The 461,373-nt window shown below is 45.8% G+C and carries 350 protein-coding genes, 3 tRNA genes and 1 riboswitch (2 of these 354 running past the window's edge); of the genes, 175 read left to right on the forward strand and 178 right to left on the reverse strand.

Going from position 1 to position 461,373, the window contains the following annotated elements:
- Window positions 1-277, reverse strand: the 5' portion of a protein-coding gene (locus J7623_RS13110) for a VOC family protein (protein WP_291920754.1). Its footprint begins 191 nt before the window's first position; the window shows 277 of its 468 coding nt (coding positions 1-277); it begins with the start codon at window positions 275-277; the stop codon falls past the left edge of the window.
- A gap of 135 nt (window positions 278-412) precedes the next feature.
- Here J7623_RS13110 and J7623_RS13115 point away from each other — a divergent pair, with 135 nt between their 5' ends.
- The 12 genes from J7623_RS13115 to J7623_RS13170 all read left to right on the forward strand — a co-directional run bounded on the left by J7623_RS13115 (window position 413) and on the right by J7623_RS13170 (window position 12,290).
- Window positions 413-1,624, forward strand: a complete 1,212-nt coding sequence (locus J7623_RS13115; RefSeq protein ID WP_291920755.1) for a S41 family peptidase — start codon at window positions 413-415, stop codon at window positions 1,622-1,624.
- Between the two features lie 74 nt (window positions 1,625-1,698).
- Entirely contained in the window at window positions 1,699-2,097 is a 399-nt protein-coding gene (locus tag J7623_RS13120) for a hypothetical protein (protein ID WP_291920756.1), read from the forward strand.
- A 189-nt stretch (window positions 2,098-2,286) separates the two neighbouring features.
- A complete protein-coding gene (locus J7623_RS13125) occupies window positions 2,287-3,582 on the forward strand; it encodes an efflux RND transporter permease subunit (RefSeq protein ID WP_291920757.1) in 1,296 nt (431 codons plus the stop codon).
- Complete coding sequence (locus J7623_RS13130; RefSeq protein WP_291920758.1) at window positions 3,579-5,513, forward strand: efflux RND transporter permease subunit; 1,935 nt, start codon at window positions 3,579-3,581, stop codon at window positions 5,511-5,513. The genes J7623_RS13125 and J7623_RS13130 overlap by 4 nt, the downstream gene beginning before the upstream one ends.
- The gene (locus J7623_RS13135) at window positions 5,497-6,750 is read left to right on the forward strand and encodes a TolC family protein (RefSeq protein ID WP_291920759.1); all 1,254 of its coding nucleotides are present in this window, start codon (window positions 5,497-5,499) and stop codon (window positions 6,748-6,750) included. The genes J7623_RS13130 and J7623_RS13135 overlap by 17 nt, the downstream gene beginning before the upstream one ends.
- Window positions 6,728-7,918, forward strand: a complete 1,191-nt coding sequence (locus J7623_RS13140) for an efflux RND transporter periplasmic adaptor subunit (RefSeq protein ID WP_291920760.1) — start codon at window positions 6,728-6,730, stop codon at window positions 7,916-7,918. Before J7623_RS13135 ends, J7623_RS13140 begins: the two co-directional genes overlap by 23 nt.
- 4 nt (window positions 7,919-7,922) lie before the next feature.
- Window positions 7,923-9,131 (forward strand): efflux RND transporter periplasmic adaptor subunit, encoded by a 1,209-nt coding sequence (locus tag J7623_RS13145; RefSeq protein ID WP_291920761.1) that lies wholly within the window; start codon window positions 7,923-7,925, stop codon window positions 9,129-9,131.
- 32 nt (window positions 9,132-9,163) lie between these two features.
- Window positions 9,164-9,712 carry a DUF3347 domain-containing protein gene (locus J7623_RS13150; protein ID WP_291920762.1) on the forward strand — a complete coding sequence of 183 codons (549 nt, stop codon included), beginning with the start codon at window positions 9,164-9,166 and terminating at the stop codon, window positions 9,710-9,712.
- A gap of 31 nt (window positions 9,713-9,743) precedes the next feature.
- Window positions 9,744-10,370 (forward strand): DUF3347 domain-containing protein, encoded by a 627-nt coding sequence (locus J7623_RS13155; RefSeq protein ID WP_291920763.1) that lies wholly within the window; start codon window positions 9,744-9,746, stop codon window positions 10,368-10,370.
- 69 nt (window positions 10,371-10,439) lie between these two features.
- Window positions 10,440-10,907: a heme-binding domain-containing protein gene (locus J7623_RS13160; protein ID WP_291920764.1), complete on the forward strand. Its 468-nt coding sequence runs from the start codon at window positions 10,440-10,442 to the stop codon at window positions 10,905-10,907.
- A gap of 36 nt (window positions 10,908-10,943) precedes the next feature.
- Window positions 10,944-11,375 (forward strand): c-type cytochrome, encoded by a 432-nt coding sequence (locus tag J7623_RS13165; protein WP_291920765.1) that lies wholly within the window; start codon window positions 10,944-10,946, stop codon window positions 11,373-11,375.
- 63 nt (window positions 11,376-11,438) lie between these two features.
- The gene (locus tag J7623_RS13170; protein WP_291920766.1) at window positions 11,439-12,290 is read left to right on the forward strand and encodes a helix-turn-helix domain-containing protein; all 852 of its coding nucleotides are present in this window, start codon (window positions 11,439-11,441) and stop codon (window positions 12,288-12,290) included.
- On the opposite strand, the gene J7623_RS13175 is transcribed toward J7623_RS13170, so the two are convergent.
- On the reverse strand, window positions 12,245-12,694 hold the full coding sequence (locus J7623_RS13175) for a putative quinol monooxygenase (protein ID WP_291920767.1): 450 nt from the start codon (window positions 12,692-12,694) through the stop codon (window positions 12,245-12,247). The two genes, J7623_RS13170 and J7623_RS13175, sit on opposite strands and share 46 nt — an antisense overlap.
- Window positions 12,695-12,907: 213 nt before the next feature.
- Here J7623_RS13175 and J7623_RS13180 point away from each other — a divergent pair, with 213 nt between their 5' ends.
- The 6 genes from J7623_RS13180 (at window position 12,908) to J7623_RS13205 (ending at window position 21,962) form a co-directional block, all read left to right on the forward strand.
- Window positions 12,908-14,992, forward strand: a complete 2,085-nt coding sequence (locus tag J7623_RS13180) for a family 20 glycosylhydrolase (protein ID WP_291920768.1) — start codon at window positions 12,908-12,910, stop codon at window positions 14,990-14,992.
- Between the two features lie 342 nt (window positions 14,993-15,334).
- Window positions 15,335-16,312 (forward strand): aspartate--ammonia ligase, encoded by a 978-nt coding sequence (asnA, locus tag J7623_RS13185; protein ID WP_291920769.1) that lies wholly within the window; start codon window positions 15,335-15,337, stop codon window positions 16,310-16,312.
- A gap of 228 nt (window positions 16,313-16,540) precedes the next feature.
- Window positions 16,541-17,161: a sigma-70 family RNA polymerase sigma factor gene (locus J7623_RS13190; protein WP_291920770.1), complete on the forward strand. Its 621-nt coding sequence runs from the start codon at window positions 16,541-16,543 to the stop codon at window positions 17,159-17,161.
- Window positions 17,162-17,547: 386 nt separating this feature from the next.
- Window positions 17,548-20,157 carry a c-type cytochrome gene (locus J7623_RS13195; protein ID WP_291920771.1) on the forward strand — a complete coding sequence of 870 codons (2,610 nt, stop codon included), beginning with the start codon at window positions 17,548-17,550 and terminating at the stop codon, window positions 20,155-20,157.
- Between the two features lie 82 nt (window positions 20,158-20,239).
- Window positions 20,240-21,469 carry a glycoside hydrolase family 27 protein gene (locus J7623_RS13200; protein WP_291920772.1) on the forward strand — a complete coding sequence of 410 codons (1,230 nt, stop codon included), beginning with the start codon at window positions 20,240-20,242 and terminating at the stop codon, window positions 21,467-21,469.
- A 187-nt stretch (window positions 21,470-21,656) separates the two neighbouring features.
- Window positions 21,657-21,962 (forward strand): hypothetical protein, encoded by a 306-nt coding sequence (locus tag J7623_RS13205; protein ID WP_291920773.1) that lies wholly within the window; start codon window positions 21,657-21,659, stop codon window positions 21,960-21,962.
- 66 nt (window positions 21,963-22,028) lie between these two features.
- On the opposite strand, the gene J7623_RS13210 is transcribed toward J7623_RS13205, so the two are convergent.
- The 6 genes from J7623_RS13210 to J7623_RS13235 form a co-directional block, all read right to left on the reverse strand.
- Window positions 22,029-22,673 carry a dihydrofolate reductase family protein gene (locus J7623_RS13210; RefSeq protein WP_291920774.1) on the reverse strand — a complete coding sequence of 215 codons (645 nt, stop codon included), beginning with the start codon at window positions 22,671-22,673 and terminating at the stop codon, window positions 22,029-22,031.
- Between the two features lie 103 nt (window positions 22,674-22,776).
- Window positions 22,777-23,451, reverse strand: a complete 675-nt coding sequence (locus J7623_RS13215) for a hypothetical protein (protein WP_291920775.1) — start codon at window positions 23,449-23,451, stop codon at window positions 22,777-22,779.
- Window positions 23,452-23,571: 120 nt separating this feature from the next.
- Window positions 23,572-24,441: a LytTR family DNA-binding domain-containing protein gene (locus J7623_RS13220; RefSeq protein ID WP_291920776.1), complete on the reverse strand. Its 870-nt coding sequence runs from the start codon at window positions 24,439-24,441 to the stop codon at window positions 23,572-23,574.
- A 115-nt stretch (window positions 24,442-24,556) separates the two neighbouring features.
- Entirely contained in the window at window positions 24,557-25,441 is an 885-nt protein-coding gene (locus J7623_RS13225) for an NmrA/HSCARG family protein (RefSeq protein ID WP_291920777.1), read from the reverse strand.
- Between the two features lie 58 nt (window positions 25,442-25,499).
- Complete coding sequence (locus tag J7623_RS13230; RefSeq protein WP_291920778.1) at window positions 25,500-26,294, reverse strand: helix-turn-helix domain-containing protein; 795 nt, start codon at window positions 26,292-26,294, stop codon at window positions 25,500-25,502.
- 113 nt (window positions 26,295-26,407) lie between these two features.
- A complete protein-coding gene (locus J7623_RS13235) occupies window positions 26,408-27,040 on the reverse strand; it encodes a hydrolase (RefSeq protein WP_291920779.1) in 633 nt (210 codons plus the stop codon).
- A gap of 189 nt (window positions 27,041-27,229) precedes the next feature.
- Here J7623_RS13235 and J7623_RS13240 point away from each other — a divergent pair, with 189 nt between their 5' ends.
- The 6 genes from J7623_RS13240 (at window position 27,230) to J7623_RS13265 (ending at window position 35,448) form a co-directional block, all read left to right on the forward strand.
- A complete protein-coding gene (locus J7623_RS13240) occupies window positions 27,230-28,078 on the forward strand; it encodes a chromate resistance protein ChrB domain-containing protein (RefSeq protein ID WP_291920780.1) in 849 nt (282 codons plus the stop codon).
- A gap of 70 nt (window positions 28,079-28,148) precedes the next feature.
- Window positions 28,149-28,616, forward strand: coding sequence for a chromate resistance protein ChrB domain-containing protein (locus J7623_RS13245; RefSeq protein WP_291920781.1), 468 nt, complete (start codon window positions 28,149-28,151; stop codon window positions 28,614-28,616).
- A complete protein-coding gene (locus tag J7623_RS13250; RefSeq protein ID WP_291920782.1) occupies window positions 28,606-29,784 on the forward strand; it encodes a chromate transporter in 1,179 nt (392 codons plus the stop codon). The genes J7623_RS13245 and J7623_RS13250 overlap by 11 nt, the downstream gene beginning before the upstream one ends.
- A gap of 27 nt (window positions 29,785-29,811) precedes the next feature.
- Window positions 29,812-31,191 carry a TolC family protein gene (locus tag J7623_RS13255; protein ID WP_291920783.1) on the forward strand — a complete coding sequence of 460 codons (1,380 nt, stop codon included), beginning with the start codon at window positions 29,812-29,814 and terminating at the stop codon, window positions 31,189-31,191.
- Window positions 31,192-31,208: 17 nt separating this feature from the next.
- Complete coding sequence (locus J7623_RS13260) at window positions 31,209-34,355, forward strand: efflux RND transporter permease subunit (RefSeq protein WP_291920784.1); 3,147 nt, start codon at window positions 31,209-31,211, stop codon at window positions 34,353-34,355.
- Entirely contained in the window at window positions 34,339-35,448 is a 1,110-nt protein-coding gene (locus J7623_RS13265; protein ID WP_291920785.1) for an efflux RND transporter periplasmic adaptor subunit, read from the forward strand. The genes J7623_RS13260 and J7623_RS13265 overlap by 17 nt, the downstream gene beginning before the upstream one ends.
- A gap of 63 nt (window positions 35,449-35,511) precedes the next feature.
- Here the strand turns inward: J7623_RS13265 and J7623_RS13270 are convergent, their stop codons facing one another.
- The 3 genes from J7623_RS13270 to J7623_RS13280 form a co-directional block, all read right to left on the reverse strand.
- A complete protein-coding gene (locus J7623_RS13270; protein WP_291920786.1) occupies window positions 35,512-36,645 on the reverse strand; it encodes an efflux RND transporter periplasmic adaptor subunit in 1,134 nt (377 codons plus the stop codon).
- 13 nt (window positions 36,646-36,658) lie between these two features.
- The gene (locus J7623_RS13275; protein ID WP_291920787.1) at window positions 36,659-40,996 is read right to left on the reverse strand and encodes a CusA/CzcA family heavy metal efflux RND transporter; all 4,338 of its coding nucleotides are present in this window, start codon (window positions 40,994-40,996) and stop codon (window positions 36,659-36,661) included.
- Window positions 40,997-41,128: 132 nt separating this feature from the next.
- The gene (locus tag J7623_RS13280) at window positions 41,129-41,533 is read right to left on the reverse strand and encodes a hypothetical protein (protein ID WP_291920788.1); all 405 of its coding nucleotides are present in this window, start codon (window positions 41,531-41,533) and stop codon (window positions 41,129-41,131) included.
- A 111-nt stretch (window positions 41,534-41,644) separates the two neighbouring features.
- On the opposite strand from J7623_RS13280, the gene J7623_RS13285 reads away from it, so the two are divergent.
- Genes J7623_RS13285 through J7623_RS13300 form a run of 4 tightly spaced genes read left to right on the forward strand, consistent with a single transcriptional unit; the run spans window position 41,645 to window position 44,434 of the window.
- The gene (locus J7623_RS13285; RefSeq protein ID WP_291920789.1) at window positions 41,645-41,974 is read left to right on the forward strand and encodes a metalloregulator ArsR/SmtB family transcription factor; all 330 of its coding nucleotides are present in this window, start codon (window positions 41,645-41,647) and stop codon (window positions 41,972-41,974) included.
- A 55-nt stretch (window positions 41,975-42,029) separates the two neighbouring features.
- On the forward strand, window positions 42,030-42,869 hold the full coding sequence (locus J7623_RS13290; protein WP_291920790.1) for an arsenite methyltransferase: 840 nt from the start codon (window positions 42,030-42,032) through the stop codon (window positions 42,867-42,869).
- Between the two features lie 52 nt (window positions 42,870-42,921).
- Window positions 42,922-43,998: an ACR3 family arsenite efflux transporter gene (gene arsB, locus J7623_RS13295; protein WP_291920791.1), complete on the forward strand. Its 1,077-nt coding sequence runs from the start codon at window positions 42,922-42,924 to the stop codon at window positions 43,996-43,998.
- Window positions 43,999-44,017: 19 nt separating this feature from the next.
- On the forward strand, window positions 44,018-44,434 hold the full coding sequence (locus J7623_RS13300; RefSeq protein ID WP_291920792.1) for an arsenate reductase ArsC: 417 nt from the start codon (window positions 44,018-44,020) through the stop codon (window positions 44,432-44,434).
- Window positions 44,435-44,494: 60 nt separating this feature from the next.
- On the opposite strand, the gene J7623_RS13305 is transcribed toward J7623_RS13300, so the two are convergent.
- From J7623_RS13305 to J7623_RS13315, 3 genes are all read right to left on the reverse strand, one after another.
- Entirely contained in the window at window positions 44,495-44,863 is a 369-nt protein-coding gene (locus J7623_RS13305) for a hypothetical protein (RefSeq protein ID WP_291920793.1), read from the reverse strand.
- A 225-nt stretch (window positions 44,864-45,088) separates the two neighbouring features.
- Window positions 45,089-45,161, reverse strand: a tRNA-Ser gene (locus J7623_RS13310).
- Window positions 45,160-46,497 (reverse strand): hypothetical protein, encoded by a 1,338-nt coding sequence (locus J7623_RS13315; protein WP_291920794.1) that lies wholly within the window; start codon window positions 46,495-46,497, stop codon window positions 45,160-45,162. The genes J7623_RS13310 and J7623_RS13315 overlap by 2 nt, the downstream gene beginning before the upstream one ends.
- A 330-nt stretch (window positions 46,498-46,827) precedes the next feature.
- Between J7623_RS13315 and J7623_RS13320 the strand changes: the two genes are divergently transcribed.
- Entirely contained in the window at window positions 46,828-47,520 is a 693-nt protein-coding gene (locus J7623_RS13320; RefSeq protein ID WP_291920795.1) for a hypothetical protein, read from the forward strand.
- Window positions 47,521-47,617: 97 nt separating this feature from the next.
- On the opposite strand, the gene J7623_RS13325 is transcribed toward J7623_RS13320, so the two are convergent.
- Both J7623_RS13325 and J7623_RS13330 read right to left on the reverse strand, forming a co-directional pair.
- On the reverse strand, window positions 47,618-48,214 hold the full coding sequence (locus J7623_RS13325; protein WP_291920796.1) for a sugar O-acetyltransferase: 597 nt from the start codon (window positions 48,212-48,214) through the stop codon (window positions 47,618-47,620).
- Window positions 48,215-48,271: 57 nt separating this feature from the next.
- Entirely contained in the window at window positions 48,272-48,856 is a 585-nt protein-coding gene (locus J7623_RS13330) for a cyclic nucleotide-binding domain-containing protein (protein ID WP_291920797.1), read from the reverse strand.
- A gap of 173 nt (window positions 48,857-49,029) precedes the next feature.
- Here J7623_RS13330 and J7623_RS13335 point away from each other — a divergent pair, with 173 nt between their 5' ends.
- The gene (locus J7623_RS13335; RefSeq protein WP_291920798.1) at window positions 49,030-49,539 is read left to right on the forward strand and encodes a hypothetical protein; all 510 of its coding nucleotides are present in this window, start codon (window positions 49,030-49,032) and stop codon (window positions 49,537-49,539) included.
- A gap of 128 nt (window positions 49,540-49,667) precedes the next feature.
- On the opposite strand, the gene J7623_RS13340 is transcribed toward J7623_RS13335, so the two are convergent.
- Both J7623_RS13340 and J7623_RS13345 read right to left on the reverse strand, forming a co-directional pair.
- Window positions 49,668-50,135 (reverse strand): nuclear transport factor 2 family protein, encoded by a 468-nt coding sequence (locus tag J7623_RS13340; RefSeq protein WP_291920799.1) that lies wholly within the window; start codon window positions 50,133-50,135, stop codon window positions 49,668-49,670.
- A 67-nt stretch (window positions 50,136-50,202) separates the two neighbouring features.
- Window positions 50,203-50,799, reverse strand: a complete 597-nt coding sequence (locus J7623_RS13345) for a Crp/Fnr family transcriptional regulator (protein ID WP_291920800.1) — start codon at window positions 50,797-50,799, stop codon at window positions 50,203-50,205.
- A gap of 215 nt (window positions 50,800-51,014) precedes the next feature.
- On the opposite strand from J7623_RS13345, the gene J7623_RS13350 reads away from it, so the two are divergent.
- The gene (locus J7623_RS13350) at window positions 51,015-51,977 is read left to right on the forward strand and encodes an ornithine cyclodeaminase family protein (RefSeq protein WP_291920801.1); all 963 of its coding nucleotides are present in this window, start codon (window positions 51,015-51,017) and stop codon (window positions 51,975-51,977) included.
- Window positions 51,978-52,021: 44 nt separating this feature from the next.
- Window positions 52,022-53,059, forward strand: a complete 1,038-nt coding sequence (locus J7623_RS13355) for a proline racemase family protein (RefSeq protein ID WP_291920802.1) — start codon at window positions 52,022-52,024, stop codon at window positions 53,057-53,059.
- Window positions 53,060-53,225: 166 nt separating this feature from the next.
- Here the strand turns inward: J7623_RS13355 and J7623_RS13360 are convergent, their stop codons facing one another.
- The 12 genes from J7623_RS13360 to J7623_RS13415 all read right to left on the reverse strand — a co-directional run bounded on the left by J7623_RS13360 (window position 53,226) and on the right by J7623_RS13415 (window position 66,712).
- Complete coding sequence (locus J7623_RS13360; RefSeq protein ID WP_291920803.1) at window positions 53,226-53,837, reverse strand: class I SAM-dependent methyltransferase; 612 nt, start codon at window positions 53,835-53,837, stop codon at window positions 53,226-53,228.
- Between the two features lie 41 nt (window positions 53,838-53,878).
- Window positions 53,879-55,087: an IPT/TIG domain-containing protein gene (locus tag J7623_RS13365; protein WP_291920804.1), complete on the reverse strand. Its 1,209-nt coding sequence runs from the start codon at window positions 55,085-55,087 to the stop codon at window positions 53,879-53,881.
- A gap of 105 nt (window positions 55,088-55,192) precedes the next feature.
- Window positions 55,193-55,654, reverse strand: a complete 462-nt coding sequence (locus tag J7623_RS13370; RefSeq protein WP_291920805.1) for a DUF1016 N-terminal domain-containing protein — start codon at window positions 55,652-55,654, stop codon at window positions 55,193-55,195.
- Window positions 55,655-55,954: 300 nt separating this feature from the next.
- A tRNA-Leu gene (locus J7623_RS13375) sits at window positions 55,955-56,038 on the reverse strand.
- Window positions 56,039-56,120: 82 nt separating this feature from the next.
- Window positions 56,121-56,531, reverse strand: coding sequence for a carbohydrate-binding protein (locus J7623_RS13380; RefSeq protein ID WP_291920806.1), 411 nt, complete (start codon window positions 56,529-56,531; stop codon window positions 56,121-56,123).
- Window positions 56,532-56,843: 312 nt separating this feature from the next.
- Window positions 56,844-57,989 (reverse strand): glycoside hydrolase family 76 protein, encoded by a 1,146-nt coding sequence (locus J7623_RS13385; protein WP_291920807.1) that lies wholly within the window; start codon window positions 57,987-57,989, stop codon window positions 56,844-56,846.
- A gap of 6 nt (window positions 57,990-57,995) precedes the next feature.
- Window positions 57,996-59,117, reverse strand: coding sequence for a SusE domain-containing protein (locus J7623_RS13390; protein ID WP_291920808.1), 1,122 nt, complete (start codon window positions 59,115-59,117; stop codon window positions 57,996-57,998).
- Window positions 59,118-59,142: 25 nt separating this feature from the next.
- The gene (locus J7623_RS13395; protein ID WP_291920809.1) at window positions 59,143-60,750 is read right to left on the reverse strand and encodes a RagB/SusD family nutrient uptake outer membrane protein; all 1,608 of its coding nucleotides are present in this window, start codon (window positions 60,748-60,750) and stop codon (window positions 59,143-59,145) included.
- 19 nt (window positions 60,751-60,769) lie between these two features.
- Entirely contained in the window at window positions 60,770-64,252 is a 3,483-nt protein-coding gene (locus J7623_RS13400; protein WP_291920810.1) for a TonB-dependent receptor, read from the reverse strand.
- A gap of 47 nt (window positions 64,253-64,299) precedes the next feature.
- The gene (locus J7623_RS13405) at window positions 64,300-65,313 is read right to left on the reverse strand and encodes a FecR domain-containing protein (protein WP_291920811.1); all 1,014 of its coding nucleotides are present in this window, start codon (window positions 65,311-65,313) and stop codon (window positions 64,300-64,302) included.
- A gap of 201 nt (window positions 65,314-65,514) precedes the next feature.
- Complete coding sequence (locus tag J7623_RS13410; protein WP_291920812.1) at window positions 65,515-66,129, reverse strand: RNA polymerase sigma-70 factor; 615 nt, start codon at window positions 66,127-66,129, stop codon at window positions 65,515-65,517.
- A gap of 283 nt (window positions 66,130-66,412) precedes the next feature.
- Window positions 66,413-66,712 (reverse strand): hypothetical protein, encoded by a 300-nt coding sequence (locus tag J7623_RS13415; protein ID WP_291920813.1) that lies wholly within the window; start codon window positions 66,710-66,712, stop codon window positions 66,413-66,415.
- A gap of 87 nt (window positions 66,713-66,799) precedes the next feature.
- Between J7623_RS13415 and J7623_RS13420 the strand changes: the two genes are divergently transcribed.
- Together J7623_RS13420 and J7623_RS13425 are read left to right on the forward strand one after the other, a co-directional pair.
- Complete coding sequence (locus tag J7623_RS13420; RefSeq protein WP_291920814.1) at window positions 66,800-67,948, forward strand: redoxin domain-containing protein; 1,149 nt, start codon at window positions 66,800-66,802, stop codon at window positions 67,946-67,948.
- Between the two features lie 58 nt (window positions 67,949-68,006).
- Window positions 68,007-68,774: a LexA family transcriptional regulator gene (locus J7623_RS13425; protein WP_291920815.1), complete on the forward strand. Its 768-nt coding sequence runs from the start codon at window positions 68,007-68,009 to the stop codon at window positions 68,772-68,774.
- A gap of 81 nt (window positions 68,775-68,855) precedes the next feature.
- Here the strand turns inward: J7623_RS13425 and J7623_RS13430 are convergent, their stop codons facing one another.
- Window positions 68,856-69,362 (reverse strand): hypothetical protein, encoded by a 507-nt coding sequence (locus J7623_RS13430; RefSeq protein ID WP_291920816.1) that lies wholly within the window; start codon window positions 69,360-69,362, stop codon window positions 68,856-68,858.
- Window positions 69,363-69,714: 352 nt separating this feature from the next.
- Here J7623_RS13430 and J7623_RS13435 point away from each other — a divergent pair, with 352 nt between their 5' ends.
- From J7623_RS13435 to J7623_RS13450, 4 genes are read left to right on the forward strand one after another with little or no spacing between them, the layout of a single operon-like run.
- A complete protein-coding gene (locus J7623_RS13435; protein WP_291920817.1) occupies window positions 69,715-72,975 on the forward strand; it encodes a SusC/RagA family TonB-linked outer membrane protein in 3,261 nt (1,086 codons plus the stop codon).
- Window positions 72,976-72,993: 18 nt separating this feature from the next.
- Window positions 72,994-74,472 carry a RagB/SusD family nutrient uptake outer membrane protein gene (locus J7623_RS13440; protein WP_291920818.1) on the forward strand — a complete coding sequence of 493 codons (1,479 nt, stop codon included), beginning with the start codon at window positions 72,994-72,996 and terminating at the stop codon, window positions 74,470-74,472.
- 18 nt (window positions 74,473-74,490) lie between these two features.
- A complete protein-coding gene (locus J7623_RS13445; protein ID WP_291920819.1) occupies window positions 74,491-75,180 on the forward strand; it encodes a hypothetical protein in 690 nt (229 codons plus the stop codon).
- Between the two features lie 23 nt (window positions 75,181-75,203).
- Window positions 75,204-76,169, forward strand: a complete 966-nt coding sequence (locus tag J7623_RS13450) for a DUF5007 domain-containing protein (protein ID WP_291920820.1) — start codon at window positions 75,204-75,206, stop codon at window positions 76,167-76,169.
- Window positions 76,170-76,262: 93 nt separating this feature from the next.
- Here the strand turns inward: J7623_RS13450 and J7623_RS13455 are convergent, their stop codons facing one another.
- From J7623_RS13455 to J7623_RS13485, 7 genes are all read right to left on the reverse strand, one after another.
- Window positions 76,263-76,763: a 2'-5' RNA ligase family protein gene (locus J7623_RS13455; protein WP_291920821.1), complete on the reverse strand. Its 501-nt coding sequence runs from the start codon at window positions 76,761-76,763 to the stop codon at window positions 76,263-76,265.
- 103 nt (window positions 76,764-76,866) lie between these two features.
- Window positions 76,867-78,297: a hypothetical protein gene (locus J7623_RS13460; protein WP_291920822.1), complete on the reverse strand. Its 1,431-nt coding sequence runs from the start codon at window positions 78,295-78,297 to the stop codon at window positions 76,867-76,869.
- A gap of 2 nt (window positions 78,298-78,299) precedes the next feature.
- Complete coding sequence (locus tag J7623_RS13465; RefSeq protein WP_291920823.1) at window positions 78,300-79,982, reverse strand: RagB/SusD family nutrient uptake outer membrane protein; 1,683 nt, start codon at window positions 79,980-79,982, stop codon at window positions 78,300-78,302.
- Between the two features lie 39 nt (window positions 79,983-80,021).
- Window positions 80,022-83,366 (reverse strand): SusC/RagA family TonB-linked outer membrane protein, encoded by a 3,345-nt coding sequence (locus J7623_RS13470; protein ID WP_291920824.1) that lies wholly within the window; start codon window positions 83,364-83,366, stop codon window positions 80,022-80,024.
- Between the two features lie 240 nt (window positions 83,367-83,606).
- Window positions 83,607-84,788: a FecR family protein gene (locus J7623_RS13475; RefSeq protein ID WP_291920825.1), complete on the reverse strand. Its 1,182-nt coding sequence runs from the start codon at window positions 84,786-84,788 to the stop codon at window positions 83,607-83,609.
- Window positions 84,789-84,873: 85 nt separating this feature from the next.
- Window positions 84,874-85,464 carry an RNA polymerase sigma factor gene (locus J7623_RS13480; RefSeq protein WP_291920826.1) on the reverse strand — a complete coding sequence of 197 codons (591 nt, stop codon included), beginning with the start codon at window positions 85,462-85,464 and terminating at the stop codon, window positions 84,874-84,876.
- 258 nt (window positions 85,465-85,722) lie between these two features.
- Window positions 85,723-86,010, reverse strand: a complete 288-nt coding sequence (locus J7623_RS13485) for a hypothetical protein (RefSeq protein ID WP_291920827.1) — start codon at window positions 86,008-86,010, stop codon at window positions 85,723-85,725.
- Between the two features lie 311 nt (window positions 86,011-86,321).
- Here J7623_RS13485 and J7623_RS13490 point away from each other — a divergent pair, with 311 nt between their 5' ends.
- Window positions 86,322-87,218: a glycoside hydrolase family 25 protein gene (locus tag J7623_RS13490; protein ID WP_291920828.1), complete on the forward strand. Its 897-nt coding sequence runs from the start codon at window positions 86,322-86,324 to the stop codon at window positions 87,216-87,218.
- Between the two features lie 116 nt (window positions 87,219-87,334).
- Here the strand turns inward: J7623_RS13490 and J7623_RS13495 are convergent, their stop codons facing one another.
- From J7623_RS13495 to J7623_RS13515, 5 genes are all read right to left on the reverse strand, one after another.
- Entirely contained in the window at window positions 87,335-87,967 is a 633-nt protein-coding gene (locus tag J7623_RS13495) for a class I SAM-dependent methyltransferase (protein ID WP_291920829.1), read from the reverse strand.
- 80 nt (window positions 87,968-88,047) lie between these two features.
- On the reverse strand, window positions 88,048-88,680 hold the full coding sequence (locus J7623_RS13500) for an RDD family protein (protein ID WP_291920830.1): 633 nt from the start codon (window positions 88,678-88,680) through the stop codon (window positions 88,048-88,050).
- A 119-nt stretch (window positions 88,681-88,799) separates the two neighbouring features.
- A complete protein-coding gene (locus J7623_RS13505; RefSeq protein ID WP_291920831.1) occupies window positions 88,800-89,825 on the reverse strand; it encodes a zinc ribbon domain-containing protein in 1,026 nt (341 codons plus the stop codon).
- A 3-nt stretch (window positions 89,826-89,828) separates the two neighbouring features.
- Window positions 89,829-90,659, reverse strand: a complete 831-nt coding sequence (locus J7623_RS13510) for an RDD family protein (RefSeq protein WP_291920832.1) — start codon at window positions 90,657-90,659, stop codon at window positions 89,829-89,831.
- A gap of 201 nt (window positions 90,660-90,860) precedes the next feature.
- Window positions 90,861-91,895: an endo alpha-1,4 polygalactosaminidase gene (locus J7623_RS13515; RefSeq protein WP_291920833.1), complete on the reverse strand. Its 1,035-nt coding sequence runs from the start codon at window positions 91,893-91,895 to the stop codon at window positions 90,861-90,863.
- A gap of 333 nt (window positions 91,896-92,228) precedes the next feature.
- Here J7623_RS13515 and J7623_RS13520 point away from each other — a divergent pair, with 333 nt between their 5' ends.
- From J7623_RS13520 to J7623_RS13530, 3 genes are read left to right on the forward strand one after another with little or no spacing between them, the layout of a single operon-like run.
- A complete protein-coding gene (locus J7623_RS13520; RefSeq protein WP_291920834.1) occupies window positions 92,229-94,028 on the forward strand; it encodes a long-chain fatty acid--CoA ligase in 1,800 nt (599 codons plus the stop codon).
- A 51-nt stretch (window positions 94,029-94,079) separates the two neighbouring features.
- Window positions 94,080-94,592 (forward strand): hypothetical protein, encoded by a 513-nt coding sequence (locus J7623_RS13525; protein ID WP_291920835.1) that lies wholly within the window; start codon window positions 94,080-94,082, stop codon window positions 94,590-94,592.
- Between the two features lie 6 nt (window positions 94,593-94,598).
- On the forward strand, window positions 94,599-95,519 hold the full coding sequence (locus J7623_RS13530) for an alpha/beta hydrolase (protein WP_291920836.1): 921 nt from the start codon (window positions 94,599-94,601) through the stop codon (window positions 95,517-95,519).
- 2 nt (window positions 95,520-95,521) lie between these two features.
- On the opposite strand, the gene mqo is transcribed toward J7623_RS13530, so the two are convergent.
- A complete protein-coding gene (mqo, locus tag J7623_RS13535; protein ID WP_291920837.1) occupies window positions 95,522-97,033 on the reverse strand; it encodes a malate dehydrogenase (quinone) in 1,512 nt (503 codons plus the stop codon).
- 185 nt (window positions 97,034-97,218) lie between these two features.
- Between mqo and J7623_RS13540 the strand changes: the two genes are divergently transcribed.
- From J7623_RS13540 to J7623_RS13565, 6 genes are all read left to right on the forward strand, one after another.
- Window positions 97,219-98,706 carry an FAD-binding oxidoreductase gene (locus J7623_RS13540; protein ID WP_291920838.1) on the forward strand — a complete coding sequence of 496 codons (1,488 nt, stop codon included), beginning with the start codon at window positions 97,219-97,221 and terminating at the stop codon, window positions 98,704-98,706.
- 176 nt (window positions 98,707-98,882) lie between these two features.
- A complete protein-coding gene (locus tag J7623_RS13545; RefSeq protein WP_291920839.1) occupies window positions 98,883-99,482 on the forward strand; it encodes a sigma-70 family RNA polymerase sigma factor in 600 nt (199 codons plus the stop codon).
- Window positions 99,483-99,604: 122 nt separating this feature from the next.
- Window positions 99,605-100,795 carry a FecR family protein gene (locus tag J7623_RS13550; RefSeq protein ID WP_291920840.1) on the forward strand — a complete coding sequence of 397 codons (1,191 nt, stop codon included), beginning with the start codon at window positions 99,605-99,607 and terminating at the stop codon, window positions 100,793-100,795.
- A 246-nt stretch (window positions 100,796-101,041) separates the two neighbouring features.
- Entirely contained in the window at window positions 101,042-104,368 is a 3,327-nt protein-coding gene (locus J7623_RS13555) for a TonB-dependent receptor (protein WP_291920841.1), read from the forward strand.
- Between the two features lie 18 nt (window positions 104,369-104,386).
- On the forward strand, window positions 104,387-105,964 hold the full coding sequence (locus J7623_RS13560) for a RagB/SusD family nutrient uptake outer membrane protein (RefSeq protein ID WP_291920842.1): 1,578 nt from the start codon (window positions 104,387-104,389) through the stop codon (window positions 105,962-105,964).
- Window positions 105,965-106,040: 76 nt separating this feature from the next.
- On the forward strand, window positions 106,041-108,953 hold the full coding sequence (locus J7623_RS13565) for a glycoside hydrolase family 2 TIM barrel-domain containing protein (protein ID WP_291920843.1): 2,913 nt from the start codon (window positions 106,041-106,043) through the stop codon (window positions 108,951-108,953).
- A gap of 61 nt (window positions 108,954-109,014) precedes the next feature.
- Here J7623_RS13565 and J7623_RS13570 read toward each other — a convergent pair whose 3' ends face one another.
- The 5 genes from J7623_RS13570 to J7623_RS13590 form a co-directional block, all read right to left on the reverse strand.
- Complete coding sequence (locus J7623_RS13570; protein ID WP_291920844.1) at window positions 109,015-110,715, reverse strand: GMC family oxidoreductase; 1,701 nt, start codon at window positions 110,713-110,715, stop codon at window positions 109,015-109,017.
- Between the two features lie 39 nt (window positions 110,716-110,754).
- Window positions 110,755-111,846, reverse strand: coding sequence for a Gfo/Idh/MocA family oxidoreductase (locus tag J7623_RS13575; RefSeq protein WP_291920845.1), 1,092 nt, complete (start codon window positions 111,844-111,846; stop codon window positions 110,755-110,757).
- A gap of 116 nt (window positions 111,847-111,962) precedes the next feature.
- Entirely contained in the window at window positions 111,963-112,775 is an 813-nt protein-coding gene (locus J7623_RS13580; protein WP_291920846.1) for a glycoside hydrolase family 16 protein, read from the reverse strand.
- Between the two features lie 43 nt (window positions 112,776-112,818).
- On the reverse strand, window positions 112,819-114,357 hold the full coding sequence (locus J7623_RS13585) for a RagB/SusD family nutrient uptake outer membrane protein (protein WP_291920847.1): 1,539 nt from the start codon (window positions 114,355-114,357) through the stop codon (window positions 112,819-112,821).
- A gap of 71 nt (window positions 114,358-114,428) precedes the next feature.
- Window positions 114,429-117,494: a TonB-dependent receptor gene (locus tag J7623_RS13590; protein WP_291920848.1), complete on the reverse strand. Its 3,066-nt coding sequence runs from the start codon at window positions 117,492-117,494 to the stop codon at window positions 114,429-114,431.
- A 492-nt stretch (window positions 117,495-117,986) separates the two neighbouring features.
- Here J7623_RS13590 and J7623_RS13595 point away from each other — a divergent pair, with 492 nt between their 5' ends.
- From J7623_RS13595 to J7623_RS13605, 3 genes are all read left to right on the forward strand, one after another.
- Window positions 117,987-118,577 (forward strand): hypothetical protein, encoded by a 591-nt coding sequence (locus J7623_RS13595; protein ID WP_291920849.1) that lies wholly within the window; start codon window positions 117,987-117,989, stop codon window positions 118,575-118,577.
- A 12-nt stretch (window positions 118,578-118,589) separates the two neighbouring features.
- A complete protein-coding gene (locus J7623_RS13600; protein ID WP_291920850.1) occupies window positions 118,590-119,345 on the forward strand; it encodes a leucine-rich repeat domain-containing protein in 756 nt (251 codons plus the stop codon).
- A gap of 97 nt (window positions 119,346-119,442) precedes the next feature.
- Complete coding sequence (locus J7623_RS13605; protein WP_291920851.1) at window positions 119,443-119,610, forward strand: hypothetical protein; 168 nt, start codon at window positions 119,443-119,445, stop codon at window positions 119,608-119,610.
- 52 nt (window positions 119,611-119,662) lie between these two features.
- Here J7623_RS13605 and J7623_RS13610 read toward each other — a convergent pair whose 3' ends face one another.
- Complete coding sequence (locus J7623_RS13610) at window positions 119,663-120,112, reverse strand: GNAT family N-acetyltransferase (RefSeq protein WP_291920852.1); 450 nt, start codon at window positions 120,110-120,112, stop codon at window positions 119,663-119,665.
- Window positions 120,113-120,526: 414 nt separating this feature from the next.
- On the opposite strand from J7623_RS13610, the gene J7623_RS13615 reads away from it, so the two are divergent.
- A complete protein-coding gene (locus tag J7623_RS13615; protein WP_291920853.1) occupies window positions 120,527-121,477 on the forward strand; it encodes a 1-phosphofructokinase family hexose kinase in 951 nt (316 codons plus the stop codon).
- Window positions 121,478-121,584: 107 nt separating this feature from the next.
- Window positions 121,585-122,601: a zinc-dependent alcohol dehydrogenase family protein gene (locus J7623_RS13620; protein ID WP_291920854.1), complete on the forward strand. Its 1,017-nt coding sequence runs from the start codon at window positions 121,585-121,587 to the stop codon at window positions 122,599-122,601.
- Between the two features lie 13 nt (window positions 122,602-122,614).
- Here the strand turns inward: J7623_RS13620 and J7623_RS13625 are convergent, their stop codons facing one another.
- From J7623_RS13625 to J7623_RS13640, 4 genes are all read right to left on the reverse strand, one after another.
- Window positions 122,615-123,745: a site-2 protease family protein gene (locus J7623_RS13625; RefSeq protein ID WP_291920855.1), complete on the reverse strand. Its 1,131-nt coding sequence runs from the start codon at window positions 123,743-123,745 to the stop codon at window positions 122,615-122,617.
- A 73-nt stretch (window positions 123,746-123,818) separates the two neighbouring features.
- Window positions 123,819-124,625 (reverse strand): universal stress protein, encoded by an 807-nt coding sequence (locus J7623_RS13630; RefSeq protein ID WP_291920856.1) that lies wholly within the window; start codon window positions 124,623-124,625, stop codon window positions 123,819-123,821.
- Window positions 124,626-124,648: 23 nt separating this feature from the next.
- Window positions 124,649-125,488 (reverse strand): universal stress protein, encoded by an 840-nt coding sequence (locus J7623_RS13635; RefSeq protein WP_291920857.1) that lies wholly within the window; start codon window positions 125,486-125,488, stop codon window positions 124,649-124,651.
- Between the two features lie 10 nt (window positions 125,489-125,498).
- Window positions 125,499-125,987, reverse strand: a complete 489-nt coding sequence (locus tag J7623_RS13640) for a hypothetical protein (protein ID WP_291920858.1) — start codon at window positions 125,985-125,987, stop codon at window positions 125,499-125,501.
- 307 nt (window positions 125,988-126,294) lie between these two features.
- On the opposite strand from J7623_RS13640, the gene J7623_RS13645 reads away from it, so the two are divergent.
- Together J7623_RS13645 and ppsA are read left to right on the forward strand one after the other, a co-directional pair.
- Entirely contained in the window at window positions 126,295-126,699 is a 405-nt protein-coding gene (locus J7623_RS13645) for a hypothetical protein (protein WP_291920859.1), read from the forward strand.
- Window positions 126,700-126,718: 19 nt separating this feature from the next.
- A complete protein-coding gene (gene ppsA / locus J7623_RS13650; RefSeq protein ID WP_291920860.1) occupies window positions 126,719-129,133 on the forward strand; it encodes a phosphoenolpyruvate synthase in 2,415 nt (804 codons plus the stop codon).
- Between the two features lie 35 nt (window positions 129,134-129,168).
- Here the strand turns inward: ppsA and J7623_RS13655 are convergent, their stop codons facing one another.
- From J7623_RS13655 to J7623_RS13665, 3 genes are read right to left on the reverse strand one after another with little or no spacing between them, the layout of a single operon-like run.
- On the reverse strand, window positions 129,169-129,627 hold the full coding sequence (locus tag J7623_RS13655) for a pyridoxamine 5'-phosphate oxidase family protein (protein WP_291920861.1): 459 nt from the start codon (window positions 129,625-129,627) through the stop codon (window positions 129,169-129,171).
- Between the two features lie 39 nt (window positions 129,628-129,666).
- Entirely contained in the window at window positions 129,667-129,840 is a 174-nt protein-coding gene (locus J7623_RS13660) for a hypothetical protein (RefSeq protein ID WP_291920862.1), read from the reverse strand.
- Between the two features lie 25 nt (window positions 129,841-129,865).
- Window positions 129,866-130,690, reverse strand: a complete 825-nt coding sequence (locus J7623_RS13665) for a universal stress protein (RefSeq protein ID WP_291920863.1) — start codon at window positions 130,688-130,690, stop codon at window positions 129,866-129,868.
- Between the two features lie 188 nt (window positions 130,691-130,878).
- Between J7623_RS13665 and J7623_RS13670 the strand changes: the two genes are divergently transcribed.
- Entirely contained in the window at window positions 130,879-131,331 is a 453-nt protein-coding gene (locus J7623_RS13670) for an Hsp20/alpha crystallin family protein (protein ID WP_291920864.1), read from the forward strand.
- 61 nt (window positions 131,332-131,392) lie between these two features.
- Here the strand turns inward: J7623_RS13670 and J7623_RS13675 are convergent, their stop codons facing one another.
- Window positions 131,393-132,118, reverse strand: coding sequence for a polysaccharide deacetylase family protein (locus J7623_RS13675; RefSeq protein WP_291920865.1), 726 nt, complete (start codon window positions 132,116-132,118; stop codon window positions 131,393-131,395).
- Between the two features lie 25 nt (window positions 132,119-132,143).
- Window positions 132,144-133,226: a hypothetical protein gene (locus tag J7623_RS13680; protein WP_291920866.1), complete on the reverse strand. Its 1,083-nt coding sequence runs from the start codon at window positions 133,224-133,226 to the stop codon at window positions 132,144-132,146.
- Window positions 133,227-133,461: 235 nt separating this feature from the next.
- Here J7623_RS13680 and J7623_RS13685 point away from each other — a divergent pair, with 235 nt between their 5' ends.
- Together J7623_RS13685 and J7623_RS13690 are read left to right on the forward strand one after the other, a co-directional pair.
- A complete protein-coding gene (locus tag J7623_RS13685; protein ID WP_291920867.1) occupies window positions 133,462-134,328 on the forward strand; it encodes an ATP cone domain-containing protein in 867 nt (288 codons plus the stop codon).
- Window positions 134,329-134,358: 30 nt separating this feature from the next.
- A complete protein-coding gene (locus J7623_RS13690) occupies window positions 134,359-135,873 on the forward strand; it encodes a DNA polymerase III (protein WP_291920868.1) in 1,515 nt (504 codons plus the stop codon).
- 117 nt (window positions 135,874-135,990) lie between these two features.
- On the opposite strand, the gene J7623_RS13695 is transcribed toward J7623_RS13690, so the two are convergent.
- From J7623_RS13695 to J7623_RS13720, 6 genes are all read right to left on the reverse strand, one after another.
- Window positions 135,991-137,094 (reverse strand): trypsin-like peptidase domain-containing protein, encoded by a 1,104-nt coding sequence (locus tag J7623_RS13695; RefSeq protein WP_291920869.1) that lies wholly within the window; start codon window positions 137,092-137,094, stop codon window positions 135,991-135,993.
- A 118-nt stretch (window positions 137,095-137,212) separates the two neighbouring features.
- On the reverse strand, window positions 137,213-138,028 hold the full coding sequence (locus J7623_RS13700) for a universal stress protein (RefSeq protein ID WP_291920870.1): 816 nt from the start codon (window positions 138,026-138,028) through the stop codon (window positions 137,213-137,215).
- Between the two features lie 422 nt (window positions 138,029-138,450).
- Entirely contained in the window at window positions 138,451-139,191 is a 741-nt protein-coding gene (locus tag J7623_RS13705) for a YggS family pyridoxal phosphate-dependent enzyme (RefSeq protein WP_291920871.1), read from the reverse strand.
- Window positions 139,188-139,910 carry an ATP-binding protein gene (locus J7623_RS13710; RefSeq protein ID WP_291920872.1) on the reverse strand — a complete coding sequence of 241 codons (723 nt, stop codon included), beginning with the start codon at window positions 139,908-139,910 and terminating at the stop codon, window positions 139,188-139,190. Before J7623_RS13710 ends, J7623_RS13705 begins: the two co-directional genes overlap by 4 nt.
- A 188-nt stretch (window positions 139,911-140,098) precedes the next feature.
- Entirely contained in the window at window positions 140,099-142,048 is a 1,950-nt protein-coding gene (locus tag J7623_RS13715) for a sigma 54-interacting response regulator (RefSeq protein ID WP_291920873.1), read from the reverse strand.
- On the reverse strand, window positions 142,045-144,204 hold the full coding sequence (locus J7623_RS13720) for a sensor histidine kinase (RefSeq protein ID WP_291920874.1): 2,160 nt from the start codon (window positions 144,202-144,204) through the stop codon (window positions 142,045-142,047). The genes J7623_RS13715 and J7623_RS13720 overlap by 4 nt, the downstream gene beginning before the upstream one ends.
- Window positions 144,205-144,593: 389 nt before the next feature.
- Here J7623_RS13720 and J7623_RS13725 point away from each other — a divergent pair, with 389 nt between their 5' ends.
- The 8 genes from J7623_RS13725 (at window position 144,594) to J7623_RS13760 (ending at window position 153,037) form a co-directional block, all read left to right on the forward strand.
- A complete protein-coding gene (locus J7623_RS13725; protein WP_291920875.1) occupies window positions 144,594-145,379 on the forward strand; it encodes an alpha/beta fold hydrolase in 786 nt (261 codons plus the stop codon).
- Window positions 145,380-145,445: 66 nt separating this feature from the next.
- Entirely contained in the window at window positions 145,446-146,426 is a 981-nt protein-coding gene (locus J7623_RS13730; protein ID WP_291920876.1) for an alpha/beta hydrolase, read from the forward strand.
- A gap of 28 nt (window positions 146,427-146,454) precedes the next feature.
- A complete protein-coding gene (locus tag J7623_RS13735; protein ID WP_291920877.1) occupies window positions 146,455-147,465 on the forward strand; it encodes an MBL fold metallo-hydrolase in 1,011 nt (336 codons plus the stop codon).
- A 34-nt stretch (window positions 147,466-147,499) separates the two neighbouring features.
- Window positions 147,500-149,266 (forward strand): amidohydrolase, encoded by a 1,767-nt coding sequence (locus tag J7623_RS13740; protein WP_291920878.1) that lies wholly within the window; start codon window positions 147,500-147,502, stop codon window positions 149,264-149,266.
- A gap of 51 nt (window positions 149,267-149,317) precedes the next feature.
- Entirely contained in the window at window positions 149,318-150,694 is a 1,377-nt protein-coding gene (locus tag J7623_RS13745) for an alginate export family protein (RefSeq protein WP_291920879.1), read from the forward strand.
- Window positions 150,695-150,726: 32 nt separating this feature from the next.
- Complete coding sequence (locus tag J7623_RS13750; RefSeq protein ID WP_291920880.1) at window positions 150,727-151,191, forward strand: hypothetical protein; 465 nt, start codon at window positions 150,727-150,729, stop codon at window positions 151,189-151,191.
- A gap of 191 nt (window positions 151,192-151,382) precedes the next feature.
- Window positions 151,383-151,973: an AraC family transcriptional regulator gene (locus J7623_RS13755; protein ID WP_291920881.1), complete on the forward strand. Its 591-nt coding sequence runs from the start codon at window positions 151,383-151,385 to the stop codon at window positions 151,971-151,973.
- A gap of 14 nt (window positions 151,974-151,987) precedes the next feature.
- Window positions 151,988-153,037 carry a ferredoxin--NADP reductase gene (locus J7623_RS13760; protein WP_291920882.1) on the forward strand — a complete coding sequence of 350 codons (1,050 nt, stop codon included), beginning with the start codon at window positions 151,988-151,990 and terminating at the stop codon, window positions 153,035-153,037.
- Between the two features lie 103 nt (window positions 153,038-153,140).
- On the opposite strand, the gene J7623_RS13765 is transcribed toward J7623_RS13760, so the two are convergent.
- Complete coding sequence (locus J7623_RS13765; RefSeq protein ID WP_291920883.1) at window positions 153,141-154,436, reverse strand: hypothetical protein; 1,296 nt, start codon at window positions 154,434-154,436, stop codon at window positions 153,141-153,143.
- A gap of 208 nt (window positions 154,437-154,644) precedes the next feature.
- Between J7623_RS13765 and J7623_RS13770 the strand changes: the two genes are divergently transcribed.
- Window positions 154,645-154,857, forward strand: a complete 213-nt coding sequence (locus J7623_RS13770) for a heavy-metal-associated domain-containing protein (protein WP_291920884.1) — start codon at window positions 154,645-154,647, stop codon at window positions 154,855-154,857.
- Between the two features lie 236 nt (window positions 154,858-155,093).
- Here J7623_RS13770 and J7623_RS13775 read toward each other — a convergent pair whose 3' ends face one another.
- The 3 genes from J7623_RS13775 to J7623_RS13785 all read right to left on the reverse strand — a co-directional run bounded on the left by J7623_RS13775 (window position 155,094) and on the right by J7623_RS13785 (window position 161,377).
- On the reverse strand, window positions 155,094-156,002 hold the full coding sequence (locus J7623_RS13775; protein WP_291920886.1) for a DUF4249 domain-containing protein: 909 nt from the start codon (window positions 156,000-156,002) through the stop codon (window positions 155,094-155,096).
- A 3-nt stretch (window positions 156,003-156,005) separates the two neighbouring features.
- Window positions 156,006-158,381 carry a TonB-dependent receptor gene (locus J7623_RS13780; protein WP_291920888.1) on the reverse strand — a complete coding sequence of 792 codons (2,376 nt, stop codon included), beginning with the start codon at window positions 158,379-158,381 and terminating at the stop codon, window positions 156,006-156,008.
- A gap of 524 nt (window positions 158,382-158,905) precedes the next feature.
- Window positions 158,906-161,377 carry a DUF5686 and carboxypeptidase-like regulatory domain-containing protein gene (locus tag J7623_RS13785; RefSeq protein WP_291920890.1) on the reverse strand — a complete coding sequence of 824 codons (2,472 nt, stop codon included), beginning with the start codon at window positions 161,375-161,377 and terminating at the stop codon, window positions 158,906-158,908.
- Window positions 161,378-161,623: 246 nt separating this feature from the next.
- Here J7623_RS13785 and J7623_RS13790 point away from each other — a divergent pair, with 246 nt between their 5' ends.
- From J7623_RS13790 to J7623_RS13840, 11 genes are all read left to right on the forward strand, one after another.
- On the forward strand, window positions 161,624-163,528 hold the full coding sequence (locus tag J7623_RS13790) for a histidine kinase (RefSeq protein WP_291920892.1): 1,905 nt from the start codon (window positions 161,624-161,626) through the stop codon (window positions 163,526-163,528).
- 9 nt (window positions 163,529-163,537) lie between these two features.
- Window positions 163,538-164,275, forward strand: coding sequence for a LytTR family DNA-binding domain-containing protein (locus J7623_RS13795; RefSeq protein WP_291920894.1), 738 nt, complete (start codon window positions 163,538-163,540; stop codon window positions 164,273-164,275).
- Between the two features lie 216 nt (window positions 164,276-164,491).
- Window positions 164,492-164,671 carry a hypothetical protein gene (locus J7623_RS13800; RefSeq protein WP_291920895.1) on the forward strand — a complete coding sequence of 60 codons (180 nt, stop codon included), beginning with the start codon at window positions 164,492-164,494 and terminating at the stop codon, window positions 164,669-164,671.
- Between the two features lie 41 nt (window positions 164,672-164,712).
- Window positions 164,713-164,895 carry a hypothetical protein gene (locus J7623_RS13805; RefSeq protein WP_291920897.1) on the forward strand — a complete coding sequence of 61 codons (183 nt, stop codon included), beginning with the start codon at window positions 164,713-164,715 and terminating at the stop codon, window positions 164,893-164,895.
- Window positions 164,896-165,077: 182 nt separating this feature from the next.
- Entirely contained in the window at window positions 165,078-166,052 is a 975-nt protein-coding gene (gene gwsG, locus J7623_RS13810) for a grasp-with-spasm system ATP-grasp peptide maturase (protein ID WP_291920898.1), read from the forward strand.
- Window positions 166,030-166,209, forward strand: coding sequence for a hypothetical protein (locus tag J7623_RS13815; protein WP_291920900.1), 180 nt, complete (start codon window positions 166,030-166,032; stop codon window positions 166,207-166,209). Before gwsG ends, J7623_RS13815 begins: the two co-directional genes overlap by 23 nt.
- A gap of 2 nt (window positions 166,210-166,211) precedes the next feature.
- A complete protein-coding gene (gene gwsS, locus J7623_RS13820) occupies window positions 166,212-167,282 on the forward strand; it encodes a grasp-with-spasm system SPASM domain peptide maturase (protein WP_291920901.1) in 1,071 nt (356 codons plus the stop codon).
- Window position 167,283: 1 nt separating this feature from the next.
- Window positions 167,284-169,479 carry a peptidase domain-containing ABC transporter gene (locus J7623_RS13825; RefSeq protein WP_291920903.1) on the forward strand — a complete coding sequence of 732 codons (2,196 nt, stop codon included), beginning with the start codon at window positions 167,284-167,286 and terminating at the stop codon, window positions 169,477-169,479.
- On the forward strand, window positions 169,469-170,773 hold the full coding sequence (locus J7623_RS13830; protein WP_291920905.1) for an HlyD family efflux transporter periplasmic adaptor subunit: 1,305 nt from the start codon (window positions 169,469-169,471) through the stop codon (window positions 170,771-170,773). The genes J7623_RS13825 and J7623_RS13830 overlap by 11 nt, the downstream gene beginning before the upstream one ends.
- Window positions 170,774-170,901: 128 nt before the next feature.
- Window positions 170,902-171,171, forward strand: coding sequence for a hypothetical protein (locus J7623_RS13835; protein ID WP_291920906.1), 270 nt, complete (start codon window positions 170,902-170,904; stop codon window positions 171,169-171,171).
- Window position 171,172: 1 nt separating this feature from the next.
- The gene (locus tag J7623_RS13840) at window positions 171,173-171,376 is read left to right on the forward strand and encodes a hypothetical protein (protein WP_291920908.1); all 204 of its coding nucleotides are present in this window, start codon (window positions 171,173-171,175) and stop codon (window positions 171,374-171,376) included.
- 182 nt (window positions 171,377-171,558) lie between these two features.
- Here J7623_RS13840 and J7623_RS13845 read toward each other — a convergent pair whose 3' ends face one another.
- The 5 genes from J7623_RS13845 to J7623_RS13865 form a co-directional block, all read right to left on the reverse strand.
- Window positions 171,559-172,035, reverse strand: coding sequence for a hypothetical protein (locus J7623_RS13845; protein ID WP_291920910.1), 477 nt, complete (start codon window positions 172,033-172,035; stop codon window positions 171,559-171,561).
- 164 nt (window positions 172,036-172,199) lie between these two features.
- Window positions 172,200-172,853 carry a hypothetical protein gene (locus J7623_RS13850; protein ID WP_291920912.1) on the reverse strand — a complete coding sequence of 218 codons (654 nt, stop codon included), beginning with the start codon at window positions 172,851-172,853 and terminating at the stop codon, window positions 172,200-172,202.
- A 296-nt stretch (window positions 172,854-173,149) separates the two neighbouring features.
- Entirely contained in the window at window positions 173,150-174,178 is a 1,029-nt protein-coding gene (locus J7623_RS13855; RefSeq protein ID WP_291920914.1) for an alpha/beta fold hydrolase, read from the reverse strand.
- A gap of 108 nt (window positions 174,179-174,286) precedes the next feature.
- Window positions 174,287-175,336 (reverse strand): endo-1,4-beta-xylanase, encoded by a 1,050-nt coding sequence (locus J7623_RS13860; RefSeq protein ID WP_291920915.1) that lies wholly within the window; start codon window positions 175,334-175,336, stop codon window positions 174,287-174,289.
- A 98-nt stretch (window positions 175,337-175,434) separates the two neighbouring features.
- Window positions 175,435-178,341: a family 43 glycosylhydrolase gene (locus J7623_RS13865; RefSeq protein ID WP_291920917.1), complete on the reverse strand. Its 2,907-nt coding sequence runs from the start codon at window positions 178,339-178,341 to the stop codon at window positions 175,435-175,437.
- Between the two features lie 282 nt (window positions 178,342-178,623).
- Here J7623_RS13865 and J7623_RS13870 point away from each other — a divergent pair, with 282 nt between their 5' ends.
- Window positions 178,624-182,748: a two-component regulator propeller domain-containing protein gene (locus J7623_RS13870; protein ID WP_291920919.1), complete on the forward strand. Its 4,125-nt coding sequence runs from the start codon at window positions 178,624-178,626 to the stop codon at window positions 182,746-182,748.
- Window positions 182,749-182,788: 40 nt separating this feature from the next.
- Here the strand turns inward: J7623_RS13870 and J7623_RS13875 are convergent, their stop codons facing one another.
- The 8 genes from J7623_RS13875 to J7623_RS13910 form a co-directional block, all read right to left on the reverse strand.
- Window positions 182,789-184,936, reverse strand: coding sequence for an endo-1,4-beta-xylanase (locus tag J7623_RS13875; RefSeq protein ID WP_291920921.1), 2,148 nt, complete (start codon window positions 184,934-184,936; stop codon window positions 182,789-182,791).
- A 17-nt stretch (window positions 184,937-184,953) separates the two neighbouring features.
- Window positions 184,954-185,904: a DUF5627 domain-containing protein gene (locus J7623_RS13880; RefSeq protein WP_291920922.1), complete on the reverse strand. Its 951-nt coding sequence runs from the start codon at window positions 185,902-185,904 to the stop codon at window positions 184,954-184,956.
- 31 nt (window positions 185,905-185,935) lie between these two features.
- Window positions 185,936-187,705, reverse strand: coding sequence for a RagB/SusD family nutrient uptake outer membrane protein (locus J7623_RS13885; protein WP_291920924.1), 1,770 nt, complete (start codon window positions 187,703-187,705; stop codon window positions 185,936-185,938).
- A gap of 33 nt (window positions 187,706-187,738) precedes the next feature.
- The gene (locus J7623_RS13890; RefSeq protein ID WP_291920926.1) at window positions 187,739-190,549 is read right to left on the reverse strand and encodes a SusC/RagA family TonB-linked outer membrane protein; all 2,811 of its coding nucleotides are present in this window, start codon (window positions 190,547-190,549) and stop codon (window positions 187,739-187,741) included.
- Between the two features lie 54 nt (window positions 190,550-190,603).
- Window positions 190,604-192,481, reverse strand: coding sequence for a RagB/SusD family nutrient uptake outer membrane protein (locus J7623_RS13895; protein WP_291920928.1), 1,878 nt, complete (start codon window positions 192,479-192,481; stop codon window positions 190,604-190,606).
- A gap of 11 nt (window positions 192,482-192,492) precedes the next feature.
- Window positions 192,493-195,585, reverse strand: coding sequence for a SusC/RagA family TonB-linked outer membrane protein (locus tag J7623_RS13900; protein ID WP_291920930.1), 3,093 nt, complete (start codon window positions 195,583-195,585; stop codon window positions 192,493-192,495).
- Between the two features lie 427 nt (window positions 195,586-196,012).
- Window positions 196,013-197,929 (reverse strand): alpha/beta hydrolase-fold protein, encoded by a 1,917-nt coding sequence (locus J7623_RS13905; RefSeq protein WP_291920932.1) that lies wholly within the window; start codon window positions 197,927-197,929, stop codon window positions 196,013-196,015.
- A gap of 75 nt (window positions 197,930-198,004) precedes the next feature.
- Window positions 198,005-199,984, reverse strand: a complete 1,980-nt coding sequence (locus tag J7623_RS13910) for a family 43 glycosylhydrolase (protein WP_291920934.1) — start codon at window positions 199,982-199,984, stop codon at window positions 198,005-198,007.
- Between the two features lie 344 nt (window positions 199,985-200,328).
- Between J7623_RS13910 and J7623_RS13915 the strand changes: the two genes are divergently transcribed.
- The 4 genes from J7623_RS13915 to J7623_RS13930 all read left to right on the forward strand — a co-directional run bounded on the left by J7623_RS13915 (window position 200,329) and on the right by J7623_RS13930 (window position 207,277).
- Window positions 200,329-200,889 carry an RNA polymerase sigma-70 factor gene (locus J7623_RS13915; RefSeq protein ID WP_291920936.1) on the forward strand — a complete coding sequence of 187 codons (561 nt, stop codon included), beginning with the start codon at window positions 200,329-200,331 and terminating at the stop codon, window positions 200,887-200,889.
- A gap of 98 nt (window positions 200,890-200,987) precedes the next feature.
- Window positions 200,988-201,971, forward strand: coding sequence for a FecR family protein (locus J7623_RS13920; protein ID WP_291920938.1), 984 nt, complete (start codon window positions 200,988-200,990; stop codon window positions 201,969-201,971).
- Between the two features lie 95 nt (window positions 201,972-202,066).
- The gene (locus J7623_RS13925) at window positions 202,067-205,468 is read left to right on the forward strand and encodes a TonB-dependent receptor (protein WP_291920940.1); all 3,402 of its coding nucleotides are present in this window, start codon (window positions 202,067-202,069) and stop codon (window positions 205,466-205,468) included.
- A 24-nt stretch (window positions 205,469-205,492) separates the two neighbouring features.
- Window positions 205,493-207,277 carry a RagB/SusD family nutrient uptake outer membrane protein gene (locus J7623_RS13930; protein WP_291920942.1) on the forward strand — a complete coding sequence of 595 codons (1,785 nt, stop codon included), beginning with the start codon at window positions 205,493-205,495 and terminating at the stop codon, window positions 207,275-207,277.
- Between the two features lie 97 nt (window positions 207,278-207,374).
- On the opposite strand, the gene J7623_RS13935 is transcribed toward J7623_RS13930, so the two are convergent.
- On the reverse strand, window positions 207,375-209,702 hold the full coding sequence (locus tag J7623_RS13935; protein ID WP_291920944.1) for a glycoside hydrolase family 127 protein: 2,328 nt from the start codon (window positions 209,700-209,702) through the stop codon (window positions 207,375-207,377).
- A 149-nt stretch (window positions 209,703-209,851) separates the two neighbouring features.
- On the opposite strand from J7623_RS13935, the gene J7623_RS13940 reads away from it, so the two are divergent.
- From J7623_RS13940 to J7623_RS13980, 9 genes are all read left to right on the forward strand, one after another.
- The gene (locus J7623_RS13940; RefSeq protein WP_291920946.1) at window positions 209,852-210,433 is read left to right on the forward strand and encodes an RNA polymerase sigma-70 factor; all 582 of its coding nucleotides are present in this window, start codon (window positions 209,852-209,854) and stop codon (window positions 210,431-210,433) included.
- 133 nt (window positions 210,434-210,566) lie between these two features.
- On the forward strand, window positions 210,567-211,100 hold the full coding sequence (locus J7623_RS13945; RefSeq protein ID WP_291920948.1) for an RNA polymerase sigma-70 factor: 534 nt from the start codon (window positions 210,567-210,569) through the stop codon (window positions 211,098-211,100).
- An 87-nt stretch (window positions 211,101-211,187) separates the two neighbouring features.
- On the forward strand, window positions 211,188-212,348 hold the full coding sequence (locus tag J7623_RS13950; RefSeq protein WP_291920951.1) for a FecR domain-containing protein: 1,161 nt from the start codon (window positions 211,188-211,190) through the stop codon (window positions 212,346-212,348).
- 214 nt (window positions 212,349-212,562) lie between these two features.
- On the forward strand, window positions 212,563-215,928 hold the full coding sequence (locus tag J7623_RS13955) for a TonB-dependent receptor (protein WP_291920953.1): 3,366 nt from the start codon (window positions 212,563-212,565) through the stop codon (window positions 215,926-215,928).
- An 11-nt stretch (window positions 215,929-215,939) separates the two neighbouring features.
- Complete coding sequence (locus tag J7623_RS13960; protein WP_291920956.1) at window positions 215,940-217,496, forward strand: RagB/SusD family nutrient uptake outer membrane protein; 1,557 nt, start codon at window positions 215,940-215,942, stop codon at window positions 217,494-217,496.
- Window positions 217,497-217,511: 15 nt separating this feature from the next.
- Window positions 217,512-218,633, forward strand: a complete 1,122-nt coding sequence (locus J7623_RS13965) for a hypothetical protein (protein WP_291920958.1) — start codon at window positions 217,512-217,514, stop codon at window positions 218,631-218,633.
- Between the two features lie 4 nt (window positions 218,634-218,637).
- The gene (locus J7623_RS13970; RefSeq protein ID WP_291920960.1) at window positions 218,638-219,684 is read left to right on the forward strand and encodes a DUF6528 family protein; all 1,047 of its coding nucleotides are present in this window, start codon (window positions 218,638-218,640) and stop codon (window positions 219,682-219,684) included.
- 26 nt (window positions 219,685-219,710) lie between these two features.
- Window positions 219,711-221,597 (forward strand): family 20 glycosylhydrolase, encoded by a 1,887-nt coding sequence (locus J7623_RS13975; RefSeq protein WP_291920962.1) that lies wholly within the window; start codon window positions 219,711-219,713, stop codon window positions 221,595-221,597.
- A 5-nt stretch (window positions 221,598-221,602) separates the two neighbouring features.
- A complete protein-coding gene (locus tag J7623_RS13980; protein WP_291920964.1) occupies window positions 221,603-224,728 on the forward strand; it encodes a glycosyl hydrolase in 3,126 nt (1,041 codons plus the stop codon).
- Between the two features lie 61 nt (window positions 224,729-224,789).
- Here the strand turns inward: J7623_RS13980 and J7623_RS13985 are convergent, their stop codons facing one another.
- Both J7623_RS13985 and J7623_RS13990 read right to left on the reverse strand, forming a co-directional pair.
- Entirely contained in the window at window positions 224,790-225,773 is a 984-nt protein-coding gene (locus J7623_RS13985) for an SUMF1/EgtB/PvdO family nonheme iron enzyme (protein WP_291920967.1), read from the reverse strand.
- A 72-nt stretch (window positions 225,774-225,845) separates the two neighbouring features.
- Entirely contained in the window at window positions 225,846-226,706 is an 861-nt protein-coding gene (locus J7623_RS13990) for an AadS family aminoglycoside 6-adenylyltransferase (RefSeq protein ID WP_291920969.1), read from the reverse strand.
- 306 nt (window positions 226,707-227,012) lie between these two features.
- On the opposite strand from J7623_RS13990, the gene J7623_RS13995 reads away from it, so the two are divergent.
- The gene (locus J7623_RS13995; RefSeq protein WP_291920971.1) at window positions 227,013-227,600 is read left to right on the forward strand and encodes a class I SAM-dependent methyltransferase; all 588 of its coding nucleotides are present in this window, start codon (window positions 227,013-227,015) and stop codon (window positions 227,598-227,600) included.
- Window positions 227,597-228,103 carry a hypothetical protein gene (locus J7623_RS14000; protein ID WP_291920973.1) on the forward strand — a complete coding sequence of 169 codons (507 nt, stop codon included), beginning with the start codon at window positions 227,597-227,599 and terminating at the stop codon, window positions 228,101-228,103. Before J7623_RS13995 ends, J7623_RS14000 begins: the two co-directional genes overlap by 4 nt.
- A 41-nt stretch (window positions 228,104-228,144) precedes the next feature.
- Here J7623_RS14000 and J7623_RS14005 read toward each other — a convergent pair whose 3' ends face one another.
- From J7623_RS14005 to J7623_RS14070, 14 genes are all read right to left on the reverse strand, one after another.
- Window positions 228,145-229,356, reverse strand: a complete 1,212-nt coding sequence (locus J7623_RS14005) for an alginate lyase family protein (protein WP_291920975.1) — start codon at window positions 229,354-229,356, stop codon at window positions 228,145-228,147.
- A gap of 244 nt (window positions 229,357-229,600) precedes the next feature.
- Window positions 229,601-231,193: a glycoside hydrolase gene (locus J7623_RS14010; RefSeq protein WP_291920977.1), complete on the reverse strand. Its 1,593-nt coding sequence runs from the start codon at window positions 231,191-231,193 to the stop codon at window positions 229,601-229,603.
- An 8-nt stretch (window positions 231,194-231,201) separates the two neighbouring features.
- On the reverse strand, window positions 231,202-232,083 hold the full coding sequence (locus tag J7623_RS14015) for an alpha/beta hydrolase-fold protein (RefSeq protein ID WP_291920979.1): 882 nt from the start codon (window positions 232,081-232,083) through the stop codon (window positions 231,202-231,204).
- A gap of 21 nt (window positions 232,084-232,104) precedes the next feature.
- Window positions 232,105-234,192, reverse strand: coding sequence for a beta-galactosidase (locus tag J7623_RS14020; RefSeq protein WP_291920982.1), 2,088 nt, complete (start codon window positions 234,190-234,192; stop codon window positions 232,105-232,107).
- Between the two features lie 24 nt (window positions 234,193-234,216).
- Window positions 234,217-236,400: a glycoside hydrolase family 3 C-terminal domain-containing protein gene (locus J7623_RS14025; RefSeq protein ID WP_291920984.1), complete on the reverse strand. Its 2,184-nt coding sequence runs from the start codon at window positions 236,398-236,400 to the stop codon at window positions 234,217-234,219.
- 34 nt (window positions 236,401-236,434) lie between these two features.
- Window positions 236,435-238,366 (reverse strand): glycoside hydrolase family 97 protein, encoded by a 1,932-nt coding sequence (locus J7623_RS14030; protein WP_291920986.1) that lies wholly within the window; start codon window positions 238,364-238,366, stop codon window positions 236,435-236,437.
- 24 nt (window positions 238,367-238,390) lie between these two features.
- On the reverse strand, window positions 238,391-239,851 hold the full coding sequence (locus J7623_RS14035; protein ID WP_291920988.1) for a cellulase family glycosylhydrolase: 1,461 nt from the start codon (window positions 239,849-239,851) through the stop codon (window positions 238,391-238,393).
- Window positions 239,852-239,875: 24 nt separating this feature from the next.
- Complete coding sequence (locus J7623_RS14040; RefSeq protein ID WP_291920990.1) at window positions 239,876-241,093, reverse strand: glycan-binding surface protein; 1,218 nt, start codon at window positions 241,091-241,093, stop codon at window positions 239,876-239,878.
- A gap of 21 nt (window positions 241,094-241,114) precedes the next feature.
- Window positions 241,115-242,686 carry a RagB/SusD family nutrient uptake outer membrane protein gene (locus J7623_RS14045; RefSeq protein ID WP_291920992.1) on the reverse strand — a complete coding sequence of 524 codons (1,572 nt, stop codon included), beginning with the start codon at window positions 242,684-242,686 and terminating at the stop codon, window positions 241,115-241,117.
- 27 nt (window positions 242,687-242,713) lie between these two features.
- Complete coding sequence (locus J7623_RS14050) at window positions 242,714-245,875, reverse strand: TonB-dependent receptor (RefSeq protein WP_291920995.1); 3,162 nt, start codon at window positions 245,873-245,875, stop codon at window positions 242,714-242,716.
- A 602-nt stretch (window positions 245,876-246,477) separates the two neighbouring features.
- Window positions 246,478-248,070, reverse strand: a complete 1,593-nt coding sequence (locus tag J7623_RS14055) for a RagB/SusD family nutrient uptake outer membrane protein (RefSeq protein WP_291920997.1) — start codon at window positions 248,068-248,070, stop codon at window positions 246,478-246,480.
- Between the two features lie 17 nt (window positions 248,071-248,087).
- Complete coding sequence (locus tag J7623_RS14060) at window positions 248,088-251,207, reverse strand: TonB-dependent receptor (protein ID WP_291920999.1); 3,120 nt, start codon at window positions 251,205-251,207, stop codon at window positions 248,088-248,090.
- 19 nt (window positions 251,208-251,226) lie between these two features.
- On the reverse strand, window positions 251,227-254,079 hold the full coding sequence (locus J7623_RS14065) for a TIM-barrel domain-containing protein (RefSeq protein ID WP_291921001.1): 2,853 nt from the start codon (window positions 254,077-254,079) through the stop codon (window positions 251,227-251,229).
- Between the two features lie 127 nt (window positions 254,080-254,206).
- Window positions 254,207-258,367: a two-component regulator propeller domain-containing protein gene (locus J7623_RS14070; RefSeq protein ID WP_291921003.1), complete on the reverse strand. Its 4,161-nt coding sequence runs from the start codon at window positions 258,365-258,367 to the stop codon at window positions 254,207-254,209.
- Window positions 258,368-258,756: 389 nt separating this feature from the next.
- On the opposite strand from J7623_RS14070, the gene J7623_RS14075 reads away from it, so the two are divergent.
- Entirely contained in the window at window positions 258,757-260,604 is a 1,848-nt protein-coding gene (locus tag J7623_RS14075) for a cellulase family glycosylhydrolase (protein WP_291921005.1), read from the forward strand.
- 102 nt (window positions 260,605-260,706) lie between these two features.
- Here the strand turns inward: J7623_RS14075 and J7623_RS14080 are convergent, their stop codons facing one another.
- The 5 genes from J7623_RS14080 to J7623_RS14100 all read right to left on the reverse strand — a co-directional run bounded on the left by J7623_RS14080 (window position 260,707) and on the right by J7623_RS14100 (window position 266,108).
- Window positions 260,707-261,723, reverse strand: a complete 1,017-nt coding sequence (locus tag J7623_RS14080) for a zinc-binding alcohol dehydrogenase family protein (protein WP_291921007.1) — start codon at window positions 261,721-261,723, stop codon at window positions 260,707-260,709.
- Between the two features lie 8 nt (window positions 261,724-261,731).
- Window positions 261,732-262,067 (reverse strand): L-rhamnose mutarotase, encoded by a 336-nt coding sequence (locus J7623_RS14085; protein WP_291921009.1) that lies wholly within the window; start codon window positions 262,065-262,067, stop codon window positions 261,732-261,734.
- A 15-nt stretch (window positions 262,068-262,082) separates the two neighbouring features.
- Entirely contained in the window at window positions 262,083-263,099 is a 1,017-nt protein-coding gene (locus J7623_RS14090) for an aldo/keto reductase (RefSeq protein ID WP_291921011.1), read from the reverse strand.
- Between the two features lie 18 nt (window positions 263,100-263,117).
- Window positions 263,118-264,386: an L-fucose:H+ symporter permease gene (gene fucP / locus J7623_RS14095; protein ID WP_291921013.1), complete on the reverse strand. Its 1,269-nt coding sequence runs from the start codon at window positions 264,384-264,386 to the stop codon at window positions 263,118-263,120.
- Between the two features lie 75 nt (window positions 264,387-264,461).
- The gene (locus tag J7623_RS14100; protein WP_291921015.1) at window positions 264,462-266,108 is read right to left on the reverse strand and encodes an alpha-L-fucosidase; all 1,647 of its coding nucleotides are present in this window, start codon (window positions 266,106-266,108) and stop codon (window positions 264,462-264,464) included.
- Between the two features lie 235 nt (window positions 266,109-266,343).
- Between J7623_RS14100 and J7623_RS14105 the strand changes: the two genes are divergently transcribed.
- Window positions 266,344-267,225: an AraC family transcriptional regulator gene (locus J7623_RS14105; RefSeq protein ID WP_291921017.1), complete on the forward strand. Its 882-nt coding sequence runs from the start codon at window positions 266,344-266,346 to the stop codon at window positions 267,223-267,225.
- A 19-nt stretch (window positions 267,226-267,244) separates the two neighbouring features.
- Here the strand turns inward: J7623_RS14105 and J7623_RS14110 are convergent, their stop codons facing one another.
- Both J7623_RS14110 and J7623_RS14115 read right to left on the reverse strand, forming a co-directional pair.
- Window positions 267,245-268,435: a DJ-1/PfpI family protein gene (locus J7623_RS14110; protein WP_291921019.1), complete on the reverse strand. Its 1,191-nt coding sequence runs from the start codon at window positions 268,433-268,435 to the stop codon at window positions 267,245-267,247.
- Window positions 268,419-269,351, reverse strand: a complete 933-nt coding sequence (locus J7623_RS14115) for a DJ-1/PfpI family protein (protein ID WP_291921021.1) — start codon at window positions 269,349-269,351, stop codon at window positions 268,419-268,421. Before J7623_RS14115 ends, J7623_RS14110 begins: the two co-directional genes overlap by 17 nt.
- Window positions 269,352-269,726: 375 nt before the next feature.
- Here J7623_RS14115 and J7623_RS14120 point away from each other — a divergent pair, with 375 nt between their 5' ends.
- Entirely contained in the window at window positions 269,727-272,987 is a 3,261-nt protein-coding gene (locus J7623_RS14120; protein ID WP_291921023.1) for a T9SS type A sorting domain-containing protein, read from the forward strand.
- A gap of 261 nt (window positions 272,988-273,248) precedes the next feature.
- The gene (locus J7623_RS14125; protein WP_291921025.1) at window positions 273,249-274,664 is read left to right on the forward strand and encodes a sialate O-acetylesterase; all 1,416 of its coding nucleotides are present in this window, start codon (window positions 273,249-273,251) and stop codon (window positions 274,662-274,664) included.
- 58 nt (window positions 274,665-274,722) lie between these two features.
- Here the strand turns inward: J7623_RS14125 and J7623_RS14130 are convergent, their stop codons facing one another.
- The 7 genes from J7623_RS14130 to J7623_RS14160 all read right to left on the reverse strand — a co-directional run bounded on the left by J7623_RS14130 (window position 274,723) and on the right by J7623_RS14160 (window position 280,795).
- Window positions 274,723-275,136 carry a VOC family protein gene (locus J7623_RS14130; RefSeq protein WP_291921027.1) on the reverse strand — a complete coding sequence of 138 codons (414 nt, stop codon included), beginning with the start codon at window positions 275,134-275,136 and terminating at the stop codon, window positions 274,723-274,725.
- Between the two features lie 90 nt (window positions 275,137-275,226).
- Window positions 275,227-275,805 (reverse strand): Crp/Fnr family transcriptional regulator, encoded by a 579-nt coding sequence (locus J7623_RS14135; RefSeq protein WP_291921029.1) that lies wholly within the window; start codon window positions 275,803-275,805, stop codon window positions 275,227-275,229.
- Window positions 275,806-275,986: 181 nt separating this feature from the next.
- Complete coding sequence (locus tag J7623_RS14140) at window positions 275,987-277,318, reverse strand: HAMP domain-containing sensor histidine kinase (RefSeq protein WP_291921031.1); 1,332 nt, start codon at window positions 277,316-277,318, stop codon at window positions 275,987-275,989.
- Between the two features lie 8 nt (window positions 277,319-277,326).
- Window positions 277,327-277,998 carry a response regulator transcription factor gene (locus tag J7623_RS14145; RefSeq protein ID WP_291921033.1) on the reverse strand — a complete coding sequence of 224 codons (672 nt, stop codon included), beginning with the start codon at window positions 277,996-277,998 and terminating at the stop codon, window positions 277,327-277,329.
- A complete protein-coding gene (locus tag J7623_RS14150; protein ID WP_291921034.1) occupies window positions 277,998-278,918 on the reverse strand; it encodes a hypothetical protein in 921 nt (306 codons plus the stop codon). The genes J7623_RS14145 and J7623_RS14150 overlap by 1 nt, the downstream gene beginning before the upstream one ends.
- A 405-nt stretch (window positions 278,919-279,323) precedes the next feature.
- Entirely contained in the window at window positions 279,324-279,881 is a 558-nt protein-coding gene (locus J7623_RS14155) for a hypothetical protein (protein ID WP_291921036.1), read from the reverse strand.
- A gap of 239 nt (window positions 279,882-280,120) precedes the next feature.
- Window positions 280,121-280,795 (reverse strand): TetR/AcrR family transcriptional regulator, encoded by a 675-nt coding sequence (locus J7623_RS14160; protein WP_291921038.1) that lies wholly within the window; start codon window positions 280,793-280,795, stop codon window positions 280,121-280,123.
- A 131-nt stretch (window positions 280,796-280,926) separates the two neighbouring features.
- On the opposite strand from J7623_RS14160, the gene J7623_RS14165 reads away from it, so the two are divergent.
- The 3 genes from J7623_RS14165 (at window position 280,927) to J7623_RS14175 (ending at window position 283,282) form a co-directional block, all read left to right on the forward strand.
- Window positions 280,927-282,045, forward strand: a complete 1,119-nt coding sequence (locus J7623_RS14165; RefSeq protein WP_291921041.1) for a 5-(carboxyamino)imidazole ribonucleotide synthase — start codon at window positions 280,927-280,929, stop codon at window positions 282,043-282,045.
- 5 nt (window positions 282,046-282,050) lie between these two features.
- Window positions 282,051-282,545: a 5-(carboxyamino)imidazole ribonucleotide mutase gene (gene purE / locus J7623_RS14170; protein WP_291921043.1), complete on the forward strand. Its 495-nt coding sequence runs from the start codon at window positions 282,051-282,053 to the stop codon at window positions 282,543-282,545.
- A 107-nt stretch (window positions 282,546-282,652) separates the two neighbouring features.
- Entirely contained in the window at window positions 282,653-283,282 is a 630-nt protein-coding gene (locus J7623_RS14175; RefSeq protein ID WP_291921045.1) for a carbonic anhydrase family protein, read from the forward strand.
- Between the two features lie 87 nt (window positions 283,283-283,369).
- Here J7623_RS14175 and J7623_RS14180 read toward each other — a convergent pair whose 3' ends face one another.
- The 4 genes from J7623_RS14180 to J7623_RS14195 all read right to left on the reverse strand — a co-directional run bounded on the left by J7623_RS14180 (window position 283,370) and on the right by J7623_RS14195 (window position 293,065).
- A complete protein-coding gene (locus tag J7623_RS14180; protein ID WP_291921047.1) occupies window positions 283,370-285,319 on the reverse strand; it encodes an alginate lyase family protein in 1,950 nt (649 codons plus the stop codon).
- Between the two features lie 34 nt (window positions 285,320-285,353).
- A complete protein-coding gene (locus J7623_RS14185) occupies window positions 285,354-287,195 on the reverse strand; it encodes a glycoside hydrolase family 97 protein (RefSeq protein ID WP_291921049.1) in 1,842 nt (613 codons plus the stop codon).
- Window positions 287,196-287,246: 51 nt separating this feature from the next.
- Window positions 287,247-288,704 carry a glycosyl hydrolase family 28 protein gene (locus J7623_RS14190; RefSeq protein ID WP_291921051.1) on the reverse strand — a complete coding sequence of 486 codons (1,458 nt, stop codon included), beginning with the start codon at window positions 288,702-288,704 and terminating at the stop codon, window positions 287,247-287,249.
- Window positions 288,705-288,919: 215 nt separating this feature from the next.
- Window positions 288,920-293,065 (reverse strand): hybrid sensor histidine kinase/response regulator transcription factor, encoded by a 4,146-nt coding sequence (locus J7623_RS14195; protein WP_291921052.1) that lies wholly within the window; start codon window positions 293,063-293,065, stop codon window positions 288,920-288,922.
- A 333-nt stretch (window positions 293,066-293,398) separates the two neighbouring features.
- Here J7623_RS14195 and J7623_RS14200 point away from each other — a divergent pair, with 333 nt between their 5' ends.
- From J7623_RS14200 to J7623_RS14265, 14 genes are all read left to right on the forward strand, one after another.
- Window positions 293,399-295,849, forward strand: a complete 2,451-nt coding sequence (locus J7623_RS14200; RefSeq protein WP_291921054.1) for a glycoside hydrolase family 95 protein — start codon at window positions 293,399-293,401, stop codon at window positions 295,847-295,849.
- 63 nt (window positions 295,850-295,912) lie between these two features.
- Complete coding sequence (locus J7623_RS14205) at window positions 295,913-300,127, forward strand: two-component regulator propeller domain-containing protein (protein ID WP_291921056.1); 4,215 nt, start codon at window positions 295,913-295,915, stop codon at window positions 300,125-300,127.
- 283 nt (window positions 300,128-300,410) lie between these two features.
- The gene (locus J7623_RS14210) at window positions 300,411-301,478 is read left to right on the forward strand and encodes a LacI family DNA-binding transcriptional regulator (RefSeq protein WP_291921058.1); all 1,068 of its coding nucleotides are present in this window, start codon (window positions 300,411-300,413) and stop codon (window positions 301,476-301,478) included.
- Window positions 301,479-301,577: 99 nt separating this feature from the next.
- Complete coding sequence (locus J7623_RS14215) at window positions 301,578-304,457, forward strand: SusC/RagA family TonB-linked outer membrane protein (protein WP_291921060.1); 2,880 nt, start codon at window positions 301,578-301,580, stop codon at window positions 304,455-304,457.
- Between the two features lie 18 nt (window positions 304,458-304,475).
- The gene (locus tag J7623_RS14220) at window positions 304,476-306,254 is read left to right on the forward strand and encodes a RagB/SusD family nutrient uptake outer membrane protein (protein WP_291921062.1); all 1,779 of its coding nucleotides are present in this window, start codon (window positions 304,476-304,478) and stop codon (window positions 306,252-306,254) included.
- Between the two features lie 27 nt (window positions 306,255-306,281).
- Window positions 306,282-309,362: a TonB-dependent receptor gene (locus J7623_RS14225; RefSeq protein ID WP_291921064.1), complete on the forward strand. Its 3,081-nt coding sequence runs from the start codon at window positions 306,282-306,284 to the stop codon at window positions 309,360-309,362.
- Window positions 309,363-309,378: 16 nt separating this feature from the next.
- Window positions 309,379-311,145, forward strand: a complete 1,767-nt coding sequence (locus J7623_RS14230; RefSeq protein WP_291921066.1) for a RagB/SusD family nutrient uptake outer membrane protein — start codon at window positions 309,379-309,381, stop codon at window positions 311,143-311,145.
- Window positions 311,146-311,179: 34 nt separating this feature from the next.
- Window positions 311,180-311,668, forward strand: coding sequence for a CHRD domain-containing protein (locus tag J7623_RS14235; protein ID WP_291921068.1), 489 nt, complete (start codon window positions 311,180-311,182; stop codon window positions 311,666-311,668).
- Window positions 311,669-311,693: 25 nt separating this feature from the next.
- A complete protein-coding gene (locus tag J7623_RS14240; RefSeq protein ID WP_291921070.1) occupies window positions 311,694-313,139 on the forward strand; it encodes a glycosyl hydrolase family 28 protein in 1,446 nt (481 codons plus the stop codon).
- Between the two features lie 59 nt (window positions 313,140-313,198).
- On the forward strand, window positions 313,199-315,223 hold the full coding sequence (locus J7623_RS14245) for an alginate lyase family protein (protein WP_291921072.1): 2,025 nt from the start codon (window positions 313,199-313,201) through the stop codon (window positions 315,221-315,223).
- 139 nt (window positions 315,224-315,362) lie between these two features.
- Window positions 315,363-320,786: an RICIN domain-containing protein gene (locus J7623_RS14250; RefSeq protein ID WP_291921074.1), complete on the forward strand. Its 5,424-nt coding sequence runs from the start codon at window positions 315,363-315,365 to the stop codon at window positions 320,784-320,786.
- A 139-nt stretch (window positions 320,787-320,925) separates the two neighbouring features.
- Window positions 320,926-322,587, forward strand: coding sequence for an alpha-L-fucosidase (locus J7623_RS14255; RefSeq protein WP_291921076.1), 1,662 nt, complete (start codon window positions 320,926-320,928; stop codon window positions 322,585-322,587).
- Between the two features lie 39 nt (window positions 322,588-322,626).
- Window positions 322,627-324,036 carry a family 43 glycosylhydrolase gene (locus J7623_RS14260; RefSeq protein WP_291921078.1) on the forward strand — a complete coding sequence of 470 codons (1,410 nt, stop codon included), beginning with the start codon at window positions 322,627-322,629 and terminating at the stop codon, window positions 324,034-324,036.
- 92 nt (window positions 324,037-324,128) lie between these two features.
- Entirely contained in the window at window positions 324,129-325,667 is a 1,539-nt protein-coding gene (locus J7623_RS14265; RefSeq protein WP_291921081.1) for a glycoside hydrolase 43 family protein, read from the forward strand.
- Window positions 325,668-325,739: 72 nt separating this feature from the next.
- On the opposite strand, the gene J7623_RS14270 is transcribed toward J7623_RS14265, so the two are convergent.
- From J7623_RS14270 to J7623_RS14315, 10 genes are all read right to left on the reverse strand, one after another.
- Entirely contained in the window at window positions 325,740-328,484 is a 2,745-nt protein-coding gene (locus J7623_RS14270) for a glycoside hydrolase family 2 TIM barrel-domain containing protein (protein WP_291921083.1), read from the reverse strand.
- A gap of 160 nt (window positions 328,485-328,644) precedes the next feature.
- A complete protein-coding gene (locus J7623_RS14275) occupies window positions 328,645-329,841 on the reverse strand; it encodes a DUF1028 domain-containing protein (protein WP_291921085.1) in 1,197 nt (398 codons plus the stop codon).
- Window positions 329,842-330,195: 354 nt separating this feature from the next.
- Window positions 330,196-331,527: a DNA mismatch repair protein gene (locus J7623_RS14280; protein WP_291921087.1), complete on the reverse strand. Its 1,332-nt coding sequence runs from the start codon at window positions 331,525-331,527 to the stop codon at window positions 330,196-330,198.
- Window positions 331,524-332,870: a DNA mismatch repair protein gene (locus J7623_RS14285; protein ID WP_291921088.1), complete on the reverse strand. Its 1,347-nt coding sequence runs from the start codon at window positions 332,868-332,870 to the stop codon at window positions 331,524-331,526. The genes J7623_RS14280 and J7623_RS14285 overlap by 4 nt, the downstream gene beginning before the upstream one ends.
- 25 nt (window positions 332,871-332,895) lie before the next feature.
- Window positions 332,896-335,196, reverse strand: coding sequence for a DUF4350 domain-containing protein (locus J7623_RS14290; protein WP_291921090.1), 2,301 nt, complete (start codon window positions 335,194-335,196; stop codon window positions 332,896-332,898).
- Between the two features lie 7 nt (window positions 335,197-335,203).
- Window positions 335,204-336,133, reverse strand: a complete 930-nt coding sequence (locus J7623_RS14295) for an ABC transporter ATP-binding protein (RefSeq protein ID WP_291921092.1) — start codon at window positions 336,131-336,133, stop codon at window positions 335,204-335,206.
- A gap of 34 nt (window positions 336,134-336,167) precedes the next feature.
- Window positions 336,168-337,556, reverse strand: a complete 1,389-nt coding sequence (locus J7623_RS14300; RefSeq protein WP_291921094.1) for a RagB/SusD family nutrient uptake outer membrane protein — start codon at window positions 337,554-337,556, stop codon at window positions 336,168-336,170.
- Between the two features lie 18 nt (window positions 337,557-337,574).
- Window positions 337,575-341,111: a SusC/RagA family TonB-linked outer membrane protein gene (locus J7623_RS14305; RefSeq protein WP_291921096.1), complete on the reverse strand. Its 3,537-nt coding sequence runs from the start codon at window positions 341,109-341,111 to the stop codon at window positions 337,575-337,577.
- Between the two features lie 210 nt (window positions 341,112-341,321).
- Window positions 341,322-342,542, reverse strand: a complete 1,221-nt coding sequence (locus J7623_RS14310; protein ID WP_291921098.1) for a FecR family protein — start codon at window positions 342,540-342,542, stop codon at window positions 341,322-341,324.
- A 64-nt stretch (window positions 342,543-342,606) separates the two neighbouring features.
- Window positions 342,607-343,212 carry an RNA polymerase sigma factor gene (locus J7623_RS14315; protein WP_291921100.1) on the reverse strand — a complete coding sequence of 202 codons (606 nt, stop codon included), beginning with the start codon at window positions 343,210-343,212 and terminating at the stop codon, window positions 342,607-342,609.
- Between the two features lie 435 nt (window positions 343,213-343,647).
- Between J7623_RS14315 and J7623_RS14320 the strand changes: the two genes are divergently transcribed.
- The 24 genes from J7623_RS14320 (at window position 343,648) to J7623_RS14435 (ending at window position 373,219) form a co-directional block, all read left to right on the forward strand.
- Window positions 343,648-344,163 (forward strand): RNA polymerase sigma-70 factor, encoded by a 516-nt coding sequence (locus J7623_RS14320; protein ID WP_291921103.1) that lies wholly within the window; start codon window positions 343,648-343,650, stop codon window positions 344,161-344,163.
- 68 nt (window positions 344,164-344,231) lie between these two features.
- Window positions 344,232-345,218, forward strand: coding sequence for a FecR family protein (locus J7623_RS14325; RefSeq protein WP_291921105.1), 987 nt, complete (start codon window positions 344,232-344,234; stop codon window positions 345,216-345,218).
- Between the two features lie 251 nt (window positions 345,219-345,469).
- The gene (locus tag J7623_RS14330; RefSeq protein WP_291921107.1) at window positions 345,470-347,812 is read left to right on the forward strand and encodes a hypothetical protein; all 2,343 of its coding nucleotides are present in this window, start codon (window positions 345,470-345,472) and stop codon (window positions 347,810-347,812) included.
- A 272-nt stretch (window positions 347,813-348,084) separates the two neighbouring features.
- Window positions 348,085-348,816 carry a DUF4397 domain-containing protein gene (locus J7623_RS14335; RefSeq protein ID WP_291921109.1) on the forward strand — a complete coding sequence of 244 codons (732 nt, stop codon included), beginning with the start codon at window positions 348,085-348,087 and terminating at the stop codon, window positions 348,814-348,816.
- A 36-nt stretch (window positions 348,817-348,852) separates the two neighbouring features.
- Window positions 348,853-349,959 carry an efflux RND transporter periplasmic adaptor subunit gene (locus J7623_RS14340; RefSeq protein ID WP_291921111.1) on the forward strand — a complete coding sequence of 369 codons (1,107 nt, stop codon included), beginning with the start codon at window positions 348,853-348,855 and terminating at the stop codon, window positions 349,957-349,959.
- A 26-nt stretch (window positions 349,960-349,985) separates the two neighbouring features.
- On the forward strand, window positions 349,986-353,096 hold the full coding sequence (locus J7623_RS14345; RefSeq protein ID WP_291921113.1) for a CusA/CzcA family heavy metal efflux RND transporter: 3,111 nt from the start codon (window positions 349,986-349,988) through the stop codon (window positions 353,094-353,096).
- A complete protein-coding gene (locus tag J7623_RS14350) occupies window positions 353,080-354,342 on the forward strand; it encodes a TolC family protein (protein ID WP_291921116.1) in 1,263 nt (420 codons plus the stop codon). Before J7623_RS14345 ends, J7623_RS14350 begins: the two co-directional genes overlap by 17 nt.
- Window positions 354,343-354,351: 9 nt before the next feature.
- Window positions 354,352-355,011, forward strand: coding sequence for an outer membrane beta-barrel protein (locus J7623_RS14355; protein WP_291921119.1), 660 nt, complete (start codon window positions 354,352-354,354; stop codon window positions 355,009-355,011).
- Between the two features lie 193 nt (window positions 355,012-355,204).
- Window positions 355,205-357,367, forward strand: coding sequence for a TonB-dependent receptor (locus tag J7623_RS14360; protein WP_291921122.1), 2,163 nt, complete (start codon window positions 355,205-355,207; stop codon window positions 357,365-357,367).
- A 200-nt stretch (window positions 357,368-357,567) separates the two neighbouring features.
- Complete coding sequence (locus J7623_RS14365) at window positions 357,568-358,377, forward strand: helix-turn-helix domain-containing protein (RefSeq protein WP_291921125.1); 810 nt, start codon at window positions 357,568-357,570, stop codon at window positions 358,375-358,377.
- 216 nt (window positions 358,378-358,593) lie between these two features.
- Window positions 358,594-359,463 carry an SDR family oxidoreductase gene (locus J7623_RS14370; protein WP_291921128.1) on the forward strand — a complete coding sequence of 290 codons (870 nt, stop codon included), beginning with the start codon at window positions 358,594-358,596 and terminating at the stop codon, window positions 359,461-359,463.
- A gap of 159 nt (window positions 359,464-359,622) precedes the next feature.
- Window positions 359,623-360,618, forward strand: coding sequence for an SDR family NAD(P)-dependent oxidoreductase (locus J7623_RS14375; protein ID WP_291921130.1), 996 nt, complete (start codon window positions 359,623-359,625; stop codon window positions 360,616-360,618).
- 20 nt (window positions 360,619-360,638) lie between these two features.
- On the forward strand, window positions 360,639-361,367 hold the full coding sequence (locus J7623_RS14380; protein ID WP_291921132.1) for a glucose 1-dehydrogenase: 729 nt from the start codon (window positions 360,639-360,641) through the stop codon (window positions 361,365-361,367).
- 162 nt (window positions 361,368-361,529) lie between these two features.
- Entirely contained in the window at window positions 361,530-362,336 is an 807-nt protein-coding gene (locus J7623_RS14385; protein ID WP_291921135.1) for an AraC family transcriptional regulator, read from the forward strand.
- A gap of 240 nt (window positions 362,337-362,576) precedes the next feature.
- Window positions 362,577-363,209 (forward strand): hydrolase, encoded by a 633-nt coding sequence (locus tag J7623_RS14390; protein ID WP_291921138.1) that lies wholly within the window; start codon window positions 362,577-362,579, stop codon window positions 363,207-363,209.
- Window positions 363,210-363,234: 25 nt separating this feature from the next.
- Window positions 363,235-364,623 carry an alginate export family protein gene (locus tag J7623_RS14395; RefSeq protein ID WP_291921142.1) on the forward strand — a complete coding sequence of 463 codons (1,389 nt, stop codon included), beginning with the start codon at window positions 363,235-363,237 and terminating at the stop codon, window positions 364,621-364,623.
- A 19-nt stretch (window positions 364,624-364,642) separates the two neighbouring features.
- Window positions 364,643-365,386 carry a M17 family peptidase N-terminal domain-containing protein gene (locus J7623_RS14400; protein ID WP_291921145.1) on the forward strand — a complete coding sequence of 248 codons (744 nt, stop codon included), beginning with the start codon at window positions 364,643-364,645 and terminating at the stop codon, window positions 365,384-365,386.
- Between the two features lie 10 nt (window positions 365,387-365,396).
- A complete protein-coding gene (locus J7623_RS14405; RefSeq protein WP_291921148.1) occupies window positions 365,397-367,292 on the forward strand; it encodes an amidohydrolase in 1,896 nt (631 codons plus the stop codon).
- Window positions 367,293-367,302: 10 nt separating this feature from the next.
- Window positions 367,303-367,737, forward strand: a complete 435-nt coding sequence (locus J7623_RS14410) for a DoxX family protein (RefSeq protein WP_291921151.1) — start codon at window positions 367,303-367,305, stop codon at window positions 367,735-367,737.
- 27 nt (window positions 367,738-367,764) lie between these two features.
- Window positions 367,765-368,238, forward strand: coding sequence for a DNA starvation/stationary phase protection protein (locus J7623_RS14415; RefSeq protein WP_291921153.1), 474 nt, complete (start codon window positions 367,765-367,767; stop codon window positions 368,236-368,238).
- A gap of 24 nt (window positions 368,239-368,262) precedes the next feature.
- Window positions 368,263-368,961 (forward strand): YoaK family protein, encoded by a 699-nt coding sequence (locus J7623_RS14420; protein WP_291921155.1) that lies wholly within the window; start codon window positions 368,263-368,265, stop codon window positions 368,959-368,961.
- Between the two features lie 4 nt (window positions 368,962-368,965).
- The gene (locus tag J7623_RS14425; RefSeq protein ID WP_291921159.1) at window positions 368,966-371,194 is read left to right on the forward strand and encodes a histidine kinase dimerization/phosphoacceptor domain -containing protein; all 2,229 of its coding nucleotides are present in this window, start codon (window positions 368,966-368,968) and stop codon (window positions 371,192-371,194) included.
- Between the two features lie 11 nt (window positions 371,195-371,205).
- Window positions 371,206-372,573, forward strand: a complete 1,368-nt coding sequence (locus J7623_RS14430) for a sigma-54 dependent transcriptional regulator (protein ID WP_291921163.1) — start codon at window positions 371,206-371,208, stop codon at window positions 372,571-372,573.
- A gap of 16 nt (window positions 372,574-372,589) precedes the next feature.
- On the forward strand, window positions 372,590-373,219 hold the full coding sequence (locus tag J7623_RS14435; RefSeq protein ID WP_291921166.1) for a TMEM175 family protein: 630 nt from the start codon (window positions 372,590-372,592) through the stop codon (window positions 373,217-373,219).
- Between the two features lie 5 nt (window positions 373,220-373,224).
- Here the strand turns inward: J7623_RS14435 and J7623_RS14440 are convergent, their stop codons facing one another.
- On the reverse strand, window positions 373,225-374,835 hold the full coding sequence (locus J7623_RS14440) for a sigma 54-interacting transcriptional regulator (RefSeq protein WP_291921170.1): 1,611 nt from the start codon (window positions 374,833-374,835) through the stop codon (window positions 373,225-373,227).
- Between the two features lie 207 nt (window positions 374,836-375,042).
- Here J7623_RS14440 and J7623_RS14445 point away from each other — a divergent pair, with 207 nt between their 5' ends.
- Window positions 375,043-375,621 carry a Crp/Fnr family transcriptional regulator gene (locus J7623_RS14445; RefSeq protein WP_291921173.1) on the forward strand — a complete coding sequence of 193 codons (579 nt, stop codon included), beginning with the start codon at window positions 375,043-375,045 and terminating at the stop codon, window positions 375,619-375,621.
- A 150-nt stretch (window positions 375,622-375,771) separates the two neighbouring features.
- Here the strand turns inward: J7623_RS14445 and J7623_RS14450 are convergent, their stop codons facing one another.
- The gene (locus tag J7623_RS14450) at window positions 375,772-376,593 is read right to left on the reverse strand and encodes an alpha/beta hydrolase (RefSeq protein ID WP_291921174.1); all 822 of its coding nucleotides are present in this window, start codon (window positions 376,591-376,593) and stop codon (window positions 375,772-375,774) included.
- 281 nt (window positions 376,594-376,874) lie between these two features.
- Here J7623_RS14450 and J7623_RS14455 point away from each other — a divergent pair, with 281 nt between their 5' ends.
- Window positions 376,875-377,615, forward strand: coding sequence for an SDR family oxidoreductase (locus tag J7623_RS14455; RefSeq protein WP_291921177.1), 741 nt, complete (start codon window positions 376,875-376,877; stop codon window positions 377,613-377,615).
- A 10-nt stretch (window positions 377,616-377,625) separates the two neighbouring features.
- Window positions 377,626-378,537, forward strand: a complete 912-nt coding sequence (locus J7623_RS14460; protein WP_291921181.1) for an AraC family transcriptional regulator — start codon at window positions 377,626-377,628, stop codon at window positions 378,535-378,537.
- A 23-nt stretch (window positions 378,538-378,560) separates the two neighbouring features.
- Here the strand turns inward: J7623_RS14460 and J7623_RS14465 are convergent, their stop codons facing one another.
- The 4 genes from J7623_RS14465 to J7623_RS14480 are packed head-to-tail and all read right to left on the reverse strand — an operon-like array spanning window position 378,561 to window position 381,557.
- A complete protein-coding gene (locus tag J7623_RS14465; protein WP_291921183.1) occupies window positions 378,561-379,313 on the reverse strand; it encodes an SDR family oxidoreductase in 753 nt (250 codons plus the stop codon).
- Window positions 379,314-379,346: 33 nt separating this feature from the next.
- Complete coding sequence (locus tag J7623_RS14470) at window positions 379,347-379,865, reverse strand: flavodoxin domain-containing protein (protein ID WP_291921186.1); 519 nt, start codon at window positions 379,863-379,865, stop codon at window positions 379,347-379,349.
- Window positions 379,866-379,875: 10 nt separating this feature from the next.
- Window positions 379,876-380,712 carry a universal stress protein gene (locus J7623_RS14475; protein WP_291921189.1) on the reverse strand — a complete coding sequence of 279 codons (837 nt, stop codon included), beginning with the start codon at window positions 380,710-380,712 and terminating at the stop codon, window positions 379,876-379,878.
- 11 nt (window positions 380,713-380,723) lie between these two features.
- The gene (locus J7623_RS14480; protein WP_291921192.1) at window positions 380,724-381,557 is read right to left on the reverse strand and encodes a universal stress protein; all 834 of its coding nucleotides are present in this window, start codon (window positions 381,555-381,557) and stop codon (window positions 380,724-380,726) included.
- A gap of 266 nt (window positions 381,558-381,823) precedes the next feature.
- Between J7623_RS14480 and J7623_RS14485 the strand changes: the two genes are divergently transcribed.
- The 3 genes from J7623_RS14485 to J7623_RS14495 are packed head-to-tail and all read left to right on the forward strand — an operon-like array spanning window position 381,824 to window position 385,269.
- The gene (locus tag J7623_RS14485; protein WP_291921195.1) at window positions 381,824-382,582 is read left to right on the forward strand and encodes a TIGR00730 family Rossman fold protein; all 759 of its coding nucleotides are present in this window, start codon (window positions 381,824-381,826) and stop codon (window positions 382,580-382,582) included.
- Window positions 382,583-382,619: 37 nt separating this feature from the next.
- Window positions 382,620-384,209, forward strand: a complete 1,590-nt coding sequence (locus J7623_RS14490) for a PAS domain-containing sensor histidine kinase (RefSeq protein WP_291921198.1) — start codon at window positions 382,620-382,622, stop codon at window positions 384,207-384,209.
- A 1-nt stretch (window position 384,210) separates the two neighbouring features.
- On the forward strand, window positions 384,211-385,269 hold the full coding sequence (locus J7623_RS14495; protein ID WP_291921201.1) for a response regulator: 1,059 nt from the start codon (window positions 384,211-384,213) through the stop codon (window positions 385,267-385,269).
- A gap of 3 nt (window positions 385,270-385,272) precedes the next feature.
- Here J7623_RS14495 and J7623_RS14500 read toward each other — a convergent pair whose 3' ends face one another.
- The 8 genes from J7623_RS14500 to J7623_RS14535 form a co-directional block, all read right to left on the reverse strand.
- Window positions 385,273-385,647 carry a hypothetical protein gene (locus J7623_RS14500; RefSeq protein WP_291921205.1) on the reverse strand — a complete coding sequence of 125 codons (375 nt, stop codon included), beginning with the start codon at window positions 385,645-385,647 and terminating at the stop codon, window positions 385,273-385,275.
- Window positions 385,648-385,740: 93 nt separating this feature from the next.
- Window positions 385,741-386,589, reverse strand: a complete 849-nt coding sequence (locus J7623_RS14505) for a universal stress protein (RefSeq protein ID WP_291921208.1) — start codon at window positions 386,587-386,589, stop codon at window positions 385,741-385,743.
- A gap of 211 nt (window positions 386,590-386,800) precedes the next feature.
- Complete coding sequence (locus tag J7623_RS14510; RefSeq protein WP_291921211.1) at window positions 386,801-387,214, reverse strand: hypothetical protein; 414 nt, start codon at window positions 387,212-387,214, stop codon at window positions 386,801-386,803.
- Window positions 387,215-387,243: 29 nt separating this feature from the next.
- A complete protein-coding gene (locus tag J7623_RS14515) occupies window positions 387,244-388,053 on the reverse strand; it encodes a ferritin-like domain-containing protein (protein ID WP_291921214.1) in 810 nt (269 codons plus the stop codon).
- A gap of 31 nt (window positions 388,054-388,084) precedes the next feature.
- On the reverse strand, window positions 388,085-388,798 hold the full coding sequence (locus J7623_RS14520) for a ferritin-like domain-containing protein (protein ID WP_291921217.1): 714 nt from the start codon (window positions 388,796-388,798) through the stop codon (window positions 388,085-388,087).
- A 217-nt stretch (window positions 388,799-389,015) separates the two neighbouring features.
- Entirely contained in the window at window positions 389,016-389,804 is a 789-nt protein-coding gene (locus J7623_RS14525) for an anti-sigma factor (RefSeq protein ID WP_291921219.1), read from the reverse strand.
- 1 nt (window position 389,805) lies between these two features.
- Entirely contained in the window at window positions 389,806-390,351 is a 546-nt protein-coding gene (locus J7623_RS14530; protein ID WP_291921222.1) for a sigma-70 family RNA polymerase sigma factor, read from the reverse strand.
- Between the two features lie 102 nt (window positions 390,352-390,453).
- Window positions 390,454-391,266, reverse strand: a complete 813-nt coding sequence (locus tag J7623_RS14535; RefSeq protein ID WP_291921224.1) for an MBL fold metallo-hydrolase — start codon at window positions 391,264-391,266, stop codon at window positions 390,454-390,456.
- Window positions 391,267-391,354: 88 nt separating this feature from the next.
- On the opposite strand from J7623_RS14535, the gene J7623_RS14540 reads away from it, so the two are divergent.
- Complete coding sequence (locus J7623_RS14540; protein ID WP_291921226.1) at window positions 391,355-391,699, forward strand: helix-turn-helix domain-containing protein; 345 nt, start codon at window positions 391,355-391,357, stop codon at window positions 391,697-391,699.
- Between the two features lie 47 nt (window positions 391,700-391,746).
- Here the strand turns inward: J7623_RS14540 and J7623_RS14545 are convergent, their stop codons facing one another.
- The 8 genes from J7623_RS14545 to J7623_RS14580 form a co-directional block, all read right to left on the reverse strand.
- Window positions 391,747-392,829, reverse strand: coding sequence for a nitronate monooxygenase (locus tag J7623_RS14545; protein ID WP_291921229.1), 1,083 nt, complete (start codon window positions 392,827-392,829; stop codon window positions 391,747-391,749).
- Between the two features lie 13 nt (window positions 392,830-392,842).
- On the reverse strand, window positions 392,843-393,559 hold the full coding sequence (locus J7623_RS14550) for a nuclear transport factor 2 family protein (RefSeq protein WP_291921232.1): 717 nt from the start codon (window positions 393,557-393,559) through the stop codon (window positions 392,843-392,845).
- 105 nt (window positions 393,560-393,664) lie between these two features.
- Window positions 393,665-393,883, reverse strand: coding sequence for a 4-oxalocrotonate tautomerase family protein (locus tag J7623_RS14555; protein ID WP_291921234.1), 219 nt, complete (start codon window positions 393,881-393,883; stop codon window positions 393,665-393,667).
- Window positions 393,884-393,887: 4 nt separating this feature from the next.
- Window positions 393,888-394,430, reverse strand: coding sequence for a YceI family protein (locus tag J7623_RS14560; protein ID WP_291921237.1), 543 nt, complete (start codon window positions 394,428-394,430; stop codon window positions 393,888-393,890).
- Window positions 394,431-394,500: 70 nt separating this feature from the next.
- Window positions 394,501-395,094 carry a Crp/Fnr family transcriptional regulator gene (locus tag J7623_RS14565; protein ID WP_291921240.1) on the reverse strand — a complete coding sequence of 198 codons (594 nt, stop codon included), beginning with the start codon at window positions 395,092-395,094 and terminating at the stop codon, window positions 394,501-394,503.
- Window positions 395,095-395,443: 349 nt separating this feature from the next.
- Window positions 395,444-396,295, reverse strand: coding sequence for an oxidoreductase (locus J7623_RS14570; RefSeq protein ID WP_291921242.1), 852 nt, complete (start codon window positions 396,293-396,295; stop codon window positions 395,444-395,446).
- A 112-nt stretch (window positions 396,296-396,407) separates the two neighbouring features.
- Window positions 396,408-396,995: a TetR/AcrR family transcriptional regulator gene (locus J7623_RS14575; protein WP_291921245.1), complete on the reverse strand. Its 588-nt coding sequence runs from the start codon at window positions 396,993-396,995 to the stop codon at window positions 396,408-396,410.
- A 174-nt stretch (window positions 396,996-397,169) separates the two neighbouring features.
- Window positions 397,170-398,648, reverse strand: coding sequence for a S41 family peptidase (locus J7623_RS14580; protein WP_291921248.1), 1,479 nt, complete (start codon window positions 398,646-398,648; stop codon window positions 397,170-397,172).
- A gap of 124 nt (window positions 398,649-398,772) precedes the next feature.
- Here J7623_RS14580 and J7623_RS14585 point away from each other — a divergent pair, with 124 nt between their 5' ends.
- Complete coding sequence (locus tag J7623_RS14585; RefSeq protein ID WP_291921251.1) at window positions 398,773-399,057, forward strand: nuclear transport factor 2 family protein; 285 nt, start codon at window positions 398,773-398,775, stop codon at window positions 399,055-399,057.
- 59 nt (window positions 399,058-399,116) lie between these two features.
- Here J7623_RS14585 and J7623_RS14590 read toward each other — a convergent pair whose 3' ends face one another.
- On the reverse strand, window positions 399,117-399,629 hold the full coding sequence (locus J7623_RS14590) for a GNAT family N-acetyltransferase (protein WP_291921255.1): 513 nt from the start codon (window positions 399,627-399,629) through the stop codon (window positions 399,117-399,119).
- 238 nt (window positions 399,630-399,867) lie between these two features.
- Window positions 399,868-399,951 (reverse strand) — tRNA-Leu (locus tag J7623_RS14595).
- A gap of 255 nt (window positions 399,952-400,206) precedes the next feature.
- Between J7623_RS14595 and J7623_RS14600 the strand changes: the two genes are divergently transcribed.
- Window positions 400,207-401,418 (forward strand): NAD(P)-dependent oxidoreductase, encoded by a 1,212-nt coding sequence (locus J7623_RS14600; protein ID WP_291921258.1) that lies wholly within the window; start codon window positions 400,207-400,209, stop codon window positions 401,416-401,418.
- Here the strand turns inward: J7623_RS14600 and J7623_RS14605 are convergent.
- The 4 genes from J7623_RS14605 to J7623_RS14620 all read right to left on the reverse strand — a co-directional run bounded on the left by J7623_RS14605 (window position 401,413) and on the right by J7623_RS14620 (window position 406,754).
- Window positions 401,413-402,129 carry a methyltransferase gene (locus J7623_RS14605; RefSeq protein ID WP_291921260.1) on the reverse strand — a complete coding sequence of 239 codons (717 nt, stop codon included), beginning with the start codon at window positions 402,127-402,129 and terminating at the stop codon, window positions 401,413-401,415. The two genes, J7623_RS14600 and J7623_RS14605, sit on opposite strands and share 6 nt — an antisense overlap.
- A 2-nt stretch (window positions 402,130-402,131) precedes the next feature.
- Entirely contained in the window at window positions 402,132-404,267 is a 2,136-nt protein-coding gene (locus tag J7623_RS14610) for an alpha-L-fucosidase (RefSeq protein ID WP_291921262.1), read from the reverse strand.
- A 152-nt stretch (window positions 404,268-404,419) separates the two neighbouring features.
- Entirely contained in the window at window positions 404,420-405,424 is a 1,005-nt protein-coding gene (tsaD, locus tag J7623_RS14615) for a tRNA (adenosine(37)-N6)-threonylcarbamoyltransferase complex transferase subunit TsaD (RefSeq protein WP_291921264.1), read from the reverse strand.
- Window positions 405,425-405,500: 76 nt separating this feature from the next.
- Window positions 405,501-406,754 (reverse strand): ABC transporter permease, encoded by a 1,254-nt coding sequence (locus tag J7623_RS14620; protein ID WP_291921267.1) that lies wholly within the window; start codon window positions 406,752-406,754, stop codon window positions 405,501-405,503.
- Window positions 406,755-406,856: 102 nt separating this feature from the next.
- Here J7623_RS14620 and J7623_RS14625 point away from each other — a divergent pair, with 102 nt between their 5' ends.
- Window positions 406,857-408,440: a peptide chain release factor 3 gene (locus tag J7623_RS14625; protein ID WP_291921269.1), complete on the forward strand. Its 1,584-nt coding sequence runs from the start codon at window positions 406,857-406,859 to the stop codon at window positions 408,438-408,440.
- A gap of 421 nt (window positions 408,441-408,861) precedes the next feature.
- Here the strand turns inward: J7623_RS14625 and J7623_RS14630 are convergent, their stop codons facing one another.
- From J7623_RS14630 to J7623_RS14640, 3 genes are all read right to left on the reverse strand, one after another.
- Window positions 408,862-409,359: a DUF6265 family protein gene (locus J7623_RS14630; RefSeq protein ID WP_291921272.1), complete on the reverse strand. Its 498-nt coding sequence runs from the start codon at window positions 409,357-409,359 to the stop codon at window positions 408,862-408,864.
- The gene (locus J7623_RS14635; protein WP_291921275.1) at window positions 409,331-411,253 is read right to left on the reverse strand and encodes a menaquinone biosynthesis decarboxylase; all 1,923 of its coding nucleotides are present in this window, start codon (window positions 411,251-411,253) and stop codon (window positions 409,331-409,333) included. Before J7623_RS14635 ends, J7623_RS14630 begins: the two co-directional genes overlap by 29 nt.
- Window positions 411,254-411,359: 106 nt before the next feature.
- Window positions 411,360-411,692 carry a hypothetical protein gene (locus tag J7623_RS14640; RefSeq protein ID WP_291921278.1) on the reverse strand — a complete coding sequence of 111 codons (333 nt, stop codon included), beginning with the start codon at window positions 411,690-411,692 and terminating at the stop codon, window positions 411,360-411,362.
- A 173-nt stretch (window positions 411,693-411,865) separates the two neighbouring features.
- On the opposite strand from J7623_RS14640, the gene J7623_RS14645 reads away from it, so the two are divergent.
- Window positions 411,866-412,144 carry a hypothetical protein gene (locus tag J7623_RS14645; RefSeq protein WP_291921280.1) on the forward strand — a complete coding sequence of 93 codons (279 nt, stop codon included), beginning with the start codon at window positions 411,866-411,868 and terminating at the stop codon, window positions 412,142-412,144.
- A 146-nt stretch (window positions 412,145-412,290) separates the two neighbouring features.
- Here the strand turns inward: J7623_RS14645 and J7623_RS14650 are convergent, their stop codons facing one another.
- From J7623_RS14650 to J7623_RS14660, 3 genes are all read right to left on the reverse strand, one after another.
- Complete coding sequence (locus tag J7623_RS14650) at window positions 412,291-413,157, reverse strand: DUF6089 family protein (protein ID WP_291921282.1); 867 nt, start codon at window positions 413,155-413,157, stop codon at window positions 412,291-412,293.
- Between the two features lie 169 nt (window positions 413,158-413,326).
- A complete protein-coding gene (locus J7623_RS14655) occupies window positions 413,327-413,674 on the reverse strand; it encodes a DsrE family protein (RefSeq protein WP_291921284.1) in 348 nt (115 codons plus the stop codon).
- A gap of 66 nt (window positions 413,675-413,740) precedes the next feature.
- Window positions 413,741-413,974, reverse strand: coding sequence for a hypothetical protein (locus tag J7623_RS14660; RefSeq protein WP_291921287.1), 234 nt, complete (start codon window positions 413,972-413,974; stop codon window positions 413,741-413,743).
- A 453-nt stretch (window positions 413,975-414,427) separates the two neighbouring features.
- Between J7623_RS14660 and J7623_RS14665 the strand changes: the two genes are divergently transcribed.
- Window positions 414,428-415,348 (forward strand): AraC family transcriptional regulator, encoded by a 921-nt coding sequence (locus J7623_RS14665; RefSeq protein WP_291921290.1) that lies wholly within the window; start codon window positions 414,428-414,430, stop codon window positions 415,346-415,348.
- Window positions 415,349-415,475: 127 nt separating this feature from the next.
- On the opposite strand, the gene J7623_RS14670 is transcribed toward J7623_RS14665, so the two are convergent.
- Window positions 415,476-416,561, reverse strand: a complete 1,086-nt coding sequence (locus tag J7623_RS14670; RefSeq protein ID WP_291921293.1) for a family 20 glycosylhydrolase — start codon at window positions 416,559-416,561, stop codon at window positions 415,476-415,478.
- A 141-nt stretch (window positions 416,562-416,702) separates the two neighbouring features.
- Here J7623_RS14670 and J7623_RS14675 point away from each other — a divergent pair, with 141 nt between their 5' ends.
- On the forward strand, window positions 416,703-417,800 hold the full coding sequence (locus J7623_RS14675; RefSeq protein WP_291921296.1) for an AI-2E family transporter: 1,098 nt from the start codon (window positions 416,703-416,705) through the stop codon (window positions 417,798-417,800).
- A 138-nt stretch (window positions 417,801-417,938) separates the two neighbouring features.
- On the opposite strand, the gene J7623_RS14680 is transcribed toward J7623_RS14675, so the two are convergent.
- The 5 genes from J7623_RS14680 to J7623_RS14700 form a co-directional block, all read right to left on the reverse strand.
- Window positions 417,939-421,094, reverse strand: a complete 3,156-nt coding sequence (locus tag J7623_RS14680) for a CusA/CzcA family heavy metal efflux RND transporter (protein WP_291921298.1) — start codon at window positions 421,092-421,094, stop codon at window positions 417,939-417,941.
- A gap of 41 nt (window positions 421,095-421,135) precedes the next feature.
- Window positions 421,136-422,245, reverse strand: a complete 1,110-nt coding sequence (locus J7623_RS14685) for an efflux RND transporter periplasmic adaptor subunit (RefSeq protein ID WP_291921301.1) — start codon at window positions 422,243-422,245, stop codon at window positions 421,136-421,138.
- 19 nt (window positions 422,246-422,264) lie between these two features.
- Window positions 422,265-423,569: a TolC family protein gene (locus J7623_RS14690; protein WP_291921304.1), complete on the reverse strand. Its 1,305-nt coding sequence runs from the start codon at window positions 423,567-423,569 to the stop codon at window positions 422,265-422,267.
- Between the two features lie 70 nt (window positions 423,570-423,639).
- Window positions 423,640-425,010, reverse strand: coding sequence for a HAMP domain-containing sensor histidine kinase (locus tag J7623_RS14695; protein ID WP_291921306.1), 1,371 nt, complete (start codon window positions 425,008-425,010; stop codon window positions 423,640-423,642).
- 81 nt (window positions 425,011-425,091) lie between these two features.
- A complete protein-coding gene (locus J7623_RS14700) occupies window positions 425,092-425,772 on the reverse strand; it encodes a response regulator transcription factor (RefSeq protein ID WP_291921309.1) in 681 nt (226 codons plus the stop codon).
- 137 nt (window positions 425,773-425,909) lie between these two features.
- On the opposite strand from J7623_RS14700, the gene J7623_RS14705 reads away from it, so the two are divergent.
- On the forward strand, window positions 425,910-426,464 hold the full coding sequence (locus J7623_RS14705; RefSeq protein WP_291921312.1) for a GNAT family protein: 555 nt from the start codon (window positions 425,910-425,912) through the stop codon (window positions 426,462-426,464).
- A gap of 12 nt (window positions 426,465-426,476) precedes the next feature.
- Window positions 426,477-426,980, forward strand: coding sequence for a GNAT family N-acetyltransferase (locus J7623_RS14710; RefSeq protein WP_291921315.1), 504 nt, complete (start codon window positions 426,477-426,479; stop codon window positions 426,978-426,980).
- Here the strand turns inward: J7623_RS14710 and J7623_RS14715 are convergent.
- From J7623_RS14715 to J7623_RS14725, 3 genes are read right to left on the reverse strand one after another with little or no spacing between them, the layout of a single operon-like run.
- On the reverse strand, window positions 426,970-428,247 hold the full coding sequence (locus tag J7623_RS14715) for a sigma-70 family RNA polymerase sigma factor (protein ID WP_291921318.1): 1,278 nt from the start codon (window positions 428,245-428,247) through the stop codon (window positions 426,970-426,972). The two genes, J7623_RS14710 and J7623_RS14715, sit on opposite strands and share 11 nt — an antisense overlap.
- 3 nt (window positions 428,248-428,250) lie before the next feature.
- The gene (locus J7623_RS14720) at window positions 428,251-428,589 is read right to left on the reverse strand and encodes a YciI family protein (RefSeq protein WP_291921320.1); all 339 of its coding nucleotides are present in this window, start codon (window positions 428,587-428,589) and stop codon (window positions 428,251-428,253) included.
- 49 nt (window positions 428,590-428,638) lie between these two features.
- Window positions 428,639-429,430, reverse strand: coding sequence for an SDR family oxidoreductase (locus J7623_RS14725; protein WP_291921323.1), 792 nt, complete (start codon window positions 429,428-429,430; stop codon window positions 428,639-428,641).
- A 195-nt stretch (window positions 429,431-429,625) separates the two neighbouring features.
- Between J7623_RS14725 and J7623_RS14730 the strand changes: the two genes are divergently transcribed.
- Together J7623_RS14730 and J7623_RS14735 are read left to right on the forward strand one after the other, a co-directional pair.
- Entirely contained in the window at window positions 429,626-430,042 is a 417-nt protein-coding gene (locus J7623_RS14730; protein WP_291921326.1) for an EamA family transporter, read from the forward strand.
- A gap of 45 nt (window positions 430,043-430,087) precedes the next feature.
- A complete protein-coding gene (locus J7623_RS14735; protein WP_291921328.1) occupies window positions 430,088-431,164 on the forward strand; it encodes an acyl-CoA dehydrogenase in 1,077 nt (358 codons plus the stop codon).
- A gap of 70 nt (window positions 431,165-431,234) precedes the next feature.
- Here the strand turns inward: J7623_RS14735 and J7623_RS14740 are convergent, their stop codons facing one another.
- Window positions 431,235-431,876, reverse strand: a complete 642-nt coding sequence (locus tag J7623_RS14740; protein ID WP_291921331.1) for a metalloregulator ArsR/SmtB family transcription factor — start codon at window positions 431,874-431,876, stop codon at window positions 431,235-431,237.
- 138 nt (window positions 431,877-432,014) lie between these two features.
- Between J7623_RS14740 and J7623_RS14745 the strand changes: the two genes are divergently transcribed.
- From J7623_RS14745 to J7623_RS14815, 15 genes are all read left to right on the forward strand, one after another.
- Window positions 432,015-432,584: an NADPH-dependent FMN reductase gene (locus J7623_RS14745; RefSeq protein WP_291921334.1), complete on the forward strand. Its 570-nt coding sequence runs from the start codon at window positions 432,015-432,017 to the stop codon at window positions 432,582-432,584.
- A gap of 52 nt (window positions 432,585-432,636) precedes the next feature.
- A complete protein-coding gene (locus tag J7623_RS14750) occupies window positions 432,637-432,963 on the forward strand; it encodes an iron-sulfur cluster assembly accessory protein (protein ID WP_291921337.1) in 327 nt (108 codons plus the stop codon).
- Between the two features lie 13 nt (window positions 432,964-432,976).
- The gene (sufB, locus tag J7623_RS14755) at window positions 432,977-434,422 is read left to right on the forward strand and encodes a Fe-S cluster assembly protein SufB (RefSeq protein WP_291921339.1); all 1,446 of its coding nucleotides are present in this window, start codon (window positions 432,977-432,979) and stop codon (window positions 434,420-434,422) included.
- Between the two features lie 41 nt (window positions 434,423-434,463).
- Window positions 434,464-435,228: a Fe-S cluster assembly ATPase SufC gene (sufC, locus tag J7623_RS14760; protein WP_291921342.1), complete on the forward strand. Its 765-nt coding sequence runs from the start codon at window positions 434,464-434,466 to the stop codon at window positions 435,226-435,228.
- A gap of 118 nt (window positions 435,229-435,346) precedes the next feature.
- Entirely contained in the window at window positions 435,347-436,651 is a 1,305-nt protein-coding gene (sufD, locus tag J7623_RS14765; RefSeq protein ID WP_291921346.1) for a Fe-S cluster assembly protein SufD, read from the forward strand.
- 7 nt (window positions 436,652-436,658) lie between these two features.
- On the forward strand, window positions 436,659-437,906 hold the full coding sequence (locus J7623_RS14770; protein ID WP_291921349.1) for a cysteine desulfurase: 1,248 nt from the start codon (window positions 436,659-436,661) through the stop codon (window positions 437,904-437,906).
- A 10-nt stretch (window positions 437,907-437,916) separates the two neighbouring features.
- Complete coding sequence (locus tag J7623_RS14775) at window positions 437,917-438,345, forward strand: SufE family protein (protein WP_291921352.1); 429 nt, start codon at window positions 437,917-437,919, stop codon at window positions 438,343-438,345.
- Window positions 438,342-438,656, forward strand: coding sequence for an iron-sulfur cluster assembly protein (locus J7623_RS14780; protein WP_291921355.1), 315 nt, complete (start codon window positions 438,342-438,344; stop codon window positions 438,654-438,656). Before J7623_RS14775 ends, J7623_RS14780 begins: the two co-directional genes overlap by 4 nt.
- A 116-nt stretch (window positions 438,657-438,772) precedes the next feature.
- On the forward strand, window positions 438,773-440,086 hold the full coding sequence (locus J7623_RS14785) for an SWIM zinc finger family protein (RefSeq protein WP_291921358.1): 1,314 nt from the start codon (window positions 438,773-438,775) through the stop codon (window positions 440,084-440,086).
- Window positions 440,086-441,549 (forward strand): DUF5691 domain-containing protein, encoded by a 1,464-nt coding sequence (locus tag J7623_RS14790; RefSeq protein ID WP_291921361.1) that lies wholly within the window; start codon window positions 440,086-440,088, stop codon window positions 441,547-441,549. Before J7623_RS14785 ends, J7623_RS14790 begins: the two co-directional genes overlap by 1 nt.
- Before the next feature lie 82 nt (window positions 441,550-441,631).
- Complete coding sequence (locus J7623_RS14795; RefSeq protein WP_291921364.1) at window positions 441,632-442,711, forward strand: AAA family ATPase; 1,080 nt, start codon at window positions 441,632-441,634, stop codon at window positions 442,709-442,711.
- A gap of 509 nt (window positions 442,712-443,220) precedes the next feature.
- A complete protein-coding gene (locus J7623_RS14800; protein ID WP_291921368.1) occupies window positions 443,221-445,515 on the forward strand; it encodes a DUF5682 family protein in 2,295 nt (764 codons plus the stop codon).
- Window positions 445,505-446,644 carry a VWA domain-containing protein gene (locus tag J7623_RS14805; RefSeq protein WP_291921370.1) on the forward strand — a complete coding sequence of 380 codons (1,140 nt, stop codon included), beginning with the start codon at window positions 445,505-445,507 and terminating at the stop codon, window positions 446,642-446,644. The genes J7623_RS14800 and J7623_RS14805 overlap by 11 nt, the downstream gene beginning before the upstream one ends.
- Before the next feature lie 18 nt (window positions 446,645-446,662).
- Window positions 446,663-449,587, forward strand: a complete 2,925-nt coding sequence (locus tag J7623_RS14810) for a DUF4132 domain-containing protein (RefSeq protein WP_291921372.1) — start codon at window positions 446,663-446,665, stop codon at window positions 449,585-449,587.
- A 74-nt stretch (window positions 449,588-449,661) separates the two neighbouring features.
- Entirely contained in the window at window positions 449,662-451,254 is a 1,593-nt protein-coding gene (locus tag J7623_RS14815) for a beta-N-acetylhexosaminidase (protein WP_291921374.1), read from the forward strand.
- An 82-nt stretch (window positions 451,255-451,336) separates the two neighbouring features.
- Here the strand turns inward: J7623_RS14815 and J7623_RS14820 are convergent, their stop codons facing one another.
- Both J7623_RS14820 and J7623_RS14825 read right to left on the reverse strand, forming a co-directional pair.
- A complete protein-coding gene (locus J7623_RS14820) occupies window positions 451,337-451,966 on the reverse strand; it encodes a hypothetical protein (RefSeq protein WP_291921377.1) in 630 nt (209 codons plus the stop codon).
- Between the two features lie 40 nt (window positions 451,967-452,006).
- Window positions 452,007-452,186 carry a hypothetical protein gene (locus J7623_RS14825; RefSeq protein ID WP_291921380.1) on the reverse strand — a complete coding sequence of 60 codons (180 nt, stop codon included), beginning with the start codon at window positions 452,184-452,186 and terminating at the stop codon, window positions 452,007-452,009.
- 254 nt (window positions 452,187-452,440) lie between these two features.
- On the opposite strand from J7623_RS14825, the gene J7623_RS14830 reads away from it, so the two are divergent.
- A complete protein-coding gene (locus J7623_RS14830; protein WP_291921383.1) occupies window positions 452,441-452,677 on the forward strand; it encodes a hypothetical protein in 237 nt (78 codons plus the stop codon).
- Window positions 452,678-452,793: 116 nt separating this feature from the next.
- Here the strand turns inward: J7623_RS14830 and J7623_RS14835 are convergent, their stop codons facing one another.
- Together J7623_RS14835 and J7623_RS14840 are read right to left on the reverse strand one after the other, a co-directional pair.
- Complete coding sequence (locus J7623_RS14835; RefSeq protein WP_291921386.1) at window positions 452,794-453,657, reverse strand: pirin family protein; 864 nt, start codon at window positions 453,655-453,657, stop codon at window positions 452,794-452,796.
- Between the two features lie 12 nt (window positions 453,658-453,669).
- Window positions 453,670-454,962: a hemolysin family protein gene (locus J7623_RS14840; RefSeq protein ID WP_291921389.1), complete on the reverse strand. Its 1,293-nt coding sequence runs from the start codon at window positions 454,960-454,962 to the stop codon at window positions 453,670-453,672.
- 230 nt (window positions 454,963-455,192) lie between these two features.
- On the opposite strand from J7623_RS14840, the gene J7623_RS14845 reads away from it, so the two are divergent.
- Window positions 455,193-456,167, forward strand: a complete 975-nt coding sequence (locus tag J7623_RS14845) for a sulfite exporter TauE/SafE family protein (protein ID WP_291921393.1) — start codon at window positions 455,193-455,195, stop codon at window positions 456,165-456,167.
- A gap of 9 nt (window positions 456,168-456,176) precedes the next feature.
- Here the strand turns inward: J7623_RS14845 and J7623_RS14850 are convergent, their stop codons facing one another.
- Window positions 456,177-456,500, reverse strand: coding sequence for a NirD/YgiW/YdeI family stress tolerance protein (locus tag J7623_RS14850; RefSeq protein WP_291921396.1), 324 nt, complete (start codon window positions 456,498-456,500; stop codon window positions 456,177-456,179).
- Window positions 456,501-456,626: 126 nt separating this feature from the next.
- On the opposite strand from J7623_RS14850, the gene J7623_RS14855 reads away from it, so the two are divergent.
- Window positions 456,627-457,811, forward strand: coding sequence for a dicarboxylate/amino acid:cation symporter (locus J7623_RS14855; RefSeq protein ID WP_291921398.1), 1,185 nt, complete (start codon window positions 456,627-456,629; stop codon window positions 457,809-457,811).
- Here J7623_RS14855 and J7623_RS14860 read toward each other — a convergent pair.
- Window positions 457,768-458,940: a PLP-dependent aspartate aminotransferase family protein gene (locus tag J7623_RS14860; RefSeq protein ID WP_291921401.1), complete on the reverse strand. Its 1,173-nt coding sequence runs from the start codon at window positions 458,938-458,940 to the stop codon at window positions 457,768-457,770. The genes J7623_RS14855 and J7623_RS14860 overlap by 44 nt on opposite strands.
- 150 nt (window positions 458,941-459,090) lie before the next feature.
- A riboswitch (SAM riboswitch) is annotated at window positions 459,091-459,210 on the reverse strand.
- Window positions 459,211-459,335: 125 nt separating this feature from the next.
- Window positions 459,336-460,583, reverse strand: coding sequence for a YdcF family protein (locus J7623_RS14865; RefSeq protein ID WP_291921403.1), 1,248 nt, complete (start codon window positions 460,581-460,583; stop codon window positions 459,336-459,338).
- Between the two features lie 358 nt (window positions 460,584-460,941).
- Between J7623_RS14865 and J7623_RS14870 the strand changes: the two genes are divergently transcribed.
- Window positions 460,942-461,373, forward strand: partial view of an ATP-binding protein gene (locus J7623_RS14870; protein WP_291921407.1) — the start only. 1,617 nt of this gene lie beyond the right edge of the window; 432 of the gene's 2,049 nt are visible here — the first part of the coding sequence; the start codon lies at window positions 460,942-460,944; the stop codon falls past the right edge of the window.

Raw genomic sequence — 461,373 nt, forward strand, 5'->3', positions numbered from 1 at the left:
CCGGGAAAGCGCTCCATAACGTGTATCCATGTTTGGTACTATCCGCTTCCTGGCGCCATTCGAATTTTGTGCCGTATGGATCTGCGCCAAAGCCCAAATGCGTATGATACCATTGCTTCATTTTTTCAGGGTCTTTACATTTGAAGAAAATACCCCCAATACCGGTTACCCGTTTCATGTACTTTTGTTTAGTGGTGTGATTAAAAAAAGAATTGACGGCAAAGCCGGCAGTGAATGACAGGACCAATGCCAGCATTAATAAAGCGGTTCTTTTCATCCTTTATCAATTTAAAGATTTAATAGCAACTTTACAGGTACCATCTTCTTACAAGATAAAAACAAAACACATTACATTTTTAAATATAAAATTTGTGTGTACCTTATGCTCCAGCAAACTCCAGGAACAGTACACATGAAAAGAATTTTTTGTTTTATTGCTCTCCTCTTTTTCGTTATTACGAAAGATACCATAGCCCAGCACCTGACAACAGACGCACTACGCCAGGATCTGAAGTACTACAAAGATACCTTGCCAGCGAAACATGTTAAACTTTACAACAAAATCACCAAGGCGCAATTTGATGATAGAATAGCGACAATTGCTGCCAAACTGGATACGCTGACGGAAGAAGGATTTATGATTGAACTATTCAGGCTAAACGCCGCCATCGGAGATGAGCACACCAGGATAGAACCTAAATTCACGCTGTCTTTACCTATTAAATTCGAAATATTTAAAGAGGGCATCTTTGTTACCGGTATTCTTCCGGAAGACTCGTCTTATCTCTCCTGTAAACTAGTGGCCATTAATGGCTGGTCAGTGGATGCCGTAAATCGTAAATTCAAAGAAGTGATCAAAACCGACAACCAATCCTACTTCGAAATTTACCGGCAAAAGTTCTTTAACAATCCCGTTTTCCTGAAGGGCCTGGGTATTCTGCCATCAGATCAGCGCGCCACCTTTACCTTACAAAATGCCCGCCAGGAAACGTTTGATGTAACATTGCCGTCCGCGCCAAAAGGTAGCACAAAATTGGCGACGGTCAACCAATACCAGACCCTGTTGCCCTATAAAAAAGGAAATAAAAAATATTGGTATGACTATGATACGGCGACTAAAACGCTTTACTTCAACTATGCCACTTGTGCGGAAGATCCGCAGGAACCCTTTCCCGACTTCAATACCGGCCTGTTTGCTACCATTAACAACGTTCACCCGGATAAAATCATCGTTGACCTGCGCTTCAATGACGGCGGTAACTCCGGCGTATTGTCGCCTTTTCTCGATAGTATCGGGCAGAGTTATCTGAATAAAAAAGGGCACCTGTTTGTGCTGATCGGGAAACTCACTTTCTCCTCTGCAGTGATGAATGCCGTGTACCTGAAACGGAATACCCATGCAATTTTAATTGGGCAAATGACCAGTGGCAATATCAATTGTTATGGAGAAAACCGGGGCTTCCGGCTACCCAATACCCAAATGATCATTGGCTATTCCACCCGGTACTGGGAAGTGTGGAAAGGCAAGAAAGGAGCGCTGCAACCCGATTACCCGGTCTCCTATTCAGCCAAAAACTTTTTTAACAACCGGGATGAGGCCCTGGAATATGTATACGAACATTAGCAGGCAGGAATAATATAACATCTTACCAAAATTATGTAACACTTCATCCGGAAATTGGTGTTTTCTTTGTCTATATGAAAAAGCTCCTCGCACTCATCCTGGCTGTCTTATACGTGAGCACCTCTACCGGCGCCACTTTCCACATGCACTACTGCATGGGGAAGCTGATAGATGCAGGATGGAGAGATAGCGAGGTAAAAAAATGCAGCCAATGCACCAGGCCGGCGTTGAACAAATGCAGCAAAAAATGCTGCAAAGATGAACACAAAACGGTGAAGCTGGAGAAAGACCAGAAGCTGGCTGAAAACACCGTGCATGCCATGCAAGGGATAGCCGTCATTACGCCGGTATCCTTTATGGATGCGGCGCCCGCATATATCCTTTCCCTTACTACCCTGCACCCGGTTACCCATGCGCCGCCACGAAGCAGCAAAGTTCCTGTGCACGTAATGAATTGTACCTATCGTATCTGAGTACCCTCCCCCGGTGTATATATTCCCTGGCTATCATACCGTAGCACGCTTACACCGGTAATACCCCTACATTCTTTAGAAAATCACACCTCATGACACCGTGTCAATGCTGTACAAATGGCGCCACGGGCCCTGTCATGCCGCTACCAAAAGTTACTGCCTATTCCGGCACCTGAGAAAAGAACAGTTATGGTACATCGTATTATTGAATGGTCATTGCGCAACCGGTTTATTGTACTGGTAATGGCCGCCGCTTTATTTGCCTGGGGCGTATTTGCGGTGAAAAAGAATCCTATAGACGCCATCCCGGATTTATCCGAAAACCAGGTCATCGTATTCACCGAATGGATGGGTCGCGGCCCCCAGCTCATCGAAGACCAGATCACCTATCCGCTGGTGACCAATTTACAGGGATTGCCCAAAATCAAATATGTACGCGGCAGCTCTATGTTTGGGATGAGCTTCATTTACATCATCTTCAACGACAACGTGGATATTTACTGGGCCAGGGAAAGAGTACTGGAAAGACTCAGCACCATTTCCCGTACCCTGCCCACCGGCGTTACCCCGCAGTTGGGACCAGACGGCACCGGCGTAGGACACGTACTCTGGTATACCCTCGATGCCCCCGGCATGGACCTGGGTGAGCAACGCGCCCTGCAGGACTGGTACGTAAAATTTGCACTGCAAAATGTGGAAGGCGTCAGCGAAATCGCTTCCTTCGGCGGCTTCCAGAAACAATACCAGATCACCGTAGATCCCAACAAACTCCTCTACTACCGGCTCTCTGTAGCGGAAGTGATCAACGCCATCCGCGCCAACAACAATGAATCCGGCGGACGGAAATTTGAACTGAGCGATATCGGCTATATCATCAAAACTTCCGGATACCTGAAGTCGATCGCCGAAATAGAAAACATCCCCGTGAAAACGCAGAACAGTATTCCTATCCGCGTAGCCGACGTAGCCGCCGTACAAATGACCGGCGAAACCCGCCTCGGCATATTTGATCAGAACGGCGAAGGAGAACGTGTAGGCGGTATCGTAGTAATGAGATATGGAGAAAATGCCGCTGCGGTGATAGACAAAGTAAAAGCGAAGATGCTGGAAGTAGCCAAAGGCTTTCCCCAGGGCGTGAAATTCGATATCGTGTATGACCGGGGCGAGTTAATCCGCGAATCCGTAGACTCCATTAAACATACCCTGATCGAAGAAATGATCGTAGTATCCGTGGTAGTCATCATTTTCCTCTTCCACTGGCGCAGCGCGCTCAGCATCATTATACAGATTCCTATTACGCTGGCTGCCAGCTTTATCCTGCTGAATGCATTTGGTATCTCCTCCAATATTATGTCGCTCACCGGGATTGCACTGGCCATCGGGGTGATTGTAGACAATGGTATCATCATGAGTGAAAATGCCTACAAACACCTGTCGGAACGATATGCAATATGGGAGAAACAGCAAAAAAATAACGAGATATGAATTGGCTGAAAAATATTTTTAAGAAATCACCTGACTGGATCACGGAAGAAGAAAGGCTAAAAGTGATTGAGCAATCCAGCAAACAGGTATCCCGCGGCGTGTTCTTCGCTACCATCATTATCATTACTTCGTTTCTGCCGGTGTTTATGCTCACCGGGCAGGAAGGCAAGCTGTTTCACCCGCTCGCCTATACGAAAACCTTTATCATGATCATGGATGCTTTCCTGGTGATCACGCTGGCCCCTGTGCTGATCTCTTTCTTTATGAAAGGAAAATTCAGACCGGATCATGCCAACCCCGTAAACCGGGTACTGGAAAGGATATATGAACCTATCATTAAAGGTGTATTGAAATGGCGTAAAACAACAATTGCCATCAATATCATTGCACTCATCATTACTATTCCCCTGCTCAAAAGCCTGGGCAGTGAATTTATGCCACCACTGGATGAGCAAAGCATCCTGTTCATGCCGGTGACCTTACCGGATGTGTCTAATGCAGAAGCCAAGCGGATCTTACAGGTACAGGACAAAATCATTAAATCGGTACCCGAAGTGGATAAGGTGCTGGGGAAAGCCGGTCGCGCCAGCACGGCCACCGACAACTCTCCTATCAGCATGATTGAAACCATCATCATGCTGAAACCCAAAGCAAAATGGCGGGAAGGAAAAACCAAAAAAGATATCATCAACGAACTGGATGCGAAACTGCAGATTCCCGGTGTAGTGAATGGCTGGACACAGCCCATCATCAACCGTATCAACATGCTGGCTACGGGCATCCGTACAGACGTAGGCGTAAAAGTATACGGGCAAAACCTGGACACCATTGCATCAGTATCTGAACGGGTGAGAAAGGAACTGGAAGGGACACCAGGTATCGCAGACCTTTACGTAGAGCCGGTTACCGGTGGTAAATACCTGAGTATTGATGTACGGCGGCAGGATCTTGCCCGCTACGGGCTGAACGTAGATGATGTGAACCAAACCGTGGAAACGGCATTGGGGGGCGCTCCTATAGGCAACACCATTGAAGGAAGGCAACGCTTTTCTATCAGTGTACGCCTTGCACAGGATTATCGCAACAGCGTAGAGCATATCAGGCGTATTCCTATCATGTCTGCTGCTATGGGAGAAGTACCATTGTCGTCCGTAGCAGATGTACAATTTGAAGACGGCCCACCCATGATCACTTCCGACAATGCCATGCTGCGCGGCGCCGTGCTCTTCAATGTTCGGGGTAGAGACCTTGGTGGTACTGTGAGTGAAGCGATCAGCAAAATGAGCCAGGCTAAAGGCATTTTACCACAAGGTTACTACCTGGAATGGAGCGGTCAGTATGAAAACCTGATCCGTGGCCAGCAAACGCTGATGTGGATTGCACCGGTAGTACTCGTGATCATTTTCTTCTCGCTATACTTTGCGTTCCACTCCATCCGGGAAGCCTTCCTCAGCCTGATCACGGTGCCTTTTGCCCTCATCGGCGGCGCCTATATGATTTATTTCTGGGGCGTAAACCTTTCCGTAGCAGTGGCCGTAGGCTTCATCGCCTTGTTTGGCATTGCTGTGGAAACAGGTATCGTGATGGTGATTTACCTGAATGATGCCATGCAACAGTTAGTGAAAGAGAAAGGGAACAGTGTGGCAACACTGACCCGGGAAGACTTACGCAGAGCGGTTATATACGGTGCCGCCAAACGGTTACGGCCTAAACTGATGACAGTTTGCGTATCCCTCTTTGGCCTGGTGCCCGTATTATGGGCCACTGGTGTAGGTACAGATGTCATGAAGCCCATCGTATTACCGATGATTGGCGGTGTGTTGACGTCTTCCACACATATCCTGTTGGTAACACCGCTGATTTTTTTAATGACGAAAGAATATGAATTACGTAAGCACGGAAAACTGGAAATTCATGAGGTACACCATTAAATACTTATTCGTACTGCTATTGGCCCTGCCCTTTCAAGGCATGGCCCAGCAGGCACCGGTGCTGCCATTGGACAGCATCCTGCAGCGGGTAGACCGCAACAACATACTACTGCAATCTTACGCACTGAAAGCGGAAGGCTATAAATACAGCGCAGATGCCGCCACGGCCTGGATGGCTCCAATGGTGGGTGTGGGCACTTTCATGACGCCCTATCCCGGGCAAATGATCATGGAAGGTAGAGATAAAGGTAACCTGATGCTGCAACTGGAACAGGACATTCCGAATCCTGCCAAGCTCGCCGCCAAAAAGAAATACATCGCTTCACAGGGTAACATAGAAAAAGCCACCCGCGATGTTACGCTGAATGACCTGAAAGCACAGGCTAAGCGGCTCTATTTCAACTGGCTCGTCGCTAAACAGCGTATAGCGGTGCTAAGAGAAAATGAAAAGATCATGGTGACCATGAAGAAGATTGAAGAAGTGCGTTTCCCTTATAACCAGTCGCAGTTAAGTGGCGTATTCAAAGCCACTGCGAAGATCGAAGATAACCACAACATGATCCGCATGCAGGAAGGTACTATTGCCAAGGCCATGTCCTGGCTCAACAGCCTGATGAATGCGCCCGGCAACCAGGCATTCGATATCGATACCACTTACCAACCATCATTTGAAATGGCTGCTTCTTATGATACCGCGGCTTTGGCCACTGTCAGGAAAGATGTGATCAAAATGAATGAGGGTATCCACTCCATGCAATTGAATATAGAAAGTATGAAACGGGAGAAGAAGCCCGACTTCAGGTTTCGGTTCGATCACATGTATCCCCTGGACGCTTCCATGCCAAAGGCTTTCAGCGCCATGGGTATGATCAGCATTCCTATTGTGCCCTGGTCTTCCAAAATGTATAAATCGGAAATCAAAGCCATGCAATACAATATACAGGCTATGGAGAAAGAGAAATCCGCTATGCTGCAGGAAACGCAGGGTATGTTGTACGGCATGCAATACGAAATACAATCTATGGAAAAACGCATTAAGGCCATGGAAGAAAAAATTATCCCTGCCCTGCATCAAACGCTGGACGCCAACTTCCTGAACTACCAGGAAAATAAGCTGGCCCTTTCCAATGTGATAGATTCGTGGGAAGCACTAACCATGATGCAGTCCAACGTACTGGATGAAAAATTGAAACTCTACGAAATGATAGTGGATTATGAGAAACAATTATATCGTTAAAATATTGCTCCTGTTGGGGCTTGCGGCCTGTCATCCTAAAGCGGAGCACCCGGCTCATGCCGATGCACACCGTGAACCGGCGATGGACAGCAACGTGGCCAGTCTTACCCTGCCCGTCAATACCCGGGTGGTGGCCAGTATTCCGGCTATCCGTCCTGAAAGTGGCACCCGTATTTATGCGTCCACCGTAAACGGTATCGTTACCTACGACACCCGTAATCAAACCAGTGTAGCCAGCAGGGTAGCCGGCCGGATAGAACGGTTGCTGATTAAATATAATTATCAGCCGGTGAGAAAAGGACAACTGATTATGGAAGTATATTCCCCGGACCTGGCCGCGGCACAACGGGAACTACTATACGTAGCCCGCAGTGGAACAGAGATGCTGACCGCCGCCAAACAACGGCTACAACTATTGGGAATGCAGCCGGCGCAAATTGAACAGGTATTAAAGACCGGGAATATCCTATATCGCGTACCTGTGTATAGTAACAGTGACGGCTATATCCTGGAAAAATCCGCCGCCGGTCCGGCGCCTGCTGCCACGCCTGCTGCCGCTCCTGCAGGAGACGGCATGGGCGCCATGAGTGGTGGTAGTACAGCCGCGTCCACACCTACCCCCGCTGCAGTTGCCAGTACACCCATACTGCTGCGTGAAGGACAGTACGTGAGCGCAGGGCAATCACTTTTCACTATTTACCAGGCGCAAACACTGGTAGCAGAACTGGCTTTCCCCTCCCAACTGGCCGCCAGCATTAAAACAGGACAGAAGATACTGTTCTTCCCCAACAGCGATGAAAACGCGATGCAAGCCGGTACCATCGGTTTAATTGAACCCGTTTTTAAAGATGGCGTCAACTTCACCCGCGCCCGCGTTTACCTAAAAGATCATGGCTTACCCGTGGGGCAACTGCTCACAGCGAATGTACCAATTGTATATACCTTCGGCTGGTGGCTACCTAAAAAAGCCGTGTGGCGCCTGGGTAACAGGGCCGTCGTGTTCAGACAAACGAAAGACGCGTATGTACCGGTGCTGATTGAAACCGGCATAGTAACAACAGATATGATACAGGTAACCACCAACATCAGCGACTGGCTGGTGGCATCAAATGCGTATTACCTGGTAGATAGTGAGAGCTTTATTAAAACTAACTCCTCAATGCAATAGCGATATGGAAAGAAAACATTTCTTAAAAACCGCTGCGTTGGTGTCGCTGGCACCGGCGCTATTCCTCGCCGCCTGTAAAGAAGCGGGGAAAAAAGAAGCAGCCCATGCAAAGCAGCAAACCTATACCTGCCCTATGCATCCGCAGATAGTACAGGATAAACCCGGCACCTGCCCCATCTGTGGCATGGACCTGGTGCCATTTGATAAAAACAACAAAGACGCTTCGCTCACTTTGGGAGAAAACCAGGTAGCCCTGGCCAACATTACCACCATGGTGGTAGGCAGCGGCGCCTTGTCCAACTTCAAACAATTAAATGGCCGCCTCGCCACCGATCCGGAAAAAACAGCGGTGATCTCCAGCCGTGTTCCCGGGCGTGTAGAAGCATTATATGTAAAGGAAGTTGGCGTGAAAGTGAATAAAGGACAGCCTTTATATAAAATATATTCAGAACAGCTGGCGTCCCTGCAACAGGAGTATTTGCTGGCAGTAGCCCAGGTGAAACAGTTTCCGGAAGATGCGCGGTTCCGGCAAATAGAGCAGGCAGCACGTCAGAAGCTGACGTTGTATGATCAGCAGGAGGCACAGATCAATCAACTGGTGCAATCAGGGAAAGTAAACCCTTATGTAGTATACCCTGCCACTGTTAGCGGCGTAGTGTCGGAAATAAGTATAACGGAAGGCCAGTACGTAGCGGAAGGCGGTGCAGTGATGCGCCTGGAAGGTTACCAGCAACTGTGGGTGGAAGCGGACGTATATCCTGCAGAAGCGTCGGCCCTGCAGGTAGGACAATCCGTGAAAGTACTGGTGTCTGGCTGGGAAAATGAACCACAACAGATGACTATTCAATTTATCAATCCTGCATTGCAAACTGGTAGTCTGCTGATGCAGCTACGTGGTACTATTCCCAATCCCGGGAATCGCTGGCAGCCGGGCCAACAAGCCAATATTTTATTGCCGGTGAAAAGCAAAGGCGATGTGATGAGCCTACCTGTGGATGCGGTGATCCGCGATGGTAAAGGCGCGCATGTATGGATAGAAAAATCCCATGGAAAATTTGAGCCTCGAAGGATTAAAACCGGCATGGAAAATTTCGATGCAGTGGAAATTACCGAAGGCCTGCAGGAAGGCGACACCGTTGTGGTGACCGGCGCTTACCTGCTGTATTCTGAATACATCTTAAAAAAAGGCGCCGACCCGATGGCTGGCATGTAATTATTTTACCTGTTTCATAAAAATCTACCACCATGAAGAAATCAGTAACCACCGTTGTATTCCCCATCTGCGCGCTCCTGCTGCTGGCCGCCTGTGGAGAAGTAGCTGATAAAAAAAAGGCTACTGCTGAAACTGTAGCTACACCTACGGTGCCTGCTCCTGCCACAGTAGCCGGCGTGCAGTTGAAAGATGATCAGCTGAACGCGTTGTACCAACAGTACGCACAACTGACAGCCGCCCTGGTGAAAGGTGATGCAAAAGAAGCCCGGTTTGCCAGCAATGCAATAGAAGCAGGCGCCAGAGAAATGAAAAGCGCTACGCAACTCGGTGTCAGCGCCGCCAAAATCACTGCTACTGCAGATCTGGAAGCACAGCGAACAGCTTTTGCCACATTAAGCAATGACCTCCTGGCATTGATCAAACAATCCGGTTTACAAACCGGGCAATTGTATGTAGACTTCTGCCCGATGGCCCTGAACGACCAGGGCGCCGTATGGATCAGCTCTGACAAAACGATTCAAAATCCTTATTTCGGAGAGCATATGTTGACCTGCGGAGCAGTAAAAGAAACCATTCAATAATTCCATCTTTCAAATATCTAAACAACAAAAAATGAAAAAAATCCTGATGGCCACTATGGCTATTGCTGCTGTAACTTTTGCCGCCTGCAACAACAACCAGTCGTCCCATGAAGGCCACCAACACGACAGCACCGCCGTGACCGCCGCCGCTCCTGCAACAGCAGCCACCGATGAATCCCTGGCCACATTAACGCCACAGTTCACTACTATAGATCCCGCTGTAGCCGCTTCGTTGAAACAGGTGACAGATCATTACCTGCATATTAAAAACGCGCTCGCCGGCGATAACTCCGCCGAAGCCGCCAATGGCGGTAAAGCTATGGCCACCGCCATGGAGCAACTGAATAAAGCAGCATTAACACCGGAGCAGCAACAGTTGTATGGTCAAAATGAAGACGACCTAAAAGAACATGCCGAGCATATTGGTAAAAACGAAGGCAATGTGGAACATCAACGCGAGCATTTTGCCCAGATGAGTGAAGATGTACTTTCGCTGGTAAAAGCATTTGGCGGCGGACAACCGCTGTACCAGGACTACTGCCCTATGTACGATAATAACAAAGGCGCCGCGTGGTTAAGCGAAACCAAAGAAATCAAAAACCCTTACTTCGGCAGCAAAATGGCTACCTGCGGCACTGTAAAAGCGATCATAAAATAACGGTCATGCTTATATGTTTTCTGTAAACAGACGCTCGTCTGTTTACAGAAAACCCCTTAAAATGGTTATATGCGAAAACTCATTATTGTGCCGGTCTTGCTGCTGATTATTTTTGGGGTAGTGCAATTTATCCGGCCACCTAAAAATCAATCTGCCGATCATCTGGCAACTGCTATTACCGAACGTTATCCCGTTCCTGCTGACGTACAGGCATTGCTGCAAAACGCTTGCTACGATTGCCACAGCAACAATACCCGGTATCCCTGGTACACGAATATTCAGCCCATCGGCTGGTGGATGGCCCACCATATCAGCAAAGGGAAAAAGGAATTCAACTTTGATGAGTATGGTACTTATTCCGCCAAACGGCAACGAAATAAACTAAAGCGGATGAAGGAGCAGATCATAACCGGTAAAATGCCATTGCGTTCTTATACCCTGATGCATGCAGATGCACGTTTGAATGCGGATCAGCAACGACTATTAACGCAATGGATAGATAGTGTGCTTGCAATTTCAGGCCATGAGACAAGATGAATAAAATGGAGTATCTTACCAATATATCTGTTACTTATGCGTCCCTGCCTTTTTATCCTGCTCCCCTTCTTTGGATGGATGACCTGTAACTCCTGCCAAACCGCGCCTTCCACTCCGGCGATAACACCGGAAAGAAAGGATAGCATCCCTATCAAACTGATCACCGGTTTTAACGAGGGCAAAGTATTGTTTCAACAGTACTGCAGTAGCTGCCACCGCCCACCGGTAAAACAGGGCCATCACAACGAAACATTGGTGGGAATTTTTGACAGAATGCCCGCACCATCTACACAGTACTTTATCCGGTATATCCAGGACAGTAAGGCACTGGAACGTGCAGGCGACACATATGCCCTGGTTGTAGCGCGGGAATGGCATTACACCGGGGCACATCATTTTAAGGACAGCATAACGGCAGAAGCGATGAGAAGCCTGATCGTATACCTTAGGGTAACTGGTAGCAGGTAAGTTTACTGTAAGAATATTGTGACTTACCTTCGCAGCATATTAAATCATTCCGAATTTTAAACCATGGATGCCCTGTTTAAAAAAACATCTTACCTGCCTCCTCTCCCACTGCGCCCGTTTGTTGATCGTTTCTGGACCGGCGAAGGCGCTGCTGCTGACTATGCACAGCCCACCATGGCTGCAGGTACCGGAGCGGAAATGATATTCCAGCTCAAAGCACCTATGACACTTGTTACCAGGGAAAACACCGTATATACTCCACCGTTACAGGCTATTTATTGTATACGCCACCGGCATTACCATGCCCGCATCAATCACACTCATTATTTTATTGCAGTACGATTTAAAGCCGGCGCGCTGCGGCATTTTTGCCCAACACCCATAGCGGATAGTATTGAGCAGTTTCCGGATATCTATAAATTGTATGGAGATGAAGGTAAAAGATTGACAACACAACTGCATAGCTGCACGGGGCTATCGCAACAACTGGCGCTCATCAGCGACTTCCTGCTGTTGCTGCTACATAAATATCACCGCCCCCATACATTGGTAGATGAGGCGGTGAAGCAATTATATTATAACCGGGAAATACCTGACCTGGTGGCCTTCAGCGACCGCCTGGGGAAAAGCTACCGGCAGTTTGAACGGTTGTTTGTTAATAATATAGGAACGACGCCGAAGTCGTTTCAGCAAACAGCGCGACTCAACAATACGCTGAAATATCTTTTAACGCACCAGGTCAAAGACTACCTGCCGGTGGCGTTTGATTTTGGGTACTATGATCAATCACATTTCATCAGAGCCTGCAGGAGATTCTACGGCGCCAGGCCCGGAGTGATTCTATCCCCTGCAAGACTTGATCAACATTGTTACTTGTCGTCTTTTAGCGCATCCGGCTCCGATGATAAAAAGTAAACCTGCAGGTCTTTCGATTTCCATCCCTCCACTTTTTTCACAAACTCCGCCAGGTATGACTGCCGGAAGTGAAATTTCAGACCGGCTACATCGCGGTAATGTTCAATCAGTGTAAATACGCCTGTCTGTCCCGGTTCGGGGTAATAGGTGTAATCCAGGCAGCCGGGCTCTTTCCTGGTTTGTACCGCCAGCTTTTCCAACGCCTGCCGGAATTCATCTGCAAACGCGGGTTGGATAAACAGTTTGGCAATAACAAATTTCTCCATGGTAATACGCCTGGTTCCTTGTAATGTTGTAAGACTACTGTCTGCCGGTGTATGCTGGCTTTCACCAGGCCTGGCTACGGCAGGCAAGGCAGATAGCACACAGGCAAGCGGCCATAGCATTAGCTTTGCACAATTCATAAGTGATACGTTTTTTTATGGGATCAAAACTAGAAATTACCATCCCGCTAAAATTGTACGATTCTGCCATGGTCTTGATGAAAGGGTAAAAAAGCATAGGTAATTGCAAATTTCAAGCTGGCTAAATCACCGGAACTACCGGATCTTGAGTTATTTTAGCAAGGGAATGATGGCCTGCCCGGATTTCCCATTCCTCTTAAATACTGTGAACACATGAAAAAAAAATCATTCCCTACATGTATTTTTCCTTATCTATTCCGGTTGATGATGGTGGTGCTGCTACTAGTGCCGCATAAGACATTTGCCCAAAGCCCTGTCAACAGCAAGCCCTTCACCATTCCGGCAGTCAACACGTGGCAAGGAGATACCGGTAAGTATATACTGCCATCATCCGGGAGAATAGTGATAGCGCCGAAGGATCTGGCAGCATTACAACCTTATCTCACCATTTTTAAAGCGGATCTTACCGCCGCTTATCCCGGCCGGGTGATTAAACTTGCTGTCGACGAAAAACCAAGGCCACAGAAAGGCGATATGCTATTTACACTCGCTCCGGATAGTTCCGGAAACCCGGAAGCATACCGGCTGGTGATTGACAGCTGCATTCGCATCAACGGACCGGCAAAAGGCTGTTTCTGGGCCACGCGGACGCTGTTACAGTTATTGGCACAATCAACGTCAATTCCCTGTGGCAGTATTACTGATGCGCCGCAATGGCCCGTCAGGGGTTTTGTACTGGATGCTGGCAGGAAATTTTTCCCGATCGAATTTTTACGTGAATACGTCCGGTTCATGTCGTACTACAAAATGAGTGACTTCCACCTGCACCTGAATGACCAGGGCCCCAAACAATTCTTTCATAACAACTGGGATAGTACGTACAGCGCGTTTCGACTCGAGAGCAGCACTTATCCTGCACTCACTGCCAAAGACGGGCATTATACCAAAGCCGAATTCATTGCATTACAGGAAATGGCCGATAGCTTTGGTGTCAATATCATCCCTGAAATAGATGTACCTGCCCATTCTCTCGCTTTTACAAAATTGTTTCCCGAAATTGGCAGCCGTAAATATGGGATGGATCATTTGGATCTCTACAATCCTAAAACCTATGAAGTGATCGACAATGTGTTCAAAGAATACCTACAAGGGCCCCATCCCGTATTCAGGGGCAAAGAAGTGCATATAGGAACAGACGAATACAGCAAAAAAGAATCAGAGCAATTTCGCAGTTTCATGAATCACTACATCGACCTGGTACAGGGTTACGGCAAAAAGGTAAGGATGTGGGGCTCTCTCACCAATAATGCCGGTAATACACCGGTGCGTGTGGATGGCGTCACCATGAACCTATGGTATAATGGCTATGCAGATCCAAAAGCCATGCTACAACTGGGCTACAATGCCATCAGCACACCTGATGGCTGGCTTTACATTGTACCGGCAGCCGGTTATTACTACGACTACCTGGATCTCAAAAACCTCTACGATAAATGGACACCATCTATGATTGGCGACCAGGTATTTGATGAAAACAATCCCCAGGTAAAGGGTGGTTCCTTCGCCGTGTGGAATGACCATGTAGGCAACGGCATTACTGCCAAAGATGTACACGACAGGGTATTTCCTGCCATGCAGGTGCTGGCAGAAAAGATGTGGTCCGGTAAAAAACAGGACATGAACTATGATACCTTTGCCCGCCACGCCATCCTGCTTGATGAAGGCCCGGGGCTTAATATCAGGGGAAAGCAGAAAGAAGATTCCCTCCTTCCCCTATCCGGCCAATTAGTATTACATCAGGCCGTAACAGGACACTATAAAGGGCGCCATGCCATACACCTGAAGGGCGCGGGCAGCCATGCGGAAACCGGTTATGTAGGTATCGGTTACGACTATACGGTATCCTTCTATCTATGGCCGGAAAAAGGTAATAAAGCCGATGCCGTACTTTTCTCTTCTCCGGATGCCGTAGTGAAATTACGGCAACAACAAACCGACAGGCTTGGATTCTCCCGGGAAGGTTATCATTATTCTTTCCAATATACTGTGCCGGAAGAAAAATGGACACATATCATGATCACAGGAAATAATAAAGGGACTTCATTATATGTGAATGGCGTGTTGATAGAAAAGCTGGAAGGTGGTATGCAGCAATTTCCGGAAACAAAAAGTAAGAGAGCCATTGTGCAAACACTCTTTTTTCCGTTGCAACACATTGGTGATACTGTTAACAGCTTTAAAGGATATATCAGCGATCTTAAAGTTTATAACAAAATAATGCCTGCTAAAAAAGGGTAGTTCAATTACCTGGCAGGAGATGTAACAGGAGAGAAAGGCGGGATTAAATCCCGCCTTTCTCTTTATTCACAACTGGCTACAAGGCGTTACCAGTGTTCAAAAGTGCCACTGAGATATGGTTTTGAGACACTATTCCCCCGAATGTTTTTCAATAAGAGCCTCTTTTTTTAATTTTCACCAATTTTTTTTCTGATTTTTTGAACAAAAACCGAATATTTTTAGCTTTCATTAAAAATATTTTACCGTTTTGATTATTTTAATGACTTTTATATCACAAAAGCATCTTTTTAATAAAATTTATTAAATCATCCACATCAAAACAAAAAATCAGTAAAAAAATCTATGTCATCCGCTACACAAACAACCAGCTACACTACCCTGCTGGGGAAAGAAAAGGCCATCGCCTTTATTAAGGACTATTTCTCTATGCAGTTATGCAAGCAACTCTCCCTCACCAAAGTTGCCGCTCCCCTATTTGTTAAATCAGGTACCGGTTTGAATGATGATCTCAATGGCATTGAAAAACCTGTTTCATTTAAATTAAAGGGTGTAGATAACGGTATTGAAATTGTGCAATCACTCGCCAAATGGAAACGGAAACGTTTACATGAGCTGGAAATCCCTGCCGGACAAGGTATCGTAGCAGATATGCGCGCCATCAGGCCTGATGAAGTTACCTCGCCTATCCACAGTTTTTTAGTGGATCAGTGGGACTGGGAAAAACATATCACGGTTACCGATAGAAATATTCCTTACCTGAAAGAAACGGTAGAAGCCATATACGAGGCGTTGCGTGCTACCAACCACAGAATACAGGAAGAAGGATTGCCTGGCCTTCAACTGCCGGACACCCTGCATTTTGTACACAGTGAAGACCTGCTGCAACAATATCCCAACCTGTCGCCCAAAGAGCGGGAAAACGCCTGTGCAAAAGAATTTGGCGCCATCTTCATCATCGGTATCGGCGGCCCGCTGAGTAACAACCAGGTGCATGACGACCGCGCACCGGACTACGACGACTGGACCACCCCTAACGACAATGGCTATACGGGGCTCAACGGTGATCTTATCATCTGGAATCCCGCCCTCAATGCTGCACTGGAAATTTCCTCCATGGGGATCCGCGTAGATGCCGCAGCCCTGCGCAGACAGCTTGACGCCAAAAGCTGTGCACACCGCGCTGAAATGGAGTTTCACAGCCACGTATTAAATAATGCTTACCCTTTGTCGATGGGCGGCGGTATTGGCCAGTCCAGGCTTTGCATGCTGCTCTTACAACAGAAACATATTGCCGAAGTACAGGCCAGCATATGGCCGTAAGGCATACTGCTTTTATGAATGCGGAATAAAAGGCCCGCCGGGAGATATCCTGGTGGGTCTTTTTGTATCATGGCCAGCCTGATCAAACCTCAATGCGCCTATAAAAGGTGACAGTTTTTGCCGGAAAATTTTTAATGAAAAAAGTTTGTAACCTTTTTTCATTCTGTTCATCTAACAGATAAAGCATTTTTCAGCGAGGGCTATTATATGAAGGAAAAGTCAACCCCAATGACAACAACAGTTGCTGACACCGCAATCATTGAAAGAATATTAGCTGGTGAAAAGCAACTATTTGAGGTACTTATCCGTAGGTACACCCAGCGATTGTATAGAATAGGCATGTCGGTACTGGCCAATGAAGCTGAAACGGCCAACGCTATTCAAACTACCTATATCAACGCATATCAACATTTATCCGATTTCAACTACCGTTCCATGTTCAGTACCTGGCTGATTCATATTATGCTCAACCAAAGCGTGGAACAGAAAAGAAAGGCCCCGTATCGCCTTTCTGCCAAAAATGAACCCTATAACTTTATTGACATGAAAACGCCGGCAAATGAATTAGCTAACAAAGAACTCAGTAATATGCTGGAACGGGCAATCGGGGAATTGCCGGAGAAATACCGGCTGGTATTCATGCTCCGGGAAATTGAAGAGATGTCCGTCCGCGATACTGCAGCCGCATTAAGCATCGAAGAGGTGAATGTAAAAGCTCGTTTAAACCGCGCCAAAACCATGCTGCGGGAAAACCTTCAAAGTTATATGAAAGACCATCTATACAGCTTCCACTACTCGCGTTGCGACCGGGTGGTGAAGCATGTGATGACATACCTGGGCATTGCCTGATGCATGGAAGTAAAGCGTCTTTTTTATCTCCCTGTATCTAACTTATTTTTTACCAATATCCTCCTAAAAACCTACTATCCACCACCTATCAACATGCTGATTATTAAAAAGCTTGTAAGTAGCACTTACAAGCTTTTTCGCTTATACATAACGTTGCTAAGGAGAAACTTTCACCAGACACGTATTAAAAAAGATAAAACTGTTTGATTGTGATTCCGCAAATAGTAACGCGGTATTTTTCACCATTCAACCCATGGAAACCGACAAACACAGCGCAATTCTACCATTCCCAAAATAATTGCTGTATCAAAATTTATTTTTTCTATCTTGACCGATGCTTGAGATAAAGCATTGACTAATACTATTTTATTAACACAGCGAACAAAATGATGAAATTTTCACTCGGCCTGATCTATCCGCTTGCAGTATTTATTGGCGCGCAATCATTTCTAGGGGATCCCCCCACCTCAACCAGACGTCCGAATCCACCGGAATTAAACATCACCCGATTCGTTGGTCCTGATGTAACGCCCAGCCCCGCCTGCCTTGCAGTGGCGCCTACCGGCGAAGTATTCGTAGGTGTGGACATGATCGGTTCATTAGGGAAAGATATGGGAAAGGGCCGTATCCTGAAACTCATTGATAAAGACAATGACGGCAAAATGGATCAGCACGTGGAGTTTGCTGTGGTAGATAATCCACGCGGCATCATTGTGCAGGGCAACAAGGTATATGTATTACATACCACCTTTTCCAAAGAAACCGGTAAAGCTACCGGTATGGCCCTCGTTGTTTTTGAAGATAAAGATGGCGATGGCAAGGCCGATGGTCCTGCTCAACCACTCATTGAACATCTCAGCAATACCAAATATATCCAGGAACGTGGTACCGACCACGCCACCAATGGTATCAGAATGGGCATCGATGGCTGGATCTATATTGCCGTAGGTGATTTCGGATTCCATGATGCCACCGATCGCTCCGGCAAGAAACTGACCATGCTGGGCGGCGGTATTGTGCGGGTACGTCCTGACGGTACCGAAATGGAAGTATTCACACACGGTACCCGTAACGTATACGACGTAGCTATTGACCCTTACATGAATGTTTTCACCCGTGAAAACACCAATGATGGTGGTGGATGGAATGTGCGTTTTTCCCACCACATTCAATCCGGCGAATATGGCTACCCTGTATTGTTCCAGCATTTCACCGATGAAATCATCCCCGCCCTGGCGGATCTCGGTGGTGGCTCCGGCACCGGCGCCTTATACATGGCAGAACCAGGCTGGCCCGAGAAATACACCAACGTTCCCATGATGGCTGACTGGGGACGCAGCATGTTATACATTCATCGCGTAACACCGGATGGCCCTACGTTTACACAAAAAGATGAAGACTTTATTGAACTGCCACAGATCACTGATGTGGATGTAGATGGCTCCGGCAGACTTTACCTCTCTGCCTGGGATGGCGCCGGTTACTCCGGTAGCCCCGACAGAGGTTATGTAGTACGCGTGGTGCCTAACGACTGGACTTATAAAGCATTTCCTGATGTAGCCAAGGCTGCTGCAGCGGATCTGGCTAACATGCTGAAATCAAACAGTGCTGTAGCACGTTTGAGCGCTTCCCAGGAGTTAATTGCCCGTGGTGATAAATCAGTGGCATTAGCCATTGCTTCCGATGAGCAATTACCATTATATGCACGCGTTGCAGGTCTTTATACCTACGCACAGGCAGCCGGTAAAGAAGGTATCGCTACCTTAACAAACCTGGCAAAAGATCCTGCCGTAAGAGAACATGCATTGCGCGCTTTGGCAGATAGAAAAGCTTTCCTGAACGACGTTTCATCTGAGCCTTTCCTGGCTGGGTTGAAAGATCCTAACCCACGCGTACAGTCGGCTGCAATCGTAGGACTGGGACGTTTAAACCGTATCGAAACGGCGAATGCGTTACTGGAAACCAAAGTACCTGCCTCCTTTACAGCACCGGTAAAAGATATAGAAGGGCCTCATGCTACACCTAACGCAGCTATTATATTACCTCACCTGGCCGTTCGGGCATTGGTGAATATGCACGCGGTAGATGCTGCAGTAGCGGCTATCAACACGGAAAATTCCACCCTCGCTTTATGGGCATTGCGCTATATGCATGATACCAAAGCTGTAAATGGCCTGATCAGTGCTTATGCTACTGCTAAAAATGAGAAAGTAAAAAAACAGATCCTCGTTACACTGGCGCGTCTGTATAAAAAAGAAGATACGTATGATGCATCCTGGTGGTGGGGTACCAGACCGGATTCACATGGTCCGTACTATAAAGACGTTACCTGGGAAGGATCTCCGGCGATCGAAAAATTCCTGAAAGCAACATCTCTGAAAGCAGGTCCTACCGGCCTGGCATTCTACAGAGAGCTCGATGCCCGCAACAGGATGAATATTCCTGCTTTTGCGGCAGAGAAAAAACCAGCTGCCCCGGTGGCGAAAGAGCCTAAGGTGGACCTGGAAAAAATCAAAAGTAAAAAAGGCCAGGTAGGTAAATCATCTATCGAAGATGTACTGTTAGCGGTAAATAAATTAAAAGGAGATCCTGCGAAAGGAAAGATCCTGTTTACCCAACAGGGCTGCGTTGCCTGTCATGCTATCAATAAAGGCGATGTCATGAAAGGTCCGTTCATGGGGCAAATCGGCTCTATCATGAACCGCGAGCAGATCGCCGAATCCATCCTCAAACCTAACGCTTCTATCTCCCAGGGATTTGCTACTGTGATGATTACCGCGAAAGGCAACAAATCCTACATGGGATTTGTAACAGAAGAAACATCTGCTAAAGTAGTGATGAGAAATATTGCGGGCGAAGTGTCCACGATTAAAACTTCGGATATCCTTACCCGTAAGGAACTGAAAACATCTATGATGCCAACAGGCCTGGCGAATGCCTTGTCGTACGAAGAGTTTGCATCACTGGTGACCTTCCTGTCGCAGCAGAAGAAATAATATCATTCAGCATATCAGTTACGGATTGATGAGGAGATATATTCCTTTTCAATCCGTAATTTTTTTTACTAATTTGCTACACATGATAACTAAGCAAACGAAATGGACATTCATGGCCATCTGCCTGTTGTGTTTCGCACACCTGGCCATGGCGCAAAACGTACCGTCCAAACCTAAAACACCTATCATGGGTTGGGCCAGCTGGAACAACTTCCGTGTTCATATTAATGAACAACTGATCCGGGAACAAGCCGACGCGATGGTGCAAAATGGGCTGAAACAAGCCGGCTATACTTACATCAATATCGACGATGGTTTCTTTGGTGGCCGTGATGAAAAAGGAGCATTGCTGCATCACACGCAACGCTTCCCCGGCGGCATGAAACGACTTTCGGATTACATCCATAGCAAGGGTTTGAAAGCCGGGATCTATTCCGAAGCCGGTATAAATACGTGTGCATCTATGTGGGACCACGATACCATTGGATATGGTTCCGGACTATATGGACATGACGAACAGGATCTCACGCTGCTGCTGAAAACATGGGGATATGATTTCCTGAAAGTAGACTGGTGCGGTGGAAAAGACCTGGGGCTGGATGAACAATTACGCTACACACAAATTTCCAACTGGATCAATAGCATCAAGCCGGAAGTAGTATTCAATATTTGCCGCTGGCAGTTTCCCGGTAAATGGGCGCCGCTCGTAGCTGACTCCTGGCGGATTTCCGGCGATATCGATAATCATTTCGCGTCTATTCTACGGATTATTGCGCTCAACACAGACCTGTGGCCTTATTGTTCTCCCGGGCACTTCAACGATATGGATATGTTGCAGGTAGGGCGTGGTATGACTTATGAAGAAGACAAAAGTCATTTTTCCATGTGGTGTATCATGAACTCTCCCCTGCTGCTGGGCAATGATCTCCGGAAGATATCTCCGCAAACACTATCTATCATCACCAATAAAGAAGTGATTGCATTGAACCAGGACCCGCTTTGTTACCAGGCCAGGAAGTTTCGCGATACGCTGGGCGTACAGCTGTGGGCTAAGCCACTAATCAGTGTCACCAGCGGAGAGGTAGCCGTAGCACTGCTCAACACCACCGATGCACCGGCTGTAGCTGAACTGGATGTGGATACAGTAGGCCTCCATTCGGACAAAGGAGTTACCATCCGTGATTTGTGGAAACATGAGGATACAAAAATACTGAACGGAAAAAAATCCGTTTATCACCTTCCGCCACACGGGGTGATTGTACTGAAGCTGACGGGTAGCAGCAAGCCGTTTAACGTCTTCACAAAAAACTAAAAACAAACGGCTGGTAAACAAAGCCCGGTTTACCGGCCCTTGCTGCAATCTGGCGGCACTCTCCCCGTATTCTTACAGTACAAATACGACATACTTTTATCCTTGATAAGTAGTCCTGTCTTTTACCCGGGAAATAATCCCTGTTTATTTAAATTACGGTATTCGTTAACCAATAATTTCAACATTTATGAGAAAACTCCTGATCGGCGCATCCGCGCTCCTGCTAACCTTTGCCGTTAATCAAAGCATCGCCAACGGCCACAAAGACAAACGTGTAACCAAAAAAGCCAAAGTAGACTGTACTAATTGTAACGCGGAATACCAGAAATGTATCAACAACGTATGTACGAGAAGTATCCGTTGGTACACTTCCTCTGTTCTAATCAGCACCCGGCCTAACCGGTACAAATGCACCTATCACTATGAATGGATCGATGGTACTATCAGCCAGGATTATTACGAGTACGCCAGCTTCCCTTGTGCATTAATGTGATGTAACAGTGAGCAGTTAGCTATTTGCTAACTGCTTCTTACGCCATCATATGATTTTATTATCAACTTATGCCGGATGATAAGTACGTGCAATCACGCCTTTCGGAAACACCTTCACATCCACTAATTTCAGGTAAAGCGGCGCAATAAGCTCGCTGAATATTGGCATCCCTGCTCCAATGGCAACCGGGTGGGTGACTAAATGATATTCATCTATCAGGCCGGTGGCAATCAGGCTGCGCATAAATCCCGCACCTCCGTGTGCAAGAATAGGATTACCTGGTTCTGCTTTAAGTTCCCGGATGCCCTTGGCTAAATCACCGGTAAAAATCCGTGGCGAAGCCCAGGAAGCAGCAGCAGGTGATTGTTCTACCGCTGGCTGTACACCGGTAGCGGTATCATATTGCCGGGCACTTTTTAAGGCGTTGGTAGTGTCGGCTGCATCAAAACCAGCCATTCCTTTGCGGGTAAACACTGCCTTGGGAGCGGCATTCATGGGCTCTGCAACAGGCAGGTTGGAAGTTGGCCAGTAAGACGCCATATCATTAAAGCTTTTGCGGCCCATCGCGTGAACTCCCGCTGTCCGGATAAGTTCGCACACCCAGGCGGCTGATTCGGTGTCACCTGTTTTGAAGAGCCAATCCATTTCCCCGTTGGGACCGGCAACAAACCCGTCGCTGGTCATTGACATTTTCATCATTAATTTTCTCATGACGTAAAGATTTATCCAAATGTAGCTCACCCTTATTTAGCAAGCGAGGGGGCAAAGAGACAATTTAAGGGGCGATTTACGACAATCAAAAGAAATCAAGTGGCTATACTGCTTCCGTCACTTTCTTCGGCGCAAATTGTTTACGGTATTTCCGGATCGTGATATTGATCACCACCAATCCCACGATGGCAGGAGCTGTCCAGACAATCAGTCCGGGTAAAAAATGAACATTCACCACCAGGAAAGCCGTTACGGTAGCAATATACGCAGCGGACATCCCGGAAATATGTGTAAAGAACCAGTCTTGTTTTTCTTTGGGAGATACATAAAACTTGCGGACATCTCTTACTACGCTTTGCAGGCCGATGCCACCAAACAAAATGGCAACATAGCCCAACGTAGCATGCTGGCTGATAATAACCACGACTCCCCATACGGTGAGCCAGAGATTGAAGGCCCCGCCGATACCGTTAATCAGATAATCCGGCCAGCCCATACGCAGGCCCTGGTATAGTTTCTTCAGGTACAATGCCCGGTATCCCCGCAACAATTGATGATAACTAAAGAAGCCCACCATCAGCAAAAAGGTCAGTGATTTGAGCAGCGCCATGCCCACGGCTGTGATAAAAACAATGGTCATACCTACAGTAAAAAGTTTTCCATTCAGGCGATGTGCGCGTCCGCCCTTTTTGGTGAGGGAGGCAAAAGAGCCGGTAATCAATGCCAGGGTACCACCGATGATGTGCAGGATAAGAAGTGTCTGGAACAGGTGTTGCATACAAAAAATCGTTTCTGCAAAAATGAACTGTTCCAACGGGTTTATTTTTCAAAAGGGGCTACCAGTAAGCTTCCGGGGTGAATGGAAAAGCATTCCGGGGTAAAGGGGTGAATGGAAAAGCTATTGTAACCGATCCGACAATTCCCGGTGCAGGTTTCTCGATACCGGCACCTCCACCGGCATCAGTTGCAGCCGTAATTTATAACCCGCAGCATTCCCGCTGATACCTTCTACCCGGTTCAGGTTGACCAGCCAGGTACGGTGACAGCGAAAAAAATGCGCCTTTCCTTCCAGGCTTTCAGCCGCCCCTTTCAGCGTACCACGTATCAATACCTGCTTCAGGGTGGCTTCACTTTCGTAAAACACCCGGATATAGTTATCCGCCGCTTCTATACAGATTAATTGCGCCGCCTCCAGCGTAAGATCATCTTTAGACTGCTCCGCAGGTATACGTATCGTGTTTAACGCCATGGAAAGAGGCTCCGGCGCCTCCTGCTTCTTTTCCTGTACATGTGCATTCATCAGCGCTGCTTCACCGGCGTACTTACGTTGCCACTTCAGTTGATTATATAATATTAATACCGTAAGTGGAATTATGCTGACGGCAATCGTCATTCCGCCGAATAACAGCATTGCCCGCAGGGAAAATCCGGCATGCAGGTGAAAGCGGGAATACAGAAAATTACAGATGGCCACAAAGAAGACAGTTATCAGCATCATGCCCATCTGCCGGCCCACTGTCCAGGCAGATTCATCGAATGCCCGTGGGAATAAGCGGGGAATGCTCCAGATACAGGTAAACATCACCACAAGGGTAACTGCTCCATAACCTGCACAAACAAGCAGCAGCGGGCCGGGTGAATAACCAGCCAAACCAAATGGTTGAAACAGGGAAAGGAAAATAAAAACAAACAAGCCAAAAGCCAGAGATGATGCGCGCTTCCGTTTAATATCCGGGTAACCTGGGAATGGTAGTCGTAGAAAATTCACTGATATAAGATTGCTGATAGGCGAATATAAGTGATTTCCGGATTTTCGTTCGATCACTGCAGCCTATATCAAAGCAGCGGGGGCCGGGCTTTAAAAACACCCGCTGCTGTTTCTGTTATACCACTCCACTGTTCCGGGCCTTTATTTTAGCCGCTCCTTTTTTCCGTAGCCAGGCGTCGAATGTCAGTAGTCCCGGATGGATTTTCCGCAGGCTTGCTTCGTCCGCCCTCGTAGTTTTGTTGGCGTTCAGAACTTCGTAGCCTTTGGCAAACCGTGGATTTAGCTGCCGCAGCTTTTCCATGGGGAGCTGTTCATACTTCATCTCCAGACCGGTAGTTTGGCTCATAGCTTCCGCCATTTGAACAGGCGTTAGGGTATCTCCTGCCAGTTCAAGGACCTGGTGATTAAACCGGTCGGGGTGTGCAAAGGCCAGTGCTGCCAGTTGCCCGATATCCTCCAGTGCAATTAACTGCATTTGTGTGGTGGGATAAGCAGCAGTAATAAATGAGGATCCCTGTACGCCGAACCGCGGGTCCAGGAAATTTTCCATGAAAGCAGACGGCCGCAATATGGTATAGGAAATCCCTGAATGACGGATATACTTTTCAACGGCTGCTTTCTCCAGCTGTATCCCGGTTTCTTCCGCCTGGTCCACGCCAATGGCGGAACTATATACCAGGTGCGTCACCTGATGCGCTTGGGCTGCGTCGGTCACATTTTTACCGGCCTGTGTTTCATCCTGGTTGTTGGCTAACGGTCCCGGATGTACGCTGAATACACCATATACTCCTTCCATCGCTTCATCAAGGGAAGCCCTGTTGCCCAGGTCTCCGGCTTTCATCTCCACCCCCATTGCCATCAGTTCCCGGGCGGCGGCGCTGGTGGTATCGCGGGTAAATCCGCGCACCAACCACCCGGCGGATAACAGGGCGCGTGCTACTGCCCCACCCTGCTGGCCCGTAGCGCCGGTCACTAAAATAATGCGTTTGCTGTTTTGCATAAGATAACTTTGAATGTATAGATTCAAAATTACCATCGCGCCCTTTCTCAAAATTGTATCAGACCGACATTATCGGGTGCTGCCGGTAACAGCAGTCCTGGTAATTTTTAGGATTCACCCCGGTAAATTGCTTAAAGTCGCTGATGAAATGCGATTGGTCATAATACCCCGCAAGGAGGGCTACATCTGTCAGGCGCCGGGAAGGATGTGCGGCAATGAGTTGTTTGGCTTTTTCAAAACGGGAAATTTGCAGAAAGCGACGAATGCTGACCCCGATATATCGTTTGAAATTCCGTTCTATCTGCCGTTCACTGAGCGGTAGCTGCTTCACTTGCTTGAAAGGAGTAGCTGCTACATTATTTTTGATACTGTCGGCCAGCCCGAAAATAAGCTGATGCGACGAATGCGGGGCGATGAACCTCTCCAGCAAAAATGTTTCAAACATGGCTGCCCGTGCGGTAAAAGACAAGGGCTGCATCTGCCCATACAGCTGGTGCAATTTGTTGCCGAAAAGATCTTCTCCGCTGATGGCGCCATCATTCAATTCGTACATGGGCTGTTTGGTAAACACACTCAGGCCATAAGGAGTGAAGCTGACGAAAAATTTATCTGCCGGCGCGGAGTGATTCATCATGGGGCTAAATCTGACAATTCTTTCCTTCACTCCCAGCAAACCTGTTTTCAGTGGTTGTCCATCATAAAAAGTGTTGCAATCAAAATCCATGATAAAAGAAGTACTCAGCCGGGAATAAATAGATTTAAACAAGGTTCCTGCGCCGTCTAATTGAACAAAATATTCAACGTAAGGTGCTAATAGCTGGTGCCGTGGTTGGGCAAACTGGTAGTTAAACATGGCCGCGTGATTTCGATGATAGGATGGAAAGCCGGGTAGATGTACTGCAATAAAGGTAATAAAAATACCGCCAATGCCCACCATCCACCCGCTCCGCAGTCAGCGTAGCAACGCTACCACCGCAGCGATTCCACAAAAAAAGATCCGTTTTCCATCAGCGCGTCAAAGAATACAGGCTTGGTATCCAGCCGGTTCCAGTCTCTCTGGAGTTCACATGCAAACTGTGTAACAGAAGATAATTGTACGCCGGCTTGCTCCATTCTTCTCAATGCTGTTTCATGAGCGATGGTTGACGTGCCTCCTACCGCATCTACAATAGTATATACCTCATAACCTTCTTTCAGAAGATCCAGTGCAGGGAAGCATAAACAAACTTCTGTCCACAACGCACAAATGACCAGCTTCTTTTTTCCAAGTGCTTTTACGGCATCCTGAAATCCTTTGTCTTCCCATGAATTGACTGTTGTACGATCAATTTCCTTTACATCCTGTAATACGGCTTTGAGATGTTTGATAGTGGGTTTATTGATACCGCTTTCTACATTAACGGTAGTAAGAATGACGGGGAGGTTGAAGCCTTTGGCAAGTTTGGCCACCGTGACAATATTCTTTACGAGTTGTTCATGATCCATCGATCTGACGGAATTTACCTGCAATGGCTGATAGTCGATCAGGATAAGGGCTGAATTCCGCGGAGATATCAAATGATCAGTTTTAGGATCTCTGATAGGTACGATACTGCTCATTTTAATATTTTTAAAGATGAATGAATCGGATCGCTTTGGGAAAGCGCTGGTGCTATAAGAAAACAGCGCAATTCGCTTTTCTGTTCTATGAAAGTCTGCCTGGAGCAAATATTTCCGGCATTGCGCCATATGCCATCGATAAATTGCGCAAACAACATTAAATTACAGCCCTTACCAAGCAACTGCTTTATGAAATGGATCACCCGTGAACGCCCTAAAATAGACCGATTGGCTTGTCCGTGGCTGATCAAAAGATTTGTTGATACAGAAGCTACATTTATCTACGCGCCTTTCAACGAGGTACTTTCCCGGTCAGTGGCCGAGAACGCGATCCCATTTGATATTGCAGGTGTTGAATACACCCATTACGAGGACCAGTGTACTTTCGACTACATTATCAAAAAGCATAACATTGAAGATCCTGCAGTGCTTATAATGGCTCCCATTGTGCGTGGTGCGGACACCGACCGCCATGATCTGGCCACACAGGCATCCGGTTTATGGGCCATTTCAGCAGGGTTGGCATATAATGAGCCGGAAGACCAGGCACTACTGGAAAAAGGCATGTTGCTATATGATGCCCTCTACAGTTGGGCGAAATATCTTCAGCATGTAAAACATACCCAGCAGCCATTTGAACACCAGCTGATGGACATCTTTAAAAAATTTCTTGAGCAGGAAAAAGACAGCAGGAAAATACCTGGCTGGGCGAAAGAACTGAAAGAAATCATCCAGGACCAGATCGACACAAACCTCAACCTTAGCCTGAAAGGCTTATCAGAAACGTTGCAGGTACATCCGGCATATTTATCACGGGAGTTTTCAAAGTATTTTGACGACTTATCATTCGGTGATTATATCCGCAAGCTCCGGATCGATAAGGCGGTTCAGCTGTTAAGCACTACCGACCATTCACTAACGGAAATTGCTTATCTCACGGGGTTTTCGGACCAGAGCCATTTTACCAGGATCTTTAAGAAGTTTAGCGGCAAGAGCCCTTCGGCTTATAAAAAGGAATTGATGAAAAGTAAAAAATAGACCAAACCTTATTTTTCATTCTATTTTTTGGTGGTTGGTAATATGAACTTGCGGCTATAAATCCAACACCATGAAATGGATTACGCGTGAGCATCCGAAAATAGACCGCATCGCCTGTCCGTGGCTGATATCCCGCTTTATCGATCCCGATGCGGAAATCATCTATGTACCCACCGACCAGGTACTCAAAAAAGCAAAGGAATATAATGCCATTCCCTTTGATATCCCCGGCGTGGAACACTCCCACGAAGGAGAATACTGTTCGTTCGATTACTTCATTAAAAGATATAAACCGGATGATCCCGTACTGCAACAATTAGCGGTCATCGTTCGCGCTGCTGATACCGACCGTTTTGACCTGGCGCCGCAGGCAGCAGGACTATGGGCAATCTCCGCCGGTCTGTCGTATAACCACCCCGATGACTACGAACTATTGGAGATCGGCAAAAAAATGTACGATGCCCTTTACAGTTGGGCGAAGTACCGGCAAACTGAGAAACATAACTGGACTCAAACATCCCCTCAAAATGAACAGTAATAAAGCAACAGCGCCGTATAGCCTGCGTGACCTTATCGGCTATTTCTTAAAACTGGGTACCTGGGGCTTCGGTGGCCCCGTTGCCCTTGCTGGTTATATGCACCGCGACCTGGTGGAAGATAAACAATGGATCAGCGAGGAAGAGTATAAAGAGGGCTTAACACTGGCGCAATTAGCTCCCGGCCCTTTAGCCGCGCAACTGGGGATATACCTCGGGTATGTTCACTATCGCCTGCTGGGGGCTACACTCGCCGGACTGGCATTTGTACTGCCTTCCTTCCTGATGGTGTTGGCGCTTGGATTTATCTATGTCCATTGGCAGGGCATTCCATGGATGCAGGCCGTTTTTTATGGTGTAGGCGCAGCTGTAATTGGTATCATCGGCACCAGTGCCTGGAAACTGACCCGCAAATCTGTTGGCAGCAGTAAGGTGCTGATGACGATATATATCCTGGCTGCAGTGTATACCGTATGGCAGGAAAACGAAAACATCTGGTTATTTCTTGGCGCGGGAGTACTTTACTGGTTTTTAAAAGCGCCGCCTGGCATACTATCTTTTCTTCGCAAAGCCGCCAGGAGCCCCAAATTACTCCTACCACCCATATTATTGAATATCCCCGCTGCTACCTCCGGTAAAACGCTCTGGCAAATATTGTTTTACTTTACGAAAGCGGGCGCTTTTGTATTTGGCAGTGGTCTCGCGATCGTTCCATTCCTCTACGGCGGCGTGGTAAAAGAATATGGCTGGCTGAATGAACAACAATTCCTGGATGCCGTTGCAGTGGCAATGATCACGCCCGGGCCAGTAGTGATAACAGTGGGCTTTATCGGATATCTAACAGCCGGCTTCCCGGGCGCCTGTGTGGCAGCATTTGGAACTTTTTTTCCTTGCTACCTGTTTACCGTACTACCGGCACCGTATTTTAGAAAATATGGTAAACATCCCGGTATCAAAGCCTTTGTTGATGGTGTTACGGCGGCAGCGATTGGTGCCATTTCAGGGGCAGTGATTGTACTGGCAAAGAGATCACTCATAGATGTATATACTATTACTATTGCGTTAATAACAGCGTTTGTTCTCTGGCGATTCAAAAAAATACCGGAGCCAATTATTATTTTAGCCGGGGCTGCTATCGGATTGCTACTGAAAACACTTTTGAAAACATAAACACCGCTTGCTATAAATATTTGTTGAATGAATGCTTCTTATAAAAAGAACATGATACTGGGTACAGCCCTCCTACTGTCCTACAACGTGTATGCACAAACGAAGTCGCTGCACATCAGGGATGTGCTGACACTCGTCCAATCCTCCCAGCCGCAGATGAGGTCTTATGAAGAGCAGGCCAGGAGCAGTCAGTATAACGTGAAGCTGGCCAGGAACACCCTGTTGCCTGATGTGAATATTGGGTACCAGGCAGGATACGCCACCTACAACAATATCACCGGTATGAGTTACCCTGGATTGATACTGCCTATCAGCGGTCCGCCTTCTGCCGGTAATATTTATGATCCCGTACCCGGTACCGCTGCCGGCGCTATGGTAAAATGGAATCCCATCACGTTTGGACAAAGAAGCGCCGCCATTGAAAAGGCTGCTGCGCAATATAAACTGGCCAACAGCACTTATAACGATGTACTGTTTCGCCAGCAGTATACCGCGCTATCCGTTTACCTGGATGCCGTGTACCTGCAAAAGCTGATGCAAACATACCAGGCCAACATTGACCGTACCAACACAGGATTGCAGCAATCGCTGGTTTTTACGAGAGAAGGATTACGCCCCGGTATTGACACTACACAATATCAATCGGCGTTAGCACAGGCAAAAACGGATCTGTTGATTGTACAGCGACAATACTACGCACAGGTAACAGAACTGACCCGGGTAACGGGATTGCCCGACTCTCCTGAAAATATTCTGCTGGCAGATACGTCGCTGCTCAGCCAGTTACCACAAATGAGCGATACCATTGCCGGTCCATCCGGTAACCCGGTATATCAATACTACCAGGTAAAGAAAGAATTTACACAAAGCTCGCTGAAAGAAATTTCGCGCGGCTGGCGGCCAAAGCTCGATTTGTGGGCCAATGCGTATGCAAGAGGCTCCGGCGTGAACGCCGGTGGTACTGTTGATAAAGCAGCAGGCTGGTCGCTTTCCCATAAAAATTATGGCGTTGGTGTGCAGATCAATTTTCCCATTCTTCAATTTTCAGACGTACAACTGAAAAAGAAGCAATACAGCGCAATGCTCAAAGCTGATGATGCACAACTGGATCAAATCCGCTTAAACCTGGAAAAGCAGAAAGCAGCCGCCCGGTACAACTATGATCAGAATATCCTGATTACACAACAGGCGCTGATACAGTCGAAGGCTGCCCGTTTTGCTTTCGACGGCTTAAAGCTGAGTTACGCCAGTGGGTTGATCGACTTCACGCGGTTAATTCAGGGGCAATATGACTTACTGAAAGCAGAAACCGGAGAGGCCGGCGCTTTCCTGCAGGCCTGGCGTTCCCTGTTGGATATCGCAGTAGCAAACGGCCAGCTATCCACCTTTACAGACAATCTGAAATAACGACATAAGCTAATATCATGAAGCTAATCCGCTCGGCATTACGGCATCCGGTCTCCATCCTCGTGGCTGTTTTGTCTATTGTTTTTTTCTCTTACCTCTCCATCCGCCAGGCGAAGGTGGATATATTCCCGCGACTGGGCCTCCCGGTAGTGTATGTGGCACAGCCTTACGGAGGGCTATCACCAGAGCAGATGGAAGGTTTTGTCACCTCCTACTACGAATATCATTTCCTTTATATCACAGGTGTAAAATCTGTAGACTCCCGGAACATACAAGGTGCTGCCCTGATTAAAATTGAATTTAACGAAGGCACCGACATGAGCCAGGCCATGGCCGAAGTAGTAGGATATGTGAACCGTGCGAGGGCGTTTATGCCACCAGGTACTGTACCTCCTTTTATTACCCGCTTTGATGCCGGCAGTGTTCCGGTAGGCCAACTGGTATTTAGTTCCGACAGCCGCTCCCTGAGTGAAATATCTGACCTGGCCTTGTTTCGCGTTCGTCCAATGTTCGCCACGCTGCCGGGTGTATCTGCACCACCACCTTTTGGCGGGAACCAGAAAACAGTGCTCATCACCATAGATCCGGATAAACTAAGAAGCTATAACCTGGCTCCTGACCAGGTAGTACAAGCCATTGCGAAATCAAATACGATATCACCGGCTGGCAACCTGCGTATTGGTGATTCTACCTATATCACGCCACAAAACAGTGTGATTGAATCCCTGCAGGACTTACAGAACACACCGCTGCAGTTAGGCGCAGGACCAACAGTATATGTAAGAGACATTGCCAATGTTAGTCTTGGTGCAGATGTAACCACCAGCTACGCATTGGTGAATGGCAAACGCTCTGTATACATCCCTGTTACCAAAAGAGCCGATGCATCCACCTGGGACGTAGTACAGCGGGTGAAAGCAGCGCTGCCGGATATGCAGGCCGCCATACCTGCCGATATTAAAGTAACTTATGCCTTCGATCAATCCGGCTACGTGATCAATTCATTGAAAAGCCTGTTGTTTGAAGGAGGACTGGGAGCTATTCTTACGGGATTAATGGTACTGCTCTTCCTTGGCGATAAACGGGGTGCGCTCATCGTAATCATGACCATTCCATTGGCGCTGCTTACCTCCGCCATCTTACTATACCTGACCGGGCAAACTATCAATATCATGACTTTGGGAGGGCTGGCATTATCTGTTGGTATTTTGGTAGATGAAGCTACGGTGACTATAGAAAATATCCACCGGCATATGGAAGCCGGTAAAACCAAAGCCCGTGCTATTGCTGATGCTAGCATGGAAATAGCAGGACCCAAATTATTGATCCTGTTGAGCATCCTGGCGGTGTTTGTTCCTGCCATGTTTATGAGTGGCGTTCCCCGCGCGATGTTTATGCCGTTGTCGCTGGCAGTTGGATTTGCGATGATTGCCTCTTTTCTTTTATCACAAACATTTGTACCGGTAGTAGCAAATTGGTTATTTAAAACGTCACTTTCCGGGCAGGAAAGAACAGCGCATGGATTTTTCGATCGGTTAAAACGTCGCTACGTTTCCGCCGGTGACCGCCGGAAATCCAGCTTCCGCCTGGATACGGTGTTGTTCCTGCTTATATCCACAGGATTAGCGATACTGCTTTTCGTCTTTACAGGCACCGAATTGTTTCCCCGGACAGATAGCGGCCAAACGCAGGTACGCCTGCGTTTGCCGGTAGGTACCCGGTTTGAGAGAACAGAAGATGCCACCCGGAAATTGTTATCGCTCACGGACAGCATTGCCGGAAAACAAAACGTAGCCATCACTTCTGCTTTTATCGGGACACAGCCTTCCAGCTATCCCGTTAACTACATTCACCTATGGACAAGCGGGCCACAGGAAGCCGTGCTGAAAATAAAGCTCAAACGCGGCGCCATGCCTATTGCCACATTCCGGGAGAAGATGAGAACTGCAGCGATGGCTGCTATTCCCGGCGCAAAATTATCATTTGAACCAGGCGATATCGTGGAGCAGGTATTGAATCTCGGTAGTACCAATCCAATAGAAATTGCCGTAGTCAATAAAAATTTGGGAGAAGGCAAAAAAACTGCAGAGCAACTGGTTAAAAAGCTGTCTGCTATTGCTTCCCTGCGGGATCTACAGATAGCCACGCCTACGGATTACCCAGCCATCCGTTTAGAAGTAGATCGTGTAAAAGCAGGACAGTTAGGGCTAACCAGCGAACAAATTGCCAGATCAACGGTGGCCGCTACCTCCTCCAGTCGTTTCACTACGCCTAACTACTGGCTGGACAAAGCCACCGGTACCGCTTACCAGGTGCAGGTACAATATCCTGAATTCACCATGAACAGTACAAGCCGGCTGGAAGCAATCCCTGTTTCCGGTGGAAATGGCAGTACCCACTACCTGAGTGAAGTGGCCAGCTGGAAGCGGGTAACGATGCCCGGAGAATACGACCGGTTGAACCAGCAACGGTATATCACCATCACTGCCAATGTTCATCAGCAGGATCTCGGTACTGTATTTAAACAGGTGAAGCAAGTCATAGCAGATATGGGACAACTGCCCAACGGAGCTAAAATTCTTTTGCGCGGCCAGCCTTCGTTGTTGCAGGAAACCCTTACCAGCTTACAGTTTGGCTTGTTGATTGCCATCGTAGTGATCTTCCTGGTGATGGCCGTATACTTTCAATCATTCCGTGTAGCCTTCACCGTGCTATCTATCATTCCTGCGGTGGTAGCCGGTTCGTTGTTGTTTTTATACCTGACGCGTAACTCGTTGAATATACAATCTTATATGGGCGCCATCATGGCGGTGGGCGTAGCCATTGCCAACGCGGTATTGTTCATCACCAACGCAGAACACTACCGGAAAAACAACGTAGCATATCCGCAGTTAGAGGCTGCAACAAACAGGCTGCGTCCTATCCTGATGACCAGCGCCGCAATGATTGCAGGCATGATTCCCATGGCATTGGGGCTGTCGGAAGGTGGTGATCAAACTGCGCCATTAGGCATTGCCGTAATCGGAGGCCTCCTCTTCTCTTCCATTAGTGTACTGTTCTTTCTTCCACATGTGTATCAGTGGGTGGCTGGAAGAAAAGCATATCAATACGTATCACTGGATCCAGATGATGAAAAAAGTATTTACCATGACAAACAATCCTAAAATGTATATGCGGATCATCGCTTCTATTTCTTTACTGCTGCTTATTTCGGCCTGTGGCAATCATACTCCGGCGCTGGATGCGGCTGCCAATACACCTGCTGCTGACACCGTGCCGGTATTCATCCTGAAACAGGACACGCTGAAAAAAACAGCGGAATTTACCGCGGAACTGGTCCCCTATGAAAATGCCGTGCTGTTTGCCAAAGTACAGGGCTTTGTGAAAGAAATGAAGGTAGACATGGGCGACCGTGTAAAGAAAGGCCAGGTGCTGGCAGTGATTGAAGCGCCGGAAGTTAATAGCCGGTTGGCCGAATCAGAAGCCGCCCTGCAGGCAGCTAAATCGAAATGGACTTCCAGCAAAGATAATTTTGAAAGATTGTATCGTGCATCACAAGCCAATACCCCTGGCATTGTGGCGCCGGTAGACCTGGAACGCAGCCGTAACCAAATGCTGGCCGATAGCGCCACCTTTGCAGCTGCAGGGCGACAGGCGCAATCCTATAAAGCAGTGTCTGGGTATCTTTATATCATCGCGCCATTCGACGGCGTTATTACCGCCCGTAGCGCAGATCCCGGGGCACTGGTTGGTACCAATGCAACACTGCTGACAGTACAAAATAACAACGTACTCCGTTTACGTGTAGCCGTTCCCGAAATATATGTAGCTACTGCCGGAAGCCTGAAAAATATTGACTTCAGGGTAGATGCTTATCCCACTGAGCGCTTTAAAGCGGTGCTAACCCGCAAATCCGAAACCATAGATCCGGCTACCCGCACCGAACTCTGGGAATTCAGGGTTGACAACAACGACCACCGGTTAAAAGCAGGTGCTTTCTGTTACGTAAAAATCCCGCTGGAAAGGAATACGCCTTCTTTCGTGGTGCCGTTCTCCTCGGTGGCTACCACACAGGAAAAGAAATTTGTTATTCGTGTAAAGGATGGAAAAGCAGAATGGGTAGATGTCCGCCAGGGAATGACGGTTGATGCCGGCGTAGAAATATTCGGCAATGTTACTCCCGGGGATACGCTATTGAAAAAAGCAACTGACGAGCGGAAGCCAGGCAGCACCGGGTTGTGGGTCATTAAAAAATAAGTTCAAAATACCCTGGTACCGGGGCAGGGTAAAAACGTTTACCCTGCCCCGGTATCAACTTAATTATTCTTCCGTATTCTTCACCTTCATCAACAGCGAGTAGGCGCCCTTCGTTACAAATTCTTTTTTCAACAGGTTATCAGCTCCATCTACCATAATTTCTACAAATCCGTTTTCATGATTGCCTGTTTTCACGGGAAGCATTTCAAAAATGCGGGCATCCCGCTTACAGAAAACAAACTCCTTATTCTCAAAACGCACTACTGCATCTTCCGGTAACGACCAGCTACTGTCGGCTACTGTTTCTACTTCTCCATTCATAAAAGTACCTGGTATCAGGGATTTATCATACCGCTCAAAGTGGCAATGCACCTGCACACTCCGCTCAGATGACAAGTCTTTTCCTATCAGGATAATCTTACAGGTATATTTCTTTTCGGGGTCTGTATTGGTATAAGCGATTACAGTTTGCCCGATGGCGAGCCGGTTTACATCTTTCTCAAACACGGTCAAAGCCAGGTGAATATCCTCCGGGTTTACGATCTCAAACAACACATCAGCAGGATTCACAAATTTTCCGATGTTCACGTTTACCTTGGACACAAAGCCGTTGATGGGAGCATAGATATTTACACTTTTGGAAATATGGTCTTCGTTCAAACGGGCAGCATTGATGCCAATCAGCTGTAGCTTCTCTGCCAGCGATTTGTTGAGGATACGCTGACTTTTAAACTCTGCAGCTGTTTGCTCAAATAACTTATCACTGGTAGCTTTCGTTTTGTTCAGTTCACGTTGGCGGGTAAACTCTTTCTCCAGGTATTCCAGCCTGGCGGCAGATGTAAGATAGTCCTGTTGCAGTTGTATAAATTGCTGATCTTCCATCACACCAATTACGCTGCCTTTATTGACATACATACCAGGCAACAAACTGGTCGACTTCAGAAAACCACCCAGCGGAAAGCTAATGCTCACCATATTCTGGGGAGGAACATCAATCTGTCCGTTTACCTTTATAACAGTAGAAATGCGTCGTTTCTCCAGGCCTGCAGTAGCTATGCCCGCATTCTTCACCTGGTCTGCCGATAGTTCTATGAGCCCCTCCTTCCCTGTTGCGGCAGCTTTTTCTTCCGGCTGCGGTCCGCTGTGACAAGCCATCAATGTACTCAAAGTAATTATTGCAATAAGGTACCGTTTCATTTATTCAAAGAGTTTATCTGTTTAGTAAAGCATTTATATCGATGATGGACAGGTTGAGCTGATTCACTGCATCCAGGTATTCATTCTTCAGGCTGAATGCCTGGTTGTTCAATACTACCCAGTCGAGATAACTGATATCACCTCCAATGAACTGCTGCTGGGCAGTTGCTATGATTGTTTCCGCATTCGGCAAACCGGTCTGTTCATAATAGTTTACCGCCTGTAGTCCTTTTTCAAACTGTTTGCCCGCCTCTTCATATTGTAGTTGTACACTTTGAAGCCCTGTTTGAAAATTATTTTCGGCTATTTCCTGGTTTACCTTTTGCGCATTGATTTTCGCTTTTTGTGCGCCAAAGAAAAGAGGAATGCCAACGCCTACCTGTGCCGACTGAAAGCGCGTACTGCCGGTGTATACACGGTCATCGGCTCCCATTCCGCGCATCGTCATATTATTGTAGGCAACCAGGAGATCCGGCAGCAAGCGGGATTTTTCCAGCTTATATTTCGACTGGCTGGTTTGCAGCTGCTGGGCCAGCAGTTGCACATACGGATGCTTTGAAAGTGCTGTGGTATCAACCTGCGAGGGCATAGCTATTTTAAGTGGATCATCTGCCGGTTCGATATCGGTGGTGGTATTTAACAGTACTTTTAACCTCGCCTGCAGAATGCCATAGTCCTGTTGCAGCTGTTTTAATTGCTGCGCTATTTGTCCGCGTTGTGTTTCTGCGGTAGTCTTTTCCAGCAGGTTGCTTTCACCTAGTTTAAAGCGCTGGGTGGCTTTGTCCAGGAATACGGCATATACGCTATCCGTGTAATTCAGCAGCCCTTTTTTGCTACGCAGGTACAACATCTGGTAGTACACCTGTGTAACTTGTCTTTTTAATTCCGTCTGTTTCAATACCACATTCAGGGTGCCTTCTTTCCATTCCTCCTGCAACAGCATTTTCTGCCTGCTATAGATGGTAGGAAATTTAATCGATTGTGAAATACCAAATTTATTATCGTTGTAAGCACTGTTTATTTTTCCGTATTCACCGGTAACCATTGTCTGGTTCAGATCCCAGCCAGATTGTTTTAATTTCTGAAGATAATCAGCATTCAATTGCTGATTACGGATACCCAGGTTATGCGCCATGGCGCTGTCGATAGCCGTCTGCAATGCAATGGGCTGTTGTGCCTGCGCCTTTGGAGCCAGCAGTGTAAGGAATGGTAACAGCAATAATGCGGTCCCTTTCGCCAGTTTGGCCAGGTGCTTTTTTTCAAAGATAACATACAACGCAGGCAGCACAAACAGGGTCAGGAAAGTGGCCACTACCAGTCCCCCGATTACCACTGTCGCTAATGGACGTTGCACCTCTGCCCCTGCCCCATTACTCAATGCCATCGGCAGGAAGCCGAGAGATGCCACGGAAGCTGTCATGAGCACAGGGCGCAGGCGTACACTTGCACCTTTAAGCACAATATCCCGTACATCTGTCAGCCCTTCTTTTTGTAGGCGGTTAAATTCAGCGATCAACACAATGCCATTCAGCACGGCCACCCCAAACAAAGCGATAAAACCAATTCCCGCAGAAATACTGAATGGGAGCCCGCGTAACGCCAGGGCAAAGATCCCACCAATGGCGGACAATGGGATGGCGGAATAAATCAACAGCCCTTGCCGGATGCTGCTAAAAGCAAAATACAACATCAGGAAAATTAACAGCAATGCTACCGGAACAGCAATACCCAATCGTTTTTTAGCCGCTTCCAGGTTCTCAAAAGCACCGCCATAGGTGACATAATACCCTGGCGGCAGTTTTATTTTCGCCGTTACCTTCTTTTGTAATTCGGCTACCACTGTCTGTACATCACGACCGCGAACATTAAAGCCAACAATAATGCGGCGTTGCGCATCTTCGCGCTGAATTTGGTTGGGCCCTTCCTCAATGGCTACTTTGGCTACGAGGTACAGCGGAATTTGTTCGCCGCGAGCGGTAGGGATGAGCAGGTTTTGCACATCGGAAAGTTGTTTTCGTTGCTGCCCATTCAGGCGCACCACGAGGTCGAAGCGCTTTTCTCCTTCATACACCAATCCGCTGCTCTGGCCCGCGAAAGCAGTATTTACAATCCGGTTAATATCCGCGATGTTCAGCCCATACTGTGCAATGGCATCGCGGTTATATTGAATCACGATCTGCGGCATACCTGTTACCGTTTCTACATAGAGATCAGCAGCTCCTTTCACTGATGTGACAATGGCGCCGAGCCGGTTTGCCAAAACAGCCAGGCTGTCCAGGTCTTCTCCATATATTTTACAAACAACATCCTGCCGGGCACCGGTCATTAGTTCATTGAAGCGCATCTGCACAGGGTACTGGAATCCGAAAGTTACACCCGGTACCGCTTCTAATTCCTTTGACATTTTCGCCGTAAGCTCATCAAATGTTTTTGCAGATGTCCATTCTTTTTTATCTTTTAAGATGACCATCATATCACTGGCATCTATTGGCATAGGATCTGTTGGTATTTCACTGCTGCCTGTTTTGCCGACCACTTCTTCTACCTCCGGAAATTTGGCCAGCAGGATTTTCGCTCCCTGCGAAACGGCGGTGGTAGAGGTACTAAGATTACTACCTGTCAGCACACGCGTTTCCACCGCAAAATCACCTTCTTCCAGTCGTGGTATAAACTCTCCTCCCAACTGGCTGAGCACTATCACTGCTGCCACCAGCAGCACCCCGGCAGTACCAATCATTACTTTGGGATAGCCCAGTGCGCGGTTCAGCATACGATGATAACGATGCTGCAGCTTCTCCATCATGCGATCGGACCAGGATAGTTTAGAGGGTATCTTTTTGCTGAGTACCCATGCACTCATCATTGGCACATAAGTGAGGGAAAGCAGGAAAGCGCCGAACAATGCAAAGGCAACTGTTTGGGCCATTGGCTTAAACATTTTGCCCTCCACTCCTGCCAGCGCAAAAATGGGCAGGTATACAATCAGGATGATCAGTTCCCCGAAAACGGCTGCATTGCGCATCCTGCCAGAGGTTTCCAGTACCAGGTCGTCCATTTCCCGTTGTGTGACCCGTGATTGCTGATGATGATGCAGGCGGAACATACACGCCTCTACGATGATGAGCGTACCGTCTACAATCAGCCCGAAGTCCAGCGCGCCCAGGCTCATCAGGTTACCACTTACACCAAAAATGTTCATCATGATGACCGCTACCAGCATCGCCAGCGGGATTACAGAGGCCACCAGCAGGCCCGCCCGGAAGTTGCCCAAAAACAGCACCAGCACAAACACCACTATCAATGCGCCTTCCAGTAAGTTTTTTTCTACTGTGCCGATGGCATTATTCACCATTTTAGTTCTGTCGAGGAACGCATCTATTACCACTCCTTCCGGCAGTGTTTTCTGGATCTGTGCTACCCTTGTTTTAATATTCTTAACTACCTCGTTGCTGTTAGCGCCTTTCAGCATCATCACTACTGCCCCAGATACTTCCCGTTCACCGTTATATGTCATTGCGCCGTAACGGGTGGCATGTCCGATCCTCACTTCTCCAATATCTTTTATCAATAAAGGCGTGCCATTAGCGGTGTTCTTTACAACTATCTTTTTAATATCTTCCTCAGTACCTACCAATCCCTCGCTGCGGATAAAAAGTACCGTAGGTCCTTTTTCAATGTAGGCGCCGCCGGTGTTCTGGTTATTGGTTTGCAATGCATTGAAAACATCACTGATGGTGATGCCGTAAGACTTCAGCTTCGCAGGCTCCACAGCTATTTCATATTGTTTCAGGAATCCCCCGAAGCTACTTACATCTGCCACTCCTTTTACACCCAATAGCTGCCGTCTCACTATCCAGTCCTGTATGGTACGCAGGTCCATCGCAGAGTACCGGTTTTCATAGCCTTTTTCAGGCCTGATGGCATATTGATAGATTTCTCCCAGCCCGGTAGTTACGGGCGCTAACTTAGGTGCTCCAAAGCCGGAAGGGATCTGACTTTGTACTTCCTGCAGCCGTTCCGTTACCTGTTGCCGGGCCCAGTAAACATCAACGTCATCATCAAAAACAATTGTTACCACCGACAATCCGAAGCGGGAAAAGCTCCTGATCTTATGCAAGCCGGGGATGTTGCTATTGGCCTGTTCTATAGGAAAGGAAATCAACCGTTCTACGTCAGGTGCACCCAAAGAGGGAGTAATGGTAATTACCTGCACCTGGTTATCCGTAATATCGGGTACTGCATCAATGGGGAGCCTGGTTATCTCGAAGATACCATACCCAATAAGACCCAGCACCAATAGTCCCACCACGAGCTTATTGCGGATGGAAAACTCAATGATTTTATTCAACATATTGAATCATTAAAATACCGTCTGTAGCTGCATGCAGCTACACAAGTATAAAATACTAAATCGGAAAATATGAATACCCGCTACAGTAGCGGTTCAGAGAAGTAATGACACACTGATATGCCGATGGCAGCATCAGATAAGGGGGCTGGGGGGCGCTCGCAGCGCAGAAAAAGAATAATGTTGTTGTGGTGGCGGAAACTCCTGCTTCAGCTGGTAACTGGTTTTCTGGACCGGGTAGCTGATGATTTCCGGCAGGCTTACCTGGCTGGTCAACACCACGTGGTCTGCATGCAGCAGGGAATGATCTGCGTGATCGTCCATATAGGAATGATCAATGAGGTTCAGATCAAACAAACCATGATGATTACTTTTCTCCAGGCGGCTGGAATCATGCCTTAACAAATGGTCATGATCATGAACGATAAGGCTATGTCCTGTAATTACTATTACAGCCACCATTAACCATATTTTGCTGATCCATGAATGCATGGCGTAAATATAGAAATTCTTTTTTGAAAAAGATGGCAGGAGCTTCATATATAAGGATAATGACAACAGGTGATGCAGGTTATTTCTCTCCAGGCGTAAAAAAAATTTGACATCTCGCCATATAATCGTAATATTGCGATATAAGATAAAGATCATCATATGGGCGCAACAAAGACCGATCTATTCACGAAACAGCAGAATGAAATAGCAGCAATGGCGAAGGCGCTGGCCCACCCGGCCCGTATTGCCATCCTGCAATACCTGGTGAAGAAGAATGCCTGCGTTTGCGGTGATTTGGTAGAGGAACTGGGCCTTGCTCAGGCTACCACTTCCCAGCATCTCAAAGAGCTGAAAATAGCGGGGATAATACAAGGTGCTATTGAAGGAGCCAGTGTATGCTACTGCATTAATCCAAAGGTCTGGAAGCAGTACAAAGAATTATTCAACGCCTTCTTTAAAGACGTAGACCTGCAAACTTCCTGCTGCTAATATTTTTTTACTCAAATATATCGCAATATTGCAATAATACAATAATTGTTATATCATGACCACTGAAGAACAAATGAAGGAACTGGTAAAACAGAAATACAGTGAAATCGCTTTACAGGACAAGGCTACCAATGAATCTTCCTGTTGCGGTTCCGGCTGCTGCTCTACCGAAGTATACCATATCATGAGTGACGACTATTCCACATTGGAAGGATATCATCCGGATGCCGACCTGGGCCTGGGATGTGGTTTACCAACACAATTTGCCCATATCAAAAAAGGAGATACCGTCATTGATTTAGGCTCCGGCGCCGGTAATGATTGCTTCATTGCCAGGCAGGAAACAGGAGAAGCGGGAAAGGTAATAGGTATCGACTTTACACCTGCCATGATTGAAAAAGCACGCGCCAATGCAGAGAAACTGAATTTCAACAATGTGGAATTCCGCCAGGGCGATATTGAGAAAATGCCGGTAACAGCCAATGTAGCAGATGTAGTTGTCAGCAATTGCGTATTGAACCTGGTGCCTAATAAAAATGGCGTGATCAAAGAAATTTTCCGTGTGCTGAAACCCGGTGGCCACTTCAGTATTTCTGACATCGTATTGCAAGGCGCCTTACCTGCCAGTATTCAGCGGGCTGCTGAAATGTATGCGGGTTGTGTATCGGGCGCTGTACAGAAGCAGGAATACCTGGATATGATCAACAACAACGGCTTCAAAAACATAACCATCCAAAAAGAAAAAACCATCACCATCCCGGATGATATTCTTTCCAATTATCTGAGTGCTGAAGAAATTGCGGCCTTCCGTTCAGGAGACACGGGCATCTACAGCATTACGGTATATGCAGAAAAACCGGCTGATGCGGCTTGTTGTGCTCCGGGTTGTTGCTGATAAGATAACCGAATAATATTTCAGTCATTTAGAAAATATCGACTACTACATCATGCAAAACTGTAATCCAGCCCAGCGTAAACAACTTGGTTTCCTGGACCGTTACCTCACCCTATGGATATTCCTGGCAATGGCCATCGGCGTCAGTATCGGATATTTCTTTCCATCCTCTTCAGGATTCATTAATTCCTTTTCTTCCGGCACCACCAATATACTGCTGGCAGTAGGGTTAATCCTGATGATGTATCCACCGTTGGCCAAAGTGAAATATGAAAATATGGGCGAAGTATTCCGGAATACAAAAGTACTATCCGCTTCCCTGGTACTGAACTGGGTAGTTGGTCCTATCCTTATGTTCGTGTTAGCAGTCCTGTTTCTGCATGGCTATCCGGAGTACATGACCGGTCTTATCCTGATTGGACTGGCACGTTGTATCGCAATGGTCATCGTGTGGAATGAACTGGCAGACGGTAATCGCGAATATGCAGCCGGCCTGGTGGCATTAAATAGCATCTTCCAGGTGTTATTGTATAGCGTATACGCCTATCTCTTTATCACCTGGCTACCGACCATTTTCGGTATGAAAGGTATTACTGTAGCTGTATCTATCAGAGAAATCGCTAAAAGTGTTGGTATCTACCTGGGGATTCCGTTTGCAGCCGGCATTATCAGCCGTTACGGTCTTATCGCATGGAAAGGAGAACAATGGTATCAGGAAAAGTATATCCCTTTCATTTCACCAATCACGTTAATAGCATTACTGTTTACCATCATAGTAATGTTCAGCCTTAAAGGAGAACTGATTGTGCAGATACCATTTGATGTTATCAGGATAGCTATCCCGCTGCTGATCTATTTTGCCATTATGTTTTTCGTCAGTTTCCTGCTGGGGAAAACAATGGGCGCCGATTATTCCAGGAATGCGGCTATTGCCTTTACTGCAGCGGGCAACAATTTTGAACTGGCCATTGCAGTTGCCATTGGTGTGTTTGGCATCAACTCCGGTCAGGCTTTCGTAGGTGTAATAGGACCGCTGGTAGAAGTACCCGCACTCATCGCCCTGGTAAACGTGGCCTTCTGGCTCCGGAAGAAATGGTACAACGCTTCCCCTGCTGCAATAAAAGCTTAAATCTTCAACACCTGATAATATGAAAAAAATCCTTGTCCTTTGTACCGGCAACAGCTGCCGCAGCCAGATCGCAGAAGGCTATTTAAGATACTTCGCCGGAGATAAGGCGGCAGTGTATAGCGCAGGTGTAGAAACACATGGCGTCAACCCGAGGGCCATTGCTACGATGGCAGAAGATGGCATCGATATTTCGGGCCATACCTCCAACAATATCACTGAGTACCAGGACATCCCTTTCGACTTCGTTATTACTGTATGTGACAATGCAAAAGAAAGATGCCCGTTCTTCCCCACCACCGCGCAAAAATTCCATGAGAATTTCCCTGATCCTGCCAAAGCTACCGGAACGGAGGAAGAGATCATGCAACAGTTCAGAACCGTGCGCCAGGTGATTAAAGACTACATGCAATCCTTTGTAGCCACCAACTTACACTAGCATAAAAAAGGGCGTTTACCCGTTGTTGCCAAGTGGTAAACGCCCTTCCAGGATTTTGTCTTATGACTTATAATAATTCCGTTCCGCATTCATCACATCCATCTTCCGGTCCCGTTTAAATTCCTTAATCTGTTCCCGTTTTTCCTGGCGGGAAAGACTGTTGTCCAGTCGCACAGATTTGATTTTATCCGCGTAATCATTCCTGATATCCGCTATCTGCATATCTAGCTTTGTAGGCATTGCCGGTGCTGAATACCACGGGTAGCCATAATAGAAACCGAATGGGTTATAGTAACCGTAGCCGTAACCACCGTTAATAATGATTGTACTGTGCCTGTAACCACCTCTGAAGTGTCCGCCCGGTACGTTTGCAAAAGCACTGGCACCTATTGCTGACAGTAGAAATACCAGTAAGAATATCCGTTTCATAACTTTATTGGTTTAAGTACGCTTGTTAGACAACGGATAAAGGGAAAAAATTAATGGTATTTACAGGTTTAACAGATTTGTAACGCGGGGTGGCCAGCTTAAACAATGCAGTAATGAACAGGTCAATTTAAGTATGCGGTAGTTAAAAGCGATTTCCAAACAAGAAAAAGGATATCTCAAAAATTTGAGATATCCTTTTCTTGTTTGGAAAATGAAATATTAAAAAAACGGAGGCAGGGCTCGAACCTGCGTCTATCCGGATATCGTGCCGGAAGCTCTACCACTGAACTACTCCGTCAATTTTGTTCGGGTGAAAATGGTTTTACATCTTTCCCGGAAAAATATTTATGCTGCTTCAATACTTTCGCAAGATAAGGATTGGAAATGGTTACACCATGCACAAGTTCAGGAGTAGCCCGAAAAGTGACAACGCCATGTTCTCTTGGCGCGATCCATCCGGATTTTTCCGGATGCAGTCCTTCAAACTTACACGCAGCTTCTACCCTTGAACGGGAACAGGCGGCTTTCCCGGAAAACACCTCCCAGGGGAAGGGAAGCCGGTTCCACACTGCTATATTCGGATCTTGCCTGCTACCCTGCAGGTAGTGCATCGCCGCAACATCTGCTGCTATTAAGCGCATTACCTTTCCCGGGCATACATCATCCAGCACAAACTCCATTCCCAGTGCATACAGCAGATTTATCCAACTGTCCCTTGCTTTGTTCCAGGCGCCGGCTGTATTGTTCCATGTAGTAGAATCATTGCCAGGCCGTACTACCATCGTTGCGCTGTTAAAATTATTCTGTGCCCACAGTGTTCCTAAAAAGCCTGCCACCTGCTCCAATAGTGATGTCCACTTGCCCAGTAAAACGCCCTGCTGATCGCCTGTTAATTTTTCCAGTACAACCGGTTGGGTATATACCTGCGAAATAGCCCACCAGTTGGCAGCCTGCGGCGCTTCCTGGCAACGCTTTAAGAGCATGTCGGCAATCTCATCGTAAGGCCGTTGCTGGCCATTCACTGTAAATTCACTCCGTAGATTACACCGGGCCGTATAATAGGCGATAAAACACGCGCTGTTTATATCTGACATAAAATCTTCCCGGCTGATATCTTCTGCAAACGCATGTTTTCCTGTCCGCTGGAAAAAACTCTTCTGATGTTCCCGGATAAGGATGTTCAGTTTTTTCTCCAGCCGACGCAAACAACGGAACAGTTTATTATACCTCCGTTTGGAAATATCTAAGCCTGCCGCCTCTCTTTGTTCGCGGTTCAGGCGGTCCGTTTCATAGTTATTGAATCCCGGGTTTTTATGTATCATGGGACTCACCTTATCTATAAACGCTGCTACTGCTTTCGGATCGTCATAACCGCCCACTACTACACTCCTATCTAACTTAAATAGCTCAATCGCTTTATTTACCTGTTTTTCCGCCCCCACTACTTTGGCAAACTGCTCCAGCATGGAAGTATACTGCCAAACCGTATAGCGCAAAGCCGATGAAACAGCCCTTTGCAATACTTTTATTTCCTCTTCGTTAAGTTGCCCGTCCAGTACGTCCTGTATCAGGACCGCTACATCTTCCGGCCTTTTGCGAAGGTGGATTGTTTCGTATAATGCTTCCAGTGACATGGGGAATCTGTGTTTTAAATGTAAATGTATCTCATTAAAACGAACAGCGTTTAACGGCTACAATGCAAATATGCACCATCAACTGCGCAACTGAACTGCGCAGTTAAACTTTTTTTTAAAAAAAATTCCCTTACTGTTCTTAAAACGTATTAGATTTTGTGCCTTGGTTTTAAAGAACGTTGTCTTTAAACACCGATGAGCTTCTTCTTCCTACATAAAAATATTTTTTTTAAATGCAGGTTTATTTCAACAATAAAAATATACCTTTGAAATAAATGTAGTCAACTACATAATTTAACCACATCTATCTATAGAAGAAAATTTCAACCCATGGCTAAACTAGCTATCATCGGTGATTTCAATGAAACTTTCAGACCACATGCAGCTACCAACACCGCCATCGAGCAGGTGAAAAATAAATTCGGCCTTGACCTGGTGGCAGCATGGATTTCTACAGATATCATCGAAAGTAATTTTGAAGCGATAACGAAGGAATACAGCGGTTTCTGGATCGCGCCGGGCAGCCCGTATAAAAGTATGACAGGCGCATTGAAGCTGATCAAATTTGCACGGGAGCATAACATGCCTACTTTTGGCACCTGTGGCGGTTTCCAGCACATGGTGATTGAATTCGCCCGGAATGTACTGGATATCAAAGATGCGGAGCATGCAGAATACGACCCTTACGCCTCCAAACTGGTAGTGAATCCGCTAAGCTGCTCCCTGGCGGGGCAAACACTTGAAATTAATCTTACTGACAGGCAGTCGCAAACCTACCAGGTATTTGGCACAGACCAGATAAAAGAAAAATACTACTGCAACTTCGGGCTCAATCCTGAATACCAGGATTTGCTTGATACCCGCGGCTTTAAGGTGGTAGGAACCGATGCGTCAAAAGAAGCAAGGATACTGGAGCTCAGTGAGCACCGTTTTTTTATCGCAACACTTTTTGTGCCTCAAGATAATTCTACAACGGAACATCCGCATAAACTGGTAACCGCCTTTTTACAAAGCATTGCCTGATGCGCGCCCGTGGCCTCGGCCAAGGATAACCTTGTTGGCTTCACTCAAACCATCAAATCGCCGCATTATTGCTTTTCTCATAGCACGTGCCCTTAAATTATGACTTATTGATAGAACGTACAGGCCGGCATGGATTACCAAAGGCTACGCAGTTTTTCGGGATAGATTTGGTAACAACACTACCCGCGCCGATGACCGAATTTTCGCCAATGGTTACGCCAGGTAATATGATTACTCCCCCTCCGATCCAGACATTATCTTCTATTTTAACTGGTAACGCGAACGTGCGGAAATAAGGGGTTTTTCCATCATCTTTCCAATCGTCTACCAATCGATCCCGCATTTCCACCGGGTGTGTAGCAGTATATATCTGAACATTAGAAGCAATCAAAACATTGTTGCCTATATCAATTTTATTGCAATCAACGAAAGTACAATTGATGTTAATAATAACGTTATTGCCAATAGAAATATGCCTGCCATAATCACAGTAGAACGGCGTATCAATATTTACGTTGGTCCCGATTTTATTAAACAGCGCTGACAATATTTTTTTTCGGCCTGAAGCATCGGCGCTGGGAGTGGAATTATATTCTCTTGTATATTCCCGTGCTTTATGTATGATAGCTAAAATTTCAGGATCAGACGTATTAAACAGTTGTCCGTCAAGGCATTTTTCCAGTTCAGATCTCATTTCATGTAATTATGAATCAAAAGTAAAATCCTTTTGAGAGATATTTTTTAATCTATCTTAAAATCGGGCCTGGCCTCTTAAATTACTTAAATATTGCTGCGTTATGCCAAGGAATGATGCGATATAACCCAGATTTACACGGTTTAAAAGAGTAGGATTCTCTAAGCAAAATTTATCATAACGTTCCTGCGCGGTAAGATTGAGTCGATCCAGCCGTAATGTCTGCATTTTAAATAATACGTCCTGGTGAATTACCCTGCCCCAGTTTGCCAATTCAATATCAGTTTCAAACAGCTTTTCAAGTTTTTCAATGCTGATAATATATATCCTGGCATTTTCCAGCACCTCTACAAATTCGTAGGCAGGTTGCTTATAATAAAAAGATGTGGATGAAAAAGTAATATCTCCTTCACAACTAAACCAGTTAGTCACTTCCTTTCCATTCACAGGCAAGTAGGTACGGGTACATCCTTCTTCAATGAAATAAATATAATAATCCCTTATGCCAGGTCTTGTAAGCAGATGGCCCCTGGTATAGTTGCATTCTTCCAGGTTTGCCGTCAGCCTGGTAATAGAAGCATCCGAAACATCATAGTGACGCCTGATTCCTGTGATGATATTTTTTATTTTACTTACAGTCAATTTGCTATATAATTTCTTCAATAGAGTGGTACCCTCACCTGGTTATTGTACGCGGGTTTATTTAAAGGTCTCATTTTTTTTCAATATTTTGTGAAGATAGGAAGAAGCGGCTATGCCTCAAAGCACGCGGGACAGTATAGACAACACTAACCTTTATCATCAAATGGGAATCAATGGTACCAAATGTCCATAAATTAATTAAACTGCTTTTTGTTTGCCTGGTAGTTACTAATTCTGGATATAGCCAGATTAAAAAAGTTGAAAATGCAGCTATAGAAAAATTTTTAAACCCTGTATTTTGGAAATATCAGGAACAAGGCATTCCTGAAATTGAGTTATGTAGCGATTATACAACTTTAATTTTCCACGTGAGGAACAATAAAATGTTGGATTCGTTTAACATGACCAGAGCCCCACAGCATTTAAAAACATCTTTGGGAGTTGTTATCCCCTATTATAAAAAAGCAAATTGGCGGAAGTTGTTACCTACGAAATCTGCGAATTATGATGTGGTACAACAGGTGGCATATAGATATGTTGATTACAGGCTCTGCCCGGATACAATTCCTGATGAAAAGCTGGAGCAAATGAAAATCGAAGATCTAAAGATGAGAAAAGATACTATGATTCCTACTTATGTCTTAAAACTTGTGAAGATTATAAACTTTGCACCGGTATATTAAATTTTCTCCCAGGTTATAGCTTATCTTAACAGTAAGTCTGGCCTCTGATCCTGCTAAACTAAAGAAGCTTGTAAGCAGGGGCTTACAAGCGCTTAGTAGACCCAATGGTCCTTTAACTGAACCAGGAATCACTGTTTCCGTGGCAGAAACGTGGCATGAAGCGCCAGCAGTTTCCATCCCCCTTGTTCCTTTACATAGGTTTCGGTGGTACGTTCCCACAATTCTTCGGGTGCAGCACCTGCGCCGCGAACGATCTTAATGTGTACGAGCGCGGTGAGTACGGCTGCATGGTCATTCATGATCACCTGCTGGTCTTGTGGTGCAAATTCAGGAAACTGCAGAGAAGGATTCAAGGCAAAGCCGTTGATGAATTTATCTTTGTTCCATAGGTCGGCAGTAGCGGAGGTGAAGATAAAATCACTCTTCAATGATTCCTGCAAAGGGGCACCATTCTTGTCTTTGACAGCTTTCATGATGTTGCGGTGCAATTGGATGATCGTTTGTTGCATGGTGGTTGTTTTTTCATTTTGTGCATGAAGTTGGAATTGAAATAAGAGTAATAATGGCAGGAGCATGGCCCGGATCTTTTTTTCCATAGCTATCTTTTTATTGCCGAAGGTAAGGCAGGTGGCAGTGTGGGTTCTATAACCCAGGTTATAATCGTTATACGGTGGTATTAACTTTTGCAAGCCTCCTGCGAATCCTGCTGAGAGAAGGTTGCTTAATGCCGATGTAGGAAGCCAGATGATAGAGTGGTACGCGCTCCAGTAATTGGGGTTGTGTTTGGGCCAGGTTGATATATCGTTCTGCTGGTTTTTCGAGCAGCAACATTTCACTGCGTAGTTGTGAGCCTATATACAGGTTTTCGGTTGCAATACGTCCGAACCTTTCCCAGGCTGGGCTATTTGCAAAAAGGTATTGCAGGTGTTTATAACTGATGGTTATTAGTTCTGTGTCTTCGAGTGCCTGTATCCATAGCCTGCTGGCTGTTTGAGTAAGAAAGCTATGGTAGGCTTTGGGCCATTGACCTTCCATATAGAAGGCGGTGTTGATCTCCTCACCATCCACCAGGTAATAAGAGCGCAGTAATCCTTTTACTACAAATCCTATTTCGCGGTATACTTTTCCTTCTTCTACAAAGAAAGCTGATTTGGTTAACGTTCTGAATCCCAGGCCTGGCTCACACAATTGCCAATCCTTATCCCTGATGGGACTGATCTTATTAACCACATCACGAAATATTTGAAGGGATGTATGCAAGATGGTAGATTAAGTAATAAAGATAAACACTTTTGATCATTTACGTATGGAAGGGTCAGATGCATGCTGCATCCCTAAAATTTGGTGTCCAGTCAAAATGCTGGTTAATTTTAGCAAATAACCGGTTAACATCGGTGCGAACTCCCATAGCAATAGTTAATACATTCATACCACTAAAATATCCAGTTGTATACAATTCGTTTTATCTATTTGTAATGCTAGTATTAAATGATCAGGAAATTGCACACCTTCTTTCATTAGAAGAAGTGATAGCCACTGTGGAGGCTGCGCTCATCGCTTATGAGCAGAACAGTTGCCTCATTCCCAAACGTATGCACATCGACTGGGGAGAAAACACGTTTCTTTCCATGCCTTCTTTTTCCGATACCTATTTTGGTACCAAGCTGGTATCTGTTGTACCGGGAAACAGTGCCAGGGAATTGGCTGTAACCAATGGCGCGATGCTGCTGAATGATGCACGAACCGGTTTCCCGCTGGCCATTATGAATGCTGCAAGGCTGACAGCCTTACGCACCGGGGCATTGGGCGGGATAGGTGTTAAGTATATGACTCCTTCTGATATTGATACCATTGGGTTAATTGGTTGTGGTGTGCAGGGGATTCAACAAGCTATTTTTGCCTGTGCTGTAAGGCCTGTAAAAAAAATATATTGCCTGCAAAGATCTGCAGCACGTATGGCTGCTTTCACCAAAGCGCTACAGGAACAGTTTCCATCAGTAGAGGTAATCCCCTCCAACGATGTAATCACCATCCTGCAACATACCAAAGTAATTATTGCCGCCAGCCGCTCTGCTACCCCGGTGTTACCGGATGATGCGAATTTGCTGGAAAACAAACACTTTATCAGTATTGGCTCCTATAAGCCCGACATGCAGGAATTACCGGACCAGGTTTTTCGTTTATCCGGGAAACTGGCTATAGATTCTGTGTTTGCGAAGGTTGAAACCGGCGATATCATTAATCCGCTTAAGAAAGGAATTTTACAGGAGGAAGATGTGTTTACCATCGGGAAAATTTTAACCGGTGAAGTGAAGATAGATGTAACGGCTACCACCGCATACAAATCAGCAGGAATGGCCATTTTCGACCTGTTTATGGCGAAGGCATTATACGAAGCTGCCAATGCGGGGAATATCGGCACTAACGTTCCTTTTTAAGATGACTTTATCAATACGCTTATCCATCATTAATCTCCCGTTTGATGCAAACATTGCTTAACAACTTTCATTGGGAAGCTCCCACCCAATGGTTAAAGATTGAAACCATAGATATGCATACAGGTGGTGAACCACTACGTGTATACATTTCCGGATTGCCTGCTGTAAAGGGTATAACTGTTCTTGAAAAAAGAAGATACTTCAAAGAGCACCTGGACTTTATCCGCACTGGTACCATGTGGGAACCGCGCGGGCATGCCGACATGTACGGTGCAGTGATCTCATCTTCCGCAGATGCTGATATAGATGTTTTCTTCCTGCACAATGAAGGCTACAGCACTATGTGCGGCCACGCTATCCTGGCATTAACCAAACTGGTATTGGAAACTGGTATCATAAAAAAAGAAGGGAAGTATCCAGAACTCACCATCAATGTGCCGGCAGGTAAAGTACATGCCCGGGCCACAATGGAAAATGGGAAAGTAAGTGACGTCTCCTTCCGTAATGTACCTTCCTTTTTATATTTAGCTGATCAGGAAGTAACAGTTCCTGGTATTGGAAATGTGAAGTTTGATGTAGCTTACGGAGGCGCTTTTTATGCATTTGTAGATGCTGATAGCCTGCAACTGAGCCTGGAGGCCACACATTACAATCAATTGATCGACTACGGACGCAGGATCAAATATGCAGTGATGGACAACTTCAGTATAAAGCATCCGTTTGAAGATGACCTGAGTTTTTTGTATGGCACCATCTTCACAGGAAAGGCACTGGAGAAAGGACATCATAGCCGCAATGTGTGCATCTTCGCAGAAGGGGAAGTAGACCGCTCTGCTACTGGTTCTGGCGTCAGTGCACGCGCAGCACTACATCATGCAAAAGGCGAATTAGAGCTCAATCAAACGATTATCATAGAAAGTATTACTGGTAGTACAATGGGAGTAGCGGTAAGAGAACTGACCACCTTTGGTGACTATAATGCAGTAATACCCGAAGTGAGCGGGACTGCTTTTATTACAGGACGGAATACTTTTTATTTTGATCCTGAAGATCCGTTTAAAGAAGGATTTATTTTCAGATAGATGGAATAAAATCTTCCCCTGATATTGATCCTGTAATAATTTTATAATCAGCAAGACTTGCAACGGGATAAGTTCTTTTAAGGAAAAACTTATCCCGCTTTTTATACCCGTCAGTAGTTTTGAGTAACGTCAACGCCTACCCTTTTTAACAGGCCTGAAATAACTTTTAAATTTTCTGCAAGCACCAGGTGGTCATACTTCGTAGATTTTGCACATTGGTAGTCTTTATGGGTTCGTGGAGCCGGGCATTGAGCCTTTCGGTATATTGAAGCAGTAATTGCTGGTTAACCAAAAAACGTTCGCTGCCATCAGGCAAAACATAACGACCATTGCCCAGGGTCTGCACCAGCGTTTCAATCCCTATATCAGATGCAAGTCTTGCAAATAAATAGCCACCGGGTTTCAGCACCCGCCACATTGAGTGGATCATATTATCGAAATGATCAGGATTGCTGGCGAAATGCAATACCGCGCTGCTGATCACCAGGTCAAAATAATTATCTTCGAACGGCAGGTCTTCCGCCGAAGCAACTACAAAATTTTCTTCTGAGTTAGTATGGGATAACGTTTGTGATAATTGTTTAACTGCCGATACTGCATTGGGATTTGGATCAATGCCATAAACCTCATAGCCGTTCCCTAAGAAGTAAATCAGGTTACGCCCGCCTCCACAGCCAGCATCAAGCACCCTTTTACAATTATCATATGTGCCTTTAAGCAGTTGATCGAAGAGGTAAATATCTATATTTCCGTAAAGCTGTTGAAGTTTCGATTGCATTGATCAAAGTTAAAGGATAGACAGCGAAGAAGAAAGCCTGTCTATTTTATCGTGATTTTTCTAATTTTATTTCCCCCATTGGTATTATAATTAAACGTTGTCAGGTAAAGTTGGCCTTTATCATCTATTGTCAATCCCTGCGGGCCATTAAATGATGCTTGTACCCCCTGTCCATCAACGTCTGCAGCTGAACCACTACCTGCGATGATAAAGTTGTCACCGGTTGAAGCCTCAATCATGCGTACCGTATTATTAAAATGGTCGGCTTCATATATATTTCCCCTGGTATCTCTGGCTATCTCCCAACCATCGAAATGTGCAATCCGAATAAGAGACCGTTCACCGGTAGATGTAAACTTATAGATATTCTCGGGGGCTCCTGGTATATATAGGTGTCCATCTTTGTCGAAGATAATATTACGTGGAGTAGAAAGTCCGGAAGCAAAGATCGATATTACACTTCCACTGGTATCCAGTTTTTGAATAGTCCCTTTTATATTGTCGCTCATATATAAGAAACCATCAGGCCCAATCGCAATTCCAGTGGTTATTGCGTCATCATTTGTATAGATCACATTCATACTACGATCCGCATAAATTTTCAACAGATCCTTATTGAAATCAGTCACATACAGATTATGCCCGGTACGGTCAAGTGCAATATTATAGGGCGAAAAAAAAGTCTTTCCATTTATCAATGTGGGGATTGAGATGCTGGAAACACGATGTGAATCCCCTGATACTTTCCGGATAAGGCGATTATAGCAATCTGCAATATACAGGTCCCCGTTGGTATCGGCAGTAATTCCCCAAGGACAATTGAATTCGGCATTAATACCTGTGCCATCGGCCGCGCCGACCGCCCCAGAACCAGCTACTGTGGTTACATTAACGTGATACTTATAAGTGAACCGAGGTCCTGTGAAACTCTGGGTTTTATTAGCAACTACAATTGGACCTGATCCGGCCATGCTGGGTACACGCGCCAACAAACTATCCTTACCAGATGAGATAATGTCCATCTTGATTCCATTAAGCGAAATGTTCAATTTCAAATTACCTTGCGGGAAATTTTCGCCATGTACTACTATCGTATCACCGCCTCCAGCAGAAGCAGGAGAATACGAGGTTATTCTGATAGTATCCGGTTTCTCTGTGGGGTTTACAATAGATGTGGTACAGGATGGTAACAGGAATGCTACAAATACGCCGAGAACTGTTACCCGCAAGTAAATCAGGGAATATTTCATAAATATTAGATTGTATAAAAATAGTATTTAAACCTAAGAACAAAAGGGCAACTAAAAATTCTAACAACGAGCTTGGATCGTGAACCTTTTTCAATACCCAGTAACTTAAGAAAAAAATTCCAGTTTATCTAATGGAAATCCAGATCTGGAAAACTTTAGCGTCATCTGTTCACCCCGTGTAACAACAAAATAAGCATCTTTTACTGCTTCATTACTACAAGGTGTATTTAGCAATTCCAGGTATTCCGTACTTCCAAATGTTCTTTCAATCTCCAGACATGTGAATTGCTCAGCAAATTGAATCATCCGTCTTAAATTCGTTATCTCAAAGTTTCTTCCATATTGGCTCTTTAATTCTGTCGACAGTGTCGACACAATCTGTTTAACATACTCTCCCCGCTTCCTTTTAAGAATTTCGTCGTTAATGCGTTGGCCAATCCGCCAGAAAAGTAGTGTAAGAGTACTGTTAGCATGTGAAAATACTTGCTGTTGACTTTGCTCGATAAGCTCCGAAAGCTCGATGAATAAAGATTGTTCGATTAACGTTACACTTTTCTTTTTAGCCATTGTACTTATTCTTTATCAGCAATCCAATATAGAGGAATGCAGGTTTTTCAGGTTAAATGAATGACCTGAAAGTTAAATACCCAAAGAATAGTATGCGTTAATTGAAAGTTAATGAAGTGAGAGAATAACCCAATTTTAAAAGAATGTATGGTTCGATTTTCTCTGAAAAATTCACTTTTAACGGAATCAATTATCGAACCGCCCGGCTCAATGAAGCTGTTAGGCTATACAGCCTTGACGTGGATCTTTCCGAAAATAAAAATGGACAAACCGAAGTAAATCTCGATTTGTCCATTTTAGTGCCCAGAACTGGATTCGAACCAGCACACCCTTGCAGGCGCTGCGACCTGAACACAGTGCGTCTACCAATTTCGCCATCTGGGCAACTGATATCGTGTCAGGGGGTGCAAATATACACACCTATTTCATTTCTCCAAAAAAATATTTGCTAACGCCAACGACTATACTAATAATTGTAAATAAAACCGAAGGAAGTGATACTAAATGGCATAGCACCTTTTGCTACGAGGTATAAATCATGCACGCCTTCCGCATGCCGGAGGTTACCGGTTAATTTCAATGCATAGGTACTATCACCGGTATAAGGTATCTCCAGGGTGCCTATAATTTTCCCTTTGGGCTTGTCGATCCGGAACTCCAGCCGCGCATTACTTTTTTTATGCTCGGAAGCTACTTCTACGCGGAAGCCTATCTCCCCTAAACTTAAATTTACCTGCGCAAAGCTCAGGTAACTCCCCTCTTTCATCTGGAACTCCGTTTCCCGGTTACCCTTTTTGGCCGCTGCCGCCGGCGCCGCCGTCTGTCCGCAAACAGACAAAGACACAAAAGCAAAAAACAGCAGTATCATCAGCCTCATAAAATAGGGATAGGTTTCGTCGTCTCTTTTTATTGGAATACAACCACAGTTGTTCCCAGTGATAAATTAATAACAAATTTCATAAAATTAAGGAATTATGTAATATTATAGCAAAATAATAACATGAAGAGATGAAAATCAACCCTTCGGGTGATGTGTAGCAGGATCCACCTCCGCTTTACCGCGTCAATAAAAACTCATCATGAACATATCCATACACAAAACAAAGCCCGCCACGAAAACGTGCGGGCTTGTTTGTGTAGCGTTGTAACGTTAAATATTCATTACCTGCTGTTCTTACGAAAAGCTTCTTTATTTTATCAGTCCCATATTCTTCAGCTTTGCAGCGGCTTCTATCACCATGGCACCACTCAACTGGGTGGTCAGGTCACTGTTGGGGGCGGTTTTTGTCCAGTCCTGGTTAAAGAGCACCTGCGGACGGGTAGTGCCTTTCAGCCATAACGTCTCCGCATTCAGTTGCAGGAAGTTGGCATATTTGGTGGCATCAGTACTGCTAATGCTTCCATCAGTAATCAGCAACATCAGGTAGCGTACCAGTACCCCTTTGAACAATCCACCATCACCACCGCCTTCATCCTTCAGGATATTGGCGTTAGTAAAACCGCCGCCCAGGGCATTGTTGGCCGTTTTTAGCGCATCATTCAGGTAACTCCCCTGCCCCGTAAGCTTATACAACTCCACCCCTGCACCAATAAATACCCCCTGGTTATAAGTGAAGTTCCAGTTTTTGGTCACCTGCCCGCTGCCATCCTGGTTGATACCATCCCATACGAGGCCGCTCACCGGGTCTACCAGCGTAGCTTTCTGCCAGTCGTATATTTTCTTTGCCCAGGCAATGTCGTCAGGATTTTGGGTAAGACCGTACATGCGACAGGCAATAATACAGGCAGGCGCATTGGCGGGCGTGTTCTTGTAGTTCTTCGCCTTGTCTTTATTCCAGTGGATACCACCACCCCATACATCATCCCATCCGCCTTTGATATCGTTCCACAGTAATATGGCCACCTCTTTATAACGGGTATCGCCGGTGGCTTCAAAGGCACGCAGGCAGGCCAGGTTCATCCACTCCATGTCGTCATAGAAGTAGTTGATGTAAGTACCGCCGTTCTTTACTTTCATGCCCGCCAGCAGGTCGTCCATGCGCGACTTGATAGCAGGATCGCCTTTACGTATATACGCATCCGTGAGTACATCCAGGGCATGGGCATTGGGCCAGTAGTTGAAGGTAGTACCGCCGTTGCTGTTCTGGTTAAAATACTTTTCCTGGTTCCAGAAATTGCTGATCAGTCCCTGGGTGGAAGAGTCAGCGATCTGTGGCCAGCTATATACATAGCGCGCTTTGCCGGCGCCGGGGCCCGGGCCGTCATCTACCGGTTCTTTCAAACAGGCAGTGAAGGCCAGGGCGCCTATCAATAGAGAATACCTTACTATCTTCATAGCTAATTATTTGACGATGATTTCGTGCGTGTAATTCTTGTCTGTGGTGAAGTATACGTTGATATCGCAGTTCTTGTTATCTGCTTCGGAAGCAAACTTGTAGCAATATCCCCACTGGTCGTTGCCGGCAATAGGCTTCAGCTCCCAGAAGCTCAATGGCGTAGTGGCCGTAGGGCGACTGTTATCCGCGTTCGAACTGCCAAACCATTCTTCACCGGCATTGCCATCGCTATCCTTCACGGCTAAACGAAATTTGTAACGCTCATCACGTCCCCAGGATTCCTGCTTGAAAGTGATCAATTGGTTCTTGATACTCCAGGTACCGTTTCCGGCATAACTAATTTCAAATAAGAACTTATTCAGCGGCGCAAACCAGAGGCCGATGGTAGTTACTTCGGTCACAGAGGCAGCTGCGTTGTTGAAGTCGAGGCGCAGACGGTATACTTTGGTACTGGCTGTTTGCTCATCTTCTCCCCCTTCTTTCACGGCTGTTCCGGCAATGGAATAAGTAACCGGTGTGCCGGTATTCCTGTTGGTGAAATGATATTTACCATTTTTGAGAGAGGTATAAATTTCATATACCCCCGGTGCAGTGGATTTCAGCTTCAGCGCTTTCGACAGGTCAGCACCTGCTTCTGTAGCATCGCCGGTGAGAAATACATCCGTAGGAATTTCAGCGAAGCCATTAGGGCGTTCCACTTCAATGGTTTTGGCTTCTGTAGCTTTCTGGATATTATATCCTTTTGCCGCCAGCACGGTCCATTTCAATTTACCGGTAGCCAGGGAGGGAATGCCTGCTTTATTGGCGATGCTGTTCAGGTCTTTATGCGATAAGGTGAGCTTGTTTTGTACACCGCCGCCATCAGATGCGTATTTAGCTACGGGATTAGAGAAATCCCCGTTCTCTTTATCAAAGGCCACTTCATAGATCACCAGTGAACCATCTTCTGCACGGGCCTGATCCCATTCGAAGCTCAACGTGGCGCTGGTAGCCGGTTGCAGCTTAACGTATTTATTGTCGAGCGGCGCTGTGAGCTTCGCTACGGGTTGTATATTGGTATTGAGTGTATAGTCTTTTTTACAGCTAAACAATATCACACTCAGCAGGATCATGAAATATTTTTGCATGTTATTACAGTTTTAGGTGGATGGATTACCAGTCTTGGTTTTGTGAAAGATTTTTGTTCTGATCGCGTTCAATGGTCGGTACAGGCCACAGGTAGTGTTTCGGGTTGGTAAACAACCTGTTTTCTACGATGATATAACCGTTGGGGTCTTTGTTGAAAGCACCGGAAGTCACTTTAATCCCTCTCACCGGCCGGTTCATCACTACATCGGCGGTTTTCCAGCGGCGGATATCCAGTACCCGTAGTCCTTCGAACGCAAATTCAGCGCGTCTTTCCCGGCGGATCACCGCTTGTAGCTGCGATTGATTCAGGGCAGCGTTAAACTGGGTGGCGCCTGGGTCGGTAAAGCCAGCGCGACTGCGCAACGGCTGAATGGTTTGATTCCACACGGCGGCTGTCATCTGCCCCAGCTCATTCTTTGCCTCCGCATACATCAGTAATATGTCTGCATAACGAATCAGGACCAGGTTTAACCCGGAAGCGTAGTTGGTGGCAGCACGGTCGTAGTATTTATAGAAATAATAACCGGTAGGCGATGCCCCCTGGTCATCTACCGTGTTGGTAGAGGGGTTAGCGCCTGGCTTCGTCAGAATCGTTTGTACGTTACCGTTAAAGTCGGTCACTTTAGAGCCGTCGTGCAGGATGGTGGCTTCAAAGCGCGGGTCCCTGTTTACATACGGATTATTTTCATCATACCCGGAGCCGGCATCGCCGATGGCTTTACCGTTAGTCATGATGTAATCATTCACCAGGTCCTGCGTGGGAACCAGTACACTTCTCAGCGCGGCAATGGTTTGCGGCATAAACTGGCGCTGCTTATCGTATGTTCTGGCGCCGCCGTATTCAATATCCAGGATCACTTCACTGTTGTATTCATTGGCCACGGTAAACAAATTCGAATAGCTGTTAAACAGGGCATAACTGCCGTTATCTGTTTTGTTGATCAACTGCTCGCAGTCGGTTACAACGCCCTGCCATTCGCTGCGGAACAGGTGTACACGGGCGCTTAACGCAATAGCTGCACCACGGGTGATGCGTCCACGATCGCTCTGTGCCTGTTGTGTATTGGCAGGCAGGTCTTTCTGGATGTCGGCCAGCTCTGTTAATACAAATTGCTGGATAGTGTTTTTATCGGTGCGGGCAATGGTACGTGATTGCTCAATGGTAATCAGGTCAGTATAAAAAGGTACGTCGCCGTACCAGGCTGTGAGCTGAAAATAAGCGTAGGCGCGGATAAAGCGGGCTTCCGCGAGGATACGGCGCTTTAACGCCGCATCCATATTAGGTACCCGGTCGATGTTGGTGGTCACGGTATTACAGCGACGGATAGTGGTATAGTAATAAGGCCAGGTGTCTACTACGCGGCCATTGGCGCCATCATAGCCTCCATTGGCAATAGCGTTTACATTCAGTAAACCACCGCCGCTGTTATAGGCATTGTCGCTGAGGGCTTCATCTCCAAAAAAATAATCATCCTTGGACAGGTGCTCATAACAAGCGGTGAGTGCATCCAGCGCGTCCTGGGAATTACGCCAGTAAGCCGTTTCGGTAAACTCCCGCGTGATGGGCTGATCCAGCTTACGACAGCCAAACAATCCCGCGGCTACTAATATTGATAGAAATATTTTCTTCATAACATTGATTGTTTAGGCATCAAAACTTAATATCCAAACCAAAGGCAAAAGTGGCTGCATTCGGATAATTACGGCCGGCAATAGCGTTATAATTATTCATGAGCATCTTGTCGTCGAATTGCGTAAACTCAGGATCTACACCTAGTTGACGGAATCGCTTCGGTGTGATCGTAACCAGGTTCTGGCTGGTAAAGTATACCCTTACACCCTGCATGTTGGCTCTTCTCAGCAGAGATGCCGGCAGGTTATAGCCGATCTGCAGATTTTTCAGTCGCAGGTATTTGGTGTCAAACAGCCAGTAGTCGGAATACGCGAAGTTGTTGGCATCCGCTGCACCGATGGTCAGGCGCGGATAAGTAGCGCCCGGGTTGGTAGGTGTCCAGCGGTCCAGGTGTTGCACCATGGCGTGATCTTCGTTGTTGTGGAAGGCTTCCACAATATCGCCTCGCATGAACTGCGTACGTTTGCCTACGCCCTGCCAGAACATGGTGAGATCAAAGTTTTTCCAGCTTACATTATAAGTGAACCCGAAAGTATAGCGTGGGAAAGGATTACCGAAAATGTAGCGATCGTTCTCATCAATCACACCATCTTTGTTACGGTCAATGTATTTAATATCTCCCGGGTTTACCTGTTGATTATAGGCAAATGGTACTTTAGGCGCGTTCTTGATATCGTCCAGGTTTTGATAGAGGCCATTGGATTTGTAGCCGTAGTAAGAAGCAATCGGGTATCCTTCTTTGATGATAAAGGTTACATCCGAGCCACGAACAGACTCCTGCCCGAATTTAATCACCTTGTTCAGGTTATCAGCGATGTTAAAGCCAAAGGTATGCTGGAAAGCGCCGGTAGTAGCGTGATATGCCAAAGCCAACTCCCAGCCCTTATTATTTACCTTCCCAACGTTTTCCAGTGGAGCAGCCGTTCCTGCTGTTCCCGGAACTGTTTGGAACAGGTAAATACCGTCGGTCATCTTATTAAAATAATCGAAGGATGCGGTGAGCTTACCCCGGAAGAAATCTGCATCGATGCCATAGTTACCCATCGTGGAAATTTCCCACTGTAACAGGTTGTTGAAGGTGGAGAAGGTATTACCGGGAGCAATGGAGTTATTGAAAGAATAGTTGGCGTTATTGATAGATACTCTCGACAGGTAATTAAATCCACCGATGTTGGAGTTACCCACCTGGCCCCAGGAATAACGCAGTTTGAAATTACCGATCCGCTCCTTTATGTCCTGCATAAAGTCTTCCTCGGTGATTCTCCAGCCCAGTGAGAAGGCCGGGAAGAACTGCCAGCGATGGCCCGGCGCCAGCTTGGAAGAGCCATCGTAACGCCAGGTAACTTCCGCCAGGTACTTGTCGCCATATGAATAGTTAAAACGGCCAAACAGGGAGTTCAATGCATACAGGTTGGGATTGGCTAAATCATTGTATGTACCGATGTCTTTATAATCGTATGTACCATCTGCTTTGGGAATATAACCACCACCGATGCCCCAGTTGGGGTCCAGGTTGGTAGTACCGTAACGGGTAGCGCGGAAACCATATCCTTCATCCACCGCATCACTGCGCACGCCTACCTGTCCTTTTACATAATGTTTACCGAAGGTGTTCTCATACTCCGCTGTGGCGTATACGTTCGTGGTCAGATCTTTGTATTCATCCTGCTGTAGCTGGTTATACTGTGGCGGGGTGGCCGTGGTATAGTAAGGCGCGTAGGTGAACTTATTCGTACGGGCGTTGAGGTTATTAATATTATAAACGCCGGAAGCATTCAGGTTAATTTTAAAGTGGTTTACCGGCGTGATGACTACGTCGAGACCTCCCATCAGGTTATCGATGGTTCTCTGGTTATAGCCGCCTTCTGCGAGTAATGCGATCATGCTGTTGCTGGTAAGACTGGGTACTACCCAGTTGCCCAAAGAGTCTTTCACGGCATTGGTACGGGGTACACGCATGGCATCGCGCATAAGCAACCCGATATCCGCTTGTTGTGTACGATACAAAGAACGGGTATACGCCGCGTTGGCATTTACTTTCACGTATTTGCTAACGTCAACGGATACATTTAAACGGGCGTTGTATCTTTTGTAATAGAAATCCTGTGGTACGTATTTATTCTGCAGCATGTTGCCCTGGTCGAGGTAGCCTACAGAAAAGAGGTAACTGCTGCTTTTACCGCCGCCGGTTAAGCTCAGGCTATGATTTTGCTGCGGTGTGTATTTGCGGATCATTTCATGCAGCATGGCAGGTTCTGAGCCGCGGTCGTGCCAGTACCGGATGTTTTCCGGGGTGAACTGTGGTGTTTTACCGGAGTTCACCAGCGCTTCATTTTTCAGCGTCATATATTCCCAGGCTTCCACGTTGCGGGGTAGTGTGGTTGGCATTTGCCAGCCATACATGCCGTTGTATTGCACCGAAGGGCGTTCATCTTTTTTCCCTCTTTTGGTGGTGATGTAGATCACGCCGTTGGCGGCCTGTGAGCCGTAGATGGCGGACGATGCAGCATCTTTTAATACCGAGATCGTTTCCACATCGTAGGGATTGAGGTTTTGTAACCCTGCGCTGCCGGCCTGTATACCGTCAATGATCACGAGCGGGGCATTACCGGTTAAACTACCTACGCCACGGATGTTCATCACCATACCGGCGCCGGGTTCAGCGGTAGCCTGTTGCATGATCAGGTTGGGCGCCTGTCCCTGTAAGGCCTGGAACATATTTACTGCCGGGCGGCTGGTAATATCTTTCGAATTAACGGTGCTGATGGCGGCGGTTACCTGTCCTTTTTTCTGTTGGCCATAAGCGGTGATCACTACTTCACCAAGATCTTTGGAATCTACGTTGAGCATGGTCACAATACTGGTTCTGCCGGAGATATTAATTTCGGAAGATATATACCCGATAGAGGAAAATATCAATACACCGTTGGCCGCGTTGGCAGGGATTTTCAGGGTGTAGTTACCGTCGGCGGCGGTAACGGTACCGATGGTTTGTCCCTTCAGGCGGATGTTGGCGCCGGGAATGGCTTGTCCCTTGTTATCTACTACCCTGCCGGTGATGGTGATTTCCTGTTGCTGATCGTTGATAACGGAAACGCCTCTACGTTTCAGAATGATTTTATTGGCGATGAATTCGTAGTTGATTTCCCTGGGCAGGAGGATCATTTGCAGTACATCATCCAGTTTATTATCTTTTACATTCAGCGATATTTTCTGTGTGGCTTTGATATCGTCATTGGCGTATACAAACACGAGGGAGGTTTGTGCTTCAATTTTCTCCAGTACCTGTGCCAGGCTGGCATTTTCTACCTGCAGGCTGACCAGGTAGTTGAGTGCGGGTGATCTTTCCTTCTCTTTTGCCGGTTCATGTTGTACCTGCCGCCTTATACCTGCTGCGTAGGCTACCTGCGCATGCAGATCCAGCATGCTCAGCAGCGACAGGCAGATAAGCAGGGATCCTAAAGGTGGACGAAAAGAAGGCTTGTATAGTTCCTTTCTCATAACGTAGTGGCGATTAAAATTGATTAAAAAGTAATGTTGGCTTTATATTATTCTGCTATGACCAGTGTTGAATCGGTGATGTGGTAGTGGAATGCTTTGGATTTACTCAGGTAATACATGATATCTTCCAGGGAATTATTGTGGAAAGAGCCGGTAAGGCGATATTGTTTAGGCGCGTTGGCTTCAAACTCCACCCGTTTATTAAAGTTGCGTTCCAGGCTGGCGCCGATTTCCTCCAGTGTGGCATTCCGGAAAATGAGGCGACCTTCTGTCCAGGCTTTGTCTTCCGCGCCAATGGTATTTCCTTTCACGAGGGTACCACTGCTGGCGGTGAAGCTGACTTTTACATCCGGTGTAATCAGGATGGTATCGCTGATTTTTTTCGCTTCCTCATACCGCGGAATAAATGCCACTTTCCCGGTTACAACAGCCGTTTGCACGGGTTCGTTTTCGTAAGCGCGGATATTGAAAGAGGTGCCCAATACCTTAATGGTACCTTTTTTCAGGTGTACAATAAAAGGGCGTTTGGCGTTGGTGGCTACATCAAAGAAGGCCTCTCCTTCCAGGAAGATCTCCCGGTTGTTGCCTTTAAATTTCTCCGGGTAGGTGAGTACACTTTCCGCATTCAGCCAGATTTTACTGCCGTCTGCCAGCTCAATAAAAGAGCGGGTAGCTTTGCCATTGCTGCGTTTCACCCATTGCTGACGGGGAGCTTCCGGGGAACGCTGGCCTTTGTTAAAGAAGTAGAAGGCGCCACCCAGCAGCAATACAGCCGCTGCTGCTGCCCATCGCCAGGTATTTATTCTTTTAATTTTTACAGGTGGAGATGGTAGTTCTTTTGGTGGCGACTTTATTTTTGCCAGCGTGCGCTGCAGGGCCTGTTCGGTATTTTCAGCCGCCTGCTGCTGGGTATCTTCGAAATAATGGTGCAAATGCGTATACCGTTCTTTGAGTAGGGGATGCTGTTCGAGCAGGGCATTTAATTCCGACAGTTCTGCCGGAGTGGCCTCCCCGGCCAGTTTACGCGTTACCAGTAAGACGAAATGTGCTTCGTTTATCATAAAATGGAATCGTGTTCATAAGGAAGGACAGGATTTGGATGGGAAATTACTTACAGGGGAGAAAAATTTTTTTTTGAGCAGAAGGCATAAAGCAGAAAGCAAAAAGCCATCGGAGCGAGTGACTAGCGCGATTAATTAACTACTCTTCCGTTTTTATCACTCGCTCCAATGGCTTTTTGCTTTCTGCTTTATGCCTTCTGCTCAAAAAAATCCCGGGAACGATAACGCCAGCAAGATCAGCAATGGCGGCAATATTTCTTTGCTTTTTCCAATAACGCCTAATCCTTCGTTGAGGCGACGCATGGCCCGGAAGAGTTGTGTTTCTACGGTTCTGGGAGAGATGCTCAGAATTTCGGCTACCTCTTTATATTTAAAACCATCTTCTTTGATCAGCTGAAATACGCGGCGGCATTGGGCCGGTAATGCGGCCACCAGCTGGTCCATTTTAAAGCGCATTTCTTTCCATTCCAGGTCACGTTCCAGGTCTACGCTGTTGCGCAGGTCGGCGGTATCGGAGCCGGAAAGTGGTACAATCCGCAAATGGGAATATTGTTCGAGGTAATTAAGGGAGTGATTTTTTACCGCCACAAAAAGGTATACTTCCAGGTTAGCTACTTGTTCCAGCTCTGCACGGCGGTTCCACAACTTTACGAAAACGTCTGATACAATTTCTTCAGCGGCTTCCCTGACATGTATATAGCGGATACAAAAGTGCAGCAGCCGGTCATATAAATGCCGAAACAGGCGGGAGAAAGCCTGCTCATCATCATAACGCGCAATCTGCATTTGCCATTCACGAATCTCATCCATGCTCATGTCTATGCTAAAACGTTTTTGCTAAATGGACAAAAAAAAGAAATACTTTCCTTGACTGATCTGGTTGTTATTAAAAAGGTATGACCGGGTTGTCGTTCTTACAAAAGCAATAATAGAAAAAAGGATTTAGAAAAACAAACGGTTGGAGAAAGCGGAAAGCATAAAGCAGAAAGCAAAAAGCTATTGAAGCGATTGATCAGTGCGAATTACTAATTAAATAGCCGCTTAGATCAATCGCTTCAATAGCTTTTTGCTTTCTGCTTTCAGCTTTCCACTTTTAAAATCAGCTTAATATATTAAAGGACACAAAAACGATCGTAATACTCACACAAATCAATGCCACCAGGAAGGTATAGTCGGCCACCAGCTCCAGTCGTTCGCCTCGTTTGGTCTGGCTGCTTTTCAGCGACAGGAAGGATAAGAGGCAGCTTGCCATCAGCAGGATGGCCGCGATCCCTGTACAATCATCAATAATTGTGGCGTGATTGAAGCGGGCCACTTTAATGGAAGTGAGTACAATCAGGCAAAACCCCAGCAGGTTGGTAGAAGTGTTCAGGATATGAGGTGATTTACTATTGTTCATTTTATTTTGTTATTACTGATTAACAAATACTTCAGTATACGAATTGAAGAATTTTAGTTTATAGATTCGGCTGTACATTGGATTCTTATGAAAAAAATAACACTTTTAGCCCTGTTATGCTGGCCTTTCCTGATAAAGGCACAGCCTGCAAGCTATGTTCTGAAAGGCAAAATAAGGAAACAGAGCGGCCCACTACGGGTGTACCTTTTGCAGGCGATCAATGACAAACTGATTGTAGACTCCACTGATGCCCACAACGGCGTATTCCGGATAACCGGCATGGTGGACGGGCCGGTCCGGGCCATACTGATCTTCAGTCATACCGGCCAGTACATGGACCTGACGAGTCTTCGTCCTGGTACCGATAGTAAACTTTTCTTCCTGGAAAAAGGCGATACTAAAATAGTGACGCAACAGAATGCCAGCAAGGCCCGTATTACCTCTCCCACCAATGAACAGGAAACAGAGTATAAAGATGCGCTGGCAAAAATAGATAAGTCGATTACCCAGATCAATAAAGCTTTTGTGAAGGCATCGCCGAAAGAACAGGCCGATCAGAACTTTATTCAAAAACTCGGTCAGCGGTATGCGCTGGCGATGGAGGCCAGGAAAATGATGCAGTATAAATTTATCACGGAACATCCCACCTCTTTCCTCAGTCTCACTGCCCTGAAAGAACTCACCAACGCCCAATTGGAACCGGATCAGATTGAGCCGCTCTTTCAACAATTGACACGCGAGATACGAAATAGCGCCGAGGGCAAAGCCTTCCAGGCAGAAATTACCCAGGTCCGCAACCTGGATATCGGCCAGCAGGCGCCCGATTTTGAAGTGCAGGACATGAACGGGAAACCGGTACGTCTCTCTGATTTTAAAGGCAAAACCGTATTACTCGACTTCTGGGGGTCGTGGTATGCGCCATCCCGCAGGGCACATGAATACATCCGGGAAGCCTACCGGGCATTCAAGGATAAAAATTTCACGGTGATCAGTATCGCCCTCGATCCACCGGCCGATCGCCCCTACCTGGAAAAGGCTATACAGGAAGACAGCCTCGTATGGACGAACCTCTCCGATCCTACCAAAGACCGGAACGACGCCGCCAAAGCCTTTGGTGTGAAAGTCATTCCGCAAAACTACCTGATAGATTCTACCGGTATGATTATTAATAAAGACCTGCATGGCCCGGCGCTCTCACAACAACTCAGCAGTCTTTTACTCCCTGAGAATCCGTAAAAAGCCATACATTTGCCCTTGTTAATTATAAATATAATTTATTATAAATATATAATACATGGACAAACAGCCCCTTTTCTGGGCCGCTAATCTGAAATTATTACGGACACGAAAGAAGATCTCACAACAACACTTATCTGATTTACTGGGACTGAACCGGAACAAGATCACTGCACAGGAAAGCGGCAAAACACGCAATCCACGTATGGACGACCTGGTATTGATCTCCTCTTTTTTTAAGATTGATATCGACCTCCTGGTTAAAACAGACCTGTCACAAATTCCCGAAACACAACTGGAAGAACTGGAAGCAGGAAAACACGTGGATCTATCGGGCAGGCATATACGTATTCTCCCTATCACGGTAGATCACAGCAATGAAGAGAACATGGAATATGTGCCGGCGCGCGCCAGAGCAGGCTACCGCAGCGGTTTCAGCGATCCTGAGTTCATTGCCGGCCTGCCGAAATTTACCCTCCCGGATCTGCCGCGGGGTAAAACCATCCGCATGTTTCCCATCAGCGGCGATTCTATGGCGCCTATCCCTGATGGCAGCCATATCATTGCCCAGTACCTGCAGGATTGGTCTCACCTGAAAAATAATACCGCCTGCGTCCTGATCCTGAAAGGAGGAGAAGAAGAAATTGTTTTCAAAGTGGTAGGCAATCATATTAAACAGAATGGCACCCTTGCATTGCACTCCCTGAATAGCAACTATGAAACGGCGATTATCAATATCGAAGAAGTATTGGAAATATGGACGTTTATTGGGTATATCAGTAAGGAGATGCCGGTGGGAGCAGAAAGCATAAAGCAGAAAGCATAAAGCTATTTTAGCGGATGACCAAAAATCCGCTCTGGTCATCCGCTAAAATAGCTTTATGCTTTCTGCTTTATGCTTTCTGCTCTACTTATAGCTTTCCTTAAATGCCTGCAACGCCTCTTCCATCCGTACTCTCAGGCGCTCCCCCTGTGGGCCGTCGCCTGGCCTGGCAATATGGAACATAGATAAGGTGTTGTTCTCCTTTAACTCCCTGCTCCCCTTCTCACTCTCTGCAATTTTTACTACTTCACTATCGAATTCCAAACCGATGTAATAATCATAAAATACAGCTTTAATGGCACTCACCGGGGCCGTGAGCCGGTACAAGGTATAACTGTTTTCAACCGGGTAACGAAAGGTAACAGATAAAATCCCATCTTCGCTGATACGAAAGGCCGATTCAATTTTTGCACCCGATTCCGTGAGATAAGATAACTGTGGCGGATATACCGTGGCTGCTTCGGTTAATAGTTTGGTAAATTGAATGGCTGCTTTGGCGCGTGATCCGGGATTAACCACCGATTGTTGGGCAAAGGCGCCGGTACACACAATAGTACACAGCACCCATAAAAGGGAGTAGCATTTTTTCATAGGTATTCTTTCAGGTTAATAAGTTCTTTCGACCTGTAAATATAATATATTTAAATCATACATTATCCCCTTGTTTCCCTCCCTGTATTTAATATTGTTTACAATCTTTTAAATTTCATTAACAAGTTGTGTTCCTGCTTCATCCTAACTTCATTGCCTTATTCGGAACCTGTGATCTTATTAAAAAATCGATTTAGCAACCAATAAAAGCGTATCAATCAAATTTAAATTGACCAACAAAGCGCATAGCGTGTCAAGAGTTAGTATCAGCGTATAAGACGTCAACCAATGTCATTTTAACAAACTGGCTTCAGTATTCCAGTATCATTTCATAAGCTTCAAATTCATTTACATGACTGTTAATTTTACAAGATACAGCCATCGCTGTACTGTTATGTTATTAACGCTCTGTCTGGCCCTCCTGTCCCTACCTGGCATTGCGCAGGTAAACCCTGCCACCACAAAAATTACGGTAGCCGGCTTTGTACGGGACGGATCCGACGGAAATCCACTCCCGGGCGTATCTATCAGTGTCTCCGATTCCAAATCAGGCACCATCAGCAACGCCGATGGCAGCTACTCCGTGAAAGTAAATCCAGGCAGCCTGCTCACCTTCAGCATCGTGGGCTACCTGCCACATTCCGTTACCGTAAAAGAAAATAATGCACACCTGAACATCACCTTACCGGTAGACAGGAAAGCATTGAAAGATGTGGTGATCATCGGTTACCAGGAAACATCCCGTAAAACGGTAACCGCCGCCGTAACCTCTATCAATCCTAAAACCCTGCTGGATGTTCCCACGCCCACCTTTGATGCATTATTGCAAGGCCGCGCTCCCGGACTGGATGTACAAAACTACTCCGGAGAACCCGGCGTAAGAAGTAACGTGGTAATGCGTGGTAACACCGCCGTAAGCCGTAACATCAACAGCAATCCCGCCGATCCGGCCGGAAAGGCCAGCCTGGCCCGTGCTTTGAGCGGTCCCCTCTACGTTATCGACGGGGTACCACAAACCACGGAAGATATTGCCGCCATTAACTACGGCACCGGCACCAACACAGACGTCATGGCCGGTATTGCCATCAACGATATTCAAAGTATAGATATCCTGAAAGATGCATCCGCCGCAGCCATCTATGGATCAAGAGGCGCGGGCGGTGTCATCATCATCAAAACCAAAAGAGGCATCTCGGGTAAACCCCGGGTCGACTTTGCCACCTATCACGGCTTCACCGAAAAACCACAACTCGATAAAGTGGTGATCGGTGCAGAAGAACGCCGGGCAAAACTGGACCTCATCAAACATTACGGTAACTGGGGCAATCTCCAGAACCTGCCGCAAATCCTGACAGATAGCCTCAACCCGGCCTTTAACAACGCTAACAATTACCTCGGTGGATTGTATCGTACTGGTCGCGTTGACAACTACGATGTATCTATTTCCGGTGGTAACGATCTCGTTAACTATCGCTACGGACTCAACTATTATGATGAGCAGGGCATCGTGAGAAAGTCAGGTTTAAAACGCTACAGCTTCAGCAGCAGCACCGGCCTGAATCTTTCTCCCAATGTAAAAATCTCTACCCAGATCCGCTACTCCAAACTGGACCGTCCCCGCTCTATCAGCGACCTGTCCGGCGGCTTCGGCGCTTTCAACGGCGGCTACTACGCTTCCAGCCCACTGCCTACTTCACTGATGTACATGACCGATGCATCACGTGATTTTATTTTCGGCAGCGGCAGCAGTGCCACCGATCAAAATACCAACGACAACCTCTCCATCAGCCCTGTGATCGACTGGCGCATTTCAAAGAAATTCAATTTCAATACCGTCATCTCCTTCACACAAACCAATAGCCGGATGGACGCCTATACACCCGGTATTGCCAGAAGAGATGGCACCGGCGTAGCTACCAGCTTCACCGATAAATCCAATAACTACTTAATGAGCAACACCCTGCAATACACCACCAATGTAGGGAAAAACAATACCATCAACTTCCTCGCAGGACAGAATACTGAGTTCTGGGAATATCGCGCTACCTATTCCACCGCCATTGGTATTCCAAATGACCAGATCCATACGGTGACGGTATTGAACAAAGACCTCGCAGACACCCGTTCAGATTTGCTGCAAAGCGGTATCCAGTCGCTGTTCCTGAGAGCCAACTACAGCTATAAAGAACGCTACCTGTTATCTGGTGTCATCACCGCAGATGCCTCTTCCCGTTTCGGTAAAAATAACCGTTGGGGATATTTCCCATCTGTATCTGCCGGATGGATCATCAGCGATGAACCAGCACTGCGTTCCGCATCCAACTGGCTTACCATGCTGAAACTGCGCGCCAGCTATGGCGTTACCGGCCGTCAACCGGATGGAGGCGATAACTACCTTTCTTATAATACTTACAACATTGGCGCCGGCTGGTTCCCGGGTAGCGTAAACCCTGCTACAGGCAACAACTACGCCTTTGGTTACAATGGCGTTCCATCCGTAGCCCTCAACTTCGATAAAGGGTTGACCAATAATAACCTGAGCTGGGAAAAGAATGCGCAAACCAACCTGGGACTAGATCTGAGCCTGTATAACGGCCGGTTCAATGTAGTGGCAGATGCATATGTAAAGAAAACCAATGGTGGTATCTTTAACCTGAATGTACCTGTTACCACTGGTTATTCTATTCTCACGGCCAACGCTATTGGTATCCGCAACACCGGGATAGAGCTGCAGCTGATTGCCAACGTATTAAAACCATCTTCCAAATTCCAATGGCAGGCATTATTAAACCTGGCACATAACGATAACCTGATTACTTCGCTCCCTAACGGCGGCCGCGATATTTACCTCGACAAATACCTGCTGCGCCAGGGGCAGCCGCTGAACTCCTACAACGTGTTCCGCAAAACAGGCATCTATAAAACAGATGCAGATGTACCAGTAAATAAAGTCACCGGGCAACCACTGAGTTTCTATGGCTATCCATTCAAAGGAGGCGATCCTATCTGGCAGGATTCCAATGGCGATGGTATCCTCGATGCCACCGACTATGTTCCTGCCGGTAATCCAAACCCCAAAGTAACCGGCGGTTTTGGTAATACCTTTAGCTACAAAGGCTTTAGCCTGTATGTATTCTGCACCTTCACCGCGGGCAGAAAAATATTCAACGACTACCTCGCCGGTAAATTATCACAATTGATCCCGACCGACGATGGCGATCCGGATCCTTACCATTCTATTTCCACACACGCCTTGCCAGACCTGAGCAACATCAATTACTGGAGAAATCCCGGCGACAATGCCGAGTATCCGATGCTGAGCTCTGTATCCGGTACCCACTATAAATATGCCATGGTGAGTTCTGCCTGGATAGAAAGCGGCGCTTACTTCCGCGTGAAAAATGTGTCGCTCTCCTACTCCTTTAACCAGGGCGTGCTGGATAAACTGCACTTCAAACGTTTACGGATATACGCTTTAGCAGACAATGTTTATCTCTTTAAACAATCCAAAAACATTCCTGATCCTGAACAGGTAGATGCGTTCGGCGTATATAGTGGCAGCGGCTATCCCATCCCTAAAAAGTTCACACTGGGACTGGATCTGAGCCTTTAAACCATCAAAAATCACATCATGAAAAAACAACGTTTATATATTGCATACGCCGCTGCGGTGCTTTCAGCCACCACACTGGTATCTTCCTGTTCCAAAATACTGGACCTGGAGCCACATAACTCTACTTTTACCGGTGCCTATTTCAGCAGCGAGTCCGATGCTAAAACCTCGCTTTCCGGCGCTTATGCTATTTTGCGGAACATCCTGATTCGTGACAACTCCTGGCATAAATACGGCGATGTAGTATCCGGCGAATTAAGTATCGACGGCGGAAGAGACAACGGCAATTACAATATCTCCAACGGAGAATACACCGGCCTCAATGTGGGCAGTAGTAACTGGAACTGGCAGCAATACTACCAGTTACTACAGCAGGTAAACCTGATCATCAACAAAGTGCCGGGTATTCCCGACAGCAAGTTTGCGTCTATAGATACCAAGCGGCATGTGATCGGGGAAGCCTACTTCCTGCGTGCCTTCACCTATTTTTATATGAGTAGAATATGGGGAGATGTGCCACTGAAGCTGCAACCCGATCTGGACGTATCCACTGCAAAGAATATCGCCAGAAGCCCGGCGGCTGATGTATGGAAACAATGCCTTGCAGACCTGGAAGCGGCCAAACCTAACCTGGATTTTGGTTATGAAGGCAATGAAACAGATCGTGCTGTAAGAGCCAACAAAGGCAGTGCATTTGCTTTACAGGCGCATATCCTGGCGTGGAAAGGCGACTATGCAGGCGCTGCTGACGCTGCCAATACCGTGATTACCAGCGGAGGTTATTTACTGGCAGATGCCAGCAACTACGCCAAAGTATTTATTGGAAAATCGCAGGAAGGCATCTTTGAAATCAACATCAACGATGCACAATCGGAAGGCCTTTCCCTGCAAAACAATAGCGGCATGGGCGTTACCCTCAGCATGCCTTTCATTGATGGCAAAAGCTATATTGAATGGCCGGTGAATACCAACATGGTGAATTATTTATACGCCGACAGCTCCATCGACATCCGCTACCGGACTTTCTTCTATAATGCCCAAAGCAACCAGGGACAGATTATCAAATTTGCCAACATCACTTACGCGGACGGCTCTACGAAAAAAGATCCCCGCCTCAGCAATAACCTCATCATATTCCGGCTGGCAGACATCATACTGCTAAGGGCGGAAATGCTGAATAAGCTGGGCCAGGATGGCGACGCCCTCACCCTGCTGAATAAAATACGCAAGAGAGCTGGTTTAGCCGATGTCAGCGACACCGGAGCAGATCTCGAAACCGCTATCCTGGAAGAACGCCTGCGGGAACTGTATTTCGAAGGGCATGCCTACTACGACCTTGTACGCACCAAAAAACTACCGGACTATAATGAACATTTTCCCAGCGCACAATTCCAGGGCGGAGCGCCCACCGGTGGCTGGTTGTGGCCTATTGATCCCGGCATGTTCAAAGACGACTACACCCTGGTACAAACGCCTTACTGGAGAGGTAAACTTTAATCCATCAAAAAACATTGTATGAAACATAAATTATTTCCGGCCTTCATCGCACTCGTTTGCATTGCCCTGTTCTCCTGTAAAAAAGAGTATACTATTGGCGGCAGTGTACATGATCCGCATGTAAACATGACCACTTACGATTACCTTAAAAACAATCCGCTATTTGATACCGTGGTGCTGCTGATTGATAAAACAGGATTGAAGGATGAAGTCAATGCCAGCGGTACTTTCTTTGCTTTCACCAACTATGCATTAGATAATTACATCCGTGTAAAACAGGAACAGCTGCGGGTATCCCTGGAGCAACCCAACCTGGTATACACCTTCGACTCGCTGGATTTTAAAACGATGAAAGATTCCCTGCGCGCCTATCTCTTCAAAGATAAAATCACACTCGACAAAGCTACTAAAACAGGTAAGCTGTATAAGTCGAACGATGGAGAACTGCGATTAGTACAAGGCATCACTTCCAGCGACTATACCAATGGCGGCGTGTTTACACAATACCCGGTATACCTGTATCTCACCAAACTGATTCCTAAACCAGGCAGACCAGTACCCACCGACGAGTCCGGCCTGCCCAACCTGACACCCGACCAGTATTTACAGACCCGTTGTCAAACAACCGGCATTCTTACTACCACGGGGGTATTACACGTGTTGAACAATCAACACACGTTCACCTATTTCGCGGATCTGTTTAACTGAGTTTTTATCCTAACGCAATCACCATGAAAAAAAATATAAAAACCGTTGGCGCAATACTGCTGGCAGCCACCTTTGCCGCCAGTTGCGAAAAAGTAGAAAAAGGCTATCTCAGCGACCAGGTACGCTATGTAGATAATCCGATCCGCATTAACCGCGGACAGGTACAGCAAACCTCTCCAGTGAGTAACGACGGATCCAGCGCGCCTGTTGTATACAAATTGCTTGATATCCGGGACGTAGAAAAACACCAGCATGCAGATACCGTGTATGCTAAATTTGACCGCTACGAGTGGACCGGCTTGTTTGATCCACAGAAAGATACCACGGTAGAATTATTGAATAAAAAGCGGCAGAAAGTAAACAAGCCCTCCTGGGATTTCAACGAGCATACCGGCGCCTTTACTTTCTATGGTACTTCCGTAAAGATACCCGTGGGCACTTACGAATTTGATATACAAGCAACCAATGAACACGGCTCAAAAGTGTATAAAAACATTGCCACCTTTACCATGGTAGATAAAGCCCCTTATGACATCGGTGATGGCGGGTGCGCCTGGTTCAAAGATGGTACCACTACCAGCGGCGATTTGGGCGCTCCTATTGTTACCATCAAAAAGGTAGCAGATGAAGGCACCAACATCATCCTGAAAATTGTGGATCAGAAGGGCACACCGTTCAATCCGGCTAAGGGTGAAATCATTCGCAGAGGCGACCGCAGCGACTTCCAGACGTATGCACAATTCCATCCGCTAACGCTCACGGATACTTCCATGGTGTGTAATTTTGAAACCACACCGTTTCCTTTGCTGCAAAGTGGTTATGGCTACCTGATCTACTATCGTATACCCAGTGCGTTTGTAAAAATAGATCCGGGCTATACGCCCACTGCCGATCCGATATACAATGTAAACCCACGGTTCCAGTTTCATATTTACCAGGAAGGTACGTATGAGGTGACGGTGCAGGTAAAACATGCAACGAGGAAATAATTGAAATACCCGGAATAAGAAAGCCTTCCCATTTAGCGGGAAGGCTTTCCTGTTATAATGAGCTGTTTATTTGCCATGCCTTTCAATATCGGACTACCTATCAAACGGCCAGGTATCCACCAATGTCCACGGACCCTTTTCAAAGCGCCACCACTGTACCCCAATCGCCTGCACCTGCGGTGGCTGAAAGTCTGCCAGCAGCTTTTCATACACCCGCTGCGCCTTCCAGTCTGTTACTTTATTCATGATGGTAATATGCGGCTGCAACGGCTGCTGATCCCGCCAGATCAACTGTGAGCCCCACTCCTGTTGCAACGACTGATGCCACGCCTGCAACGGCGCAGCAAACAACGTACAGGCGACACCGTGAGGATACCGTTGTAATCCTGTCACCTCCAGGGTAAAAACACCTGGGGCAGGGATGGTATCAAATGCGTGCCTACCGCGGTATACATCTGCCGGCAGGCGATGAAATAATGTCAGATGCGCTTCCACCACATTTGCATATGCCGGATACCAGGTACGGCGTAGCTGGTTGAAGTAACCGGTAGCATCGGGCGACAACTGTAAAGTAAGAATCAGGGGGGATGTCATGTACACAAAAATAAGTAAAGAGGGCATTCCTATGCTTTGGCACAAGCATAAAAATACCCTCCTGGTGTACATAAAAACTGGGATAGGATAGACAAATCGGTTCCTACTCTGCTACGCGGGCATGATAGGTTTTATTTTCTTTCGCCATTACCTCCACGTAAGAAATCATATTTCCGTTGTGATCTGCTTCATGACGGGCGGTAAAGGCAGTATGATCAATCATTATTTTGTGATAATCTCCTGCAAAAGCAGCTCTCCATCGCAGCATCTTTGTGCCCTGATGTCGGAATGTAGTTTGCTTTTCCTGGTGATTGACCGCGATCAACGTGTTTAGTACCCGGAGATTGTTTAATGCAGCAGTGCTGCCTTTTTTGCCCCGGTAAAGTGTGGTGACGCTTTGCGTGGTTGCATCGGGGGTGATACCCATTAACCCCCTGGTCATACCTTCCAGCACTCCGAAAGATACTTCGGGATACTCCCGTCTTGGAGTAGCCGGATTGGTGAGCCATAAGATATACGCAGTGGCTTGCTCCCAATAGCCTTCCTTATACAATATCGCCGGCAGGTAAGAAGTGGTTTCCACATTCCAGGTAGCAGCTGTCAGGTGTTCAATGGTTTTACGACGACGCGTTGCATCATGCAGTGCATCAAACCATAACAGGAATACTTCCCCCTCTCCTACACCAAACTGGCCGGCACTATTATACCAGGTATAATATCGGGCGGCAGGTTCATTCCACCAGCGTTCCATTTGCAAGCGGTATTGTTCCGCCGTATGCCGCAGCTGTGCTGCCTTAGCGGTATTTCCCCGCAAATCGGTGATAGACGCATAGGATAGTAATCCCCTGTAGATGGTGGCGATGAGATCGATGCCCATTTTCAGGTCGTCCACGTTTTCTACATAAGATGGCAGGCCTCTGCAGGTATGAAAATTATCACGGGGATTGAAAGGCACCGGCGCATTGGGATGTATAGCCCTTGTCAGCAACGAATCCGGCTGCAGGGTCCATTGACGGATATATTCATCAACGGTTCTGTCGAAGAAATTGGTCAACACCGGGTCTTTGATGTATGCAGCATTGCCGGTCCAGTTGTATAGGCGCCAACAGGCCGTTAGTATGTCAAAGTTCGCATTCAGGTTATACCAGAAAGCGGTGTCATTCCGATAATCTTCCGGAGCGGGCTTTGCATACTTGTTGATTTCCCAGTAAGAACACCAATCCTTGCTTTTTGAAATATGCCTGGCAAAAGCGCCGATCATGTTCCTGTTTTCGGGATTCAATCCGTATATCTCCGCACCAATGGTTTGGTGTGAAACATCGCGCATGCAAAATGCAGCGCGGGAAGGTAAAGCAGCTTCATACCAGGGGCCTACCGGATCGGCAGGCTTTCCCCGGTAATGCTGTACCATGTTTCCGGCCCATTCCCAGGCGCGTTGTATAGCAGTATCTGAAGAGGTAAAAGTAGCCGGTGTTTGTGCAGATGCTGTACAAACACCAGCTGTCATCAACAGCGTCAGCAAACCTGTTTTCATGATTAATTATATCCTGGATTTTGTGGCATATTGGTTCTCCTGATTTCCTCTCTTGGAATCGGTAACAGGTAATGTTGTGGTTTGAATACCCTGTCCTGCACTTTCATGTAGGTATAGGTTTTGGAGCCATCAGCATTCTTCACAATCTTTACGCCGCCTAAAGGTTTATTTTCTGTTATGTCTGCAATTTTCCAGCGACGAACATCGTAGTAGCGATGACCCTCCAGGCACAATTCCACCTGGCGTTCGTTCTGTATTTTTGCCAGCAGGGCTGCACCGGTTAAACTGCCGGGGAGAGTACCTGCAATACCCGTGCGTTGCCTTAACAGATCCAGGTAATGCCGCGCTACATCGCTATTGCCGAGGTGATACTGCGCTTCTGCATAGTTTAAGTAGATTTCGCCCAAACGGGAGATCACCCAGAATTTATTCGTTTGTGTTTCCACGTTAAAGTTGAAAGTAGTATCCTGGTATTTCCGGAAGCTATACCGTGTCAGGCTGGCATTCCAGGTATCCCAGCCTTGTTGGGAGTCCAGCCCACCTTCATACATTTCAGCCACATTGCTATGACCAGCTGTGTAGCGGTCTTTGAAGAAATCAGGTCTGCCGTAAGGTCTGCCATCAAAAATAATATCGCTGTAAAACCGTGGATCCCTGTTTTCATAAGGTTTCTGTGGATTGTAGCCGGAAGTTGGATCGGTGATATCTTTCCCGTCGGCGGTACCGAAAGCGTCTACCAGGTTCTGGCTGGGCGCAAAAGATGACCAGCCATGGAAACCACAGGGGGCCAGGAACATTTCCGCGCCCTGGAAAGAACTCCATTGATACTTTTTGTTTCCCATACGGGCCATCAGTATTTCGGAGTTCCACACGGTAAAAAGATTCTCATAACCACCGGTAAACAGTTGGTACTGGGGCAGGTCGATGATAGCTTTAGCCGCATCAGAAGCCTGTTTCCATTTATCTGCGTTATCGGTGGTATTCCATTGTGGACTGGCAGCATATAACAATACTCTCGACTTCAGTGCCATGGCAGCGGCTTTGGTGGCACGCCCCAGGTTGGCGGAACCCGAGCCATAGTTCACCGGTAATACAGCGGCAGCAGCATCACATTCCGCTACAATAAAAGCGACACAATCTTCAAAGGTACTACGCGGTGTTTCAAACTTGCTGTTGAGATCAAACGGTTGTTTTACCAACGGCACGCCGCCATAATCGCTGACCAGTTTGAAATAACCATAGGCCCGCAGGTAAGTAATTTCTGCTTTCAGGCGGTTACGCGTAGCATCATCTCCAGGTACTGCATCTATTTTAGACAGGAAGAGATTACAATCCTGTATTCTTTTGTAGGTTTCATCCCAGATATCAAAGTTGTTGAGATTATCAGGGGTGAGTGAACCGGAGTTCATGATAGACGCATTATAGTCGTCAAACCGGTTAAATGCTTCATCACAGGCAGAGGAGAGCGCCCAGGTACGGTTACTCAGTTTATCCCAATAGTGACCGGGATTAGGTAATATGCTATATTGGAAATCAGCAAAAGCTTCTGCCAGTTTCATGTCTTTCCAAACCAACTGATCTGAAAATGAATCCAGTGGTACTTTATCCAGCACGTTCTTCTGACAACCCAGGAATAACATCGTAGCCATTAATGCAGTACCTATTTTCAAGTATATTCTTTTCACAACGATAAATTTAAATGTCCATAAATCTGATAAAATGGATTACAACCCTATGTTGATACCTGCCCGATAAATCCTTGTTTGCGGATAGTTGATACCGGTGATATTGTCAGTTTCAGGGTCACGGTTAAACTTCTTCATTTTGTCGATGGAGAAGAGGTTGAACCCACTCACAAACACGCGGATATTTTGTATACCGATACGGCCATATAAATTTTTTGGAACGATATAAGACAATTGCGCGGATTTCAGACGGATAAAAGAAGCATCTACCAGCCAGAAGTCAGCATAAACGGAGTTGCGTGGATCCTTTGAGTTAAATGCTCTTGGATAAGCCGCATTTGTATTATCGGATGTCCAGCGGCCATCATATAACCATTGTGGAGGCGCTACAACAGAACCTTGCATTTGCGGCAAAACCATTTGTCTCGCTTCTGTTTGACCAGCCCACACCAGGTCCAGTGCAAGTCCTTTGTATTCAGCCCCCATGGTGATACCAAAAACAACTTTTGGTGTAGCTGATTCCGGAACTCTTACCTGGTCATCAGCGGTAATAGCGTTATCGCCGTTTTTATCTATCAACCAGAGATCTCCCGGTTTTGCACCTGCCATATGTGGGGAACTCTTTATTTCATCGTCTGAACGATAAATACCTTTTGTTTGATACACTTTCCAGGAATTAATCGGCAGCCCGGTGGCACGTTGATAATCCGGGATGTTAGCTGCTTCATCACTGAACAGTACTTTATTTTTAGCATACGTAAAATTAGCGCCTACATTGAATTTCACGTTCTGAACATTACCATTGTAATTCACGATAAAGTCGAAACCCCTGTTGAGTGTCCGGCCAATATTTTCAGCCGGTAATGTCAACCCCGTATACAGTGGAATGGAAGCGCTACGGGGGGCGAGGATATCTTTACGCAGGTTGTGAAAATAATCTGCAGTTACACTCAGCCTGTTATTGAAGAACGTGGCATCTACGCCAAAGTTTTTGGTATCCTGCTTTTCCCAGGTGATGTTGACATTAGGAATAGAAGCCAGGAATAAGGCGGTAGACTCTGCATAATCGCCACCAAAGTAGGTATAATATTCCTGGGCCGGGCTCCAGTAAGATCCTGGCATATTACTTACCAGGGAGTATCTTGCCATGTACATGTATTTGTCTACTGCATCACTACCCATGATACCCCAGGAAGCGCGCAACTTCAGGTTGTCTACAAAAGAAACATGGTCTTTAAAGAATGATTCTTCGGAAATCCGCCAACCTAATGATAAAGAAGGGAACATCCCCCAGCGTCTGTTGCTGGGAAAGTTAAATGAACCATTATAACGGCCCACCACTTCCGCGAGGTATTTATCTGCATAGCTATAAGCGATCCTTCCCAGGTAGCTTTCGCGGCCATCCTGGCTGGCGCTTCCATTGGCAATCTGATCAGCCGCACTGCCGGCAAACAACTGATCCAGCTTATCACTCACCAGGTTTTTCCGGTATGCAGAGGTCATTCTGTAAGTAGAAGTAGTTTGTTCATACCCTGCAAAAGCATTGATACTGTGTTTTCCCAAAGTCCTGTCGAATGCTATTTTATAGAAGTACGTATTCTCATTGTAGGATCTTTCGTCCTGGTACAAGCTGATAATGGCCGTACTGCTTTTCATGTTGTTATAGGTATTGGTAGACAGGCTATAGGTATACGCATCCCAGGGTTTTGTAAAATTCTTTTCGCTGCGCTGACGATAGTCGAATGCCGCGTAACCACTTACAGACAAGCCTTTCAGAATAAATGGCAATTGCCAGTCGAACCCGATTTTAGGTTGTACATAGAGGTCTGTTACTTTATCATAACCTGTTACGGAAGATGTCATCAGGTAAGGGTTTGCTCCGCTTGCAATACCGGCGGAAGGCAGGCCGTTGGTCCAGTGCACAGGAATAAAGGGATACATGCTCACTGTTTGATGCAGGATGTTACTCACGGACTGTCCCGGATAAGTACGGTCTTCTTTCCTGGCGGCGATATCGAAGGTCAGTTTCAGATTTTTAGTTACTGATGCATCAATATTGGAACGGATGTTATAATTCCTGAAACGTTCATCACTGTTACGCCAGTTGCTTTGCTGATCCAGGTATTGGCCGGAGACAAAGAATTTCACGGCTTCGCCACCACCTCTGACAGACAGACTATGGCTGGTTTGCGGTGCATTTTTGCGGAACACTGCTTTCTGCCAGTCGGTGCTGGTATAGTTAGGATCATTACCGGCTTTGTATTTGTCAATGTCTTCCTGTGTATAAGGCAGTGAAGTACCCCGGTTTGCAGCCAGCTCATTATAATAGGTCATATACTGCCAGGAGTTCACACGGTGTTCCATCCTGGTCAGTTGTTGGATATCGTAGGTACCTTCGTAAGATATAGTTGGCTTACCGGCCTTTCCTCTTTTGGTAGTGATCAGGATGGCGCCATTTGCGGAGCGCACACCATAAATTGCTGCAGAGGCGTCTTTCAGCACGGTTACGCTTTCTATATCATTAGGGTTGATACGATCGATATTACGATCCGGGATACCATCCACTATAATCAATGGTGCAGTACCTCCGCTGAATGAGTTGGTACCTCTTACAGATAAGGAAGAAGCATCATCGCCCGGGCGGCCGGAGCGGTTGTTGGCAATTACGCCGGGAACATGGCCTGCGAAGGCGTTGGATACGTTACCGGAAGGCACCTTCGTGATTTCCTCTCCTTTGATAGTGGCAACAGAACCAGTCAGCGTGGCTTTCTTTTGTGTGCCATAGCCGACTACTACCACTTCCGTTTGCTGCGTCGTAGCAGCTTTCAATACAACGGTCACGCGTGTACTCTTTCCAATTACTACTTCCTGTTTCTCCATACCAATGAAAGAGAACACCAGTACACCGGATGTATTGTCCGGTACACTGATCTGGAATTCCCCGTTTTCTTTGGTCACCACGCCGGCAGAGGTACCTTTCAACTGTACCGTAACGCCTACCAGCGGTGCACCGTCTTCGCCGGTCACGCGGCCATGGATAACAGTGGCAGCAGCGGCCAGCATTGCATCATTGGTTGAAGATGGTGTAAGCGAAGGTTTACGGACAATAATCGTTTTGTCGATAATGTCATAAGTCACCGGCTGGTTTTTGAATGCCAGCTTCAGTACTTCTTCCACGTTGGCATGGTTTACTTCGATGTTTACCCTGGCGGTGTGTTCCAGCAGGGTGTTGTTATACACGAAGTTATAACCATTTTGCCGGGTAATTTCTTTGAATACCGTGCTGAGAGAGGCATTCCTCAGCGAGAGGGTAATCGTTTGGGCATTCGTGGCGGCAGCCGCCTGCATCAGGAATGCCAGTAACAGAAACGATGTCAGCTTCATTGTCAATCTGATTTTGGCCCATAATCCCGTTGGTGTCCGGTGCTGTGTGACATAACAGCCTTTCAAAAAAGTGGAATTACAAAGAACATTTTGCATACTTTTGTCAGTGTTTGGATGTAAACAATTAGCAGTCCCGAGATGATTGTATAACTGTATTGATCCAACAATCCGCCGGGAAGTGCCGCAAACACTGCCCGGTTTTTTGTTACATCAATTTCTTCGTGGAACCAGATCCTGGTTTTATTTTTTTACGATGATTTTTCTTTCATTGATCACAAAATGAACGCCCCCGCTTAGTTCCATGAATTGCAACAATTTTGCTAATGGAACATTCCGGGACATCTCCATACTATAGGTATCCGTAATTTTATCTTCAAAGGTGACATCTACGTCGTACCAGCGGCTGATCTGGCGCATGATAGACTGCAACTCCATATTATTATAAGAAAACCTGCCTTCTTTCCAGGCCATCAGTGTTTCTATATCGGCATGAGGTACTATGGTAATCTCTTCTTTTACCTGGGCCTGCTGACCAGGGCTGATCACTGCATTCTTTCCCAGATGTGATACCATTACTTTCCCTTCCAGTAATGTGGTATTGATGGATGCTTCGTCCGTATAGGCGTTCACGTTAAAGTGGGTGCCCAGTACTTTTACTTCCAGTCCCCGTACCTTTACTTTGAATGGTTGGTTGTCCTGTTGTGCTACCTCAAAATAAGCTTCACCTGTTACCTCCACTACCCGCTCCGTGCCGGTAAACGCAGTCGGGAAATGCAGCGAGGAAGCGGCATTCAACCATACTTTGGTACCATCCGGCAATACCACCTGGTATTGGCCACCACGTGGTGTGGACACCGTGTTATAAGTTACTTCTCCTGATTGCCCATTTAATTGGTAAGCCAACTGCCCGTTCTGCAGCTTCGTTACCGACGTGGCTCCCTGTTGACTCAGCGTACCGCTGGCGGCGCTGTCCAGTTCAATACGACGGCCATCGCCCAGCGTTAGCATGGCTTTGTTACCACCAGGTAATACCATCATTTTTGCAACTGGTGCAGCAGGGGTATGTTTGGCACCACCACGTTGCATCAGCAGGTAACCCGCAGATCCTGCCACAACAAGCACCAGGGCAGCTACCGCCACCTTCCAGTTGCCGCGCTTTTTTACGGGCAACAGCTCTTCTGCCTCCGTGGAAATGGCTTCCTGACCGGCTTTCCGGAGGATCTGCTGAAAGATATCATCTTGCTGATCCTTACCAGTACTACCGGTAAATTTCCCGCTCCTCAATGCCTCTTCTATTACCGATAGCAGCGCTTCATCGGAATCCTGCTTACGCAACTGATCTATTAATCCCTGCAGCTCTGCTGCGGAAAGGCGATTATCCAGATATTGCTGTAGCAGTTCTTTTAAATGTTGACTATCCATTTGAAAACAAAAAGGTGAACGTTACTATAAAGACACCGGAAAAAAGGAGAGGTATGAGTGGAAATGAAAAAAAAGTTATTTTTTTTCAGGAAGCCCCAAAAGTAGCGGGAATAAAAACACAAAGCAGTAATATTTCCAGGAAACAGTAGTGACGGAGATAGTCGCGAATAACGTGTAGCGCCTTATTCATATGGCTTTTCACAGTATGCCGGGAGATATGGAGGGTATTGGCAATTTCTTCCTGGCTCAGTCCATGATGGCGGCTGAGGGAATAAATAGCACGCTGTTGTTGGGAAAGATGTTCCACGGCCAGTGCTACCTGCTTCTCCAGTTCATTACACAGCAAATGCTTATCCGGTGTGTCTGTGGCAGGCATGGTATCTGCGGCATCCGCCAACAGGTGATCCACAAATGCAACTGTCTTTATTTTTTTCCGGAATGCATTGAAGATATGGTTACGTGCTACCATAAAAAGATAGCCTTCAAAATTTTCTACGCCGGCCAGTTTCTCTCTTTTCAGCCATAGTTTTATAAAAACATCCTGTGCCATCTCATCGGCCATGGCAGCTGATTTGGTCAGGGCTACAGCTACGCCGTATACGGTATCCCAGTATTGGTCAAAGAGTACCCGGAAGGCCGCTTCATCACCTTCTGCCACCTTCTTTAAAAGGGACATCTCATCGTATAACCTCGCAAGTGACAATAAATCTCAGTAATTTTCTTGTGGAACCAGTTAGATACGCAATCAATAATTTTGGTTGTTCAACTCCTTAGGGTTAAATGTAAATCTAAATGCAAGGTGCTTATTTGCAAAAATTATCCTTTTATCATCACATATTAACAGATAGCTTTTAGCCATTAGCTTTTAGTAAATGCAGCAAAGAATATCATCTGTTAATCTTCGCTGCATTTACTAAAAGCTAATGGCTAAAAGCTATTGCAAAAATTGGCGTACTAATACTTCCCACTCCTGTTCCTGGCTATAGGCGGGCCTTTGAGTACCTGCGCGGCGATACCAGTAACCGGCATTTGATTCATCACCTTCTACCCGATGCAAATAAGCATGAACGCGTGCGGCATCTGTTCCTGGTAAATCATCTACCAGGTCATGTGCTTTCTTCCAGTTGCCTTTACCTTCGTACCACAACGATTCCAGGAATACTGACAATGAAGTGGGCGGATGCTCCTGCTGTAAAGACTGCTTAAATTCATTAAAATCCATGTCGTTTTTTTTTCCGGCCGATATATAAAAAATGGGAGTTAAATATACATCAGCGTTCTCCAAAATGCTATCTAATGATGTTAAATTAGCGCATATTTCAAGATCTGTTGTCAAACACATCTATTTTATAGCAAATTTCTTTTTCTCCCTATTTTATCCTAATTTTTCATAGCTATCTGTATTGCAGCTGGCCCCCAAATTATTGCTTCGTTCGCATGTACTTATGACACTACTCACTGATGATAAGAATGCTTTTATAACCCCATATTCTATTTGTTAACACTCAAAACAGCAGGAGTCTGCTAAACATTATGGAACTCATTGTAACTGTTAAAAAACTTAACCGAAGAAATCGTGTACCTGTCAAACTTAGCGACAGAGACAGTATTGTAGGTACCGTATTACAGGGATTTAAATTTGAAGGGACGGAAGTACCCAACATCACCGATCCTGCGCTGGGCCACTGGTACGAGAGTACAGACGGCTACTTTTACTGGGGAGGCGGATTAATGCCGCTGCCGGCACCTCCTACAGTTCACATCGCCAACCTGCCCATTAACTTACCGGATCATTATCTGTTGGGAACGGATTTGTCGCACTACAATTCGCAGCCCGACTGGAACGCCATCACCCAGGCAGGTATCAGCTTTGCCTACATTAAAATTGGAGAAGGCGTAGGCTCTCCTGATCGGAAGGCAGCTATTCATGCAGCCAATGCGGCCAACGCAGGACTTAAAGTGGGTTATTATCATTTCTGCCGGCCCGATACCCGCAACGGCGGTACGGTACACTCAGATGCCACCGCAGAAGCAAATGAAGCCATTGGCTTAATGCAGCACCTGCCCCCTACCGTTTTGCCACTGGTACTGGACCTGGAAGACGAAGTATCCTGGGATACGCCCCTGCGGCCAAGAGATTACGAAACCTGGATAACCACGTTTATCCACCTGGTTACACAATCTACAGGCATCATCCCCATGATCTACAGCCGGAAAGAGTACCTCGACCGGAAACTCCCCGGTGATCATGCTTTGGGCCAATACAGGTTATGGCTCGCGGCTTATTCTGTGAGAGATACCAATAACTTAATATGCCCCGCAGGATGGCAGGACTGGAATATGTGGCAGTTCACAGGAACCGCACACGTTGGTGGGAACCGTACCCTGGATGTAAACATCCTGAAAGACCTGACCCTGCTGACGCCCTGATCACGGCTTCCCAGCAAACATAACAACAGCTACGTTCTTCCAATAGCCGGCTCTTTTATCGCCTGCCGTTAGGAGCCGGCATTACTATACCTGCAAATAATTTGCTTATAAAATAGCTACTTCCTGGCAATGATGACCAGGTCGGTGTATGGAGTACCGTCGGCCCCCTGCGAGGCTTTACGGGTAATTGATAAGATGTGAAAATGATGGGCCTCCAATGCTTCAGTAAGATAACCGGCTTCATGGTAGTACATGTAGGTGCTGTCGCCGGTGGTAACAGAATGTTTAATACCCGACTTGCTGTAATCATCTTCCATTGTACTGATATACAACACACCATTGGCATTTAACACACGGGCTGCATCTGCAATAAAAGTAATGGCTTCTTCTCTGGAGAGATAAGGAAGGCCGAAACCACACAGGATGGCATCGTACGTATTTCCGAGTTGGCCAATATCCCTGGCATCCATTACCTGAAACGTAGCGGTGGGATTATTGATCTGCGCAAGACGGATCATGTTGGGAGCAAAATCGGTACCCAGTATTTGCAGCTCCGGCCGCTTTGCCAGCAGGTACTGCGTAACATTACCAGGTCCGCAGGCTACTTCCAGCACCGAGGCACTCCCCTCCCGGATACTGTTGCAGAACATATCAAAGGTGTCTTCATAGCGACCGATATCCCTGTATTGTTCCTGGTATATCTCCGCGTGTTTATTAAAGATCTCAGCAGGTGGTAAAGGCTTTTTCATATAGGGAAGATAGCTAATAAACAGCAGAAAAGCTACTGTAGCGAATAACGGGGTGATTATTCGCTACAGCAGCCTACCGCTTATCGGTATTCGCGGGTTTCAATTACCTGGGTACGCGCAGCCATATCCCCTACCTTCCTGCCATCCTTGGTGGACAACAACACAATAGGTTCAATGAGCCAGCCTATATAGGGAATGCTTCCTAATACCATGGAAACGATGTTGCGTATAGCCGACGCTCCTTTTGTGCAAGGCATATGGTTATCTGTATTGATCACCATTAAATTCATAACCCGTTTTCCCCAACTTTGCCCCGCTCCCAAACCATCTTTAATCAGCGCATATGCCAGTGGAATAAGTACCAGGACAATCAACAGCACGAAAGCCCCCACCCCGGTCACCACGTCTGCACGTTCCATTTTAGAGAACGCGACATACCCTATAAAAACAGCAGGAATCGCCAATAACGCCGTAAACAAAGAGTCCAGCAGATTAGCAACAAACCGGCCGCTTAAAGAGGCTTTTGAATAAGTAGTGTTGGCGATATCATCCAGGTGCAGATCATAGTCCTGCGGACTTTTACCGCCGCCTGCACTGGTATAACCAGCGGCGCTTCCGGCAGGGACCTGCGGGTCTAAATCGCCACCGCAGAATTGGCAGATTTTAGCTCCTGCCTCAGCGGGAGCGGTACATTTTGGGCAAATTGCGCTCATAAATATATTGGGATAGAAATTAAACAGTACGAATACCAAACATACACCATGAATTCCAGCTTTCCAATAAACATACGCACGGCATATGAAAGGCTGCAATAACCTCTTTATTGAATGCGTTATTCTTCAATGTAAAAATCGATACTTTTTGTTAATGTAGACTCCACTATTTCTTTCCCATTTGCCACATTGATAATTTGTGCTTTCAGGGTAATAGCCGTGTTGCCTGTTTCGTATAAGAGGAAGGCGGCTTTGTATTTCCCATCTTCACTTATGATGGCCAGATCCTGCGTTTGTTTAAATAGCTGTCCTTCAGCAGAGGTAACCGTTAGCCGGACTTTTCTGGCGATATACTCACTGGTCTTCTTCCCGGTAATATCTACCACGACCATGGTCTGGTTAGAAATCCCTGCAGCATCTCCTCCGCCAATGACAGTATTACGCAGGTCTAACTTGCTATTATCAACGATGTTTTCAGACAGTTTACCGATCACATCATCTTCTCCCACGGCCCTGCTGCTGTTATAATACATATAGCCCTGCATACCGGTGATCTTGTAAGGACCATTGGCTGCAGATAAAACGGGTTCCTTCCCCGCTTTATGTGCAGCTTTTACCGAAGATTTGGTGACCGGATGCTCCTGCGCAGAGGCTACCTCCGGTACGCCCGCAGACTTGTGGGTGGACGTATATTCAAAGCAACCAATCCCTGCGCGGATCACGAGGAACATAAACAAGCCGAGTTTCCAGCTACTGTTCTTTACCTTCACCATCAGTACTACCAAAAACAACAGGGTGATACCTTCTGTTATATAACCGGCATACTCCACCCATTTCCCGCCGGAAGGATTTCCACTGTTGTAAGCAGGAAAAATATAGTGCTGCAGCAAATAACTGAACAGGATTACTACGTGTATCCATACCAGTAAGCCAAACAATCCACGGCCGTTTTCTTCAGGGGTTTCCTCCGGGAAATCCTCGTAAGAGATGGGGGCAGCAGGAGGTGTTTCGGGTAGTGGCGCCTGAAATGGTATTTCCTTTTCTTGTACAGCTACCGCTTCCGGTACTGCTAACTTTGCACCGCAACTTCTGCAGAAATGCGCGCTGTCTTTATGAAGCGTATTACAATTCGGACAATTCATCATACATTAAAATTCGCTGGTTTCAATTACCTGTGTATGTGCCGCCATATCCCCTACTTTTCTGCCTTCCTGGTGTACCAGCAGAACAATTGGCTCTACCAGCCAACCTACATAAGGAATACCGCCTAACAGCATGGAAACAATATTGCGTATCGCGGATTCCCCTTTCGAGCACGGCGTGCGGGTATCGATATTCACCACCATTAAATTCATGGTCCGTTTACCCCAGCTTTGCCCTTCTCCCAAACCATCTTTAATCAATGCGTAAATGAGTGGTATAATGAGCAGGAAAGCCGCTACTACCAATCCACCCATGGCGCTTTCCCATCCCAGCTCTGATGCTCTGCGGAGCGACAGGTAACCCATAAAAATTGCCGGAAGCGCTAACAAACCTGTAAAGAAATTATCCAGCAAGCTGGCAAGAAACCGGTTACCGATAGAAGCTTTCGTATAAACAGTATTGGCAAGATCATCGAGATGCAGGTGATAGTCCTGCTGGCTGTTACTGCCGCTGGTATTACTATAGGAAGAAGCTGATGCAGCTCCCGAATTGGCCCGCATATACCGGGGCTTTACAGCGCCTCCATCTCTCGGACAAAATTTAACTTCCCCGGAATAAGCCGTATGACAGGTTTCACATTCCGGTATTAAGTCTTTCGGACTTATCAATTTTTTGCCATCATTGATACAGTACTTCATATTCGTGGAATACGTGGCTTTGCACTCGGGACAAACCAGGTTTTCAGCATACTCCTGTTCTAAATTACAACCACAGTTTTCACAGAATTTAGCGCCCTCCTCAAACGGGGAGGTACATTTGGGACAAGTTAAGCTCATAGGTGACTTTGGTATAGGAATTATTACATATTATTAATCAAACATACGTAATGAATTTCAACTTTCCAATGTTTACGCGAGCTATAATGAGCATAATTATCAAGCCAGTATTGCTTTTCATGGGATAATGGGGTAAACAAAGCCCCGTTGCATTGTGTTCCAATTGAAACAGGCGGCAACGGGGCGTGATGTAGGAAGTGATTATCTGTTTTCGAAAAATTCAAATGCATCTATCAAATCCAGGTAGGCGCCATCGAAATGGCTGTCCAGGATTTTTTGCACGTAAGAGGTGGCGTTGCCATACACGATGTTCTGCCAGTCTTTGTTCCAGTATTCGCAATAGAAGTTGCCCGGCCAGTCCGGATCTTTGGCAACGATATATGGAGGGTTGCCTATTTTCCAGCCTGACTTCCAGTAGTAACGGTAATTTTCTACCTCACCGATGGATAAATAGCTTACCACCAAACGCTTTCCACCATTGGCTTTCTTCTTTAAACCATCAATTTCCGCTGCGGTAAAAGGTGTTTTATCGTAGAAAAGATCCATGATGATCAGGTCATAATTGGTAGCGCCGATAGCCGCGAGGAATTTACTTTTGTCTGCATATGCGCCCGGATCAATGATGTACAGGAAATTCTTCACCTGCATGATATTGGTGATATCCGTGTTGTTAACACCATAAGGCGTAGCCGGGTAAGCCGGGATATTATCCAGGCCACGGTGATCTGCTGCAAAAGACACATAGCCGTTCCCGTTATTGGTGGTATAAGAGTTGTCCATGTATGTTTTACTGCTGCAATAATCGGTTACCAGTACCTTTTTAGTGGTTTTGATCAGGTTGAGGAATGCGATCATCTGGTTTTTATCTGCTGAAGGCGTAGGTACGTTATCGTCGGTATAACCATACAGCAGGTCTTCCCTGCCCACCGCGTCTATCGCCTGCACGTAGGCGGTAGACAATGGACCATTGCTTTCGCCATTGGTAGTGACCAGGTCATGTCCATTTTGCGGGATAATGGCAAACTGCGGATTTTTAGATTTCGCATATTGGCTGATGCCGATCACGAAATTTCTCATTTCCTGGCGGTAGTCTACCGCGGTAACAGCTGCTTTGTTTTTTTCCAGCTGCGCGGCATCCGGCTGGCCCGCCGGCCGTAATGTTTGTTTTGAGGTACATCCCGTTATACTACCCGCCAGTACGGTAGCCAATAACAGTTGCTTGTTGAGTGTTTTCATAAAATATATGTTGTGGTGAAAAAAGACACCCGCGCGCTATTCTTCCGGGCATAGGCTTTCCTGTCAGGTTTTTCGTCATGGTTCCATTTCTCTGGAAAAATAGGTTTGTATAGTTTCCGTGTGATAAAAGTAGGCGATAAATTCAAACAAAACCGGCAAAACATCGCTCAATCGTTTGATTGAAATGTGGATGTGCCACACAATAAATTTCATATTCACCCCGCCGGCAAACAAAATAACCCCATCTATCATACATCCGTTATACTACTATATCATATATTTAGTATATTTAGAAGGAGTGGAAAATGAAAGCACCATTATTAAAATGCCGTTATGAACAATCTTCCGAAGAAGCAAAGACTTTTTGACGCAATTGCCTGGCAATTATCACAGTTCCCGAAGCCGGATACCCTGGCTGCCAAAGTAGATGGACAATGGAAAACCTACGATACGGCAAGTGTGAGTGACATTGTAAACCGTTTCAGCGCCGGCCTGCTGCAACTGGGTGTGGGAGGAAATGACTTTACGCCGGAAGGCGCCGATAAAATCGCCATCATCAGTAATAACCGTCCTGAATGGGTATTTACAGATCTGGCAGTACAACAAACCGGCGCAGTTCTGGTTCCCATCTACCCTACTACCAACCCGGCCGAGCTACAGTTCATTTTGCAGGATGCTGCGGTTAAATACATGTTCGTGAGCAGCAAAGAACTGCTCGATAAAGTAAATAGTATTAAAGATGGTGTTCCTACTTTACAACACGTATACACCTTTGATACCATACCCGGTACCCCGCATTGGTCTGAGATCCCGGCCCTGGCTACCCCTGATTTACTGGCCAAAGTGGAAACGATCAAAGAGGGGATAGCGCCCGATCACCTGGCCACCATCATCTATACCTCCGGTACCACAGGTACACCTAAAGGAGTAATGCTCACGCATAAAAATATTGTGACCAACGTGATGTTGTCTAAAGAAAGTTTTCCTTTCGATGATGCACCACAACCCTGCAAAGTGTTGAGCTTTTTGCCGCTGAATCACATCTTCGAAAAACTGGTCACTTATATTTATCTCTACAGTGGTATCAGTATTTACTATGCGGAAAGCATAGACACCCTGAGCGCCAACCTGAAGGAAATAAGCCCTGATGGCTTTACTACGGTACCGCGCCTGCTGGAAAAAGTATTTGAAAAAATCATGGCCACCGGCAATAACCTGACCGGCATCAAACGCCGCCTGTTTTTCTGGGCCGTGGCACTGGCATCTAAATATGATAACAACATCGATGGAGGCGCCTGGTATAACCTGCAACTGTCTATCGCCAATAAACTGATATTCAGCAAATGGCGTGAAGCCCTGGGAGGCCGGATCAGCTTTATTGTAACCGGTGGCGCCGCCTGCCAGGAAAAGCTACTCCGCATCTTTAATGCCGCCCGCATCCCTGTGTATGAAGGATATGGCCCTACCGAAAACAGTCCCGTAATTTGCGTAAACCGGAGAACACCCGGTGGAACAAAATTTGGCACGGTAGGCCCGCCCATCAATGGCCTGGAAGTAAAGCTGGAAGAAGACGGAGAAATTTGTGTAAAAGGCGACACCGTGATGAAAGGCTACTACAAACGCCCCGACCTTACCGCTGAAACCGTGATTGATGGCTGGCTGCACACCGGCGACGTAGGCGAATGGGTAGATAATAAGTTTGTTAAAATAACAGACCGCAAAAAGGAACTGTTTAAAACCAGTGGCGGTAAGTATGTAGCGCCACAACCCATCGAAAATAAATTCAAGGAAAGTCCTTTTATAGAACAGATCATGGTTGTAGGCGCCGGGCAAAAATTTACAGGTGCCCTGATTGTACCCGCCTTCACCTACCTGAAATACTGGATGAACCAACAAAACATTCCATTCACCACCGCAGAAGAAGCAGTCAAAAATCCTAAAGTAGTGGCTGCCTTTGAGGACGTTCTCAATAAGTACAATCAATTCTTCAATCACGTAGAACAAATCAAGAAATTTGAATTGCTGCCGGAAGAATGGAGTATTGCAGGAGGTGAAATGACACCTAAGCTGAGTTTGAAGCGCAAAACAGTGATGGAAAAATATAAAGCTGCGATTGACAGGATTTATAGCTAAGTGCTATCTTCGTACAGGTTTTTATTTTTCTGTACCCTATAGCAGTTACCTATGGACGATTCTTTAAGCATTTTTGATCGGGGATTCCTCGACACACCTTATATCCGGCGCCGGGAGCTATTGCCCCTGGCGCTAAAAATTTATATCTGGTTTGGAATGGTGTTCGGGGGGCTTACATTTATCAGCGCACTACTTAACACATATAATTACTACATGCGGATGGATAGTGATCCCGAACCAATGATGACCATCTTCCCTTTGTGTACACTGCAATTGGCTGGTATACTACTTTTCCTGATGACTCTTCTGCTTTGGATGGAAGTATCGTGGGCAGTAAAGTTCAACCTGATCATCGGAATTACCTGGTTCTGCTTTAACCTGTTAATGTTTATCATCTACCCTAATATAGGAATACTATACCTGCTCCTACCTTGCTTATTGATCCAGATTCCTTACTTTGTATTGGTTTTCCTGCTCAGGAAAAAGTGGACCCACTTTTATAGTCTTACAGGCAAAGAAATACAAGAATTAATAAAGAAAAATCAGCCGCACCGGCAGGAATAAAATATCATGAAACAGCTATTTTTATTGGCAGTATTGGTTTTAATGCTTTCTCCCGGCTACAGCCAATCTCTTTACATCAAAACATTCGGCAACAAAAACAATCCTCCTGTTATCTTTATCCATGGCGGACCAAGAGGCAATTCCCTGTTATTTGAAGCCACCACTGCGTCTCAGCTGGCGAACCGTGGATTTTATGTGATAGTATATGACCGCCGTGGAGAGGGCCGGTCCTCGTATAAGCACGCAAAAGTGACATTCCAGGAAGCATTCAACGACTTAAACGATCTCTATAAAAAATTCGGTCTGCAACGTGCACATATCATTGGCTTCAGCTTCGGCGGATTAGTCAGTACCTTATTTGCTGAACAGTATCCAAATAAGATAGCCTCGCTAACGCTGACCAGTGGCCTTTTTGCCCAGCAAGCCACTTATGATCATATCCTCGACTCCGTAAAGAAAATATATACTGCCAAACACGATACCACACACTTACGGGAAGTAGCTACCGTGGCCCAACTGCCTAAAAACAGCGCTGCCTACCGGAAAGCATGTTATGCGTTAGCGTCAGAAAATGGCTTCTTTAAAGTTGCACAACCTACCGAAGAAGCAGAGAAAATATACGCGGCCTATGACGCCCTTCATTTAAAAGATGTGAGAAATGATGAAGCGCCGCTACTGTTTTATAAAAATGAGAAGCGCAACAATATTGACGTAAAACCTGTACTGTCAAAGCTAAAGCAGCAACAAATGCGGATCTATGCCATATACGGGAAACAGGATGTTATTTTCCCAACCTCTCAAATCGATAGTCTCCGCCACATTGTAGGCGATGCGCATTTCCAATACCTCGATCAGGCATCCCATTATCTTTTTGCCGACCGTCAAACTGCTTTTTTAAACAGCCTGGAACAGTGGTTAAAAAAATAACCTTATTGCCTTTCCAACACCGGTTGTTGCCAGTCCAGTTGCAACGTTTTGCTGGTCCAGGTTCTTATACGATAACTCAATGCAGGATTTCCTTCCAACGGGGTACCATAGGACGGAATCATGGTTTTTAGTTGCTCCTTCCACTCTCCTTTTACTTTATCAGGAAAGCAGCATTTCAGCAGGTCCAGCATTATAGATACCGCTGTAGAGGCGCCCGGAGAAGCACCTAACAAGGCAGCAATACTGCCATCTTCACCGGCTACTATTTCAGTACCAAAGCGCAGCGTGCCTCCTTTATCAGGATCATTATAGATAACCTGCACCCGCTGGCCAGCCTCCTGCAATTCCCAGTCGTTGCCATCTGCATTGGGGTAAAACACCTGCAGGGCGGCGATCCTGTCTTCAAATGATAAACTTAATTGTTCTACCAGGTATTTTTCCAAAGCAAAATTTTCGAGTCCTACCCGCATGAGCGGAAGAATATTCCAGTATTTAATGGATTCAAATAAATCCAGGAAAGAACCTTCTTTCAAAAACTTAGTAGAGAAAGTAGCGAAGGGTCCGAATAAAATCGCTTTTTCTCCATCAATAATCCGGGTATCCAGATGCGGTACACTCATCGGTGGCGTGCCCACAGAGGCTTGTCCATATACCTTGGCATGATGCCGCTTTACAATTTCTTCTTTCTTACATACCAGCCACTCTCCTCCTACGGGGAAGCCGCCGTAGAGCCGTCCTTCCGGAATACCGGATTTCTGCAGCAACTGCAGGGATCCTCCGCCGGCGCCGATGAATACAAAATCTGCTGTTACATGCGAGGTGTCGCGGGTAAGCAGGTTCTTTACCCTCACTTCCCATTTACCATCCGCCTGCCGTTCCAGCTCTTCTACTTCAAATTCCAGGTGTAATTTAAAATTATGGTGTTGCTGCAACTTCGCCATCAGTGACCGGGTCAGTGCACCGTAGTTGACATCCGTGCCGAGTTCCATATGGGTAGCGGCGGTTTTCTCCGTGCCTTCCCGTCCTTCCATCACCAATGGAATCCAGCCCTGCAATACTTCCGGGTCCTCCGAATATTGCATGCCCTGGTACAACTGGTACTGCTGCAATGCATCAAATCGCTTGCGTAAATAAGTCACATCATTATCGCCGTGTACAAAGCTCATATGTGGCGTGCTCCGGATAAATCCGGCCGGATCGGGCAACTGCCCCTGTTCTACGAGGTATGACCAAAACTGCTTCGATACTTCAAACTGTTCAATGATATGAATCGCTTTGCTGGTATCAATAGTGCCATCCTCTTTTTCCGGTGTGTAGTTGAGCTCACATAGCGCGGAGTGGCCGGTACCGGCATTATTCCAGGCATCGGAGCTTTCAGCGGCCACACGGTCCAGGCGCTCATACACCGCAATAGAACTGTTGGGCGACAGGTGCTTAAACATCGTAGCTAATGTGGCGCTCATAATACCCGCCCCTATCAATAAAACATCCGTATGTTGCGTTTGCTTTTGCATAATGATTCCGGTTTGAAGGTGTTCCTTCTATAAATTACGCTTTCTTAGGAAATGTTGGAGGTATGGGAGAAATTTTTGTTTTTAAGATGACTACCGCTATAGTCCCGGCATTTGCAACAGATCATTCCGATAGCTTTTGCCGTAAGCGCCTTGTTTAACACAACGATTCTTTTTAAATTTAGTTCATGGAAAAGATAACGCCCACCGATATACGTTACACCGATCTTGCTGAAAAACGATTCAACAAACGCTTCATTGGCAAGCCCGACTATATTTACCTTCCCACCACTACTGCGGAAGTAGCAGCCGCCGTACAGGAAGCCGTTACACATCAAAAACGGGTGGTAGTGCGCAGCGGTGGATATTGCCTTGAAGGATTTGTAGCGGATCCCGCTGTAGAAGTGCTGATTGATATGTCGCTGATGAGAAACGTGGAATACGATGCCGGCAAAGCTGCTTTTGTGGCGGAAGCGGGCGCCACGCTTGGCGAAATCAACCGGAAATTATTTTTGAATTGGGGCGCTGTGCTACCCAGTGGTGAGCATCCCAATATCGGCGTAGGTGGACATGTGTTAGGTGGCGCATTTGGTTTTCTCTGCAGGGAATATGGATTGGCGGCCGATTACCTGTATGCCCTGGAGCTGGTGGCGGTAGATGCTTCCGGCAAAGCACATGCTGTAATTGCTACCCGGGAAGAAAATGATCCGCATCGTGAACTCTGGTGGGCGCATACCGGATGCGGTGGCGGTAACTATGGCATTGTTACCCGTTACTGGTTCAGGGCGCCGGGCGTTGACGGCAGTGACCCATATACCACCATGCCGAAGGCACCCGCCAGTATTACCACGTTTAGAATTGGGTGGGATTGGAAAGATATCAATGAAGCAGCCTTTCATCGGCTGGCGAAAAATTTTGGCGCCTGGAGCCTGGAACATAGCCGGCCAGACAGTCCCTTTATACAACTGTTCAGCCTCCTCTTCCTGAATCATCGTAATATTGGTAAGCTGGAAATGAAAGGGCTTACCACCGCCGGTGAAAATGCGATACAGCAAATTGACGCGCACCTGGCAGCTGTGGCGGAGCCACTCGGCCTGCCGTATACCCGTCAAATAGAACAAACGCCGTGGTTACGTTTTGCCCTCAATCCTTTCCCGGAATTGTTTCAGCCTGGCTTTGACAATGCCACGGCCAAAGTGAAAGATGCTTTCCTTCGCAAACCATTTTCGGATAGTCAAATCAGCACCGCGTATAAATACCTCTCCATGGATAAACCCGTGTTTGGCGGACTAGGCATGGCTACCTATGGAGGAAAGGTAAATACAATAGCACCGGGTGCTACGGCCTCCGCGCAACGCGATAGTATACTCGACATTGCCTGCAACACCGGATGGGGCGACCCCAGCGGAGAAGCTCCCAGCCTGGAGTGGGTACGCCATTTTTACCGGGAACTGTTTGCCGCTACCGGCGGAGTTCCGGTGCCCAATGAACAAACAGCCGGCAGTATGATTAATCATCCGGATACCGACCTGGCAGACCCGGCATGGAATAAATCCGGCGTGCCCTGGTCTACCCTTTATTATAATGACAACTATCCCCGCTTACAACAGGTAAAACGCAAATGGGATCTGCTGAATATTTTCCACCATGCACTGTCTATACAGGCGGCGGAATAAGCCAGCAGGCTATTTTGCCAGGCCCAACTCCCAATAAGCAGCACATCTCCGGTCATTTGTTTTTTGTACCTTGCAGTCGCGCGCGTATATCAATTATATATAACAGCACCTCATTCAACCATTTTTTATAGCTTCGCGGGGATAGGATCATATTTAAGCGACCAGGATTTAACGGGATGAATAACGACGCAATAAATGAAATCGCACTTTTCCACCAAATTGCCCAGGGGGATGAGATGGCATTTGAAACACTGTTCCATCTTTATGTCCCTAAAATAAAACCGGTCATTACCCGTGTCATACAGGTAGAAGGGCCAGAAAAAGATATTATACAGGAAATATTCCTGGGCATATGGCTGGGCAGGGAAAAGCTGACAGATGTGATGGCGCCGCATAACTGGATCTTTAAAATGGTGTATCACCGCTGTTATAGCTGGCTGCAGAAGCAGGGTATCCGGAATAAAGCCAGTCAGCGAATTGCTATGGAAAGCGACGACCATTCCAATCTGACAGAAGAAAATATTGCTTTTTCGGAAACCGCATTATTGGTAAAACAGGCGATTCAACAATTACCACCACAGGCACAAAAAATTTACCTGCTCAGCAGGGAAAAAGGATTAAAAATCGCTGCTATTGCAGCAGAGCTACAATTATCAGAGCAAACAGTCAAAAATTCACTTGTTCGTTCCCTCAAATCCATCCGGGAATTTCTTATTAGTAAAGGTATTATTCTGCCGCTAGTCCTCCTGGGATGGGACATTTTATTCTTTTATTAATTTTTTTTCAGAGAGATAGGTACTATTTGATTGCTCACTGTACGTATATATCAGGGGGTATTCATCCGTTAATTTCCCCCTGCCACGTGAACTAAATCTAATAAGACTTTAAATTTCACTTGTTGTCCACGAACGAACGACTCAGATACTTACTGGAACAGGTTCAGCGCCACCAGGCCACACAAGCTGAATACAAAGAACTGTTACAATTCATCAGCGATGATGATACCGGCGATGTTGCGCAGCAACTGGACGCATTTCACGGCATCGTACCCAACACTGCCAACCAGGCAGAGGAATATGATCATGCTTACTGGCAATCGGTAGTAGCGCAGATATTGAATGCAGACAAATCACTGCCCTTGGTACCTGTTAAAAAACGTGTTCCTTTTCTCCGGCGTTACTGGTGGGCTGCTGCCGCCGTATTGGCCATCATGGCAGGCGCCAGGTATTACCAGACCAGCACCAAACCAGCTCCCGCAATAGTGGCTGCCCCCCCTGTCAAAGATGTGGCGCCCGGTGGCAACAGGGCCATGCTTACTCTTTCCGATGGGTCGCAGATCCCCCTGGACAGCGCCGGCAATGGCGTACTGGCGCAACAAGGCAATACCCGCATCACCAAATTAAGTAATGGCCAACTGGCTTACCAGTCGGCCGGCACAACAGATAAAGTATTGTACAACACCATGAGCACCCCGCTGGGCGGACAATACAAACTTATTTTACCGGATGGTACTACCGTATGGCTGAATGCAGGGTCTTCTATCAACTACCCCACTGCATTTGCCGGCTCCGAAAGGAAAGTAACCATTACCGGTGAAGCTTATTTTGAAGTGGCGAAAAATGAAAAAATGCCCTTCTTCGTAAAAGCGAACAATACTACGATAGCTGTACTGGGTACACATTTTAATATTAATGCCTATAAAGACGAAGCCAGCACCAATACCACCTTATTGGAAGGAGCGGTAAAAATCATCACTCCACAACAGCAGCAAACGCTTAAACCAGGACAACAGGCCAGGGTAGCCGCTGCGGGTCAGGGAATACAGGTAGTGGACCACGTTGACCTGATACAAACCGTGGCGTGGAAAGACGGGTTCTTCTACTTCAATGATGCAGATATCCCTACGGTGATGCGTCAACTGGCACGCTGGTACAATGTGGAAGTAACCTATGAGGGAAATATCCCTGAACGGGCATTTACCGGGGAAATAGGTAGGAACCTTACCCTGTCGCAGGTATTAAAAGGATTAGCAAAAACGAGAATCAGGTATAGAATTGAAAACGGTAACAGGATCGTTATTCAACCATAGCAGGGAACAATGAAAGCATAAAAGAACAATGAAATAAGAACGGAATATCTCCGAAAAAAGAAAGCCGGGGCTTAAGATTGGCGTCCTACCCCGGCGGCGTTCGATTTCATCAACAAACAAGTCGGTAAAACTTTATTTATTCATTCAACCAAACATTGCAAAAGTATGCAACTTAAGGCTATTTGTAATTCCGGTACCCGCAAATATTGGAAGTTTGCGGAGCTCTCAACCAAAATTTTGTTAGTGATGAGGCTAACTTCTATCATGCTACTCGTGGCCACCCTGCAGGTAAGTGCCAGTAGCCATGCGCAAACAGTTACTTATTCCGCTAAGTCGGAAAGTCTTCAGAAGGTGCTCAAGGTGATAAAAGAGCAAACAGGCTATGTTTTCTTCTACGATAAAGAAGACCTAAAGAACACCAAACCGGTGTCGGTAGATCTCAAAAATGCCTCGCCGCAGGCGGCCATGGAAATGGTGATGGTACAACAACCACTGAGTTTTGAAATTCAGGGGAATACCATCTTCATTACCAAAAACGATAAGCCGGCAGTTGTACTGCCTGCCCCTCCTCCGCCGGTAGTGATTACGGGTAAAATCGTGGACAATACCGGGGCGCCCATTCCAGGTGCTTCCATCGTTATAAAAGGCAGTAAGAAAGGTACTGTTTCCGGCCCTGATGGTAGCTTTCAACTGAAAGATGTACCGGAAAACGGGGTGCTGGTAATCAGCAGCCTGGGATATGTGGCACAGGAAATTCCCGTAGCCGGAAAAACACAATTCAGCATACAACTCATCCAGGATGTAAGCACCTTGCAACAGTATGTAGTAGTAGGTTATGGCGTTCAAAAGAAAGCCAATCTCACAGGTGCCGTTACGTCTATCTCGTCCGAACAACTGACCAACAGGCCGGTTACCAACATCAGCAACGCCTTACAGGGTACGATGCCCGGTGTAACCGTTACCTCCAACGTTACCGGACAACCTGGCTTCGACAACGCCCAGATCCGCATCCGTGGTATCGGTACCTTTAATGATGCCAACCCCATTGTAGTGGTAGATGGAGTGATCACCAACCTCGCCAACCTGAATAATATCAACCCCGATGATATTGCTTCGATGTCTGTATTGAAAGATGCCGCATCCTCTGCTATCTACGGTTCCCGCGCTGCCAACGGCGTATTACTTGTTACCACCAAACAAGGCCGCAAAGGAAAACCACAGGTTAACTATAATGCCTATGTAGGTAAACAAAACGCCACCAGTTTACCGGACTACTTACCGTCCTGGCAGGCAGCTACACTTTATAACCAGGCGCTCTTAAATGAAAGCAAGCCGGTACGCTGGACAGACGACGAAATTCAGAAATTCAAAGATGGTTCCGATCCTTATAAATATCCTAACACCGATTGGCTGGGCCTCTTCTATAAAGGCAGCGGTGTACAGCAAAACCACTATGTGAGCGTATCTGGTGGTACTGATAAAACACAATATGCCCTCTCCGTTGGTTTGTTTGATGAAAATGGTATCGTAAAAGAAACCAGTGCAAAACGCTATACCAGCCGGTTGAATGTCACCTCTGAAGTGTCTGACCGGTTAAAAGTAAATGCGAACATTGCTTTCACCAATAGCTTAACAGGAGAACCCAGCAACCCGTATACCGGTGATTTCACACAGCTGGTAAGGCAAATCAACCGCATCTCTCCTACCATTCCTTATAAATATGCCAATGGCTACTATGGCTACATTTCGGATGGTAGTCCGATGGCCTGGCTGGAAGGCAACAGCGCCAATAACTATAAAAAATATGACCTGATTGGTAACCTGGGCGCCGACTGGGAAATTGTCAACGGCCTCCATTTCAAGCCATCAGTCGCTTATGTGATGGGCATCAAGCATAATAAGAAATTCATTGCAGACCAGCAGTACTATGATGCTACCGGGAAACCAACATTCTACCAGGGGCCTAACTCCGTTACCGACGAAAACTCCTTTGCCAATATAGTTACACAACAGGCATTACTGGAGTACGGTAAAACTATTCATAAACACAACTTCAAAATATTAGGTGGTTACTCACAGGAACTAACCAAATATTCCTATGACGATGGCTATCGTAAAGGCTTTTTAAATAACCTGCTGACCGATGTAAACCTGGCGTCTACAGACGGGCAAAAAACCACCGGCTACTCTTATGAATTAGCTCTCCGGTCTTATTTTGGCAGGCTCAATTACGACTTCGACGGTAAATACCTCTTTGAAGCTAACCTTCGCTACGACGGATCTTCCCGCTTCGCACCAGGTAACAGATGGGGCGCATTTCCGTCCTTCTCTGCCGGCTGGAACGTTGACCGCGAAGAGTTCTTCCAGTCGCTCAAAAAGTATGTGTCTTACCTGAAATTAAGAGCTTCCTGGGGACAACTGGGTAACCAGATCATGGTGGGGATAGATGATGCCAATTACCCAAGCTATCCTTACTATGCTTACATTTTGCAGGTAAACGGCAGCCAGAACTATACCTTTGGAGGCACCGGCGCTACTATCGCCAGTGGTATCTCCCCGATTAATGGTAACAACGAAAACCTGAAATGGGAATCCACCACGGAAACCGGCGCAGGTTTAGATGCAGGATTCCTCGATGGAAAATTAAATTTCACCGCAGATTATTTCCGCAAAACCACCAATGGCATCCTGATGCCCGTGGAAGTAGGTGCAGTATATGGCCTGAAACCACCAGTACAGAATGCGGGCGTTATGCTGAACAAAGGTTGGGAATTCTCACTGGGTTACAACGATACGAAAGGTGACTTCAAATACAATGCATCCGTTAATGCTGCCTTTATCAAAAATGAAATCGTTAGCCGCAACGGTGCAGGTCCTAAAGTGGATGGCTATACCATACAGAATGTTGGCTATCCCAGGTACTCTTTATTCGGATATGAAGCAGATGGCATTTACCAGTCTGATGATGAAGTAAAAAAAGGTCCTTTCCAAAGCAACAGAACTGCTGCCGGCGATATCCGTTACAAGGATAAAGATGGCAACGACACTATTAACACGGCCGACAGGGTATACCTCGGTAGTTATTTCCCGAAAGTAACATTCGGTATTAACCTCGGAGGCTCCTGGAAAAATTTTGACCTGACTGTTTTCTTCCAGGGAGCAGCCGGTGTAAAAACTTATATTGATGGTGGTAAACTGGGTAGTGTGAGCTCGTCTGCAGGCAGACCTACTTCTGCCCTCCTCGATACCTGGACCAAGGATAATCCAAACGCTTCCCTGCCACGTATCTGGACTAGTTACAAACAAAATGACCCAGGCAGCACACCATCGTCGTTCTGGGTGAGAGACGGCTCTTACCTGCGCCTCAAAAACCTGCAGGTAGGTTATACGCTGCCTGGCAGCCTGGTGAAAAGAATTGGGCTCAGCAAAGTACGCTTCTACTATAGCGGACAAAATATCCTCACGTTTGACCACCTGTACAAATGGATAGATCCGGAAGCATCTATCTCCAGCAGTATTTATTACTACCCACAGGTTAAAGTGCACACACTTGGTGTAAATGTTAGTTTTTAACGAAAAGTACGCAACGTCATGAAAAGAAACATTCTCTATATATTACTCGCAGCAGGCCTGACACAATCCGCCTGCCAAAAGGATTTCCTCGACAGAAAGCCATTGGATAGTTATAGCAACTCGTCTTTGTGGACCTCCCAGGCAGATGCCTTAGCGGCCCTCAACGGCTGCTTCAAAGAGTGGGAAGGCGATTATCGTTTACTCTACCTGGATGCGGTAAGCGATAATCTCTACAGCCAATATCCATGGGAAGGTTATACCGACTACGGCAGCGGTACCGTTACACCTGCCAACACCACGGTATCCTCCAGCTGGAGCTATACCACCGTTCAGAAATGTAACTGGTTCCTGGAAAACATCGATAAAACACCCATGGATGCCACATTAAAAGAACGCTATAAATCGGAAGCACGCTTCCTCAGAGCGTACCAGTATTTCATCATGACGCAATTGTACGGAGACGTACCTTTCGTTAAAAATACGGTAACAACAGAAGTAGCCAACAGCATCACAAGAACACCGGCAGCGGATATACGAAAATTCGTAAAAGATGAACTCGCTGCTATTGCTGGTTCCCTGCCCGTAAGTTACACAGGTAGTGAAGTAGGACATATTACACAAGGCGCCGCCCTCTCCCTGAGAGCAAGGATAGAATTATTCGATAAGAATTACGCCGACTGTATCGCCGATTGTAAAAAAGTAATGGGATTAGGTTATGACCTGTTTGGCAACTACCAGGACCTGTTCCGCATTCAAAATGAAAACAACAAAGAAGTGATTCTCGATGTGCAATACAAAGAGAATGATTATGCCAACTCAGATATTGGCATTATGCCATCATCCGGCTTTGGTGGCTGGGGCTCACTCGATCCTACCCAGGCTTTGGTGGATGCTTATGAAACCAAAACCGGTAAAACCATCGATGATCCCACTTCCGGCTATGATGATAAAGATCCTTTTAACAACAGGGATCCCCGCTTAACCGCTACCATCGTTTGTCCCGGCCAGTTATATGAAGGCGCGTACTACAACTCCATTGAAAAGTCGTCAGGCGATTATTATAACGGTGATAACAATTCTAAAACAGGATACATCCCGAAAAAATTCACGTCTCATCTCTCCGACTTTGCAGACATGTGGAATACCGGGCTGAATATGATTGTGATCCGTTATGCTGAAGTATTGTTGACCTATGCAGAAGCGCAAATTGAATCCGGTATCATCGACAATTCAGTATACGATGCACTGGATAAAATAAGAACCCGCGCTGGTATGCCGGCGGTAGACAGAACCGTGTACAACACCGTAGACAAAATGCGTACACTGGTAAGACGCGAACGCAGAGTGGAGCTGGCCCTGGAAGGTTTGCGCTGGTTTGATGTGCAACGCTGGAAAATTGGCGGCGCCGTGAGATCAGGTACCGTATATGGCACCCGCTTAGGCACCGTAGATCCTGCCAACGGCAAACTGACGCTGGCCGGTGAGCATGTAAAAGTAGAAACACGTACATTCCAGGATAACCGGGATTACTTATGGCCGGTACCACAAAAGGAAAGAGATATCAATAAAAACCTGACACAAAATCCAGGTTACTAATTATTGTCGTACTCATTGAAAAAATCCCGCGAATTGAAAAATGAGCGGGATTTTTTTATCTTAAAATGAAAAATACATGCCGTTGTTAAAATTCCGCGGGCTTATTATCCTGTTGCTCGTACATATATCCCTCCCATCCCAACTGGCGGCCCAAAGCAGGGACGTTTTAAACCTTAATACCAACTGGGCCTTTCACAGAGGCGATGTAACCGGTGCTGAAAAAAAGACATTCAACGACAAAGACTGGTCCGGCATCAGCATACCGCATGTGATGCGCATCGAAAAAAAACACAATGGCGGCAACCAGGTATACCAGGGCGTTGGCTGGTACAGGAGGTATTTCCGGCTACCGGCAGCCTATCATGATAAGCGCATCACCCTTTGTTTTGACGGTGTGCAAACCACCGCTGAGGTATATCTGAACGGTCAGCGGCTCACCACTCATACCGGTGGCTACATTGGCTTTGTAGTGGATATTACCCCGTATATAATTTTGGGAGAAGACAACGTCCTCGCAGTGCGTGTCACCAATACAGATAATGCACAGATCCCTCCGGGAAAGCCACAGGCAAACCTGGACTTCAATTACTTTGGCGGCATCTATAGAAATGTTACCCTGCTGGCAACGGAAAAAATATTTATCTCGCATCCCCTGGAAGCCAATAAGGTAGCAGGTGGCGGCGTGTTCATCACCTACCCGGCCGCCGACAGCAATACCGCTGCTGCGCATATTAAAACCAATATTGTAAATGCCGGCAACCAGCCAACGGATATATTATTGAAAACAACACTGGTAGACAGCAACGGCATCGTGGTAGCCACTGCCGGCAGCCAGCAACATATGAATGCCCATACCGATAAGGATATTGAACAATCCCTGACCATACATCATCCGCAATTGTGGCATCCGGATCACCCTTATTTATATCGCCTTGTATCGGTGGTGTATCATCATCATACCTGTGCAGACAGTCTTATAACGGCTACGGGGATACGAAATATCGCTTTCCGGCCGGACGGTTTTTATATCAATGGTGAAAAGCTTTACCTGCGTGGCGCCAACCGGCACCAGGCCTACGAATACATTGGCGATGCAGCGCCGGATAATATGCAGTACATGGACGCGCTCCAGCTCAAAAAAGGCGGATTCAATGCGGTTCGTGCGGCACACTATCCGCAGTCCCCTGCCTTCCTGGACGCCTGTGACAAAACAGGATTGCTCGTTATTGAATGTGAGCCCGGATGGCAGTTCTTTTCCAAAGATGCTCTTTTTACGGCCAATACCTATCGTGATATCCGGGAAATGATCCGTCGCGACCGCAACCACCCTTCCGTTTTTCTCTGGGAAACATCTCTCAACGAATCTCCTACGCCGGAAAGCTGGATGCAACAGGCAGTACAAACCGCACAGGCGGAAATGCCCGGTCAGCAACTATTTGTAGCAGACGATTATAACGCCCGCAGCAAAAATCATTACAATGTTTCTTATAAAGTAGTGAATGAAGACGGTAGCGATCCGATGCCTTCCCGCCCATTCCTCACCCGCGAATGGGGCGATAGCTGGATGGCAGATGCAGAGAAAGAAAGTGGCCTCCGTGCCAGCAGGATCTATACAGAAAAGGGATTGATTAACCAGTGCATATTCCGGCAAAACGCGCTGAATGGAGAAACGTCTGAAGAACTTGGCGGCTACTGGGATCACGGCGGATTAGATGCCAATCCGAGAATAGGCGGCTACTTTGTATGGAGCTACAACGACTATACCCGTGGCTCCGATGCCGTGACGGCGTTCAGTGGTGTAGTAGATCTTGACCGGTATGAAAAGTTCAGCTACTACCAGCTACAGGCCATGCAGGACGCCCGCAACCCGGTTTATGGCCCTATGGTATACATTGGCAGCTATAACAATCAACCGGCTTTGGATAGTAACATCATCGTGTTTTCCAATTGTGATGCCGTGCAACTTTACCGGAATGATCAGCTATGCGGTGAAATAACCAGGGCACAAAACGCTGCCTCCGCTCCATTTGTAGCTGCGAAAGGCGGCAGTCCCTACTTTACCTTCCATACCGGCAAATATGAAGCCGGCATGCTGAAGGCAGTAGGCCTGCTCAACGGCAAAGCTGTTTGCACACATACCGTTCGAACACCCGACCGCCGGCCTCATCACCTCGAAATAGAAATACCTGCTAACCACACCACTTTCCTGGCCGACGGTTCTTCCATGACGCCATTCTACGTGAAAGTATGTGACAAAAATGGCACCCTGATTTCCAACAGCAAACCCGGCGAATCCTTTTTCATGCGGGTACGTGTTTCCGGCGAAGGGACCCTGATAGGTGGACAAATGTCCGCTCCCAATGTCTCTATCCTCTATACAGAAGGAGGCATTGCCTATGGTCTTATCCAGCATACCACCACACCGGGCGAGATCAGTATCAGCGCCACTGTCCTGGATAAAGGTACTGGTCACCTGACGTTTAAAACCAAGGCATCGTCCACAAAGTATGTACCCGATGGTACCCATCATTCATGGCTGCACGAAAATAAAACAGCGCCAATGGAGCATAATACAGATACCTCCACACTGCCGTTGATTGATCTGAGAGATGCAGCTGTTGCCGTGCAACCCGGCCCCGGAAAAGAAAGCCCGCTGCGGATGACAGATGAAAATACTACCACCAAATGGACCGCAGATGCAGGAAAGCTCCCCTTATCCATTACACTGGATCTGAAGAAAACATATACACTGGCTGGTAGCCGTATCGTATGGGGGAAAGACAGCGACTGGTATACCTACAGCATCTCCGTTTCAGCCAATGGCAGCGACTGGGTAGAAGTGAAAAGCGCCGAACGTGTATCCGGTCAGGATTACAAGGTAGTGCTCCTGCAGGCGCCTTCTGCAAGGTATGTACGCTACACGATCAGCGGTATCCAGCCGGAAAGCAGCAGAATAGCAATAAAAGAGATACTGGTGTATGGAAAATAACCAGCGCGGATTTTGCCTGTGAGCGGGATTATACTGCTCACAGACAAAATCCACGCTGCTCTTACAACAACCCTTTCCTCAGCTGCTCCACGGCGTAATTAGCCGCCCTGGCTGTTAAAGACATATAAAGAATAGAAGGGCTCTGGTTACCGGTACTGGTCATACAGGCACCATCGGTTACAAATACATTCTTACAATGATGTAGCTGATTCCATTCATTGAGCAGGGATGTGGCAGGATCCTTTCCCATGCGCACACCGCCCATTTCATGTATATCTAATCCCGGTGGCTGATGGTTATCACTCGTCACGATATTTTTTGCGCCGGCGGCTTCCAGCATGGATTTTCCCTGTTCCAGGAAATCTTTTACCATTCTGTCGTCATTATCGTCGTAATCAACGGAAGTGATCAGTAACGGAATACCCCACTGGTCCGTTTTATCTTTGCTTAACCTTACGTGATTACTTTCTTTGGGGATGGTTTCTCCCTGCATATACATGTAAGCGCCCCATTTTCCCGGTCGGCTGATGGCTTCTTTAAATCCGGCGCCCAATGCCGATGGAACATTTTTATCGTTTAGCCGTTCCCGATAGGCACCGCTGAATATAACATATCCGCCTACAAAATCAGTGTCTTTTTTATGCACATTCCGGAAGTTTGGCATAATGCATTCCGCCGGTTTGGATACTTTGTAATACTTATCTTCAAAACCGTCAAACTCGCCACTCATGCCGGCTCTGTAGTTATGGAAACAGATATATTTCCCTAACAATCCATTGTCATTTCCCAACCCATTGGGAAACCGTTGGGAAGTAGAATTCAACAAAATAAGATTGGTATTTAAGGCAGAGGCATTAAGGAAAATAATTTTTGCATAAAAGATCATCGTTTCTTTGGTGTTGGTATCTATCACTTTTACGCCGGTGGCTTTACCGGATGATTCATCATAGATAATAGAATGTACCACGGAGAATGGACGGATGGTAAGATTGCCTGTTTTCTCTGCCCAGGGAAGCGTGGAAGCATTGGAGCTAAAGTAGCCACCAAACGGACACCCCCGCATACAAAGATTACGGCTCAGGCACTGCCGGTGTTGTTCTTTTGGAATGCCGCGTGGCTCCGTTACCTGTGCCCATCGGCCGGATACATAGTGCCGGTTGAATTTTTCGGCCACCACGGTTTTGATATGCTGCTCTACACAATTCAATTCAAAAGCAGGCAAAAATTCTCCATCCGGCATGGTATCGATGCCTTCTTTATCGCCACAAACACCAATGAACTTTTCGACATGGCTATACCACGGGGCAATGTCGTGATAGCCGACGGGCCACTCAATGCCGTAGCCATAACGGTGTGGCGCCGTAAAATCCATCTCACTCCAGCGGGCACACGCACGCCCCCATATGAGCGACTTTCCACCTACCTGGTAGCCTCTTATCCATTCGAAAGGTTTCTCCTGGATGTAGGGATGGTCCGCATCTTTCACAAAGAAATGGGCCGTGCTGGCATCATACCCTGCCGCCCTGCTGATATAGGGATTTTCGTCCAATACCTTCCTGGGTAATGCACCCCGGTATTTGAAGTCCCATACCGGCGTGGTAGCGGTGGGATAATCTTTTATATGCTCCACATTTCTGCCCCGCTCCAGTACCAGGGTTTTCAGGCCCTTTTCGCATAACTCTTTTGCAGCCCAGCCACCACTGATGCCACTGCCAATTACAATGGCATCGAAGTGCCTGGAAAGATCCTGATTGGCCGCCATACGTGAAATTTTACGTTGTCATTGTTCCTTGTTCAGATGCTATTTTGCGCTGCCATTTAACCACAGGTCAACCGGTTTGGTTACGTGTGGCGTAAAAGGCAGGGTAATTTTTTTGCCTTCACCTGCCGCCGCATAGGCGGCATAGATGATCTCTAGTACTGCCCGTCCGTCTTTGCCCGTCACCAGTGGTGTTTTATCATTTTTCACACAGTCAATAAAATGTTTTAACTCCTGCGGATAGCCCTGGTTAAAGGCTTCTTCAAACATGCAGAAACTCCAGCCCACCGTAGTATCCGTTTTTTCCATGGCATAACCGTAGCCGCTCCTGCTGTAGGCCAGTATGGAATTCCCGGTAAATAAATCCGCATAGGCGACCCCGTTAGTGCCGTGAATTTCGCTGCGGTCATCCATGCCACCATGTTTGGCCCAGGAATTTTCCACCACGCCGGTGACCCCGTTTTCAAATTCGATGATGATAATAGAATTATCTTCTCCCTGCGTTCTTCCTTTATGGAGTACTGTATTCATAGAAGCGGTAACGCTCAGCACACGGCTGTTCTTCAATATCCAGCGAAACCAGGCGATACCATGGCATCCCATATCCATCAGTACTCCACCGCCAGACTGATTTACATCATAGAACCAGTCGGAATGCGGGCCAGAATGCTTTTCTGATTGCTTCAGCATGTAGATGTCGCCCACTGCGCCTTCTTCCACCATCTGCCGCGCACGCTCGTATTTGGGTGCAAAGCAAAGCTCTTCAGCGTACATGAGTTTCACCCCGGCTTTGTCGCAGGCCGCAATCATTTCATCAGCTTGTTCCAGTGTTACGGCCAGTGGTTTCTCTATAATGATATGCTTTCCCGCCGCCGCGGCTTTTAAAGTGGCTTCGTGATGCAGGAAGTTCGGCAAACAAATGTCTACTACGTCTGCGTCCGTATGTTGTAATAAATCGTCAATAGAAGAAAAGTGCTGCGCGATATGATGTTTGTTGGCAAAGGCTTTCGCCTTATCGGCATGTCGCGCATACACGGCTACGATCTCCGCTTCCGGCACAAACCGTGTGTAACTTTCCAAATGAATGTCAGCAATAAATCCTGCTCCCAGTATGGCTACTTTAACCCGTGTCATTAGCTTAAAAAGATTTGTTAAAAAATAGCTTTTAGCAGTTAGCTTTTAGCAAAATGCAGCGGAGATAAATATAACAAGATCTCCGCTGCATTTTGCTAAAAGCTAAAAGCTAACTGCTAAAAGCTTTCATACATCCGGACATAGTCCACCTGCATGGCTGCAGGAAACACAGATTCATCGAGGCCTTCTTTTCCGCCCCAGTTGCCGCCAACAGCTACGTTCAGCAACAAATAAAATCGTTTGTCGAACGGCCAGCCTTCATGGCCTTTATGTTCATTGGCTACCTGGTAGTATACTTTGTTATCCAGCAGGAAGATGATATGATCAGGTGTCCATTCTACTGCATAGAGATGAAACTGATCGTAAGGATGTGCAATAAAAACGCCTTTGGTTTTTTGAGTACCAATAACATGATTATAGGTTTTGCTATGCAAACTTCCAAAGATGCTGTCTTTCATATATCCCACATGTTCCATCACATCAATTTCCCCGCTTGCCGGCCACCCGCCATAGCTGTCGTCGGTAGACAACATCCAGATAGCAGGCCACAGCCCTCTGCCTTTCGGCAGCCTGGCTTTTACTTCCAGCTTGCCATATTTCCAGTCGCCTTTGTTTTTAGTGACCATCCTGGCAGACGTGTATTTATACTTTCCTTCACCGGTATTTCTGGCGGTAATAAACAGCGAGCCATTCTGCACTTTCGCATTGTTGGTATCTGCGGCAGTGTATAGCTGCAGCTCATTATTCCCCCAGCCCGACCGGCCTGTCTGATATCCCCATTTGGTGCTGTCCGGTACGCCTTTGTAGTTAAACTCATCACTCCAGACCAGCTTCCACTTTTTATGGCGCTGAATGGACTGGGCCTGCACCGTAGCGGTGTAACCGCATACGATCAGCAGTAAAAAAAGACCATAGTTTTTTTTCTTCATGTTCATGATTTCGGTAATAGTAACAATAGTTCCCGCAATAAATTTAATCTTTCAACTTCGGATTTATATCCTCTTGTGCCTGCGGAATGGGGATGTATTCACTTTTGCCTTTTACAAACCCGGGAAGCACGGCGGCTGCCTGATCTGTTCTCAGCAAATCATTAAACCGCTCACCCCACCATTCACAGATCAGTTCGGCATGACGTTCATCCATGAGTTGCGGCAGCGTTACGTTGGAAATAGGATTTAGCTTTGCGCGTTTCCGTACTTCATTGACCTGCGCATCTCCACTTTGGCCTTTACGGATTTTTGCTTCTGCATTCATCAGCAATACTTCGGCATAACGCATGATCCGGACGTTATTATTGGCGCCGTAAAAATCAATTCTACCCGGTGTCATCTGTGAAGTAGGGAAATAGGCTTTTCCATTGAAATACTTTTTCCGGGAGGCATTCCCTGAAATGGTGTCACCGGCAGGTGTTACTTTATATGTTCCGGGAGCGCCGTTGATACCGCAATATTCAATCGCTGTTTTTAAACGAACACTATCATTACGGTTTTTCAGGAAATCAAATGCCTTTTGCGTGGGCACCATCCAACCTGGCCCGGAGATCACCGGACTGTATGTATTTTCAGGTGCCTGGAACAGGTAGAAGTTACCCCATGTTTCGTTCGCACCACCGGAAGTAACGATATCACCGGAACCTTGTCCGAAGTCGGAATATTGCAGTTCAAAAATAGACTCATTACATAACTTGCCGGGCTTTTTAAACAACTGGTAATAATCATCGAACAGGGAGAATTGATGACTATTCACAATCTGGTTGGTACAATCCAGCACTATGTCCCAGTAAGGGCTACCGTTGTTATTCCCAGCCAGGTCCATCGCGGCTTTTGCTTTCAGCATCAGGGCGGTGTATTTTGTTACGCCGCCAACATGCACTGCGGCGTTAGGCCTGGCGTCTTCCAGGTTCGCAATACAGTAATCCATTTCCGCCATTACATATTTGTTGATGTCTTCAAGGCTGCTTTTGCTGACACCTCCCAGGTTGGCCGGGTTATTACTTTCCAGGCCAAGGATGGGTGTAGGTCCATAGGTTCTGCCGATCCAGAACTGCGCCATGGCCCTGTAGAAACGAGCTTCTGCCTGGTACCTTGCCATTAGTTTGGTATTATCAGCGTCGCCGGCAGGAATATTTTTTGCGAATTCGTTCAATTCAAACAGCGCGCTGTTGGCGCCTAATACCACGGCATACATACTGATCCACATGTCATTGATGCCCCAATAACTTTTTACGGTTACATCCGACTGAAAGTTATGGATGGCTACTTGTCCGGCGTCATCATTACCGGTTTCGATATCGTCGCTGCGAACAGAACGGATAGCCACACTGATCCATTTGGCGAAAGTACCACTGGCGGCGGTTCTATACAGACCGGATACCGGCTGATACATCAGCGATAAATCCTTGTAGTTGACAGTGGTCACCGGGGGATTGTTTTCCTGCGGACGGTCCAGGAATTTGGAACAGCCTGTAGAAAAAAGTATGGTGATGAGTAAGATGGATATGTAACTTCTCATAATTTCTTTTTTAATTTTTCTATCACTATATAGATCTAAAACATTTTCGTATAGCCTTAAACAATAGGTCCTCAGAACGTTGCCCTTACGCCGAGGCTATAAGTGGAAGATACCGGGTATACATTGGAATCATAACCGGAAACGCCATTATAAGAGCTGATTTCAGGTGTAAAGCCATTGTACCGGGTAAACATAAAAGGTCTGTCGGCGGTAGCAAATATTCTCATGGCTACCGGAGATTGTTTACCTATATCGAAATTATATCCGAGCTGAATGTTTTGAATACGCAGATAAGCGCCACTCTCTACAAAGAAGGAGTTGCTTACTTTAAACCAACCCTGTCCCAGTGCATAAGCAGAAGGATAGGCATTGGTGGAACCAGGTCCGGTCCAGAGATTGCTGGCAAATTTTTCATCCAGGTTCAGGGAAGAAGATGCTTTGTACAATCTGCCCCTGTTCAGGTTGAATATTTTATTGCCGGATACCCCCTGGAAGGCGATGCTGAAGTCGAACTTTTTATAGGTCAACCCGATATTAAAACCATAAGTAACTTTAGGCAGGTAGTTACCCATATTCACACGGTCTTTATCATCCAGTATGCCATCACCGTTCTGATCTTTATACCTGGGGAAGCCAGGCAAGATAGGTGATGTAGCAGATTGATTATAATGTTTCGCGATTGGATCATTATCTATCTCCTGCTGGGTTTGATAAACGCCGATAAATTCATACCCGTAGAAATAATTGATGGGCTGTCCTACTACAATACGGTTGGGAAATTCTGCTGTCCACTCGGGGAAACCGCCGGTAGAACTTGGGAGGGTTCCAAGGCTGGTGACTTTGTTTTTTAAGGTAGACACATTGGCACCAATGGAATAACCCACACTACCAATTTTATCATTCCAGTTCAGCACTATGTCCCAGCCACTGTTCTCCATATCAGCCCAGTTACCATACACGGTAGCATACGTAGAAGGAATAGGTTTATAGAAAGCTGCCCCGGTAGTTTTCCTGTTATAATAGTCTACGGAGCCTTTCAATCGTCCTTTCAGCATTTCAAAATCAATACCTCCGTCCCATTCTGTCACTACTTCCCAGGAAACGTCCTGGAAGAAACGGTTCACTGTATATCCGGGCAGGTAAGTACCATTAGTGCCTCCTGTGCTTCCGAAAACAGCGGAGTTGCTGTTACCCGTTTGTAACTTGGCGTAACCGGCGTTCGTATTTACTCCATCGTTCCCCAATTTTCCCCAGCTACCCCTGATTTTTAAAAAGTCAAAGAGGTGTTGATTTTGCATGAATGCTTCGCGGCTGATAACCCAGCCTAAACCAACAGAAGGGAAATAGCCCCATTTGGTCTGGTATTTCGAGCTGCCATCTGCGCGATAAGTAGCGGTGAGCAGGTATTTGTTGTCATAGTCATAAGTACCGCGGGTGAAGTAGGAAATACCGGCATTGCGGGTACCATCTTCGCCATAGTAAGCAACGTTGGGTCTTCCCTGCCCTGCGTACCAGGCCTCTTCGAGGTTAGGTACATCGTCGGCTTCTGCGCGGGTTTGGCGCCAGCGTTCTTCCCTGGTGGATTGTCCGAGGAGTATGCTCCAGTGATGCCGCCCGTTGCCATCTTTATAGGTCAGCAAATTATCGAGTATATAGTTCGTGGTCCGTTCCTGGATGGAGGTTAAGTGCGACAAGGTTTTACCAGGGGCGGGGCCTTGGTTCTGCTCAGGACTGTAGCGGGTTTCCAGCAGTGATCCATAGAGCTGGCTTAGCTGCGTCCGGAAAGTGATTTTATTCTGCCAAAATCCTGCCTCTGCATATAACGTTGGTAAAATCTGGAATCCTTTTGACTTGTCGTAATGATAATACGCCGTTGCCATGGGGTTTTTATCATCAGACCTGCCGATCACAGACGGCGCCGTGAATTTCACAGGATAGGCATTTACGTTAGTACTGTCGTATACCGGGAATAAGGGAGAAGCGGTATAGGCATTCAGGAATGCGGAGTTATCCGGGCTGAAAGTAGTGGAGTTATTAAAGATAGCAGTCACACCCACTTTCAGCCAGCTGAATGCTCTTGCTTCCAGTTGCAGGCGGCCGTTATATCGCTTAAAGTTATTCTGCGCGTTTAAGATACCATCCTGGTAGGTATAGTTGAGGCCCATAGAATAAGTGATTTTATCACTTCCTCCCGATACATCAATGCCGTGATTGGTGATCAGGGCGCTTTTTCTGAGGATCACATCATACCAGTCGGTGCTGGTAGTAGGATTCAGGCCATTGCCGCCGTATTTCTGGGACGACAGCAACGCGGTGCCGCTATCCGCCACGGAGCCTCTTTGCAGGGAGAACGATGTATACTGTTTCCCGTTAGCCATTTTCAATACGTTGGTGGGGCGCTGCATGCCTACATAACCCGTATAGGTTACCCGGGTTTTCATGTTGAGCTTTCCTTTTTTAGTGGTAATCAGCACTACGCCATTGGCGGCACGCACACCGTAGATAGCAGCGGCGGATGCATCCTTTAATACGGACATGTCTGCGATATCACCGGGATTCAGGAAATTAATATCCGTCACAAACATCCCATCAACTACATACAAGGGGTTCTCATTATTAAAGGAGCCCACTCCCCTGACGCGGACGTTAGGAACACTACCTGGCGCACCGCTCGTAACTACCTGCACACCGGGAACGCTTCCCTGCAGGGCCTCCATGGGCGTAGCCGTGGTACGTTTCATCATGTTGTCAGTATTCACCGCCGTAATGGGCGCGGTCAGGTCCGCTTTCTTTTGGGTACCATACCCAACTACCACTACTTCATCCAGGCCGGTGCGGGTAGGTTCCAGTTGCACATTCACCACATTACCGGTGATAGGCACTACCTTCCTGGCAAAACCTATAGCAGAGATGACAAGGGAATCCGCCCCGGGCGACACTGCCAGGGAAAAAGCGCCTACTTCATTGGTAGCCGTACCAGTTACGGTACCTTTTACGCCAACTGACGCGCCGATAACAGGTAAGTTCTTGTCATCTGTTACCGTCCCCTTCACCACTTTATTTTGGGCGCTGGCTGTAAGATGGACGATCATGGAAAGTAAAAGGGGGATAATAATACAGGTGTACTTTTTTTTCATACGCAAAATTTAGTTTTGGTCCGTTCCTAAATAGTGAATCGTGGATAAAACAAATGTAGGATAGCTGCTAAAAAAATGCCCGGAAACCACCACTTCATTACTACGTCATAAGGTATAATTCCCAATTTTTATGGCGTACACGGCTACTACAGAACTACTACAACCCCCACCCGGGTTCTCGTCACTATCATTAAGCGATTTTCAAATAGCATGTCTATGGCGAATCGGGCCCCAAACCCAGCACACAACGATTTAAGGAATCCCCCTCCCTTAAAAATGGGGCGTTATTTCCGCAAACCGGTGTAAGCATAAGGATGAGACAGTATCTACAAAAAAAGTTGCTTCCTGATCTACCCGAAAAGAGGTAAATTAAATACCCATTTACAGGTATTGCCGCTGCCTTAAATTTTACTCAGCTTTATACCGACCTTTGTCCGCCGGTATTTCTGAAAATCATTGATTCATCCAAACAAAGAAACTATGCATTGCTGTATGTGGCGAATATCCATGATGGCGGCTCTCCTGCTGACCACTATTACCCGTGTATCTGCCCAAAAAACACCTGAATACATTTTTCCTACCATCCCGTTTAATGAGGAGGAAACAGCCAAACAAATGGAAGATGGTCATGCCACCATTGCGGGACTGGCTAAACTGAAAAAGAAAGGCAGAACCTTTTATCCCTGGCAGGGCGATCGTATTCTCCTGTTTCCCGTAACACCTTACCTCACAGAAATGCTGGAACTACAGAAGAAGTATCGTAAAGGAAAAAAAATTGCCAGCATGGATAACAAAGCATACAGCTATCACATTGAAGGAAGAGTGCAGGATGAAAACGGCCATTTTGAGTTCAGGGATCTTAAACCTGGCAAGTACTATATTGTTACCTGGATCGATTACGAAAAACAATATGAGTACAAGGTACAAACCGGCAGGGAAACGGCCTACAACGGATATGGAGAAGTATTGTACTCCACACCTACCTATATTTGGTGTACGCAAAAATATGCGGTAGAACAGGAAGTATCGGGCATCATAGAAGTAACTGGCGATGGCCGGATGTCCGCTGAAATCTCCAACTAAAAAGACATTCTCATGAAAAAAATATTTATCCATCTTCCTGTTCTTCTTCTGGCAGTACAGGCGGTCATCGCGCAAAATGTCAACATACGCAATAACAACTTCAAAAAAGCACTCATCGAACAAGGTGTTGACCTGAATAACGATAACGAAATCCAGGTAGCAGAAGCGCTGAAAGTAACGAAACTATATGTCAACAAGTTTCAGATCTCCAGCCTGGCGGGCATCCGCAGCTTCGCCAATTTAGAGGAATTCGGTTTTTACGACAATAACATCAGGGACGCAGACTTCCAGGGAATGACTAAACTCCGGGCCATTTATGGCTACAACAACCAGTTACAAACGCTGAATGTAAAGGGGTGCACCAACCTGCAAACAATATATGCGGCTTACAATAAGCTGTCGGTCATAGACCTGTCCGGCTTGCCCAGGCTCAAAGAGCTACAGTTGCACAACAATACGCTGAATGCAGTAGATGTGGGCGGTCACCCGTTACTGGAGGAATGCCAGTTGAACGATAATATGATGACCTCTTTTAGTTTTAAGGGCTCCCATGCAATTAAAACGCTGATGCTGGGCAACAACCAACTGGAAGAGCTGAATGCCACCCCATTAAAGGACCTGGAAGTATTGAACCTGTATACCAACCGTAAGCTGCGGATATTAAAAGTATATGGATTAAGGAAACTGAAAGAGCTGAATGCTGATTTCTGTCCACTGGACAATCTGAATATGAGCGGTACGGTGAGCCTGACAAAATTCACCTGGTAATAGTTGAAAAATCCCATTTTTACGGGATGTGGTGGCAGCGAATTATAGCGTACTTTAATAGTACAGGCATTTGCCTGACCACCTCAAATTATAAGCTATGAAAAAGAAAATTCAATTGCCAAAACTTGTTTTGAGTAAAAAAATTATTGCGCGCCTGAGCAAGCTGTCAACTAACAATGATGCGGGTTACCTGATTTCTGATCCAACTACAGAAAATCCATGTGATCCCGTACACAGCATGTTCCTTTGCACCCGCGCATGCTAACAAAAAGCTATTTTTCCGGGGTGAAATATTGTACACCCCGGAAAATTTCTGACTACTCAGCTTTCCACCAGTTGTAATAATTGTGTTCATGATCCACTTCAAATCCCGTCCTGGGATACAGCTGATTACCAATGGCATTTGTTTTTTCAGTTTCCAGTAACAGGCCACAGGCATTGGTTTCTTCACACCAGGCTTTACAGCGGTCGATGATCATTACGGAAAGACCACGTCCCCTGTAATCCGGGTCAACAAACAGGTCGCTCAATAACCACTGGCGTTCAAGCTTTTTGTAATGAAACAGGGAATAGAGCTGGGCAAATCCTACCGCTTTGCCATCTACCATGGCTAAAAAAGTGTCTGATTCTCCATTACTAATTCTCTCCCGTAAAAAGTTTTTCCCCTTTTCGAGATCCGAAGGCTGCCGGTAAAAGATGCGGTAATGGTTGAATAATTCTGCGAATTCATCGAGATGTTCGATTCCTGCTTTGACAATTTGTACCATCGCTTATGATTTTGTGTTTGAGTGATCCTCTTATTTTAGTTCGATATTATCAGTCGCTATTTGAACGCTGTATCCGTGAATGTTGCTAGCTACAGCAGGTATCCATCGCTGCTGCTGCAAAAGTATACCCTTGCCGGACGATACAGGTGGTCCCATTTCAACAAAACAGGTAGTCCAATTATACAGGGTAACCTCATGGTGGAAATACATGTTTGCAGGCGTGCTTTCGTTTCCGTAGCAAAAAGTTCAAATAGCTGTTGCTACTGGTGGAAATAACAGGAAGCCCTGCGACTAAAGGCTTTTCACAGATGATAAAGATCAGTATACCGGCTAATAATGGTCATAATAATCACAGCGGGTGGCTGGTATCTTTGACCTGGTTTCATTTATCATCCAACTAAAATGAGAAAAGCTATGTCCAGCATTGTCACTATTACATTGAACCCGGCAATAGACAAAAGTACTTCCGTGCCTGCATTAAGGCCTGAGCGGAAATTACAGTGCAGCAATCCTACTTATGAACCTGGCGGAGGTGGTGTAAATGTTGCAAGAGCCATTATAAAGTTAGGCGGCGACGCGCAGGCCATTTACCTCGCCGGCGGACATTCAGGCAAATTTTATGATGCGCTGTTAAGCGCAGAAGGCGTTCCCGCATTGTCGCTTCCCATCGCAGGAAATACAAGAGAAAATCTCATTATTACAGATACCGGTAATGATGCACAATATCGCTTCGATATGCCGGGTCCGGTGGTGGATACCTTTGAATGGCAGCATTTACTGGAAGTGATCAGGAACATCGATCATATCGACTACCTGGTTGCCAGTGGCAGCCTGGCGCCTGGAATTCCTGCAGATATATTTGCCTCTTTTAGTGCTATTGCAGCCATCAAAGGTGCGCGCTTCATTGCAGATACTTCCCGCGACGCCTTAAAGCAGGCTATACGTGAAGGCGCTTACCTCATCAAGCCCAATTTGCGTGAATTAGCCGGTTTTGCCGGCGTAGATACCCTGAATACTGATGAAATGGTAGATGTAGCCCGTCAGATCATTTTCAAAAAACAATGCGAAGTGGTAGTGGTATCCATGGGAGGCAAAGGCGCCATGCTGATAACGCAGCATATCGCGGTAAAAGTCCCTGCCCCGGATGTAACGCGCGTGAGCACTGTTGGTGCAGGCGACAGCATGTTGGCAGGTATTGTTTACAGCCTGGCTAAGGATAAAGAAATTTTAGAAGCTGTTCAATTTGGTGTCGCCTGCGGCACTGCGGCAACTTTAAATGCCGGTACCGCACTGTGTAAAAAAGAAGATGCACAGTTTCTTTTTGAGGAAATTTGCAGGAGGCAGGCGTTAACAAGCGCCCTGTGAAAGCGGGTATCTTCTCCTGACTTTCTAACTTTCGGGGAGTTATCGTGTTAATAATGAATAGCCATTACGGCAAAACACTTGCATTCACTGGTGTTGTAAAAATTATAATGATGACATTGCTCCATTTACCAGAAAGCATGCGGGCCATGGTACTGGAAAAACCTGGTCAGCCACTGCAACTCAAAAATGTACCGGTACCTGCTCCCGGACCTGGCCAGGTGCTAATCAAAGTAATTGCCTGCGGTGTTTGCAGAACTGACCTGCATATATTGGATGGTGACCTGCCGCCGGTAATGTTACCACTTATTCCCGGGCATGAAGTGATCGGAGAAGTAGCAGCTACCGGCAGCGAAGTAACCACGCTTAAATATGGCGATAAAATTGGTGTTCCCTGGCTGGCATATACCTGCGGACATTGTAAATATTGCGCCCAGGGACAGGAGAACCTATGTGAGCACGCTCTTTTCACAGGATATACGGTAAATGGAGGATATGCGGAATATATTGTTGCCTGGGAAAAGTATTGCATCGTTATACCAGATATATTTACTAACCAGGCAAGTGCCCCTCTTTTATGCGCGGGACTGATAGGATACCGGTCGTGGCGTATGATACCGGAATATGCAGAGAACATAGGTATCTACGGCTTTGGCGCGGCCGCGCATATTATTACACAAATAGCCAGGTATCAAAGCAAGTCGGTATATGCCTTTACAAAACCCGGTGATGGCAGCAGTGAAGCATTTGCACTGGAAAGGGGCGCCATTTGGGCAGGGAGCTCCCTGGAATCTCCGCCTATAAAATTAGATGCGGCTATTATTTTTGCTCCCGACGGCAGCCTGGTTCCAATTGCATTATCTCATCTGGATAAAGGGGGTGCAGTCATCTGTGGAGGTATTCATATGAGCGATATACCCATGTTTCCTTACAAAATGCTTTGGCAGGAACGGATGGTGAGGTCAGTAGCTAATCTTACCAGGGAAGATGGAAAACTATTTTTTGAGATAGCACCCAAAATACCCGTTACCACTTCGGTGAAATATTTCCCATTATCACAGGCTAATGAGGCCCTATATGCGTTACGTAGCGGTGAATTAACGGGAGCTGCAGTCCTTACATTTTAAAAGCGCTGCATTACTAGCCTGCCTGAACAAATTTATAGATAGCACTGGATTTCTTAAGCGTACTGGTATGAGCATTTCGGATAATCAGGTATTCAATGATATCCTGCATCTTCACCGCCCCTTTCACCTGGTGATTAACGGCTACGCCGATTGTTTTCCCATTATTGAGCGCCAGTAAATCAATGGCCTCGGTTAAAGTAGCCGTTGCCTGCAATGTGCGCGAATGTTCTGATATGTAACTTCTCACCACATCCTGGTGCTTACCGTTAATAATGGCCGTCAGTATGGTATCCCGGCTGACCACACCTATGCCTTGCTCACTTTCAGCAATAATAAAAACATCGTCCTGATGATACAACAACATTTCCGCCGCTTCAATCATGGTTGTTTCCGGCCTGAGAATTGTGTAGGGCCGGGTAATGATTTCTTTTAGCAATATTCCTTTACCTGCCTCTTTAAGAAATAATAATTTCTCTTCAGAAGTACCACTCACAAAAATAAACAGCCCTATCAGCATCAGCATAATATTAAAGAAGATAATACCGGCAACAATGAATGCTGAAGCAATTATCCTGCCCGTAAGTGCTGCCACGGTGGTTGCTTTATCGGAAGTGGTAAACAAAGCTAAAATACCTCTTAATACCCTTCCTCCATCCATTGGGAAGGCAGGGATCAGGTTAAAAATTGCTAATACGATATTGGCGTAGTATAAATAATACAGGAAATTATCTGCCTGGATGGCCACCATATTTTGTGACGCATTCCACGGGAAAAGGTTACCTCGAATAAATAACGCCAGTATCCCTGATATCAGCAAATTTACCAATGGTCCTGAAAGACTGATAATTACTTCCTGTATCGGATGTTCGGGTATCTTTTCCATATTTATCATCCCTCCTATTGGCAACAGTATAATATTGTTTGAATGGATACCAAACTTGGCTGCTGCTAGTGCATGTCCCAGTTCATGCAGCAACACGCAACCCAATATGGCCACGATTGCCCATAAAGTCCAGAGAGACTGCTCCCATCCGGCTCCACCGGCATACTGCAAAATCAGTATACCACCAAACAATAACGTAAACGTCCAATGAACGTAAATGTTAATACCATAAAGGGTAAACAACTTAATACTGTTTTTCATGGCTGTGATATTTATACGACAGGAGAAAGCTGTTTCCAGCCTGGCCTTTTCCTTCCTTGACTCAGATCCGTTTTCAGCGATGATCAATATAAACAGGCACCTTATGCTCCTGCATAACGTCATGAATAAAACTATGTTTGAATATCCTGGACAAACCCGCCCGGCCATATGCGCCGCTAACTACAATTGGAGATTTGATTTCATCCAGCCAGGTATCAAAGTATTTCCTGGGATCTGCATTGAGTAACTCAAACTTGAGATTACTAAAATGAAGACTGGCCAATTCCTTTATTTTTTCTAATTCGGGTATTTCTTCTGCTGTTGCGGAACCGTATACCAGGATAGCAGGCTTGTTGCATAGTTGTGGAAAGAGATAAGAAAAACTTCTGATAGCATGCGTGGAAGACGCTCCTCCATCGTATGTAAGGATCACACTTTCAGGAAAAGTAAATTGTTCCGGCACTACTATTACCGGGCATTCAGCCTGGTGCAATACAGTGGCGAGAAATTCATTGATGCCATAAATAGTTAAATCTCCGTAAAACTTTTCATGGCCCAGCAACAACAGGTCTGAAAACCGGGTTTCTTTTTTCAGGTCATAAATACCTGGCGCTGAAATATCGCTGTGTATATTGAATGAGATGCCATGCTCTGTACACTGCTGTTTGAATACGCCAATATTCCGTTCCAGTAATTCCGCCGCATAGCTTTCCATGATAGGCATAAAAACCGGTACAACATTGATATCTCTGCCCAGGTACGGTTCAGGAATAAATGCGCCGGTAAGCATAATTGGCTCCACCTCATTCATTTTTCCGGCAAATTCGAAAGCGCCCTCTGAGAAATTATCGCCATCGATAGCGAGCAGTATCTTTTTCATAAAACGGTGGTTTTAGATGTTTATCATTTGCAATGCGCAATAAACAAGGGAGATTGCAGTGCTGCGAGCAGTGTATCTGCCATACTTGGATAAAACCATCTCGACAGGCGATTTCTATGGTAAGCTCCCAACACAACCACAGTACTGCTATCTTCTTTTTGTAAATATTCCGGGATCACTTCCCACGGAATACCCTGTAATACCTGGTAAGTAGCATGAGGATAGTGCCGTTTCATAAACTCTTTCATTAACTTCCCATCCGGAAGATGTAAAGAAGCGGCAGGACTTTTCACCGCCAACACTTCTGTAGGCATATATTTCATACTGCTAAGTGTATAATCAAACATTTTAACAGCATATACAGAAGATGGCGAACCATCATATAATAATACCGACTTGTTGATCCCGGTAAATTCTTCCGGCACCATCAAAATGGGGCACATTCCTTCTCCCAGTAAATGCCGCATAAAAAGGGATGGCTTTTCTTCCTTAAGCCGGTTAAAGGCTTCTTTTGATGAGATAATCATCAGGTCAGCATAAATACTTTCATGTAATAAAGTGTCTATGGCGGTATCGTTATCCCGGTGTACAGAGTAGTTCAGGCCCGACTGCTGACATGCCAGCTCAAACCTTTCTACACTTTTGGCCCTTGTATGCCTGTCTTTTTCTGCAAAGTCTTTTATCCGCTGGTCAGAAACATCCCATTCGTCTACCAGTTCGGAAAGTGCATAGCTTCTATAGCTGATGTCTTCCGGAAATACACCTACCAAATGGGCCATTTCCTGCTTAGCTATATATACGGCATATTCAACGGTACTGCTGGAATAACTCAACCCATCTAAAACGGCAATTATCTTCTTCATAGCTGTTGATTTAAGAAAGATGATGTATAACAAAAGGGAACCGGTGCACGGACAGGTATTTTACCTTAAAAAGCAAGATGATGGCAGCCATGGCCAGCAAAAGAGTGGATGGAAATGCAGATCCGGCACCCAGTGGGGCGATAGCCACCAGGAAAATCACGGCAGCTATCAACCCCAATCTAAGTACTGCTCCGCTGGCAGCGATAAAAATCCCTGTTGCCAGCTGGCATATTGAAATGGACACGACAATCGCTGCAATGTTGTCCCGGAATGCGCCATAAATAAACTGTTCGTAAATAGGTGAAACGGTCATTGCCCCGTATACCATAAACAATTCCGGGTTCCGTATCGCCATAAAAGCGTTAAAAAATGCGGCTCCTATAAAAATGACTGACAGTAAAAAACGGGCGATAACGGGCCAAAAAATAGCAGCCATTAATATGGCTAAACTAATAACGTTTGCCGCTATAGAGGTGAGAGAAAAAATATTTGCATGCATGATATTAGGATTTAAGTTGTTACCAGGCAGAATTGCTTGTTTTCCGGTAATAAAATTAACAGTGCAGCCGTCCGGAATAAATGACACTGGTCATATCTGTGCTTGATTCAGGTCATGCCTGGCGTACTAATCATAATCGGGGGCCAAACTTGTGAAAACCCTGTTACTGTAACAAACAATAATTGCTGGTCTATCAGATATAATCTGCTGCAAAAGATGATGACCAATGTCATATTACAGCTTGACTAAGCTCATTTTCCTGCGCTATAATCGATGCTATACTTGCATTAAAATAAAACTCTTTTTTATGCAAATATATATTAGTGAAGAAGCAACAGTAGGCGATATACAGGACAGGTTTCACACATTATATCCCTACCTGAAACTGGAATTTTTCAGGAAGCCACACACCAAAGGAGAATATTCTCCTGAAGGCGAGAAAATATCACCGGAAACGGCGATTGAAAAAATAAGAATGCGCGATAACTTCGGATGGCTGGATATCAGTTACTATAGAACCGCGGCAGCAGTGGAATATGACTGTAGCCATATCTTCGGATTACATGCACAGGTAATGCGCAAAGCCGGAACATTGTGGCTGGAAACCACCAGTACTGATAACTGGACCCTGGAAGAGCTGAATAATGCCGGCAGACCAGCCAAAAACCATACTTTCCAATGGCCGGAAGCGCCAGATAATGATAATGAATGAATCTATAAAAAGAAGCCTTATGAGTAACAGTATCAAACTGTTTTCCGATATACGCCTGGCAGATGTTGCCCTCGTTGGAGGAAAAAATGCGTCTCTTGGAGAAATGATTCATACTTTATCCGGCGCCGGTATAAATGTACCCGATGGTTTTGCCACTACTGCAGCTGCTTTCCGGGACTATCTTGAAGCCAACAATATCCGCGGGCCGCTATCTCAGTTACTACAGCAACTTGACCGGAAAAACTTTTCCAACTTGCAGGAGATCGGTGAAAAGGCGCGTAATATGATATTGAATGGTACCATACCAGATGATTTCAAGCACTCGATTACAGCTGCCTATAACACGCTGGTAAAAGGGAAACGGTTAGCCGTTGCCGTAAGAAGCAGTGCTACAGCAGAAGACATGCCTAATGCCAGCTTTGCAGGGCAACATGAATCTTTCTTAAATATCACCGGTGAAGCTGCGCTATTACAGGCTATCTGTAAGTGTTTCGCCTCTCTTTATACCAACAGGGCGATTAAGTACCGGGAAGACAACGGTTTTGAGCACGACAAAGTAGCCCTGTCTGTAGGTGTACAGTTAATGGTAAACACCAATAGCTCCTGCTCAGGCGTTGGCTTTACATTAGATCCGGAATCCGGCTTCCGTGATGTTGTTTTGATTTCAGGCGTTTGGGGGCTGGGAGAAAATATTGTGCAAGGGATGGTGATGCCAGACGAATTTTATGTATTCAAACCCACCCTCCTGGAAGGAAAACAAGCCATCATTCAAAAAAAGCTGGGTACTAAGGAAAAAACCTGCTTCCTGTCCGATGATCCTGATTCCCCAACATTTACTATCAATAAAGATACACCACTGGAAGACCAGCAACGGTTTGTATTATCAGATAAGGATGTTATGCAGCTGGCACAATTTGCCGTTATCATAGAACAACATTACCAGTGCCCGATGGACATAGAATGGGCCAAAGACAGCCTTACGGGAACATTATATATCCTGCAGGCAAGGCCGGAGACTATACACACTGGCAGTAGGCATTCGCAGGATAAACGGTACCGGCTGACAGGGAAAGGTGTATGCCTGGCGAAAGGAGAAGCTATCGGGGAAAAAATAGTATCGGGTGTTGCCAGGATATTACAGTCACCGGCGCAAGCAGCGCTTTTAAACCCGGGAGACATTGTTGTTACAGATATTACAAGCCCCGACTGGGATCCGGTTTTAAAGAAAGTAGCTGGTATAGTAACTAACAGTGGAGGGCGAACCAGTCATGCTTCCATTGTAGCAAGGGAACTTGGCGTACCTGCCATTGTAGGCACCGGCAATGCTACTACCAGTATTAAAGATGGCGCTATGATAACTATTTCCTGTTGTGAAGGGAAAACAGGCTACGTATACGAAGGCGCCCTGACATATGAATCCACCGAGATAGACTTCAGTGATATCACCCTGCCCGAAAGTACGGAAGCCAACCTGATCATCAGTGACCCTGATAAAGCATTCCAGCTCTCCTTTTATCCTAATGATGGTGTTGGATTACTTAGAATGGAGTTTATTATCACACATGCTATCCGCATACATCCGATGGCATTGGTCAGATATGACAGCCTGACTGATATAACGGCCAAAGCCGCTATAACAGCGATGACCCAGCTTTATGCTGATAAACGAAAATATTTTACAGACAAGCTATCCCAGGGAATTGCCACCATTGCTGCAGCTTTTTATCCCAAAGATGTGATTGTCCGTATGAGCGATTTTAAGACAAATGAATATGCACAATTATTAGGTGGAAAAGAATTTGAGCCCCAGGAAGAAAATCCCATGCTGGGCTTCCGCGGCGCATCCCGCTACTATCACCCATTATACAAAGAAGGATTTGGACTGGAGTGTGAGGCGGTGAAAATAGTGAGAAATGAGATGGGATTAACCAATGTGAAAGTCATGATTCCTTTTTGCCGTACGGCAACAGAAGGCAAAAAGGTACTGGAGGTGATGGAAAGCTTTGGTTTGACACAGGGAGAAAATGGATTGGAAGTATATGTGATGGCCGAAATCCCGTCGAACGTGATAGAAGCAGCAGCCTTTGCAGCTATCTTTGACGGCTTCTCCATTGGCTCCAATGATCTTACCCAATTAACACTGGGCATAGACAGAGACTCTGCTTTATTATCAACAGATTTCAACGAAGAGGATCCTGCAGCAAAAAAAATGATCGCCATGATGATTGAGGCAGCGGGCAAGGCAGGCGTGCGCATAGGGTTCTGCGGACAGGCGCCGAGTGATCATCCGGACTTTGCGGCATTCCTGGTAGAAGAAGGTATTAACAGCATTGCTTTTAATCCGGATGCTATTGTAAAAGGAATCACTCATATAAGGGAAGCAGAGGAAAATAGCGGCATCACCAGTAACGGAACTTTACCTGTTCTTATTTAACGGTTATATATCAAGGTTAACTCATACCGGCAGAATCAATCCCTCTCAAATCTGCCGGTTTTTCTATTGATACGGATGCGGTATACCACCGGCCTGATAATATTGGAGAGGGTACCGTTTTGCTCCATTTCTTCGTGCATTTGTGCCACACCGGCGGTTTCGCTGGCCCGTACCCGGGATAACCGGCTAACCAGGAATTTCATCGCATAATATCTTTCCCGGGGATCGGTAATTTCTTCATATTTTCCCCAAATGATAACGCTTCGCCAGTTGGTCAAACTAACAATTTCATCTACCTGGAAACAAACCTCCGGATGTTTTCTCATCATTTCTATCTTCATACCTTCCTGGGAATGAGCTACAATATAAGTATCATTGAAAGCATAGTTAATAGGAACAATATATACGCTTTCATTATTCGTACATCCGATCCGGCCAATAACATTACCGGAAAGGACCTGGTCAATTTCTTCATTACTTAATTTACCTAACATACAACTGCGTTAAGAATGTAAAAGAATTAATTCCAAACTTCAATACTGGTACCTGATAAATACCTCGTACAGGAAAAGTAGTATCTGCCTCAGCACTGCTACCAGCAAGGGATATCCACCGGCCAGGAAGAACAGGGCCAGGCCCCATGAAATCAAACCTGTTCCCAGGTCGCTAATGTATTTCCGCGGGGGATGTGATAAAGCGTGTAACATAACAATTAGTTTAAAAGTATTTGAATTAATAATGTGTGATAAAAAGAGGATAAGCCAGTGTTTTAATCAGCAAGTCTGCGTGGCTGCGTTTAAACAGGCGGGATACTATGCTTCTCCCATATGCACCCATTACTACCAGCGTATCCTGCTTTTTAAGCAGATAATCAAACAGGGCGGGTTCTGATTTCCCTTTCAGTGTAACAATATCTGAGCTCTCAAAATGACGGCTCAACCAGGTAATAATACGCTTCCTTTCAGCTGTTGGGATATCTTCATTATTGACCTGTACTATAGTGGCTTTGGCGTCTCCCAGTTCAGGCAGCAAATAAGACAATTGCTTCATGGCAAAAACGGATGAGGGTGTGCCATCATAACAAAAAACCACTTCATTAATCCGCGTAAAAGCTGCTGGTGCAATAATAACAGGACACTGGGCATTGGCCATCAATTGTTGTAATAATGGCGATGGTGCTTCCTGTGTACCCGGTAAACAGGATATGGCAGCATCGGCAATAATAAGATCTGCGAAACTGCTTTCCGCAATGATATCTTCAGGCACATTACTCTCCAGGTACTTTACGGATGCCTGTATCCCTTTAAGCTCGCATGTTTCCTCAAAAGTTCGCATATGCGTTGTTATACCCTCTGCTTTTAAAGATTGTGCAGGAATAACCCCTTCTGAATAGAGCATTTCATTTTCTTCCGTTAGCAAAGGATCGGATACATAATTCTCATTATCGAAAAAAATACCCGTTAATCTCGACCGCGTAATATCCGAGAGATAGCATGCGAAATTTAATGCGTTTTTTGTGGGCGCAGCACCACACATTACCAGTAATATCTTTTCCATGTTTTTTTGTTTAAAGATAATCCGGTTGTATGCCACAAAATTATGATAGAGGTCAGTACAGGATATGATTTAAGGCAGTTCCGGATTTCATGATTTTAATCAGCAAATACGCTGAGGTCTATCATTTTTTTCATGCAGGAGGATGGGTAGTTTAGCATAAAAAATTAACCAAAAAAAGGAGGTTTTATATGAGCTCATTATCATTAAACAAACGTACTGCTTCACACCCCTCAGTTTTTGACGATTTCTTTAAACCCTGGAAGGAATGGATGAACAACCTGTATGATGGTCGGGCTTTTACTGCGCTTACCATTCCTGCTGCTAACGTAACCGAAGAAAAAGATAGCTACAAGCTGTCTTTAGCGGTACCCGGCATGAAAAAAGATGACTTTAAAATTAATGTTGAGGGTAACGTTCTGACCATCAGTGCTGAAAAAGAAGAGGAGAAGGAAGAGAAAAATGCCAGGTACAGCAGGCAGGAATTCAACTACAGCAGCTTTTCCCGTAGCTTCAGTATCCCTGAAACCATCAATAAAGACAAAATCGAAGCCCATTATGAGGACGGAATGCTCAAACTGAAACTACCCAAAAATGAAGACGCCAAAAAGAATGGAAAGAGTATGCAAATTGCTGTTAAATAATCATGGCAAAGCCCTGTTGAAAAAGCAACAGGGCTTTTATCTGCCAGATAGCTGATATCAACTATTCTTCGCCATTAAACCGTCTCATTTTTTCCTGCAACTTTATTGCTGAAAAGCGTCCATCTACTATCATTCGCCTGATGGTGTAAAGTACATCTCCCTGGTGAGCGTTCAACTGAAACGCAGCCCGGTAGCCACTTTCTTTTAAGTGATTTATAATAGTATCATTCCATTCCCCAAAAGGATAAGCAAAATACCATACCGGATTACCCGTTATTTTTTCCAATACTTTTTTGGGATGAACCAATTGTTGCTCCCAATCCATTGTTCCGGTAGTATACAGATGCGGATGATCCCAGGTATGTGCAGCAATGATATGTCCCCTACCGGCAAGCGCTTTTAATTGTGCAGCATTCATATAACCAGGCTTTCCAATGGTAACGGTCATTATAAAAAAAACGCCGCGGAACCCATAGTAACGCAGTAACGAATCAGCAATGGAAAAATGCTCCACATGCGAATCATCAAAGGTGATCATAAATGAACGGACGGGCAAAGGTTTGTTCCCGGTTAAACAATTGACCAGCTGATCCGGCAGTATTGTATGATATCCGCTATCAGCCAATCCTTTCAACTGGTTATTCAACTGCTCCCGGCTAATGTGCAACGGGTCATTTTTATAAGTTCCGTTGCCTATATTGTGATAGCATAATATGGGTATACTCCTTTGTGAAACTGCATGTCCGGATGCCAATACCAGCAAAAAAAACAAAATAACATATTTCATAAAATGAATTTGATCATTTAAAAAGTCATTGGTATTGAATATATATTGGCTGAGGATAAAGCGCCAGTACTTCAGCCGGTTCCATCAGGTGGCCTCCTGTTACTACATCGTTTTCATAAAATAATTTAAACCCTGTGAATTGTACGGGTTGTCCTGATATCCAACTCTTATAGGTATCTGTTTTTTTAGCTACACCGCCAAAGCCATCCATATTCATCACCACCTGTACTTCCGGTTGTAAACGAATCTGCTTATAGTTTGTCACCATACCCTGTGTAAAGCGGTGTATAATCAATATTTTGGGCGGCAGATGGTATTTTCTCACCAGATCTGCCAACCAGGAAATGGCTTCATTAATATCTATTGCATCAAAGGTCCCTATGGCGGTGCAGGGTACCTGCCCGTATTTCATGGAGTATTCCGGATCAATGCCCAGGTGTACATCTGGCCGTACCAGGTATTTTTCCAGCAGCGGCAGTTCTTCCTGCAGGGTGCTCAATCCCACCTGGATATCCAGGAAAACAATGGCATGTCCTTTTTGGGCCAGGGTGAACACCTTCGTGATTTCACTGTCTGGCATACGCAGCCTGTATTTCCTGTCTTTTCCGGGATTACGTTGAGCAGTAACTGCAATGTAATGCAGTGCCGGCACCACGGGAATACAGGTATCTGCCTTCCTCCATTTGTCTGCTTCTGTAGCCAGTTGCTTTATCATATCATCACCCGGCAATTGGCCCAATATTCCCATCCGGTCGGAATACAGGTTTCCGTAAAAAGCAACAATCCGGTTATAGGGAAGCAGGGCGCCCGGCAAAGGATAACCTGTTTTCACCGGCCAGTCACGAGAAGGCTTATTATGTACCAGATGTAGTTGTATTGCATTATAACGGGCGGTATCCGCCTCCTCATTCTTTTTGTATGCAGCCGTGAGCAGCGGTTCAATACCCGGCACCATTACCTTCCGGGAATGCCCCACCAGTTTTCTGTCTTCCCACTGCTGAAAAAACAACAGGTCATCAGTAGTAAAAACATATACTACTAAAGCCCCTATCCATAAAAGGGCGCCTACAATGAGTATCCCGTTTGCAAATTTCCATATCATTTTCATATGCAGGACTTTAAAAGCATTGCTAATAATAGTTGTCAGCAGGATCCAACCAACATTCAAATTAAATACTCTCTGTCCTGCAAAAAATGATATCGCTCATTCAAACGGTTGATTGCCATCAGGTATATTTCCCTTCCTGGATCAACTTATGACAACAATCACCATAAAGGCTAATCCCTGTCAGATAATAGTTGTAGTTATCAAACTACTTTAGTAATAGAAATTGCTTCCAACTATGAGTTCAACACCTTCTATATTCGTAACAAAATCCAACGGAACCAGAGTCCCGTTTTCGCTGGAAAAGCTGCAACAGTCGCTAAAGCGTGCAGGGGCAGCTCCTGATTTAGTAGAAAAGATATCAGATGAGCTCTATGAGCAGATATATCCCGACATGCCTACACGCACCATCTATAAAATGGCGTACAGTATGTTAAAGCATGCCTCCCGGTCGGTGGCCGGCAGATACAGGCTTAAGCAGGCGATTTTTGAACTGGGTCCTTCCGGGTTTCCTTTTGAGCAATATATCGCTGAATTATTCCGGCAGGCAGGCTACTTAACTACCACTAATAATCAAATAGGCGGACATTGTATTATGCATGAAGTGGATATACGTGCGGTGAAAAACAATCGTGTTTATATTATCGAATGCAAATATCACCAGCTACAGGGAACACATTGCGATGTAAAAATCCCCTTGTACGTACAATCCAGGTTTGAGGATATAGCATGGAAAATGAAGGATAGCCAACATTCCTCCCAACAGGAATACCAGGGCTGGCTGATCACTAATACCCGCATCACTTCCGATGCCACACAATATGGTGTATGTATGGGATTAAATATGTTATCGTGGGACTATCCGGCTGGCAAAGGATTAAAAGATATTATTGATAAAACCAGGCTGTACCCGATTACCTGTCTTTCTACACTGAGTCGCCAGGAGAAATACAGGTTACTTGAAAAACGAGTGATACTATGCCGTACACTGATTGAGCAACCGGTGCTTCTTAAAAACGAACACATTTTAAATAGCAGATATGACCTGGTTCTTGCAGAAGCGCAACATCTGTGTGAAAATATTTCAACGTTGGAATGGGCATAGTGACTGTACAACTATTAAAACATACTTATTATGAAAACGCATGCAAATGCCAGAACATTACCGGCAACATTAGCGGAACTACTCGATATTAAAGGCATTACTTCCAGCAAAGTAAACGCTATCTGTAAAGCGTTTCAAATAAATACCCTCCCTGAATTTACTACTGCCGTGGAGATGGAACAACTGGACAGCTTCCCGGAATTAACAGGAGATGATAAAAAGAATATCAAAAGGGCTTTAAAACTCTATAAAAATGAAGAAAGCCGTATCCAGTTGGCCGAGGCTATTCTACAGGGAAAAGAAGTATTACATTGTATCCTTCAGTTTCCCGAAGTACAGAAAGCCGCGGTAGCAGGCAGCCTTAGAAGAGGGAAAGACACCATTGGAGATATTGATATCGTAGTGCAGCTCGACAGCACAGACAGAAGAAAGTTCCTGTATAAAATTGCCCGCATGCCCTTAACGGACAATATCTTTGCTGCCGGAAAAAAAAGAATTGGTGTTGTATTGCATAATCAGCTATCTGTATATTTCTACCTAACCGATGCCAAACATTATGGCGCCTCATTGTTGTATTATACCGGTTCAAAAAACTACAATGCATTGATGAAAAATATGGCTACCACTATGGGATACCGGCTGGATGCAAATGGGCTATATGATGTCAAAAATCACCAATATATTGCAACTGAAAAAGAAGAAGAGATATTTCAACATATGCTGCTGGACTATATACCTCCGGAACTACGGGAAGAGCAAGGCGTTATTACAGCAGCGGAGCAACACGCCATACCATCCCTCGTAACATTTGACCAGTTAAAAGGCGACATGCAGATACACAGCAACTGGAGCGATGGAGACGAGAGTATAGCACATATTGCCCGGTATATGTTTAGTATATTCCCTCATTATCAATACATCGTTATTACCGATCATGCATCCCTTGAAGGGACAGATCATGTACTGCAACCTGCGGACATTACCCGCCAGGCTGCTGAAATAGCAAAAATAAATAATGAAATGGGATATGACTATGTAAAAAGAGGCGTTGAAGTGGATATTCTTGATGATGGTCAACTGAGTCTACCCAATGAGCTGTTAAAACAGTTTGACTGGGTAATTGCTGCCGTTCATAGCCACTTCACCCATGATAATACCGCCCGGTTAATAAAAGCCTGTGAAAATCCCTATGTTCATTGTATCGGGCACCCCAGTGGCCGGCTCATTGGCAGCAGAGACCCCTACCCTGTTGACTGGGACAAGTTGTTTAGTAAAGCTGCTGCTACCGGAACAGCTATGGAAATAAATGCCCGCCCCAACCGGTTGGACCTGGACGACACCCTGGTAAAGAAAGCGATTGCTAAAGGCGTGAAGCTGATCATTGATACCGACGCCCATCAATTAAACCAATTTGATTGTATGCAGCTGGGTATTTGGGTAGCCAGGAGAGGAGGTTGTGGCAAAGCTGACATCCTTAATGCGCACAGCTGGAAAGAAATTGAAAAATTTAAAAAGAATAAGCTATCTGCATCAGGTATAAACTAACCGGATCTGGCATAGGTATATGCCGGCAGTTTTCGCGAAGGGCGCCCTGGCTACCGTGCTATGTCTATCCTGTCTATGGCCTGGCAGTACCCGGGAGTATTACAACAGCTGGTCTTCCTATTTCAGTATTGCATCACAATTCACCAGCTTGCCTTTACGCAGTATCTTCAACAATATTTTATCGCCGGGATGATGCAATATCATGACTTGTTGCATATCTCCTACTCTTTGTATTTCTCTGTTATCAATTTCCGTTATCACATCCATCATCTGAATACCTGCCTTAACAGCAGGACTGCCTTCCAGTAACTTATATACATATACGCCGTATTTCTCAGGCACATTGGCAACATATACTCCCAGAGAAGCATGCAAAGCCTGACCATTACGTAATAAATCATTACAAACTTTTTTCACTACTTCTACAGGTATGGCAAAAGAATAACCGGCGAAATTACCGGTTGGTGTAAGTATGGCAATATTGACCCCGATTAGCTTACCATTGATATCGACCAATGCACCGCCACTATTACCACCATTCATTACGGCATCGGTTTGTATAAAAGAGGAGAGGCTTCCCTGGTCTTCCTGGTCTGTAAAAACCCTGGACTTCATACTTATTATTCCGGCTGTAACGGTGGAAGTCATGCCAAGTGGACTTCCTATCGCCAATACCCAATCTCCCACTGCTACATCATCCAAACTGCCAAAACGAATAAAAGGCAGTTGCTGTGCATTAATTTTCAACAGGGCTATATCTGTAAGAGCATCCATTCCTACTACTTCCGCTTTGAAGGTATTTTGGTTGGCCAGTATCACTTTTATACTGGCTGATTTATGTACCACATGGTAGTTGGTCACTATATATCCATCCGGGGTAATAATTACACCAGAAGCACTACCGGTAGTAACAGTTGGATGGAGAGATGATACTGACAAATCCAGCGAGCTATCAACCTCCTCTTCCTTAAAACCAGGTTGATAAGTAGCAATAATATGTACTACTCCTGGTACCGCTTTAGCAGCGGCATACCGGAAGCTGATATTACCTGTAGTCCTTTCCGGGGATATTGCCTCCCCATTTGTCTGTTGCCTTTCTTCCAGGGAAACAAATGACATTCCCCTGGTAACAATAGTAACGCGCTTTTCCTGCGCAACAGAGTTACCCCACGATAAAACACACCCTAAAAAAAAAGAAAAGAGTAATGATTTCTTTTTCATATCTGCTATTTAACAATAAAACAAGCTGCTAACACCGGTTTCCGTAACCAGCCTTTATCGGAAACCGGTGTGCTTATATACGCTGCAATGCCGGTTCAAAAACTATAAATTTTCTTCATTAAGGTAATGTCATCACAGGAACATGGCAGTGCATGGCCAACTGCCGGGTATGACTTTTATGCATCAACAGATGAGGCAGACTATGATGTTTGGGCAGCACAATTAACAGGTCGATGTGATTTTCAACGGTGGCATTCATTATACTTTGATCCGTTTGTTCCTGTACGATGTAATGATAATGAGGTTTAACAGTTTGCAGCATTTCATGCAACACCCCGGACTCCCTGGCCATCTTCGGTGATGACTCCCGCTGTTGTTCACTATTTAGTATATGCAGCTCTGCATTAAAATCAGCTGTGAGCGATTTAATCCTGTTTGCAGGAACGGTTGCTGCCACGTCGTTAAGATCACAGGCCAGGCCTATCTTTCTTATACCTGAAAAATGAGCATCCGGAGGCACTGCTATCAACGGCCAGTTTAAATGCTTCATAGTATAAACAACATGGCCGCCAAGAAACAACCGTTCCGCTACAGTGGAACCCTGGCTCCCCAGCACCACAGCATAAGGTTTAACCTGTTCACATACCATGCTTAATTCCGTAAAAAATGTGCCCACTCTCAGGGCTGTTTTTATCAGCACCTTCCCGCTGATGCGCTGCAACAATTGTTCTTTTAACTTATTCATCTCATCTTCCAGATCCTGTACCATCTGTTGTTCATTTATTACTATCGGCACTTCATAGTAGGCTACAGGTATCGTATAAATATTCAACAACAACAAATCTTTACCCAGTGCTAACGCCATGTCGGCCGCATAGCAGGCTGCATTAAATGCGGTAGCGGAAAAGTCAGTTCCAACTAATATCGTTTTCATAAAAAATGTTGTTAATGGTAAAAGATAATTAAAGATAAAAACGCCGGCTACTTCAAATCATGACAACAATCATTCGCCTGCTTGATTGTTATCATACAAACAGCCTCTGACAGAATTCGAGGTTACCGGGATTAATCTCAATTACGCCAATAACATCGCCCACCACCGTCCGGATAATATATATTTAAACAAAAAACGAGGTAGCCAGCAGGAGATTCCGGCCACTTCAAAAAGTTGATGAAGCATAAGGGATTTTAATCACTGTCGCATCAGGCAACAGCCGCCGGCCGGGAAGCATCATCAGGGAGTTTTGCGCGGCATGTGTTACTTTTAAAAAAGACTGCCTGACGCGATATGGCATAATTTTTCATGCCTGGGATCTTTTAAAGATACATCCGTTAACAAACCATGAGCAACTTCTATCATTTTACTTTCGTTGACTCATCCCAGTAGTAACTATCGGGAGTAGGCCGCTGGCCGAATATGGCCGTACCTACCCGCACAATGGTAGCCCCTTCTTCAATAGCCGTTTCAAGATCACCGCTCATGCCCATAGACAGCTCCTGCATTGTCACACCAGGAATTGCGGCAGCGCTGATCTGTTGTTGTAAGGATTTCAGGAGATGAAAACAGGCACGCACCTTTTCTGTTTCAGCGCTCAGCAACCCGATGGTCATTAACCCTTTTATGTGTAGCGTATCCAGGCGGGAAACCTTTTCTATCAGTTCCATAGCACCTTCCGGCAATACGCCAAATTTGCTTTCTTCCCCGGAAGTATTTACCTGTATCAGTACGTCCATCTGCCGGTTTTCCAACAGTAGCCGCTGGTGCAGCTTCTCCGCCAGTTCCAGCCGGTCCATCGACTGAATACAGGTTACCTCATATTTCAGCAGATCCTTGATCTTATTGGTTTGCAGGTGTCCGATAAAATGATTTTCATGTGGGATTGTTTTCAGTGCATCGTATTTTTCTTTCAGTTCCTGCACTTTATTTTCTGCAATCAGCGTATATCCGGCCTCCAGCGCCACCCTGATACGGTCCGCAGGAACTGTTTTAGTAGCCAGCAGCAGCTTTACGCTGTCGCTGCTCCGTCCACTTTTACTGCAGGCCTGCATGATGCGGTTGTTTATTTCCCGGAGATGCTGCCCGATTTCTTCACTCATATGTTCACATTTTTTGTCGTTGACTCCAGGTGGGCAATCAGGTTGGTTTTCACTTGCGTGAGCACATCATCTTTGGCTTCCGCGAAGGAAATATCCATTTTACGTTGTACCTGCCGCATATGTTCCGGGAAGCGGGACAATAAGGTATCGTAGTAGTTATTTAATACTTCTTCAGAAGGCATTTCAAAAGAAAGGTTGACCTGAAAACGCCGGATCAGGGCATGGTCTATGATATGCACATGGTTGGTAGCACCTATCAACAGGGCCTTTTCGGGGAAATAATCAATCAGCTGAATGAGTGTATTAACAAGGCGTCGCATCTCTCCAACGTCTTGTTGATCGTCGCCGCGGGCTTTTCCGATCTGGTCAAATTCATCTAAAAAGAGCACCGCTTTTTCGCGGGATGCTTTGTCGAATACCGCTTTGATATTTTGAGATGTTTCTCCTATGCGGGCGCAGATAATATTACTGAGGTTTAATATAAACAACGGCTTTCCCAGCGCATTGGCAATGGCTTTGGCGGTAGTGGTTTTGCCGCAGCCGGAGGCACCGTGTAACATTATTTTGTTATTGACCGGCAACCCATACTGTTGCAGTTCTTCCACGTAGTAATGTTCCTTGATCAGTTGCTCAATTGCTTTTCTTTTTTCTGCTGGTAGAAAAATATCATCCAGTTGTGTGGCTTCCTTATCCGCAATAATGAGATCGTAAATGTGCATAGTGACTGTTGTCCTTTTTTTGATGACGGATAATGCGGGTTGCATTATCACACCGCAAATGTACGGGATCCCTGGATGATGTAGATGGTCCCATTTTTATAAAATAGGTAGTCCAGCCAAAAAGAAGAGAAATGGCCAACAGGGGTAACATCTTCTTATTGATAAAGGAGCAGGCAGCACGGTAAAAGTCACTCCCCTATATACTCTTTCTTAATTCCAAGCTTTTTCATTTTCGATTTTAAAGTAGATGGATTAATACTCAGTATTTCGGCGGCAGCTCCGGGTCCCCATATCCTGCCATTACATTTTTTCAGAACGGAAATAATATAATCGCGTTCATTTTCATGGATAGTTTTCATACGGAAGTCGTCACTTCCTGGCTCCTGCTCTTTTTTAAACGGGATGGGCAAAGAAATATCGTCAAGGATATGTCCTCTTGTCAGCAGCACATTTCTTTCTATAAGATGTTCCAGTTCCCGGATATTGCCAGGCCAGTGATAAGACATCATTTTTTTAAGAACATCCTCAGAGATACCGCTGATCTTTTTCCCTGCTTTCAATTTATACTGGTTCATAAAATAATAGGCAAGGGCGGGAATGTCTTCTTTCCTTTCCCTGAGTGGAGGAAGCGTAATAGGAAAGACATTCAGGCGATAATACAAATCCAGGCGAAAACGGCCCTCTGCCACCTCTTTCTCCAGGTTTTTATTGGTGGCAGCAATAATCCGGACATCAATTTTGATAGTTTCTGTACTTCCTATGCGTTCGATCTCTTTTTCCTGGAGCGCTCTAAGCAATTTAACCTGTAGTTCAACAGGCATTTCTCCTATCTCATCAAGGAAAATGGTTCCTTTATCTGCCTTTTCAAATCTTCCGATTCTTTTTTCATTAGCGCCGGTGAATGCTCCTTTTTCATGCCCGAACAATTCGGATTCAATCAGGCCTGGTGGTAAACTTGCACAATTTACTTTAACCAGCGGCTTTCCCTTCCGGTCAGATAAATTATGGATACAATCAGCAATTTTCTCCTTCCCTGTTCCGCTCTCACCCAGTAGCAACACAGATGTTGCAGACCTGGCTACCTGGGAAACATGATCAAATACGTTTAGCAGCAAATGGCTCTTCCCTACTATCCCTTCAAAATCAACAGGGTTATGGTGATTCTCCGGAGTCCTGTAATTCCCTTCCGGCGCGGCACCTGCCGCAGGAACATATCGCATTTTGGATACCAGTTCTTCCATCCCCCTGGTTAGTACCCGTTGCACTCTATCGAACAATGCAACATGGTCCATGTGATAAGCATCGGCCCGGCGACTGAATAAGCAGCAATTAAATGACCTTTCATCTGTAAGTGGCAAAGGCAAAAAAAGCTGCGATCTCAATTGGAAGGTATCCGCAAACAGTTTATGCAGTGACGACCTGTGGCAGCTCTTTTCAAAGGCCTCTTCGTTGTAAAAAACGGCATCTGGTCCATCGTGGCTACAGGATTGCAGTGCTGCCAGTTCTCCGGTTGATTTTCCTGTAATCACCACCAGTTCTCCGGGGCCTATTACCTGGTATTCATCGAATCCTGTTCTTAAGAAACTGGTTCCGCAAAAAGAAGACCTGCCGATTTCATTAAAGCCAATCGTTATGTAGTCAAAAGGCATATAAGATTGAAGTAGCATAGCGATGCTTAACAGCTTTTGTGCGGGGTCTGTGGTTCCTGCAAAAATAGTCTTCATCTTATCAGGAAATCCGGCCTCGTTCCGGTAACGTGTTTCAAGGCTATGTTCATGGCGGTATTTCGCTATTTCCAATGTAACGAGCAAATCTTTTTCCCGGAAAGGCTTAACGAGGAAACCATAGGGTTGCGTCATCTTGGCTGCGGTTAGCACATCTTCATTGGAATTAGCTGACAGGTATACAAATGGAATATTTTCATCTGCTAACCGCGGTGCGAGATCAATCCCTGTTTGTTTCCCTTTCAAAAAAATATCCAGTAGCACAAAGTCAGGCCGCTCCTTTTTTATCATTTCCTCCGCCTGGATCATAGAACGGGCCATTCCTGTTACATTGTAGCCTGCCTGTGATAACATCAGCCGCAGGTAGTCCGCCTCAACAAACTGGTCTTCTACAATTAAAATTTTCTGTTTCATATAAGGTTAGCCGATTCGGCATTGTTAGTGTGATTTAAATGAGTTTGACCGGGGTAAGAGAAATGAATCCGGATCGCTGTCCCCGTCTGCGTTTGCATGGAGAATACAGCGTCGATATCATCACTCAAACCACGCATCAGTCTTATTCCCATTGAAGGCGGATTTTGTATATCAAAGTCTTCCGGCAAACCGATTCCATCGTCAATGATATTAAGTGAAACGTTATGATATCCGTCCTGTTTAAACAAAATGCGGATCACACCGGCGCTGTTACCGGGAAAAGCATACTTAATAGCATTGGTAATTGCCTCGTTCAATATTAATCCCAGCGGAATGCTATGAGACACGTCTAATTCAACAGGATCTATTTCCAGTCTGAACTGGATAGACTGGCGAAGCGAAAAACTACTTTTCAGGTAATTAACAAGTTCGTGAATATATTCGACCATATTAATTTTCGACATGCTCTCAGATTGATACAATTTCTGATGAACAAGGGACATCGCTTCTATTCTATGCCGGCTGTCGGCCAAAGCACTAACCACTTCTTCATTCTTCAGATACCCGGATTGCGTTCCCAGCAAACTCTGGACGATATGAAAATTATTCTTCACCCGGTGATGGATTTCCCGCACTAACCATTCTTTTTCCCGGACTAACTGGTAAAGCGTTGTATTCTTCTTCTCGATCTCTCTTTGTTGTAACTGAAGTTTCCGGTTAGTGCGCTGCTTCACTCTTGATGAATTAACCAGCAAACCAACAATGATAAGTAGTAATATCGCTACGCCCATTATCCAATTCCGGGTGGCATTCGCCTGCAACAACTTTCCTTTTTGCAGGCGGCTTTCCTTTTCGAGTAACCGGATATTCTGATCTTTTTTCTCCGTTTCATACCTGATCATCAATTCCTCTATTTGCTTGCTCTTGGCCTGGTTGAATATGGTATCATCCAGGCGTTTATACTCCTGGAGGCGACTGATGGCTGCTATCAGATTTCCGTTTGCCGAATCTGCTTTAAAAAGCAATAACTGTAAATCCCTGGCACGTCCACTGGTTGACATACCGTATTCCAAAGCCTGCTCCAGGTAGGTTCCTGCTTTTCCGAATTGCCGGGTTTCAATATAGAATTTACCCAAATCATAACAGGCAATATGCAGTAGTTCATCCGAAAGCTCCGCCTCCTTGTAATCATGGATCATTTGGATAAACTTCGCTTCCGCTTTTTTATTTTCTCCTACCGCCTCGTAACAGTAGCCCAGGCTTTGTGATAACGATGCCTTTTCAACCAGTTCTTTGGGAGGATTGTCCTTGGCCAGTTGCCGGAGCAGGCTAAAGGCTTCCTTTACCCGTCCTGCCTTGATCATCTGGATGGTTAGTAGCGAAGTGGTTCTATATATTACATACTGTGCAATACCTGCTTTCTGTCTTTCAGCAATACATTTTTTATACCAGTAGATACTTTTTTCTGTTTCTCCCAATTCTTCAAAAATCTGTGCCAGCTCGCCGTAATAATCATGGGTGAATCTCTGTCCCCCGGCCCGGTCGTTGTATTTCACGGCATCCAGTGCATACGCCAGTGCCTTATCCAAATTTCCCTTGTATCGTTCTCTCCCGGCCAGCACCAGATATATCTCCGGCAGATTCACAAAATTTTCAGCATTAGCTTCACTTATGATTTCCCGAAATGCATCTTCCGCTCCCCTTACATCTCCGGTTGATGAAAGAAAATCCATTTTCGTTAGCCGTATTTGTGTTTCTTTGCGAATCTTGTTTATCTGGTGGTAAAGATTGGCTGAACTGTCGAAATAGGCGGCAATAGCTTTGTCATTGACGTGGCATACCCATAACTCCTCTGCCATCATACGCCATGCATCTGCCTCGTTGGATTTTTCATGGTGCTGCTGATAAATCCGTACTACCTGCATGCAAAATTTTTTTCCCAACAAAACATTTCCTGTATCGATATTTAATTGCCCAAGGAGACAAAGTGTTACATTGGTGATCTCATTATTATTGGAGTTGACAGAATCGGCCAGCGCCAATGCTTTGCGGAGATAATAAAAGGCGCTATCCCTGGCCTGGGGGTTGGTCCAGAATTCTTTGTAATAAATTTCTCCCAGATCGTTGTATAACCGCTGCCGGCTACTATCGGACATCTCATGTCCGAGCTTTTGCCATACCCGTTTCTTGGACTCGGTTCTTGCTACCTGACCAAATCCTTTAAGGATACATAACAGAAAAAAAAACAGGAGTATAGGTTTCATAATGATATCAGCAACTATGAAGAATTGTTCCTATTAACTGCCAAAAAGCAACAGCTGCACACTATATCGTGTATAGTAAAGCTACAAATCTCTTCATAAATAGCATCATTTTTTTAAGCCCACTTTCGACCTGTCATAATAATCACTTCATTTCATGATATTCTTCTTAAAACCGTGAAATATCGCGGTGGCGCGTGACCCGCCCAATTGTATCTTCCTGGCTTTAAGTTACTTATATTTTTGGCACCGCGATGGTTGTTTGTCCGGAAACAGAACTGCAAATGATATCGTCAAACAAAACAACTATCGTGTTCATTACCGGGGCATTTGTTCATAACAGTTGCTGGCAGGAATGGCAAAATTACTTTGAGAAGCAGGGTTATCAAACGCTGGCTCCTGCATGGCCTCACAAAGGATCTACAGCTGAAATGCTCCGGAATAATCATCCGGATGAAGCAATAGCCTCCAACAGGCTGGCTGCCCTGACCGACTACTACGCTAATATAATAAAACAATGCCCGGGGAAACCGGTTTTAATCGGCCATTCTATCGGCGGACTTATGGTCCAGCTATTGCTGCAACGAGGCCTGGGGAGTGCCGGCGTAGCCATCCACTCCGTGCCCCCTCAAGGAATCATGACATTTAAACTTTCATTCTTAAAAGCAGGATGGAAAGCGCTTGGATTTTTCACCTCCACAAAAAAATCCTACCTGATGTCATTTAAGACCTGGCAATACGCCTTTACCAATGGTATGGATAACGAATCTCAAAGAGATGGTTACTACAAATATGCAATACCGGAATCAAAACTGATTGTCCGGGATACCATTTCAAAGGCCGCAAAAATAAATTTCGAAAACCCACATGCACCGCTGCTTCTTACCTCTGGCAGCGATGATCACACTATACCGGCATCATTGAATTACGACAACTATAAAAAATATAAAAAAAGTAATTCTATTACCGATTATAAAGAATTCAAAGGAAGAAACCATTTTGTATTAGGGCAGCCGACCTGGAAAGAAGATGCGGATTATATCCTGAATTGGTTGGAAAAGCTGCGGTAACTACCGGTTCCTCCTATCATCACACCTACAAAACAAAAACCTATAAATCACTCAAACATTTCAGCTATGAAAAAACACTATACAGTATTTATTGCTGCTATCATTCTGCTGTCCGCATGCCAGGGTAATCCCAAACAAGAAAAGCCGGTTAATGGTAATGCTCCCGACTCTACCAGCCAAACCATAGCAGTTCAACAGCCAGCCCCTCCTCCACCAAATTTCAAACATGTTACGGTCAAAGTAAATGGTGTAGACATTCACTATGTGACTGGTGGCGCCGGTGAACCATTGGTTTTACTTCATGGATTTGGCCAGAACTGGTACATGTGGAACCGTATCCTGCCTGAACTCTCCAAGCATTTTACGATAATAGCACCCGATCTTCCCGGCATTGGAGAGTCCGGAAAACCAGCCAACGGGTATGATAAAAAAACAATGGCCTCATATATACATGGGCTGGTTAAACAACTGGGACACGATCATATCAACCTGGCAGGTCATGACATAGGACTCATGGTTGCTTATGCCTATGCCGCTCAGTTTCCGAAGGAAGTTAACAAGCTCGCCCTGATGGATGCACTGCTTCCAGGTGTTGAGCCGGTGTGGAGCCAGGTCAAAGCATCTGCCTGGTGGTTCGGCTTTTTCTCATTCCCCGCTTCAGGTGAATTAGTAGCAGGAAAGGAACGTTTATTCCTGACCAATTTCTGGCCGGTAGTAGGACATGTAAAAGATGCTTTTACTCCTGAAGAAACCAACGAATTCGTAAGGGCATATGCCGTTCAGGGTGGTGTTACCGGTGCTTTTCACTGGTTCGGTGCCTTTGAGCAGGATGCAAAGGACAATAAGGAATTCATGAAAACGAAATTAAAAATGCCTTTGCTGGCAATGGGCGGTGAATATTTCGGTGCCGCTTTCCTCGTAGATCACTGCAAGCTCGTAGCGGAAAATGTGAAAGGCTCAAACATAAAAGGAGCCGGCCATTGGATTGTGCAGGAAAATACCGCACAGGTACAAAAAGACCTGGTTGACTTTTTTACAGCGAAATAAGTTTTTCCCTCCTCAAAAATTATAATTTATGAAAACATACCTATTGCTGCTCAGTATCACTTGTATGGCAGCCCTTCATCCTATCCTGCCCCTAAACGCCCAGTCGCCATTGCCTCCGGTAGTACCCATCTGGGATGGTAATGCGGTAGAACTACAACTCCATAAAGTGGCGGATGGCATCTATGCTATTCAACCCACCACCGTGGAAACAGAAACCACAAAGGGAATTCCGCAGGCAACCTCCGGTGGATTTATTGTAGGTGATAAGGGAGTAATGCTGATAGAATGCTTCCTGAATAAACGGCTTTTCGACCAGGAGATTAAATTGATAAGATCTGTTACCGACAAACCGATCATTTATGCCATCAATACCAGTGATCATGGCGATCATTGTTTTACCAACTACCTGCTGCCCGCATCAACTATTATTATCCAGAATGATTTTGCGAAAGAAAACCTGGGTAAAAATTTCGGGAACATCAAACAATTCATGATATCGTTGTTTGGCGCAAACCGTGGCATTGAAGAAGCGAAATACCGGCCTGCAGATATCACCATCGCCCGGAACAACACACTGACCGTTGACTTAGGAGAAGGTAAGATCGTTGAGCTGATCAATACCGGAACTGCACAATCACCTGCCGATCTCTTTGTGTGGGTCCCCTCTTCAAAAGTTTTCTGGGCGGGTAATCCTTTTATTGGCGAAAGTCCAACCATCCCATGGTTATTTGATGGATACTTCCTCGAGCCGGCCAACAATCTCAAAAAAATGTATGACCTGTTACCGGATGACGCCATTGTTATTCCCGGTCATGGCAGGATTACCAACAAAGCCGGTATCAAATATACCATCGACTATGTACAGTCGCTTAAGAAAAATGTGGAAGATGCCGTACGCAAAGGACTATCACTGGAACAAACCAAACAGGCAGTAACCATGAAAGAATACGATAAGGGATATACGCTGTTTAACTGGCTTCACTTCAACTTCAACCTGCCCAATGCTTATAAGGATATCAGCAGTAGCCTGGCGAAATAAGGTATTTAAACATCTGATTAAAAAATTAAACCCCATGGTAAGATTACTTCTTATTTCATGCCTGTTATTTGTTTTACGCGGTTCTGCGCAGGAAAAAGCAGACCTGGTCATTGTTAACGCAAAAATTGCCACCATGGCTAAACGCGGCGAATTCAAAGAAGCCGTTGCCGTGAAAGATGGAATTATCCTGGAAGTAGGCAGTACTTCGGTCATACTTTCCAGGTATAAAGGCAGCACTACTAATGTTATTGATGCCAAAGGAAGAACCGTTATTCCCGGGCTGAACGACAGTCATATCCATGCCATCCGGGAGGGACTTAACTACAATGCAGAACTCCGCTGGGATGGTGTTACTTCTTTAAAGAAAGCGATGGAAATGTTGAAAGAACAGGCATCCCGAACACCTCCCGGCACCTGGATCAAAGTAGTTGGAGGATGGAATGAATACCAGTTCGAAGAAAAAAGACAGCCCACCATTGCCGAAATCAATGAAGCCGTTCCCGACAAACCAGTATTCATCACTTATCTGTATGGAAAAGCTTTCGTTAATAAAAAGGGGATTGAGCTATTAAAGTATGATAAAAATACCCGGTATGAAGGCAGCCTTATTGAGCTGGATTCAACGGGCACCCCTACCGGCATGCTGTATGCCAAAGAAACGCCGAAAGCGATTTATACCACACTGGCATTAACTACAAAACTCAACCAGGAAGAAAGAGTGAACTCAACGCTTCAGTACTATCATGAATTAAATAAATACGGTTTAACCAGTGTAATAGATGCAGGTGGCGGAGGACAATTCTATCCGGACGATTACGCTGTTGCAGCAAGTCTTGCCCGGGAAGGGAAGTTATCACTTAGAACATCCTATTTCCTCTTCGCACAGTTGTATGGTAAAGAATTGCAAAATTACCAGGATTGGGTAAGGTCAACAAAATTAAGGCGAAATGACAACATGCTCCTTCCGAACGGATATGTAGCGGAAGGCGCCGGAGAAAACCTGGTAGCCAGTGCAGCAGATTTCGAAAATTTCCTGGAACCCCGTATTGTACTTTCCGACAGCATGGAAGCAGACCTGGAGCCTGTTATCCGGCTATTTGTACAAAACCGCTGGCCCTTCCGGCTACATGCCACTTATGGTGAATCCATAGACCGGATGTTGAATGTTTTTGAAAAAGTAAATAAAGTCACTCCGTTTAACGGGCTACACTGGCTGTTTGATCATGCCGAAACGGTCACTAACTCAGAACTGAATCGCATTAAACATTTGGGAGGTGGCATTGCCGTACAGTTCCGGATGTATTACCAGGGCGAACTCTATCAAAAAATGTATGGTCACCCCAACCACCAGATCCCGCCTATAAAACAAATGCTCAAAATGGGTATCCCCGTTGGTCTCGGTACGGATGCCACCCGCATTTCCACCTTCAATCCCTGGATATGCCTGCATTGGGCAACAACCGGCAAAACAATAGGTGGCTACCAGTTCTGGCCCAGGCAGGATGTCCTCACAAGATTTGAAGCCCTGCAACTCTATACTGTTGGCAGCGCATGGGTAAGCCAGGACGAAAAACTGAAAGGCAGGATCATCAAAGGGCAGTATGCTGACATGGTCATTATCAGCAAGGACTATTTCACGATTCCCATTGATGACATCACTAGTATCCACTCCCTGCTGACCATCGTTAATGGTAAACCGGTTTATGGCGAAGGAGACTATGCAGGTCTGAATAAATCGATGCCCCTTGCTATACCGGAATGGAGCCCGGCCAGGTATTATGATGGATATCATCAACAATAAGAAAACCAGTTTATAAAAATAACATTTTGAAATCTGTAGAAAAATCCAGAGATGAAAAACATCCCCATCATATTTGTATTGCTGGTTTTAACGGCGCATAGTCAGGCGCAAAGCATCCCTGCTTTCAAACAACTCCGGTATGAAGAAGATTATTCGCTGTTCAGGCAGGATACCAGCAGGGATTGGTATAAAGCAACTAAATTCACGCCGCTTTCAAAACATAAACAAGCCTATGTAAGCATAGGAGGCGATATCAGGTATCAATACCAATGGTTCCAAAATGAAAACTGGGGCGAATCGCCTCCGGATCACGATGGTTTTATCCTTACCCGCTACCTGGTACATGCCGATGTACATGCAGGGAAAAATTTCAGGACCTTTATTCAAATGCAAAGCAGTCTTGCTAACGGCAAAGCTTATGCTCCTTCCCCGGTAGATGAAAATCAGCTGGACCTCCACCAGGCATTTGCAGACATTATAATGCCGCTTGCAAACAAACAAGGACTGATTTTAAGAGTCGGCCGCCAGGAGTTGCTGTATGGCTCACAGCGATTGGTGGCTGTTCGTGATGGACCGAATAACCGTCAGTCTTTTGACGCCATCCGTCTCCTATACACACGCCCCAACTGGAAAACCGATCTTTTCTTTTCTCATTTTGTCCGCTCTCAGCAAAAAATATTCGACGACGGCTTTAATAAGAACACGAAATTCTGGGGCATATATGCGGTCCGGAACAAAATTCCGTTTTTCAGGAATGTAGATGTATATTATTTCGGGCTATGGAAGAACAATACCAAATTCGATGATGGTGCAGGGAAAGAGCTACGGCATTCTTTAGGTAGCAGGATATGGGGCAATTCAAATGGCTGGCGGTACGATATAGAAGGACTTTACCAGTTCGGAGACTTTGCAGATAAAACAATTGCTGCATGGACATTCTCAGTAAATACCGGGTATAAATTTCAAGATACCAGGCTTAAACCCGAAATCGGTATAAAAACCGAATTAATCAGTGGAGACAAGAAGTATAACGACGACAAACTTCAGACTTTCAATCCACTATTTCCCAGGGGAGGATATTTTGGTCTTGTTTCTATCATCGGGCCAGCCAACTTAACTGATATTCATCCTTCCCTTACATTGGACCTATCATCAAAACTATCGCTCAACATGGACTATGATATTTTCTGGAGATACAGCGCACATGATGGTATATATGGGCCCAATGTTGCGTTAATCTATTCCGGTAAAACCAGTGATCATAAATTTATAGGAAAACAGCTTTCGGCAAACCTGGAATATACGCCCAATAATTTTCTTTATTTCCGCGGAGAGTTTACCTGGTTTCAGGCGGGAGACTATTTAAAAGATGTGGGGCCGGGAAAAGATATTTTATTTACCGCAATTACCACACAACTCAGGTTTTAACATCATCCAAACTAAATAGCTACTTTTGTTCAATGAAACGTTTTATTGTTTGTAACAACTGTGGCACCCGCGTTTCGGGCTTATTAGATCAGCAGGTAGCATTGGATTTCATCGGAAAAATGAACGGCGAATTATTGCTATCAGAAGGGCAATATGGTATTGATGATAAAGGGGACTATTATATCTTTATTGGGGATAAACATCACTTGACTTATCATCCTGATCAGAACAGAATGATTGGCTGTTGTGGTCCTTCGCCGGAGGGATTACCTAACCTGGTGTGCATTTGTAAATCAGAAACAGGCAGGGAGGTAACAGATTGTCTGACGGCGCATTACATCACCCTGTACAAGAACGCAGCAATGATAAAAGAAGACAGTACCGGCTTACTGGCAGAAGTATTAGCCCTGCCCATAGCTGAAGAAACTAAATATCAATACGAAATTTTAATCCAGTATGGAGATACGGCATCTGTTTTAAAAGCACTAGGGAAATAACGTGGTGCGTCGATTTTATCAAAACGCCCTAATATATACCATAAATAAACAATACAACCAGGCCCCGTCTCATCAAGCCTTTCCCTTACTTATAAGTTGCCCGTGGGCCAAATTATATAAACTTTCTCCTGAATTGTATAACGATCCCTGTGCGGTATATCGGAGCTTTGTCACGGCCCAAATTCAATATTATGCTCAGTAGCTATAAGATATTCATTAAAGGAATGGTATGCGACAGGTGCATACTTACGGTCAAAGATGCACTGCAGGAACTGCAAATACCCGTTACCGGCGTTACACTTGGAGAATTCACTACGGTATCTGCCTTGTCCGGCCCCGACCTGGAGGCTGTCCGCGAAAAGCTGCAACCCCTGGGATTCACGTTGTTGGAAGATAAGAAAACCAAATTGGTGCGAGATATTAAATCGCTGGTGGAGAAAGTATATTCCGGTTCCTATGATTTCCCGGAAAACTTCCGGTTCTCACAGCTATCAGCAAGGACTTTACACAAAGACTATGATTTTATCAGCAATACTTTTTCTGAACTGGAAGGCAGTACCCTGGAGAAATATATCATTGCATTCCGTACAGAGAAAGTAAAAGAATTCCTCGTATATACCGATGAAACGCTGTCTGATATTGCCTTCCGGTTGGGTTATAGCAGCGGGGCCCATCTTTCCCGGCAGTTTAAAGATCAAACGGGGCTCAACACTTCTTACTTTAAAGAAATCAGGAAATCGAAGGAAGCCCTTTCTCATCAATCAGAAGAGCATACCCATTAAAAGTAATTTACCACATGAACGACGTACAAACCTGGCGCACGGCGCGTATTATCCCGGAAACTGCCTCCGCGGTTACCATCCGGTTTGATACCGGCGACCAGCCTTTTATATATCAACCTGGGCAATTTATCAATCTTACTTTAATCATCAATGATAAAACCGTTACCCGGTCTTATTCTTTAAGTTCTGTGCCAGGAAAAGACCAACAGCCGGCCATCACGGTAAAAGCTGTACCGGGCGGCATCATGAGCAATTATATCCTGACCCATGCCAGCGACATAAAAGAGTGGCAGGTAACCGGTCCCTTTGGCGCCTTTGTACCGGTGGATACCACCTGGTCCGCCAAACATATTGTATTACTGGCTGGCGGAAGCGGTATCACACCACTGTACAGCATTGCAAGAGCAGTGACAGAACGCTCTCCCGATACGCATGTGACGCTGATCTATGCCAACCGCACGCCGGAAGAAATTATTTTCAGCCATGATATTGCCTCCTGGCAAAACAGTCACCCGGAAAGAATCCAGGTGCACCACGCCCTTTCTGCGCATGGCGACGCCGCCCTCCCCAACCTGGTGAAAGGGCGACTGAATAAGCTGGTGACCCGCAAACTGATTAAACAAAGCATTGAGGAACCACATACCAACGTACATTATTTCATTTGCGGCCCCACCGGGCTGATGAAAATGCACCAGGAAATGCTGGAAGCTATGCAGGTACCAGCCGAAAATATCTTCCTGGAATGGTTTTCTCCTGAACCTGTCAAGCCAGATGAAATATTACCGGATACCCCACAGGAAGTACTCCTTCATTTCTATGAACAATCCAACCTGTTAGATGTAAACCCCGGCAAAACTATCCTGGAGGCTGCATTGGAAGACCTGATACCACTCCCTTATTCGTGTAAAGGCGGCACCTGCGGCGTTTGCACTGCAAAGCTCACCGCCGGCAAAGTGAAGATGCGCCATAACTATGCACTGAGGCCTTCCGACATCGACGAAGGCATGATCCTGCTTTGCCAGAGCTTTCCCCTTACTGCAGATGTTACCGTAGAGATAGGGTAAATGCAACGGCCATACGAAAATCAATCGTATGGCCGTTGTATACAAATTTACTATGTACTATCACTTCCCTCCTGCTTTCATTTCAGGCAAAAGACAACACCAATCAACGTACATCTTTCAAACTAACATTCACCTTATCACCATCCTTGCGGATGGTTACCTTTTCCTCTATTTCAGCTGTTGCACCAGATGAAGCACTGGCGGAGTTATATATAGGCGTAGAAGACAGCACTGCCCCGCTTGGATGCACCAGGTTAGAGGTTCCTGCATAATACTGATAAGAGTAGCGATGGGTATACCCGAAAGTAGTCCACAAAATATATTCACCGGGCATTAAGTTGGTGAATTCGAAGTGGCCTTTGTTATCATATATGGTTGTTTTCTTAATACAGGCGGCCACGTTAGGATCAATAGGCACTTCCTGCACCTTGTTACGCTTCCGTATTTTTTTATTCACGGCTTTCCATTCCTCGATATATTCGGAATTAGGCAAAAGGAATACCGCTGTACCCTGGGGAGGAAATTGCGCTTTACTCATATTCACTACCTGCAAACGGCTGTTTCCATGGTCCCTGGCTAAAGCGGTGCCTGTAATAACACTATTCCCGTTCTCTGTCTTTCTTAAATTCTCTGCTTTATCAAATTTGCTGGCAATAGGCTGGTAATCCAACTCTTCATTTACACAAATTTCCATTGTACCGCCACCGGCAGGCATTTCCCGTTGCCAGATCCGGTAGTCTTTTTTATCGATGATATAAGTGTACACAGCCCCGGAGCTTTGTTCCAATACATTCATCAGCCAGGCGTCGTGATTGCCGGTTTTAGGGGAACGATGCACATAACTTTTCACATCTTTGATAATATAGTCAGACAACACACTATCCGGGCTATCCATATAATAAAACTCAGGCACAATGGCCTTATACCCTACATCCAGCGGCAATGCTGTGAAGAAAATTTCTGATACATTAAAGTCCACAAATTTTCCGGCAGGCTTCAGCGATATCGTTTTTTCCTTGTCCGTTTTTGACTTCCGTTCTTTACCGGTAATGGTAGTCCCAAAGTTCAATGACAGCGAGCCTTTCGTTCCTTCCGACTTATAACTGACCGGGCTGAGTGTTTTGGCATCTGCCACAGAAGTTCTTTTTTTAAACCATTGATCTTTCTCGTCTACATAGTTTGCCACAAACGTCAGTTCATTCCCGGAAACGGTCAGCTCGTTGGTAAAAGTGCCCTTTTTAGTCCAGTTATTGTCCTTTACATAATAGATCGTGTACAACGATTTTCCAGGTTTCAAACGAGCGGTGTTAACGTCCGGGTGGCCCGGTAATACTCTTTTCTGAGCGAAGCTGGCAAATGGCAACAGCAACAGCAATACAGGTTTTAATGAAATTTGCATGAAGTCCTTATTTCTTACCAAACAATAATATACACGCTATCCCGGCCACTTTGAGCCTGATTTTTCAGCGATTCCCGAGATATGGCGGGCAAAAATAAGCAAAATGGGATAATTATATAAAACATCCCGTTTATAGTGTAACAGACAGGCACCTACGTAGAAGTAATTTTACATCATCAAACAGCAAATCATTTAAAAAGAAATAATCATGGAAACACTACAATTTAAAACAAACATCAAATGTTCAGGTTGCATCGCCGTAGTTACACCGGTATTAAATAAAATAGCAGGCGCAGATAACTGGGAAGTAGATCTGCAAAGCCCGGATAAGTTATTGGTAGTAGCTACCGACAAGGCAGGAAAAGCTGAAATACAACAGGCTATTGAAAAGGCAGGATATAGAGCAGAAGCAGTGGCATAAATGCAACGGCCATACGAAAATGAGAATGTTCGTGTGGCCGTTTTGTTTATTTCAACTGAAAAATAGTTCGGTAGTTCTCGTTGTATAACTACCGAACTATTGTGTAAGAGATACTATCAAGCTATTTTAAACATTATACTGTATGAAATAATTATCTATCACTTCCCGTAATAGTAATAAAGGCTTGTAAGTTAACTACCTGCAAGGCGCTTAATATACAGCAATCCTCTTCTCCCCTACTTCATCACATGCTTCATACTACTCACGCTAAAACCGCTAAAACATCCCACCACATTGCTCCCCTTTATATTACTCTTTAATACCACCGGCGTTGAAAACGGACCACTATTAGCCCTGGCCTTATTAAAGCTATCCCAGAAATCATACACCGGCCGCTCTATACTCACCAGGTAATAAGTAGCGGTATCTCCTACGGGCATCACTGCTGAATGCGTGATATGTATGGATTGCCCGTTCACCAGTTCATCTGTGTTGGGTAAATACCTGTCTGTCCCAAGGGCGCCCCATCCAAAGGTACTTTTTGTATAGCGGTTGGACCAGTAGTAAATCTGTGCATTGCCAAGTGTATCGGGATCAGTGTAATGTACGGTAAGCCGGGCGCGTACCCTGCCGGAATCATCTTTAAAAGGAGGAGTATTGGTAAGACTATCAATGGGTACCGGTATGGGTAAAGTGGTAATCGCTGTATATTTTTTGCCTTCTGATACAATTTCCAGCAGATACGATTTTCCGGGCTTCCCCATGATGGCATTCGCTGAATCTGCAATCAATCTGGGATCAAAATATAACCCGGGAACATACAGGGAATGCATAGCCGGCATCTTACCTTCCTTCAGGGTTACTTTACCTGCGGTATTCCATTGATAGCCTTTTCCTTTGTCGTATGTTCCTTCTGTGATGGTGACCGTTGCTTTTTCCACGGCAGTATTGGCAAACTGCGACTCGGTGAAGTTGACTGTTTTGCCGATAATGACATAATTGTAAGAGCGGAGGTTATTGTTGATATATGCTTCCACCACCAGCATGGGAGGCGTTTTATCCAGCTGAAGATCGATATTTTTTTCGCAGGCATTACAAAGAAGTAATACCAGTAAGATAAAGATATAGTTACTCGGTTTTTTCATACATCAGAAATTAAAATTCCAGGAAAGACTTGGCAGAATAGGAAACAGGATCACCTGCTTACCTTGTATGGTTTGCTTTTTCTCATCAACATCTACGTAAATAAAGTAAGGATTACTACGATTGTAGACATTGTATACACTCAATATCCAGTGGCTTTTAAAGCGCCGGGTACTTTCAGGATTAGGTGTAAAAGTAACAGAGAGGTCGAGGCGATGATACGCTGGCATACGGTAGTCGTTGACCTTACCATAGCGGTCGATATTGGTGAATACCGGTACATCATTCCTGAAATTATATCCCAGGTTATAACCAAAGCGACCATTAGGCATGGTGAGTGCATTACCGGTGCTGAATACAAACAGACCGGTAAACAGCCACTTTTTCGACAGCTCATAATTGGCGGTGATGTTGAGATCGTGGGTACGGTCATACCTATACGGAAATGGTTTGCCGCCATTCAATGCAGGGAAAGTGCGTTCTGCGCGACTAAGCGTATAGCCTATCCAGCCGGTGAATGGCCCTGTTTTCTTTTTAAAAAATAATTCCAGTCCATAGGCTTTTCCGGTACCGAAGATCATCTCTCCTTCCAGGTTCTGATTAAGGAGCAGCTGGGCGCCGGGCATAAATTCAAGTTCGTTGCTCATTTCCTTGTAATACGCTTCCGCACTGACTTCATATCCCCCGGAGAGATTTTTATAAAAGCCCGCTGCTACCTGGTCTGCAATACCCGGCTTTATCAGGCGGCTAACAGGAATCCACAGATCACTCGGAAACGTAGCAGCGCTGGTGGTGGCCAGATGCAGGTACTGCACCGTACGGGTATACGAAAGCTTGACGCTTGTTTCGGGGTCGAACAGGTATCGCATTGCTAAACGTGGTTCCGGGTACATATACCTGGCGATCACAGCACCTTTGCCGTATTTGATGGTCTGGCCGGTAGGGACTCCATCTTTCCCATATACTACCTCGTTCTTCGGCCCTACCTGGTCGAAATAGCTGGCCCGTACTCCTGCCAGGATGTTAAACTTCTGGCTGACATCCCAATCTGCACTGAGATAAGCAGCTGCTTCCCTGCCATATTGCTTATTAATTTTCGATACAAATGCCTGCTCCCCTGCACTGATATTGCCTGCGCCGGGCTTGAACTGGTGCCACGTGCCCTGCCAGCCGGCCTTTAATTTAAGACGATCAGCGGGAATATACATCCAGTCGTTCCTGACCTGGTAGTCCAACAGGCCGGAGGAAAACAATACGCCATCGGTAATATAGGTAATACGACTGCCGAGATCAAAGGAATTGTGAGACAGCGATAATTCCTGCTGAATTCGTTTGCTGACCTGCGATTTCCAGGTAATACCTGCCAGCGTATTTCCCCAGTCGGCTTTAAAATTACGGTGCCGGTCGTTCGATTGTACTTTATCGTAATTGAATTTGTCTTTGCCCGTATAAAAATTCACGGAAATGCTGTTGGCTTTATTCAATTCAAAATTCAACTTCGCATTCACATCATAGAAATAATAACCGTTTTCATGGATTGATTCCGGCGCTACCCATCGCGCAATCTGATCAATATAAGTACGACGGGCGCTGATGATAAAAGAAGATTTTCCTTTTGATACCGGGCCTTCTACTGTAAGGCGGGAAGAGATCAGCCCTATGCTGCCATTCAATTTAAGCGAATCTTTGTTTCCCTCCCTGGAGGCAACGGAGATGACACTACTCAATCGTCCTCCGTATTCAGCCGGCATACCACCTTTAATAACGGATATACTTTTAACGGCGTCGCCATTGAAGATGCTGAATGCCCCCAGCAGGTGAGTAGGATTATACACGGTGATACCGTCCATTAATACCAGGTTTTCGTCCGGACCGCCGCCGCGAACATAGATGCCACCGGCATCGCCGGCGTTCTTGATGCCTGGCAGCAAGGTGATGGATTTCAGGGGATCAATTTCTCCAAACAGCCTGGGCATTTTTTTGATCTGGTCCATGTTCAGGAGATGTGAACTCATCCGGCCCAGTTGCAATATCCGGTCCGACTCAATAGTAACGGACCTGAGCTGATGTGTACTCTTTGATAGTACAAAAGCGATCGTTGTATCGCTATTCAGTACAATGCCCTGGCTGCTGCCTGTATAACCGATGGCACTAACAGCCACCTGGTACCGGCCCGGTGCAAGACGCAACAATGCTGTGCCTGTTGCATCTGTAACTGCTGTTACTGAGCCTGCTGCAACGCTGGCGTTAATCCCCTGCTGCTGCTGGTTGGTAACGCTTACTTTGAGTAATGTTGACTGCCCGTAAGTGTTCAGTCCCCCAAATAATAAAAATAAAAAGTTCCACTGTCTGATTCGAATGGTTTTTCGCCTGTTTACCATTTTTAGAATGTTATGCTGGTTTTACAGAAAGCTCATTTTTAGAGAGCCATTTAGGTTTTTCATGATGTTCATTTCGCAATTACATCCTGTAAACTTGTTGTAGGTTCATTTAATCTGTTGCCAATTGGGGAAAATAACGATACAAAAGAATGATCGGTCCGTCTGCAGATAACACCACAACACCGCTACCGCCGCCTGGCAGGCATCGTGTAATGGATCATTCATGCGAATGGTTAAGGCGATAGAAAATAGGACAATCAATAGAGGTAACTATTGTTACACTTAAAATCCGGTACGCCTGGTAATTGATGTTTGATATGGTTTAATATTGTTTCGATATGGTTTTATAATGATTCCCGATATGGTTTTATAATAATGGCGCTCCCAGATATTTTCACGCTACGGATTTCAACAATAATTACGCCAGAATGGTGGAGGTTGGAATTAATTTTCCTTTATGATTTATCAGAAAAAAAATGCCTCATGCGCATAATAAAAACAACGTTGTATCGTTACTGCCTGTATTAAAACTGCAACCGGAAACTCCCAAACAATCCAAAGCTGTTATTATACGATAACGCTGTTTGCTGCGGATAAATACGCCACACGGCATCCACCCGGAAAAAGCGGAAAATATTATCGAAGCCGGTGCCTATTTCCGTGTATACATTCCCTTTAAGAGAGCGCATACCATAACTACCAAATTCCATGTGATTATATACCCGGTTTTTGTACGACAAATCCCCGATAACCGACTTCACATTCCAGAACTGCCGTACACCGGTGCTGCGCATAAATGGCAACAGGTGCAACAATTTCCCGTTGAAGTTGTGCTCAATGTTGATACCTGCATAACGGTCACTGAAAAATTCATATTTCCTCATCAGGCTGAAAGCTTCTTTATTGTAGTAATAGGTTTCATTTCCCGGGTGCATTTGCAGCAGCATAAAAGGTAACTGGCCTGTAAAAATCCGGCCGCCATATACCATGTAACTCACCCGTCCCCAGCCAGGCAAGGGAAATTGTTGTCGCACGCTGAAGCTTACTTTCTGATATTGATATTTGCCACCGAACATACCGGTGGGTGCAAAAGCATAGGCTAATTCTGAGACAGGCAGGTTGCTGCGCACACGCCTTAACTTACGGAAGGTACGTAGCTCCTTTTCTCCCGGTGCGAACCGTAGCTTGAACTGCAGCTCCGTATTCACCACTTTTCCTCTTTCTTCCGGCAGGAAAAGCTTGTGCGAAGGAAGCGGATCAAAGGTGGTATAGCAACTGCGGGCAATGGTTCCCTGTAGCGACAACTGCTGCGGGAACTGCTTAATCACCGACAGACTGGCATCTGCCTCCCGGATAAACTTCTGCGGTATACCACGGCGGCGGACCAGCTGACCAAAGATATTATCCAGCGATACCTGTTCCCCGTTAAATCCGCGCTGATTATTATCCAGGTCATCTTTGTAAAAAGCCATCACCTGCCAGCCATTGTCGCCAGGTGAAATATAGCTTACTGCCATACTGCCCTTCAGTGATTCATCCTTCATCCCGTACGCGAGGTAACCATTTAAACGCCAGTTGCGGCTGAACTCTGCCGTGGTTCCCAGGTCAAAACGCAGCCTTGGTCCCTCCACCCGGTTACGGCTTACCCATTTATACCAGGGACCAATTTCCACTTTCCCCAGTTTGATATGCCCGTCGAAAAGAAAGGTAACGGTATTGCTCAACTGCTTAAAGGAGGGCATTGATTTTAGTGTATCCACTAACGTTATAGCATGTACTTCGTTGCGCGTTAATGTCTCCGGGCGGTGACTTTCCAGGTATCCTTTACCGGATGCCACGGCGCTGTCGGGGATCACCACTTCTTCTTTTCTGCGGTTGGCATTCACCTTTTCCCTGATGAAATCCTGGTTGATAGCAATATGGTTATACAAGGTGGTTTTACGGCCAATAAAAGTGGTCCTGTCTTTTCCCAATGGCGCCAGCTCCACAATAAAACGGTCTTTTGCCACCACCCATTCCTGCTCCTTATATTGCGAAAATTCCTGGATGATATCCAGTCGTTTTACAAAGTTGATATCTACCGCACCCACCACAGACAAACTGATTTTCTGTATTGCCCAGGTGGAGGCCTGTATCCAGCAATCGCCGGCAAACAGGTTTTCGCCTTCCCGCCGGGGCGTAAAGGCAAGATGATAATAGGGTTCGCCATGCTGGTAAACAGTATCCAATCCTTTGTAGTGGTAATAACGGTCGCCGGTACTGCCAAGGGGACTGATAAACTCACGACCGAAGATCGGCAGGGTATTCTGGTAGCTATTGATTTTCTGGTGAATGCCGCCCAGGTACTGCATTACAGACTCGTTTTTTATACCGCTGTTATTCAGTGCCCGGATCTCTTCCCTGGTAGTGGGAGGCGTGCCGGCTGTATAATAATCAGAAACGGATTCGCTGAGGAATACCGGCAGGAAAGGCCGCTGCTCCGAGATAGTATCTATCTGCTGCGTAACAAAGGTATATGGCTTCATCAACCTCGACTTCTCCCAGCGTTGACGGCTGATGTTAGAGAGATCTATCTCCAGTTTATTATAGAGTTCTGCATAATAACTTTGGTAATGCGCAGGAGAGTTTTTTTCTCTATGCGCCACTATCTGCCGCCACCATACCAGGCCTTTGTCCATTTTGGCTTTCACCTCAACGCCGATTTTCACTGCCGCTTCCAATGATATCACCAACGGCGATGCCTGCGTAGCGTCTGCCGGCAGCGCTTTCACTTCATATCCTACATAACGCACTACCAGGGTGTCATTTTTCCGGGAACTCCTGGTAAGCTGAAAATATCCCACGCTATCGGTCATTACACCATAGCCAGCGGCTTTCCAGTACACGGTGGCAAATGGCAATGGCTCCTCTGTGAATTTGTTCACCACCTTCCCATGGGTGGTGGCAGCTTGTTGCGCCCAGGTTTGTTTAGCCGATAATAGCAAACAACAAAACACGACCCAGCCCTTGCAAGTACAGATAAAGGTTTGCGGCATCAGATAAACAGTTGTAGATATCTTTAAGACGCGTTGTTCTCCATCTCCCCCCATTTATACGCAAAAAAATGTAACTATCCCCCTGCAAAAGGGCTGATACTGAAAGTAATGTGAAAAATATTTCTATATTTGTCCCTTGCTATAGTGATCGATGTTTTGTGACTGTACTTCCATTACCAACCATGTCTGTATTTTAGTATGATAAATGTGTACCGACCATGTATTGCCATTGTTGCCTTCCTTATGCTGTGTGGCCTGTATACAGGCTGTAAACAGCCCGCCGGACAAGCGGAGAAAAGCATAAGGCCTGTTACCAATGCACCCGACACTGCTTTCATTCCTTTGATCCTTTCCCAGGACACCCTCGGGAAACAGATTTTGAAAGATACCGTCAAAACCATACTGGCCGCCCTGGAGAAGGGAAAAAATAAGGACGAAGATCCCTGGTATTACTATTTCAGGGGCTATCAGCAGGAACTGAACAAACAACCTGACAGCGCCGTGCATTACTACAGGCGGATGGAGCCAGGCGTTAAAGATTCCCAACTGCTGGTATTACAGGCTTTTTCCATACTGAATCTTACTACAGACGCCAGCAATATTACCAAAGCGGAACGGGCAGAACAGATACTGGAGGCTATCAAAAAGGCGGAAAAAAGTAACAGCATATTCCTGTATCGCCTGTACGACCTGCTGGCACGGTCTTATTACGCCAATGGGAATATTGCCCAATCGGCTACGTATACCCGGTTGTATTACAATAACAACCCTTTTAAAGCGCATCCAATCATACGACAGCGATATTTTGATATTTGCTTCCTGCTGGCAGCCAGGATAAACGACCTCAATGGCATGCAGCGTTACCAGGATAGCGCCCGCCGGCTGGCCATCCAGATTGCAGACAGCATGGCATTAGTTCGGACTTATGACTATGAAGCACAGATACACTCCCGCACCGGGGAACTGGCCAAATCCATAGACTGTGAGAAGGTGTATTTCAATTATATGAAGGCGCATGATCGGCTGAATACCATTGTTTTCAATAATCTTGCTACCAGCTTCGTCAGGAATAACCAGCTGGATTCTGCCATTTATTACTATAACGCCTGTATTGACTGGGCGGCTAAAAAGGGTCAGCCGGCCAATCTTTTTTCTGCCTATGAGGGGTTAACAGAAGCTTACCGGAAAAAAGGCGATTATAAGAATGCCCTTGCCGCATTCCATCAATCTTTCGAAACTTTTGCCAGAAATAATGATTCTATTGAGGCTTCCAAAATAGAAGAGCTGCATACCCGCTACCAGACAGAGAAAAAGGACCAGGCCATCGCGGGATTGAGAACAACAAATATCTTAAACAGGAAAATCATCTCCCAACAACGCTGGATATTCATCGTCATTTGTACCTTACTGGTACTCGCCGCATTTTTCGTTTATAACATCTACCGGCAACGCCTGCTCCGGGAGAAAAATGAAAAACTGCAGATCGATAACAAACGCCTGCTGCTGGAGCAAAAAACCCGGCAAATGCAATTGGACCCGCATTTTATTTACAATGCAGTGGCCAACCTGCAGGGATTGATCAGCAGCGACAGAAAGCAGGAAGCAAACGCCTACCTGGTTTCTTTTTCAAGACTGATGCGGAATATCCTGGAGCTGAACCGGGAGGATTTTATCTCGGTGGAAGAAGAAATCGGCGCACTGGACAACTACATCCGGCTGCAACAGATGCGCTTTACCGGCATGTTTGACTATAGCATAGATGCGGATGATATAGACGTTTCCGATATATTAATTCCGCCGATGCTGATACAACCCTTCGTGGAAAATGCTATTGAACATGGATTCAAAACCATTGACTACAAAGGATTCCTGCAGATTACTTTCCGGCAGGAACAAGAGCAGCTGGTTATTACCATAGATGATAACGGTGTGGGAAATAAAGGTCAAACCGGCCAGCAGAAAGAAAAGAAATCATTATCTCAGATTATTATACAGGAACGACTGGATTTACTTTTTAATAAAGAGCAACAGCGATCCGGGTTTTCGTACAACACCAAACCATCCGGTAAAGGATTTGTTGTAATTGTCACCATTCCGCTTATAACCGCTTAATAGCAACCAATGACTGTTTATATACTCGAAGACGAAATAAATATTCAGAAACATATTATCGCACTGGTAGCGGAAATCCCCTACCTGCAACTGGTAGGATACGCTGCGGATATCGCCAAAGCGGAAAAAGAAATTCCGTTATTAAAGCCGGAATTAATCCTGGCAGATATACAATTGAAAGATGATACCTCCTTTACCCTTTTCAGCCGCATTGATATATCCGCCTCCCAGGTGATTTTCATTACCGCCTATAACCAGTATGCGATTGACGCCCTCAACCTCGGCGCCGGCGGCTACCTGCTGAAACCACTGGATACCGAACAGTTTAAAGACACGGTAGACCGTTGCTTTAAGAAAACAGAGCAACATAAATTCAACCAGTACCAACTGGAGATTGCCGCCGCCCATTATAATCGCAGTGCCCGCCCGAAACGAATTGCATTAAAGAGCACCACCTTTACACAGGTCATCAATATAGAAGATATCGTGTATTGCAGCAGCGATAAAGGCTATACCACGTTTTGGCTGAAAGATGGTACCTCCATCCTCGTATCCAAAGTATTGAAAGAATACGAAGCTGTTCTTCCTGCAGAAATGTTCCTGCGCTGCCATCAATCTTTCCTCGTCAATGCCCATTTTGTTAGTAAGTATTTCAAAGACGGATACCTGGAAATGACCACCGGCGCGAAGATCCCGGTATCGGACCGTAAAAAGGATACAGTGGCAGATTTCCTGGAACGCATCTAGTTCCACGGATATTTCCCCTGTTACCGCAAATAATGATTAGTTCCCCGCAAATATTGATCAACTATTCCTGTGATCCTTTCCCACCTTACTTTTGAATCATCAAACAGGGAATAAGCCTTGTAATTATTTAACCATATACGATGACCTCTAAATGCATACGGAAACATGCACCCCAAAGGTCAGTACGGATATGTAGCACACATTAAAAAAACATTTATGAAAAAGCTGCAAAAACTGAATGAAAAAAAAGTGGCCAACCTGGAAAACATTAAAGGTGGTTTGATGGCCCTGCAACCTGAATTCTCTCTGGACGATCAAACAAAAACCACTTACAATGAAGCTTCCTGGAACGGAAGACATTGGGTAACTGATGTTAAACAGGATCCAAACAATTAATTAGTCACTTGATTTGTTAACTTATTTAAACGTAAACAACCATGAAAAAATTACAGAAATTAAACGAGAAAAAAATTGAATCCCTGGAAACTATTAAAGGTGGTTTGATGGCCCTGCAACCTGAATTCTCCCTGGAAGATTCCGGAGAAGGTACAGTAACTACCCACACCGCTACCCAAAAAGGCGATGTTTATTTATGCGACCACAGCCAGGATCCTAAATGATCTTAACGCGTTAGCCAGTTAACCTTCAGCTGGTACTGTAGAAATTAAAAGAGGCTGTCCTGTAGTGTGGACAGTCTCTTTCGTTAACCTCTTAGTAAATATCATCATCCATTAGTTAGTATCATCCATTGTTGTCCCAATCTTTTTTGATCAATCCGTGAGGCAGCAAAATACGATTATTGATGAACCGGAAAATTCTGATTTTAAGTCATGCTCTCCTGGAAACCAGCACAGATAAAGTATGCAAGTGGCTGGACTATTACCAGGTCCCTTTCCTTCGATTAAACGGGGAGGATTTATTTCAACTGAACGGACTGAATGCACTTCCCCAAAATGAAACCATTGCTGCTGTCTGGTACCGGAGAAGGGTGGCTGAATTTCCATCAAAATACAGTCTCAAAAAAGAACATGCCCCTACCAGCTATACCCTGAGAAGATTTTTGATCGATGAATTTAAAGGATTGCATTCCCTGTTATTTCACACGATCGACCGGCACAAATGGCTGAATGATCCTGTCATAGAGGACAACCTGAATAAATTGCATGTATCCATGCTCGCCGGGAAGCATGGACTACAAATTCCATTTACAGAGGTAGTTACCACAAAATCTGCTGTGGTAGCGCTATTGGAAAAATATACAGCATTGATTGTGAAGCCCCTGAGTGAATGCATTTTTGTGGAAGATGAATCCCGCACAAAGTTCAAGATGCTGACGAAAGTAATCAGCGCATCAAACCTGAAACTGATGCCGGATCAGTTCTTCCCTTCCATGGTACAGGAAAAGATAGAAAAGAAATATGAAGTCCGGGCATTCTACCTCGATGGTAATTTCTATAGCATGGCTATCTTCTCCCAAAATAATAAAAAAACAAAAGATGATTTCCGGAACTACGATGAGCAAAGGCCTAACAGAACAGTACCTTACCAGCTTCCTGCAGATGTGGAAGATAAGCTCCGGAAAGTAATGCAGGAGCTGCATTTCGGGACAGGCTCCATCGATTTAATGGTTGACCGGCACGGCAGCTACTATTTCCTGGAAGTAAACCCGGCAGGTCAGTTTGGAATGGTGTCTTTCCCCTGCAACTATCACCTGGAAAAGAAAATGGCACAATTACTAAGAAAGGCATATTCACATGAAGAAGAAGTTCACCAGTAAACTGAAAGAAAAGGAAATATTACCACTGCCATTGTACTACCTGGATGCAGAAGATGAGCGCCCACCACGGTACCTGACGAAGATTGGGAAAGCGGGTAAAATTAATGCACCCGCTTATGAGCTGCCCGGTTTTTACAAATTCATTTCAAAATTCTGACGATGGCATTTTTAAACCTGTATACAAACTGCCAGTTGGTGCGTGGCGCAAATATGTCGTTACTCTGCGATCTGCAGTTGCTCAAATTTTATCATATTCCCAATGATACCATGGAGGTATTGCAGTACCTGCAACAACATTCCATCGAAGATGGCATTATGCATTTCGGCGAAGACAATAAAGAAGCCATCGAAGGATACATCCATTTCGTGGTAAAGAAAGATATGGGTTTTATTGACGATCATTTGCTGCAACAACTGATCCCTGTTGACTTTCATTGGGATAGCCCTACACCCGTTACAAATGTCATCCTGGAATACAATGAGCAATTAAATTACAGGAATCAATTCATGGCTGATTTATTTGACCTGAATGTGCAGTCACTTGAAATCAGATCTTATCAGCCTGTGTCGATAGATCATCTCCTTCCGCTATTGGAAATGTTCAATGATACCACATTGGGCGTCATTAAACTGATGCTGCCATATGATAGCAGCATCAGTCTTAATGCGCTGGATGCGGTGGTAAGAAAATATCCGCGCCTGAAAGCGATATGGTTCCATGGCGCCCCTGTGCAAAAAGTAGAACGGATCTTTGAGGAGTCTGTCACGGTTGTTTTCCTGGCAAAACAGGTGGATTCCTGCCTGGCTTGCGGCGAAATCAACACTATGTACTTCCAGTCGAACATAGAGTTATTCTCCGAAAGTCAGCATCATAATACCTGCTTAAATCGGAAATTATCGATTGACCAAAACGGTTATATCCGTAACTGTCCTTCTCTGCCTCAGCATTTCGGGCACATGAACGAAGTAGTATTATCAGCTGTATTGCAGGACCCTGCCTTTCGCAAATACTGGAATATCCGGAAAGACGACATCAACACCTGCCGGGATTGCGAATTCAGGCATGTATGCACCGACTGCAGGGCCTACCTCGAAACACCGGAAGATATATACTCCAAGCCGCTCAAATGTGGATACAACCCTTATACAAATGAATGGGACGAGTGGACAAACAATCCCCTGAAACAGGCGGCTATAGATCATTATGGCCTGAGATCATTGGTAAAGTAGTATGAAATTAAAATCATTCCCATTTTATAAACAGCCGGATGGCAAGGATTGCGGGCCCACCTGCATCAAGATTATCAGTAAGCATTATGGCAAACTGATAGATCTGCCCACTATCCGTGACCTGGCAGAAACCACCCGGGAAGGCAGTTCCCTGATGGGACTCTCCAATGCGGCGGAGGCACTGGGTTTGAAATCTCTCGCCGTAAAAATAGATTTTAATACGTTGGTGGAAGATGTTCCCCTACCCTGTATTGCTTACTGGGGACATCAGCATTTTGTGGTCGTATACCAGATCAAAGGAGATACTGTTTACGTTTCAGATCCGGCCTTTGGCTTACTAACGTATAGTAAAGCAGAATTCGTTGCCGGCTGGATGGGAACAGGCAAACAGGAACAGGAAGAAGAAGGGATTGTGCTGGCGCTGGAACCAACTCCCGCTTTTTATGAAAATGAATTTAGTGAGAAGCCGGCCAGGAAAAGCTTTGCATTCTTATCCAAATATTTATACCGGTACAAAAAGCTGATGATACAGTTGGCCATTGGTTTGGCAGCCGGCAGTGTGTTATCGCTGATCCTCCCGTTTCTGACCCAAAGCGTAGTGGATGTAGGTATTCAGAATCATGATGTCAACTTTATCTACCTGATTCTATTGGCGCAGGTAATGCTGTTTGCCGGCAGAATGGGGATTGAAGTGATCAGGGGCTGGATATTATTACATCTCTCCACACGCATTAATATTTCTATTGTATCCGACTTCTTTATCAAGCTGATGAAACTACCTATCAGCTTTTTTGATACCCGGATGACCGGCGACATCATGCAGCGCATCGGGGATCATAACCGGATTGAGCAACTGCTGACCAGCTCTTCGCTGAGTACCTTATTCTCGCTTTTCAACCTGGTGATATTCAGCATTGTTTTGCTTTTCTATGATTACCGGTTGTTCCTCATTTTCCTGGTGGGCGCCATCCTGGTAGTGACGTGGATTTCCTTTTTTCTGAAGAAACGCCGGGAACTGGACTACAAAAAATTTTCCCAAACTACCCAGGAACAAAGTAAAGTGATTGAGCTGATCAATGGGATGCAGGAAATCAAGATGCATAATGCGGAGAAGCAAAAGCGCTGGGGCTGGGAGTTTATGCAGGTAAGATTATTCAAGATCCAGATCCGTTCCCTGTCATTGGAACAGTGGCAATCAGTGGGTGGTAATTTCATCAACCAGATGAAAGATATCCTCGTAAGTTTTCTCGCCGCCAAACTGGTATTGGATGGTAAACTCACGCTTGGGATGATGCTTTCCGTTCAATACATCATTGGTCAACTGAATGGTCCGTTACTGCAACTGATAGATTTTATCCGGCATATGCAGGATGCCCGGATAGCCATGGAACGTTTGGGAGAGATACATGATAAAGACGACGAAGAGCCTGTGCAGGAAATATCCGTGAAAGAAATTCCCCAACAGGACATCGAGATCAATAACCTGTCGTTTCGGTATACCGGCGCTACCACGCCTGTTTTTGAGCACCTGAGCCTGCGTATCCCCTACCAGAAAACCACCGCTATTGTAGGCGCCAGCGGAAGCGGTAAAACTACTTTACTGAAGCTGCTGATGAAATTTTATGAGCCGGGAGAAGGAGATATAAAAATAGGAAATGTACCACTGAAGAATATTTCTCCCCGTTACTGGCGGGAACACTGCGGGGTAGTGATGCAGGAAGGATATGTGTTTAATGACAGTATCGCCGGAAATATAGCCGTTGGAGAAGATAACATCGATAAACAAAAGCTCCGGCGGGCAGTGGAAATTGCCAATATCAAAGAGTTTATAGAAGGGCTGCCGCTGAGCTATAACACGCAGATCGGGAATGAAGGACTGGGTGTAAGTGGTGGTCAGAAACAACGACTGTTCATTGCCCGCGCGGTATATAAATCACCGGAATACATCCTGTTTGATGAGGCTACCAGCGCCCTGGACGCCAATAACGAGAAAGTGATCATGCAAAACCTGGAACAGTTTTTCAAAGGCAAAACCGCCATTGTAATTGCGCATCGCTTGTCGACCGTAAAACATGCAGATAAAATCATTGTACTGGATAAAGGGAAAGTAGTTGAAGAAGGGACGCATGAAGAATTGGTGTCGTTGAAAAAAGAATATTATCGGTTAGTTAAAAATCAGTTGGAGCTTGGAAACTAAAAAAGACATCCTGGATACCATTGCACTTCGCTCTGAAGGGGTGCAGGATATTATGTCGCAGCCCCCCCACTGGATGATACGTTGGGGCAACACCGTTATATTCATCCTCCTGTTGCTGATCCTTGTGATGAGCTATCTCATTAAGTACCCGGTATTCGTTCCCTCTACGGTGATCATATCTTCCCAAAACCCACCGGAAAAACCGGAAGTAAGGGTGAGTTCCAAAGTAGAAGAGATTTTTGTACAGGATCAGCAGGTCGTCACCAAACAACAGGTGTTAATGGTACTGCAGTCTACCGCCGATTACAAAGATGTGCGCCGGCTGCGGGCCATCATAGATACCATCGAAAGTAATCACCTCGAACATTTTCCTATACACGAAACAGCCGGCTTTAAACTCGGGGAAATCCAGGCTGATTACAACGCTTTTGCCAAAGCATTAACAGATGCGCAACTCAACGAACGCCTCCAGCCCTACTCCCCCGACTATGTGGCTGCAGAACAGAGCCTGGCTACCTCTAAAAGCAGGATACAAACCTTACAGCAGCAAAAGCGGCTGGAGCTGGCCAAGCTGGAATTATCACAAAAAGAATTCGACCGCTACCAGGAGTTGTTCAAGGAAAAAGTAGTTTCCGCAGCGGAAATGGACCAGGCGCGAATGAAGTTATTACAGGCACAACAAAATGTAGAGAGCCTTAACATTACGGTTTCACAATTGCAGGAAAGTATTAGTGGCATCATCAAAATGCGCAGTGGCGCGGCTATCAGCGCACAAAAGGACAATATCAACTTCAATGCGCAGGCAGGTCAGCTGTATGAGCAATTACGGAAATCCCTCAATGCCTGGGAACAAAACTACCTGTTGCAGTCGTCCATTGACGGCACCGTGAGCTTCCAGCAATTCCTCGGAAAAAACCAATTCGTGAAGCCAGGAGACGTGTTGTTTTCTATTATGCCCAGGGAGAAAGATCTGCTGATGGGACGTTTGCAGGTACCTTCCGTGAATTCGGGAAAGGTAAAAGCCGGGCAGAAAGTGCTGGTAAAGCTGGATAACTACCCTTTCCAGGAATATGGAATGGTAGAAGGCACCGTTAGAAATATGGCGAGTGCACCGGATAAAGATGGTAACTATTACGTGTATATCCTGCTGCCAAAGGGATTACAGACTTCTTTCCATAAACAATTACCATTCGACCGGGAACTGCGGGGATCTGCAGAAATAGTGACGCAGGATTTAAGATTAATTGAACGGGTATTTTACCAGATGCGGAAATTACTGGGGTATCAGTATTAATAAACGACCGTCGAAAAAAGCCGGCTTCCCGGCGAATATAGATTCATTGTCCGCGAATATCAATTTCGCGGGTAATCATACAGTAAATATCACTATTATTGCCACTGCGTTTTAAACCTATATTTATCATGAACAAAAAATTCACCTTCAGTAGCAAACCACTGGATTATGTTTATGCCGCTGTATGGCTATTCGTTTTCGTTTGCTTTGCCGTTTATATTTTTAACGGTAACATGTTTCGGCCAGACGCTAATGGCAAAATCCATATTGTAGCCATTTTAGTGGCCTGGGTGGCACAATATTTAACGCAGATCGGTACGGGTATCCTGGTAATACTTATAGGACTGTATGTTTCCGGTAAAATGATTATCAAAAAGACGGCGAACGAACCCGTGTAATATGGCTGTTAATTATATCATACTATTATTTACGGGTGTATACCTGGTTGCTACCCTACTATACTACCGGTATACTGTAAAGAAAGGAATGGTATTCAGATATAAGCCACTCGTATTATTGGTGGTATTCATTCTATTCCTGTTGTCTTTCTATGGTATTATCACTCACCAACCTTATAATGAAATTTTGCCTTTCATAGGCTGATGTTTGGGAAGATGAATACGCCTTAGCCCCATAACATACAAGAACAAAAAAAAGAGGCTATCTCATAAATAACTTTTGCCCGTTTTTATCCGGGTACCTGATGGAGAGATTTTTCGTTTACACGATTCTCAGGCCCATCAGGTAGTTATGAGATGGTCTCTTTTTTTGATAGTTTCTTCCGCTTACTTCGCTGGCTGCCTCACTTTAAAAAACTGCAACACCAGTCCTACCACAAGTAACCCAAGTAAAACCTTAATGCAGCTCTGCACAATTGGAGAGGTAGGGCCATCGGACAGCGGGTGTCCTACCGGCACGCGTAATAACGTTTCGTTTATAGCTGGTATCAGGGAAAGGAACAGCGTAAGCGTCATACAAAACACCTGTATCAGCAACAAACTCCTTTTCCTGGATGCCTGGCGCCCCAGCAAATAGGCAACTCCGAGCAAAATCAGTATCAGTATCCCGATGCCATGTCCGGGGTTAAAGCCACCTGCCTTGGAAAGCCCAAAGGAAGTGACACTGGCGATGGCCGTCAGTATACTATATATTTTGCCTGTGTTGGAAAAAGGGTTGATAATACCCTCCTGTATCAATGCTGCTATGGCAAATAATAAAGCAATAATGGCGATAATGGTGTGTACAATGCCTAAAATACTCATGGGAAAAAGATCTAAAGGTCAATAAAATGATAAAACTTCTATTTCTGAATTTCTCAATAACAGTTTTATGGATGTCCTGGTTCATTAACTGACCGCCCTGGCATCAACCTCTACCTGGATAAGCAGTTTAACGAATACAGTGCCTCTCATACCTAATGTATCCTCTATGCCGGGAGCTGCGGCCTAACTGATTGCGCCGTCCTTTTATAATAGCAGTAAACCATAAATCCTATCGCTACCAAAGTACCTAACACAGAAGGAAGGAACTGGCTGTATGGCTGATATTGCGGAAAAACAGTCCCGGTAAAAGCAGACAATATGCCACTAAAAGCACTCATCATTTTAAGAATATGCTCATACAGCCATAAATTCCCATACCTGTGGGCAGGAATGAAATAACGGATAAAATCGTAGGATATAACCATCAGCAAATACCCAACTGTACTATAAATAATCACCGGCGACCAGATCATGCCTATAGATCTGAAATAATAAATAAAATAGGAAGCCGTCATTAAAGTAACCACTGCAACGCCTGCATCCAGCATTTTAAACTGATTAGACTTTGCTTTCAACACCCGGTAACCGGAAAAGGCAACATATGCACTCAACATTGTGATAACAAGTAAGAAAGTATTTCTCCCAAATACCAACACCCCAATCAGGCCGGTAATAATTACAATGGTCAGTAATACAAGAAACCAGCGGCCACTCCAGGTATGCCATTTGCCCCCCTTCCTGGTAAGAATAGCTGTTAACCCCAACAACAGGGCGGTAGCACCTGCAACAATATGTGTGAGGATGTTTACCTGGTGCATAGAGACAACGGGGATTATGAACTAAATATAACGAAAAGTTACACTTCTTTTCATGCTATTTTGAAGTACAACGCTTTACCGGGCATGAAGTACTTTCTCCAGGTCCTCTTTAAAATTTCTCCCGATGGGAATCTGATGCCCGTTCAACACAATGCGGCCCCTCTCAAGACGCACGATCTTTTGAACAGATACACTTTCAGAAATTGCTAAATAAAAGAGAAGAGGCTGTATCATTTATTTATGATACAGCCTCTTCCTGTGTTTATGGGTGCGAAACGTTGAACGAATCTCCTCCCTTATTTAAACGATAAATTTTCCGAAAAGAACCGGAGCATTTTCTCCTCCATTCGTTTTGCTACCCGATTGATATGATCGCCATCATAAATTTCAAACGTATGTGCAACACCGTATTTTTTCAGCTCGCCATTCAACTTTTCTATACTCTCAGCGATGCTTTTATCTTTATTTCCTGCATCAAAAGCGATAGCCTTTAACTTCCTGATGTTATAGATATACTGATCTAAATTATTCAATGGCCGGTTGGCGTCCCACTTATGTAATATGTCCGGTTGTAAGTTCCCGTCCTTTATGGGAAGATCCAGGTAGAACGGAGGATTTTCCGGGTTGGGCGACCAGGCCGCAGCGGATGCAAAAAGCGCCTTGGTAAAGAAATCTGTTTTATTGAAGGCATCAATTGTTTTAATACCCTCTGCACGAAGCAACTGCGGCATCATTTCAGTTACCGGATCAGCGGAAGAATTCAGACAACAGGGGCTCAACAGATACACAGATGAAAACACGTCAGGATTTTTTTCACCGATCCTGAGTGCACCATAACCACCCATGGAGTGACCACAGATCCCCCTGCTTTCTTTCTGTGATAACGTACGGTAGTGTTGATCCATATAACTTACCAGCTCCCTGGCAATAAAGTCTTCCCAATTGCCCGTTGTAGCAGAATTAGAATACATACTACCCTGGAAAAGCGTGTATGCATCAGGGGTAACAACGATCATTTCATGCGCAGGATCTTTAGCAAATGCAGTATCCAGCATAGGAGGCAGCGTCATCCAATGTGGTTGCAGTCCATATACCTTTGCATCATTATCCGTATAGCCGTGCAGGAAGAAAACTACCGGATAGCGTTTGCTGCCCGATTGATAGCTGGCAGGCAAATAAATGGAAATGTAACGGTCGGCACTATCACCACTAAGGTTACCTTCCAGTAATTGGCTGTGAACTTTTATCCGCTGAACGGTGCCTTTAGCAATTTCTCTTTTTTGCGCCCACCCGATAGAAGCAGATAGCGATAAGAGGACAGCCATAGTAAAAATAAGTTTGCTTTTCATCATGATATTACAAATAGAGACAGGTAAGATAAAAATTTACGGGTGTATTATTAATACGCATTGAAACCACCAGTAATAATTTTTTTATCTCCCTTCAAATTTAACAACTTCCCAAAACGCTTTCTTGGGCTGTAAAGTTTTATCAAACAACAGTGGATAGTCTTTCCTGCCACGCACGGGGAAATTGTCGAGCCAGCTATACCGGTCGGAGATATTCCAAAATGTTACACCAGTAATAACACCGCGATACTTGCGGAAAGCATCGAAACACCGGCGGTATTGTTCCATTTGTTGCTGCTCTTTTGCAGCAGTGAAGTCCGTAGCACTATCGCCGGCCTGCCACCCTCTCATCTCATGTTCTTTGCGGTAAACAGAAACATCCAACTCAGTAACCTGTATTTTCAGCCCCAGCTTTGCAAAGTCTGCCAACGTGTTATCCAGTTGCTCCGCCGAGGGTTCATTAACTGCCCAATGCGCCTGCAATCCTACGCCATGCACCGGCACTCCTTTGCTGATCAGGCCTTTGAGCATACGAATTATTTTTCCCCGCTTCACGGCACTGATCTCGTTATAATCGTTGTAAAACAACAGTGCGTCAGGATCTGCTTCATGTGCCCACTGAAACGCTTTCTCTATATATTCTTCTCCACAGATCTGGTACCATAAAGAATTACGGTACAGTTCATCTTTACGATCACTGATAACTTCATTGGCTACATCCCACGCATATACGCTCCCTTTGTATCTTTTCACAACGGTGGTAATATGTTCTTTCAGGCGCTGCAGCAATACTTCTTTAGATACCTGTTGTCCATTCGCATCTTTAAAAATCCACCAGGGCGCCTGGTTATGCCAAACCAATGTATGCCCCCTCAGCTTCATCCCGTTGCTATGGGCGAACGCCGCTATGCTGTCGGCATCCCGCCAGTTATATCGCTGTTCTTCAGGATGGATAACCCCCATTTTCATGGCATTCTCCGGGGTAATACTATTAAATTGCCGGATCACGAGACCAGCTTCATCTGTATGCAGTGCACGGGGTGAAACGGCAACGCCTATAGGAAAATAATTTTTGTAGTAATCTTTTAGTCCGGGGGCTTCTCCCCTGTCAACAGAATGAGCACGATACGCCATACAGGCCAGGCTTATTGCTGCGACCAACAAAACAATCATCAAATGGCTGGTATACTTCATATAGATCTTAAATTCATTCCCTGTTTGTGAAAAAGTATTTATTTAAAAGCGCTTAATGTTTGGATGGTACCATCTGCATTATATTTCAGCTCCATCACCTTCACATTCCTCAGGTGTGTTTTACCTGACAGTTGTGTATCATGATAAAACAGGTACCATTTGTCCCCGACCTGGATAATGGAATGATGGTTGGTCCAACCGTCCACGGGCTTCAGGATGATACCCTGATAGGTAAAGGGACCATAAGGACTGTCGCCAATGGCATAAACGATATTATGTGTATCACCGGTTGAATAGGAGAAATAATATTTACCGTGGTATTTGTGCATCCAGGCTGCCTCAAAAAACCGTTTATCGTTCTCCTGCTCCAGATACAGGCGACCGGAGCTGTCTGTAATCTTTATAGCTACGGGAGCGCTTTCCAGGCTTTTCATATCTCCGGCAAGTTTTGCCACGCGGGGAAGAATGGCCACTTCATTTTTTTCCCGCAGCTTTGCAGCAGCATCGTAGCGATTATTGTCCCAGTTTTGCAACTGTCCTCCCCAGATGCCGCCGAAGTACAGGTAATAAGCACCGTCGTCGTCCCTGAATACGCAGGGATCTATACTATAAGTACCCGTAACAGGTTTCTTTTCTGCCACAAAAGGTCCTGTTGGCCGTGCGGAAGAAGCTACTCCTATCCTGAATACGCCCTGCTTGTCTTTTGCGGGGAAATACAGGTAATAAGTTCCTTTTGAAAAGGCGGCATCCGGCGCCCAGAGCTGTTTAGCAGCCCAGGGTACATCTTGTACTTTCAATGCCACTCCATGATCAGTTACTTTTCCACCGATGGAATCCATAGAGAGTATGTGATAGTCGGCCATCTGGAAATGATCCCCGTTATCACTTTCTTTTGTTGTGGTAGCAGTGTCGTGCGAAGGGTAGATATATATTTTACCATTAAAGAGGTGCGCCGACGGATCAGCGGTATAAATATGTGATACCAGTGGAGATGATGTATACAGTTGTTGTTGATCATCTGCAAAAGTAAACCAGTTAAAACGGTTATTGGAGGAAGCTTCTCCTGTAAACGTAAATGTCAGCTGATGCCTGCCGGTAACAGGTTTCACGGGTATACTTATTGTCATATAGGGCTGCGACGATTGCTCCGGCACCATTACCGCAGCATAGGGATGTAACGAATCGCTGTCGAGATATACGTTTATGCGTCCTCCGCGGGGAGCCACCCGTAACAGCAGGTATTTATATCCCTTTTCAAAATCCACGTGGTTAAACCGAAGCCACGCCCCGGTTGCGGCGGGGATGATATCCTGTTCTCCCAGCCCGGTACCATCTTTTCCGGGAGCTACTTGTGCGTCGTAAATATCATCATACATGGCGGCGGCAATGCGTGAGGAAGCAGTAAAGCGATTAGCGGGTCCCTTACGGGTATCCATGTGGAACCAATCTATATCTACATACCCGCCTGGTTGAATAGTAGCATAATTAAACAACGTAAAGCGGTTGCCGGTAAACATCTTCAGGCTAAACTGCATATTCAGCGTATCGCCCAGTGGTATAAATGTTTTATTATCCAGGCTATAGTAAAAATGCGCCTGGTTCCTGATGGTATTAACAGAAGCCCTGAAGTATATGTTGTTTTCTTTCCGGATAGCCACACTATCTACGGGCCTGCCCGCATTTTCCATTACAATATACTTTGCTGCCGCCGTTGTACGGACGCCGATAAAGGCATAGGGCAGTTGTAAAACGGCCAATCCCGCTACATCGCCGGCTTTCATTTTGCTAATATCAACTGAAGTGGTGGCGTTGGAGAAAGGGCCGAATGTTCGCTGCGTAAGCGAGTTCCGTGCATGCAACAGATCGGTGGCAATACCGGCGGTCGTCAGCCGCAGATATCCTGTTCGTTTATTCAGAGACCAGGCATCGTCGTCAGGATTATGGTTCCAGGCCCATTGCATGCCCAATGTATTGCCATTGAACTCGTCACTGGTGGGGAGTACTGTTACCGGGGCCATGGTCCCGGTATGGGGCTTGGTATGCGTGACTACTGCCCTTCCATCTTTCCCCACTATGGGCCAGCCATCTATCCACTGCACCGGTTGCAGGGTAGGCACTCTGCCTACACCTACCCTGTCCTGGAAAATAATACTCCACCATTCTCCCCGGGGAGTTTCTACTAAGGCTCCCTGATGTACTCCTTTGCCATAAAGGTTCATATCATCTTTCAGTACCACTTTTTCGTCGTAGGGGCCATAGATATTCTTTGACCGGAGACACACCTGGTAACCATCTCCGCCGCCGTAGGTAGCATAAATGTAATAGTACCCGTCTTTTTTATACATATGGGAACCTTCCAGCCCCGGCCTTTGAACTTTATCGAATATCACACTGTCTTTGCTGACCGGCGCCAGGTTGGCATCCACTTCTGTGACAGACAACTTAGAGTAGCCGTGAACGATATAGGTACGCCCATCGTCATCAAAGAACAACCCGGCGTCGTAGTAGGGTCTTACCAGCTTTTGTATTTGCCAGGGGCCCTCTGCTTTCGGAGCGGTGCATAAAAAGCCGCCTTCGTCGAGTGTCAGGAAAAGTATATAGAACTTCCCGTTGTGATAACGGATACTACTGGCCCACTGGCCTTTGCCATAGCGATTCCCGCCGTTCAGGTCGTAGAAGGGATGTTGTTTGAACCGCTGTACTACGTTGGCAGCGTAAGACCAGTTCACCAGGTCTTTCGACTGCAGCAATGGTACACCGGGGAAAAAATACATGGAAGTAGCTACCATGTAATAGGTATCTCCAACACGAATGACATCATTATCCGGGAAATCGGACCAGATCACCGGATTGGTATACGTACCATCTTCATTGTCCGACTGCTGCGCATGAAGGCGCGCACTAAAGAGGGCCAGGAGTGCTATAACGAGGAATTTCTTATACATCTTTTAAAACTTATTCAATCATATGACTGCTTGTTCTCCGGCGGAAAATCAAACACCGGCTGCTTACCTAAACAAAAATACAGGGCGTACCAACTTACGGATAGCTCATTTGTTGAAATTAATGAAAAAAATGTCTTTTAGACAATAATTATACTCCAAAAACAGACTCTTTAGGCAATTTAGTATCATGTTGTTTTTAAATCTCCTGACAATACTTAAATTGGGGTGTAAAGAACCACGTTATAGTTAATCAACCAACATCTTGTTTTAATGATCGCCCAAATGCTTAAATATACTTTCACGTTGCTGTGCTGTTTACTATACCTGAGTAAAACCGGCTGGACGCAAACAGGCCGTATCAACTTCACCTCACTTACCGCTAAAGACGGGCTGGTATCTAATGGTGTAAATGCCATTATAAAAGACCACTACGGCCTGATGTGGTTTGCCACAGACGATGGCCTCAACAAATTTGACGGCACCCACTTTACGGTGTACCGGCACCGCCAGGGCGATTCTTCCAGCCTCAGGGCCAACGAGGTACTGGCGTTGCATGAAGACAATGCCGGCAACCTCTGGATAGGTACCAGCGGTGGTGGTCTTAGCTGGTACGACCGTAAAAAAGATGCTTTTGTGCACTTCCCCCTCCATGCAGATGCTCCCCAACTCCCTCCCAATGCTGTGATACTTGATATTTCCAGCGATACCTCCGGCAACATATGGATTGCGCAGTTCGAACATGTATTTAAGCTGGCATCACATACCCGTCATATTTCCAAAATCAACCTGGTAGCCGGGGAAGATGGACAGGGTGGCAGGATCAGTCCCCACTGTATTTTTGTTGACCGTAAACAGCAAGTCTGGATTGGTACCGGTAATGGCCTGTATCGTTATACCCCGTCTACCGGAGCCATAAAACCGGTCGTCAACAATAAACCAGGATACGGCCCACGGGATAATGAAATCAGGGCTATCAGCGGCGACAGTGACGGACGGCTATGGGTGGCCACCGCTTCCAGCTTGTATTTGCTGCAACCCGATGGCAACAGCATCTCTCCATATCCTGCTATTTCACTTCCGGACAATAACATCATTAACTGCATCCAGCCCGGTAATAATCACCAGTTGTGGATTGGTACAGAAGATGGACTGATAGTGCTGAATACCCTGACTAACACCAAAGAGCATTATCTTCCTGCCGACGAAAACACGTATAGCCTTACCAACAAATCGATAAAGTGCATTTACAATGATGAACAGGATATCTATTGGCTGGGAACTTTCAGGGGTGGAATTAACAAGTATGATAAAAACCTGCATCTTTTTAATTTCAAGCCGGGTACTGCTTTTCATGAAAACAGCCGCCAGTCCTCTATTGTAACGGCCTTTGCAGAAAGCAGCGAAGGTCATGTTTTCGTTGCCACGGATGGCGGAGGTTTGTTTACATTCAATCGCCAAACAGGTAAGGTACAACCCATGGATATTCCACTTCCGGTACAGGGTAACCAGGTGTCCATCATGGCGCTGCATTATACCCGCGACAAAAAACTATACATTGGTACTTATGCGTGGGGCTTACTCATCCTGAATAGCAGCACCGGCCAGTTTAAATATCTCACCAAAGGCAGCGGTACCAATCATCTTGGCGCCAATGATATTTTTTGTATTAAGGAAGATAGCAAAGGCAATGTATGGATAGGTAATAACGGAGAAGGCCTGGATGTTCTCCAAAATGAACAGGTTATTGCGAGGTATACTCCCCATCCTAATCCCGCACAGCCGGGAGAAAAAAAGCTGCCATTTAACGGATATATCAGGGCTATTGAAGAAGATACTGCGGGTAACATCTGGGTAGGCACTCATGGAGGCGGCGTGGGCGTTTATCATCCCGGTACCGGCCAATGGGACATCTATACACAAAGCAATAGCCTGTTACCAAGTGATAAAGTACAAACATTATTGTGCGACAGTAAAGGCCGTATATGGATAGGCACTTTCGGAGGCCTGAGCCTTTTTGACAACAGGCAACAACGGTTCAACAATTTCTCTGAAAAAGATGGATTACAGAATGCCACCATCTACCAGATGCTCGAAGACAAAAGTGGGATGATCTGGCTAAGTACCAATATGGGCATTAGCAGCTTTGATGTAGCCTCAAAGAAATTCAGGAACTATACCCGCTACAATGGCGTACAAAACAGCAACTTCGTTCATAACTCCGGAATACGCCTGTCGAATGGCGACCTGATGTTCGGCGGACTGGAAGGCATTAACTATTTTACCCCATCTGACCTCACCATCAATAAACACGCGCCAGTGGTGCTGCTAACCGATTTAAAGGTTTCCAACAAATCGATACTCCCGGATGAAGATGGTCCCTTGCAGGCACATATTTCTGTAGCAGACAATATCCGCCTCGCTTATAAACAAAACTTTGTGATCAGCTTTGTGGCACTCAATTACACGCTTCCCACTGAAAATCATTATGCCTACAAACTCGATGGATTTGACAAGGACTGGAACTATACAGGTACGGCAAACAGTGCCGCCTATACGAACCTGGATCCGGGAGAATACACCTTTCATGTAAAAGCCGGCAACAACGACGGCATCTGGAGTAACCAGGACACCACGATTAAGATTTATGTCCGCCCTCCTTTCTGGCGCACCACCTATGCATATCTCTTTTACATCTGCACCATTTGTGGATTACTGTTTTACAGCCGCTACCTGGGGATTAAGCGGATAAGAAAAAAATTCCTGCTGGAACAGGAACGGCTGGAGGTAAAACGGTTGCAGGATATAGACCGGCTCAAAATTAAATTTCTTACTAACCTGAGTCATGATTTCAGAACCCCTATTTCCCTGATCATGGGTCCGGTTGAACAACTCATTACCGATGAGAGACCCGGCTCCCGGCTGGATAAACTAAACATGATCAAAAGAAACTCCCGCCGGCTCCTGAACCTGGTCAACCAATTACTGGACTTCAGAAAAATGGAAGAACATGAACTGAAATTACAACCCGCCACAGGTGACCTGGTATCTTTTATCAAAGAAGTAACAGATTCTTTCCGTGATTTTGCTGAACGAAAAAATATCGCATTTATTTTTATCAGTGATCCTGCAACATTACCTGCTTCATTTGACCATGATAAAATAGAACGTATTCTTTTCAACCTGCTTTCCAATGCATTCAAGTTTACATCAGAGAAAGGCGCTGTTACAGTAACATTGCAGGTGCAGAAAACAGATGAAGACAGCCACCAGCAATGGATTCAAATAACCGTAAAAGATACGGGCGTTGGCATTCCTAAAGACAAAAAAGAAAAGATATTCGAACATTTCTTTCAAACAGATACTGCTTCTGCTATATTAAACCAGGGAACCGGTATTGGCTTATCTATTACGAAAGAATTTGTAACCATACACGGCGGCACCATTGAAGTAGAAAGTGAACCCGGACAAGGCGCCACTTTCTTCATACGGCTTCCGGTAAAAACGGCAGTGCAAAGTCCGGTACAGGCAGTAGCCCCTGATGCGCCACAGTTGCCGGTTCCGGAACCGCTCCCACAAGCAGGGGAAACTGTTATATCGCAAGATCCTGACAGCCCATCGGGGAATCCCGAAATGCCTGTGATATTGCTGGTGGAAGATAATGACGACTTCAGATTTTATTTGAAAGATAACCTGCAAAGGAACTACAAAGTAATTGCAGCCACCAATGGAAAAGAAGGCTGGCAAAAAGCGTTGCTGATACATCCTCATTTGATTATCAGCGATATCACGATGCCGGAAATGGATGGCATTGACTTACTACAGAAATTGAAATCGGATAAAAGAACCTGCCATATACCGGTAATACTGCTTACTGCACTTACCAATGAAGCGCAACAGATTGCCGGGTTGGCAACCGGGGCGAATGACTATATTACCAAACCATTTAATTTTGAAATACTTCATGCGAAGGTCAGGAACCTTTTGCACCTTAACAATACGCTGAAAAATACTTACTCCAAACAAATAAAAATACTTTCTCCCGAAATAGAAAAAGTATCAGCAGAAGAAAAATTACTGGCGCGGATCGTTACTCACCTGGAAGAAAACCTGACAGACTCCCAACTTTCGGTGGAAAGCCTGAGCAAAGAAGTAGGCATGAGCCGCAGCTCTCTCTACAATAAACTTTTGGAACTAACGGGTCAAACACCGGTGGAATATATCCGGTCTTACCGATTGGAGAAGGCGGCTATGCTGATGAAACAAAGCGATTTCACCATTGCTGAAATCGCCTACCAGGTGGGCTTTTCCACCCCCAACTATTTTGCCAAATCATTCAAGGCAAAATATAATATGCTGCCTTCAGAATTTATTGCCAGCATGCAAAAAGATAAGGCCTTCGAAGAATGAAAAAGCCCCTTACTATTGTAAGGGGCTACTATCACTTTTGTTATTTCGCATTGGCTTCCAGCGCCTTCGCCACCGCGGCGTAAGCAAGCTTTCGCACATAACCTTCCGTCCATAATCCAATAGGCTCACCCGGACGCCAGCCGGAACCGGCAGGGCTATCGAGCGGACTCCATATCGTAATACCATAGCGTTGTTTCGCAGGGATGAGTTCAAAGTATTTATCGATAACATACTTGTACATCTCTGCCTGGGCTTTATATTGTTCGGCCGTAGCTGCCGGCGTTTTCACACCCACGCCCAGGTCCAGTTCAGACACCTTGATCATTTTTCCGGTGGCCGCCAGCAGCTTAAACATCTCAGCGATCTTATCTTTACTGGCAGTAATATCAATATGCATCTGGGTACCAATGCCGTCTACTTTGGCGCCCTGGCTTTCGATATAATTGACATAGGCAATCAGGCCACGGCATTTATCCAGGCTATATTCCAGGTTATAATCATTAATAAAAAGCAGGTCTGTTGCGTTACCATATTGACGCGCCATTTTAAACGCAGTTACTGCATAATCTTTACCCAGGTAATCCTGCCAGTAAAACTCATCCGGTGCCATATTCGTTTTGCCCACGCCTGTTTTTAATTCGTAGGGTTTACCATCGTCCATTGGTTCATTCACTACATCCCAGGCTTTCACCACGGTTTTACCTGCGCCCATCATGCCGTTGATCCAGGTGTCGAGCGCCTGTGTAAGGATGGTCTTTTTTTCCAGGGCTGATTTTTCCACTGTAGTGGTGCTTCCACCGGAAGCTTTGGCATTTTTCAACACCACGTTATCGATATACACGGTACCGGCGAACTCACCGTAACTAAAGATAAGGCGTGTTCTGTCGCTGGCAGTCGCCGTCGTAGAAATGGAGACCAATGTCCAGTCGGTGGTTACGGATACCTGTCCAAAGCCATTAGAGGAGTAGTTGGCGCTTTGCAATTCCGGGCGAATAATTCCCGGCGCGCTGCCTTTCACCCAAAAGCTCAACTCATACGTAGCCCCGTTTTCCAATGGAGCAGCAAAATCATAGCTGGTTTGTACATCCCAGTAGTTGGCAGATTTTGCCGGATTGGTAACATAAAAAGCTTTGCCTTTATTGCCCACGCCCATACCATCAGCGGTAACCCCGCGGGAGGAGCCGCCCCCCCAGCCACCCCAGCCACCGCCGGATTCAAAGTCGCCGTTGGCTACCAGGTTGTTGACCAATGGCGCCCCTTGCGTATCATACACATACAAATTGTTAATATCGATGTAATACGATACACCTGCTTTATTCTTCAAATCAAAATGCAGCTTAATATTGTCCGCTGCAAAATCGGTGATGGTGAAGCGGATCTCTTTCCAGGACATACCGGTGATGAAGGTAGCAGTTGGTGTCCCTGATTTTGTCCAGTCAACCAGCGGTGTATTATTGTTGAGTCCTTCAAAAGAAATGCGCCCCTCTCCTGCTCCATCAGAGCGGATATACATCACCACTTCATATTTATGTGCTTTGTTAACAGCTATTCCCGGAGTTACCAGTTGTAAATCGGTGGTAGCGCCATCTGCATTTAGTGTCACCGCATTACTACCTGCTCCCATGCCTGCTCCGGCGGCCATAGAAATACCTTTACCAGCGTTGAGCTTTATCCAGTTCGTAAAGCTGTTGTCCTTTAACCCGGTTGTATTTAAATCATTGGCGTAAGCGGGAGAAGTCACCAGCAGCGGTGAGATCAGTCCTTTCAGGTAGGCTGCATTCTGATTGGCGTGCCAGGCCAGGGTATGGCCATATACCTGCATGCCGGCATCCTTCGCCGTTTGCAGGAGTGAGGTTACCTTCGCCAGGTTGAGACTTCCATCTGCCTGTACTACGGCGCCATGTTTCATTTCGTAGCCTAAAACAATTTCGTCGAAATTGCGGTTGGCCAACCGGTATTTCACGCCTTTATCGAGGTATTCCTGCAATCCCAGCGCCACTCCTAACCTGAATCCCGGCTGTGCAGCGCGGTTGATATAGCTTTTCAGCGCAGGGTAAGCATCGATGTCTTCCTGCATGGCAACGCTTTCCGGCTTATCAACATTGTATTCCAGTCTTTGGTATTTACTACAGGAAGATATGACAACAAATGCCAGTAAACCGGCGGCTATTTTATGAAGTTGATTCATACGAATTACTTTAAAATTTATTTGCCTACAGGCGTAAATGTTTCCATGGTAACAGAGCGGTCGCGCAGCACCAGCGTATCTAGTGTAGACACCTGCATACCAGGTAACGTCACCTGGTAGCTGAGATAAAGTGCATCACGGTCTTTGCTGCCCCAACTGTTCTTCTCTCCTCTTTTTACAAATCGTCCTTCACCGGTAGCGGTGATATTGGCGGTGGCAGAAGAAATAGTACATTGCTCACTTCCATTGAACGTCAGCAGCAACGTACAGTTTACGTTATTGCCGTCTTTATCTTTGTATACTACCGGGAACTCTAATTCCTTTAAGGACCTGGTGTTTAGCTTATTGACTTCATCTTTTTCCACGTACTCCATGTGCCGCACCACGGTTTGACTCACGCTTCCTGACATCATATCCTTGCCTCTGCGCAGGTAGTTGCCATGCCATTCATTCACGTACTTAATGGCATAAAGGATGAAATTCTTTCCGCTCAGGATAGAATCTGCTCCTGACTTGTCGGTGATACGGAGTGGAATCACATAGGTGTTCTTAATGGCTTTGGGATCATTAAAGAAGGCGTCGGTCAACTGTACTTCTACGCCGCCGGTGAGGCTGCCTTCCGGGATGATGATCTTATTATCTGCCAGTGAATAATAGTTGGCGGGCATCGGCAAAATTTCGTCTTTGCCCACTCCAAACAATAACCCGTTTCCCAACAGGGAATTATCTACTGAGATACCAATGTTCAGTTGCTTTTTACTGGAGTAAACACCGCCCGTAGTAGCCATGATTTTGCATTTGCGTTGATTATCCAGTTCTGTGCTGAAAATATCTTCCCCAAATGTGATGGTGCGTACCGGGTATTGATAGGCGAAATATACTGTTTGATAGATGTAGTCCGGGAACGTTGCATCTTTGTTACACGCTGCCAGCAGCAGTACTAACATGGGCATTATAAACTTTTTCATCTTTGCTGTTTTCAAAAATCAATTAATAATATTAACGCCAGCCTTTGTTTTGTTCTAAAGCGCCAAACTTCAGTATTTCCCCATAAGGGATAGGTCCATAGGCCATAAACGGCTGGAACTGCCGGTTTTCTACATTCATCACGGCCGGAATATTATTTTTTATCGTTACGCCTTTGGCGGTTTCGCCCAGGTTAGCTTTCCAGCGGCGCAGGTCCCAGAAGCGAAATCCTTCAAAGCATAATTCTATTCTCCGCTCATTCCTGATCAGCTCTCTCATTTGTTCTTTACTGCCTTTCGCTGTTTCGAGCCATGCGTCACCGTTAGTAGTGCCTACGCCGGCGCGTTTGCGGATAGCCTTGATGACGTCATAAGCGGAGAAGCCATACTTACCTGCGCCTAATGGCCCCCAGGCTTCATTTGCCGCTTCCGCATAGTTGAGAAATATTTCCGTATAGCGGATATGAGGTTTGTAGTGACGTTGGTTGTTGGCAGAATTTGGGTTCAGGTTTACATCCTGCCGCAACAGTTTACGCAGATAGTAACCGGTACGGGTGGAGGTGCCCACTATATTGAGGCCATCGTTGGTACCGCCATCGGCAGCGGTGTTGATAACGGTATTATTGGGTCCTGCAGTAGCGCCATTTACTAAAATAAACATGCGCAGGCGGGGATCCCTGTTCAGGTAAGGATTGGCGGCATCATAGCCACTGCCTGTACTGCCAATAGGCATGCCGTTGGCCATCGGGAAAGCAGCTACCAGGTTTTGTGTGGGGTTGATGCGCCCATTGCCGAACAAACCAGGAGGATAATTCGCCTGCTCCAGGTCGCGGTTATCGCCATAGTTATTTCTCCACAATATTTCTGCGGGGTTGGCGCCATCGGCCAGCCCGGCAATTTCCGCAGCATTGGCATACCAGGTGAGGCCATTGGCCGCCAGGGCATTGATCCCTCCCTTAAGCGACAGTACCTCTCCTGCATAGTCGGCAGCATCCGCCCAGGTAGTGGTATTGCCTGTGCCGAAAGCCGGACTGGCAGCCAGCAATGCAGCCTTGGAGCGTATTGCTTTGGCAATACGGCCCGTCAGGAATCCACGGAAAGCGGCGCCAAAAGCGCGGTCGTATTGTTCTTTGGTAATAGTGCCATACTTGGCAGGAATCAATGCAGCGCTGCCGATATTTTCATAATCTAACGGCAGCATATCATCAGCGGTCGACAAGTCGCTGTAAATTTGTTTCATGCACGCCTCAAAAGTGGCCCTGGGTTTATTAAAGTCCGCTGTTGGCCCCTGTACTGCTGTGATAATTGGCACTCCCAACACTGCGCCACTTTCAGCAACACCACCATGCGCCTGCAACAAATGATAATAGAAAAGGGCGCGCAACCCGGAGGCCTCTCCTTTTATCCGCATCGCAAATAATTTACTTACCACAGGATCCGACACCCATTTCACCGTATCCACATCACGCAATATGATGTTAAGATATTGAATGGCAGCATAAGCATTGGTCCACTGATTTAACGGGTTGTTATTTGCCGTCCATTGCCCGTTGGCAATCTTCAGGAAGCCATTGGTCTGATCATTTGTCACGGCATCATCTGTAGCTACATCATTAAATGACCAGGAATTAGTGGGTATGCGGTTATAGCCATTCAGTAAAATCCCAAATGGCATGGCAGCATCATTGGGCGGATATTTATTGGCATTCAGGTCGAGGTTGTTTTCAATTTCCGGCACCAGCAGATCTTTACAGCCGGTCAACAGCGAAACACACGCCAGCAAAAGAATAATATGTTTTTTCATAAAACGGGAACTTAATTATGCGAAGGAAAAAGATTAAAACAATCCTTTTATACCAAGATTATATAGGCGTGTCTGCGGAGCGCTGGCCACACTCATTTCCATTGTTTTTCGTTCTGCCGACACCGTTAGTAAATTAAAGCCACTGACATATACACCCATTTCTTTCAACACTTTTTTTCTTCCCAGTAATCCACTCATGTCATATGAGATCTGCACTTTGGCCAGGTCTATACGATTCGTTTTATACAGCCAGAAATCTGAACTGCGGAAATTATTATCACTGGCAAAAGTGGTCAGGCGGGGATATTTGGCCGTTTGCGCTGTTTCAGGGGTCCAGCGATCTCGTACCACCGCTGAATACTTGTCTTCCCCATCTACCCAAAACCAGGAATTATTTTTCATACCATATGCACCAAATCGTCCTACACCCAGCGCAAAAAAGGAGAAGTTTCTCCATTTGGCACTGAGGTTAATTCCTAACGTGAGCGGTGAACCAAACCAGCCGGCACGGCCCAGGTACACTTCATCACGGGCGTCAATAACGCCGTCGCCGTTTTGATCTTTATATTTAATATCACCCGGTTTTACCTGCCCGAAAGCCTGCGCTGGCGCGTTTTTAATGTCGTCTGCACTTTGGAAAAATCCCTGGCTTTGTAATCCCCAGATGGCATCCAAAGGTTTGCCCTGGCGATATTGGTAGTTGTCGGCGTACAACTCGGCACGTTTCGTAGCCGTTGTTTTATAATAGCTGCCCACCAGCCCGATCGTATAGCTCACTTCTCTCACCTTATTGTGGAAGCTCAGGTTAAAGTCGAACCCTACCCGTTTATCGTCGTTATAATTGATATAAGGGATGAAAGAAGATAAGGGGAACCCGGTAGTGAAATAAGAAGGATACAATACATCTGGCTGGATAATATTACCCGTGATTTTATTGATGAAGAAATTACCATCCAGTTTTATCAACTGATGAAAGAAAGCACCATCCAGGCCGATACTGATTTCTTTTCTTTTTGGGAAACGCATATCAGGATTAGCACCGCGACGCGACTCCGTAGCCTGTACGCCTGTCCCGTCTTTCCAGCCAAACCAGCTTCCCTGTGTGGTATATACGCCCTGGTATAAATAATACGAGGCAATATCCAGGTCGGTATGCAATATACCTGCGGAAGCGGTCAGCCGCAGCTCATCGATGGCGGAGATTTCACGCAGGAAGGGAGCATTACTAAGACGCCATCCCAGCGACACAGTGGGAGAAAATGCATTACGGTTTCCTTCCGGCAGCTTCGCACTATGAATCATGGCGCTGCTAAAATCTATGTAATACGTATTTTTAAAATTATATCCTAACTGCAGGCCCAGGTTAGCGTTGCCGGTGCGGTGATACACCGCTGATTCTGACTGCTGGAAACCATTTACCAACAGCACCGCAGATAAATGATGCTTATTGCGGATAGTATTTACATAATTAAACTGACCAGTAGCGGCAATAGTTTGACGATACCAGCTATTACTTACATTCTGTACGCCTGAGGTAGCGTCCTGCCCATACTGGGTAAGACTACTGATTAAGTCTGTACCGGAATACGTATTCCACACCGGCGCATACACTGCATAATTATTATTGTAAGCGAGATTATAAGAAGTATTATAATCCACCGCAAACGTAGCCCGGAAAGAAAGCCCTTTCAGCAAATTTCTCAGGTCTGCATTTACGCCGGTATTAAACTGGAACTGCCGGCTTATATACCGGTTGTTGCCACCGGCATAAATGGCTGCAAAAGGATTGGTTTGATCCAGTTGAGTACCTCCCAGCAAATACTTTCCATCAATAATATGATTACTGTTTTTCACCAACACATTAGATGCCTCATCCTCCTTTTCTATTTTATCAATCGGGATGAGCGGGGCAAAGCGATAAGGACGTAAAGTAGCCGCACTTCCCCAGTAGTCTGTATTTACGCCTCTTCCGGTATAAAAAATAGCGCTGGCATCTACATTACAGGAAATGTAATCGCTCAGGTTTACATCTATATTGCCGCGCAGGTTGAGGCGGTCAGATTTCCCGTTTTGACGGGCTTCTCCAAAGTTGAGCAATGACCCGGAAGTCTGGTAACCGATATTGGTATAATAACGCGCTTTATTATTTCCGCCAGATATCTCTGCCGTCACATCGTAGCGGCTGAAATACTTTTTAAGGTATTCATCTCCATAATAATCTACATCGGGATAGCGGTATTTATTTTTCCCGGAAGCATACTGGTAAATGGTTTCAGGGCTGTATAGTTCGGAGAGTCCATCATTACGGCGGGCCTCATTATACAGTGTCATATATTCCGCGGAGCCCAGGTATGCCGGGTAAGATTTGGGAACGTTGATTCCACCGTTTGCTCTTATATCTATACGTTGATTACCGGCTTTCCCTCTTTTAGTGGTAATATATACCACACCTTTCGCTGCCCGGCTACCATATAGTGCCACTGCATTTACTCCTTTGAGAAAAGAGATCTGTTCAATCTCGGTGGGCAATACATTAGTAGCATCGCGGGGTACTCCGTCAATAACAAGCAGGTAACTGCCCATTCCCCACATGCTGTTGCCATTAAAACCATTGGCCCAGCTCTCCATATTTTCAAGACTATAGTTCATATAGTTCTGCGTCATTTGTGTCGAAACATCCACCGCGGAAATACCACCTAATACATCTTTTTTATTCAGCTTACGAAATGCCACCTGCACCGTATTGTTGTCAGGAACATTTGATATCGCAGTGCCTGAAGTATCCTGCGCCTGCACTACCGGCATAATCCCTGTCAGCGCGATGGCGGCTATTAATGCTTTCATCTGATTCATGAATTTTGAAATTAGCGTAAACGATACCTGTAGATATTGTACGTTTTACCATCCGGGGTTTTGTGGAAACTCCAGGTACATATTGGCATCGGCGTTTTTCAGCGGGAACCAATAGTGTTTCTCGGAATACTTGCGTTCCAGGATAACGCTCTCCCGTAAGTTGAGTACCTTATTATTTTTAGGGTCGGTAGTACTGAAGGTAGGCGACCGGTCAAATTCCACTGACTTCTTCAGCGTGTACGGAGATTGTATCAGTAACATCCATCTTCTTAAATCATTAAAGCGATGACCTTCGAAAGATAGTTCTACTGCCCGTTCCCGCCGTACTTCGCTCATAAAGCCATCGAGCGTGCCGGTAAAACGTGCTGCCACATGTCCGGCGCCGGCGCGGTCACGGATCACATTAATGGCATCTAGCGCCGTTTTGCTATAGTTACCGGATTTACCGGTGGCAGTTCCATATCCTGCCGCTGCTGCTTCTGCATACATCAGGTATACATCTGCCAATCGCATATAAGGGAGATGTATATTGAGCGCTTTATCATAGCTCCAGCCATTGTCAAACCGGTTTGCTGTCATGGGGATGAACTTGTACAACAAGTAACCGGAACGGCTACCACTGCTGATATCACGATAGCTGCCACCGGTATACAGATTGGCATAACGGTTCTTTTCATCTGTAGTAGCGCCTTGTACGCACTTCACACCATCAAAAACAATATCATTGTAAAAGCGGGGATCCCTGCCCTTCCACGGATATGCAGGGTCGTATCCCGATTCAGGATCTGCCTGCATGATGTCTTTAATAGGCAATCCATTGGCCATGCCGTAATAATCAACATAGTTGGCTGTTGGCACAAAAGTGATGGCTTCTTCCGTCAGCAATGCAGGTCCATACTGTTTGGCAGTACCATAGGTAGAACCGTGTGCACCGTAATACGGACCGCGGAAAATAGCTTCCGTGCTACCTGGCATTAACCAGTTTTGACCGGCGCTATAAAAATTAGTGTAGTACTTTGAAAAATCTACGAGGCTATAAGGCGCATCACCCGATTCGCATTTTTGCAACAGCTCTCCAAAAGCTTCCGCCGCCTTCTGGCAATAAGTGGTGTTATAGGTTTTACTACCGGTAGATACATAGTTCATCAACGGACTTCCTGCCCACAGGTAATTTTTACCGAGATACCCCAGCGCCATGATCTTATTAATGCGCAGTTGATTTTTTCCCAGGGTTCTTTTTCCGGCTGTGGTATTGTCCCAGTTCACCGGCAGTAGTTTGGCCGCTTCGCTGAAATCAGCCGCTGCCCTGTCTGCACATTCACTGTATTTAAGTCGCGGCAGTGCTAACTTCTGATCACCCGGCAGTACTTTATCAATATAGGGAAGGCCACCGAAATACTGGATAAACATAAAATGAAACCATCCCCTGAAAAATAACAACTGTCCTTTGATGAGATCTTTTTCTTCAGGGGTGGCGTCGGTGAGCTTATTAAGATTTTCGAGGCCCATATTGGCTTTACGGATACCATACCAACCCAGCTTCCACAATGATTTTGCAAAGCGGTCGTCGTTGGTGCTGGTGTTATTCCTGTCCATCCAGCCTGCCTGCCAGCCGTCGAACTGTGATTGCCAGCCCCAGAAATCACCATTGTCTATTTTTACAATAAAATGGAAATCACGTGCAGTTGATTGAATCTCATCTTCCCCCCAGTTCCAGGAGTTTGTCCAGTAGGCATTGGTAAAATCCGGAATACAGTGATATAGCTCTTCAGTATATCCCTGAAAGCCGATGAAAGTTTTAAAGGCATTGTCTGCTGATACAATAGATTGTGGTTCCCTGTCGAGGAATTTTTTGCAGGATGCCAACCCTAACAAGGCGGTCATTCCAACAGTTGCCAGTAATGGCTTTATATATTTATTCATAACGTGCATGTTTAGAAGGTAAAATTGGCGCCGAGATTATAACGCTTTACAGTAGGATAAGCTCCCTGCGATGCCCAGCCAGTACCGGCAAAGTTGGATTCACGATCATCCGGCATCTTGCTCCACGCAGCCAGGTTATTACCATTGAGATATACTCTCAGCGATTCAAGCCCAACACGTTTTACAAACCCGGTGTTGAAGGTGTAGGCAATTTCGGCGTTCTTTAACCGCAGGTAAGAACCATCAAACATATACTGTGTACCCCGGTAATAATCAGCCGGCGTAGACAACCAGCGGGGCATGGGTACATCGGCATTGGTGTTATTCTTCGACCAGTAACTTCCTTCGTTGTAAACGGTATGCCCCTGGGACGACAAGCTGTTAAATACCACCTGGCGGGTTACATTATTGGCACCATAGAATTGTACAAAAGCACTGAGGCCTTTCCAGTCAAATCCTAAAGTAGCGTTGTAAGTATTGGTAGGCCATCCGCTATGTCCATAAGGAATGTTATCCCGCGCATCAATCACCCCATCGCCGTTATAGTCTACCAGGTAGTAATTACCCGGTAATTTTTGGTTATCGTTGGTATTATGCATGGTACTGCCATACAACTCATCCCAGGTGTTATAATATCCCTGGCTGACGTAGGAATAGGCCTGTCCGATCTGCATGCCTTCTGACTTTTGATATGCCGGCAACAATGCAGGATTATCTGCTTCAATGACTTTATTTTTCGTATGGGTCATATTCAGGTCGGCCCACACCCTGGTTTGCTTAGACACCGGGTAGTTAAAATGAAGTTCCAGCTCATAGCCCTGAGATGTTACCCGGCCAAGGTTAGCCACCGGTGGTGTGGTACCGTAATAAGAAGGTACAGACGACCGGTTTGCCAGCAATATTTTGGAGCGCTTATCCTGGAAGAAGTCCGCCTTCCCTTTTATGAGTCCTTTAAACAATTCAAAGTCAGTACCCACGTTCGTTTTTTCTGCCTGTTCCCATTGCACGTTTGGATTGCCTACGGTTGCTTCGCGGTACCAGGTGAACGGACTTTGCTCTGCTCCTTCCCCGGTGGTACCCAGTCGCGCCTGCCCGCCATATGCCCATTCTGTGAGATATAAAAAGCGTCCCGCCACGTTATCAAAACCTGTTTGTCCGTAAGAAGCACGGAATTTCAACAGATCGAGGAACCGGATGTTTTTCATAAATTTTTCATTGGAAGCAATCCAGTTCACGCCGCCGGAAGAAAAGAAAGCAAACCGGTAGCTGGGCGCAAATTTTTCGGAACCATTGTAGGCGCCATTGTACTCGAAGGTATATTTATCGTTGTAGGTATAAGTAGTACGAAACACCCAGTCTTCGCGGTACGAGGGGATCATGCTGCCAGCGGCGGTAACGTTGCGGTTCAGGAGTCCCATCGCTGTTACACTGTGTTTGTCTGCAATCGTTTTTGCGTAGTTCAACTGCAACTGGTAAAATAAGCGGCGTTGATTATCTGTTACCGCACCTGCTGCAGGCGTCCATTTTACGCCTTCCTGGAAATCGAAGTTGGTGACGCCGTCAAATGCACTCTTGTAGAATACATTGCCTGTGGCAGGATCCACCCACTTGCGTTGTACATCATGGTAAAGATCATTGACGCCGCGGTTACTTTCCACAAACGTATTGTCCATCGACAACGTACCATTAAACTTCAGTCCTTTAAGCAGCATGTCCAGGTTTTGTTCAACGGTAAAATCGGTGGTGATGCGGGTGGTCGTCTGGTATTGAATACCACCTACTGCCAGGCTTCTGGCTGAGTTCTCCGCCCTTCCTTCATTGGGGGCGTAATATCCCCAGGAACCATCAGCATATACCGGCAGAAATACATCTGGTGCAGTGGTATAGGCATCAATCCAGGAACCGTACTGATTACCGGAAAATCCCCAGGGACTTTTTCTTACGCCATATGATCCGGCAAGGTTTACTTTAAAAAGTGTGGATGGTGTTAATTGAAAGTCCAGGTTAGACCGGGCATTTAAGCGGTTAAAGCCGAATCCGGGTTTATAGCCACGTTTATTATCATACACTTTGAAAAGGTCGCCTTCATGCAGGAAGTCGGCGCTGGTGAAGTATTTAACAAAATGTGTTCCTCCACTGATATTTACGTTGGCGTTTTGCGACATCGCATAATTTTTAAACAACGCTTTTTCCCAGTCTACATTAGGATAGCGTTCCGCTTCTTCCAGGTTGGCTGGATGCCGGTATTTATCTAAAATGGCTTGTGGATAATAGTTATTCCAGCTCTCCGGCTTTAGTGCCAGTTCATATTCGATGGCTTCATTAACGGTACGCAACGCATCATAAGAGTCTGCTTTGCCGGGTAATTTAGAAGGCGCTTTCATAATGGTATTTACCGTTGCGCGGATCGATGCTTTTCCTGTTTTACCTCTTTTGGTGGTGATAAGGATGACGCCATTGGCGCCGCGTGAGCCGAATACTGCTGTTGCCGAAGCGTCTTTTAATACAGTAACCGTTTCTACGGATCCTATATCCACGCTGGTCATCGGGCGTTCTACCCCGTCGACCAGGATAAGCGGGTTGCTGTTATTCCAGGTGCTAAGACCACGGATCAGTAACTGGGGATCTTCTTCGCCGGGCAAGCCTGTACTTTGAGCAGTAATCAAACCGGGTACATTTCCGGTGAGTGCCGCGCCAATATTAGATACACCCCCGGCCCGTTCCAGGACTTTACCGGTTGTTTGTGAAACTGCGGCCACAACACTTGTCTTTTTTTGTCGCCCATATCCTACCACTACCACATCTTCCAGCCCTACAACACTACTTTTCAGGGTCACTGATATATTGGCTTGTTGCCGGATATTTACTTCCTGCGACACCTTACCGATATAAGTAAAAATAAGTACGTGCTTATCGGCCGGAACATGCAACTGGAACTTCCCGTCGTTATCAGTGCTGGTACTGATACGCGTTTCTTTGATCTGCACGGTGGTACCGGGGATAGGTATTTTTTTCTCATCCAGCACCACACCCTGAACCACCCGTGTATCCTGGGCTTTCAGGGGAGAACCGGCGAGTGTACCTGACAGCATTAGCACTGTCACAGCAAGCCATTTCCATGACATTTGCGGAAAAATCATTTTAAACATGGAATTCATAACATTTAATGTTAGGGCAATAAGGGATACTGACGGCTCTTATGAAGCTATCAGGCCGGGCTACCGGCAGCAATCATTACAATACGGCAAATGATAGTATTCCTACAGTATATTATCGGATACTACGTGGTTGTGTGATAAAATTGAAATTGGTTGTAGCGGGACGTGGTGACCCTGATGCATTAAATCTTCATAAGTGATCATTTAGCATTTAAGTAGAAAATTATTCATAACGTATTCATTTATTCATAAGATGGAAATAAAAAACAATAGCCGAATCTACAATAGGAACTTATATATCGATAGCACGATTCTCCAAAATGATAGCAATAATGTGTAAAGTCGCTATCTCCCTGCATTTGAGCACGGGTCTTTATTTAAAAATCTGCTGGGCAAAATTGAACAGGTTATTTCTCCATACCGGCCAGGTATGACCACCTGGATATTCGCTATAAGTATACCTGATCTTTATCTCATCAAGTTTAGCCAGCATCAGCTGACAATTTTTATAGGCAATATCTTCCTTTCCTCCCATAGCAATCCACAGCACTTTCAGTTGATTATTAATCATGCCGGCATTCGCTTTCATAAAATCGTATTGTGCTGCTGCAATATTGCTCTGCCGGGGTTGTATCCATCCGGAGCTAAATACGCCAAGGGCGGAAAACAACGGCGTGTTCTTAATACCGGTATAAAGCGTATGCATGCCTCCCATGGACAAACCAGCTAACGCTCTTTTTGAGGCGCTGGTGTCAACACGAAAATTATTTTCCACCAGGGGAATGATCACCTCCTTCAGCTCCGATTCAAATGTTTTCAACCCGGATTCATCGAAAGCAACGCCACCTACATTGGCATCCGGCATTACGATCAGCATGGGAGTAGCTTTCTTTGAAGCTATCAGGTTATCAAGAATCAGGTCTGTTTTGCCTTGTGTAGCCCATCCTGTTTCGTCTTCTCCTCCACCATGCAAAATATAGAGCACGGGATATTTTCCGTTATTGGTATCATAGCCAGGCGGCGTATAGATATACAGTTGCCGCCAGGATCCGGTTACCTTCGAGAAATATTTCCTGATCCGGATATCTCCGTGCGGTACATCTCTTAATGCATAATAATTATCACCGGTAACGGGGATTTCAATACCGCTTGCCATCCTGCCCATACCATAAAAGGTTTCGCTGGCAGGATCGGCAATGGCTACACCATCTATCAGTAAGGAGTAATAATGAAATCCTTCGCTGATGGGATCTGTGGTCACGGTCCATACACCTCCCGTATCTTTTACCAGGTCGTACTTCCTGCCCAGGTCTACCTGCACTTGCTGTGCTGCCGGCGCCTTCACGCGGAAGGCAACGCGGTGATCAGGTAATATCTGCGGGTAGTCTGCACGGCGTACATTTGTTGCAGCAGGAATACCTATCTCCTGGTATTTTATAAATGAAGAGGTGTCTACCGGCTTAAAGATCAGTTGGGAGAACATATACAGCCCGTTCTTCCACACCTTAAAATCGTGCACGCCGGGTTCTATATAATAAATATGCGGCACCTTATTTTCCTGCAGGTATTCGTGTGTACGTTTACTAAAACTAATGAGTCCATCGCTGGCGCCACAGGAGATCCAGAGCAGCTTCAACTGCGCTTTGGCGGCCGCTGGATCTGGCACCAGTTGTTCCGGCAATTTCGTATTGGGCGCAGATGAAAATCCACCTATCCAGGCAAACTTATCCAGGTTACCGAGACCAAAATTTAATGATTGCCCTCCTCCCATCGACAATCCCGCAATGGCCCGGTGATCTTTGTCGGTGTACACCGGATAATGCTTTTGTATATATGGGATCAGGTCTTTCAGGAGATCTTTTTCAAACGCAGCAAATGCCTGGACCTTGTCGGGCGCCATTATGTTGCCAACAGCCCGGTCGTCTTTCATGGCGCGGCCGTTAGGCATGACCACTATCATGGGCTTCACTTTCCCGTCGGCATATAAGTTATCGAGGATCACCTGCGGCGTACCACCTCGTAACCATTCTTTTTCATCTCCTCCAATGCCATGCAGCAGGTACAGCACCGGGTATTTCTTCTGCCTGGAAAATCCGGGAGGCGTGTAAATAAGTGCTTTGCGTGGATTACCAACGGTTGTTGAGGGATAACTGATGGTATCAATACTGCCATGTTGGATAGTTTCCCGCGGCACGTCAAAACCTGGCGCGGCATGTTCAACAAGGTGCTGCGTAAAAGCAGGCACCGCAAATAACAGGGAAATAGAGAGACTGCATATCGTTTTTTTCATATCGTGGTTTATTGCTGTTCAAAATAATAAATGTCACTTAAACAATAAATAAAAACTATATCATAAAAAGAATGGTTATTTTCCTGTTCTTAGTAACCGTATGCCCTGGATGGTGATATCTCCCGCTGACCCGGTGGGGAAGCGGACAAAAAGATCATGCTGTCCTGATACCTTGCGCAAACTGCCGGTACTTAACAGGCGATCACCCGGCTTCACCTGCACCACTGCGATCTTTTCGCCCGTTGTGAGGTCGTCTGTCAACAGTTCCAATGTACCTCCCTTAGCAGCACTTCCCTTTATTTCCACGGCCTTTGCTTCACCAGCTGTACCAAAATCTACACCTGATATCATCAGCCATCCACCCTGTGGTGAAACATTTGTTACGCCGGTATCTTCCCCATGCTTTATTTTACGTATGCCGTAATAATTGCTGCTTCCCACGGCAGGCAAGGCAGAGAATCCATCTTTACAAACAAAAAAATTAAAGTCAGCCGGGCCCTTTTCCGCGAACAAACCGACGCTGGTTCCTACCCAACTGTTAAAATCAGGTTGTGCCTTATCGATGGCAACTGCGCTCAATGGCGCACCTAGCTGCTGCCAGTTTTTGCCATCTGTACTAAAGTAACCCGTCAACTGATGCGCGACTCTTTCCATTTTCAGCCAAACATTCTTTCCTTTATTATAAGGCATTTCTCTACGGGCGGTATCCAATTGAAATACAATACGCGGGTTGCTGCCGTGGTCATAATAAAGACGGGCGTATACGCTTTGCTTTCCGTTGGTGAGATAGATACCACCTTGTACCTCCTGAACACCGTCGTTTACATTGACACGGGTAACGGCCGTATAATAATGGTCTGTTTCTTTTTGCAGCAGGTGTGTTCTTCCACTATCAGGCGATAAACGGATCCACCCTTTACGTTGCGTCAGCGACCATGCCGCTGCAGCGGGCCGTGTTAAAAAATGCCACCAGGGCCCCAGGCTATCGGTATCAAAACGATCTGTATGTACACTGCGCCAAGGGGTGTTATTATTCTCCAGTGCGGGCTTCACTACGGGACCGCTGGCCGGCGCCTCTCCCCATGGACGGTCGCCTTCCCACACCACCCGGTAAAGCGAAGTTTGTCTGCCCATACCGGACCAGTCGTCATTGCCACGCTTTTCATAACTCTGACCAATGGTCCACCAGCTGCCATCAGCCAGTTGTACAGGCGCTGAAATATGATTGGGCCGCGGGAAGGTGTTGTCAGGATCTGTAATCGGTTTAAAAAAATCGCCCAGCCGTTCCCATTTAGAGGAATCAGCTGTTAGTGTTGTGGTCCTCAATACATACTGCCCACCGGATACATCGCCGGCAGGGAAATAATAATAGTAGCCGTTCCGTTTGCACATCACCGGGCCTTCGGCCCAACTGTACTGAAGGTGAGCATTGATCCAGTCCAGGTTAATCACTGTATCTGCGAGTTGTCCATCCTGCCCCAGTGCCTGTAGCCGGTTTACTTTTTGCCCGTTTTTAATTACCATGTAAGGCTTACCATCGTCATCAACAAAAATGGAATTATCATAACCCAGCGGACCTGTTTGTGCATTCTCCTTCACGCGCACGGGCGCCGACCAGGGTCCTGCAGGTGAAGTTGCTTTCGAAAACCATTGTCCACCGGAAGAAAAATAGATCCACCAGGCACCATAAAAATACGTGATGGCCCCCTGCCATACCCCGCTGCCCGGGCGGTCTGCTATCATCCCACTATGAGCAGGCAGCAATACCCGGCTGATCACTTTCCAATGTACCAGGTCAGTAGAATGATAAATGGGCAGGTAGGGATTAAAATGAAAAGAAGAGCCACAGTGATAAAAGTCATTGCCCACTTTCAATAAAGTAGGATCAGGATGATCGCCCGGCAAAACCGGGTTTACATAAGTACTTACAGCGTCATAAAAATGTGTTGCGGGGCCCGGCTGGCCTTTCCATGCCGGGCCATTCTGTTGAGCCATTCCATTTTCTATCGTCAGCGTTAAACATATAAAGACAAAAGCAATGCGTCTTAAAAGCATGTGGCGGGTATTTTTTTGTGAAGACAAGATAGTCATCCCCCACTGCTATGGGCTGCCACAAATGTTGAAATGATGAGTAAAAATGTTTTACCCGTAAATAAAAATCATAAAAAAAGCGTTTTTGATGAAGTAACGTCCATGACACTACTTTTTTAAAAAAATTAAATACTTGTTAAAAAGACACTTATATAATGGTCCTCTTAAACATGCGCCGGATAACTGGTTGAACCACTGCTGGCAAAAAACACCTGCCTGCATTTATGCTGACACTATCTCATTATTGTACAAAAGACACTTAATATTTAACCATTTGTGCCTTTATATAATTTGGGTATTTTTACTTCATGCACAACGATATTCCTGAATTACAAAAAAGAATATACGGTGGTGACACACAAGCATTTAAAGAATTGTATGATTGCTTTTGCACGCCATTGCTGCAGTTAGCCCTGGCCATTGTTCACAACAGAGAAATGGCGGAAGAAATAGTAGCAGATGTGTTTATTGCCGTATGGAAAAACAAAGAAGGTCTCTACCAGGCCAGTAACCCAAAATGGTATCTCTATGCAGCCACCCGCAACATTGCGCTGAACTATCTCCGTAAATATGCGCATAAAAAAACACTACACCTGGAGGAAGCATATTTACTGGAATATGAAGTAAACCCGGAAGCACAACTCATTAACACTGAAATGATGCGGCATATTAACAGGGCTATTCATGAACTGCCGCCGCAGTGCCGTCTCATCTTTAAACTTGTGAAAGAAGATGGCCTCAAATACAAAGAGGTAGCCATGCTACTGAACATCTCCATAAAAACAGTAGAAAACCAGGTAGGCATTGCCTTAAAAAAATTAACCAAAATGAAAGCATTCCTGATTACCTCGTTACCCGACGCCCAATAACCTTCTTTCAAAAAAAATCAGATCGCTTTAGGGGTATTTACACTTTCCTATTGTCTTATATCCTCGGGTGCCTTTACTCCATCATTTTCAATGACACTATGAGCAACGACCGTATATGGATATTACTCGGGAAACAGTTCAGCGGCGAAATAACTTCCGCGGAGCTATCCGAACTGGAAAAATTACTGGAAGACGATCCAGGAACCGCCGCTTCCAGGGAATTGGCCGCCAATGTATGGCAAACACCTTTACAGGAAGTAGCCGACGCGCATAATAGCGAAAGCCGTATATGGGACGCCGTGAAGCCACAACTCCTCCCACATCGCCCCCGCCCGGTATTACACAGGCTGGTGGCCGCCGCCGCAGCAGCAGCTGTACTAGCCGTTGGTTGGATAGGATGGCAACACGTACGTTCCACCACGCCGGCATTGCAGCAACTCAGCGCTGCTGCAGGAAAATCACGGGTAACGCTCCCCGATGGTTCTATGGTGTGGCTCAACGCCCATACACAACTTCACTACGACAAAAACAGCTTTGGCAAACAATATCGTGAAATCACGCTCAACGGGGAAGCTTTTTTTGATATCGCAAAAAGTGAAGGCAGCCCTTTTATTATTCATGCAGGAAAAATAAAGATCCATGTACTCGGCACCGCATTTAACGTGAAAGCCTATACGGACGACAGTGCCGTGTATACAACGCTGGTGCGTGGAAAAATTGCCGTATCGTTCCAGGGAAAAACCATTGTGCTGCAACCCGAAGAAAAGTTAACAGTGCCGGTTATCCAACAGGCAGCCGCTTTTCAGCAACAGCACCTGGAAAAAGACAGCAGCGGCCTGCTTCCGGAAATATCCTGGTTAAATAATAAACTGGTATTTGATAATGACACCTTCGATCACCTGGCCGGCAAAATGAGCCAATGGTATGGCGTCACCTTTCATTTCGATTCACCCGGCCTGCAGCAACTGCGGTTTACCGGCATCATCGATACAGAATCAATAGACGAAGCGCTGAAAATGCTACAACTGTCAAGGCCCTTCCATTTCCGGATCAACGGGAAAGAAGTGCATATCAGTAACTAATTTATTCTTCATCTTCAAAAATAAATACTATGACCTAAAAACACTACTCAGCCACTTACTTTATTTACTTCCTTCACCCTCTCACATTCCATGTTATGAAACTAATGTTCCTACGGACTTTTAATATAAGTCTGCATGGCAGTTTGCTCCTCCTGGCATTGCTGCTTACCTCCATCATACCTGCTTACGCGACCACTGCATCGCAGGAAAAAATCAGTATCTCCCTGGAAAAGGTCAGCATTAAAACGGTGCTGAAAACCATTCAACAAAAAAGCCGCTGCCGGCTTATTTACAATGATGATATTCTACCGGAAAAACCACCGGTGTCTATTCATGCAGAAAATGCCACTATAGAACAGGTATTGGCGGAAACATTTACCGGTACTACACTCCGCTATGCAACATTGGATAACAATGTTATTGTAATTGCCTCCGGAGATGCCAACGCTATTAAAATAAGCGGCACAGTAAAAAATGAACGTGGTGATCCACTTATTGGCGTATCCGTAAAAATAAAAGGCACTAATATTGGTACCACCACCAATGAAAAAGGTCATTTTGAACTGCAGGCCGCTACCGGTGTTACGCTGGTATTCAGTTACGTAGGCTACGAACAAACCGAAGCCGTAAGTACCGCTGATCCCATCAACATTATCCTGAAAGAAAGCGCCAGTGGCCTGAATGAAGTGGTGGTAGTAGGTTACGGCACGCAGAAGAAAACGTCTTCCACCGCCTCTGTATCGGCCGTACAGGGAAAAGAACTGGCCAAATCGCCGGTTACCAATATCTCCAATTCACTGGCAGGAAATGTGGCGGGTATCAGCATGCGTCCCAACGGCGGACAACCGGGAAGAGATAACCCGGATATCCATATCAGGGGGATTGCTACTACCGGTAACAACGCTCCACTCATTGTAGTAGATGGTATCATTCGCAATAACATCAACGAAATTTCTCCCAGCTCTATCGCTTCCGTTACCGTATTGAAAGACGCTGCAGCCGTTGCTCCTTATGGACTGGGAGGCGCTAACGGGGTAATTCTCATCACCACTAAACGCGGACAAACAGGCATTCCTTCTCTTTCCCTCAACGCCTACTACGGCTGGCAAACGCCTACCTATTATCCTAAAATGCTGAACGCACAGGACTATATGCGCCTGCGTAATGAGGCCTATATGAACGAAAATCCCGGAGGTACCCAACAACCTTTCGCAGAAGATTATATTAATAATTATGCCGGCATGCATGCAAAGGATCCCGACAAATATCCTATCGCCAATACGAAAGACCTGGTACGCATGCAGGCGCCTATGCAAAATTATAACCTGCAGTTAAGCGGGGGTACCAAAGTAGTCCGGTATTATGCCGGTCTCGGTTACCTTAACCAGGATGGTATGTTTGCACCGGTGAATTACAAACGTTACGATTATAACGTTAACATGGAAGTAAGCGCCACCGCTTCCACTACAGTGTCTTTATCGCTCATTGGCGCCATCGAAAAAACGAACAGCGTGGATGCCGCTACCACACCGGGGCAACTATTCCGCAGCGCATACAAACTGATTCCCATTACGAATCTGTATTACAGTAATGGCCTCTGGGGTGAATTTGCCGGCAACTCCCCGGTGGGTATCCTGAATGCAGGCTACTCCCACCGTGATGCCACCTCCCTGCTCACCACATTGGCCGTGGAACAGCAACTGCCCTTTATTAAAGGACTGAGCATCAAAGGTACTTTCAGCTATGATCCCAACGATGTAATGGTGAAAGGATGGCATACACCATTCTACTTTTATTCGCAGAATACTGCCACTACCCCTTACACCTATACGAAACAGGTATCCACTTCGGAAGGTAACGCAGCGCCTTACACCTGGCTCAACCAGGAGTATGCAAAAAACCAGTACTTCACCTACCAGGGATTTATTAATTATCATAATACATTTGGTAAACATGACTTCACTGGTCTGCTGGTAGCCGAAGCCCGCAAGAATGATTCCACCGGCTTCTCCGCCCGTCGCAACAACTTTGCGGTGAACATCGATGAACTGGGCATGGGCAGCTCCAATAAAAATGATTTCGATAATAACGGTTCCACCATTACCGGCAGCCAGCTTGGATTCGTATATCGACTGGGTTACATCTACGATCATAAATATCTTTTTGAAGCTGCCGGACGGTATGATGGTCACTACTACTTTGCTCCCGGCAAACGCTGGGGCTATTTCCCCGCCTTCTCCGCAGGATGGGTTGTTTCAGAAGAAAAATTCATGGCAGATCATCCTTCCATACTCAACTATCTTAAACTGAGAGGATCGTGGGGAAAATCAGGTAACCTGGCCGGCTCGGCTTTCCAATACCTGAACGGCTATAATTTATACGGTAACGCCTATGCTTTTGGAAACGGTAATATGGTACAAGGCTCTAACATCACGCGGGAAGCCAATTCCAATATCACCTGGGAAATATCCACGAAAACAGATGTAGGGTTTGATGCTTCCCTATGGCAAGGCTTACTCACACTGGAAGTAGACTATTTTCATGAAAGAAGAACAGGCATGTTACTACCACCTGCAGTTACTGTACCTGTAGAATATGGTTTGGGACTTTCTGATGAAAATGAGGGTATCATGGTTAACCATGGTATTGAAGTAGCTGCCGGTACCAACTATCGTTTTTCCAATGGGCTGCAACTCAACCTGAGCGGTAACTTCAGCTATGCTAAAAATAAAATGGTGCAGATATTTGAAACCGCTGCCACCCGTAATAATCCCAATCGCAGCAGAACAGGCCGGCCTTTCGGCACACAGTTCGGCTATCATGCACTGGGCCTGTTTTCCCAGGCAGATGATAAAAATCATGATGGCATTATCAATGGCGACGACGGATACAATGTTACCCAGTTCGGTGTACTTCACCCCGGCGATATCCGCTATGCAGACATCAGCGGGCCGGATGGAAAACCTGATGGAAAAATAGATGCCAATGATGAAACCGTTATCGGTAACCCGGTATATCCTTTCATCACCTATGGCTTTACCCCCAGCGCCTCCTGGAAAGGATTTGACCTTAGCTTGTTCTTCCAGGGATCTGCTATGTCCGGCCTGAACTTCCGCGGATTCCAAACCGTTCCGTTTAACAATAATAACAGTAATTCAGCGTATGAATATTTTAACAATCACTGGACTCCTAATACACCCGATGCAAAATATCCACGCGCCAATCAATCGCCCTACGCCAACAATACCCAGACTTCCGATTTCTGGATCATGAAAACAGGCTACCTGCGCTTGAAAACAGCCGTATTGGGATACACGCTTCCTGCACGCATTTCCAAAGCCATGAAGATGCAGCGCCTCCGTTGTTATTTCTCGGGGCAAAACCTGCTCACCTTCAGCAAAATGAAATTCATGGACCCGGAAGTAGGTTACACCGACCTGGAAACGGCCTACCCCAACCAAAAGGTATTTGTGTTTGGACTCAATGTCACTTTTTAGATTCATCCTGTTAAACGAGCTATCATGAAACAATACATAAAGCTGTTACCAGTGGCCATACTGTTACTCAGTATCCTCTCCTGTAAAAAAGATTTCCTGGAAAATACCAATAAATCAAAGCTTACAGATGCCATCCAGTGGAGTACAGAAGGGAATGCTGATCTTTTCCTCAATGATATTTACAGCGCATTACCCAACTATTGGAACCAACCGGAAAATCTCGACAACTTCACAGACGACAACGACGCCGGTTTTTACTACACTTCCTATAACTGGAAACAAGGTATCGTAGTAGCCTCTTCAAACGATTATACTGTATGGGGCGGTATTACCGGCTCCGGCGATCTTACCAATTGGACCACTACCTTCACCAACATCCGCAAATGCAATACCTTCATTACGGAAGTGCGTAAAAACGCCACCAACTTCTCACCGGAGTGGTTGAATAAACGGCTGGACGAAGCCCGGTTCATCCGTGCTTTCTTTTATAGTGAGCTGTGGATGCACCTTGGCGGATTACCTGTTATTACCGCACCGGCAGACAGGCACACGATGGACAGTGCGGCCGTATACACGCCCAGAAGCACTTTCGCAGCAACCGTAAACTTTATCACCACGCAACTGGACTCCATCGTGAAAGGCGGCTACCTGGTACCTAAATACAATAAAGGCGATGCCAATGCCGGCAGGGCTACATTGGGCGCTGCACTGGCATTAAAAGGATGGGTAGAGTTATACGCCGCCAGCCCCGCCTTCAACGATGCACAACCCGCTGCCGGCAACGATCCCAACAAAGTAGCCGGCTACAACAACTACGACGCACAGCGCTGGGTAAAGGCGGCCACCACCTTCAAACAGTTCATTGACCTTTATGGCAACGGGAAAGTATATGACCTGTTTCCGAATACTGCGGCCATCTGGTATGAAGCCAATGAATATCATTCAGAAGTGATATGGGACCGCCAGGTGGTGGCCAACATCATGGGATCCTCCTTTGAACAATATGGTGGGCCCGTGTGGATCAACGGCGCTTATTATACCTGGGGAAACTACTGTCCCACACAGGAACTGGTAGACCAGTTTTATATGGCCAATGGCAAAGCCATCACAGACCCTGGCTCAGGCTATGATCCGCAACATCCATACGTAGGCCGTGAAAAACGCTTCTACGACTGGATCGTGTATGACGGCGCCCCATACAAAATGGATTGGATGGATAAAGGCGATACAATATATACCCGCATCGATAAAGTACATCCCTCTAAAAACCAGATTGATTTTGGAACAGATGATGTCAGCAATACTGCCTATTATTTTAAAAAGCGGCTCAACCCAGTGGTGCGGCCCGGTGGTGGCGCAGTAAGCGGAGCCAACTTCATCTATTATCGCTACGCAGAAGTATTGCTGGGATATGCAGAGGCTCAAAACGAAGCAGCAGGACCAGATGCAAGTGTATACAATGCCATTAACCAGGTACGAAAAAGAAGCAATCTTCCCAACCTTGCACCAGGACTATCCCAGGCAGAGATGCGAACCGCAATTCATCATGAAAGAAGAGTGGAGCTTTGCTTTGAAAACAAACGTTTCTATGATATCATCCGCTGGAAAACCGCCAATACCGTAATGAATATAGACAAGCACGCGATGAAGATCACGAACACCGTCCCTGATAACAACTCTGGGGTATGGAAATATGAAATTGTGCCGCTAAATCATCCACATGTATTTACAGCGAAAATGCACCTCAACCCCATACCACAGGATGCGATAGACCGGAACCCAAGAATTGTGCAGAACCCCGGGTATTAAGGAGAGAATTACGGATTATGGATTTGTGGGTAGATGGTAAACGCGAAGACCAGCTTCGCTCCTATCTCCCCACAAATCCATAATTCGTAATTCCCCCTTAATATCCGGCTTTAAGCAAACGTACCTCCATGATATACGGCGTAGCCTTGCCCGGGGCAGCCTGAAAAACTACTTTTATGGCTCCTCCCGTGCTCATTTGAGTGGGAAGATCCACTACCACTGCCTGGTTATTTTTATCCGTGTTTGCTTGTCCGCATAGCTCCACCAGCTTTTCCCCTCCAGTAATAACGCTGCCACAGTCGGCTGCATTGGCATAACGGTAACGAATATACAATTTATACTTTCCTGCTGCACCCGCCTTTAATGTATAGGAAAACGAGCGGCGGGTCCACCTGAAATGCTGCTCACCTGCAACACCGGTGTTGCTTCCTTCGTCTTCAAATTGATGATCAGCCTCCGGCTGTTGTTCCCCGGCATATACCCGGTCTGCCGTGATACTGTCGAGCCGTAACCCTTCTTCATCCTGCAATACAGGCGACAGCTCCTGTTTTGTATTTCCGGTATAAGGCCAGTAAAGCATGTACCGGGTATCATGTACGCGGTAAAACGGTACCAGTTTTAATTGGCGGAAGGCTGGCTGAGAGACCAGGTCCCCTGCCGTAAACTCCAGGGGATGGCCGCCAGGTTGCAGGCTGACAGGACCCGGGTGATCCAGTTTCAAGACCGGTGCCACAGACAGGGGACGCAGACTACCCCCCGCAATCTGACCCCAACGGCTGGTATCAGCATATAATCCGGGCATGTTGAGGGTATCAGTTGCCGCTGCAAGTACCACCGGACCATATAGAAAGGAAGCCCAATGCGTACTGTCTGGTAAGCCTTCGGTATATGTTGTCATAGGGAGATGGATATTCACCACATCGCCATTTCTCCACGTACGGCGCACCAGCGCATAACCGGACACACTGGCAGATGGTGTAACCTCCTGGCCATTCACGGTAATGGTCATGCTATCTTTTACCCAGGCTGGTCTTCGTATGGCCATCGTGAATAACGCCGGTTTTTTTAAAGAAAGGGTAAGCCTGGATACATCTTCTTCGGGAAACCTGGTCTGCTGCAACAGCTTTAGGGATTTGTTTTTCCATTGTAATACCGACGGGATAAACAGGTTCACATAGAGTGAATCCGTAGTATGCGCATAAATCAACTCTGTGTATTTACCATGATTTTCCAGGCCAGTGCCAACACAGCACCACATAGCATTTTCCGGAGTAGAATATACCCGGTAATGCATAGGATGGATGGGCGTGAAATATACAAATCCGCCATTGGGATGTTGGGAAGAAAGAATATGATTATAGAGTGTGCGTTCATAATAATCCATGAACCGGCGATCAGGATGATGCAGGAAAAGCAGCGTCGTTAGCTTCAGCATATTATAACTGTTGCAGGTTTCCGGCCCTTCGGGGCTTTCCAGCATGGCGCGGAAATTATCGGCCGCGTGAAAATGTTCTCTTACACTGTTGCCTCCTATGGCAATGCTCCGGTGGGTTACTACTGTGTTCCAGAAGAAGGCTGCTGCGTCTTCCATCGTGGTATCCTGCGCCACCAGGGCGGTTCGCATAAAGCCTACTACTTTGGGAATCTGTGTATTGGCATGTAACCCGGTGAGTGCGTCTGTATGAGCGGTGAGCGGGCCCAGTAATCGCTGATGGGTAAAGCGCCTGGCCATATAGAGCCAGGAGGTATCGCCTGTTTTTTCTGCCACTGCTGCAAAAATTTCGTTCATCCCTCCAAACTCTGTCTGCAGCATTACCTGCATCTGTTCATCGGAGAGGTTTCCGGTCACCTGCCTGCTCCAGCGGCAAAGCCGCAGCAGCATTTCGCGGGCCTGGGTGCTGCCCGTGAGCGTCCAGGCATCCAGTAGCCCGTTGAACGTTTTATGCAGGTTATACCAGGGTACCCATCTTTTGGTAACAGCATCTCCCCTGCCTTCCATTACCTGCTTCCAAAGCGTTTTCCCATCCGGTACGCCGCCAAGATAACCATTACCATTTTTTAGCTGGCACTTTTCCAGCTGATCCAGCATGTATTGTAAGCGCTGCCGGTACACGGCTTTTCCGGTGGCGGCATACATCAATGAAAGCGCAGAAAGATAATGACCTCCTATATGGCCATCCAGCCCCCCGCTTTCCCAGTTCCTGTAATTATCTTTTTTCACCGGAAGGCCTGCATCCTTTTGAAAGGGGGCCAACAGGCGATCGGGGTCCATGGCCAGCATATACTTTTCATCCGTATGCTGTGCATCCTGGAACAGCCCCGGCAACAGCCGGACTTCGCCCGGACCAAATGTTTGCAGTTGACGCGATTGCCCTGCTACCATTGCAGGAATATATACTAACAGGGAAAGAAATAACTTTTTCATATTTATCCGTGGAATAATTGTCAAAATAACAATTAATTTTCAATGACACAAGTAGTGAAATAAATTACAATATTTCCACAATATTAATTTTTATCCCGGGGTGTAATTGCTGGATTAATTTCTCTAATCTTGTAGCGGATTACATTCGCATGAACCAGTACCGGCAATACTCTGATGCATCACTGTTAGTGTCCTTACGCGAGGACAACAGGGAGGCATTTACCGAAATATACCAACGCTACTGGAAGCAATTACTCGCCATCGCCTACCTGCACAGCCGCGATAAAAACATTGCCGAAGAAATAGTACAGGAAGTTTTCATCAGCCTGTGGAACCGCCGCGGGGAATTGTTTATAGATAACGTAGGTGCTTATCTGGCTACCGCTGTGCGCTTATCCGTTTTCAAACAATACGCCCGGCAGAAACGCAGAACCGAGATCATCGAAGCCACCGCCGATCCCCTGCCAGCCTCCTGGGAGGAAGAAAAGATCTTCTCCCGCTTTATGCAACAGCATATTAATGGGATTGTGGAAGAACTACCTGAAAAATGCCGGCTGGTATTCAAACTGAGCAGGGAGGAAGGCCTCTCCATCCCGGAAGTAGCCCGGCGCATGGGCATTGCCGAAAAAACAACGGAAGCGCATCTCACCAAAGCCCTGAAAGTACTCCGGCTACATCTCAATCGCCCTTACCTGTGGGCAATTCTGCTCATTAAATACCTGCTCTCTTAAAATTCTCAAAAAATATTACTTCCTACTAAGGGTATCCCCTCCCCTTATGGTACATATTCCTGTAAACATAAGATCCGTGTTATGAAGGGTATTGTATTTCACCGTAACAACACCCGGCACATTTACCTGTAATATGAAACCGCAGCGGCAAATAACTGATGCAGTGTTACTCATGTCTCTCCGGGAGGACAGCAGGGACGCTTTTGCTGATATCTATGAACGTTACTGGCAGCCACTGCTGGCGATTGCCTATGCACACAGCCGGAATAAGACCGTGGCAGAAGAAATTGTGCAGGAAGTGTTCATCAGCCTGTGGAACCGGCGGAAAGACCTCCATATAGACAACATCAGCGCCTACCTGGCCACAGCGGTACGTCTCTCGGTGTTTAAGCAGTATGTGCGCCAGAAACGCCGCACCGAGATTGCCGTACAGGCAGCTGATCCAGCGGTAGCTATCTGGGAGGAAGAAAAAATCCATACCCGGTTCCTGCAACAACAAATCAATGGCATCGTGGAAACACTTCCTGAAAAATGCAGGCTGGTATTTAAGTTAAGCAGAACCGATGGGCTCACCATCCCCGAAATAGCCAGCAGGATTGGTATTTCCCGGAAAACAGCAGAAGCGCATCTCACCAAAGCGCTGAAAGAACTACGGCTCAAATTGTGACGGTGGCATTGCTAAAAAAATTTTTGTTACCACTAAGGGTAAATAAATACTTAAGGAACATATCTCTGTAACGATAAAATACATCCGTTGAAAAACAACATTATTCACCTCATTGAAAAATACCTGCAAGGGACCACCACCCCGGCTGAAGAAGCCGAGCTGATGGCTTGGTACCAGGATCATAACAACACGGAAATCGAATGGCTGTCTGACAATGTCCATGAAGAAGAACAGGTACGCCTGCGCATGCTCACGCATTTGCAACAACAGATCAGCATCCCTGTCACCAAACAGGCAGTGAAACGCCGTTGGATCCATATTTCCGCGGCAGCGTCTATACTGCTGATACTGGGACTGGCAGGATATTTCACCTACCCGCTCCTGCAAAAACCAAAACACAACAGCCCTATGGCGCTTGCGCAGGATGTAGGCCCAGGTAGTAACAAGGCAGTGCTGACACTCGGCAACGGCGATAAAGTAATACTGGAAGACGCAAAAGATGGCATCATCACCGACCAGGGCGATGCCGCCGTCAACAAAACAGATAGTGGTCACGTACAGTATAATAACAACTCGGCCAGCGGCAACACAGCCATTGTATATAATACCCTCAGCACTCCATATGGCGGTCAATACCGGCTTACGCTGCAGGATGGCACCAACGTATGGCTGAATGCAGGATCGTCCCTGCGTTTCCCTGCCACCTTCGCCGGCAATGAAAGAAAGGTAACCCTCTCGGGGGAAGCTTATTTCGAAGTGGCCCAGGATGCCAACCGGCCATTCTACGTAGCCATTCATTCCGGTACTGATACCGCTATGAATGTGCGGGTACTGGGCACGCATTTCAACATCAACGCCTACCCGGATGAACAACGCAATGTGGTGACCCTCCTGGAAGGCGCCGTAAAAGTGAATTACCTCGGAACAGGCGTAACACTGACTCCCGGCAAAGAAGCCATATTGCAAAAAACAACCGGCAAAATGAATGTCGGCAACGGCGATACTGAAGAAGCCATCGCCTGGAAAAACGGTTACTTCTTATTTGACAACGAAAAAGTAGAAAGCATCATGCGGCAGATCAGTCGCTGGTATGATGTGGAAATACGCTACCAGGGCGACATTTCAAAGAAAGCCATTGCCGGTAGTTTATCCCGTACTAAAAATGTATCTGAAGTTTTAAATATGCTGGAATTAACCGGCGCTGTACACTTTAAACTCGAAGGAAGGAGGATCACCGTTATGCCATAAAAAATCTGCACAAACAGGGTCCCAAAAAATAACCGGGAGTGTTCCAGCACCCCCGGCCAATCATTTGAGCTTACCCTGTAAAGGACAAATCTTTAATGCTTTGTAGTCACAGTTATCGATTCTTAAACTCAAACATCCAAATGTAATGAAATTTTACATACCTGTCGCGCGCCAGGGGTATGCTGGCGCTACACGCAAAAAAATCATGTTGGTTATGAAACTAACCATTGTGTTAATGATCGCAGCGCTATTGGAGGTGCATGCCACCGGCTATGGCCAGAAGATGACATTATCCGCAAAACAGATCACACTTAAAGATGTATTCCGCCAAATCAGAAAACAAACCGGGTACAACGTTCTCTGGAATGTTGACATCCTGAAAGATGCACAACCTGTTAGCTTACAGGTAACCGATGCCACCATCGCCGAAGTACTCACCAGGAGTTTCGCCAACCAGCCATTTACCTATACTATCCGTCAGAATACCATCGTCATTACCCGCACGCCTGCACCAACAGCAGTAGCGGTAACTATCAAAGGACGGGTAACCGACGTGAATAAAAATCCTTTACCTGGTGTGGCCGTACAACTCAAAAAATCAACGATAGGTACCGCAACACTCGCAGATGGTACCTACACCCTGAATGTGCCCGATGCAGGCGGTGTACTTGAATTCAGATACATTGGTTACACCACCAAAGAAGTACCCATCAACGGGCAAACCACCATCAACGTACAACTGGAGCAAACCTCCTCACAACTCGGTGAAGTAGTAATTGCTTACGGCAAACAAAGCGCCCGCGATGTAGTTGGTGCGGTAGGAACACTGAAAGCAAATGAGATGAAAGACCAGCCTACCGGTACTTTCGCAGAACGGCTGCAGGGTAAGCTCCCTGGTGCACAGGTAGCACAAACTACCGGACGCCCTGGTCAGGGTATGGACCTGCGCATCCGTGGCGCCGCTTCCTTTACTTCCAGTGTACGCCCGCTGGTAGTAGTAGACGGACAACCCATGCCTGGCAACCCTGACAACATCAACAATATCAACCCTGACGAAATTGAAACGTTCACTATCCTGAAAGACGCCGCCTCCACCGCATTGTACGGCTCCCGTGCAGCCAATGGTGTGATCCTGATCACCACCAAACGCGGTAAGGCCGGTCTTACACAAATCAATTTCAACTCCTACTATGGGGGTGCTTCTCTTATGCGGGAACTGATTCCGCCAGTGATGAATGCACAACAGCTGGCTACTTACATGAAGGGATTTTATGAAGATAAAATCAAGTATGAAGGCTATACCGGCGGCATTCCGGCAGTATATCAAAACCCGGATCAATACGGAGAAGGTACCGATTGGTTTAGCGCACTTACCAGAACAGCCCCTGTACAGAATTACAGCATTGCGGTGAACACCGGCACTGAGAAAGCCGCTTACAGTGTAGTAGCCGGCTACTTCGATCAACAGGGTATTCTCGTGAACACCGGCTACAAACGTTTTTCACTCCGTGTCAACGGTGATTTCACACCAGGCAAACGCGTGAAATTCGGTTTTGGTGTAGCGCCTTCCCTGCAGTTGGAACATAACAACAGGCAAGGCACCGGTTTCAACGTAGACGGGCAACGTGCTATTTTTGCCGCTGCTTCCATGATCCCCACCATGGGCTCCCCCTACAACCCGGATGGCTCACTGGCACTGGGTATTTCAGGCTTCACCAACCAATTCGTATGGGCGAACCCGTTACGCCAGCTGATGGAAGTACAAGATGATGCCAATCGCTTCCGTGTACTGGCCAATGTTTTTGCTGAAGTAAAATTGACAGACTACCTCACCTTCCGCACTTCCGGTAGTACAGATATTGGTACCATGAACCGCCAGCGCTTTATCCCTTCTACTTCTATGGGAGGATTCAATGCACTGCCCATGGAAAATCCGCCACCTGGAAATAACTCCGCCTTAGGGGAGTCGTTAACTAACACCGACTATGTATGGCTGAATGAAAATACGTTAAACTACAACCAACGTTTTGGCGACCATTCATTGGGCGCACTCGCAGGCTTCAGCCTTCAGCGTTCTACCGGATTTGCCAGTGACATGGTGGGCCGCGATTTTCCGGACAACAGTGTGAAATACCTTAGCGCCGCTACCCGTTTTACTACCAACACTTCCAGCTTCAATGCCTGGACCATGGTATCGCTGCTCGGAAGAATTAACTACAGCTTCAAAGACCGCTACCTGTTACAGGCTTCTATCCGGCGGGATGGATCTTCCCGCTTCGGCGCAAATAATAAATGGGGCACCTTCCCTTCTGTAGGCGCCAGCTGGATAGCCAGTGATGAACCATTCCTGAAAGACATCAAACCATTGAGTTTCCTTAAAGTGAGGGCTACTTACGGTTTGACCGGTAATAATGAATTAAACGGTAACTATACTTCCGTAGCACGCATCGACAATTCCAACTATACTTTCTCCGGCAACCTTGCTCCCGGCAAAGTACAAAGCACCCTTGGCAATGCTGACCTGGCCTGGGAACGCAACCGCCAGTTTGATGCAGGCATTGATATCGGACTATTGGATGGCCGCCTGAATTTGAGCTACGACTACTACGATAAAATGACCCAGGGCCTGCTGTTCGAGCTCCCGGTACCACAGTCTGCCGGCTTCGTTAAAGTACAGGATAACCTCGGTGATATCCGCCAATGGGGCCATGAGATCACTATCAGCAGTAAAAACCTCGTGGGGAAATTCAAGTGGAACACAGATTTCAATATTGCCTTCAACAGGAACCTGGTGAAACGTATTGGCCTGAACAATATTCCATTTGCTGCCGATCCCAGTGTTACCCTGTCAGAGTTTACGGACTTCCGTACGTTGGTGGGCAAACCTATCGGCCAGTTTTATGGCTATGTATTCGATGGTATTTTCAAGAATCAGGCAGAAGCAGATGCCGGTCCTAAATATTATGGAACAGGCACCACCACTACTTCCCAGGCAGGTACCGTACGTTTCAAAGATCTCAACGGTGATGGCAAAATTACTTTCCCTGAAGACCAGACAGTACTCGGAGATCCTAATCCTACCTTCATCTTTGGTTTAACCAACAGCTTCCAATACCAGCATTTTGATTTGGGTATTACCATGTCAGGCACCTATGGCAACAAGTTGAAAAACGGTATGCAGGAAAGCACTTACAACCTGGATGGGGTGTTCAATGGTCCGCCGGAATTACTGCAACGCTGGCGCTCTGAATCAGATCCCGGCAACGGCCGGGTAGCACGTACTTTAGCAGGTACTACTGCCGCTTATCGTACCGATAATTCCCTGTTCGTGCATGATGCCTCCCATCTGACCATCAACAATATCACCCTCGGCTATACGCTGCGGAAATTCAGAACACCGGTTATTAAAAGCCTGAGATTATACGGCTCCGCACAAAATGTATACATCTTCACCAGCTATCCGGGCAACCCTGAAGTGAGTGCTGGTGGCGGTCTTTCACGGGTAACGCAACAGGGACAGGACCTCGGCTCCTACCCGCTGCAAAGAACATACACGTTTGGCTTGAACCTCGGTCTTTAAAAATCAGCAACATGAAAAAAATCATCTCTTTAATACTTGTAATATTTAGTCTGGTCCAGGTATCGTGCAAAAAATTCCTCGACGAGAACGATCCGAACAATATCAACCTGAATAACTATTTCAAAAACCAGAATGACTACGACCTGGCAGTAAATGGCGCCTATGCGCAACTGCGTGGCCTCTACAACAACAAGAGCGCGTGGGCTATGGGAGAAATGCGTTCAGATAATACCCACTACGATTATAAATCATCCGACCAGGCGGTAGCCACTACCAATCGTAATAACATCGCCGATTTCCTGGATGACAAATACAATAACCAAACGCCTCCCAAATGGAACGCTGCCTTCAGTGTGATATCTGCTGCCAACATTGTGATTGATCATATTGATGATATAAAACTGGCAGAAGCCAACCGCAACAGCGTACTTGGACAGGTAAAATTTATCCGTGCACTCGCTTACTTTGACCTGGTGCGCTTCTATGGTGGTGTACCTATCTACAAACGCGCACCGTTGACACGTGAAGAAACGTATATTCCCCGCGCTACGGCACAGCAGGTATACGACCTGATCATCGCAGATGCTACAGATGCCGCCGCCAAACTTCCGGCAACATCTTTCCCGCAAACAGGCCGCGCCACCAAAGGCGCTGCACTGACGCTGCTCGGCGATGTATATCTCACCTTAAAAAAATATGACCTCGCTGAAAATGCGCTTAAACAGGTGACCAGCATGGGTTACTCCCTGTTCCCGAAATACAGTGATGCTTTTGAACTGAATAACAAAAATGGCAAAGAATCTATTTTTGAGATACAGACCAACACCAGCCTCGCGGTGCCACAGGCAATGACAGACGCCTCTGTGTACAATTTCATCCCGCGCATGACCAATACTACTATCGTAACCGGTGTAAACTATAACAACGTAACTACTGTAGGTGGCTTCAATACGCCTACACAGGACCTGATCAGCGCCTACGAAAGCGGTGACCTCCGTCTCGATGCCTCTATCGCCATTGCAGAAGGCACCTTCAATGCGAGCGACGATTTCACCGCTACCGCTGTTAAATCAGCCTTGAACTACACGCCACCTGCAGGTAAAGTAGGACGCCCGTTCCCTAAAAAGTTTTTGCATACGCATACCATCGGCAATCAAACCAACGACGACTGGCCGCTATACCGCTATGCAGAAGTACTGCTGTTGCTGGCAGAAAGCCTGAATGAACAAGGCAAATCAGGAGAAGCATTACCTTACCTGAATGCAGTGAGAGAACGCGCTTTCGGCGATGCCACTCACAACATCAGCAGCACCGATAAAGCTACCCTGCAAACTGCTATCCTGCAGGAAAGAAGAGTGGAACTGGCCTTCGAAAACAAACGCTGGCTGGACCTGGTTCGTACCGGCAAAGCCATTACCGTGATGACTGCATTCGGCGCGAAGCAAAAAGCCCTGTATAGTTACCTGTTGCCCGGTAGCTATAATGTAACACAGGACAGGCTGTTGTTTCCCATTCCCAATGCAGAAATATTGCTGAATGATAAACTCACACAAAACCCAGGATACTAACTAAAACTTTCTATCATGAAGAAGCTTATGTTGAAGGGACGCCAGGCGTCCTCACGGTCGGCCTATGCCTGCGGAGCACTGCTGGCGCTGACTACCATTACAGTTTCATGTACGCGGGAAGCGACCCAGGTACAAGTGAAAGAGATGAAAGAAGTGAAAACCGCCCCCACAGAAAAAGCATCATCCACGCTGGCCGGCACCTGCTGCTGGGTAGCCATCACCAACCAGGTACCAGACCGGATTGAAGTTTACGATCCGGCAGATGCCTCCTGGACCACTCCGAAGTGGACGTGGCAGCCTACCACCGCCCTGTCGTACAACGCTACCAGCGAAATTCCGCTCTGGGGTGACCCTACCGATATCAAGGTGCGTAACAACACAGTGTTTGCCAATACGAACCAGGTCATCACGGCAACCTCCTACCGGCTCGCTACCATCGCCAGGTATACGGGCACAGGTACACGCGGTCAGAAACTTTGGGTAATGGGATTCAACGATACTACTTTCCTTCATGCGATGGAAATCCTACCTGATGGCAATTGCGTGGTGGCGAGTGCCGGCAGTAGTTCACCGCCGGCAGTAGGTTTTATCCGCATTTATTCTTCTTCCCAACCTGCTCCCAATCATGGTGTTTACACACAATACTCTCTTCCGTCCGCACATGCCCTGTTGTGGGATCAAACACACCAGGTACTGTGGGCATTGGGGAATAAACTGGTAAAATATGCTTATAACGCGCCAGGGTCTGGCGGCACTGCTGCGAATCCCAAACTGGATACTATCGCCGTGTATCCCAAACTGCCCAAGGCCTGGGGACACGATTTATCTGCAGATGTAAACAACCCGGACCAGTTGCTGCTGTCTACCAACGGAGGTACCCACATCTTCAAAATTTCAACGGGCACCTTCCAGGACATCCCCGGCGCGGCACAACAAACCTTTGTAAAGGCAATCAGCAGCCAGCCTGGTCAGAATACACTGGTGGAAACTATTCCAAACAGTGGTTGCACAACAAATGGCTGGTGCACCACCACCGTGAATTTCTACGATGCCACCACCGGCGCTGCTATCGGCTCCCGCACCGTGCAAGGGTCAGCTATCTATAAAGGCAAAACATTCGATCCTAACTATTATTGATATCATGAAGAAAATCATTATCGGTTTGTTAGTAGTACTTACGGCTTGTACCAAAAACCCCGGAGCGAATACTGCTCCGGGGCCCGGTACAAATCCACAACCGGTGGATTCTGCCAAACCTTACCAGGGAAACCTGCTGGCACTCACCAACGATGCTTCCAAACAAATAGAAATATACGATCCTTCCGCCACCGACTGGAACACTGCCGAAGCAAAGAAATGGCGCTGGTCGCCCACCACCACGCTCGGCTTCACCACCGATGAGATCAATAAATTCGGCGGTGGTACTGATTTTAAAGTCAGGAAGATGAGCATCTGGCAAAACAATACTTTCGCCGCCATCACCGACAACAGCTTCGCCGCCATCATCGCCTGGCCTTCCGGGCAACGGGTATGGTCGAAAGTGATATCCGGCAACCTGCACTCCGCCGAATTGCTGCCTAACGGCAACCTCGCCGTAGCAGCCTCAGATGGCAACTGGATCAGGGTATATGCCACCTCACAGGGTGCTAACGCTAACTACTATACGGAGTTTACTTTGGGCGCTGCACATGCCGTACTCTGGGATCCCCAACTTAACTGTTTGTGGGTTACCGGCCAGGATATGAGCAACAACGCGCACATCCTGACAGCACTGGCCATCACCGGCACAGATGCCCTGCCGGAACTGGCAGAGCTGAAACAATACCGCGCTGTACTGCCAACACCGTGGGGACACGAAGTCAGCGCCTACTACAATAACACCAACCTGCTATGGGTAACCAGTAACGGAGGAGAATATGTTTTCAACAAAACCACAAAAAGCTTTTCCGTTTCCCCTACAAATAACTTAACTTTTGTAAAAGGAATCGGCAATCAACCCAGCGGACAAATCGTACTCGTTCGCCCCGATGCCAATAAAAACCCACGTCCTGCCGCATATTGCTCCCTGAATAACTGGTCTACCAGCACAGTGGATTTTTATACTTCCGGCGGACAACTGCAAGGCTCCCGGCTTGTGAATGGCGCCTGTTTCTATAAAGTGAAAATCGTTTACGACAATTACCAGTAATGTACTTTAGCAAAAAAATATTTACCGTGCTCTGTTGGGCATTCGCGGGCATCAGTGCCGGCCATTGTGCCACACCCGACACGTTGCCTGCACTGATCCCGATGCCACAGGCAGTGAAAATGAATACCGGCCACTTTATTTTTAATGCCAACACCGTGATACGCACAGAGGACGCAGCATCACCTGCCATCGCCTATTTCCGCGATCAACTGCGTACGCAAAAAATCAATACCCGGATAATCACAGGTGCCTCAGCCACCAAAGGAAAACAGGAATTGCTCATCACAGCTGCGGGCGCAGCACAGTTGCCGGCAGAAGGATATCGCCTGGAGATAACCTCCACCCGTATTAAACTCACCGGCAAGCAGGCAGGCATTTTTTATGGCATGCAAACATTGCTGCAACTGGTGGCTACCAATAGCAACAATGCCATTCCGTGCATGACCATAGAAGACGCCCCCCGCTTCGGCTACAGGGGATTAATGCTGGATGTTTCCCGCCACTTCTTTACTGTACCACAGATTAAGCAACTGCTGGACCTGATGGCATATTATAAACTTAACCGTTTCCACTGGCATCTTACAGATGATCAGGGCTGGCGGCTGGAAATCAAAAGCTACCCTGAACTTACACAGGTAGGCGCCTGGCGCGTGCCCCGCATAGAGTTCAGCGGGAACACCCTGCCGCCGCAACCCGGCGAAAAGGCTACTGATGGTGGCTTCTACACCCAGGAACAAGTGCGCGACATCATCCGCTACGCTGCCGAACGCCACATTGAAATTTTGCCTGAAATAGATGTACCGGGGCATTCCATGGCCGCCATTGCAGCATACCCTGAGCTTTGCGTTACGCGCGATAAAAGCATCCGCGTAAATCCCGGTAGCTCTTTCTCCAAATGGTTTGCAGATGGTAGCTATGAAATGTATGTAGATAATTCCCTTAATCCCACTAATGAAAAAGTATACGAATTCCTGGACAAGGTTTTCACAGAAGTAGCTGCCCTGTTTCCCTATCCCTATATCCATATCGGTGGCGATGAATGCTTCAAAGGCTTCTGGGAAAAGGATTCCACCATACAGCAATTTATGCGGGATCACCAGATCAAAAACACGCATGAATTACAACGCTACTTCATATCCCGGTTGAATAAAATCATTCTTTCCAAAAATAAAAAACTCATTGGCTGGGATGAGATCATGGAAGGCGACCTGGATGATCATGTAGCGGTGATGAATCGCTTCGGTGAAAAAGGTGCGATCACTCAAACTAAAAAAGGTATTGACATTGTGCTGGCACCGGGTAACAACGGCCTGTATTTCGATTACGCGCAAAGTACCTCCGACCAGGAGCCCTCCAGCCATGGCGGCGATGCCCCGGCCTGGAAAGCATACGACTATAACCCCGCATACACTTCCCTATCCCCCGCAGATCTTCAACATATCCTGGGAATAGAAGGCTGTATCTGGACGGAAAACATCCCGGATATTTCCAAACTGCAATATATGATGCTGCCCCGCCTCCTCGCCCTGGCAGAAGGCAGCTGGACCAGCACCGGGCAGAAAGATTATTCCCGCTTTGCCAATACAGCGTTACCTGCTCATTTGGCAGTGTTTGACCGCACCGGGATGAACTACCGGGTACCTACAGTGTTCCCGCTGTTTGATTCAACGATAGTGACGGATGCGTTTCCATTTGAAATAAAACAAATGCCCGTACCTGGCGCGAAAGTATATTACACGCTGAATAACAGGCCGCCCGGCGACTACGATCATGAATATACGGGGCCCATTACTATCAACGTTCCCAGGGGCAAAAGCATTACGTTGAAAACAATTGTTGTTACCCCTGCAGGCCGCAGAAGCATTGTTACACGCACACTGCTGGACAATAGTCAACCACCTAACAAACAATAACCGCCATGCAGAAAAGATTCTATCATACCATCTTATTCGCTGCTTTACTGGCTACAGGCCGTGTACAGGCCCAACAGCCACAACGGTTCGAAGACATCGCCTCCCACTTTAAGGCGCCCGGCAAAGATTTCGGCACGGTGCCCTTCTGGGTATGGAATTCAAAAGTGAACAAACGCGATATCGACTCCATGCTGAACGACTACCGTAAAAATGATTTCGGCGGCGTGATCATTCACGCCCGCCCGGGATTGATCACGGAATACTTGTCCAAAGACTGGTACGACCTGTTTAAATATGCCATGGAACAAGGTAAGAAGGCAGGTCTTAACATCTGGATCTATGATGAAAACTCCTATCCTACCGGTTTTGCCGGAGGGCTGGTAGCTGATGAAATGCCGGAGGCTTACAACCAGGGACAGATGCTTTACATGGAGGAAGCCAATAAACTGCCGGATAACCTTTCTCCTTACTTTCTTTTTTTGAAAGAAGAAAATGGCAGGTATAAAGATATCACCGCTCACCTGGCAGATGAAAAAGATAAAACCGGCAACTACCGCTTCTTTAAGAAAGTAAACTACCAACGCTCCAACCGTGGATCAGTAGCGGGTCCTATTGGGGTATCGTATGTAGACCTGATGGCGAAAGACGTTACCGAAAAATTCATTGATGTTACTTACAAAGGCTACGAAAAAGTAGCAGGCAACGAATTCGGCAAAACCATCAAAGGTGTTTTTTCTGATGAACCTACCATCATCAATGAAGGAAAGAATTGTGTACGCTGGACGCCGGATCTGTTCGATACTTTTTACAAGACCTGGGGCTACGATTTACGCCTGCAACTGCCGTCACTCTTCATAGAAACCGGCAACTGGAAGCAGGTACGCCACAATTATTACCAGGTACTGCTGCAGTTGTTTATTGACCGCTGGTCCAAACCGGTATCCACTTACATGGAAGCCAAACACCTGACCTGGACAGGACATTATTGGGAACATGGCTGGCCCAGTCCCTATCATGGTCCTGATAATATGGCCATGTATGCCTGGCATCAAATGCCCGGCATTGATATGCTGTTTAATCAATATAACGAAGATAAACCGGTGCAGTTTGGCAATATACGCGCTGTGAAAGAACTGAGCAGTGTGGCGAATCAACTGGGTAAAACCCGCACGCTCTCTGAAACCTACGGTGGTGGCGGCTGGGAATTAACCTTCAAGGATATGAAACGCCTGGCGGATTGGCAATACGTACTTGGCGTAAACTTCATGAATCAGCATCTTTCGTTCATGACGTTAAGGGGTGCACGAAAATATGATTATCCACCAAGCTACTCTTATCATGAGCCATGGTGGCCATACTACCGGAGTATGAATCATTACTTTTCGCGCATGCAGTATATCATTTCCAGGGGGCAGCAACATAATGACATACTTGTACTGGAGCCTACTACCTCCGCCTGGATGTATTATGCCCGTGATGCGGAAAATAAACGCTTCTTCGATATCACCAAACGCTTCAACGACTTCGTAACGCTGATGCAGCGGTCCTTCCTTGAATATGACCTGGGCTCAGAAAATATCATCAAAGATCATGGCCGCGTGGATGGAAATAAATTTGTCATCGGTCAACGTGGCTACCAGGTAGTGGTCATTCCGCCAGGCATGGAAAGCATTGACGGCCCTACTTTCCGCCTGCTGAAAAAATTCATCGCTGCAGGAGGGCAGGTGGTTTGTTTTGAACAACTGCAACTGGTGGATGGTGCAGCCAATAGTGAACTCACAGCGCTCCCCTTGCCGAAGGTCAGCGAGGTAAGCCGGGCGTCGCTTCAGCAACAGCTACACAATACTGGCTTCAGCATGGTACCTGCAACCGGCGATAGCATTGGCGGCAATATCTATCACCACCGTCGTAAACTGGCCAATGGAGAGCTGCTGTTGCTCACCAATGCCAGTATGACCAATACAGCAATCGGCAAAATCACCATGCCCGGTAAGGATGTACTGGCCCTGGATTTGGGAGATGGGAATATCTCCCGTTATGCGTATACCCCACAAAATACCGCGGTGACGTTTGCATTCAACGTGCCGCCCGCGGGTAGCCTGATGCTGTTTGTGGCTGATAAAAAGATGACGGGGTATCAAGAAAGGAATAGACCCGCTGATTGGGTAACGGTGGATGCTTCTCCTACAGTGGTAAACAGACCGGCCTATAACACCCTGACGATCGATTTTTGCGACCTGTATCTTCATCGGCCGGATTCCAATTATAGCCACCTCCATGTAGGCGTAGCTTCCAACACAGCATTCAAACATTTCGGATTTACCGATGGTGTGGGCAATCCATGGAATAACCGTACACAGTACAAGAATGCCATTGTAAGCAGGGACACCTTCTCTATCGGTACCGGCTATACGGCGGTGTATCATTTTAACATAAAAACCGGCATAGATACCCGTCAGTTTAAAGCGGTTATTGAACAACCGGGGCTTTGGAAAGATGTAAAAGTGAACGGCGTTGCCGTAAAAAACGAACCCGGCGAATGGTGGCTGGACCGTTCTTATGGCGTCTTTAAAATAGGTGACCACCTGAAAACCGGCGACAACGAAGTTGCGGTGACCGTATCTCCCATGAGTGTATTTGCAGAAATAGAACCCATTTATATTCTTGGCAACTTCAACCTGGAAGCGGCGCAGCAGGGATGGGATATAGTGGCGCCGCAGCCTTTACAACCGGGTGCCTGGAATAAACAGGGTTTACCACTATATGGCCAGCAAATTTCTTACACAAAAACATTTAACGTAGCCAACCCCGCTCAAACCTATGCCGTGGAACTCGACAATTGGAAAGGCACCGTAGCCACTGTAGAAGTGAATGGTGTATTGGCGGGCAATATCATCGGTGAACCCAACCGGCTCGAGATCAGCAAATGGGTAAAAAAAGGAAGCAATAAAATAGCAGTAAATATAACTGGTAGTTTAAAGAATGTTTTAGGACCATTCTACAATAAGCCGGTTCCCGGCCTGGTAGATCCCGGAAAGTGGTATAATATAAAGGTACAACCACCCGGTAGCGAATACGATTTATATGACTATGGCCTCCTGAAAGACTACAGGATCATAGTTCAACGGTGATGATGACTATAGCGCCTGCGTCTGCAGGCGCTCTTCTTTTTCGTATAGCCGGGTACGTATTTTACGCGATCCTCTTTATCCGTCTTATTACAGTATAATCTCCCGTAATTTCTTCTTTATAGTTCATATCATCATCGAAAATACCTGGATCCCGGAAATAAGTGCCCACACTGAGATACCCAAGATCCAATCCTCCACCGCCACAGAGGTTACAACCACCATCGCCGCCTTTAAGGAACCATTTACTATCCATCATTACCTCGGAGTGATATGGATTATGGGCGATCACCAGTCCGAACTGATTGGGCGTATCCAGGTAATTTTCCTCCTCACTGCCTTCTCTTCTGGCATACGCATAATTTTTATTGTAATCAATCCCATCTCCCCAGGGAAACAACGTGCGGGAGCCGCCGCCACAGAGGTATTCCCATTCATCTTCCGTGGGCAGGCGGAAGCCGGTGGCGGTTATTTCCTGAACCAGTTCCTGGTGAGAAGAGGGTTGATACAGGAATGCCTGAATATGGTCTCCGTCTTTTACCAGCCGGAAAGCATCATTCACCGTATAATTCCAGTGCTCCCGTGAGGAAGCTTTTACCTCAGCGAAAGTTTTCTCAAAATATTCATCCGCTGTCAGCCGCTCATCTGTTAGCGCTACCGGAAAATATCCTGTTGCCTGGTAGTTTCGTTCCACGATCATAGGGCCGATGGTCACCGTACGCACCGGCGACAGCCGCTCGCGGATGTAGTTGTCCATCTCCTCAAAATTATCATTAAACATAGCGCCCATATTAGCGCGGTTTTCGGCGGGTATATTCCAGGAGTCAAGGCCCAATACCACGGTATCGCCGGGCACAAAAACAAACTCAGCTCCGTTCAGCGACAGCACAGCGGTAAAAGTACGCTGCCCAAATTTCTCAAACGTTTCAAAATGGCTGATCGTAAATTCAGGGAACCGGGTATTGATCAACTGTTGCAAGATCTTCTCCGCTTCAGACCGGGGTAAGGCATTCCACAACTTGCGGTCGTATATATGGGTTATACTCATGAAAATTCAGGATGATTAATGCGCGCTAATTTAGCCAAACTTTCAGAAAGCCTGCCTGGTCATTCCTTCTTCTTAATATTTTCTCACATAAGCCAGGTAAGTCCTGATGTCATTTTCTAATTGTTGAGGATACTGATACCCCAATACTTCGGCCAGCTCCACCCCTAACTCGTGTCCTAAGTCGGCATAGGCAAATAATGCCCGCCAATTGTCTGCGATATCACTCCCGGAAAAGGTGGCTTCTATTCGTTGCCAGAGTGCAGGAGGCAGATATTTTTTAAATAGACGCCCATGTTTGTTGGTAGTAATATTCCAGTTGTGTTTTACTGCAATATACCATTCAATCATCGGCACCAAATAGTCCGTTCTCATCATATCCTCGCTCATGAATTTTGCATAGAAAATTTCGTCGCGGGCAAGGCATTTGGCTACATAGGTCATATCCCACCAAAAATCATTCAATAGCTGGTTGAATCTTTGTTCCGTTGGCTTTTCAATGATCACCGACTGATATGTAGGCGCTTTCATGTGATGCGTCAGTCCCTCTTTATCTACCAATACTTTATAACCTACATCCCAATCTTCCGGCAATTGTTCGTTGTTCACTTCTGCTATAAATACTGCTTTGCTGCAAAGTTTAAAATCCACTTTTACATAATCATCATACAGTACCATCCGCATTGCATTTTTGCCGTCAAAAGCATCCACGTCCTCTGCCACTTTCGCGATCACTTTTCCAAAGGTGGAAAGCCAACTGTCGTCTTGTAAAAATGCGGGCAAATCATCCATGACCAATTCTATATCCAGGTCGCTGAAATCGTCCTGTGGCGCATTAGGATTGGTCAGGGAGCTGGTTTGCAATACTGCTCTTATAATGCCGTTGTTCCTGGCCCATGTTATGATTTCATCCAATTTTTTGTTCCGGTTCTTCATCTGGTGTTTGTTTAAAAATTCAACTATTTAAATGTAGAAAAAAAAGTGACACCATCAGGTCTGCTGATAAAGGTGACTATTTTGCTTAATGGCACTACTTTTCCATTTGCTGCAACGATCGTACGTATTCTACCCAATCGGGCACCCATCTGCCACGCCCACCGTAGGCGTTCCATGGAAGGTTACCTTGCTGCTTTGCCTGGATCAGAAATGTTCTGTGCTGTGTACTGTTCAAATATTTTTTTGAAGATGCGATTAATTTCCTAGCTTTACTTTGTAATACAAAGTACTTTTCAACAATTCAAAATGAGCCAGACAATCGCTGATTTTTATAATCGCCTGTACTTCCTATACCCTGTTGTCAACTACTTTTTAAAACGGCAAAAACAGGTACTTTTTGAAGAAGTGAATAAAATACCGGCGGGGAAACTGCTGGAAATTGGCGTAGGGACCGGGTCACATTTATCCCTTTATAAAGCGCACCAGGTAACAGGCATCGACATTTCCACTGCGATGCTTGACATCGCGAAACTTGCGGATAGCAACGCTACGCTGCTACTCATGAACGGGGAGCAATTATCCTTTCCGGATGCTTGTTTTGATTATGTTGTTGTGGCGCATGTGCTGGCGGTAACTGCTAATCCGGATCAACTATTGGATGAAGTATACCGGGTATTGAAGCCGGCGGGAAAACTGTTTGTCCTGAATCATTTTACACCTGACAACCCATTAAAGTGGATCGACTGGCTATCTCAACCCTTATGCCGGCTATTGCATGTAAGATCATTTTTTCATGTGGAACAGATACAAGGGTTCCGGCAGTTTACCCTATGCAGCACAACAGCGCTCGGAACAGGCGCTTATTACAAACTATTTATCTTCCACAAACCTTGAAAAAGCATCGTTACTTATTGGCTGGGGTGTTATTGATTAGCCTGTTTATCTATAGCTTTTACCGGACAGAGAAAACAGTGATCAACCAGCTAATCATCCGCTTATTTACCAGGGAGGGCTACCTGCTGGCCAAAGCAAAGGTGGCCACTTTTCTGCCACTGAATAATTACTTCATTTACTCGCTGCCAGAGGGCCTCTGGATATACTGCATTACCATCACTTCCAGCTTCTTCTACCTGGATATAGGAGGGCGTAAATGGCGCCTGGTAATAGCACCAATACTGGTGGCGGTTAGCATGGAAATATGCCAGTGGCTACACCTGGCAAATGGCCGGTTTGATATAATGGACATTCTCTCTGCCACTTTTTTCTGGCTGCTAGCCCTGCTGGATACCAACAAGGGCCCCGCTCCGGAGCCCTTGTTTAAATCGGTGAATATGAAAACTTTTTACTGCATAGTCAGTTACGGGATCGTTTTCCTGGCACACGTTAATTACCGGTGATGCCACTACCCTTCAACTCCCCTGAAAATCGGTGATGATCTTTACTTCAACGTACAGGTCAGTGTGCCGTACCCAAGCTGATCATAGCCTCCACTGTTAGGACCGTAATTTCCGCCGCCACCCTCGGGTCGTACTTTTTGGGCGAAGCGTGCACAATTCGGTGCCGGCAACCCTTTACGGTTTACATAATGGTTGTACACCAGTTCCCAAATAGGACGGCCATTTCCGCGGCCGCCACTACTGATGATATCCTGTACTACACCAACACAATTGGAATATGGCTTAAAAGGAACGGAATCCCCCAGGTTATATGCTGCTACATATTCTGCTCCTTTTAAGAAACGGTTGTTATCATAGCCATACATATCATCGCCCTGGTTCCAGGCCATTTCGCAAAATGCGCCCATCAATCCAATGCCCAGCGTGGCATGTCCCTGGTCCCGGCCACTTTCCTGCCATTGCCCCAGCCCATCCGGGTGAATAAAATAAACGGCATTTCCAATAGCTCCATTGCCGGCACCGTGCTTAAAGTAATTAATTGCCTCGTTATAGAGGTCCCTGTCGTCGCACAATACGCCCGTTGCCAGGATGGAGTTCATGACACACAGGTCCCAGTTTGCATAGAAATGGCTCATGCACCGCTCCCTTCTTGTCAGGAAGGCATGATTCATAGGGTAAAAAACGTTCAGCATCATCCGCTGAAACCGGGAGAAGTCGGCCTGTGCCCATCCCTTATATGTTCTCATGATCTCTGCTGCATTGGCAAACTGGTAGCCATACAACCCGGCCGCCAGGTTCGCATCATTATTACCGCCAATTTTCTTAAGCCTGGCCGACCAGGCGTTCATGATCTGTATCGACTTTTCCGCGTAAGCATTATCGCCGGTAACCTTCCATCTTAAGGCCGTAGCATAAGCGGCTGCAATATCATTAAACAGTATCCAATAGTTTTCAGGGTGCGTTCCGTCACTTCCCCGATAAACGGTATCCGCCGGGTTGGGCTGCCAACTGAGCCCACTATGTGCGTTCGTTGTGAGCTTGTTCCAGCCCGACAGCCAGGGCTCTGCTCCTGCCTCCACCTTCGTTTTCATGCGGTCAAAATCCGACTGCTTATGCAATAGTCCCGGGTGTACAAAAATGGTATCGTGGTTATTCAATACCTGCTTTTGTGCATCACTCATTTCTTTTCTACATGCGGTTAAAAGAGAAAATAAAAATGTTCCTCCAAGTACACATAGCCTCATTGGTTTCATAGGTTTTTCAAATTTTAATTGTTAAACAGACAATAAATAACACTATACGGTAAAGCAGTAACGCGAGTTGCCTGCTTATATTTTCGGGATGCAAATATTTTTATTGATGGAGGCGGTCAATATTACATTGTCGTTAACAAATAAGGGTTACAGGCAGCCATTGCCTGTAACCCTTATTTTAAATTTGCCCCTATATTAACATATACCACTATGCTGGCATATCTTCAGGCAACCACGGATCGCTTTATAGTTTGATAATATTTAAAAAGAAAACATCGTTTTCCCTCATTTCCAGCTCCTTCATAAACAAGCCATCGCCCTTTACTGTCACAATTTCCCGGGCAACAGGCGAACCGTTGTTTTGTTGTTTTATTTGTTCCACCTGCTGCCTGTTGAGTGAAGATGGTTTGCCAATGGATAAATAGGTAGAATAAGCATCATTCTCGCGATACCCTACTTTATAAATTTCAAGTGCATAGGTACCGGCAGGAACATTTTCAATATTAAGCTTCCATTTCCCTTTCGATTTTGACGGAAGATCGCGTATATAATACTGCTGGTTGTGTACGGAATCGCCAGGATGGGTGTTGGTAAAATCCCAGGCCAATGCCTGTATATTTCCTGCATCGTCGCGGCATATCCAGGAAGAAGCATCCGTATTCTGCAATTCATTATTTCCCAGCTTGTTCAAAAACTGGTACGCGTAAAATACCGGCTTGTTAATCCCTTGCGTAGTGAGCATACCAAAGCCGCCATGAAAGGGCGTGAAACGGGGACCAGCTTCTTCAAAAATATCAGTAAAAACCCAATACGACATAGAGTTGGCAGCATTCCCTACCTGTTTCAGTTTTTGCAGCACATAGGCCGCCTCGTGATAACTGTCATGGATAGGGTCAGCAGGCGTATAAGAGGCGCTCCATTCTGTATAATGAAGTTCCAGGTGAGGCATAGCTGAACCGGCAATCTCTTTACGCGACTGAAGTACATCGCCGCTGACGCTCATTGGATTTTTATCGAGGACGGTACCTGATTGTCCAAATTCATCGAGATACCCCTGCTTCACTCCGTAGGCATGCGTGCTTACAAAATCTATGGGTACATGATGCTTATCACAATAGGCAATCATTTCCGGTTCCCACGCAGCTCCTGCTGTACCCGGCCCACCTACACGATAAGCGGCATTCACGCTTTTAATGGCGTTAGCGCTATAGGTGTATAATTTAAAATAGTCGTCCTGGCTACCTGCCCAAAAGCCATTCAGGTTAGGTTCGTTCCACACTTCGAAATACCAGGTTTTTACTTCATCCGCGCCATACCGCTCCGTAAAATGCCGGGTGAGATCCTTCACCAATGCGCCCCATTTTTCATAATCCTTTGGTGGAGTCACATTCCCCCGCCACCAAAAAATCGTTTTAGGTCCGCTGGCCAGCGCGGAAGGCATGAATCCCAGTTCCACGAAAGGTTTCATGCCAATGCTGTGCAAAAAGTCGAATAAAACATCAATGTACATATAGTTATACACCGGGTTTCCTTTGCCATCCTCCGTATATACCGCCATATCATCAGTTAAAAGCCCGTGCATACGGATATACCTGAAGCCACATTCTTTTCTCACATATGCCAACTGTTGCTGCCAGTCTGCCCGGAGCCCTTCATTGGCACGGCCGGCACCCACACACTCGTTAAACATGGTGTTGAGTTTTCCGGCTGCTTTATTGAAGTCAACATGGATCACCCGTTCCGGGATAGCCGGCTTTTTCTCTTTCATCTTTTGGGCTACCCCTGTTTCCGCCATGAGAGAAAACAGGAGCATCAAAAGAAGTGTATTCTTTTTCATCTTACTTACTACCGTTTAAAAATTTGTTGAGAAAACAGGTATAGGTTACGATCCCACTCGTGGTTGTCATGTCCGTTGGTATCCACGTTCCAGGTGTGAGGAATACCTGTTTCAGCGAGATACTGATGTGCCTTTTCGCTAATGCTGAAAAGGCCGTCTTTATTGCCACATCCTATCCATAGCAGTTTCATTTTATCCCTGGCAGCTTTCATGTCCGGGATAAACGGAACATCTGTGTACATACCACCAAACTGGTATGTATTTGGCGCCGAAGAAAAGCCACCGATATAAGCGAAAGTTTCGAGGTGATGCAAACCGATATTTAACGACTGTCCCCCGCCCATCGACAAACCCGCTAACGCACGATGATCCGCATCAGGGATAGTAGCATAATGGGCATCGATATAAGGAATGATGTCTTTCAATAAATCGTCTTCAAAAGGTTTTCCGTACCCTGCAAAACCATCTGCTCTTCCTGAGCGATGAGCTTCCGCAGTATCAGTTACAGTCAACTTTGTATCGCAGTTGGGAAAAACCATAATCACTGGTGAAATCTTACCATCTGCAACCAGGTTGTCAATCACATTATCTGCCTGGCACCATTCTGTCCATTGACCATAACCCTGGCCCAAACCATGTAACAGGTACAGCACCGGGTATTTTTTGCCGGAAGAATATCCAGGAGGTGTATATACGCTCATTTCCCGGAGCGTGCCCAGTGTTTTTGATTCATACCGCACCGCCGTTAATTTCCCGTGAGGCGTATTATTACGCTGCGCATTATACCCGGCGGGAGGATCAGGAAATGTGGGTATACTATCTGCCTGTGCCAGGCAGGTATGACCGGCCAGCATCAATACAATCGAAAGAAATATGGATCTGTTGCTCATGTTATTTTTTTATATTATTGTTTATTCAGTCCAAACCAATACACCCGCGGGCTTCAGCACCTTATCCCCTACCAATATTTTACCTGTACCCGGTATGTTCATTTCATAATTATCTGAAGAATAATTCACCGCCACATAAAATCCATCCCGCCAGTAAACATATATACCGGGTGGATAATTCTCCACATCAGCACCCGATTCCAGGTAATTATTTTTCAATATTTCTTTCTCCATTTTCATATCATCGGTCACCACGCCGATATAGGTTACTGCGCCCTTACCGATATTCCTTTTCACCACCGCCGCAGTACCTTTATAAAATTGATCGTTGTAGTTGGCCAGTACCGTAGTATTATCATCCGGCTTCAACAAATCCGCCCAGATATTCCAGGAGTAATGATTTTGGCCGGCGAGAATATCTCCTTTACTATATGGCGGAATCATATCGGTGTTGGTAATATGCGCGCCAATTAAATCAGACAACGGCGCAGCTGTTTCTCCTTCCCAAAAATGCCCGTTACGATCCATCGCGGCAGTACGGCAGGTGATGATTAAATGGCCCCCCTGCTCCACGTACCGGGTCCATTTTTTTATCAGCTCCGGATCCGCCATTTCATAAGCGGGAACAATCACCACTTTGTAAGGCGACAAATCAGCTTTTTCATCAACAACATCTGCATCAGCTCCAAGTGATTTTGCCATTTCCAGGAACTTTACAGGATAGTTCCAGGCATCCCAGCGTACATTTTGTTTCTCACGGTCAATGGTCCAATAGTTCTCCAGGTTCCACACAATAGCCGTTTTTCGTGCTGCCAGCTTTTGTGGCAGTTGTGCATCCGGCTGGTAGTATTGCCGTAATTGCCTGATTTCTTTGTTAAACTGAATATACTCTACACCTCCCTGTGAAGGCGTTACCCCGTCGGTCTTAATCACCCCGGCATGATACTGTTCTGCTCCATACAAAATCTGGCGGAAACGATAGGAGCACGCAATTTTCCCACCAGCTGCAAAACTGTGGTACAGCCACATTCTGACCGTGCCAGGTAAAAGCAATGATGCCTGTGTGGCCCAATTAGTGGGGCCAGGCTGCATTTCCATCACGCCGGTAAAGCCTCCCACTGATTTATAATACTCCGCTGCAAACAACACGGTTTTGCTATCCCCCAGCCGGAACCCAACATTCCCCATATTGCCGGCACCTCCGTTAGGATAAGCAGTATACGTGGCAAAGTCCATTTTCCGGGTCAGGCGAGGATTGGCGGTAGGAGAAACCGCGGTATAATTAGTAGTAATGTATTGATCCGGGGAGATATATTTTCTCAAAACGGCGGACTGCAAATCAAGGAAATCCGCCTGTTCATCAGCGGAATATCTTTTCAGATCCAGTAAAGCATGTGGGTTATTTCCCCACCAGTTCACCAGGGTAACATTAGGTATCATCACCTGGTTAAAACTATTGTATCGCTGACTCCAGAAAGCAGTTCCCCAGGCAGTGTTCAATGCATCAATAGTTTTATACCTGCGTTGCAGCCATTGCCGGAATGCAGTTTGCGCAGAAGGGCTATAGTCGGTTTTAGCATCCGGCTCATTGTCTAACTGCCACCCTACCACGTTTTTGTTTTGCCCGTAATGTTGCGCCAGCGCCGCCACCGCTCTTTCTACAAAAAATTTATATTTTGTATTTGCATTCGACCCCAGGCCGCGGGTGCCATGTTCGCCTCGTATATAATTGCCATACATTATATGCGTTTCTGGGTATTTATCTCTCATCCACGCCGGCATAGTGGCGGATGGTGTGCACATCAGCACCTTCACGTGATGTTTCTCACAAAGTGCCACTACTTTATCCAGCCATGCAAAATCAAATTTCCCTTCTTCAGGCTCCAGCCTAAACCAGGCAAATTCTGCCAGGTGTACAAACTCGTATCCCATTTCTGCAATCTTCTTTATATCCCGCTCCCACTGATTTTCATTCCAATGTTCGGGATAATAGTAGATGCCCGTAGTGATCAGGTTTTTTGCCGGGAAAAACTGATTGGCCTGCTGTGCTTTTGCCTGCCCTCCTGATATTAAAACTGCAATAAGAATAACGATTATGCTTCTATTCATCTGAACTGCCTTTTTTATTCATCCTTACTTCACCGAAATTTTCACAGATGATGAAATACTACGTGAAGAATTTCCGATATGTAATACAAAGTCCCCTGGTTCTACATTCCAGGATTTTTTTCCTTCATCATAAAATGCCAGATCAGCCACGTTAACTGTCAGCTCCACTGTTTTCGTTTCCCCGGGTTGGAGAAAAATTTTATCAAACGCTTTCAATTCTTTTTCAGGGCGCACCACAGTACATTGCGGATCGCTGACATACAGTTGTACCACTTCGGCTCCTTCGCGGGCGCCGGTATTAGTTATCGTGCATTTTGCGTGGATAGTCTCCTCTTTTCCGTAACTGGCTTTATCAGCGGAAAAGTTATCTATCCGGAAACCGGTATATGAAAGGCCATATCCGAATGGAAACTGGGGCACAATTTTCTTGGTATCAAACCACCGGTATCCCACCAGGATATCTTCTTCATAATTTACACTCAGGTCTCTTCCCGGGAAATTGCCTAATGCGTGCGCCGGCGATTGGTCCAGTGATACTGGTAAGGTAAATGGTAACTTACCGGAGGGATTTACTTTACCACTCAGCAGGTCAGCCACTGCATTACCGGCTTCCATTCCACCAAACCACGACCACAGTATTGCAGGTACGCGTTGAACAATACCTGATAATTTCACCGGTGACCCGGCGATGATTACAACCACCGTATTAGGATTGGCTTTCGCTACTTCCCGGATCAATACATCCTGGCCATAAGGCAGATCCATATTTTGTTTGTCGAAAGATTCAGTATCAAAATCATGATTCAGTCCACCAAAAACAATGACTACCTCAGATGCTTTCGCTACCTTAACAGCTTCGTCGATCAATTTCCAATCCACCTTATCTGCACTCGTTTGACCGGCATTATTCCCTTCTTTGAATGAGGACTGCTTTTCATAACCTTGCGCAAAATTAATTTTCACGGCTGCTCCGAATTTTTTCTGAATAGCCTCTAGTGGTGTAATTTCGTACAGGGATTTTATTTCGGAGCTAAGTCCCCCGTTGCAATGCCTGCGGGTAGCATTATCGCCGATAATAGCTACTGACTTTATTTTTTTGAAATCAAGCGGAAGGAGATTTGCATTATTTTGCAGTAGTACGGCTGCTTCTGCAGCATCGTTATAAGCAGCCTGCTGATGGTCGGGCGTATTCATTTTTCCTTTCTCCCGCTTTTCATCATCCAACATTTTTGTTGTTATCATTACCCGCAATACATTGGCCACCTTTTCATCAACGATGGCAACGGGAACTTTCCCGTCCTTTACCGCGTTGATCAGCGGATCGGCAAAGTACCATTCATTGTAGTCTTTTTTATCGGTTCCCATTTCCAGGTCAAGGCCGGCTAATGCTGCTTTTACAGTACTGTGTGCCGCTGCCCAGTCGGTCATCAGCACACCCTTAAAACCAAACTCTTTGCGAAGAATTTCCCTGTCCAGGTATTCATTTTCGGAACACCAGTCGCCCCTGAATTTATTGTAGGCAGCCATTACCGTGTAGGCTCCGCCTTCTACGACCGATGCTTTAAATCCTGGCAAATAAATTTCGCGCAGCGCGCGTTCACTCATATGTACATCAACAGCATCTCTATTCGTTTCCTGGTTATTAGCCAGCCAGTGTTTTACACTTACTGCCACATCTTTCGACTGCAATCCTTTAATATAAGCCACTGCCATTTTAGAAATCAGCAACGGATCTTCACTCATGTATTCAAAATTTCTTCCGCAAAGTGGAGAGCGGATAATGTTGATACCTGGTCCAAGTAAAATATCTTTCTTCCTGAAGCGGGCTTCTTCACCGAGTACAATTCCGCGTGCATAGGCCAGCTTAGGGTTCCAGGTGGCAGCTAATGCAGTTCCCGGCGGGAAGCAGGTAGCTGAATCATTGGTCCACCCGGCATAGGCCCAGTCGTGCCGGTTTATTTCCGCGCGCACCCCATGGGGGCCATCGCTCAATGCCCATTCAGGAATACCCAATCTTTTAATTCCTGACACATAAAATTTAGAGTTCCCATGCAAGAGGCTCACTTTTTCCGCAAGCGTCATCCGGCGGATTAATGAACGGATCTTGTCTTCCTGTTTACTGTCATTTGTTGTCAACTGGGCGCTGGCGATACCTCCTGCTAACAAACCGGCAAGCCCGAGTACCAATTGCCTTACTATTCTTTTCATTTCCATCAATTTTCTATTTCAATACATACTTTAGTTATGGCATTGGTGTTGCTACTGCCACAAATCCACCGCGACGAAGCATCTTAACGTCCACAGTACCGGATCTGTCAACCACTAAATACGTTGTTGTAAATGCCTTATCGTGTTGTCCATCACTGATCAATGTCAGCTTATACTTTACGCCTTCCGGCAGAAAAGAGAAGCTGATTTTTTCTTTCTTTTCCAGTAGTTCGGCATTAATCCCCCCAATAAACCAGGCATTATTTTTACGGCGTGCCAGTATTACTTCTTTACCAGGATAGCCAGCCAGTAAGCGGGTATCATCCCATGCGGCCGGCACTTCACGAAGAAATGCTTTGACGGCATCCGGCAGTTGAAGGTAGCCTTCCGGGCGGTCGGCCATATGCTGAACACCGGATTCAAAAACAATACTCAGCGCCAGTTCATGCCCGTAGGACGTTGTATGTGGAAATTGGGAATTCGTAAACGTAACCGGCGTATAATCCATAGGGCCCACCACATTGCGGGTGAAAGGCAGGATGGTATTGTGTACCGGCATGGCCAGTGTGGAATTGGGATCATAGTTGTACCACTCCGCGCCGCGTACCGCTTCGTGCGTCATCAGGTTCGGATAGGTTCTTGTCCAGCCCCTGGGTACCAGGCAACCATGGAAGTAAACCATTATTTCAAATTCGGCGGCATCTTTCAGAATATCGAGATAATATTTGATCATATCCTGCTTCTCGCTCTCAAAGAAATCCACTTTTATACCTGCAATGCCCAGCTTTTTCAATTTCGTAAATTCTTCTACCCTCTTCTCATGCGTCAGGAGCCTGTCGCGGGGCGTGGCGCTAACATCTGTATGAGGCCCACCGGAGTTATACCACATCAATGGCTTCACGCCTTTGGCATGAATGTATCGAAGGGCATCTTCCAGGTTGCCGCCATTACCCATGGCATCCCATTCCCAGTCGAGCAACGTATATGGCCAGTTCATTTCGGCTGCCAGGTCTGCAAACTCACAAACAACTTTATAATCCATGGTGCCATGATTGTGAGACCAGTAATTCCAGGAAGCGATACCCGGTTTAATCCAATCGGTATGCTTTACCACCGCCGGGGTAGCCACATCATCTGTCAGGGTAGATGCCACCACATCTGCCAGTGTACCCGCTATGATTACGCGCCACGGAGATTGCCAGGGCAGCGAGATAGTTGGCTGCGACGCTCCCTGTCCTTTTCCGTCCCGTTGGCCAGGAAAGGTCAGCTTGTAAGTGGATTTATCATTTGTGTTACTCAGCTTGGTACCACAATAGGTTCCTGTTACATCGGCTTCATGTAACAGGAACCAGCAGGCATTATCTTTTAACTTAAAAAGCGCGGGGTAGCACCATTGCTGTTGTTGAATGCTGCTATCGCTCATGGAAGTATAAAATTCTTCATTGGGTGTATTCCATCTTTCCATCCACCGGCTTGTTGTTGCAGGGATGCCGTAAGCAGTCAGTTCATCCTTTACCACAAATGTTCCTTGCTTCTCCGGAAACTCATAACGGAAAGCAACGCCATCGTTGTAAGCCCTGATCACAACGTTCATTTTTGCTTTAGAAGGATTTTCAAAAGAAACGATGACTTCATTTCCTTCGTTGCTACAAGCGGATCTCTTACCATGCAGTACAATATATTGCTCATGGATCAGCCGGGGCTTACCTGTGTTCAGCAATTTCAGTTCTTTGGAAAATTCCTGGTCGCTGCGCAGCAGTCCGATATCAATACGCGGAATCACTTCCACCATCTTTCCCTGGTTGTTGTAAGATGCTTTGAGATACCATCCTCCTGTGCCATTATCGGATGCAGAAAATAAAGCCACATTCATCCGGTGATCCGGGGATTGCACCGTTGCTTTCTGAGCCAATGATGACAGTGTGCAAAACGAAAAAAGGAAAACAATGCCAATCGAAAATTTCATATTTACCATGTTTATACTGAATAGTTAGTTACCACCTGCTCTGAGTGCATTCATCGTGCGTTGATCCCGCACAGTGTTATTACGTCTGTCCAACGCTCCACCGGTGTCCCAGTAGAAAGGCTTCACGCCGTTGGCAATGGCCTGTTTGGTGACATAGGTCAGCCAATAGTCCACGGCATCATTATGTGTAGCCAGATCTTTAGGAACATACCTACTGTTATCACGGCGATAAGTACCGTATTCACCCAATAATACCGGGATTTGCTTATCCGTAAATTTTGTTTTTATCAGTGCAAAAGATTTATCCACGTCGCTTTCTTCGCCCCAGGTAGCATTTCGTTCCGGCTCAATAGTAGAATGGTGGCCGGCGCCCCAGTAGTAAAACATTTTACCCCAGGAGGCGTCGCCATCCATCAGGATACAAAACTGGGCAGGAGAGTAATAATGCACCTCTACCATCATACGGTCTTTTACTTTATCCGTAGGAAGTGTATTCATCCAGTCATTACTTTTTTCAATATTGGTGGATGGTCCCTGCACTACCAGCACGCGGTAACTATTACGGCCGCCGGTAGAGCGAACTGCACTGACGAAGGTTTGATGATAGCCGGCGAGAACATCCATCTGTTCCTGGCTTTCTACTGCAGGTTCGTTGGCACTGGCAAACATCAGGTGCTCATCAAAGTCACGCATTTTGGTAGCAATTTGTTCCCAGAATGCTTTCTGTTTTGCATTGACAGAGTCCTGTTTAACTTTGGTAATATTGTTCTCCAGCCAACCGCCGTCCCAATGAATATTGAGTAAAACATACATATCGTTGTTCACGCAATACTGTACCACCTGTTTTACACGGTTAAGCCACTCCTCCTGGATTTTAGCGGTTGCTTTATCAGCATGCAGATCCCAGGCGCAAGGCAGGCGGATGGCATTAAATCCTTGCGCCTTTACCGCCTGGATATAGCTTTCCGTGATCAAAGGATTTCCCCAGGAGGTTTCTCCGCCGGTAGCTTCCAGGGTATTCCCAATATTCCAGCCCAGTTTGAATTTGGCGGCCAGTTGAACAGCGTTGCTTCCCATGCCACTGGCGTCTGCCGGCGCAGGCGATACATTGTAGCCCGGGTACAGGCTGCTGCCCTGCTTTATGTTCACCCTCCGCACCTGGCTGGTGCCGGCATTTACGACCAACACAGCTGACCGGCTTGCACCTGTAGTATTTGACGTGGTGCTTACATGAACTGTCACATTTCCGCTTTTACCTGATGGCTGGCTTACCTGCAGCCAACCATCAGCGGGATTAGTAATACTCCAGTCTACGTTACTGGTGACGGATATGTCAACAGCACCTCCCTCCGGCTCGAAAATAATTTCAGAGGAAGAAACTGACAACTCCGGTGTAACAGCGCTCTTTTTACTACAATAAGCAGCCGTGACGGCAAAAAAGAGCAACCCGACAATCGTATACTTCCTGGTGTTTTTCACATTCATATAATCTGGTTAAAAATTTTGACACTATTTAATCTTCACTACCCTGATATTATCAATAGCCGCCTGTAATCCCGAGGTGGTAGGAGAGCCGGAGTAGTTTTTAGTCTGGATATTTATTTCACCGTTGGCAGTAGCACCTAACAACGTAGTCAGGTCGGCGGCAGCAGTGCCTTTACCATCATTGGTTCTGAACAGCGATAAAGGCATCGTAACAGTATGCCAGCCTTTGGTAGTAAAAGGGGTGACAGCACCATTAGTACCTTGCCAGGGTTCATAGCGGGCCTGGTAGTCAAAGGAATAACCTTTTATCACATAAATGGAAGTAGCGGACCATGGCACGGGAACATTGATTTCAAATTTCACTGCATAATTATCAACAGGCACATTCAGGCTATCTACAGGTATCCATTGTACTTTCTTCATATTGATACTCCTTCCACCACCCCACCAAACACCATCACCAGCTCCCAATGCACCATATTTCAACACTGCATAATTCCCCCTGTTACCTGGATAAGCAACACTGCTGTTAGAAATATCCCCGCCCCAATCGTGTGTATTGATATCGTCAAAATTGCAGAGCACCCCTGTTTTCTCGTCATTTACGTTATAGGGAGTGGTGGCCTTACCAGACTTGGTAGCAATCACCACTGGTCCGCTTTGGGTAAGCTTTGGCAGTACAAAACCGATAGACGTACCATCAGTGGATTGCGAATAATTTGTAATCGCAGTCCCTGCAAAGGTGAATTCCTTTATGAAAAATAAATTAAGCCCGGTGATGTACACGGAGTCGCCTTCATTGGCATTTTCGTTGGAAATAGTAGTGATAGAAGGCGGTGGTGCAGCAATACTGAATGTATATGTAGTGGCTCCCTGCCGGGTAACATAGCGAATGGTATTCAGTGTTTCAGCTGGTACCGATGGAAACGGTATCACAGCAGGTACCAGCACAGTAGCACTGGTATCAGAATACATGACACTGCTCACAGTGGCTGGTACCCCATTAAAAGATATCTGAACGGCATCCTTTAAATGATGTCCTATCAATACCACCCACTGGCCCGTAGTGATAGTTTCTACCAGGGTATCAGCCGGAGATGCGGCATAATTTCTAACACTTGTTATCTCCGGCGCTGCTCCTGTTGTGTCTTTCTTACAGGCAGACTGCATACAGGTAAACAACACGGCAAGCGCGAAAAGCGGTAGACTTTTATATAGCTGATGGAATGTTACTTTATTCACGGTATAATAATTTTTGGTTGTTTAGTAATATGATACCGGAGGCTCCAGTAGTTTTGGATTGGCTGTTACCTCAGAAGAAGGAATTGGGAATGTAAAGCTTTGAATAGTGGGTGGAGTAATCACTCCCCATGGACTGCCAGGCGTTACAACACCGTCTGTCAGCGTGAAGTTTACGCGTTGCTCACCTGCCAGCAGGCCGATGGCTTTACTCGGGTTATAATAAGATAACCTTACAAGATCGGTCCAGTATTGACCCTCTGCCGCCAGTTCAATTCTTCTTTCAAGCAGTACGCTATCCGCATCAATTTTAGGAGCCGGGAGCATTCCCGCTCTTTTCCGCACTTTATTAAAATAAAAAAGGGCATCTGCGTTGCTCGTAGAAGCATTGTTACCCAGGATAGCTTCTGCATACAGGAGATACACATCCGCCAGCCTTAACAGGGAGTTATGCTCCGTTGAAGTGGTTTGCGTCATGGTAGGCGCATTATTATCTTTATTGGTGCCGATAACATGCTTTTTTAGCGCAGCTGACCCGGTAAATTTAAATCCACCACCAGCAGCATTCAGCTCCGGGTAATAGTCACCATTGATCATAAAAGTAGCTTTACGTCTTAGGGAATCCCTTGTAGCGTATAACTTGTACATGTCTACGGTTGGCCCTATACCAAACCAGCCGGCGGATCCATTGGCAGAGATATCCGCATTCGTGGAGTAGATCTGCAGCATATTGCCTTCCATCCAGGACCCGGTTGGCGCCCATTGCAATGCAAACAGGGATTCCGGATTATCATTAAACTGGGTCTTAAAAAGATCCGCATAGTTCGTTAATAAATCCAGCCCGCTGTTCTTACATACATTGCCCGCATATTTCGCTGCACTATCCAGGAATTGCTGATTCCGGGTACCGGTTTGATTCAATCCCGCAACTGTTAAATAAGCCTTTGCCAGCAGACCCTGTGCTGACCAGGTAGTCACCCTTCCCGCTACATCAGCAACAGGGAGATGCCCGGCTGCAAAAGTCAGGTCATTGATAACGAACTTGTAAACGTCCTGCGTTTTTACACGGTTAATCAGGGGAGAAACTATCAGCTTGCTGTTGTCTTCAATAACAGGAACAGCTCCCCAATGTACTGCCAGGTTATAATAGGCATATCCACGTATAAACCGGGCTTCTGCAATAGCGGCATTTTTGTTCCTGTCGGAAATGGAATCAGGCGCTCTTTGCTGGATAGCATTGATGGTAACATTGCAGTGAGCGATAATTTTATACATCGACTTCCAGTTGGAAATCATGATGCCGTTCATACCGGTAACGGTGAATGTATTTAATTGCACCGCATCTCCCCAGTACCCTACTGCCATGTTTCCACTCAGCACATCTCCAACAGGCAGATAACAGGTGTAGTTCCAGTCGCCCCATGGGCTACCGGCGTATAATGCGGCGGTGGCTAATCTTAAATCATTGGTACTTTGATAAAAATTATCTGCACTTATCTGCGACAATGGCGGACGATCCAAAAAACTTTTGGAGCATCCCGTCATTGCTATTATTATTAACAGGAACGCAATTATTTTATTCAATACTGATCTCATAACGATTGATATTAACAGATGAATATTTTATTTGGTCAGTTTAATATTGGCGCCAATGGTAAATACGCGGGCCTGCGGATAATAACCATTATCCACGCCGGCAGACAGCGGGTCCCAGGAGCCAATCTCCGGATCCATTCCCTTGTAATTGGTAATGATGAAAGCATTTGAAACATTGAAGTACACTCTCAGGTACTTAATGCTGGCCTTTGAAATCAAGCTTTCAGGGAGTGTATATCCTAAAGAAATATTCTTACATCTCAAAAATGATCCATCTTCAACGAATTTATCAGAGTTCCGGTTATTATCATTGGTGTTATCATTCCTGATACCCACAATCCTGGTTTCAGGATTAGTTACTTTGATATTATTAATATCGGTAGCGCTTCCATTCGGGTCAATCAAAGTAAGTTTCGCATAGTCCATCAGCCCCCTGAGATATCCATAGCTCGTACCAGGATATTCTCCATTTACGCGAAGCTGATTATATACTTTGTTACCAACGTTAGCAGAGAAAAATATATTCAGGTCAAAGTTTTTATAAGAAAAAGTATTATTGAAACCAAGCTGGAACTTTGGTATAGGAGAACCGAGGAATGTTTGGTCCTGTTCATTAATGACACCATCTCCATTAAAATCCTTGAATTTCAGATCACCATACCAGATGCTTCCACCGGCTGCACCCACTGGCAACGGCACCCCATTTTTAGTAGGCAAAGCATGTGTTTTGAAATCTTCTTTTGTGGCAAATACGCCACCATCAATCACATAACCGTAAAACTCCCCGATAGACCTGCCCACCACCGTTTTACTATATTGCCTGTCTAACGAAGCACCATCGGTATTGAGCTTCACTACTTCATTAATATTACGTGAAACTGTTACATCCGTTTTCCAGGTGAAATCTTTTCTCTTAATATTGGTAGAGCTAATTCTAAAGTCAAAGCCCTTGTTATTAACCGTACCCACATTCACGTATGGCGCGTCCAATGCACCTGGTGCATAGCCGATTAACGTACCGGAATACATAGGCAAAGGAATTTGCAGTACCAGCCCATCCGTTCTGCGATTATAAAAATCTACCGCAAAATTTATCCGCCAGCCGAAGAGCGTACCATCCAGTCCGATATTGGTATATTTTGTTTTCTCCCATTGCACATTGGGATTGCCTACATTCTGCGTCAGTTGCGCAATTCCTGTAAGCCCGGTAGCTACGGTAGCCAGCGTAGAAGTATAAGCATAGTCACGGATGTTTTGGTTATTCGTTAAGCCGTAACCCAAACGCAGTTTTAACTCGTTCAGTTCCTTCACCTGCTTTAGAAAATCTTCATTATTTATTTTCCAGGCAAAAGCACCTGACCAGGTAGTTACCCAGCGATTTTCTGCAGCAAACTTTGAGGAACCATCTCCCCTGACATTGGCTGTAAAGAGATATTTGTCATTGAGGCCAAAGTTGATGCGGCCAAAGTATGATTCCTGTGCACTTTGTCCTTTGCTGCCGGAATTGGTAGCTGTACTGGGATCTCCGCTGCTGATGACCTGTACATTATTGGAAGGAAAGTTACTCCTGCTGGCAGAAGAATTCTCATTGGTACTCAGTTGTGCTTCATGTCCTAACAACACATTTACATTGTACCTGTTTTTAAATAAATGTGCATAGGTCAGGAAGTTCCTGAGGGTAGTAAATGAGTTTTGTGCAAAATTATAAGACCCGCTGTTAAGACTGTTTTTTACGAGTCCAAATGTATAGGTAGGATTAAACTTGTCTTCAGTGGCCATCGAAAAGCTTCCGGTTACTTCGTTCCGCAAGGTCAGATCCCTGGTAAAAGCTATTTCGGCATATAAATTACCGAAAAGCTGGTTTCTCTTTGCCACATCTTTATTAATAAGCGCGATAGCAAACGGGTTCACGATATTATTATTCACCCATCCGTTGGGGTTATAAGCACCGGCCCAGCTACCATCATCATTTTTCACCGCAATATCGGGTGTTTGAGATAATGCGTTACTGATCACATTTGAACTGCTTGAATTCACATTCTCTTTAATATTCACCAACTGCAGGCTGGTACCTATCTTCAACCAATCTGTTGTTTTATTATCGAGATTCAATCTTAGCGATATCCTGCGAAAATCAGACCCGAGAGCAATACCTTCCTGGTTGAAATAGGAACCGGACAGGAGGTATTGTGTTCTCACATCTCCTCCATTAATGGTGAGGGTATGATTTGACATGGGTGCATTTCTGAAAAGTTCTTTCTGCCAATCGGTACCGGTACCCAGGTACTTGGGATTTGCAAATTCCGGGCGGGTATCAAATCCCCAGCCTAAACCGGTGTTTCTGTCATTTATAAAAGTGGCATATTCCTGCAGGTTCATTACAGGTAATTTTTTTGGTATCTGCTGATAGCCTGCGTACATATCGTACGTAATGCTTGGCGGAGCCACCTGCCCGCGCTTCGTGGTGATTACCACTACGCCGTTGGTAGCCTGGGAACCATAAATGGCGGTGGCGGAAGCGTCTTTCAATACGTCAATAGATTCTATTTCAGATGGATTGATACCTGCCAGTGGGTTCACACCGGGGCCTAATGCTGCGGTACCACCAATAATAATTCCATCTATTACGTACATGGGCGCACTTCCTCCAAAAGAAGACAGGCCGCGGATCTGAACAGACACCGCACCACCAGGCTGACCTGATATTTGCTGGGCTACCAGTCCCGGAACTTTTCCCTGCAAGGCCTGATCAAAGGTAACAGGCTGTGTTTTCCGGATCTCATCGCCGGACACAGAGGAGATAGAGCCGGTTACATCCGGGCGTCTTACTTTACCATAACCAATTACCACCACGTCTCCCAGTTGTGAAATATTTTCGGCTAATGCAATATCAATGGAAGTGGTCTTTGTAATCACCACTTCTCTTTTCAGGTAGCCTATTATGGAAACCACCAATGTATTTCCGGTAGCAGCATCGATCGTAAACTTTCCCGCCTCATCTGTAACGGCGAAGCGGCTGGTATTTTTTACGGCAACAGTGGCCCCGGGGATTGGTGAAGCATTATTTTTATTAATAACTCTACCGGCTATCTTCGTTGTTTGTGCAAAAAGTGGGGGGCTGCAAAGGAATCCCAAAAGGATACCCAATAGCGGTAGTATTCGCAAGCGAATCATTTTGGTTGACTTCATTTTTTAGTTTTTTCTTAAGTGGATGATTATCTCCAACAGCGGGAGACGACATTTCATAACGTTAGTACACTTATGCCAGGATACAACCTGTTAAGTATGATGCTTCCAGGAACTGGTTGCAAGTTTTAATGCGATCTGACGACATTCAGTTTAACAGTTTGAGGTGAGTGAAAGAATAAGACATTCATAACGGTAAAAAGGGCTCCGGGTGCTACCCTGTAGGTAGAATAGCCTGGTAACATGCCCCTGAAGGGAATGTAAACCGCCATACGGAGTGAAATTAATGCTCGTTTCATATACGTGGATTAAATGTTATAAAGGTATAGTGATAGTGACTTAATGCCGGGGCCTGATTGATTCAACTATGGGCCTCAAATGTTACAATTGGCCAGTCAATTTCGGGATAGCTGTAAACGTTGTAGTATTATAGACAGATCGTGTTTACCTGTCATCGCATTATAGAAATAATGCACGGTTATTGAAAATCCGGAAAGCCGGGAGCCACGTGTTTGCATTCATCCAACAGCAACAAATTCTTCCCACCCGGCTTTCCTGATTATATTTAGAATGGATGATTTAAATTAAGGGAAAAGGCAGCTGGACTACCATCCTGCATTTTGTTTCAATACGTTGTTAGACAACGTAATTTGTGTGTTAGGTATTTGTACCAGTCCTTTTGTTTCCACCACCTTGGATGCCAGGATGGTTTTAGTGGTATTAACGCCGCCATTTTGAACGGTGGTTGATTCTGCAATAGCCGCAGCAGCCACGTTTATTCCCTGGCGAAGTAAATCCCAGTAACGGATTCCCTCGGCGGCAAATTCCAGTTTTCTTTCATTCATAATATTTGCCTGGTTCACCGGAAGCTGAACAAAAGCGGCCCCGTATGCTCTCTTGCGAACATCATCAAAATACTTTTGTGCATTCCCGGCGCCCAATTCAGCTGCCATTAACAGCACATCGGCATAACGGATAGACACATAGTCCTGGAACTGGCTGATCATAAAGCTGGTACCTCCCATCTTTTCTGCCAGGCTTCTCCCCGCTTCATCTGCCATAGGGCTATACTTTTTAATCGTGTAGCCGGTATACTCCCTCTGGTCTTTTATATTCTGAAAATCGAGTTTCTCATCGTTTATAGAAATAATAGAAGCGCTTCTACGGCTATCATTCGGCGCAAAAGCATTCCAGAGCTTTGGACTTATTGTTGCGGCTCCCCAGCCCATTCCATAAGGATAAATACTTTGAATCCGGATACCATACATTACCATCCAGGTGTTTCCATCCACATTTCCATTCCAGTCGCTGGTATAGGTATACTTGATGGCAAATACTGTTTCTTTATTATCCTCGCCTACATAATTATTCAGTGACGCGGCCGGCCATAAGTTGGCAAATTTGTCGACCAGGCCAAATCCACCATTTGTAATAACATCCTCCAGGTAAGCCAGTGCCTGCGCTTTTGATACCTGTCCTACCAGGTCTGGTTTGTTATAATAACCGGTGTAGTACAGGAATACGCGGCCCAGGAGTGCCTCAGCAGCCCATTTGGTTACCCGTCCACGGGTGGAAGGATCCTGGCTGCCATAACTGGTAGCCGCGAGATTAGCAGCGGCAAATTTCAGATCATCCGTAATCAGCTTATAAACATCATCCGGATTTGCCTGTGGCACATTGTCAGTGGTGGCTTTAGTGATTAATGGAACATTCCCCCACAAGCGCACCATATCAAAGTAGCAATAGGCACGGATAAATCTTGTTTCCGCTTCGTAGGTATTACGCAAAGTGGCATTTTCGCCCCAATTCACACCATCCAGGTGCGACAACAACATGTTGGCCCGGTAAATAGCTTTATAATAAAGGCCCCACGAATCACCAAACAAATCCTGGTCTGAAGGAGAACGGAGCTTGTCAAATTCATCCATCATCTGGATGCCAAATCCATCGGCATTACCGCCACCACCAAATGCTTCGTCAGACATAATAGTAGCAGCAACCGGGAGCGCAAACCCACCAGACCATATACGCTGTAATCCATCATAAACACCCACCTGCGCTTTCCAGGCATCATTTGGTGTTTTATAAAAATTTTGTTCAGTAGCGGAGGTTACGTCCTCTGTATCCAGGAAGGTCTTTTTACAGGCTGCCAATGATAACAGGGCTGTAACCAGTATATAAGATTTTAAGTTTTTCATCGCTAATTCATTTTAAATTAAAAACGGATGTTTGCGCCTACCAGGAAAGTTCTGGGCCGTGGATAATAACCTACATCCACACCGGATGAAAAGCCTTCATTATATCCTACTTCAGGGTCCATGCCTTTATACCTGGTAAGGATGAAAGCATTTTGCACGGAGGTATATACTCTCAATTTACCCAGGTAACTTTTCTTCGCCAGGCGGGCAAAATCATAGCCTAACGTAATATTGTTGATGCGAAGAAATTTGCCGTCGTAAACATACAGGTCTGAGAACTGAGCCCAGTTAACACCATCTTCTGTTACTCTCGGAATCCTGTTGGATGTTCCTGCACCATGCCAGCGATCGAGGATTTCAGTGGAGTAATTGGCAAAGCCACCCGGGCTTCTCCATGACTGCACCAGTTGATTACCTGTTACACCGGATGCCTGTACGGAGAAATCAAAACCTTTCCAGCCAAGGGTGATGTTAAAACCAAATGTAAAATCAGGATTAGGATCTCCGATCTTTGTTTTATCAGCTGCATCAATCACACCATCACCGTTTAAGTCAACATAACGAACATCACCAGGCTTTGCATTGGGCTGAATAGGTGCTCCTGTTTTACCTTTATAAGCCTGTACATCCGCTTCTGTCTGGAAAAGGCCATCTGTTTTGTATCCCCAGAAGTAACCAACCGGTTCTCCGTTTGCGGCACGGTAAAACTCACCAGCATTGGCATACAGCGAATTGGTGCTGCCATGGATCACATGGTCATTGGTAGGTATATTTCCTATCCTGTTTTTGTTATACGCACCGTTTACCCCAATGGAGTAACTAAAATCTTTACCAATGCTGTTGCTATAACTAAGTCCCAGTTCAACACCGGTATTTTTCACATCACCACCATTAATAAGCGGTGCATCAGCTCCGGCAGTAGCGAGGATAGGCACTCTGATTAACCAGTCTTTTGTTTTTTTGACATAATAGTCAAAGGTCACATTCAGGCGCTCTAACACGGTAGCGTCAAAACCGATGTTGGTCTGTTCAGAAGTTTCCCATTTTACGTTGGGATTGGCAATACGGCTTGGATAAGCACCCTGTGTATTTACACCTTCAACAGGTCCGAATATATAACCTGCATTGGTAAAACTGATAGGGGCTAAAAACTGGTAAGCATCTACATTCTGATTACCTACCTGTCCCCAGCTACCGCGGATCTTGAGGAAATCAAGCCAATGAACACCCTGCATGAAATTTTCCCTGGAAGCTACCCATCCTGCAGACACAGAAGGGAAATAACCCCAGCGTTTATCCGGTGCAAACTTCGATGATCCGTCTCCCCTGAAAGTAATATTCAATAAATACTTCTCCTGGAAATCATATTGAAGTCTTCCGAAATAAGACATCAGCGCATTTACGCTTGGACCGCCGCCAACGCTCATATAAGGTGCACCCCTGTTCACATTCTGTGCAATAGATAAGTAAGCGTGTTGCATGTCGGCAATACGCAGATCCCAGTTGCTGCCGTTCATGGCCACTGTTTGCTGTTTCAGCGAAGAGCTACCGGCCATTACACTGAAATGATGATCTGTGTGCACATTAAAATCATAACTGAGTAAATTATCAAACTGGATAGTCCGTCCGTTACCCATAGATTGTGTCACCTTAGCGGTATCATTGAAGGAATAGATAGATAGGTGATACACCGGCGTATAGCCATGACTTTGGTTGGCAGCATAATTTAAGCCGAGGCTTGACCGGAACTTTAGCCCTTTGATGGGTTCTACCTGTATGTACACATCTCCAAATAAGCCCTGGCTACTGTTCCGGTTCCTCGTGGTATAATCCATAACGGCATAAGGATTGGCTTCTCCATTATTCCACGACTGGTCAGGTTTTCCCGGGTACCAGCCTTTTTTGTCGCTGCTGAAATAATTACCAGCAGCGTCATACATCGGCAGGAAAGGGCTCACGCCAAAAGCGCTGCGTAAAGTATTGTTGTATTGCCCATCTACCAAAATACCATGGCTGTTCTGATAATTGAACGTAAGATGTTCTCCTATCTTAACAATATTCTCATATAAATTATGTTCGGAATTTATTCTGAAATTGTAACGGTCGAAATAAGAGATATCGGAGCCGCCAACAATACCACCCTGGCTGGTATATCCAAGCGACATCGAATAAGTGGAATTAGCTCCTCCTCCCTGTACGCCCAGTACATAGTTTTGAGTAGGTACATTGCTTTTAAACATCTGATCCATCCAGTTGGTATTTACCGGAAGGTTGTTGACTACGTCGTTACTGAAGTAAGGCGACTTACCTGAGTTGACAGCAGCTTCATTGATGATGGTAGCATATTCTTTTGCGTTCAGCAATTTTGCTTTACGTGCTACGTTTTGCGCACCATAGAAGGCATCCAGGGTTACCTGTGGCTTCTGATTCACTTTTCCTGTCCTGGTAGTTACCAGTATAACACCATTTGCTGCCTGAGAGCCGTAAATAGCAGCGGAAGCAGCATCTTTCAGGATATCTATGGATGCAATGTCTGCCGGGTTCAGGTAAGAAATATCACCGGTTTGAACACCGTCTACAATATACAGCGGTGCAAAATTACCTACGGTACCTTTACCACGGATAACCACATTCATACCAGCTCCTGGTTGTCCGGAGTAAGTTGTAATTTGTACACCCGGAGCCTGGCCTTGTAATGCCTGCAATGCGTTGGTAGTATTTTGTTTCTGAATATCGGCGCCTTTCACTTGCACATTGGCACCGGTTACCAGCTTTTTCTTCTGTACCCCATACCCGATCACCACCACATTTTCTAATTGACTTTCTGCATCCTGCAATTGAATTTTCAACTCATGAGAAGTTACTTTCACTTCCTTAGGCACAAAACCTACTGAAGAAATAACAAGTATATCGCCAACGGATGCCGTGATGGTAAACCTTCCCGTTTCATCGGCAATAGTAGAGGTTTGGGTACCTTTTACTGATACCGAAGCCGCCGAAACCGGCTGGGAGGTAATCAGGCTGGTGATTGTTCCGCTCACCTTCGTTGTTTGGGCGGAAGCATTTCTGCCAAGGGTAAAGATCAAAATACCCCAGAGCAGCAATATTCGCAAGCGAATAATTTTGGCTGAGTTCATACGTGTGAATTTAAATTGGCTATTTTTTTATAGATAGATGTTTTCCTTCATAAACCACTTCTTTGTCGCATGTGCTGTCCAAATCCAGGCGCCTGGCATTACCAGGTGTGATCATATTAATACGAAATGTTCTTTTCTTCAACATGTTGTTAAATGAACCTTTCCGGTCTCCGATGGTAACGGTGGCGGTTCTTTCGTCATACTTCACCGGGATAACCGCAAAAGCACCTTTTTCATAATTGTAGTTGATTCCTTCATCTTCATACAGGTTAAAAGAGGCGTCTGCGCCGGTATAGATGTTTAAAGTGATAGTATCAGATTGTTTTTCCGAGGTGTATTGCAAGTTGGGGCCGAAAGGCAGTATAGATCCCGCTTTCACAAATAACGGCATACGTTCATAAGGTGCAGGCGCTGTCATTTTTTGGCCTCCTTTATACCACTTACCGGTGTACAGATCATACCATCCCGCACACTCAGGTAAATACACCGGGCGCTGGGTTTGTTTGTATTCACAAACAGGATTCACCAGCAGCGCCGGACCAAACATATACTGGTCTGAAATACTTAATACTGCAGTATCTTTTGGAAAGTCCATGGCCAGGCCACGCATCAACGTATAGTCGTCATGGTAAGCCGCTCCTGCCAGTGAATAGATATAAGGAAGCAACTGGTAACGCAGCTTATCATAATAAAGAAAGCTTTTATATGCAGGATGATCTTCCGGCGCCGTATTAAATACTTCGCGATAAGGGAATTGACCATGCGAGCGGAACAACGGAACAAATGCGCCGAACTGCGACCAGCGGGTCATCAGCTCCCTCCATTCTTCCAGGTTTTCGCTATCTGGTTTTTCGAATTTCTCCGGCACCACAAAACCGCCGATATCCATGGTCCAGTAAGGAAGACCAGACATAGAGAAGTTCACTCCTGCTGCTATCTGAGCTTTCATATCCACCCAGGTGGAACCGATGTCACCACTCCATATAGCCGCAGCGTAGCGTTGTGAGCCCGCAAAACCGGAACGTGTGAGCAGGAAAACCCTTTTATCCGGGTCTGTGGAACGCTGTCCTTCGTAAATACCTTTTGCATTCTGCAATGGATAAGCATTCAGGAATTCGGCCGCACTGCCTAAAGCTGTGGGCGTCATCTGCAGCTTTCTTTTTTCGGGGCTTACATTGGAAAGAATATCCGGCTCACTGGCGTCCATCCACCATGCGTCGATGCCTTTGCTATAAATTTTTTTATTAATCAGGTCCCAGAAACCTTTCCGGGCAGAGGTATTAAACGCGTCGTAAAAGGTGGAAACATATCCCTTGCCTATCCAGTCTCTCTGCTGATCAGCTACATTTCTTTTATAGAGCCATCCATTTCTATCAAACTCTTTATAAGCGGTTATCCCGTCATAAAACTTTGGCCAAACAGATATCATGATCTGGGTGTTGTATTTTTTATGCAACGCCTCAATCATACCATCGGGAGAAGGGAAACGTTTCTCATCAAACTCCTGGCTGCCCCATTCGGCTTCTTTCCAGTAGCTCCAGTCGAGTACAATATTGTCGATAGGAATTTTTCTCTTGCGGAACTCATCTACAGTAGCAATTATTTCCGCTTGTGTTTTATATCTTTCCCGGCTTTGCCAGAAGCCCAGTGCCCATTTAGGCACAATAGGCGCTTTACCTGTAAGCGTTCTGTAGCCGGAAATAACTTCATCCATGTTATCGCCATACACAAAGTAATAATCCACCTGTTTGCCGGCTTCAGAGGAAAAGCCGAAAGTATTTTGCTGTTCTTCACTCAGTGGTTCCTGCCATTTCAAAGAAAGATAGGATTCGCCTTCCGGTATCCATTCTATTTTCACCGGTATCTTGTGTCCTTTTTCAAAGTCGTACGAAATCACTGCAGATGCGGGATTCCATGATTTTCTCCAGCGATCCAATATCAATTTTCCGTTCATCCATACTTTCAGCGAGCCACCATACACGAAGCGGAATTGATGAAGACCTGTCAGGTTACTGGAAAGCATGCCTTCCCAGGTAACCATGCCTGTAGCAGCCGTAAACTCCTTTGGCATCTGGATCTTTGATTCTCCCAGGAATTCCATATTAATAGTGCCCTCAGGTCTTTCGATACTGATTTCCTGCGGCTTATGCCAATCGTTGGCATAGGAAGCAGTTAACCAGCCTGCTTCTCCTTTTTTAGAAAACAGTTGTAGGGAAGAAAGTGGCTGAAGCGGCCGGATATCCCCTGCCCTGGTCAGGGAGTAATTGTCCCACAGGATACCATAGTTCTTATTGGAAATTAAAAAAGGAATGGCTACTTCTGTATTATTCTGAAAGAAGGTAACCTGTTGTCCTCTATAGTTTACAATCCCATCCTGATGCTGACCGAGTCCATACCAGGCATCGCCTTTGGCAGCCTGAAATGTTTGGCTTAAAGTATAATATCTTTTACCGTCAAATACGGCAGGTTGAAAGTTTCTTCCCAAAGGTTGTTTTTCTGCCAGTATTTCTTTGCCGTTCAGGTCCGTAAAAGTAACGGCACCAGTTTGACGGTTGACAGTGGCAATTAACTTTTTTGTTTTGAGTACCAAGTTTTCTTTAGATGGAATGATATCCCAGGTAAGTCCCGGTCTTTTCTGATAAACAGTCACCAGGCTGTTGGCAGGTATTATTTCTTTACCGGGAGCAGCAACTACCCTTATAATATTATCGGCTACAACTTCCAGTTTAACAGCATGCGACGAACCTGTAAACATGGAATCGGTGAAAAGCAGTACGCCATCAGGTAGTGTAATATAAGCGGGCGGAGTCCCTAACGAATCATTCATCAAGCCTAAAGTCAGCAGACTAAACAGCAGCAATCTCAGTTTCATATACGTGGATTAGATGCTGTAAAACTATGGCTATGGTGGCATTGATAAGGGCCCCAAATGATTCAACATGGGGACTCAAATGTTACAAACCGGCCTATACCACTGCATATTCGCAGAAGGGACTGTATTAAAGATGCCTGTTTTTAATATTCGCGACATATTCTGAAGGAGTGACCTTAAACTCTTCCTTGAAAAGTTTACTGAATACTTTCGGGTTATTAAATCCTACCTGGTAGGCTACTTCTGAAATAGACATTCCACTTTTATCTAATAATTGCGCCGCCCTTTTCAAACGAATAGAGCGGATAAAGTCCAATGGCGATTTCCCGGTAAGGGAATTTATCTTCCGGTACAGGGTAACCCTGCTCATGAACAGCTCCCGGCTCAATTCATCTACTGAAAAGTCAGGATTATCTATTTGTTTTTCAATAATGTCTAACGCCTGTTTTAGGAATTTCTCATCAACCGGGGTGATGGTCACCTCTTCCGGGTTGACTTCAATTTGCTTCTGGAATTTCTTCTTTAGTAATTGTTGTTGTGCCAATAGATTATTAATACGGGATCCGAGGATCTCAAAGGTGAAAGGTTTGGTGATGTAATCATTGGCACCGGCTCTCAGGCCCGCCAGTTGTTTTTCCTCGCTACCCATGGCCGTAAGCAGGATAACCGGAATATGTGAGGTGAGTGTTTCGGACTTAATTTTGCCTACCAGCTCCACCCCATCCATCAATGGCATCATCACGTCGCTTACCACGAGGTCGGGATTTAACCGTTTAATTTTCTCCCAGCCCTCACTTCCATTAGTAGCTTCCTCCACATGGTAATGTTCTTTCAGGTTATCTTTCAGGTAAAAGCGCAGGTCTTCATTATCTTCCACTATCATAATTGTTTTTTTCCTGTTTCCTTTTTTGGTTTCTTCAATATCTGCCGGCTCCTCTTCGGCTGCTGTTGCCGAAGTTACGGGCCGGGGCGCTGTATACATCTTCCTGGCAGGGAGTAATACGGTAAAGCAGGTACCCTGATCCGGTTCACTTTCCACTGTAATGGTACCGTGGTGCAGATTTACAAACTCTTTTGTGATGGCCAGCCCTATACCTGTTCCCTGGTTTACCATACTCTCCGGTACTTCCGTCTGGAAAAACCGTTCGAAGATTTTTTCGTGTTGAGCAGCCGGGATGCCAATACCAGAGTCTTTTACTTTGATGGCAACCGTACCATCTGTTTTGGGGCTAACGGGTGGATTATATGTCAATTTGACACTTACTTCGCCATTATCGAAAGTGTATTTAAAAGCATTGGAGAGCAGGTTAAATAAAATCTTCTCTATCTTATCTTTATCAAAATAAATCTCCAGGTGGTCAATATCACTGGAAAATGAAAACCGGATTTTCTTCTTTTCTGCCACATCTGTGAAAGAGCAACTGGTTTCCTGGCAAAAGCCAACAATATCACCTACTGCAGGGTGCAGTCGTATTTCTTCCACTTCCATTTTCCTGAAATCCAGCAGCTGGTTCACCAGGTTCAGCAAACGTTTGGCATTCCGTTGCACGAGGTTCAATTGTTCTACCTGCTCCTGGTCTGTAGTCTGTTTAATGATTTTATCCAACGGCGCCATAATGAGGCTTAAGGGTGTCCGGAATTCATGGCTTACATTAGTAAAAAACTTTGTTTTTAACTGTTCCAGGGCATGCGCTCTTTCTGCCTCTCTTCGTTGCTGAGTCACCTCAAAACGCATATGTATCCTGTCTAAAGTAATGCGTCGGATCAGGAAAAACAGGCTGGCAGCCACCAGTAAATATATAAAGTAGGCAATGGGGGTTCGCCAGAATGGTGGCGCAATATTGATTTGCAGGGTTTTTACTTCGCTCCATAATCCTGTTCTGTCCAGCACCTTTACCTTGAAGATGTAATGACCCGGGCTGAGGTTCGTATAGGTGGCTCTCCGTTGGCTATCGTCTGTATACAGCCAGTCGGTGTTAAACCCTTCCAGCATGTACGCATATTTATCATTGCGGTTATGTGAGAAATCAAGCGAGGCAAAGTCAATAGAGAAAACATTTTCTTTATACTTCAGGTCAATGCTTTCCAACTGCGGTAAAGCACGGCTCAATAGCACACGGTTATCTACTCTTTCGCCGGGTGCTATATTTTTATCCAGCAGTTGAAAACCGGTGAATGTAATGGCGGAGTGGCCAACGGATGGCTTAATGGAGGCGGGATTAATGATGTTAAACCCGGACGGTCCTCCGAAAAATAATTCACCGGTTGCCGTTCTCAGCGCCGCATTTTCATTAAATTCCCGGTTCTGCAGGTTATTGGTGGCATCGTAATTAACCACGGAAAAAGTAATATGGTGATTATTCTGCCTGGGAATAACATTAGATAAGCCGTTAGGCGTGGAGATCCAGAGTGTTTGATGCGCATCTTCCAGGATATTTAATATCATATTATCCGGAAGGCCATCTGCTATGGTGAAGGTCTGAAATTCCCTGGTTTGGCTGTCAAACAGGTTAAGTCCTTCCCTGGTTCCTGCCCAGATACGCCCCTGGCTGTCTTCCAGGAGACAAAAAATACCGTCGTCGTTTAAACTGTTTTTCTTGTTGGAATGCTGATAAGTAGTCACCACTTTATTGTCCGCCAAAACCATAATGCCTCCGCTGGTACCTACCCATAAATCGCCTTTCCTATCCTGCATTACAGCAGAGACATAATTCGCGCCTCCGCCGTTTTTATAATGATAAAACCGGTTAGCAGCCCTGTCGAAACGATCCAGTCCACCGCCCAGGGTGCCTATCCATAACTGTTGTTTTTTATCTTCAAATATTTCCCAGACAACATCATCTGCCAGGCTGAAAGAATCGCGTTCATTATGCCGGTAATGTGTAAACTTCCTGCCATCAAAACTATTGAGGCCACCATAATAAGTACCCACCCAAAGGATATCTTCCTGGTCAATCCAGAGACTCACAATCACATTATTGCTCAAACTATTGCTGTTATTGGGATCGTGCAGGTATTGCCGGAAAGCATTATTCTTCCTGTCGAAATAAATCAGCCCCCCGCCATTGGTGCCTATCCAGATATTACCATACTTGTCTTCTGCAAAACGATTTACATCATCAAACTGTAAACTCCGGGGGTCTGACTCCCGGTGATGGAAATAGGGAAACTGTATAACATTACTATTATAATAATTTACACCTTGTTTGTAGGTGCCAAGCCATATTATTCCCTGGTTGTCTTTGTAAATGGCAGTGATACTGTTTTGACTGATACTTTTGGGATCATTGGGGTTATTCAGCAGGAAAGTGGTATTAAACCCGTTCTTTTTGTCTATCAGGGCTACTCCGCCATGATCTGTTCCCACCCAGATCAAACCATTATTATCCTGCACTACCTGGCTTACCAGGTCCGACTTTAGCCTTACCGGGAAAGAATTTTTACCCATCCTCACAACGCTGCCATCTTCCGGATGGAAAAAAAAGAGGCCATTATTGTAGCTCCAGCACCAGATATCGCCGTCATTATCTACAAAAATGGAAAAAGTACTTTCAGCTTTGTGCAGCTTTTGCAGGGCATCACTGGAAAAAATGGTTTTCCCCAACTGTATATCATACTTCTGCAAAAATCCGGACTCATATATCAGCCATAGCTTTCCATCTGCAGCTTCCTTTATCGAAGTGATTTTTTCTCCGGACGGCACAGGGGCTTGTGCCTTAAATGGCTTTATGCTTTTATCGTTGGCAGAATATAAATACAGTCCTTTGTCGCTGTAAAGAAACCAGTACCTGCCTTCTTTGCCTTTTACGATGCTGGAAATAGTACCCGCAGGCAAACCCAGTGCAGATAAATAGCTGCTATAATTGGCGTCGAACTTTTCTGTATCCGGGTTATAGATACAGGGGCCGCCCATGGTTGATATCCACATTTTCCGGCCGGGTAACTCATAAAAGCTGACGATATTATTGGCTACCAGGGAAGTACTGTCGTTATGATCCTTGCGAAATATTTTAAAAGAATAACCATCATAACGATTCAGTCCATAAGTAGTTCCCACCCACAAAAAACCGTCCTGGTCTTTAACCACGGCGTTTACCTGGTTATGGGATAAGCCATTATAGGTGTTGAGCTTTGAAAAATTATAGTGTTCTCCCTGCGATAAAACGACCAGCGACTGCAACAAAAAAACAACCCCTAAAAGGTAACGCATTACTATAGGTTTTAGGTATAAAAATTTCTCGCCTGCCTGGCCTTCATGCGCTTCCTGCTGGCATCGTTTTTTATTCATACTCCTGAAATGATATTTTCTGAGGGTATTGTAACATTCCATACCCTAATCTGACAGAATCCATACCCCCCGGTATGGGTCAGACGATATAACTTTATTATAATTATATTATTCCACGCAAATAACCCTGCCCCGTTATGAAAACATCACTATTGCTGCCTGGTGTTCAGGCTGTTTCTTTCTATACGTCTTGTTTAACAGGCCCATCTTCATAATCCATCTGTTAAGTGTCAATATAACACATAAAATTTACTGCAACAAATTCCACGCTCCTTAAAGCCCGGTAACCCATACGGATGTTTTTGCTAACATTTTAGCAAAAATACAATCATCCGGGAACAAAAATACCATTCACCCCTTTTTTTCAACCACTCTAAAACGATTCACGTATGAAACATCTTTTATTTTTATCGACGTTGTTATCATCCGGTTGTAAATGGTTATTGCTAACAGCCGGTATTTTATTTTCAATTCCCGCATGGAGTCAATTACCTACGGCACAACAGGTAGCCAGCCAAATGAAAGTAGGCTGGAACCTGGGAAATACGCTGGAAGCCATTTGTGGAGAAAACGCCTGGGGCAATCCCAATACCAGCCAGGCGCTTATCAATGCTGTAAAAGCCGCCGGTTTTAATACCATACGAATCCCCGTGGCCTGGGATTGTCATACCAGCAATGGCGTTATTGATGCAAACTGGATGGCCCGTGTGAAAACCGTGGTAGACTACTGCATTAACAGTAACCTGTATGTTATCATAAACATCCACTGGGACGGAGGCTGGTTAGAGAATAATTGCACTACCAGCGCACAATCCGCTGTAAATGCCAAACAACAAAATTACTGGACGCAAATCGCCAATTATTTTAAAAACTATAATGAACGATTACTTTTCGCCAGCGCCAATGAACCGGCGGTAAGCGATGCAACAGGTATGTCGGTGCTGCTATCCTATCACCAGACATTTGTAAATGCGGTGCGTGCCACCGGCGGAAATAACAGCAGCCGCTGTTTGGTTATACAAGGTCCTGCCACCAACCCCGACTATACCTACAACCTGATGAATACCCTGCCAACTGACCCTGCCTCCAATCGCCTGATGGTGGAAGTTCACTATTATGCGCCCTGGCAATTTTGTGGTTTAACATCAGACGAAAGCTGGGGTAAAATGTTTTTCTACTGGGGAAATGGCTACCACTCTACCATACAACCAGACCGCAACAGTACCTGGGGAGAAGAAAGCGAAGTAGAAAGGCTTTTGGGGCTGATGAAAACAAAGTACATCGATAACGGCATCCCGGTTATCATTGGTGAATTTGCTGCTGTTAAACGAAGCAACCCCACAGATCTTTCATTGCATCTGGCATCGAGAGAGTATTTTCACAGGTATGTTTCCAGCTCCGCCAAAAGCAAGGGGATCATTCCCATCTACTGGGATGCTGGCGTTGCCGGAGGTGTATTTGATCGTAGTACAGCAACGGTATCTGACCAGGGTGTAGTGAACGCCATTATGCAAGGAGTCAACGGATCTACCTCCGGCTATATCACACTGGCTAATCGTGCTACGGGTTTATTCATAGATGGAATAGGCAGAACTGCCAACGGATCTAATTGTTCTCAATGGGGTAATAGCGGCAGCTATAACCAGCAATGGAGTGTAGAAACCACCGGAAGTTATGTAAAACTAAAAAACCGTGCTACAGGATTATATTTAGATGGAATGGGCAGAACGACCAACGGCTCCATTGCTGGTCAATGGGCTACCAGCAGCAGCAGCAACCAACAATGGACCATGGAAAATAACGGCGGCTATGTAAAATTCAAAAACGCAGCAACCGGTTTATACCTGGATGGTTTAGGTCAAACCAGCAATGGCGCTGACCTGGGACAATGGGGCTTAAGTTCCAGCTATAACCAGCAGTGGAGCACTTCTTCCGTAACGAATGCCCGGATGGCAACAGCAACATTATCTCCTGCACTTACCACCACCAATAAACAGGCATTGCAGGTTTCTGCATATCCTAATCCCTCCTCCTCTGCTTTCAACCTGGTAACTAATACCAAAGAAAAGATAACGTTGATTGAAATAATTGATATGACAGGAAAGGTAGTTGAATCCATTAAAGCGGCTGCTATTCAAAACAAATTAGTATTTGGGGGATCGCTCCCTCCTAATACCTATATCGTGAAGGTGACCGGTACCAGCGGCGTAACAACCTTTAAGATTATCAAACAATAATCATCACAGCGGGTACACTACATAAACCAGGGGCCCTCATCACGTTGGTGATGAGGGCCCCTGGACTTTAACACTGGAAAAGAAATGTTAAACCAAATACACCTAATCCAGCGCTATCATCGCCTTAATTACCCCCTTAGACGGATGAAGCAAACTTTCAAATTCATTAACAACTTCTTCAAATGCCAATCGGTGCGTTATATAATTGGTTGGCTGTATCCACCCTTTCCTGATGGAAGCAATCACATGTTCAAAGTCTTCCCGCGTAGCATTGCGACTGCTCATTAAAGTAGCTTCCCGCTTGTGATACTCCGGATGACTAAAGCTGATATCTCCTTTCTGCAAGCCCACCAGCACATATGTTCCACCGTGCGCTATATATTGAAAGCTGTTATTAATAGCTTTTAAACTGCCCGTTGCATCAATAACAACGGTAGGCATATCGCCATTTGTAATCAGGGCCAGCTGCTCCGATACGTTTTCCGTGGAGGCATCTATGACATGATTCACCTGCAACTTCTCCCTGCAAAATGCCAGCCTGTTTGCATTAACATCCACCGCAATGACGTTAGCACCAGCAATACGTGCGAACTCCATAATCCCTAAACCAATAGGACCGGCGCCAACTACCAATACAAACTCACCAGGTTTTACATCTGCCCGCCTGATGCTATGTGCACCAATAGCCAATGGTTCCACCAATGCCAGTTCATCATATCCCAGGCCGTTGCCGTGTACCAGTGCATAGGCAGGTACGTTGAGGTATTCCCTCATGCCGCCGTCAACATGCACACCACAAACATTGATCTTAACACAGCAATTAGGCTTGCCAGATCTGCAGGCGATACAAACACCACAATTAAAATAAGGGATAAAGGTGACGATGTCTCCGTTGGAAAATCCTGCTGCTCCATTAGCATCCACTATCTCACCTGAAAGTTCATGTCCTAAAATACGTGGATAATTAAAATATGGCTGCGTTCCTTCGAAAGCATGCAAATCAGTACCACAAACGCCGATGCGGCGAATCCTGATCTGAACATATCCTTCGTCCGGTGCCTGTCTTTGCGTATCCTCCAGCACTAACCTTCCCGGTTCCTCACAAATTATTGTTCGCATATGATTATTTAAAGTTGAAAGATTTGTTCCATGATCACCCACTTCTCCCCTTCTTTTGCCCAGGGTAATGGCTGCTGGAACTTCCACATTAATTGTTCCCACTCCTGTACTTTCGGATTGGCGGCATCCGAAGCATTTTTCTTCTCCGCATCATACAAATCGGTGGTCTCCATAATCATCATCAGGCGATTACCTGTTCTGTAAATGTCCATTTCTACAATGCCTGCATCCAGGATACTCTTTCTTACTTCCGGCCACCCGTTTTCTGCTTTGTGCCAATATTCATATTCTGCTATCAGCTGAGGATCATCCTTCAGGTCCAGCGCTAAACAATATCTTTTCATATTCTCTTTTAATCTCTATAAATAACAGGATGCATAAAGCGGATCTATTAATCCACCTTCTTCCATTTCTTTCCAGAACCCTTCCGGAATAACCGTTTGCGGCAATGCCACATTTTGCGCCACGCGCTCTGCCTGTGTTGTATTTAAAGCAATGCTCCTGACTCCCGGTGCATTCCTGCCGAAAATCACACAAGCCGCTATCGGTGTGATCTGATAATCGGTACATAACTGGTAAAAACGCTCCCGCCAATCATATAACGCTTTATCTTTTACCGGATCTGTTAACTGATAATTATAATATGCCGATCCTGTTAGGAAACCGCCATTAAAAACAGCCGAATTAATAATAGCAATGTCCTGCTGCTGCAGCTTTACCATAAATTCCACTAACACAGAAGGATGGCTATGAACGGTCATACTATTTGCAATCATCACCCAGTCAAGGGCTACATCTTCCGTTATTTTCTTTATTACCCGCCAATCCTTGGCGCCCACGCCGATGGCTTTCACCTTCCCTGCCTGCTTCAATTCATGTAAAGCCCGGTATGCGTCCAGTATGTCCTGATAACGTTGCTGGTACTCCTGTTCATCCTTTGCCGCGGCAAGATATTCATCAGGATCATGCACGGATACCAGCGATGCATGATAATCACCTAATAATGCATTGCCTTGTTCATAGCATTCCAGTATGCCATGATAGCTTATTTTCTGAATAGCATCATGCTCCAGGTTTTGCCATACGCCTGGCTCAAAGGTGGGCTCCGGTGTTTTTAATTCCGTGCGCAGCCACCCCAGCTTATTGCTGATCAACACATCCGAAGGGGCAATCCCCAATTGCTTCAAACTCCGTCCCAGGGCTTCCAGCGCCAATCCCGCGCCGTATTTACCTGCTGAATCAAATATAACCGGACCAGGCGAACATTTTATGCATTCATGAACAATGGATCGCTTCTTTTCTTCCGGGATTGCTATATATAAATTTCCTAACCCGCTGGTGCCAAAAATGACTTCCGGCAAATTGAGTTTTTCCATACCAATGCCTGCTTATTTTCAAAGAATAGTTGAAACAATTAATTCTTCCCGCTTCACCTTTACACGATGACCTTTGAACCCAAAAAAAGCTACCGCTATAAAACATATCAGTGGTACAATGTAACCGTATTGAATATTCCCCGTTACATCACTGATATAACCAAATACCCGTGGCAAAACCGCGCCGCCTACAATAGACATAATAATCAGGCTGCTTCCAAACTCTGTATCACCACGCAGTTCCCGGATGCCAAGGGCAAAGATGGTGGGAAACATAATCGACATAAAGAAGCAGATACCTATGACGGTATAAATGGTAATGATACCTGTTCCCAGGATGGCAACTCCACAAAGCAAAATATTGATCACTGCGTATACCCCCAATAATTTCGCAGAACTAAAATGTTGCATTAAATAAGTGCCGACAAACCTTCCTATTAAAAATGCCAGCCCACATGCTCCGAGATAATCAGCAGCCTTCACTTCTGTTATGCCTGCAGCTTTTGTGGCATACAGGATAAACAAACTAAACACACATACCTGGGCGCCTACATAAAAGAATTGCGCCACTACACTCCACGTCAGGTGTTGATGCCTGAAGGCGTGAAAAATGTGTTTACTGGCAGTATGTCCTTCGTTATGCTGGATCGCCGGCAGGCGCGTAAAGGCAAAAATGACCGCTATTAATACCAGCACAGTTCCCAATATAAAATAGGGCATTTTTACGGTGGCCGCTTCTGCCGCCAGTGCAAGTTGACGGCCACTTTCCGTCATGGCTCCCAATTCCGCTGCTGTATAACCTTTGGTAAGAATAACCCGCGCACCGATTATTGGCGCAAGCGTAGCTGCCAGGCCATTAAATGACTGCGCAAGATTCAGCCGTTGGGTAGACGAAGCCGGATCCCCCAGCGATGATGCATAAGGGTTAGCCGCAGTTTCTAATATCGTCAGGCCGCAGGCAATAATAAACAACGCAACAAGGAAAAATATATACTGCTGTGTATTAGCGGCAGGAATAAACAAAAACGAACCTAATGCAAAAACCAGCAGCCCTGCAATAATTCCGGTTTTATACCCGTACCGTTTCATAATAAAACCGGCTGGTAACGCCATCAGGAAATAAGCGATAAACACAGCAGAATCCACCAGTGTAGCCTGAACAGTAGTCAGTGTAAAAGACTTCTGCAAATGCGGTATTAATATAGGATCAAGATTATGTGCGAAACCCCATAAAAAAAACAAACTGGTGATCAGTATAAACGGGAATAATGTATGGTTCTTTGCCATATAAATGTTAAGCTTAAAGAAGATTGATTCCAGGGCATGTCCCTGAAACAGGGACATGCCTGCTTATCCCAACACTCAGACAATTGCGCCTTCAATCTTTAATACAAACGCCTCTTTACAGGGAGCTTGCTCCGGCAACTGTACCTTCAGACCGTCGGATGTTTGCTCAAAGCTTACGCTGCGGCTTCCGAGCAGGCTTACCTGGCTTACTTTTCCTACCTGGTTATCTGTTGCCAGTGCTTTCACTGATATACTGTTATTCGCCGGCCATCCCAACATCACTGCATACAAAGTTTTTCCTTTCGTAGTAAAACGGATATCTTCTGCTACGAATGGTTTTCCCTGCCCTTCATTAAAACCATGGGCATTCAACGCTTGTACGGATGCTGTGGCAGGCCCTTCTCCAAATACTTTCCATGGGCGTGTGCTATAAATCGCTTCACTATTTACCTGCATCCAATCTGCTACCTGTTCTACTACTGCCCGCTCTTCACTATCGATAGTACCATCTCCGCGAACGGGAACATTTAATAAAAGATTACCATTTTTGCTGACAATATCTACCAATGAGTGAACTACTGTTTTAGCTGTCTTATACCCTTTATTGTCAAACAGGCGGCGATCATAGTGCCAGCCACCAATACAGGTATCCGTCTGCCATGGCAAGGGCTCGATCTGGTTACTTTGTCCCCGCTCAATATCCCATATCATGCACTTGCGTTGTTGCTCGTTCAACTTTTTGCCAAATAAGGCTGCCTGTAATTTTCCGTGTTTTTTGATACTGGTGTTATACAGATGCGCGGCTATTTTTAATCCTGCATCACTGATGGGCCAAAGCGGCAGCGCATTGTCATCAAAATAAACCAGCTCAGGGTCATATTTATCTATGAGTTCAATAGTCCGGTTTAAGAAGCTGTCGCAGTAAGCTTTATCAGGTACACTGGCGCCATTTCCCCAATCCCAGTAAGCGCCCATATCGCCTTTCAGGCTATCCTTGCTCAAAGCATGCCGCTGTGCATATAATTCCTGTGGATCGTATCCCTGCCACCATTTGTTACGGCCGTCCGCTTTCGTCAGTTTGCCATCATAAGGCACGCCGGCATAGGGTCCGCTTTTATCAGAACGCTGTGCTACTTCGTACCAGGTCCAGGCATGGGAAGCATGCACGGTTACACCAAATGGTAATCCCTGTTCTTTCGCCGCTTTTGCCCAGCCTCCAACGAGATCCTTTTTAGGTCCCAGTTTAGTGGAATTCCACCGATGGTATTTACTGTCGTACAAGTCGAGATTATCGTGGTGATTGGCCATGGCCATAAAATATTTCGCACCAGCTTTCTTGTACAGCGCCAGCAATTCCTCCGGATGCCAGTTTTCTGCTTTCCACTCATTGATTACATCCTTAAAACCAAATTTGGAAGGATGTCCATATTTCTGAAGATGATATTTATAATGATCGCTTCCTTCTTCATACATGCCGCGTGCATACCAGTCGCCATGCTCCGGCTGACACTGCGGCCCCCAATGCGCCCAGATGCCAAACTTTGCGTCCCTGAACCAATCGGGCACCTGGTACTGCGCCAGCGAGTCCCAGGTAGGCTGAAATGGCCCGGGTGCCAGACGTGGCGTGGATGGAGCCTTTAATAAACTGTGTGCATAAAGATTAGATAGGTATAGAGATGATAAGCCTGTAGCTAATCCTTTTATCAGCGTTCTTCTTTTCATGGAATTTAGTTTTATTGGCCGCTTATATGGACAAGCGATAATCAATCTCTCAAACTTACTCCGAAATACTTGTGCTGCATTTAGTCAAATAGGACTTTTTTTTATACAAATCCGACTATTTACTTATTATTGCTTTGATAAAACCGGGATTTTGAAGCGGTAATGCCGACTGTCAAACAGAAAGTAGCGTTCCTGTTGGCATATCCTCGTTAAAAGAGCTTAACAATTTTATAGCATGATTAAAAGACTTCTAAAACATACATTCACGCTATTGAACGTTGACCACGTAAAGCTCGGTTCCAAATGGAATTACAAAAATGTGATCAGCCCCTATTTCAGGATATATTATATTGATGCAGGTGCAGGAGAAATCTCGGATGCTGTTTCAAAGGTTAGCCTGGAACCCGGTTTTCTGTATATTATTCCGAGCTTTACGTTATGCAACCTGCTATGTCCCACTTATCTCAGTCAGTATTTCGTGCAGTTTTTCGAAGAGTCATCTGATGGTATTTCACTGTTTGAGAACAACAGGTCCATTTTAAAAGTGAAAGCCACTGAAATTGATATCCTTAATTTTTCCCGTTTGTTGGAAATAAATCCTGGCCGTGGTATTAACGGCTCTGACAATCCGAAGGTCTACGAAAAAAATACCTTTTATAAAGCCTACCAGGATCTTAATAACCGCCAAAGCGTGGCCACCTTTACAGAAACGCATGGGATTCTTCTCCAGTTGGTATCACGCTTCTTAATGCAGGATACTACCAGGTATAACGATACGCATCCCATACCGGCAAAGGTGCTGAATGCAATCAGTTATATTCAATTAAATCTGCACCGTGATCTGTCTGTAACGGTGCTCGCGAAAAGAGCCAACCTGCATACAGATTATTTCTCCCGCCTTTTCCATCAACACACCGGGGAAAGACCTGTAAAATATATACAGGGGAAAAGAATTGAGCGGGCGCAATACCTGATGGTGACCACCCAGATGACCTTTACTGAAATTGCTACGCAAACAGGTTTTGAAAATGTCTTTTATTTTTCCAAAATTTTTAAGCAAATCACGGGCATGTCTCCCGGTAACTATAAAAAACAAATGGATATGATGGGTTTTTAAGTGTAGCAGGCACAGGAAATTAATTATAGTCAAGCAAACGTTTTACCACCTCGGTGTACCGGGAGCCGTATTGCAAACGGATGCTGTTCAAACAGGCGTCAATAATATACACAGGGTGCTGCCGTTGGTAACGCACCACTACGGAAGTATCAGCTAAGAATGGAATTTTCAGCGGAAGTTGATCCGGGTTCAAAACATGCAATTCATCGGGATGGAATTTATCCAGGTTTGTAGTTGGCAATAAAGTGAGTCCATAGACCGTAGTAATACTACCATTTGCCAATGATACACTTTCCAGTGATTCCGGAAAGGTCCGGTTATAGGTATCCAATACTGCAGCCAGTTCCAGTTCATTGACCCCATCCTGTAACAATACGCCGATCTTCCTGTTTTTTCCAAACAATACTTTTTTGCCGATGGCCATCTTATCGCCCCAACCAATGGGAATACTTTTGTGTGCCGTTTGTTCGGGCGTATTGAAATAGTGTATAGACCTGCTAACCTGTAACATTGTTTCACGGCCTAAAAGTGTATCAATAACAGCTAATGTCCCGTCGGTGGCATTGGAAACCCCGGCTGTGCTGTATAGTCCACCACTCCTGGTGACACGGATATTGTTCATCCATAGTGGCTTACTATATTGTTTGCGGATCGCCGCAAAATCAGATGCATGGGCGGTAAGCGGCCTGCCATCATAAATACCGGTGGCTGCTGCTGTCAGCGCACCATCACAAACAGACAGCATGATAGTGGTATCCCGGTATTGACTTTTAATCCAATTAATAAGAACCGGGTTTTGATGCCGGGCATCCATGGCCGACAAATTAGGGATAACGATCACCTGGGCCACCACACCGGTCGCCTCAAATTCACTGAACGAAAAATGAGGCAACAGGAAAAGCCCCTTACGCAGGATAATCGGTTCCTTTTTGGGAGCTACTACGTACACATTTAACTTTCCGGTAGCACTGAACAGGTGATATGGCGCCATGAGGTCGAAAATTTCGGTTCCCTCATTATCTGCAATAAGTATTACCGTTTTTTTGGTGGAATCGAAGGCTGGTTGTTGCGTACTGAAGCTGGGATGCCCCTCAAATGTTTTCCATCTCATAAATTCCCGGACAGGCGCACATGCATAAAAAAACCAGATCATGGTCAGCACCAGCACCAGGAGCATACTGTACGTTAGTTTACTATTTGTCAGCTTCATACTGTTTTTTTTGTATTCTTTGTAATTGCCGGGCTGATTTGAATCCGCATTCCGACGCTATCTTAGTGGTGGTATAATCGGGGTTATTACGAAGGGTGGCAGCTTTTTCGATTCTGAGACGGGTAAGATATTCGTTGATGGTGATGCCTGTAGCTTCTTTAAAAATCCGGGTAAGGTTTCTTGGGCTGCTATTAAAAAGGTGCGACAGTCTTTCCACTGTCAGGGACTGATCCAGATGGCTGATCATGTAATCCTGCAGTTGATGGATCTTTGGATGGAGGTGATTCCTGTAATCCAGGTAGATATGTTGCTGGCTATGTTTTGCGCCCCTGCGGTGATATATCACCAGTCCCCTGGCCACCTGGTTGGCCACTAATGGCCCCTTCCATTCTTCCAGTATAAACAGGGCCATATCAATTCCGGAGCTGATCCCGGCACTGGTATATATATTCCCACTTTTTACGAACAACACGTTGTCAGCCACCCGGGCCGCCGGAAACATGCTTTGCAAAAGATCTGTACTTCTCCAATGGGTAGTGCATTCCCGGCCATCCAGTAGCCCGGCTTTACCCAGGATAAAGGCGGCATTACATACAGAGCAGATATTAATCCCCCGGGCAGCGCAATCAGCCAACCATTGGAAAAAGGATGTTTCAATATCGGGGCGTCTTTTCAGGCCTTCAAAATAAAAACCGGGAATAAAAAGAAAATCACCTGCGCTCAGCACCGCTTCCCGGTAATGGCTGATGCTTCCTAAAGGTAATCCCGCAGCACAGGAAGGTGGCTGATCTATCGCATAAAATGCCAGGTCAAGGTCAGCTCCCATCAGGCTTGCTTCTCTGAACACCTGTACTGGCCCCGCCAGGTCCAATAGCTCCACAAGTGGAGGCAGGATAAATACAATTTTTCTTATCATCCCACAAAAGTAGTCCTTGTTACACTTTCCGTAAAGGACAATAGTGCGTCATATACGGCCATATGATTAGTCGCCTGCATCAACCCATCTGGACATGCTGTTATTTCCCTTCCTAACCTGGGGGGCTATACGATTTATCTGCCACCATCGTGATTTGTAACATTTCCTCCCATAATCTGTAACATTTGAATACCCTGTTGCAAAGGGGATCATGGTAACTTCACGCTATTGAGATAAGAGAAAGATTCCTGTTATGAATTACTGCTGCCCTTCCCAGGGTGGCCTGTGTGTAATGCCATGTCGTCAGAGCTTTCAGTACAACCCGTCTTTTGATGTTACCTTTTTCGATTGATTTACTTAAACCATCTATTCTTTATGAAAACAAAGTTACCCGTAATGCGGTCTTTTATTGCCGGGCGCTTTTTATCGGCTAAAGCCCTGCAAAAGACGCTGTCCCTTTTCTGTTTACTTTCTGCTGGTATTGTACTTCAGCCTCAACAGTTGAAAGCCCAAACCGGCTACGTCTGGAAAAACGCCCCTGTAGGAGGCGGGGGATTTGTAACCGGCATTGTTACCCACAAAACCTCCGGCGACAGGTATTGCCGTACGGACGTAGGCGGTGCTTACCGCTGGGATGCTGCCAACAATAAATGGATTCAACTGCTCGACTGGCTGAATGAATCGGAAAATGGATTTATTGGCGTGGAAGCCCTCGCACTGGATCCACAGAATGCCAATAATGTTTATATGCTCTGCGGCACCTCCTATATCAACGGCGGCAGAACAGCGATATTAAAGTCCACAGACAAAGGAAATACTTTCACCTACACAGATGTTACTGCTAAATTTAAAGCACATGGAAATGGGAATGGACGCGGAAACGGAGAACGGCTGGCTGTAGATCCCAAAAACAGTAACATATTATTCTGCGGTACAAGGGCTAACGGACTTTGGAAAAGTACAGATGCCGGCGTTACCTGGAACCTTGCCTGGAGCGGTGTAACTACTACTCCTAATGAAAACGGGATATGCTTTGTTCTTTTCGATCCTTCCGGCAGCGTATCCGGCGGAGCAAGTCAAACCATCTACATAGGTGTTTCCCGCACAGGGGGCGCCAATATCTATAAGAGTACCAACGGAGGCGCCACCTTTACAGACATCTCCGCCACTACTAGCTTCATGCCACACCGGGCTGCATTGCAGGGAACGACCATGTATGTTACCTATTCAGATGATGCAGGTCCGCAGTCCAGTGGAGGAAATGGAAAGGTATATAAGCTTAACACCGCTACCGGTGCGTGGACCAATGTTACCCCCGTTTCTTCGAAAGATTATGCCTATGGAGGAGTAAGTATAGATCCAACGAATGTTAACCGGGTCATTGTTTCCTCCTGTGGCTTGTATTGGAATAACCAATTCGGTACCGGCTGGGGCGACTTTGTTTTCCTTTCTACCGATGGCGGATCAACCTGGACACTTAAAAACGGTACCAACGCCACCTATGACAGTAACGGCATGGCATGGACGAATGGTGGCGCTGTTAACTGGATGGACTGCATTGAGTTTGACCAGGCCAATCTTTCAAAAGTACGGGTCATCGGTGGCGGTGGCGTATATACCTGTTCCGATATTACCGCCGCCAATCCTTCCTGGAAATACGATGTAATAGGGCTGGAAGAAACCGCATTGCTGGACGGCATCAGCATTCCCGGAGGATCATTTATTTCCTCCTTCGGAGACGTAACAGGCTTTGTACATGAGCCGCTCACTTCTTATCCTGCAAAAAAATTAAGTCCCACAGATGGCAACAATCAAAGCATTGCGTATGCAGCAGGCAATACCAACAAGGTAGTAAGAGCTTCCAACGGAGGAAACGTTGTTTATTATTCGAACGACAAAGGTACTACCTGGACGGGCGTTGCTACCAATATGGGGTCACAGGGAAAGGTGGCCGTCAGCGCAGATGGAGGTACCATATTACATTGCCCCGGAGGTTCTACTACTACTTACTATACCACAAACAATGGCGCCAACTGGGCGGCCTGTTCCGGTGTATCTCTTGGAGATGCGGGACCGGTAGCTGACCAGGTAAATGCCAACTATTTCTATATATACAATCCTTCCAGTGGACAACTGTTGAGAAGCTCCAATAAAGGCGTCAGTTTTTCAGTAGCAGGTACGCCGGGCGCATCAACAGCGAACTATCCGTGGGAAGCAGCCCAGATCCGGACAGCGCCGGGTTTTGAAGGACATGTATGGGTACCTCTTGGCCACAATGGATTAAAATATTCCACTAACTACGGTGCCGCCTATACGACTATTGCTAATGTAAGTTATTGTAAAACCATTGGCATCGGGAAAGCGGTGACAGGAGCCACCTATCCTACTGTTTTTATCTGGGGAACAGTGTCCGGCGTCACCGGGCTTTTCAGATCAACCGATCAGGGAGCTACCTGGACCAGGGTGAACGATGACGCCCACCAGTTTGCAGGCGCACCATTGCTGATTGGCGACATGAACGTTGCGGGAAGAGTATATATGAGTGCCGGCGGAGGAAGAGGTGTCATTTACTGGGAGCCTGCTGCCTGTACACCTACCGCTATCACCCCCTATGTACAGGTTAATGGCGGAACATGGCAACAAACCGCCAATGCAGCCGTCACCGCAGGCAATAGCGTACAGTTGGGCCCTCAGCCTACTACGGGAGGCTCCTGGAGCTGGACCGGTCCCAATAATTTCAGCGCTACCACCCGTGAAGTATATCTCTCAAATATCCAGGCCAATCAAACAGGGAACTATGTAGCCACCTACACCAACAGCGGAGGATGCCAAAGCACACAAACCTTTAACATCAGCCTTACCACGGGTACTATATTAAGAGAAGTATGGACAGGCATTAGCGGAACTACCATCAGCAGCCTGACCTCCAATAGTAACTATCCTAATAATCCCACCAGCAGAGACCAGCTCACCAGCCTGGAAGGCCCAACAAACCAGGCAGATAACTATGGTACCAGGATCCGTGGATATATACATCCCCCTGCCACAGGAAGCTACACTTTTTGGGTAGCAGGAGATGATAACACAGATTTATACCTGAGCACCAGCGACAACCCGGCCAATAGCACGAGAATAGCCTATGTGAGTGACTGGACCGATTCCAGGCAATGGAATAAATACAGCACGCAGCAGTCTGCCGCCATTAACCTGACAGCCGGACAAAAATATTATATTGAAGTGCTTCACAAGGAAGGCAGTGGTGGAGACAATGTAGCGGTAAGCTGGCAGGGACCTGGCCTTACACAACAGGTAATCGCCGGCAATTATCTTTCTACATTTGTTCCCGGAACAGGCAGTGCTGCTGTAGCCAAAATAGCTTCGGACGTTATCACCAATGAGGATGCTGTTAGCCTGTACCCTAACCCCGCCGCAGCAGGAAAGTTTACCATTCTTCTTCCGAAAATTTCAGAAAATACAGTGGTAAGAATTTTTGACAACCAGGGCAGAATGGTGTATGAAAAGAAAACCCGTGGCGGTAACCAGGTAGCGATTGACTCACGGCTTAAAGCAGGGTTCTACATTGTTATGATAAATACTAAAACAGGCAGCGTCACGAAGAAGCTGATTGTTCAATAATAAAGCGAATTACCATCACGCAAAGCAGGTAAGCGGCAAAGATAATTTTCATTTGCTGCTTACCTTCCCTGCGCTACAATTTTCGACAGTAATTCTTTCCCGTTATTGTTTGTATGATTGACAATTATTATATACCAATGCATCTACCATCTGGCAAAGAATATAGATACTATATTTTTTTTAAGAGATAAAAAAAATATTTATCACTCTTATTTGTTGGGTATAGTTTTTATATTTAGCCCCCATATATTAAACGCGATTATGAAAAAACTTCTCTTTTACACCCTCGCACTATTGCTGCCTACCCTGCTTCATGCGGCCATCAGGTTGCCTGCACTTGTTGGCAGCAACATGGTGCTGCAGCAAAACGACAGCATCACGCTCTGGGGATGGGCCAGCCCATCAGAAAAAATTACAGTATATACAGGTTGGGATAATCAAACAGCCACTACTACCACCTCCGGAAATGCAAAGTGGAGCTTGAAAGTGCACACGCCGGCAGCAGGAGGACCTTATGAAATTAGACTGAAAGGATCTAATGAGATTGTATTGAAAAATATCCTGATCGGTGAAGTGTGGTTATGCTCCGGACAATCAAACATGGAGTTCAGCTATTACAATGGCGTTCGGCAGATAGCAGCAGAACTGCCGGTTTGCAGTAACAATAATATCAGGCTCTTTAACATCCAAAAAACTACGGCAGCAACCCCACAGGACAATTGTCCGGGTACCTGGGAAGTATGCGATAGCAACAGCCTGAAGCCTTTCAGCGCGGTGGGCTACTTCTTCGGATTAAAGCTGCAGCAAACACTGGGTGTGCCGGTAGGACTTATCAACGCCAGTTGGGGAGGAACACCGGCCGAAGTATGGGCACCGGAGCACGTGGTCACCGATCAGCCACAATTGGCTGCAGCAGCCGATAAGCAGGCTCCGGCTGCCTGGTGGCCACATAAGCCGGGCTATGCTTATAATGCCATGATAGCACCACTTCTCAATTTCAATATAAAGGGAGTGATCTGGTACCAGGGAGAAGCGAATGTAAACACAGCCACTACCTATACCCCCTTATTCAGCGGCATGATACAGGCATGGCGCGATGCATGGCATAAACCTTTACCTTTTTACTATGTTCAGATAGCGCCGTTTACCTATGACCAGGAAAATGAAACTGCATTAAAATATGACGCTGCATTACTTCGTGAAGCACAGGCACGCAGCAGCGCACTCCCCGGAACCGGGATGGTTGTAGTATCAGACGTTACAGAGAACGTAAAAGATATTCATCCGCAGGATAAAAGAACAGTGGGAAACAGGCTTGCCAACTGGGCGCTGGGAGAGAACTATGGCAAAACAGGATTTACCTGGAAAAGTCCGGCATTCAAAGACATGAGTTTCCGTAAAAACAAAGCAATACTACATTTCAGTAATGTTCCTGGTTCTCTCCGGATCAATGGCAAAGCACCCGCTGCGCTGTACATCGCCGGAGCTGATAATGTGTTCTACGAAGCATCCGCGAAGGTGGAAAAAGATGCACTGGTGGTGTGGAGTGAAAAAGTAGAAAAACCTGTATCAGTAAGATACAGCTTTTCCAATGCTGCTATCGGTAATATTTTTTCTTCAGGAGGTTTGCCTGTTGGCCCCTTCCGTACAGATAGCCTGCCATTGTCCCATAAATAAAAGAGATAAAAGAATGGTCTGCCCGCGGCCGGCCATTCTTTTTCTTCGTCAAGGCTCATTATTGCTGCGGAGCAGGCATTTGAGCGGCATCCATATATACCAATTCCCATTGATGGCCGTCAAGGTCTGCAAAGCTATGCTGATACATCCAACCATAGTCCTGGGGCTCCGCGTAAATCGTTCCGCCTGCATCTTTGGCTTTCGCAACCATCTGCTGCACTTCCTCTCTTGATGAAGCATCTAACGCAATTAATACTTCTGTCGACACCTTTGCATCTGCTACTTCTTTCCTGGTAAATGTTTTAAAATAAGCTTCTGTTAAAAGCATAGCGAAAATATTTTCGCTGATAATCATACAGGTGGCTTTTTCGTCGGTAAACTGGGGATTAAAGCTGTAACCAAGTGCAGTGAAGAAAGCTACTGATTTGTCAAGGTTCTTGACGGGTAAGTTGATGAATACTTTTGTTGCCATTTTTTTCTTTTTTAATTGTTTGCTGATGAAACAAAGATGCGGCAACATTTTGGGCAACAATTTTACAAATGTTGAGAAAATGAAAAATAGTTATTTGTTGGCAAAAAATATTCTGCTCAACTGTGTCGGCGTAATACCCAGGTAAGCAGCGATATGATGTTTCCTGAGGCGCTTTAACAGCTTAGGATATTTCTTTAAAAAATCGTCGTAACGCTTAGCGGATGTATCCGTTCGAAAAGCCACTTCCAGCGGTTCTTTGTCAATAATCCAATGGAGCTCGTTGTATTTTATATAAAATTGTGCAATGTCCGGGTGTTGATCAAACAGTTTTTTAAACTCAAAAAAATCGTATTCAAAAACAGATGTATCTTCAATTGCTTCAATATAAAATATACTTGGTTTATTAGCTAACATTGCGCTTAAAGAAGCCGCAAATCGTTGTTCAGGGAAGAAATATTTAATGATTATATCACCTTCGTCAGTAATAAAGTTTTGAGAGAAGAGTCCATTGACTACAAATGCCACTTTTCTTGGGTATTCTCCCATCGTTACAAAGTTCTCGCCTTTCTTATATTTTCTGTACTTCAACAACCCGGCCCAGGCTTTTTGGGCCTCTTCTGAAATATGGTGATATGTTTTGATTTTTTGAAAGAACAAGTCTGTATTCATATATCTACATTATAGAAGATTTAAATAGTGGCTGCAGGTCTTTCTTCTGCCTGCCAGGATCAGGTCCGCTCTTTCCAAACATTACCCCGGTAATTTAAGATGTTTTTTGCTATTGTTCTTTTTTTCCGAAGATCATATCCGGCAATTGCCTGTATCCCGGGCCATCAATAACGATATATACTTATGCAGATGCCTTCTGTGAGCGAAGGTTGAACACCAACGTAAACGTGCTCCCCTCTCCTGGTGTGGAGGATACTTTAATGAGGATATCATGGAAGTCGGCAATTGTTTTCACGATAGAAAGACCGAGGCCATATCCATCGTTATTGCGATGGCTGTGTTTTCTAAACCGGTGGAAAATATTTTCCAGATCTGCGGCAGGCATACCAATACCTGTATCCTGGATAATCAGGTGATAGGTATCGCGGGTGAGGTATTCTTTGATATGGATGGAGCCATTTGTTGTATTGAATTTGATAGCATTATTCAGGAGGTTGTAGATCATTTGAAAGATGAGGTCCTGGTTGAGCTGGCGGAGAACAACAGTTGCTGTCAGTTCTATTTTTACATCTAGATTTTTAGCTGCCGTCCGGTGTTCCAATTCCTCAACGACCTGGTGTACCAGGGTATTCAGGCGCACATTGTCTTGTCGTGGGAACTGTTCGTTCTCAATGCGGGAAATTAACAGTAATGAGTGAACGATCTTTTTAAGGCGGTTCAGGGTACTCATCATGCTAATGATTTTTGATTGTGCTTCATCTTCCAGGTTACCATCAGCCAGGAAGTTTTCCAGTTTATGCTGGAGGATACTTACGGGCGTCATTAGTTCATGGGATGCGTTGGAGGTAAATTCCCTTTCTTTTTCGAAGGCCACGTTTATTTGGTTCATGAGTGCCACCAGGGAGTTGTCGAGGTACTTGAAATCCGCCGTGGTAGTATTCACTGGCGGTCCCTGTTCTTTAAAGGGAAAGTTGCTGCGGAAGAGGCGGGTGCGTATGATTTTTCCCAGTGGTTTTAAAAGGTAACGGGTGAACACAAGATCCGTGATGATGGTAATGCTGATGAGGGCGCCCAGTACATATAATGCCATTCTTTGCAGGGGGCGGTTATATTGACTGATAGTAGTATACTTCCGGCCGATTTCCATCATATAGTCTTTCCCGTTGGCATGGAGCTGATGGCTCAACACTCTATAGGTGAGGGTATCTTTTTCTACGATACGTTTTACAGTTTCGATGGTATCGCCGGCATAGTGGGATGTTGCTGGTTCGAGGGAGATATATTCTTCTTTCAGCATGGTGTAGCTGCCATAATTATCTTCTCCCTGCAGGTAGGTTTCAATACCATTATTGCGGATGGCCAGCAATACTTTTTTTTCCTGTTCATGGAGGTAATAATCGTTGTATTTGAAGGCGATATCTTCAATCAACCTGGGTAGCAGCAGGATAAACAGGGCAGCCACTGCCATTTTTGACAGTGTTATAAAAAGTGTGAGTTTAACCTGTAGCTGCATAATTGATGTCAGAGTTTTACTTTGTAGCCTACATTGCGTATGGTTGTTAACCATTCCACGGTACTATAGGCGGAGAGTTTTTTCCTGATATTTTTGATGTGCACATCTATAAAATTAGAGTCGTAGTCTGCATCTCCATAATCACCCCAGATATGTTCACTTAGTTGCAACCTGGAGAGTGGCCTGTTTTTATGGAGCACCATATAGCTCAGGAGATCGAACTCTTTCCGGGAAAGGGTGATATCTGTAGTCTGAAAGCAGATGCAGCGTTTCTGGATGTCCAGGTGGAAGTCGCCCACCTGGATAGTAGCTGTCTGCAATGCGAATTTCCGCCGGGCAATGGCATGCATGCGGGATTGCAGCTCCAGCAGGGAGAATGGTTTGGGCAGGTAATCATCTGCTCCGAGATCGAGGCCTTTGATACGATCTTCCAGTTGTCCGCGGGCGGTAAGAATAATGATAGCCGCATCCGGGCAAATTTTGCGGGCCTCTTTCAGCAACTGGAGGCCGTCCATGTCGGGCAGGCCTAAATCCAGCAGGAGGAAATCACAGCATCCTTCTTCCAGCCTGTTAATAGCAGCGGCGGCATTACCTGCTACTTCGCAGGTATAGGCGCTTTTCAGGAAAGCAGTCATTTCCTGGGCCATGATTTGCTCGTCTTCTACAATTAATACTTTCATCAGAACTGGTAATAAAAACTGCCGTTAAAAAAAGAGTGGCTGGTACCTGCACCACTAAGGGCTTTATCGCTTAGCACTGACAGTTGATATTCCAGTTGCAGCATATAGTGCGCCCTGTTATATGCCAGTGGTACTTTCAGGTTATAAGAGAGTAGATCGAAGCTCGTATTCTCTTTTGTGGAAGTGCTGGTACTGGTATTTCGCGGCCATCCCGGCAGGTTCGGGATGGGTAGTCCTAATTTCGACAATTCTGATACTTTCTCACTGATGTAGGTCTGGTAAAAGTGTTGGGTACCGCCAATCACTTCCAGGGCAGGAGTTAGCGTGATCAAGTCTTTATTTTTACAGATGCTTCCCAGTGAAACCTGTTTTTCTGTACTGAGTGTAAGAAAAACGTCCTGTTGCTTCCCGAAAGCATAATCTGCGTTTATCCCGGTAGTCATCCAGTATTTATATTTCAGGGAGGCGGCTGCGTTGTCCGGGTTGGCAGCCTGCAGGAAGGCTGAGTTCTCCGGGTAAAAGGTATGGCTGTACGACAGGTCTGCTGTAAACTTTTTCCCGATAGGGAAAGTAAATCCGGCGCCGGCGCTTCCGGCAGATACAGCGGATACGGAATCATTCAGCAGCCGGAAAGCGGTACCTGTGAAATAAAATCCGGACCTGAATTGCAGGCTGGCTGCTGCTGCTACGTATGGCAGCCGGTTAACGGCTGTTTGTCCGTAATAGCTGGCATTGCTGGCATACAGTGCTCCCAGGGTGAACGTTACCGGCTTCTTCGATTCTTCCGCAACGATTGAATCCTGTTTTGTCGCGTTCATTTCTTTTCCGCCCAGTGTATCCTGTTTCGTCCCGTTTGTTTGTGCGTACACAGTTGTAGTGCTCATTCCAAGTAGGAATGCAGTGATTAGTGCAACTCTCATAACATACATATTACCTTAAATCAATCCTCTGGTAATAATTTTTGGTTTGATGATCCTGATAGGTTTTACGGGCAATGGAGTAGGAACAGCTATTGGTTTTATTACCCTTCTGGATTTTGGAACTTCCTTGATTATCGGTAATGCTTCCGGTGCAAGGGGTTTGTCCACTGGTTTTTCAGCTGGTCCGTGTGTAGCTGGCACACTATCGGCAGCCAGGTGGGTATATAGCATTATTCCTGGCAATTGCGGTCCGAACAATACTTTTCCATTACCCCGTGCGGGCTGCATGCAAACCAAAGCAGGTAGCAGGAAAAGTACCAATTGAAAAGTTCTGACCATAATAAGGAGGAAAAGCCACTGTTAATGCCACTGGCTGCCGGCAAAAATCTATATTTTAAAGCACATTTACAAGACCTTCAGCCCCGCTTTTGTGCCCAAATGGGTATTTACCTGTATGGGAGCCGGTTTTACCTTTACAGCGCTATTAACCGTATTATGCACGCTGCCGTTTACATGATTGCCGGCAGCGGCCTTTATGCTACTGTTTACACTACCGTTTGCACTGCCATTTACACTATTGTTAACCGTGTTATTTACGCTGCTGTTAACACTGCTGTTTACGCTGGAAGCGGTGGCAGCTGTTACGGTTGCGGCCTGCCGGGAATCAGCTGCGGCATGTTGGATGACATTCGCAGTGGTTTGCGTTGAAACGTCCGCTGCATGCGCTGCTGCTGCTTTAACCTCATGGGCCGTACTTACAGTAGTGTTGGTGGTGGCGGAAATGCCGGCTTTTGCAGCTCCGGCTGCTGTACCTGTGGAAGCTCCTGCCCCGGCATTACTGCTTACCTGGCTGTTTGCCGGACCAATTACTACTACATTGGCGCTGGTTTTAACATTCGCGTCCTGGGCGAAAGCAACGCCTGAACATAAAGCTGCGACGGTTGCTAATACGATTGTTTTCATAATTGCTGATTTGATGATAGGACAAAACTATCGGCCAAAGATGAAGCGAAAATGAAAAACGGGATCTTCCGCTTAAATTTCTCCCATAAATCTCATATTAAAATCAAATCTTATAGTGGTAGCATTTAATGTGGCCGAGGCACAGGGGTGGTTAACAAAAACTTTTGACCTCATAGGAATAGCTTCAAACCATATGAATGCAACATAAAACGGGAGCCGGCATCTTTAATTCACTTTCGTCAATTGTCCAGCGATTTGAATACCAGGTGTTGTAGAAATTCAACTAATGGTCTTACTGCTTTGGATTTGCCAAAATCAGTTAAACGCGGCAGGTATTCTTTGAAGTACATCTGCCGGTGAGCGGTTTCTATTAAGGTACTTGCCAATGAATGTGGAAATGCAAACTCAGGATTTAACTCCAGGAAAATCTCCGCAATGCGATGGCAAAGATCTTTATAGGGTTTGAATAACATAGACCTGTTATCTTCCGTAACATTCTTTGTAAGATAGGCTTTGTCGCCTTCACAGATGACTATGCCGTGCAAAATATTTTTGTCAATGTGCTCCACAATAAATTTGTCCTGCACATCAAATGTCAGCAACTTTATAACAATATCTATCTTTTCTCTTGGATGTTTGAGGTTGTTAGTGTGAAATATCAACTGGTATTCCAGCCATGTCCAGAACCAGGTAGTAATATAGGTAAGTAACCGGTGCTTGTTTTCAAAATACCGGTAGATGCTGGCCTCTGTAGTGCCGATTTCTGTCGCCAGCTTTTTAAAAGTAAAATCCTCAAAGCCTATATCATGTATCAGTTTTATACCATGCTTAATGATATTACGACCCAGTTCCGTACTCTCCGGATCTCTTAAGTAAAGCCTGGCATTCATTTTTATCTGCAACTGCAGCTCCATACTTAAATAATTAGTTGGCTAAAGTACGATTTAATAGTAGACTCCTCTCCGTTTTTATAATTTACTATAAACAATAATAGTATTACTATCATTAAAAATAGTTTTATATCTTTGCGTCGCAATTGAAGATTATGCTTGAAAATTCGAAATTAGGAATCCTGGGAGGCGGTCAGCTGGGAGCAATGATTATACGGCATGCGATAGATCTTGGCCTCCATATTTCGGTGATGGACAAAGACCCGTTAGCGCCTTGTTCACGTTACACTTCTTCTTTTTTCACCGGTGATCCGGCTTCTTTTGATGATGTATTGGAATTTGGCAGGGACCTCGATGTTATTACAATAGAAAAGGAAGCTGTAAATATCAAGGCTTTGCGCCAGCTCGAAAAGCAAGGGGTAAAAGTTTTTCCGGCACCCGATACTATTGAGGTAATACAGGATAAATTTACACAAAAGCAGTTCTTACAGTCACATCATATACCTGTGGTACCTGGTGAAGCCATCGGGGGTAAAAATGACCTGTATCAATACGAACAAAAACTACCTGTTTGTCTTAAAAAGCGTCGCGACGGATACGATGGATATGGAGTAATGGTTTTGAGAACAAAGGAAGATATACTATCTGCTTTTGATGCACCATGTGTGGTAGAAGAATTAGTTGATATAAAACAGGAAATTTCTGTAATCGTAGCGAGAAACGAGGCGGGCGTTATAAAATGCTATGACCCCGTGTTGATGGTCTTTTCTGAAGAAAAGTTCATACTTGACCACCAGATAGCACCTGCCCGGATAGACAAAGAACTCCAGGAAAAGGCAATATCGATCGCTAAAGATATAGCAGATGCGTTGAAGCTGGTAGGTATTCTTGCTGTAGAAATCTTCGTTACAAAAGACAATGAACTTTTGGTAAATGAACTGGCGCCAAGGCCCCACAATAGCGGCCACCATACGATAGAAGCCAGCACTACCTCACAATATGAACAATTACTCCGTGCCGTACTCGGACTGCCGCTGGGCGATACGGAGCTTCGCTTCCCGTCTATAATGATGAATATACTGGAAAGCACCTCATTAAATGCTGACAGGCAGGCAAAGGTGAAGCGGCTCCTGGACATACCCGAAGCACATCTTCACTGGTATGGAAAAGAAGGGAAAAGACCCGGCCGGAAAGTGGGGCATTTAACTGTCACAGACAATACCATCGAAAACGTTATTGCGAAAGCTGAAACAATACGAAAAATTTTAAATTAAAAAATATGCAACAAGTAGAGGTAGGCATCATTATGGGCAGTAGCTCCGATGCCCCTATCATGCGCCAGGCAATAGAGGTTTTAAAAAAGTTTGATATAGGCTACGAGTTTAGTGTTGTATCAGCACATCGCAGCCCTCAAAAAATGTTTGAATACGCCGCTACTGCTGAAGAACGTGGTTTGAAGATCATCATCGCGGGTGCTGGTGGTGCAGCGCATCTTCCAGGCATGGTGGCTGCTATTACTACGCTTCCTGTAATTGGTGTGCCTATTAAGTCTTCAAACTCTCTCGACGGCTGGGATTCCCTCCTATCTATCGTACAGATGCCGGGTGACATTCCCGTTGCCACAGTAGGCGTTAATGGCGCGCGCAACGCAGGTTTATTGGCAGTACAGATTTTAGGAACAGGTAACAGCGCACTCAGGAAAATGCTTGCAGCATTAAAAAAAGAAAATTACGATAAGGTTAGCAAGCAAAATGAAACATTAGATCAGATCTAATAGGAAGGTTTCGCCAGTTTCTTTAATGCTATGGCAGGTAGGCCGGTTAATTCCAATACCTGCCTGCCGGCCGCTGAACTTAGTAGCACCACTTCAAAACTTAAAACATGTACAAGCATTCCAGGGAATCCCAAAGCAGCCTTACACCCGCAATGGCGCTTCAGTATCTTAAAGAAGGCAACTTACGTTTTGTCAATAACCTGAGGGCCAATAGAGATCTGTTAAGCCAGGTAAACGCTACAAGGGACGGCCAGTATCCATTTGCTACAGTACTTAGCTGCATGGATTCACGTACCTCTGTAGAACTTGTCTTTGATCAGGGGTTGGGAGATATATTCAGCATACGCATTGCTGGTAATGTTCTCAACCAGGATATTCTTGGTAGCATGGAGTTCGGCACACAACTGGCTGGCTCAAAAATAATCGTTGTCCTCGGGCATACGCAATGCGGCGCTATCAAAGGCGCCTGCGATGGTGTACAGCTCGGGAATCTTACGCCATTACTGGAGAAGATAAAGCCGGCTATCGATAGTGAGACATCTACCCCGGCTGAAAACAGGAACGGAAAGAATGCTGCCTTTGTAAAGAATGTAACAGAAAATAACGTGCGCCAGGTAATAAAACAGCTAAAATCAGAAAGTCCCATTATAACAAAACTGGCTGATAGTGGCGCTATTATGCTGGTAGGCGGTATCTACCACCTGGAAACCGGGGCAGTAACTTTCTTTGAGGAATAGTGCTCAGTTATACATAAGCCATCGCCATCAAAATAGTCAAATTAACCAGGAGCAATGAAAGTCTGTAACAAAGACTTTCATTGCTGCCTACATCCTGACCCGTACAGTAGTACTACCGGAAATATTCGCAGCAGCCCCCACTCCTATGAGAGCCGCTCTCCGGGCAGGCCAGTCAATGGTTCCCAACTCCTCCCAGTCAATCCCATTGTAGGACCCGCACCCTTTTATAAGGTTACCTGAGCGTGTAACTTTCAACCAATAGGCGCCTGTCAAACGGCCATAGGTAACAGCAGGCTCCCTCAACGGTTGCTGTGCTAAAACAGCTACAGCAGCTCCCGGCTGTTTTCGTTGCATCAGTTGCACCATCCACTGCGGCGCCTCAATGTCCTTTGCTTTACCCGGGTAAAGCATCCAGGCAGCAAAAGTACTGGCTGGTTCCTGATTGGATCTGATCATCAGGCCCACAGCCGTAAATTGAGAACTGGGTTGCGGACACACCCGGATAATCACTTCTTCATTTTTCTTCAGTTTTCTATAGGTATAGTTTAAAGCAGTTGGTAAACTATCCGTAAACCTGCCTCCTGCTTCTATCCGTAGCTCGTTACCATCGTATTGCGCATAGCCGGATGTTTCGGTATTCCCAATGTCGGTATTGTGCCACCCCAGAGGAAGCCCGCCGCCGGCAAGAGATACCGGCAATGAGGCCGCCGATTCCCTTCCATCCTGAATACCGGTAACCGTGTAATAAAATATCACACCTTCTTTCACACTACTGTCGCGGAAAAAATTTCCTGCAGTAACACCTGCTTTTACATAGTGACCCTTTTTATTTTCCGCACGCCTGATAACATAAGACGAAGCACCGCGGAGGCTCACCCATGTCAACAGCCCGGTATCAGTAGTGGCCCGTAACACCAATCCCGCCGGCCTCTCCACAGAGAAATTAACGGTATCCATTTTATCAATGACCGGGCTAATAGTATAGAATAAAGTACCATAGCCGGGGTGATCTGCACCCGGAGTTCCCGGCCCTTCCGGCCGCAGCTTATCCGCTGCCGCTTTTGTAAATGGAGCCGGTAGACCCATTCTATTTACATAATGATTATACACCTGTTCATATACTGCACGCAGCTTTCCACGCGCTGCTTCCGAAGGACGCGTATGACGATATTTCCCGGTGCGGTCGATCATAGGCGTGTAGGGTATATCGTTATAACCCAGGTTGTACTTAGCTGTGTACTCAAACCCTTTCAACAGGCGGTTGTTAGCATAAGCATATAGATCTAACCCCTGATGCCAGGCCATTTCACAGCATTCGGCCAGCATGCCGATTCCGAGCTGCGTATGTGCCTGATCTCTTCCTGTTTCCTGCACCTGTCCTTCATCATTGATAATATAATGGGTAAGACTCCCGTTACCCCAGCCATTTACATAATAGCGAACCGCCTTCTCAAAAATTTCATGGTCATTACAAAAAATGCCGATGGCCATCACCGTTTTAAGCGCTGCATCATCCCAGTTGCCATTGGCAAACGGTGCATATTCGGCAATAACAGGATAGATTACACGGAGAAAATGTTGTTCTGTACGTTTCACAGCGGCAGCAGACCAGCCGGCATCACTGTATCTCATGATCTCTGCGGCATTCACCATTTTAAAGGGCCCCAGGCCGGCCATCAGCACCGCATCCCTCCCGATTACGGACTGCAGTGTATCACTCCAGGCATCAATGATGCGGATAGCCGTTTGCGCATAACGTTTATCGCCGGTAATAGCCCACATCACAGCATTCTGATAGGCTGCATTGGCATCACTGTCGTAATCCGAATGGCCTATGGAAGGATTCCGTCCTACTTCCCGTAGCGGCCCTTTCAACTGGTAATCACAGTGAGAGAAAGGGCTTTCTTTAAACACTAGAAAACCTTCGTATATGGGTGACCGTTGCTGCGCAACTGCAGCTCCCATCCTCCGTAAATCCTCCCTGCTGTGCAGCAAGCCCGGGTGCACAAATGCCGGCGTCTGCGCGGACGTTGACATTCTTATCGCAAAAAAAAATAAAAATATCAGCGCTCTACTCATGATTACCTGGTCTGAAAATGAATGCCTGTCCACCTTTAGCCAATAACTTTACCGGTACCCTGTCTCCGCTGGTAAGCCGCATGGTTCGCTTACGAATAGATTGATTTCCGTCATCTTCATAAACAGTTACGATGTAGGAAACACCGGGCTTGAGGAAAGACAGCTTCAGCTCTGCCTGCCAGTCGTTCAGACCCGCCGCGCAGCCAAGGTACCAGGTATCTCCTTTCCTTCTCGCTATAGCTATACCTTTACCGATATCCCCCGCCAGGTAATGCGATTCATTCCAGGTAGTGGGCACGTAGTCGTAGAATTCAATCTCTTCTTCATTGGTATAATCATTAGGCTGACCATACCAGAATATGGCCTGCAGCGGGCTATAATAAACTACGCTCAGCGCCAGCTGCTGTCCCTTTGAAACTTTGATATGCTTTGAAAAATCATATTTTGAGTTAGGGAAACAATAAGTATAATCTGCAGCGCCGGCAAAATAACGGGTGAAGGGAAGCGTGGTAGTATGAAAAGCATCCGGACTGTTTTCATTCCCCCTGATACCTTCCTGTGTTAACAATGCCGGGTAGGTACTGCTAAGGCCGGTGGGTTTATAATTATCGTGGATGTTAAGTATAAAGCCATATTGCTGCACCTTTTTTATTGCCTGTGATAACCAGGTGAGGCCGGATTGGGTAAGCCCATCTACAAAACCGAATTTAAGACCCGCCACACCCCACTGTTTATAAAGCGGAAGAATAGTATCCAGTTTGGCTTTCAGTCCTATATAATTTACATACAGTATAACGCCGACCTGGTGCTTTCTGCCGTATGCAATCACTTTCGGCATATCGATGGCCGGAATTACCTGGGTGGGATCAGACGACGAGCGGAACTCAGCCCCATACCATCCTGCATCAAACATGATATACTGAAAATGATGCTTCACCGCAAAATCGATGCAATCCAGGCCGCTCTGTGTATTCAGTTGAGCGCGGATAAGTTTACCAGGTTTGATCCACGAGAAATCTCCCGGTCCGGGGGCATCTGCCAGCTTTGTATTCAGGCTGCGGCAGTGAGCGAGGGCAATAGCAGAAGTGGCCACACTCAAGGTTCTCCACGGTGTTTTTATATTTCCATGAAACAGCACGGCAGTATCCCTCGGAAATTTTATCATCAGCGTATTACCATCTATGCCCCGGGCCAATTCCGCTTTCGTATAGTTTAAGTTCACGGCCTCTCCTACCTGGTAATAATTTCCTGCTGATTCCATGGTGACCGGCAGGTCTGTAGTAGTACGGAAAGTATCCGCCCGCGTTGGCGTAAAAATAGATTCTTCATTATATTGATACAGCAGCGGAGAAGCAGGAAATGAGAAGGTAGTAAATTCACGGAGCCTGTGTTGCATGGTGTCTGCCACGGCTACTGTGTACCGGAAGGCGATGCTGCTGTCCATTACACGAAAATCGATGATCACAGGAAGGCCTGCAGTTGTTTTCAGATACAACTTCGCCTGCTGATAAATACAAAACAGCGTATCCTGCTCCCCCAGCGGAGTTGCAATGGATTCCTGGTGACGTACGGGTTTATCATACCGGGTAATTTTGGCGTTGCTCAAAGAAACGCCGTCAATGGCAATATCCAGTGCTGACCAACCTGTAATTTTTTTTCCTTTGAAAGATAACTGGTAACCGGGCTTTCCACCCGGCGCGCTGATCGACAACACCGTCGTGTTGCCGGGAGATGTTATAGAATATATCTTTTGAGCGGAAAGCGGCCCATGCAGCAACAGGCAGGTAAGCCCCGGTATGCCCAATGATTTTAATAAAGAAAACATTTTATTCATTTCCAATTTTTATCGGTTAATCAATTGCGGGCAGGTGGCCCGTCTACAGGGTTACTCTGTTTTTCTGAACACCAGGCTGTCTACAAACTCGCCTACAAACATCCTGGCCATATCTGCCGTTTTATACCAACCTGGCTTCCCGGCCATGTTATCAGCGATCAGTACACCGTTTATTTTCAGGTTTTCGAATACCACATTATGGATTCTCCTGTCTTCGCTGTAGCCTGTGATAATCGATAGTTCCGGGCTATTACCATTATAAGTTACATTTTTAAACAGTATATTTTCTATGCCTCTGCCAGGTGCTGTACAATACTTTTTATTAAACGGAATCTGCAGGTGTACCAGTTGTCCGCGCCTGATATTCTCTACGCGGATATTTTCAAAAGATATATTTCTTACCAGGTTATTATCGCCTGCATTTATGGCCATACAACCCTGGTAATCCACCTGCCTCTCCTGGTGTTCCAGGATATCGATGTCGATATAATGTACATTATCGATCGTATCGGGATGGGGCGTATTGCCATGAATGCCGATGTGTATGGGATGGGCTACATCTGCCCAGAGTATGGACCGTTGCATGGTGATGTTCCGGCAACCACCGGTAAATCCCTTTCGTGTAGCATACACCGTAGTGCAGTCGTCCGAATTGCGACAAAAGACGCCATCATACAAAATATGGCTGCTGGCAAACACATTCATACCATCGCCCCATTTGTATGCGCTGATGCTTTTTACATTGCGGACAATAATACTATCGGAGCCGCCTATCGGGCATTGGGTAAGCGTAATACCTTCCACCAGCACATTTTTCGCATGCGATATGGTAACGCCTTCCTTTCCGGGAGATTCAATAATTCCCCTGCCTGTTATTTTCACATCCCGTACACTATCCACTACTATTCTCCCCTTTACTACTGCTCCACCGGCGATGTATACCGTTTTGCCGGAAGCGACCTTCAACACCTCATCTTTCAATACGTGGAACCCCGGCCCAAAATAGATGATGTCATCTGCTTTGGGGTCCGGGATCACGTCTGGTACGGGATTAGCAAACAAATGGAGATTGTGAAATTTATCACCATTTATTTCAATGGAGAGATGCCTGGGTTGATGTAAACGAAAATAAACGGTATTGTTCACTACCTGGTGGTCAATGCCGTATGAAAGCGGCCGTACGGCGGCGTGAATGATTTTCTCCCTGTTGCTGGTTACCGCTACTTCCACTTCTTCCAAAAAATCAAAGGCCACCATAGAAGCATTTTCTACATGATGATTTACGCCTCTTACCTCATCTACCTTTACATTATACTCATATAAATCCTGCCATGGGCCGCCCGGCTGCCGGACCTTTACCGTAAAATCAGGGTTATGTGCGGCACTCCCTGTTTCCTGCCCCGGGAAGGGATATACCGACAACTGCGGTTGTTGCGCAATACTAATTGTCGAAAACATTACACAAAAAGCAATACCGGCTACTTTAATGGATGTCCAATCTAAATTCATCAGTGGAAAGTTTATGTATGCGCTGATCAGCCATGCGTGGCATTTAACTTCTTTGATATTACATTGGCGGCCTATGACTAACCAGCATGCAAAGTAAACATCAACAGCTCCCAACTATAAGGGGGAGTACTCGCATAAAAAGGGGGGTGAAGTGTGAATTCAGGGAGACTCCCCCTGCAATTTGCAGAGGGGGTATGGGGGTATATACGCCGGATTCAGGATTTCTTCCGTTCCATACCTTTCTTTCTTGTTTCTATTTTTTCTACTTTATATTTATCCTCGAATGCTTTCCGGTAACGCCGGATGTACTCGGAAGGATTCATGCCAAATATCTTATTGAATTGCTCCCGGAAATATTTCACGTCATTTATACCTACCTGGAAACCTATTTCATTGACATTTAAGTCTGTGCTAATCATGAGTTCTGCGGCTTTTCTCAGGCGTATAAAGCGGACAAATCCCCTCAGCGATTCCCCGGAAACGAGCCGGATCTTTTTATATACAGAAGAATAGCTCATACCAATTTCCCGGGCCAGCACCTTTATATTGAACTCGTCGTTATCAAGATTTGCTTCTACAATAGCAATACATTCTTCTACGAACTGCTTATACTGACCGGAAACTTTTAAGTCATTTTTGCGGAGGGTAACTTCATTCAGGAAATAATTACGCAGATTATCTCTTGTTTGCAAAACACTATTTACAGTAGCAGTCAACAGCTCCTTTTCAAAAGGCTTGGTGATGTAGTAGTCGCTGCCTGCCTCTGCACTTGCCAACTTTCCCTCTTCCGGTGAAGAGCCCGTGAGCAGGATAACAGGAATATGATTGAGCAGCGCATGCTGTTTAATGGCTTTGCAAAGTTCGAGGCCCGACATTGTTTCCATCCTGATATCGCTGATCACAACGTCCGGCAGCAGGGCAATGGCTTTTTCAAGTCCCTCCTTTCCATCGGCAGCTTCCTCAATATTAAATGCCGGCCGGAACATGGCTGAAATATATTGACGTATCTGTATATCGTCATCTACAATCAACATTGTTTGCCGGGATGTTATCACAGTGGGAATCGCCTCTTCTTCCGGATCTTCCTCTACAACATCTTCCAGTTGCGGTTCTGACATCGTTTGCAGGAAAAGGGTTTTATCGCCCTGGTTGTTATTAGCCGGCTCCTGGCTCACATCATCAGCACCGCAAGGTAAAACAACCGTAAACCTGGTGCCCCGGCCATCATTGCTTTCAAAGCTCACTGTCCCCTGGTGCAGTGATACGAACTTTTTCACCAGGTACAACCCTATGCCAAAACCTGGTTTCCCTGCCGCACCACTTCCTTCGGATCTATAGAATCTCTCAAATATTTTGTCGCCGCTACCGGCAGGAATGCCACACCCGGTATCTGATATGGTTACTGACACCTGGTTGTCAGCGCAATGCAGCTTCATGGCAATGCTACCGCCAGCAGGTGTATATTTAAAAGCATTTGACAACAGGTTGAAAAGCGCTATCTCCAGTTTTTCCCTGTCGCCCGTGATCCATAGTTCCTCCTGGCTTCCCTCAAAAGAATAGGTCTGACCAGCCGACTGCGCCTGCTGTTCAAACGACTGAAACACGTCCTGGCATAGTTCAGTGAAATTGATACGGGAGGGGATTAACTGCTCAATGTCACTATCTGCCCGCCTGAACAACAGCAACTGATCCAGCAAACGTAGCAGGCGCCGGGCATTTCGATATATGGTGGTAAGCTCCCGCCGCTGCTTTCCGCTAACTTCCTGCTCCTGCATCAGATCCTTTGCCGGGTTGATGATCAATGTAAGCGGCGTGCGGAATTCATGTGATACATTGGTAAAAAAGGCAATCTTTTTTTCATTGAGTTCTCTTTCTTTCTCTGTATTCAAATTGGCCAGGGCTACCTGGTACTTCAACCGGCGTTGTTTTGTTTTATAGCTGATATAAACTACCACCAGGATAATGGCCATAACAAGGTATATGATATATGCCCACCAGGAAGCATACCAGGGAGGCAGCACCACTATTTCCAGGCTGATCTCATTATCTGTCCATTGTCCTTCTGTATTTGTGCTCTTTACCCGGAATGTGTAATGCCCTGCAGCGAGATGCGTATAAGTGGCAGTTCTGGTATTGCCGGCTTCGTTCCAGTTTTTATCCCAGCCGTCCATATAATACGCATAAGATATTTTATTGGGCGCAGAATAATCCAGTGCTGCGAAATCGAAGGTAAAAACGGCTTCCCGGTAGGGTACTTTAATTTTGCGAAGATCATCGCCCTGTTGCGTTTCAATATAATCTGCCTTTTGTCCGATGGGCATATTATTCACACGAATGTCCGTGAAACGCATGTTGAGTTTTTCATCAGATGGCCGGATATCAGATGGCCGGAAGATATTCAACCCTTTGATGCCGCCAAACATGAGTTCCCCGGATTGGAGCCGCAGCGCAGCATTATAATTAAATTGGTTGCCGGAAAGCCCATCTCCCTGGTAGTAGTTAGTAAATGTTTCCCGGCTGGTATTAAACCGGGAGATACCATAAAACGTACTTATCCAGAGATCACCCGCTTCATCTTCCAGGATATTGAGCACGGCGTTGTTACATAATCCTTCTGCGGCGGTATATCGCTTTAGCACTTTGCCTTGCGCACGGTCAAACAACAGTAACCCGCCACCTTCTGTCCCTACCCAAAAGTGGCCTTTGCGGTCTTCATGAATGGCCCTTACCGGGTTGCCCAGCATATAGAAGACGTCGTTGTGATGCTGCGGATCAACTTTTATCAGGCTGCGGAGGTTCCCCGCCCATAGCTGCCCGGAGTGGTCTTCCTTCATTGTAAAGAGGTCCGTTAACTTGTCGTCTGCCAGTTTAAACATATCCTGTTGCGGGTCATATTGATACAGTGCGCCTTTATATAACTCACCTCTGCCGAAAGTACCCGCCCATAAAGTGTTATGGCTATCTTCATACAAGACATATACTGTTTTACTCTCCTTTTCACTGTCTTTATACATCAGCCGGTAATGGCGAAAGGAATTGGTTTGTTTGTCGAACCTGTTAATCCCTCCCCAAAATGTGGATACCCAGATGTGTTGCTTATTATCGCAATGCACATTCGTTATAAAATTATCGCTGAGAGAGGTAGACACGCCCGGCTGATGACTGAAGGCAGTAAACTGCCCGGCTTTCCTTCGCCACCTGCTTAGCCCGCCCCCATCTGTTCCTACCCAGATGGTACCATCGTTCTCTTCACAAAATGCAAAAATAAAATTGCTGGCAAGGCTGTTACTGTTCAGCGGATCATGTAACACAGACTGAAACCTGTCTTTCTTTGGATCAATGATATTGACCCCGCCTCTTAATGTGCCAATCCATTTACGCCCTTCTGCATCTTCATAAATTGTGCTCACAGAGGCGCTGGCCAGGGTATTGTTATTATTACCTGCAGGAATGTTTTCTACCGGGGTTCCGTATTCCGTTTGAATGATATTGATACCCCCTCCGTTCGTGGCTATCCAAAGCCTTCCGGATTTATCAAGATACAGGCCGGATACTTTGTTGTACGTCAACTTTCCATTCTCCTCCGTAAATGATTCCAGGTATTGATTCATGGATATTGAATACCTGAACAATCCATTGGGTGTGCCTATCCATAACAGGTCTCTGTCGGCTTTTATACAATCAGCTGTTGGCAAACTGTCGTTCACCAACTGAACTGCAGCAGCATTTTTGTTCAGCCGGCATAACCCTCTGCCCTGCACAAAACACCAGGTCTCTCCATTTCCGGCTATCTCAATACTCCCGGCATCATAGGAGGTCAGGCGCTGATTAGCTGCATACAGCGGTAACTGCACAGCGGTATATGTTCCCGCCGCGCAAAATAACAAACCCTGGTGCTCCGTTCCGATCCACATATTACCTTTCGCATCCCGTTTAATATCCCGTACTACGGCAGTGATCCGCTCCCATCTGGCAGTACCGGCTACCTGGTATTTCACACTGCTGAACTTTCCTGAAACAGGATCATAAATATTAATTCCCTGCCTGGTACCTATCCATAATTTATACTGCAAATCTTCATTGATGGTAAAGATCCAGTTATTTACCAGGGAACTGCTGTCGTTAAAACTGTTGCGGAATACTTTGAATACATTGCCATCGTACCTGTTCAGTCCATCGTAAGTACCAAACCACATAAATCCTTTATGGTCCTGGAATACACAACGGACGGCATTATTCGATAACCCCTGTTCTATGCCCAGGTAAGAAATTACATAATAACGGTTGTTACCCGCAGAGAATCCGGATACGTGGAACGCGGTCACAAAAAATAGCAGACAGCACATTACAAGTTTTGTCATCCCGTGGAAATTAAAAATACTACGTGGCTTTGGTTGATGGTAGAATACGAGTTTACCCCCTCTTCCTGGTGCTAAATTACGCCATGAAAAATGATCGTCAGGGGGGACATTCTCATAATTCAGGGTGTATAATAGTAATTTTTGTCTAAACGACACTTATTTAATTCATTCCGCTGTATTTTGGTTGTGAAACACTGGCAGGTCTGATGGCACAAAAAAAGTGGCCGGTCCGGTCCTGTCTTTACAATACAGCTGATAAATCAACCAGGCTTTTCTTCCGGGATACCTGTTCCGCAGAAAAATGCCTTTCCCACGTTAGAAAATTAAATTTCCATGTTAAGCGTCAAATTGACATTTAAAATCTTTATTGCTATTTTTCCACTACTGATAATTTCACGGGAAGTCTGTGGGCAACAGCCACCTCTTTCCCTTTGGTACAGATCTCCCGCAAAAGAATGGATCGAAGCATTGCCGGTGGGCAACGGAACATTGGGCGCCATGGTATTTGGCGGCATCGAAAATGATCGCTTACAGCTGAATGATATTACCGTTTGGTCCGGTGATCCGCAACCGGCGGCCGACAGAAAAGACGCCTACAAATTCCTGGATACCATCCGCACCGCTATACGGCAGCAACGATATAAGGAAGCCCAGGAGCTTACCGCCCGTTACATGACGTCGTCTGCTCCTTATTACTCCTCTTATCAAACCTTGGGCGATATCTTTCTGCATTTTAAAAATGCGGCACAACCCGCCGGTTCATACAAGCGATGGCTTGATATCGGACAGGCAATTTCCGGGGTAAGCTACCAGCAACCCGGAACCAGGTACACACGGGAAACATTTTCCAGTGCGCCGGACAGCGTAATAGTACATCACATAACCGCCAATGGAAAAACACCTGTAGAAGTCAGCATTCTTCTTAACCGGAAAGAAAGGTCGCAAACCAGGTTTGAAGCGCCCAACAAACTGATCATGACAGGCAATACCGGTGCTACACTGGACTTTGAAGTACAACTGGCGGTTATTACAGATGGCATTATCAACGGCAGCAACGATAGTATTACCGTCACGAAAGCCAGCGAGCTTACCATTTATGTAACAGGTGGAACGTCTTACATCCTGGATTATAATAAAGGCTTTAAAGGAGAACATCCGCACCGGAAAGTAACCCGGCAACTGCAACATGCCATCAGTAAGGGATATGGCCGGTTAAAAGCAGACCACGTAGCTGATTACCGTCGCTTCTTCAACAGGGTGCAGATCAACCTGGGCGCTGCTGCAGACTCCCTCCCCACTGATGAGCGACTCAAAAATTACGGCGATGGGAAAAAAGATCCCGGTTTTGCCGCTATGTTCTACCAGTATGGGCGATACCTGCTGATATCTTCCAGTCGCCCTGGGAACCCGCTGCCATCTAATTCACAAGGCCTCTGGGGCGACGGGTTCAATTTACCATGGAAATGTGATTACAAGTCCAATATCAATTACCAGATGAACTATTGGCCTGCAGAACCTACTCACCTCGAAGAACTGCATGATCCTATGATCCGGCTCACTACTGCACTGGTAGCTCCCGGCACCAAAACCGCCAGGGCATACTTCGGACCCGATACGCCTGGCTGGTACTATGGTTACACCACCAACGGATGGGGATGGACAAGCCCGGGAGCGGCGCTGCCATGGGGGGTATTCGCCGGCGGCAGTGGCTGGGCATGTCAGCACTTATGGGAGCACTATGCTTTCGGCAGAGATATTAACTACCTGAGAAAAGTTTACCCGGTAATGAAAGGCGCCGCCGAATTCTACCTGGCCACGATGATTACAGACGAAGAAGGACACTGGGTTACCTCCCCTTCCACATCTCCGGAAAATAATTTTATTACAGACAACCAACAAAAAGGAAATGTTACGGAAGGCGCCACTATGGAAAAAGCCATTATTTGGGATTTGTTCGACAACGTGGCCATGGCTTGCCGTATCCTCCATACTGATGAAGCCTTCAGGCAAAAGCTAATCACAGCCAGGGATAATATCAGCCCTTTGAAAATAGGAAAAGAAGGCCAACTGGAGGAATGGAATAAAGATTGGGATCTCAATACCAACGACCCTCACCACCGTCACGTGTCACATCTTTTTCCGCTCCATCCCGGTCACCAGGTAACGGCCTTCAAAACACCTGAACTTACTGCCGCGGCTAAACGAACCCTGGAATTAAGAGGGGATGACGGTACCGGATGGTCTATTGCATGGAAGGAAAACTTCTGGGCCAGGCTGCGTGATGGGAATCATGCCCACCACCTGCTATCTTACCAGCTCAGGCCTACCACCCAATTGCAAACAGTGATGGCCGATGCCGGGGGTACTTATCCCAACCTTTTTGATGCTCATCCTCCTTTTCAGATCGATGGCAATTTCGGCGCAGTCAGCGGCATCACAGAAATGCTCCTGCAAAGCCATGAAACCTACCTCACCAACAATGGTACGTACGGCTATGTATTGGACATCCTGCCTGCCCTGCCTGCGGCATGGCCCAACGGCACAGTAAAAGGACTACGTGCAAGAGGAGGCTTTGAGGTGGACATCAGCTGGAACAATGGCAGGTTAACAGATTTTAGCATCAGGTCCGCCAATGGAGAACCCTGTAAAATTCGTACGCCCGTTCCTGTGATAATACCGGGTAGCAACGCGAAAGCCACGGCTTCCGGAAGCTGCTATCTCTATGAATTACAAACGCTAAAAGGTAAAAGCTATAAGATAAAACGCCTGGAAAAAGTACTGTGAGTCCCGGAGTCCCGGATTCCCTGATCTCAAATTGCACCGCTTATCAGCCAATTCCTGTGTTGTATGACGTCATTTTTTAAAAAAACAGCCTGCTTTGTAACAGCTTCCCTGCTGCTGTTCTGGTATACCTGCTTTGCAGACCACCCGGTAAGAACCTACCTGGGGATTGACCAGGGATTGTCGAACAATTTTGTGAGATGTATCTACCAGGACAAAAAAGGGTTTATGTGGTTCGGTACTTACGACGGGCTAAACCGTTATGACGGATATGAATTCCGCATCTTTAGAAATAGTTTCAAAAACAACCATACACTCATTAATAACTGGATCAATACGATCAGTGAAGATACGAAAGGAGACTTATGGATAGGCACCAGGCAGGGAGCCTGTATTTACAACAGCCTGTCTAATAATTTCTCTTATCTCTATTATTATAATGCGGAGAAAAAAGCGGAACAACTGAATGCGGTTGTCAGGAAAATTGAACCAGACCTACAGGGCAATATGTTTGTTGCCACCACCGGCAAAGGGTTGTTACGCTATTCCAAAAACGAAAACATAACTTATACCATACCACTGGAAGATGATCCCGGTTTCCAGTACAATGTTACTGCCATCAAAGCAGACAAGCATAAAAACGTCTGGCTCTTTATCTCCGGTAAAGGTTTATACGTTTATGAGTATAAGACCCAAACAGCCAAACTTGTAAATGCAGCTATCAAGTCCGCCGATTGCATGGAAGCCACAAATGACTATTTATGGATAGGATCAAATGACGGCTTATTCCGGTATAACATTACGGCTAATACCTTCGACAAAGTTTATAATGTCGCCAATAAAAAATTAACCTACAACGCTGTTGCCGGGATCACAGCCAACAATAACCACGAATTGTGGATTGCAACAAATGGAGGCGGTGTAGTGATCTTAAATACAGTAACCGATGGAGTACAATTTTTATCCGGTACAACGGCGCCTGGTGCTTTATCCAGCAATGCTGTTTTCTCCATCTGGATCGACAAACAATTCCGAAAATGGATTGGCACTTTAAGAGGAGGCATTAATGTGATTGACCCCAATAAAGAACGCTTTCAAAATATTACTTCCAGTGTTACTGCCGCCAATACACTTATCAGCAACTATATTTTATCCTTCCACGAAGCGCCTGACGATAATATATGGATCGGAACAGATGGCAGTGGCCTGAGTATCTGGAACAGGAAATTAAACTCGTTCACCAGTTACTGCCACGAAAATGGAAATCCTTATTCTCTAAGCGACAATTTTGTTACCGATATTCACACCGATGCTGAAAAGAACACCTGGATAACGACTTACCGGGGCGGAGTGAATCGTTTTAACAACGGAAAGTTTGAACACTATAAGTGTATTGACCCTCTGAACGATACGCTCACATTATGCCCGGTTGGCCCGAACCTGCTGGAAGATGGAGCAGGAAACTGCTGGTTAAGCACACAGCAATATGGGTTGTTTAAACTAAACCGGCAGAAAAAAGCATTTGAATTATTTGATCACAGGTTGAAAGATTTGTATTCGTTGAAGGAAGACAGCAAGCATGTGTTTTGGGGAGGGGGTATCAATCACCTGTTTCAAATTGATAGAGCCGGCAAAAATCATATTTCCTACTTCATTGGTAAACCCGTCAACGTTATCATGGAAGACCGCTCAGGTAATTTCTGGATGGGTACAGAAGGAGGAGGATTAATTTTGTTTGATAGGAAACAGGGAAAGATGCTTGCCCGTTACACCACAGATGAGGGGCTTTGCAGCAATTCCATTTTAACGATCCTTGAAGATGCAGCAGGTAACCTGTGGATGAGTACCTTCAATGGTATTGCCAAATTCAACCCCCGGGATAAAACATTCAAAAACTACTACCAGGGAGATGGGCTGCAAAGTAACCAGTTTAATTATCATGCCGCATTGAAATTGCGGTCTGGTGAAATGATGTTTGGCGGTATAAAGGGCTTTTCCTTATTTCGCCCGGAAAACATTGTTAGTATCAATGATCATCCGGACCTCTTTCTAACAGGCGTAAAAGTAGCCAATACTTCGCTGGAAGAAGACACCTCGCTTGAAACCGAAAGCAACTCCAATCGTATTGTGCGTATTAAAATCCCTTACAATAAAGCACTGCTTTCATTTGAGTTCGCAGCGCTGGAATACTCTGCCGCCGATAAAATTCAATATGCCTATTACATGCAGGGATCAGACAAAAACTGGATCTACTGCGGCCATACGCGGAAAGTAGTTTACAGTCACCTTTCCGAGGGTACCTATACCTTCAGGGTTAAAAATACCAATGCTGAAGGACAGTGGAATAAAGAAGAGGTAAAAATTGAAATCACGATCCAGCCTCCCTGGTACAGAAGCTGGTGGGCATATTTGATGTATGCCATGGTCGTCGCGGCAATCGTCTATTTCTACCTGCAATACCGTGCAAAGCAAACCCGCCTGCAATATGAAATAAAAATTGCCAGGCTGAATGCAGCAAACGAACGTTTGGAAAAAGAGAAGAGCTTCGCAGAATTGGCGATAGAGAAAACAGAATTGGAAAAGGAAAGAGCAGAAAGAGAACGAGAACATGCCGAACGCGAAAAAGAAAGAATCCTGGATCAGAGCGAAAGGGAAAGCAATGAAAAGAAAATTGCTTTCTTCACCAATATCGCCCATGAATTCAGAACACCGCTGACATTAATCATTAATCCAATTAAGGAGCTATTAGACAAAGCGCATCACGAACAAAAAGAAAAAGAGGAACTGAATATCATTTACCGGAATGCCAGGCGAATGCTCAGCCTTGTGGATCAATTGCTTTTATTCAGGAAGGCAGAAAGTGGCCTGGACAAAATAAATCCATGCCGCGTCAATCTTCATCACCTGGCATATGAAGTGTATCTATGCTTTTTACAACAGGCAAAAGCCCGGCACATTCATTACGTTTTTGATTGCGCTGATACATACCTTGACATTTATGCAGATAAAGAAAAACTGGAGACGATATTATATAATCTTCTTTCCAACGCATTAAAATACACACCAGCGGGTGGTAGCATAAAACTGGTATTGGAAGACCTGGCGGAGCACGTGACCATCAAAGTAACTGACAATGGCGCAGGTATTCCTTCTGATACAGGTGAAAAAATTTTTGATAAATTCTATAAAGCAGAACGTACCAAAACGAATTCCATAGCGGGATTTGGCATTGGCCTCTTCCTGGTAAAACAACTTACCCAGCAACATGGTGGTAGCATTTCCTATGAAAGTGAAGAAGCACAGGGCGCCACTTTTACATTAACGCTTCAAAAAGGGAAATCCCACTATGGCACAGATGTTATTGTTTCTGAAACGGTAGCCACACAGCAATTGTCCGAAGTACTCAAAGTAGTCACTGAAACCGGGGAAAATGACGTAAATGGGGAGCCTTTAGCAGAACTGGTTTCCGAAAAGCAATCCATCCTGGTGATAGATGACGATGAATCCATCCGGCAATATCTTACTCTCCTGCTCAAAGACACTTATAAAATATACCAGGCGGAGAATGGAGAAACTGGTTTATTGATAGCGCAGAAGTATTTGCCCGACCTGGTTATTTCCGACATTCAAATGCAGGAAATGAATGGAATTGAGCTTTGCAGGGAAATTAAAGAAGATGGGCAGTTAAGCCACATCCCGGTTATCTTACTGACCGGCGCTACCTCTGATGAGCTCAAACTACAGGGACTGGAAGGCGGGGCGGATGATTATGTTGTAAAACCTTTCAACAGCAAACTGCTGGTTGCACAAATTGCCAACCTGCTAAAGAACCGTAATACGCTTCAGAAATATTTCTACAGCGAGATCACCCTTAACAAAAATGATTTCAAGGTTTCACCTGAATATAAGGAATTGTTAGACAAATGTATTTCCATCGTTGAAAAGCATTTAAGAGATAAAGAATTTGGTATTCAAACGCTGCTTAGCGAAATAGGCATGAGTCACTCCAGCCTGCTTCGCAAAATAAAGTCTGTCTCCGGCCTGCCGGTAAATACTTTCATCCGGTCCATCCGGCTCCGGAAAGCGGCGGATTTGTTTATCAATACCGACTTTAGTATTAAGGAAACGGCATATACCGTGGGGATGAAGGATATTAAATATTTCCGGGAGCAATTCAATAAACTTTTTGGTATGAACCCGTCTGACTATGTCCGGAAGTACCGTAAAGTTTATGGAAAACAATACACGGTTGACAAGGAATCTATTTATCCTGGCAACTAAATGGATTTAGTCTTTACGGGGATAAACCACACAAAAATATTAAACCGAATTACAATGGCCAGAATGACATGCTTCCTGCTTAACCTGATTAAAAATTATTGTTTTTGGAGTTTCCACCCCCCTATTTGGGAGTTTGTCCCCCTCCTGAATTTGCGGAGAATTTTATTATTAACAGGTAGTTTTACAGGACAGAATTTAAAATCAGTTCTCTTCCCGTTTTGAAACGATTGGTCACTAAATCGATTATCTGATAAGTAGCAGAAAATGCTGGCAGCTGGATAAAATGAAAAAGAAGATCTCCATACACGACATAGCCAAAGAACTTAATCTTTCAGCTACTACTATATCTTTTGTATTGAATGGTAAGGCAGATGAAAAGAAAATCAGCGAACAGGTGCAGCGGAAAGTAGCAGATTATATAAAGCAGGTAGGCTATCAGCCAAACATGATCGCCAAAAGCCTGCGAACCGGCAAAACCAATATCATAGGCATGCTGGTGGAAGATATTTCTGATCCATTCTTTTCCAGCATTTCCAGGGGAATTGAAACAATCGCCTATCATCATAAGTATAAAATATTTTTTGCCAGCACGGAAAATGATACGGAGAAAACCAAAGCATTGATAAAGGTATTCAGGGAAAGACAGGTAGACGGTTATATTATGGCGCCGCCTTCCGGCATTGAAGATGACATAAAGGCGCTGATAGATGATAATGTACCGGTGATTCTTTTCGACCGCTATCTACCTGCGTTGAATACCAGTACTGTAATTATTGATAACTTCTCCGGGGCATACCAGGCCGTAAAACATCTGCTGGAAAATGGGTTTTCAAATATCGCATTCATCACCTTAAAATCAGATCAAACACAAATGCATAGCCGTCTGCAAGGATATCTTACAGCAATGGAAGAAAGTGGACACGAAGCCATTGTACAAAAACTTCCCTGCAAATTAAGTCATTCGCTGGGCGCAGAAATGGTAAAGGAATTCGTTATGCAACATAATAACATTGATGCAATACTGTTTGCCACGAATTACCTGGCAATAAATGGACTAAAAGCCATCCAGGACCTGGGATTAATAATACCTGATAATATCGCGGTAATAGGATTTGATGATAACACACACTTTAATTTATTTTCTCCTTCTATCACAGCAGTAGCACAACCAATAGAAGAAATTGCAGAAGAAGTAGTGCAGCAACTGATCAATGCCCTATCAGATGAAAGGGAAAGCAAAAAACGAAGAACGGTAACGTTGCCGGTTAAGTTAATTATAAGAAATTCTTCTTCCGCCAAAATGAAAAAGAATATTGTTGAACCAGCATTATCCACTATGAAAAAAAGTTAACGGACTAAGTAATCAATCAAAATTTCATTAATAACGATCAGGGGTAAAAAAGCGGTTTTTACTCCTGCAGCAATCTTTTTGTCTTTATAAACTTCCACCATGAAAAAAAATCCAACCGCAGACGTTCTGCTACCTTCCGGTATTTGGAGGCAAGTGTACTATAAGGTTAGCTTGATCTTCCTGACAGCGATGCTGTTGATACATTCTTCTGCCCGGGCACAGGTTGCCGATACCACGAAAGTCCATCCAAAACAGGATGCCGCCACCGGGATATCCAAACCGGCTACGACTGTGCCAATCCTTTATGGAGAGCAGGCTAAAACCAGGTTACTTCAATCGGTAGCTACTGTGTACACCAACCAGTTAATCACTACACCAAGTCCTCAGTTCCTACAGGCTTTACCCGGCCGCCTACCCGGCCTTAATGTCACTTTCGGCAGCGGTGGGCCAGGCCTGGATGGTAATGGGCTGGGCTTCAATATCCGTGGAGCAAGGGCACAAATCATCCTCATTGATGGCATTGAAAGAGGATATCAGTCTATTGATCCCGAACAGATTGAATCTATCACAGTATTAAAAGATGCACTGTCAACCGTGATGTTTGGTCAGCGTTCCTCCTATGGTATCATCTCCGTTAGAACAAAGAAAGGAGATGTTGGTAAACCCCGCATTTCCTTTACTGCTCAATCAGGTTTTGAAACGCCTACCGCGCTTCCGAAACCTTTACCTGCGTGGCAATATGCTACGTTATATAATGAAGCCAGGCAAAACGATGCAGGGAATACACCTGTTCCTCCCCAGTACTCACAGGCGCAAATTGATGCCTGGCAGCAGCATACAGATCCCTATACCTATCCTGATGTAGACTGGTACAATACTGTGTTGAATAAAAACGCCGGTATATCCCGCTATAATCTTAATATACAAGGTAGCGGCAAAGGTTTCCGGTATTTTGTGGACCTGGATAATATGAGAGAAAAGGGAATCATTAAAACCAGTGCTGAAAATAAATACAATACCAACGCCCAACTGAACAGGTATCTTTTGCGTTCAAACGTAGGTGTTGATGTAACACCTACCACTTTTGTACAATTGAACCTCTTCGGTCGCTTTCAACGTTATAACCAACCCGGTGGAGGAGTTTCGGGAATTTTCTCTTCCTTGCTGAATACCCCGCAACTTGCCTACCCTGTTTTCAATCCTGACGGGTCGTTAGGGGGAAGCGACAAATACCCCGGTAACGCTAATATATGGGGCCAGGCCGTTGCCCGTGGATATCAATTCCAGGATGTAAGAGATATTGCGGTTGACCTGGAGGTTACTCAAAAACTGGATGCACTTACAAAAGGGTTTTGGATGCAGGCCAAAGCTTCCAATAACAACACCGCTTACTTTACCACGAAACGGGATAAAAATTTTGAAGTGTATCAATACCTGGATGATACTTATACCAAGTATGGATCAACCACGGAGCAAACAACCGGGGGAGGCGCAAATGAGCGATACAGGATTGTGTACCTGGAAGGATCGCTGGGTTACGACAGAACATTTAAAAAACACGCCATATCCGCATTGGCGGTGGCGAACCAGCAAAGCAGGCTGGCCTTCAATACCACCAACCTGCCGGAGAACTATACCGCCTATTCAGGGAAACTGAACTATGCCTACGATGAAAAATATATCGTGGAAGGCGCTGTCAGCTACGGAGGATACAACTGGCTGGAGCCATCAAAACGCTGGACCACCTACTGGGCTGGCGGACTTGGCTGGAACCTGCATAAGGAACCATTTATCAGCCGCCATCTGCCTTTCATCAGCAACCTGAAGTTAAGAGCCAACTATGGTTTAACCGGCCAGGTAAATGCCGGCTATTTCTCGTACATACAAACCTACTTTAATGCCAATGGCTATTGGTTTGGCTCTGGCTCCTCACTGGAGAAGAGCTCCGGGGAAAATGCCCTTGCCAATACAGGCCTCGCTCCTGAAAAAGCAAAAAAACTTAATGCCGGCATTGATCTTGGCCTCTGGAATAATAAGTTGACAATAACTGCCGACTATTTCTTCAATAAGTTTTATGATCTTGTTGCTCCGCCTACTTTAACCACTGCCATATTGGGCGCGGGATACCCGAATCAGAACTACCAGCGGTTCAACTATTGGGGGGCTGATATTGCTATAAACTGGCAACAGCAAATAAAAGCATTCAACTATTTTGTTACTGGTAACTTCTCACTTGTTCAATCAAAAGTAGTTTATAGTGCAGAATTACCTAAAAATTACGATTACCAGGTTACAACAGGAAAGCCGATAGGAGTGCTCTATGGTTATACCGCTACTGGCCTGTTTAAATCTTATGATGAAATCAATGATCCGGCAACCGCAGTAATGCCCTCCTCTCCCAAGTCGTCCCTGCGGCCCGGCGATATACGATACCTGGATCGCAACGGAGATGGCCAGATTACAGTGGATGACCAGGGACCCATTGGCACTGTAAAGCCTACTATATACTACGGCCTCAATACCGGGTTTAGCTTTAAAGGCATTGACCTCTCCATCCTTATCCAGGGCACATTAAATCGTCAAAGTTATTTCAATGGCGATTTTATGAACGGCTTTGGCAACAGCGGGCAAAATAACGCCTATGAATATAACCTGGGCCGGTTTACTGCAGCAACTGCTGAAACGGCTAAACAACCAAGGTTATGGCTGGGCAACAACACGAATAATACACAGACTTCTTCTTTCTGGCTGAAGGATAACGATTTTGTACGCCTCAAAAACGTAGAGATAGGATATACTTTCCCTGAAAAGTTATCCCGCAAAATCGGGCTTCCTGCTGTGCGACTATTTGCCAATGGATTGAACCTCCTCACCTGGTCGGAAATTTACGACATGAGGAAAGACCTGGATCCTGAGTCCTGGGGCGCTGCTTATCCCATTATGAAGATTTTCAACTTCGGTATCAACATTAAATTTTAACCGATAATGTATTGTTGTATGAAAAAGAATTATGGCTGGATTTATTTTGCTTTCGCTGCAGTCATCTTTATAGCATCCTCCTGTAAAAAAGCATTTGAAGACAAGCCGCTTGAGCTGCTTACTATAGATTACATCTTTGATGAAAATGATCCTACCGGGGATCAGGCATATAAATGGGTAACAAATATATATGGAAAAATCCCTTCCGGGTATAACCGGATGCTGGGCGGTTCCAGCTGGGGACTTAATGGTGGAGTGAAAACCAACCTATCGCTGGTGCCCCTCGAATGTTTTTCTGATGATGCGGTGCCAAGCGCTGATGGGAATGAAGCGTGGAACATCATTCGTGGCGGATACAGTCCTGTTACTACATTTGATGACAACTGGGGGAATTGTTACAGCGCTATAAGAGCTGCGAATATTTTCCTGAATAATTATCAGCGTGTTCCCTGGGCCGATTCATCCCGTAAAGTATGGTTACCTAACGAAGCGCGTGCGCTCAGGGCTTATTTTTATTACGAATTGATAAAAAGATACGGTGGTGTACCACTGATAGGCAATAAGGTTTTCGATTCCGATGATAAAGAATTATTGAATTTAAAGCGCAACAGCTTTGAAGAGTGCGTGAACTACATCGTATCAGAACTTGACATCGCTAAAGATAGCCTGCGTCCTGACGCCTCCCTCGCCGGCAGAACAACCGATGCAGATTTCGGAAAGATGCGCAAAAGCATTGTAATGGCCATTAAGGCGAAGGTATTGCTCCTGGCTGCAAGCCCTTTATTTAACCCTTCTCCCACTCCCGGCAGAACTTATACCGGCTACGCTTCTTACAGTGCAGAAAGATGGAAAGCAGCGGCTGATGCAGCGAAAGCGGTGATGGATCTGGGTATTTACGACCTGGAGCCCAATCGCTATACCCTGATGTTGCAGAGGGCCAACAAGGAACACATTTTTTTCCGGATGAGTGATCCCCGTATTGACAATGCTTATTCCTATTACATGTCGCCCCCCGGGTACAAGCCGGCCAACCGCAATAGTGAAGGACGTGTAAGTCCAACGCAGGAATTTGTTGACGCCTTCCCAATGAAAAACGGGAAAACTATCACTGATCCCTCTTCTGGTTATGACCAGTCGAACCCCTACGCCGGCCGTGATCCCCGCCTGGAACAAACCGTGTTTTATAATGGCGCTAAATGGCTGCAAAGACCGGTAGAAACCTTTGAAGGAGGAAAAGACAAACCGAATAATGCTACCCTTGCTCCTGTACAAACACAAACAGGCTATTATGCCAAAAAGTTTTGTGCCAATGATAGCAGCAGTGCAAACTATACCACCACCTTTTACCGCGATGGCGGCTTCATTCCTCCCTGGTGCATTATCAGGTATGCAGACATCATTTTAATGTATGCCGAGGCACAAAATGAATATTCAGGACCTGATGCATCCGTATATGCGGCGGTTGAAAAAATCCGCCAGCGGGCCGGGCTTTCACCTAATACACTGGCGCCGGGATTATCGCAAACCCAGATGCGGGAAGCTGTTCGTAATGAGCGTCGCATAGAACTGGCATTTGAAGAACAAAGATTTTGGGATATACGCAGATGGAAAATTGCGAAAGCTGTTTATGGAACCGCACTGCATGGCGTTACCATTACCAAAAACACCGATGGTACATTCAACTATGCACCGAGAGTGGTGACCACTCCCTTTTTTACAGATGCCATGTATTTATTTCCTATTGCTGTAAAAGAAACACAGGTAAATCGGGGAATAGAACAAAATCCGGGGTACTAAACTTTTTGTTACAATAAACAGCATAAAATGAAAATAAAGATATTCATACTGATATGGTTTTCGCTGCTATCAACCGTTGCATGGGCCCAGGATATACTTATAAGAGGACGTGTGATAAATGATAAAAATCAGGCCATAAGCGGAGCCTCTGTTTCAGAACTGGACAACAGGAAGAATGGAGTCGTTTCTGATGAACATGGCAATTACACCCTTTCACTGAAGCCTGGCGGGGTAAAGAAACTGATGATCACCTGCGTGGGCTTCCTGCCTCAAACTATTACGGCAGTAGCGGGGACACCGATGGTTGTTCACCTGACACCTGATGTAAAAGGGTTGGAAGACGTAGTGGTAGTTGGTTTCGGGCGACAGAAAAGAATTACGAGTACAGGGGCGGTGAGCTCTGTAAAAGGAGAAGAGATCAAAAATGTTCCTACTGCAAGCATTCAAAATACGCTTATCGGCCGCTTACCTGGCTTCTTCAGCCAGCAACGCAGCGGGCAACCAGGAGCAGATGCCGCCGATTTTTATATCAGGGGCGTTAACTCTCTCACCGAGGATACCAAACCACTGATTATTGTAGATGATATTGAGTACGATTATTCACAGCTTTCACAATTAAATGTGAATGAAGTGGAATCCGTTTCCATCCTCAAAGACGCAGCTACAACATCCATTTATGGATTAAAGGGGGCCAATGGTGTACTGGTGGTGACTACCACCAGGGGCCGTATCGGGAAACCACGGATTAACGTCACCGCAGAAAGTGGGATTAATAAAACGATCAGGATGCCCACTTTCCTTGACTCCTATACTACTGCCCTGCTACGGAATGAAGCTACCATCAATGATGCTTATGGTCAGTCACAAACCCCGGTACTCCCGTTTACACCCGACGACCTGCAAAAGTTTAAAGACGGCTCCGATCCTTATGGCCATCCGAATGTTAACTGGTCAGATGTCCTGTTTAAAAAAGCGTCTACACAATCCCGTTATAATGTGGATATAAGCGGAGGTAACTCGTTTGTGAAATATTTTACATCGCTGGGCTACTTTTCCCAGAATGGTATTCTGAAAGATTTTAAGCCGGTGGGAGATGATGTAAATACCAATTATTTCTACAGGCGCTTCAATTACCGCTCAAACCTGGACATTACTCCTACAAAAACCTTAAAGATCCGTTTCGACGTAAATGGCCGCTTTGAAACGGTTAACAACCCAAGCGGAACAGTAGAAAACGCCGGGCTTTTTTATGAACTAGGTGCATTCCGTTACATGGCGCCATATGCCATGCCGGTCATCAATCCCAATGGCAGTTATAGCTATGCCTCACACCTGGGAGCCGCTACTAATAACGGCGCTATTAATCCTGCTTTCAGGCTGGGTAATGGTGGATACATCAGGAGTTTCCGGAACAACTATAACATCATTGTTGGGGCAGACCAGCTGCTTGATTTTGTAACACCTGGCCTGTCTGCAAAAGTAAATATTTCTTATGCGGGCAATAACAATGAAGGCCGCAACCTTAACCGCAATGGATTACCGGTTTATAAATATGATGTTGCTACCAACTCCTATGCTATAAGAGATGCAGGGCAATATCGCATATTACCATATGCCGTTGCTTCTCCGGCAGGCTCTTTTAATTCTACCACTATTCTCCAGGCCTCTCTGAACTATGACCGCACTTTTGGAGGTCATCATTTCACCGGGCTCCTGTTATTAAATCAACGGAATTTTATAAATGGCGTTGCCGTCCCTGTCAACTACCGCGGTACAACCGGGAGATTGGATTATGACTTCCGGCGTAAATATCTCCTGGGTATTACCGTTGCCCGCAACGGCAATGATTTATTCCAGGAAAATAACCGGTATGGAATATTTCCGGCTATATCATGGGGCTATAACCTGGCAGAAGAGCCATTTTTCAAAAACCTGTTCCCGTTTTTCGACATGTTTAAGATCAGGGGATCTTATGGCCTCGTGGGAACAGACGTAAGCTATCCGGGCGTTGTAACCTCTGTTATTCAATATGGAACCACCGGCTCAAATTATTATGGTAATACCACGGTAGAAGGATCACTGGTAAATCCTGATGTTACCTGGGAAAAAGAGAAGAAAACAGACCTGGGTCTGGAGCTGAATATGTTCCAGGGAAAACTTACACTGAGTGGCAGCTACTTTTATAACTACCGTTATGACCAGCTAATTCCGCAGAAAGACGTTCCCTTGTTAATAGGGCAAGGACTGCCAAACAGGAACATTGGTAAATCAGATAACCGTGGATTTGATGGAATTATTACCTACAGGAACGACCGGGGAAAGATCAACTATTCCATCAGTGCCAATGCATCTTATGCCATTAACCGTATCATTTATATCAGTGAAGCGCCGGATTATCCTTACCAGGCCCAAACGGGGAACAGGATGAACCTAACTAAGGGTTATCATAATATTGGCTTCTACCAGTTGGATGATTTTGATGCAAATGGAAAAGTAAAGAAGGGTATTCCTGCTCCGCAATGGAGCGTGATACAGCCGGGAGATCTGAAATATGCAGATATGAACGGGGATGGCGTTATTACAGATGCTGATAAAACCTGGTTGTCGAAACCGAATTTACCCAGCACTGTTTTAGGTACCGAATTTACAGTTGGTTACAAGGGGTTATCATTAAGAGCGCTGCTGCAAGGTTCTTTTGGTTACGCGGTACAGGTAACAGCGGAAGGCGCCGGTGATGCCTTCAACGGTAACCTGCGTCCCTGGAACCTGGAGCGCTGGACACCGGCAACTGCTGCTACTGCTACTTATCCGCGTATCGGACTCAACTCTAACATCAACAACATCTCCTATTTAACCATCTCTGATTTTTGGATGGCCAATACCTGGTATGTCCGGTTACGGTCCCTGGAACTGTCTTACCAGCTTCCCCGCGGATGGCTAAAACGTACGAAGGCTGTTCAGCAGGCCAGGGTATATCTTTCAGGATATAACCTGGTGAATATACAGGAAATGGGCAAGTTTCAGCAGGACGCTGAAATTGCAAACGGCACCGGTGGCGCCTATCCTAACACCGCCAACTTCATCTTCGGATTGCAATTAGGCTTTTAACGCTAAAAAATCACTTATGACCAGACAAAAAATATATGGAAGTATCCTATTGGCAGGACTGGCTACTGCTACTAGTTTTACTGCCTGCAAAAAAGATTTCCTGGATCAGAAAAAATTATCAGCGATCGATGAAGCATCGGTCTTCCAGGATAGTACCAGGTCACTGGGCGTAATCAATAACCTTTATTCAAGCCTGGGAATATCTTTTAACCCAAGGAGATTCAATAATACAGGGCTGGACGCTGCTTGCGATGAATCGGAGCCACTCCCCGATCCTACTTTTTACACGTATAGAATTTCAAGCGGCGGTATCAATGCCAACAACGCCGATGGCGGACTATGGGGAACTGCCTTCCAGATGATCAGGGCTGCAAATATCTTTCTGAAAAATAAAGACAGCATACCCGTAACAAATGCAACAAGAGACTACTGGGTAGGCCAGGTACGGTTTTTAAGAGCGTGGTATCTCTTCACACTGATAAAACATTACGGTGGCATACCAATGATTGGCGATAAAATATTTAGCGACAAAGAAAAAATAGATGTGGCACGCAGCTCGTATGAGACCTGCATCAAATACGTGACCAGTGAGCTGGATGCCGCCGCTGCGGCGCTTCCCATCTCTTATCGTTCCGGGGATGTAAACCAGTTGAAAGTGACGAAAGGCGCTGCATTGGCAGTAAAGGCCAGGATGCTTTTATACGCGGCCAGCCCCCTCGTCAATAGTGGGCCCAGAGGAAACGATCCTCAAAACCTGCTCGCTTTCCCAAGTGCAGATCCCGAACGCTGGAAGCAGGCGGCCGATGCTGCCAAAGCTGTAATTGACCTGGGAGTGTATAGTTTGTATACTGCCTCTGCTACGCCTCTTTATACACTGTTCCTGCAAAACACACCACAGGTGGAGCATGTACTCGTTTATTGGCAACCATGGACTACCGGCAATAATTTCTACGTTGAAGCCAGTGCCAACCCTACTTCCAGGGGAGGCATGAACGGGTGGACAGGAACCAAATATTTTCCAACGCAGGAATTAGTAGATGAATTTGATATGATCAACGGACTGCGTATAACAGATCCTGCTTCCGGTTATCCCGGCATCGGCAATGATATGTATAAGAACAGGGATCCCCGCCTTACCTATACTCTTCATTATAATGGTGCTCTTCGAAATATGAGCTCCTTCGGCGACCGGCCTGTCAATACCTATACAGGCGTCATTCCGGCAGGGAATGCAGCAGAAACCAGTGCAAGTGTTGATGGCATCTATACTTCTACAGGTACCATAACCGGCTATTTCAGGTATAAGATGTGCAATGGCGGTGGCGGCGAACTGTATCGCCCCTGGGTAGTGATGCGCTATGCAGAAGTGCTGTTAAATGCTGCTGAAGCAACAAATGAATACTATGGTCCAACTGCTGATGTATATAACTGGTTAAAGATGATACGCAGCCGCGCAGGTATTCTTGCCGGTGAAAACAGCGCATACGGTTTAAAAGCAGGAATGACCAAAGACGAAATGCGGGAAGCCATCAGGCATGAACGCAGGGTAGAACTGGCTTTCGAGGAACATCGCTTCTGGGATATCCGTCGCTGGAAAATTGCTCCACAAACTGAAAATACAGAAACACATGGAATGGAGATTACAAGAGCTGCAAATGGCAGCTTCTCCTACCGCGTAATTCCCATCAGGAAACATGTATTTACCGAAGCAATGTATTTCTGGCCTATACCACAGAGCGAACTAACAAAGTCGCCTGCTTTAAAACAAACACCGGGTTATTAATACAAAAGTTTAAACCTTTTTTAATGTTCAAATAATGAAAAACATTATAACTGCACTTATTTTTACAGCTGCTCTTTCATTGATTGGTTGTACAAAAGGCGGAACACTGACAAGGCCGGAGAGCAACCAATATACTATTATGTCAACTGCCAGCAGCAAACAACTGGTACCGGCCATCGATACTACTTCCACCGGAACCTTTACCGGCTTTTATGATGACAGGCTAAACATCCTGACCTTCACCATCTCCTGGAGTGATCTATGGCGGGCAGGCAAAGACACCATTACCGCTGTCAATTTCTATGGTCCCGCCAGTACTACAGAAAATGGCGCCCTGGTGCGTTCTTTACCGTTCGTCAGCAACAACAGCCAGGCAAGTGTGAACCTTGGTTTGGCAGGCTTAAATGGCTTTAAAGAAAGTGAAAAGAAAAACCTGTTGGCAGGAGCCTACTACTTTACCATCAATACAAAAAAGTATCCCAACGGTATCATCAGGGGGCAATTGACAGCAACAAAACCATAAACCTATTCATTTGATTTGACGACTTATGCGAAAGCTTACATTATACTTTATCTTCTTCCTGGGTTGTTGTGCGTTAAAAATAAACGCACAGCAACTCATCATTTATCCGCCTCCCAAAGCAGTTGTGTACGCTATGCACAATGACGACTACACCGTAAAAGTGCGCCAGCCCGGCGGAGAATGGCAGGATCTGTATGAATACAACGTAAAAGTTGATCTTGATAAACCACAGGATGCCTCCATGGTATATTTCGATTTCTCCGGATCTGTGGAAGTATTTGTTCAGAAAAACAATGGTAATGCACAATCCGTAAAGATCCGCCCGTCGGACAATGAAATAAAACCAATATTAAATGGCAATAGCATTACGTTTACCTTAACCGGGCCTAAAAAACTTTCCATAGAGTTTGATGGCGATAAACTACACAACCTGCACTTATTTGCCAATCCTATTGAAACATTCCGTCCTGATCCCAATGACCCTGATGTTGTTTACTTCGGGCCGGGAGTACATATGCCGAAAGATTTACCGGGTGAAGCATTTAATATACCATCGGGCAAAACAGTTTACATAGCTGGAGGCGCGGTAGTGAGAGGGAAACTACTTTGCGACAAAGTGGAAAATGTCCGTATCATCGGTCGCGGAATTATTGACCAACCACAGCGAGGTGTGGAAATCAGGCACTCAAATAATGTTACCATAGATGGAATCATTGTCCTGAACCCCAAACACTATACAGTTTTTGCAGGAGGATCAGATCATCTTACCATCCGTAACTTAAAATCATTTAGCGCCAGTTCCTGGAGCGACGGACTTGATTTTATGAGTTGCAGTAACGTAACGGTAGACGATGTGTTCATGCGCAATTCTGATGACTGTATCACCGTGTATGGGCATCGCTGGGAATTCTATGGAGACGCAAAAAACTATGCCGTAACAAATGCTATCCTCTGGGCTGATGTAGCACATCCCATCAATATCGGTGTTCACGGGAACACGGAAAAAACAGGCGAGGTAATTGAAAACTTACTGTTTAAAAACATTGAAATACTGGAACATGACGAAGATGATCCTACCGCCGAAGGCTGCATGGCTATCCAGGCGGGTGATCTGAACCTGGTCCGCAATGTTCGTTTCGAAGATATACACGTGGATAATTTCCAGGAAGGAAAGCTCCTGCAATTAAAAGTGGCGCTCTATGATAAATACAATGCAGCTCCCGGCAGGGGAATAGAAAATATTTATTTCAAAAACATCACTTATAATGGCTTCAACAATGCACCGTCTGTTATTGATGGCTTAGATAAAGCACACCTGGTAAAAGACGTAACGTTCGAAAATCTACGTATCAACGGTAAACTGATCACTAACCTGGAAGAGGCAAACATCAGGCTGGGTGAGTTCACCCAAAACATCACCTTCAAAAATCCACCATCCATAAAAAAGAATCCGGCGCTGACGTCGAAATAAAGCAGAAAGGCAATGATGAGCCATCTGCATCACTACAAATAATAAAAATGAATTTTCTCATGAATAAATTGAAACGCCTGTTATTTCTCCTGTTGTGCTTTTACCGCCTTACGGCCACTGCACAAACCTTTGTGCATCCGGGTGGCTTGCATACGAAAACAGATCTGGACAGGATGAAGAGCCAGGTAGCCGCCGGCGCGCATCCCTGGATTGATAGCTGGAACGCATTGATCACACACCCTAAAGCACAAAACACTTATACCGCGGCGGCACAGCCTAACATGGGCGTCAGCCGCCAACGCGCATCTGCCGACGCCGTTGCCGCTTATCTCAATGCCTTGCGCTGGTACATTTCAGGCGATACATCTTATGCCGCCTGCTCCAGGAAAATTCTGAATGCCTGGGCCCATACAGTAAACCAGGTACCGGCCGGACAAGACGTACCGGGGCTAATGGGAATAGCAGTATATGAATTTGCCGTTGCCGGAGAGATACTACGCCTTTATCCTAACTGGTCGCCATCTGATTTTAACCAATTTAAAAACATGATGACGACCTACCTGTATCCTAATTGCCACGACTTTTTAACCCGTCATAATAACGCCTGCATCAGTCATTACTGGGCTAACTGGGATATCTGTAACATTACTGCCATTTTGGGTATTGGCGTGTTATGCGATGATACTGCCAAGTTCAACGAAGCCATTACTTATTTTAAATCCGGTGCAGGCAACGGCAACATTACCCGGACCATTCCCTATATATACCCTGGCGGATTGGGCCAATGGCAGGAAACCGGCCGTGACCAGGAACATGCACTGCTGGGCGTAGGTATGCTGGCAAGCTTTTGCCAGATAGCATGGAACCAGGGACAGGATATGTATGGATACGATAACAACCGCCTGCTGGCCGGCGCTGAATACATCGCTAAATACAATCTCTGGAAAGATGTTCCTTACACCACCTACAACAACTGCGACAACGTACTGAATTTTTGGGCATCAGAACAAAATAGCTGGGGCCGCGGCAGGTTACAACGTCCTATCTGGGAAATGATTTATAACCACTATGTAGTGAAGAAAGGATTGAGCGCTCCCCATGTAAAAGCCATGGCGGAAATAAACCGCCCCGAAGGATTTGAGCACGATGATAACCTGGGATTTGGCACATTGTGTTATACTTTAAATGCAAGTGCATCGCCTTATCCCTCCTCTCCTGCTCCATCAGCACCAACAGGCATACAGGCAACAGCCAGTGTAGGAAAAGTATGGCTAAGATGGCTGCCCGTTGCCACCGCAAACGGATATAATGTATTACGTTCAACAACAAACGGCGGCCCCTATACTACCATTGCTACCTACAAAGGTACCTATCCACTATATGAAGATACGGGCGTAACGAATGGCACCCGGTATTACTATGTAGTATCCGCCATTAACCAGGCTGGAACCAGTAGTAATTCCTCCCCGGTAAATGCAACGCCGCAAGCTACCGGTGCACTGGCTGCCGGTTGGAGTCAACAGGACATCGGAACAATTACTACAGCAGGTACCGCGGGGTATGCCAATGTAAGTAATGGCACCTTTGTCATGAGTGGCACCGGCGCGGGCATCGGTGGCGCCGCAGATGGCCTCAGTTACGTGTATAAAAGTGTAACCGGAGATGCTACCATTACGGCACGGCTGACAGCCGGCACCTGGGCTGGTGGCGGTTCTCAAAAAACAGGCATTATGATCCGGGAAACGCTTTCACCTAATGCCATTGCCTTTAGTATGACATCAGGAGATGGAGGTGTTCGTGAAGCAAAATTTGGCAGCCGCATATCAGCAGGTGGCTCCATGAGTTTTCAACCCGGTAATGCATATACCCGCACGCCTACCTGGTTCCGTTTACAAAAAACCAGCAATACCATCACGGCCTATCAGTCGACCGATGGAAAAACGTGGTTTGCCGTAGGTAACCCTGTAACTGTTTCCATGGCAAACAATTACTACGTTGGACTGGTGGTTTCTTCAAACAGTTCCAATGCAAACAGCGCCACATTCGATAGTGTAACCATAGCAGGAAAACCTCGCACCAGGTGAGAGAAATATCCAATCAGCACACCCGCTAAAAAGAAATAAAAGAATCAATGCAGCAACAAAAGGGACAAATGACAGGCAGCAATAGTTTTTTCAGAAAATACCATGAAACAAATTTTTAAACCCTGATTAAAATAACCCTATGATGGACTTCTTTACCACTGATATTTTATCAAAAATCAGAAAGTTCCACTGCTGCCTGGCAGCTATTTTTATCTTTTTGTTTTCCTTAAATGCCGGGGCGCAGAATTTTGTGCACCCCGGTATTCCACTATCCAGCTCGGACCTGAGCATTTTGAAAGCGCATGTACAGGCTGGTGATTACCCCTGGAAACAGGCGTACGACATCATGGCAGCAGATGGCAAGGCGCAGTTGACCTACCAGATGCAGGGTCCATTTGCCACAGTTAGCCGCAGTCCGGACGTCAATCGCGGCCAATGGATGAATGATATGACCGCTGCATTTTACTTGTCCCTCATGTGGTATTTTACGGACAATGAGGCTTATGCAATAAAAGCAAGAGATATTTTAATTGCCTGGGCCAATACCCAAACACAATTCACGGGACAACTGGGAAACCTGGATTTAGGTGATTTCGCGCATACTTATGGCGGCGCAGCCTCTATCCTTCGGGGCACATGGAGTGGCTGGACACCTGCCAATACCACCGCAGTACAAAATCTTTTTAATAACGTTTACTGGCCGCCATCAGGTTGTGGCGGTTATGCATTAGGACCGGCAAATAAAGGTACGTTAAGTATCGCTGCGGGAGCCGCCATCGCCGCGTTCTCTGATGATCCTGAAAAAGTAGCGCATGTAGTTCACCTGATGAGGTATATAGGTGCAACAGGATTAAAAAATACACTACCCAGCGGCGAAAATGGCGAAAGCGCAAGAGATCAGGGACATGCACATGGCATGTGGGGTAACCTGGCTTTTGCCGCAGAAGTAATGTGGAAGCAAGGCCTGGATCTTTACTCCGAACTGGATAACCGGCTGCTTGCAACAGGAGAATATTTTGCAAGAAAGAATACAGGCGATTCCCTTGGATACATCCCCTATGGTACTACCGACGCCCATTATCTCACAGATGTAAGCGGTGTATGGGATGGAGGAAGATGGGGACTAACCCTCATACATGGAGCCTATATGGTGCGTAAAAACCTGCATTCCGATTATGTGACGAAGCGCCTTACAGACATACCCAGGCGATTTGATCCTATTTACACCTGGTTTTACAAGTCGGAGGATCATTCTACTGCTGTTGTTCCTCCACAAACCGAAATTGTTCCTGCCCCCGGAAAAGTAGGAACAGGCGGCCTGACAGATTTAGATATAGGATCGGCTTCTCCTTCAGGAAGCAGTTCTTATGACAATAACGTGTGGACAGTTACCGGAAGCGGGACCGAAATTAATACGCATGCTGCCGATGGTTTACACTTCGTCTACAAAGAAGTAACCGGTAATTGCTCCTTCATCGCCAAAGTAAAAACAGTTGGAGGAAGTGCCCTTAATGCAAGAGCAGGTATAATGATTCGTTCTGATCTAACAGCTACGTCAGCACAAAGGGCGTGGATCACTATCAAATCAGGAAAGAGAGCGGAATCTTTTATGCATGGATGGACAGAGGTAAGAGGCGGCTCTAATTGGGAAAAACCAGAAAGGCCGATTCCACAGGATGATTATTGGGTTAAGATTGAAAGGATTGGAGATGTCATTGGGATGTATTACTCGGCAGATGGCACCAGCTGGGCAGCAGAAGCAGAAGGCAGGTTTGCAGGCTTTACTGGTAAAGCATACATTGGTTTAGCAGTTTGTTCCAATGTCAACGGCACCTTAGATACCGCTACGTTTAGCCATGTAAGTGTTACAGGCGGACAGGGAGGCATTGTTACCATTCCTGAAGCACCGCATTCTGTATATGCATACCCCGGCAATAACCAGGTCCGGGTTCGGTGGCTTTCTTCATTTGGCGCCGAAAGCTATACACTTAAACGGGCAACGGCTCCAAATGGAACCTATACAACCATTGCATCTTCCCTTCCCGGGAACAGCTTTATGGACAATAATGCAACAAACGGGCAAACCTATTACTATAAGGTTTGTGCAGTAAATGCTGCCGGCACCAGCGCAGATTCACCCGCCGATGCAGGTACGCCCAAAGCGCCATATGTACCGCAAACCCTCAATGGCCTGTATCGTATTATAGCAACACATAGCGGCAAAGCAGTGGAGGTTAAAAACAGCTCCCTTGCTGATAGTGCTTTACTGGGACAAAAAACCTATGCTTTTACAAGTAACCAGCACTGGATAATAACGCCTAAATCGGGCACCGATTATAAAGTAATTAACCTCCTGAGTGGGAAAGCAATGGATGTAGTGGGCAACGCAACCTCCAACGCCGCGGCTATCGAGCAACGTACCTACTCGGATACAGATGCATCGCAGGTTTGGTCTATTACAGACAGGGGAAACGGTACTTTCAGTATTGTAGGAAAACCAAGTCAGAAATCACTGGATGTTCCGGGATCAAATACCGCAGATGGTATTGTAATGAACATTAACAGGTGGCTGGATGGTGCAAACCAGATCTTTAGGATAGAACCGGTAATGGGTGCTGAAATGGATTCTGTTTACCTTCAGAAACTCGCAGAAGCCATCAGGTTACGTGATACCACGGAGGTAAGTACTACAAATGAATTGGGCAAATTCCCGGTAGCGGCTAAGGCTCAACTGAATGACAGCATTACCTACGTGCAATCATTGTACAATTCCCAATCTACTGTTATAGAGGTCTGCAATTATGTATCAGTGCTGGAAAATGCTATCAAGCGGTATAAAGCAGCGATGTATTATGGTACAAATTCATTGGCTGATGGCAACTACTACCTCAAGCCCCTCCTCAACGATTCACTATGGACCAGGAATACCACCAATACACCTCTATTCGATGTAGAGAACTCCGATCCCCTGCTTCAGATATGGAACGTCACAAAGCAGGGCAATGGCCGGTACAAGATCGTTTGTCTCAGTGCGCCTTCCTCCTTTAGTAATTATATCAATGAAAGTGCGCAATTTGGCCGTAGCGTCACCCCCTACGCCGATGTCTGGAATTCAATGAATATTTACTTTGACGGAACCTCATACGCAGTGCAGAGAGCTCAAAGAGCCGGGAATGGCTACTGGTTTATAGCTGGTAACCAGGTACAATATGTAGTAGGTAGTGATAATGATTCGGTTCCTTATAGCTTTCCTTTCCGTTTTGTGCCAGTGGGAACTATTCCTGTAAATCTGATAGTGGCTGCCGGTGACGCAAAAAATATCCTGGAATGGGATCCCATCTTCAATTCCACTTATAACATAAAACGTTCCACTACACCAGGGGGGCCTTATACCACACTTACCACCCAGAGTACCACCAGGTTTATTGATACTACGGTAAATAATGGTACTGCTTACTACTACGTAGTTGCTTCAACAGATAGTACTGCTTTAAGCCCGGAAGTGGCGGCGATACCTAATGTTGGCCAGATGACCTACCTGAAATTTAATGAAACCAGTGGAATACGTGCGATCGATAGCTGGGGAGCCACACATGGTACCCTGGCGGCTGTTGCTACCCGTACTACCGGGAAAGACGGTAACGCACTTATGCTGAATGGTACTGCGAATGCTTATGCTACCTTACCTGCAGGATTCGTTAGCACCTTATCTGATTTTACCATTTCAGCCTGGGTGAAAATGGATGCGATGGCGAACTGGATGAGGGTATTTGATTTTGGCAATAACAATACCCAATATATGTTCCTTTCCGTGCAGGCAGGAACTACCACGGTCAATAACGTAAGTGCTTCCATCGTTCGCTATGCTATTAAAAACGGAGGCGCAGAGTTAAATGTAAGCGCTCCCTATACCTTTTCATTAAATACCTGGGTACACCTGGCTGTTACCAAATCTGGAGATACCGCCCGCCTGTATATCAACGGAAACCTGGCATCTACCAATTCCGCGATAAATATCAGGCCTTCACAGCTAACTCCTGCAGGTACTAACACGGGTACTGCTTTAAACTACCTGGGTAAATCTCAATTCTCAGATCCGATTTTCAACGGGGCTATTGACGAATTCAAAATTTACACCAGGGCGCTAAGCAATGCAGAAATCACAGAGGGAATGAAAAAAAATCAAATGCTCCGCTTTGGCCCGCTATCGCAAAAAAGAGTGGGAGAAGCTGATTTTAATGCCGGTGCTATGGCCTCGTCCGGCCTGCCCGTTACTTACACAAGCTCCAATGAAAATGTAGCTACCATTGTAAATGGCAGCGTGCATGTTACCGGCAAAGGAGTAACAATCATTACCGCCACCCAAAATGGAGACAGCCTGTACAAGGCAGCTCCCCCCGTGTCGCAACAGCTTACAGTATATATGCCTCCTACGGTGCAAACAAAAAACATCCAGGTGGCAGTGAATGAAAATGGAGATATAGCTATTACGCCACAGCAGGTAGACAATGGCTCAATAAGTTATGCAGGCGCATTGATGCTTAGTTTAAACAAACGCGATTTCACCTGCGCAGACATCGGTTCACCCGTAACAGTAATACTGACTGCAAAAGATGAGGATGGCCATACCAGTAGCGATACCGCGCAGGTAACGGTAACGGATCAACTAAAACCAGTACTTACCGCACCGGCAGATTCGTTCTATTGTTACGCCCAATCAGGCACCTACAGTATTCCTTCGCTTACGGCAACTGATAATTGCGGTATTGCTTCAATAGGTTATAGTATCAACGGAGCTACCTCACGCACCGGGAACGGAGCAGATGCCAGTGGCCTGTTCAATACGGGACAATCAATGATCACCTGGACTGTTACCGACACCCACGGCAACGTGAATACGGCCACAACTACCGTAACAATAAACGCGGCAATCAATACTGTAATCCCGGATGTATACGCCATGAACACTTCAACAGATGCCAAAAACACCATCTACATAGGTTACGGGCCGGCCGCTCTTACCCTTGTTCCCAACGTATCCGGAGGCACATCACCGTACGAATATACCTGGAGCAACGGACAAACCACGCCCTCGATTAGTGTAAATACAGCAGGCACCTATACGGTTGTTGTTACCGATAGCAAAGGATGTACATCCACCGGCGCTATTCTTATGAAAGCATTGGATGTTCGCTGTGGTAGCAACAACAATAAGGTCATGATCTGCCATAACAATAATACGATCTGCATTTCCCCCGAAAGTATTTCGGATCATTTGAAACATGGTGATTATCTTGGTAGTTGTACAACGTCGGCGTTGCGTAGCAGCGGGAATATTACTACCTATCCTAATCCCGTTACAAACGTATTAAATATACAGGTAGGTAAAGCAGATGTTGGTGCTATTGTAAAAATGTATAATCAAAACGGTATGCTGGTAAAAACGCTGATAATGACCAGCACCTCCGGGACTATCCCGGTTCGGGATCTGGCTGCCGGCTTGTACTATTTGCATATAAACACCCGGGGAATAGCTACTATCAAAAAAATAATTAAACAATAATGCCATTGAAAATAAAGTTTCCCTGGTAAAATACAGACCATCACCCGGTACGGACGATAGTATTACTGCTACCGTCCGTACCGGTAATATTTAAGGAACTTATACAGGAAAAATTTTCATTAACCGTACAACTTGTAAAATGAAACGCAGAACATTGATAAAAGGAATGGCAGCTACCTTACCTTCCTTATGGTTTTCCAGGGCATTGGCGAATGGATTTCTGCAACCCGGATATCCCGTGGAACCTATTGCAGGCGGACCATTCCAGCCAACCTGGGAATCACTGCAGGCATACCAGACACCTGATTGGTACCGCGATGCAAAATTTGGAATGTGGGCGCATTGGGGACCGCAATGCCAGCCGGAATCCGGCGATTGGTATGCGAGAGAAATGTACATGGAGGGTTCCGTGAAATATAAAATTCACCTGGAAAAATATGGCCACCCCTCCAAATTTGGTTTTAAGGACGTCATCAACGAATGGAAAGCGGAGAACTGGAATCCCGAAGAACTGGTGAGTTTATACAAGAATGCCGGTGCACAGTACTTCATGGCGATGGCCAACCACCACGACAACTTCGATCTCTTTGACAGCAAATATCAAAAACACTGGAACGCCACCAGGATAGGTCCGAAGAAAGACCTGATCGGCGGTTGGGCCAAAGCAGCAAAAAACAACGGGCTTCCATTTGGCGTAAGCGTTCATGCCTCGCACGCCTGGCGCTGGTATGAATCAGCACAACGCTCTGATAAAAATGGCCCCTATGTCGGCATTCCTTATGATGGTAACCTGACAAAAGCCGATGGTAAAGGAAAATGGTGGCAGGGTTTAGATCCGCAGGAACTATATGCACAGGCACATCCCCTGAGTAACGACAGTTGGAACAACGGCTCCATCCACAAACAGTGGGGATGGAACAACGGCGTTTATCCCCCGGACAAAGCCTATATTGAGAAATTTTTCAACCGCACTATTGACCTTATCAATAAGTACAATCCTGATGTAATTTATTTTGACGACTCACAACTTCCATTCTGGCCCATTAGCGACGCCGGTTTGCGCATCGCCGCTCACCTGTACAACAAAAGCATCAAAGACCATGGAAAACTTCGCGCCGTCATCAATGGAAAAATACTGGATGAACAGCAGCGTAAAGCAATGGTCTGGGATATTGAAAGAGGACAAGCCAATGAAATTCAGCCACTCCCCTGGCAAACCGACACCTGCATCGGGGATTGGCATTACAACAAGGATGCGTATAACCGTGACCGTTACAAAACCTCTCAAACAGTAATACAAATGTTAGTGGATATCGTCAGCAAGAATGGTAACTTAATGTTAAACATTCCGGTTCGTGGCGATGGTACTATTGATGACAAAGAAAGGAAGGTAGTGGAAGGAATAGCCAAATGGATGCAACAGAACAGCGAAAGCATTTATGGTACCAGGCCATGGAAAATATTTGGCGAAGGCCCGGCGCAACAAGCGGCCGCCGTTTTAAACGCACAAGGCTTCAATGAAGGAAAAGGGAAAGCATTTACTTACGAAGACATTCGCTTTGCCACCAAAAAGGAGGCGCTTTATGCAACCGCCATGGGTTGGCCGGAGGATGGCAAACTAGTGATCAAAAGCCTTAAGAAAAACAGCGAATATTTTGCAAAAGAAATTCAAAAAATAGAATGGGTGCCTACAAAACAGCCATTAAGTTTTGAAAGAAATGATAATGGATTAATTATTTCCCTGCCCGAAAAAAAATCAGATGGGTTAACCTACGCAAATGTGGTAAAAATTCTTTCCTAAAAATTTGGGAGAGATTTTTTTAAAACTAAAAAAAGAAAGATGAAAATTGTAAATGCGTTGATGGTATCAGTTTTTCCTCTATTTACTTTGCTCAACGTGAATGGACAGCATGAAGCGAAAAGACAAAACCCATTTGGCAATGCGCTGGTGCCTGATATGATTGCCGACGCCAGTATACAGGAGATCAATGGAACATTTTATTGTTATGCAACAACAGATGGATATGACCAGGGCTTAAAAACATCTGGCCCGCCGGTGGTATGGAAGTCGAACGATTTTGTTCACTGGCGTTTTTCTGGCTTTTATTTTCCATCTGCAGTCGGTCAAAAATACTGGGCGCCGAGCAAAGCCGTCGAGGCCAATAATGCATACTATATCTATCCAACTGTAAATGGTTTTATGTATCCGGCCGTTGCAAATTCCCCTGATGGCCCTTTTAAGCTGGCCAAAGGAGTGGACAGCTTTTCTAAAACTTTTACACCTGCTACCTTATTACAGTCGCGGGATCCCAAAGGCCCTGCTGGTATAGATGCTGAAGTTTTTATCAATGACGATGGACAACCGTATGTTTTCTGGCAGCGCCGGTTTGCTGCCAGGTTAAACCAGGATATGGTGACTGTAGACACGACTTCCATTATTCAGATACCTACTAAACGACAAGGTTATTCTGAGGGCCCTATCTTCTTTAAACGAAAAGGCATCTATTACTACCTGTATACCCTTGGTGGTGATGAACGATACCAATATGCCTATGGCATGAGCCGTACATCCCCACTTGGACCATTTGAATTTCCTGATACCGACATTATCGCCACTACCAATTATCAACAGCAGATCTTTGGGCCTGGTCATGGTTGTGTATTCAATCTGCCGGGAACCGATGACTATTATTTTGCTTACCTGGAATATGGCCGGGGCAGCACTAACCGGCAGACTTATGTGAACAGGATAGAATTTAATGAAGATGGAACCATTCGTCCCATTAACCTGACGCTCAATGGGGTGGGTGCACTTCATTCGTTATCCCCTGAAAAAGAAATCAAAGTAGTCAACTCAAATGCATCAAGTGTCAGGCCTGATATGATCATTAAACCGAACCAGGATTCATTGTTCAAAAGAACAGAATCATTTTCTTCCCGGTTTGCTTTCGACAATGCCAACGGCTCCAGGTGGATGGCTGCTGCCGGAGATTCAGCCTCCTGGATGATTGCAGACCTGGGAAATTTGCAGCAGCTCAAACGCAGTGAAATAGCTTTCGTTCGCCCTACCGCCGGGCACGCCTATATACTGGAGTATTCTGTCAATGGCAAAATATGGAAGCCATGTGGAGGACACGAAGACGTGATGGTAAAATCCCCACACACAGATCTGTTGAATATGAAAGCGCGTTATTTACGCGTAAAAATTTTAAGTGGTATCAATGGCATCTGGGAATGGCATATCTATTAAAAACGAACAAGATATTTTTTGAAATGATTGATATCAAATTCCTGTCACTCCTTTTTTGCTGGCAACTATTGTGTATATGTTCAAAGGCACAAATGAACGGGTCCTGGGGAGACCAGGGAAACGGCACCTACGCTAACCCGGTACTACCGGCAGATTACAGCGACCTTGACGCCATCCGTGTAGGAGATGATTATTATGCCATCTCCTCTACTATGCAATTTTCGCCAGGTATGGCAGTAATACATTCCAGAGATCTCATCAACTGGGAAATTATTGGTCATGTGGTGGATGATCTGACGCGAATCAGCCCGCAGTTAAACTGGGACCGCATGAATTGCTATGGCAAAGGTATCTGGGCAGGCTCCATCAGGTATTATAAAAACAAATTCTGGGTGTATTTCGGCACACCTGATGACGGTTTTTTCATGAGTACAGCTACCAATCCGGCAGGCCCCTGGGAGCCTGTTCACCAGGTATGGAAAGTAAATGGCTGGGATGACTGTTGCTCATTTTGCGATGATGATGGACAACTCTATTTTATTGCTACCAATTTCGCATTAGATCCCAAAAACAAAAAAAAGTACAACATTCATTTATTTAAAATGACACCTGATGGAAAAAGTCTCCTTATGGAATCAGATTCCATCCTATATCAGGCTAATGGAAGCGAAGCCAACAAACTGTATAAGATCAACGGTGTTTACTACCACTATTTCAGTGAAGTAAAACCGGAGGGCCGGGTCATCATGATGGCACGTGCTAAAAACTTATATGGCCCCTGGGAAACCAGGCAATTAAATCATGTTAATCAAAAACGCGACAGGGAACCCAACCAGGGTGGGTTGCTGCAGGTATCTGCAGACAAATGGTATTTTCTGACCCACCATGGCAGCGGAGACTGGGAAGGCCGCCCTGCCAGCCTTTTACCAGTTCACTGGATAGATAGGTGGCCAATTATTGGCGAGCCGGGTACTGATACCATTGGAAAAATGGTTTGGGCGGGCGAAAAACCAATATTCTCCAAAGAAAAAATTTCTATACAAGGCAGTGATGAGTTTAACACCGCGAAACTACCTGCTCAATGGGAATGGAACTATCAGCCGCGGGCGGATAAATGGTCATTAACTGCACGTAAAGGTTTTCTTCGGTTGTACGCTTTTGCGCCCATTCCTTCAAAGAAGCCAACAGCTATTATACTCCGGACAGGAAATACACTCACACAACGCAGCATGCGCTCCCCTGGAAATGTGGTCACTGTAAAAATCGATATTAGTCATATGGCAGATGGCCAATTCGGCGGACTGACACATTTTTCTACCACCAGCTACAGCCTCTTTGGAATTAAACAGGAAAATGGCATACGAAGGTTAGTGTATGATAATAACGGGAAAGATACTTTGGGAATAGAGATGAATGGAACATCGATCTGGCTGCGGTCTACATGGGATATTAACGGAGTTAGCCGGTATGCTTTTAGTACCGACGGGAAATCTTATAAAACATTGGCGGATCCTTACCAATTAACCTGGGGTAGCTACAGAGGAGACCGTATTGGAATTTTCAATTACAATACCCGGGAAGATAAGGGATACATAGATATTGCCTGGTTTCGGTATGCGTATACAAAATGAATGCATCATCCCGAAAGCGCCACCTTCCATCCATTTAAATGACATATGTACATGAAAGGTGGTCGCTTATTTTTATGGTAAATCAATCCAAAGCGTGCCCTTTACAGGCGTATAGTTCAGCATCGTATTACGCTGACTTTCAGGTCCCATTTGCGCCGCATCCTGGAACTTAGTGCCAATGGGGGCAATGGCACTCATGAAGCCAATATCCCCTTCAGGAAAGGCGGGATTGGTGTTATTATTGGCAGCACCCTGCGGGGCCTGTGGCCTGAACACCTGCAAAAACGTACCCGCGTTCCCGTTATAGAAAGTAATAGGCTGCTCGGTGGTATGAAAGGTAGCCTGGTATACATTGGCATGATACCCTTTAAACTCGGGGTACACCCAGCTTTCACCTGTTACCGTATTATTGTAGGCTTTATACCAGCTACCAAATAAATTTCCCTGTAACCGGTTTTTCCATACACGGTATGGCCCCTCTCCCTGCCACGACAACCCGGTCACTTTTTCTTCCGGGTAACGGAAAGTAATGCCACTAAAGTCAGTCTCTCCTTTAAAACTGTAACTGTAATCCAGTTTTACCGGCACGCCTGGCTGAAAGGTCCATTTTACCTGCAGAAATCCATTCCCCTCATAACGTGCCGAAACAAAGAAGCTGCTGGAATCACCACGGGATGTAAATTCCTTTAATTGTTGGGGAATACCGGCCAGCACCGGGCCGCCGCTTAAAGATATCCTTCCTTTTGAAGTTAGTATCTGCAATAATAGCCCGCTGGTACGACTAAAATAATAAGCCCCCTTGCCATTATCTATTGCAAGGGTATCGTTGCTCGTTACTACATTCACTTTACCACCGGGGGCCGGGAATTGCTGCACTATACTGGCAGGCGACTGCAGTGGCCAGCTACGGGTAATCATTTCACGACCGTATGGATCCCAGGCCGTTACCTGTAAAGCATCTGCTTCTTGCCAACCGGCAGGAAGGTGTAATGATAAAAAGCCTTTGGTATGTGGTGACAGATCAGGTGCGTTGATGGTCTCGGAGGCAAGTGTGTCTGTTTTTTGTTGTTTTCCGGGAGAAGGAAACCGCAGCAGTCGCCAACCGAATCTGCATTGGGTCAACGACGTATAGTCGTAACGGTTTTCTACCGGAATAAGGCCATTAAAGTTTTTGGTAATACCGGGCAAGGTGATATGTACCGGCGACCATATTTCACGGATAGCATAGAAACTTCCTTCTTTTTCACGGTGTGGTCCTACAATCCCATCAGGGGCGTGGTTACCATCTGTATCGATCCATCCATTTTTATCAGTACGCACCAGGCCTTCATCTGCAAACGCCCACAGGAAACCACCAGCCCCGCGAGGGTGCTGCAACATGCGCTCCCAGAAATCTGCCAGTCCCGCTCCCATACCTCCATCGTACAAGCCATGCATAAACTCGGTTGGCAAATAAATATCCTGGTCATATAAACTTGCATTTACGAGGTAATTGAAGTTTGGATAATGTTTGGTATCCACTCCATTATATCTCTCCCATGGATGCAATACCGGCCGTTGTTGTGGATCATACTTGGCATAGTCGTTATCCAATGCCCGGTTAAAGCCGCCTTCATTACCATTATCCCACGCAATAATGCAAGGATGATTTACATCCCGCTCTACCAGCTCCTTCACCAGTTTATGGCCCACGGTGGTATCATATGCCGCCTGCCACCCGGTCAGCTCATCCAGTACAAATAGTCCCAGTGAGTCGCACACCTCCAGGAAGTGTACATCAGGCGGGTAATGCGACATTCTCACTGCATTCATATTCATATCCTTGATGAGATTTACATCCTGGATGCTGATGGATTTGCTGAGCGTTCGCCCTGTTTCCGGCCAGGCGCTGTGCCTGTTAACGCCCTTTAATATCACTTTCACATCATTTACGTATATCCCATCCCGTTGCCTGATTTCAATGGTACGGAAGCCAAAAGGCTGTGTGATACGGTGTATTGTTTGATGGCCTTTTTTAATTACTATCACTGCCTGGTAACGATTCGGCGTTTCTGCACTCCAGGTGGCCGGATGATCAATAGATTGGTGCAGCGTGTAGGCGTCCGTATTATTCCCCTGGATAGCGACCGCTTCCTTCAGTGGTTTGCCGTCCATTGCCTGGACCTGCGAACTGATGGTATAATCTCCGGATAGCACGCTCGTATAGGCATGCACGGTGTATTCACCTTTTGCGGTCGCATCAATTGCCACACGATCAATATGTACCAATGGTTTTATCTCCAGGTACACCGGCCGGTAAATGCCGCCTAACACCCAGAAATCACCATTACGCTCCGCGTTGTTAACGCTCACATTCGCCGACATCTTGCTTACTTTCACTTCCAGCAGGTTACTGCCGTTGCGCAACAATTTACTGATGTTGTACCTGAAGCGGTAAAAGCCACCCTGGTGTATGGGCCCTGCAAGCTTTCCGTTTATCTTCACTTCTGCATCAGTCATCACTCCCTCGAAAACAATATCCACCTGCTTTTCGCGCCAATTCTCCGGGGCTGGGAACCGGTAGCGATATAACCCCTGCTCATTCGCCTTTACCTTATCGTGACCATAGTTGTAGCTGCCAAATCCCTGCTGCTCCCAATTGGAAGGAACATCAATAGTAGTCCATTTGCCACTGCGCTGTCCTCCGGAACAATAGAAGTCCCATTTAACGGTGTGATCTTTATCAGTACCTGAAAGGTATTTATATTGATTTTCCTGGGCCATGACTGTGTGCAGGCAAAACATACCTGCCAACAACAATAGGATTTTTGCTGACATACGCGGAATTTTAGAATGCCATCAAAAATAAAAAAAGAAACGGGGGTTTTATATTTTTTAAGGAGCAACGTAATATCCCGGCATATCACAAGCGCCTGGAAAAGGTTATGTAACCGCAATTAGTTCAAATTCTTAAATAGTGGTTACATTTTATTGACCGTTAAATTCCTTCTGCCAGCATCCTTTTTGCATCACCATTTTCCGGATCGAGTTTGATGGCCTGGTGAAGCGCTTCTTTTGCTGCTGCATTGTTTCCGCTTGCCAACATTGCTTTAGCCAGGAGATACTGTAAGCCGGATGACGCAGGATACCTGGGAATCTTTTGTTTTAACAATGCAAGTGCAGCAACATTCTTTCCCATATTCAGTTCCTGCTGGATGGCGGCCGCCCAGTCTTTTTCAGAAAATGATGATTCATTAACCAATTTACGGAAGGTAGCATGTTCCTTTAAATAATAGAACGCAGACAGGTTTTCCTTCCAGCCTTCCTGGTGTTGCAAAGCATCCCGGATAATCCGTATTGCTTTTTCCTCTTCTCCGGTCATAATAAAGGCAGTTGCGAGCTTGCCATATATACCGTACCATCCTTTCAGAAGTACTGTTGCCTGTGATAACAATTGTCGGCCACCGGCTATTTTACCGCTTTGGATTTCAGCAATAGACCTGTTTAAGATAATACGCCCCTCATGGTAGTTCAGTAAAGTCTGCAGGCTATTGACAGGATTAACGTCATTATCTGCACGCAAATCAATCCGGTTATACCAGGCGGTATTAATTCCGTCTACACGGAGAGCTGCTGATTGTTTCCCCGATAGCTGTCCTCCTGCAGCTTGCCCGGCACTAAGCGCAGATAATAATCTTTGTGCAAAGGAGCCGGTAGTCTTTTCATATCCATCCGCCATTCTCACCAGTACACTATCTGCCAATTGATTCCCCAGCACCACGTATCCCGCTCCCTCCCGATGACCTGCGCATCCTTTCCAATATGACAATGCATGGCCTGTATATCCGAATGTACTACCATTCTTGTCTACAATTCCAAATTGACGGTAGTCCGGCATAACGTCAGCCTGCATAGTAGCATTGACTGCTTGTGCCGGCGAAGATCCGAGTTTCAGGTTTTTGAGTGCATTTATACCATATTCCGGCTCCGTTTCTGCAATAACCGCTGCTGCTCCTACTCCGGGTTCTATGTATATGGTTGAATTACCAACATATATGTTATTAGTGGCCACTGCAACACCCCATTTCTGTGTTTCTTTATCATAAGCCACAATAGCGAATGTGCTGTTTATATTACGCCCTGACAACAGGCTTGGAAGATTTTGTGCGCTGGCAATACCTGATAGCATCAACATTATTACCAGGATGTACCACGTTTTTGGCAGAAAACCTGAGCATTTGTTTATACCCGACATAGCAATAGTTTGATCTAAAATAACCAATATCAGGTATTGCATAACTATTTACATCTGCCTGTGCCGCTTCCTGGCACTATGGCTGCATCTAAATACGGCTTTACGTCTTTCATTCTGAGTGCACTGCGTAGTGACCTCCGGAATAAAATGCACGACAGGTCTTCGTTTTACTTTTGCCTGTCATTTTTTAAAGGAGTTCATCATCTCTGCAATAAGAAGTTATCGTGTTTTTTTCACTACTGAAAATGTAGCCGGCTACTTTCCATGTAATGTCTTTCCGGCACCGGGCAAGGTTTACTCACTGTTACGGATCAACGCAATTAATCCTTCATTCTCAATAATGATCATCCCATGGCGATCTTCGGTAATTCCCGTTTTTAACCGGTAGGTATACCTGGGAACATTCCCTTCCATGATGGTGGGCAAGTATAGGAACTTGTAGCTGCCGCCGTGTTCCTTCAGGGTTTCTCCCACTTCAATGATATGCGAGGAAATGATAAAAAAGGAATTGGTATGAGCAGAGAAAGCCGACGTAATAGCCAAAGTAGCATCAAATGCATCTTTTACATTGGTGCCTTTGAACAGTTCATCAAATATCACTACCAGGTCTTTCGATGCTCCTACCTCTTCTGCTACCCTTTTAACCCGCAATACTTCCGCATAAAAGTGGCTATAACCGTGTTCCAGGCTATCGGGTACATTAATGGTAGAAAAGAGGCCGTCTTTCACCGAAAACTCCATTTTATCAGCTGCTACGGGGAAGCCCATATGTGAAAGATAAACAGCGATGCCGAACGATTTCATAAAAGTGGATTTCCCCGCCATATTCGCACCGGTAAGAAAGATCACATTGCTTTCTGTTGTAAAAGAAATAGGGTTAGGTACAGCCTGGTCCAGCGACGGATGATACAAACCGGTGATGTTCATTACATTCGCCTGTTTTGGCAAAGCCCTGGCATAGCAGAACTGTTTTGTACGTGCTACGTTGGCTACGGCAATGTACACATCGAAAAGACAGATAATATCCATCAGCACTTTCATTTCCTTCCGGCAACCTGTTATTAGCTGGTGATCATATTGCACCAGCTTTAACAATGGGATATGGGTCAGGTCAATTACCTCGTTGAGCCATTGTAATCTTTTATGATTGAAAATGGCGCGGGCGTCCCGGAGATGCGCCTGCACAGGTTCACTGTCCTCCTCCCGCTCCAGTTTCCGGATAAAATCCCTGAAGGTGATCAGCAGGGAAATTGTTTTACGCACTCCTGCTTCCAGCATGTCGTACCGGCTATCCCGGGTCAGCGTTTTCAGGGCCCTGGCAGTAACAACGTTCCAGGCTTTAGCCGGCATGCTGCTGCCCGTGCCGGAGCCGAGGTAATTTTCGGCTACACTGAACAATTCGTTGCTGAAAGGAAAGGTCACGTTAAGTTTTCCAAAATATTGGAAGATACTGCTACGTTCATTGATGGCCGTCTCGTCTGATAAGGGATGCTGAAACATATGTTCGAGTAGTTTCCTGCCTCCATCCGTAACCACGTTGTCGAATAGCCGGTAAATAGACTTGTTGTTATACCTGCCTGTAATGTTCAAATCATCAAGCGTTTGTTTGTCTGCGAAAAAACTCATGCCTCTTTGTTTTTTACTTTTTTGCTGATGATATCCAGGATCCCTTCGTTGTTAATAATAAGCATACCGTGCCGGTCGGTGGTAATTCCTTCTGCCAGCTGGTAGGTATATACCGGCTTATTGTGCTCCATCCTGGTAGGCAGAAAAAGAAAGTGGATATTGCTGCATTGGGCTTTTAAAGCCTCTCCTGCTTCCGTAATATGCGTGGAGATCACGAAAATGCAGTTCCTTCTTTCGGCAAAGGCAGCGGTCACCGCAACGGTGCCTTCGTAGGCATCTTTCACGTTGGTGCCACGAAAAAGCTCATCAAAGATGAGGAACAGGTTCTTATTCCTGGCCAGTTCCCTGGCAATAGCTTTTATCCGTAATACTTCTGTATAAAAATGGCTGCTCCCGGAAGAAAGATCATCCGGTAAATTGATCGTAGTATAGATCCCTTCCCTCACGGCAAATTCCATTTTACCTGCCGGCACCGGGAAGCCCATATGTGCCAGGAACATGGCAATGCCCAATGATTTCATGAAGGTAGATTTCCCTGCCATATTAGCGCCTGTCAGGAAAATAACATTGTTTTCCGGCGTAATATGGATGCTGTTGGCCACCGCTTTTTTTACCATAGGATGATATACCCCCTCCAGCAAAACATAATGAGTTCCTGCATCAGCGGCCAAAGGAAATACAAACTTTCTTTCGTCAGCTACCCTGGCCACTGTTATGTAAACATCGAGGTGATAGATGAATGATAACAACCTGCTGAATTCATTCCGGAGCCTGAACCTTAAAAGCTGATCATACTGCACCACTTTAGCATAGGGTAATTTACCGCCTGCCTGTTCCTCTAATACAGGTTCCAGGCCCGGGGTCTGGAGGAGATCTTTCATCTCCTCCAACTCCTCCCGGTAATGATCAATGCCCGAAGTAGCCGATATCAGCGCAACAAAATCCCGTAATACATGCAGCATTTCGATGAGCGATCGTATCCCATCGGTGATGGCTTTATAGTTACTATCAGCTGCTACCAGGTGGTTGAATTTCCTTGCCAGCGTATCGTCGTCTGCCGATAACCGGGTTCGATCGTCCTGCATGGCAAGGTAGGATTCAATCACGTCGAACAACCCGCTTCTGAAAGGGAAAGCAATGTTCGCCAACCGGAAGCACCTGATTTTGCCGCTTCTGTTGTTGATAGCGGCCTTATCGGCCAGGGGATACCTGAACATATTTTCCAGTATCAACGCCCCGCCCCTGGTATGTGTATGATTGAAAACCGTATACACTGAGTCGGCACCGGGTTTCCCCAGGATATTAAGATCGGTAAGCGTTTGTTTGTCTGTATTAAAAATCATCCCGTAAAAATTATAGCTTCCGCGTTTACTTTCTTTTTCTTCGTATCAGCAGTATTGCCCCAAAGGCCAGCAAAACACCCGGCAATACCCACACATACATGATCCGTAAAAATTTCACCTGGGCTTTAGACAAAAAGATCGTGGTATCTTCCGGCCCCGGACGGGAGCTGTCGATAGGAAACTCTCCATTACTTAACCAGCTGAATAAAGCGGTATTGAAAACAAAATTGGCCGCGTTCAGGTTGAAACGTTGTAACTCGGCATTCGCCATAAAATCGGCATCACCGGTAACAATGATACGTTGCTCTTTGTTATTGATCTTACGGGTCAGCGATACCGCCGTGGCAAAGGTTTTGCGCTCATCTCCCCTTTCGGGTGAGAAAACAATATCTGCAGAATCTGCCACCAGTTTATCTTTCTTCAACCAGCAGATCCGCATGTTTGTTGTCAGCAACGGTTGGATAGTAAATACGCCGGTATCGGCATAGGATAGTGCGGTAGCACGAGGCATAGACACCATGGCGCTATCGTGATGCGCATGCGTCAGGGCCGGGTAGAGCGATGCAGCATTGGCTGTCAGGTAAGGCGTTACCAGTTCGGGTTGCAGATCTTTACTGGTTTGCACTAATGTACCATCCATCAGTTGTACGCCTAATTGCCGCAGGAACGGATTCAATATTTCCTGCTTGCCCGGCTCCCCCGCTACCAGCAAATTTCCTCCCTTATCTATATACTGCTTCAGTTTTTCCATATCGGCTGCTGTGAGAGCAACTTTGGGATCTGCCAGCACCAAAGCGGAAATATCTCCCGGTATCTGCTGACTATCTAACGAAAGCGTATCAACGTCAAAACCCTGGTTCAGGAGCGAATTACGGAAAGTGGTCAGGTTAGTGAGCACCCGATATTCCCTGTCGCCCAGCTTATTAATATTCCTTTCGAGATGTCCTGTGAGGAATACTATTTTCGGCATCCTGGTTTGCAGCAGGCGTTTGATCGCTGCCGCCACTTCTGTTTCGCCGGGCCATTCTTTGTTGTCATCAAACACCCTTAGGAAAGTGGTTTTTCCTTTATACTTCAACTGCATCACGTAGCGGTTCAACTCCGGCTTCAGGTCTATTATCTTTCTTATTTCTGCAGGCGTCTTAAACTGGCTCATCGACAGGTCCCTGCTATCTGCAATTTGCTTAGCTATCTGGGTCAGTGTTTTACCGGGATAGAACCGGGACATATCAGGGATTTCATAAGCAGAATCATAATACAGCACTGTTTTTAATTCAATGTTATGTTTGAATCGCATATAAGGCTCCCAGCGGGCCAGGTTCCGGTTGTAGGACTCAGGGCTTCCCAGGTCCCAGTGGCGGCCCAGCAGGTTGTTATACGCTGTTACTTCCAATGGTGCATCTCCCAGTTCCTTTATAATTTTCTGCACATTCGGTGTCAGTGTTCTCTGCTTTGCACGGGTGGCATCGTAATATCCTACCAGCGAAGGGATAGAGCTGATATAACCAATGGCCAGCGTAGATGCAATCACCAACGCATACCTTCCCGCTTTTATTACCGGCGGCCTGGATTCCATTCCTGCTTTTATTTTATAGATACTAAGCCCCAGGAACAGGTATACGATAGCCAAAAAATAGATCACATCCTTGGTGGTAATGAGGCCTAATAGTATATTCCCGGTGCGGCCGGAGATAGAAAGGAAATAGGTGAGGTTTCTTACAAAAGCGATATCCTGCCAGAGCGTGCCAACATAAGACAGCAAACCAATCATCACGAAAGTACAGACGGCGGCTACTACCTGGTAGGTGGTAAGGCAGGACATAAATAAACCGATAGCCGAGTAAGCGCAAAGCAGGAGATATATGCCCAGCAAAGAACTGATGAGCATCCCCGTATCCGGTGATTTCACCTGGAATAAACTGGATACCACAAAAATAGCCAGGATGCCTGTCAGCAACAGGCTATAGATCATCATCGCCAAAAACTTCCCGAATACAATCTCCCTTACCCTGATCGGTGAAGAGTAAAGCAGCCTGATGGTGCCACTGCTGATTTCCCGGCTGATGAGCCCCATCGTCAGCAAAGGAATATAGAGATATAAGTTACGCAACACGCCCACCAACAGTCCCTGGTTCGACAGGAAAAGGTATTCTATCATACTGCCCAAAAGTACTGCGCCTGCCTCCTTGCTTCTTGCCATTGATTCCAGGATGCCGAAGTAAATTACCCCGCATTGAATAAGGAATACAATCATTAAAAACCAGGCAATAGGTGAGTAAAACAGGGTGCGTAACTCTGTTTTCGCTATTCTGAATATCGTCTTCATTCCGCTGTTATTGTTTTGATGATGGATGGGATAACTGTTTAAAGATCTCGTCGATCGCGCTCTTATCGATACTTATTTCACGGAGCCGCCAGTCGTTATGTACAGACGCAACAACAATCCGTTCGGCGATATCCTGATCGCCGGCAAAGAAAATGCGTATTTGTCTTTCTGTCAGGAAATCTACTTTTGTCACCCCGCTGATCTTGGCCAGTTCCGCTTCCACCGGCGGATTCTCCAGGTGTACCAGGACGCTGTGTGGCTCCACGTAGTTATTAAATGTTTCCATGGTATCCGAAAAAACGATCCTGCCATTTTCTATCATCCTGATCTCTTTACATAGTATTTGTATTTCAGAAAGAATATGCGAAGAAAAAATAACCGCCCTGTCCACTGCAATATCTTTGATGAGTGAACGTACTTCCAGTATCTGGTTAGGATCCAGCCCGTTCGTGGGTTCATCCAGCACTACCAGTCTCGGACGGTGTACGATGGCCTGGGCAATGCCTACCCGCTGCCGGTAACCTCCTGAAAGGTTCCTGATCAGCCTTTTGCTGAAATGATCAATGCCGCAGCGTTCTTTAGCTTCTTTTATGGCGGGTTTCATCAGGTCCCTGGAAAGATGTCGCAAACCAGCGCAGTAATGCAGGTATTCATCTACCGTCAGGTCCATATACAACGGCGGATGCTGCGGAAGGAAGCCTATTTCTTTCTTTGCTTCCAGCGGATGTTCTTTTGTATTGATACCGTTGATGTATACATCCCCTTCCGTTTGGTTCAATGCGCCGCAGATAATATTCATGGTGGTAGACTTCCCTGCCCCGTTGGAGCCCAGCAGCCCAACAATTCCTGTTGGGCCGATTTCCATATTGATATCACGGATAGCCCAGGAGGTAGCGTACCTGTGGGACAATCTTTCTATTCTGACAATACTTTCCATTGATGCTGTTTATAATTTTCTGTAGATATTCTGACTACTGTGGATTCTGTTCCATTTCCGGGTTGAGAGAAATAAGCACGTTAGCCAGCGGGAAAACATAGCCGTTGCCGTTAGGTTGCAACGTATAGGTGACACCGTTAAATGACCTCGTAACTGTTTTGGCGAACTGGGGATCTTTATTCAGGCGGCGTTGATCATACCAGCGAAGGCCGGTGCCAAAGAATTCACGACGGCGTTCATCCACCACCAATTGTAATGCGTCTGCTGGTGTGGCAGCGGTAAGATCTGTATAATCCTCCGGCCGGAAACGGAATTTGCGTAGTGTATTCAACATCTGCACTACTTCGTCTTTTTTACCGGCACGGGCAAGACATTCCGCCTTTATCAACCAGGTATCATTTACGGTCAGCCCTATCGCCGGCCGGTCTGTAGACCCGGAATAACGGTCGGGCGACCAGTAAGCCAAACCAGTGAATGACGGGTAAAAAGAAGAAGTACCAGGCTTTACAAACAGCACATAGCGGAGATCCTTTGTTCCCAGCAGATCCAGCACAGACTGGCTTAGCTGTGGAGCGTTAAATATCTGGCGGGGTATATTGCGTAACAGCACCTGTTTATTATCAACCTGTGAAGGGAAAGTAACGTTTCCTCCGCTGACAGCTAAATTGTAATCATACAAGGCGCCGGACAAACTCAGGGTACTATCGGCAAAAGCAGCTGCATTGGTAAAATCACGCATATTGAGATACACCTTGGACAACAGGGCGTAAGCTGCAGCCTTATTCGGCCTCGTATTAATATCCTGGTGAAGTGGCAGGACGGGAAGCGCGGCCCTGATATCTTTCAATACCTGATCGTACACCTGCTTTACACTCGCTCTTTTTAAATCCACGAACAGGGCAGCTTGCAGCAATACCGGCACACCGGGATCTTTTTCAGCGGTAGCAGCATCATATTGCTTTGCATACAGGTTAACCAGGTTAAAATACACGAAGGCTCTCTGCAACAGTGCCTCTGCAAGCAACGTTTGCTTTAATGCCATACCCCCTCCTTTACTGTCCATCACGCCGTTTATAACCACGTTATAGGTATACATATTCCCATACATGGCATTCCAGTCGTTATCCTCCAGCCTGTCGGTATAAACAGGCTTACTCCAGGTATAAATAGCTGTTTGTATATTATTGGGCTTTATATAATTCTGGATTTCCGGCGCAGTAAAATCCACGTCATCACTACTCATGAGTGGTCCCTGCCCAAAAAGATATTGCTGCTTGTCACGATAATCCATCAGCCGGCGGTAATCGTCTGTATATACCAGCACGCGCTGCCCCTGTATAGGCACGTCTTCTACGTATTTACGACAAGAAACCATGCCGGTAACCAGTAATAACAAAGCAATAATTATTTTATAGCGATACATGATTGTCGATTTAATAAATTAGAAACTCAATGCAACTCTGAAAGAATAATTTGTTAATGGAGGAAGCTGGTAGTTATTTCCCGTAACATAGAGGTAGTCAGGATCCAGCTTCTCTTTATTGGCAGCCCAGATCATACCCAGGTTACGGGCCAGCGCTGAAACAGTCAGGCTTTTTATACCCGCTTTCCCCAACAGCGAAGCAGGAATATTATACGACAGCATCACCTGTTGCAACTTAATATTACTACGGCTCCTGACTAACAGATCTGATTCCTGGTACCTGGCAGTGCTGGTATAGTAAACGGTGTTGGGGCCGAACGACAGGCCGGGGACATTTGTGAAAGCTTCGTCACCCGGCTTTCTCCAACGGTTGGCGAGACCGCCGTTCCTGCCTGCAAAATAATTATTGCTAAACCCTACATCCTGTATAGATGGTTTCAGGAAAACACCCCCGAAGGCGCATTGAAACTGTACATTCAGATCAAAGCCTTTATATTGAACGGAATGACTGAAACTTCCGAACCAGGGCGAAGTGGTACGCCCGGAGTATACCCGCACGTTTTCAAAAGGATACTCCAATACGGTATATTTTTTCGTACGATCCTTACCGTTATATATCAGGGATTGACCGGTATTATCCAATCCTGCCCAGGCGTAGGTGAACAGGTAATCTACCGGGTAACCTGAATACAGGTACTCCGGTGCAAAAGAGGTAGTTGGTTTTTCGAAGCGGACGTCTTTGATAATATTTGTATTGTAAGACATATTCATGGTAGCAGTCCATCTCCAGTTCCTGGTCAGGATGGGCACAACATTAATACCCAGGTCTACTCCATGTCCTTCCAGGTTAGCCGTATTAAATGAAGTGCTTGTAAAGCCATAAGTGCCATTGATAGGTAATTCCCAGATGATATCCGTTGTATGCTTCCTGTAATATTCAGCAGATCCGAACAAGCGGTTGTTAAAGAAACCGAAATCGAGGCCCCAGTTAATCATCCTGGTTTTTTCCCATCCCAGGTTGGCAACAGCAGGTTTATCGATCAGCGCATAGGGATAATTGGTAACCAGGTCGGCGCCTATTATGCTAATAGTAGTCACCGGAGCATAGCCCTGTGGAGCGTTTCCGCTAAAGCCATAAGTAAAGCGTGCAGCCAGTTGATCTATCCAGGTAAGGTTCCGCAGGAAGTCTTCCTTACCTATATTCCATTTCAGACCCGCCGACCACAAAGGAATTGCTCTTTTGCGGCGTTCAACTCCCAGCAGGTTATAATCGTCGAACCTTGCGCTTCCCGAAACAGTATATTTGTTCAGGAAGGTATAGGAGCCATTGGCGTAGTAAGACAACGACCGGGTGGTCTTTTCCGTAATCGGCCTGCTGGTGGCGCCAATATTCTGTGTAATTCCATTAATATCTTTGTAGCCCAGCGAAGGGTTTACAGTACGGAAAACATTGATAGATTTATCGTAACCATAGCGCAACTCACCACTGCTTTTCGTATAGGATTCCCGGATCTCATTACCCAGGAGTAAATTCAACTGGTGTTTTTCTTTCCAGTTCTTGTTCACGGTTACCTGGCCACGGAGGTTATAACTTTTTCCCTGGCCATTGCTGAGATCCAGCCTGCCACCCGGAGGAACGCCATATACGCGGGATCCGGCAGCATTCAGGCTGGTAGCATTGTTCACCAGCATCCTGGCATTGTAGCTGTCTGGCTCCCAATACTGTTCATAGTCGGAAAACATCCTGCCTATATTACCGGAAACACTCACACCCAACCAGGAGGTGATATTGCCGTTTACTGCCAGGTTCAGGGCTACGTTATTAGCGGTGTTGTAACTGTTGGAGTACTGCAATTCGTCGATAGGCGAATAACCGAAAGGAAGATAGCCTTTGCCCTCGAGGTACCGGGCCGCCGAGGGGACCAGTGACAGGTCATAATAAATATTGTTACCCGCAGCATCTTTAAGCATATCATAAGGCCGCATACCTCCCGTGCCAACGCTCATAGCATTGACAGCTGCGTTGTTTATTTTATCCCTGGTATTCCCTATTGTAAGATCCGTAGTAATGGAAACACGGCCATCGAACAAACTGGAAGTATTACCGGCTTTCAAAGAATATCCCTTGTTGGTGTTGCTCCTGTAAACACGATCTTCTTTATAAAAATAACCCGACAGGAAATAAGAGCTGCTTACTCCTCCACCTGAAACAGAAAAATTATACTGCCGCGTGGTAGGCGATTGGATCATGTATTTTTCCATCTGGGAGCGGTTATCAGTGGCTCCCAATGCCGCCAGCTGTGCATTCATTTCCTCCATCGTTATTTCGCCTCTTTTCTGTTTGAAAAAGATGGCCTGTACCTGGCTGCCGTTCTGGGGATAGTAGCTTCCCGGCGTACTACCGGGAACAGGATCACGATAAATTCCTTTTTCCAGCAGTTCTTTTTCCAGGTCGATATACTCAGGCACCGACATCATTTCTCCATATCCCAGGGTGGGCTTACTGCTGGTACCGAGGGTAGTGGAAAAACTGAATACCGGTTTGCTGTTACGCGTACCTTTTTTTGTAACGATAACAATTACGCCATTGGCGGCCTGGATGCCCCAAATGGAAGCAGCGGCTGCGTCTTTCAGGAAAGTAATCTGCTCTATATCATCGGGGTTCAGCAGGTCCAGTGCACCATTGGAGATGGATACCTGCGAAGGAAACCCGTCTATCACCAGCAACGGATCCGTACTTACCCTGGTGTATTGGCTCCGGATGGTGGATAAACCACGGATCTTTACGGAACCGTTGCGGCTTTTACCCGCAGTGGTTTTAGTAGAAATCTCCACGCCCGGTACCATGCCCTGCAACCTTTCCAATATGCTTACTACCGGCACCTGCGCCAGTTGTTTGCCGGTAACTACGCCAAAGGAACCGGTAGCACGTTCCTTGGGAAGCGACTGGTAACCGGTGTTCACCACTACCTGTACTTCTCCCAGCTTCTTCACTTCAGGGTAGAGTCGTAAAGTCACTACATTCCTTCCATCCAGTTTCAGCTCTCCGCGGCGGTAAGCAATATTTGTAGCTACCAGGGTAGCATTGCGCGGAACATTTGCCAGCGAAAAATCACCCTGGATGTCTGTAATTGCTATGAGTTTGGTGTTGCGTATCATCACCGTAACATCTGGTACCGGCAAGCCTGTCGAGTCCAAGATCTTTCCTTTCAGCAACGGGATGACAGTAGAATCGGCCAATGCGGCGTACTCATAATGGTATGGCTTCTCCGCAAGAAAAATGGTTTTGCTGTCGACAGAAAAAGTTAATGGTTGGTTTTTGAATACATTTTCCAGGAAATCCTGTAATGGAATCTCTTTAGCATTAATGCTAACAGGGATGGCGCGTTCCATTAACCGGTCGTTGCTGAACACCACGTAACCGGTTTGTCTGTATACCGCATCAAATATTTTCTTCAGTGACATATCCTTCCCGGAAATTGTAACCGCCTGGGATAAAGAGGTTGCGGAAACGTGCAGTAAGGATGCGAAAAGAAAGAAGGTAGTAATTCTCATAATCCGCATTATTTGGATCGGGATCGGCAATAGGTATCCCTTTCGTTCTACATGAGCGATTTTTTGCATAAATTTGGTCGAGGTTTGGTTGATAAAAAATTCGTTAGTCCGAAAATTGAGGTCAGCCGACTACCCGCCGGAAGCACTCCACTGCTTCCGGCTTTTTTATTTCCGGCCAACCTGTTTGATAAACTTTTTTTATGTTGATGTTTATTTGGTTACTACCAGTCTTTTACCTTCTTCTAAATGCAGGTGTACGCCGGTACCGCTAAGTCCTTTGATAAGGCCTTCCAGGCTTATATTCCGGCTGATCTTTCCATAAAATTTGATATCGGGTATTTCATCTCTATAGATGATCTCCACATCATACCATCTTGCAATTTGTTTCATGGCATATTTCACATCCATTCCATCAAAATCAAATAAGCCGTTTTTCCAGGCCATGACCTTGTCAATATCAACATGGTTGATCATGTCGGGAATCTCCTTCATCCGCAGTTGTTGCCCCGGCTGAAGTATAATACCATTGCGGTAAAGCGCGGAAGCGTTGTCTTTAAGGGATACTACTTTTACCGCACCCTCCAGTAAGGTGGTGTGTTGGTTGTCTTCGTTGTCATAGGCATTTACATTGAAATGAGTGCCCAATACATCTATACGTGCATTGTTCAATATGGTGACAGAGAATGGCATACCGGCATCCGGGGCCACTTCAAAATAAACTTCCCCTGTGATCTCCACATTCCGGCGCCTGCCAGTAAAAGCAGTAGGATAGCGGATAGAACTGGCGGCATTCAACCATACCTGCGTACCATCTGGCAGACTTACCCGGAACTGGCGACCATTGGGGGTCATAATTATGTTATAGGCAGTTTCACTGTTTGCTTTTTTATCCGCATCATATATCAACGCACCGTTGTTAAGCACGATCTGCGCTCCGTTCTGCGTAGCTACTACCCCGTTAGCGAGGCTATCCAATGCAATGCTGGAGCCATCGGCCAGCTTCAGGATCGCGCCATTTTTTCCCGGCGCTATATCAGGTACCTTAACATGATTATTGGCCAGTTGAACGGGATGCCGCGGTGGCGACACAAACAGGTATCCGGCAACTGCCAGCAACGTTATTACTGCGGCGGCAATCCACTTCCATGGCCGCAACGGGTACACCCGCTCATGCAAAACAGGTTGGTCTTTATAAACATGGCTGGCCATGAAACGCTCCAGCGCTTCCTGCTCGTTATAGCTGGCAATGAGCTTTATAGCCGCCTGCTGAACTTCTGCATCATTAACATCTTCCAGTAATTGCCGGCGTTGATCGTTACCAGCAGCCCAGGTTTGGAGTACCACAGATTCTTCTGCTGTAATAGTTCCCTTTACATGCTTATGGAGCAGCTCCGCTACATACAGAGCATCAGGCATTGGTTCGTCCATCATCGGGCTGTACTTTACACTAGTACGACGCGAAAATGAAGTAGTACCAAAACCTTAAAAAAAAAATTTATTGGTGCGCAGATACCAGCAGCAGGAACATAAAGATTTCGGGAGGCAGACGGCGCTTCAGTAACATAACGCCCCGGGTTTTCTGGTTTTTCACGGTTTGTACCGATAACCCCAGTTCGCGGGCAATTTCCTCATTCTTCATACCATCAATATATCCCATGCGAATAATTTTGCCGCATTGTTCGGGCAGTTGGTTGATTTCCCTGTAAAGTTCATTGAATACCTCCATGCGGATCATCTCAAGATCAGCCGCAGCTTCCCAGCTGTCCTGGGCTCCCTGGAAAACAGCCTGCCGCTCTTTGCTGTGGATGGAGCGTTTAATGGCATCAAAACAGGCGTTGCGGGTCGATTTATATAAAAATTGCTTCAGGTGCCTGAGATCTTCAAATACCTGGTTCCTGTTCCATAATTTCAGGAATACTTCGTTCACCACGTCTTCCGGTTCGGCCACACCCTGGATTATTTTCTGTGCCAAAGCACATAGTACCCCATAATATCTTTTAAAAACAACAGAAAATGCGGCTTCATCTGCTATGGCAAGCCGTTGCAGCAATTCTGCTTCCCCGTATAGCTGGTTATCCTCAAACGACTGAATCAACTGCATCCCCCCTTTATATAATTTGCTTTACAAAATAAACGATCATAACACTCCGCGGCTAACGATCGCCTGCTTTAACGGAGCTTATCCGACATCAGGTAACTTTGTTGTTGGCTGACTTCTAAAGATGGATCCCTGACTGATAATGGTTGCTGACTGGTTTGGTTTATGATAAGGAGCACTGCGCAGCGGTTATAAAATAACAGGTGCCGCCAGGCTTGCCGGCAAGATCATAAATTATTGTCAGTAATACAAGTATTTTTTTGAGAAAGATATGTTATACCGGATCATACAAGTTCCTAATATCCATTTTCTTACACCCCAATAGAGGGTATCCGGCAGTTGCGCGTTTTTAATTTATTGAAGGAAACCATTGTTAAGCCTTCTTTCAAACCTATAACTGTACTTATGCATCTATTATTATATTTATAAAATTCATTTGTGAGCACGGATAACCTTTACAAGCAGTTTAGACTGGTATTTGAACAATATTACAACCCGCTTTGCAAATATGCTTATGGTTATATAAGAGACAAAGAGGTGTGTGAAGATATCGTGCAGGATGTTTTCATAAAAATATGGGAAAGTCATAGAGATATTTTGCTGATCCAGGGAATAAAATATTATCTCTTTACGGCTGTTCGAAACAACTGCCTTACTTATATTAAGCGGGAGCAGCGCATACCCGTGTATAGTCTTACCAATATAGATGTTGAAGAAGAACTTTCCGCTGCAGGTACTGATAGTACTGAGGGAGACCAGGTGAATTACAAGGAGCTGCTGAACAAAGGAATTGAACAGCTCCCCCTAAAATGCAAAGAAGTATTCCTGTTAAGCCGTCTAGGTAATTTCAGTAACCAGGATGTAGCCAACAATTTGGGTATTTCCATTAAAACCGTCAATAACCAAATCTGGAAAGCATTAAAATTATTAAGAGCTTCTGTTAAAAGTGGCTGATGAATTTTTTTTTATTAGCCGTAGGAATTTCACAAAAATTTATGTTTAGTTATTGGGAGAAAAAACAGATGCAAGAATTACCTAACCACATCATCGACACATTGCTTAAAAAGCTCCACGGAACATCCACCAAAGCAGATGATAAGCTGATAGCTGACTGGATGTCAAACCATCCTGCTGACCAGGACCACATCCATCAATTTCTGGATACCTGGAAACAAACAGATGAATGGGCGGCCGAAAATACATTTGACACTACCTTTGCCTGGTCGAAAGTCAACGACCGGATTACATTAAACAACGAGTTCGCTAATAATACGTCAAATAAGACTTTCCGGATGCGACCTCTTCTTAAATTAATAGCGGCAGCCGCAATTGTGTCCTTTATTTTTAGCGGATGGTGGTTATTTAACAAAAGCCGGCCGGCATTTAATACCATTACAGCAACAGCTGACCAGCATTTAACGCTATCAGACGGGACTAAAGTATGGCTGCGGAAAGGGGCCAGTATCTCCTTTCCTAAAGAATTCACAGATAATAAACGTAAAATACAGCTCTCCGGTGAAGCATTCTTCGATGTAAAGACCGTGGCAGACCAACCTTTTCTGATTGAAACAAAAAAGGGACTGATCACTGTATTAGGTACTTCATTCCTGGTAAATGCAGGAGCTAAAGGCGAAAGAGTAGCTGTCGTTACAGGCAAAATACGATTTGCTGACAGAAACGACCCGCAGAAAAGCTGTATCCTGTCAGCGCACGAAGAAGCCCTCTTCTCAGGAGAAACATTCGACAAGAAAACCTTTACCGGCACGAACCTGCAATGGCAGGAGGAAGAATTAAGTTTTGGCGGCATCCGGTTAAAAGAAATCGTTGAATCACTTACTATTTATTATAGTACTGCTGTTAAAATTGACAGTACGCAGGAGTCAGGAATTGGAGAAATAGCTATTACTGCCAGCTTTAATAAAGAGTCCCTGATACAGGTAGTAGACGAATTAACAAAGCTGACAGGGCTTCATTACCGGCAAAAGCAGGATACCATTATTTTATACTAAGCTTTATTTGTTTTATAGTCAGACGGGGCAGACATAGCACACACTTACTCCATGGCGGCCGCCGGTCGTTATGGGAATGTTATGCTATTTACCGTCCCGCCATCTCCCTGCTAATCGTCATCATACTATGTTGCTGTAGTGGGCAATATGTCAGTGCCCAACAGCCGCTAATCAAAAAAACATTTATCTGCCACGCTGCCACCGGCACCATTCCTGAGCTGTTAAGCCAAATAAGCCGGTTCAGTGGTACTGTGATCGAATACTCCACTAACCATTTGAATACGGATAGTATTTTTTCCATAACAGAAGGTGGTGCCACCCTTGAGGCTGTACTACATCGACTGTTAGACGGACAAAAAGTAACGATAGAAGAAATACACAACAAAATTATCCTGCTCCCCGTTGCAGGAAAAAAAGCGCCAGATAAATATTCACTTTATGGTTATATAATGGAAGAAGGAAGCCAGGAACCATTAGCTTATGCCACCGTAAAAGATTTAGAAACCAGTCAGGTCACGCAGGCTAACAGGTTTGGCTATTACAACATCATGCTTACGCAGGGCAAACATTACCTTGAGGTAAAGCCAGCCAATCTTCCTCCAAAGATCTTTATTATAGCGCTTGAATCTGCCGTCAAAAAAAATCTTGTGGTGGCTGCCATCAAACTCCCGGAAACAAAAATTGAGGCGGGAAATATCCTCCAGCAAGACGGCGGCTCCCGGGTAGACAAGTATCAGACAGACGCGTATAACAACTTCCTGGGAGAAGCGGATCCTGTCAGATCGTTATACCTGATGCCAGGTAACATTGAAACCCAGGAAACCACAGGAAAACTGGTAGTCAGAGGAGGAGATCCGGATCAGAGTATATTCCTGCTGGACGGCAACCAGGTTTTCAATCCCAGTCATTTACTGGGAGAAATTTCCATTGTTAATAGTACGCTGGTTAAATCAATAAGACAGTATAAGAACGATTTTCCCAGCCGTTTCGATGGCGCTATCTCCTCGGTTACGGAAGTGAATACACGTGATGGCAACATGGAAAAATGGACCGCAGAAGGTAACGCAGGACTGTTAGCCGGTGCCATCTCCCTGGAAGGACCATTAATTAAAAACACCACTGCCATGATGTTTTCCATGCGCCACAGCTGGTCCAACCCCCTGTTGAATATCATCGACGACAACTACCGGTTACGATTCTACGATATCCATTTTAAACTTACCCATCTCATTAATGCTAATAATAAACTGATGTTTACAGGTTACCTGGGTAAAGACCGGCTTAACCTGCATAATCCCGACGTCCAGTATATTCAACGTTGGGGCAATCGCCTGGGCACCCTTAACTGGCTTCATTTACTAGGCTCCCGTTCATTTGTAAGTACTACTTTAAATGCAAGTAATTATAGCAACCTGGCCGGTGTTAAATTTACCTGGTTTAACGACAGCACTCAACAAATGGAGGAAAGCGATGTGTTTAATAACAAGGGATCCATTGAAAAACTGGAAGCAAAGACCCAGTTTGAGTTTAATTCGTTACCCAACGTCCGTTTCAGGTTTGGTAGCAGGTATGCACATACCACTATCAGACCATTCACGACCCAGATATCATTGGATTTCCTGGAAGAAACAGGGGACTATCAGCCTATCCGGCCATTCCGGTTCGAGGAGTTATCTGCCTACTTCGAAAATGAATGGCGAATAGGTTCAAACTTATTAATCAGGCCAGGCTTCCATCTTACTTACTACAAATTCCGCGATTATACCCATCCATCTCTGCAACCACGGCTATTTGCAGCATACCGGATCAATCAAAAACAGCAGTTAACTTTGTCGTACGCGCAAATGGCACAATACCTTCACCAGGTTAGCAGCCCCTTATTAGATATCAACAGTGAATTCTGGGTGCCCAGCACGAAGTTGCTAAGGCCTGTTGAAAGCATCATGATCAATGCAGGATACAATCTGAATGATAAAAACGGTTTTTATCTGTCGGCGGATGCCTATTATAAAGTAATGAGAAACCTTACCAACTTCGCAGAAAAGGGAAATATTTTCTATAATGGCGATTTGTGGGAACAAGATATCCTCGCCGGAAACGGCTGTAGCTATGGACTGGAACTGCTATCAAGAAAACAGGTTAACAAATGGCAATTGCAACTCTCCTATGCCCTTACCTACAGCGACAGGCAATTTCCGGGAATTAATGATGGAAAAAGATATCCATTCCGTTACGACAGACGACATAATCTAAATGTTGCTATCACTTATAGTCCCCTTAAAAATCTTGATTTAAACGCCGTTTGGTATTTTAGTTCAGGAGACGCCAGAATGCTGCCTGACAGCACTGAAACAACGTACCAATTCAAACGGCTAAAACCATATCATCGTCTTAACTTAAACGCCAGCTATACATTTCAGACAGACAAGCAACTCTCACATAAAATATCTGCAGGATTGTATAATGCCTACCAGGCCCGAAATAAATACAGTCCCGACCTGGCCATTCCGGATAATAGCAGCTATAATGCAGTTGTACCGGGCAGTCGCCTTTTTGATCTCACCTTCTATTTGTCGTACTCTTTTAAATTTTAATTTTTTCTATTCCGTAGGAAGTTTTCCCATATCGCAGTCTTTAGTATAGATATGGTTATGTTGACCCCAAAACTCGTAACTCATGGCATGTCACGGGGGCGTTCTTATGCGCCCCCAATTTGCTTTCTGCTTACCTCTACTCGCCGCCCCGTTTACCTAATTAATTGTTAAAGCACTTGTTTCGTCCTGATGAGCAATAGGAAGATAGATTTCATTCATGTTATAAGCATTGAATAACATCATTCACATCTTCAAAATTAAACCTAACAGAAATGAGCAAAACAACAAGTACGTTAAAAGTAGCAGCTTTACTGACAGTGGCTGGCCTGTCAATTACCGCATGCCAGAAGAAATCCGAAAATACACCGGTACCGGCAGCCACGTTCCTGCAGGTGATACATGCATCCCCCAAAACAGCAGAAGTAACTATTAATGTAAATGAAAAAAAATATCAGCAAAAAACTACTTACCTGTCATCTCTAAATTCATATGGCAGGCTGGAAGCCGGGAAAGACCTTCCTATTAAACTATCCATGGGAAGCAATGTCGTAGCAAATGGCAAGTTCAGTTTTGAAAACGGTGCTGCTTACAGTTTATTTATTTACGATACACTTACGAATAACAAGGTGAAGTTCGTGATATTAAAAGATATGATAAGCAATCCCGGCACAACAAAAGCAAATATCCGCTTTCTTCATCTTTCCCCCAATACCCCTCCTGTAGACATCGACGTCTTTAGCGGGAACGACAGTATCCGCCTGGTAAAAGCAGGCGCGTACATTGGTAACAGTCCTGATGTTACTGCACTTGCTCCATTCAAAACTATTATCACGGGCAAATTCCGGGTAAAAGTAAAAACAATGGTGGGTAATAAGATAGTTACATTGCTGGATATTCCTTCCCTGGAGTTGAGCGGGCAAAAAACATACACCTTATTCCTGAAAGGCGTTAATAATGGTTCATCGGATGCAGCCATCGGCCTGCAACTGTGGATGCATAAATAGCTACATCACCCACTCACTACTCTTAACAACGGCATAATGAAACAAATACAGATATTTTTCTACGGTACTTTATTACTGGCATCCTGTACACAAAGAACTCCTCCCAAAACTGCGGTGAGTTGTGAATTACATGGCGATACGGTGATTATTAATCCAGGGTCCGCGCTGGCAAAAAAAATACATATCGACACACTCAATACGCAGTTGCTGGCCCAGCAAATGCCGGCAGTTGGACAGGTAAAAATGATTCCTAATCAATATGCCGAAATAGCGCCGACCTTTTCAGGCAGAATCACTGCGGCCTATTTGAAACTGGGAATGAATGTAACACCTGCTACTCCCCTGTTTGAAATGAATTCACCTGACTTCATCATCGCACAAAAAGCTTTTTTCCAGGCAAAAGAACAGCTGGCACTGGCAGAAAAAAAATTAAATCGCCAACGCAACCTGGTAGCCAATGGAGTCGGTGTTCAGAAGGAACTGGAGGAAGCGCAAATGAGTTATGATGTGGAGAAAAAAGAATTTGAAAGTGCCAGGTTAAGTATCCGGTTATATAAAGCCGACCCTGATAAACTGGTGCTTGGACAGCCTTTGGTCATTTATGCACCTATTGCAGGAGAAGTAATAGAAAATAAGGTAGTGGTGGGACAGATGGTAAAAAGCGACGGCGCCAGTGTTGCTGCCGTCGCTGAATTATCTAAAGTCTGGGTAGCTGGTCATGTGAAGGAAAAAGATATCAGTGCCGTTCCCCAGATCAATCAATCCCAGATCACTATTGCCGGGTTACCGGGCAAAATCATAACCGGAAAAATTTTCCATATCAATGAATTAATCGAAGAAAATTCGCGCAGTGTGGAAGTACTGATGGAATGTGAAAATCCAGACCACCTGCTTAAGCCCGGTATGTTTGTAACTGTAAACTTTGAGAACACACCACAGCCAACGATCCTGGTCGCACCACAATCTGTACTGCAGCAAAGTAATACCTCGTTTGTTTTCCGGCAAATAGCCGCCAACATGTATGTAAGACAGATCATCAAAACAAACGGACTCCAGAACAACAAAATAGTTGTCAAAGCAGGACTCGCAAAAAACGATACCATTATCAGCGATGGCGCCTACTACCTGCTGGATGCCAGATAGCAATTACATACAAATACTAGAACAAGATGATGAATTTGATTTTTATAACCATCAAAAAAAGATGGTTACTGGTTGGCTTTTTCACATTGCTGGCATTGTTTGGCTATTATTCGTGGAAACAATTGTCTATCGAAGCATATCCTGATATAGCAGATGTAAGTGCCCAAATTATCACCCAGGTGCCGGGTCTGGCAGCAGAGGAAGTGGAGCAACAAATTACCGTTCCAGTAGAAAGGGTACTGAATGGGCTTCCCGGCATGAGCGTGATGCGCAGTAAAAGCACTTTCGGTTTATCAATTGTGACCGTAGTATTCCAGGATGGGTACGAAGACTACTGGGCACGGCAACGCATCAACGAACGATTGAATGCCTTAAATCTTCCCTACAATGCCAAACCGGGAATGGACCCATTGACCTCACCTATTGGTGAAATTTATAGGTATGTGATCGAAAGTAAAGGTCACGGCTTGCGGGAACTTACCGATCTGCAAAACTGGGTAATTGTACCCCGCCTGAAACAGGAAGCAGGCGTTACAAATGTCACCAACTTCGGAGGTATCACCACGCAGTACCAGGTGGAGCTGGATCCGGCAAAACTGGAACAGTACCAACTGACCCTTGGCGACATTCAGGCCTCCATTAATAATAATAATGCCAATGCAGGCGGAAGCATCTTAAACCAGGGAGATCTCGGTTATGTAATCCGTGGTATCGGGCTGGTAAAAACACTGGATGGACTGGGCGACCTGGTCATCAAAACAAATAATGGTGTTCCAATCCTTCTAAAAGATGTAGGAGAACTCAAATACGGTAACCTGGAGCGAAAAAGTATCCTGGGCTTTACAGACCGGGAAGTAGATTATAATGAGAGTATCGAAGGAGTTGTACAATTACTGAAGGGTCAGAATCCTTCATTGGTACTCCGGGGAGTTCACAATGCCATCGACGAACTTAATAATAAGCTGTTACCCGAAGGAGTCCATATACGACCTTATATGGACAGAACGGATCTTGTCAACACCACCTTGAGTACCGTTTCCCATACCTTAATAGAAGGTATGATGCTGGTGATTATAGTCCTGATTGTATTCCTCGGTAGCTGGCGCGGTGCACTGATTGTAGCTATTACGATCCCTTTGGCATTACTGATTGCTTTTATACTGATGTACTTCACCAACATCCCTGCTAATCTTCTGTCGTTGGGTGCTGTTGACTTCGGGATTATTGTTGATGGCGCAATTGTAATGATGGAAACTATCCTGAAAAAAAGAGAAGAAAACGAGGAAGCGCCGTTGGAAGAGCTTTCCATAGCTCAGCGGGCGGCACTCGTCGGCAAACCCGTACTATTTGCTACCATTATTATCATCACAGCCTACCTGCCGCTATTCGCATTTGAACGGGTAGAGCGTAAGCTGTTCACACCAATGGCATTTACGGTAAGTTTTGCTCTCCTCGGCGCTTTGGTTGTCGCCATGTTATTAATACCGGGGCTGGCTTACACAGTTTATCGTAAGCCACAAAAGTTATATCATAACAAATGGCTGGAAAAATTATCGGCAAGGTACCTGGCAAGCATAAAAAAAATTATGCAAACGCCTAAAAGGGTGCTGTTTCCCCTGGCTGTTGTACTAATTAGCGCCGCCATACTTTCTGTAACCGTAGGAAAGGATTTTCTTCCTTCACTGGATGAAGGGTCTATCTGGTTGCAAGTGCAGTTGCCTACGGGTATATCGCTGCAGAAATCCAAAGAGATGAGTGATTCATTACGAAGTGTGACTATGAAACATAGGGAGATCACCTATATGATGGTGCATGCCGGCAGAAATGACGATGGAACAGATCCCTGGTCGGCCTCCCATTTTGAATGCTCAATAGGACTTAAATCATATAGCGAATGGCCTAAAGGAAAAACAAAGGCCAACTTAATTGATGAACTGATGGCTGACTATGCGGCAATGCCGGGTTATACGGTTGGCTTTAGTCAACCGATGATTGACAACGTGATGGACAGAATATCCGGCGCCCATAGTGAGCTGGTGGCTAAGATTTACGGAGATGACTTTGCCGAAACCAGGCGGATCGCGGAACAGGTGCTTCAGACATTGAAAAAAATTCCGGGAGCCGTAGATCTTTCTATCGACCAGGAACCTCCTTTGCCGCAGTTACAAATTAAAATCGACCGGGCAGCGCTGGCGCAATACGGCCTTAATGTAAGCACGGTATCAGAATTAATAGAGGTGGCCATTGGTGGCAAGCCGGTTTCCCAACTTTTCACAGGTAACAAAGTGTATGATATTACCTGCAGGTATAAAGAGGAAAGCCGGAACACACCAGACAAAATTGCTAATCTGATGCTGGCAACGCCAACAGGGGCAAGGATTCCATTATCTCAGGTGGCCTCTATCAGCACTACTACCGGCGAAAGTACCATCACGAGGGAAATGAACAAAAGGCATTTAACGGTGAAACTGAATCTAAGAAATGTAGACCTCTCGTCTTTCATGGACAAGGCCAGAAGCACCATTGAGAAAGACATTACCTATGATCACGGTAAATATAGTATTGTGTGGGGTGGACAATTCGAGAATCAAAACCGCGCTTACGCAAAGCTGGCAGTAGTTGTACCGGTAACACTTTTATTTATGTTCTTCCTGCTTTACGGCGCATTCGGTCGTTTCCGTCAGGCAGGTCTGATATTAAGTATTGTGCCCCTTGCATTATTCGGTGGTATGCTGGCGCTCAACGTAAGGGGTATGACATTGAATGTATCCTCTGCAGTTGGATTTATCGCGCTGTTTGGCGTCGCCATTCAAAACGGCGTGATTATGATTTCCAATTTCAATGAACTGCGCATACAGGGCGCTACATTGCTGGATGCTGTAATCACAGGGGCTGTCAACAGGTTTAGACCTATACTGATGACCGCCACTGTAGCCATTCTTGGTTTGCTGCCGGCATCGCTGGCTACCGGCATCGGTTCAGACGTTCAGCGCCCACTGGCTACAGTGGTGGTTTATGGGCTGCTTGCCGCAACAGTCATTACATTATTTGTTTTACCAGCGCTGTATTACCTGTCTGAGCGCCGGTGGGGAGCAGCCGACTATCAAAAACAACCAACAGATGATAACAAGATATAACAAGATCCTGCTACTGCTGCTACTGGCCGTTGCAGGCAACGCACAGACGAAAGATTCACTAACCTACAACAGGTTCTTAACGGGGGTAACCAATAATAACATGGCTTATGTGGCAGAGCGGTTCAATGTTAACCAGGCAACCGCCCGTGCAGCAGCAGCAAAAATGTACCCCGACCCCAGCCTTTCCTTTGGCTGGGTAGATAACGGACAGAAAAGATTGAAGATGGGATATGCATTCAGTACCTCTGTAAACTGGATGCTGGAATTGGGGAATAAAAGACAAGCCCGGAGCAGAGTGGCCTTAAGCCAGTTAGAGTTAACCACTTTACAATTGGATAATTATTATCGTAATCTCCGGGCGGATGCTACGCTAGCCTACCTGCAAGCCATATTACAAGGAAACCTGTTAAAAGTGATAAAAGAGTCATCCCAGAGTATGTCGCAGTTTGCCCGGACAGACAGCATCCGCTTTGTTCATGGAGAAATTAAAGCAGTAGATGCACGCCAGAGCAAACTGGAAGCAGGTAACATGTTGAATGCGGTGTATAAAAGTGAAGCAACCCACAAGGCCGCTTTGTTACAGTTAAGCATGCTGATGGGAAAGTCATCTGATACGCTCTATTATCCGATGGTGGCCAGTTCCGGCTTTGACCGCGAGTTTAACTTAAAAGAACTGATGGCCACAGCGGTGAGCAACAGGGCCGATATTTTGGCGGCGGGCAAAGACAAAGAAGTAGCCGGTAACATGGTGAGGCTTGCCCAGGCCAACCGGCTGCCAGACCTGGGATTAAACTTCGGCGTAGCACAAAACAGCGGTGCCACAAATACTGTGGCCCCCTCTCCTTCTACCAATGTTGTTTCAGCAGGTATCAGTATTCCATTAAAATTCTCCGGCAGATCAAAGGCGGAATTGCTATCGGCACAATATAATGTAGCACAAACCGGGGCACGTTATGAACAGGCTGTATTACAGGTACAAACAGAAGTGGCAACCAGTTACTATAACTACATCTCTGCCCGCAAACAGGTAACACAGTTTCATACCGGACTCCTTGAAGACGCGCAGAAAGCCCTGGATGGTAAAATATACAGTTACAGGTCTGGTGAAATCAACCTACTGGAAGTATTAAATGCGCAGCGTACTTATAACACCCTCCAACAAAGCTATTATGAGGCTTTAAATGGCTATGCTGCGGCATTGGTAGAAGTGGAAAGGTCTACCGGAATTTGGGATATTAACTTATAAACAAGGAATATGAAACATATTTTGGCAATAATATTTTACCTGGCTTTTTTTCTTCCACTATTTGCGCAACGGGATAACAGCAGTTATAGAAATATATCTTTTGGGATAAAAACCGGTGTCTCCAGGGGATCATTATACGGCAGCGATTTGCCCCGGCTCTCCGTTGGCGGTTACAGGAAACCATTAACCGGGTTAATGTTCGGTGTGGAGGTCCAATCGAGGTTCAGCAAATACTTTGGATTGCAATCGGAAGTAACCCTCGGACAAAGCCAGGTGGCCATTCAGTTACCTGACAGCAGTAACGGCAGCGTATATACGAGTCGTTTTAAAAGCACTTATCTCTTGATAGCCCCGTTCACGCCAACGTTCTATTTCCAGGGATTTAGATTATCCGCAGGGCCTTATGTGAGCGGGTTACTTGGCAGTAGCCTCGAAAAAGATAAGAACATCTATGGTACGCCGACCGCTGCAGGCGGTTTTCGATATAAGATGGATGCGGGAATTACGATGCAATTGCGCTATGAAATGAACTGTGGCCTGAGCGTCGGAGCAACTTATCAGCGGGGATTTGTGCCGGTTATAGAAGATCCCAGGGTACAAAAACAATGGAAGATATATAATCAGCAGTTCAATTTTTTTGTGGGATACCATTGGAAGAAGCGGAAGTAGATAATCCGCTTTATGAGCCGGGGCGGTTGCCTCAGCTCATAAAGCGGATCATTAATACTGGCATCCATTGCATCACAAAGGAGGCTTATGCAAATGATGCTTGTCCATTGATTGAAAATTACCGGGAAATATTCCTTTGCAGATATTTCAACTATCAACTATGTCGTCATCACTTATTCTACTGAGATTTTCTATGATAACCCTAGCCGCCTTAAGCTTACATGTGCAGGCGCAGCAACCTATTCTGTCAAAAAACGATAGTGGGGCTATCAGCAAAAACGATACTTTACAAACCATCACCATTACCAGGAAAAAGAAACTGGTAATAGCCAAAGGCGATAAACTTATTTACAATGCTTCAGCGGATATCAGCAACAAGGCCGGTTCTGCTGCTGATTTACTTAAAAAAGTGCCTATGCTTACCGTCAGCCCCGACGGGGAAGTGAAAATGCGGGGAGACGCCAATATTAAAGTACTCCTGAATGGCCTGCCCTCCGGCTTCCTCGCCAAAAATCTTAAGGATGCTTTAAAGATCATACCGGCACACAGCATTGCATCTATCGAGGTAATCACGTCACCTTCCGCAAAATACGAGGCGGAAGGTACCGCAGGTATTATCAATATCATCACTAAAAAGAAGATCAGGGGCGCCAGCGGAGAATTCACATTGAGTGGCGGTAACCTGGAGCAATCTGCCGGCGCCTCGTTAAGTAAAGCCAAAGGCAACCTGGAACTAAACCTGAACCTGAATGCCAGCAACCAGCGGGAAAGAATAGCTTCCATCCTTAACCGTACCACCCTGTCGGACGGGCAACCAATAGGAGAATTGCTGCAAAAGGACGACAATACACAACGTGATCGCGGTATATTTGGAGACCTGGGTATTACCTACCGGATCGACTCCCTTCAGAAAATTAGTACCAGCCTGACCTTCTGGAACGGTACCTGGCCATCGAAAAAAATACTGAATAACTTTTACAAAGACAGCAAAGGCACCACTGCTTATGATCAGCGGAGTAATGAAGCCAACCATTCGGGATATTATGAAGTATCTGCCGTCTATCAAAAGCGGTTCCACCGCAAAGAACAGGAGTTACAGGTGCTGGGTACTGCAAGCCTCAGCAAAGATCATTCAACATATACCACGCACCAGTATACACTGACCGGCAAACCGTATTTCCACGAAACAGGTCTCAATAACAGTAAATCGCGGGACTTGAACATACAGGTGGATTACATCCATCCATTAAATTCTTCCGGCAAAAACCTATTTGAAACCGGCATTAAATTTAGCAACATGAATGCGGCAAGCTCATACAACACGCGGAACAATGAAACCAACCCGGGGAGCGATGATCTCATGGAAATTCCCTCCCGCTCAGATGTAATGAAATATTTTCAAACCATTTATGCGGCCTATGCAAGCGTAAAATTTGAGACCGGCAATAAGTGGACATTCAGGACTGGCCTGAGATATGAAGGGACCAGGCTAGGTAGCGATTTCCAGCAAACACCGTCGTCTTTTTCTTCTACATTTTCCAACCTGGTACCCAATGTACTATTGTCAAAAACGCTCAATGAGGAACATGATGTGAAGCTTACCTACACACAGCGCATAAGGCGGCCCGCGATATGGGACCTGAACCCATTTGTAAATGCGGGCGATCCACGCAATCTCACATCAGGAAATCCGTTGCTACGGCCTGAAATAACAAGAACATTGGAATTCGGGCACAATTACACCGCTAAATCCGGGCTTTCACTTATCAATAGTATTTACTTCAGCGCCAACAACAATGCCATTGAAATGCTGACAACAGTAGATAGCCTGGGAATATCCCGCACATCACCCAGCAACATTGCCTCCAACAAACGGCTGGGTACAAACTTGAATATTGCCACAGAAATTGGCGATTTGACTGTTAATGGAGGCGTAGCGCTTTACCAGGTTTGGTTCAACAGCAGTGCCCTGCAGGTTAAAAACAGCGCAGGTTTCTATTCGGTTAATCTGAATGTTTCCTACACGCTGCCAAAAGATTTCACACTGCAGGCGTCGGGTGATTATAGCAACGGGTATATCATGCTTCAGGGACGAAATTCTGCCGCGTGGTCATACGAATTCACTGCTCAAAAGGAATTCATGAACAAGAAAGTCAGCATTCTGGTGGGTGCGGCTAATCCCTTCCAGCAGAGCCTTCTGCAATATACCAACGCAACAGCTCCCAGCTTCCGTAGCACCACATCCAGCCAACATTTTAACCGGAGTTTTCACATTACTCTCAGCTGGAATTTTGGATCACTCAAAGCACATGATAATGATGAAGAAAAAAGAATGCCTCCCCGGAGACGGCATTAAGAAACGGGATAGTCCATATCTGCTATCTGACGGTAAATGTTTGCACCGTAACATTAGTCAACCTGGCGGGGCCATGCCTCATTCACACAAATAGTACCGCGTATATTGTATATATTTGTACAGCAAGAAAAATCTGCTCTGAACTCATCAACAGGAGAAATAAATTTATCAGGAAAAAGAATTTGATTTAAGTAAAAAATATGGAAGGCTACAATAGTTACAGAATACCGGTTCCTGCGGCATATGAAGCGCTTTTCTCTCATTTTTACTTTGCAGAAAATAAATCTGGTGAAACCGTTGTCAAAACGCTGATGCCTTCTTATCAAACCATGATGGTGTTCTGCTTTGGTAACCCGGCATCATTCCTCGCGAAAGACAAAGATGAAATTACAATAGATAAATGCATGGTGCTTGGACCTGTCAGGCACGCTTTTAATTATTCACTCCCTCCCAATGGCGAGATACTGGTATGTAATTTCAAAGATGACGCCTTTTTTAGATTTTTTGGAGATATAAACCTGGCACAGGATATCGCATTACATCCTGACGAGTTATTAAATGAAAACTGCTTTACCGCGTTGTGGTCGCAACTCAATAAAACAACGAATAACGAACACAGACTCCGGATCATTCTTGACTTCTGCCACCCTTATTTACGGGATCGTCACCCCATTGCAGCACAACTCGCTGACTTCGACCGTGAAACTTTCAGCCCCATAAAAGGGGTGTCTAAAGAAAATAAATTATCTGAAAGAGCCATTCAAATTAATCATAAGAAATACTTCGGGTATACCGCGAAAGAGTTATACCGCTATCATCGTTTTCTAAAAGCCATTAAAATTATTCAAACCCTTTTATCCGAAAAGGCCCAGGTAGATTGGTTCGAAATAATAGACCAATGCGGTTATTATGATCAAAGTCAACTTATCCGGGATTTCAATCACTATCTCCATCTCAGCCCCGCAAAATACCTGAAATTCCAGGAAGCAATTTGCAATCCCAGGGATTAACTGCACCCATCCCATATTTAATACCTGCTGCTGATAGTTAAACAGCCGCTTTGCCCCTCTTTCGTTTTCTTACAATTTTCCCTGTTTGATTCATTGCAATTTTACAATGTAATCAGCAGCATGAATATGGATATCATTAACCAACAACTAGTTTCGTTTTCTTACAATTCTCCTGCCTGATTAAAATTGAATTTTGACCTATAAAAAATCAAATTTATGAAACAGCCAAACATTTTAATCACAGGAGCAACAGGCACCGTAGGAACTCAACTGGTTAAAAACCTCTTAAGCACGGATACTTCCTTCAGGATACTTGCCCGTACAAAAGACCAGGGAGAGTTAATGGATAATTTACCGCAAGCGAAGATTGCCTTTGGTGATTTATCAGACAATGATAGCCTGCTACAGGCGTTACAGGGAATTGAAAAAGCGTTTCTATTGACTAATTCCTCGGAACATGCAGAGCAGCTACAGCTAAATTTTGTAAACACCGCACATAAAGCCGGGGTAAAGCACATTGTTAAGCTATCACAGTTCGCTGCAGATAAATCTTCCCCCGTTCGCTTTCTCCGCTATCATGCTATCGTAGAGAACAGGATTAAAGAACTGGGCATGAATTATACTTTTCTTCGTCCCAATCTGTTTATGCAAGGATTGATCGCTTTTGCACATCAGATCAAATATGAGCATAAATTTTATGGATCTATTGGAAAGGCTGTCGTTAGTGCAGTGGATATAAGAGATATTGCTGCGGTTGCCGCTAAGGCATTAACCGAATCCGGGCACGAAGACAAAATTTATAATATCACCGGCAATGAGGCGATCAGTCATTATCAAATGGCGGAAATATTCTCCCGGGTGTTGGGTAAAGAGATAGCATATATAGATTTAACGCCGGAACAAATGCGGGAAGCATTAACCGCGGCCCGGTTTCCCGAATGGCAGGCAGATGGCCTGATGGAAGATTTCGCTCACTATGCCAAAGGTGAAGCGGGTGCTGTTTATCACACCGTTCATGATATCACTGGAAAAGCGGCTATCAATTTTGAACAATTTGTCTATGCCTACAAGCACCTCTTCAAGTAATCATCAATGAAAACGCTTATTACAGCTTATTCATAAATGACCCCTATCAAACATTTTATCGCACTATTTCCGGACTTTTAAACAAAGCGAAATAGGCCTTTTAAACAAAGTCAGGGTTTGCAATGCTTCCTACTTTTGTTTCATCAAAACAATAAAAAAATGAAACAGAACAATTATCAGGGAGCACTGCAAAACCCACTTGGTTCAGGCTTCAATGCAAAATCTACTGCCAGTGATGTCATCGGAACAACAGACCTTACAGGTAAAATTGCCATTATAACAGGAGGCAACACAGGTATTGGTCTTGAAACAACCAAAATACTTGCAGCCGCGGGTGCAACGGTCATCGTTCCCGCACGGGATATTGAAAAGGCAAAGAAAAATTTGCAAGGCACATCCAATGTGGAACTGGCGGAGATGGATTTAATGGATCCACGTTCAATTGCCGCTTTTGCGGAAAAATTTCTTGCTTCCGGAAGACCGCTGCATATGCTTATCAATAATGCAGGCATTATGTGGGTGCCTTTACGCAGGGATGACCGCGGCATTGAATCACAACTGGCCACCAATTATCTTGCCCAGTTTCAGCTGACTGCCATGTTATGGCCTGCTTTGCAAAAAGCAAATGGTGCAAGGGTAATAAATGTTTCTTCACAGGGGCATCAGTTTGCTCCCTTCAATTTCGATGACCCGAATTTTCTTCACAGGGAGTATGAAACACTGCAGGCTTATGGTCAGTCAAAAACAGCCGTTAACTTGTTTTCCCTTGAACTGGACAATCGTTCAAAATCATCAAATGTAAGAGCCTATTCCTTACATCCCGGCTCAATTGGAGGAACAGAACTAGGCAGGGATGCCTCTTTAGAGCTCTTTCAGCAAATGGGATTCCTGGATGCAGAAGGTCATTTATTGCCGGAAATTGCCGCCTCATTGAAAACAATCCCTCAGGGTGCGGCTACTTCTGTCTGGTGTGCTACCAGTCCGCTACTCAACAATATTGGAGGCGTTTATTGCGAGGATGCAGATATAGCTACATTGGCAGCAGACACTGCTACGTCAGGCGGTGTAAAAGGATATTCCTTAGATGAAACGCTGGCGAAACGGCTGTGGAGTTTGAGCGAAGAAATGACAGGCATAAAATTTAACATCAATTAACCAGGCTAAATACTAAAACGATGAAAAATCTCACAGATAAAGTTGCTGTTATTACAGGTGGTAATAGCGGTATCGGATACGCCACAGCAAAAACATTTCAGGAAAAAGGCGCCAAAGTGATTATCACAGGAAGAAGAAAGGATGCCGTTGAAAAGGCCGCAGCAGCACTAAATGTAACAGGATTAGTGGCGGACCAGTCCAGTATGTCTGCCATTGAGCATCTTGCCTCAGAAGTATCAAACCGATATGGTAAAATAGATATATTGTTGATCAATGCAGGTATCACAAAGTTTGCTCCAATAGAACAGATGACGGAAAATGTGTTCGACGAGATCATGAATATAAATTTTAAAGGAGCCTATTTTACATTAAGCAAATTCATACCATTGCTAAATGACAATGCTGCTGTGATATTGTTGTCCTCTACGTCGGCTACCATTTCTCCCCAAAGCGCCTCTGTCTACGCAGCCAGCAAAGCGGCCTTAAATGCGGTAATGAAAATAGCGGCGCTTGAACTGGCACCAAGGAAAATACGTGTTAACGCAGTAAGCCCGGGACCTATTGCCACTGAGATCATGAATAAAATCGGGTTGAATGATGATCTGGAAACACAGCTGGTCAACAGCATTCCTTTATCAAGACTCGGCAGCGCCGAAGAAGTTGCGGATGCTATTGCCTATTTATCCGGGGATAGCGCCTCTTTTATAACAGGATCAAATTTACTGGTAGATGGTGGACAATCCGTCTGACGCCCTATCATTACATTAACAAAAACCAGGATTCTCAGTATTAACCGGTTAATCAAGCTATCATCTTAAACAAAGGAACTGGCCTTTTAAACAAAATAAACTGTATGATATTTTCTATTTTTGCATTACTGTTTTCTTTATTAAGAAACAAAAATAAATCGCATGGAGTACAAAGCTGAATATATAACAGAGGACATCAAACTCTCCAGTTATGAGGATAAGTTTTTTAAATCGGACATTATGTTCGACCATCACATGCTGGTATGGTTTATTTCAGGTGAAACAAAAATAGTACAGGCAGATGCCACTTATTTTTTCCGGGAAGGAGACATTTTTCTAATTCCCAGGAACCAGTTAGCTACCATTATCAATTACCCTAAAAACGGGCAGCCGCATAAAACAGTGGTGATGCACTTGTCTGTTGATAGACTCAAAACGTTTTATGCAAACCGAAATGTTGTACCTAAGGTATCAAAGCATCAGAAGATCCACTGTTTCAATAATCATCCTTTATTGGAAAGTTGTATGGCCTCGTTAATACCTTATTTTGGCATGAAGAATCTCCCGGAGGATATTGCTACGCTTAAGATAACAGAAGCTATTAGTATTCTCCGGGCTATTAACCAGGACATTGATAATGTCCTGGCAAATTTTGACGAACCGGGAAAAATCAGCCTGATTGACTACATGGAAAAGAACTTTATGTTCAATCTGCCGGTAGAAAAATTTGGCTACCTGACAGGACGAAGCCTTACCACATTCAAAAGGGATTTCAAAAAAGCCTTTAATACCACGCCGCAACGATGGCTTACACAAAAACGATTGGAACTGGCACACTACCAGTTGGCAGAAAAGAAAAAGAAACCTGTTGATGTTTGTTACGAAGTGGGCTTTGAAAACCTATCCCATTTTTCTTACGCATTTAAAAAACATTTCGGCTATGCCCCAACAAGTTTAATATCCGGGTAAAACCGGTGAACGCCCTCCCCTACGACATTTCGTAACATTATCCATAGAGGTCTCCCCGGCCAACTCCATTTCCCGTTAAATAAACAGCTGTAATAAAGCTTTTCAGTACGTAATTAATGCCATAACATAAATTTACGAAATACCGTAAATAAATAAATGCGCCCAACCAACATAAATATCTGATATTCAATAATTTAAAAGAAGGCATCTGAATTGATTCCCTATGCGAAACTTTTTAGAATGAAACCATCTTCTAATTTATTGTCGCCCAGCAATCATGCACTTGTACTGATCGACTTCGAAGGTCAGATGGCCTTCGCTACCAAAAGCATCTCAACAACTGAACTGAGAAACAACACTGCCATCGTTGCAGGCGCTTCGAAAATTTTTAACGTTCCAACCGTTGTGACTACTGTAGCAGAAGCATCTTTTTCCGGACCTGTATTTCCTGAAATAGAAGAAGTCTATCCGCAGGCAACATCCGGTTATATTGACCGTACCTCTATGAATACCTGGGAAGACCCGGCTGCCTACAAAGCTATCACCGGCAAAGGAAAGCAGAAACTGGTAATGGCTGGCTTATGGACAAGCGTATGTATTGTTGGCCCTGCCCTATCCGCTATTGAAGAAGGCTACACCGTGTATGTAATTACGGATGCCTGCGGTGATGTGAGCACCGAAGCACACGAACGCGCTGTACAAAGAATGGTACATGCCGGCGTTATTCCGATAACCAGTATCCAATACCTGCTTGAACTACAGCGTGACTGGGCACGTCAGGAAACCTATGTTGCTGTTACTGACCTGGTGAAAAAATATGGAGGCGCCTATGGTACCGGTATCCATTATGCTCACCACATGTTACAACACTAAGCTCACCATCTACAAAATCTAGTCAGTGCCTAATACACGCCTCCTCAGTCCTCTGTCGTTTTCAATACTCTTTATTATTACCTTTTCCTGTACCCGGGCCACCGGGCAGGGTTTTAAACTCATGCGTTTCGATGAAGACTTTTCAAACCTGAAAGACTCAACGAAAACCTTTTACAGGAAAATCAAATACATACCTGTCTCCGGGAAAGGCAACGCCTATCTTTCCTTTGGCGGATCAGCAAGAGTAGAATATGTAAACTTCAACAATGAGGACTGGGGAAGGTTAGGCATTGGTCATAATGATTTCCTTTTACAACGTTATGACCTTCATGCTGATCTCCATCTGAATAAACGATGGCGCATTTTCGGTCAATTAAGAAGCGCCTGGGAGACAGGCAGAAAGAACGGGCCACGTCCCATAGATGAAGACCACCTCAACGTACAAAACCTTTTTGTTGACGCAAAGATTTTAAATACCCAAACACAATCTCTTACACTTCGTGCAGGAAGACAGGAACTCGACTATGGCAGTGGAAGACTCATCTCTGTACGGGAAGGTCCCAACCTCCGCCTGTACTTCGACGGAGCTAAAGTAATGTATACCCATACAAACTGGACATTGGATGCCTTTGTGATGATGGCTGACACCATCAACACCGGCGCCTTCGATAACAAATCCGGCAAAACAATTAATCTATGGGGAGTATACAGCAAAATCATCCTGCCGGCGTTCCCAAATATTGATTTGTACTACGTGGGAATCAAACGGGAGCAATCTGTATTTGAAGAAGGTGCCGGCCGGGAATTACGACATACCATCGGCACAAGGATATGGCGCTATGGCGGTGGTTTCATATATAACCTGGAAGGCGCTTATCAGTTCGGCACCTTCAATACTGGTAATATCAATGCCTGGACCGCATCTGCAGAAGCAGGTTATATGTTCGAACACCTCGCCGGCAAGCCAACGCTGAGTCTTCGCAATGACTATATATCCGGAGATAAACACAAAGGAGACGGCAATTTACAATCATTCAACCCACTCTATCCCAAGGGAGGTTACTTCGGATTTAGCCCGCAAATAGGTCCTGTTAACCTGGTAGATATCCATCCCTACGCTACGGTGAATATTGGCAGCAAGATCCTGGCGCAGGCAGATGTAGTGATGAACTGGCGATATGCTACACAGGATGGCGTATACAGGCCCAGTGGCGGATTCAATCTCGCAGGCGCTGCTTCTCTCAAAAAATATATCGGTACCGCATACCTGGTCAGCATAGTGTATAGCCTGAACAAAAATCTTGCATTGAACTGCGGTGTACAATATTTCAAGACCGGTGATTTCATCAAAGAGGTGATTCCAACGCCTAAAGACGGCCTTTTCGTCAATAGCCGGTTAAGCTTCAAATTTTAACGATCAAAAATGATAAACTATGAATAACACAATTTCAAATTATCGCCGCACATTTACCGGCATCTTCAGCGCCGCGCTGATCTTCTTCTATTCTACCGCTTTTTCACAGGTAGTAGAAACGCCTGCTAAAACAACCCCCGTAGGCACTTTAAAGGTATGGGGAAAAGTGGAAGGCATCTCCATTGCGGGACTGGTACAGGGGCCCTCTGCTGCCGAAGCACCACTGCAGGTAGCTTGTGTATTCGAATATACGGAAGGAGATATTTTCAACCCTCCTGCTTTACCGCATAACCTCAACGGTATGGTGCACCTCGATGAAGCGCTCCATGGACAAATCACCGAACTCAGAAAAAGTGGAAAATTCGCCGGTCACTACCTGGAAACCCTGCTGATCACCCCTCCCAAAGGATCCATGAAAGCGGCAAAGCTGCTGCTAATTGGGCTGGGCGACCGTAACAAATTCGATGCTGAACTGATGACGACCATTGGCGCCGTTGCATTGCGTGAAGCCGTTAGATTGGGCAGCGCAGGTTTTTCATTTGCCAGCGATATCAAAGATGCCGGCATAGACTCCCGCACTGCAGATGTAGCAGGTAATGTAACCAAAGGTATTATCAACGCCTGGCATACCCAGCTATACCTCCAACAACGTGGCCTTGCGCCGGTGAGTAAACTAAATAAAGTAATCCTGCTGGCAGGTCCCGCATTTTTTGAAACAGCCGGCGAAGGTATCAGGGAAGCAATTGCATCATCAAAACAATAAACAAATCGGTATGACAAAAGCAGATATGGTCCTGTATAACGGGAAAGTGCATACGGTAGATCCACAAAATCCAACTGCTACAGCAATAGCTATCAAAGATGGCAAGTTTGTAGCTGTTGGTAGCGATGCTGCTATTATGAATGAATACGGCAACGAAGACGCATTGAAAATCGACCTGAAACAAAAGCGGGTAATACCTGGTTTAAACGATTCTCATATACACCTCATTCGCGGAGGCTTAAACTATAACCTGGAATTAAGATGGGATGGCGTTCCTTCTTTGGCGGATGCGTTACGTATGTTGAAAGCACAGGTAGACATTACACCTACGCCACAATGGGTAAGAGTTGTAGGTGGCTGGACCGAACAGCAATTTGCGGAGAAGCGAATGCCTACACTGGCTGAACTCAATGAAATAGCACCGGATACCCCGGTATTTATCATGCACTTATATGACCGTGCATTGTTGAATCGTGCGGCCCTTCGCGCAGTGGGTTTCACCAAAGACACGCCTGCCCCTCCCGGTGGCGTAATTGAAAAAAACAGCAGTGGAGAGCCAACCGGTCTACTCCTGGCCAGTCCCAACGCAATGATCCTGTATGCTACCCTCGCCAAAGGACCTAAACTCTCTTACGAATACCAGGTGAACTCCACCCGTCATTTTATGACAGAATTAAACCGGTTTGGCATCACCAGTGTGATTGATGCCGGCGGCGGATTTCAGAATTTCCCGGACGATTACGAAGTAATTAATGACCTGCATCAAAAAGGCCTGCTTACCATACGCATCGCCTATAACCTGTTTACACAAAGACCCAAACAAGAACTGGAAGATTTCAAAAACTGGACCGGTACCGTAAAATTGCACCAGGGCGACAATATGTACCGGCATAACGGAGCCGGTGAAATGCTGGTATTCTCCGCTGCAGACTTTGAAGATTTTCTGCAGCCAAGACCCGATCTTCCCGGCCACATGGAAGAAGACCTGGAAAAAGTAGTTCGCCACCTGGTGGAAAATCGTTGGCCCTTCCGGTTACACGCTACATATAACGAAAGCATTACCCGGTTCCTGAATGTTTTTGAAAAAGTAAACAGGGAAATACCATTCAACGGTCTTCCCTGGCTATTTGACCACGCCGAAACAATTGATGAACGAAACATAGATCGCGTAAAAGCACTCGGAGGCGGCATTGCCATTCAAAGCAGAATGGCCTTCCAGGGGGAATATTTTACCGACCGGTATGGTAAAGAAGCCGCCGCACATACGCCACCCGTTAAACGCATGTTACAGGCCGGGGTGCCAGTTGGTGCCGGGACTGATGCTACACGCGTAAGTAGCTACAACCCATGGGTAGCGCTTTATTGGCTCTCTGCCGGTAAAACTGTGGGAGGACAACAATTATATCCAAATGAAAATAAATTAAGCAGAGAAACAGCATTGGAATTATATACCAAAGGCAGCGCGTGGTTCTCGGGTGAACAGGATTTGAAAGGAGCCATCAAAGCCGGGCAACTGGCAGATCTTACGGTACTCGACGCAGACTATTTCACTATACAGGAGGAAGCGATCAAACACATTGAATCTGTGCTCACCATTGTAAATGGCAAAATTGTATATGCCAGCAATGAATACGCTGATCACTCGCCGGCGCCTGTCAGGGTGTTACCAGACTGGTCACCGGTGAATCAGTTTGGAGGCTACTATTCTGTAGCTAAAAGCAGTAAGCAGCAACCTGTAGCTGGCGCGCAGCATCATTCATCTTCCATCAGCAGCCATGTGCACAGTTGTGCAGGCAGTTGTGATGTACATGGCCATGACCACAATAAAGCAAGACTTAACAATATACCGGTAAATAACTACACTGCATTCTGGGGCGTTTTCGGTTGTTCCTGTTTTGCATTCTAACATTGAATCTATGAACGAAATCATTCGCATAATACTATACTCAGATGCCGGGAACAACCTGAACAACTACGCTTTGCTGGTTTTCCGGGTACTGCTGGCGCTCGAACTATTCAGGGTACATGGCATGAAAAAATTTCGTGGCGGTGCAAACGGACAACGCGAAGTGGTACCCAATCCACTACACCTCCCATCCAAACTAAATGCCATGGTAGCCACATTATCAGATACCATTGTTCCATTCCTGTTGATGTTGGGCGTAGCAACAAGGCTGGCAGTACTGCCAACCATTGGCGTAACTGCCATAGGATATTTTGTGGTACACAGAAAAGACAGCCTGGAAGTACGGGATGTGCCTTATATGTACACCCTCTCATTACTCCTGCTATTGGTACTTGGGCCCGGCCGTTACTCCATTGATGTGCAATTTTTATATCATCTTTTTTAAATCATCTTTTTTAAACCACCTTTCTATATGCAAGCTAATATCGGAATCAAACAGGAAAATCTCGCAGCAGTATCCCATTCATTGGGAAAAATCCTTGCGGATGAATTTCTACTGTACACTAAAACACGTAAAGCACATTGGTGCGTAACAGGGCCTGACTTTCATACTAAACACCTGTTTTTTGAAAGCCAGTATCAACAGTTGGAAGAAATAATAGATGATGTTGCCGAGCGTATCCGCACATTGGGACATTACCCTCCGGCCACTTTGAAGGAATTCCTGGCACTTACGCACCTTACGGAACTTTCAAGGGAGAAAAATGATGCGCCCGGCTTTATTCGCGAGCTGTTACAGGATCATGAAAGTATCCTTATCCATCTGCGTGAAAATATCAACGGCTATGCCACTGCATTTCATGATGCCGGCAGCAGTGATTATATTACAGGACTGATGGAAACACATGAAAAAATGGCGTGGATGCTCAGAGCTCACCTGGAATAAGTCACTCAATATAAACTGATCCGCATGATGACTGAACAAAAACATAGTATTAACTGGGTAACCTTTCTCTTAGCCTGGGTGGCAGGATTCTGCGATACAGCGACCTTCGTTTCCGGCGATTCTATTTTTTCCGCACACGTTACCGGTAACTTCATCGTATTCGCAGCGCAGGTATCGGCCGGAGGAGCCAGTGCTATGGCCTGGACTAAGCTCCTGACCTTCCCGGTTTTTGTGATCGCGGTGATAATTGGCGGATGGCTGGCAGAGAAATACCAGGGCAGATACATGATATTACTGACAGAAGGCATAATTTTGTCGTTTTGCGGTCTTGGCGCCATCATCCTGCCTATGCTCACAGGGATGGAAGAAAGGCTCATCATTTACCTTATCGTAATGCTAACAGTGCTGGGCATGGGTTTGCAAAATGCATTCGGGAAACTTTATGGTAAAGAAACACATGGACCAACCACTATGATGACAGGAAATGTTACACAAGCAGCCCTGGACCTTGGCAATGTAATCAGGAAAGGTATCCGGGGCAACGAGGTATCTATCTCCGGGCTCAGGAAACAGTTCATTACCATTGGAGGCTTCCTGGCCGGTTGCATTCTTGGGGCTGTCCTTTCCCGTTGGATCGGGTTGAGTGCCATGATGATTCCCGGTGTAGCCATTATCGTTTGCTACCTGCAGGGTGAAGCTGCAGCACAAAAATCAGAAGGTTAACCATATGCTGGAATATATCATCAGCAGCCGTTGTATGACGGCCATTCTATTTTTGCTCCTGGTATCTGTATCCTTATTGGGTCAGGTACCGGGAGTTTATAAGAAGACAGATACCGCCCAGGTTTCAGCCTGGCTGCGGGAAGGCGAAGCATACCTGGACAGGCCGGAGTCAAAGGAAGAAGATATGAAGATGGCATTCCAGGTAGCCGACCGGATGGAACAACGCAGTAAGCAATTGAACTATCAGCGGGGCCTGGGATTAAGTTACCTCCTTCGTGCCAAAGCTTACCGCGAATCCGGTCAGGCGGCTAAAGGAAGGCCCGTAAGCCGGGAGGCGCTGAGTATACTGAATACCTACGGCACCTTGCCTGAAAAAGCCCAGGCAGTGATAGAACTTGGAGGCAGCTACTCTAATGATGGCCCGGATTATGCGCCCAAAGTAGCGTTGTACCAGGAAGGTATCAGGCGATACCTTGAGATGCACGATACACTAAGTGCAGCCAAACTAATGGAATTTGTAGGCGACCTGCAACAGTATGGAGAAGATTACAACAACGCACTTACAACCCTGCAGGAAGCACTTACACTATACCAAAAAACAAACTTTAAAAGGCTGCAGGGGATTTACTCTCTGATCGGCCAGGCCTACCACGGTGCCGGCAATTTTGTGGAATCGCTCCGGTACAACCTAAAGGCAGTGGAAGTAAGCGAAGCATTAGGAGAAGATGGCCAACTGCTATCCACTATCTATAACCGTGTTGGCCTCATGTACTATAGTATCACGTACACTGATCAGGCCCTGGAATATTTTAACAAAGGACTCGAGCATGCAAAAAAATATAATGACACCGCCACCGTGCGAACCATGCTCATAAATATTGCTGATGCCCTAAGGAACAAAAAAGAATATCACCGGAGCCTGGATACATTGGCCAGCACAGAAAAACTGGGCCCTATTCCTGGTGAAAGCGAAATTGTATTGGTGGAAATGACTTATTTAAAAAACTTTGTCGCGCTTAATGAGCTCAACAAAGCACAAATACACTTCCAAAATTTGCTGACATTCCTGGAAAAAGGCAGCGACCAGGAACGAAATAAACAATTATCCCGCCTGGCCGTGATTTTTTATCTTCAGCATATTGGGCGGTTTGCCGAAACAATACCTTTCCTGGAAGATTACCAGCAAACGCTAAAAACATTTCCACTCTCGCTGATACGTAAAGCGGATGCGGAATACATGGCTTTCCGTACCGATTCTGCCCTTGGAAAAATGACCGCTGCTGTAAACCACTTTCAAAATTATAAATATCTCTCGGACTCCCTTACCAATATGAACCAGGCCAAACAGCTTGGTTTACTACGACTGCAATTTGAAACAGAGAAGAAAGACCAGGACATAGAACTGTTGACCCAGAAAAGCAAAGTGCAGGAAATTTCCCTGCAAAAAGGCAAAGTATTCCGAAACGTGATCATTGGCGGTATCTGTATGCTTTCGCTGATCCTTGTGCTGGTGTACAACCGTTACCGGCTGAAAACCAGGACTGCTCAAAAACTGGCGCAGCAGCAACAGGAAATTAATGCGCAAAATAATATACTACAGAAACTGGTAGAGGATAAAGAATGGCTGTTGAAAGAAATACACCACCGGGTGAAAAATAATCTGCAAATTATTATCAGTCTCCTTAATTCTCAATCCCAGTACCTCGAAAACGAAGATGCTATTGCAGCCATCAGGAATAGTCAGAACAGGATGTATGCCATGTCCCTGATACATCAACGTTTGTACAGTACAGATAATCTTGGTGCTATAGACATGAACTGGTACATCAACGAGCTTGTTGGATTTATGCAGGATAGCTTTGATACCAGCAGGAACCTCATTTTTGATATAGATAGTGATGCTCTTATGCTGGATGTAGCGCAGGCCATTCCATTGGGGCTGATCCTGAATGAAGCGGTTAGCAATTCAATTAAATATGCATTTCCGGAAGACAGGAAAGGAACAGTAACTATAATATTTAATAAAGATAGCTACGGATATTGTGCACTCTCCATTGCAGACAATGGCGTAGGGTTTGGCAGGGCAAAGCCGGAAGAATCAACATCACTGGGCATGAGCCTCATGAAAGGACTCGCAGAGCAACTGAATGGCACATTCCATTTAAAAAGCAACGAAGACGGCGTTTTAATACAGGTTCGTTTTCTAATCGGGTCATTTATCAATGCAAACTAATATTACAGGCAATGCAGCGCAAGGAAAAAATTTTGATCGTAGAAGATGAATTCATTGTAAGCAATGATTTAAAGATGATGCTCGTCAAAGGAGGATATGAAGTATGTGGTATCGCTACATCAGTGGAGAAAGCCAGGATAATGATAGACGAAAAGAATCCTGACTGGGTATTATTGGATATTACACTAAAAACGGCTACCAGCGGCATTGAGCTGGGGAAAGAGCTTTTACAACGCAGACTACCGTTTTTATACATATCTGCCAATACTAATCAACAAACCCTGGAAGCAGCCAAAGCTACCCAGCCATATGGCTTCCTGGTAAAGCCTTTCAGGGAGCGTGACCTTTTTATTATGCTGGATATCGCCCGGTATCGTCATGGTGTGGAAAATGGCATGATAAAAAGCGGCACTGTCCAGGAACCCTCTATCAATAACTTTGCCCCGGATATTATCGGAAGTAGTTCCGCCATCAGGAAAGCGCTCGATAAAATAACCGCCGTTGCCACTACAAATACCTCCGTATTGCTACTGGGAGAAAGCGGCACTGGCAAAGAATGTTTCGCCCGGGCCATTCACAAAAACTCGCCCCGGAAAAACAAACCATTTATTACCATCAACTGCGCAGCGCTGCCGATATCCTTACTGGAGTCCGAACTCTTTGGTCATGAACGGGGCGCCTTCACCGGCGCCGTACAAAAACGTATTGGCAAGTTTGAACAAGCCAACGGCGGTACACTATTCCTGGACGAAATAGGCGAACTTCCCCTGGAAGCCCAGGTAAAGCTTTTACGTGTATTACAGGAAAGGGAAATTGAAAAATTAGGAAGTCATGAGCTGGTCAAGCTGGATGTACGGGTTATTGTTGCTACCAACAGGAACCTGGAAAAAGAAGTGGCGGAAGGCCGCTTCCGGCTGGACCTCTATTACCGGCTGAAAGTATTTCCCATTGAATTACCTGCCTTACGGGACCGGAAAGAAGATATTGAGCCATTGGTATATCACTTCCTGAGGCGATTGTCTGCCGCCAACAACAAACAGGTTACAGACATCAGCAATACCGCATTACAACAGCTGATGGAATATCACTGGCCGGGAAATATCCGTGAGCTGGAACATCTTATCGAAAGACAATTTATTCTGACCAACAGCCATCAACTGGATATAACAGCATTCCCGGAGTCACCGCTACCCGTTGACTCTTTCAACGACAAACTGGAAACGCTGGAAGAAATGGAAAGGGCCCACATTATGAAAGTATTGAAAGCCTGCAATGGCCGGGTATCCGGTGAAATGGGAGCAGCGGAAATACTGAAAGTCCCACCACAAACTTTATATTCCAAAATGAAAAAATTGGGTATTAAATCAACTTATAACTGACACCGCCCAGGCAGCTATGGAGAAAGAAACTGCAAGAATAGAAGGCTTTAGCGACGGCGTTTTTGCCATTGCCATCACGCTCCTGGTACTGGAACTGCACGTACCGGAAGGCGACAACAAACCAGCCATCTTAAATAGCCTGGCGAGTCAATGGCCCTCCTTTCTTGCATTCGGGCTTTCCTTTTTCAGTATCTATATTATGTGGGTTAACCACCACAAAATATTCAAACAGATATACCGGCGTAATGGCGCACTGATGTTCGCCAACGGCCTGATACTCTTCCTGGCCACCTGTATATCCTATCCTACTGCATTACTGGCCAAATATTATCATACCTCTTCAGAAACCCTGGCAGTGGCTATTTATACAGGATTGTTCGTACTGATCAATCTCGCTTTTAATTTACTCTGGGCCATTGCAGCCAGCCACCGGGAGTTGTTACGACCTGAAATTAGTCCTTCAGCGATCCGGAAAATAAAAAGGGACTATTTATGCGGCATACCGGTTCATTTATCAGCGTTTACGCTATCCTTTATCTGGCCATCCATCGCTCTCCTGGTATGTGTACTGCTGTGGAGTTATTGGGCCTTTACATCGGGTAAACCGGATCTCTCCCGGGGAAACAATAAAGCAACCAGCCAATAAATAACTTATCGTGTTTCGGGCGATGCTATAAAATGCTCCTTCCTGATCCCCAGCTTTTGCATTTTTGACATCAATGTAGTGGGCGGTAACTGTAATTTGGAAGCGGCACCATTAACTCCTGATATTCTGCCCCCGGACATTTTTATCATCTTCAGGATATGTTCCCGTTCTACATCTGCCAGGGAACGTATCTGATTTACATCATCCATATCAACAGGAAGTATTTTGTTCCTCGTAGGAAGGTTTACTTCAGTTATTGTGTTGGTAGAAGTAAGGAGCACAGCACGCTCAATAAGATGCTCCAGCTCACGGATATTTCCCGGCCAGGAATAAGCCTTTAATTTTTCCTGTACTTTCTTTGTAATGCCGGTAATTTTTCTCCCGGTATTAGTCGCATATTGGCTCATGAAGTAAAACGCAAGTTCCCGGATATCCTCACCCCGTTCCCGTAACGGCGGAAGCGTAACAGGAAATACATTAAGCCGGTAGTATAAATCGCTCCGGAAGCGGCCTGCAAGTATTTCGGCTTCCAGGTTCCTGTTGGTAGCGGCAACAATGCGCACATCTGTTTTAATAACCGAACGTCCACCTATCCGCTCTATCTCTTTTTCCTGCAATGCCCTCAGCAACTTAGCCTGGATTTCCAGGGGAAGCTCTCCTACTTCATCCAGGAAAAGTGTACTGTTATTAGCCAATTCAAATTTGCCTATTCTTTTTTCCAATGCACCGGTAAAACTACCTTTCTCATGGCCAAATAATTCGCTTTCCACCAGGTTAGCAGGAATAGCAGCGCAATTCACTTTGATCATCAGTTTATCACGCCTGGGAGAAGCGCTGTGCACCTGGTGAGCAACCAGTTCTTTCCCGGTTCCCGTTTCTCCAAGTATTAAAACCGTTGCATCAGAAGGAGCTACCTTTGCAACCAGGCCGTGCACTCTCTTCATCGCCTGAGAATTGCCAACAGCGTTATTCGGGAGGTGCTTATCTTTTTTCCATTCTTCTTTCAGATAACCATTCTCCTGCTCCAGCTCTGTTTTATACCTGCGGATTTCCTCCAATTGGGACGCTATTTTTTCATTGGCAAGAATATTCGATATGCCTGTTCCCAGCTGATCAGCTATTCCTTTTAGCAGGCCAAACTGGTACGCTCCAAAAACGCCGGCCTTCCGGGCATACAGATACAATACTCCCATAGGCTTTTTTCCATTACAAATTCTCAACAACATCATCTCTTTCACACCTGAATTATGCCAGTGAATAACATAGGTGGGAACCTCCTTTTGCCGGATCAAACTTTTCATATCCAATACGATGGGATCCTCTCTCCCGATCGCCTGGTTAAATATCCCGTCATGAAAAGGGTGCCGCTGATGTATCACCGGGCTTTCCCCGGTAACAGATTTTATTTTGCTTTCTGTACTATGCAAAAATGGTGTGTGGGTATTATCGTCTTCATTAATAAGACAAAGCGTATAATAGCTGGCGCCAAAATTATCCAATAACTGTTCATTGATAATTTCCCAGAGGTCCGAACGGTGCCTGGCCGCAGCTATCGCTTTTGAAAAGCATAACAGGATTTCAAATTCATTCTTCTTATCAAAAACTCCAATATCCATAAATCTTAATTTTCAATCTGGTAGCATTTATGCCTGGCCAAACCATTCCACAATAATACTATAGTCTACATAAAAATACGATATATCGTAAATTTAACACTCACCCATAATTACATAAATAGCTAATAATCAATAATATAAACACAGGAATAGCGTTTGAACCCTGGGATCACATTCTGGCATACCTCTAATTTTTGAATTCATACTATGTTTGAACAAATCGACAGTTCTATAAACCATATCTCACTGACACCTGCTGAGCAGGAATTATTCCATTCCATGCTCAAATTTAAACGGGTCCGTAAACGTACTTTTCTTTTGCAGGAAGGTGATATCTGCGATTTCGAAGCCTACATCATAAAAGGATGTATCCGCACTTATTATTTAAGTAATGATGGCACCGAAACAATCCTTTCCTTCGCTATAGAAAACTGGTGGGTGAGCGATCCATTCAGCTTTACGGAACAACAACCTTCCAATATGTTTATTGAATCACTGGAAGACTGTGAGTTGCTTATTATTGACCACAAAAGCAAAGCAATGCTTTATGAGAAAATACCCAAATTTGAAGCATTATTCCGGTTATTAATACAGCGCTCTCTTTTCTCCCTCCAGAAACGTTTTCATAGTCTTCTTTCACAATCCGCCGAGCAACGATACCTGGCCTTCATTGAAAAATACCCGCAGGTTGTACAACGTGTACCACAGCATCAAATAGCCCGTTACCTGGGCGTTTCTCCGGAATTTCTCAGCAAAGTGAGAAGTACCCTGCAAAAAAAGAAATGATGTCACAAAGTTCTGTGATACTTCTTTGAGTGCCAATGAACCCGTTTAAGAAATCGCGTTAACCTGCATTAAGATTTGGCGGACAATTCCTCATAAATACAAATGGCCCGGAATAATTCCGGGCCATTTATATACTGGTACCAATAATAACTATTCCCTGATGAAAGACAATAAATCTTTATTGATGGTGGCTGCCTCTGTTGTTGGCATACCATGAGGAAAACCAGGATATGAAATCAGTCTTCCGTTCTTTAAAAGTGCGGCGGCTTTTACCCCGGTAGTAGCAATGGGAACAATCTGGTCATCTTCACCATGCATCACGAGCACTGGAATGTCAACACTCTTCAGGTCTTCTGTAAAATCTGTTTCAGAAAATGCCTTGATACAATCATAGTGCGCCTTTATAGCACCCATCATTCCCTGGCGCCACCAATTGTCCATCACGCCCTGAGATTTCTTTGCTCCTTCCCTATTGTAACCATAAAACGGGATCGTGAAGTCCTCGAAATATTGTTGCCTGTTGGTGGCGGTATTCGCACGTATCTCGTCGAAAACAGATAAGGGAATGCCATCAGGGTTATTTTCGTTTTTAACCATTATTGGCGTTACAGCACTAACAAGTACCGCTTTAGCTACACGTCCTTTGCCATGTTTGGCAACGTAGCGTATTACCTCTCCTCCACCTGTTGAATGACCAATATGTACCGCATTTTTCAGATCGAGTGCCTTCACCAGTTCAGCTACGTCAGCTGCATAAGTGTCCATATCATGCCCAACGGCAGTTTGACTGGATCGTCCATGTCCGCGGCGGTCAAACGCAATAACCCTGAATCCCTGGTTCAGGAAATAAATCATCTGAGCATCCCAATCATCGGAAGATAATGGCCATCCATGGTGAAAAACAAGTGGTTGACCTGTTCCCCAATCCTTGTAGTAAATTTCGGTTCCGTCTTTTACTGTAATCTTGTTCATTTTCGTAAGTTTAGTGGTTTAATAATCAAACTTGGTTTTGTTTAACGAAGAAGCTGATTCGCCCTGGCATCAGGGATTTTGCTATCCTCAATTGTAAAGCAAAAGTCGCTTACCAGGCAGCTACTACCCAATAATGTATATTAAGAATCAGTATTAATCTAGATTAATAATCCGGCGTTTGGAAGAATAGAAAACCTGATCCGGCTACAATAATCACCAATTGGACTACTTCCGCCTACGGTCTATGTGTGAATTTTGCTACTGAACTAAACCAGTAAAAAATGCAAAATCATATCAAAGGGAAGGTGATAGTTATTACCGGGGCAGGGAGCGGAATTGGCAGCGCAACGGCCATCGGCCTGGCTAAAGCAGGAGCCCGAATATTTTTGGGCGCACGTAAAACTGCGGCATTAAAGGAAGTGGCGGACGAGATTATAAACGACGGCGGTGAAGCAAACTTTTTGGAAACAGATGTGACCGATAAAGCACAGGTAGCAGCATTAGCCAATACCGCTGTAAAACGGTTTGGCAGGTTGGACGTATTCATCAACAATGCCGGTGTTAGTCAGCTCGGCGCTATTGAAGACCTGGACATCCCCGGTTGGGAAGAGATGATCGATGTTAATCTAAAGGGCGTACTATATGGAATGGCAGCAGCTATACCCATTTTTAAGCGCCAGGGAGCGGGACAAATCATCAATATTATATCAACATCAGGGATAAAAATCGTACCAGGGCAGGGTGTGTATGCTGCCACCAAAAATGCCGTTCGTACAATATCCGAAGCTTTCAGGCAGGAGTCAGATGGCGCGATACGAATTACCGGTATCTCTCCAGGTTTTGTAAAAACGGGCTTCGCCAATACCATAAAGAACCAGGAAATGAAGACCGCTATATTAAAAAATATGGAGACCTTTGCATTGCATCCGGAAGCTATAGCTAATGCCGTGATTTATGCCATTAATCAGCCAGATGATGTAGAAGTGGGAGATATTGTTATTCGACCGGCAGCTCAAAAATAAATTGGTTCGCATGCAGCATGCTGACATTCATCATTTCAAAAACATTTCGCAACTGATGCGCTTTATGCAGCAGCCAGCACCAGTACATCCGCTAATTGCCCTGGTTGATTACAGCCAACCTGGTACCAGATCTTTTGAGAAGGGAACAAAGATTAGTCTTGATTTCTACAAGATTTCCTTTAAGCATCATTTTGCAGGGCAGGTCAAATACGGTCAGGGCTATTACGATTTTGAGGAAGGTGGACTTGCCTTTCTCAAACCCCGACAAGTGGTTACCTCTCCCAATAATATAGATAGCTACGAAGGATATGCCTTATATTTTCATCCGGACTTTATCAGGAATTACCCGTTGGGGAACTCGATCACTAAATTTGGCTTTTTCTCCTATGCCACTTCCGAAGCGCTTTTCCTATCGGCCAGGGAAAAAGATATCATCAGCAACTTATTTGATGCCATATCGAAAGAGCTGGATAACAATACTGATCAATACAGCCAGGATATTTTAGTTTCGCAGATCGAACTGCTATTAAATCACAGTCACCGTTTTTACAACCGCCAATTCATCACCAGGAAAATAATCAACCATGAGATAATAGCAGCATTGGACAAATTATTAGACGAATACTTTGACAAAGACAATGCGCTGCATCACGGACTGCCATCTGTACAATACATCAGCGAGACGCTGCACGTATCGCCACGTTACCTGGGAGACCTGCTACGATCACTGACGGGGCGCAATACCCAGCAATACATCCAGGACAAAGTGATTGAACTGGCTAAAGATCTGCTTGGGTCCACCGCGCTTACTGTAGCGGAAATAGCCTATCGTATGGGCTTTGAGCATCCTCAGTCTTTCAGTAAGCTCTTCAAAAGCAAACTTCAACAAACCCCTCTGGAGTTCAGGCAAAAATTCAATTGATTTTTTCAAATGATAACGCAATATCAGCGGCTCAAATAACCGCCGTCAACAGCATAATAAGCACCATTTACAAATGAGGCCTTTTCTGTGCTTAACCATAATACCAGCGCTGCCACTTCTTCCGCTTTACCCAATCTGCCTATAGGATGTAGCGTTGCTATCTGCTGTTTCACCTTGTTATCCATACCTGCAGCACTCAATAAAGGAGTGTCAATAAAACCCGGGCCAACCGCATTAATGCGGATGCCCCGCTCAGCATATTCAATGGCTGCAGTCTGGCTGAGTCCTATCACACCATGTTTAGCAGCAACGTACCCTGCAGCATTCGCAAACCCTACCTGGCCCAATATAGAGCTCATATTCACAATATTCCCTCCCTTGGGCAACATAGCCTGTATCTCGTACTTCATACAGTAGAATATACTGTTAAGGTTAACTGCGATCACTTTATTCCATCCTTCTATACTCATATCCCCTACAGGATTACTTTCTCCCCCTATTCCAGCATTGTTGAAAGCAATATCTAACTGCTGGTAGTGCCTGATAGTGGATGCAATAAGGGCTTCACATTGCTGGGCATCACTTACATCGGCAGTAACGGCGTATGCCTGCCCTCCTGCCGCTGTTATTTCCGCTACTACTTTTCGACAAGATTCCTCATGAATATCAGATACAATAACCCTCGCTCCTTCTGCGGCATAAAGCCGGGCAGTAGCAGCCCCTATACCGGAACCACCTCCGGTGACAATAGCAACCTTATTTTCAAGCTGTTTCATAACTATGATTTTTCCCGTGAAACCGCGTTCTTTTCATTTAATAGCGGCCTCATTTAATTTACCTACTGCATCAACAATTTCAAACAGCAGCTCCCGGCTTACGTGATTATAATCTGTCATCACAATATTCTCTCCACGCTTTTTTGCCAGCCAGCTACCCATTCTCAACAAAATTTTATCTGGTAGCGATAATTTATTAAACACCAGTTTTCCGGGAAGAAAAAAGCAGCTACACCTGGATCTGATTTCGGCACTCACATTAACAGCAATGTACTCCTGTAATTTTTCTTTTTCCGAAACAGGGGTGCCTGCCACCAGGAAGAGAAACAACCTTTTACGCAACAATAAATCCTGATGTTGCTCCACCCATTGGCGTAACTGCAATTTTCCAATATAAACACTGGTTCCCAAAATGATATAATCTACGGACTCCAAATCTCCCTTCGCTTCACTCCCTGCTACCACGGCGGGAATATTCAATATATTACCCAGCCAAATGGCATATTGCCGGGTTGCTCCATACTTTCCCTTATAAATAATAATGCCTTTCATAGAAAATACGTTAAGGATGGGTGATAAACACAGGGATATTTACCGTACGCAATATATTTTCCGCGTCACTATGATGAAAAAAACGAGACACCTCACTTCTTCCAAAAGCGCCATAGGTAACAATACAGTCAGTCCTACGTATTAGCAATGCCAGGAAAACAGTAGCTGGTTCGCCCGTCATTATCGCAAATTCCACTTTCTCATAATGTGCCTGCAGATAGGCTTTCAGCTGATGCTCAAACGGGATCGCCCGCTCATTTTTTTCGGCTACATACACTACTTTCACAGGGAGATCTGCAAATCCCGGGAACAACAACGTAAACTGCCGGATAGCATAAATAGAAGAATAGGTGCCGTTATAGGCAAATATAATTTCCTTAATAGGCGATAATACATCCGGTAATACCATCACCGGGCATGCTGCCTCTACCAACAGATCTTTCACAAACCGTGGCGGGTAAGTATCCGGAAGCGCTGTGAAGGAGGTGCTGTTACTGATCAGCAACAGATCTGCAAAACGACTGGCCGCCACCACTTCTTCTACCGGGTAACTAACTGACTCCCTGGCATCAATACCTATATGATCTTTATCACAAAGCTGATGCAACTGTTTTATATTCTTACTTCTCTGCCATTGAAGCGCAGCTCTTCCCTCTATGCTAATCTGCTCATAGGTAACTACAGGAGGTTCTGAAAAAATACCTGCCACGGGAATAGCCCCCGTAGTTAGATTATCCATACAAACGAGTGTCAGCGCACCGTTCGCCTCCCCGGCAAAATATTTAAAACAGGCAACTTGTTGCTCAGAAAAATGAAGGGCATCCATAGCTGCGATAATCTTTTTCATAAAATAGCTTGTTAGTAATGTGAAATAAATATGGGTTGGGTACTCAATTTTAATATGGGTTGTGCCGGATTGGGCTGCACCAGCTTAGATAATAAATTCCGGCCATAAGCGCCCATTACCATAAAAGTGCGTTCCCTGTTAAACAGGTATTCCATCAATCGTCCGCTCACACTGGTATCTTCCAGCACCATAAGCGTTGCGTGCTCATAATGTACCGCTAACCATTCTTCCAGTTTCGCCTTATCTCCCTTTATCTGTTTCCCGGTGTCAACGATACTTAATACCGTTACTTTAGTATGGCGGTACGCAGGGAACAAATGCGTAAACTGCTTAATAGCAAACATCGCCGAAGGGCTTCCGTTATAGGTGAAAACTATTTCCTCAATGCCATCAAAAGCCAATGGAGCAATAACAACCGGGCATTCAGACTTTTCTAACACCTCTTTTACAAAAGCGGTAGGTGTACTCTCCGGCTTCCAGGAAAAACTGGTGGCGGCATCAATTACGAGCAGGTCTGCATACCTGCTTTCCCTTAACACTTCTGCTGCAGGCATCCCCACATTTTTATGTATTTCACAGTTCACTCCGTTGGACTCACAGATGCTTCTAAATAAAACAATATTTTCATCCCTGTATAGTTGCTTCTGTATATCAAGCGGCGCTCCCGGAACTGGTGCACAAACAGCAATTTCCTCAATGGCTTCGGCCGACCTGAGTTCTAATTCCTGGTTTTCGAGAAACACACCAGTCACTTTTGAATGTGTCAGGTTGCCCAGGTAACAGGAAAAATCAAGACATTCCCTGTTCATGGTGACCGCATCGGATATAAATAATATCTTTTCCATAAAGAATATTTTTGTCGAAGCTAGTATCTCCTGTATGTTAAAAAAATGACACCTCTCAGCTTCATTACTGATTGAAATCATAAAACCATTTATGTATCCGGCTTGCACTTCTGCCAGGTAAACCCGATCTTGGCGAAATTCTAAAACCACCAGTTCCAGGTAGGGATACATGGTGTAAAAAAATGAGCATAATCAAGCGGTTATCTGACGGTGGTCATAATCCTGTAAAGAAGATAATAGGAAATTGACGCTTTAATAATCAGCTTATGTCTAGCAACCATCTCGGCAGGCCCGCCGTTACACAGGAATTACCAGGACATGAAGAAAAGTATTTCCTGGAAGGACCAAGGTCCAGAACAAAAGAGTTCTTCTTTTCACTGAAAATATTATTTGAATTTATTCGCGGGTTCAGGGTACTGCATTTTGCAGGCCCTTGTATCGCGGTATTCGGATCGGCAAGGGTACAGCCGGGATCTGACTATTACGAATTGGGACGTAAAATGGGAGCAGGTATTGCTACACTTGGCTTTACCGTTATGACCGGTGGTGGACCCGGTATTATGGAAGCTGCTAACCGGGGAGCAAAAGAAGCCGGTGGCAAATCAGTAGGCTGTAATATTAGCTTACCACGGGAGCAGGCTGCCAATAAATACCTGGACATGCAATTCAATTGCAAGTATTTTTTTGTTCGTAAGGTACTTATGTTCAAATATTCATATGGATTTTTGATATTACCCGGGGGGATCGGCACCCTGGACGAATTTTCTGAGGCACTTACTTTGATTCAAACCCATAAAATCCTTAACTTTCCGCTGGTGCTGATGAACCGCAGCTATTGGGAGCCGCTCATGCCACTATTTCATAAAATGATTGAAAAATACATGATCGACCCCAATGACCTGCAGTATATATTATTAACAGATGCTCCGGATGAAGCCATCGCTCATTTCCAGAAGTATGCTGTTGAGAAATATCATACAAAACGGGAAGCAGAATTTCACCGGTTAATTTTTTTGGGAGAATAGCCACCCTATATATCAAATAATATCCGCGACAGACACTATGAGTTTATCTATTGGTGATTTGGATACCAATTTTCAGCTTAGCATATTTGCGGCAATCCTGGAGCGTATTCCCGGGCTTGTTGCAATAAGAGACCTCAAAAACGGTAAGCTGATTTATATCAACGAAACAGGCATTAAAATGCTGGGGACCGATGATTATGCTTCCCTCGAACTAATCCTCGAACAAAATAAAATAGGTACCGTTGGAGGAACGGCACAAGCCACTACCACCAACCAGGTAGTAGAAGAACGGGAGCTGAAAAACATTAAAGGCGAAACGTTCAGCGGTGTGTACGAAGAAATTTTTCTTAAACACGATCATAAAGATTATTGCTTTTTCAGGATTACCGACATCTTAACAAACAGGCGATATAAACAACAACTCAACCGGGAACTAGAGCGCTTTGGGGCCTTGTTCGATTTCGCCAGTATCGGAATACTGGTAGCAAATCAACAGGGAGAAATTGTGCTCATTAACGATTTTGCCCTGCAGCAGTTTGGCTATGAGCGGGGCGCACTGTTAGGCCAAAAGGTAGAAGTCTTAATTCCCCAACGCGTTCACCACCGTCATATCGGCCATAGAGAAAGATACAATGCTGATCCGCAAAGCAGGCCAATGGGTATTGGTCTTGATTTATATGCCGTACGTAAAGATGGAACTGAATTTCCCGTAGAAATCAGCCTTAGCCACTATTCCAACGAGGAGGGCAAATTCGTAATCGCCTACATCAGCAATATTACTGAACGAAAAAAAGCAGAAGAAAGAGTAGAAAAGCTTTATAATGAACTGGAAGAAATGGTGGAAGATCGTACCATAAAGCTTCGCAGGGCACTGGAAGAGCTGGAAGCCTCCAAAGAAGAATTGATGATCGCACTAGGCAAAGAAAAGGAATTAGGGGATCTGAAATCACGCTTTGTTTCGATGGCCTCCCACGAATTTCGTACGCCTTTGAGTACCATTCTTTCTTCCGCCTTCCTGGTAAAGCATTATGACACAGACCAGGATCAACCTATCCGCAATAAGCATATACAAAGAATTGTGAACAATGTTAGCCTGTTGACGGATACATTAAATGACTTTCTCTCTGTTGGTAAAATCGAGGAAGGAAAAGTACAGGTACGAAGCACAGAATTTGAAATTGAAGAGCATTTCAATACCATTATACAGGAAATGCAGGGAATTATTAAAGAAAACCAGGTAATAGGCTACAAACATACCGGTGGCGAAAAATTAGTCCTCGATACTTCCCTCTTAAAGCACATTGTGATGAACCTGCTGGGAAATGCGATTAAATTTTCAAAATCCGATAGCCTGATAGAAATAGAAACGATTAAAGACGATGATAAATTTATACTTTCCGTAAAAGACAATGGCATTGGCATGTCGGAAGAAGATCAACAACATCTTTTTGAACGTTTTTATCGCGGCAGCAACGTCACCAATATTCAGGGAACTGGTTTGGGATTGCATATCGTCCATAAATACAGCGAGATGATGAACGGAAATATTATATGCACCAGTGAATTAAACAAAGGCACTACCTTTACTATTACTTTCCCTATTGACACTAAAAATACCTCATCCTGATATGAAGAAAATATTGCTGATTGAAGACAATGAAGAACTACGGGACAACACAGCAGACATTATAGCAATAGCAGGCTATAGTGTGCTAACAGCCGACAACGGGAAGACAGGCGTAGAAATGATTCTCCAGCATCATCCGGATCTTGTGATTTGCGATATCATGATGCCTGTGCTGGATGGATTTGGCGTTTTACATCTTATGCAACAACATGAAGAGGTCAGTGATACTCCATTTATTTTCCTGACAGCTAAAACGGAAAGGGCTGATTTCAGGAAGGGAATGGGTATGGGAGCTGATGATTATATTACCAAACCCTTCACCGGAACAGAGCTATGGGATGCAATTGCCAGCAGGTTAAAAAAAGCAGCTATCAAAAAACAACATTTCCCGCCCAACCTGCAAGGGTTAAATAAACTGATGTATGAAGCCACGGGAAAAGAATCCCTTAAAGCATTGGCAGAGGGCAGAAATATTGACAAATACAAGAAAAAACAAACTATCTACGCAGAGGGAAATCACCCTGCCCGGCTGTTTTTTGTATTAAAAGGCAAAGTAAAAACCTCCAAAAGCAACGACTTAGGTAAAGAACTGGTGACAGAACTATATAGCGACGGCGACTTTTTAGGCTACACTGCACTATTGGAAGGATCTGTTTATAAAGACACAGCGGTGGCGATGGAAGAAACTGAAATTGCCATTATTCCACTGGAAGACTTTGAAGAATTACTTCATAACAACTATGAGGTAGCATTACAGTTTATCCGGATGCTGGCCAAAAATGTGGCCTCCAGGGAGCAGCAGTTACTGGGATTGGCATATAATTCCCTTAGAAAAAAAGTAGCAGAAGCGTTGCTGAATCTTCATAAAAAATATAACCCTCAGCACGAACCTCCTTTCATCGTAAAAATCAGCCGGGAGAACCTCGCCAATATTGCAGGTACCGCCACGGAGTCACTCATCCGGACGTTGAGCGACTTCCGCGAGGAAAAACTGATAGATATAAAAGATGGTATTGTTATTATTCTTGATGAAAAAAAATTAGCAAACATGCTTTCTTAACTATTATCGAAACTGGTGTAAATACGTACGAAAGTCTGAAGAAAGCGTATCAAAACTCTCCTGTAATCCATCCATCTTTACTTCCAGCGTTTTTTGTAGTTGGGCTATCTTTTCCGGGTGAATAATGACCCAACTACTTTTTTTTATAATATCCTGAAGTTCACTGACTTCGTGCCGGAGCAGCTCCACCTGTTCATCCATTTTAAGAAATCTATGTTGAAAAATCTCCAAATGTTTCAAATGACTTTTTTCAAAATCATTTGAAAGAATGTGAGCCAGTTTGGTTTTAAAAAAAATGGTTTCATCCTCTATAACCCTCAACACATACTTCCAGGACTCATGTTGTGGTATATGTCCGTTCAAATCATCTTGCATCATCTCATTATTTAATATTAATCGACTAAGTTATCAGCAAACGGCGCAACAATACATGACGATGATCAGTATTTTGGCTGTTTATCATCATTATTACTATTTATTATGCGCTATAAACAGCGGAAATGATAACGCCTGCATCAATACATCAGCCATACTTTCCCTGAACCAACGGGAAACTGTGCTACGCCTGTATGCCCCCAACACTGCCATCGTATCTGCCGGTTGCTCACGCATATAATCCAAAATCTTTTTTTCCGGTACCCCCTCCATGACGCGATAAGTTGCGCCAGGGAAATGTTGATGAATAAAATCCTTTACCAGGTGCTTGTTCACCAGGTGATTCCCCTCCGGGTTAACTGATAATACAGTGGTTGGTAATGTCTGCAAAAAAGACAGCAGATAACTATACATCTTAATGGCATAAACAGAAGAGGGTTCTCCGTCATATAGTAATACGATATTTCTGATATCATTAAAAACAGGAGGCACCCAAACCTGGCCCGGTACAATCAATACAGGGCATTGCACATCTGTAAGCAGATCCCGGATGAAACGTGTAGGCGGATTCATTTTATCATGTACAAACGTCTCCCGAACATCTACTATCAGCAAATCCGCATAAATGCTTTCTTCCAGCGCTACCTGGAGTGCAATATTTGTATTACGATGAACACTATAGGATATTCCGGCTTTTTGACAGGCAGCTTCAAATGTTACAGCAGCGGCCTCACGCTTTGCTTCATCAGCCAGCTCAAGTTGCCTGATGGTAGACTGCGCCGTTCCTGCCTTTAATAACTGGTACAGGTTAAAACTATTATACGTGAAGTCATTGGAGAAAATGCCGGTCAGATGGGCATCCTGGCGTTGGGCAATTAGTATTGCATAATGAAGCGTACTTTCTGAAAATCTAAGGCCATCAAATATGGCGACTATCTTCTGCATAACAGGTCATTTTACTCAAATGTAAAATCACCCGGAATAATGAAATATGATACTCATTAGGATATATCCTGATTATCGTCAGGTCAGGTTTGATGGCACAATGAAGCGCGTCTTCAGCACCTGGAATTATATAATTTTCAAAAGGGCGTAACAGGAATTCCTGTTACGCCCTTTTGAAAATCCTAACATAAAATCTATCCACTGCTACCATTTATTCATTCACCCAAAGGGTCCACTTAGCATCGAATTTATACCATTTGCCATCTGAGCCTTCCCATTTCCAATCAGGCACTTCGCTCCATTGTTTACCATCGGTACTCCAGACAAGTTTTCCCTGGTGAATTTTCAGCCACTTACCATCTTTATCTGCCCACAGGCCATCGGTAACTGCGGCCCATTTCTTCCCGTCGGCACTCCACCAAAGGCCGGCTTTTTTATCCAGCTTATACCAATACGTCTTTCCGTCCTTCATGCCTGGCCAGGTACCGGTTGTTGATTTTATCCATTCACCTGCAGGTGAGTGTTTGCTGAAGGAGGAGCTGCTACCGGCCATCGAAATGTTCCCTTTGCTGATGATGAGTAGCATTACCATACCAGCAGTAATGAATCTGAATATCTTTTTCATACTTCCTTGTTTAAATTTTTAATGAATGATTATACAATAAAAGGTTTTACGATGGCCAGCACCTGGCTTGCAGTAAGCGGTTCATCAAAGCTTTCGCTTGCTGCGTTTGCGTTCACGAAGTTTAGTATGTTTACTCCCGCTTGCGTCGTGAGTTCTTCGCCATTATAGTTAGCCTGTACTACACTACCAATGCCTCCTGTATCGTTGCCGGTAATCCAGGGCTTAATGTTTGCTCCCCTGGCCTTACGCATCTGGCGTATATGAGATGCGTGTCTTGCTTCAACAGAATGAATTTGCAATGCCGCGGTCAGTACCGCGTGGCTGGATATTAAGTCCCCCGCCCTACCCTTATAAGCTCTGACCCCGGTATCTTCAAAAGCCTGGGCTACCGCCAAAAAAGTATCATAGTTGGTGAATACATTGCTAAATGTTCCGCCAGCTGTAAAGTCGAATGTAGGTTTTGTTACAGGCGTTGCGCCGAGTGAACTCAGGGTAGCCTTCAAAAATGCAACGTGAGCAGTTTCATGATCCCTGATAGTGTTAATAGCTCCCACGGCTGGGGTACCAGCAGGAACAACACCTGATGCGGCACCTTTGGTGTAGAACTCCGCTTCCAGGTATTCAAGTGTGAGGGCATAATTAAGAACGGAAGCTATGTCAACAGACGATTGTCCATAGGCCGTTTTAAACATACTACCCAGTGCGAAAGGGATAGCCGCCATAGCAATTTTACCACCTATTTTGGCAAACTGTTGCATGGCTCCACGCCTGGTATCAAGGCGGTCATGCACCTCCGGATCTATTTTTTCTATGGATGATATAATATTTACAAGATTCATGACTACATTTTTAGAGATGAATAATCAGACTTCAGGGTGTAGGAAGGTTTCCTGCGTAGAGCTTCGATTTAAGAAACGTGCTGGCTGTCATCAGCACATCAGCAGGCTTGCTGGCAAGGTCGAGGCCATTGGCATTAATGACGGTGCTGTCAGCAAAAGAACCATTGCTGATCAAATCGCGTATCAATGCAGCATGACGCGCTTCAACAGATACAATCTTACCCGCCAGCAGGAGATAGTTGCTATCTTTAAGAAGTTGCCCGGCGCCGTTATAGGCAGATACACCCAGATCTTCAAATGCTTTGGCGGTAGCAAGCACGCTGTCGCGGCTTCCAAAGTTTACTGAAGAAAAGTTTACCTCAAGATTTTTGATCGCCATTGTCCCTAAAGCTGCTTTAAAAAACTCCCGGTGCGCTATTTCATGATCACGTATATCTGTCAACAAAGACTGCTCATTGGCAGTTATTCCACTAAACGGGCTGGCCATCACCTGCGTATAAAAGGCTGCTTCCAACTGTTCCAGCGCATACGCATAATTGAGTATTCCGATGTCACCTGTTCCAAGGTCAATGCTACCGGGCGGCATAGTGTTGTTATCGTTTTTGTCATTACTACACGCCGCAATTACTGTAGCCGAGGTGGCGGCCAATCCCAGGTAAGAGAGGAATTTTCTCCGTCCCAACATTGCGGGCAATGGAAGGTCATTATTGCCACGCGATGGCAAATAAGTGTTTTTGTTGTCCATAAATCAGATGTTAGGTTACATAATCATTCAGAATAGTTTTTGGGTTGCATAGAAGCACGCCAACAACTTGTTAGTTTCTTGATTTTTGTCAGTTGTCGTTTGAGATACGAGATGTTTTCTCTAAAAGTTTGGGTGGGTTGATTTTTTTTTAAAAATAAAGCCGCCTGATATAGGCGGCTTCTGCATTTGAATCTACTGAGGTAAAACCGTCAGCTATTTATGATTTCACATTTCCAATTACAAACATTTGGTCCAGTGTCGGGGCTGCGCTTCCTCCAGCCTTCTCAAGGGTAATGGCAAAAGCCGCTGCGTTCACTACACGCTTCAGGTAGCAGAGAGAAAAGGCACAATCCGATATCATGCCGGCATCTACAGGTTTTCCATCTACCAGGGCCCATAGTTGATATTGTTTGCCAGGCGGCACTGCAGGCAGATTATTGGCTATCAGGTATACCTCCCTGCTCTGCATGTCCCAATATACCGTAGCAAGACTACCTTCCTTTCCTTTAACGCCAGCCAGTGGCACTTTAATCACACCTGCCTGTGACATGATCTTCAGGTCATGATCGAATGTCGTTAATCGTGCGTGATACGACTGATTATCCGCAAGCAGCTGCATCTGCTCTTTTTGAAGCGCTACAAAATCGCCCGTAGCCTTTGTATATTTCCTATAGAGATATACATTCCCTGCAGCACTGACAAATAGAGCAAGCACGGCAGCTGCAGCAACAAATTTAAAACGACGGTTGATGACATGTACAGATCCCGACGTTACAGCAAATTCTTTATGGAGAGATTTTAATAACTGCTCTTTAGTGCCCCCCGAGGCCGGGCGACCAGTTGCTTCTGAAAACTCCCGAAGCCATTGTTCCCGTTCTTTTATTGCAGCAACCACTTCAGGGTATTCGAGACTAAGGCGCTGAAGTTCAGCAACTTCCTCTGCATCTGCCATACCTAACAGATAACTTTCAATCACTCCACTTTCTATGTATGCCTTGATATCCACGTTAAAGTTTGATCTTTTTTTTAAGTTGTAATAATGCTGCCCTTAGCCGTGTTTTGACTGTCCCCAGCGGTATTTGTTCCATTGTTGCGATTTCCTTTTGGGTATATCCTTCAAAATAACACAATTCGATGATGGTCTTATACTCTTCTTTCAGGGTATAAACAATTTTTCGTAACTCCGGAAGATCGGATGAGGGCCGCGATTTGTCAGGCAACTGCGCATAGTCGTCAGTTAAGCTGTTATTTCGTTTACTGTTCTTCCATTCTTTACTGCGGGCAAGATCAATAGCTGTACTACGGGCAATGCTGAACATCCAGGTAAAAAGCCTTCCTTTATCAGGATCATAGCTATCAATCAATCGCCAGATTTTTATAAATACCTCCTGGAGAATATCCGTCGCGATATTTGGATCCGGAATTATATTATAAATTACACCATTCAGCGCTGACGAATAGTGATCGTACAGGTAGCTGAAAGCAGCCTGCTCACGTTGCTTTAACCCATTTATCAACTGCTGTTCGGTCGTATATGTTTGTGGTCCCTTCAAAGCCGGAAATATTCAAATGCGCCCTTATTTACGAAATTATTTTTCGAAAAGTTTGCATGAACAAAAATTTCTTCGGTCTTATGAAAATGTAATGGTTAACGATCAATAGTCGGGGGCTTTTTCAGGCGCCCATGCAAACCCATCTCCCCGCCTTACAACACGGCCAAAGCCAGGATACGGCATATGATATCCCAATATCAACATTCCTGAATTAGCAAAATCATTCAACACGTTTCGCCGTGTTGCAGCGGCTAGCTCAAAGTCGATGTCAAATATAGTTCCCCACTCAGGCTTATTGAAAAGCACACTTTCCTCGTGACAGATGTCGGCCATATGTATAAATTGTTGATCTCCGGCCGATACTTCAAACATGGTATGCCCGGGAGTATGTCCCGGTGCGGGTATAGGGCGCAGAAAGCCCGGCAAGGTAGATGTTTCATCAAAGAACACCAGTTGTGCCCTCACCACCTCCAGCATTTGTTGTATCTGTTGCTGAACTTCCAACAATTCTTCTTTTGCATTTTTACTTTTGGAGAAATCAGTAGCCTTCGATTGCCAGAAATCATGCTCCATCTTTGAAATATGTACCTGGGCGCCAGGAAATGCTGGCCGGTGATGGATATCAATCAGCCCCCCCAGATGATCCGGATGTGCATGGGTGAGTACTACATCAGTTACCTGTTCAGCCGCTATACCGGCGGCTTTTAGCTTACTTCGCAGCTGTCCTCCGTAGGGGGTAGCGCAATACCCATTGCCGGCATCTATTAATAAGATACGATCATCCCATCTAAAAACGGGGATATTGTGCTTCAATAATATTGGATCAGCAACTGTTTCCAATTCATCCGGGGAAATACCTGGCGCCAGGAAACGCTTATCATAAGGAACTTCCCCATCACTAACTATTAAATTCATTTTTCTCTATTTTTGACGCAAGTAAATACGCTCGCCTCAAATAATAGCTTAGACTATATTAATGAGCTTAGACTAAAATATCAGACCAATGGAAAAGATAAGCATCAGAAAGACAAAGGAATTTAATCCTGCTAATTGCGCCGTAACCTACTGCTTGAATATCATTGGTGGTAAATGGAAACCTGTTATTATTCATCTGATCAGAAATAATAAAAACCGATATAGCCAGATGCAAAAAGGAATACCGGAAGCAAGTAAGCAGACACTCACCAACCAACTCCGGGAACTCGAGGCAGATGGTGTGATAGAACGTATTGTTTTTGCAGAAGTACCACCCCGTGTAGAGTACCACATTACCCCGTTCGGTAATACACTGCTACCCATAATCGACGCCATGCGGGCCTGGGGAAGGCAACAAATGGATTTGAAGTAAATCAGCAGGTCCCGATACTCAACATATGATTAACGGGCTTAAGAGTGCTATTGATGGTGATATAAAGCCGTTGTTTCAGCTATCAATGCGTGCATTAAGGTTTCCGCTTTCCGGTGCTTCAAAATAGGGGCAATCTGCCCTCCCCAAAACTGGATCATATCCCATTGCGCTTTATCCAAAGCAGACTTTCGCAAAGAAGACATCCATTGACTTTGTAAGGGAAATGGAAGGAAGTCAGCTTCTTTTCCTTTCGTTTCTTCTGCTATCCGGCTGGTAAGCCCACGGCCAAGCCTACCCGTAAATACCTTTGTCAGTGCAGTATATTTTGCTTTATCAGAAAACAGCATCTGCCTGTGTATAGGCAAAATATTAGATTCCTCACAGGCCAGGAAAGCAGTGCCTATCTGCACGGCAGCAGCCCCCAAAGTCAGGGCGGCACTGATACCTGCACCGGTGGCAATTCCACCTGCCGCAATAACAGGAATCTTCACTTTCTCCCGGATAAGCTGTACCAGTACAAACGTTCCCGTCAAAGAAGCTTCCGCTGAACGAAGGAAAGAAGGACGATGCCCCCCGGCCTCAAATCCTGAAGCAATGATCATATCCGTCCCCGTTGCTTCCAATGCAATGGCCTCATCCAATGTAGTGGCCGCTCCCACTGTAATAATGCCCCTTTTGCGGCATTGTTCCAATACATCCTCCGTCAGCATGCCAAACATATAACTGAATACTTTCGGCCGGATGTCCAGTACCGCCTGTACCTGATTCTCAAACCTGGATTGAAAAGGTATAGGTTTGGCAGGCACCGGTAGCTCCAGTTCATCAAAGTAGGGCTTAAATGTGCGAACTGCCCTTTGATAGGCTGTTTCTGTAACAATTTCACCTGCTCCCGCATCGACGTCTGACACCCACAAATTTAAATTGTAGGGCTTATTGGTGGCTGCTCTTATCTGTTTATCTATTTCCACAATTTCCTGCGGACTATTGGTATATGCACCATAACCACCCAGTCCACCGGCATTTGAAACGGCAGCTACCAACTTTACCGATGAAAGATTACCGCCAAACGGTCCTTGCATAATAGGATAATCAATACCTAATATTTCTGTTGCTTTTGTTTGATACCACATACGGATGAAAATATTAATTATTGACTGCTGTCAGAAATACAATATCGATCTTGTCATTCACGATTTTTCCTTTCACAAAATCAAAGAATTTCTTTGCATGAGCAGATGCTTTGTGTATGTCAAATGCAATGTCGCTTTTATAGGATTCGTAAACAACAATTGATAAAGGAGCATCTTTACGCGTATTTACCGCAAATTGACTGCAGCCAGGCTCCTGGTTACTTTTCGCGGCCATCGTTGCCAGGGCTGCTGTCACCTCCATTTGAAAAGCGGGCAAAATTTCCATATACGCCACCAGGTTAACAGCCTTTTCAGCACCTTGTACTTCTGATGGCTTGGGCTCTGCAGGAGCATCTGCTGTGTCACTAATCATTTTATTAACCAGCACCCACTTTCCATCAATTTTATGAAAAGAAAGAAATTCATGGTAGACAAAATCATACATCACTACTTTTACTTCCGCAATCGCGATAGAGTTAACCGTTTTAACAGACAGTATTTCGCCTTTGAACGGCTTGCCGGAATGCTTTGGACTTTGCCGGTTTTTAACCCCATCCAGGTATTGTTGCAAATCCTTTGCGTAGGGCTGCCCTTTTACATCTCCCAGGAACAAAGTCCGGGGATGATAAATAGTGCTTAACAGGGCAACATCACCCTCATATATTCCTTTGAAATAGCGATTTTCCAACACATCGGAAATTGCCAGTGAATCTTGTTGCTGCGTTTTCATCCCGGTATTGTTTTGTGCTTTGCTACCGGACATTATAAGGGATAGCAAAACGGTAAAGTATAATATTTTCATCTTTGCTCAAATTGTAACCAGCTTCCCATCATGCTATTTATTATCCGCAGTGATACCTTGTTCACGTAATACCGATACCTGCTCTCCTGCGTATCCCCAGTTATCCAGCTCAATTTCCTGTATGGCAATATGGGTGAGGTGCGGATCTTTGTTAAAAATGGTCGTAAACAAATCGGTGATACCTTTTATTAATTGTTGCTTTTTTTCACGGGTAACTCCTTCGCGGGTCATTTCAATTTTAACGAATGGCATTGGGTTAGTTTTGTGCAAAGGCAGGCGTTTCCACAGCTTTTGCGGTGAACATAATATTTAGTTCGAAGTCGTTGTAAATAAGTGTATCCCCAAGGTTCTGGAAGAAATTGCCGGATCTGAATCTGATACCATACTGCGTACGGTCTATTACCAACTTTCCTGTTGCTTTCAAGGTATCTTCACTGATAGTAATATTTACATCAAATGCCACCTGGTTGGTGATCCCCTTAATGGTAAGATGACCATTAATATGATTACCGTATGCGGAGATGATGTCGAAACTGGCTTCCGGGTAATGCTCTACTCCGAAGAAATCGTCGGAGGCCAGATGCCCGGCAAATTGAGCATTGGTAGCAGGATCGGTGATGTCCAGTATACGGATAGAGGTGGTATCTACTACAAACTTACCTGCTTTAATTTGTCCATCTGTTAAAAAGAGTTCACCTTCTTTGAGGTTGATGGTTCCATGGTGAGCTCCGGTTACTTTTCTACCTACCCAGCTGATGCTGCTCTGTGCAGCTACCATGTTGAATTTTTGTGTTTTCATCGCTTTGTATTTAAATGGTTAAAAATTTATGATACAAAGTAACGATGGCATTTTGAGGTGTTTACGTGACCTACATCACATTCTTCTTATGCGAATGGTACAAACGGCTTAAAGTCTCCCTGGATACTCCCAGGTAAGCAGCAATTAAATGCTTGGGAACAAGATTATATAATTCGGGGTATAACCTGAGTAACTCCTCATAGCGGGTTTTAGCATCATTATTCATGAAAGAAAGCAGGCGCTTATGTGCTGCAACATAGCCTCTGTTGGTACGCCAGCGGAAAAAATACTCAACCTGGTGAATCTCACGACAAAGCTTTTCCCTGTCGGCATTGGAAAGACTCAGCAGGTTTGCATCTGTAATACAATCAAGGTTAACGGTAGCACTGGTCTGAGAATATAAAGCATCATAGTCTGACGCCCACCAGGTTGGCATTGCAAACTGCAGAATGTGCATTTTTATATCCTGATTGATATAAAATGTTTTCAGGCATCCTGAAACAACAAAATATTCGTGATCCACTTTATCTCCTTCCCTAATGACTACCTGGCCCTTCTTAAAAGACAATGGCTTAAAATGGCTAAAGAAGTACTCAAACTCTGCCGGAGTAAGCGATGCCTGTTTGGAGATATGTTCATTTAATAATTTCCTTGCGTCGATCATAAAAATAAAATCATGTTTCATTTACCGCTAAGTGCCGGCATTAAAGATACCAAAGTTTCCTTTGTCGTCAAATCAGCCAGGCCAACGCCATGATGGAAGATTTCGCGTAATACCATCACTTGGCAGCTCTCATGATCCACCAAACTTTATCCTTCTGTTGTATTTTTTGAGTGATCACTGCCGGTGGCTGTAGTTCAACCAGGTTATATTCAACAGGAATATTGTCCTTTACTGCTTTTGGAATAAGGGCAGATATTTTACCGATACCGGTATTATCATATGTATACAGGAGGGCCGGAAATGTTGATATACCTGGTTGAAGTTTTTACCAATCAAATAAAAACCGCTCCTATAGTACAGCGTGCTGATGATCTGTACTCTGGGCAATTGATTCCCATTCATCTACTTCTTTTGAGAGCAGTGCAATTTTGTCACGCACGCTTTTTACCGCATCCTTTCCAATAGGCAGGTGTAACGGAGGATGCTCACTGTTTGCCAGTTTTATAATTACATCGGCAAGTTTTCCGGGATCTCCGGGCTGGCTGCCGTGAAAGTTTCCTATGTGTCCACGCATTACACCTACGGTGTGCTGGTAGGCGTCCAGCACCAGTTTGGAACTTTGATAAGAGTCTGTAGAAACGAAATCTGTTGAGAATAATCCGGGTGCCACCGAAGTAACTTTAATACCCAACGGCGCCAATTCAATGGAAAGCCCTTCGGATAATCCATCTACAGCATATTTGGTGGCCCCATAGACACCGAATCCAGGAACAATATTGCGGTAGGCAAAAAGGGAAGATATGTTGATAACATGTCCTGAGCCCTGTTTACGTAATTGCGGCAGTACGGCCCTGGTTACATGGAGCAGGCCAAAGACATTAGTATCAAACTGTTTGCTGATTTCATCTGCGGAGGCTTCCTCTGTAGCTGCCAATAATCCATATCCGGCGTTGTTGACCAGGACATCAATACGCCCGAACCGGTCGATAGCCTCCCGGACACCGGCCTTTACCTGCTGCTCATTGGTAACATCAAGCGTGACGATGTGCAGCCGGCCGGCGCCGCCAAGACGGTCAGCCACTTCTCCTGCATTTTTCCTGACAGTGCCTGCTACCAGATCACCTGCAGCCAGCGCGGCTTTAGCAATTTCGAATCCAAACCCTTTAGAAATACCGGTGATGAACCAAACTTTACTTTTCATAATTGTACGTTTTTAGAAAATGATAATTGATTTTGTTTATCTGTATTGACTTTGTAAATGCTAATTTCAAAATATGACCGATCGGTCATATTTTGGGCAAAAAAAAGAGGCATTACCTCTCCTGTTCGTTAATCAATTTTTTCAAAAAGTTGGTAACGATTCTCACCTTTGCATTATTACCAGCAACGCGGGAGATAACAACACCTCCTTCAATAGCCGCGAACATAATAGTGGCAAATTCTTTATAATCCCAATCAGGCTTAAACTCCCCGGATTTAATACCATCCCTGATAATAGTGGAAATTAGTTTTTGCGTGTATTCTATTGATTGATGTATCTGCTGATTCACAGCGGGGTTGGTGTCATCAGCTTCTGTACCAAAATTAATCATCGGACAACCACCTGTTACCGGTGGATTCATTACATCTGTTAATACATCCATAAACGCAAAAAGCTTCTCCTTGGCAGTCCTGGCCCTACCTATTGCCTCGCTCACCTTTTTCCCTAAAAGTTGCAGGTTATAGCTAACCACCGCCTGGGCCAGTTGCTCCTTATCTTTGAAATGCACATATAGAGAACCCTTTGAAAGCTTTGTCGCTTCCATTATATCACTCATCGCAGTGGCCTCTATTCCTTTAATGTTAAAAATGGGGGCCGCCCGTTCGATAATAAATTGCCGTGTTTCTTCTCCTTTAGACATCATTTAATGAATAACAACACAAATATACTGACCGATCGGTCATTTTAAAAATTTACGCTATCATTTAACGAAACTCTGACAATCCTTCTCTGGAATAGAGATAAGCTCATCATCAGGGTTCAGGGTAGTGCACAAGATTGTCCATTGCAGGTCCAGGTGGTGGTAGAGTAAATACTACATATCTTTTCGGGAAATATGATCACGTGCTGTCCTGATTAGTAGCAGCGTACTATCAAGAACAACATCATGGTTGGTTTTAATGTCTTCCGTACTGATGTGAATGATCTTATCGGGAATAACACCGGCACCATAGGGTATCTCTCTTTTCTGCTGAACATATTGTTTAAGATCCACAACAGATATATCAACGGCAATACCTGATCCAGGGAGCCTATAGGAAAGGCTATTATGCCCCGTGTGGCCATAGTAACCGCCCATTGTTTCCTGACCGATTACACAGGCATTCCCCTCACTTTTTACCATAGAGGCAAATAGTGAAGCTGCTGATGCTACGGCGGGATCTACGAGCAGATATACCTTGCCCTGAAAGGCAAGACTATCTGGCCTCCACCATTGGCTGTAAGCAGGATTCTGGTAGTATCTGCCGTCACGATACTGATTATGTTCATCCAGGAAATTTTCTTCCAGTTCGCGTATATCGGCTGTATCATCGGTGCAATATTGCGGGTACGGTATTCTCTGAAATATCGTAAAAGCTTCTTTATTCTCTTTAAAGGGCAGATGGGCAAGATAAGAAAATGTCAGCAGGTCATTGGGATCAGTGCCGCCACCATTACCCCTGATATCCACTACCAGATACCGGATTGCCTTTGATTTCAAAGAGGCAAAACTATTGGCCAGAAATTTCTTATAGGCGGCATGGGTAGACGATTCAGCATTACCCAGCGAGAACGAGGGAATCTTAAGAATGGCCGTTTCCATACTGTCGATTATCTTAAAAGTATAACTCTTACTCCCTGTTGTATCCAATAAAAGGGAATGCCGTTTCTTATATAGACCGGTATACTGAGTCATAGTAACAGATGGCAACACAATGGTATCATTGATAGTGAACTTTGTAGCCGGGCCATATTCCATAAAATAATACCAGGGAAACCAAACATTAATACCTTCAGCTTTCCCTGTAATATTAAATCCATCTGTTGTGTAGTATTTATAAAGAGCCTGGATAATTTTGCCTGCATCGATGCCATTAATGGAATGAATTTGACTACCTGCAGGTAACTCTTTTCCATCAATATTTAGCAACAGCTTATCATCCACCAACTTTACCGGGTATGGAAAATACGTCTGCTCCGCCAATAATTGCTTCTTCAATTCATCCGGAAGGGAAACCTCATCATGCAAACTTCCGATATAACTCATGATGGCTGCCAGGTATCGGTAAAAACCGCAGACATCTGTGGCATCATTGATTTGCTTTCGGTAATGGGCAAACAGGCTATCTATCTGTTCCTTTGAATGGTACTTATACAAGCCGGCATGGGCCTTCTCAAGAATTGATTGATAAAGATCAAAGTCGTTCAACAACACTGACCGGCCAATAACTGGCCTGCTTTGTGCCGACACCCGATCCGGGGAAAGAAAAAAAATCAGTAGTATAAGCTGACAGGAGAAAAAATATTTCATCATATTGCCATCATCGCCACAGGTCGTGCCATATTTTTGTGATTATATAAATCAAAATAATACAAATTCAAGGTATCTATATATGTCCGAAACCGGGACAGATACCGGACAAACTTAGGGTTTACTGTTGCAATCCGCTTTTTATAAGGTAACGGTAATGTATGGTTACTGGGGAGAATTACTGATAGAAAGCTACATTGAAAACCTGTATGAATCCGTGAAGAAAGCTGGCCCTACGCCCACTCTTAAATCACATCTGGCTGCTTTGCATAAAACGCCAACAACAGCTACTGTTCGTAATAAAGTAGAGGCCAATGCCATGATGAAAGATTTCACGGAATACCATTCCCTTATCAAAATAAATGGAGAACAGAAGATCATTTCTAAACAGTTTCATAAATACGACAAATGATTCTCTCCAAACTGAGCGTAAGTTAAATCTCCGGATACTTCCTTATCCTTTGCAGTGGGTTACAACTCTAACACATAATACAACACATCTTCGGTTGTGCCATCAAGCCAATTTACAGATTCACGGTAGCTATACGTAAATCCAGCTCTGCGGATAGCGGCTTTAGAAATAATATTACTTTCACGATGACTTATCTTCAAGCGTTTCAACCCCAGTTTAGAGGCCCTGGCAAACCTGGCTTTATAAAAGAGAGTAGAAAGCCCCATACCTCTATACGCTTTGCGGATATATGACTGACCAAGATATCCTTCTTCTTCATCCAACAATACAATGCTGGTCATCCCTATCAATTCGTAATCTTTATAAAGCCCAAAAATTGTTCTTGGATGCCTTACCCTCTCCTTCCACTCAACATCCGTTAACTCTGACTCCGCCGGACTGGTACATCGAAACATAGTAGGTTCCGTCTGGATCGCTTCCAGGCGAATACTTTTATAAAGATTATATTCTGTCTCAAGGAGCTGGCGGATAATGAAATGACCTGTTTCTAATTGTAGTTGATAGGTATCCATAGCTACTTATATGTTGATTTTAATTTTGTCTTTCGGCAATAATTCAATTACAGAATAATACAAATAGGTAATAAGGAGAGAAGATTTTTTCGCGCCCATATAAATGCGGCTAATAAAAACGAACTAACTTAGGACAAACAAAGTTCTTTAACACCTTACGCCAATAATTGGAGGCAATTTTTGTGCAAATAAAAAAGGCCCACTTTCGTGAGCCTTCTTAAGACATTGGTAGTTACTGTGCCCAGAACAGGAATCGAACCTGCACTCCGTTGCCGAAACAAGATTTTGAGTCTAGCGCGTCTACCAATTCCGCCATCTGGGCAATCATTTTACAAGAACTCTCCGCGTCAATTGCGGGATGCAAATATAGGCACTCTTTTTTATTCTCCAAGAAAATTTTTCATTTCATTAAAAAAAATCACGCAAAAACAATCTGCGTCACAGCAATAACACATCAGCCTATACCGCCCAAAACCGCTACCACAAAATATTACAAGGCAGCCAACATTGCTCTTCTCTTCTCAAAAAAAAATTTCTCTCCACTTATTCCATTGCGCAAAATACCGTAAATTCAATCATGCAAAACACCATACACATAGGACTCATCCGGGAAGAAAAACATCCGCACGACAACCGCGTGGCCTTTACTCCCAAACAATGCCAGTGGATTTTGCACCACTTCCCACAGGTACGGCTATACGTACAACCATCCCCTCGTCGCTGCTTCACCGATGAAGAATATAAAAACGCAGGCATTCCACTCCTGGAAGATCTCTCCGGATGCAGCATACTGCTGGGCATCAAAGAAGTACCGGTAGAACAACTCCTGGCAGGCAAAACCTATCTCTTCTTCAGCCACACGAAAAAAAAGCAACCACATAATCAAAGGATGCTGCAAACCATCCTGCAAAAAAACATCACGCTGATAGACTATGAATGCCTCGTACATCCCGACGGACAACGCATCCTGGGCTTCGGCTTCTTCGCCGGCATTGTAGGCGCCCACAACGGCCTCCTCGCCTTCGGTGAAAAAACAAAAAGCTTTCACTTCAAAAGAGTACATACCTGCCACGATTTCCAGGAACTGATAGGACACTATTTTGGTATCAAACTGCCACCCATGAAAATCGTTATTACCGGCTCCGGACGCGTAGCAGCAGGTGCCCTGGAAATCATGGGCCTGCTCGGTATCAAGTACCTGCCACCAGAAGAATACCTGGTGAACAGCTACGCCTATCCTGTATATACACAACTGAAAGCAGGAGAACTCTACCTCAAAAAAGAAGATAAAACATACAGCAGGGCCGACTTCCACGCACATCCCGAAACCTACGAATGCCGCTTCCTGCCTTATGTTACGGCCAGCGATATCCTCATGAACGGCATCTATTGGGATCACAACATCCCTCCCCTCTTTCATGCGGACGACCTGAAAAAAGATAATTTCCGCATACAGGTAATCGCTGACATCACAGATGATACCAACGGATCTATTCCCTGCAACCTGGGCGACAGCACCATCGAAAATCCTGTTTATGGCGTTACCAGGGATACTATGGAGCAAACCGCCCCTTATCTGCCCAATACGATAGATATGATGTGCGTCAGCAATCTGCCCAATGAACTCCCGAGAGACGCCTCCCAGTATTTTGGAGATCAGCTGATGAAATATGTATTTGAAGAATTATTAAACCCGGATAGCACAATGATACAAAATGCTACCATTGCCAGCAAAGGCCGGCTCACCGCCGCTTTCGCTTACCTGGAAGATTATGCAAAAGGTTTATAAATAAAGGTAGTAAGGTGTCAGCAAAGAGGTAAAATCACTTGTATACACCCGGTTGGCCTCATGTATAGCCAGTTCTTTTATGGTAGTATCCCCTGCCTGCCGGCTGAATATACCCACCGTCCGAAAAAAGCCATGGTCCACACTTTGCCGGATATTTAACACCTCCCTGAGCTGAAATCCGGCCACTACAGCCAATGCGCGGAAATTCTCAAACGCAGTATAAGGCAGGAGCACAGAAACTTCTCCTGATGGCGCCAGTTGCCTGTCGATAGCGCTGATCAACGCCTGGTAACTCAGGTTAGTGGCATGCATCGCCTGGTCTTTCTGTGCATGCCCGCTTTTAAGCGCCTGCTCATAAAAAGGAGGATTGGTAATAATAAAATCATAAGGGCATACCGCGGCCATATCTCGTATATCCGTTTCCGTGAGCACTAACCGGTCTGCCCACGGCGAGGCCGCAAAATTTGCCCGGGCCTGTACCGCTGCAGCCGGATCCAGCTCCACCGCAGTAATAGCAGCCCTGGTTTGCTGTGCCAGCATCAAACTGAGCAAACCGGTACCAGCGCCTATATCCAGTATAGCCGGCACGGGTTTATCCACCAGGTATTGCGCCGTGAAAGCTCCCTGTATACAGGCATCTGTACACACTTTCATGGCGCAATGTTCCTGGTGAACGGTGAACTGTTTAAATTGAAAAAATGTATTTGCCATCGTTATTTTGACTCCAACACCACGGCCAGGTTAGGCATCCGCAGATTGCGATGCACAGATACCGGGTTTGCCTCCCTGATCACACAGTTTTCTACTTTACCATTGCCTTTAACAGAAATACCCAGCGCTTGTTCATATAACACCTGCGGCACCTGGCGATTAATGCCCATCACCATCTCTTTGGCAAAACGGTTATAATACTTCACCACCAACTGATTTTTGCCCGCTTTCAGCGACAACAACAGTACTTCACTTTGCTGTCCGCCTCTTTCCGGATTATTATGTACCATCTGCTCTTCTCCATTCAAATACACCGCAATACCATCACCGCTGGTAAAACCAATGAGGTAATCGCCTGCCTGTGTAGCGGTAATTTCCTGTAAGATATACCTGGCCACACTCCTGTCTCCCGGCAATTTAATCACGGCATCATTCTGCCAGCCGGATTGCAGCGTCCAGGCTTTATCTTCTTTATTGGGCCAGGGTTGCTTCGGATCAATGTCTTTTATATTCCCATGTGTACCGTTAATACCCGACCAGAAAGGACCAGCGCTATACATAGGTCCCCACTGGAGATGAGCGGCATCATTATTCAGTGGCACTTCGGAACCACCGGATAGCGGTATTACCTGGCTATTGCCATTCAATGTCAATTGAATATTCCTGCCTTTTTCTGCATCACTATATATCAGTTTCAAACGTGCAGGACGCGGACTGGTAAATGCCCAGGAATCGCCCACCTCGCTGCGGTAATAACTTTCATAATCAACACCCGAAAAGCTAAACAGCGGCGTTGCATTGTCCCTGGTTAACCGGTTAACCTGACGCAATAAATGTTGCGGCGTAATATCCACGCCATCCTTGCAGGTAAGTGCCAACACCGGAATATCCTTATCGGCTACACGAAAATCGGCCGGCAGTTGTAATTGGGTAACGCCTGCTTTCACGCTGATTTTCACCGGCAATTTTTTTCCACTGCTCAGCAACGTCACCTGGCTGATTTTACTATTTAATCCAGGCAGCAATATCGTCCCGTTATCAGGTGTCTGAAGCAAATGTAAATAGAGTTTGCCGGGCTTAGTCGTTACTTCTCCCCAGGCAAAAGTCGTATCAAATGGGTTGGCCGATGCGCTGTAAATGGCTTCACCATTGAGTTTGAGCCAGGCCCCATTAAGCAGTAATACATCTCTCTCAAAATCTACTACAGAGCCATCTCCCCTGGGACCAATGTTCAGCAGGTAGTTTCCTCCCCTGCTCACTACTTTAATCAGGCCTTCCAGCTTTTCGTGCGCTTTATCAGCGGCCTTACCATGCTCCTGCCAGCTACGATAGCCCCAGGTTTCATCATATACAGAAGCTGGCGTTTGCCAGGCCGATGCAATTTTATAGTCAGGGTACTGGTTATCTCCCATTACACAAAAATCTCCGGCATCATTTCCCAACCGTCCACTCACCATACATCCCGGCTGTAAACGATGCACAATACCCGCCAGATCACGGCTCTGCTGTGCTGTTAATGATCCCATATCAAACCAGATCTCAGATACCGGACCATAGTTGGTCATCAGCTCTGTTACCTGCTTTTTATTATATTCATGATGCTCCGGTGTAATCGGGTCACTGTTAGAACTGGAAATAGGATAAGCTTGCGGAAAGTGCCAGTCGATCAGGGAAAAATACATTCCGAACTTCAGGCCATGACGCTGACATGCATCCGATAATTCTTTCAACACATCCCGCTTAAATGGTGTAGCATCTACTACATTATAGTCGGTATAGGCAGAATGAAACATGCAAAAGCCATCATGATGCTTCGAGGTCATCACCACCGACTTCATCCCCGCCGCCTTCGCCAGCAGTACAATCGAATCCGCATTCCACTGCTCCGGATGGAATTGTTTGGCTACATCTCCATACACATCACTGTAAATACCGGCATGCGCCTGTATTTGCTCACTATATCCCCTGGTAACGGGTTTACCTTCCCAAACACCTCCCAGTGTGGAATAAATAGCACCCCAGTGAATAAACATGGAATACTTCTGGTTCTTCCACCCGGCTTGGGCGGCCTGGTCTTGTGCCAACGCAAATTGAAAGGTCATTGTCAGACCCAGTAAAGCAATCAGGACTTTCTTCATAGATATTTACTGTTATATAGCAGATAAAGCTAAATCGATTCAGTCAAGGAAAGGAATAGCATTTTACCCAAAGCTGTTATCCTTTTAGCTTTCTGTGATAGCAGGTAGTTTTTCGGGAGATGTGGTTAAAATGGCTCACCACTATTGCACAGTTAAAAAGCGGCCCTGGCAGTAGGGATTACATCCAGCGACGCAAAATCACCAGCCAGGTATTTATAATACGCTGTAATAGCAATCATGCCTGCATTATCAGTACAATACTCAAATTTTGGAATAAACGTACGCCAGTGATATTTTTCTCCATATGCCTGTAATGCTTTACGCAGGCCGCTGTTGGCGCTTACGCCGCCGGCAATCGCAATATCGCGTATCCCTGTTTCCTCCGCCGCTTTCACCACCTTATTCAACAGGATCGTGATAATACGTTGCTGTATCGATGCACAGATATCCGGTAAATTTTGCTGTATGAAGTCAGGGTTTTCCTTTTGATTTTCCTGCAGAAAATAGAGAATCCCTGTTTTCAGGCCACTGAAGCTGAAGTTCAGATCCGGAATACGCGGTTCTGTAAACTTAAAACGCTCCGGGTTACCGGACTGGGCATATTTATCAATCAACGGACCACCTGGATAAGGCAGTCCCAGTATTTTGGCACTTTTATCAAATGCTTCGCCGGCAGCATCATCCAGTGTTTCTCCGATCACGCGCATCGACAGCGGACTTTCGCATAAAACGATCTGTGTGTGGCCACCAGACACAGTTAAGCATAAAAACGGGAAATCCGGCTTGGGGTCGTCAATAAAATTAGCCAGTACATGTGCCTGCATATGATGCACACCAATCAGCGGGATATCCAGCGCCATGGCCATAGACTTGGCAAAGCAACTACCTACCAGCAGCGAACCTATCAGACCCGGCGATTGCGTGAAGGCGATGGCTGTCAACTCCTCCCGCTTTACACCCGCCGTTTGCAGGGCAATATCCACTACCGGTACAATATTCTCTTGGTGCGCCCTGGACGCCAGTTCCGGCACCACGCCCCCATATTGTTCATGTACTTTCTGATTGGCAATATGATTGGATAACACCTTTCCATCTACCAGTACTGCCGCCCCTGTATCATCACAAGAGGATTCTATCGCTAATATTTTAACAGACATAAGCCGCAAAATTAATAAAAAAGGCGGGAAAACCCCGCCTGTACAACAGCATCACTGCTGCCCAATATCTTGTTGCCTAATTACTCCGGATAGCTACCACCGGATCCAGCCTGCTGGCCCGATACGCAGGAATAAACCCTGCCAGCACTCCTACCACTACAGAGGCCACCATCCCAAAAATAAAGGCTGCCATGGATATCACCATTTCAAAGGTACTGACGGAACTGATGATGCTCGTCAATATATACACCATCAATAATCCCAACATGCCTCCAATTAAGCAAAGTGTAATTGATTCCAATAAAAATTCCATCAAAATAATTCGTTTGGGCGCGCCTATAGCCTTTTTCAGGCCAATGATATTGGTCCGCTCCTTCACCGTCACAAACATAATATTCGCAATACCGAAACTACCCACCAATAAGGAAAATATGGCAATGAGAAGTCCGCCCCCATTTATAGCAATAAACATGGAACTCAGGCTTTCATTGGCGGAGCTGATTTCATTCAATGCAAAATCATCTTCCTCCCGCGGTTTCAGGCGGTGTGTGGCTCTCATCACACCTCTCAGTTCATCTTTCAGCTGATCCAGGCTCACACCTGGCCTGGCCTTCACCAATATGTAAGGATCTGCAAAACGGCGCTCATCCACAATGGTACGCGCAAAACGATAAGGTAAAAGAATAGCGTTATCATAACTACCTGCGCCAATCATGCTCTCCCCCTTCTTCTTCAACACCCCGATCACTTTCACATCACGGCCCGCAATCTTGACAATCTTACCCAGTGCCGATTCCGGTGAAGTAAACAGCCCATCCCAGATCGTAAATCCCAGGATAGCCACATTGGCGCCACTATTACTTTCTGTGTTGGCAAAGAAGCGTCCATCCAGTATCTGCAGGGTTTGTATCTGGTCAAAGTCATTACTCACCGCCGTCATCGTCACTCCATCCATATAATCGCTCCCATACTCCACCTTCTTGTTGCTCACATCAAAATTAAAAGACGCATAACTCGCACTATGCACTTTATCCTGTATCGGCTTCAAATCCTTGAATTGCGGCTCCGGACGGTTCATATATTTCCACCATGCGTATTCTCCATTACCACCCCAGGGCCACTTCTGCAGGTAAATCACGTCTTCACCCAGGTCCGCCAAATCCTTGCGGATATTGTGTTCCAGGCTGCTGGTCAACGTAAAAACCGCAATGATACAGAAAATGCCGATGGTGATGCCAAACAGCGACAAAAACGTACGCAGCTTGTTCACCTTCAGCTCGAGCATTGCCATTTTGAAACTATTCCATAATATTTTAAGGGTCGCTATCATATTTCAAATTTAGCGGATTTATACGCATCCCCGGTGCCAATAAACACGAAATATAGCCGGACAAAAAATTTAGTTACCTTTGCTGCCATTTTTCGGACATTTATGAAGTACGCTAACGAAATCAATAAAAGAAAATCCTTTGCTATCATCGCCCACCCGGATGCCGGTAAAACTACGCTGACAGAGAAATTCCTCTTGTTTGGCGGCGCTATTCAAACGGCTGGCGCGGTGAAGTCCAACAAGATAAAAAAACATACCACCTCGGATTTCATGGAAATTGAAAGACAGAGAGGTATCTCCGTGGCCACTTCCGTAATGACCTTCGAATACCGCGATATCCTCGTGAATCTCCTGGATACCCCCGGTCACAAGGACTTTGCGGAAGATACTTATCGCACCCTGACGGCGGTAGACAGCGTGGTACTGGTGATCGACTGTGTGAAAGGGGTGGAAGAACAAACGGAAAGACTGATGGAAGTATGCCGCATGCGCGATACGCCTGTGATCATCTTCGTGAATAAAATGGACCGCGACGGTAAATATCCCTTCGACCTCCTGGATGAACTCGAGGAAAAACTCAATATCCGTGTAAGACCTCTTAGCTGGCCTATCAACATGGGTAGCGATTTCAAAGGAGTATATAACCTGTATGATAAAAACCTCGTCGCTTTCCAACCCAACAAAAAAGCTACCGACGACGATATCGTACCCCTGCCCGACCTCAGCAGCAGCTACGTGGATGAACACTTCAACGAAAAAGATGCCGCCCAGCTACGGGGAGATGTAGAACTGATCGAAGGTGTATACGATGCCTTTAACCGGGAAGATTACCTCGCCGGTAAACTGGCGCCTGTATTTTTTGGTAGCGCCGTTAACAACTTCGGTGTAAAAGACCTGCTCGATACGTTCGTTGACATAGCGCCCGTACCCCGCAACCGTACTGCAACTACCCGCGAGATAGAAGTGGGTGAAGATAAATTCAGTGGATTCGTTTTCAAAATACATGCGAACCTCGATCCACGGCACCGCGACCGTATTGCGTTCCTCCGCGTTTGCTCCGGCAAATTTGAACGCAACAAATTTTATCACCACGTTCGTTTAGACAAAGACGTTAGGTTCAGTAACCCTTACAGCTTCCTTGCCCGTGAAAAAAACATCGTAGACGATGCTTTCCCCGGCGACGTAGTAGGTTTATTTGATACCGGCAACTTTAAAATCGGTGATACCTTAACAGAAGGTGAAAACTTCTACATCACCGGCATTCCCAGCTTCTCCCCTGAACTTTTCAAGGAACTGGTGAATAAGGATCCGCTGAAAACGAAACAACTGGAAAAAGGTATCCGCCAGTTAACAGACGAAGGCGTTGCCCAGCTGTTTACCCAACACGGAGGCAACCGCAAAATCATCGGTTGCGTAGGAGAACTCCAGTTTGAAGTAATCCAGTACCGCCTCCTGCAGGAATATGGCGCAGCATGTCAGTTCAATACACTGCCCTTCTACAAAGCCTGCTGGCTGACCGGCCCTAAAAATAAAATCGAAGAGTTCATCCGCTTTAAATCTTCCAACATCGTAGAAGATAAAGACGGACACCTGGTATACCTGGCCCAATCTGAATGGTACTTAAATACCGAAAGAACCAATAACCCGGATATCCAGTTCAACTTCACTTCCGAGATACATAAGTAAAGCCAAAAGCATAAAGCTGAAAGCAAAAAGCTATTGTTGCGATTGATTAATGCGTATATAATATTCGCTATAGTTACTCGCTGCAATAGCTTTTTGCTTTCAGCTTTTTGCTTTTTGCTTAAAAAAAAGGCCGCTTCCCGTGAACAGGTGCGGCATTGCTTGTACGACCAACTCAAATTATTGCTTTATTGAGAATATTTTGATTTAGGTGTTGTGTATCGTGTGATGCAAAAGTAGGTTCGCCTATACAAGCAACTGTCTCAAAGCGGGAAAATGATTTACGCAATCGGGAAACTTTAATAGAGCAGAAAGCGAAAAGCAGAAAGCAAAAAGCTATTGTAGTGACTGATTAGAGCGAACATGATATTCGCTTTGGTCAATCGCTGCAATAGCTTTTTGCTTTCTGCTTTCAGCTTTCTGCTTAATCGAAAATGATATACTGAAAAATATACTCCTCGATCGTCCCGTCCCTGGTACCTTCTACACGGGCCTCCAAATGGCGGGCGTCTTTAAAGCGATAAGTGATTTTTTTAGGGAAATCGTTGTTAAGGTCTTCTGCCACAAAGCCAATAGGCTTCAATACCCGAAGCCGCAGGCGTACCGGTGTTTGGGGCTGATGCCCTGCATACACCGGCAGGAAATATATCTCATTGTTTCTCCTGACCAGTTGCATGGTTTGCTGCAAAGCGCTGTCGGCGCCTATGATGCGCCAGGTTTTGCCGCTCCAGGTAGAGTCATTGAGCTTGCTCCAGCTTTCCACGATCGTGCTTTTGCGGGTATGCATACTCCAGGTACCGGCCAGCTTATCCAGGATGCGGAAATCTGCCGGGTTAACCTGGCCGGCTACCCGAAAGCTGCCAGCTACCAGGAATAGTAGCAGCAGTAAACTTTTACTGTTGTACCACTGCTTCTTCTCCATAAATCTGTTGTTTGTATTTGAGAGATGGAGAAGCCAGGAAGGGACCGATGCCCAGCTCAGCCCATTTAGCGTCTATTTTATGGATAGTGGCATCATCTGCCACAATAATATTGGGCCAGTCGCGCTCGAAACCATCCAGCAGCCTGGTTTTCAGGGTGCCGTCCATACCAATGCCACCAATGTATTTTCCAGGGGTGGCAGATGGTTTATTGATTACGAAACTATCGCGTTTAGGATCCAGGTTATTGCAGAAGCGCCACAACGCGGAGGCCAGGTCGCTGACTTCCACCGTATGCTCTACATAGAGGATCATTTTTATACCTGCCAGTGCGGGCAGCGTGTAAAGTTGTTCATTCAGTTCCCGCACATGAAAAGGCCGCCTTTTTTCTACTGCTACCAGTATACAGGAGATATCCATCGCCAGCAACTGGCTGTTGATACCCTTTATTTCAGGGAACTGCTGCATAATAGCGGCGGTATCGATCGAAGATGGCGTAGCTACCTGCAGGTAAGCCGTGTCCGTTTCCTCTTCGTATTTGCGGGTGCCATCAATACACATCTTACCGCCAAAGCCCATCTTGGAGCAGGAATGGTCCAGTACATCCATAGGGCCCTGGCTCAGGTAAATATCGGTGGCCGGATTAAGATGACGGAAAACATGCTGCGCCAGCTGTTTATAGTTATTGATCTTCACGCCGTCGTCTGTCACCACCAGGATCTTATTAAACATCATTTGGCCGGCGCCCCACATGGCATTCATCACTTTCTGGGCCTGGCCGGCATAATCCTTTTTGATCTGTGCAATCACCAGGTTATGAAAAACCCCTTCTACCGGCATTTCCATGTCAACAATTTCCGGTACCAGCGTCATTTTAATGGGCGCCAGGAAAATACGTTCTGTTGCTTTTCCGATCCAGGCATCTTCCTGCGGAGGAATACCTACTATCGTGGAAGGATATACGGCATCTTTACGATGGGTGATAGCGGTGATATGGAACTTAGGATACCAGTCGGCCAATGAATAATAGCCGGTATGGTCGCCAAACGGCCCTTCCCAGATCAGGTCTTCCGACGGGTCTACGTAACCTTCTATTACAAAGTCCGCATCTGCCGGCACTTCTATTTCCGGTTGGGTAATACATTTTACCAGTTCTACTTTCTTCTTACGAAGAAAACCTGCCAGCATGTATTCATCCACATTTTCAGGTAATGGAGCGGTAGCGGAATAAGTGTATACCGGATCTCCGCCGAGTACTACGGCAACGGGCATACGTTTATTCAACTTCTTATATTCCATGAAATGTTTGGCAGAAACTTTATGTTTATGCCAATGCATCCCGGTCATGTCTTTCTCAAATACCTGCATCCGGTACATGCCTACGTTGCGGGTGCCCGTAAGCGGGTCTTTGGTATGTATAACAGGCAATGTTACAAAGGGTCCCCCGTCTTTAGGCCAGCAGGTGAGTACAGGTAATTTGCCCATATCAGGATTGGTCATCACTATTTCCTGGCAACTGCCCTTACCACTCACTACTTTAGGCATCCAGGAGGCAAATTGACCCAGTTTAGGCAGTAATGCCAGCTTATCCAGTATGCTTTCCTTTGGTTTGGATAACAGTTTAAAAAGATTTTCAATTTCACCGGCTACATCATCCAGCTCCTGTACGCCCAATGCCAGGCACATACGCTTATAGCTGCCCATGGAATTGATCAGTACCGGGAAATCAGTGCCGGTATTTTCAAACAGCAATGCTTTCCCACCATCAGGCGATTTGCTGACGCGGTCTGTGATTTCAGCTATTTCCAGTTTAGGGTCCACATAAGTTTTGATGCGTACCAGTTCGCCTGCCTGCTCCAGCGTATCTATAAAGTGTCTGAGATTTTTATATGCCATGTTTGCGTCTTATTACCAATCAACAAAAGTAACCAACCCACACCGCAATAAAAAATGCCCCCCATTAAATAATGGGGGGCATTCATTTTTATTCCATTTTCAGTTATCAGTTCACGATGGTAACGCCTGCGTGAAATACAGCCCTGGGCCTGGATGGGTAGTAGCGTACCGGCGCTGGAACTGGTACCGGAACCGGTACCACCGGATAATAAGCTGGTTGATCATATACTACCACTCTCCTTCTCGGACGGTAGCAATCATCATCCCAGTCACGGCGGCAATCTCTTCTGCGCTCCCAGCGGTCGTCGCAACGATCTTCATGTTTCCAGCGGCCATGTCCCCGGCCATGATCCCGATAGCCATTGTCCCATCCTCTTTGTGCGGAGGTAGACAACACTGCGCCGCCCATCAGCAGCATCATCAGCAATACTTTTTTCATGTTGTGTGGTTTTTAGTTCAAGATTGGTTGGCAAAAATTGTGGTGTACTTAATTCAACTACAGGCAAATTATTTAGCTAAGGCTATATTCCGCTCCCGGGTACCTCACGTAGCTATATCTGTGATAATGACGGTGGTGAGGCTTATAATGTTTACGGTAATGTGCGTGTCTGTGTGGCCTTGGCGGATGTGGTGGCATCGGAGGCCGGTGAAAATGCGGCCTTGGCGGCAAAGGCGGATGCGGCAAATGCCTTGGATGCGGTGGCAACGGTGGCAAAGGCGGCGCAGGTGGTCTATGTTGTGCTGAAATACTCATACTACCCGCTATCAATATCACCGAAGCTAAAAACAAAAACTTCTTCATGGCATTTCTTTTTTGTGAAGTATAACAGGCAGTTGCACACCAACTTATTTTTTGCGGTCACTGTTTCTTACTCTCTCCGCGATTTGTGATGCTGCTCTCCGCGATAAGCTGGTGGCTGCATTTTACCTGTTTGAACTCATAAATTCAACAACTATGCCAATAAAAAATCCCCCCACTGAAAGCGGGGGGACTGACATACAAATAACCCATTTAAATATCTGAACAGTACCTGCTGTTATGGTCTGAGTATCGGGCAACGCGTAGCTTTCTGTCTACCCCATCCACTATTACCGCCTAAGCGATAAGTAATCGTAAACCCTGAAAAGGCGTACCAGTCTTTATACTTATCGGAACCACGCTTGGAGCCATCCGCCGGATATGTGCCCGGTGCTACTTTCCCGGTTACTTCATCTCCTCGATAAGCCATATCCACTGCCTTCTGGCCTCGATATGCCAACAACGTATTTTGATCTACATAAGTAGTACTTACATCATCCAGGTAGTCGGTGGTAGTAGGCCGTAGTCCTATTTCAAAACCTAATGTCCACTTATCATTCAGGATTGCCTTTACACCGGCACCAAATGGAATGGAAATAGCCCATAAGTCGTATGGCTGACGGGAAGGATACTGCGGTAATCCCTGTCCTTCCGTGCCAAGTGGACGAAGCCGTACCCAGTTACCTGACTGGTCTTTCGCTTTTGGATCAAATCCAAAAAGACCCACTCCTGCAAAAACATAAGGGGTAAAGCCTTTTTCATCCAGGTCGAAAAAGTTGAACTCTCCTATTAAACTTCCCTCTAAAATATTGGAACGAAAGCTCAGGTTCCGCGCTATCAGTGCTTTCTCAGAGTTAGTGCTGTCTGCCCCCGTGGCAATTCCCCAGGTAAGGGCAGCGCGGACAGTGAGGTAACGGTTGATATCCTTTCTTACCAGCAACCCAAGGGCCGGGCGGGTGTATTTCATATCCACCTTTTGCTGCACGAGGTCTCCGCTGTAATTGGAAATACCGAGAAAAGCGCCCACATGCCAGTCCTGTGCAAAAGAGAAAAAGGGAAGGGCCATGAATAACAACAGGATTCCGGTAGATTTAGTCAATTTCAAAGTATTAAAGTTTAAGAGGTTAGTCCTTTTTTTAGCTTGCAAAACATTTAACGTTCTTATCACAATTTTTATTTGGTGCCACCCCTCTAATACTTTCCACATGTATACCGGCACAGGTAATAAAATGTAAAAATAAACTAATAAACCAATTAACTAATAAACAATTAAACTAACATCTTATATAAGCCCAACCTTCCTGCTGGCGGCTTATCAAATGAAATATACCGGCAGGAACTTCCCCGGTCAATGGCAACATTTGGGTGATTTGTAACTGACGGCTATTCAGGGTATTGCGACAAATAAGGAATTTTACGGCGCGGTCCTGCAACGACTGCACCTTTTCAGCTAATGGGTTCCCCTCTTTTAATAACAGATTCCAGGCCTGGCCGTGTACTACCACCTCTACGACTATACGTGTTTCTGTGGCGGCCGCCTGTTGAAGAAGATTGTGAAGCTGCCCTAACATGGCTAATTGTACCTCCTGCTCTCCCGAGGTGATCTGAAAAACTACCTGCATGCCAACAAACCTACCCTAATATTGGCAAAATAAAAAACATAAAAAGGTGGATGTAAAACCTAAAAATTAATGATCTTCCTTCTGCTTCGCACTATACAGTTCATACTGTACCTTTCTCAACTTATCTTCCAGTTTGCGATACTGCTCTTTTACATCGCGGAGCTGGTACAACAGGGAGGCCTCGCGCTGCTCCTGCTTTACAAGGTTGATGTAGGCCGCCTGCAATGCCCGGAAATGACGAAGTAATAATATCCATCCAAGGCATGTGAGTAATAATAAAACAATGATAACAGCTACCATATAATAAGCAATTATACTACGGGATTGACTATACTCCACTGCCGGTAAATGGCGTTGCGGACCGCCGCAACTCCATAACAGGATTGATAGGACAAATATGTTGAGAGCTATAAAATCCGTACTGATTTACCTGGCTGGAGCTATATACATGACACTGCCGCTAAAGTTATTTATTCCCCTTAAAAGCAGTTTGTCCGTTTTAGCTTTTTTTCAATTTTTCCTTAAAAAAACAGCCTGCTTTAGTTCCCACCTTAAACATATTATAAATATAAATACTTTAATAAGCACTGTATCATATTGAAATTCAACAAATTAAAATGATTTTAAAAATTATATTGCCAGTGATCATAAAAAAATTAAATTAGATATAATGATCATGTAGAAAAAGAATACATTTTGTTGAAATTCTACCGGTACCGTATCCAATGAAATCATTTAAAATCCCCGTATTGTATGGCCACCCTCCTGACAAAAGAACAACTCAAAAATTTTGCACTACAGGGCTTATCATTTGCGGACGATCATGTCAGTGATCCGTTTAATATTAAAGATGTTGCAGACAGACTGGGCATCTCCTATTCCTACTTCTATCATAACTTCTCCATGTACATGGGAGAACCGTTCTGGCAATATGTAAAAAGGCATCGGTTGGAACTGGCTGCAGGACTGCTCAGGCATAGTGGCTATAATATCAGCGAAATCGGCGACATGTGCGGATACGCTACTACTGCCGCTTTCAGCAAGGCTTTTAAACAACACTTCCTGGAAAGTCCTAAAGAATTCCGCCGCATTATTACTCTTCCCAACGAAAAAAGAACCTTGCAGATTACAGAAGGCATCACCGCCGCATTTGGCAGTGAAGCCTTTGGCGGATTATTCAACTACGATCGCTGTGAAAAAGTAAAACTGCCCGACAGCATACTGTACTACTCCCTCATTTCCCAGGGACAGGATCCCGTAGTGGAAATGATTGCCAGGATGACCCAACATTATACCTTGTTTAAGAAGATGCAAACGCTGTACGACGTGCCGCAAAGCAAAATCATTACAGGTACCCTCGATGCCGTACCTGTTACCAATTATGAAAGGTTGTCCATGTTTGCTGGTATCCTGGTCCCTGTCACCGCTGCTGCTGTACACTTCCAGCTGCAACAGAACTTTCCTGACCTGATGATAAAAAGAATACCCGGCGGCAGCTATCTCCGCTTGCCCGTACCAATGGACTTCGCCACCGCAGGCGTTCCCATGTACAACTTTATCAACATGAACTGTAAGGAAGGCGTCTTTAAAATGAGCGGCAATCACTTCTTCCTTTCTCTTAACGGTCCTAATTATACCGAAATCTTTATCCCGGTGCTGAAGAAACACTATTAGTAAAGCTGAAAGCATAAAGCGAAAAGCATAAGGCTATTGTAGCGAATGATGAGGGCGGATATTTATATATTCTACGCTTTAATCATTCGCTACAATAGCCTTATGCTTTTCGCTTTATGCTTGCTGCTTACTTCGCGAATATCGCACGGAAGCAATTCGCACTCGTATTCAACGTATCTTTCTGCGGTTTTCCCCTTCCGTAAAACTCATCGAGAAAACTGCCGGCGTCAGACCAAACCGTTTGCATCATTCCCTGGAAACGCGGCTTCATTTCTTTGGTAGCACTGTTCCGGTAATCATACATGTCTTTCAGCTGCAGCTTCGCATTTTCAGGCATTCTCCACGGACAGGTAATCACAGATAACCCTTTCATCGCAAAATATACCGGCGTTTTATCAGGTCTTTCATAGTGCCAGTCGCATATCATAATGTCTTTGGGTACCAGGTCCACTGCCCGGTGCGTATTGTTCATACTGGCCTCCCAGGCGCCCAATCCCGTTGTTTTACCTTCCAACAAACGATCTCCCCAAATCCATAACTGGCGGCCTTTTTGTTCCAGGTGATTGCGGATTGTCCATACTTCGCCCGCATATAATTCCGCTTTGTCTTTCCCTCCACAACGCGGACACTTCTCCTCTCCTATATAAAATACTTCATCCATCCCTGCGTGAAAAGCAGTGGACTCAAAAGCATCACAGATTTCATCTACCAGCTCAAAAACTATTTTATGTACACCAGGGTGTAAGGGACAATAACTTTTGCAATACAAACCATCCGGGTTAGGCCATTCATATTTTACCGGCATCTTCACCCACGGCGTTTCATCAAAATCCGGGTATACCTTCAGGAGGTTTCCTGTAATGCCCGCCCACGATTGATGCCCCAATAAATTAATCTGTGGAATTAACCGGATATGATACTTCTTACAGGTTTGCACCAACTGCTTTACTTCCTGTTCCGACAAACTTCCCGGATCACGTAGTTCAGGATGCGATTTAAACTGATAGTTAAAGTCTACACGCAATACCAACGTGTTAATGTGGCGCGGCGCCAGCTCCGTTTCTATGAACTTCAGAAAAACAGGCAATCCATCCACGCGAGGTGCGGCTATACAAAATCCACGTACCGGTAAAGTATCTGTTGGCTGGGGCTTTGCAAAACAGCAGGAGATACTGCTACAAACCACCCATAAAAGGGCAAATAGTTTTTTCATAACTTTTTAAAAATTTTTAAGATGCAGTAATTTAAGGAAAGCAAAGGGGAACAACAATCTTTTGGTATAAACAAATGTATAATAGCAATTCTAATGTTATACCAATTGATTTTTAATATCTTTGGTAAAAGCACTGTTTCTATGAATGAGTTTAAACTACCGTTTAACGCAAGACTCACGTTTACCCTTTTATCTATTATCCTGGTTATTTATGTTGCGCACATCGGTAGTGGTATCATAGTGCCCCTGATGTTTGCGCTGTTGATTGCCATTATGCTGCTACCCGTGGTACACCGGCTGGAAAAATGGCGCATCCCCCGTGGAATGGCCGCTATCATGGCCGTATTACTGTTCATCATTCTCATTGCGCTGATCATGATGTTGCTCGGCCGGCAAATGGAAGCATTCATTTCCGACTTCCCTCAACTACAACAGAAATTAATGCTGGTGATCACCTCTACACAGGAATGGGTAAACGCCAAATTTCATATCAACTCCAGTACCCAGCTAAGCTACGTGGAGAAAGCACTGATGGGCACACTCGGTACTGCTACCAGCTTCCTCAGCCAAACATTTTTATCACTCTCCTCCCTGCTGGTATTCGTGGTATTCGTATTCCTGTATGCTTTCTTTATTCTCTTCTACCGTAGGTTATTGGTAAATTTCCTGGTTAAAAACTTTAAGGAAGAACACCGCGATAAATTACTCACCGTCATTGGCAGTACCCGCTCTATCATAAAAAGTTATGTGGGAGGCCTCATGATAGAAATGGTGATTGTAGCCATTCTCAACACCACCCTGTTCTTAGTCCTCGGCATCAAATACGCAATCCTGCTGGGTGTAATGGCAGCTATATTCAACATCATTCCCTATGTAGGTATTCTAACTGCTACCATCCTTATTATATTGGTCACACTGGCTACGGGAACGCCTATACAGGCCCTGCAGGCAGGTGTTGCCCTCTTCCTGGTACATATCCTGGACAGCAACGTCCTGTTCCCCAGCATTGTAGGCTCCAAAGTAAAAATCAATGCGCTGATCACCATCATCGGCGTGGTATTGGGCAATATGTTGTGGGGCATACCTGGCATGTTTCTCGCGATTCCGACCATTGCGATTATCAAAATCATCTGCGAAAATATTCCCGAAATGCAGCCATGGGCTATACTCCTGGGAGATGAGCCCAAAGTAAAAGTTAAAAAAGGAAAACCTAAAAAGGACGAAACTACGAATTCATAAAACGAGAGAGGCGGTATTAAATACCGCCTCTCTTATTTTCAATACCCGGATCTTCGGCACTCCGGTCACAAAAAATGGCTGTCTTCATAAATCAGAAGACAGCCACACCAACTAAACATATAAAACCAACCTTCTTTATTATTCCGGATGTTTGGTATCCGTTTTACGGTAAGCCCAGCCAAATATCAGCGGGAAAATAATCAGTGAGAAAATCATCGCACACAGGATACCGCCAATGACTACACGCGCCAGCGGCCTTGAGCTCTCAGAACCAATACCATGGGAAATGGCTGCCGGGAACAATCCAATTGCCGCCATTAATGCTGTCATCATCACCGGGCGTATTCTCGAGTTCACACCCAGCTTAATGGCGGTATACAAGGAACCTCCCTGCCCCCGCATCTTATCCAGGTTTTGCTTAAACACTGTTATCAACAACACCCCATCCTGTATACAAATACCAAACAACGCAATAAAACCAATACCAGCAGAGATGCTGAAGTTGGTACCCGTCAGATGTAAGGCCAGCAAGCCGCCTACAATGGCAAATGGCACATTGAGGAACACCAGCGCCGCATCCATAAAGTTGCCAAACATAACAAACAACAGGATAAAGATCAGCGTGAGGCTGATAGGCACTACCTGCTGCAAGCGCCTGGTAGCACGTTGTTCATTCTCAAAATCACCCTGCCAAACCATGGAATAGCCACCTTTCAACTTTATCACTTCATCTACTTTATGCTGTGCTTCTGCAATGGTGCTACCCATATCGCGGCCTCTCACAGAAAATTTCACGGCCGAGTAACGCTCGTTGGCATCGCGGAAAATAAGGCAAGGTCCTGTTTTCATAACGATGTTCGCGATCTCTTTCACCGGCACCTTGGAGCCACTTTGCGTAGGTACCATCAGGTTACCGATGTCTTCTGCATTCTTACGATACTCTTCCGGGAAACGCAAACGGATATCGAACTTCCTAATTCCTTCATACAAGGTACTCGCGGCCTTACCACCAATCGCCATTTCAATCACGGCATTGGCATCGGCTGTAGCTACGCCATACAAGGCCATCTTCTGCTGGTCGAGGTCTATATTCAATTCCGGCTGACCAATATTTTTAATCACACCCAAATCCTCAATTCCTCTCACCGTTCTCAGTACATCATGTACCCGCGTAATCTGGTCTTCCATATAATTCAATGAATCCCCGAATATCTTCACACAAATAGATCCCTTCACACCGGATACTGCTTCTTCGATATTATCCATGATAGGCTGGGAGAAATTCAGAGAGGCACCCGGTATTACAGAGAGCGTATCATTCATATGATCTATCAACTCTTCTTTCGTGATATGCGGTTTCCAGTTTTTCTCCGGGTACAGCATAACATCAAACTCGTTGTTGTAAAATCCCGCCACGTCGGTTCCGTCATCCGGTCGCCCCGTCTGCGATACAATATTTTTCACCTGTGGAAACTGCATCAGCTTACTACGCACCTGCCTGGAAATTTCAACCGACTTTTCCAATGAAACGCTGTAGGGCAACTGGACCCTTAGCCAAATGGAGCCTTCATTCAACTCCGGCAAAAACTCAGTGCCCAGGAATTTGAAAGAATACAAACCAAGACCAATGATAATAAAGGAAGAGAATACGGCTAACTTCCGGTGCTTAAAGGTAAAGGAAAACCAACCCAGCATGAAGCCTGTCATAGCATGCAGAATAGGGTTGTGTTTCTCGTGTACATTTTTCCGGAGTAAAAGGTTAATCAATACCGGTACCAGCGTTAAGGTGGTAATCAGCGCTCCCAGCAAGGCAAAGCCCAGTGTATATGCCAGCGGAGAAAACATTTTCCCTTCCACTTTCTGGAATGCGAAGATGGGCAGCAAACCGGTGATGATAATTACTTTGGCAAAAAAGATCGCTTTACCCAACTGCGCACCATGCTTCCTGATCAGCCCCATCTTGGCCATCTTATTAAACCGCTCCATGCCCACGTCCCGCGCCTGGTGGTCCAGGACCACAAATAGTCCTTCCACCATCACCACGGCGCCGTCTATGATAATCCCGAAGTCAACTGCACCAAGTGACAACAGGTTCGCCGACATGCCCATCAAACGCAGACAGATAAAGGCAAACAGCAACGACAAAGGAATAATGATAGACACAATCAGGGTGGTACGCCAACTGAACATGAAGATTGACACCAGCAGGGTGACCAGTAAAATACCTTCTATAAGGTTATGCATCACCGTATCAGTGGCGTAATGTATCAGGTCTTCACGGTCATAGAAAGGAATAATTTTGGTATCTGTAGGCAGTACGGACGCATTCAGCTTTTTAATTTTCTCCTTCACCGCCTGTACCACATCTGAAGGGTTCTCTCCTTTTCGCATAATGACAATGGCCTGTACTACGTCGTCTTCATCTGTAACGGTTCTTTTACCCGTTGAATCAATGATGGCATCTGTGCGTCCTACGTGGCCCAGCCGTGGCATATTGGAAATATCTACCGTAGCTACATCCTTTACCAGTACAGGAATACCATTCACGTTCTGGACAATGATGTTCTTAATCTCGTTAATATCATTTAACAATCCGATACCACGCACTACGTAGGCCTGGTTATTTTTAACAATAACGTCACCGCCTATATTAATATTACTCTTGCCTACGGCAGAATACACATCCAGCGGGGTGATCCCCAGATTAGTCAATTTTCCCGGATCTACCTTAATTTCATAAGTCTTTACTTCTCCACCAAAGCTCACGATATCTGCTACCCCTGGCACTGCGCGAAGTTGCCGGTCGATGGTCCAGTCCTGTATCGTTTTAAGTTCTCTTACATCGCGGAAAGAGCTCTTGAGTGTGTAGCGGTAAATTTCACCGGTTGGCCCTGTGGGCGGCTGTACGGAGGGGCTGATCCCTTCCGGCAGGTTGGCATTGGCCAGCAGGTTATTCACCTGTATCCTGGCTTCGTTATCGGTGACTTTATCGTCAAAAATTAATTTTACATAAGATAAGCCGAAGATACTGGTAGAGCGCAAACTGGTTTTCTTTTGCACGGGATTCATCGCGATTTCTATCGGGATGGTCACAAACTTTTCTACTTCTTCTGCGCTTCTGCCGGGCCACTGTGTAATGATGCTGATCTCTGTATTGGTAACATCCGGGAAAGCCTCTATGGGCATATTTTTAAAACAGATAATACCCGACACCAGCAACAGCAGCGTGGCGAAGAAAATGAAATATTTATTCTTCAGCGAAAAGCCTATTATACTTCTGAGAACTTTATTCATCTAAAAAACAATTATAGGTATGATGAGTGAGCAGGTTTCGCCTAATTATTCAATGCGTCATAGATAAGGATTGCCTGTGAAGCAATCACTTTATCACCGGCCTGCAAGCCTGCGGAGATATATGTTTTGTCGCCAATAGAATTGATCACTGATACCGGCGTAATTTTCACATCCGACTTACTATGATATACCAACACATAGTACTGGCTATGATCGAAAATCAGTGCGCCTGACGGAATGCTCAGCGCCTGCTCTCCATCTTTATAAATCACTCTTACGCTGGCAAACATTTCAGGTTTCAGGGCATAATCATCATTGGGCAAACTTATTCTCACTTTCATTACTTTATTAGCAGGATCCAGTACGTTAAACATTTTGTCTACCTGTCCCCGGAATATCTTGCCGGGATACGACAACGTGGTTACTTCCACGTTATCGCCCATATGGACCTGGCCAATATTGGATTCATATACATTGGCCATGATCCATACATTTTTCAGATCGGAGATGGTAAATAACTGGGTGCTGTTATCATTACGCACCAATGTGTTGTTGGTAACCAGCTTCTCTACTACAAAGCCGCTGATAGGAGAAGTAATGATATATTCGCCGGCTGTATTGCCACCATTGATATTCAGTATGCGTTTTACCCGGTTTAATTCAGATTGTGCTTTCTGGTAGTCGGTTTGAGCCGAGAGCAGATCACGTTGCGATGCGATGCCGCTGTTAAACATATCCTGTGTAGCATCCAGGCTTTTCTTTGCCACGGCCAATCCTGCTTCCGCATTCACCAGGTCACTGCTATAGCCCGCCATTTCAGCGCTGTTCATCACTGCCAGCGTTTGTCCTTTAGTTACATAGTCGCCCAGCATCACTTTAATATCGCGGATTTTACCACTGACCATCGGGTAAATCCGGGACACATTATCATCGTTGAAGGCCACTTTACCAGTCAGCTTCAGGTCATTCACCACGGCGCTACGCGCTGCGGTGTCTATTTTAAGAGTGCGTAACACGGTATCGGGAATCACGTAGCCCGGCCTTTCATTCGGGTCTTTCTCTTGCTTTGTATTGCAGCTCTGTGCTAGAAAAACACCTGCAATGATTAGTAAAAAACGGCCTAAGCTACCTGCCTTTATAAAGTTTTGCATATGCACTGTAGATTTATCTTTAATTAAAAAAGTTGGTTCCGGTAATAAAGTTGAGCTCTTCGAAAGCCCTCATACGATTGTATTGTATGTTATTCAACTGCAATACATTCTGCTTGTAAGAATCATAGAAATCCAGGAAATCCAACATCGTAATATTCCTTTTCTGGTAGTTGATCAATACCTCGTGCATCAACCGTTGAAAGTCTTTTGAGAAAGAAGCATCTATATTTCTATATAGTTTATCTGCTGCCACCGTTTTCTCCAATACCCGGTAAACCTGCTCCTGTACAGTAGCTTCCGCACTTTTCTGCGTAGCATCATTCAAAGCGATCATCGCTTTGGCCGATTTAATGTTTCCCTGGTTCCGGTTAAAAACAGGCAGGTCAAAGGCTACACCGGCGCCATTGTAGTTTTTGATATAACTACCCTGGTGGTCGTACGACAAATTAAAGGTCAGATCCGGTACTGCCAGGGCCTTCTGATAGCTGTAATTCAGTTTGCTGATATCAGTATTGGCGCGGGCCATCAGCAGGTCGGTACGATTGGTATACGCGGAGTCCAGCAGCATGGGCAGCGGATACTTTGCAGGAGTCATAGTTTCCAGCGTAGCCGGGTTGAGGATGGGATCAATATAAACCGGTTTCACCTGGAGCACCAGTCGCATTTCACTTTGCTGATCACTGATTTGTTCGAGGAGATCTTTATACTCACTTTTCAGGCTGTATAGCTGTGCTTTTATTCTCACCGCCTCTTTCAGGGAGATATAGCCTTTGCCCTTTTGCTCTTCAAAAGCATCCACCACTTTTTGCAAAGAGGTGATTTCGTCGTCGTAGGCTTTAGCGGATTGCTGCAGGTAATAAATATTGTAGAAGTCATCTCTCAGCGTAAATTTCAGCGTGCGGAGCAGGTCATACAGCTCATACTCCGACAGCTGTGCGTTGGCTTTAGCGATCTTTATCTGCTTGTTGCGTTTACCGGCCAGCATCACCAGTTGTGATAATCCGGCAGTGGTTTGGCCATCGCTGCCCAGCGGAAAAAATTTCTTCGTTTCTGTGTTATAGATACCGTGTTCAATATTAAAAGTGGGGTTCGGGTAGAGCTTTGCCTGTATCACCAAAGCCTTCTGGGCATCAACATTATAACGTTGTGCCAGCAGCAATAGATTTTGTCTTAGAAAGATGTTTTCCGCACTGTCGAGTGTAAGGTGAAGCGTGTCGGAAGGAGGACCTGAAATAACAGGGACCTGCTGTTGCGCGGATACCGTCATCCGGAATAATGCTGCAAACAGTACAAAATAGGTACATAATGCTAGTCTATTGATCATACAACTGATTTTTCGTTGCAAAGATGGCAATAGGCTATTAGCTCGATATTAGAATGAAGTTAAAACAAAATTAGAATTTACCGTTGTGGGGAAAGAAAATATTAAAGGTGGTTCCCTGACCTAATACGCTGCTCACCGTAATGGCGGCCTTATGCAGTTGTAAAATTTTCTGGGTCATCGATAACCCAATACCGTATCCGTCGAAAGTGTGCGCATTATCCGCACGATATAATGGCATAAATATTTTTTCAAGATCGGTGCCGGCAATACCTATTCCATGGTCGCTGATAGACAGTGTTGTACCGGATTTATTATACATCAGGTGGCAACTAACGTCACGGTTATACGAAAATTTAAATGCATTCCTCACAATATTCTGCAGCGCCAGCATCAGGAGCGGTCGGTTTCCGCGGATACATAGCTGAGCAGCATCTTCAGGCATATTACTGAGCTTTACGTGCAAGCGGCCGGCAGGCGTTTTGTGACGCCAGAATTCCTGTATTTCCCACAGCAATTCGTCGAGGCGGATCAACTCCGTGTTGGCGTCGGTAAGCACGGCATCTACACGTGTCAACTGTAGCAACCCATCGGTAATGATCTTCAGTTTTTCTGATTCTCCCAGCAACGTGCCCAGTGTTTGTATATATTCTTCTTTGTTTCTTTCCTTATGAAGGGTCACTTCTATTTCCCCGATAAGCGTAGTTAATGGCGTACGCAGTTCATGGGAAGCATTCGATACAAAAGAGCGTTGCATATCAAATGCCTGTTCCATATGTTGCAACAGGCTATTGAAGTTAGTGGCCAGTTCATCTATCTCATCTTTATTTCGCCCCTGCTGTACGCGCATATGCAGGTTGTTGGAACGGATATTTTTCACCTGCCGGTTAATGCTCTTAATAGGTTCCAATGCCCGTGTGGCGTACCATTGTCCCATCACAAATGTGATCAGTAACGCAATAAAAAACATAATGATTAATATCCACATCAGGAATTGCAGTTGTTGTACTCCCATGGTATTGCGGGCAGTAACAATCACTACAAAGTCGCCCTGGTTATCAGGATAATAGATGCCCAGCCCGGATTCATCCCCGAAGCGGAACCGGTAAACCTCGCGGTGGCGAATGGTTTCCAGCATAGACACCGGCCAGTTATACTTTGTCTTTTCTATAAAAACCGGCTGATTATGTGCGTCATAAATATTGCTGGATTCATCGGGTATCCGTTCCCGGTAGCTTTTCTCTATTTCCAGGAATTTCTTCTTGGTCAATTCATCTTTTTCAAGATATACCTGGGCGGTAACAAGGGCACGCATTTGCAACAGTTTATAAAAACTGTTCTGTACATATTGGGCAGATAACAGGTATATTAAAACAAAAACGATGGTCAGTATAATACCTGAAATGAGCGTAAACTGGAGTGATAAGCGATGACGAATTTTCATGTAGCGGTGAGCTTTTAGCCATTGGCTGTCAGGAATAACTTTTGTTGTGGGACTAAAAGCTAATAGCTAACAGCTAAACGCTTATTTCTGTTTCATTACATATCCCATGCCTACAACGGTGTGTATCAGTTTATCTCCGGAAAATCCTTTTTCTATTTTATTCCGGAGATAATTTACATACACATCAATGGTGTTGGTACCGGTATCAAACTCCAGTCCCCATACCGCTTCCGAGATGAGTGCGCGGGATAATACTTTGCCGGTGTTCCTGAGTAGTAATTCCAGCAGTGCATATTCTTTTGCGGTAAGCGTAATTTCCTGTCCATCCCGGTTGGCTGTTTTGGTATTGGTATTGAGCTGGAGGTCAGCAAAGGTAAGGATAGCCTGATCCTGGTGGAACTGGCTTTTCCTGCGGGAAAGTGCATTGATCCTGGCTACCAGCTCCGAGAAATGAAAAGGTTTGGCCAGGTAGTCATCGGCGCCGGCATTGAGCCCGTCTACAATATCCTGGGTGGCATTCAGCGCAGTTAACATCAGTATGGGAGCACTGACTTCCAGGGTACGCAGATTTTTACAGAGGGTAATGCCATTAATCCCCGGTAACATGATGTCCAGCAGGATCAGGTCATAGTCATGCTCCAGCGCAGCCTGTTGTCCGGCAATCCCATCATTGTATACATCTACCTGGTGGTGGTGTTCTTCCAATCCTCTTTTTATAAAGGCCCCCACTTTGGTTTCATCTTCTATCACCAATATCTTCATAGATAATAATTAATAACCTTTACAAAAGTAGGATTGTTTACACCGGCGCTCATTAAAGCGGCATTAAAATCCGTGGCTGCATGGACAATTTACCAATATCTGTTAGCTTTGCGTCAACCTAAACCGGCAAGAGGATCATGCATTTACCCATTTTAAGTACCGGCGAACTGGTATTACGACCTATAGAAGATAAAGATACCGCTGCCTTGTTCCATCATTTTTCCAATGATGCTGTTACAAAATATATGGACATCGACTCGTTTTCCAATATCAGCGAGGCCACACAGATTATTCAGTTCTTCCGGAAAAGCCTGGCAGACGAAGAAGGCATGCGTTGGGCAATTACTATTGCCGGGCAGGATGAGCTGATTGGTACCTGTGGCTATCATAAAATAAATAAAACGCATTTCAAAGCGGAAATCGGGTACGACCTGTATCCAACATTCTGGGGCAAAGGCATTATGAAAGAAGCGGTGGGTTGTATGTTACAATATGGCTTCAATGAATTGCAGTTTAACCGCATAGAAGCTTTTGTGGACCCTGCCAATATTGCTTCTGCCAAATTGCTCACCAACCTGGCGTTTCGCTATGAAGGCTTTTTAAGAGATGCCTTTTTTGAGAAGAACAAATTTGTGGATGCAGAATTATACAGTCTTTTAAGACGTGAATATACCCGGGAGTCTATTTACTAATTAACATATACTATGAGTTTGGAATTCAGGCATGCTACCACCGATGACTTACCAAGGATCGTGGAGATTTACAACAGTACAGTTGCCGGCAGAATGGTAACAGCAGACACCAGCCCGGTAACAGTGGAGAGCCGCCTGCCCTGGTTTAATGCACATAGTGCTACCCATCGTCCATTATGGATGGTAGACCTGGACGGACAGAATGTTGGGTGGATGAGTTTTCAGTCGTTCTATGGCCGGCCGGCTTACAACGGTACAGTAGAAGTAAGTATTTACCTGGCAGAATCCGCCCGTGGCAAAGGTTTGGGCAAACAAATACTTCGCCATGCGATTGCAGTGGCACCTGAATTTGGTGTACAAACCCTGTTGGGCTTTATTTTCGCGCATAACCTCCCCAGCCTGAAACTCTTTGCAGATATGGGTTTTAAAGAATGGGCCCATTTACCGGATATTGCGGTATTGGATGGTGTAGAAAGAAGCCTGAAGATACTGGGATATAAAATAATTACGAATTAACTGGTGTGTGGAACGTTGACGCCTCCACACAGCTAGCTATACGCCGTTGCAGGAAGCTACATTCCATAGGGTTGCGTGCCAACAACAGCGCCTGGGTGAAATGCATTTTCGCTACCAGGTAATTTCCCCGGCGGCATTCAAGTTCACCTAGGGTAGCGGGATAAAAGGGGTAAATAGAAAGACGGTGAAGATCATGAATGGCACCTATTTCCTGCAAGCCTCGTTCGGGGCCATCTAACTGCGCAATAGCAATTGCACGGTTAAGAGCGATGACGGGAGAAGGTTGAACAGACAACAGCATATCATAAAGTAATACGATCTGTTGCCAATCGGTATCTTCACTCCGGGCAGCATTAGCATGCGTGCATGCAATGGCTGCTTCAATATGGTACTTTGTCACTGCAGTACCAGCCGCAGAAAGATTCAACAGCGCCTGGCCTTCTTCTATGAGTTGATGATTCCACAAAGACCGGTCCTGCTCAAAGAAGGAAACGAGATTACCTGAGCCATCTAAGCGGGTTTGCAAACGGGCCGCATTGAAATACATCAAAGCAGCAAGTGCATATGAGGAGGGAGTTACCAGGGTCTTTTGTTCGATGAGTAAATTTATCAGCCGTATGGCTTCCTGGCAAAGCTCCATGCGTACTGCCGCTTTAGGTGAGGATCCATGATACCCTTCGTTGAAAAGCAAATACAATGCTTGCAGAACGGAAGAAAGCCTGGACGAAAAATCCACATCAGCCAGATCAAAAAGCTTCCTGGACGCCGCTAACGTTTTCCTGGCGCGCGTAATGCGCTTTTCAACAGCAGCATGACTGCTTACGAAAGCCTGTGCAATTTCCTTTACACTGAATCCGCAAAGAATGTGCAATATAAGTGCAATCTGCGCCTCTTCTGAGAGGTGAGGATCACAACAGGAAAACATCATGCGTAGCTGTGAGTCTCTCACCATGTGTGTGCTAAATACCTCCTCTACTGTTGAAGCCCGGGTCCACTCCGATTCAAGAAACCGCGCCAGTGCCGGCTCAGCCATCCTGGCCGTACGTTCCCGGCGTAAGATATCCAGGGCACGGTTCCTCGCTGTGGCCATCAACCATGCAGATGGATTTTTCGGCCAACCACGCAGCTTCCAGGTTTCCATCGCACGGCAGAAGGCGTCCTGGGCGACGTCTTCTGCCAAAGCGAAATTACTGACTCCAAAAAGCCGGGTAAGTGTGGCAACGATTCTTCCGAATTCATGCCGGAAAAAATGTTCTTCGATATTCATCGCTTAACCCGGTTGTCCAATAGCCCGTACCTCTACAGAACCGCCATCCTCGAAAATGGGGCATCCCAGGGAAAACTTCACCGCCTCTTCGAGATCGCTGGCTAAAATGATACTATACCCTCCCACCACGTCTTTGGCTTCAGCATAGGGGCCATCAACCACCTGTTTTTTAGCGCCCCTGATCACTTTACCACCAGCTTGCAAAGGCTCTCCGAGTGATTTCACATAACCTTTATCACTAAGATCCTTCAACCAGGCCATCCATTTGGCCGTTTTTTGCTGCATTTCCTCCGGAGATGCAGGCCGTTCGTAACCGCGATAGAAATATGCAAATTCAGTCATTGTAGTTTTTTTTTTATTTATGTGATAATATTTTTTTTGATAGCAGTTATTAGTCGTCCAAAGCTCCGAGGGTCAGGTTAACGGTTGTTCCCATCATTCCGCTTGCTTTATCTGAAGCAAGAAAGGCCGCAGCATTCCCTACTTCTGCGAGTGTCAGGAAGCGTTTGGGATGGTTCATGCCTGCCAGGTAACCCGTGAATTGTTCCCAGGTAAGGTCCATTGTCTTTGCCCTGCTTTCGAATATTTCCCTGATGGTGGCTGTTTCCGGCATACCATGCGGCTGCAGGCCCACCACGCGGATACCCTGGGGGGCAAGTTCTTTAGAGAGGTAACGGGTAAGCGCCTCTTTGGCAGCCTGCGACGGACCATAACCTCCGTTAGGTGTGCCTATTCTTGCAGGCGGCGCGGTAACCGTCATGATCACTCCTGATTTATTCGGCAGCATATACCTGGCCGCCAAACGCGCAGTCAGAAAATAAGATGTGATATAGCTGGTGACCGGCATGGAGAATTGTTGAAGATCCATCTCCACCAGCGACGGCCCCAGGTACTTAGCGGGTGGGTTCCCCAGTGCATTAAACGAGATATCAATACATCCCGTCTTAGCTACTACAAACTGCAGATGCTTGTCTATAGCCTGTTCATCAAGGGCATCTACCTCCGCAGCCTCAGCTACCCCGCCAGCAGATAGGATGTCGCTGGCAACGGCTTCTACTGGCGAGAGGCGACGCCCGGTAAGAAATAACCGGGCTCCCTCACGTGCAAAAGCACGTGCAACAGCGCCGCCAATTTCGCCGCCCGCACCATAGATGACCGCTACTTTGTCTTTCAACTCATTCATGATTTTTCTTTTTAGTGTTGGAAAATGATACGCGAATTTTTCACGTTGCATCACTAAGACGTTTGGAGTGAAAGATTCCGGACATTTTTTATACTGCATCTTTCACATCACACTAAGACATTCGAAGCAAACGTTTATGGACATTTCTCACTAAATCATAATTCGTAATTCGTAATTTCATCCAAAAGATGACCTATGTGGTGGATTTATGCTTTACTATCAGCTGCCTTTGCTGCGCTCACGGCTATTTTTGCAAAAATTGGGGTAGCGGATATTCCTTCTAACCTGGCTACGGCGATCCGGACAGTGATTATATTGATCATGGCCTGGGCCATCGTATTGGCGAGAGGAGAATTCAAAAGTATGGGAGCCATTTCCAAACACAGTATGTTATTCCTGGTTCTATCCGGGTTAGCGACAGGTTGTTCCTGGATCTTTTATTTCAAGGCATTGCAGGTGGGACAGGTATCGCAAGTGGCACCGGTAGATAAACTAAGTGTGGCGCTGACCATCATTATGGCGGCTGTTTTTCTGCATGAAGCACTCACCTGGAAAACAGCGATTGGTGCGGGGCTCATTATAGCCGGCACCCTGGTGCTGATCCTGAAATAGCCTACCTTGCCGGCCATAAAGGCCGCTGGAGAAACCATGAAAAAAATGTTAGATAAAATAACCATTGCCACTATTCAGCAATATGCTGCCGCATCCGAGCAACTGCAATCACTTCACCCGGCATTGCTGGAACTGGCCTGGAAACAGGGTTGGTTCAAACTTTTTGTGCCGGAAATATATGGCGGTCCCGGAAAAACCCTGCCTGAAATACTAAGACTGGAGGAAGCGATTGCCGCAGAAGATGGCAGCCTGGGCTGGACTGTTACGCTTTGCAGTGGTGCAGGGTGGTTTGCAGGCTTCCTGGATCCGGCACTCGCACATACGTTATTTGCCAATCCGAAAGTTTGTTTTGCAGGCAGTGGCGAAGTAGGTGGCACTGCCACCCGTTATACCGATCATTACCTGGTCAACGGCACCTGGCATTATGCCAGCGGCGCCAGTCACGCCACCGTATTTACCGCCAATTGTACGCTGCTACTCCCTGACGGGTCTCCTGTATTGGATACCGCCGGTCAACCGGAAGTGGTTTCCTTTATTTTGTTACCGGAAGAAGTCAATATTATTCCCGGATGGTCTTATACAGGGATGGTAGCCACCGGTAGTCATGCCTTTGAAGCCGTGGGACAACAAGTGCCGTTGAACCGTACCTTCCGGATCAATGAAGAGATACAGGTAAACAGCCCGGGATTTGACTATCCATTTTTACAGCTGGCAGAAACTACGCTGGCAGTGAATAGCGCCGGAATGGGCCTGCATTTTCTGCAACTGGTGGACGCTGCTTTCCGAAAAAGATCCGGGCAAAAAAAATACAAGCCGGAACAAGTGCTGCAATTTGAGGAGTTACTGGAGAACAGCATCAGGGCACTAGATAATGCCAGGACTGGCTTCTATACAGCCTTTGACACGTCCTGGCATACGTTGCAATCGAAGCAATCAATCCCTGAATGGGAACTGCAACAAGTTAGCAAGGCCTCCAGGCAATTGGCGCATACTGCCCGGGAGGTTTGCGATAAACTATATCCTTATTGCGGACTGGAAGCAGCGCGGAAAGAAACAGAGATAAACAGGGTGTGGAGAGATATTCATACTGCCAGCCAGCATGCCTTGCTGACATTTATTTAAAACAACCGGTTTAAATAAAACGGCCGTCTCACTAAAATTGAGACGGCCGTCAATATTTTTACGAAACCAGTTATTCTGCTTCAATTTTATATACGCAGCGGCGGGCACCGTTGATGATATGTTCCATGCGGGATACATTCATTTTTTCCCCGAGTATGCTTACAAATGTTCTCATTTCGGAGGTACATATATTATCGCATTCAGAGGCGGCGCAACAGATGGGACAATGATTTTCTATAAAGAAGTAGGTATCTCCTTCTTTCTTCCATTCTGCCAGGTAGCCTTCTCCGGAGCGGATGGCTGCAAAGGAGGTCAAGCGGTTTTCGAGCCCGCTGACACCTTCCAGGGCGGTACTGTATTTTTCGAGTTGTTTTTTCTCCCGCGCGTTGACTACATTATCGAGGGCTTCCTTACCCAATACCGTTTTAATGGTTTGTATCAGTTGCAGGCTTAGTTCAGTATGTGTGTCAGGGAAGCGGGCATTACCTAATGGAGTGAGGCTCCATATTAATACCGGGCGCCCTACCCCTCTTGAGATGCTTTCGGACTGTGCCAACCCATCCTCTGCCAGTTTCAGCAGTTGCAGGCGGGCGCCCTCTCCGGTGATACCCAATTCGCTGGCCAGTTCGGCTGCAGACAAGGGTCCCCGGGTCTTGAGCAATGTCAAAAACCGTTCGGCAGCGTTCTTGGTTCGTATTGGATAATTTTCCAAGTTATTACTTGTTTTATTATCAAATATCGTATTTTTGTGAAAGCTAAAAAAAAAGATTTTGGGGTTTTGATGATTGTGAGCGGTAAGACATCAACACCTAATCTCATAATCAATTAATTCTCTAAATATTAAATATTAATGAACGTACTGATATTTAATGGAGCCATTGATGACCGTCCCTATGCCACGTCTAATCAACTGGCGGCTTATCTGGCGGAGCAACTACAGGAGAAAGGATTTTCCCCGGAGATATTCAGCCTGGGAAGTACACAAATTCCTTTTTTCTCTCAACAGGAGGCGGGGCAAAAGCCCCCGGCAGTAGATGCAATGTGTCAGGCGTTTTGCAGGGCAGATTTACATATATGGATGACGCCGTTATATCATGGTAGCATGACCGGCGCTATGAAAAATTGCCTGGACTGGCTGGAGATGACGAGTAAGAACCAACGCCCTTATTTAACAGGAAAGGTTGTAGCTTTGCTGTCCTGGGCAGATGGCACACAGGCCATGCAGGGTATAAATGCGATGGATGCAGTGGCGAAGGCGTTGAGGGCATGGGTATTACCCTTCTCTCTCCCTATTATTAAGGACAACTTATACGACCCACAAACCCGCGCGTTCACTGCGTTTTATAAAAACAAACTGGATACGATGGTGCAGTTATTATGTGCGGCAAAGTCGCATGTAGTGGCAGGTATTGAAGGATAAACCGAGAAACACACCGGCTTGCCGGTGATAGCTAATTAAAACAATTCTGAGTATGATAACCGTTTCAGAAAAAGCAGGAGCATATATCAAAGCATTGATGGAGAAAGAACATCATGCACCAGGCACCTTTGTACGTGTAGGCGTGAAAGGTGGTGGCTGCTCAGGCCTCGAATATGTGCTGAAATTTGAAGCAACAGAAGAAGAAGGCGACCAGGTATTTGAAGATAAGGGTATAAAAGTAGTGGTACAGATGAAAAGCCTGTTATACCTGTATGGTACAGAACTGGACTTTTCTGATGGCCTCAATGGCAAAGGCCTTTTCTTTAATAATCCTAATGCAACCAGAACCTGCAGCTGCGGCGAGAGCTTCGGGGTATAAATTTTAAACTTGTATGATCAACAGTAACGAAATAATTGATGATATAGCCAATAAGGAGTATGAGTTTGGCTTTAGCACCGATATTGAAATGGATATGGCTCCTCCGGGGCTGAATGAAGATATCATCCGTTTTATTTCGGCGAAGAAGAATGAACCTGAATGGCTGCTCGAATGGCGCCTGAAGGGATTTGCCGCATTTAAGAAAATGGAATTCCCCAAATGGCAGCACTTTGAGATGCCGGAGTTGGATCTGCAGGCGCTTTCCTATTATGCTGCCCCCAAGCAAAAGAAACAGCTCAACAGCCTGGATGAAGTAGATCCTGAGCTGCTGGCCACTTTCGAGAAACTGGGAATTCCCCTGAATGAACAGAAAGCACTGACTGGCGTAGCCGTAGATGCTGTATTCGACAGCGTTTCCGTTGCCACTACCTTCAAAGGCAAGCTGAAAGAAATGGGCGTTATCTTCTGCTCTTTCGGTGAAGCCGTACAGGAACATCCTGAACTGGTAAAAAAATACCTGGGCAGCGTAGTTCCCCATACAGACAATATCTTCGCTGCGCTCAACGCCGCTGTATTCTCTGATGGTTCCTTTGTATACATTCCGAAAGGCGTGCGTTGCCCGATGGAACTGAGCACCTACTTCCGTATCAATGCACAGAACACCGGACAGTTTGAACGTACCCTGATCATTGCAGACGACAACAGCTATGTTAGCTACCTGGAAGGTTGTACAGCCCCTATGCGTGATGAAAATCAACTGCATGCGGCGGTAGTAGAACTGGTAGCCATGGAACAGGCTGAAATAAAATATTCTACCGTACAAAACTGGTATCCCGGTGATAAAGACGGTAAAGGCGGTATCTACAACTTCGTGACCAAGAGAGGTATCTGCAAAGGTACTTCCAGCAAGATCTCCTGGACACAGGTAGAAACCGGTTCTGCTATTACCTGGAAATATCCTAGCGTAATTCTGCAGGGCGATTATGCCGAAGGCGAATTCTATTCCGTAGCAGTAGTCCGCAATAAACAAATTGCAGATACCGGTACCAAAATTCACCACATCGGTAAAGGCACCAAAAGCCGTATCATTTCCAAAGGTATTTCTGCCGGCCGTGGCGACAATAGCTACCGTGGCCTGGTTTCCGTAGGTCCCCGCGCAGAGAACGCACGTAACTTTACACAGTGCGACTCTCTCCTGATCGGCAACCAATGCGGATCTCACACATTCCCTTATATTGAATCCAGGAACAAAACTGCGATGATCGAACACGAAGCTACCACTTCCAAGATCGGAGAAGACCAGATCTTCTACCTGAATCAACGTGGTATCGACAGCGAAAAAGCAGTTGCCCTGATCGTAAACGGGTATGTGAAAGAGGTACTGAACCAACTGCCCATGGAGTTTGCCGTGGAAGCACAGAAATTATTATCTATTACACTTGAAGGAAGCGTTGGATAATTCATTATTCAACTAATACATACAGAACGAAAAAAACAATCATGCTGACGATTAAAAATCTGCACGCAGAAGTAGAAGGGAAAAAAATTCTGAAAGGCATCAATCTCGAAATAAACAAAGGAGAAATGCATGCTATTATGGGACCTAACGGTTCTGGCAAAAGCTCACTGGCTTCTGTCCTGGCGGGTCGTGATAACTATACCGTCACCGAAGGTGAAGTATGGTTCAATGGCAAAAATCTGCTGGACCTCGCTCCGGAAGATCGTGCCCGTGAAGGTGTATTCCTTGCTTTTCAATACCCTGTAGAAATCCCGGGTGTTTCTAATCTCAACTTCCTCAAAACCGCGCTGAATGAAATCAGGGCGTATAAAGGCCTCCCTGCCCTCGAAGCAAGAGAGTTCCTGAAGCTGACCAAAGAGAAACAACAACTCGTAGATTTCCACTCCAACCTGATGAACCGTTCCCTGAACGAAGGCTTCAGCGGTGGAGAAAAGAAACGTAACGAAATTTTCCAACTGGCTATGCTGGATCCACAGCTGGCTATCCTGGATGAAACAGATTCCGGATTAGATATCGATGCACTGCGTATTGTTTCCAATGGTGTCAACAAATTACGTGATGCAGAAAAATCTTTCGTAGTGATTACCCACTACCAACGCCTGCTGGAGTATATCATACCTGACTTCGTGCACGTACTGTACAATGGCCGTATCATTAAGACCGGTACCAAAGAACTGGCACTGGAACTCGAAGAAAGAGGATACGACTGGCTGAAAGAGGAATTACATTTGAAAGAATCTGTATAAGAGGAATTACAAATTACGCCTCTCGAATACGGCTATCTGCGAATATCTCCGCACTATTCCGTCATTCGTCATTCGTAATTCGTAATTCATAATTTGGATATAAATTATGATAAGCAATATGATATTGCCATTTTACCAGGCGTTAACGGAAGATGTACAGGCATTGTCGGCACAGGTTTCTGCCCCCGCCGCCACAGCACTGCACGATATTCGCCGCAAAGCGCTGGAGCGCTTTACAGCAATCGGACTTCCTTCGCTGAAAACGGAAGCATGGCGCTACACTAATATTCAGCGCTATCTGAAAGAGTTTCCTTACGAACTGCTCACCACAGCAACGCCTGTTTCCGCTGCTGTAGCAGAAAGCAAAGCCATTCCTGAACTGGATTGCTATCGTGTGGTACTGGTAAATGGTCACCTGCAGGCAGATCAATCTGTCCTGCCCGAAGGTAAAGGCATCACCATTGGCGCGATGAGTGCACATACTACCGCTCCTGGTTTTGCTCACTTCAATCAACAACCACACCTGGCAGGTGAATCCCTGGCCCAGTTAAATACTGCCCTCTTTGCCGATGGCCTGTATATCGAACTGGCCGCCAACACCGTGCTGGATAAACCCATACATATAATACACGTATACTCTGCTACTGCACACGCTTTCATTCAACCCCGTCACTTATGGGTGCTGAACAGAAGCGCTGCCGCTACTATTATTGAAAGCTCCGTTCACCCGGAAACTGCTACCGTGGCTTTCGCCAACAGCGTACTGGAAACTGTGGTGATGGAAAATGCAGAACTGTGGCATTATAACGTACAACAGGGAGAAGAAAGCTTCCGCGAAGTACATACCACCGCTGCACAACAATATAAAGACAGCCGTTACCATCATTTTAATTTCACCCTGCCCAACACCCCGTTCACCCGTAATAACCTGAGCGTGGCACTGAATGGCAGTCATACTGAAACTAACCTGAACGGTTTATATATTGCCAACAAACACCAGCATGTAGATAACCATACCTTTATGGATCATATCATGCCGGATTGTAACAGTAATGAACTGTACAAAGGCGTACTGCTGGATGATGCCAATGGCGTATTCACCGGTAAAATCCTGGTACACCAGGAAGCGCAGAAAACCAATGCATTCCAGCAAAACAACAACTTGTTGCTGGGCAGCAAAGCAGATATTAACTCACAGCCTCAGCTGGAAATATATGCAGATGATGTAAAATGCAGCCACGGCTTTACTGCCGGTCAGTTCAGCGAAGAGTCCATGTTTTACCTGCGCTCCCGTGGCATAGGTGAAGATGCGGCCAAAGCACTGATGGTAAATGCCTTCTCTCATGACATTACAGATGCCATCAAGGTACCAGCCCTGCAACATCACCTGCAGGAGCAGATTGCGGAGATCATGAATAACTAAACGAACCATGGAACATATTGCTAACATAGTAACCGCCGGCCTGGACATTGCGCAGATCAGAAAGGACTTCCCTATCCTGCAGCAACAGGTACATGGCAAACCGCTGGTGTACTTCGACAACGGAGCCACCACGCAGAAGCCGCAGGTAGTAATAGCAGCAGAAGCCCGCTATTATGAAGAATATAACAGCAATGTGCACCGCGGGGTACACCACCTCAGCCAGGTGGCCACCAATGCATACGAAAAAGCACGTATCACCGTAGCCGGCTATATCAACGCAGCTGATCCGCATGAAGTTATCTTCACCAAAGGCACTACAGACAGCATCAACCTGGTAGCCAATACCCTGGGACGCCGTTTCCTGAAGGCCGGCGACAGCGTGATCATTTCTGCCATGGAGCACCATAGTAATATTGTGCCCTGGCAAATTGCCTGCGAAGAAAGCGGCGCCACACTGAAAGTGATTCCGATCAATGAGCGTGGTGAACTGCTGATGGATGCCTACGAAGCACTATTGGATGATACCGTGAAAATAGTAGCCGTTACCTATGTATCCAATACCATGGGTACCATCAACCCGGTACAGGACATCATCACGCTGGCGCATGCACGAAATATACCGGTATTGCTGGATGCCGCACAGGCCATTCAGCACATCACCATAGATGTACAGGCCCTGGACGTAGATTTCCTCGCTTTCTCCGGTCATAAAATTTATGCACCTACCGGTACCGGTGTACTGTATGGCAAAAAAGAATGGCTGAACAAACTGCCCCCTTACCAGGGTGGTGGCGATATGATCAAGACCGTTACTTTCGAAAAAACAATCTATAACGAACTACCGTATAAATTCGAGGCCGGTACCCCTAACATTGCGGGCGCTATTGCCCTGGGTACAGCTATTGAATATTTACAGCAGGTAGGTATTGAGAAAATCCAGCAGCGGGAAGAAGAACTGATGACTTACGCCATGCAGGAACTTCGCAAGATCGATGGGATCCGCTTTATAGGCGATGCCGCCCACAGAAGTGGTGCGATCTCCTTCCTGGTACATAATATCCACCCGTTTGATATGGGTGAACTGCTGGACCAGCAAGGTATTGCGGTGAGAACAGGTCATCACTGCACCGAACCACTGATGGATCTGTTTAAGATCCCTGGTACGGTTCGTGCGTCCCTCTCTTTCTACAATACCCGGGAAGAAATAGACAAACTGGTAGCTGGCATTAAAAGAGCCGCTGCCATGCTGTTGTAAACAGGTGAATATGACGATTCAGGAAATACAGGAAGAAATAATATCCGATTTTTCGGTGATGGGTAGCTGGGAAGATAAATATGAATATATTATCCAGCTCGGCAAAGAATTACCCCTCATTGCAGAAGAATTTAAAACACCTGACAACCTGATTAAAGGCTGTCAGTCGCGCGTGTGGCTGCATACAGAGCTGAAAGACGGGAAACTGTTTTTTACCGGCGACAGTGATGCTGTAATTACCAAAGGTCTGGTGAGCCTGATGATTTATGTATTGTCTGGTCATACACCCCAGGAAATTGCCGCAGCAGAAATTCATTTCATTGATGCCATTGGTTTAAGCAGTCATCTCTCTCCTACCCGCTCCAATGGGTTGCTGAGTATGCTCAAACAAATGAAGCTGTACGCCATCGCTTACCAGGCAAAAATTAACCAGCAATGAACGACGAAGCAACATTAAGAGAACTGATAGAAGCACAGCTCAGAACCGTGTATGATCCGGAAATCCCGGTGAATATCATGGAACTGGGGTTGGTATACGCCATCAAGATCAAGGAAAACAACCGGATTGGGATTGATATGACACTGACTGCACCTGGTTGCCCCGTAGCCGGAGATATTATCCGCGAAGTAGATGAAAAGGTAAGAAATATTGAAGGGGTATCTGATGTAGATGTACACCTGACCTTTGATCCACCATGGACCAAAGACATGATGAGTGAAGAAGCAAAGCTGGAGCTGGGCTTTATGTAAGCTCGCGAAAATATCATATAATTAAACCAAATACCAAATACACTGCGTAGTGTTATTTGATATTTGGTTTTTTATGTTATGGAATTATTTACTTTGTGCCTTAAATCGTTAATCCATTGAACCTATCCGACGAACAAGTGCTTGCTATGGCGCCTGATGATGCTTCCCGCAAATCAGGGAAGGACCTGGCCAACCCGGCCAAATGGGTCAGCAAAGGCGTTGGCGATAATGCGTTGTGGGGAGAATGCCAGGGTAGCGGCAGTAAACCATACCAGACACAAATAGACACCGGCAACATGGCCTTCAAATGCAGTTGCCCCAGTCGTAAATTTCCTTGTAAACATGGCCTGGGACTGCTGTTGCAGTATTCCCGGCAGCCTGATTCTTTTGCCGCCACTACTCCACCGGCCTGGGTCAGCGAGTGGCTGGCCAAACGTGCTGAAAGAGAAGAAAAGAAAGTGGCAGCCGCCGGCGCACCTGAGAAACAGGTAGACACCGCCGCACAGGCGAAACGCCAACAGGCCCGGCAACAGAAAGTAGCCGATGGCGCCGCAGAATTACTGCGCTGGATAAAAGACCTGGTCCGCAACGGTATCATGGACCTGCCCGAAAAAGACGCCGCCTTCTTCGAAAATATGGAACGCCGCATGGTAGATGCCCAGGCAGGAGGACTAGCCGGTATGATGCGCGAACTGGCCGACATCAGCTATTTCCACGAAGGCTGGCAAACCGTTTTCATGAACCAGCTGTTGCGTATCTACCTCGTCATCCAGGGATATCAGCACATTGATCAGTTGCCATTCCTCCTGCAACAGGATATACGCAGCCTGATCGGCTTCACCCAATCCCAGGAAGAGCTGAAAGAGCAAACCGGTATCACCGACACCTGGCGCGTACTCGGCAAACAAACCACCGAAGAAGACCGGCTCACCGTAGAACGGTATTGGCTATATGGCATTCATACCCGGCGCCGGGCGCTTATCCTGCAATTTTTTGTACGTGGACAAAGCACCATTGCACAGCCGCTTACTCCGGGCAGTACCATACAGGCGGAACTGGTATACTTCCCTTCTGCAGCACCACTGCGGGCCATCATCAAACAACAGATGACCATACCACCCGATCATACCTTCAGCGGTTTTTCCGGATGGGACGAAGTAGTAGCCTCCCAAACAGCCACCGCAGCTGTACTACCGGTGTATAACGACCAGGTATATACGATTGCGACCCTGACGCCGGTATGGCACCAGGAGCAATGGTGGTTACAGGATAGCCGCCAACAACTCATGCCGGTAAAAAAAGGCTTTCCACATATCTGGAAGCTCCTCGCCTTCAGTGGCGGTGCCCCGTTACACATGGCGGTTACCGGCAGGGAAATGCAATATGAACCCATTGGTGTATGGCATGAACACGAATACAAAATATTATAATGGAGCGCTGGAATCAGATCATCAATACCGCCCTGCTGGGTACTGCTAAAAAACAGGCCGACGCACAGGGACTTCAGGGACCGCTACAGGCGGCAGCGGCCACCATTTTAGGTAATGCCGGCACAGATAGGGAAGAACAATTCCTGCAACTGGCGGCAGTTGTATACAACTACCGGCAATCCGGTATCCAGCCGGTGACAACCACCGTGCCACCACTCCCCGTTTGCCCTGCTGAAACCAAAGCTTATTGTCCCCCGGCAGCCATCCGTGCACTGCAGCCGGTACTGGAAACAGATAGCATACAACTATTACAGCTCTGGCTGGAACACTGTACCCAACGCCATTTTATATTGCCACCTGCACAGTTACCTGTGATGCTGGACAAAGCCTGGCGCAATAAATCACTGCGCGCACTCACTGCCGCGGCTGGTGGATACCGCGCAGAGTGGCTGGGACAATTTAACCCCGACTGGAACTTCTCCCGCGTGGCAGAAACGCTGGAAGAAAGATGGGAAAACGGGGCCACTGCTCAACGTGTAGAAGCCCTGCAGGAATTACGTGCAACCGATCCCGTTATGGCACTCACCTGGCTGCAACAAAGCTGGGCCAAAGAGAGCGCCACGGTAAAAGCAGAACTGCTGGCCGTGTTGGAACAACCACCGCAGGAAAGCGACCTGGAATGGCTGGAGTCTTTACTCACCGAAAAAAGCAAAACCGTAAAGGAAATTGTAGTTCGCCTGCTGAAGAAACTGCCCGGCTCCTCGATCCACGAATTGTACTGGCAGGTACTCGCCGGGGCTGTACAACCGCAATGGGATGGCCACATAGTGGTAGCCCTGCCGGAGTTAACAGATGAACGCATCTTCCAGAGCGGCATCGAAAAACTCAGTAACAGTAAAAGTGTAGCAGACGAAACGCATATATTATATCAGCTGATCAGCGCCGTGCATCCGGCCCGCTGGGAAACACATTTCGGGCGCACGCCTGCGGAAGTGATCAGGCTGTTTTTACAATATGAAACGCTGCAGCCTTTTGTACCTGCGCTGGTACAGGCCATCACCTGGTTTGAGGCGAAGGAATGGGCTACTACATTTATGGAGCATAGCGAAACCTTTTATATAGATATCCTTCCGATGTTGCCTACGACCCAACAGCAACAACTCAGTGAACATCACTTTGTGGAACATCCCGAAGCTATCATCAAATATGCCGGCCAGAACCCGGCAGAATGGAGCGTAGCCCTCTGTACCCGGATATTGCGCTATGCAGCCTCTCAACCTTACACTTACAACCAGTTGTACATGAATAATGTGATACGCCAGATACCCGTTGCCATCGCGGCTACGCTGGATAATATTGTGCCAACGGAATCTTACCATGTAGGCTACTGGAATAATATAAAAGTACACCTGGGTAAACTGATACAGGCTAAAAGCCTGCTGCCTGGATGCTTTAACCAATAAAACAAACTCAAAATCATATTAACAGCCCAGGCAGTTACTAAAAGCTAACCGCTAAAGGCTAAAAGCTCATAAATCCCCTCTCATGTCAGACATTTTACGTTATCATGCCGAACAGCTTTTTGCACAAGAGCTGGAAGAATTGAAAAAGCACGACTCCGGGAAACGCCCGCACAACTGGTTGTTGACGCCCCAGTCGGTGGTTACCTACCTGATAGGCGGGAAATTGAAAAACGGATTTGAAGTGACTCCTAAATACATTGGCAGCAAGCGCCTGATGGAGATAGCGGTAGCTACCCTGGCCACTGATCGCGCCCTGCTGTTATATGGTTTGCCCGGCACTGCCAAGAGCTGGGTAAGTGAGCACCTGGCCGCCGCTGTCAGTGGCGATTCCACCCTGATTGTACAGGGTACTGCCGGCACCAGCGAGGAAAGTATCCGTTATGGCTGGAACTATGCCCGCCTGCTGGCGGAAGGACCTACTCCCGCGGCACTGGTGGAAACACCGGTGATGCGTGCTATGAAAGACGGTAAAATTGCAAGAATAGAAGAACTCACCCGTATTGGCGCTGATGTACAGGATACCCTGATCACCATCCTGTCTGAAAAAACACTGCCAATTCCGGAGCTGAATACAGAAGTGCAGGCAGCCAAAGGATTTAACGTGATTGCCACCGCCAACAACCGCGACAAAGGTGTGAATGAATTATCCAGTGCCTTAAAACGAAGGTTCAATACCGTTATATTGCCGGTACCGGATTCTATGGAGGAGGAAATTGATATCGTAAGAAGAAGGGTGGAGAGCTTCGAGAAAGTGATGGAATTGCCTGCAGAAAAACCGGCATTGGACGAAATCCGTCGCATCGTTACCATCTTCCGCGAGCTGCGAAATGGGGTAACATTAGACGGCAAAACCAAGCTGAAGTCACCCGGAAGCACCTTAAGCACCGCAGAAGCTATCTCTGTGGTTAACAATGGGTTAGCACTGGCTGCTTATTTTGGAGATGGAACCCTGAATGCTGCTGACCTCGCTGCTGGTATCATTGGAGCGGTAGTGAAAGACCCGGTGCAGGATAAACTGGTATGGCAGGAATACCTGGAAACAGTGGTAAAAACACGGGAAGACTGGAAAGATGTGTACCGCGCCTGCAGGGATCTAAACTAATGGAAACCGCCGGGGCAATGCAATAACGCTGAAGAAGGCAGAACGAAAAGCTAGCCGGAACTCATAAAAAGGCAGGCGCTTAAAAAGTTCTCCTGACATTGGATAAGGCCGCTTTTGTTTACTGCTAATCACTAAACAAACATTATAAACAATATGATAATCAGTCATTTGCAATAATTATATTTTAGAAAGATAAAATTGACCACCAGTTGCTTAAAAAGTAACCAACTGCGCAGGACGATAGTTGTTTTTAAGCACAAATAACTGGCCATCTTCTTATAATAAAATTATCAGCAATTGGCCATTAATCATTGTTTATTAAATAGATAAAGCATCAACCATCTACCTGCAATTAAATATTAAGTAGCTATTGATGCTGATATTTTTTTGAGAAGATAAACAGCCTTTCATTGACCTGTCATAAAAATATTAAACCACCCTTGGTGAGGATATTTTTCGGGAGATGATCAACGCTGACCATCTGATTTTTTTACGATTAAGCACCACATATGTCCGTACATATTTTAGGTATCCGGCATCACGGGCCTGGTTCTGCCAGGAATGTAAAAGCTTTCCTTGAGGAGCTGCAGCCGGATATTGTGCTGATAGAGGGCCCTCCGGAAGCAGATGCATTGCTGCAATGGGCAGGTCATGAAGACTTGCAACCACCGGTAGCGATTCTTGCCTATCAACCTGATCATCCGCAGAAAGCCTGCTTCTATCCGTTTGCAGACTTCTCCCCGGAATGGCAGGCCATGTTATACGCCAAACAGCACCGTATACATGCCCGTTTCATGGACCTTCCCCTGGCACATGTATTCGGAATGGAAAATGAAGACGTAGCTAAGGCGGTAACGGAAACCGCAGATAATCATACTGCTAATGCGGTGAAACGGCTACACAATAACCAGAACATGGGAGAAGCCCCTGCATTACTTCCCGCGCGGGATCCGATATCCCACCTGGCTGCCGCGGCTGGTTATGAGGACGGTGAACGATGGTGGGAGCATATGTTTGAATACCGCATGGCACAAACAGCCGTTTTTGAGGCGGTTAATGATGCCATGACAGCCCTGCGCGAAGAACTTCCCCGGAAAGAAGACCGGAAGGAACAACTCCGCGAGGCGTGGATGCGCAAATGTATCCGGCAGGCGGAAAAAGAAATGTTTCAGCGCATTGCCGTGATCTGTGGCGCCTGGCATGGGCCCGCGCTGCAAAACATGCCAAAACAAAAAGACGATAACGACCTGTTGAAGGGACTTCCCAAAGCAAAAGTGGAATGCACCTGGATCCCGTGGACGTATAGCCGTTTAAGTTATGAGAGCGGTTATGGCGCCGGTATTCCTTCCCCCGGATGGTACGAACATATCTGGGAACATCCCACAGATGACGGTACCCGATGGATGGCGGGAGTAGCCAAACTATTCAGGGAGCAGCAACAGGATACGTCCGTGGCGCACGTAATGGAAGCAGTGCGGCTCGCAAATGCCCTGGCATCATTGCGGCATTTCGCCAGGCCCGGTTTGGAAGAGCTGAATGAGGCTACCCTGGCCGTGTTATGTAACGGAGAAAGTATCCTTATGCAACTGATCCGGGACGAACTCATTGTACGCAACCGCATCGGGAAAGTCCCCCTGGAAGTGCCTACTCCACCCCTGCAGGCGGATATTGCCAAATGGCAAAAGAAGCTGCGGTTACCGCAGACCGCGGACTTCAAGGACTACATCCTGGACTTACGTAAGGACACCGACCTGGAAAGAAGCATTTTCCTCCACCGGCTGCAACTGCTGGACATCCACTGGGGTAAACGCAGCGACATCTCCGGGAAAGGTACTTTCAAAGAACAATGGCGCCTGCAATGGGATCCGGCGTTTTCTATTGACATCATCGAAAAAGGCAGTTGGGGCAATACGGTAGCTGAAGCAGCTACCCGCTATATCACCAATAGCGCGGAAAGCACCGCCACCCTCCAACAGGTATGCAAAATGCTGGCATCCGCGATTCCGGCAGAACTGCCGGCGGTAGTGGAAGTGTTGATTCACCGGATCAATAACCTGGCGGCGGCCTCCGGTGATGTGTTGCAATTGATGGAGGTCATTCCTTCGCTGGTAAATATCAGCCGCTATGGCAACGTCCGGAAAACAGATGCCGCGCTGGTGAATGGCATCACCGAAAGCATGATTGGCCGCATCTGTATTAGCCTGCCTGCTGCCTGCACAGCAGTAGCGGAAGATGCCGCACTCGCCCTGCTGGACCTCTTCTATGCCATGAATGACGCGATTAGCTTACTGCAACAAGCACCACTGACCAGCGCCTGGCAGGAAACACTGCAGGCTATTTCCAGAAATGAGCAGTCGGCCCCCATGATTGCCGGCTACGCTACGCGGCTGCTGTTCGACGCCAAAATCCTGGAAGGAGATACACTCAGCAAGGCGTTCAGTGTATCCATGTCCGTAGCCAACCCACCTGCGCTGGCTGCCGCCTGGCTGGAAGGATTTCTACGGGGCAGCGGAACCTTGCTGCTACTGGATGATAGCCTATGGGGAATGGTGCACCATTGGGTTTCTCAGCTGGAAAATGATATTTTCATACAGGTATTGCCGTTATTACGCCGCACCTTTTCTAACTTTACCGCCCCGGAAAGGAAAAAACTGGGTGACAAAGTAAAGAATGGAGGCAGCAGTAATAGCATAAAAACCACTACCAGCGGGGGGCTCGACGAAGAGCGTGCCGCCAGAGGCATTCCGGTAGTGATGCAGTTACTCGGATTGGATGATTCAAAATTGTTAGCAGATGGAGCATGAAGAACAGATTCGCAGGTGGCGGCTGGTGCTGGGAGGATCCCAGAATGATGGTACCGGCTTTTCGTTAAATAAAACGGACCTGCAGGTAGACAAAACACTGGAAGCCTTATATGACAGCACCCGACAGGGCGGCTTAGGTCCCTCGTCGCCCAATGTGAGCCGGTGGCTGGGCGACATCCGTAACTACTTCCCCTCCTCTGTAGTACAGGTCATGCAACAGGATGCGCTGAAACGCCTCAATCTTACCCAGATGCTCTTCGAAAAAGAGATGCTGGAAAATGTAGAAGCAGATGTACACCTGGTAGCTACCCTGATGACGTTGAGCCGCGTTATCCCGGAAAAGACCAAAGACACTGCCCGGCAGGTAGTCCGGAAAGTGGTAGACGAACTGCTGAAGAAGTTGTCGCAGCCCACACAACAGGCTATTAGTGGCAGCTTAAACCGCAGCGCACGCAACAGGCGCCCTCGTCATCACGAAATCAACTGGCACCTGACCATCCGGAAAAATCTGCAACACTACCAGCCCGCCTATCAAACCATTATCCCTGAAACACTGATTGGATATGGTCGTAAACGGTCGGCACTCAAAGAAGTAGTGCTATGCCTGGACCAGAGTGGTTCGATGGGCACCTCTGTCGTTTATTCTGGTATCTTCGGAGCGGTCATGGCATCTATTCCTGCCCTGAAAACACAAATGGTTGTTTTTGATACCGCCGTTGCCGATCTTACGGAAGAATTACAAGACCCGGTAGAATTACTGTTTGGCGTTCAGCTGGGCGGTGGCACTGATATCAACGCTGCATTAAAATATTGCGGCCAAATTATCAGCCGGCCCACCGACACCGTATTGGTACTGGTCACCGATCTCTTTGAAGGCGGCGACGAAAAAAACATGCGCAAACGCTTTACCGACCTGGCGGCAGCAGGGGTGCAGGTAATCGTATTACTGGCACTAAACGATGATGGCGCTCCCAGCTACGATCACGACAATGCACAGTTCCTCGCGAACCTGGGCATACCGGTATTTGCCTGCTCTCCGGATAAATTCCCGGATATGATGGCCATGGCATTAAGTAAACAAGATGTTGCCCAATGGGCCGCAAAAGAAGATATTGTGCTGAAAAAATAATGAATCTATTTATACCTTATGCCGTACAACAAGGAAGACATACTACCGCTGCTTGAAAAACTGAACTTGACTATCTATGAAAACAATGAACCTATTAGAACCGGGGTAGCATTCCTTACTGGGCAAACTTTACAACCTCCCCTGTTTAACAACCCGGAGGAGGCACGCACCCTCGGCGTATTTATCCAGTTACTGCAGGTACCGGAACATTGGAACGACAATGACCGCCTGGTATTGCAGCTCATTTCCCCGCCAGACACCTGGAAAGTGAGCCAATCACTTTTCTTATCCCGCATCGTCCCCATGATGGACCTGCCGGGAACTTCTTCATCCATTGTACTGCGATTCAGCTATTTTACCAGCTTCCTGCAACAAAGAGGCTGTACACCACAGGAAATAGGCTCTCAACTGATCAGCTATTCCGGCGATGGTAATAACTTCGACCTCGCGCCACTGAAGTTTACACCCCTGCGTAAATTTCTGCAGGACCTGATCAAAAGCGCCGAACGATATGTTATAGACGACTATCTCACTACCTGGAAACCCAAAAATTGGAATTCCCTCTTCTATCGCCTGCTGGCCAAAGGCCACCCGGAACGGGAAATGGAATACCTCGAAAGCATGCTGCTGCGCGCGGGCAATCTCCCCGACCAGCATGAATTATCAAAAGCATTACTGCAAAATAACCTGGCCAAATATGAGCCCCTTGTAGAAAGAGCTGCCGAAGAAGCCTGGTTGCGACCGGATCTTGCTGCTGCATTGCATAGCTATCAACTGCTGGCGCATCATCTGCCGGAAAGATTTGAGCAAAGACTCATCAGCGTGGCCTACGACTACCTCGACATGCCCACCACCGGCATTGAAGACCGCGCCTTAACCGGCTCACTGGTAACAGGTTTGTGGATACCAGACGTAACACCATCCGGCATACTCGCTATCCGCACGTTATTGCAAAAAGACCGGGCCAGGCTACTACCCTACCTGGATAACTATCTTGCAGAAAAACGTTACCTGCACCCGGATACTTTCCAGTTGCTGGTAGATGAACTCGATGAAGCCGCCGCTCCACTCCTGTTGAGTGCCCTGGAAAACGACTATGATGCGCGGGTAGTATTACCAGCACTTACACAGTTACCAGTGGCCTTGTATATAGAACAGCTATGGCCGTTTGTATACCATAAATTAAAATCTGTTCGTTCACTCGTTGCCGTTGTACTGGCGCAGCATCCGCTGGCCATGGAGCGGGCATCAGAACTCCTGCAAAGTACCAAAGCAGATCAACGTCTCACAGGTGTTCAAATCCTTGTCCGGCTTAACCATCCGCAAGCCATCATCTTATTGCAACAGATACTGCAGAAAGAAGTAAACGACGATGCACGTGACCTGATGCTGGAAACACTGAACGACCACACCATTACCGGTGAAGATGATCTTGCCGTAGTGACACAACTGGTAGCCCATGCGAAGAAGCGGGGTAAGCTGTCCAGGCCGGTAGAAAAATGGCTGGACGACAGTAACATGCCACCTCTCTACCTGTTGAGCGGCGAAGTGGCCTCCCTGGAGATGGTGCGCTTCCTCTTTTACCGGATGAGCCGTACTACCGAAATCGTAGCAGATATGGAAGCCAAACCATTCCTGCGTTTGGTAGACCGCACCCGCAGCGGCGATTTCGCTAACCACCTGTTCCGGTTCTACATCGACCGGGGCGGTGATGCCAAATACAAATACCTGATGACGCTGGCCGCATTGGTAGGTGATGACGCCCTGGCAGCTAACCTGCGTGTATCGCTGCAATTCTGGATTGATACGAAACGACTCAAAATGGCAGAACATGGCGTGGCCGCACTGGCCCTCCATGGTAGTAACCAGGCATTACGCATGGTAGAATACCTGTCGCGCAGATACCGCAGCCGCAAACCAAATGTAGGCGCCGCGGCACTGGCAGCCCTGCAACAAACCGCTGCTGCAAGAGGTATGAGTCTGCATGATTTAGGCGACCACATCGTTCCTGATTTTGGCTTCGATGGATTGTATAAATCCTTTGAAGTGAAGAAAGATATCTACCGGGCGTACCTGGACCTTAATTTCAAACCGGCTTATCTCAACCATAACAATCGCCAGCTGAAAGCTATACCAGCCGCCACACCCCAGGAAATAAGAGAATCATTCAAAGCATTGACAAAAGCAGTGGCCGAAACGGTGAAGTCGCAGACTTCCCGCATGGAACATTTCCTGGTAACTCAACGGAAATGGCGCACGACGCAATGGCAGCAATTCTTCGGACAACATCCGGTGATGTCTGTATATGCCAGCCGGTTGGCCTGGGGACTTTTTGATGAAGAAGATCAACTGATCACGACCTTCTACCGTGGCGAAGATGGCCGCCTGCTCACGCTGGCAGATACTGCTATCACCTTGCCGGAAAATGCTGCGGTACGGATACTTCACCCGATTTACCTGGACGCGGCTACCTTACAACAGTGGAAACAAAAATTTACTGCGCTGAATATTACACCGGTCTTTCCTCAATTGGAAAGACCGGTAGCCGCGCTTTCGCCACAGCAGGCTTATAGCACACTGGTACACGACTTCGAGGATATTTCCCTGGAAAGCAATATCCTGAATCAATATATGGAGAAGAAAGGCTGGCAGTTGAGCGAAGGCAGTGATGGCAAATTTGTATATGCCTATCATAAAATTGACGACGAGCATCAACTGGAAGTAATTGTGGAAATGAGCTGTGTGTATAATGAAGACAGCTTCCGGTATAAACTAGGTAAGTTGTATTTCATAGATAAAACGAAAACGCAGCAGCGCTGGTTCCGCAGCACCGACAAAGAAGCGATCGACTGCCTGTTGCCGTTGAAGAACGTGCCGCCAGTGTTTTATTCGGAAGCGATTACGGACATCTCAGTCTCCCGCGATCAGACTGCGTTGGTGTAACTGGTTTTAAATCACGGAATTTTATTTGTATTTTTCACTTTCACCAGTGAACATGAACAATTAAAATCCGACGCATGTCAAAACTACGCAACACCCTGGCGGGGGCCTTTATGCTGCTATTATCAGCCGGTACCCTGCCCGTTCAGGCTATTCATATTATTCCGCAACCAGCGGAAGTAAAAACGTTATCCGGTACATTTACGTTGTCCGGCGCCACTGCTATCATTCCTGGTAAGAGCGCCGGCGAAGCGAATCAACTGCAACAAGCCCTGCAGGAAACATATGGTCTGTCCCTCTCCCTGAAACCCGCAGCAAAAGCGGACTTTATCCATTTATCCTTAAACGAAAAATTAAAGCAGGACCTTGGTACCGAAGGTTACCAACTGCTGGTACTACCTGCTGGTATTACCATTACGGCCGCTACCAATACGGGGATCTTTTATGGTATCCAATCGCTGCGTCAATTAATTGTTGCTAACGGAAATACCTATACGGTAGATGCCGTATCTGTGAAAGATAAACCCCGCTTTGGCTGGAGAGCCTTTATGCTGGATGAAGGCCGCTACTTTAAAGGCGGCGAAACCGTGAAACACCTGCTGGATGAAATGGCATTACTGAAAATGAATGTATTTCACTGGCACCTTACGGACGACCAGGGTTGGCGTATAGAAATCAAAAAATACCCGCTGCTCACCACCGTGGGAGGCAGAAGAGATTCCACACAGATAGGCACCTGGGGCAGCAAAAATTTTGATGGAAAAGTACACCAGGGCTTTTATACCCAGGAACAAATCAAAGACATTATTAAATATGCAGCTGACAGGCACATTACCATTGTACCGGAAATAGAAATGCCGGGGCATTCCAGCGCCGCTATTGCCGCCTATCCGTGGCTAGGTACAAAGAGCGAACCTATTAAAGTACCGGGCACCTTTGGTGTACATTATGATGTTTTTAATGTTAGTAATCCTAAAGTAATTACCTTTTTACAGGATGTATTGGATGAAGTAATCACTTTGTTCCCCTCTAAAGTGATTCATATTGGCGGAGATGAAGTAAAATACAATCAATGGAAAGAAGATGCCGGTGTACAGGCTTACATGGCCGAACATAAACTGGCTTCTCCGGCCGATTTACAGATCTTCTTCACTAACAACATTTCAGTTTACCTGTCTAAGAAAGGCCGCCGCATGACCGGCTGGAACGAAATCATGGGGAGCAAATTGCATGAATTTACAGATAGCAAAGATGTAGCGGCCAAGGAAAAACTGGCGCCCGGCACCATTGTTCAATTCTGGAAGGGAGAGCTCAACCTGATCACCGATGCGGTATCCAAAGGATATGATGTGGTCAACTCCTATCATGCTGCCACCTACCTGGATTACAGTTATAACGATATCTCCCTGGAAAAAGCCTACAGCTTCGATCCTATTCCGGCCGGACTGGATCCAAAATATTACTCAAAAATACTGGGTAGCGGTTGCCAGATGTGGGGAGAATGGATCCCGGACAACAAAGCGATGAATCACCAGGTATTTCCAAGACTGGCGGCCTATGCAGAAGATGGCTGGACCCTGTCGGCAAACAAAAACTTCCAACAGTTCCAGGAGGCATTGCAGTTTTTCTATGCCCGCTGGGATAAAGAAGGCATCGGTTATAATAAATAAGTTTTTATAAAACGGGAAGCGACGGACGAAAGCAATCACTGCTTTTGCCCGTCGCTTCCGCTATTTAGCAGGATAGCGCCGCTTATTTCACCGGTAATAACTTTAGCGTATCATGTTCCTGTTTCAGACCATACAGGATAATTCCCTGTGTATTGGCTGTCAGCGCATCTGAAGCACCTTCCCGATAAGCTGGATACGTGCGGACGAGATTTTTTCCTTTAATATAAAAACTATCCTGCCCGCGATAAGCCGCCTGCTCCATCGTGTCCACCGCTGAAACATCAATACGGATAACAGGATGCTGCAGCTCAAAGCCATACAGTTTGCCATAACGCCCGGTTCCTTCAGACAACATAGTGCAATAAACTTCCGGGCGGCCGTTTCCATTCAAATCGGCAATCAGCACATTTCTCAGTTCTCCTTTTACATCTTTTTCAACGATACTGTCAGCTACAGTGGTATCTTTTTTTGAACCAATGGCCAGGAACAGATCGCGCATATAGCCATTGCCTTTAGTGATTACGGCAATACGGTAATCACCGAAGCTGGTATCCCGTTTTTCTGATTTACTTTCCAGCGTATTAGGAGTAACCGGGTGCTTATTGGCTGAATCATGTGCCGCCTGCTCCTCCTTATTCTGCATAGGGCTGTTGCAGGCGAAAAGTGCCACTACTACGAGGCAACCGGCCAAACTAAGTTTATCGTACCACATAGCTGTTATTTTTTCTAAAGATACCGGAGAAAATCATGCCTCAATACCTTTTGTGCTTATGCGCTTTGGTGTCTTTGTTGTTATGTGTTGTATCTTTTCCTTTGAAATCCTGCTCTTCATTCTTCCTGCTGTCGAGGTTATCCCTGATTTCGGGACGGGGTAAGTTAGAAAAACGTTGTTGTTTACTCTGCCGGGTATTTTCACTTCTTGTACCTTTCATAAGAAAACATTTTTTGGGTGAATAATATTTACTTCGCCACAAAAGCAGTGCCTTACCTGGTAGGGGCGGTGAACCCGGTTTTGTGTCTCCCGTTCCACTGATTGTCGGGCAATATCCACAATTCCGATATGGAGTTTCGGACCGGCAAAAATGCCACTGAAATATGTTTCAGGCAATTATGACAAATCCAGCCTTATCAGGTTAAAAAAGCATGATATCTGCTTATATCATCACTGAACATAAACCTTTATTGTATGAAAAACCTTCCGGCTACTATTGGTTTCGTGGTAATTCTGGCCCTGTTTGTTTTCTTCAGGGGAAATCCGGATCGGGCTGTGCAGGCTGCTCCAGTAAATGATCGCGCTAACATTGAAATTTTCCAGCAGGATACCTTTCCGCATAAACCGCTGGATACTACCATGAGACATCATCAAAAGGGAAAGAACAAAATGGATACAACGTGGAAGAAGCACCGAAGAGACACGTTGTAGAGCTGAAAGCAAAAAGCTGAAAGCAAAAAGCTATTGTAGTGAATGATTACTGCGAATATAATATACGCTTAGTTCATTCACTACAATAGCTTTTGCTTTCTGCTTTTTGCTTTCAGCTATTTTTCCAGCGTACCAAACAAACCATTTTTATAGTCTGTAATGGCCTGCTCTACTTCTTCTGCGGTATTCATTACAAAATTATCTTTGGCGGCTACCGGCTCATTGATAGGCTCGGCGCAAAGATAGAGGATGCGGGTGTTGTCTGATGCCTTGATATGAATATCTGCGTTTTCATCTTCTTTATCAAAAACAACAAGGTGATATCCACTAACATCAGTGCCGTTTATTGTCAAGCCACCATCCACTACATATAACAAGGTCCAATATCCACGTGTAGCCGTTAGTGTTACCTCCTTCCCTGCTTCGATATTTCCCCAAATGGCGGTTATAGGAGTGAAATTCTTCAACGGTCCTTTTTTGCCTTCATACTCACCACCAATGAGGGTCAGGTGTACGCCTTCCTTTACTGCTACCGGCGGCATTTCAGTGCCTTTTACATATTGATACCAGGGCGCTTCTCCTTTATGGGCAGCGGGTACATTGAACCACAACTGCAGCAGTTCATAGTTGCCTCCTTTCTCCAGGAATCCGGCGGAAGGACCTTCACTGTGCAGGATACCTTTTCCGGCAAACATCCATTGCACATCGCCGGCGGTAACGGTCATGGCATTGCCGGCATTATCGCGGTGATAGCCTTGTCCCTGCAACATAAAAGTAACAGGTGCAAAACCGCGGTGAGGGTGCGGATGCAGGCGGTCTTCCGGCGATCCCGGCGCAAAATACTTTTCCGGCATATGATGCACCACAATGAACGGGCTGGCAAACCGGAACTGCATAGTGGGTAAGGATTGCCGCACTACTTCGGTATCGGTAATATGTTTTTCACGTCCTTCCAGGACGTGGAGTATTTTCTTCTCCATAAAAAATTTATTTTATCGGATCAGTTTGAGTCTCGCTTTCTCTACAGAGCTACGGAACATTTTCAGGATGAGCACTTCGTAATTTTCGATGATGATCACTTCTCCTTCGCGGGGAATAGTTCCGTGGGTATAATTGATTAAACCAGAAAGCGTTTCATAATGTTCACTTTCCGGGAGTGGGTATGGTAGTAATTCATTAATATCGGCCAGGTATTCATGTGCATCCACAATGAAGTTATCGTCCTTCTGTTCTACGATCGGTGCTTCGTGATCATGTTCATCCTGTATATCACCCACCAGTTCTTCCAGGATATCTTCCATGGTAACAATACCTTCGGTGTCGCCAAATTCGTTGGTCACCACGGCCATTTGCAGGCGTTGACCCTGGAAAGTACGGAGCAGGTCTTTGATTTTCATGCTGTCAGGTACATAGAATACTGGCTTCATGATGTCTTTAATGTCCCGCAGTGTTTTCTCGTGTACACCTTTTACCACATCTTTTGTATATACTACGCCTTTCAGTTCATCGAGGGAGCCGCTGAATACAGGGTAGCGGGAATAGCCGTCTTTGATCACCTGGTCAATGAGCTGTTCCAGGGGCAGATTGATATCGAGGGCAGAAATATCTTTGCGGTGTGTCAGGATTTCTTTTACGCGGCTATCGTCAAATTCAAAAACGTTCTGGATCAGCTCCCGTTCAGTTTCTTCAATGGCGCCTCCTTCCTGGCTTTCCGAGATAATCAGTTTCAGTTCTTCTTCGGAGTGAATTTCTGACTCTCCGGCAGGCGTGATACCGATGAGGCGCAGGATACTATTGGCCAGGCCGTTGAGCATCCAGATAAATGGCCGGAAAATAACGAAGAGCACGCGCAGTGGTATAGCTACTGCCAGTGTGGTAGGCAATGGTTTGCGGATGGCCATTGATTTAGGCGCCAGTTCTCCGAAAACGATATGCAAAATGGTGATGATGGTGAAGGCAATGGCTACAGAAACACCTTCTACTACGCCATGGGAAATGTTGTGAATGCCCAGTTGATCCATCCCTTTCAGCACAATGGCAGTCATTACCGACTCTCCTACCCAACCCAGGCCCAGGGAGGCCAGGGTGATCCCCAATTGCGTAGCGGCGAGGTAGCCATCCAGGTTACCTAATACGCTTTTGGCGGCTGCTGTGGCTCTTTTACTAGCCATACCGCCCTTGCTGTTAATTTGAGAGGTACGTACTTTAACAATGGCAAATTCTGCCGCAACAAAGAATCCGTTTAATAGCACTAAAATAATTGTCCAGAAAAGTTGCCAAAGCATGTAGTTCGTAGATTGGTTCGCAACCCCAAATATAGGTAAATCAATTTTTATACGTTGTAGTATTTTTCACACAAAGGCGCGAAGCAGGTAAGCTGCAAAGGAAAATCATCTCTGCAGCTTACCTGCTTCGCGCCTTTGCGTGATCGTAATTCGTAATTTTTCCCACATAGTCTACTTATTTCATAGAGTTTATGTATTTTGTGGTGAATTAAGGCCTGGAATATATAAAAATGGAGAAAGAACTTACTACCCTGGATGCTCCGGTAGCTACTACCACAGCGGAATCAAAGGCAATATCGCCCGTGAATAGCAGCACCAGCGACACCGGTGCGCTAAAAAAGCAGCGCTGGATATTTGGATTGGGAGGGATTTTGTTATTGTCGGTCCTATTAGGCGTATCCTGGTGGCAATCACCGGATTTTCGTACGTATGTGGAGGATGTACCTCCTACTTTTTACTATTTCCTGGTGGCCGGTTTCATTTTTGCCATGATTGACGGCGCCATTGGCATGTCTTATGGCATTACTTCCACTACTTTTTCCTTGTCGATGGGGGTTCCGCCGGCATCCGCCAGTACGGCGGTGCATATTTCAGAAATCCTGAGCTGCGGTATTGCCGGCTGGATGCACCAGCGGATGGGCAATGTAAACAAGAAGCTTTTTAAAATCCTCATATTACCGGGCATTGCGGGCGCTGTAATTGGCGCCTACCTCTTATCTTCCCTGGAACATTATGCGATGTATACCAAGCCGGTAGTATCCTTATATACACTGATCCTGGGTACTATTATCCTGTTGCGGGCGATCCGTGCGCAACGTAAAAAGCATGTCACTAAAAAAATAAAGAAAATTGGCTTACTGGGCTTTGGTGGCGGTTTTATAGACGCTATCGGCGGCGGCGGCTGGGGATCTATTGTATTATCTTCCCTGATTGCCGGCGGCAGACATCCCCGCTTTTCACTGGGCACGGTGAAGGCTACCCGCTTTTTCATCGCTATGTTAAGCTCTCTTACTTTTGTCACCGTACTTTCTCATGTCCACTGGGACGCCGTACTGGGCCTGGTAATAGGCAGTGCCATTGCTTCTCCTATTGCAGCCAGGGTATCCAATAAAATTTCTGCTAAAACAATTATGGTGGCGGTTGCGGTGATTGTAATCCTGGTAAGTATGAAGAGCATTTATAGCTTCCTGGTAAAAATCATATAGTCTTCTGCGTTAGTCGTTGTTTACTACCTGGTTTACCTTCAGGGTAATAGGCTTATTGATTTCATACTGCACCAGCGCTTTGATCGTTACTGCATCCTTATCACTGAAGGGTTTACGGGGGAGGTAGCGGGGATCAATATCTACCTGGATTTCTGCGGTTTTGTCTTCAAACAGGTAATTGTTATCACGTAACTTTTTGGTCACATAGCCGGTCACCCGTACCGCGGTGCTGTCGTTATGCAGTTGCCTGGCATTGCGCATCACCTCCCCTATGGTGTAGGTGCGATCCTGGACGAAAAAGGGCAGCAACAAACAGAGCAGCAAGCTTTTCATGATTAACAGGTGGTTTTGCTAAGAGCATAAACAATAATCATGTCTGATTGTTCACGAATCGGGTACATTTGGCTAACTTGTATCATATAAATTTCATTCATGGGATTTCTTAAAAATTACAGCAGTATGTTTTGGCTGCTGGGTGGTATTATCGCCGGCAGCATCGCGGGGCTGATTTTCAGGGAAAAGGTAGTGATTATTAAGCCAATCGGCGACATTTTTCTGAACCTTCTGTTTACGGTCATTATACCGCTGGTATTTTTCAGTATCTCCAATGCCATGGCACATATAGAGGCCGGGCACAAACTGGGGAGAATATTAGGCACCATGTCATTGGTGTTCCTCAGTACTATCCTGATATCTGCATTTCTGACCATTGTAGCTGTATGGATTTTCCCGATTCATCAATCCGCGGTATTATCCAAAACCCTGCACCTGGAGCAACCGGGCAACTGGGGCGATCAATTGAGCCGCTTAGTAACGGTGAATGAATTTTATGAGCTGCTATCCCGCAAAAATATGTTGCCTTTCATTATTTTTTCAGGGCTCGTAGGGTTTGCCTCCATGCGCGTAGGCGAGGCTGGTAAAGCTTTCCGGCACTTTTTACATTCCGGTAATGAAGTCATGAAAGAAGTACTGGGAGTGATTATGAAAATCGGGCCGGTAGGATTGGGCGCTTATTTCGCTTACCAGGTGGGCACAGTAGGGCCGCAACTGTTTGGCACCTACGCGCAATCGCTGGGCATTTATTATGGCTTCGGCATTGTGTATTTCATTTTCGGTTTTACTTTTTATGCGTTTGTAGCCGGGGGACTTCCCGGCATTAAAATCTTCTGGAAAAATAATATCATTCCTACGCTCACCGCCGTGGGTACGGGTAGCAGCATTGCTACGATCCCCGCTAATCTCGAAGCGGTGAGCAAAATGGGAGTACCTGCCGATATAGGTAATGTGGTGGTACCGCTGGGCGCCACCCTTCATAAAGATGGCTCCAGCATTTCTTCTATTATAAAAATGGCGGTAGTATTCAGTATGTTTGGCAGAAGCTTCGACAGTGTCACCGTGATTGCCATGGCTATGGGCGTTACCGTTATTGCCAGCATTGTGGAAGGTGGTATTCCCAATGGCGGCTACATCGGCGAGCTGCTGGTGATGAGTATCTACGGCTTTCCCGTGGAAGCATTACCACCGCTGATGATCATTGGCACGCTGGTAGATCCGCTGGCTACTATCCTGAATGCTACGGGCGATAATGTTGCGGCCATGCTTACAACACGGTTTCTGCGTGGACGGGCGCCGGCAGCTTCGTAAAGGCCTGCTCCAGGTCGGCCAGCAAGTCGGCGGTTTCTTCGAGACCTACAGAGAGACGGATCAGGCTATCGCTCACACCCGCTGCCCTTCTCTTTTCATCAGGAATCGATTTATGGGTCATCGCTGCCGGATGACATAACAAACTCTTGATGCCTCCCAGGCTCTCTGCCAGTTTGAAATACCGGGTAGATGTAACAAAAGCAGTGGCAGCTTCAATGGTATCATTTTTCAGCGTAAAAGAAATGATGCCACCAAATCCTTTGCTCTGGCGCTTCGCCAGCTCATGTCCTTTATGGGAAGGTAAACCGGGATAATATACTTTATCTACTGCCGGATGGCTTTCCAGGTATTCGGCCAGTGCCTGAGCATTGATGCCGTGTTGTTTAATGCGCAGGTGCAGCGTTTCAATACCGCGTATCAGCAGGAAGCTGTCGAACGGCCCTAAGATAGCACCAGTGGCATTTTGATAGAATTTAATTTCTTCTGCCAGCGGTATTGTTTTAGCAACTACTACGCCGGCAATGAGGTCACTATGGCCGCCGAGATATTTGGTAGCGCTGTGTACTACCAGGTCTGCGCCCAGCTCCAATGGCTTTTGCAGGATCGGAGAAGCAAAAGTATTATCCACGCAGAACAAACAATTATGGGCTTTGGCAATGCGGCCAATGGCAGCAATATCAGAGATCTTCAGTGTTGGATTGGTAGGCGTTTCCAGCCATATCAGGCGGGTAGCCGGTGTAATGGCATTGAACACGGCCTGGGTATCCGATGTATCTACATAGGTTACGCGGATACCAAACTTTTCATATACTTTATGAAAGAGACGGAAAGCGCCGCCATAGATATCATCTACCGCTACAATTTCGTCGCCGGATTTCAGTAATTTGATCACCGCATCAATAGCTGCGAGGCCGCTGCCAAAAAGGGATGCAGCCGCTCCTCCTTCCAGTTGTGCAATAATTTTTTCCGCGGTTTCACGGGTAGGATTATTGGAACGCGCATAGTCGTATCCTTTATTTACGCCCGGTGCATCCTGCACGAAAGTAGAGGTTTGATAAATAGGTACTGCAATAGCGCCGGTACGGGGATCTACGGGAATTGAATGGATTAATTCAGTAATTGTGCTCATCTGTTTTTGATTTTTAGTTTGATGAAAATTGATTAAACAGGTCCGTTAAATGAGCATATCGGGGAAGGTAGGGGCATAAAAAAACTCACCTGTAGCCAGATGAGTTTGATCATTATATTGATATAATAATGTATTGCAAAACTTGTATCTGACTTATCTTTCTCCCCGCCAGAGCGGGGGGATGGATGCAGCACCTTTCTCCCCGCTAACAGCGGGGGATGGTTGCTAAGGTATCGTTGGGCCATGTCCCTCCTCCTTTCTTGATAAGCTATCTAAAGAACTGATGCAAAGATAATACAGAAAAACAAACCACCAAATTTATTTTCCTACTAAATCAGTAGACTTTTGTTTTTTTTATTTTTTTTGAAGACAAATACCTCCGTGGAGCCCTCCTATCAAGGATCTAATGGGTCGAGGGGATTGGCCTGCAGGGAGCTGAGGTCTGGTAAAAATGATAAAAAGTAAAGATCCGCTTGCTGGATATCTGCCGCAGGCATATAACCCAGTTCGGTCATACACCGTTGTTTAAATACCGGGCTGTTTACATATACCAGGTGCATGGCATCGGATACACACAGCATCCGTTTATTTACCGGGATACCGCTTCGCCACGCGAGGCGAACGGCATTGCGTACGTTGGTGGTGGTGTGCCTCGCATAAGGGTCTACCAACACGGCGTTGGCGGGTATTTTCAACTCATTGACCAGGTATTTCTTCATCTCTACGCCTTCTGAGTAGGAAGTACCTACTGGCCGTACATGTCCGCCGGAAACGATAACAAATGGTACCAGGCCTTTCTGGAACAGCTCTGCGCCGGTACGGCAACGGCCTTTCCCGGCATCGCTGAGCATTTCCTTGCCTACGGGGCTGGCGCCGAGTATGAGCATTGCGGAATAGGTATATTTTGTCCAGTCGGTTTTCTTTATTTGCGCATATACGTCACCGTTAGTGACAGACAGGGGCTCGTAGCGGCCGGCTTCATCCCTGTGATTGAGGGTAAGCAGATCCAACGCCAGCGCCAGGGATGGCTGAAAAAACAAATCTGAAGATTTACTTTGCTTCCCTATTTGCGCGATACTGCGTTGCACTGCGGCTTTATAGGAAGGCGCCTGTACGTAAAAACGGGCAGAGTCAATCGCCGGGTAGCGCATTCCCAGGCCTTTCGTATAGGCGTTAATGATATAGTTAACGCCCCCTGCAGCATCCTTCCAGGCAGCGGCCAGCAGCCCGGCATCACTTTCCTGTGCATGCAGTTCAAAAAGCCCGCTGGATCTCATTTCCCGCAGCAAACGGGCAAACGGTGCCGGATGCTGCTGCAACAAACGATTAAAGGCTTCACCAGCCTGTAGAATAACTGCGTCAGAAAATAAAAGTGCAGCGGCACTTTCTTCATTACTCACGGGATGGGTTACACGCTGTTTATAAATAGTGGCCAATGCCTTCAGGGAGCTATCATTGTTCAACAACAAAGGCAAGTCCGGTAATTTTTCCAACAGGGTGAAGAGGTAAAAGTTCCGGTCCTGCAACACGTTTGGACCGGTTATAAATTTATATTGCGGGTCCGGAGTGGCTGATTGGCTGTAAACAAATGACGATAACAGAAGAAACAGCAAACAGGTAAAACAACTTTTCAGATACTGCATCAGGGAAAAAATTATATCACAACATACTACAAAAAATACTAAGGGGATCTGTTCTGCTAAAGTTATCTACCATATCATGAACAGAGGTGTTAATTGCCGTGTATCCCATCTTTCAATAAATAAAAAAATATAATGTATAAATTAACACAATACATATTTAATTCAGAAGTGTACAAATACTTATATCATTGATTTACATTGATTATGCATTAGCTACGCACCATTAAATCATTTATTTTCGTGGGCGGCCCAACGGAACCAAAAGCCAACACCCAATTTTTATATTACAATGTATAAGACCCACGAGAAAAAAACCTTTGTACGCTATACTGTGCTAACGATAATGGTTTTGGTGCTGATGACATTCTTTATGATCATCTTTTTACGAAAACGGGAATCTCAGCAGTTAGGCATTGTTGTGAAAGACCTTGTTGCCACAAAAACAGATGCCGGTCATATAGACCAGGCCATGCAGTTGCTATACGCTGCTGACAACAACTTCCGTATCTATACACTCACCTACGACAAACATTATTTAAATATTTATGCGGGTCAGTTGAAGTTGATCGCCTCTCATCTCGACAGCGCGGTTGATTCCAAACAGGGAGGGCGGCAAATGGAAGCCCTGCTGGCAGATAAAGCCCGGAAATCACAACTGTTCTTACAGACACGGCTATACGTAGACTCGTTGCTGCAGTTGTCGCAGGTATGGGATACAGCGGACAAACCTTTACCGGTGCAGCAGTTAAGCAATATCCAGGTAGCGCAGCCCAGGCGGCAGGCAGACACC

The organism is Chitinophaga sp. (assembly GCF_017745275.1).
Lineage (GTDB): Bacteria > Bacteroidota > Bacteroidia > Chitinophagales > Chitinophagaceae > Chitinophaga.

What these genes read in the sequence shown, in the direction of transcription:
- J7623_RS13115 (WP_291920755.1), top strand. Translation starts at nt 413, where the DNA reads ATGAAAAGAATTTTTTGTTTTATTGCTCTCCTCTTTTTCGTTATTACG.
- J7623_RS13120 (WP_291920756.1), top strand. Translation starts at nt 1,699, where the DNA reads ATGAAAAAGCTCCTCGCACTCATCCTGGCTGTCTTATACGTGAGCACC.
- J7623_RS13125 (WP_291920757.1), top strand. Translation starts at nt 2,287, where the DNA reads ATGGTACATCGTATTATTGAATGGTCATTGCGCAACCGGTTTATTGTA.
- J7623_RS13130 (WP_291920758.1), top strand. Translation starts at nt 3,579, where the DNA reads ATGAATTGGCTGAAAAATATTTTTAAGAAATCACCTGACTGGATCACG.
- J7623_RS13135 (WP_291920759.1), top strand. Translation starts at nt 5,497, where the DNA reads ATGAGGTACACCATTAAATACTTATTCGTACTGCTATTGGCCCTGCCC.
- J7623_RS13140 (WP_291920760.1), top strand. Translation starts at nt 6,728, where the DNA reads ATGAGAAACAATTATATCGTTAAAATATTGCTCCTGTTGGGGCTTGCG.
- J7623_RS13145 (WP_291920761.1), top strand. Translation starts at nt 7,923, where the DNA reads ATGGAAAGAAAACATTTCTTAAAAACCGCTGCGTTGGTGTCGCTGGCA.
- J7623_RS13150 (WP_291920762.1), top strand. Translation starts at nt 9,164, where the DNA reads ATGAAGAAATCAGTAACCACCGTTGTATTCCCCATCTGCGCGCTCCTG.
- J7623_RS13155 (WP_291920763.1), top strand. Translation starts at nt 9,744, where the DNA reads ATGAAAAAAATCCTGATGGCCACTATGGCTATTGCTGCTGTAACTTTT.
- J7623_RS13160 (WP_291920764.1), top strand. Translation starts at nt 10,440, where the DNA reads ATGCGAAAACTCATTATTGTGCCGGTCTTGCTGCTGATTATTTTTGGG.
- J7623_RS13165 (WP_291920765.1), top strand. Translation starts at nt 10,944, where the DNA reads ATGCGTCCCTGCCTTTTTATCCTGCTCCCCTTCTTTGGATGGATGACC.
- J7623_RS13170 (WP_291920766.1), top strand. Translation starts at nt 11,439, where the DNA reads ATGGATGCCCTGTTTAAAAAAACATCTTACCTGCCTCCTCTCCCACTG.
- J7623_RS13175 (WP_291920767.1), bottom strand. Translation starts at nt 12,694, where the DNA reads ATGAATTGTGCAAAGCTAATGCTATGGCCGCTTGCCTGTGTGCTATCT.
- J7623_RS13180 (WP_291920768.1), top strand. Translation starts at nt 12,908, where the DNA reads ATGAAAAAAAAATCATTCCCTACATGTATTTTTCCTTATCTATTCCGG.
- asnA (WP_291920769.1), top strand. Translation starts at nt 15,335, where the DNA reads ATGTCATCCGCTACACAAACAACCAGCTACACTACCCTGCTGGGGAAA.
- J7623_RS13190 (WP_291920770.1), top strand. Translation starts at nt 16,541, where the DNA reads ATGACAACAACAGTTGCTGACACCGCAATCATTGAAAGAATATTAGCT.
- J7623_RS13195 (WP_291920771.1), top strand. Translation starts at nt 17,548, where the DNA reads ATGATGAAATTTTCACTCGGCCTGATCTATCCGCTTGCAGTATTTATT.
- J7623_RS13200 (WP_291920772.1), top strand. Translation starts at nt 20,240, where the DNA reads ATGATAACTAAGCAAACGAAATGGACATTCATGGCCATCTGCCTGTTG.
- J7623_RS13205 (WP_291920773.1), top strand. Translation starts at nt 21,657, where the DNA reads ATGAGAAAACTCCTGATCGGCGCATCCGCGCTCCTGCTAACCTTTGCC.
- J7623_RS13210 (WP_291920774.1), bottom strand. Translation starts at nt 22,673, where the DNA reads ATGAGAAAATTAATGATGAAAATGTCAATGACCAGCGACGGGTTTGTT.
- J7623_RS13215 (WP_291920775.1), bottom strand. Translation starts at nt 23,451, where the DNA reads ATGCAACACCTGTTCCAGACACTTCTTATCCTGCACATCATCGGTGGT.
- J7623_RS13225 (WP_291920777.1), bottom strand. Translation starts at nt 25,441, where the DNA reads ATGCAAAACAGCAAACGCATTATTTTAGTGACCGGCGCTACGGGCCAG.
- J7623_RS13230 (WP_291920778.1), bottom strand. Translation starts at nt 26,294, where the DNA reads ATGTTTAACTACCAGTTTGCCCAACCACGGCACCAGCTATTAGCACCT.
- J7623_RS13235 (WP_291920779.1), bottom strand. Translation starts at nt 27,040, where the DNA reads ATGAGCAGTATCGTACCTATCAGAGATCCTAAAACTGATCATTTGATA.
- J7623_RS13240 (WP_291920780.1), top strand. Translation starts at nt 27,230, where the DNA reads ATGAAATGGATCACCCGTGAACGCCCTAAAATAGACCGATTGGCTTGT.
- J7623_RS13245 (WP_291920781.1), top strand. Translation starts at nt 28,149, where the DNA reads ATGAAATGGATTACGCGTGAGCATCCGAAAATAGACCGCATCGCCTGT.
- J7623_RS13250 (WP_291920782.1), top strand. Translation starts at nt 28,606, where the DNA reads ATGAACAGTAATAAAGCAACAGCGCCGTATAGCCTGCGTGACCTTATC.
- J7623_RS13255 (WP_291920783.1), top strand. Translation starts at nt 29,812, where the DNA reads ATGAATGCTTCTTATAAAAAGAACATGATACTGGGTACAGCCCTCCTA.
- J7623_RS13260 (WP_291920784.1), top strand. Translation starts at nt 31,209, where the DNA reads ATGAAGCTAATCCGCTCGGCATTACGGCATCCGGTCTCCATCCTCGTG.
- J7623_RS13265 (WP_291920785.1), top strand. Translation starts at nt 34,339, where the DNA reads ATGACAAACAATCCTAAAATGTATATGCGGATCATCGCTTCTATTTCT.
- J7623_RS13270 (WP_291920786.1), bottom strand. Translation starts at nt 36,645, where the DNA reads ATGAAACGGTACCTTATTGCAATAATTACTTTGAGTACATTGATGGCT.
- J7623_RS13275 (WP_291920787.1), bottom strand. Translation starts at nt 40,996, where the DNA reads ATGTTGAATAAAATCATTGAGTTTTCCATCCGCAATAAGCTCGTGGTG.
- J7623_RS13280 (WP_291920788.1), bottom strand. Translation starts at nt 41,533, where the DNA reads ATGAAGCTCCTGCCATCTTTTTCAAAAAAGAATTTCTATATTTACGCC.
- J7623_RS13285 (WP_291920789.1), top strand. Translation starts at nt 41,645, where the DNA reads ATGGGCGCAACAAAGACCGATCTATTCACGAAACAGCAGAATGAAATA.
- J7623_RS13290 (WP_291920790.1), top strand. Translation starts at nt 42,030, where the DNA reads ATGACCACTGAAGAACAAATGAAGGAACTGGTAAAACAGAAATACAGT.
- arsB (WP_291920791.1), top strand. Translation starts at nt 42,922, where the DNA reads ATGCAAAACTGTAATCCAGCCCAGCGTAAACAACTTGGTTTCCTGGAC.
- J7623_RS13300 (WP_291920792.1), top strand. Translation starts at nt 44,018, where the DNA reads ATGAAAAAAATCCTTGTCCTTTGTACCGGCAACAGCTGCCGCAGCCAG.
- J7623_RS13305 (WP_291920793.1), bottom strand. Translation starts at nt 44,863, where the DNA reads ATGAAACGGATATTCTTACTGGTATTTCTACTGTCAGCAATAGGTGCC.
- J7623_RS13315 (WP_291920794.1), bottom strand. Translation starts at nt 46,497, where the DNA reads ATGTCACTGGAAGCATTATACGAAACAATCCACCTTCGCAAAAGGCCG.
- J7623_RS13320 (WP_291920795.1), top strand. Translation starts at nt 46,828, where the DNA reads ATGGCTAAACTAGCTATCATCGGTGATTTCAATGAAACTTTCAGACCA.
- J7623_RS13325 (WP_291920796.1), bottom strand. Translation starts at nt 48,214, where the DNA reads ATGAGATCTGAACTGGAAAAATGCCTTGACGGACAACTGTTTAATACG.
- J7623_RS13335 (WP_291920798.1), top strand. Translation starts at nt 49,030, where the DNA reads ATGGTACCAAATGTCCATAAATTAATTAAACTGCTTTTTGTTTGCCTG.
- J7623_RS13340 (WP_291920799.1), bottom strand. Translation starts at nt 50,135, where the DNA reads ATGGAAAAAAAGATCCGGGCCATGCTCCTGCCATTATTACTCTTATTT.
- J7623_RS13350 (WP_291920801.1), top strand. Translation starts at nt 51,015, where the DNA reads ATGCTAGTATTAAATGATCAGGAAATTGCACACCTTCTTTCATTAGAA.
- J7623_RS13355 (WP_291920802.1), top strand. Translation starts at nt 52,022, where the DNA reads ATGCAAACATTGCTTAACAACTTTCATTGGGAAGCTCCCACCCAATGG.
- J7623_RS13360 (WP_291920803.1), bottom strand. Translation starts at nt 53,837, where the DNA reads ATGCAATCGAAACTTCAACAGCTTTACGGAAATATAGATATTTACCTC.
- J7623_RS13365 (WP_291920804.1), bottom strand. Translation starts at nt 55,087, where the DNA reads ATGAAATATTCCCTGATTTACTTGCGGGTAACAGTTCTCGGCGTATTT.
- J7623_RS13370 (WP_291920805.1), bottom strand. Translation starts at nt 55,654, where the DNA reads ATGGCTAAAAAGAAAAGTGTAACGTTAATCGAACAATCTTTATTCATC.
- J7623_RS13380 (WP_291920806.1), bottom strand. Translation starts at nt 56,531, where the DNA reads ATGAGGCTGATGATACTGCTGTTTTTTGCTTTTGTGTCTTTGTCTGTT.
- J7623_RS13385 (WP_291920807.1), bottom strand. Translation starts at nt 57,989, where the DNA reads ATGAAGATAGTAAGGTATTCTCTATTGATAGGCGCCCTGGCCTTCACT.
- J7623_RS13390 (WP_291920808.1), bottom strand. Translation starts at nt 59,117, where the DNA reads ATGCAAAAATATTTCATGATCCTGCTGAGTGTGATATTGTTTAGCTGT.
- J7623_RS13395 (WP_291920809.1), bottom strand. Translation starts at nt 60,750, where the DNA reads ATGAAGAAAATATTTCTATCAATATTAGTAGCCGCGGGATTGTTTGGC.
- J7623_RS13400 (WP_291920810.1), bottom strand. Translation starts at nt 64,252, where the DNA reads ATGAGAAAGGAACTATACAAGCCTTCTTTTCGTCCACCTTTAGGATCC.
- J7623_RS13405 (WP_291920811.1), bottom strand. Translation starts at nt 65,313, where the DNA reads ATGATAAACGAAGCACATTTCGTCTTACTGGTAACGCGTAAACTGGCC.
- J7623_RS13410 (WP_291920812.1), bottom strand. Translation starts at nt 66,129, where the DNA reads ATGAGCATGGATGAGATTCGTGAATGGCAAATGCAGATTGCGCGTTAT.
- J7623_RS13415 (WP_291920813.1), bottom strand. Translation starts at nt 66,712, where the DNA reads ATGAACAATAGTAAATCACCTCATATCCTGAACACTTCTACCAACCTG.
- J7623_RS13420 (WP_291920814.1), top strand. Translation starts at nt 66,800, where the DNA reads ATGAAAAAAATAACACTTTTAGCCCTGTTATGCTGGCCTTTCCTGATA.
- J7623_RS13425 (WP_291920815.1), top strand. Translation starts at nt 68,007, where the DNA reads ATGGACAAACAGCCCCTTTTCTGGGCCGCTAATCTGAAATTATTACGG.
- J7623_RS13430 (WP_291920816.1), bottom strand. Translation starts at nt 69,362, where the DNA reads ATGAAAAAATGCTACTCCCTTTTATGGGTGCTGTGTACTATTGTGTGT.
- J7623_RS13435 (WP_291920817.1), top strand. Translation starts at nt 69,715, where the DNA reads ATGACTGTTAATTTTACAAGATACAGCCATCGCTGTACTGTTATGTTA.
- J7623_RS13440 (WP_291920818.1), top strand. Translation starts at nt 72,994, where the DNA reads ATGAAAAAACAACGTTTATATATTGCATACGCCGCTGCGGTGCTTTCA.
- J7623_RS13445 (WP_291920819.1), top strand. Translation starts at nt 74,491, where the DNA reads ATGAAACATAAATTATTTCCGGCCTTCATCGCACTCGTTTGCATTGCC.
- J7623_RS13450 (WP_291920820.1), top strand. Translation starts at nt 75,204, where the DNA reads ATGAAAAAAAATATAAAAACCGTTGGCGCAATACTGCTGGCAGCCACC.
- J7623_RS13455 (WP_291920821.1), bottom strand. Translation starts at nt 76,763, where the DNA reads ATGACATCCCCCCTGATTCTTACTTTACAGTTGTCGCCCGATGCTACC.
- J7623_RS13460 (WP_291920822.1), bottom strand. Translation starts at nt 78,297, where the DNA reads ATGAAAACAGGTTTGCTGACGCTGTTGATGACAGCTGGTGTTTGTACA.
- J7623_RS13470 (WP_291920824.1), bottom strand. Translation starts at nt 83,366, where the DNA reads ATGAAGCTGACATCGTTTCTGTTACTGGCATTCCTGATGCAGGCGGCT.
- J7623_RS13475 (WP_291920825.1), bottom strand. Translation starts at nt 84,788, where the DNA reads ATGGATAGTCAACATTTAAAAGAACTGCTACAGCAATATCTGGATAAT.
- J7623_RS13480 (WP_291920826.1), bottom strand. Translation starts at nt 85,464, where the DNA reads ATGTCCCTTTTAAAGAAGGTGGCAGAAGGTGATGAAGCGGCCTTCCGG.
- J7623_RS13485 (WP_291920827.1), bottom strand. Translation starts at nt 86,010, where the DNA reads ATGGATTTTAATGAATTTAAGCAGTCTTTACAGCAGGAGCATCCGCCC.
- J7623_RS13490 (WP_291920828.1), top strand. Translation starts at nt 86,322, where the DNA reads ATGGAACTCATTGTAACTGTTAAAAAACTTAACCGAAGAAATCGTGTA.
- J7623_RS13495 (WP_291920829.1), bottom strand. Translation starts at nt 87,967, where the DNA reads ATGAAAAAGCCTTTACCACCTGCTGAGATCTTTAATAAACACGCGGAG.
- J7623_RS13500 (WP_291920830.1), bottom strand. Translation starts at nt 88,680, where the DNA reads ATGAGCGCAATTTGCCCAAAATGTACCGCTCCCGCTGAGGCAGGAGCT.
- J7623_RS13505 (WP_291920831.1), bottom strand. Translation starts at nt 89,825, where the DNA reads ATGATGAATTGTCCGAATTGTAATACGCTTCATAAAGACAGCGCGCAT.
- J7623_RS13510 (WP_291920832.1), bottom strand. Translation starts at nt 90,659, where the DNA reads ATGAGCTTAACTTGTCCCAAATGTACCTCCCCGTTTGAGGAGGGCGCT.
- J7623_RS13515 (WP_291920833.1), bottom strand. Translation starts at nt 91,895, where the DNA reads ATGAAAACACTCAACAAGCAACTGTTATTGGCTACCGTACTGGCGGGT.
- J7623_RS13520 (WP_291920834.1), top strand. Translation starts at nt 92,229, where the DNA reads ATGAACAATCTTCCGAAGAAGCAAAGACTTTTTGACGCAATTGCCTGG.
- J7623_RS13525 (WP_291920835.1), top strand. Translation starts at nt 94,080, where the DNA reads ATGGACGATTCTTTAAGCATTTTTGATCGGGGATTCCTCGACACACCT.
- J7623_RS13530 (WP_291920836.1), top strand. Translation starts at nt 94,599, where the DNA reads ATGAAACAGCTATTTTTATTGGCAGTATTGGTTTTAATGCTTTCTCCC.
- mqo (WP_291920837.1), bottom strand. Translation starts at nt 97,033, where the DNA reads ATGCAAAAGCAAACGCAACATACGGATGTTTTATTGATAGGGGCGGGT.
- J7623_RS13540 (WP_291920838.1), top strand. Translation starts at nt 97,219, where the DNA reads ATGGAAAAGATAACGCCCACCGATATACGTTACACCGATCTTGCTGAA.
- J7623_RS13545 (WP_291920839.1), top strand. Translation starts at nt 98,883, where the DNA reads ATGAATAACGACGCAATAAATGAAATCGCACTTTTCCACCAAATTGCC.
- J7623_RS13555 (WP_291920841.1), top strand. Translation starts at nt 101,042, where the DNA reads ATGAGGCTAACTTCTATCATGCTACTCGTGGCCACCCTGCAGGTAAGT.
- J7623_RS13560 (WP_291920842.1), top strand. Translation starts at nt 104,387, where the DNA reads ATGAAAAGAAACATTCTCTATATATTACTCGCAGCAGGCCTGACACAA.
- J7623_RS13565 (WP_291920843.1), top strand. Translation starts at nt 106,041, where the DNA reads ATGCCGTTGTTAAAATTCCGCGGGCTTATTATCCTGTTGCTCGTACAT.
- J7623_RS13570 (WP_291920844.1), bottom strand. Translation starts at nt 110,715, where the DNA reads ATGGCGGCCAATCAGGATCTTTCCAGGCACTTCGATGCCATTGTAATT.
- J7623_RS13575 (WP_291920845.1), bottom strand. Translation starts at nt 111,846, where the DNA reads ATGACACGGGTTAAAGTAGCCATACTGGGAGCAGGATTTATTGCTGAC.
- J7623_RS13580 (WP_291920846.1), bottom strand. Translation starts at nt 112,775, where the DNA reads ATGAAGAAAAAAAACTATGGTCTTTTTTTACTGCTGATCGTATGCGGT.
- J7623_RS13585 (WP_291920847.1), bottom strand. Translation starts at nt 114,357, where the DNA reads ATGAGAAGTTACATATCCATCTTACTCATCACCATACTTTTTTCTACA.
- J7623_RS13590 (WP_291920848.1), bottom strand. Translation starts at nt 117,494, where the DNA reads ATGAAAAAAAAGTACACCTGTATTATTATCCCCCTTTTACTTTCCATG.
- J7623_RS13595 (WP_291920849.1), top strand. Translation starts at nt 117,987, where the DNA reads ATGTGGCGAATATCCATGATGGCGGCTCTCCTGCTGACCACTATTACC.
- J7623_RS13600 (WP_291920850.1), top strand. Translation starts at nt 118,590, where the DNA reads ATGAAAAAAATATTTATCCATCTTCCTGTTCTTCTTCTGGCAGTACAG.
- J7623_RS13605 (WP_291920851.1), top strand. Translation starts at nt 119,443, where the DNA reads ATGAAAAAGAAAATTCAATTGCCAAAACTTGTTTTGAGTAAAAAAATT.
- J7623_RS13610 (WP_291920852.1), bottom strand. Translation starts at nt 120,112, where the DNA reads ATGGTACAAATTGTCAAAGCAGGAATCGAACATCTCGATGAATTCGCA.
- J7623_RS13615 (WP_291920853.1), top strand. Translation starts at nt 120,527, where the DNA reads ATGTCCAGCATTGTCACTATTACATTGAACCCGGCAATAGACAAAAGT.
- J7623_RS13620 (WP_291920854.1), top strand. Translation starts at nt 121,585, where the DNA reads ATGATGACATTGCTCCATTTACCAGAAAGCATGCGGGCCATGGTACTG.
- J7623_RS13625 (WP_291920855.1), bottom strand. Translation starts at nt 123,745, where the DNA reads ATGAAAAACAGTATTAAGTTGTTTACCCTTTATGGTATTAACATTTAC.
- J7623_RS13630 (WP_291920856.1), bottom strand. Translation starts at nt 124,625, where the DNA reads ATGAAAAAGATACTGCTCGCTATCGATGGCGATAATTTCTCAGAGGGC.
- J7623_RS13635 (WP_291920857.1), bottom strand. Translation starts at nt 125,488, where the DNA reads ATGAAGAAGATAATTGCCGTTTTAGATGGGTTGAGTTATTCCAGCAGT.
- J7623_RS13640 (WP_291920858.1), bottom strand. Translation starts at nt 125,987, where the DNA reads ATGCATGCAAATATTTTTTCTCTCACCTCTATAGCGGCAAACGTTATT.
- J7623_RS13645 (WP_291920859.1), top strand. Translation starts at nt 126,295, where the DNA reads ATGCAAATATATATTAGTGAAGAAGCAACAGTAGGCGATATACAGGAC.
- ppsA (WP_291920860.1), top strand. Translation starts at nt 126,719, where the DNA reads ATGAGTAACAGTATCAAACTGTTTTCCGATATACGCCTGGCAGATGTT.
- J7623_RS13655 (WP_291920861.1), bottom strand. Translation starts at nt 129,627, where the DNA reads ATGTTAGGTAAATTAAGTAATGAAGAAATTGACCAGGTCCTTTCCGGT.
- J7623_RS13660 (WP_291920862.1), bottom strand. Translation starts at nt 129,840, where the DNA reads ATGTTACACGCTTTATCACATCCCCCGCGGAAATACATTAGCGACCTG.
- J7623_RS13665 (WP_291920863.1), bottom strand. Translation starts at nt 130,690, where the DNA reads ATGGAAAAGATATTACTGGTAATGTGTGGTGCTGCGCCCACAAAAAAC.
- J7623_RS13670 (WP_291920864.1), top strand. Translation starts at nt 130,879, where the DNA reads ATGAGCTCATTATCATTAAACAAACGTACTGCTTCACACCCCTCAGTT.
- J7623_RS13675 (WP_291920865.1), bottom strand. Translation starts at nt 132,118, where the DNA reads ATGAAATATGTTATTTTGTTTTTTTTGCTGGTATTGGCATCCGGACAT.
- J7623_RS13680 (WP_291920866.1), bottom strand. Translation starts at nt 133,226, where the DNA reads ATGAAAATGATATGGAAATTTGCAAACGGGATACTCATTGTAGGCGCC.
- J7623_RS13685 (WP_291920867.1), top strand. Translation starts at nt 133,462, where the DNA reads ATGAGTTCAACACCTTCTATATTCGTAACAAAATCCAACGGAACCAGA.
- J7623_RS13690 (WP_291920868.1), top strand. Translation starts at nt 134,359, where the DNA reads ATGAAAACGCATGCAAATGCCAGAACATTACCGGCAACATTAGCGGAA.
- J7623_RS13695 (WP_291920869.1), bottom strand. Translation starts at nt 137,094, where the DNA reads ATGAAAAAGAAATCATTACTCTTTTCTTTTTTTTTAGGGTGTGTTTTA.
- J7623_RS13700 (WP_291920870.1), bottom strand. Translation starts at nt 138,028, where the DNA reads ATGAAAACGATATTAGTTGGAACTGACTTTTCCGCTACCGCATTTAAT.
- J7623_RS13705 (WP_291920871.1), bottom strand. Translation starts at nt 139,191, where the DNA reads ATGAGTGAAGAAATCGGGCAGCATCTCCGGGAAATAAACAACCGCATC.
- J7623_RS13710 (WP_291920872.1), bottom strand. Translation starts at nt 139,910, where the DNA reads ATGCACATTTACGATCTCATTATTGCGGATAAGGAAGCCACACAACTG.
- J7623_RS13715 (WP_291920873.1), bottom strand. Translation starts at nt 142,048, where the DNA reads ATGAAACAGAAAATTTTAATTGTAGAAGACCAGTTTGTTGAGGCGGAC.
- J7623_RS13720 (WP_291920874.1), bottom strand. Translation starts at nt 144,204, where the DNA reads ATGTCCGATAGTAGCCGGCAGCGGTTATACAACGATCTGGGAGAAATT.
- J7623_RS13725 (WP_291920875.1), top strand. Translation starts at nt 144,594, where the DNA reads ATGATATCGTCAAACAAAACAACTATCGTGTTCATTACCGGGGCATTT.
- J7623_RS13730 (WP_291920876.1), top strand. Translation starts at nt 145,446, where the DNA reads ATGAAAAAACACTATACAGTATTTATTGCTGCTATCATTCTGCTGTCC.
- J7623_RS13735 (WP_291920877.1), top strand. Translation starts at nt 146,455, where the DNA reads ATGAAAACATACCTATTGCTGCTCAGTATCACTTGTATGGCAGCCCTT.
- J7623_RS13740 (WP_291920878.1), top strand. Translation starts at nt 147,500, where the DNA reads ATGGTAAGATTACTTCTTATTTCATGCCTGTTATTTGTTTTACGCGGT.
- J7623_RS13745 (WP_291920879.1), top strand. Translation starts at nt 149,318, where the DNA reads ATGAAAAACATCCCCATCATATTTGTATTGCTGGTTTTAACGGCGCAT.
- J7623_RS13750 (WP_291920880.1), top strand. Translation starts at nt 150,727, where the DNA reads ATGAAACGTTTTATTGTTTGTAACAACTGTGGCACCCGCGTTTCGGGC.
- J7623_RS13755 (WP_291920881.1), top strand. Translation starts at nt 151,383, where the DNA reads ATGCTCAGTAGCTATAAGATATTCATTAAAGGAATGGTATGCGACAGG.
- J7623_RS13760 (WP_291920882.1), top strand. Translation starts at nt 151,988, where the DNA reads ATGAACGACGTACAAACCTGGCGCACGGCGCGTATTATCCCGGAAACT.
- J7623_RS13765 (WP_291920883.1), bottom strand. Translation starts at nt 154,436, where the DNA reads ATGCAAATTTCATTAAAACCTGTATTGCTGTTGCTGTTGCCATTTGCC.
- J7623_RS13770 (WP_291920884.1), top strand. Translation starts at nt 154,645, where the DNA reads ATGGAAACACTACAATTTAAAACAAACATCAAATGTTCAGGTTGCATC.
- J7623_RS13775 (WP_291920886.1), bottom strand. Translation starts at nt 156,002, where the DNA reads ATGAAAAAACCGAGTAACTATATCTTTATCTTACTGGTATTACTTCTT.
- J7623_RS13780 (WP_291920888.1), bottom strand. Translation starts at nt 158,381, where the DNA reads ATGGTAAACAGGCGAAAAACCATTCGAATCAGACAGTGGAACTTTTTA.
- J7623_RS13795 (WP_291920894.1), top strand. Translation starts at nt 163,538, where the DNA reads ATGACTGTTTATATACTCGAAGACGAAATAAATATTCAGAAACATATT.
- J7623_RS13800 (WP_291920895.1), top strand. Translation starts at nt 164,492, where the DNA reads ATGAAAAAGCTGCAAAAACTGAATGAAAAAAAAGTGGCCAACCTGGAA.
- J7623_RS13805 (WP_291920897.1), top strand. Translation starts at nt 164,713, where the DNA reads ATGAAAAAATTACAGAAATTAAACGAGAAAAAAATTGAATCCCTGGAA.
- gwsG (WP_291920898.1), top strand. Translation starts at nt 165,078, where the DNA reads ATGAACCGGAAAATTCTGATTTTAAGTCATGCTCTCCTGGAAACCAGC.
- J7623_RS13815 (WP_291920900.1), top strand. Translation starts at nt 166,030, where the DNA reads ATGAAGAAGAAGTTCACCAGTAAACTGAAAGAAAAGGAAATATTACCA.
- gwsS (WP_291920901.1), top strand. Translation starts at nt 166,212, where the DNA reads ATGGCATTTTTAAACCTGTATACAAACTGCCAGTTGGTGCGTGGCGCA.
- J7623_RS13825 (WP_291920903.1), top strand. Translation starts at nt 167,284, where the DNA reads ATGAAATTAAAATCATTCCCATTTTATAAACAGCCGGATGGCAAGGAT.
- J7623_RS13835 (WP_291920906.1), top strand. Translation starts at nt 170,902, where the DNA reads ATGAACAAAAAATTCACCTTCAGTAGCAAACCACTGGATTATGTTTAT.
- J7623_RS13840 (WP_291920908.1), top strand. Translation starts at nt 171,173, where the DNA reads ATGGCTGTTAATTATATCATACTATTATTTACGGGTGTATACCTGGTT.
- J7623_RS13845 (WP_291920910.1), bottom strand. Translation starts at nt 172,035, where the DNA reads ATGAGTATTTTAGGCATTGTACACACCATTATCGCCATTATTGCTTTA.
- J7623_RS13850 (WP_291920912.1), bottom strand. Translation starts at nt 172,853, where the DNA reads ATGCACCAGGTAAACATCCTCACACATATTGTTGCAGGTGCTACCGCC.
- J7623_RS13855 (WP_291920914.1), bottom strand. Translation starts at nt 174,178, where the DNA reads ATGGCTGTCCTCTTATCGCTATCTGCTTCTATCGGGTGGGCGCAAAAA.
- J7623_RS13860 (WP_291920915.1), bottom strand. Translation starts at nt 175,336, where the DNA reads ATGGCGTATCGTGCTCATTCTGTTGACAGGGGAGAAGCCCCCGGACTA.
- J7623_RS13865 (WP_291920917.1), bottom strand. Translation starts at nt 178,341, where the DNA reads ATGTATAAGAAATTCCTCGTTATAGCACTCCTGGCCCTCTTTAGTGCG.
- J7623_RS13870 (WP_291920919.1), top strand. Translation starts at nt 178,624, where the DNA reads ATGCTTAAATATACTTTCACGTTGCTGTGCTGTTTACTATACCTGAGT.
- J7623_RS13875 (WP_291920921.1), bottom strand. Translation starts at nt 184,936, where the DNA reads ATGAATCAACTTCATAAAATAGCCGCCGGTTTACTGGCATTTGTTGTC.
- J7623_RS13880 (WP_291920922.1), bottom strand. Translation starts at nt 185,904, where the DNA reads ATGAAAAAGTTTATAATGCCCATGTTAGTACTGCTGCTGGCAGCGTGT.
- J7623_RS13885 (WP_291920924.1), bottom strand. Translation starts at nt 187,705, where the DNA reads ATGAAAAAACATATTATTCTTTTGCTGGCGTGTGTTTCGCTGTTGACC.
- J7623_RS13890 (WP_291920926.1), bottom strand. Translation starts at nt 190,549, where the DNA reads ATGAAAGCATTAATAGCCGCCATCGCGCTGACAGGGATTATGCCGGTA.
- J7623_RS13895 (WP_291920928.1), bottom strand. Translation starts at nt 192,481, where the DNA reads ATGAATAAATATATAAAGCCATTACTGGCAACTGTTGGAATGACCGCC.
- J7623_RS13905 (WP_291920932.1), bottom strand. Translation starts at nt 197,929, where the DNA reads ATGAAAAAAACGATATGCAGTCTCTCTATTTCCCTGTTATTTGCGGTG.
- J7623_RS13910 (WP_291920934.1), bottom strand. Translation starts at nt 199,984, where the DNA reads ATGCTTTTAAGACGCATTGCTTTTGTCTTTATATGTTTAACGCTGACG.
- J7623_RS13915 (WP_291920936.1), top strand. Translation starts at nt 200,329, where the DNA reads ATGCACAACGATATTCCTGAATTACAAAAAAGAATATACGGTGGTGAC.
- J7623_RS13920 (WP_291920938.1), top strand. Translation starts at nt 200,988, where the DNA reads ATGAGCAACGACCGTATATGGATATTACTCGGGAAACAGTTCAGCGGC.
- J7623_RS13925 (WP_291920940.1), top strand. Translation starts at nt 202,067, where the DNA reads ATGAAACTAATGTTCCTACGGACTTTTAATATAAGTCTGCATGGCAGT.
- J7623_RS13930 (WP_291920942.1), top strand. Translation starts at nt 205,493, where the DNA reads ATGAAACAATACATAAAGCTGTTACCAGTGGCCATACTGTTACTCAGT.
- J7623_RS13935 (WP_291920944.1), bottom strand. Translation starts at nt 209,702, where the DNA reads ATGAAAAAGTTATTTCTTTCCCTGTTAGTATATATTCCTGCAATGGTA.
- J7623_RS13940 (WP_291920946.1), top strand. Translation starts at nt 209,852, where the DNA reads ATGAACCAGTACCGGCAATACTCTGATGCATCACTGTTAGTGTCCTTA.
- J7623_RS13945 (WP_291920948.1), top strand. Translation starts at nt 210,567, where the DNA reads ATGAAACCGCAGCGGCAAATAACTGATGCAGTGTTACTCATGTCTCTC.
- J7623_RS13955 (WP_291920953.1), top strand. Translation starts at nt 212,563, where the DNA reads ATGAAACTAACCATTGTGTTAATGATCGCAGCGCTATTGGAGGTGCAT.
- J7623_RS13960 (WP_291920956.1), top strand. Translation starts at nt 215,940, where the DNA reads ATGAAAAAAATCATCTCTTTAATACTTGTAATATTTAGTCTGGTCCAG.
- J7623_RS13965 (WP_291920958.1), top strand. Translation starts at nt 217,512, where the DNA reads ATGAAGAAGCTTATGTTGAAGGGACGCCAGGCGTCCTCACGGTCGGCC.
- J7623_RS13970 (WP_291920960.1), top strand. Translation starts at nt 218,638, where the DNA reads ATGAAGAAAATCATTATCGGTTTGTTAGTAGTACTTACGGCTTGTACC.
- J7623_RS13980 (WP_291920964.1), top strand. Translation starts at nt 221,603, where the DNA reads ATGCAGAAAAGATTCTATCATACCATCTTATTCGCTGCTTTACTGGCT.
- J7623_RS13985 (WP_291920967.1), bottom strand. Translation starts at nt 225,773, where the DNA reads ATGAGTATAACCCATATATACGACCGCAAGTTGTGGAATGCCTTACCC.
- J7623_RS13990 (WP_291920969.1), bottom strand. Translation starts at nt 226,706, where the DNA reads ATGAAGAACCGGAACAAAAAATTGGATGAAATCATAACATGGGCCAGG.
- J7623_RS13995 (WP_291920971.1), top strand. Translation starts at nt 227,013, where the DNA reads ATGAGCCAGACAATCGCTGATTTTTATAATCGCCTGTACTTCCTATAC.
- J7623_RS14005 (WP_291920975.1), bottom strand. Translation starts at nt 229,356, where the DNA reads ATGAAACCAATGAGGCTATGTGTACTTGGAGGAACATTTTTATTTTCT.
- J7623_RS14010 (WP_291920977.1), bottom strand. Translation starts at nt 231,193, where the DNA reads ATGAAAAAGAATACACTTCTTTTGATGCTCCTGTTTTCTCTCATGGCG.
- J7623_RS14015 (WP_291920979.1), bottom strand. Translation starts at nt 232,083, where the DNA reads ATGAGCAACAGATCCATATTTCTTTCGATTGTATTGATGCTGGCCGGT.
- J7623_RS14020 (WP_291920982.1), bottom strand. Translation starts at nt 234,192, where the DNA reads ATGAATAGAAGCATAATCGTTATTCTTATTGCAGTTTTAATATCAGGA.
- J7623_RS14025 (WP_291920984.1), bottom strand. Translation starts at nt 236,400, where the DNA reads ATGAAAAGAATAGTAAGGCAATTGGTACTCGGGCTTGCCGGTTTGTTA.
- J7623_RS14030 (WP_291920986.1), bottom strand. Translation starts at nt 238,366, where the DNA reads ATGAAATTTTCGATTGGCATTGTTTTCCTTTTTTCGTTTTGCACACTG.
- J7623_RS14035 (WP_291920988.1), bottom strand. Translation starts at nt 239,851, where the DNA reads ATGAATGTGAAAAACACCAGGAAGTATACGATTGTCGGGTTGCTCTTT.
- J7623_RS14045 (WP_291920992.1), bottom strand. Translation starts at nt 242,686, where the DNA reads ATGAGATCAGTATTGAATAAAATAATTGCGTTCCTGTTAATAATAATA.
- J7623_RS14050 (WP_291920995.1), bottom strand. Translation starts at nt 245,875, where the DNA reads ATGAAGTCAACCAAAATGATTCGCTTGCGAATACTACCGCTATTGGGT.
- J7623_RS14055 (WP_291920997.1), bottom strand. Translation starts at nt 248,070, where the DNA reads ATGAAAAACTTAAAATCTTATATACTGGTTACAGCCCTGTTATCATTG.
- J7623_RS14060 (WP_291920999.1), bottom strand. Translation starts at nt 251,207, where the DNA reads ATGAACTCAGCCAAAATTATTCGCTTGCGAATATTGCTGCTCTGGGGT.
- J7623_RS14065 (WP_291921001.1), bottom strand. Translation starts at nt 254,079, where the DNA reads ATGAAACTGAGATTGCTGCTGTTTAGTCTGCTGACTTTAGGCTTGATG.
- J7623_RS14070 (WP_291921003.1), bottom strand. Translation starts at nt 258,367, where the DNA reads ATGAATAAAAAACGATGCCAGCAGGAAGCGCATGAAGGCCAGGCAGGC.
- J7623_RS14075 (WP_291921005.1), top strand. Translation starts at nt 258,757, where the DNA reads ATGAAACATCTTTTATTTTTATCGACGTTGTTATCATCCGGTTGTAAA.
- J7623_RS14080 (WP_291921007.1), bottom strand. Translation starts at nt 261,723, where the DNA reads ATGCGAACAATAATTTGTGAGGAACCGGGAAGGTTAGTGCTGGAGGAT.
- J7623_RS14085 (WP_291921009.1), bottom strand. Translation starts at nt 262,067, where the DNA reads ATGAAAAGATATTGTTTAGCGCTGGACCTGAAGGATGATCCTCAGCTG.
- J7623_RS14090 (WP_291921011.1), bottom strand. Translation starts at nt 263,099, where the DNA reads ATGGAAAAACTCAATTTGCCGGAAGTCATTTTTGGCACCAGCGGGTTA.
- fucP (WP_291921013.1), bottom strand. Translation starts at nt 264,386, where the DNA reads ATGGCAAAGAACCATACATTATTCCCGTTTATACTGATCACCAGTTTG.
- J7623_RS14100 (WP_291921015.1), bottom strand. Translation starts at nt 266,108, where the DNA reads ATGAAAAGAAGAACGCTGATAAAAGGATTAGCTACAGGCTTATCATCT.
- J7623_RS14105 (WP_291921017.1), top strand. Translation starts at nt 266,344, where the DNA reads ATGATTAAAAGACTTCTAAAACATACATTCACGCTATTGAACGTTGAC.
- J7623_RS14110 (WP_291921019.1), bottom strand. Translation starts at nt 268,435, where the DNA reads ATGAAGCTGACAAATAGTAAACTAACGTACAGTATGCTCCTGGTGCTG.
- J7623_RS14115 (WP_291921021.1), bottom strand. Translation starts at nt 269,351, where the DNA reads ATGATAAGAAAAATTGTATTTATCCTGCCTCCACTTGTGGAGCTATTG.
- J7623_RS14120 (WP_291921023.1), top strand. Translation starts at nt 269,727, where the DNA reads ATGAAAACAAAGTTACCCGTAATGCGGTCTTTTATTGCCGGGCGCTTT.
- J7623_RS14125 (WP_291921025.1), top strand. Translation starts at nt 273,249, where the DNA reads ATGAAAAAACTTCTCTTTTACACCCTCGCACTATTGCTGCCTACCCTG.
- J7623_RS14130 (WP_291921027.1), bottom strand. Translation starts at nt 275,136, where the DNA reads ATGGCAACAAAAGTATTCATCAACTTACCCGTCAAGAACCTTGACAAA.
- J7623_RS14135 (WP_291921029.1), bottom strand. Translation starts at nt 275,805, where the DNA reads ATGAATACAGACTTGTTCTTTCAAAAAATCAAAACATATCACCATATT.
- J7623_RS14140 (WP_291921031.1), bottom strand. Translation starts at nt 277,318, where the DNA reads ATGCAGCTACAGGTTAAACTCACACTTTTTATAACACTGTCAAAAATG.
- J7623_RS14145 (WP_291921033.1), bottom strand. Translation starts at nt 277,998, where the DNA reads ATGAAAGTATTAATTGTAGAAGACGAGCAAATCATGGCCCAGGAAATG.
- J7623_RS14150 (WP_291921034.1), bottom strand. Translation starts at nt 278,918, where the DNA reads ATGAGAGTTGCACTAATCACTGCATTCCTACTTGGAATGAGCACTACA.
- J7623_RS14155 (WP_291921036.1), bottom strand. Translation starts at nt 279,881, where the DNA reads ATGAAAACAATCGTATTAGCAACCGTCGCAGCTTTATGTTCAGGCGTT.
- J7623_RS14160 (WP_291921038.1), bottom strand. Translation starts at nt 280,795, where the DNA reads ATGGAGCTGCAGTTGCAGATAAAAATGAATGCCAGGCTTTACTTAAGA.
- J7623_RS14165 (WP_291921041.1), top strand. Translation starts at nt 280,927, where the DNA reads ATGCTTGAAAATTCGAAATTAGGAATCCTGGGAGGCGGTCAGCTGGGA.
- purE (WP_291921043.1), top strand. Translation starts at nt 282,051, where the DNA reads ATGCAACAAGTAGAGGTAGGCATCATTATGGGCAGTAGCTCCGATGCC.
- J7623_RS14175 (WP_291921045.1), top strand. Translation starts at nt 282,653, where the DNA reads ATGTACAAGCATTCCAGGGAATCCCAAAGCAGCCTTACACCCGCAATG.
- J7623_RS14180 (WP_291921047.1), bottom strand. Translation starts at nt 285,319, where the DNA reads ATGTCAACGTCCGCGCAGACGCCGGCATTTGTGCACCCGGGCTTGCTG.
- J7623_RS14185 (WP_291921049.1), bottom strand. Translation starts at nt 287,195, where the DNA reads ATGAATAAAATGTTTTCTTTATTAAAATCATTGGGCATACCGGGGCTT.
- J7623_RS14190 (WP_291921051.1), bottom strand. Translation starts at nt 288,704, where the DNA reads ATGAATTTAGATTGGACATCCATTAAAGTAGCCGGTATTGCTTTTTGT.
- J7623_RS14195 (WP_291921052.1), bottom strand. Translation starts at nt 293,065, where the DNA reads ATGACAAAACTTGTAATGTGCTGTCTGCTATTTTTTGTGACCGCGTTC.
- J7623_RS14200 (WP_291921054.1), top strand. Translation starts at nt 293,399, where the DNA reads ATGTTAAGCGTCAAATTGACATTTAAAATCTTTATTGCTATTTTTCCA.
- J7623_RS14205 (WP_291921056.1), top strand. Translation starts at nt 295,913, where the DNA reads ATGACGTCATTTTTTAAAAAAACAGCCTGCTTTGTAACAGCTTCCCTG.
- J7623_RS14210 (WP_291921058.1), top strand. Translation starts at nt 300,411, where the DNA reads ATGAAAAAGAAGATCTCCATACACGACATAGCCAAAGAACTTAATCTT.
- J7623_RS14215 (WP_291921060.1), top strand. Translation starts at nt 301,578, where the DNA reads ATGAAAAAAAATCCAACCGCAGACGTTCTGCTACCTTCCGGTATTTGG.
- J7623_RS14220 (WP_291921062.1), top strand. Translation starts at nt 304,476, where the DNA reads ATGAAAAAGAATTATGGCTGGATTTATTTTGCTTTCGCTGCAGTCATC.
- J7623_RS14225 (WP_291921064.1), top strand. Translation starts at nt 306,282, where the DNA reads ATGAAAATAAAGATATTCATACTGATATGGTTTTCGCTGCTATCAACC.
- J7623_RS14230 (WP_291921066.1), top strand. Translation starts at nt 309,379, where the DNA reads ATGACCAGACAAAAAATATATGGAAGTATCCTATTGGCAGGACTGGCT.
- J7623_RS14235 (WP_291921068.1), top strand. Translation starts at nt 311,180, where the DNA reads ATGAAAAACATTATAACTGCACTTATTTTTACAGCTGCTCTTTCATTG.
- J7623_RS14240 (WP_291921070.1), top strand. Translation starts at nt 311,694, where the DNA reads ATGCGAAAGCTTACATTATACTTTATCTTCTTCCTGGGTTGTTGTGCG.
- J7623_RS14245 (WP_291921072.1), top strand. Translation starts at nt 313,199, where the DNA reads ATGAATAAATTGAAACGCCTGTTATTTCTCCTGTTGTGCTTTTACCGC.
- J7623_RS14250 (WP_291921074.1), top strand. Translation starts at nt 315,363, where the DNA reads ATGATGGACTTCTTTACCACTGATATTTTATCAAAAATCAGAAAGTTC.
- J7623_RS14255 (WP_291921076.1), top strand. Translation starts at nt 320,926, where the DNA reads ATGAAACGCAGAACATTGATAAAAGGAATGGCAGCTACCTTACCTTCC.
- J7623_RS14260 (WP_291921078.1), top strand. Translation starts at nt 322,627, where the DNA reads ATGAAAATTGTAAATGCGTTGATGGTATCAGTTTTTCCTCTATTTACT.
- J7623_RS14265 (WP_291921081.1), top strand. Translation starts at nt 324,129, where the DNA reads ATGAACGGGTCCTGGGGAGACCAGGGAAACGGCACCTACGCTAACCCG.
- J7623_RS14270 (WP_291921083.1), bottom strand. Translation starts at nt 328,484, where the DNA reads ATGTCAGCAAAAATCCTATTGTTGTTGGCAGGTATGTTTTGCCTGCAC.
- J7623_RS14275 (WP_291921085.1), bottom strand. Translation starts at nt 329,841, where the DNA reads ATGTTGATGCTATCAGGTATTGCCAGCGCACAAAATCTTCCAAGCCTG.
- J7623_RS14280 (WP_291921087.1), bottom strand. Translation starts at nt 331,527, where the DNA reads ATGAGTTTTTTCGCAGACAAACAAACGCTTGATGATTTGAACATTACA.
- J7623_RS14285 (WP_291921088.1), bottom strand. Translation starts at nt 332,870, where the DNA reads ATGATTTTTAATACAGACAAACAAACGCTTACCGATCTTAATATCCTG.
- J7623_RS14290 (WP_291921090.1), bottom strand. Translation starts at nt 335,196, where the DNA reads ATGAAGACGATATTCAGAATAGCGAAAACAGAGTTACGCACCCTGTTT.
- J7623_RS14295 (WP_291921092.1), bottom strand. Translation starts at nt 336,133, where the DNA reads ATGGAAAGTATTGTCAGAATAGAAAGATTGTCCCACAGGTACGCTACC.
- J7623_RS14300 (WP_291921094.1), bottom strand. Translation starts at nt 337,556, where the DNA reads ATGTATCGCTATAAAATAATTATTGCTTTGTTATTACTGGTTACCGGC.
- J7623_RS14305 (WP_291921096.1), bottom strand. Translation starts at nt 341,111, where the DNA reads ATGAGAATTACTACCTTCTTTCTTTTCGCATCCTTACTGCACGTTTCC.
- J7623_RS14310 (WP_291921098.1), bottom strand. Translation starts at nt 342,542, where the DNA reads ATGATGGACGAACCAATGCCTGATGCTCTGTATGTAGCGGAGCTGCTC.
- J7623_RS14315 (WP_291921100.1), bottom strand. Translation starts at nt 343,212, where the DNA reads ATGCAGTTGATTCAGTCGTTTGAGGATAACCAGCTATACGGGGAAGCA.
- J7623_RS14325 (WP_291921105.1), top strand. Translation starts at nt 344,232, where the DNA reads ATGCAAGAATTACCTAACCACATCATCGACACATTGCTTAAAAAGCTC.
- J7623_RS14335 (WP_291921109.1), top strand. Translation starts at nt 348,085, where the DNA reads ATGAGCAAAACAACAAGTACGTTAAAAGTAGCAGCTTTACTGACAGTG.
- J7623_RS14340 (WP_291921111.1), top strand. Translation starts at nt 348,853, where the DNA reads ATGAAACAAATACAGATATTTTTCTACGGTACTTTATTACTGGCATCC.
- J7623_RS14345 (WP_291921113.1), top strand. Translation starts at nt 349,986, where the DNA reads ATGATGAATTTGATTTTTATAACCATCAAAAAAAGATGGTTACTGGTT.
- J7623_RS14350 (WP_291921116.1), top strand. Translation starts at nt 353,080, where the DNA reads ATGATAACAAGATATAACAAGATCCTGCTACTGCTGCTACTGGCCGTT.
- J7623_RS14355 (WP_291921119.1), top strand. Translation starts at nt 354,352, where the DNA reads ATGAAACATATTTTGGCAATAATATTTTACCTGGCTTTTTTTCTTCCA.
- J7623_RS14360 (WP_291921122.1), top strand. Translation starts at nt 355,205, where the DNA reads ATGATAACCCTAGCCGCCTTAAGCTTACATGTGCAGGCGCAGCAACCT.
- J7623_RS14365 (WP_291921125.1), top strand. Translation starts at nt 357,568, where the DNA reads ATGGAAGGCTACAATAGTTACAGAATACCGGTTCCTGCGGCATATGAA.
- J7623_RS14370 (WP_291921128.1), top strand. Translation starts at nt 358,594, where the DNA reads ATGAAACAGCCAAACATTTTAATCACAGGAGCAACAGGCACCGTAGGA.
- J7623_RS14375 (WP_291921130.1), top strand. Translation starts at nt 359,623, where the DNA reads ATGAAACAGAACAATTATCAGGGAGCACTGCAAAACCCACTTGGTTCA.
- J7623_RS14380 (WP_291921132.1), top strand. Translation starts at nt 360,639, where the DNA reads ATGAAAAATCTCACAGATAAAGTTGCTGTTATTACAGGTGGTAATAGC.
- J7623_RS14385 (WP_291921135.1), top strand. Translation starts at nt 361,530, where the DNA reads ATGGAGTACAAAGCTGAATATATAACAGAGGACATCAAACTCTCCAGT.
- J7623_RS14390 (WP_291921138.1), top strand. Translation starts at nt 362,577, where the DNA reads ATGAAACCATCTTCTAATTTATTGTCGCCCAGCAATCATGCACTTGTA.
- J7623_RS14400 (WP_291921145.1), top strand. Translation starts at nt 364,643, where the DNA reads ATGAATAACACAATTTCAAATTATCGCCGCACATTTACCGGCATCTTC.
- J7623_RS14405 (WP_291921148.1), top strand. Translation starts at nt 365,397, where the DNA reads ATGACAAAAGCAGATATGGTCCTGTATAACGGGAAAGTGCATACGGTA.
- J7623_RS14410 (WP_291921151.1), top strand. Translation starts at nt 367,303, where the DNA reads ATGAACGAAATCATTCGCATAATACTATACTCAGATGCCGGGAACAAC.
- J7623_RS14415 (WP_291921153.1), top strand. Translation starts at nt 367,765, where the DNA reads ATGCAAGCTAATATCGGAATCAAACAGGAAAATCTCGCAGCAGTATCC.
- J7623_RS14420 (WP_291921155.1), top strand. Translation starts at nt 368,263, where the DNA reads ATGATGACTGAACAAAAACATAGTATTAACTGGGTAACCTTTCTCTTA.
- J7623_RS14425 (WP_291921159.1), top strand. Translation starts at nt 368,966, where the DNA reads ATGCTGGAATATATCATCAGCAGCCGTTGTATGACGGCCATTCTATTT.
- J7623_RS14430 (WP_291921163.1), top strand. Translation starts at nt 371,206, where the DNA reads ATGCAGCGCAAGGAAAAAATTTTGATCGTAGAAGATGAATTCATTGTA.
- J7623_RS14435 (WP_291921166.1), top strand. Translation starts at nt 372,590, where the DNA reads ATGGAGAAAGAAACTGCAAGAATAGAAGGCTTTAGCGACGGCGTTTTT.
- J7623_RS14440 (WP_291921170.1), bottom strand. Translation starts at nt 374,835, where the DNA reads ATGGATATTGGAGTTTTTGATAAGAAGAATGAATTTGAAATCCTGTTA.
- J7623_RS14445 (WP_291921173.1), top strand. Translation starts at nt 375,043, where the DNA reads ATGTTTGAACAAATCGACAGTTCTATAAACCATATCTCACTGACACCT.
- J7623_RS14450 (WP_291921174.1), bottom strand. Translation starts at nt 376,593, where the DNA reads ATGAACAAGATTACAGTAAAAGACGGAACCGAAATTTACTACAAGGAT.
- J7623_RS14455 (WP_291921177.1), top strand. Translation starts at nt 376,875, where the DNA reads ATGCAAAATCATATCAAAGGGAAGGTGATAGTTATTACCGGGGCAGGG.
- J7623_RS14460 (WP_291921181.1), top strand. Translation starts at nt 377,626, where the DNA reads ATGCAGCATGCTGACATTCATCATTTCAAAAACATTTCGCAACTGATG.
- J7623_RS14465 (WP_291921183.1), bottom strand. Translation starts at nt 379,313, where the DNA reads ATGAAACAGCTTGAAAATAAGGTTGCTATTGTCACCGGAGGTGGTTCC.
- J7623_RS14470 (WP_291921186.1), bottom strand. Translation starts at nt 379,865, where the DNA reads ATGAAAGGCATTATTATTTATAAGGGAAAGTATGGAGCAACCCGGCAA.
- J7623_RS14475 (WP_291921189.1), bottom strand. Translation starts at nt 380,712, where the DNA reads ATGAAAAAGATTATCGCAGCTATGGATGCCCTTCATTTTTCTGAGCAA.
- J7623_RS14480 (WP_291921192.1), bottom strand. Translation starts at nt 381,557, where the DNA reads ATGGAAAAGATATTATTTATATCCGATGCGGTCACCATGAACAGGGAA.
- J7623_RS14485 (WP_291921195.1), top strand. Translation starts at nt 381,824, where the DNA reads ATGTCTAGCAACCATCTCGGCAGGCCCGCCGTTACACAGGAATTACCA.
- J7623_RS14490 (WP_291921198.1), top strand. Translation starts at nt 382,620, where the DNA reads ATGAGTTTATCTATTGGTGATTTGGATACCAATTTTCAGCTTAGCATA.
- J7623_RS14495 (WP_291921201.1), top strand. Translation starts at nt 384,211, where the DNA reads ATGAAGAAAATATTGCTGATTGAAGACAATGAAGAACTACGGGACAAC.
- J7623_RS14500 (WP_291921205.1), bottom strand. Translation starts at nt 385,647, where the DNA reads ATGATGCAAGATGATTTGAACGGACATATACCACAACATGAGTCCTGG.
- J7623_RS14505 (WP_291921208.1), bottom strand. Translation starts at nt 386,589, where the DNA reads ATGCAGAAGATAGTCGCCATATTTGATGGCCTTAGATTTTCAGAAAGT.
- J7623_RS14510 (WP_291921211.1), bottom strand. Translation starts at nt 387,214, where the DNA reads ATGAAAAAGATATTCAGATTCATTACTGCTGGTATGGTAATGCTACTC.
- J7623_RS14515 (WP_291921214.1), bottom strand. Translation starts at nt 388,053, where the DNA reads ATGAATCTTGTAAATATTATATCATCCATAGAAAAAATAGATCCGGAG.
- J7623_RS14520 (WP_291921217.1), bottom strand. Translation starts at nt 388,798, where the DNA reads ATGGACAACAAAAACACTTATTTGCCATCGCGTGGCAATAATGACCTT.
- J7623_RS14535 (WP_291921224.1), bottom strand. Translation starts at nt 391,266, where the DNA reads ATGAATTTAATAGTTAGTGATGGGGAAGTTCCTTATGATAAGCGTTTC.
- J7623_RS14540 (WP_291921226.1), top strand. Translation starts at nt 391,355, where the DNA reads ATGGAAAAGATAAGCATCAGAAAGACAAAGGAATTTAATCCTGCTAAT.
- J7623_RS14545 (WP_291921229.1), bottom strand. Translation starts at nt 392,829, where the DNA reads ATGTGGTATCAAACAAAAGCAACAGAAATATTAGGTATTGATTATCCT.
- J7623_RS14550 (WP_291921232.1), bottom strand. Translation starts at nt 393,559, where the DNA reads ATGAAAACGCAGCAACAAGATTCACTGGCAATTTCCGATGTGTTGGAA.
- J7623_RS14555 (WP_291921234.1), bottom strand. Translation starts at nt 393,883, where the DNA reads ATGCCATTCGTTAAAATTGAAATGACCCGCGAAGGAGTTACCCGTGAA.
- J7623_RS14560 (WP_291921237.1), bottom strand. Translation starts at nt 394,430, where the DNA reads ATGAAAACACAAAAATTCAACATGGTAGCTGCACAGAGCAGCATCAGC.
- J7623_RS14565 (WP_291921240.1), bottom strand. Translation starts at nt 395,094, where the DNA reads ATGATCGACGCAAGGAAATTATTAAATGAACATATCTCCAAACAGGCA.
- J7623_RS14570 (WP_291921242.1), bottom strand. Translation starts at nt 396,295, where the DNA reads ATGAAAAGTAAAGTTTGGTTCATCACCGGTATTTCTAAAGGGTTTGGA.
- J7623_RS14575 (WP_291921245.1), bottom strand. Translation starts at nt 396,995, where the DNA reads ATGTCTAAAGGAGAAGAAACACGGCAATTTATTATCGAACGGGCGGCC.
- J7623_RS14580 (WP_291921248.1), bottom strand. Translation starts at nt 398,648, where the DNA reads ATGATGAAATATTTTTTCTCCTGTCAGCTTATACTACTGATTTTTTTT.
- J7623_RS14590 (WP_291921255.1), bottom strand. Translation starts at nt 399,629, where the DNA reads ATGGATACCTATCAACTACAATTAGAAACAGGTCATTTCATTATCCGC.
- J7623_RS14600 (WP_291921258.1), top strand. Translation starts at nt 400,207, where the DNA reads ATGCAAAACACCATACACATAGGACTCATCCGGGAAGAAAAACATCCG.
- J7623_RS14605 (WP_291921260.1), bottom strand. Translation starts at nt 402,129, where the DNA reads ATGGCAAATACATTTTTTCAATTTAAACAGTTCACCGTTCACCAGGAA.
- J7623_RS14610 (WP_291921262.1), bottom strand. Translation starts at nt 404,267, where the DNA reads ATGAAGAAAGTCCTGATTGCTTTACTGGGTCTGACAATGACCTTTCAA.
- tsaD (WP_291921264.1), bottom strand. Translation starts at nt 405,424, where the DNA reads ATGTCTGTTAAAATATTAGCGATAGAATCCTCTTGTGATGATACAGGG.
- J7623_RS14620 (WP_291921267.1), bottom strand. Translation starts at nt 406,754, where the DNA reads ATGATAGCGACCCTTAAAATATTATGGAATAGTTTCAAAATGGCAATG.
- J7623_RS14625 (WP_291921269.1), top strand. Translation starts at nt 406,857, where the DNA reads ATGAAGTACGCTAACGAAATCAATAAAAGAAAATCCTTTGCTATCATC.
- J7623_RS14630 (WP_291921272.1), bottom strand. Translation starts at nt 409,359, where the DNA reads ATGGAGAAGAAGCAGTGGTACAACAGTAAAAGTTTACTGCTGCTACTA.
- J7623_RS14635 (WP_291921275.1), bottom strand. Translation starts at nt 411,253, where the DNA reads ATGGCATATAAAAATCTCAGACACTTTATAGATACGCTGGAGCAGGCA.
- J7623_RS14640 (WP_291921278.1), bottom strand. Translation starts at nt 411,692, where the DNA reads ATGAAAAAAGTATTGCTGATGATGCTGCTGATGGGCGGCGCAGTGTTG.
- J7623_RS14655 (WP_291921284.1), bottom strand. Translation starts at nt 413,674, where the DNA reads ATGCAGGTAGTTTTTCAGATCACCTCGGGAGAGCAGGAGGTACAATTA.
- J7623_RS14660 (WP_291921287.1), bottom strand. Translation starts at nt 413,974, where the DNA reads ATGGTAGCTGTTATCATTGTTTTATTATTACTCACATGCCTTGGATGG.
- J7623_RS14665 (WP_291921290.1), top strand. Translation starts at nt 414,428, where the DNA reads ATGGCCACCCTCCTGACAAAAGAACAACTCAAAAATTTTGCACTACAG.
- J7623_RS14670 (WP_291921293.1), bottom strand. Translation starts at nt 416,561, where the DNA reads ATGAAAAAACTATTTGCCCTTTTATGGGTGGTTTGTAGCAGTATCTCC.
- J7623_RS14675 (WP_291921296.1), top strand. Translation starts at nt 416,703, where the DNA reads ATGAATGAGTTTAAACTACCGTTTAACGCAAGACTCACGTTTACCCTT.
- J7623_RS14680 (WP_291921298.1), bottom strand. Translation starts at nt 421,094, where the DNA reads ATGAATAAAGTTCTCAGAAGTATAATAGGCTTTTCGCTGAAGAATAAA.
- J7623_RS14685 (WP_291921301.1), bottom strand. Translation starts at nt 422,245, where the DNA reads ATGCAAAACTTTATAAAGGCAGGTAGCTTAGGCCGTTTTTTACTAATC.
- J7623_RS14690 (WP_291921304.1), bottom strand. Translation starts at nt 423,569, where the DNA reads ATGATCAATAGACTAGCATTATGTACCTATTTTGTACTGTTTGCAGCA.
- J7623_RS14695 (WP_291921306.1), bottom strand. Translation starts at nt 425,010, where the DNA reads ATGAAAATTCGTCATCGCTTATCACTCCAGTTTACGCTCATTTCAGGT.
- J7623_RS14700 (WP_291921309.1), bottom strand. Translation starts at nt 425,772, where the DNA reads ATGAAGATATTGGTGATAGAAGATGAAACCAAAGTGGGGGCCTTTATA.
- J7623_RS14705 (WP_291921312.1), top strand. Translation starts at nt 425,910, where the DNA reads ATGCATTTACCCATTTTAAGTACCGGCGAACTGGTATTACGACCTATA.
- J7623_RS14710 (WP_291921315.1), top strand. Translation starts at nt 426,477, where the DNA reads ATGAGTTTGGAATTCAGGCATGCTACCACCGATGACTTACCAAGGATC.
- J7623_RS14715 (WP_291921318.1), bottom strand. Translation starts at nt 428,247, where the DNA reads ATGAATATCGAAGAACATTTTTTCCGGCATGAATTCGGAAGAATCGTT.
- J7623_RS14720 (WP_291921320.1), bottom strand. Translation starts at nt 428,589, where the DNA reads ATGACTGAATTTGCATATTTCTATCGCGGTTACGAACGGCCTGCATCT.
- J7623_RS14725 (WP_291921323.1), bottom strand. Translation starts at nt 429,430, where the DNA reads ATGAATGAGTTGAAAGACAAAGTAGCGGTCATCTATGGTGCGGGCGGC.
- J7623_RS14730 (WP_291921326.1), top strand. Translation starts at nt 429,626, where the DNA reads ATGTGGTGGATTTATGCTTTACTATCAGCTGCCTTTGCTGCGCTCACG.
- J7623_RS14735 (WP_291921328.1), top strand. Translation starts at nt 430,088, where the DNA reads ATGTTAGATAAAATAACCATTGCCACTATTCAGCAATATGCTGCCGCA.
- J7623_RS14745 (WP_291921334.1), top strand. Translation starts at nt 432,015, where the DNA reads ATGAACGTACTGATATTTAATGGAGCCATTGATGACCGTCCCTATGCC.
- J7623_RS14750 (WP_291921337.1), top strand. Translation starts at nt 432,637, where the DNA reads ATGATAACCGTTTCAGAAAAAGCAGGAGCATATATCAAAGCATTGATG.
- sufB (WP_291921339.1), top strand. Translation starts at nt 432,977, where the DNA reads ATGATCAACAGTAACGAAATAATTGATGATATAGCCAATAAGGAGTAT.
- sufC (WP_291921342.1), top strand. Translation starts at nt 434,464, where the DNA reads ATGCTGACGATTAAAAATCTGCACGCAGAAGTAGAAGGGAAAAAAATT.
- sufD (WP_291921346.1), top strand. Translation starts at nt 435,347, where the DNA reads ATGATATTGCCATTTTACCAGGCGTTAACGGAAGATGTACAGGCATTG.
- J7623_RS14770 (WP_291921349.1), top strand. Translation starts at nt 436,659, where the DNA reads ATGGAACATATTGCTAACATAGTAACCGCCGGCCTGGACATTGCGCAG.
- J7623_RS14775 (WP_291921352.1), top strand. Translation starts at nt 437,917, where the DNA reads ATGACGATTCAGGAAATACAGGAAGAAATAATATCCGATTTTTCGGTG.
- J7623_RS14780 (WP_291921355.1), top strand. Translation starts at nt 438,342, where the DNA reads ATGAACGACGAAGCAACATTAAGAGAACTGATAGAAGCACAGCTCAGA.
- J7623_RS14790 (WP_291921361.1), top strand. Translation starts at nt 440,086, where the DNA reads ATGGAGCGCTGGAATCAGATCATCAATACCGCCCTGCTGGGTACTGCT.
- J7623_RS14795 (WP_291921364.1), top strand. Translation starts at nt 441,632, where the DNA reads ATGTCAGACATTTTACGTTATCATGCCGAACAGCTTTTTGCACAAGAG.
- J7623_RS14800 (WP_291921368.1), top strand. Translation starts at nt 443,221, where the DNA reads ATGTCCGTACATATTTTAGGTATCCGGCATCACGGGCCTGGTTCTGCC.
- J7623_RS14805 (WP_291921370.1), top strand. Translation starts at nt 445,505, where the DNA reads ATGGAGCATGAAGAACAGATTCGCAGGTGGCGGCTGGTGCTGGGAGGA.
- J7623_RS14810 (WP_291921372.1), top strand. Translation starts at nt 446,663, where the DNA reads ATGCCGTACAACAAGGAAGACATACTACCGCTGCTTGAAAAACTGAAC.
- J7623_RS14815 (WP_291921374.1), top strand. Translation starts at nt 449,662, where the DNA reads ATGTCAAAACTACGCAACACCCTGGCGGGGGCCTTTATGCTGCTATTA.
- J7623_RS14820 (WP_291921377.1), bottom strand. Translation starts at nt 451,966, where the DNA reads ATGTGGTACGATAAACTTAGTTTGGCCGGTTGCCTCGTAGTAGTGGCA.
- J7623_RS14825 (WP_291921380.1), bottom strand. Translation starts at nt 452,186, where the DNA reads ATGAAAGGTACAAGAAGTGAAAATACCCGGCAGAGTAAACAACAACGT.
- J7623_RS14830 (WP_291921383.1), top strand. Translation starts at nt 452,441, where the DNA reads ATGAAAAACCTTCCGGCTACTATTGGTTTCGTGGTAATTCTGGCCCTG.
- J7623_RS14835 (WP_291921386.1), bottom strand. Translation starts at nt 453,657, where the DNA reads ATGGAGAAGAAAATACTCCACGTCCTGGAAGGACGTGAAAAACATATT.
- J7623_RS14840 (WP_291921389.1), bottom strand. Translation starts at nt 454,962, where the DNA reads ATGCTTTGGCAACTTTTCTGGACAATTATTTTAGTGCTATTAAACGGA.
- J7623_RS14845 (WP_291921393.1), top strand. Translation starts at nt 455,193, where the DNA reads ATGGAGAAAGAACTTACTACCCTGGATGCTCCGGTAGCTACTACCACA.
- J7623_RS14850 (WP_291921396.1), bottom strand. Translation starts at nt 456,500, where the DNA reads ATGAAAAGCTTGCTGCTCTGTTTGTTGCTGCCCTTTTTCGTCCAGGAT.
- J7623_RS14855 (WP_291921398.1), top strand. Translation starts at nt 456,627, where the DNA reads ATGTTTTGGCTGCTGGGTGGTATTATCGCCGGCAGCATCGCGGGGCTG.
- J7623_RS14860 (WP_291921401.1), bottom strand. Translation starts at nt 458,940, where the DNA reads ATGAGCACAATTACTGAATTAATCCATTCAATTCCCGTAGATCCCCGT.
- J7623_RS14865 (WP_291921403.1), bottom strand. Translation starts at nt 460,583, where the DNA reads ATGCAGTATCTGAAAAGTTGTTTTACCTGTTTGCTGTTTCTTCTGTTA.